Origin of the sequence: Pantoea stewartii, assembly GCF_011044475.1 — a bacterium.
GTDB lineage: Bacteria > Pseudomonadota > Gammaproteobacteria > Enterobacterales > Enterobacteriaceae > Pantoea > Pantoea stewartii.
This window is the reverse complement of record NZ_CP049115.1, coordinates 2,360,892-2,822,264: the sequence shown is the minus strand read 5'-3', so window position 1 is coordinate 2,822,264 and position 461,373 is coordinate 2,360,892. Positions and strand designations below refer to the sequence as shown.

Below are 461,373 nucleotides of genomic sequence, written 5' to 3'. Positions count from 1 at the left end.
CCTGGCCTCCGGCAACCTTGAGAAAACCCTGCGCGCCCCTGTCACCGTGATTATTGCCTGGGACAGCGAGTTTTATCAGCATCTGACCATGTTGTTTCAACATGCCGATGCGCGAAACTGGTTTACCAACACACCCGATCTGGTTAAAGAAACCGCATTTCGTAACAGTAGCCTGCAGGCAGGCTATCTGATCATGGCCGCGCGTGCGCTGGGGCTGGATGCAGGCCCGATGTCAGGATTCGATCCGCTTAAAGTGAACGCGGCCTTTTTTGCCGGTACCACCTGGCAGGCCAACCTGCTCATTAACCTGGGCTATGGCTTACCCGACAAGCTCCCGCCCCGATTACCCCGGCTGAGCCTGGAGCAGGCCTGCCAGTTCGTCTGAGTTACTGGAGCGTTACGTGCTTACCGTAACGCTCACTGCTTTCCCGCCCTTTGCGTACGGTTTTAATGCGCGTCGATAAAGGCGATTTTCAATACAAACAGCAAGGCGACAATGACGACGCAGGGGCTGATTTCTCGCCAGCGACCGGTGCCCAGCTTCATCACACAGTACGCAATAAAGCCCAGTGCGATGCCTTCTGTAATCGAAAAACTAAAGGGCATCATGGCGGCAGTTACAAATGCCGGGACGGCTTCGGTCAGGTCATCCCATTTGACGCGGGACAGGCTGGCCGTCATCAGCACGCCAACATAGATTAACGCGCCTGCCGCAGCATAGGCCGGTACCATGGCCGCCAGGGGCGATAAAAACGTGACGAGCAGGAACAGAAGGCCTGTGACCACGGCCATCAATCCGGTACGGCCGCCGACAGCTACGCCGGAGGTACTTTCAATATAGGCGGTCACCGATGACGTTCCTGCCAGCGCGCCCGTTACCGAACTGATGCTGTCGACATACAACGCCTGTTTCATGCGCGGGAACGTGCCTTTTTCATCAGCCAGTCCGGCTTTGTCGGTCACGCCAATCAAGGTGCCGGACGAGTCAAACAGATTGACCAGCATAAAGGAGAATATGACGCCTGCCATGCCGATGTTGAACGCGCCTTTAATATCAACCTGACCGACAATCGCGGTGACAGATGGCGGCGCAGAAACTACGCCCGTAAACGTCACGTCGCCCAGCAGCCAACCCAACGCCGTGGTGACGATCATCGAAATGAGCACGGCGGCGTGAATGTTGCGTGAGGCCAGAATGGCGATAATAAAGAATCCCAGCGCACCCAGCAGCACATTGTGTGAGCTGAGGTTACCCACGCTGACCAGCGTATCCGGGTTGGCCACAATGATACCGGCGTTTTTCAGGCCCATCATGGCAATGAACAGGCCAATGCCAGCGGTGATGCCTACGCGCAGGCTAAGCGGAATATTGGCGATCATCCAGTAACGTACCCGCAACAGAGTCAGGATGAGCAGACCCAGTGCGCCCCAGAAGATGGCACCCATGCCGACCTGCCATGAGTAACCCATCGCGCCGACGACCACAAAGGCAAAAAAGGCATTGAGGCCCATCGCCGGGGCCAGGGCGACAGGAAGATTGGCAAACAGCCCCATCAGGATGCTGCCGAACGCGGCAATCAAACAGGTCGTTACGAACACTGCCCGGGTATCCATGCCTGCGACACCTAAAATCTGCGGGTTCACAAAAACAATGTATACCATGGTCAAAAACGTGGTAATGCCTGCGATCACTTCGGTACGAACCGTTGTACCATGCTCCTGCAGTTTGAATACGCGCTGAAAAAGGCCTTGTTTATTCATGCCATTTATCCAGAAGAAAATTTCACCGGCGCGTATCCTGGCGATTTTGCCCCGGCAATACAATGATTTTTCGCAACCGATTGCCATATCCCGGCCCCTCAGGGACACGCTGACGTGTTAAGGTACCCCGAACAAAAGGAGGAGTCAGATGTCTGTTGAATGCGTCTTTTTCGATTGTGACGGTACCCTGGTTGACAGTGAAGTCCTGTGCACCCGCGCGTATGTCACCACCTTTGCCCAGTACGGGATTACGCTCTCTCTGCAGGAGATGTTCGAAAAGTACAAAGGGGTAAAGCTGTATGACATCATCCGCGACGTCAGTGAAACGCATCGGGTCGCTCTGCCTCTGGAGGACGTTGAACCGGCTTACCGGCGCGAAGTGGCCCGTTTGTTTGACCGTGAACTGAAGCCGATAGCCGGTGCGAAGGCACTGGTCGGGCAAATGGCAGTACCGATATGCGTGGTGTCAAACGGCACGGTGAAAAAGATGCAGCACTCGCTGGGCCTCACCGGCATGCTGAGTCATTTCGCTGACCGTCTTTACAGCGGTTACGATATTGGCCACTGGAAGCCCGAACCCGAGCTGATGTTTCACGCAGCCCAACAAATGCAGGTACCCGTCGAGCGCTGTATTTTGGTGGATGACTCCGAAGCGGGGGCGCGTGCCGGTATCGCAGCAGGCATGCCGGTGTTTTATTACTGTGCCGACGCTCATAATCCCGAACTCCATCATCCGCTGGTGACCGTGTTCACCGATATGGCCGCGTTACCCGCGCTGTGGCGCGCCAGAGGCTGGAACCTGACGCGCTGACTCAGGTCACCCAATGTCGTTTATCCACCCGACTGAGCAGCATTCCCAGTAATAAGCTGCCCACCAGCGTGACGGTAAAAACGGCAGGCAGGTCGAGCCAGGGACGCGCCATATCGTCATAGTGATGGGTGCGAATAAAATGGATGAACAGGGCGTGAAAGCCGTAGATGGGCAGAGAGTAGCGCGAAATGATGGCCAGACCGGGCAGCGTACGTTGATTAAAGGCATTTTTGAACACCACCAGCGCGCTTATTGCGGCAATGAATACCAGCGGTCCGCAATAGAGATACCACGTATCGTTAAAGGCACCATTAACGATTAACGCGCGCTTCGTACCCAGCATAATGCCGGTCACGCAGGCCACAAAGGTCACGGCAGCCAACGGTGTGATAGCGCGTCTTTCTGTGTCCATGGTACCGATCGCCCGGCCTAATAAGGCGTAGAGCAGGTAATAGATACTGTCGCCGCTCAGGTAAAGGTTAATGGGCAACCAGTGAAAGCGCCCCCACGACTGGTCCATGGTATTGGGATTCGCGAGGACCACCACAATCAGCACCAGTAGCGCCACGTAGCGCGGCCGCACGCTTTTTACCTGAATCAGGGGCGACAAGAGGTAAATCCCCATGAGCGCGAAGAAAAACCACAGATGGTAGAACACCGGCTTCTGCAGCATTTTTAAAATTGAACGGCCTTCGCCAATTGGCGTCAGCAGGCTGATATAAACCAGTGACACGGCACTGTAAAAAACCAGACATCCCAGCAGTCGCCACAGGTGGCGCGGCTGCGTACTGCGTTCACCAAAGAACAGATAGCCTGAAATCATAAAAAACAGCGGCACACAGATGCGTGACGCTGAATTGAACAGGTTAGCAATATCCCACCAGTGACCTTTTATGGCCATCGGCCCGGTCAGATACCACGTTGTGGTGTGAATGACGATGACCATCAGGCAGGCAATCGCCCGCAAATTATCAATCCAGTAAATCTTTTGCGACATGGTGTCCTCTGGCGCAGTGCGTCCCGGTGCAAAGCGTAGCCAGTCGCGTCGACGTCAACAAGCGCAATAGCGGGGATTCAGAACCCTCTGTGCACAGGATCGCATGAAAACGCATAACCGTATCGGTTAATCAGGCGATGACAGGCCGCCAGCAGGCTAAATCTGACACCAAAAATCCACTCTCGCGGCTGCGCCGCCGGATTTCCGGCTGCATATCACGCGGTCAAAGGGTATACTGTCGCACTCTTTTTTTATCTAGCCGAACCGCGTGCGAACTCATCATGCAAAAGTTTGATACCAAGACCTTTCAGGGCCTGATCCTGACATTGCAGGATTACTGGGCGCGCCAGGGCTGCACCATTGTTCAACCACTGGACATGGAAGTGGGCGCTGGTACTTCACACCCAATGACCTGCCTGCGCGCACTTGGCCCGGAGCCGATTGCTGCGGCCTATGTGCAGCCATCCCGTCGTCCTACCGACGGCCGCTATGGCGAAAACCCGAACCGCTTGCAGCACTACTATCAGTTCCAGGTGATCATCAAGCCGTCGCCGGACAATATTCAGGAGCTGTACCTCGGGTCGCTGAAAGCGCTGGGTATGGATCCTACCGTACACGACATTCGCTTTGTTGAAGATAACTGGGAAAACCCGACGCTGGGTGCCTGGGGACTGGGCTGGGAAGTCTGGCTTAACGGTATGGAAGTGACGCAGTTTACCTATTTCCAGCAGGTCGGTGGCCTGGAGTGTAAACCGGTTACCGGCGAGATCACCTATGGTCTGGAACGTCTGGCCATGTATATCCAGGGCGTGGACAGCGTTTACGATCTGGTCTGGAGCGACGGTCCGTTAGGCAAAACTACCTACGGTGATGTGTTCCATCAGAATGAAGTGGAGCAGTCGACGTATAACTTCGAATATGCCGACGTCGATTTTCTTTTCACCTGTTTCGAACAGTATGAGAAGGAAGCGCAGAAGTTGCTGGCGCTGGAAAAACCGCTGCCTTTGCCTGCTTACGAGCGCATTCTGAAAGCCGCACACAGCTTTAACCTGCTGGACGCGCGCAAGGCGATCTCGGTGACCGAACGTCAGCGTTATATTCTGCGTATTCGCACCCTGACCAAAGCCGTGGCTGAAGCCTATTACGCTTCTCGTGAAGCGCTGGGCTTCCCGATGTGCAATAACAAAAAGTAAGAGGCAGCCATGACTGAGAAAACCTTCCTGGTGGAGATCGGCACCGAAGAGCTGCCACCGAAAGCATTACGTAGCCTGGCAGAAGCCTTTGCTGCCCAGGTGACGGCCGAGCTGGATGCCGCGAATCTGAACCATGGCGAAGTGAGCTGGTTTGCTGCACCGCGTCGCCTGGCGCTGAAAGTCGCCCATTTGAGCGCCTCCCAGCCCGATCGTGAAGTAGAAAAGCGTGGACCTGCCGTTACCGCCGCCTTTGATGCAGCGGGCAATGCCACCAAAGCGGCAGAAGGCTGGGCACGGGGTAACGGTATCACGGTCGATCAGGCTGAACGTCTGAGCACCGATAAAGGCGAATGGCTGGTCTATCGCGCTCAGGTGAAAGGCGAAGCGGCGCAGGCATTGCTGCCGGGCATGATTGCCACGGCGCTGAGCAAACTGCCGGTACCGAAACTGATGCGCTGGGGCGACAGCGACGTGCAGTTTGTGCGTCCGGTGCACACCGTTACGATGCTGCTGGGCGATGAACTGATCCCCGGCACGATTCTTGGCATCAAGTCCGATCGCGTTATCCGTGGTCACCGCTTCATGGGCGAAAGTGAAATCACGCTTGAGAACGCCGATCAGTATCCGGATGTGCTGGAAAAGCGCGGTCAGGTGATTGCCGACTATCAGGTCCGCAAAGCCATGATCAAAGCCGATGCGGAAGCCGCAGCACGGCGTTTAGGTGGCGTAGCCGACCTGAGTGACAGCCTGCTGGAAGAGGTAACATCGCTGGTGGAATGGCCGGTGGTATTGACCGCCACCTTCGAGGAAAAATTCCTTAAGGTGCCGGCTGAAGCGCTGGTTTACACCATGAAAGGCGATCAGAAGTATTTCCCGGTTTATGACGCGGAAGGCAAACTGCTGCCAAACTTTATTTTCGTCACCAATATTGAGTCGAGCGAGCCGCAGCAGATTATTTCTGGTAATGAGAAGGTGGTGCGCCCGCGTCTGGCGGATGCTGAATTCTTCTTTAATACCGATCGTAAAAAACGTCTTGAAGATCATCTGCCGCGTCTTGAAACCGTATTGTTCCAGAAGGAACTCGGTTCGCTGCGTGATAAAACGGATCGTATTCAGGCGCTGGCGGGCTGGATTGCGGCACAAACGGGCGCAGATGTGAATCACGCTACGCGCGCAGGCCTGCTGTCAAAATGCGATCTGATGACTAACATGGTGTTTGAGTTTACCGACACCCAGGGCGTTATGGGCATGCACTATGCGCGTCATGACGGTGAAGCCGAAGATGTCGCTGTGGCGCTGAACGAGCAATATCAGCCGCGTTTCGCAGGTGATGATTTGCCGTCCAGCCCGGTAGCCTGTGCGCTGGCCATTGCTGATAAGATGGATACGCTGGCCGGTATTTTCGGCATCGGTCAACATCCTAAAGGCGATAAAGATCCCTTTGCTCTGCGTCGTGCCGCGCTGGGCGTTTTGCGCATCATCGTGGAAAAAAATCTGCCGCTTGATCTGCAAACGCTCACCGAAGAGGCCGTACGTCTGTATGGCAGCAAGCTGAGCAATGCGAACGTGGTTGATGACGTCATCGACTTTATGCTGGGCCGTTTCCGTACCTGGTATCAGGAAGAAGGCCACAGCATCGATACCTTGCAGGCGGTGCTGGCACGTCGTCCAACCCGTCCGGCGGACTTTGATGCACGTATGAAGGCGGTTTCGCATTTCCGTACGCTTGATGAAGCGGCCGTGCTGGCGGCGGCCAACAAGCGTGTCTCGAATATTCTGGCAAAATCAACAGAACCGCTGAATGACAGCGTTCAGGCATCACTGTTGAAAGAAAATGAAGAGATCCAACTGGCCACGTTTGTGACCGCCCTGAGCAGCAAACTGCAGCCTTACTTTGCAGAAGGACGTTATCAGGATGCGTTAATTGAACTGGCGCAGCTGCGTGAAGCGGTAGACAACTTCTTCGATAAAGTGATGGTGAATGCAGAAGACCCGGCGGTGCGAATTAACCGACTGACGCTGCTGTCGAAACTGCGTGAGCTGTTCCTGCAGGTGGCCGATATCTCGCTGCTGCAGTAATCGGTTCTGATACAGATAAAAGGGACGAGATATCGTCCCTTTTTTTATGCCGCCACCCGACCTGCTGGTGGCACTTTATCTTTTTGCGGACGCAATAAAAGAACTGACAACACCTGTGGTTGCGAAGGCATCCTGGCAGCGCAGGAAGCCGGACGGCAACGAACCCTGTAAATGGACTGCGGCACTGCGCGGCGTGCAGCTTCAGAATGTCCAGGTCACGCCTGAAGACAGCGTCCAGAAATACTGTTGATCCGTCATCGGACTGTCGCGGAGGGCCCCTGTAAGGAAGGTGACTTTGGGTTGCAGGTAGACATGGAAGGATTTTACAGGGTGCCAGTCAAACGCCACGGCAAGCCATGGCGTTACGCCCTGATGGTTCCAGGTCGGTAAACCACTGCGGGCAGATTCCTCTTCGCTTACCCCGTAGTAATAGCTTGCCTGCTGTTTACTGAGCCAGTCCACACCGGCCTGAGGATAAACGTCCAGTTGCATCAGAGAGACCTGGCCTGCCCAGGCGACTGTACCCAGCCATCCCCGGCTTTCGTTCAGCGTATCGCCAGACAATTCGGTTCGAAACGCACCAAGGGGCGTGATCTTCTGGTAGCTCATGCCGCCCATCATGGTGCTGTGGCGGATGCGTAACTGGCGGAGTGCCGAATCAGAGGTCTGGTCCGGATCAAATTCGTTATCCAGATACCACCAGCGCGCTTTCAGTTGTGTGGTGTCATCTTTGATAAAATAGGCACCCACTTCTGTGCCATCAATATAGACATGATCATTGTCATAGCCCACATAGGGCAGGCCAGAAAACTGAGTTTTATACGCGCGATAGGGCGTAAAGTTCGCTTCCCCCTGCGCACCCAGGGTCAGCCCCTCAGCCCAGGCATGCGTAATATTACCGAGCAGGAGGCAACACAATGCCGTTCTGAAGCGTAATGGGATGGTCGTCATTTTGTCCGGTTATCGTCTGGCTGAGGCGGTGATCTGTCAGGCCTCACAGCCCGAAACGGGGCGTGAGCATACATAAAAATTTGTGCCGCCTTTTCATCCTGAGCGCGCGGGTTGTCTCAGAACAGGGCTGCCCGAAAGGTATATCGGAGCCGCTGCAGCAATGCAAGAGATGGCTACGCTTATTCTCACGGAGTTCATCCCCTGTTTATACTGGTCACGATGGACAGGTTCAGGCTACTGCGCGAATGTGCCATTCCGTGGTGATGGGTAAGGGGAATAACGGAGACGTCGACAGCCCTTTACGTGGGAAAGCAAGGATTGCAGACTGAAATGCGCTAAGGAAACAGGCTGTCAGCACCGCTACCGGCATCAGCGCTGACAGCCTCGCCGATCAGGATGCCGGCGGCGTGGTTCGGGCAAAACTTTCCCGTTGAAAGAGTGTTTCGGCCAGCCTGACCAGTGCGGGCCGCTGAACGCACCAGTTAGGGACAACGCGACGGAAATTCAGGTAGCCAATCATGCAGCCTGTGGCAATGTCGGCCAGATTCAGTTCGCCATTATCGATCCACTTTCCTTCACTCACTTCTTTTTCCAGGCTGTCCAGCCCGCGCTGAATCTTGTCGCGATGGCGTAACAGCACTTCTTCTGACTGGGCGTTACCCGGCCGCATTTGCTCACGTACGATCACCAGTGCCGCATCGCTGATGCCATCGGCCAGCTTTTCAAGCTGACGAACCTTTAAAGACGCCAGCGGATCAGCGGGCAATAAAGCCGGTGCCTGACCACGCAGTTCGAGGTACTCCGCAATGATGCTGGAATCGAACCAGACCTGCTGATCCTCCGCGACCAGCGCGGGCACTTTCCCCAGCGGGTTATATTGCGGAACATGGCTGTCTTCGCTGTAGGGCGACGCATTAACAAATTCGAACATCATGCCTTTTTCCAGCATGATGACAGAAATCTTGCGGACAAAGGGGCTGGTATAGCTGCCAATCAGTTTCATTGCGTTACTCCCGTTTAGCGAGGTTTCATCAGCAAAAAACTATTCACCGGGAAACATAAAAGGATTCAGGCCACTGCGTACAAAACCTTCCTGCTCCATACGTGCATCCAGCACTAAAGAGGCGAGATCGTCGGCGACCGGTTCAATGGCCGGATTTTTTTCCTGATAAAGCATTTTCATGTAGCTGCCACAGTCGCCGCAGCTTTCTGCTTTGACGGCCGCGTGCTCGCTGTCCAGTGACCAGTAATGCAGATCGCGGTTTTGGTCGCAATGAGAGCAGGTGTTCTGCACGACGTGCCATTCACTTTCGCACAGGTTGCAGTGCAGGTAGCGCGCACTTTCATGCGAACCCATATGTACGATGCTGGCGACCGGCAGGCTGTGACATACCGGGCAGTGCTGGCGTTGTGCGCCCATCACCGCCTGAGCCGTACCGGGAATCAATGCCGCCATTTGTGCCCAGTAGATTGACAGCGCAGCCCAGATAAAAGGGGCTTTATCACTGCTCACCTGCGCGTACTCACCCGCAAACAGGGCACTGGCCAGCGTTTCCAGCTCGGTCGCTGACGCTTTCTCCAGGTTCTCTAACACCGCCAGCGCCTGACCGCTCATTTCGGGCTTTAGCTCCGCAACTAACGAGTGCAGCAGGCGATGCCAGTGTGGATCGCGCGAAAGAGTATGAATATCCAGCGGCGCTTTATCTTCCTGAGCGCTCCTGAGCAGATGTGCGTGAAGGTTCATTTGCAGAGGATGATCGTACAAAACGATTTCCTGCGCTTGGGCGATGACGGCGGCAAAGCGTAAATAGTCACCCAAAGGATTTTTTGCCGCCAGATCACGCAAACGCGCCGCCCGACGGCTGTATAAATTTTTCAGCCGGGGGAAGAGTAACGGCGGGATCATTTCCGCTGGGTTTTTTTCGCTCTTCTCCAACGGGTCTTTCGGGATAATGCGGATGCGCATAAAAGGCATTTTCCTGTTTGTTGGCTGATTACGCTACTCACGACACCAGCAAAAATGAGGTTGTCTGTATCGGCTACGAATAGCCGTTATGGGCCGGATCTCTCGCCATTTTCCCTCGTGAGCGGTTCTCAGCGAGCAAAGCAGGCGGAAAACCGCGTCAGGAAACCACAGTGCAAAACTGGTCCCACCAGGCTGAGCATAGCAGTCCAGCCCTTTATCTTCAGTATGAAATACATTTTTCGCCGGCGACAACAAGCATAACGCATTGTGAATAACGGCAAATCTGTGGGCCTTTCACGCTTTATGCTGTCTGCCCCCCACAGACTTGTTGCAGCACGGCGCAGGGTACAGAATAGAAGCTATTCAGCATGGCGCAACAGGGTTACCTTTACGCCATCCGCAACAGCTCAGGGTCAGAACAACGTGAAGAACAACGAAGTGAAAGAGGAAACCGGTGCGAGTGAGCGAGCAGGCTTGCGTGAAATCCATGTCTGGCAACGTGACGACCTGCACCATGCTCAGGCCGACTGGTTAGCCGAAGAAGTGCCCGTGGCGTTGGTGTATAACGGTATTTCTCACGTTGTGATGATGACAACGCCCAAGGACCTGGAGGCGTTTGCTGTCGGTTTTTCACTCTCAGAAGGCATCATCGATTCTCCGGCCGATATTTTCGGAATGGATGTGGTGACCGGTTGTCACGGCATTGAGGTGCAGATTGAATTATCCAGCCGACGTTTTATGGCGCTGAAAGCCCAACGGCGAGCGCTGGCCGGCCGGACGGGTTGCGGCGTATGTGGCGTGGAGCAACTGGAGCAGATCGGAAAGCCGCTGACGCCGTTGCCGTTTACGCAGACTTTTCCCCTGGCGCAGCTGGACAGCGCGCTGGCGCAGCTCAAGGACGTCCAGCCCGTCGGGCAAAAAACAGGCTGCACGCACGCGGCCGCCTGGATACATCCTGAGGGTGGACTGATTCATGGCTGTGAGGATGTCGGCCGCCATGTGGCACTGGACAAACTGCTGGGCTATCGCAGTCAGGCCGAATGGGGCAATGGTGCCGTACTGGTCTCCAGCCGGGCCAGCTATGAAATGGTGCAGAAATCGGCAATGTGCGGCGTTGAAATTCTGTTTGCCGTGTCTGCCGCAACCCAGTTAGCGGTGGAGGTGGCCGAACGCTGTCATCTTACCCTGGTAGGATTCAGTAAACCGGGCCGTGCCACCATCTATAGTCATCCGCAGCGGCTGAGATAACGTCTGCGTGTTCGGGGCGCTTTGCAGGTAATCCTCTTTACGCACCCAGGCTTTCCGCCACCGAAAAATCTGGCTGCTTTGCATGCTTTTTCAAAACCTTATGTTTAATAGGGCATTGATTACGCTTTTACCGATCATGAATTTAACTATAATGATACGACTGCTTACGCGGCACGTGCCGACATTGTCGTGCTGCTCAAACACTAAATGGAGAGGAAGAACATGAGTTATTCACTGCCATCCCTGCCTTACGCTTACGACGCACTGGAACCGCATTTTGACAAGCAGACGATGGAAATCCATCACACCAAACACCACCAGACTTATGTCAACAACGCCAATGCGGCGCTGGAAGGGACTGAATTTGCCGATCTGCCTGTCGATGAACTGATCACCAAACTGGATCAGCTGCCAGCAGATAAAAAAGGCCCGCTGCGCAATAACGCGGGTGGTCACGCTAACCACAGCCTGTTCTGGAAAGGCCTGAAAACCGGCACCACGCTGCAGGGCGAGCTGAAAGCTGCGATTGAAAAAGATTTCGGCAGCGTAGAAAAATTCCAGGAAGAGTTTGAAAAAGCGGCAGCGACCCGTTTCGGCTCCGGTTGGGCCTGGCTGGTTAAGAAAGGTGACAAACTGGCCGTGGTTTCAACCGCTAACCAGGACAACCCTCTGATGGGCGAAGCGATCGCTGGCGTATCGGGTTACCCTATCATCGGTCTGGATGTGTGGGAACACGCCTACTACCTGAAGTATCAAAACAAACGTCCGGATTACATCAAAGCTTTCTGGAACGTGGTTAACTGGGACGAGGCGGCAGCGCGCTTCGCATCCGCTAAGTAAGCGCCAAGCGCCACAGGTACTTTCAACCGGCAGAATGGCTCTGCCGGTTTTTTTACGCCCGCAGGATGCTGTTCTTCCACCCTGCAACTTCTCAATGGTGCCTGCTCTGGCATTTTATTACCTTCAAACTACCTGCACACATGCAGTCGGGCTTAAGGGCCTAAACGAAAATTAAACGAAGCGTCAGTTTACCCCGCTAAATTTTTAACAATTTGAGTCATTAACCTGCCGTTGATGCCGGTCGTTTTATCATCAGTGTCATTATCAGACCAATAAGAATGTCGGCTATGTCTATTTATACTACACACGATGTGATGGCGGATTCATACGCCAGTTTATTTTTTCAATTACTTAGCGGAAAGTACGTCCCCAACAAAATCTGGCGGAGCCGGCGATTCCGGCTTAAATTTGCTTTAAGAACCCTTATTGCACCTGTTACGACTTTGCGTTATTTACAGCAACTTTCTGCGTTACCAAGAATCACCCAGTTAATGCACGTACAGGGGCTGTTACCTGCAAAACTTCATCGCCCCTATCTGCGTGCGGGGATGAGCGTCGCGCAACGGGCGCAGGCGATTCTTGATCATTATGCGTTGATGGGAAGTCTGGAGAACAGTCAGCTTCGCCAGATTCTGCAAAGCGGAGAGGAGACAGTCCTTGCCAGGTTTGAAGGTAAAAATAATGAAGCGTTCAATATTACTTGTCGCTCCGGATATTTCGATCGTGAAGGGGAAGTCACGGTTGTTTTACGTTATGAAAATGAGGCGCTGGCTTCTCTGTCATTTACCATTATGAATGACGAAAAACAGCGAACTTTGCTGATTGGTGGTTTGCAGGGACCACGTAAACATATCTCAAATGATGTTATTCGTGATGCAACGAAAGCCGCACACGGCTTATTTCCTAAACGCCTGTTAATGGAAGTTGTATTTATTTTGGCTCAGCAATGCGGCGTTAAGAAAATTGCGGCGGTTGGCGACGAAACCCATGTTTTTCGTAGCCTGCGTTATCGTCATAGCAAAGGTGATAAGTTTTTCGCCAGCTACAGTGAATTCTGGCTGACGCTGAATGGTCAGGCCCGCGCTGACGGCATGTTTGCGCTGCCGCTGATGTTGCCACGAAAAGCGCTTGAGGACATTGCCAGCAAGAAGCGGGCCGAATACCGCCGTCGTTATACGCTGCTGGATACGCTGGCAGAGCAGGTGAATACGGCTACTGGCCAGCATGCGGTGGATCAGGCAGCTGCCTGATCGCACACATCAAAAGGCGCTTTTGGCAAAGCCTGTCATGACCTGCAGGTTCATTTCTCGTCCCAGCGCGGTCATAGGGTGCACGACAACCAGGCCGCGTACACTTTTCTTTAAGGCACCCAGATTGGCCTGTTCTTTTTTGGTAATTTCGCGGCTGAACGGCAGTTTCTGCAGTTTTTGCGCTTCCTGGCTCAATTTGGCGTCGCGCTGATTGCGCAGACGTTCAATTTCCGTCACCAGCGTTTCTTTCTCTTTTAAAAGCGCGCCCAGCTTTTCAGCATCACCCGCTTCCAGTAGCTGAGGCTCTTTACGGTTCAGCGCGTCCAGTTGATCGCTGAGGCGTTTAATTTCGTTCTTTTCTTGCTCTTTCATGACAACAACTCGTTGAGGAAAACAGGCTAAGGATACACCAAATTCACGACAGATTCTCGGGAGAAGGGTGAAAGAGGGAGCGGTTCAGGCTCCCCGCAGGATTTAGCTGGATGCCTTCTTAAACGCCTGTTTCAGGCTGATACGGGAAATGAGTTCTGTCAGAGACAGTACCATCGTGGAGCGCACCATTTGCAGGTAGCGTTGCTGCTGCATCGCCTGTAAGGCGGGATCGTCTGCCTGTAAGGTGGGAACCGGCGGCCAGGCTGAGACGCAATGCAATTCACCGAAAGGACCCAGGATTTCATCATCGGTAAAACGATAATCGCCCGCGTCGTGATTCAGCTCTTCGCGCAGGGCCAGCAGCAGCTCACAATCTTCATATTCATGACGACTAATCACCCCAAGGCCATAAATCAGCTTAAGCCTGACCGACAGCTCGCCGAGCGGGCCGTCGCCCAGCAACAGGGGCTCCACGGCGTATTTCACGGCGTAGTCATCTTTACGGAATACTTGTAACACCAGCACATTAACGGCTTCGGCCAGCAGTTCAACTGCGGCGAACAGAAAGCTCCGCACCGATCGCCCCGCGTTCAGACGTTCAAGCACACGATTTTCAAAAGCCTGCTTTTCTTCCATTATGGCCTGCGTCAATGTCGTACTGCTGTCGGAGGCGACGTCATCGCCCCCGATCTGGATTGCTAACATGGCGTTATTATGCCATGGCGTGCCAGGCGCTAACGGCTTCTTTTACAATCTCACTGTCAGCCTCCAGGCCAGATACCTGAGCCAGGGTTGCCTGTGGCCCTTTTTCCGCCAGCAGTGCAGCCAGCTCTTGCGCCTGCGGATCCTGGTCGCTGTGGTAGTGCATGGCGGCCGCAATCCCTTTCACCAAATTCGCATGCGGCAACCCGTATTCCAGTGTGCCCAGCGTTGGTTTAATCAGGCGATCGCCCGCACTTAACTTACGAAGTGGCTGCCGACCCACGCGTTCAACATCATCTTTTAAGTAAGGATTTTCAAAGCGGCCCAGGATTTTCTGGATATAGGCAGCATGTTTATCGGCGTCGAACCCATAACGTTTGATGAGCACCGCGCCACTCTCTTCCATGGCACCCTGAACGACGGCGCGAATACCCTCATCAAGAATGGCATCGCGGATGGTCTGGTGGCCAGCCCGTTGTCCCAGGTAGGCCGTAATCGCGTGGCCGGTGTTGAGTGTAAAAAGCTTACGCTCAACAAAGGCCATCAGGTTGTCAGTCAGTTCCATGCCCGGAATGGTGGGCAGATCGCCCTTAAACTGGGTCTTATCCACAATCCATTCGCTGAAGGTTTCCACGGTGACTTCCAGCGGATCCTCACTGCCGGCTTCAGAAGGCGGTACAATACGATCAACCGCAGAATCGACAAAGCCAACATGCGCCTCAAGCCAGGCGTGATACTGGGACGGTAGTGCCTGCAGCACATGCTGTTTGAGCTGACTGGTACCACGAACCATATTTTCACAGGCGATAATATTTAGCGGTTGAACATTGCCGTTATCACTGCGTTTGGCCAGACCTTTGGCGACGCTGGTGGCGATGCGTTCCAGGATTTGCGGGCCAACCGCAGTGGTAACGAGATCAACTTCAGCGATCAGAGGGATAATATCGTCGCTGGTACTGTTAACGGCGCTGACGCCTGTAACGATGTCGACGTTGGCCTGTTCACCGACGACATGCACAGGATATTCATGACGTGCATTCAGGGCATCCAGTACCGTCTGATTCACATCTGCAAAAACCAGCTCAATACCTGCGTCTGCCAACAGTTTACCAATAAAACCGCGACCAATATTACCCGCTCCAAAATGTAACGCTTTCATAATTTTGACCCATATCAAATGACAACGGGGCGGGCATGTCCGCCCCAACAAAGTGGGACGGGCATAACCGCCCCAGGGAAAATGTCGGACCGAATCAGGCTAACGCTGGCTTGCCTGATAACAGATCCAGCACATCTTGAACGCTGTTGGTATGAGCCAGTTTTTCAATGACCTGCTCATCGTCAAGTGCGTTGGTCAGGCTGGTGATCACCTGAATATGCTCGTTATTGCGGGCGGCGATACCAATGACCAGGCGCGCCACCTCATCGGGTTCATCACCAAACTGCACGCCAGCAGGGTACTGGCAGAAAACCACACCGGTTTTCAGCACCCGGTCTTTAGCCTCAACCGTGCCGTGCGGGACCGCGATCGATTCGCCAAGGTATGTCGGCGTCAGCTTTTCCCGCTCCAGCATCGCATCAACGTACTCGGGCTGAACATAACCCCCTTTCACCAACTGCTCACCCGCAAAGCGGATGGCCTGCTCTTTATTACTGGCATTCAGTCCCAGGAACACGTTGCTCGCCCCCAGTTTAAACAGGTTGGCACTGCCGTCATCATAGCTGTCACCCAATGTTTTCTGTACGACTTCCCGGTTCGCTTCACTCCGGTTTGCCGCCGCCAGGCGCTGGGTCAGCGTGCTGTACAGAGCACTGTCCAGAAAGTTATTCAGTGAAATGTGTTGGGCATGAGGAGCCTGACGAATGGCGCGTTCGGTCAAATCGCGATGCGTAATGACTAAGTCAACATCACCCGGCAGCGCGTTAATGGCGCTGTTGGTTACCGACACATGCGTTAAGCCTGCATCCTGAACTTTCTTACGCAGTACGCCTGCCCCCATAGCGCTTGACCCCATGCCGGCATCACAAGCCACGATGATTTTACGCACATGGTTCAGGTCAACGCTCATCGCATCGCTGGCAACCGCGGCACCTGACACCGCCTGTCCTTTTGACTCGGCTTTCATATCATGCATGCGCTGCGTAGCCGCTTCGATATCATCGTCTTCTTTCACTTTGCTGGTTTTGAGCAAAATAGCAGAGACCACGAAGGAAACAGCAAAAGCAGCGAAGACGGCGGCAATATTCGCAAAATAAGCGCCTTTTGGCGTCATGGCTAATACCGCCAGGATAGATCCCGGTGAGGCAGGGGAAACCAGGCCGCCATGCAGAACCGTCAGAGTAAACACGCCGGTCATACCGCCGAGGATCACGGCCAGCAGCAGGCGTGGTGCCATCAGGACATAAGGGAAGTAGATTTCGTGAATACCGCCCAGGAAGTGGATGATAGCCGCACCGCCGGCAGACTGCTTCGCACTACCACGACCAAAGAACATATAGGCCATCAGTACGCCCATACCCGGGCCTGGGTTGGCTTCAATCAGGAAGAAGATTGACTTACCGGCTTCGCTTGCCTGTTGAATCCCCAACGGTGAGAAGATGCCGTGGTTAATAGCATTATTAAGAAACAGGATTTTCGCCGGTTCGACAAAGACAGACGTCAATGGCAGCAGGTTATTTTGCACCATCAAATTGACGCCAGCGGACAGAATATGTGACAAACCTTCGACAAGGGGACCAATCGCCAGGAAGGCCAGCAACGCCAACAACATGCCGATGATCCCGGCAGAGAAGTTGTTAACCAGCATTTCGAAGCCGCTTTTGATTTTGCCGTCAACCATGCGGTCAAATGACTTGATTGCCCAGCCACCAAGCGGGCCTGCGATCATCGAGCCGAGGAACATCGGCATATCAGCACCGACAATCACGCCCATTGTCGTGATGGCACCCACCACACCGCCGCGATCGCCTCCCACCAGACGTCCACCTGTAAAGCCAATTAGCAATGGCAGCAGGTAAGTGATCATCGGGGCGACAAGTTTCGCCAGTGTTGCGTTTGGAATCCAGCCCGTTGGAATAAACAGCGCGGTGATAATACCCCAGGCGATAAACGCGCCGATGTTAGGCATCACCATATTACTCAAAAAGCGACCAAAGCTTTGAACTTTGACCTTTACTGATGAGGACATAAGCCCACCCCTTGTTGAGACGCGCTGCAACAGGAGCGCGCGTTTGTTTTTGTTTAGCCACTACGGCGATGCGCCGTCAGTATTACTGTATGCAGGCGGACTTTATCACGCGAATATTGGCCTGCGTAGTGGGTGACCCCATGAGTGATGCAGGTCACATTTGTGACGGGGTGACAGGGGCGTTTTAAGTGATTTGGATCACAAAATAAGGGTCATACAGGAAAGTTATGACCAAATTTTGACCATTTCTTTTTACATTAAGTGATATTTATCACACTTTTATCATGCTGCTTTGTTTATAAAATGTGATTAAAGTCACAACTTAATTTAATAAAAAACGGGCCAGATCACATTTTGATCTGGCCCGTTTTTATGAAGCGCAAGCGCGTGGTGAAGTGATTATGAGGTGGACAGTCGCTAATCTGTCCGTGTGAAATTTATTGTCCCGTGCCCTGAACGGCATTCTTGGCCTGAGTCAGTGCCTGGACATTCGCTGATAAACTGGTCATCAGGCTGTTGTACTGGGTAGCCTGTTCCTGAGTAGGGAACTGGACTCCGCCATTATTAAAACTGACGCGTGTCCCCTGTGCCTGAAGAAATTCACCAGTTTTAACCGCATCCTGACTAAGCGCCTGGAGTTTAGGTAACAATGGGATCAACTGAGCGGCAGGCTGAGTGACGACCTTGTCATAGGCGGTATCGAAAACCTTTTTCAGATCGTCAGACTGGTTCAGACCGGCTTTGCTCTTATCCGCCTGCATTTTGGCGCTTTCGAGTTGTTGGGTGGCGACGGTCAGGGCGCTGGTGGCCTGAGCCAGAGAATCCCGGCGACTCAGGTAGTCCTGCGGCACGCGAATAGCAGAAAGCTCATCCACGACCGGGCGCATGCCCTGATCGACCGTCTTATTCACCTGTTGTGAGAAACCATACAAAATCGCGTAATCCCCAGCAAAGGGACCAAAACTCTGTTTCTGGTTTTCACTCAGACTCGGCAGATGTTCACCGCTACGCATAACGGTATTTTGCATGAAATCGATAAACGCTTTGCGTTGTTCGCCTTCTTTATCACCACACGCGGTGAGTTGCAGAACGATAAGCACGCCAGCCAGCATAATGCCGCTGCGTGCCAGGACGCGGGAAATTCCTGAAGCCATGGGTTCAACTCCTGTCAGTAAAACTGGCTGATGTCCGGTTAAGCAGTGGCCTAAAGAATAGAACAAACGTTAATGGCCACACAATGTGAAAGCGCGCTGTCAGGCCATTATGGGTAAGAAAAAAGAGGTTAAACGTAAAATCAGGGCCTCATCCGTTTACAAAGCCTGTTAAAGAGCAGTGAAAAGGCTTTTTTCCATACCCGATAAGGGGCGGCTCGTGCTGTAAAGGCAGTAAGAATAAACCCGGCTCGGGGCCTGTTCAGACGCCCTTTGTTAAGCCTGCCCGGAACCGCGCTCACTGCCTGAGCATCCCGTATCGGGTGCAGGCTGTTATAACAGCTATCCTCTAAATGCCCTCTCATTGTTCAGTTGCCTTAAAGTAGTGCAACCCGTTGCTCTGGCTCGCTATGGGAAGGGCCTGTCCAGATGACAGAGCAGGATTAATCGTACTGGTGATTGCCTGATAACCGTTATGTCTTTGGGCGCTGGCGGCACGACAGCCACGGCATCGCCAGTGCGTAGCTTGATAAATTGCTGGTACTGACCGTTTTGTTGTAGAAAATCGAAAGATCTGGCGCATATTTTGCAAATTCTTTTGTTGTAAGCGTGTGCGGGGTTCTGATGATTTATTCACCGAAGAGGGTGAAGAAAAAAAGATCGGAACGCGAAGTAGATGCCGTATCAACAAAATCAATTGCATCAAACGGTTAGGGTTTTTAGCCTTTTTTCAGAATTGTAAAGTTAAAAAAAATGTTTAATTTGCACTGCAAATTGTCAGGTCTCTATCCATACTTAGTCTCCCGGCATATGTTGCATTGCGTTGTCATGTTTAAGCAGCGGTGCAGTACAGGCTGTGTCCCATAAGATTTTCATCATAAATACAAACTCTTATGGGATGCAGCTTGCTTAGTCCGGTTTCTGAACCTGATTTCAGGTTCGTGTACCTTCTTTCACGTGATTCATAGTGAGTTTTAAGGAGTTCTCTATGGAGTTAAAAGATCCTATGTTTGAATTGCTCAGCAGCCTTGAGCAGATTGTTTTGACACGTGATAACAGCCCTGTTGCGCTGCAAACTCAGCGTCAACCTGCAATGCCAGAGCCGCAACGTCTGCGCGAAATGGCGGGAATGCAGGTCGATGAGTTTGCAAAAATCATGGGTGTTAGCGTTTCTTCGGTTAAAAGTTGGGAAGCACAGCGTACGCGCCCTTCAGCAACGGCACAGAAATTGATGAAATTACTTCACGCCAATCCGTATCTTGGACGTCAGCTGCTTGATTAAGTTTTAAAACCCACCCGTTTACAGGTGAGGCCGGTCACAAGGGTGACCGGCTGTTTAGCCTCCAGCACACAACGCCATCCGTATTTCCTGCCAGCGTCTTATCAGGCAAGCTTCGGTAACACGTCCAGTACGTTACCTACCCAGCAGACAATCACAACGACACCAAAAATGATGACCATGGCGGGAATGATTCTGCCACCCCACACGGTAAAAATTTGGTCGGGAAAGCGTCTCCGGGACTGCATTGCCAGTAGGGCAGGAACGATGACGGCCCACACCGTTGCGCATAAGCCTGCGCCGCCAATGCCATAGAGAAAGCCATTTGGAAAGATCAGGTACAAAAGGCTGGGGGGAAGAAAGGTGAGCAGCACCGTTTTGCCTCGCCCAACGGCGGTATTTTCTATGTTAAACAAGTCCGCCAGATAATCGAATAACCCCAACGTGACGCCAAAAAAAGAGCTGGCAACGGCAAGATTAGAAAAAACCAGCAGGAAAAAGGCAATAACTCTGTCGGGATGGGTGCCCATAAACGACTTCACCAGGGCGTCAACATTGCCCCCCGACGCAATAATGCCTTTAAAACTTTCGCGCGGGATATTGCCCATAGTGCAATACAACCAGAAAAGATAGACAAACAGCGCCAGTAAGGAGCCCAGAACCAGGCTTTTCACCAGCTTGTCTTTCTGCTTGCCATAACAAATTATCAGGCTGGGAATATTGCCATGAAAACCAAATGAAGCAAGGCAGACAGGGATAGCCATAAAGATACAGGCGAAGTAAGAATGCGTGTCACTGAGGCTGCTGGCATCGCTGAGAATGGCATAGTCAACGTCAAAAAATAATGAACCGAAAACAATGATAAAGGCGAGGATTTTAACGCCGAGAAAGAGGGATGTAATCCGGCTTGTTGCCAGTGAGCTTATCCACAGCACGCCAGCAACACCTGCCGCGGTGCCGATGCCGACGACGCGGGCAGGCAAAGTCAGGCCCGTGTCAGCGGACAGCGTTTCGCTGATAATCGCACCATTGGCTGAGATATAGGCGTACGTCAGAATATACAGCACAAACGCAACGGTAATGCCGCTAACTACATTCCATTTTTGACCCAGCAGATCTTTGGTTAATGTATTAAAGCTTGAGCCTGGTGGGTAATTTAAATTGGCCTCCAGCAATAACAGACCGGAATGCAGCATGGAAAACCAGGCGATCACCAGGATAAAAGTGCCCCAGAAAAACCAGGCGCCGGCCAGATCGACGGGCAGTGCAAACATGCCGCCACCGATGACCGTGCCGGCAATAACCATCACGCCCCAAAAGGCGGAATGTTTTTGATGTGGATGATCGTCCATGGTGTCCTCTCAATACGGTATCTCATGTTTATCATTTTTATTGTTGTGAGGTTAACAGAGCGATGCGGCAGAGCGGCTGTCGCTGACAGCCGCTCACTTTACAGGTATGACAGTTAAATCTCTTTAAGTTTTGCAGTGAAGTGGCGCAATACCTCAGGCTCATAGATGAAGGTTAAGCCTTTTATGTTGGCCGCATTCTCTTTCACATGCCCGAATGCTTCAATGATGAAATCCATGTGCGTTTGCGTGTAGGTGGCCCTGGGAAGGGTCAGACGCAGCAATTCAGCCGGGCAGGGCAACTGTTTACCCGTTTTCGGATCGCGACCTAACAAAAATGATCCAATCTCTACCGCCCGAATGCCTGCCACCTTATACAGCTCACAGGCCAGGGCCTGAGCCGGAAACTGATCGGCGGGAATATGAGGCAATAATTTACCGGCGTCGACAAAAGCAGCGTGCCCTCCAGCCTGCTGACAGGTCACACCTGTGGATTCCAGCCCGTCTACCAGGTACTGAATCTGGCTGATGCGATAGGCCAGCCAGTCCTGACGCATCCCGTCGTAAAGCCCTACTGACAGCCGTTCCATCGCACCGCCTTCTAAGCCGCCATAGGTGGGAAAACCTTCCTGCACGACGCACAGTGTTCGGCAATCTGTATAGACGTCAAAGACGCGGTCGTCCTTGAAGGAGAGCAAGCCGCCCATTGGCACCATGGCATCTTTTTTGGCCGACATCGCCAGCATGTCGGCATATTGATAGCTTTCCCGGGTAATCGCGTCGATTGTCCAGCCCTGGTACTCTTTTTCACGTTGCTGGATAAAGTAGGCATTTTCAGCGAAACGGGCTGAATCCATGACCACAGGAATGTCATATTGCTTTGCGATTTGGTACATGGCTTTTAAGTTGGTCAGGGAGACAGGTTGTCCTCCAGCCGAGTTGCAGGTGATCGTCGCCACAATGTAAGGCACGTGACGGGCACCCACTTCCTTTATACCGTCTTCCAGACGTTGCAGGTCGAAATTGCCTTTAAAATCATGACGTACTGCGGTATCGAAAGCCTCTTTGATATAAACGTTTCGGACAGTGCAGCCGTTAATCTGGCTATGTCCTTGCGTGGTGTCGAAGAAGTAGTTAGAAAAAGCCACCATTTTGGTTCTGTCGAGGCCTTTTTCCTTTTCACGTTTTTTAATTAATACCGGGATATAAATTTGCTCTGCACCCCGGCCCTGATGAGTCGGAATGGTATATTCATACCCAAAGATGGCTTTCACGGCATCGGCTAATGCATAGTAACTGCGGCTTCCACTGTATGATTCGTCGCCCCGCATCATGGCTGCCTGCATGTTTTGTGTCACTGCGCCGGTGCCGCTGTCCGTGAGGAGATCAATAAAAACGTCTTCACTGTCCAGTAAAAAAGGATTCATACCCGCTTTTATTATCGCCGCCTCGCGATATTCGCGGGTCGTCCGTTTAACGGGTTCAATAACACGAATGCGAAAAGGTTCCGGTAAATGTTTAAAGTTATTCATTGCTCTTCCTTTTATTCAGGCATGCCGGTGCCGTGACTTTTGCAAATAAATAAAAATCAGGCGTGGCCATTCTTTTAAATTTAAATGTCCATGAATTTCGCTGAGACGTCAGGGTACGTAGCCTGTAAAAAGAGCGAGAAAAGCGATGCAACAGGACGACACTATTTATGCAGTCTTAATGAAATCAGGATGCGCGTGCGTGCACCCGCGACACCGGAGGTATAAGCCAGCGAGTGCTCAGAACGGTAAAAGGAAAGGATTAAGGGCGATGATTGACGATAATATTGTCAAGGTTAAACCATTTAGATAACAGGGCAGGATTGTTTAAGATAATCATAATGTTTCAACTCTCATTAAACATCATATTACCCTATTCTATTATCTTTATAAGTCCATCGTTTTTGTAGGCTATCGTGATTATTATCACAGTAATAAAAGTGTGCTCGTTAAAGGTAAATTATTACTGATTTAACCTGGATTTGGATCTCTTTCAAAAGCCTATTGCTGGCCCTGTCGTCGTTATTATTACACCGTTACGTTTCCACGGCGTCTGCCATCAGGAAAAAACAGCGGCGTACTCGCAGCACAGGGATTCGGACGACAGGCCCGGTGACGCATTTCGGGAACCGGAACAGCCAGCGCTGCGTTCAGATTCGACTATGGCTGGCGTTTACCTGCTGTGAGAAAGATACTCAGTCAGCGTCAACGTAACCCGCCGTACCGCGCTGCCTGCTTTATAAACCAGTTCTCGGGCACGCTGTACGGTGCCTGACTTAGCTGTGCAATGCCCTTTTCAATATTTGTCGAGGCCTGATGCCAGAGTACTTCACTGCCTTCTTTGAGCAGGCCAATCTGAATTTTCTTTTCAATCAGGTAAACGCGGGCGAAGTGCGGATCGAAGCGGACGATGGCCCGTGTGTTATCAATAATATCGGCCAGCTTAATAGTTTGCGCTTCAGGACTGGCCTGGGCAGTATGACGGAAATGCGCCATTTTTCTGGCTGCCCGATTTTTTGCCTGCGTGGGGGCGGTATCGGTCAGCATTTCAACCAGTCGGGCCACTTCCGGGCCGAAATGATTTTCAATATCGTTGAGTGTCGTCGCCGTATCTTCTACAGTATCGTGCAGCCAGGCAGCGGCCAGCATAACCGGGTCATCGGTTACGCTTCTGACCAACTCCACCACGGCTGTCGGATGAACAATATAGGGCTCATCCGTATATTTACGCCGCTGTCCTGATTCAGCATGGACCTGCGTGGCATAGCGTCGTGCCTGTTCTTCCAAAGAATCCTGCATGCACTACCCCCGGCTGTCATAAATTGCTTGCAATTAACTAGTGTGCTATCTATATTACTTCCATGAACAGTTATCAAGATGACAAAAAAGTGAAAGCAGCGCCACTGTTGCTCGATCAGCAACTTTGCTTCGCACTTTATTCCGCCAATCTGGCGATGCATAAAGTCTATCGCAAGTTACTTAGCCAGATGGATATTACCTATCCGCAATATCTGGTCATGCTGGTGCTGTGGCAACAGGATTCACTCACGGTGTCAGAAATAGGCGAACGGCTTTTTCTGGATTCAGCGACGCTGACGCCGCTGTTGAAACGTCTGGAAAATGCGGGCTTAATCAACCGTCAGCGTTCCCGTCAGGATGAACGTCAGGTGGTGGTCAGCTTAACGGATGCCGGGTGGGCTTTACGTCAGCAGGCTGAAAGTATTCCTGATGACATTCAGTGTGCGTCAGACTGTAGCGAGGACGAGATGTATGCGCTTAAGCTACAGCTCAACCAGTTACGTGACAAACTGATGGCTCCGCGCTAAATTTTCTAATGAGTACAGGCAGTAAATTAACCTTCACTGTTCGACTACGTTGTGATTAGTAGCGAGCGATTAAATAGTGCAATGGAGAAAAGCGATGTCTTTAGAACAAGTGGTTTACCGTGCAAAAGCTAAAGCTACCGGTGGTCGTGATGGCCGCGCAACGTCTTCTGACGGCGTGCTGGATGTCAAACTGGGTGTGCCAAAAGAGATGGGCGGCGCAGGTGGCGAAGTCACTAACCCAGAGCAGCTTTTTGCAGCGGGATACTCAGCTTGCTTCCTGGGTGCGATGAAATTTGTTGCTGGCCGCGACAAGATTGCGATGCCAAAAGATGCATGGATTGAAGGTGAAGTCGGAATTGGTCCAATCCCAAATGGTTTTGGTATCGAAGCGACGCTGAATATCCACTTGCCTGACATGGATGAAGCAGAAGCACAGAAGCTGGTTGACGCCGCGCACATCGTGTGTCCTTACTCAAATGCCACACGTAACAATATTGACGTAACACTAAACATTATTCGCTAAGCGATCAAGGGCCTGGTTCCGGGCCCTTCCTTACTTTCTCTTCTGGCCCACTTCCCGGATCGTGCTGAACAGGATTATTTTCTGGTTTATAGCGTGGCCGCGTGCTTAACTGTGCCGCTTTATATCAGGGCATGTCAAAACGCTCAGAATTCTCTTCTTATTTAACCGGCTTGCTTAATTCGCGAACTCTGCAGAAATATGGCAGTCAGATTAACGTTTGGTTAAGCGCTTAGTCCGGGGAAACTCCATTTTTCATGAATTATATAAAATCATTAACACAGCAAAAGCTGTCGCTCTTGCTGGCTTTGTATCTCGGTATCCTACTGAATTTGCCGATTTTTTATCGCCGCTTTGCGGGACTGTTGACAACCTCAACCGTGACAGCCTGGCTCACCGCGCTTACAGAGGTTGTGGCTATCGTACTGTTAACGTTTTTCCTGATGCGGCTGTTATCGCTGGGTGGAAGAGTGTTTTACCGTATTCTGGCCACGTTGATCGTGCTGATTTCTGTCGCCGCCGCCTATTACATGGCCTTTTTTAATGTGGTTATCGGCTATGGCATTGTTGCATCCGTGATGACAACCGATACCGATCTGTCTAAAGAGGTCGTGGGCTATCACTTCATTTTGTGGATGGTCCTGGCCAGTGCGCTGCCGTTGTTCTTCATCTGGCGTAACAGCCTTAGCATGACACTCAATGAGCAACTGCGCACACCAGGACAGCGTCTTAAGCCGACGCTTATCCTGCTGGCTTGCGTCGCCCTCGTCTGGCTGCCCATCCGCTACCTTGATAAGTTGCAAAAAAACAATGAGGAAGTGACCAATATCGATCTGCCCAGTTATGGCGGCGTAGTTGCGCACTCCTATTTACCCTCTAACTGGCTGGCCGCGCTGGGCCTGTTTACCTGGACGAAAGTCGACGAAACGCTGGAAAACCATGAACTGCTGGATCCTGCCCAAAAGTTTACCTATGTTGCGCCGCCGGGCTTAGATGATACTTACGTTGTGTTTGTTATCGGTGAAACTACGCGCTGGGACCATATGGGGTTGCTGGGCTACGAGCGTAATACCACGCCGAAGCTTTCTCAGGAGAAAAATCTGGTCGCATTCCGCGGTGAATCCTGTGATACCGCGACCAAGCTGTCTTTACGTTGTATGTTTGTACGTGAAGGCGGCACCATGGATAATCCTGGCCGGACGTTAAAAGAGCAAAATGTTTTCGCGGTAATGAAAGAGCTAGGCTTCACCTCAGAGCTGTTTGCGATGCAGAGTGAAGTCTGGTTTTACGATAACATCAACGCTAATAACTTCTCTTTCCGTGAGCAGATCGGTTCAGAACCACGCAATCAGGGCAAGTCAGTGGATGATATGCTGCTTGTACCTGAGCTGCAGGCATCATTACAGCGTTATCCAAAAGGTAAGCATCTGGTTGTGTTGCATACCAAAGGTTCCCATTACCTCTATTCGCAACGGTATCCGCGCAGTTTTGCGCGTTACCAGCCTGAATGCATGGGCGTGGATGAAACCTGTAGCAAAGCGCAGTTGATTAATGCCTATGATAATTCGGTACTCTACGTCGACAGCATGCTGGACAGCGTGTTGGATCAGCTGCGTGATAAGAAAGCGATTGTTTTCTATGCCTCTGATCATGGTGAATCGATTAGCGACAATATGCATTTGCACGGCACGCCGCGTGAGATGGCACCACCAGAGCAGTTCCGCGTGCCGATGATGGTCTGGGCATCGGACAAATACCTGGCGGACTCTACGAATCGCGAAAACTTTGAACGACTGCAGGCGCAACAGCGTACGGGCAAAACCCATCGTCATGTTGAGCTGTTTGATACGATTCTGGGCTGCCTGGGTTATACCTCGCCCGATGGTGGAATTAAGCAGGCGAACAACTGGTGTCAGGCGCCAGCCAGAACGGCGACTAAAGCGCTGTAATCACACAGGGATTTTGGATTGATAACGCCGAGAAGCCGCTGACCGCCTGCTTTCCAGGCGATTGGCCTTAAAAGCGCAAAAAGCGGTTGACGCTTATCAGGGGGAGCAGTAACATGCGCCCCCATCGGCGAGTAGCGCAGCTTGGTAGCGCAACTGGTTTGGGACCAGTGGGTCGGAGGTTCGAATCCTCTCTCGCCGACCATATTTAAGAAACCTGTCTGCAAAGACAGGTTTTTTTTCGCCTGAATAAAAGAGGATGAGAACCTCCGGAGGCGGTTTGCGCCGGGCGAAGCGAGACAACGTTGCGAACGCAACGGCCCGAAGGGGGCTTACGCAGTAAGCCTAATCCTCTCTCGCCGACCATATTTAAGAAACCTGTCTGTAAAGACAGGTTTTTTTTCGCCTGAATAAAAGAGGATGAGAACCTCCGGAGGAGAGCGAAGCGAGACAACGTTGCGAACACAACGGCCCGAAGGGGGTTTACGCAGTAAGCCTAATCCTCTCGCCGACCATATTTAAGAAACCTGTCTGCAAAGACAGGTTTTTTTTCGCCTGAATAAAAGAGGATGAGAACCTCCGGAGGAGGTTTGCGCCGGGCGAAGCGAGACAACGTTGCGAACGCAACGGCCTGAAGGGGGCTTACGCAGTAAGCCTAATCCTCTCTCGCCGATCCTGTTTAAGCAACCTGTCTGCAAAGACAGGTTTTTTTCGCCTCAATAAAAGCGGGGGAGAACCGCCGAAGGCAGCTTGCGCCGTGCATGCGCAGGGTTTCGTTAATAAAGGGTGCCTTCTTTACTCTTTCTGTTTAGTTTTTAACCCAATGATAAAACAGCTTTTTTGCTGCGGCCTGACATAGTCATCGTCACCTGTGTTTATGACGGGGCTTATGACGTGTTGTGAAAATTACGTCATCACAGCAAGCCTTTATGGGTTTGTTATTAGAAAATCTCATGTCAGTAATTTTGTGAAAAACCAATAACACATCCTTGCAGCGCAATTTCATGACAGACCGCTATTTTGCCGTCTCAATGCGATGCAGGCCTTGTTGTCTGAGGGATGCTGGCAGGCGAAATATAAGTTTTGGTTATGCTGTAAAAAAGCAAAATGTTAAATTTTTGCGAGAAAATATCAGCATTTTCCGCTGTATGAACGTCATAACGCACAGGGAATCGTTCAGATATCCAACATTTGGCGCTAAATGATGTACGATTTTATTTAGTGGTAATGACTGCTTAACGATGACTGTCGTAGCAGAATGCGCGGAAATAAAGCCACGCCACTGTGCAATATAGGGCGTTAGCGCGCGCAGGGTTTTTTTTATCGTTGCTTGCTATTCCTCACACTCTGTGTAAATAACTAACCGTTGTATTGACGTTCTTTGCAACTGTTGACAAATTGATGCGTCAATAACGGTGCAGATACAGATTTTTCTGATGGGTACTTATCAATCAGCATTATCAAAACAAAAATATCTCACTCTTATCACCCGATCAGGGTGGACCGCCTGAACCGCATAAAAAAACCAGAGGTCGGGCAATGCACACAACAACACATCACAATGGAGCAAAAGCATGATCAACTCCCTGGCCAAATCCAGAATGCTGAAGGTCGGTCTGAGCCTCGTCGCCATGACCGTAGCCGCAGGTGTTCAGGCGAAAACCCTGGTTTATTGTTCTGAAGGTTCTCCGGAAGGGTTTAACCCGCAACTCTTTACGTCGGGTACGACGTACGATGCCAGCTCTGTTCCAATCTATAACCGTCTGGTTGAATTCAAAACGGGTACGACCGAACTGGTACCCGGACTGGCTGAAAAGTGGGACGTCAGTGCTGATGGCAAAACGTATACCTTCCATTTACGCAACGGCGTGAAATGGCAAACGACTAAAGATTTCAAACCTACGCGTGAATTTAACGCGGATGACGTCGTGTTTTCTTTTGAGCGTCAGTTAGACAAAAACAACAAGTACCACAACGTCTCTGGCGGCAGCTACGAGTACTTTGAAGGTATGGATATGCCAAAGCTGATCAGCAAAATCGAAAAAGTAGACGATCATACCGTTCGCTTTGTGCTGACGCGTCCTGAAGCGCCTTTCCTGGCTGATCTGGGCATGGATTTCGCTTCCATCATGTCCAAAGAATACGCTGACAACATGCTGAAAGCCGGCACGCCTGAAAAAATTGACCTGAATCCAGTGGGCACCGGGCCGTTTGTGCTTCAGCAGTACCAGAAAGACTCACGTATCCTGTACAAAGCCAACCCGGATTACTGGGGAACCAAGCCAAAAATCGATCGTCTGGTTTTCTCGATTACCCCCGATGCGTCAGTACGTTACGCCAAGCTGCAGAAAGGCGAATGTCAGATCATGCCGTATCCGAATCCGGCTGATATCGTCAGCATGAAGAAAGACAGCAAAATTAACCTGATGGAGCAGCCAGGTCTGAACGTCGGTTACCTGTCATTCAACACCGAGAAAAAACCGCTGGATAACGTGAAAGTGCGTCAGGCACTGACCATGGCGGTAAACAAGAAAGCCATCATTGATGCGGTTTATCAGGGCGCCGGCCAGCCAGCGAAAAACCTGATTCCACCGACAATGTGGAGCTATAACAACGATGTTAAAGACTATGCCTACGATCCAGAGAAAGCCAAAGCGTTGCTGAAAGAAGCCGGTATGCCGGATGGTTTCTCTATCGATCTGTGGGCAATGCCGGTTCAGCGTCCTTATAACCCGAACGCGCGCCGTATGGCAGAGATGATTCAGGCTGACTGGGCGAAAATTGGCGTGAAAGCCAAGATTGTCACCTATGAATGGGGCGAGTACCTGAAACGTGCCAAAGCGGGTGAGCACCAGACGGTCATGATGGGCTGGACTGGCGATAATGGTGATCCCGATAACTTCTTCGCAACGCTGTTCAGCTGTGCGGCGGCGAAAGACGGCTCTAACTATTCGCGCTGGTGCTACAAGCCGTTTGAAGATTTGATTCAGCCAGCACGTGCGGAATCCGATCACAACAAACGTATTGAGTACTACAAGCAGGCTCAGGTTGTAATGCATGACCAGGCGCCTGCGCTGATCATCGCTCACTCAACCGTTTATGAGCCTGTAAGCAAGAAAGTTACTGGTTATGTCGTTGATCCATTAGGTAAACATCACTTCGATACCGTCGATATTCAGGAATAACCTTTCGGATTACTGCAGTCAGGGCCGGTTTTACCGGCCCTCAGGCGACCGTGTCAGGTCGCCTGTTATCTGCTCTTTTTTTTCCGGCTAATTACTTTTACAAAAAGAAGCGCTTCCTGCGTCGCGTTCTGCTGTCGCGGGATGCGGTTAATGAGCAATGTTATCTCTGGCCAGGGCCAGAGGAAAACGACTGAGAATTACGCCTATGCTGCAGTTCATACTCCGGCGTCTGGGGCTTGTCATCCCAACGTTCATCGGTATTACATTATTGACCTTCGCGTTTGTGCATATGATCCCGGGCGATCCGGTGCTGATCATGGCAGGTGAGCGCGGTATCTCCCCCGAGCGCCATGCTGAGTTAATGGCGATGATGGGGCTCGATCAGCCGCTGTGGAAACAGTATCTGCACTATATCAACGGTGTGCTGCACGGTGATTTAGGTATTTCACTGAAGAGCCGCATTCCTGTATGGACTGAATTCGTCCCGCGCTTTAAAGCCACCCTGGAACTGGGGATCTGCGCCATGATGTTTGCCGTCGCCGTGGGGATTCCGGTTGGCGTTCTGGCCGCAGTAAAACGTGGTTCTGTATTCGATCACACCGCGGTCGGGATTTCCCTGACCGGCTACTCGATGCCGATTTTCTGGTGGGGCATCATGTTGATTATGCTGGTGTCGGTCCAGCTCAATCTCACACCGGTTTCAGGTCGCGTGGCAGATACGGTGTTTCTGGACGACAGCCATCCGTTGACCGGTTTTATGCTGATTGACACGTTCATCTGGGGAGAGCCTGGCGACTTCAAAGATGCCGTCATGCATATGATTCTGCCCGCGATTGTGCTGGGCACCATTCCGCTGGCCGTCATCGTGCGCATGACGCGCTCTTCTATGCTGGAAGTGCTGGGTGAAGACTATATCCGCACCGCCCGGGCGAAAGGCCTGACGCGTATGCGCGTTATCGTCGTTCACGCTCTGCGTAATGCGATGTTGCCGGTTGTGACGGTCATCGGTTTGCAGGTGGGCACCTTGCTGGCAGGGGCCATCCTGACCGAAACCATCTTCTCCTGGCCGGGTTTGGGGCGCTGGCTGATCGAAGCGCTGCAACGCCGTGATTATCCGGTCGTGCAGGGTGGTGTGCTGCTGACGGCCATCCTGATTATCCTGGTCAACCTGTTGGTTGATCTGCTGTATGGCGTGGTGAACCCGCGCATACGTCATAAGAAATAAGGGGGGCATCATGTCTGTCGTTGATCCCGCGAGTGTGAATGTCGCACCTAAGCCGATGACCCCGATTCAGGAGTTCTGGCACTACTTTAAACGTAACAAAGGCGCGGTTATCGGGCTGGTTTACATCATTCTGATGCTCTTAATTGCCATTTTTGCCGAGGTGCTGGCACCGCACGGCCCGGCGGAGCAGTTCCGTGATGCCCTGCTGCATCCACCTGTGTGGCAGGAGGGAGGAAGCTGGAGCTATATCCTGGGCACCGACGATGTGGGGCGCGATATCCTCTCGCGTTTGATGTACGGCGCGCGCCTTTCCTTGCTGGTGGGCTGCATGGTCGTTGTGTTGTCGCTGATTTTTGGCGTGATTTTCGGCCTGCTGGCGGGCTATATCGGTGGAGCGGTTGATGCCACGATTATGCGTCTGGTCGACATTATGCTGGCGCTGCCTAGCCTGCTGTTAGCCCTTGTTCTGGTCGCCATTTTTGGTCCGTCGATCGTCAATGCTTCTATTGCTCTGACCTTTGTCGCGCTGCCGCACTATATCCGTCTGACACGCGCGGCGGTACTGGTTGAGGTCAATCGTGACTATGTGACGGCCTCAGGTGTCGCCGGTGCCGGTATGCTGCGTCAGATGTTTGTGAACATTCTGCCTAACTGCCTGGCCCCGTTAATTGTTCAGGCCTCGTTAGGGTTTTCCAACGCCATTCTTGATATGGCGGCGTTGGGCTTTCTCGGTATGGGTGCGCAACCGCCAACGCCGGAGTGGGGCACTATGCTCTCCGACGTATTGCAGTACGCGCAAAGTGCCTGGTGGGTGGTGACGTTCCCCGGATTAGTCATTCTGCTGACCGTGCTGGCATTTAACCTGATGGGCGATGGTTTGCGTGATGCACTCGACCCGAAACTCAAGCAGTAAAGAGGCACCGAGATGGCGTTATTAAATGTAGATAAGTTATCGGTGCATTTCGGCGACGATAAGGCACCGTTCCGCGCAGTAGACCGCATCAGTTATCAGGTTGAACAGGGCCAGGTGGTGGGCATTGTCGGTGAGTCGGGTTCGGGTAAATCCGTCAGTTCTCTGGCTATCATGGGGTTGATCGATTTCCCCGGTAAGGTGATGGCGGAAAAACTCGAATTCAACCAACGCGATCTAAAGCGTATCTCTGAAAAAGAGCGCCGTCAGCTGGTGGGCGCCGAAGTGGCCATGATTTTTCAGGACCCGATGACCAGCCTGAACCCCTGCTATACCGTGGGTTACCAAATCATGGAAGCCATTAAGGTCCATCAGGGCGGTAATAAAAGTACCCGCCGCCAGCGGGCGATTGATCTACTGAATCAGGTGGGGATTCCCGATCCGGCCTCGCGGCTGGATGTGTATCCGCATCAACTGTCTGGTGGGATGAGCCAGCGCGTGATGATCGCGATGGCGATCGCCTGTCGTCCAAAGCTGCTGATTGCCGATGAACCGACGACCGCGCTGGACGTGACGATTCAGGCGCAGATCATTGAACTGCTGCTGGACCTGCAAAAGCAGGAAAACATGGCGCTGATCCTGATCACGCACGACCTGGCACTGGTGGCAGAAGCGGCCCACCATATCATTGTGATGTATGCCGGCCAGGTAGTAGAGAGCGGCAAAGCGTCCGATATCTTTAAAGCCCCCCGTCATCCTTACACGCAGGCGTTATTGCGTGCGCTGCCAGAATTCGCGGCCGATAAAGCACGCCTGGCCTCATTGCCGGGGGTGGTGCCAGGCAAATACGATCGTCCAATGGGCTGTCTGCTGAATCCACGCTGCCCTTATGCTAACGATCGCTGCCGTAAAGAAGAACCTGAACTGCGGACGATTCCGGGACGTCAGTCCAAATGTCACTATCCGCTGGACGATGCCGGGAGACCAACCTATGAGTCCTGAGAAAACGAAGCACGACTATCTGCTGCAGGCTATTGACCTGAAAAAACACTATCCGGTGAAAAAAGGCTTATTTGGTCAGGAGCGGCTGGTCAAAGCGCTGGATGGTGTCTCTTTTAACCTAGAGCGCGGAAAAACACTGGCCGTGGTGGGGGAGTCAGGCTGCGGCAAATCCACGTTAGGCCGTTTACTGACTATGATTGAAACGCCGACGGAAGGGCAGCTTTACTGGCATGGTCAGGATTTATTAAAACACGATCCGCAGGCGCAAAAGCTGCGTCGACAGAAAATTCAGATCGTGTTTCAAAATCCCTATGGTTCGCTAAACCCGCGTAAAAAAGTCAGCCAGATTCTGGAAGAGCCGCTGATCATTAACACTTCGCTCACTAAAGCCGAGCGGCGTGAAAAAACGCTGGAAATGATGGCCAAAGTCGGTCTGAAAACCGAGCACTATGACCGTTATCCCCATATGTTTTCCGGAGGACAACGTCAGCGTATTGCGATTGCGCGTGGCCTGATGCTCGATCCGGATGTCTTAATCGCAGATGAACCGGTTTCGGCGTTGGACGTGTCAGTGCGTGCGCAGGTGCTTAACCTGATGATGGATCTGCAGCAAGACATGGGGCTGTCTTATGTCTTCATCTCTCACGATCTGTCGGTAGTTGAACATATTGCAGATGACGTGATGGTGATGTACCTGGGACGCTGCGTTGAAAAGGGCAGTAAAGAGGCGATTTTTGCTCATCCCCGCCATCCTTACACCCAGGCGCTTCTGTCGGCCACGCCACGTCTGAATCCTGACGATCGTCGTGAACGTATCAAGCTGACCGGTGAACTCCCCAGCCCGCTCAATCCGCCTCCGGGTTGCGCGTTCAATGCGCGCTGCCGTCGCCGTTTTGGCACCTGTGTTCAGTTGCAGCCGAAACTGAAGCAGTACGGTGAGCAGCAGATAGCCTGTTTTGCGGTTGATCAGGATGAAAACCAACTGATTGCGTCAGGTGATGTGACGCGCTAGAGATGTTCTCTCAGGCGGAATCCTTGTAGGTAAACGACAGGTGATTCCGCTTGACTGTAGAAGCCCGCAACGCTGTCGTTACCTTCCTGGCATCACTCATCGCCAAAATGCACCGCTGGTTAGTGGCACGTTCTTCCTCTGCCCGTTCGCGGCATTCATAAATCCTGGGATGTGACGTGCCGCCGGATTTGAAGAATACAGGTTTTGTTGGCCACGCATTCGCGTAGTAATACTTTACCAACCATAATTCAATATTCTCACAACCCTTAAGCACCAATGTCAGAATGCTGTAAAAACGACAGTACACGAGACAGCTTTTTTTTGCTTTCCAATACAAGGAGTTGTGTTAGCCATGCTCCCCGGGTTAGTAGATACTTAGATCTTAATCATTGAGGCTGATATTTTACTTAAGGCTGTCTCAATAATTTTACGAAATATATGTGAGTTAGTGCTCATTTTTTGCTAAACACAACTAATTAGCATTAAGCTTTCTTATTGAATCTGTTGGTTTTGTAATCAGAATTATCTCACTGTGTTCAAATTATTATGATATATTCCTGGAAAAATCCTCCCTATGTTTTAGGTTGTGGTGTATGAAGAATTACGACGACTTACAGCGTTTTAAGGAAAAGACAAAAACGCTCGATATCGCCTTTCAGGATATGTCAGGCCAATCGCAGGAAGCGGCGGAGAAAAGTAAATGGTCTCTCATTCGTCAACTGGCGAGTGACGATCAGCAAATGCCGTTTAGTGGTGGCCAGCGTATTGATTTACCCCAGCCACAACCGATTCAAGGTGATGAGTTTAGTCTGGACATGGGTTCAGCGTTAACTCAGAGCGCGCAGGTGTCGACGCCTGCATCTGCCTCTTCCCGTTCCCTCATAAACAGCCTGTCAGCCAGCGAGCCGCTTCCTGACGTGACTGAGCCTGCTTCACACGCTTCCTCTTCCCTGTTCCCGACATCCTCAGCAACGCCTCAGGCCGGGGTCGCTGTACAGAAGACGCATGCGCCGGTAACGGCACCTGACACTGCCCCCTCAATCCCGGCACGTCCTGAAGCAGAGAACGGTCGCTTCAGCGATCTGTTCCGTGCGCGTAACAGCGCGTCAGAGAATTTACCTAAAGAAACGTTATTAAAACCGTTACTGGAGAAGATTGCCTTATGCCGTTAGTTTGTGTGTGCTCGCCCAAAGGTGGGGTGGGAAAAACTACGTTGGCAGCCAATCTGGCCTGGAGTCTGGCCCGATCGGGTAGCAAGGTATTGGCAATTGATTTTGATGTACAGAATGCATTGCGTCTTCATTTCGGCGTTCCCCTGAATGACGGACGGGGTTTCGTTGCTCGCTCAGAAGAGCAGGCTGACTGGAGCCAGTCTATTTTGACGACCGGAGGGAACATTTTTGTTCTGCCTTACGGCAATGTTACCGAAGCCCAGCGTGAGCGGTTCGAAGAGAATCTGACTAAAGACCCGCATTTTCTCAAGCGAGGCCTTGATACGTTACTGAACTATCCCGGCCTGGTGATGGTAGCGGACTTTCCTCCCGGACCCGGACCTGCGCTTAAAGCCATCAGGGCGTTAGCCGATATGCATTTGGTCGTTATGTTGGCGGATACCGCCTCCGTGTCACTGTTACCCCATATTGAAGAAAACCGCCTGATTGGGCAGCCGCTGAACAGCCGGCACGGTCACTATTTTGTCCTCAACCAGTGCGACAATCGCCGGAATATCAATCGCGATGTGACCGCTTTTCTTCAGCAACGGCTGGGCGATACGCTCCTGGGGCAGATTCATCGTGATGAAAGTGTGGGTGAGGCCAACGCCTCGCAGCAATCCGTTTATGATTTCAGCCCTGCCTCTGCTGCTGCCTTTGATATCGAACTGATCACCAAGCGTGTCGCCAGTATTCTGAATATCACGGTGGGGAATGGCGAAGTTCAGGCGCAAATTAACACCGGTAACTACTAAATGTAATGACCTGCTCCGGCAGGTTAAAAAAAACAGCTCTTTCAGGGTGGGTCATGGGTAAACTTGGGTTTTACCTGCTGCTGCTGGTGCTTGCACCTGTTGCTGCGGTGATTATTATCACGCCGATGGATAGTCAAAAACAGTATATTTTTGGCTTGATTAGCATTGGTATGGTGTTTTTATTGGGGTTCAGTAAAAGCCGTAAAATAACGGTAGTGATGGTTATTCTTTCTGCCCTGATGTCATCCCGCTATATATGGTGGCGGACGACGGAAACACTGTATTTTAATTCTGAAATCGAAGCGATTCTTGGCATTGGCTTATATATTGCGGAACTGTATGTCTGGCTGATCCTTATACTCGGCTTCCTGCAAACCACATGGCCATTAAAGCGAACGATTGAACCCCTGCCGGAGGACACCAGCCTGTGGCCAACGGTTGATGTCTATATCCCCACGTATAATGAAAGTCTTGATGTCGTACGTGACACTGTTCTGGCCGCACAGTGCATTGACTATCCGCGTGACAAGATAAAGGTTTACCTGCTTGACGATGGAAAACGCCGGGAGTTTGCTGTATTCGCGGCCGACGTGGGTGTGGGCTACATCACGCGCGACGATAACAGCCATGCCAAAGCCGGTAATCTTAATCACGCAATGAAGATCACAAAAGGTGAACTGATTTGCGTGTTTGACTGCGACCACGTAGCGACCCGCACATTTTTACAGGCAACGGTGGGCCCGTTCCTGAAAGATCCTAAGCTGGCGCTGTTACAGACGCCGCACTATTTTTATTCGCCCGATCCTTTTGAACGCAATCTGCGAGCAGCGCGCAGCATTCCTAATGAGGGTGCGCTGTTCTATGGTCCGGTGCAGCAGGGTAATGACAACTGGAACGCGACCTTCTTCTGCGGTTCCTGTGCCGTCATTCGTCGTTCTGCGCTGGAAGAGATTGGCGGTTTCGCCGTCGAAACGGTGACCGAAGATGCCCATACGGCGTTGAAAATGCAGCGTCGTGGGTGGGGATCGGCCTTTCTGGCCATTCCTCTGGCTGCAGGCCTGGCGACTGAACGTCTGGGCCTGCACGTAATACAACGTACCCGCTGGGCCCGCGGAATGACGCAGATTTTCCGCGTCGATAACCCACTTTTGGGTCGTGGCTTAAAGTGGCAACAGCGGCTTTGCTATCTCAATGCCATGCTGCATTTCCAGTTTGGTCTGCCGCGCGTCATCTTCCTGACCGCCCCGCTGGCTTATCTGTTGTTCAATCTGAATATTATCCATTCGTCAGCATCGCTTATTTTTGCTTATGTCCTGCCTCATCTGGTGCTGTCGTTGTCGGTAAACTCGCGTATGAATGGCCGTTTCCGCTACACCTTCTGGGGGGAAATTTATGAAACCGTCATGTGTTTCCACCTGGTGATTCCGACGATTTTGACATTGCTGTCACCTAAGCATGGCAAATTTAACGTAACGGACAAAGGCGGCGTACTGGATCAGGGCTTCTTCGATTTCCATATTGTTCGCCCGCACGTCATCGTTGCGCTATTGCTCAGCATTGGCATCGTAGCGGGTATCGTGCGTGCGACGATGCATGACTATTTTGGTGTCGATCCTTACGTGATTGCCCTTAACGTAGGCTGGGCGATCTTCAGCTTAATTATTTTAATGGCCGCGATTGCGGTCGCGCGTGAAACCAAGCAGGTACGAAAAACGATTCGTATCGAGGTGCAGATTCCGGCCATTATTCATTACGCCAGCGGTATTTCCTCGCGCACTATGACCAGCGATCTCTCAATGGGAGGCGCGCATCTGGACGCACCGGATAACCGTCATGAGCATGACACGATTGAAGAGATCGATCTGTTGCTGAAATCCGGCACGATTACTATCCCGGCAAGCAAAATTTCCGGCGATGAAGAGAGCATTCGTCTCAGCTTTGGCGCAATGCCGCTGTCGCGTCGTCGCGAACTGGTGCGTGTGGTACTGGCGCGAGCGGATGCATGGATTCAGCCTGAATATAAGCAAGATAACCCCCTTACTTCTTTGGGTACCATTATTCGTACTGTTTTCGAACTGTTCTGGCTGACCTGGTTAGATCGCCGTGAGAAACGTAAAGGCGGAGCGCAAAACGTGGCGGTGAAAGAGGACAGTGCAGTATGAGAATGTTGATACAGTCGATGCTTGCAGGGTCGCTTTCGGCTGCATTGTGGGCTCTGCCGGCGTCGGCAGAGGCGCCTGTTGCTGGTAATAACGCCAGCCTTACTGCGGTAAATAACGGCCAGACCACGGACAGCAATGCGGTGTTAAACAACAGCGCGGCACCGGAAAGTGGCGCGGTGCCGAATAACAGCGCAGTAATCAACAACAGCCCTGCGACAGGTAGCAGTGCTGCCCCGATCATGAGGACTGCAGCGGATGGTAATACCACTCTCAACAACAGCGCCGCACCTGGCAGCAACGCAGTAATCAACAACAGCCCTGTGCCAGATAGCAGTGCTGCCCCGATCATGAGGACTGCACCGGATAGCAATACCACCCTCAACGACAGCGCCGCACCTGGCAGCAACGCAGTAATCAACAACAGCCCTGTGCCAGATAGCAGTGCTGCCCCGATCATGAGGACTGCACCGGATAGCAATACCACACCAAACAACAGCCCAGCGCCAGACGGCAATGCCGGGCTGAATAACAGCGCAGCCCCAGCAGCCAGCACCGGGGCAGAGAACCCTGCGGTATCAACCTCAACTCATGAGGCGGCTTCCGGATCGGCGATGCCGAATGGCGGGACAGCCGCTGCGCCGTCTGCCAGCAGCCCTGCTACCGTCACCCATGACAGCAGCGCGCTGTCGAGCGTACCGCCACCGGCGGGGCTTGATAACGCAGAACCGGCCCTGGAAGCGGCGGCGGGTGCAACCCCTTATGCACCGGGTCAGGCTACGGCGACCGCGATGGCCAGCAGCATGCTCAATCAGCCCGTCAGCAGCACGCTGAGCGTGGCGCAAATGGGGCAGCGGCAGGGGATTACGCTGACCGGTGGTCAACTGCAATCGGGTATCCTGTTTACGTTGCCAGGCGATGAGGTAGTGACCAACGCACGCCTTAACCTGTCGCTGCGCGTTTCCCAGGCGCTGGCGGCACGTAATACCTCTCTGCAGTTAATGTTAAACGGCCAACCGCTCGGTACGCTGCCGTTAGGTTCGGGCGACAGTGATGAAAGCGATTACCAGCTGGACATTCCGGCGGCCATGATCGTGTCCAACAACAACCTGAGTTTTAAAATTAACGACGCCGATAAGCTGTTGTGCGAAAAAGACAGTGCGGAACAGTATCAGGTGACTATTCTGCCCAAAACGATGTTGAGCCTTGAAGGCCAGCAGTTAAATATTGGCACCAGCCTGCGTAACTTCCCGCGGCCATTTATTGACCCGCAACGTATGACCGCAGCGGATGTCACGTTTGCCTTTACCAACAGCGTTTCACCCGACACGGTCACTGCGGCAGTGCTGGTGGCATCCTGGTTGGGCATTCAAAGTGATTACCGCGGCATCAGCTTCCCGGTCGTCCGCGGTACGCTGCCGGAAAAAAACGGCATCTTGTTTGGTCATCCCGGTGACAAGATTGGCACACTGACCTTTCCTGCCAGTTCAGGGCCCACCCTGCAAATGGTCGATAATCCAGGCAATCCGGTGTATAAGCTGCTGCTGGTGAGTGGCGCAGACGAAAATCAGTTGCGCCAGGCCGCGAATCGTCTGACAACCCAGCCCCTGACTACCGATGGCAGCATGTTACAGGTTAAGCCGCAATCCATTGCCAGTCGCAGTCCTTACGATGCGCCTCGCTGGATCAATACGCTCCATCCTGTCCGTCTGGGTCAGCTGTTGCGCAAAGATCAAAGCCTTACCGCAACCGGTATCTGGCACGATGCGATGCGGGTTAATTTCCGCGCAGCGCCCGATCTGTTTTTGTGGGATGGGGATACGGTTCCGCTCCATTTGCATTACCGCTTTCCGTCAGAGACCTGGATTGATGAGAAAAACTCACTGCTTAATGTCACCCTGAACGGAACCTTCCTGCGTAATCTGACCGTCAATAAAGAGGGGCTTCTGGAAAGCGTCTGGCACCGCCTGGGTGGCGATGCGCGTCAGGAGCATTACCAGATTAACCTCGATCCCTATCTGATTTACGGCGATAACCAGCTGGCGCTCTATTTTAATATTAAGCCCAAGGCGGATGCGCCCTGCGGCGTGTTACTCAACAACAATATTAAGAGCCGAATTGAAGAGGACTCCTGGATCGATCTGAGTCACACGCGGCACTTTAGCATGTTGCCTAACCTGTCCTATTTTGTGGGCGCTTCGTTTCCGTTTTCCCGTCTGGCGGACTTTTCACAAACCACACTACTGCTGCCCGGGCAGCCCAGCGATGCGGAAATTTCCACGCTGTTAAATCTGTCCGCTCGCGCGGGAAATGCGACGGGTGTTGTCCTGGCACAGAATCAGGTGTTGTTTGGTCTGCCAAACGGCGGCAATAACCTGGCACGGGTTCAGCAAACGGATTTACTGGCCGTGAGCACGACCGGAAACAGCGCATTCAATCAGGCAATGCTCGAAAACTCGCCTTATGACGCTAACGGCAGCGCGCTGGGTGTGAAAGAACCGACCACGCTTGAAAAACTGCGCAGCTGGCTGATGGGTGACTGGTATCGTCAACCACTGGATGCCGATCGCTATTTCTCTTCGAATGAGTCCTGGCGTGGTTTTCTGAGTTACCGCTCGACATGGAACCCGGATCGTCTGGTCGTGATGGCGGTTGCTACCAGTGACGACCAGTTGCTGAGATTACATGGTGACCTCAGCTCTGCCCGCATTAATGCGGCGGTAAGAGGCGATACTGCCATTATTACCGATGAGAATGGAATCCGAAGCTTCCGGGTTGGGCCGCAGTTTCCCAGTGGGGAAATGCCGTGGTACATGATGGTGGTATGGTATGCCAACCAGCACTCGGTATTAATGGCGCTGGCTGCACTGCTGTTTTCCGCCGTGGTGGGCAGTGCCGCGTGGGCCATGTTGAAACGACATGCCTCGCGTCGACTGCAGGCAAATGATAATCGCGATGCCGGTAAGAAGTAAGGGCCATAATAATGAATAAAAACCAAATCAGTGCCGGGATCTGTCGCGCGTTAGTGCTGGGCGGGACAATCGCCTTATCTCTGCCGCTTCAGGCAGCGGAGAGCAGCAATCCTGCGCTGCAGGCGTTATTTGATCAGGCAACCTACTGGCATCAAAAAGCGCACGATGATCTGGCGAAGGCGTCCCTGCAGAAAGTGTTAATGGTGGAGCCTGATAACACCCAGGCACTTTACCTGCTGGCGCTCTATTCTCAGCAAAGTGGCGATAATGCGGGCGCGATGCAGTACCGTGCGCGCCTCAGCCAGGTTTCGCCCAACGATCCGCACCTGGCTGAACTGGATAACGCTCGCCAGCTGCAAAGCATTCCTCAGGCACAGCTCTCCCTGGCTCGCCAGCAGGCGCGGAGTGGCAATATCGCGGCGGCCTTGCAAACCTGGCGCAATACCTTTAGCGGCAATGAGCCGCCCCCCAGCGTTGCTGCGGAATATTACCTGACCATGGCGGGTGACCGTGCCCTGCTGCCGCAGGCGATTGAAGCATTGCGCCAGTTTTCGGCTCAGCATCCGCAGGATATGGGGGCCAGACTGGCGCTGGGAAAAGCACTGACATATCAGGATTCAACCCGACGTGAAGGGATTGAGCTGCTCAGTACACTGGCCAGCGGCAATCAGGATGCCGATCGCTCTCTTCGCCAGGCACTTTTATGGCTGGGGCCCCAGGCTTCAGATGCGCCGCTTTACCAAACCTGGCAGCAGCGTCATCCCCAGGATACTGCGGTGATGGACTATTACCGTAAAAATGTCGGCGGCGCGGAGAAGGGGGCAGGTTTTAGCGCGCTGAACAGCGGTGATGTGAACAGCGCAGAAACCAGTTTTGGCAAAGTGCTGCAGGCGAACCCCCAGGATGCGGATGCGCTGGCTGGCATGGGTTATGTGGCTCAACGAGAAGGCCGTTATCAGGAGGCGGCGGACTACTTGCAGCGCGCGGCACAACTGGGCGGCGATCAGAGCGCCGATCGGCAGAAGCAGGCTGCTGATGCGCGTTTTTATGCCCAGTTAGCCAACGCCCAACAGGCATTTAAAAACGGTGACAGTGCGCAGGCACTGGCAATCAGCGCCCCCCTTACTCAGGCGGAAGGCGAAAAAGGCGTGGCAGCAGGCTTATTCCGCGCTGATGTGTTACGTCGAAGCAATCAACCTGAGCAGGCTGAGCAGGCTTATCGCACGATCTTAAAAAACGATCCGGATAACCGCAATGCGCGCGAAGGGCTGTTCTATGTCTTACGCCAGCAGAATCGCACTGCGGAGGCCAATACATTACTGGCTTCGCTGCCAGAAAGCGTCAGACAAAGTGTGGCGCCGCGTGGCAGCAGCGTCGATCCTGTTCGCCAGTTGGCGAAGCGGCAGGTGGCAGCGGGCAACATCAGTGCGGCTATCGCCACCTTGCAGCAGGGCATTCAGCGCTATCCGCAGGATGGCTGGTTACGCCTTGATCTGGCGCGACTTTATCGGCAGCAAGGTGATTCAATCCAGGCAGCGAGCGTGATGCAGCCAGTGATGCGCGACGGCGCCAGCACGGCTGAGCTTTATGCCGGTGCGTTAAACGCCAGCGAAAGTGGTGCCTGGCAGCAGGCAAGCGCATTGCTGGCCCGTATTCCCGCCAGTGCACAAACGCGTGATATGCGGGAACTGGCACAGCGGGTAAATTTTAATCTGCAAATGGCCACGGCCGATCAGTATCTGGCTCAAGGATCTGATGCGGCAGCGGCGAATACGTTAAAAGCCCTTGCCGTCAACCCGCCGGATAATCCGGTTGATGCGGGAAATCTGGCACAGAAACTGGCAAAAGCAGGCGATCTTGCCGGTGCCGTAGCGGTCGTGCGTGGCAATATGCAACGGGGTGTTCAGGGCAATGCCGGTGACTATGCTGCACAGGTGGCCGTGCTGAACCAGGCCGGACTTGAGAGTGAAGCACAACGTTTTCTGAGCACGCCTGCGCTGCAGGCACGCAGTACGCCTAAGCAACTGGCCGACTTGCGTGAAGGCTATTTGATTAACGAGGTGGATCGTCTGCGTCAGCAGAAACAGTACGCCGCCGCGTACGATAAGTTAATTGGCGCGCTGCAGCGCGATCCACAAAACCGCGATTTAATGTTTGCCATGGCCCGTCTCTATCAGGACGGCAAAATGAATAAAGACGCGGGCGTCGTCTATGACTACTTAATGACGCAGGATACGCCGTCGCAGGACGCGCGCGTTGGCGCGATCAATGTTGCCCTGGCGCAAAACGATGTGCAGCGTGCCAATGAACTGGCCCGTGGCCTGACGCCCGACCCGACGCCGCAGCGTCAGCTGCTGCTCGCGCAGGTGGCAGAAGCCAATGGCGACCATAGCCAGGCCATGCGTTATCTGCGAACGGCGCGGGGACAAATTATCGGTCTGCAAGGTGCGCAGCCCGGCACCACGCCAACCATCGGCGGACTGGCACTCGCTGACAACCCATTTGTGAACCGCAGCACCTCGCCTGTTGGGCGCACGCCGTCGACGTATGGCACGGTATTGCCCTGGCAGGTTGCGCCGGCCTCATCAGGCACATCGCCGGATGCCACCGTGGCTAGTACGACGAATGTTCCCTCTCAGCAGGCTCAGACGTTACATGATATTGATGCCATGATGGAAACCCTCCAGGAAAAAACGGGCACCTGGGCACAGGGCACGGTACAGGTACGCGGACGTGACGGTGAGTCGGGCCTGAGTCAGCTGACAGAAGCGAAAGCTCCACTCACTTTCTCAACTGTGCCGTTCGGCGACGCACGGTTCGACTTTACCATGACGCCAGTGTCACTGACGGCGGGCAGCGCTGCGGGCGATGCATGGCGGCGTTTCGGCACCAACGCGCTGGAACAAGGCAAAGTGGTGGCGGCCAATGGCGCAAAAGTGGACGACGTGCCGACGGCCTCGACCAATTCGCAAACGGCCTCAGGGGTTGAGCTAAGCCTGGCACTTAAGGGCGACAGCTACAAAGTGGATTTAGGCAGTACGCCGCTGGGCCAGGACCTGAATACGCTGGTCGGTGGTGTGCAGTGGTCGCCCAAAATCACGGACTTCCTGACGCTTATCCTGACCGGGGAACGGCGTGCGATTACTGACAGTCTGCTGTCCTATGTTGGGACTGAAGATAAATCCAGCGGCAAGCGTTGGGGGAACGTCACCAAAAACGGCGGTAATGCCTTACTGAGCTACGATAATGGCGACGCCGGCATGTATGTCGGAGCTGGCGCTTACAGCTATGTAGGTGAAAACGTAGCCAGTAACAACAACCTGCAAGCCAATGCGGGCGTCTATGTTCGTCCATTCCATGCTGACGATCGTGAACTTAAAGTCGGTATGAGTTTATCGTGGATGGATTTCTCGAAAAATCTCAGCTACTTCAGCTACGGACAGGGTGGCTATTTTAGCCCGCAGGATTATGCGTCCATCTCCTTCCCGATCGACTTCACGCGCACCTTCGATGACCTGAAGGTGAATATTGGCGGCGCGTTGGGTTACCAGAGTTACAGCCAGGATAAGAGTGCGTACTTCCCGAACGATCCGTCCCGTCAGGCACAGCTGGAAGCGCTGGCCGCCAACGGGCATGTCAAAAGCGCCTTCTACGAGGGCAACAGTAAAAACGGTGTAGGTTACAACCTGCATGCAGGTGCCGATTATAAAATCGATAAAGATGTCACGATTGGCGGGCAACTGGGTTATGACACCTTTGGTGATTATAACGAAAGCAGCGCGCAGCTCTATTTCCGCTACCTGTTCGGAGACAACTAATGAGTGAAGCTTTGAGTGGGCCGAGCCACCCACATCAGCCTGGCTGGTTTGATCTGGTCAGCGTTCTGGTCGAAGGCATGATTGCCAACGCGGGCCAGGAGCAGGCCACGGCTTTTTTATATAACATGGGTGAATCACTTGCGGCACGTTATGCGTTGCCCGCAGCCCGTACCGTGCAGGATCTGGAGCGTGAATGTAACCTGCAACTGGCCCGCTTCAACTGGGGGTTTGTTCAGTTACAGCCGCAGGATAGTGCCATCTTAATTAAGCACCACGCTGCACCCGCAGGCGACAGTTATCAGCCTGCCGCCGACTGGCAGACGGCATTTGCTGCCATTCTCGCGGGGCTTTTCTCCGGCTGGCTTCAGGGACAGGGCGGCAGTAAAGCCGTACCGGTGACGCTGGAGCTTAATGACGGCAATACGTTGCATTTCCGATATCAATAAGGTGCTCTGATGAGACTTAAGTCAGTGTGGTCAGGAATTCTGGTCTGTTTTATGGTGATGTTTTTTAGTGCTCAGGCGATGGCCAACGGGTGGGATACCTACAAAAGCCGCTTCCTGCAGTCAGACGGGCGCATTATTGATACGGGAAATAATAATGTCAGCCATACCGAAGGGCAGGGTTACGGCATGTTGCTGGCGGTCGCCTACGATGACCGCGCGGCTTTTGACCGGCTCTGGAAATGGACGCGCACCACGTTGCGAAATCCGCAAAACGATCTGTTCTACTGGCGCTATATTCCCGGAGCACAGGATCCGGTAGCGGATAAAAACAATGCTTCTGATGGCGATGTGTTAATTGCCTGGGCGTTACAGCGTGCGGCGCAAAAGTGGAACGTCGCAGATTACCAACAGGAATCAGACCGCATTCAGCGTGCCATTGTAAAACTTGATGTGGCGAATTTCGGCGGTTACACCGTGTTGATGCCCGGTGCGCAGGGTTTCAACAAAAACAGCTATGTGGTGCTGAACCCGTCTTATTTTCTGTTTGTTGCCTGGCAGGAGTTTGGCCAGCGCAGCCATCTACAGGTATGGAATAAGCTGATTGACGGTGGAATGGCCTTGCTGGGCAAAATGCATTTCGGCAACAGCGACCTGCCGCTGGACTGGGTAGCGCTGAATGCGGATGGTTCCGTTGCGCCAGCGGTGGGCTATTCAAACCGATTCAGTTATGACGCGATTCGCGTCCCGCTCAACATCTGGTGGTACGATCCGCAAAGCCTGGCGCTGGGCCCCTTTCAGCGCCTCTGGCAAGGTTATAGTCGCACGAATACGCCAGCCTGGTTTGATGTTCTGGCCAATACGGCGGCCCCTTATAATATGGACGGCGGCTTACTGGCGGTACGGGATTTGGTGCTGAACCAAACCGGCTACCTGAGCGACAAGCTGTCGCCCGGGCAGAACTACTTTTCTGCCAGCCTCCAGTTGCTGACCTGGACAGCCTGGCAGGAGAAGCACTAAGCGCCTGATGCCCGCTCTGCGGCATGCTGTTCCGGCATGCCGCTTTTCTTATGGTCACTGACGTGACCGCAATTCCGATTCGTCTGCTTCCGCCCCCTTAAGCCACAAATACATCTTGCGATAGGATATACTTGACGCGCTTTTCTTTTCTGATGTCTACGCTCGTCACGAGCCGGGAGTGAATTTTTGCGCGTAAGCCGATCGCTGACGATAAAACAGATGGCGACAGTCTCGCTGATTGCGACAGTGACCATCAGCATTTTTATCGTTATCCAACTGTTTCATTTTGTGCAACAGCGCAGAATCGACTACGCCCAGCAGATGGAGAATATCGCGCATACCGTGCGTCAGCCGCTGTCTGAAGCGGTGCTGAAAGCGGACATCCCTCAGGCTGAACGCATTCTTAATTCGTTAAAACCCGCCGGGATTTTGTCGCGTGCTGATGTGGTGCTGCCGAATGCGTTCCAGGCGCTGCATGCGAACTTCGAAAACGAGAAACCCGTTCCCAGACTGATCGCCAGAATCTTTGAACTGCCGGTGCAAATCACCTTACCGCTCTACTCTGTTGAGCATACCGGTTTACCGAAGCCGCTGGCTTATCTGGTACTGCAGGCGAATTCATTTCGTGTTTACCAGTTTATTCTGAGCACGTTCTCCACGATGATCATCACCTATTTGCTGCTGGCACTCATCCTGTCCGTTTCAATTAGCTGGTGTATAAACCGGTTGGTGGTGCATCCGCTGCGCCGTATCTCCCGCGAAATACAGGAACTGCCACCGCAGGCGATTCTGACCCACAAACTGTCTGTGCCAGCCGATCACCGTGACGATGAAATCGGTATGCTGATTCGCAGCTATAACCGCAACCAGCAGGTGCTTGAGTCCATTCATGATCAGATGAGTCGGTTAACAACGCATTTCGACGTCACCGATCTGCCGAATCGGGCGCTGTTTTTAGCTTTACTGGAACAGTTTATCCGCGCTCGTCGCCATGCTTTTAGTGTGATGGTGATACGCATCGAAACCCTGCAGGAAGCGAATGGTGTACTCAGTGATGAACAGCGCGATACGTTGATGCTGACGCTGGCCGAGAAAATTCGCAGCACCATTGATGATCAGACATTGCTGGCACAGACTGCTACCAGTGATTTTGTCTTACTGATGAAATCAGCCAGCAACCCCTTTCGCGCGATGCGGCTGGCCCGCAATCTGATGATTCGCCTTAATCAGCCTGTCACTCTGCATCAGCTACAACTGCGACCCAATGCCAGTATCGGTCTGGCGTTAAGCGAAGAAGATGAAACGACGGGGGCTAATGAGATGCTGGATCGTGCGACCTCCGCAATGATGTCAGCCCGTCGTCAGGGCAAAAATCAGATCCTGTTTTTTGATGCCGCCCTCACCGAACGGGCGCAAAAGCGCTTAACTCAGGAACACGATATCTTACAGGGCTTGCACGACGAGCAGTTTGCCCTCTATTTGCAACCCCAGATTGATATGCGCACCGGCAGGCTGGCGGGTGCGGAGGCACTACTGCGTATGCGTCAGGCGGACGGCCGGTACGGATTACCCGAAGAGTTCATCGCCAGCGCGGAAGAAATCGGGGTGATTTCAGCGATTGGCCGCTGGGTATTTGAAGAAGCATGCCGCATTCTGGCTGGCTGGCAGCGCCATGGGATGAGGGTCCCGCTGAGTATCAATATTTCTGCCGTTCAGTTACGCGATGTCAGCATTGTGAATCATCTGCAATCCTTGCTGGCGCGCCATTCAATTGCGCCAGGCACATTAGTGCTGGAGATTACCGAAACCGCGCAAATGGGCGATGCTGAGCAGGCTATTTCCCTGCTGCGGATGTTGCAAAAAACCGGCGTTGCCGTTGCACTGGATGACTTTGGGATGGGCTATTCCAATCTTAACTACCTGCATCAGTTTAAAGCCTTACCGGTTAACAAACTGAAAATGGATCGCAGCTTTGTTGCCGCGTTGCCTGAGGACGACACGATGGTGCGTATCGTGGCGGCCATTGCTGACATTATTGACCTGGATGTCATTGCTGAAGGGGTAGAAACCAGTGAACAGCGTGACTGGCTGCTGGCCCGCGGTATCACGATTGGTCAGGGCTATCTTTATTCTGAAGCCGTGCCGCTGGCGCAATTTACTCATCAATGGCTGGATAATGCCCTGGAGGAGGAATAACGCCCTGATTCCTTGATTTTGCGAGAAATTTAGTTACAAAACCCCTTGCTGAAGCGTTTCAGTTCAGAATTACGCGCCTATCATTTCCCCTGACTTTGCAGCCCTGTATTAATCACGTAAACAGAGTGTTATTTTCTGTCCACTGCCTGACCTGCCAGCCCTGTCAGACAGTCACAATAAAAAATCCGACAACATTACCTCTCGTTAGTGGATACCTGTTTATGAAACTATTTAAAAGCCTTTATTTCCAGGTTCTGGTCGCCATCGCCATCGGCGTGCTTCTGGGCCATTTCTATCCTGATTTAGGGACGCAGATGAAGCCGCTAGGGGATGGCTTTGTTAAACTGATCAAGATGATCATCGCCCCCGTGATTTTCTGCACAGTCGTTACCGGTATTGCCGGAATGGAAAGCATGAAAGCCGTGGGTCGCACCGGTGCGGTTGCGCTGCTTTACTTTGAAATCGTAAGTACCCTTGCGCTGATTATCGGCCTGATCGTCGTTAACGTTGTGCAACCTGGCGCGGGAATGAACGTTGATCCTGCGACGCTGGATGCCAAAGCGGTTGCCATCTATGCGCAACAGGCTGAGCAGCAAGGCATTGTGGCCTTTTTACTGGATGTGATTCCGGGTAGCGTGATTGGCGCCTTCGCCAGTGGCAATATCCTGCAGGTATTACTGTTTGCCGTGCTGTTTGGCTTCGCATTGCATCGTCTGGGCAACACGGGCACATTGATTTTCAATGTGATCGAGAGCTTCTCAAAGGTCATTTTCGGCATTATCAATATGATTATGCGCCTGGCGCCTATCGGGGCCTTTGGTGCCATGGCCTTTACCATTGGTAAATATGGCGTAGGTTCACTGGTGCAGCTTGGCCAGCTCATTATCTGTTTCTATATTACCTGTGTGCTGTTTGTCGTCGTTGTGCTGGGGCTGATTGCCCGCCTCTTCGGTGGCTTTAGCATCTTCAAATTCATTGCCTACATTAAAGAAGAACTGCTGATTGTTCTGGGGACGTCCTCATCCGAATCGGCGCTGCCGCGTATGCTGGATAAGATGGAGCGGCTGGGTTGTAAGAAATCCGTGGTGGGACTGGTCATTCCCACAGGTTACTCCTTTAACCTGGACGGTACCTCTATCTACCTGACGATGGCGGCCGTTTTCATTGCTCAGGCAACAAATGCGCATATGGATATCTTCCATCAGGTTACCCTGCTGGTGGTATTACTGCTCTCTTCTAAAGGGGCGGCGGGCGTTACAGGCAGCGGCTTTATTGTTCTGGCTGCAACACTGTCGGCAGTGGGACATTTACCCGTCGCCGGCCTGGCGCTGATTTTGGGTATCGACCGCTTTATGTCAGAAGCCCGTGCGCTGACGAACCTGGTAGGTAATGGCGTAGCAACCGTTGTGGTCGCGAAATGGGTTGATCAACTGGATAAAAAACAGTTGGGTGAGACATTAGCGGGCAAAAATGGCGCAAAAGACCCGTCTGAATCCACGATTTAATCCTTGAATGTGATTTAATCCTCTCAAATGTCCGCTGTCACTTGCCCTGACAGCGGGCATTTGGATAATAACCCCACTTGTTTTTTTTCAACGTTTTTCACTTCGTTGCGTGACATCCCGGTCTTCCTGTGGTCAAACCTGTTGTTAATGATCGGCAGCGCGAATCGGCAATGACCGGTTCGCTTATAAACGCGGCTAAACGTGCCAGTGATAACGATTTTTTGAATTGTTTGAGTAGGGGTTCACATGCAGGGCACCAGAATTCGGCTTTTGGTTGGTGGACTAGTGCTGGCAGCGACCAGTTACGGTGCATCCGCTGAAACGCTGCAACCTGATCCAGCCTGGCAACAGGGAAAACTGGACAACGGATTTAGCTGGCAACTGTTGGCAACACCGCAACGGCCAAGCGACCGCATTGAATTGCGTATGGTGGTTAACACAGGCTCACTGGTAGAAAGTGCGCAGCAAACCGGTTTTAGCCACCTTTTGTCACGTCTGGCGCTGGTTCATAACACCGCACTGGATACAAATCAGCAGCGTGCTTTATGGCAGCAGGGCATCGATCCACAGCGCCCGTTACCGCCCGTCATCACATCGTATGATTACACGCAATATAACTTAAGCTTACCCAATAACCGTCCAGACCTGTTAAAGGAAGCCCTGAACTGGCTGGCCGCGACGGCTGGCGATATGGCGATCACTAATCAGGTGGTAGACACCGCGTTATCTGCTTCCGATCCGGTTAAAACCTGGCCAACGGATACGCAGGATGTCTGGTGGCGCTACAGACTGAAAGGGTCCGCGCTATTAGCGCACGATCCGGCAGAGAAACCGCGCGCGCCGGTGGATATCGCACAGCTAAAAAGCTTTTATCAGCAGTGGTACACGCCGGATGCCATCACTCTGTATGTGGTCGGCAATGTCGACAGCCGTAGTTTTTCTGAGCAGATCAATAAAGCGTTCTCCTCGCTGGAAGGCAAGCGCAGTTCGGCTGCGCCGGTGCCGACCTTGTCTCCGTTACCGCATGATCCAGTGAATCTGGTAAGCGGCAGCGGCGCGCAGGACCGTCTTTCTCTGGTGTGGGATACACCCTGGCAGCCTATCCGTGATTCACAAAACCTCCAGCGTTACTGGCGGGGCGACCTGGCGCGTGAGGCGCTGTTCTGGCACGTTCAACGTGCGTTGAGCAACAGCAAAGCGCAGGGCGTTCAGGTTGGCTTTGATTGCCGGGTGCTTTATCAACGCGCCCAGTGTTCCATTAATATGGACACGCGCAACGACAGCCTGGAACAGAATATGAATCTGGTGGCACGTGAGCTGGCCGCCGTACGCGATAACGGTTTGCCTCAGGAAGAGTTTGACGCGCTGATGGCTCAGAAGCTGCTGGAACTGAATAAGCTGTTTACCACCTATGCCCGCACTGATACGGACGTGCTGATCAGTCAGCGCCTGCGCTCGCAACGTAATTCTGTGGTGGATATCGCGCCGGAACAGTATCAAAAGTTGCGGCAGGATTTCCTGGCAGGTCTGACACGTGATCAGATGAATCAGGAATTACGGCAGCAGCTCAGTCAGGAACTCATGATGGTGCTGATTCAGCCGGAAGGCGAAACAGAAACCAATGTGAAAAGCCTTAAAGCTGACTGGGACAAACTGATGGGGGAACCTGCTCCGTCGGCAGCGCAGTCAGGCGGCACTGACGTCAGCCAGCCGGAGAGCAGCCCCGCAGGTGACGCTGCCCCACCGGCCTCCTGATTGATCAGGTTTTTGCCCTGAGCCATTCGGTCACCAGCATCGGCCAGCTGGCAAGGGGCAAATCCGCTACACCACGAATGCCGAAGCCGTGCCCGCCTTTCTGATAAAAATGCACTTCCACGGGGACGTTATGTTCCCGTAACGCGCTAAAAAATACCATGCTGTTATTCACTGGCACGTCATCATCATCGGCGGCATGAATCAGCAACGTAGGCGGCACCTGACTGTGAACCCGGGTCTCGAGTGAATAAGCATCAATAGTTTTTTGATCGGGCCAGGCACCTAATAAGCGTGTGCGTGATCCTTCATGGGCCAGACCATCGCGCATACTGATGACCGGATAAACCAGAACCATTGCATCCGGCCGAGGCGACAGGTTTTCTGCACTGTCCTGAACGGGATAAAGTTTTTCGCCGAAACGCGTACCCAGGCTCGCGGTGACGTGGCCGCCAGCAGAAAAGCCCATCATCACAATATATTTTCCGTTTAGCCCGCGCTGTGCCCGTTCACGTAGTACGCGCACGGCGCGCTGTGCGTCGGCCAGCGGTGCATCTGGTCCTTCGTGATGTCCATCATAGGGCAGGCGATAAGTCATTACCGCCAGGGTATAACCCATCGAAGTAAAGAACGTTGCCAGCGCACTGCCTTCACGATCAATCATGATGCGCTGGTAGCCGCCCCCTGGCGCAACCAGCAAGGTGATGCCATTGGATTCAACAGGATGCCAGATAGCCATTTCCGGGCAGCGTACACCGGTTGCTACGCGGTCGTAGGGTTCATACTCTTTTGCGGTATCTACAATCTGGGGCTGAGCACGAGAATCGCTGGCGCCTGGCGCATCACCATTTGGCCAGATATTAATAATTTCTGTATTCATAGCAGTGTCCTGATGCGAGAGATGTTGTCGTTGTTTTGTTCGCGGCCGTGAGAACAGCATCCTGCTGTCGCTGTTTAAAAGATGGCCTGTTTTAATGTAATCGTCCAACCTAAAAGCGGTTTATACATGAGATTCGGACTATGCCTGGCGTTGAAGCTACCTGGCTAACTTGATAATTTAAAAGGAATAAAAACGCATTAAGATTAGAAACTGTTAACAGATGAGGACCATAGGCGACGGCGTTAAAACGGCTGAGCTGACTTAAGCTAAATGAGCGGTTTTTCATGTTGCCCTGACGGAAATAGCAGGAATTTATTCCCCTGTGATGTTTCAGGAAACATAATGTCTGGATGCCGGACGGTACGATGCCATTGCGGCTCAATATATCGTCCCGCTTCATGGGGGCTTATTAATCGTCAGTGTATCCTGACCGTCAACTCTCCAGAAGGCGTTCAGGTGGCGTTTCAGTAACAGCCCTCCGGATCACGGAACTGTCCCCTTGAGTTACCTTCGTGAACAGTTTTGGCGGCTTTACTACGGTGTCCCACGGTTTTCTGCCAACGCTGTTAGCGCATCGACGTCATTCTGCGCCTTTGCGTTGATGGCAAAAGCCATGCCATCGAAGCTCTCTTCAGCGAACGCAGGCGGTACCGTATCGTTGAATATCCTTTGCCTGCGGATAACGTCTGGGCTTCGTACCGCGGTTTTTGAAAAACAGGATGGGGGGATTTGGCTCAATAATCTGCGTCTTACACCCACTCGCTTTGTAAAAGCCTGACGCTTTTTCCCTGTCGCGTATACCAGACAGACCAGATTAATGCGCTTCGTATCCACCCCCGTTTTCCTTCAGGCACAGACATGCTGCCTGTACCGGTGTCCCTGTGATGAGCGACTGGCAATCATTCCGGCATTGCCGAACGCGGAATGATCGCACCGCGGTACTGAATCACTGTGCTGGCGGTGAGATGACCGCGCCGTGCCGCTTCTTCTGTCGTCGCGCCGACAAGTCGCCTGGCCAGGTAGCCCGCACTGAATGAATCCCCGGCGGCCGTGGTATCGACAATCTTTTCTTTTGGCAGCGCGACGGAAGGCACCTCGGCCAATGGCTGGTCTTCAAACGCAATCAGGCACGATTCCGCCCCGCGTTTGATGACGACTTCCTTTACGCCCGCATCACGTGCGCGGGCAATGACGTCCTCAACAGACTGTTCGCCCCATAACAAGTGCTCGTCATCCAGCGTCAGGAACGCCATATCCGTGTTTTCGAGCATTGTCTGGTAAGCCTGGCGAGTAGTGACCTTATCTTTCCACAAGCGCGGGCGGTAATTATTATCAAATATCACTTTCCCCCCGTTTGCCCTACAGTCTGCGAGCAGTTGCATGAGCCGGGCGCGACTGTCGTCAGGCAGGATAGCCAGGCTGATTCCGCTCAGATAAAGATAGTCGTAATGTTTAAGCTGTTGGCAAATGTCGTCGGCACCCGGGCCATCAAGCCAGTAACGGGCTGCCGCATCACTGCGCCAGTACCAAAAGGAGCGTTCGCCCTGATCGTCGGTTTGGATCATGTACAAACCCGGCATTTTGTTTTCAAGGCGCTGGATCAGTGCAGTATTGACGTTTTCCGCCTGCCAGCGAGTCATCATCTCTGCGCTAAAGGGATCAATGCCCAGTGCGGTGACATAATCAACCCGTACATCCTGTTGACTGACCTGCCGGGCCAGATAAACCGCAGTATTCAGCGTGTCACCGCCAAAGCCGCGTTTGAGGTTCTCACCCTTCTCGGACAACTCAATCATGCACTCACCAATAATAGCGATCTTTATCTGCGTCATGGTTTCAGGCCTGTAGTAAAAGTTCGCTTCAGTCTCGCGTTTGTAAGGCCTGTCGTCAACTTTTTAAAACAGTGTTTTAATTTAATTTAGGGCGCTAAAACATGATAATTAACCCGATAACGCGCCCTGTTTCGGCGATTGTCGTGTCAAAACTCGCGTAGACTCGTGGCTCCTATGTGGCCAGATTTTCACTATGTATCGAAATACAAACGATAATTGCCGCTAAGCCGCCCAAATGAAGGCGCTTACTATCAACCAGGAAAAGACCATGGTTATGGAGAATATTAGTCAATGGCTACCTTCTTCAGTTGACATCACTCCCCAGCAGAAAAAGCGCCTCTTCTGGCGACAGTGTCAACGCCAGTATACCTTTCAGCCTATCTACAAAGTCTCTGGGCGGCTGTTGGCGATTGAGTTGCTGACGGCGGTCATGCATCCGTCTGAACCTGAAAAAAAACTCTCTCCGGAAGCGTATTTTGCTGAGCTGGAGATAGCAGAGCGCCTTGACGTTGTGCAGGAGCAGTTAACGTTGCTCAGCCAGTGGGAAGCTTTCTTTGCCGATAATGAGGTCATGGCATCAGTCAATATTGACGGCCCCTCTCTGTCATTAATACAACACCATCTGCCGATTCGCAGCCTTATCACCCGATTGCCCTGGGTGCGCTTTGAACTGACCGAGCACCACGTTTTGCCTCAGGAAGAGATGGTGGCGCAAATGCCGGAGTTGGGGCCGCTCTGGCTGGATGATTTCGGCTCAGGGATGGCAAATTTTTCTGCCCTGACGGAGCTGAAATACGACTACATCAAGTTGTCGCGCGAATTGTTTATTTTGTTGTGTGCATCGGGGGAAGGGCGAACACTCTTTCCTATGCTGTTGTCGCTGATTAACCGCTACTGTAACGGCGTTATTGTTGAAGGCGTGGAAACGCAGGATGAATGGGAGCAGGTAAAAGCCTCTCCGGCCATTGCGGCGCAGGGATATTTTTTCTCACGCCCCGCCCCTTTTTCGGAACTGGCGTACCTGCCTGTCCAGCTTGATTGATCCCTTCCGGCTCGCTCTCGACTATCTTTAACGGAGACCGTGAAAGAGCAGGGAGGATGCCTAATGTCACGCGCTGGAAAAATAGTCAGTTGGATAGCGGGAATTTTAGTCCTGGTGATCGTCGTCGTGGTCATTGTCATTGCCACATTCGACTGGAATCGCCTGAAGCCGACCATCAACAAAAAAGTCTCAGCAGAACTGAACCGACCTTTTGCCATTCGTGGTGATTTGGGTATCGCGTGGCAACGACAACGCGACGAACCGGGATGGCGCAGTTTTATCCCCTGGCCGCATCTGCATGCCGAAGACATCATGCTGGGCAATCCGCCTGATATTCCCGATGTCACTATGATTCATCTCCAGCGCGTCGACGCAACGCTTGCGCCGCTGGCACTGCTGCACAAACAAGTCTTTATCCCCTGGATAAAGCTACAGCAGCCGGATGCCCGGTTGATTCAAACCGCCGACAAGAAAAACAACTGGACGTTTACGCTCGCTGAGAGTGACAGCAAAGACGACAATGCGCCGCCTTCCGCCTGGTCATTTCGGCTGGACAATATTCTGTTCGATCAGGGAACCCTGCTTTATCGCGATGCGGTTAACAAGGCTGATGTCACTGTAAAACTCAATTCGCTTGGCAAACCTGTGCCTTTCGCGCAAATCGCGGGTGGAGACGACAGCCAAAAAGGGGCGGGCGACTTTGTTTTCGGCTGGCAGGCCGAAGGGCGCTATAACAATGAAAAACTCACGGGCCAGGGTAAGCTCGGCGGCATGTTATCACTGCGAAGCCAGACGACACCGTTCCCGGTGCAGGCGGATGTCCGTAACGGTACTACACGGGTACAGCTTTCTGGCGGTGTGCAGGATCCGTTAAATCTGGGCGGACTGGATGTGCGTTTGCGTTTTTCTGGCGACACGCTGGCGAATCTGTATGGCCTGACGGGCGTGTTATTACCGGATACGCCGCCCTATGAAACAGATGGTCGCCTTATTGCTAAATTCACTGGTAAAGACGGGTCTGTTTTCCGCTATCAGGCATTCAATGGGCACATTGGCGATAGCGATATTCATGGCTCCCTGACCTACAGCCAGGGCAAACCTCGCCCTAAACTGATAGGGGAACTGCGCTCTGACCAATTGCGTATGGCAGATTTGGGGCCGCTTATTGGCGTTGACTCCGGCAAAGGCAGTGAGAAAACGCAACAGGCTAAGGCAAAGCGCGGCGAAAAATCGACACAGCCTGCCGATCGTGTTTTGCCTCATGATCAATTCGATACGAAAAACTGGTCGGTGATGGATGCTGACGTGAAGTTCAGTGGTAAACGTATCGAACACAGTAATTCCTTGCCGTTAAGCGATCTTTACACGCATTTGCAGCTTGATAACGGTAATCTACTGCTCGATCCGCTGCGTTTTGGCATGGCCGGGGGCAACCTGAACAGCACTATTCGTTTAGAAGGCGATCGCTCTCCCATGCGAGGCCGCGCGGATATTCATGCGCGTAAACTTCGCCTGCGCCAGTTGTTTCCCAATGTACAGGCAATGCAAAACAGTCTGGGACAGCTTAACGGTGATGCCAGCTTGACGGGCACGGGCAATTCTGTGGCTGACCTGCTCGCAACCAGTAACGGCCAACTCAAGCTGCTAATGAACGACGGACTGATTAGCCGCAACCTGATGGAGATTGCCGGATTAAATGTCGGTAACTATCTGGTTGGTAAGCTGTTCGGTGATGATGAGGTGCGCATCAACTGTGCGGCAACGGATCTGAAATTGCAAAACGGTCTGGCCACGCCAAACCTGTTTGTGTTCGATACGGAAAATGCGGTCATCAACGTGACGGGAAATGCGAATTTCGCCACTGAACGTCTGGACCTGTCTGTGAATCCAGAGAGTAAAGGCATTCGTATCGTGACCCTGCGCTCACCGCTGTACGTCCGTGGTACGTTTAAAAATCCGGATGCCGGTGTGAAGACCGGGCCACTACTGGCGCGTGGTGCGGCAGCCGTTGCCTTGGGTGCCGTGGTAGCACCGGCGGCGGCCTTACTGGCACTGATTTCCCCCAGCGATAATGATGAAAATCAGTGCAGCCGGGTATTGCAGCAGATGAAAAGCAAAAAATAATCAGTTGCGATAGAGCACTTTGATGATGTGATAACCAAACGCGGTTTTCACCGGCCCAAAGGGTTGTAACAGTGGGCAGGTGAAGGCCGCTTTATCAAATGCAGCTACCATCTTTCCCCGCCGGAATTCACCCAGATCGCCGCCGTTTCGGCCTGAAGGGCAGATGGAGTGTTTTTTAGCAAGCTGCTGGAAATTCTCCCCTTTTTTCAGCTTCTCCAGCAAGACTTTCGCCTCTGCCTCCTGTTTCACCAGAATATGTAAAGCCGCGGCAGTTTTCGCCATGATGGTGTCTCTGTTGTGTATAATTGCCCTCCATTATAAACCCGTCTTTTCAAATCGCAGAGACGTTAACGGCACCGCGTTCATGCCGTTGGCACGCGTGTGAGGCGAAGCGGGTATCTTATTCCAACAGAGCGATTCCCTATGCGTTTAAACTCCAGCCAACAACGTGCCGTCGAATTTGTCACCGGTCCCTGTCTGGTGCTGGCGGGGGCTGGCTCGGGTAAAACCCGCGTTATCACCAATAAGATCGCACATCTGATTCGGGAGTGCGGTTACCAGGCGCGCCACATTGCGGCCGTGACGTTCACGAATAAAGCCTCACGTGAAATGAAAGAGCGCGTCGCGCAAACGCTGGGGCGTAAGGAGGCGCGCGGCCTGATGATCTCGACATTCCATACCCTGGGACTGGAGATTATTAAGCGCGAATATGCGGCGCTGGGAATGAAGTCTAACTTTTCCCTGTTCGACGACCAGGATCAACTGGCCCTGCTTAAAGACCTGACCAGCCAGTGGCTGGAAGAGGACAAGACCTTACTGCAGCAGTTGATTTCCACCCTTTCCAACTGGAAAAATGATTTGGTTGATCCGCCCAAGGCGGCGGCATTAGCCCGTTCGGAGCGCGATAACGTTTTCGCGCACTGCTATGCCCTGTATGATCAGCACCTTAAAGCCTGTAATGTGCTGGATTTTGACGACCTGATCTTGTTGCCGACCCTTCTGCTACAGCGTAATCAGGAAGTGCGCGAGTGCTGGCAGCAACGTATTCGCTATCTGCTGGTCGATGAATATCAGGATACCAATACCAGCCAGTACGAACTGGTTAAATTGCTGGTGGGTGCCAGAGCGCGTTTTACTGTCGTTGGCGATGACGATCAGTCGATCTATTCCTGGCGCGGAGCGCGGCCGCAAAATCTGGTCCTGCTGAATGAGGATTTCCCGACGCTGGAAGTGGTGAAGCTTGAGCAGAATTACCGATCTTCACAGCGTATCCTTAAAGCTGCCAATATCCTGATTGCCAACAATCCGCATGTGTTCGAGAAGCGCCTGTTTTCTGAACTGGATATCGGTAGTGAACTGAAAGTGCTGAGCGCAAACAGTGAAGAACACGAAGCCGAGCGGGTAACGGGTGAACTGATTGCTCATCACTTTATCAATAAAACGCAGTATAAAGATTACGCCATTCTGTACCGGGGGAATCACCAGTCCCGGGTATTCGAAAAATTCTTGATGCAGAACCGTATCCCTTACCGGATTTCAGGTGGCACCTCCTTTTTCTCACGGCCAGAAATAAAAGATCTGTTAGCGTATTTACGCGTACTCACTAACCCCGACGATGACAGCGCCTTTTTACGGATTGTGAATACTCCCCGGCGTGAAATTGGCCCGGCGACGCTGCAAAAACTGGGTGAATGGGCCACTATCCGCAGTAAAAGTCTTTTTAACGCCAGCTTCGATGTGGGACTGGGGCAGACCCTGACCGGCCGCGGTCTTGAGCATCTGCAGCGCTTCACTCACTGGCTCAATGAGATTATCCAGCTCAGTGAGCGGGAACCCGTGAACGCTGTCCGTGATTTGATTCGCGGCATCGATTATGAAAGCTGGCTGTTTGAAACCTCCGGTAGCCCTAAAGCCGCTGAAATGCGCATGAAAAACGTCAATACGCTGTTTCAATGGATGACGGAAATGCTGGAAGGGAGCGATCTGGATGAGCCGATGACGCTGGCCCAGGTCGTCACGCGGTTTACGTTGCGCGACATGATGGAGCGCGGCGAAAGTGACGACGAGTCAGACCAGGTGCAGCTGATGACGTTGCATGCGTCTAAAGGGCTGGAATTCCCCTATGTTTTCCTGGTTGGCATGGAAGAAGGATTGCTCCCGCATCAGAGCAGTATTGATGAAAATAACGTTGAAGAAGAGCGCCGTCTGGCCTATGTCGGTATCACCCGTGCGCAGAAAGAGCTGACGTTTACCTTATGCCGTGAGCGCCGTCAGTACGGTGAACTGGTTCGCCCCGAGCCCAGCCGCTTTTTGCTGGAGCTGCCGCAGGATGATGTGGTGTGGGAAACCGAGCGTAAGGTGGTCAGTGCTGAAGAGCGAATGAAAACCGGCCAGAGTCGGGTGGCCGGATTACGGGCGATGCTGGAAAAGGCGAAAAAGGGTTAATGCGCCGATCGGGCGTAACCGCAAGTACTCAGGTCAGCGATAACTGCCAGTGTACATAGGACTGGTAATGACTTTCCTGTTCAAGCAGTTCCGCCCGAAGCGGATGTACATCCAGCCAGCCCGCCGGCAATGTGACATTCAGCGCTTCATCATCGGCCTGCATACGTACGGCAGGCAGGGTGTCATCGCGACGGCGACTGGAAAAGATAATCGACAGGCGCAGCAGGCGACACAGGCGCTCTGCCAGACGCGGCGGTACGGCATTTTGTTGGGTCAGTAACGCAAGATCGATGCTGCCGCTTTGGTTTTGCAGTAAGCAGGCGATCAGCTTTTTTTGCGCGGGCGTAAAACCCGGCAGATCAAGATGGCGAACCAGGTAGGCAGCATGCTGAGGTGCCTGACGGAAATCGACGCTCAGCCCGATTTCATGGATAGCACAGGCGCTCAGCAGTAATTCCCGACAGCGCTGATCCAGTTTCCAGACCACGCTGACCTGGCGAAAAAAACTTTCAGCCAGCTGACGTACCCGATCGGCCTGGCACACATCGATGTTGAACCTGCGCTGAACATTTTGCAGCGTACGGCTGCGAATATCACGATCAACAGGTAAGTGCAGCATTCCGTACACCAGCCCTTCGCGCAGTGCACCACCGGCCAGCGTCATGCTGTCGATATTGAGTTCCTGAAAAATGGCGATCAGGATTGAGAGCCCACTGGGGAACACAAGCGCACGTTCCAGCGTCAGTCCTTCGATTTCAAGCTCTTCCAGCTTGCCACATTGAATAGCGCGCTGCTTTAACTGCTGGAGTTTGCTCAGGGTGATGCGCTCATCCATGCCCTGTGCCACCATGATTTCCTGTAACGCCTGCACGGTGCCGGATGCACCGACGCAAACCTGCCAGCTCTGTTTGCGCAGTTCTGCCGAAATGGGCTGCAGCATGGCTTTGGCGGCCTGTTCTGCCTGGTCAAAATTTTCCTGCGCCAGGTGACGATCGCCAAAGAAGCGTTCCAGCCAGGTGACACAGCCCATCTGCAAACTAAACAGCACGCTGGCATGGGAGCCGTCACCGGTGGCTAACTCGGTACTGCCGCCGCCGATATCGACAACCAGACGTTGATCGGAGCCGCCGGTGGTGTGCGCCACGCCTTGATAAATCAGACGGGCTTCTTCTTCACCGCTAATCACATTGACGGCGCAGCCCAGAATCTGTTGAGCCTTATCCAGAAAGACCTGTGCATTTGCTGCAATACGCAGCGTAGCCGTCGCCACCACCCGAATCTGGTCAGGCGGAATATCCTGAAGTTGTTCCGAGAAAAGCCGCAAACATTGCCAGCCCCGCGCCATCGCTTCAGCTGACAAATGATTGGCGCTGTCCAGGCCAGCAGCCAGGCGCACCTTGCGTTTGATTTTGGCGATAGTCTGAATACTGCCAGACACTTCGCTGACTACCAGCATGTGGAAGCTGTTAGATCCTAAATCAATCGCAGCATAGAGTGTCGATGCGCTTAGCATGGTGAACTTAACCCGAACGTTTACGGTTGTTATGACGTGGAGCACCGCGACGACTGGCGTTATTTCCGCCACGACGCTGACCGTTGCCTGTACGATTACGCGTCAGACGTTTCGGCGGTGGGAGTTCACTTAACAGCGCATCGCTGTTGTATTTGCTCACCGGAATACTGTGACCAATGTACTCTTCAATACCCGGCAGATTTAACGCGTACTCTTCGCATGCCAGGCTGATTGAGTGGCCGCTTGCCCCTGCGCGTCCTGTACGGCCAATGCGATGAACGTAGTCCTCGCGGTCATCAGGCAGATCGTAGTTAAAGACATGTGTCACTGCGGGAATATGCAGGCCACGTGCCGCAACATCGGTCGCCACCAGGATATCGATGTCACCTTTGGTAAAGTCATCCAGAATGCGTAAACGCTTCTTCTGAGCCACATCGCCGGTCAGCAAGCCTACACGGTGACCGTCCGCAGCCAGATGGCCCCAGATATCTTCACAGCGATGTTTCGTATTGGCGAAAATAATCGCGCGATCGGGCCATTCTTCTTCCACCAGCGTTTGCAGCAAACGCATTTTCTCTTCGTTGGAAGGATAGAAAAGCTCTTCTTTAATGCGGTGGCCCGTTTTTTGTTCCGGCTCGACTTCAACGTATTCGGCGCTGTTCATGTGCTCAAAGGCCAGTTCACGCACGCGATACGAGAGCGTGGCGGAAAACAGCATGCTCAGGCGTTGAGTTGCGGGTGGCATGCGGCGGAACAACCAGCGAATATCTTTAATAAAGCCGAGATCGAACATACGATCGGCTTCGTCCAGCACCATGACCTGTATGGCGCTGAGGTTGACGTGATTCTGCTTCGCATAATCAATTAAGCGACCCGTGGTGCCGACCAGAATATCGACACCGTTTTCCAGAACTTTTAACTGCTTGTCATAGCCGTCGCCACCGTAAGCCAGGCCTAGTTTCAGGCCGGTCGATGCCGCCAGCGGTTCTGCATCCGCATGAATTTGCACGGCAAGTTCACGCGTAGGTGCCAGAATTAACGCGCGTGGTTGGTTAACCTGGCGTCCCTCTGGTGCAGGGTGAGAAAGAAGATGATGAAACGTTGACGTTAAAAACGCCATCGTTTTGCCGGTACCGGTTTGCGCCTGACCTGCGACATCACGCCCTGAAAGCGTAAATGGCAGTGCTAACGCCTGAATAGGCGTGCAGTTATGAAACCCTTTTTTATCAAGGGCTTCCACTACCTGTGGGTGCAGGGCGAAGTCGGAAAACTTCTGTTCAGTTAAGTGTGTTTTGCTCATAGTGTGGTAGAATATCAGCTTACTATCGCTTTACGAAAGCGTATCCGATGAAATAAAGTCAACCAACATTGGTTTATATTACGCCAATTCGCCAGGCATAATCTTGTGGAGTAAAACATGAGCAGCGATAAAATCGTTCATCTGACCGATGACAGTTTCGACACCGACGTGCTGAAAGCCGACGGCGTTATACTGGTAGATTTCTGGGCTGAATGGTGTGGTCCTTGTAAAATGATCGCCCCAATCCTTGATGAAGTTGCAGAAGAGTATGATGGCAAGCTGACCATCGCTAAGCTGAATATTGACGATAACCCAGGTACCGCACCGAAATACGGCATTCGTGGCATCCCGACGCTGCTGCTGTTTAAAAACGGTGAAGTCGCTGCAACGAAAGTGGGCGCATTGTCCAAAGGTCAATTAAAAGAGTTCCTGAACGCCAACCTGGCGTAAGCGGGCTGAACGTTCGGCAGTGGTTAAATTTTTTCCTCCTGCTGGACGTTCGCTTTTAAGCGTGCTAACTTATTTTCACTGCACTATGATCATACCTTGTAGTTAGCATTCAAAGTTTTCCCTTGTTAAACCCTGTCGCACTGTACCTACCAGCGGTTTAGCAATCTAACGACTAGCTCTACTCTGACTTAAATCGACCGACTCCTCGCTTCCAGTCATCATTCAAGACAACGATCGTTGAGAAGAGTTGAAAAGTCATTAACAGAACAGGCATGGATTAACTGCCATACCATTCACGACAAACATTTCGAGTATTACCCCGAGTTTAAGAACCCATCACTATGAATCTTACCGAATTAAAAAATACGCCGGTTTCTGAGCTGATTACCCTCGGCGAGAATATGGGGCTGGAAAACCAGGCTCGTATGCGCAAGCAGGACATTATTTTCTCAATACTGAAGCAGCACGCGAAAAGCGGCGAGGACATCTTCGGTGATGGTGTGCTGGAGATATTGCAGGATGGATTTGGATTCCTCCGCTCTGGAGACAGCTCCTACCTCGCCGGTCCTGATGACATCTACGTTTCTCCCAGCCAAATTCGCCGCTTTAACCTCCGCACTGGTGACACCATCGCCGGCAAAATTCGCCCACCAAAAGAAGGTGAACGCTATTTTGCGCTGCTGAAAGTTAATGAAGTCAACTACGACAAGCCTGAAAACTCGCGCAACAAAATTCTGTTTGAAAACCTTACGCCGCTGCACGCTAACAGCCGTCTGCGTATGGAGCGCGGTAATGGATCAACCGAAGACTTAACGGCGCGCGTACTGGACCTGGCGTCGCCCATTGGCCGCGGTCAGCGTGGCCTGATTGTTGCTCCGCCAAAAGCCGGTAAAACCATGCTGCTGCAGAACATCGCACAGAGCATTGCCTATAACCATCCTGACTGCGTGCTGATGGTGTTGCTGATCGATGAGCGTCCGGAAGAAGTGACAGAGATGCAACGCCTGGTCAAAGGCGAAGTGATTGCCTCAACCTTCGATGAGCCGGCTTCGCGTCACGTTCAGGTTGCAGAGATGGTGATCGAAAAGGCTAAGCGCCTGGTTGAGCATAAAAAAGACGTCATCATTCTTCTCGACTCCATTACGCGTCTGGCACGTGCCTATAACACCGTGGTGCCGGCCTCCGGTAAAGTGCTGACAGGTGGTGTGGATGCTAACGCCCTGCATCGTCCTAAGCGTTTCTTTGGTGCGGCGCGTAACGTGGAAGAGGGCGGTAGCCTGACCATTATCGCGACTGCGCTGGTGGATACCGGTTCGAAAATGGACGAAGTGATTTACGAAGAGTTTAAAGGCACCGGTAACATGGAGCTTCATCTCTCACGTAAGATTGCGGAAAAACGCGTCTTCCCGGCCATTGATTACAACCGTTCCGGTACACGTAAAGAAGAGCTGTTAACCTCTCAGGAAGAACTGCAGAAAATGTGGATCCTGCGTAAAATTATTCACCCAATGGGCGAAATCGACGCGATGGAGTTCCTGATTAACAAGTTGGCCATGACCAAAACCAACGATGAATTCTTCGACATGATGAAGCGCTCTTGATCCTTTTAAGCGCCATCTGAGCAGGATGGCGTTTTTTACTTTAAAAGATCGTAAAATAGCTCTGACGCCACGTTCTGACGTGGCGTTTTTCATTTACGGGCTATAGGATTGTGGTCTGGCAGACGTAATAATAATGACGGTGAAAGTGGTGGACGGTTGACCGTTCGTACACCGCTTAATGCCGAATTCGGAATCTGGGACGGTAATATGCGCCTTCTTTCGCGTATTGTGTGTATCCAGGATGATAGCTGAGAGCGTTTAACGTGAATTTACTCACTATGAGTACTGAGCTTGGTTTAGTTTTTGTCTTTTCCCTGGCGTTTCTTTTCCTTGCTCGTAAAGCAGCCGAGAAAATTGGACTGGTTGACAAGCCCAATATGCGTAAGCGCCACCAGGGAGTAGTACCGCTGGTGGGGGGCATATCCGTTTATGCAGGTATCTGTTTTGCCTTTTACATTACTAATTATTACCTGCCGCACGCCATGCTTTACCTGGCCTGCGCGGGCGTACTGGTATTTGTCGGGGCGCTGGATGACAGGTTCGACATCAGCGTAAAAATTCGCGCGACAGTACAAGGTATTGTGGCTGTAGTGATGATGTTTTTTGGCAAGCTCTATTTGCTGAGCCTCGGATTTATCATAGGCCCGGTTGAATTGATTGTCGGGCCGTTTGGTTACGTCCTCACTCTTTTTGCTGTCTGGGCAGCAATTAATGCTTTCAATATGGTCGATGGCATCGATGGCCTTTTAGGGGGGCTTTCCATTGTGACCTTTGCGGCAATGGGAATTATTCTCTACCTTGATGGCCAACACAGCCTCGCAATGTGGTGCTTCGCGATGATCGCCGCCACATTACCCTATGTTTTTCTTAATCTCGGTTTTCTGGGCCGGCGCTACAAAGTCTTTATGGGGGATGCGGGCAGCACTATGATTGGTTTCACCATCATATGGATTTTGCTCGAAACGACTCAGGGCCTGAGTCATCCTATTACACCTGTTACGGCATTGTGGCTAATCGCCATTCCTTTAATGGATATGGTAGCCATCATGTATCGTCGTTTAAGCAAGGGAATGAGCCCCTTTTCTGCCGATCGTCAGCATATTCACCATTTAATTATGCGGGCCGGTTTTACTTCCCGTCAGGCTTTCGTCCTGATTACTTCCGCTGCGGCACTTCTTGCAGGTATTGGCGTACTGGGAGAATACCTCGCCTTTATACCTGAATGGGTGATGTTAATTCTGTTTCTGATTGCCTTCATGGGTTACGGCTATTGTTTGAAGCACGCATGGCGCGTGGCAAGAAAAATCAGACGCTTTAAACGCCGCCTGAATAATTTTAGAAATGCCAGGAAAAATGAACCCTGATGAGTCTTAAAAAGGATGACGCTGTGATGCCTGCAAACGTTGTGGAGAACGAACTGGATATTCGCGGCCTGTGCTGCCGCTTGTGGCGCGGAAAGCACTGGATAGTCGGTTGCGCAGTGCTGTTTGCAGTGGCAGCCTGGCTGGCGACGCTGCTGATGAAACAGGTATGGAGCACAACGGCGATTACAGGGCGTCCAACGGTGATTATGCTGGGCTCGTACTATTCACAGCAGCAGTTTCTCAATAACCTGGATGTACGCAATGACGCCGTGACGTTAACCAGCGCGTCTCCCAACGCGATGGATGAGGTTTATCAGGAGTTTCTGGTGCAGCTTTCCTCCTGGGATACTCGTCGCGAGTTCTGGCTGCAAACCGACTATTACAAAAGCCGGAAAAGCGGCAATGCGCACAATGATGCGGTCCTGTTAGATGAGCTGATTGATAACATCCAGTTTACGCCAGCGGATACCGCGCGTAACACGTTCGACAGCGTCAAACTGAAAGCGGAAACGGCGAGCGATGCCAACAACCTGTTGCGTCAGTACATTGCCTATGCCAGTGAGCGCGCAGCACGTCATCTCAACGCGGAGCTAAAAGGTGCGTGGCAGGCACGAGATGCGCAACTTCAGGCACAGGTCAGGCGTCAGGAAGCTGTGGCGAATGCCGTCTTCCAGCGTCGCATTCATCGTCTGGAACAGGCGCTGAAGGTGGCCAGCCAAAAAGGAATTACTGAAAAACAGACGAATGAAGTCAGTGAGAGTCTTGCTGACAGCGACCTGTTTTTAATCGGTCAGCCGCTATTGCAGGGGCAACTCGACACCCTGCGTGCGACGGGACCGAGCTTTGATATAAGCTACGATCAAAATAAAGCGATGCTGACGACACTGGATGCAGGACCTGCGTTAACCAATAAATTTCAGACCTACCGTTATTTACGTACACCGGAAGAGCCGGTGTCACGTGACAGCCCACGCCGGGTATTTATGATGGTGATGTGGGGCGCGGTAGGGGCACTGGTTGGCGCCGGTGTGGCACTGGCACATCGTCGGCGACCCATGTCAGATACACAAGATTGAGAGAAACAGTGTGAAAGTTCTGACAGTTTTTGGCACCCGACCTGAAGCCATTAAGATGGCACCACTCGTTCAGGCCCTGGCACAGGATCCGGCTTTTGAATCACGGCTGTGTGTAACCGCACAGCACCGTGAAATGCTCGATCAGGTGCTGAGCTTATTTCAGCTTCAGCCTGACTACGACCTCAATATTATGCGGCCTGAACAAGGATTAACGGAAATAACCTGCCGTATCCTGCAAGGCATGCACACCGTCCTTCTCGATTTCAAACCCGACATTGTTCTGGTTCACGGTGACACCACAACCACGCTGGCGGCCAGTCTGGCTGCGTTCTATCAACAAATACCTGTCGGCCATGTTGAAGCGGGTTTAAGGACAGGCGATCTGGCATCGCCGTGGCCTGAAGAGGGCAATCGTAAACTGACAGGCCATCTGGCACGGCTGCATTTTACGCCAACCTCCCGTTCCCGACAGAACCTGCTGGATGAAAATCTGCCCGATGACAGCATTGTGATTACCGGCAATACGGTGATTGATGCCCTGCTGTGGGTGCGCGATCGGGTACTGGATGATAACGCCATTAATGCGCAACTGGCTGCACGTTATCCGTTTCTGGATGAAAACAAAAAGCTGGTACTGGTAACGGGCCATCGGCGGGAAAGTTTTGGCGGGGGGTTTGAGCGTATTTGTAGCGCTTTAGCCGAAATTGCGCGTCAGCACCCTGAGGCGCAGATCGTTTATCCTGTGCATCTCAACCCGAATGTCCATGAGCCCGTTAACCGCATTCTGCGCGACATCAAGAACATAGTACTGATTGAGCCGCAGGAGTATCTGCCGTTTGTCTGGCTCATGAATCGTGCCTGGCTCATTCTCACCGATTCTGGCGGAATTCAGGAAGAAGCGCCTTCACTGGGTAAACCCGTTTTGGTGATGCGTGAAACCACGGAACGGCCAGAGGCGGTTGACGCGGGAACAGTAAAGCTGGTGGGAACGGATACGGCGAAGATTGTTGCCGAAGTCAGCGCATTACTGAATGACGACGAGGCCTGGCAGACCATGAGCCGCGCCCATAATCCCTATGGGGATGGCAATGCCTGCGGGCGAATCTTACAAGCCTTAAAAGATAACAGAGCCAACTTATGAGTTTTGAAACCATTTCCGTCATTGGACTGGGTTACATTGGGCTGCCTACCGCAGCCGTTTTTGCCTCAAAGGGAAAAAAAGTGGTGGGCGTTGATATCAATGCCCGGGCTGTTGACACCATCAACCGCGGTGCCATTCATATCGTCGAACCCGATCTGGAACAGGTGGTGCAGGCAGCCGTTGCGCGTGGCGATTTACGTGCCACCACGCAACCGGAAGCGGCGGACGCCTTTTTGATTGCCGTCCCTACGCCTTTCCAGGCCGATCGCCAGCCCGACTTACGTTTTGTGCAGGCGGCCGCAATATCCATCGCACCGGTTTTGAAAAAAGGCGATCTGGTGATTCTGGAGTCGACGTCTCCGGTAGGCAGTACCGAGCAGATGGCGGAGTGGCTGGCTGCCGAGCGGCCTGATTTACGTTTCCCCCAGCAGGGCGATGAACCGGACGTTTTTATTGCCTACTGCCCTGAGCGTGTTTTGCCCGGCCAGATCATGGTTGAGCTGATTAAAAACGATCGTGTTATTGGCGGCATGACGCCAGCCTGTTCTGCCCGTGCCAGCGCGTTATATCGTATTTTTCTCCAGGGCGAGTGCGTGGAAACTCATGCCCGTACCGCCGAAATGTGCAAGCTGACCGAAAACAGCTTCCGGGACGTAAACATTGCGTTTGCCAATGAGCTGTCCCTGATCTGTGCTGAGCAGCAGATTAATGTCTGGGAGCTTATTGCGCTGGCAAACCGTCATCCTCGTGTGAATATTTTGCAACCCGGTCCCGGCGTAGGCGGACACTGCATTGCCGTCGACCCCTGGTTTATCGTGGCGCAGAACCCTGACTTAGCGCGACTGATCCGTACCGCCCGCGAAGTGAATGATGCCAAGCCACACTGGGTACTGGAGCAGGTAAAAAAAGCACTGGCAGAGTGTCTGACGCAAACCGATAAGCGCGCCAGCGATCTGACGATTGCCTGTTTTGGCCTGGCGTTTAAGCCAAATATTGATGACCTGCGTGAAAGCCCGGCGATGGAAGTCGCCCATTTGATTGCAGACTGGCATCAGGGCCGTACCTGGGTGACTGAACCGCATATTGAGCAGATTCCCGAACGTCTGGAAACGCAGGCCACGCTGGTGTCAACAGAGCAGGCGCTGCAACAGGCCGATATTCTGGTGATGCTGGTCGATCATCAGGCGTTCCGCGCCATTGATGCGGCGCACGTGACCCAGCAATGGGTCGTTGATACGAAAGGTGTCTGGCGCTGAAAACAGACGCTGATTAACAAAGCTCTGAGGAACACATGTCCGTTCACGTTAAGGTCAATCCCCTCGACTGGGAGAGCCAGTTTTTCGGCATCCAGTCTGTCAGACTGGAAACGGGTGGAACATTGCCGCTGGAAAGCGCGCTTCAGCATCCTTGTGCGTTGTTTCAAATTAAAGTGCCCGCTGATCAGACCGCCACTATTGACGCCCTGAATCAACATCAGTTCCAGTTGGTGGAGGGCGAGGCGGAGTTGTCCCTCACGATTAAACGAACCGAGCGGCAAACGGGAGTTCGTATTGCCCGTCAAGGCCAGATCCCCGCACTGCGTGAGGCGGCTTCTCAGGCCTTCCGCCAGAGTCGGTTTCGTTCGCCGTGGTTTGCGCCAGAAGAGAGCGGACGTTTTTACGCGCAGTGGATTGAAAATGCGGTACTTGGCACCTTTGATCATCAGTGTCTGGTGGCCTGCGATGACAGCGGTGCGCTGCAGGGATTCGTGTCTTTGCGTGAGGTAGATGGCGATGCCCGCATTGGCTTACTGGCTGTTGTGCCTGCGGCGCAGGGGCAAAGTATTGGTCAGCGCCTGATGCTGGCGGCAGCTGACTGGGGACGTGTACGCCAGCTCGATCGGCTGCGCGTCGCAACACAAATCAGCAATCTCACGGCGATGCGTCTTTATTTACGCAGTGGTGCACGACTGGAAAGCACGGCGTACTGGTTTTACAGGAGAGGTCATGATTCCCTTTAATGCGCCCCCGGTTGTGGGCAGCGAAATCGACTATATGCAGTCGGCCATGAGCAGCGGCAAGCTCTGTGGCGATGGTGGTTTTACGCGCCGTTGCCAGCAGTGGATGGAACAGCGTTTCGGCAGTGCAAAAGCGTTACTGACGCCTTCCTGTACCGCATCACTGGAAATGGCGGCATTGCTGATCGATATTCAACCCGGCGATGAGGTCATCATGCCGAGTTACACCTTTGTGTCCACTGCGAATGCCTTTGTACTCCGGGGCGCAAAAATCGTGTTTGTGGATGTGCGCCCTGACACGATGAATATGGATGAAACGCTGATCGAAGCCGCCATCACGGATAAAACGCGTGCTATCGTACCGGTACATTATGCCGGCGTTGCCTGTGAGATGGACACGATCATGGCGCTGGCGGCCCAGTACAAGCTGTTTGTCATTGAAGATGCTGCGCAGGGCGTGATGTCACGTTATAAAGGGCGGGCCTTAGGCACTATCGGTCATATCGGCTGCTTTAGTTTTCACGAAACCAAAAACTACACGGCGGGCGGAGAAGGCGGTGCAACGTTGATCAATGATGCCAGCCTGGTTGAGCGTGCGGAAATCATCCGTGAAAAAGGCACCAACCGCAGCCAGTTTTTTCGTGGTCAGGTAGATAAATATACCTGGCGCGATATGGGATCCAGTTATCTGATGGCGGATCTACAGGCGGCTTATCTTTGGGCGCAACTGGAAGCCTCCGAGCGTATTAACCAGCAGCGGTTGCGGTTATGGCAGCGCTACTATAATGCGCTAAAACCGCTGGCAGAAAGCGGCCACATTACCTTGCCCACGGTTCCGGCCGACTGCCAGCACAACGCGCACATGTTCTATATTAAACTGCGCGATCAGGAACATCGTCAGGCGTTGATTAACTGGCTTAAAGAGGCCGAAATCCTGGCCGTTTTCCATTATATTCCGCTGCACACTTCACCTGCTGGCCTGCAGTTTTCCCGTTTTGCGGGCGATGACCGCTTCACCACGGCCGAAAGTGAGCGCTTATTGCGGCTACCGCTGTTTTTTAACCTGTCAGATAATAACCAGAGCACGGTTATCAGCTCACTGCTGAGCTTCTTTTCCTGATGTCATTAGCCAAAGCCTCTGTATGGACGGCCTCTTCAACTCTGGTCAAAATTGCCGTGGGCCTGCTGGTGGTCAAGCTGCTGGCGATCAGTTACGGTCCGGAAGGCGTTGGTCAGGCGGGTAATTTTCGACAGTTGATCACGGTGCTGGGCGTTCTGGCGGGGGCCGGGATTTTCAACGGCGTCACAACCTTTGTCGCGCAATATCGCCAGCAACCGCAGCCGTTGCGCGCGCTGGTTGGAACGGCCTCGGCGATGGTGACAGGCTTTTCAACACTGCTGGCGCTGGTTTTTTTGCTTGCTGCAGCCCCTGTCAGTACCGCCTTGTTTGGGCACGATCGCTATCAAAACGTTATCCGTATCGTTGCTTTTTTGCAGTTCGGCATTGCCTGGGCCAATCTCATTCTGGCTTTAATTAAAGGCTACCGGGATGCACAGGGTAATGCGTTGGCGCTGATGACAGGCAGCGTGACTGGCGTAGCCGGTTATATGCTGTGCTGGGGGCTGGGAGGGTACGCGGGCGCATTAACCGGCTTAGCGATGGTGCCGGCATTACTGGTTATTCCTGCCCTGGTGATATTCAGGTATCGTGTGCCGCTGCCCTTAAGCTGGCTACGTCCGCAGTGGCAGCCTGAGATGGCGCGTCAGCTGGCAAAGTATACGCTGATGGCACTGATCACCGCCGTCACGCTTCCGGTTGCCTGGGTCATGATGCGAAACCAACTTGCCGCTCACAACGGCTGGGCTCAGGTCGGTTTATGGCAGGGCGTGACCAGTATTTCCGATGCTTACCTGCAGTTTATTACCGCAACTTTTAGCGTCTGGCTGCTGCCCACGCTGGCCAGGTTAGAAAACAAAACAGAGATTGCACGAGAGATCGGACGGGCATTGCGCTTTGTGTTGCCGGCTGTCGCGGCGGCCAGCCTGATCGTGTGGATAATGCGGGATATCGCTATCCACCTGCTGTTTTCTGCCGCATTCCATGATATGCGGGATCTGTTCGTCTGGCAGTTGTGTGGGGATGTTTTTAAAGTGGGGGCTTATGTTTTTGGCTATCTGGTCATCGCGAAAGGATCGTTACGTTTTTATGTGCTGACGGAAATCAGTCAGTTTGCGTTACTGACCCTGTTTTCCCGTTGGCTGATTCCGTTACACGGTGCCAGTGGCGCAGCGCAAGCCTATATGTTCACGTACATTACCTATTTCGCGCTCTGCTGTGGCGCCTTTATTCTCTACTGCCGAAGAAAATGACTTTGATTCACGTTTTGGGATCGGATATTCCCCATCACAATCTCACGGTGTTGCGTTTTTTTAATGACGTGATGAGCACCGAACTGCCTGCGCCTGTGGCGCGTCACTTTATGGTGGTCACCAGGCAGCCGGAAAGCCTTAGTGGCTTTGATGCATTGCGCATTGAAACGTTTAGCAGCAAGAAAGCGCTCTCTGAAGCACTTTTACGCCGGGCTAAACAGCGCGAGCAGCGTTTCTTTTGCCATGGACAGTTTAATCCCTGGCTGTGGCTGGCGTTACTGAGTGGCAGGCTGCACCGGTCTCAGGTGTACTGGCACGTCTGGGGCGCCGATTTATATGAAGACTCGCGCAGCCTCAAATTCCGCCTGTTTTATTTTCTGCGTCGTATTGCGCAGGGGCGGATTGCGCGTGTCTTCGCGACTGAAGGCGATCTGTATCATTATCAGCAACGCCATCCTTCGGTACCGCGCACCTTACTTTACTTCCCAACCCGTTTACCCACCGCGGCGATAACGCCCCGCCCGGATGACATCCTGACGGTGCTGCTGGGGAATTCAGGCGATGCCAGTAATCGTCATACAGAAGGGCTGGAAGCGATTCGGGCGCAGTTTGGCCAGAATGTGCGTATTGCGGTGCCGCTTGGCTATCCGCCCAATAACGATGAGTATATTGCCCGGATTCAGAATGCCGCTGACAGACTTTTTCCTCAGGGGCAGGTAACGTTACTGCGTGAAAATTTGGCCTTCGATGATTATCTGGCATTGTTGGCGCGCTGCCATTTAGGCTATTTTATGTTCGAGCGGCAGCAGGGCGTAGGCACGTTGTGTTTGTTGATTCAAGCCAATATCCCCTTCGTGCTGACGCGTAAAAATCCTTTCTGGCGTGATGTCACCGCGCAACAGCTTCCGGTCCTGTTCAGCGATGATGCGCTGACGCCTGCTATCGTTGCAGAAGCGCGCCGACAGCTCATGGGATGCGACAAGCAGCACGTTGCGTTTCTGGCGCCGGGCTATCTCGTGGGTTGGCAGGCGGCGTTGCGCCTTTGCGAAGGAGAGCCTTCATGAGTCTACTGGCGTTTAGTGGTCTGCTGTTAGTCTACGTGCTGTCACTCATGATCATCGTCACGCTGAATGTACGCGAGATGAAACAGGAACGATTTAACTTTCACCTGTTTTTTACCTTGCTGTTTCTGCTGACCTTTTATTTTGGGTTTCCGCTTACCAGCATTCTGGTGTTTCGTTTTGACACTCAGGTGGTGCCGGCCGATTTTTTACTGCAGGCGATGCTGTCTGCCACAGCGTTTTATGTCATTTACTTTGTCAGTTACAAGGTCCGTCTCAGGCCGATGGCGACATCACCTGCCCGGCCCTGGCTACAGATGAACCGTGTGGAGACGCATTTGACCTGTGGCCTGCTGGCGCTGGTCGCCATCGCGACCGTGACGGTTTTTTTCATCCATAACGGCTTTTTATTATTTCGCCTCACAGCCTACAACCAGATCTTTTCCAGTGAGGTTTCCGGTGTCGCTCTGAAGCGCTTTTTCTATTTCTTTATTCCGGCGATGTTGATCCCGTATTTTTTACATCCTACACGCCGTAACTGGCTGCTCTTTCTGATTGTCACCGTCAGTTTTGGCTTGCTGACCTATGCGCTGGTTGGCGGGACGCGTGCCAATATCATCATCGCTTTTGCGCTGTTTCTGTTTATCGGAATTACGCGTGGCTGGATAACCTTATGGATGCTGGCCGTCGCTGGCGTGATGGCCATTGCCGGTATGTTCTGGCTGGCGCTGCGACGCTATAACCTGGACGTAATGGGCGCAGAAGCGTTTTATACCTTTCTTTATCTGACCCGGGACACTTTTTCGCCCTGGGAAAATCTGGCGTTGCTGCTCGAAAATTACCATAAAATCGATTTTCAGGGTTTAGCGCCCATGTGGCGTGATTTCTATGTATTTATCCCGTCATGGCTGTGGCCCGATCGTCCTCTGACCGTCCTGAACAGTGCCAACTATTTCACATGGGAGGTGCTTAATAACCATTCAGGTCTGGCGATCTCTCCTACCTTGATCGGTTCACTGCTGGTGATGGGCGGTATTGGGGCGATAGTGCCAGGTGCTGTGGCTGTAGGCTTAATAATTAAAGGCTTTGATAGCTTGTATAAGCGCGGACGCAGTGAGTCGAATCACTATACGGGGGCCATTCTGCAAAGTTTTTGTTTTGGTGCGGTATTCAACATGATTGTACTGGCGCGTGAAGGGCTGGATGCATTTGGCTCCCGCGTGGTGTTTTTTTGCCTTATTTTTGCGGCCTGCCTGGCGGTGGCGAAACTGCTTTACGGATTACTGAATCATGTCGGTCTGATTCGCAGCCGTAGAGAACGTCCGCTGCATAGCCCATCCTGACGCTGATGCACCTCTGGTATGAAAGGGAAAAACAATAAAGATATGAGTACGCACACCGGTACACCACGCTACGAGATTCGCGGTATCACCCTGTACGGTTTCGACAGCATGACAGCGTTTGTCGATTTTTTGATGCCCCCATCCGGTATCCGTACAGGTACGTTGGTGGCCATTAATGCGGAAAAGGTTTTGAGTGCTGAACGGGATGCGGCGTTGAGCGCCCAAATCCAGCAGGCCGAATTCAATTATCCTGATGGCATCAGTATTGTACGGTCGATTCGAAAGAAATATCCCCAGGCCTCCGTGCAGCGCATCGCGGGTGCCGATCTGTGGGAAGCCTTAATGCAACGCGCTGGCCGCGAGGGGACACCGGTGTTTTTGATTGGTGGCCGTGAGGCGGTATTGGATGAAACGTGCGCGAAGCTGCGTCGTCAGTGGAACGTCAACATCGTCGGTGCCCAGAACGGTTATTTTGTCCCGTCTGAACGTGAGGCGCTGTGTGCCCGTATTGCAGCGAGCGGCGCAAAGCTGGTGACGGTAGCGATGGGCTCACCACGCCAGGAGCTTTTCATGGCGGATTGCCAGAGGCAGTGGCCAGAGGCGCTGTATATGGGCGTAGGCGGCACCTACGATGTCTTTACGGGACACGTAAAGCGTGCGCCTGTCTTCTGGCAAAAACTGGGGCTGGAGTGGCTCTATCGCTTGCTCGTGCAGCCCAGTCGCTTGCGCAGGCAGTTAAAGCTGGTGAAATACCTGCGTTATCACTGGCGTGGCGATCTGTGATATCGCTGATTAATGCCAGAATTTCGCGTCCGCACAGGCGTAAATGCGTTATTTGTCGACGAAATGCACAAACCGTAATCAAACGCGCTATTTTCTTTAAAAAGCACTAGACAGGATGGGCGCTTATCTCTAGTATGCACATCCGCAACGGCGCTACGCGCCCGTAGCTCAGCTGGATAGAGCGCTGCCCTCCGGAGGCAGAGGTCTCAGGTTCGAATCCTGTCGGGCGCGCCATTTAGTTTGTGCGTATGAGCTTCGGTGGTATCAGTACCGCGTTAGGTAGAAAGATTTAAATGCTGTAGGTTTGACTTACAACATTCAGTACAGTGGTGGCTATAGCTCAGTTGGTAGAGCCCTGGATTGTGATTCCAGTTGTCGTGGGTTCGAGTCCCATTAGCCACCCCAGATTTTGCTGGGATACGCGAAGGTGGCGGAATTGGTAGACGCGCTAGCTTCAGGTGTTAGTGTCTTAACGGACGTGAGGGTTCAAGTCCCTCTCTTCGCACCAGGCAAAACAAATTAAAAAAATCGGCGAGTAGCGCAGCTTGGTAGCGCAACTGGTTTGGGACCAGTGGGTCGGAGGTTCGAATCCTCTCTCGCCGACCATTTTTAGAAACCTGTCTGAGAAGACAGGTTTTTTTTCGTCCGAACAAAAGAGGGTGAAGATCACCGAAGGCGGTTTGTGCCGGGCGAAGTGAGGCAACGTTGCGAATGCAAAAACCTGCACAGGAAGCATAGTCTTCTCTCACCAGAACGGTCTGCACAAACAGGTTTATCGTCTTGCCGAAAGGGCGATGTGCATCTGTGAGAGCGGTTTCTGGTCAGGTGTGGTGAGAAAGAAATTTAGTTTGCGTTTCCGCCGTAAGCGGCGCTATTGCTCGTTTGTCCAGCCTGATTTGCTTACGGTAGTTCCGCGGAAACCGGCATTAAGTGGTTGTCGCAGAATTGAGACGCTTAACGCATTGTTTTAAATGAAGTTGACGCGCCTTTACTTTACGTGTCGCTTATTTGCGACGTAAAGCGAGCGCTGTGTCGCATTATCCCGACAATTCGCAGGCAGCGCGCAAAGAGTGATAAAATTATTTATTGCTAACTCTCTGTTTTAATTAAGTAAAAAATAAAAAAGCGCAACTGGCATGAATTATGCAATAATTAACGCGTAGATGCTCATTCCACCTCTTATGTCTGCTTCGGCTACATAAACCTGGGAATGACGCAGAGCCAATTTTGGGTACCTGTTGTCTGCCTGCCTGTATCGCGAAAGCCTTACAGGATTAACAGACACCACGTTGAGTCGGGTACCTCTCGGTTGTCAAACCGACCTGATTTTACACCTGCTTTCGGCAGGTGTTTTTTTTTGTCTCAACCTGTGGGCGTAAAAAAACCGGGCGAGCCCGGTTTTAACAGATCAGGCATCGGGATTGTTCTTCAGCGTCAGTAACAGACCTTCACGACGCATTTTTGCGGCGTCTTCCGGACGGCGCAGACGATCATACACATCCGCCAGCCAGGCGTAGTCAAAAGCGTCGGGGCGCTGTGCCAGCGCCTGTTGCAGGGCTTCCGCTGCCTGCTGCCATTCTCCATGGCGCATCAGCAACTGACCCAGTGTGCTGTGCAGTAAAGGCGTGGCACCATGCTGCTTAATTTGCTGACGTAACGCTTTTTCCAGCGCTTCCGGGTTACCGCTTTTAAGGCGCGGCATCAACAGGACAAGACGATCGTCGTAATGACGTTTCAGCCCATCCAGCAGAATCTCCTGAGCGGTATCGTGATCGTCACACTCAATCAAATGGTCAATCATCGCCACCTGCAACGAGGTCTCATGGCGTGTTTTACGGCTCAGATTTCCCCACCAGCGTTTTAATCCCTCACTGCCCTGATCGGCCATCGCCTGATTCATCAGACCCAGCCAGGCCTGTTGTTGCAGTGCAGCGCGGTGCTCTTCACTGCCAATCTGCGTTTTTTCCATGGACGGGAGGATATCGAGCAGGGCGCTCCAGGCACTGGTACGAATATAGGCCTGCTCGGCCAGGCGCAGGACCTCCGGATGACGCGGAGCCACTTCGAGTAAACGATCAATACTGTGGCGGGCAGCGTGATCTTCATGTCGCGCCAGCTGGATGCGGGTTCGGGTAATCTCGACCGGGATAACATCATTACCAGCCAGTTCAGCCGCCCGTTCAAGATGCTGATTAGCCCGCATTTCGTCGCCTCGTTGCTGAGCCGCTTCTGCCGCGAGCAAATAGTTTGCGACAGGAACATCAGCATGGTCGGCGTCTTTGGACAGCAGCTTTTCTACCTGCCTGAAATCACCTTCTGCCAGTTTAAGCAGGGCGTTTTGTGTCTGGCGCTGTGCACGACGGCGCTTGCGCCCGGTAAACCAGCCACGGGTGCGGGCACCCGTCCGAAACAGGCGACGCAGCAGCCATTCCACCGCCAGAATCACTAACAAACTGATAATCAGGATAATGGCAAGGCCGGTCACACTGGTTTCCACATTCCAGTTGTCGGTCTGGATCAGCACATAACCCTGATGGCCGGCAATCATCGGCCCCAGCACAATCCCTGCAATCAACAGGACAAAGAGGATAAATACCTTAAGCATGATCAGCCTCCCTGCTGGTTTGCGGCGGCAGAGGGTTGTGCCATCAGGTTACGCACGCGCGTTTGCATCAGTTGTTCAAGCAACGGCTGGCTTTCCAGACTGTCTGGCAGATCCATATTGATATCTTGCTGGCTAAGTTCATCCAACTGGGCCAGAAACGCTTTTGTCGAGGTATCGTTCGTATCATACCAGGCACGCACCCATGTTGAGACGGTTTCCAGCGACTGCTTGTAGATCTCCTCCTGATGACGCGGCACGGCCTGGGCCGCGATCAGCAGACGAGAACGAATGTTTTCGCGAAGGTAAACGTCCTGATTCGGGGCCAGTAAGGGCTGGGCAGTGTTGTCCCGGCGACGGATGGTAATAAAGTCATCCATAAAATTGTGCCAGCTCTTCACCAGGTTCTGACGCCATTCGCGAATAGAGCCAGAAAGTTCACCGTTGTCGCTGTCCATCGGCGCGTCATCGCTGTCGTTGTCGGCCAGACGTAAATTATCCACGTTGTTTGATAGCTGATTAAGTTTCAGGATAATGCCGTCGTAGTCCACCTGGGAGATAGCCGAAAGCGTACTGATATCCTGCGTCAACGCGCGACGCACATTCATGACACTGGGATCGTTCATATCTGCCAGGCTGGCATCAGCGCTTTTCAGCAACGCTGCGGCCGTGGTGACATCCTGATCGCTCCACAACTTACGACCCGCCAGTTTCACCAGATAATCTGCCTGAGCCACCAGCCAGCTGCGCACGTCGTTTCCTGAAATGGAGGCTAACTTTTCGCGCAACGCCTGCAGCGCTTTCTCAGAAGCCGCCTGTTGTGCCTGAGCGGTCTCTAACGCTTTTTCTGTGGTGCTCAGCTGCTGAGAAAGCTGCTGTTTATCGCTGTTTGCCTGCTGCTGTAGCTTGGCAAGCTGTTCGCTCAGACTCTGATTGGTTTGTGCCTGCAATTCGGCCTGGTGTTTATCGTTCAGGTATAAACCTGCGCCAATCGCCAGAGCGATGACGATCGCGACCGCTCCCAGGACCATGCCGCCGTTCTTTTGCTTGCGGGGTGGTTGTTCCTGAAGAGAAGCATCGCGATCAACCGCTGGTGTAGTTTCTTCAACCACGGCGGAGGTGTCTTTTTGTTCCGTCATATCTGGCACATCCCATTGTTAAGTTCAACATAACGCGCGCAGTAGCGCATCGTTATCGGCACCTTCGGCTACGTGAATATCCTGCCAACCAAGATTGGCGGCCACAGAAGCCAAACGTTCGCTGACGACAATCAGTCGGCAGCGGAGCAGCCATTCCTCGCGATCAACCTCGGGGAACAGCGAATACAGTTGATGCAACATTTCGCCGCTGGTGACGACCAGCGTAGAAACATGACGATCGCGCCAGCGGCGGCCTTCGATTGCACCGTCATAATGTTTTTGGCAGCGCTGATAACACTCGGCATAGAAGACCTGCGCGCCCCGTGCCGTCAACGTTTCTGACAGCAGTTCGCGGCCCTGATTGCCACGCAGAATAAGCGCGCGTTTACCTGACACCTGTTGCAACGTGGCCAGCTTGATCAGCGCCTCGCTGGTTTCCTGTGCATGAGGCCAGGTCACCTGTAAGCCACTCACTGTATGAAACGCTAACGCGGTACTGCGACCAATTGCATAATAGTCCAGGTCTGCGGGCCATGCTTTGACAGCATGCTGTGTATAGTGGATAACCTGCTGCGAGAGCAGAAAGACCATATCGCCCCGGCGCAGCGTGGTTAGCGAAGCCGGTAATGAGGGCAGGTCAGCTCCCGGCGCGAATTCGATCAGGGGCAGGCTCCACGCCTGTTTACCCTGGGCGTGCAGTCGGGAGACCAGCTCTGCCGCTGCGGGTTCCGGGCGCGTGACCAGAATCGTCATACGGGGGGTTGTCCCTGATAAACGTCGTGCAGAATTTCACGCGCGCCGTTGTTAAGCAGTTCTTCGGCCAGCGAGATCCCCATCTGCTCGGCCTGAGACCGTGGCCCGCGGCGCTCGCCGCTTACAACGGTACTGCCGTCCGGCGCGCCAACCAGACCCCGGAGCCAGAGCTCATCACCATTCAGCACCGCAAAACTGCCGATAGGTACCTGACAGCCGCCTTCCAGACGGGTATTCATGGCGCGCTCAGCTTTGACACAGACAGCCGTATCATCATGATTCAGTGCCTGTAGTAACCCAATTAAGGTGCTGTCATCCAGGCGGCATTCAATGCCCACCGCACCCTGGCCGACGGCTGGCAGTGAAATTTCAGCCGGCAGGGGCTGGCGAATTCGCGCTTCCAGCCCCAGGCGGTTAAGGCCGGCGGCGGCAAGGATAATGGCGTCATAGTCGCCAGCATCAAGCTTACTTAACCGCGTGCCGACATTGCCGCGCAGCGAGCGAATGACCAGGTCGGGACGGCGTGCACTGATCTGACACTGACGGCGCAGGCTGGACGTACCAATCACCGCGCCATGAGGAAGATCGTCGATCGACGCGTAATGATTTGAGACAAAGGCGTCGCGTGGGTCATCACGCTGGCAAATGGTGACCAGGCCCAGGCCTGCCGGGAACGCTACGGGCACATCTTTCATCGAATGCACGGCCAAATCGGCACGGTTCTCCAGCATCGCCTGCTCAAGTTCTTTGACAAACAGCCCTTTACCGCCCACCTTAGCCAGCGGCGTATCCAGGATGATGTCGCCTTTGGTCACCATGGGCACCAGTTCAACCTGCAAACCCGGATGGGCGCTCATCAAACGCTGCTGTACATATTGTGCTTGCCACATGGCAAGAGGGCTTTGTCGTGTAGCAATTCTGAAAATTTTGTTTAACATGCCGTTAACCATTTAGATCGTTCATCGAATATCCTATCATCGTTGAGGGAAGGCTGTCAGTTTCAACGGATTGAAAAGAACCGCCCGCAGATTAAACCTGAGATATCAGGCAGTAATCGCAGGCCGCTCGTTGGGTGTGCGAAAAGCAGACGAAACCGTGCTAAAATAGCGGTAGCGTAACTTTCTTTACGGTCAATCCGGCGAGTGATAGATTGATCACGTTTCCAGCAATAATCTGCACGACATCTTTATAATAAGTGGCAGAGAGCGGAAGCAGGGTGCTTAACTCCAGGACAACCAGGCGAAACGTCTTGTACCTCTATATTGAGACACTGAAACAGAGACTGGATGCAATTAACCAGCTGCGCGTAGATCGCGCGCTGGCTGCAATGGGACCCGCTTTTCAGCGAGTCTACAGTCTGCTGCCGATCTTATTACATTATCAACATCCGCTGATGCCGGGTTACCTCAAAGGTAACGTTCCACATGGCATCAACGTCTTCACGCCTGATGAAAACCAACTGCAGCTACTGGCCGAGTTAACAGGCGAGCAAGAACTTACCCTGGTTGACGCGCCAAAAGGCGAACTGCCCATTACCGGTATTTACTCGATGGGCAGTACCTCCTCTGTTGGACAAAACAGCGTGTCCGATCTGGATATCTGGGTGTGCCATCAATCCTGGCTGGATAATGAAGAGCGCCTCAATCTGCAGCGCAAATGTGCGCTGTTGCAAAAATGGTGCGCCTCCATGGGCATCGAAGTCAGCTTCTTCCTGATCGATGAAAACCGCTTCCGTCATAACGAAAGCGGGAATCTTGGCGGTGAGGACTGCGGTTCCACTCAGCATATACTGCTGCTGGACGAGTTCTACCGCACAGCCGTGCGCATGGCAGGTAAACGTATCCTGTGGAATATGGTGCCGGGCGAAGAAGAGCATCACTATGATGACTATGTGATGTCGCTCTATGCGAAAGGCGTGCTCACGCCCAACGAGTGGCTTGATTTAGGCGGCCTCAGTACCCTGTCAGCGGAAGAGTATTTTGGTGCCAGCCTGTGGCAGTTGTATAAAAGTATCGACTCACCTTACAAAGCCGTCCTGAAAACGCTGCTGCTTGAAGCCTACAGCTGGGAATACCCGGACACTAAACTGCTGGCGATGGACATCAAACAGCGACTGCACGATGGCGAGATCGTCTGTTTCGGTCTGGATCCTTACTGCATGATGCTGGAGCGCGTTACGCATTATCTCACCAGTATCGACGATCAGCCGCGGCTCGATTTGGTACGCCGCTGCTTCTATCTGAAAGTATGCGAAAAACTCAGTACGGATGACCATCAGCAACGTAGCGGCTGGCGTCGTGAAATTCTGTCGCAGCTGGTGAAATCCTGGGGTTGGGACGATGAAAAGCTCGCCATTCTGGACAACCGTGCCGAATGGAAAATCGAACGCGTCCGCGAAGCGCATAATGAGTTGCTCGATGCCATGATGCAAAGCTATCGCAATCTTATCCGCTTTGCCCGCCGCAACAATTTAAGCGTCAGTGCCAGCCCGCAGGATATCGGCGTGCTGACCCGTAAATTGTACGCTGCCTTTGAGGCTTTGCCGGGCAAGGTGACGCTGGTTAATCCGCAGATTTCCCCCGACCTGTCCGAATCCAACCTGACCTTTATTCATGTGCCGCCGGGCCGCGCCAATCGTCCAGGCTGGTATCTGTATAATCAGGCACCGGATATGAGCTCGATCATCAGTCACCAGCCGCTGGAATATAACCGCTATCTCAATAAGCTGGTGGCCTGGGCATGGTTCAATGGTCTGCTGACCAGCAAAACCCGTCTGCATATCAAAGGCAACGAGTTGTGTGATCTGGCGCGCCTGCAGGAGCTGGTTGATGATGTCTCCAGCCATTTCCCGCTGCGCCTGCCTGCACCCACGCCCAAAGCGCTCTACAGCCCCTGTGAAATTCGTCACCTGGCGATCATCGTTAACCTTGAGCACGATCCGACCTCGGCGTTCCGTAACCAGGTGGTGCATTTTGATTTCCGTAAGCTCGATGTCTTCAGCTTTGGCCAGCAGCAGCAATGTTTAATTGGCAGCATTGACCTGCTGTACCGTAACTCATGGAATGAAGTGCGTACGCTGCACTTTAGTGGCGAACAGGCGATGATAGAAGGTCTGAAAACCATCCTGGGTAAAATGCATCAGGATGCCTCACCGCCAGATACGGTGGAGGTGTTCTGCTATAGCCAGCATTTGCGCGGCTTGATTCGTACCCGTGTGCAGCAACTGGTGTCTGAATGTATTGAACTGCGCCTTTCCAGTACGCGTCAGGAGCCGGGCCGGTTCAAGGCATTACGCATGGCCGGCCAGACCTGGGGACTGTTCTTTGAACGCATGGGGGTTTCGGTGCAGAAACTGGAAAACGCCGTTGAGTTCTATGGCGCCATATCCAATAACAAGCTGCACGGTTTGTCGATCAAGGTTGAGTCCAATCAGACGCCTTTGCCGCCGGTGGTCAATGGCTACGCCAGCGAAGGGATCATTCAGTTCTTCTTTGAAGACACCACTGACGATCGCGGTTTCAATATCTATATCCTGGATGAAAGTAACCGCGTTGAGGTCTATCACCACTGTGAAGGCAGCAAAGAAGAGCTGGTGCGGGATGTCAGCCGTTTTTACTCGTCGTCACACGATCGTTTTACCTACGGCTCTAGCTTTATCAATTTCAACCTGCCGCAGTTTTACCAAATCGTGAATGTGGGTGACCGTTATCAGGTGATTCCCTTCAGGAATCAGACATTAACGGCGCTGTGCGCCTCACAGCCCGATAACGACAACAACGACTATCAACCACGCTATCAGATGCACTGAGTTCTGCCGGAGGCTTGTGGCGCTCTGCCAGGGCCTGCCACAAGGCTTGCGTGAATTGCTGGGATTTCCTGTTGCTTTTCCAACTTCAACTGCGATGATAAGCATCCAGGACACAGGACATGAAGAGCATAAAGAATGAAGAAAGCGATAAGCCTGTTAGCAATGACACTGGCATTAACAAGCCTTGCAGGCTGTGGATTGAAAGGACCGCTCTACTTCCCACCGCAGGAAACGCCAAAACAAGCCGCGCCCACGTCAGCGCCCACGCAAAAGCAGAAAGCCGAGGCCTCTAAAGCGGATGTGGGCGGTCTGGTGACCGGTGATTCAAGCTCACAAATGAAATAATTCTTATGGCGTATCCGGCGGAGCAAAAAATGCAGTTCTCCAAAATGCACGGTCTCGGCAACGATTTCATGGTTGTGGATGCTGTGACGCAAAACGTCTTTTTCTCGCCGGAACTGATCCGCCGGCTGGCCGATCGCCATTTAGGGGTGGGTTTTGATCAGCTACTGATCGTCGAACCGCCTTATGATCCCGATCTCGACTTCCACTACCGTATTTTCAATGCGGACGGAAGCGAGGTGGCGCAATGCGGTAACGGGGCGCGCTGTTTTGCCCGCTTTGTCCAGCTGAAAGGCCTGACCAATAAAAGCGACATTCGCGTCAGCACCCAGGCGGGCAGAATGGTGCTCAGCGTTACGCCCGACGAGCTGGTCCGCGTGAATATGGGGGAGCCCAATTTTGAGCCCCAGCAGGTGCCTTTCCGCGCTAACAAGGCTGAAAACCTGTACCTGCTTCGCGTGGCGGAGCAGACGGTCATGTTTGGTGCCGTCTCCATGGGAAATCCCCATTGCGTGATTCAGGTCGAAAGCACCAAAACCGCACAGGTCGAGCTGCTGGGACCGATACTGGAAAGCCACGAGCGTTTTCCTGAGCGCGTCAACGTTGGCTTTATGGAAATCATCAACCCTGAACATATCCGGCTGCGTGTTTACGAACGTGGTGCGGGCGAAACGCAGGCGTGCGGCAGCGGTGCCTGTGCGGCGGTGGCCTGTGGCATTCAGCAGGGGATTCTGAGCCAGAAAGTGCGCGTTGATTTGCCAGGCGGTACGTTACACATCGCCTGGAAAGGTGCCGGACAGCCGCTGTTTATGACCGGCCCGGCCACACATGTCTACGATGGGTTTATTCACTTATGAAAAATGTCGAAGAGCAGGTGGAAAACACACCTCTGCTGGACGATGAGGCCGTCAGTGATTATCTGCGACAGCATCCTGATTTCTTTATGCGTAATGCGCGCCAGGTCGAACAGATGGCCGTACCGCATCCGGTTCGCGGCAGCGTTTCGCTGGTGGAATGGCACATGGCGCGCCAGCGCAACCATATTCAACGGCTGGAAGAAGAAATCACCTTGCTGATGGAGCAGGCCACGGCGAACCAGCAACTTTTTGCCCGCCTGCTTGCACTGCAAAGCCATCTTGCCGCCGCGAGTTCACTGCAGGATATGCTGAACCGCTTGCATCGCTGGGCGCGTGAGCTGGGCCTGGCCGGGGCCAATATCCGCCTGTTTAACGATAAGTGGCGGCTGGGTGCGCCCTCTGATTTTGTGCAGCTTGGCCTGGCGCGCCAGGCCTTTGAACCGCTGCGCATTCAGCGCTTCGGTAATGAACAGCACTATCTCGGCAGTATTAATGGCCCCGAACTGCTGCTACTGCTGCCCCAGGCGAAAGCCATCGGCTCGGTGGCCATGTCACTGATGGGCGAACAGGGTGAACTCGGCATCATCATGTTCAGCAGTCGCGACAGCCTGCATTATCAGTCGGGCATGGGAACCTTACTGCTACAGCATCTTTCGCAGATGATGCCGGAATTACTGGAACGTTGGGTGGAGCGCGCATGAGCAGCGTGCTGCAGGAGGCCGTTGACGGATTTCTGCGCTACCTGAAGGTTGAGCGCCAGCTCAGCCCGTTAACGCTGAGCAGCTATGCGCGCCAGCTAGAGGCGTTGGTGAGCATCGCCGATGAAATGAAGGTCGGCGCATGGTCGCAACTCGATCCCGCCATGGTACGCAGTATGGCTGCCCGCAGCCGTCGGGCAGGCCTGGCCGCCAGCAGTCTGGCGCTACGGCTTTCGGCGCTACGCAGTTTTCTTGACTGGCAGGTGAGCCAGGACATGCTGCCCGCCAACCCGGCGAAAGGCATTGCCACACCGCGTAATGGCCGCCATCTGCCCAAAAATATCGACGTCGATGAAGTTAATCAACTGCTGGAAATCGATCTTAACGATCCGCTGGCAATACGCGATCGTACCATGCTGGAAGTGATGTACGGCGGAGGGCTTCGCCTGTCCGAACTGGTCAATATGGACTGCCGCCATGTTGATCTTGAGGCGGGAGAAGTCTGGGTATCAGGAAAAGGCAATAAAGAGCGGCGCGTACCGATTGGACGCACGGCGGTCAACTGGATACAGCAATGGCTGCCGCACCGTCTCGCCTTTAACGCCGACGACGATGCGCTGTTTCTCTCCAGCCGGGGCAAGCGCATCTCTGCCCGTAATGTTCAAAAACGTTTTGCCGAATGGGGCATTAAACAGGGCGTGAACAGCCATATTCATCCGCACAAGCTGCGTCACTCCTTTGCAACCCATCTGCTGGAATCCAGTGGCGATCTGCGCGCGGTGCAGGAACTCCTTGGTCATGCCAACCTGTCGACGACGCAAATTTATACCCACCTTGATTTCCAGCACCTGGCTTCGGTGTATGATGCTGCGCATCCCCGCGCCAAACGAGGAAAGAGTGAATGAAGTTCTATCGCCCGCTGCGTGCCATCAAAGCGATCACCTTTGATTTAGACGACACGCTGTATGACAACTATCCGGTCATACGTAAAACCACAGAAGCATCGCATGCCGCTCTGCAGGCTTTTCATCCTGCACTGCGTGACGTGACGCCGGATGATGTGGCGACGCTGCGCAATCAACTGCGACTTCGTGAACCTGACATTTATCACGATGTGACAGAATGGCGCCGTCGTACGATAGAGCTGCTTATGACTGACGCGGGCTTAACGGCAGCAGACGCGACAGCGGGCGCCGCCCAGATCATGGAGGTGTTCCATCACTGGCGCAGCCAGGTGGCGATGCCGGCGGAAACCCATGACACGTTGAAAGCGCTGGCGAAAAAAGTCCCGCTGGTAGCGATTACGAATGGTAACGCGCAGCCTGAAAAGCTCGGCCTGTCAGCCTACTTCCAGTTTTCACTGCGTGCTGGCCCAGACGGGCGCGCGAAGCCGTGGCAGGATATGTATCACCTTGCCGCGCAACGCCTGAATATCGCCCCGGGCAGTATTCTTCACGTCGGTGACGATCTCACTACGGATGTGGCAGGCGCGTTACGTTATGGCATGCAAGCCTGCTGGATTAACCTGCGTGAGGGGAATCTGATGCACATTGACGATGCCCGTCTTCTGCCCCACGTTGAAATTTCACAGTTGGCATCACTGACCTCGCTGCTATAATGGCTGTGAATTTATCCAGTCTTATGCTTCGCATTCTCTGACTTATTGGTGCTTATGGACGTTTCTGAACTGCTCGACGGGTTGAATGACAAACAGCGTGCTGCCGTTGCGGCACCGCGCAGCAACCTGCTGGTGCTGGCGGGCGCGGGCAGTGGAAAAACACGCGTTCTGGTGCACCGCATCGCCTGGCTGCTGTCCGTTGAAAACTGTTCACCTTATTCCATTATGGCGGTGACCTTTACCAACAAGGCGGCGGCAGAGATGCGTCACCGTATTGAGCACCTGATCGGCACCAGTCAGGGCGGTATGTGGATTGGCACGTTTCACGGCCTTGCGCACCGTCTGCTGCGTGCGCATCATCTCGACGCGGGGCTGCCGCAGGATTTCCAAATCCTCGACAGTGAAGATCAACTGCGTCTGCTCAAACGCCTGATTAAGGCGATGAATCTGGATGAGAAGCAGTGGCCTGCGCGTCAGGGCATGTGGTACATCAATGGCAAGAAAGATGAAGGTTTACGGCCGAAGCACATTGAAAGCTATGGCAACCCGGTAGAACAGACCTGGCTGCGCATTTATCAGGCCTATCAGGAAGCCTGCGATCGTGCCGGGCTGGTCGATTTTGCCGAGTTGCTGCTGCGGGCCCATGAACTGTGGTTAAACAAGCCCCCTATCCTGAATCACTACCGTGAGCGTTTCAGCAATATTTTGGTGGATGAATTTCAGGATACGAACAACATTCAGTATGCCTGGATTCGTATGCTGGCGGGCGACAGCAGCAAAGTCATTATCGTCGGTGATGACGATCAGTCCATCTATGGCTGGCGCGGGGCGCAGGTTGAAAATATTCAGCGCTTCCTGGCGGATTTTCCCGGTGCCGATACCATTCGTCTTGAGCAGAATTACCGCTCCACCAACACGATTCTGAAAGCCGCTAACGCCCTGATTGCCAATAATAATGGCCGACTCGGCAAAGAGCTGTGGACCGATGGCAGCGATGGCGAACCGGTCTCGGTTTACTGCGCCTTCAACGAGCTGGATGAGTCGCGCTTTGTCGTCAATCGCATTAAAGCCTGGATGGAAAATGGCAATGCGCTGGCCGATTGCGCGATTCTTTACCGCAGTAACGCCCAGTCGCGCGTGCTGGAAGAAGCCCTGCTGCAGGCCAGTATGCCCTACCGGATTTACGGCGGCATGCGCTTCTTCGAGCGCCAGGAAATTAAAGATGCGCTGGCCTATCTGCGTCTGATAGCCAACCGCAACGACGATGCGGCCTTCGAGCGCGTGGTCAATACGCCCACACGTGGCGTGGGCGATCGTACGCTGGATGTGGTGCGTCAGACGGCCCGCGAACAGCAGATCACCTTATGGCAGGCAACGCGTGAACTCCTTCAGTCACGCGCGCTCGCCGGCCGTGCCGCCTCTGCCCTGCAACGTTTCTGTGAGCTGGTGGATTCACTGGCAAGCGAAACCGCCGAAATGCCACTGCACGTACAGACCGATCGGGTCATCAAGGATTCCGGTCTGTGGCTGATGTACGAGCAGGAAAAGGGTGAAAAGGGCCAGGCGCGTATCGAAAACCTTGAGGAGCTGGTGACAGCCACGCGCCAGTTTAGCTATCAGGATGAAGATGAAGACCTGATGCCGCTTCAGGCCTTCCTGTCGCATGCCGCGCTGGAAGCCGGCGAAGGGCAGGCGGACAAATGGCAGGATGCGGTACAACTGATGACGCTGCACTCTGCGAAAGGGCTGGAGTTCAGTCAGGTATTTATCGTCGGCATGGAAGAAGGCATGTTCCCCAGCCAGATGGCCCTGGACGAAGGTGGACGGCTGGAAGAAGAGCGCCGCCTGGCTTACGTTGGCGTCACACGTGCCATGATGAAACTGACGCTGACGTACGCGGAAACCCGCCGTCTGTACGGAAAAGAAGTTTACCATCGCCCCTCGCGATTCATCGGTGAGCTGCCCGAAGACTGTATTGAAGAAGTCCGGTTACGCGCCAGCGTTACGCGGCCGGTCAGCCATCAGCGCATGGGCACACCGATCAGCAAAAGCGACACGGGGTTCTCTCTGGGACAGCGCGTTCGTCACGCGAAGTTTGGTGAAGGCACCATCGTGAATCTGGAAGGTAGCGGGGAACACAGCCGCCTTCAGGTGGCATTTCAGGGGCAGGGGATCAAGTGGCTGGTGGCTGCCTACGCCAAACTGGAAACCGTCTAGCCGCCGGTTGACGACTTTTTCGTCTCAGCGTAACATGCGCGCACTATTATCATGAGAGGACAATGCCTTGGACACGCCCAGTCGATGCTGGCTCATTAACCTGGTTTTCAGGAATAACATCTAAGGCTATCTCATTACGCTGGTAGCCTTAGCGGTTATCAGCGACCTCCCTTTTTGATCCGTCGCACGAGTCAGCACTGATTTATCGTTTCTCCGTGTTCAGGTTCGCGGTTATCTGTTCCGACCGCCTTACAGCGTTGTCCCATAAAGTCTGCAATGGGGAGTCTTGCTATGCTGAGCGCATTTAAACTTGATAACAGTCGCCTGACGCGTCTGGAACTGGAAGAAGAAAGCGATAAACTGACCACGTCAGTGTGGGTTGACCTGGTCGAGCCTGAGGAAGGCGAGCGCGACCGTGTTCAGTCCGAGCTGGGGCAGAGCCTGGCCACGCGCCCTGAGCTGGAAGATATCGAAGCCTCAGCGCGTTTCTTCGAAGATGAAGATGGCCTGCACATCCACTCCTTTTTCTTTTTTGAAGATGCCGAAGATCATGCCGGCAACTCGACGGTCGCCTTTACGATTCGCGAAGGACGCTTATATACACTGCGCGAGCGGGAGCTTCCTGCCTTTCGTCTTTACCGCATGCGAGCCCGCAACCAGACGTTGATTGACGGTAACGCTTACGAGCTGCTACTCGACCTGTTTGAGACCAAAATTGAACAGCTGGCGGATGAGATTGAAAACATCTATAGCGCGCTGGAAAAGCTTAGCCGCGTGATTATGGAAGGTCAGCAGGGCGAGGAGTACGATCAGGCGCTGTCGCGGTTAGCTGAGCTGGAAGATATCGGCTGGAAAGTGCGCCTGTGTCTGATGGATACGCAGCGAGCGCTTAACTTCCTGGTACGAAAAGCCCGTTTGCCAGGCAATCAACTGGAGCAGGCGCGCGAAATCCTGCGGGATATCGAATCGCTGCTGCCTCACAATGAGTCCCTGTTCCAGAAGGTCAACTTCCTGATGCAGGCGGCGATGGGCTTTATTAATATCGAGCAGAACCGCATCATCAAGATCTTCTCGGTGGTTTCCGTGGTTTTCCTGCCGCCAACGCTGGTGGCCTCCAGCTACGGCATGAACTTTGAGTTTATGCCTGAACTAAAATGGAGCTTTGGCTATCCCGGTGCGATTTGCCTGATGATGCTTGCCGGTCTGGCGCCTTATCTTTATTTCAAACGCAAGAACTGGCTGTAATCGTCTGTCAGGGCCGGTCCAACCGGCCCATTTCGCTGGCCTGCTGGCACAATTCTGCGTAATCTACCTGCTCCATTTTCACAAAAAATTAACTTTTATGGCCTCTCTTTCATTGCGCGTGCAGTGGTTACTGTTGTTGGTCGCATCGGTATTACTTGGCGCACTCTTCCAGTATTTTCATGTTCCGGCCGCCCTGTTACTGGGCCCGATGATTGTGGGCGTGATGATGGGGTTATCCGGTGCCACATTGCGCATCCACAAGCGGCTGTTCCTGCTGTCGCAGGCGGTACTGGGCTGTATGATTGCACAGAGCCTGTCACCGTCCATTTTAACGCCGCTGTTACAGGACTGGCCCGTCGTGGTAGCGGTACTGCTGCTGACTCTGGCGGCCAGCGGTGTGTCGGGCTTTTTGCTGGTTCGGTTTAGTCAGCTTCCCGGCCCGACCGGCGCGTGGGGATCGTCACCTGGTGGTGCTTCTGCCATGGTGGCGATGGCGGGAGAATTCGGCGCGGATGTGCGTCTGGTCGCCTTTATGCAGTATCTGCGCGTTCTGTTTGTGGCGGGCGCGGCGGCAATGGTGGCTCGCATCGGCCTGGGCGATGGCGCTCATGCGGGATCACTGGTGTGGTTTCCTGCACTGAACAGCGGTTTTCCGCTGACGATTTGCCTGGTGATCGGCAGCGCCTGGCTGGGCCCCTGGTTACGCATTCCGTCCGGCGCGTTGCTGGTGCCTGCGCTGATTGGCGCTACGCTGCACGCTACCGGAACAGCCGTGCTTCAGATGCCTGAATGGTTGCTTGCCCTGGCGTACGCCCTGATCGGCTGGAGTGTAGGGCTGCGCTTCACCCGACCCATTTTCAAACTGGCGCTGAGCACCCTGCCGCAAATGCTGCTGTCCATTTTCGGCCTGATGCTGCTGTGTGGCGGACTGGCGTGGATGTTGACGCGCGTACTCCATATTGACCTGATGACCGCCTATCTCGCCACCAGTCCAGGTGGCCTGGACACCGTGGCGATCATTGCGGCCGGAAGCGGAGTGGATATGGCGTTTGTGATGGCGATGCAAACCCTGCGGTTATTCACCATTCTCCTGACCGGCCCGGCAATGGCGCGTTTTCTGTCACGCTTTGCGCAGTCGGCCCCGCGCTGAAAACACGACGGCATCCAGAATGAAGACTAGCAATGCCAGCCAGATAAAGCCAAACGTCAGCATTTTATCCGGCGTGATGGTCTCGCCATAAAACAGCACCGCCAGTAAGAACATCAGCGTTGGGCCAAGATACTGAAAGAAGCCAACCGTCGACAGGCGCAGCCGGGCACAGGCTGCGGCAAAGAACATCAGCGGAATGGTGGTCACAATACCTGCGGCGATCAGCAACAGATTCAGGCTGGCGGGATTGGCGGTAAGATGGCTGGTACTGCTGTCTGCAAAACCAAATAAATACAGCGCGGCCAGCGGAAACAGCCACAGCGTTTCAATCAGCATACCGCTCTGAGCATCGACCTGAATTTTCTTCCTCATGAGGCCGTAAAACGCAAAGCTGAAGGCCAGGCCTAATGCAATCACCGGCACCGAACCAAACTGCCATAGCTGCAAAAGGACGCCAGCGGTAGCGAGCGCCACAGCCAGCCACTGCAGGCGACGAAAACGTTCGCGCAGGAAAACCATACCAAACACAACGTTAATCAAAGGGTTAATAAAATAGCCCAGACTGGCTTCTAGCATATGCTGGTTATTCACCGCCCAGATAAACAGCAGCCAGTTACCGCCCACCGTGACGGCGGTCAGCGCCAGTAGCAAGACCTTTTTGGGTTGGCGCACGACGCTTCTGACCTGCCCCCAACTGCGGCTAAGCGTAATCAACAGCAGCATAAACAAGGCTGACCAGATTACCCGGTGCGTCATGATTTCAGTCGCAGGGACGGCTTTAACTAATTTGAAGTAGGCAGGTGCAATGCCCCATATGAAATAAGCGCCAAGCGCAAAACCTATTCCCTGACGGGTTTGCTGGGTATCCATAAATCATCCTGAAAGTTCGTTCTGTACCAAAAGTCACTGAGAGAAAGCGGCGTGACAGAGGGCCGCAATGTTACCGCAGTCCCCGTCATGTCTGTAGCCCGATCTGGCAACAGGCAGGGTCAGGCTTTGTCCTGATCACCGGCACGCTGGCGGGAAAGACAAATGGCCTGATGATTGTCATCCGCCCACGCAATCAGTTGCTGCATCGGTTTAAGAAAAGAACGACCTAACTCTGTCAGACTGTACTCAACCCGTGGCGGCACTTCCGGATAAAGAGTCCGCAGGATATAGCCGTCCACCTCCAGTCGTTTCAGCGTTCGTGACAGCACCTGACGAGCGACATCGCCAATATGGCGGTGCAGCTCATTGAAGCGCAGCGTGCGCTCGGCCAGCGCCTCAAGAATCAGCAAACTCCATTTATCGCCAATCCGGTCAAGTACATCCCGAATGGGGCAAGGCTGTTCATAACTGAATGTGTTAGGGGATGACACAGACATGAAAAGGGTTCCTGCACGTAGTAATAGTCACTTTCATGTGACTGAGTCAGCACAAAGTGACGTCTTGTTATCCATTTTGCGCGAATGTACCATCCGCAGCGACAACAGTCTATTTTTGTGACCTGGTGTGATATCAAAACCTGATGGCGCGTCCGGGCCATGCCCGGCACCCTGTATGAAGTAATCCTCTGGCGCGGAGCGGTTAGCGCTGTAACGAATGAGCAAGGAGAAAAATGATGGCAACCTTTCTGAAAACCCTGCTGCTGACGGCAGGTATCCTGACAGCGAGCGCTGGGTACGCCGTGCAACCGAAAGAAGGCCGCGATCTTAACGTGGAAGAGGCCAATCGTGCGCTGGTGATCAACTTTTATAATCAATTTTTCAATCAGCACAAGGTGACAGAAGCGGCCCGGGTCGTGGCGGACGATTACCGCCAGCACAATCCCGGGGTGCCGAATGGCAAGGCACCGCTGGTTAACTTTTTCAGCGATTTTTTCAGCAAAAACCCACAGTCAAAAGCGCGCATCGTTCGCAGTGCAACCGACGGTGATCTGGTATGGCTGCATGTTCACTCGACCAATGGTGAACACGATCGTGGTCAGGCTGTTACGGATATTTTCCGCGTGAAAAACGGCAAAATTGTCGAGCACTGGGATGTGATTCAGGCCGTACCGGCGACCTCAGCGAATACCAATACGATGTTCTGAGGCAGTCAGGATACTGTGTGGCAGGGCCTGAACGGTGCCACGCGTCGATTCGCTTAACCGGTCAGGTAGGTCGCGGTTGCGGTGGCAATGTAAAGGCCCTGCTCATTATGTAATTCTACCCGCGCCACAGAGACTTTATTGCCGGCACGCAGTAAACGGCTGCTGGCAATAAAGCGCTCGCCCCGTCCGGGACGGAGATAATCCACCCGCATATCAATCGTCCCCATACGGGCCAGTCGCTGGCGCAGCACGTCTTCACTTATCTGCTCATCACGTGTCAAGGCATGGCTTACGCACACCATGCCCGCGGCGACATCCAGTACCGCTGCTGTTACACCACCATGAAGAATGTGCTGGGCGGCATTGCCCACCAGCATGGTTTTGTTGGCAAAACTGATTTCTGCGTAATCGGGTTCCAGGCGATCCAGTTGCAGACCCAGCGCCTGATTAAACGGCATGTGATAAATAAAAATTTCACCGACGAGGCGGCGAGCGTCCTGCTGAGTCAATAGCACGGATGACATGGTGTTTAGTCCTGAACAGCTGGTAATTGAACTGTAGATGTTAATAAGATGTTTATTCTATGCTTCGCTCGACAGGGTTTCCAGTTTAGGAAATCAGCGCTGATGTTCACCCACTTTTGTGTGTAGAATGTCCTGCTTTTTACAACACCCATTCGCTTTTATGAATACGCAGTTTTCACCGGAGAATCCTATGCGTAAGCATCGCGCCTTGCTGGCGGCAATGTTACTTCCTGCTTTGGCGCAGGCGGACGAAGCCACAATTAAACATGTTCACGATGCACCGCAGGTGCGAGGCAGCATCATTGCCAACCTGCTGGAGCAGCACGACAACCCGTTTGTGCTTTATCCTTACGAAAATAATTATCTGCTTTACACCTATACCAGCGACATAAATAAAGAGGCGATTTCCTCTTACAACTGGGCAAAAAACGCACGTAAAGATGAAGTGAAATTCCAGCTCAGCCTGGCATTTCCGTTGTGGCGTGGCATTGTCGGTGACAACTCCGTATTAGCGGCGTCTTATACTCAGCGCTCATGGTGGCAGTTATCCAATAAAAAAGAGTCGTCGCCTTTCCGCGAGACGAACTATGAGCCACAGATTTTCCTGGGCTGGGCGACCGATTACTCGTTTGCCGGCTGGACACTGCGTGACGTTGAGGTCGGTGTGAATCATCAGTCTAACGGCCGCAGCGATCCGACCTCACGCAGCTGGAACCGTGTTTATACTCGTCTGATGGCGCAGAACGGTAACTTCCTGGCCGAGATCAAGCCCTGGTTCCGTATTTCAGAAAGCGCGAATAATGACGACAACCCCGATATCACCAAATACATGGGTTATTATCGTGCGAAGTTAGGTTACGCCATGGGCGACAGTATTTTCAGCGTTGAAGGCAACTATAACTGGAATAGCGGCTACGGCGGCGCTACGCTGGGCTGGAGTTATCCGATCACCCAACACGTTCGTTTCTATACGCAACTGTTTAGCGGCTATGGCGAATCCCTTATTGACTACAACCATCGTCAGACACGCGTCGGTGTGGGCGTAACACTCAACGATTTATTTTAATTAACCATCAAGTCAGGATCACAGTGGCAACCTCGGCAGTTCTTAATCAGGAAGCGTTGGCGCAGCAGGTATTACAGGATACCTTCGGCTACCAGAAGTTTCGTCCCGGTCAGCAGGCCATTATCAATGAAGCGCTGAATGGGCGAGACTGCCTGGTGGTGATGCCAACCGGCGGCGGGAAATCACTCTGCTATCAGATCCCCGCGCTGGTGCGTGAAGGGCTGACACTGGTCGTCTCGCCCTTGATCTCGCTGATGAAAGATCAGGTGGATCAACTGCTGGCAAATGGTGTTGCGGCGGCGTGTCTCAATTCGACCATGACCCGCGAGCAACAGCAAAACGTCATGGCGGACTGCCGAAACGGACGCGTAAAGTTGCTCTATATTGCGCCCGAACGCCTGATGATGGATAACTTCCTGGAAAGCCTGGCGCACTGGCAGCCTGCGATGCTGGCGGTGGATGAGGCGCACTGCATTTCTCAGTGGGGACACGATTTCCGGCCCGAGTACGGCGCACTGGGGCAGATGCGTCAGCGCTTTCCCGATCTGCCGGTTATGGCGCTCACGGCGACCGCCGATGAAACCACCCGCCTTGATATCGTCAACCTGCTGCATATGCAGGACCCGCTGATTCAAATCAGCAGTTTTGATCGACCTAATATCCGCTATACGCTGGTGGAAAAATTCAAACCCACCGAACAGTTACTGCGTTACGTACAGGATCAGCGGGGCAAGTGCGGCATCATTTACTGCAACAGCCGGGCAAAAGTTGAGGACACGGCCGCGCGCCTGCAGAGCCGCGGTCTCAGCGTGGGTGCCTATCATGCCGGTATCGACAGCGCGCAGCGCGCCCGCGTGCAGGAAGCGTTTCAGCGCGACGATCTGCAAATTGTGGTCGCCACCGTGGCGTTTGGCATGGGCATTAACAAACCCAATGTGCGGTTTGTGGTCCATTTCGACATTCCCCGCAATATCGAATCCTACTATCAGGAAACCGGCCGTGCGGGTCGTGATGGCCTGCCTGCGGAAGCGATGATGCTTTATGATCCTGCAGATATGGCCTGGTTACGTAAATGTCTCGAAGAGAAACAGCCCGGCCCGCTGCAGGACATAGAGCGGCATAAATTGAATGCCATGAACGCCTTTGCTGAAGCGCAGACCTGTCGCCGTCTGGTGCTGCTGAACTACTTTGGTGAAGGGCGGCAGCAACCTTGTGGTAACTGCGATATCTGTCTCGATCCGCCTAAGCGCTATGACGGTCTGGTTGAAGCCCAGAAAGCGCTTTCGAGTATTTACCGTGTCGGCCAGCGCTTTGGCATGGGTTACATCGTTGAAGTTTTGCGCGGCGCGAACAATCATCGTATCCGTGAACAGGGTCACGACAAGCTGCCGGTTTATGGGCTGGGTAAAGAGAACAGCCATGAGCATTGGGTGAGTGTGCTGCGTCAGCTAATTCATCTGGGGTTAGTCACCCAAAATATTGCCATGCATTCTGCACTGCAACTTACCGAAGCGGCCCGACCGGTGCTGCGCGGTGAAGTCCCGCTGATGCTGGCGGTACCACGGCTCATTACAACCAGACCGAAAAGCAGCAGTTCGGCAAAAGTCTACGGGGGTAACTATGACCGTAAGCTGTTTGCCAAACTCCGCAAGCTGCGTAAGGCGATAGCGGATGAAGAGAACATTCCACCCTATGTGGTCTTTAACGACGCCACATTGCTGGAGATGGCGGAACAGATGCCGGTCAGTGCGTCAGACATGTTGAGCGTGAATGGGGTCGGTCACCGTAAACTCGAACGTTTCGGTAAGCCCTTTTTGCTGATGATTAAAGAGCATCTTGATGAAGAGTAAAGAGGCATTACCATGTTGATATTGTTTGGCACGATTGCGTTGGTCCACCTTGTTGCGCTCATGAGCCCCGGCCCGGATTTCTTTTTCGTTTCGCAAACGGCGGCCAGCCGTTCGCGCAAAGAAGCGATGTTGGGTGTGTTGGGCATTACGCTGGCGGTCATGATCTGGGCAGCGGTGGCGTTAATGGGCCTGCATTTGATCCTGCAAAAAATGGCCTGGCTGCATCAAATCATCATGGTCGGTGGCGGGCTTTACCTGTTATGGATGGGATGGCAGCTGATCCGTTCCGCGCGTCAACGTCATAAGCAGGCGGTACAGCAGGAACCTGTCGTCGATCTGCCAAAGAAAGGCATGAGCTTTATCAAAGGGTTGTTAACCAATCTCTCTAACCCCAAAGCGGTGATCTATTTTGGTAGCGTCTTCTCATTATTTATCGGTAACGATGTCGGTGGGCTGGAGCGCTGGGGATTGTTTGTGTTGATTAGCGTCGAAACCTTTGCATGGTTTTCTCTGGTCGCCGCAATTTTTGCTTTGCCATGGATGCGGGATAAATATCAGCGTGCCGCGAAGTGGGTGGATGGCATGGCGGGCGTACTGTTCGCCGGATTTGGCATTCACCTTATCCTGTCACGCTAAGGTCGCCAGACCGGCTTTATGCGGCCGCCGACAGTATGCTCTGTCGTGCGGCTGCAGTGTACATCAGGCCATTCGCCTTGCGCTGGCCAGCAGTCCGCCAATCGCAATAAATAATCCCCCGAAAATACGGTTCATCAGCTTCATCTGTTTAGGGCCTTTGATCCAGCCCGCAATGCGCGTCGCTAAGGTGGCGTAACCAATCATCACCACGATATCCACCAGTACGGTGGTTATGCCCAGAACCAGATACTGCAGCATAAGGGGTTGATGAGGAAGGATAAACTGCGGAAACAGCGCGGCCAGAAACACAATACTTTTGGGATTGGTGAGGTTCACCATGACAGCCCGTTTAAACAGGCGGCGACGCGGCATCGCTTTTGACATCGCGTTGAGATCAATGGCGCCGGCAGCCCGCCACTGTTGAATACCCAGCCAGACCAGATAGCCGGCACCGGCCCATTTCAGAATCTCAAACGCCAGCAGCGACTGAGAAAACAGCGCGCCAAGACCCACCCCTACCAGGGCGATATGCAGCGCGAGCCCTACCTGCAGCCCGGAGATGGAGGCGACGGCACCACGATAACCGTGGCTGATGCCGGTGCTCATGGTGTTAATCGCGCCTGAGCCGGGTGAGAGGCTCAGAATTGTGGTGGTAAGAAGGTAGGTCAGCCACCATTCGATGGTCATGGGTTGTACTCCCGGTCTCGTCTGAAGTGTGACACAATACGCCAGAATGCTGCGCAGAGCCATGGACATCATGCGGCCGTTCAGACTCTTTTTTCCGGCAATCAGGAGGGCGGATGAAGCAACACAGGGCAAGCTGGCTGCGACGCGAAAAGGCCTTTGCCGCCTTTGCTACTGGTCCACTGCTTGATTTCTGGCACAGCCGTGAAGAGTGCGAATTCACTGGCGTTGGAAACCTGACATTGCGCTATGTCCGGTTCATTTCACCGCAACATAAACGCGTCATCCTTATCGTGCCGGGGCGCATCGAAAGCTACGTTAAGTATCCCGAACTGGCTTACGATCTTTTTCACTGCGGCTTTGATGTGATCGTGCTCGATCATCGCGGTCAGGGGCGATCGGATCGTCTGCTGGATGACTCTCACCGCGGGCATGTGGTGGAGTTCAGCCATTATGTTGATGACCTCGAAACGCTTTATCTCAAAGAGATTGTGAGCCGTCATTATCAGCAGCGCTATGCACTGGCTCATTCGATGGGCGGCGCGATTTTGACGCTCTTCCTGGCGCGTCAGCCCGGTGCATTTCATGCCGCCGCGCTGGTGGCTCCCATGTTTGGGATTGCGTTGCCGTTACCCGCTTTTCTGGCGCATAAGATTCTTGACTGGGCGGAAAAGCGCCCCGCTGTGCGTGAGGGTTATGCATTAGGCACAGGGCGCTGGCGGGCGCACCCTTTCGGCATCAACCGGTTAACGCACAGCCATGAGCGCTACCGCCGCAGTCTGCGTTTTTATGCGGATGATCCGGCTATTCGCGTGGGCGGACCTACGTATCACTGGGTCAGAGAAGGGATTCATGCCGGGCGCAATATTCTGAGCCAGGTGGATAACATTACGACTCCGTTGCTGGTGCTGCAGGCCAGTGAAGACAGCGTGGTGGATAATCGCTCGCAGGATCTGTTTTGTGACGCGATGGCGGCAGCCGGTCACCCCTGTCAGGGCCGGACACCGCAGGTTATCAGCGGCGCGCGCCACGAGATCCTGTTTGAAAAGGACAGCATGCGCGCCGAAGCGCTCAATACCATCGTCGATTTCTTTTTATCGCAGCATTAGTTCGCAATTTACATTACCGGCTACGGCCAACCGACACCGATACCCGAGGTTTTCATGTACCACATTGTTGTGTCCGATCTGGATGGCACACTGCTTTCTCCCGAACATCGCCTGACCGCCAATGCGCGCGAAACGCTTCAGCAACTGGTCGCGCAGGGCATTCACTTTATTTTTGCCACAGGCCGTCATCACATCGATGTCGGGCAAATGCGTGACAAGCTGGGGATTCCGGCTTACATGATTACGTCAAACGGCGCGCGCGTTCACAATCCGGCAGGGGAGCTGGTTTTTAGCCACAATCTGGACGCGGACATCGCCCACGATCTGTTTGGTCTGCAGTATCATCATCCGGACGTGCTGACGCATGTTTATCGCGACGATGAGTGGTTTGTCAGCCGCTGCAGTCCGGCGGAGAAGGATTATTTTCGCGAGTCCGATTTTCACTATCAGGTTTATGAGCCGGGCATGCTGCCGACGGATGGCATCAGCAAAGTCTTTTTTACCTGTGAAGAACCGGAACACCTTGTCCCTATGGAGCAGGCCATCGAAGCACGCTGGGGCGACAGGGTTAACGTGAGTTTTTCGCTGCCGACCTGCCTCGAAGTGATGGCAGGCGGCGTGTCAAAAGGCCATGCCCTGGAAGCGGTGGCAAAACAGTTAGGCTTTACGCTTAAAGACTGTATTGCGTTTGGTGATGGTATGAATGATGTCGAAATGCTGAGTATGGCAGGCAAAGGCTGCATTATGGCTAACGCCCATCAGCGTCTGAAAGACACCTTACCTGAACTGGAAGTGATTGGCAGTAATGCCCAGGATGCCGTCCCGGAGACGCTGAGAACACTCTATCTGTCGTAATCCGAAAAGAAGGCCGGTAAGCCGGCCTTCTGGCAAAGCCGTTATGCCCTTTTTTGCTTATGCCGGTGCTCACTGATCATGGTTAACAGCAGCAGCACTACCGCCATAACGGCGCCGGCAATCATCACGATGAATCCGCCATCCCAGCCGAAGTAATCGACGGTATAACCCACAATGGCGCTGGCCGCGACTGAGCCACCCAGATAACCGAACAGCCCCGTAAACCCGGCAGCCGTGCCAGCCGCTTTTTTGGGTGCCAGCTCCAGCGCATGCAGACCAATGAGCATTACCGGTCCATAAATCAGAAAGCCAATCGCGATCATACAGGCCATGTCCACACCGGGATTGCCCGGCGGATTTAGCCAGTAGATGACGGTAGCAGCGGTAACCAGCGTCATAAAAAACACCCCTGTCGCACCACGGTTGCCGCGAAAGACCTTGTCTGACATCCAGCCGCACAACAGCGTACCGGGAATGCCCGCATACTCATAAAAGAAGTAGGTCCAGGAGGACTTATCAAGCGTGAAATGCTTTACTTCTTTCAGGTAGGTCGGTGACCAGTCGAGGATGCCGTAACGCAGCAGGTAGACAAACACATTTGCCAGAGCGATATACCACAGCAGTTTGTTGGGAAGGACATACTTCATAAAGATTTGTCTGGCAGTGAACTCTTCCTCATGACTTTCGTTGTAATCCACCGGATAGTCGTTTTTATAGGCCTCAATCGGCGGTAATCCACAAGATTGCGGCGTATCGCGCATCAGGGCAAAGGCCAGAATCGCAATGGCGATCGCCCCGAAGGCGGGCATATATAGCGCGGCTTTCCAGTCGTTGAACCACGCCATCCCCAGCAGAAACAGCAGGGGCGGAATCCCGCCGCCGACGTTATGCGCACAGTTCCACACAGAAACGATGCCGCCGCGCTCCTTTTGTGACCACCAGTGGACCATAGTGCGTCCGCAGGGCGGCCAGCCCATTCCCTGAAACCAGCCACAGATGAACAGCAGTACGAACATCACCATAATGCTGGAGGTTGCCCAGGGCACAAACCCCATAATCAGCATTACGGCAGCCGCCAGCGTTAAGCCGGCAGGTAAGAAGACCCGTGGATTCGACCGGTCTGACACCGAACCCATAATAAATTTGGAAAAGCCATAGGCGATGGAGATGCCTGAAAGCGCAAAACCCAGATCGCCGCGTGAGAAGCCTTGTTCAACCAGGTAGGGCATCGCCAGGGCGAAATTCTTTCGAACCAGATAGTAGGCCGCATAGCCAACGAAAATTCCGATAAAGATTTGCCAGCGCAGGCGACGGTAGCGTGGATCGATACGATGATCTTCGACCCGGGGCTGGTGTGGTGCAGGTTTAAAAATACTCAACATAGCGGTGGCCCTCCAGGGCGCATTATGATTTTGATTCCCGGCAGGTTGGGCAAAACTCAAGAAAACGGCGATCGGGATGCGCCATTTCGCGCAGAGAATAGACAGAGATACGTGGCTTTACTGTGATGAATGACAAATATGTTACAGATTTATGACAATTTGGCGCGAAAAGCTCAGGCCGATGCGCTGATGCGCTGATGCGCTGATGCGCACATTTTTCTGCTGACAGGATATGCCCGATAAGAAGGTAAAAAGCCTGACCGGCAAATTAATGCGTAACTGCCTGGTTAATGCACAGATGTCAACCAGATAAATCTCCCTGCTGTGCGGACATTGTTTACACTGTCGCTCTGTTTATTTCGGGGTTGTTACCGTGCTTTTATTGATCGTTACTACCATTCTGTGGGCTTTTTCATTCAGCCTGATCGGCGAGTACCTTGCCGGTCAGGTTGACAGCTGGTTTTCGGTGCTGATGCGCCTGGCGCTAGCGGCAGTGGTATTTTTGCCTTTCCTGCGCTGGCGCGGCTATCGCCCCTCTACGCTCCTGCTGTATATGCTGGTAGGTATGCTGCAACTGGGCATCATGTATTTACTGAGTTTCGAAGCCTATCTCTATCTGAGCGTGTCTGAATTCCTGCTGTTTACCGTGATGACGCCGCTGTACGTCACGTTGATCTACGACGTGATCAGTCGACGGCCTCTGCGCGCAGGGTACATTTTCAGTGCGTTGCTGGCTGTGGCGGGCGCGGCAATCATTCGTTATGACAAAGTCAGCGATAACTTCTGGTTCGGCCTGTTGCTGGTACAGTTAGCCAATATTTGCTTTGCAGCAGGTATGGTGGGCTACAAACGTTTGCAGGAAACCCGTCCTGTGCCGCAGCACACGGCCTTTTCGTGGTTCTATCTGGGCGCGGTGCTGATTGCGGTGGTGGCCTGGGCCGTCTGGGGCAACCCGCATAAACTCCCGACCACCTCACTGCAGTGGGGCATTCTGGTCTGGCTGGGCGTGGTGGCGTCCGGACTGGGTTACTTTATGTGGAACTACGGTGCTACGCAGGTCGATGCTGGCACGTTGGGCATCATGAACAACATGCATGTGCCGGCAGGCTTGCTGGTCAACCTGGCGATATGGCAGCAAAAGCCACACTGGCCAAGCTTTATTGCCGGTGCGCTCGTGATAGTAGCGTCCTTGTGGGTCCATAAGCGCTGGGTGGTCGGTAAGAACAATCAACAGTGAAAAAACAAGGCATCGCCGCGCACCGGCGCCAAAAGTAGCAGGCCGCTCAGTCTGTTGCGATCCCATGGCGGACGGGGCGCGCGTCGGCAGAAGGCGAGCAAGACGACGTCTGCTCGCCCGGCAGAGCGGACCGCATTGTTATCCCGGTGCGCTTTCTCCGGCGGGACGAGCGTAAGTCGGCGGCTGGTTTAAGCGGGCTTAACTGGCGCAGGGCGATGAATCATCGTCAGCCCCTTGAGGAAATTACGCAGAATCTGGTCACCGCATTCACGATAGTTTTTGTGATCCGGTTTACGGAAGATCGCGCCAATCTCCGCCTGAGAGACGGTGAAGTTGGCTTTTTTCAGGATATCAGGGATGTCGGTCGTTTTCAGATCAAATGCAATACGCAGCTTTTTCATGAAAATGTTGTTATTCATCTTACGCTCGATGGAAGGCGCAGGGGCATCCTCACTTTTCCCACGGCGATGAAAGATTAAGCCATTCAGGAAATAGCCCATCAGGACATCGGGGCAGGGGCGAAATGCCGCATCCTCATCTTTTTTCAGCCAACTGGTGATATCGGCCTGAGGAACCTCGCACTCCGCTAAGGCAAAAATCGCCACCATTTTGGCATCGTTCAGATCGAGCATATAGCGCACGCTGCGCAAAATATCGTTGTTAGTCATGGTGAGATCGTCTCAAGGTCAGTCAACAGGCTGCGCATTATAGGGGATTTTGCCCGCCGCCGCGCAGCTTTGTCGCTCATGCGGCTAAACGGCTGCAGGATGCGCGGCATTCCTGACAAAAGGCAAATGTTCACAGGCATGCTGACGGGCAAAATGGATAAAGGCTTCCAGCACAGGCTGACGCTGCTCGCCGTCACGCACGGCGGCATAAAGCCGACTCCATAATCCCTCTCCCAGTGTTTTCGTGATCACTAACCCCTGTTTTTCAAAGCTCTCCACTACCCAGTGTGGCAGCGCGGCAATGCCCATGCGCGCCGACACCATCTGAATCATCAACAGCGTGTTATCCACATTCTTCAGTGCAGGACTGATGCCTGCGGGCTGAAGGAAATGACGCCAGATATCCAGCCGCTGACGCTGCACCGGGTAAATCATCAACACTTCGTCGGCCAGTGCGTCAGGGGATATATGTTCGACCTGAGCCAGAGGATGATCGGGTGCCAGCACCAGGCGCACTTCGAAATCGAACATCGGTGAATAGAACAGGCCCGAGCGCGGCAGAATATCGGACGTTAAAACGATATCCAGCTCACCCTGTTGCAGTGCAGGTTGCGGATCGAAGGTCACACCTGATTTAAAATCCATCACCACCTGTGGCCAGCTCTGACGAAACTTATCCAGTGCCGGCGTGAGCCACTGAATGCAGCTATGACATTCAATGGCAACACGAAGCGTAGTCTGTTGCGGCTCATGGCAGGCCTGAAGCGCCTGCTGAATTTGCGGCAGAATCTGTTCCGCCAGCTGCAACAGGATTTCGCCCTGTGGCGTGAAGCGCAATGGCTGGCTTTTGCGTACAAACAGGCGGAATCCCAGCCGCTGTTCCAGATCGCTGAACTGATGTGACAACGCCGACTGCGTCTGGTGAAGCTGGGCGGCCGCGGCGGCCAGCGAGCCGGTATTCCGCAGAGCCTGAAGCGTCCGGAGATGTTTGAATTCGATCATGAGGGTCCTTCACATCGAAACTGAATAATTTGCGCTTAAGAGACATACAGTACCCGCAGAATATAGCGGTGTAAACATCTGGACGGCTAAACGTGACTGGCGATCAGACTGACCCAAGCATTTCTGGAGAATAGCAAATACCAATCCATAACCCTACTCCCGGCTTTTCACGTACAGGTGTGCGGCGCGAGCTGAAAAATGAGTATTTGCTTATCCAAACGGAACGGACCGGAGGGTGACGACATTCACTCAAGAAATAGCAGAAAAAATGAGGCGCGTTATATTGCTGCAGAACGGCTATGGGACACTCCGCAATCCAGCCTGAAAACCCACCAGGCTTGTGAGCAGGGTTAACGCGGAAAAGCTCTCTGATTTGCGGGTGTTGGATGGCGACGTCGGGAGTTTGGGCGCTTACGCGCCCTTTTTTTATCACTCAGTGGATGCGACACCGTACTGCTTAAACCAGGCTAACATACGTGCCCAGCCGTCTTTTGCCGATTCGGCATGGTAGCTCGGACGATAGTCGGCGTTAAAAGCATGCCCGGCATCGGGATACACAATGATCTCTGCCTTTGCGTTTGCAGCATGTAAGGCCTGGCGCATCTGCTCCACGCTTTCCAGCGGAATGCCGTCATCCTGACCACCATACAAACCCAGCACAGGCGCGTTCAGATCCACAGCAATATCGATAGGATGTTTTTGCTGCTTCATGGTTTTTTCCCCTACCAGGCGACCATACCAGGCCACGGCAGCGCGAAGTTGCGGGTTGTGTGCCGCATAGAGCCAACTGATGCGTCCGCCCCAACAGAAACCGGTAATTCCCATCCGCCGGATATCGCCACCGTTGCGGGCCGCCCAGTTAGCGGCATGATCGAGATCCGCCAGTACCTGGCTGTCAGGCACCTTGCTGACCAGTTCTTTAAACAGCGTAGGAATATCGTTGTAGTCGTTGGGGTCGCCTTCGCGGAAGTAAAGCTCTGGCGCGACAGCCAGATAGCCTTCCAGCGCCAGACGACGACAAATGTCGCGAATGTGTTCATGAACGCCGAAAATTTCCTGCACGACCAGCACAACAGGCAACGGCCCGTCTGCTGACTGCGGTTTCGCGTAAAAAGCCGGAAGATTTTCACCCTGACTCGGAATAGACGTCTCACCGGCGTGGATGGCCGGGCTGTCGGTAATAATGGTGGTCGAAGCCGTGGGCTGAACTGCCGGAGCAAACGCGCCTGCGGCTGATTTTTGTGTCATATTATCGTCGGTTTTCATCGTTATCTCCGTGCAAGCGTATGCGCAATCACGTAACTATAGCCTGGGCATTTATTACTGGTTCCGGGCAATGCGTAACAGAGCTTATAACCTTTAAAATACACTTCTCTTTAACATTCTCATGCTGCCTTCCACATCACCATATGTAGCATTACGGAAGGTCTGAGATAAATGTGTGATATTAATCACTAAAAATTTCACAGAAAATGTAACTTTCATTTTCTTGAGTGAAACCAGTCACACATTTAACCCGTCGGGTAACGTAAAGTGGCGTACTGTTTTTCCTTAACCCGGAGTCTGATATGACACAGTCTGACGTTTTCCATCTTGGCCTGACGAAAGCCGACCTGCAGGGGGCGACACTGGCCATTGTTCCTGGCGATCCGGAACGTGTAAAAAAAATTGCCGGACTGATGGACGATCCCCGGCACCTGGCTTCCCATCGTGAGTTCACCAGCTGGCTGGCTAAGCTTGACGGTAAACCCGTCGTGGTCTGTTCTACCGGGATTGGCGGACCTTCTACCTCCATTGCCGTCGAGGAGCTTGCTCAGCTTGGTGTGCGCACTTTCCTGCGTGTAGGGACAACGGGCGCTATCCAGCCGCATATCAATGTCGGCGACGTTCTGGTTACGACGGCGTCTGTACGCCTGGACGGTGCCAGCCTGCACTTCGCACCAATGGAATTTCCGGCCGTCGCCGACTTCACCTGCACAACGGCCTTAGTGGCTGCGGCAGAAGCCTGCGGTGCCAAAACTCATATCGGGATTACCGCCTCATCTGATACTTTCTACCCCGGCCAGGAGCGCTACGACACCTTCTCGGGCCGCGTCGTGAACCGTTTTCAGGGCTCTATGCAGGAGTGGCAGCAGATGGGCGTCCTGAACTATGAGATGGAATCGGCGACGCTGTTAACCATGTGCGCCAGTCAGGGCCTGCGCGCAGGCATGGTGGCGGGCGTGATTGTTAACCGCACGCAAAAAGAGATTCCCGATGCAGTGACGATGAAGCAGACCGAAAGCGATGCCGTCAAAATAGTAGTTGAAGCGGCGCGTCGCTTACTCTAGCCCTTCGTTTGACAGACAGGCCGGCTGTCCGGCCTGTCATGGCCTTGTCTTTACGTCTCGTCTTCCCCCTTCAGTAAATATATCTGGACATTCATACAGTGCGAATTTACCTTTTTCCTCAATAGCCTGACCAGCGGGGAGAATATGGATCAGCACATCATTATCAGCATCTGCCTTGGGCTCGCCGGCCTGGGTGTTGGCTGGATACTGGCGCAAATGCGTGTCAGTCATCAGTTAGCCAGCTTTACCACAGAGCGCCGTCTGCTTAACGAAGCACAACAACGTCAGCAACAGCACATCGAGCAGCTCCAGCAGCAGCTGCAACAGCGCGAACAGGAGCTGAGACAGCTTCATGGATCATTAAGCGGAGCCAATGAGCGCCTGCAACAGCTGGATTACTGGCGTAATGAGAGCGAGCAACTGACACGAGAGCTGCGCAATCAGCTGGAGGTGAACAGCGCGCAGGAAGCCGAGCTGCGTGAAGTGACCATCCGTCTTGAGGAAACCCGTTTTGCAGCGGAAGAGAAGCAGCGCCTGTTGACCAACAGCGAGCAGCGGCTTAGCGCGCAGTTTGAAAACCTGGCTAACCGAATTTTTGAAAACAGCGGTCGCCGCGTTGATGAGCAAAACCGTCAAAGTCTGAACAGCCTGATTGGGCCGTTGCGTGAACAGCTCGATGGCTTTCGGCGTCAGGTTAATGAGAGCTTTGGCGCGGAAGCGCGTGAACGCCATACACTGACCCACGAGATTCGTCAGCTACAGCAACTGAACGCGCAGATGGCCCAGGAAGCGCTCAACCTGACCAAAGCGCTCAAAGGCGACAACAAAATCCAGGGTAACTGGGGCGAGGTGGTGCTGAGCCGGGTACTGGAAGCGTCAGGATTGCGTGAAGGCTATGAATACGATATCCAGGTCAGCATGCAGAACGAGCAGCAAAGCCGCATGCAGCCCGATGTCATCGTCCGGCTTCCCCAGGGGAAAGATGTGGTGATCGACGCCAAAATGACGCTGGTTGCCTACGAGCGGTATTTCAACGCGGATGACGACATTGAACGTGAACAGGCCATTCAGGCGCATATCAGTGCCGTACGCGGCCATATCCGTTTGCTGGGCCGTAAAGATTATCAACAATTGCCCGGTTTACGCTCACTGGATTATGTGTTGATGTTTATCCCGGTTGAACCGGCGTTTTTACTGGCAATCGATCGGCAGCCGGAATTGATCGGCGAAGCGCTCCAGCAAAATATCATGCTGGTCAGTCCGACCACGCTGCTGGTTGCACTGCGTACCATCAACAATCTCTGGCGCTACGAGCATCAAAGCCGCAATGCGCAGCGGATTGCCGAGCGCGCAGCCAGGCTTTACGACAAAATGCGCCTGTTTGTTGATGATATGAGCGGTATTGGTCACAGCCTTGATAAGGCCCAAAACAGCTATCGTGAAGCGATGAAGAAGCTGGCAGAAGGGCGGGGGAATTTGATCGCACAAACGGAAGGCTTCCGTGACTTAGGTGTAGAGGTTAAACGCGCTATCAATCCCCATCTGGTCGAACGCGCGATGCCCGAAAATGAGCACGACAGTATGCCCGGTAACGACCAAAACGCAGACGAAAGTTGTGAGCGGGTTCGGCACCTCCACGAATAAGCAGGTCGCCAACGTGCCTGACCTCCGTGACTCTGATACACTTCCATAAGTATTGTTTGTGGAGCAGGTAAAACCGATGGCAGATGAATCACAGCAGGAAACTACCCATTTTGGCTTTCAGACCGTCGCCAAGAGCGAGAAAGCCGACAAAGTCGCGGACGTGTTTCATTCCGTAGCGGCGAAATATGACCTGATGAACGACTTAATGTCGTTTGGCGTCCATCGCGTCTGGAAGCGTTTTACCATCGACAGCAGCGGTGTGCGTCGCGGTCAGCGTGTCCTGGATCTGGCCGGTGGAACCGGCGATTTAACCGCAAAATTTTCACGGCTGGTGGGCGAGACCGGGCAGGTTGTTCTGGCTGACATTAACAGCTCTATGCTGAAAATGGGCCGGGAGAAGCTACGAAACCTCGGTATCGTCGGCAATGTCAGTTATGTTCAGGCCAACGCCGAAGCGCTGCCGTTTCCTGACAACTACTTCGACTGCATTACGATCTCTTTTGGCCTGCGTAACGTCACGGAAAAAGAGAAGGCGCTGGCGTCGATGTTCCGCGTGCTGAAACCGGGTGGACGCTTGCTGGTGCTGGAGTTCTCGAAACCTGTTATTGAGCCGCTGAGCAAAGCCTACGATGCCTACTCGTTCCATATTCTGCCGCGCATCGGCCAACTGGTTGCTCAGGATGCAGAAAGTTATCGCTATCTGGCCGAGTCCATCCGCATGCATCCCGACCAGGAAACCCTGAAAGCGATGATGAACGATGTGGGATTTGAAAACACCACCTATTCAAATATGACGGGCGGCATCGTGGCACTTCATCGTGGGTTTAAATTTTAACCATTATGACCATGACCTTAACCCCCGTCATCACTGCCGGTATTGAAACGGCGCTAAACCGTATTCTCTACCGCGATCGTGGTCTGAAAAGCGCACGTCAGCGTTTAGCAGGCAAGGTACTGATGTTGCGTTTGAGTGAGCTATCCTGGCCGCTGGTGCTGGTGTTCAGTGAGAAACAGCTGGATGTCCTTAGTGACTGGCAGGACAGCAGCGACTGCACGGTCATTACGCAGCTTAAGTCGCTGCCGAAGCTACGCGATCGCCAGCAACTGACGACGCTGATACGCAGCGGTGAGTTACAGGTCGAAGGGGATTTGCAGGTGGTGCAGCAATTCTCTGCGTTGATGGATCTGGCTGAGCTGGATCCTGCCGAATACCTGGCCCCCTGGATCGGTGATATCGCCGCGCAAGGGATCAGCCAGGGTGCGCAGCGCGCATTTCGCTTGTTTAAAGCAGAAACGCAGCGACGTCAGGATTATCTCGGTCAGGCGTTGACGGAAGAGTGGCGCGTTGCGCCAGGTGCGCTGGAATTTGCCTGGTTCGCTGAGGAAGTTAGCGCGATGGAACGTTCGCTTGAGGCGCTTAATGCGCGTCTGGCACAGCTGGAGGCGAAATGAGTTTTGGAGAGATCCGCCGGTTATATTTCATTATCAAGGTGTTTCTGACATACGGACTTGATGAACTGATTCCCCAAATGCGCATTACTCTGCCGCTTCGGCTGTGGCGGCGGTGCGTGTTTTGGATTCCTAACCAGCACAAACACGAACAGATGGGTATTCGGCTGCGTCTGGCGATGGAACAGCTGGGCCCCGTCTGGATCAAGTTTGGTCAGATGCTGTCCACGCGGCGTGACCTGTTTCCCCCGCAGATCGCCGATGAACTGGCCATTTTGCAGGACCGGGTTGCGCCTTTCGACGGCGTGAAAGCCAAAGCACAAATCGAAGCTTCCATGGGGGCACCGATTGAGTCCTGGTTTGATGACTTCGATATCACCCCACTGGCTTCTGCCTCTATTGCGCAGGTTCACACGGCAACACTGAAATCCAACGGCAAAAAGGTTGTCATTAAGGTTATCCGCCCGGATATTCTGCCGGTGATCAAAGCCGATATGAAGCTGATCTACCGCATCGCCCGTTGGGTACCGCGCCTGCTGCCGGATGGTCGCCGTCTGCGTCCGGTTGAGGTGGTGCGCGATTATGAAAAAACGCTGATCGACGAATTAAACCTGCTGCGCGAAGCGGCCAATGCCATCCAGCTGCGGCGTAACTTCGAAAACAGCCGCATGCTGTATGTTCCCGAGGTTTACTCCGACTACTGCAGCGAAACCATGATGGTGATGGAACGCATCTACGGTATTCCTATCTCCGATGTGGCGACGCTGGAGCAGCATGGCGTTAACATGAAACTGTTAGCCGAACGCGGCGTACAGGTGTTCTTCACACAGGTTTTCCGCGACAGCTTCTTCCATGCAGACATGCACCCTGGCAACATCTTTGTCAGCTATGAGCATCCAGAAGACCCGCAATATATCGGCATCGACTGCGGGATTGTCGGCTCGTTGAACAAAGAAGATAAGCGCTATCTGGCCGAAAACTTTATCGCCTTCTTTAACCGGGATTACCGCAAAGTTGCAGAGCTGCATGTTGACTCTGGCTGGGTACCGGCAGATACCAACGTGGAAGACTTTGAGTTTGCCATTCGTACGGTGTGCGAACCCATCTTTGAAAAACCGCTGGCTGAAATTTCATTTGGTCATGTGCTGCTAAACCTGTTTAACACGGCGCGACGTTTCAATATGGAAGTGCAGCCACAGTTGGTGCTGTTGCAAAAAACGTTGCTCTATATCGAAGGGATTGGCCGGCAGCTCTATCCGCAACTGGACTTATGGAAAACGGCGAAACCGTTCCTTGAAGACTGGATTAAAGATCAGATTGGTATTCCGGCGATCATTCGCGCAGTGAAAGAAAAAGCGCCCTACTGGGCAGAGAAACTGCCCGAGCTGCCCGAGTTGTTCTATGACAGCATGCAGCAGCATAAGCAGTTACGTCTTAGCGTCGATAAACTCGTGAACGATTTGAGTGTCCAACGTACACGTCAGCATCAGGCGCGTTTCCTGTTTGGCGTCGGTGCCACGCTGCTGATTAGCGGTACAGCGGTACTCCTCAGCAGGCCTGAGTGGGACCTGTTTCCGGCGGCATTAATGGCGGCAGGTTTTGTCAGTTGGTTAATCGGCTGGCGCAAGACAAACTGATTGTCACTCGCGGCTGAAACGCGGTAATGTCGCTGACTGAGACCCGAATTAACAAGGGTTTAGGTTGTGCTTCATTCCGCAGTTTTTAACAAAAAATCGAGGCTATCTCATGGGCGGTATCAGTATTTGGCAGTTATTAATTATTGCCGTGATTGTGGTGCTTTTGTTCGGTACCAATAAGTTACGTAATCTGGGGTCGGATTTGGGTTCGTCTATCCGTGGTTTCAAGAAAGCCATGAGTGATGAAGACGACAAAAAAGATCAGCCAAAAGAGCAGGACGCGGATTTCCATGCGAAAACGCTGGCGGACAAACAGCCAACGTCTGCTCAGAAAGACGACATTAAGAACGACAAGCAGGTGTAAACCGTGTTCGATATTGGTTTTGGTGAGTTGCTATTAGTCTTCGTGATCGGGCTGATTGTCCTGGGTCCGCAACGTTTGCCGCATGCGGTTAAAACGGTTGTCGGATGGATTCGGGCGGTCCGTTCACTGGCGGCCAATGTTCAGAGTGAGCTGGCGCAAGAGCTGAAACTGCAGGAACTGCAGGACAGCCTGAAAAAGGTGGAGGAAGCCAGCCACGGCACATTGTCGCCTGAGCTGAAAGAATCCATGGAAGCGTTGCGTAAAACCGCGGATTCAATGAAACGCTCGGTTCAACAGAGCATTGATATCGAAAGAGAAGAAGACGAAGCAAACACCATCCATTCCCCGTTACACCAGACGGGGAGTGACTCGCCGAAACCGGTGACGCCTGTGGCCAGTGAGCAGCAGGCACAGTCACCCGCACACGCACCTGTTGAACCCCATGTCGACGCTGCGGTTGCACCGGCACAGGACAGCAACACGGCGACCACGCCGGTCCCGCCGCGGCCTGCGTCCGGCTATGCCAGTGCTCCGCCGCAATCGCCGGGTCGGACAGACGCACCGCCTGCGGAAAAACCGGGCAACGCCGCGCCGTCGCTCAACCCAGCTTCTCCTCCTTCTGCAAGTGATGAACGATAATGGCCGTTGAAGATACCCAACCACTTATCAGCCATCTGATTGAGCTGCGTAAACGTCTGCTGAACTGCATAATTGCTGTGTTAGTTATTTTTCTGGCACTGATCTACTTTGCTAATGACATCTACCATGCCGTGGCGTCGCCACTGATCAATCAGATGCCAGCGGGTGCCAGCATGATCGCGACGGATGTCGCCTCACCTTTCTTCACGCCGATAAAGCTGACGATGATCGTGTCGGTGTTCCTTGCCGTGCCGGTTATTCTTTATCAGGTCTGGGCGTTTATTGCGCCAGCGCTTTATCGCCACGAACGTAAGCTGGTCATGCCGCTGCTGTTTTCCAGTACGCTACTGTTTTATGTTGGCGTGGCCTTTGCCTATTTCATTGTTTTTCCGCTGGCTTTCGGCTTTTTTGCGAAAACCGCGCCGCAGGGCGTCACTATCGCGACAGATATCACCAACTATCTCGATTTTGTCATGACCTTGTTTATGGCGTTTGGTGTGGCATTTGAAGTGCCGGTAGCCATAGTGCTGCTGTGCTGGACCGGTATTACCAGCCCTGAGGATTTAAAAAAGAAGCGTCCTTACATCCTGGTCGGCGCGTTTGTTGTCGGGATGCTGCTCACACCACCGGACGTTTTTTCTCAAACTTTGCTCGCTATTCCGATGTACTGCCTGTTTGAAGTCGGCGTATTCTTTTCACGGTACTATGTGGGAAAAGGCCGTCAGACAGAGGATGAGGAACAGAACACCGAATCCTGATGTCGTATTCAGTACACCCGCAGAAGCGGGAGACACAAGCCAAAAACCGCCGTCAGGCGGTTTTTTGTTTAGGATGTTTTTGACAGAGAGTAAAAATATGTTTGATATCGGTGTAAACCTGACCAGCACGCAGTTCGCCTCCGATCGAAAAAAGGTGATTACGCGCGCCCGTGACGCGGGCGTCACCGGCATGTTGATTACCGGTACCAATGCGCTGGAAAGTCAGCAGGCGCAGCGGCTGGCTGAGGCTCATCCGGGTTACTGCTGGTCCACCGCGGGCGTGCATCCCCATCATGCCAGTGAGTGGTCACAAGAGGTCGCGAATACGCTGCGCCGGCTGGCGGAAAAAGCCCAGGTTGTGGCGATAGGTGAATGCGGGCTGGATTTCAATCGTAACCTGTCCGCACATCAGCAGCAGGAATATGCGTTTGACGCGCAACTGGCATTAGCTGCGGAACTGAATATGCCCGTGTTTCTTCACTGTCGGGAAGCGCATGAACGCTTTGCTGCGGTACTTGAACCCTGGTTGCCCAAATTACCCGCCGCCGTGATTCACTGTTTTACCGGTACCCGGGAAGAGTTAGCGGCCTGCCTGGAAATGGGCTTATCGGTAGGCATTACCGGTTGGGTATGCGATGAACGCCGGGGAATTGCCCTGCGTGAGATGTTGCCGTTGATTCCCGCCGAACGGTTGCTACTGGAAACGGATGCGCCCTATCTGTTACCGCGGGATATGCGCCCACGGCCAACTTCCCGACGCAATGAACCCTGTTTTTTACCGCATATCCTGCAGCAGGTCGCGAACTGGCGAGGCGAGGAACCAGAGGCGCTGGCAGCCCAGGTGGATCATAATGCGCGCACGCTGTTCGGGCTGCGTTAGGCTTTACGGAATTGTCGGTTATCCACGCTCCGGACAACCTGTTTGTTTAGCAGATTCAGCAACAGGATGGAGCGTGCTTCGCCATCGGGTTCTGAGAAGATAGCCCGCAGACCTTCAAACGTCCCTTCGGTGATGATGACTTCATCGCCGTTTTGCGGCGTTTCAGGATCGATCAGCGTTTGTGGCACATCAGTCTGCAGTGCATCAATAACGACAGCAGGTACGGTGGCCGGCGTCGCGCCAAAGCGCACGAAATGGCTGACGCCACGTGTACTGCTGATGGTTGTGGTGTGAATGGCTTCGGGGTCAAACTCAATGAACAGGTAGTTTGGGAACAGCGGTTCACTTACGGTAGTTCGCTTGCCACGCACAATTTTCTCAAGCGCGATCATGGGGCTCAGGCAATTTACGGCTTGCCGCTCAAGATGCTCTTTCGCACGCAATAGCTGCCCACGTTTGCAATAGAGTAAGTACCAGGATTCCATAACTGCTCCCAATGAATGGACGCTAAGAATAGCAAACCTCCACTCAGAGTTATAGCGCATTGGGGTCTGTTACGCGGCGTTGCCTGGAAAATAAACTAAGATTGTTCTGAATGACGAATGCCATCGCATAAAATGAAAAAATAGCCATTATGCGGTAAGGTTCAGCACGAAAACTAAGCGACATTATTCGTCTGATGGTTGCCCGTGACGGGCAAGATAAGCCATGCGGTGCATAAAGCTCCACACATTCATGTAATCAGCCCTATAATGGCAAATTCACTCTGGCCGGAAAGTTGAAGCCGCATGAAATATCAGGATTTAAGAGACTTTATTGCGCTGCTTGAACAGCGTGGTGAACTCAAGCGTATCTCGCACGTGATCGACCCCGAACTGGAAATGACCGAAATTGCCGATCGCACCCTGCGTGCAGGCGGTCCGGCATTGCTGTTTGAGAACCCAAAAGGTTACGACATGCCTGTACTGTGTAACCTGTTCGGTACGCCAAAACGCGTGGCCATGGGCATGGGCCAGGAAGAGGTCAGTGCACTGCGTGAAGTGGGTGAGTTGCTGGCCTTTTTAAAAGAACCTGAGCCACCGAGAGGTTTCCGCGATCTGTTCAGTAAAATGCCGCAGTTTAAGCAAGTACTGAATATGCCGACCAAAAGGTTGCGCAATGCGCCCTGTCAGGAGGTGGTTTTCAGTGGTGATGAGGTCGACCTGACCCAAATCCCGGTCATGAAATGCTGGCCCGGCGACGCTGCCCCGCTGATTACATGGGGATTAACCGTAACGCGCGGCCCGCATAAAGAGCGACAAAATTTAGGCATCTATCGTCAGCAGGTGATTGGCAAAAATCGCCTGATCATGCGCTGGCTTTCTCATCGTGGTGGTGCCCTGGATTATCTTGAATGGTGCAAGGCACATCCTGGCGAACGTTTCCCGGTGTCCGTTGCACTGGGCGCCGATCCGGCGACCATTCTGGGGGCGGTCACGCCCGTCCCTGACACGTTGTCAGAGTATGCGTTTGCCGGTCTGCTGCGCGGCAACAAGACCGAAGTCGTCAAGTGCCTCTCAAACGATCTGGAAGTGCCTGCGAGCGCCGAAATTGTGCTGGAAGGTTATATCGAACCCGGTGACATGGCACCTGAAGGTCCCTATGGCGATCACACCGGTTACTATAATGAAGTCGACAGTTTCCCGGTGTTTACCGTTACGCACATCACGCAGCGTCATCAGGCGATCTACCATTCTACCTATACCGGAAGGCCACCGGATGAACCCGCCGTCCTGGGCGTGGCGCTGAATGAAGTGCTTGTACCGATTCTGATTAAACAGTTCCCGGAAATCGTCGATTTCTATTTGCCACCAGAAGGATGCTCTTACCGACTGGCGGTCGTGACGATTAAAAAACAGTACGCGGGACATGCCAAGCGCGTGATGTTTGGCGTCTGGTCATTTTTACGGCAGTTCATGTACACCAAATTTGTTATTGTGTGTGATGATGACGTTAATGCCCGCGACTGGAACGACGTCATCTGGGCAATCACGACGCGTATGGACCCGGCACGCGATACCGTATTGGTAGAAAACACGCCAATCGATTATCTTGATTTTGCGTCTCCGGTTTCCGGACTAGGGTCAAAGATGGGCCTCGACGCCACGAATAAATGGCCAGGTGAGACGCAACGAGAGTGGGGCACGCCGATTGTTAAAGATCCGGCCGTTACCGCACGTATCGACGCTATCTGGGATGACCTCGGTATTTTTGATCAACCATCACAGCGTTGATGGTGAGCAATAACCATAAAGACGACCCGACAGAGGGACCGCATGACAACGTTAAGCTGTAAAGTAACTTCAGTTGAGGCGATTACCGACACGGTGTATCGCGTTCGCCTGATTCCGGAAGCAGATTTTAGTTTTCGCGCAGGGCAGTACCTGATGGTCGTAATGGATGAGCGTGACAAGCGCCCGTTTTCATTAGCCTCCACGCCAATGGAAACTGAAATCATTGAACTGCATATCGGTGCCTCAGAGCTGAATCTCTACGCCATGGCGGTGATGGATCGTATTCAGCAGGAAGGGCAAATTGTGGTGGACATCCCACATGGTGATGCCTGGTTGCGTGAAGAGAGTGACAAGCCGTTAATCCTGATCGCGGGTGGCACAGGCTTTTCCTATGTGCGTTCCATTTTACTCACTGCGCTTGCCGAACAACCCAACCGTGATATTGCGGTTTACTGGGGCGGGCGCGAACTGAAGCATTTGTATGATTTGGACGAGCTGGAAGCACTGGCGATTAAGCATCCGAATCTGAAAGTGATTCCGGTTGTCGAACAGCCTGAAGCAGGCTGGCCGGGCCGTTCTGGTACGGTGCTGACAGCCGTCATGCAGGACTTTGCGACCCTGAGTGAGCATGAGATTTATATTGCCGGCCGCTTCGAAATGGCGAAAATCGCCCGTGAACGCTTTTGTTCAGAACGAGGTGCCGTTGAAGCACAAATGTATGGCGATGCGTTTGCTTTTATCTGACGTGGCAGCACAAGAAAAAACCCGCCCCTGACAGGCGGGTAAATCTCACACTATAACGTTCCAACGTATTAAACGCGTTCAATAACGGTAGCGATGCCCTGACCCAAACCAATACACATGGAGGCCAGGCCGAACTGCGCATCGCGACGTTCCATAATGTTCAGCAACGTCGTGCTGATGCGTGCGCCTGAGCAGCCTAACGGATGGCCCAACGCGATGGCGCCGCCATTGAGGTTGACCTTGTCATCGAGCCTGTCTGACAGGCCGAGATCGTTGATGCAGGGCAGAACCTGCGCGGCAAAAGCCTCGTTAAGTTCAAAAACATCAATGTCATTTACGCTCAGCCCGGCGCGCTTCAGTGCCAGCTTGCTGGCCGGGACCGGGCCGTATCCCATAATGGAAGGATCGCATCCCACTACTGCCATACTTTTAATGCGTGCACGGGGTTTCAGGCCCTGCTCTCGTGCGTGGCTTTCACTCATGATCAACATGCCCGCCGCCCCGTCTGATAACGCTGACGAACTGCCCGCAGTGACTGTTCCGTTCACCGGATCGAAGGCAGGCCGCAGTGCTGCCAGTCCTTCCAGGCTGGTATCTTCACGGATGACTTCGTCAACGTCATAGCGTTTCAGGACGCCATCGGCATCGTGACCATGCAGCGCAACAATTTCATTGGCAAAATCGCCACGCTGCGTGGCCTGCCAGGCACGCTGATGAGAGCGCAAAGCAAAAGCGTCCTGCTGCTCGCGGCTGATATGGTGCATGCGCGCCAGCATCTCTGCCGTTAGCCCCATCATCCCTGCGGCTTTCGCAACGGTACGGCCTAAACCCGGATGAAAATCGACGCCATGGTTCATGGGGACATGCCCCATATGTTCGACACCGCCAATTAAACAGGTCTGAGCATCGCCGACCATGATTGCGCGTGCGGCGTCATGTAAGGCCTGCATTGAAGAACCGCAAAGACGGTTAACCGTTGTCGCCGGAACGCGGTGCGGGATTTCAGCCAGCAGCGCGGCGTTGCGGGCAATGTTGAAGCCTTGCTCCAGCGTTTGCTGCACGCAACCCCAGATAATGTCGTCCAGCGTGGCGGCATTCACCCCCGGATTGCGGTTCAACAGAGCACGCATGACATGCGCGGACAGGTCCTCAGCGCGTACATGGCGAAATGCCCCACCTTTTGAACGGCCCATCGGCGTACGCACCGCGTCAATAATTACCACATTTTCCATTTTGATTACCTCAGGCGCTTCTGAACGCGGCTTCATCGATCGGTTTGACGGCGGGATACCAGCTTTCGTGTTGGCGCGCTTTATCAAGCAGCAGGGCAGGGAGCGCATACAGCCCACCCAATGACGAATAACGTTTCGCCTGATCCACTACGTTGCCGTTACCCAAAGTGTCGAGATAACGGAAAGCACCGCCACGGAAAGGCGGGAATCCCAGACCATAGACCAGCGCCATGTCTGCTTCAGCAGGTGAGGCGATAATCTTCTCTTCCAGGCAGCGAACCACTTCATTCAACATCGGCAGCATCATGCGATTCAGAATCTCTTCATCACTGAATATCCGTTTAGGCTGGCAGGCGGGTTCGAGTAAGGCATCGACCTCTGCATCGGACACTTTTTTCGGTTTCCCTTTTTTGTCTTCTTCCCAGCGCCAGAAACCCAGACCATTTTTCTGACCAAAACGCTTCGCCTCAAACAGAATATCGATCGCATCGCGATAGTCTTTTTTCATCCGTTCAGGAAAACCGTCCGCCATGACGCTTTGCGCATGATGCGCGGTATCAATGCCCACGACATCCAGCAGCCATGAAGGCCCCATCGGCCAGCCAAACTGTTTTTCCATTACCTTGTCGATCTGGCGGAAGTCCGCACCATCACGCAACAGCATGCCGAAGGCAGCGAAGTAGGGGAACAAAACGCGGTTAACAAAGAAACCCGGACAGTCATTCACCACCACCGGGGTTTTACCCATTTTACTGGCCCAGGCGACAACTTTACCCAGCGTGGCCTCACTGGTTTTCTCTCCACGGATCACCTCTACCAGCGGCATACGTGGAACCGGGTTAAAGAAGTGCATGCCACAAAAATTTTCTGGACGCTGCAACGCCTGCGCCAGATGGCTGATGGGGATGGTTGAGGTGTTTGACGCCAGAATGGCATCAGCGCGCATATGGGTTTCGGTTTCAGCCAGAACGCTGGCCTTGATTTTCGGATTTTCGACGACGGCTTCTACCACGATGTCGGCCTGGTCGAAACCGGCATAATCGAGAGTAGGCTGAATAGTGGCAATGACGCTGGCCAGCTTGTTTCCGTCTATTTTACCGCGTTCCAGTTGCTTATTCAGAAGCTTACTGGCTTCATTCATGCCCAGCGTCAGCGCCTGCGGATTGATATCCTTCATTTTAACCGGCACGCCTTTCCATGCCGATTGATAGCTGATTCCACCGCCCATAATACCGGCGCCCAGCACGGCGGCCTGTCTGGGCGGGCCGCTTTCACTGCTGCGTTTTTTGGCCAGACTTTTGATGTACTGATCGTTGAGAAAAATACCGACGAGCGCGCGGGCCACATCTGACTGTGCAAGCGGAACAAACGCTGCGGTTTCCAGCTTTAGCGCATCATCGCGGCCCAGCGCTGCTGCCGCTTCAATGGTTTTAACGGCAGTGACTGGCGCAGGGTAGTGTTTCCCCGCCGTTTGCATCACCATGCCTTTGGCTATCGTAAAGCTCATCGCGGCTTCAACGGGGCTGAGTTTCAATGGAGCCAGTTTAGGGGCGCGACGGGCACGCCAGCTGCCGTCGTGGGCGGCCGCTTTTAGCATGGTTAACGCAGCATCACGCAGCTTATCGTTGCTGACAACCGCATCCACCAGACCCAGTTTCAGCGCTTCAACACCGTCAACATCTTTGCCTGCGGCAATGATTTCCATTGCACTGTCGGCACCTAACAGACGAGGAAGACGCACGCTGCCGCCAAAACCCGGCATGATGCCCAGCTTCGTTTCCGGTAACCCCAGGCGGGCCGTCGGTGTGGCAACGCGCAAATCCGTGGCCAGTACACATTCACAGCCACCGCCCAGCGCATAGCCCTCAATCGCCGAGATCGTGGGCACCGGCAAATCTTCCAGACGATTGAAGATACTGTTGGCGAAGGTCAGCCACTGGCTCAGTTTCTCTGTCGGCGCATCAAAGAGCGCCAGGAATTCAGTAATGTCCGCACCCACGATAAAGGCGGGTTTTGCTGATCGCAGAAGCACACCGCGCAGGCCGGCATGTTTTTCCAGCACCGTTACCGCATCGCCAAGACTGGCCACGGTTTGCGTATCCAGCTTGTTAACGGAGCCGGGGGCATCAAATACCAGCTCGACAATACCATCGTCCAGCTGGTGAAGAGTGAGGTTAGCGCCTTGGTAGAGCATGTACGTCTCCTGAAACCGCGAAAGGTGATCTGGTCATACCAGATGATCGTGAGTTTGGGAGGGATGTTAATTTTTTGCAAACAGGTCTTTGTTTATTTGCTAACAAGATCACAGCCACGGGGAACCCGGCATCCGGATTTTGCCTGTGATAAACTGCGGCTTTTCCGGACACTGGAGAGGCGGCAATGGATTCACTTAAGAGCTTGTATCACGCGCATATTACGACCTTGCAACAACGTGCTCAGCAGGTATTGGCACGTCATAAACTGGACGCCATGCTGATCCATTCCGGCGAGCTACTCACCGTATTTCTGGACGACCACACGTATCCGTTTAAGGTCAACCCGCAGTTCAAGTCCTGGGTGCCGGTAACACAGGTACCTAACTGTTGGCTGTGGATCGATGGCGTGAACAAACCGAAATTGTGGTTCTATTCGCCGGTGGATTACTGGCACAACGTTGAACCGCTTCCGCACAGTTTCTGGACCGACGACATTGAGATTATCGGGCTGGCAAACGCGAATGCCATTGGCGATCTCCTGCCTGCTCAGCGCGAAAATGTTGCCTATATTGGCCCGGTCGTCGAACGCGCTGCGCAGTTAGGCATTACGGCAGGCAACATCAATCCTAAAGCGGTGATCGATTTCCTGCATTATCACCGCAGTATTAAAACTGACTACGAACTGAGCTGTATGCGTCAGGCGCAGAAAATTGCCGTGGCAGGACATCGCGCTGCCAAAGAAGCGTTTGCGGCAGGTCTGAGTGAATTCGATATTAATCAGGCGTACCTGACCGCGACTGGTCATCGCGATACGGATGTCCCTTACGGCAACATTATTGCATTGAACGAACATGCTGCCGTGTTGCATTACACCAAACTGGATCATCAGCCACCGGCTAAGCGCTACAGTTTCCTGATTGATGCCGGGGCGGAATATCAGGGATATGCCGCTGACCTGACCCGCAGCTATGCCGCACAAAGCGGATCGCTGTATGCCAAAATGGTGGAGGCGATGAATGCGGAAGAGCTGGCCTTGATTGCGACGTTGAAAGCGGGCGTGCGCTACACCGATTACCATCTGCAAATGCATCAGCGCATTGCAAAATTACTGGTGAAGTTTGATTTGGTCCACGGCATCAGTGAAGAGGCGTTGGTGGCCGAAGACCTGACCGGTCCGTTTATGCCACACGGTTTAGGTCATCCGCTGGGCCTGCAGGTTCATGATGTCGCCGGATTTATGCAAGATGAAAGCGGGACGCACCTGGCTGCGCCAGCGCAATATCCTTACCTGCGTTGCACCCGTGTCATCCAGCCGGGGATGGTGTTAACCATCGAGCCAGGCTTCTACATTATTGATTCACTGCTGGCACCGCTGCGCGCTGGCAAATTCAGTGCGCATTTTAACTGGCAGACACTGGATGCGCTTAAGCCTTACGGCGGCATTCGCATTGAAGATAACGTGGTTATTCATGCTAATCGCGTTGAAAACATGACGCGCGACCTGCACCTCGCCTGATGGAGGCTTACGATATTCCTGCGCAAGCGCTGAGCGTGAGTGAGGAGACCATCAAAAAGAGCCGGTTTATTACGTTACTGGCGCACACGGACGGTGTCGAAGCCGCGCGGGCTTTTGTCCAGCAGGTAAAACAGGATTATCCGACGGCCCGGCATCATTGCTGGGCCTGGGTGGCGGGCGCGCCCGATGATTCGCAGCAGTTGGGGTTTTCCGATGACGGCGAACCTTCGGGAACGGCGGGGAAACCTATGCTGGCGCAGTTGATGGGGGCAGGCATAGGGGAAATCACCGCCGTCGTCGTACGTTACTACGGCGGCATCATGCTGGGAACGGGCGGTCTGGTAAAGGCTTATGGCGGCGGTGTCCAGCAAGGGCTGAAACAGCTTGAGCGCCAGCGAAAAGTCCCGGTAAGGTTATTCACGTTGCAGTGTGACTACGCCCAGTTGAGCGACATTGAGCGTCTGGTGCAGCGCTACGACGGCAGCATTACTGAAAGTCATTATTGCGACCGTATCGCGATGACGCTGGCTTTGCCTTATGGACAAATTGAGGGATTTAAGCAAAATCTGTCAGACTTCAGCCGGGGTGCGTTAACGCTTCTTCCGCTTATACCATGATGTTCTTCTCTTTAACTAAAGGAACGGCTTAATGCATTTTCGCGCCATTACCCGCATTGTCGGTCTGCTGGTGATCCTCTTCTCGGTGACGATGATTGTACCCGGCCTCGTTGCGCTGATTTATCGGGATGGTGCCGGCCGCGCCTTCAGCCAGACGTTTATGATGGCTCTGGTGATTGGTTCATTATTGTGGTGGCCAAACCGTAAGAAGAAAACGGAGCTTAAGCCGCGCGAAGGGTTTCTGATCGTGGTGCTGTTCTGGACCGTGCTGGGCAGCGTCGGGGCCATGCCGTTTATCTTTGCCGAACAGCCGCATCTGTCGGTTACCGATGCCTTTTTTGAATCCTTTTCCGGGTTAACCACCACCGGTGCGACGACGCTGGTGGGGCTGGACTCTTTGCCTAAAGCGATTCTGTTCTATCGCCAGATGCTGCAGTGGCTTGGCGGTATGGGAATCATTGTGCTCGCGGTGGCGATTCTGCCCATTCTGGGCGTCGGTGGGATGCAGCTTTACCGTGCCGAAATGCCCGGTCCGTTGAAAGACAATAAGATGCGTCCGCGTATTGCCGAAACGGCCAAGACGCTATGGCTTATCTATGTATTACTGACGGTGGCCTGCGCACTGGCATTATGGTTTGCCGGAATGCCCGCCTTCGATGCCATTGGGCACAGCTTTTCGACGATTGCTATTGGGGGATTTTCAACCCACGATGCCAGTATCGGCTATTTCCAGAGCGGCACCATTAATACGATTGTGGCCGTGTTCCTGCTGATCTCCGGCTGTAACTACGGCCTGCACTTCTCTTTACTGAGTAACCGCAATCTTCGGGTGTACTTACGCGATCCCGAATTTCGTATGTTTATCGGTGTGCAACTGACGCTGGTACTGATCTGTACAGTGGTACTGTGGTTCCATAATGTTTATGACAGTGGCTGGCAAACGTTGAATCAGGCGTTTTTCCAGGTTGTCTCGATGGCGACGACAGCGGGATTCACCACAGACAGTATTGCGCGCTGGCCGCTGTTCCTGCCGGTTTTGCTGCTCTGCTCTGCGTTCATTGGCGGCTGTGCCGGTTCGACGGGCGGTGGCCTGAAAGTGATCCGCATCCTGCTGCTGTGTAAACAGGGGAATCGCGAACTCAAACGCCTTGTCCATCCCAATGCGGTTTACACCATTAAGCTGGGTAATCGCGCGTTGCCAGAACGCATCCTGGAAGCGGTCTGGGGATTCTTCTCTGCGTATGCGCTGGTCTTCCTGATCAGTATGCTGGCCATTATTGCCACCGGCGTGGATGATTTTTCTGCGTTTGCCGCGGTCGCCGCAACGTTAAACAACCTGGGGCCCGGTCTGGGTGTTGTAGCGGATAACTTCACCTCAATGAATGATGTGGCAAAGTGGATTTTAATTTCGACTATGCTGTTTGGTCGCCTTGAGGTATTCACGTTGCTGGTGTTATTCACGCCAACCTTCTGGCGAGAATAACTAATAAGGATGCAGATGATGAAAGCATTAATTCTCTTTTCGACCCGTGACGGTCAGACGCAAAAAATCGCTTCCGCTATGGCGGAGGCGATTAAGGGCGAGCAAGCGTGCGATGTGATGAATATTCAGGATGCAGACGCGATTGACTGGCAGCAATATGATCGGGTGCTGATTGGGGCTTCAATCCGTTATGGTCACTTTCAGCCCGCCGTAAACGAATTTGTTAAGCAGAACCTGGCCGCATTGCAGCAGCGCGTCAGCGGCTTCTTCTCCGTGAATCTTACGGCGCGTAAGCCAGAGAAGCGGACGCCGGAAACCAATGCCTATACCGTTAAGTTTTTAGCGCAGTCCCCCTGGAAGCCCGATTGCTGTGCGGTTTTTGCAGGTGCACTGTATTATCCCCGCTATCGTTGGTTTGATCGGGTCATGATTAAGTTGATTATGCGCATGACCGGCGGCGAAACGGATACGACGAAGGAAGTTGAGTATACGGACTGGGAGCAGGTGCGCGGTTTCGCCAGAGATTTTGCACAGTTACCAGGCAAATCGTACTGAAATAACGCGATCTGGCGAAATTTGAGACGAACAGTAATATTTTTGCAATTAACCCTTGTCAGGCCGCGCGAACTCCCTATAATGCGCCTCCATCGACACGGCACAACGGCTTACGGAATGCGGTGTTGAGAGGGTCAGGCAACTGAGCCGCCGGAGAAAAATTTCTGAAAAAGAGGTTGACTCTGAAGGAGGAAAGCGTAATATACGCCACCTCGCAACAGACGGTTAACCCGCTGGTTGCACTGCTCTTTAACAATTTATCAGACAATCTGTGTGGGCACTCGCAGGATTGATATCCGCGTCTCCGGACGCAAAAAATATCAAGTCTTAAGAGTGAACACGTATTGAAATTCATTACGACGTTTTCCTTGAGCATCGCTGCACTGGTTGCAGCAAATCAAACTTTAAATTGAAGAGTTTGATCATGGCTCAGATTGAACGCTGGCGGCAGGCCTAACACATGCAAGTCGGACGGTAGCACAGAGGAGCTTGCTCCTCGGGTGACGAGTGGCGGACGGGTGAGTAATGTCTGGGAAACTGCCCGATGGAGGGGATAACTACTGGAAACGGTAGCTAATACCGCATAACGTCGCAAGACCAAAGTGGGGACCTCCGGGCCTCACACCATCGGATGTGCCCAGATGGGATTAGCTTGTAGGCGGGGTAACGGCCCACCTAGGCGACGATCCCTAGCTGGTCTGAGAGGATGACCAGCCACACTGGGACTGAGACACGGTCCAGACTCCTACGGGAGGCAGCAGTGGGGAATATTGCACAATGGGCGCAAGCCTGATGCAGCCATGCCGCGTGTATGAAGAAGGCCTTCGGGTTGTAAAGTACTTTCAGCGGGGAGGAAGGTGGTGAGGTTAATAACCTCATCAATTGACGTTACCCGCAGAAGAAGCACCGGCTAACTCCGTGCCAGCAGCCGCGGTAATACGGAGGGTGCAAGCGTTAATCGGAATTACTGGGCGTAAAGCGCACGCAGGCGGTCTGTTAAGTCAGATGTGAAATCCCCGGGCTTAACACGGGAACTGCATTTGAAACTGGCAGGCTTGAGTCTCGTAGAGGGGGGTAGAATTCCAGGTGTAGCGGTGAAATGCGTAGAGATCTGGAGGAATACCGGTGGCGAAGGCGGCCCCCTGGACGAAGACTGACGCTCAGGTGCGAAAGCGTGGGGAGCAAACAGGATTAGATACCCTGGTAGTCCACGCCGTAAACGATGTCGACTTGGAGGTTGTTCCCTTGAGGAGTGGCTTCCGGAGCTAACGCGTTAAGTCGACCGCCTGGGGAGTACGGCCGCAAGGTTAAAACTCAAATGAATTGACGGGGGCCCGCACAAGCGGTGGAGCATGTGGTTTAATTCGATGCAACGCGAAGAACCTTACCTACTCTTGACATCCAGCGAACTTTCCAGAGATGGATTGGTGCCTTCGGGAACGCTGAGACAGGTGCTGCATGGCTGTCGTCAGCTCGTGTTGTGAAATGTTGGGTTAAGTCCCGCAACGAGCGCAACCCTTATCCTTTGTTGCCAGCGATTCGGTCGGGAACTCAAAGGAGACTGCCGGTGATAAACCGGAGGAAGGTGGGGATGACGTCAAGTCATCATGGCCCTTACGAGTAGGGCTACACACGTGCTACAATGGCGCATACAAAGAGAAGCGACCTCGCGAGAGCAAGCGGACCTCATAAAGTGCGTCGTAGTCCGGATCGGAGTCTGCAACTCGACTCCGTGAAGTCGGAATCGCTAGTAATCGTGGATCAGAATGCCACGGTGAATACGTTCCCGGGCCTTGTACACACCGCCCGTCACACCATGGGAGTGGGTTGCAAAAGAAGTAGGTAGCTTAACCTCCGGGAGGGCGCTTACCACTTTGTGATTCATGACTGGGGTGAAGTCGTAACAAGGTAACCGTAGGGGAACCTGCGGTTGGATCACCTCCTTACCTGAAGATACCGTCGTGCGAAGTGCTCACACAGATTGTCTGATAGAAAGTCACGAGCAGAAAAAACCTCTACAGGCTTGTAGCTCAGGTGGTTAGAGCGCACCCCTGATAAGGGTGAGGTCGGTGGTTCAAGTCCACTCAGGCCTACCAACTTCGCACTCATGCTGCGTTATGTCTCCGGCTCGCATAGTTCACTATGCTTCGCGGACACACGCCTTGCCTGAGCACGAAGTGCATTTCTCATGAAGTGCACGCAGTTGAGTGGTGGTAGTGGTCTCTGCAGTAACTGTATGGGGCTATAGCTCAGCTGGGAGAGCGCCTGCCTTGCACGCAGGAGGTCAGCGGTTCGATCCCGCTTAGCTCCACCATACTTGCTGTTTTTTCTGACAATACTTCAGAGCGTACCGGTAACGGTGTGCTGCGAAGTATTATGCTCTTTAACAATCCGGAACAAGCTGAAAATTTGAAACGACGCACGTCGTGTTCCTCCGTAATAAGGAACACAGCACGATGCGTTCGGGTCTCTCAAAAGCTCATAACACGCAAGCGCAAAACGCCTGTGGGTTGTGAGGTTAAGCGACCAAGCGTACACGGTGGATGCCCTGGCAGTCAGAGGCGATGAAGGGCGTGCTAATCTGCGATAAGCGCCGGTAAGGTGATATGAACCGCTATAACCGGCGATACCCGAATGGGGAAACCCAGTGTGACTCGTCACACTATCATGCAGTGAATCCATAGCGGCATGAGGCGAACCGGGGGAACTGAAACATCTAAGTACCCCGAGGAAAAGAAATCAACCGAGATTCCCCCAGTAGCGGCGAGCGAACGGGGAGGAGCCCAGAACCTGCATCAGCTTGTGCATCAGTGGAAGCGTCTGGAAAGTCGCAGGGTACAGGGTGATACTCCCGTACACAAAGGTGCACAGGCTGTGAGTTCGATGAGTAAGGCGGGACACGTGGTATCCTGTCTGAATATGGGGGGACCATCCTCCAAGGCTAAATACTCCTGACTGACCGATAGTGAACCAGTACCGTGAGGGAAAGGCGAAAAGAACCCCGGCGAGGGGAGTGAAACAGAACCTGAAACCGTGTACGTACAAGCAGTGGGAGCACCTTCGTGGTGTGACTGCGTACCTTTTGTATAATGGGTCAGCGACTTATATTCTGTAGCAAGGTTAACCGTATAGGGGAGCCGCAGGGAAACCGAGTCTTAACTGGGCGTTAAGTTGCAGGGTATAGACCCGAAACCCGGTGATCTAGCCATGGGCAGGTTGAAGGTTGGGTAACACTAACTGGAGGACCGAACCGACTAATGTTGAAAAATTAGCGGATGACCTGTGGCTGGGGGTGAAAGGCCAATCAAACCGGGAGATAGCTGGTTCTCCCCGAAAGCTATTTAGGTAGCGCCTCGTGAACTCATCTCCGGGGGTAGAGCACTGTTTCGGCTAGGGGGCCATCCCGGCTTACCAACCCGATGCAAACTGCGAATACCGGAGAATGTTATCACGGGAGACACACGGCGGGTGCTAACGTCCGTCGTGAAGAGGGAAACAACCCAGACCGCCAGCTAAGGTCCCAAAGTCATGGTTAAGTGGGAAACGATGTGGGAAGGCACAGACAGCCAGGATGTTGGCTTAGAAGCAGCCATCATTTAAAGAAAGCGTAATAGCTCACTGGTCGAGTCGGCCTGCGCGGAAGATGTAACGGGGCTAAACCATGCACCGAAGCTGCGGCAGCGACGCGTAAGCGTTGTTGGGTAGGGGAGCGTTCTGTAAGCCGTCGAAGGTGTGCTGTGAGGCATGCTGGAGGTATCAGAAGTGCGAATGCTGACATAAGTAACGATAAACAAGGTGAAAAACCTTGTCGCCGGAAGACCAAGGGTTCCTGTTCAACGTTAATCGGAGCAGGGTGAGTCGACCCTAAGCCGAGGCCGACAGGCGTAGGCGATGGACAACAGGTTGATATTCCTGTACTTGGTGTTACTGCGAAGGGGGACGGAGAAGGCTATATCGGCCGGGCGACGGTTGTCCCGGTTTAAGCGTGTAGGTGTGTGCGCCGCAAATCCGGTGCACTTTACACTGAGGCGTGACGACGAGGCACTACGGTGCTGAAGTGATAAATGCCCTGCTTCCAGGAAAAGCCTCTAAGCATCAGGTAACACGAAATCGTACCCCAAACCGACACAGGTGGTCAGGTAGAGAATACCCAGGCGCTTGAGAGAACTCGGGTGAAGGAACTAGGCAAAATGGTGCCGTAACTTCGGGAGAAGGCACGCTGGCGCGTAGGTGAGGGGACTTGCTCCCGGAGCCGAGGCCAGTCGAAGATACCAGCTGGCTGCAACTGTTTATTAAAAACACAGCACTGTGCAAACACGAAAGTGGACGTATACGGTGTGACGCCTGCCCGGTGCCGGAAGGTTAATTGATGGGGTTATCCGTAAGGAGAAGCTCTTGATCGAAGCCCCGGTAAACGGCGGCCGTAACTATAACGGTCCTAAGGTAGCGAAATTCCTTGTCGGGTAAGTTCCGACCTGCACGAATGGCGTAATGATGGCCAGGCTGTCTCCACCCGAGACTCAGTGAAATTGAAATCGCTGTGAAGATGCAGTGTACCCGCGGCAAGACGGAAAGACCCCGTGAACCTTTACTACAGCTTGACACTGAACACTGAGCCTTGATGTGTAGGATAGGTGGGAGGCTTTGAAGCGTGGACGCCAGTCTGCGTGGAGCCGTCCTTGAAATACCACCCTTTAATGTTTGGTGTTCTAACGTGGGCCCGTGATCCGGGCTGCGGACAGTGTCTGGTGGGTAGTTTGACTGGGGCGGTCTCCTCCCAAAGCGTAACGGAGGAGCACGAAGGTTGGCTAATCCTGGTCGGACATCAGGAGGTTAGTGCAATGGCATAAGCCAGCTTGACTGCGAGAGTGACGGCTCGAGCAGGTGCGAAAGCAGGTCATAGTGATCCGGTGGCCCTGAATGGAAGGGCCATCGCTCAACGGATAAAAGGTACTCCGGGGATAACAGGCTGATACCGCCCAAGAGTTCATATCGACGGCGGTGTTTGGCACCTCGATGTCGGCTCATCACATCCTGGGGCTGAAGTAGGTCCCAAGGGTACGGCTGTTCGCCGTTTAAAGTGGTACGCGAGCTGGGTTTAGAACGTCGTGAGACAGTTCGGTCCCTATCTGCCGTGGGCGCTGGAGAATTGAGGGGGGTTGCTCCTAGTACGAGAGGACCGGAGTGAACGCACCGCTGGTGTCCGGGTTGTCACGCCAGTGGCACTGCCCGGTAGCTAAGTGCGGAAAAGATAAGTGCTGAAAGCATCTAAGCACGAAACTTGCCCCGAGATGAGTTCTCCCTGAGACTTTAAGTCTCCTGAAGGGACGTTGAAGACGACGACGTTGATAGGCCGGGTGTGTAAGCGCAGCGATGCGTTGAGCTTACCGGTACTAATGACCCGTGAGGCTTAACCTTACAACGCCAGAGGCGTTTTGGGTTGAGAGACAGAAGAATTTTCAGCCTTGTTTACCGGATAACGCCGTGCGGCCCGAGAGGGCGGTGCGGCAGACAGAATCTGCCTGGCGGCTGTAGCGCGGTGGTCCCACCTGACCCCATGCCGAACTCAGAAGTGAAACGCCGTAGCGCCGATGGTAGTGTGGGGTCTCCCCATGCGAGAGTAGGGAACTGCCAGGCATTAAATTAAAAAACCTGCACGTAACTTCGGGCAGTTCGCTACTCAACAGAGAGTAGGACAAAAGCGAACGCTTTTGAACGCTGCAACGCAGCGGCCCGAAGGGTGAATCACAGCGTGATTCATAAACTGCCAGGCATTAATTTAAGACCAGCACGCTGGTCATGACCTTACCGGTGACGCGGAAGGGCGAAACACCTGACAGCAGAACGTTTTTCTGCGATCAGTACAGAATCGGTGGAGCGGTAGTTCAGTTGGTTAGAATACCTGCCTGTCACGCAGGGGGTCGCGGGTTCGAGCCCCGTCCGTTCCGCCACCCTTTTTAGGGGCGTAGTTCAATTGGTAGAGCACCGGTCTCCAAAACCGGGTGTTGGGGGTTCGAGTCCCTCCGCCCCTGCCAGAAAAAGAAAAATCCTTTGCGTATGCGAAGGATTTTTTTTTGCCTTAAGAAAAGCAAAACAGAAAACCAGCCAGCAAAGACTGGCTTAATCCTCGCTTTCTTCCCTCTCTTTAATTCGGCACGACTGGAAACTTCAGCAACTGACGGATATACGTCTGCTGATCACTGTTTTGCAGCCATACCGCATACAAAGGCCGCACCGCCACAGACGTATCGGGCATCACTATCAGGTCGCTGTACAAGCTTTGCCAGAACTCGGGCAGAAACGCGCAGGCTCCTGTCGTGTGCAACAATTCACGCGTCACCTGTGCTGATGTCGTTGTTAATACCGGAACATCGTCCCCGCCGGAAAGATAACTTTGGTGCTGATGAAAGTCCGCGCCCCATTCCAGCTTAATATAGTCATATTTCTCACGCTTTTCGGTCTGCCGGGAACGAAACAGTGCCAGCGAAATATGACCTATCTGCTGGCTGGTCAATTCATCCATCTTTGGTGCTTCCGTCGTAATCAATAAATCCAGTTGGCGTTCATGCAACTGTTTAACTAACAAATGACGCTGCGCCACACGCGCTTCCAGGTGCAGACTTTCCCTGTTTTCGTAGAGTGTCTGAAGCCATGGCGTCAGATAGGCTTCCCAAAGTGAGGCGCTGGCACCAATGGACAGCTCATGATGCTGCTGCGTGTGCGACACTTCTTTCTTCGCCATAAGCCAGGTATTCATCAGACTTTCCGCGTAAGGCAAAAGACGCTCACCTGCCGAGGTCAAACGGATGTTGTTGCGGTGTCGGGTAAAAAGATTCACTCCCAGTTGGTTTTCTAACTGGCGGATGCGAAAACTGACAGCAGACTGCGTTAAGTAAAGTGCTTCTGCAGCACGCCCGAAATGGCGAGTTCTGCTCACTTCCAGGAAAGTTTTCAGTAATTCCGTATCCACAGCCTTCTCCCAAAATTTGTTTGTCGTATAGATTTAAATGTTTTGTTTTACACTCTGTCAAGCGTATCTAATACTCCGCGCCATAAATAGCACGGCCATAAGAGAAACAGGAGCGTGTAACATGGCGGAAAGCTTCTCAACGGAAAATCGTTTCTTTGATAACAAACATTACCCACGCGGATTTTCGCGTCATGGGGACTTTACGATTAAAGAAGCACAGCTACTTGAACGCCACGGCGTCGCGTTTAATGAGCTGGATCTTGCCAAACGTGAACCAGCGACAGAAGAAGAGCGTTTGTTCATCGAGGTATGTCGTGGTGTCCGTGAGCCGCAGACGGAAGCAGAACGTGTCTGGTCCAAATACATGACCCGTATCAAGCGTCCTAAGCGTTTTCACACGCTGTCAGGCGGTAAGCCACAAATGGATACCGTTGAAGACTACACAGAAAGCGACGATTAATGAAAAGGGGCGAAAGCCCCTTTTTACTGCAGGTTGTTATGAAGATAGGTCATGAGGCGGTCAATGCTTCGGTAACTGACGGCTTCCTGCAAATGATAACGGCTGATCGTCTCTTCACCGGCCAAATCGGCCACCGTGCGCGCCACTTTCAGGATCCGCTGCCACGCCCGTACTGATAAGCCCAACTGATTTAAAACAGACTCCAGCCACTTCGCATCCGCTGAACAAAGCGCACACCACCGTAATACCTCCGCATTAGCTAAATGAGCGTTGATTTTTCCTGAACGCGCAATCTGTCTTTGCCGGGCAACAAGCACGCGCTCGCGTACCGCCACAGAACTTTCTCCCGTCTGCTGTTGCTGGCCTAACAGTCCCGGCGGTAGCAATGGCACCTCCAGCGACAGATCAAAGCGATCAAGGAAGGGGCCGGAAAGTTTGCTGAGATAGCGTAAAATCTGCTGCGGCGAGGTGCGGTTATGCTGTCCCTGATAGTGTCCTGTCGGACTGGGATTCATCGCAGCGACTAACTGAAAGCGTGCAGGGTAAACCACCTTAGCCCTGGCTCGCGAAATCGCGACTTCACCGGACTCAATGGGTTCGCGCAATGCATCCAGAACGCTGCGCTGGAATTCAGGCAATTCATCTAAAAAAAGCACTCCATTATGGGCCAGCGAGATCTCACCGGGACGGGGCAATGCGCCACCGCCAATGAGCGCATACAGTGAAGCACTATGATGAGGGGCCCTGAACGGCCTTTTACGCCATGAATGATGCACAGGGCCCGCATTACTCAGGCTGGCTATCGCTGCGCATTCTAAGGCCTCCTGATCGCTTAATGGCGGCATGATGCCCGGTAAACGAGTGGCAAGCATGGTTTTGCCTGTGCCTGGCGGTCCGATCAGCATCAGGTTATGTCCACCGGCCGCCGTGATCTCCAGGGCACGGCGTCCTTGTTCCTGCCCGACAATATCGCGAAGATCGTCTGTGATTTCGTCGGTGTTATCGGCGTGGGCGGTGGCAATCGTGAGTTCACCCCTGTTGTGTAAGAAAGCACAAACGTCGATCAAATGGGCGGCTACCAGCGTTGAGCCTTTACGGATTAAACCCACATCAGTCTGGTTTTCTGCTGAGAGAATCAACTGCCTGCCAGCTTTAATCGCCGCAAGGGCAGCCGGAATGGCGGCCTGTACACCACACAGAGCGCCGTTTAGCGCCAGCTCGCCCAGAAACTCATATCCGCCCAGCTTCTCTGCAGGGAGCTGTTCAGACGCGACCAGAATGGCGACAGCCATGGGCAAATCGTAGCGCCCGCCTTCCTTAGGCAGATCGGCCGGGCCCAGATTGATGGTGATTCGCCGGGCAGGGAAGTCAAAGCCGCTGTTAATGATGGCGCTACGGACACGTTCGCGTGCCTCCTTGACGGTAGTTTCCGGTAAGCCCACCAACGTCAGGGCAGGCAATCCGTTGCTGATATGGACTTCAATAGTCACCAGCGGCGCATCAACCCCGATGGCTGCACGTGTCATAACTTTTGACAAAGACATGGCCGCTCCCAAATGCGGCAAGTCTGCCCTGGCGCTTCAATGACGGCGAGGGCCAAAAGGACAAAATGTAAGCTGCGCCGTGATTTTTTTGCGCACTATACATCCGCACGCTTTTTTTGTGGAACCGGACTTTGAACGCGGTATAACCGCATCGGCATGGTTTTTTTGTCAAAGTCGGGGCTCAATAAAATAATCTTTTAATTACAAATTGATAACGAAAGAACGCAATGGGCCGCAATAAAAAACCTGATAAAAAATATTGTAATTAGCCTACTAACTATGATAACTCTGTAGGCATTACTTCGAACGAGTTAAAGAATCGAATACGTTATGAAAGCCCTTCTACTAGTGATTAGCCTTGTCGTGATTAGCGTGGTGGTGATTATTAACCCACTGTGCGGGGCAACGCTTGGAGCAAGAAAGGCTTAAAAATCAAGCCAGAACTCTAAAAAACCCCCCGCACCGAAAGGTCCGGGGGTTTTTTTTTGACCTGGCAAAATTCAGTAAATCTGCAAGGAACAAACAATGAACAGTAGCATAAAATTCTGTTGTTCCCCTCAGGCGACAGGAGAATAACGATGACAGGTGCACAATGGGTAGTTCAGGCTTTACGCGCACAAGGCGTTGATACCGTATTTGGTTACCCTGGCGGCGCCATCATGCCAGTGTACGATGCGCTATACGACGGCGGCGTCGAACACCTGTTGTGCCGTCACGAGCAGGGCGCGGTGATGGCCGCAATCGGCTATGCCCGTTCAACCGGTAAAACCGGTGTCTGCATTGCCACTTCGGGTCCCGGTGCAACAAATCTAATCACCGGCCTGGCTGATGCCATGATGGACTCCGTGCCGGTTGTCGCGTTGACCGGTCAGGTCGCTTCTGCCTTCATCGGTACGGATGCCTTTCAGGAAATCGATGTTCTCGGTCTGTCGTTAGCCTGCACCAAACACAGCTTCATGGTTGAATCGCTGGATGATTTGCCTTCCGTGATGGCCGAGGCGTTCGCCATTGCGCAGTCGGGTCGCCCCGGGCCGGTATTAGTCGATATCCCAAAGGATATTCAGCTGGCAAAAGGGGAACCTTCACCGCAGTTGATGCCGGTGGAAGAAGCGATGTCGATGCCGCATCAGGCAATTATTGACGCGCGGGCAATGATGGCGCAGGCCAAAAAACCTATGCTGTATGTCGGCGGTGGCGTCGGCATGGCGCAAGCGGTGCCGGCACTGCGCGCGTTGATGCAGGAAACCGGCATTCCCGCTGTTGCCACGCTGAAGGGCCTGGGAAGTGTGGATGCCGACAGCGAATGTTATCTGGGCATGCTGGGCATGCACGGCACCAAGGCCGCTAATCTGGCCGTCCAGTCCTGCGACCTGTTAATCGCGGTGGGTGCCCGTTTTGACGACCGCGTCACCGGTAAACTGGACACCTTCGCCCCGCTGGCCAGCGTGATCCATCTGGATGTGGACCCTGCAGAACTGAACAAGCTGCGCCGTGCACATGTGTCGCTGCAAGGCGATCTCAACCATGTCCTGCCGGCCCTGAGCCAGCCTTTACAGATTCAGGCGTGGCGCGACGAAGTCATAGCGCTGAAAGCACAGCATGCGTGGCGCTACGATCATCCCGGTGAAGCCATCTATGCGCCGTTATTACTGAAACAACTGTCCGATCGCAAACCGGCAAACACGGTTGTTACCACCGACGTAGGTCAGCATCAGATGTGGGCCGCCCAGCATATAGCCTGTGACGCGCCTGAAGATTTCATCACTTCCAGTGGCTTAGGCACAATGGGCTTTGGCCTGCCTGCGGCAATCGGCGCACAGGTTGCGCGCCCTCACGATACCGTCATCTGTGTCTCGGGCGACGGCTCTATCATGATGAATATTCAGGAACTGGGCACCATTAAGCGTGGCAAACTGCCTGTGAAAATTCTGCTGCTGGATAACCAGCGTCTGGGCATGGTTCGCCAGTGGCAGCAGCTGTTTTTTGACGGTCGCTACAGTGAAACCATCCTGACCGACAACCCCGACTTCCTCACGCTGGCCAGCGCATTTGATATCCCGGGCCAGCGAATCACCCGTAAAGATCAGGTCGACGCCGCAATCGATGCTCTGCTGAACAGTGAAGGTCCTTATTTCCTGCACGTGTCAATTGATGAGCATGAAAACGTCTGGCCATTGGTACCGCCCGGTGCCAGCAACGCCAACATGATGGAGAAAACCGTATGAACCAGCATCAATTGTCTATCGAAGCGCGCTTTCGACCTGAAATATTGGAACGCATTTTACGTGTAGTACGCCATCGTGGCTTTCAGGTGTGTTCAATGAACATGGCGACTGTGGCTAATGCCGAAAACATTAATATCGAAATGACCGTTGCCAGCCAGCGCTCTGTCGATTTACTGTCTTCCCAGTTAAGCAAACTGATGGATGTCGCCTGCGTCCAGATTCAACAACAGACATCACAACAAATCCGCGCGTAGTCGCGAAAGGAAATAATAATGAGCACCAAGAAAGCAGATTTCATTTGGTTCAACGGCGAAATGGTTAAGTGGGAAGAGGCGAAAGTCAGCGTGATGTCTCACGCTCTGCATTACGGCACCTCGGTATTTGAAGGCGTGCGCTGCTACGACTCACACAAAGGCCCGGTCGTCTTCCGTCACCGCGAGCACATGCAGCGTCTGCACGATTCCGCCAAAATTTACCGTTTCCCGATCAGGCACAGCGTTGATGAACTGATGGAAGCCTGCCGTGAAGTGATTCGCGTGAACAACCTGAAAAGCGCCTACATCCGTCCGCTGGCTTTCGTGGGCGATGTCGGTCTGGGCGTGAACCCGCCGGATGGCTTCACCACGGATGTGATTGTTGCAGCGTTCCCGTGGGGCGCTTACCTGGGTGCTGAAGCGCTGGAAAACGGCATTGATGCCATGGTGTCTTCATGGAACCGCGTTGCGCCAAACACATTGCCAACCGCAGCAAAAGCGGGCGGCAACTATCTGTCTTCCCTGCTGGTAGGCAGTGAGGCGCGCCGCCATGGCTATCAGGAAGGCATTGCGCTGGATACCAATGGCCTGATTTCAGAAGGCGCAGGCGAAAATCTGTTTGAAGTGAAAGATGGCGTGCTGTTTACCCCGCCGTTTACCTCCTCTGCACTGCCGGGCATCACCCGCGATGCCATCATCACGCTGGCGCGTAATATGGGCATCGAAGTGCGTGAACAGGCACTGTCTCGTGAATCTCTGTACCTGGCTGACGAAGTCTTTATGTCCGGCACGGCGGCAGAAATCACCCCGGTACGCAGCGTGGATCGCATTCAGGTTGGCGAAGGCAAATGTGGGCCCGTCACCAAACGCATTCAGCAGGCATTCTTTGGCCTGTTTACCGGCGAGACCGAAGACAAATGGGGCTGGCTGGACCCGGTTAACGCATAACCAGACCTTGCGCGGATGTCGCTGGATGTCCGCGATCTTATTTTGACTGGAGTAAAGAGCATGCCTAAATACCGTTCCGCTACCACCACCCACGGCCGCAACATGGCTGGTGCCCGTGCCCTCTGGCGCGCAACAGGAATGACCGACGATGATTTCGGCAAACCGATTATCGCCGTCGTTAACTCATTCACCCAGTTTGTGCCGGGCCACGTACACCTGCGTGACCTGGGTAAGCTGGTTGCCGAGCAAATCGAAGCGGCAGGTGGCGTGGCCAAAGAGTTCAACACGATCGCGGTGGACGACGGTATTGCCATGGGCCATGGCGGCATGCTGTATTCTCTGCCTTCACGTGAGCTGATTGCCGACTCTGTCGAGTACATGGTGAACGCGCACTGTGCTGATGCCATGGTCTGCATTTCAAACTGCGACAAAATCACCCCCGGCATGTTGATGGCCGCGCTGCGCCTGAATATTCCGGTGATCTTTGTTTCCGGCGGCCCAATGGAAGCCGGTAAAACCAAACTGTCCGATCAGATCATCAAGCTGGATCTGGTGGATGCCATGATCCAGGGGGCTAACCCGAACGTCAGCGATGCTGACAGCGAGCAGATTGAACGCTCCGCCTGTCCAACCTGCGGCTCCTGTTCGGGCATGTTCACCGCAAACTCAATGAATTGCCTGACCGAAGCCCTCGGCCTGTCACAACCGGGTAACGGTTCACTGTTGGCCACCCATGCCGACCGTAAAGCGCTGTTCATTAACGCCGGTAAGCGCATCGTCAGCCTGACCAAACGCTATTACGAGCAGGATGATGTGAATATGCTGCCGCGCAACATCGCCACCAAAGCCGCGTTTGAAAATGCCATGACGCTGGATATCGCCATGGGCGGCTCTACAAATACCGTTCTGCACCTGCTGGCCGCCGCGCAGGAAGGTGAGGTGGACTTTAACATCTCTGATATCGATCGCCTGTCACGCAAAGTTCCTCAGTTGTGCAAGGTAGCACCAAGCACGCCGAAATATCACATGGAAGATGTGCACCGTGCGGGTGGCGTCATCGGTATTCTCGGCGAGCTGGATCGTGCCGGGCTGATTGACACCAGCGCCCGTAACATTCTGCAGCAGAGCCTGCGTGAAACGCTCGATCAGTACGACATCATGCTGACTCAGGATCAGGCGGTGAAGGACATGTTCCGTGCGGGGCCAGCCGGTATTCGAACGACTCAGGCGTTTTCGCAAAGTTGCCGTTGGGACACGCTGGATGATGACCGCGCTGAAGGCTGTATCCGTACGCGCGAACATGCCTATTCCCAGGATGGTGGTCTGGCCGTGCTCTACGGCAACATTGCCGAAGATGGCTGTATCGTAAAAACCGCGGGCGTCGATAAAGAGATTCTGACGTTCAGCGGCCCGGCCAAAGTTTATGAAAGCCAGGATGACGCTGTGGAAGCTATCCTCGGTGGCAAAGTGGTAGCGGGTGACGTGGTTGTGATCCGTTACGAAGGGCCAAAAGGTGGGCCGGGCATGCAGGAAATGCTGTATCCCACCACTTACCTGAAGTCGATGGGGCTGGGTAAAAGTTGTGCTCTGATCACCGACGGTCGCTTCTCTGGCGGCACCTCTGGCCTGTCAATTGGTCACGCCTCACCTGAAGCCGCTAACGGCGGCACCATCGCGCTGGTGAAAGATGGCGATATCATCGATATCGATATCCCAAACCGCGGTATCAGACTGGCCGTACCGGATAATGAACTGCATGCCCGCCGTGAAGAACAGGAAGCCCGTGGCGACGCAGCTTATACGCCGATGAACCGTCAGCGCGACGTGTCGTTTGCCCTGCGCGCCTATGCATCGCTCGCGACCAGCGCCGATAAAGGTGCTGTGCGCGATAAGAGTAAGCTGGGAGGCTAAGATGGCTGAGGCTCAACCGCTACCCGAGGCGCCCTGCGGTGCCGAGTATCTGCGTGCGGTGTTACGTTCACCGGTATACGAAGTGGCACAGGTTACCCCACTGCAGAAGATGGAAAAAATCTCTGCACGTCTGGGCAATACCATTCTGGTGAAGCGAGAAGATCGCCAGCCGGTGCACAGTTTTAAACTGCGCGGTGCCTACGCGATGATTGCCGGCCTTGATGAAGAGCAGAAAGCACGCGGTGTTGTCACCGCGTCGGCCGGTAACCACGCCCAGGGCGTTGCGTTATCGGCGACGAAGCTGGGCATCAAGTCGCTGATCGTCATGCCGCTGGCGACAGCGGACATCAAGGTGGATGCGGTGCGTGCATTTGGCGGTGAAGCCTTCCTGTATGGTGCCAACTTTGACGAGGCGAAAGCCAAAGCCATTGAACTGGCGACGCAGCAGGGTTACACCTTTGTGCCACCGTTTGACCATCCGGCGGTCATCGCCGGACAAGGCACGCTGGCGATGGAACTGCTGCAGCAGGACGCACATCTCGATCGGGTTTTTGTTCCGGTGGGCGGCGGCGGTCTGGCCGCGGGCGTGGCGGTGCTCATCAAGCAGCTGATGCCGCAAATCAAAGTGATCGCTGTTGAGTCAGAAGACTCGGCCTGCCTGAAAGCGGCGCTGGAGGCTGGTGAGCCGGTGGATTTACCGCGCGTGGGCTTGTTCGCCGAAGGTGTGGCCGTGAAGCGCATCGGTAACGAAACTTTCCGCCTGTGCCAGGAATATCTCGACGATATCGTCACCGTGGACAGCGATGCGATCTGCGCGGCAATGAAAGATCTGTTTGAAGATGTGCGCGCCGTGGCAGAACCTTCAGGCGCGCTGGCGTTGGCGGGCATGAAGAAATACGTCCAGCAGCACGATATTCAGGGCGAACGCCTGGCGCACGTGTTGTCGGGGGCTAACGTTAACTTCCATGGTTTGCGCTACGTTTCTGAACGTTGTGAGCTGGGTGAACAACGCGAAGCTCTGCTGGCGGTCACGATCCCGGAACAGCAGGGCAGCTTCCTGAAGTTTTGTCAGACGTTGGGTGGTCGCTCAATTACCGAGTTTAACTATCGCTATGCCGACACCGACAAAGCCTGCATTTTTGTGGGCGTGCGGCTGACGCGCGGGATGGATGAGCGCGCAGAGATCATCAGCCAGTTAACGGAAAACGGCTATCAGGTGGTGGATCTGTCTGACGATGAGATGGCGAAGCTGCACGTGCGTTACATGGTGGGTGGACGGCCTTCCAAGCCGCTGCGTGAGCGCCTGTTCAGCTTTGAGTTTCCGGAAGCGCCCGGCGCATTGCTTAAGTTTCTGCAAACGCTGGGCACGCACTGGAATATCTCACTGTTCCATTACCGTAGCCACGGCACGGATTACGGCCGGGTCCTCACGGCCTTCGAGCTTGGCAACGACGAACCACGTTTTGAAGAGCACCTTGCCGATCTGGGTTACGATTTCCACGACGAAACGCATAACCCGGCATTCCGCTTCTTCCTGGCAGGCCAGTAACTATAGCTGGTGCCAGAATGCACTGATAAGCGGCTCTCCGAGCCGCTTTTTTTGTACACAAACACCCAGCTCCAGCGGTGCGACGGACGCCACGCTTTCCAGCGGCAGCACACGGTTTCGTACCGGCTCAGGGCTGTTCTCCAGCACCACATCCGGCAGCAGCGCAATCCCACAGCCCAGCGCTACCATCGACACGATTGCTTCATGACCGGCAACGGTCGCATAAATCAATGGGTTAACGATGCGATGACGGCGGAACCATAGCTCGATCGCCCGCCGGACCGGTCCCTGCTCGGGCAGGATAAACGGAATCTGTGACCAGTCCGGTGCCTCTTCTGTCGCCTGACTGCGCACCGGACAGGGCAGTGCAGGCGCAATCAGCCCCAGCGGCAACAGCCCCAGCGTGGTGAAATCAATGCTGGCAGGCAGCGATTCAGGTCGACCGGCAATCGCCAGATCGGCATTGCCCGACTGGACCATTTCAATCGCATCGGCCGCATCGCCGGTAGTCAGTTTGATTTCCACCTGAGGATGCTCGGCGCGGAAGCGATCCAGAATGGGCGGCAGATGGCTGTACGCGGCGGTCACCGAGCAAAACAGGCGCAGTTCACCACTGAGTGACGGACCGTTGAGATCCATGGCATGGCGCAATTGCTGATACTGCAGTAAGGTTTGTTGTGCAAATAATTTCAGTCTTTCGCCCGCTTCGGTGAACGTGACGGTGCGGTTATCACGCAGAAACAACGCGTGGCCGACATCTTCTTCCAGCCGCTGAATCTGGCGTGACAGCGTGGACGGACTGACGTGCATGGCCCGTGCGGTGCGGCCAAAATGGCAGCTTTCTGCCAGATGTAAAAACAATTTGAGATCGCGTAAATCCATACAGGTTCCACCTCAGGAATGCATTGCGATTATTGCAATGTAATGTTGTTAATATATCAATTTAAGCAACAGAAATCCTGTCATATGATGGGGTCATTCGCGGCGCTGAATCTCACGCCGTCAACAGACAAAAGCAAACACAACATTTAACCGGAGTACCCATGGCTAATTACTTCAACACACTGAATCTGCGCAACCAGTTAGCGCAACTGGGCAAATGTCGTTTTATGGGGCGTGACGAGTTCGCGGATGGCGCCAGCTTCCTGAAAGGCAAAAAGATTGTGATTGTGGGCTGTGGTGCGCAGGGCCTGAACCAGGGCCTGAACATGCGCGATTCCGGTCTGGATGTTTCTTATGCCCTGCGTGCAGAAGCCATCGCCGAAAAACGTGCCTCGTATCGCAAAGCCACCGACAACGGTTTCAAAGTGGGCACTTACGAAGAACTGATTCCTCAGGCGGACCTGGTGGTTAACCTGACGCCAGACAAACAGCACTCCGCCGTTGTTCAGGCTGTACAGCCACTGATGAAAGACGGTGCCGCGCTGGGCTATTCACACGGCTTCAACATTGTCGAAGTGGGCGAAACCATCCGTAAAGATATCACCGTCGTTATGGTGGCGCCGAAGTGTCCGGGCACCGAAGTCCGTGAAGAATACAAGCGTGGCTTCGGGGTACCGACGCTGATCGCGGTTCACCCGGAAAACGATCCGAAAGGTGAAGGTATGGCTATCGCTAAAGCCTGGGCTTCTGCCACCGGTGGCGACCGCGCTGGCGTGCTGGAATCCTCTTTCGTTGCGGAAGTGAAATCTGACCTGATGGGTGAGCAGACCATTCTGTGCGGTATGCTGCAGGCCGGTTCTCTGCTGTGCTTCGATAAGCTGGTGGCTGAAGGTCACGATGCGGCGTACACCGAGAAACTGATTCAGTTTGGCTGGGAAACCATCACCGAATCCCTGAAATTTGGCGGCATTACGCTGATGATGGATCGCCTGTCTAATCCGGCGAAACTGCGTGCTTACGCACTGTCTGAGCAGCTGAAAACCATCATGGCTCCTCTGTTCCAGAAGCATATGGATGACATCATTTCAGGCGATTTCTCTGCTGGCATGATGGCGGACTGGGCGAATGACGATAAGAAGCTGCTGACCTGGCGCGAAGAGACCGGTAAAACCGCGTTCGAAACCGCCCCTCAGTTCGACGGCAAAATCGAAGAGCAAGAATACTACGACAAAGGCGTTGTCATGGTTGCCATGGTCAAAGCGGGCGTTGAGCTGGCATTTGAAACCATGGTAGATGCTGGCATCATCGAAGAGTCGGCTTACTACGAGTCACTGCACGAGCTGCCGCTGATCGCGAACACCATTGCCCGTAAACGCCTGTATGAAATGAACGTGGTTATTTCTGATACCGCTGAGTACGGTAACTACCTGTTCTCTTTTGCGGCGGTGCCGCTGCTGAAAGAGTTTATGGCCTCACTGCAGCCGGGCGATCTGGGTAAAGCTATTGACGGCACGCAGGTGGATAACGCCCAACTGCGCGACGTTAATGAAGCCATTCGTCAGCATCCTATCGAGCAGGTTGGCCGCAAACTGCGTGGTTACATGACCGATATGAAACGCATCGCGGTTGCAGGCTAAGTCGCACCACCACCGTTTTCAGCAAATGTAAGACAAAAAGGCGCAGCCATCTGGCTGCGCCTTTTTGTTTTAGCATGCGCCTGGCGACACGATAACAGGCGGTAAAAGGCTCCTGTAACCAACATACTGACACCCGGCAAGAATAAGGAACACGCCAGCCGTAAGGTTGCCAGCAAAATACTCGTGATGATGTCTGAGGGCATAGCATACGGCGACAGAAGCGACAGCCGTGCGCTGCGGATCGGGTCGGCATTCAGTCAGTCCCCGCCTTTTCCCCAAATGCGCTTCGGGAAGAGTCTGGCTGCGCAATGTGTGTAGATTTATCGCAAACGGCTATCTGCTTAATGGTCCACTGCGTCGTGTTTGGCCGGACTGGCACAGTGAAAACACAACACCGATGACGCCCTGGGCCATCACCTTACCCAACCGTCTGCTGCCGCTAAAAACCCGGGTTTTTATCGATGATTTTATGGCCTGGCTTAAGTCGAAATAGCGCGCTTTCGCCGCGAAAACGCATAAAAAACCCGGCCTGAGCCGGGTTTTTTATGAGCGTGACCTGAGATCACACTTCATACAGCGTTTGATGCCGGGTTTCTTTACAGGCAATCAGGGCGATCAGCGTCAGGAAGGCCATAGAGGCCAGGTACAATCCGACGGCATATAAGCCGTAGTGCACGTTCAGCCAGGTTGCGATATATGGCGCAACGGAGGCACCCAGAATCGACGACAGGTTGTATGAGAACGACGCGCCGGTATAGCGCACTTCTGTCAGGAACAGCTCGGGCAGCAGCGCACCCATCGGGCCAAATGTCAGGCCCATGATGCTTAATCCCAGCAGCAGGAAGGCCATCACCAGCGCCTGAGAGCCGGAACCCAGCATCACAGGGAACAGGAATGAGAAACCAATAATCATCAGCGTAATGGTGATCATGGTTTTCCGGCGACCAAAGCGGTCAGCCAGCAGGCCCGCGATGGGGACCATCACGCCGAAGCCAATGACCGCCATCATCAACATCCACAGCATGCTGTTACGTGAGATGCCCAGCCCCGCAGGCGCGGCGGCGGTGCCGTAACTCATTGAGTAAACCGTCATGATGTAAAACAGCGTGTAGGTGGCAAGCATGATGAAGGTGCCCAGAATGGTCGCCGTCAGATGTTTGCTCAGAAGTGAGGCAATCGGCACGCGCACCTGCTTCTTCTCTTTCTGCACTTTGGCAAAGACCGGACTTTCATGTAGCGACACGCGCACATACAGGCCAATCAGGACCAGCACGGCAGACAGTACAAAAGGCACGCGCCAGCCCCACTGCATAAACTGCTCGTCGGTCAGCAACCAGGAGAGCAGCAGGAAGGTGCCGTTGGCAAAAAAGAATCCAATGGGCGCACCCAACTGCGGGAAGGAACCGTACAGCGCACGCTTTTTGGCTGGCGCATTTTCCGTGGCCAGCAGGGCCGCACCGCCCCATTCGCCGCCGAGTCCCAGGCCCTGACCAAAGCGGGCCAGTGCTAACAGCAGCGGGGCCAGAACGCCAATGCTCTGATAGCTGGGTAACAAACCGATGACCACGGTAGAGATCCCCATGGTCAGCAGCGAGGCTACCAGGGTGGCTTTACGACCGACACGGTCACCGAAGTGACCAAACAGCGCTGAGCCGATAGGGCGGGCAACGAACGCAATCGCGAAGGTCGCCAGTGACTGTAGCGTGGCGACAGTGGCATCACCCTGAGGAAAAAAGATATGCGGAAAGACAATGACCGCGGCGGTGGCATAAATATAGAAATCGAAAAATTCGATGGCGGTGCCGACCAGTGAAGCAATAACGACTTTACTGCGTGAGTTCACTGGCGTTGGCTCATGTTGTTTATCAAGAGTTTCTGAGATGGAGGCTTGCATAAATGTTTCTTATTTTTAAATACCGTTAAGGAATCTTACGCACCTGTATAGCGGCATTCAATGGCTGGAAACCGCGTCAGCCGCGGCTTTCTCTGCCTAAAAGTAGAAAATCTTTGCCTGATGTGAAATGTCGGAGAATGGCAGCGTTAACAGAGATAAACATGGCGAGATACTCTGTGAAAGCGCTGAAGAAAAGTGACCCCCTGGTTATTCATGCTGTAAAGTGGCTGATAAATAACCGGGGGCAGGGGTTTTTCGCTGGTTACTGCTGTTCGTGGGTGGCCATTGCGCCTTTTTCAGGCATGCGTGGATCGTCTTTGTATTTGGCGGTGGCAATCCAGGCCGCGCAGAACAATGTCAGGCGGGCAAAGAAATAGAAGAACGCCATCAGCCCCAACACCGAGCCAAAAGCCGCACCCGAGGGCGAGCTGGCGAGTTTCGGCAGCGTCAACGTCATCACAAACTTAATGACTTCAAACCCGATGGCCGCCAGTAAGGTGCCACGCAGCAAGGCTTTTTTGCGCGGTTTATGGCGAGGCAGAATCCAGAAAATCCACAGAAACAGCAGATAATTTGCCAGTACAGAGATGGACGTCGCGATGATCGTCAGTGCCGGGCGCAACCATTCAATGCCATCCAGCCCTAACGCATTAACGATAGTCGCCTGGGCGGAACCGGCGACGGAGGTCAGTGACAAAGTAATCACCAGCGCCAGCATCAGGCCGGTCAGAGACAAGAAGTCGCGAATATAGCGTTTCCAGATCTTCTCTTTATCGTCAGGTTGACGCTCCCAGACGTCGCGTGACTGCGCGCGAATAGCCTCGCGTAAATTCCCCATCCAGTTGAGACCGGAATACAACGCCAGCAACAAACCGGTGATGCCCACGGTTGCGCGTTGCTGAATGGCCGTGTTCACGGTGTTTTTTAACGTGGTCGCCAGCGACGGATCGCTGATGCTGCTGACGATTTTGTTGATGATATCGGTCAGGAGGTCCGGATTCGAGGCCAGCACGAAACCCACGGCAGCAAAAGACACCATTAAAATGGGGATGAGCGACAGAAACGAAAAATAGGTAATGGCGGCACCAAACTGGCTGCCGAGGCGATCGTTAAACCGATCCAGCGCGCGAATAAAGTGCGCTACCGCCGGTATCGCCTGGAACCAGGCGGCGAAGCGTGATACGCGCACGATGGAGCGATCGACGGACTTGTTGCCGGTTTTAATATCGATCAGCGGTTTGGCGTCTTTTACGTTGTCCTGCTCGTCTGTCATAGACATTCACTTTCCTGTTGAACCTTAAAATCACATTATAGCCTGTCAGGTGACATACTCCTGGAGCACCTGACTTAACCACTCCATAAACACCCGAACCCGACGCGCGACATTCCGGCGATGGGGATAGAGCAAGTGAATGGGCATCGGTTTGGCCGGGAACGCATGGAGCACCTCGACCAGTTGACCGCTTTCCAGATATTTTTGGATGCCCACCGTCGGCACCTGAATAATGCCCAGGCCCGCAAGGCAGGCGGCGCGGTAGGTTTCGGTGCTGTTCACCGTCACGACGCCGCCCGTGTGCACATAGTGGCACTGCTTACCATCGAAGTATTCGAAGCCCTGCGCCGCCTGACCTAACGGCTGGCTGTAATGCACCATTGCATGCTGCGACAGCTCCTCAAGCCGAATCGGCCTGCCAAAACGCGCCAGATAGTCAGGACTGGCACAGTTAATCAAGGTGTGCGTGCCTATACGGCGGGCGATCAGTCCCGAATCCTTTAGCTCGCCAACGCGAATCACACAGTCAAAACCTTCGCGAATGACGTCAACCTGGCGATCGTTGCTGCTGAGTTCAATTTCCACGCCAGGATAGTGCTGAAGGAATTCAGGCAGACGCGGAAGAATAAGATCGCTCGCCATTGCCACGGACATGTCGACCCGCAGTTTGCCACTTAACGTCGCGGGATCGTGCTGAAACAGGCTGTCCATATCGCCAATCATCGCCAGCAAATCAAGACAGCGATCATAGTACACCAGGCCATCCTGAGTAAGCTGCACGCGGCGGGTAGTTCGATGCAGCAGCCGTGTGCCCATCAGATTCTCCAGCGCCTGAATTTGCCGTGATACGCTGCCTTTTGGTAACCCAAGGCTGTCAGCCGCCGCCGTAAAACTGCCCATCTCTGCAACTCTGACGAACACCTGCATTGCATGAATTTTATCCATATGGCCTGCCGATTGTTGTTTTAAGTGGAACAGTGCTGCGCATTTTTAAGCGTTTATAGAACAATTTTTAACGAATATCCTGAATCTGTGTTCAATTTTGCAACAGGAAATCAACATGAATCGTAAAATCGTCTTGATTACGGGCGCAAATCGCGGTTTAGGCAAGAATGCAGCGCTAAAACTGGCGGCAAAAGGCCGGGATATCATCCTGACGTACCGCAATCATCAAAACGAAGCACAGGACGTCGTCAACGCTGTTGAGCGCGCAGGCGGCCGCGCCATAGCGCTACAGCTGGATGTGGGTGATGTTAGCCAGTTCGACCGCTTCATTTCTGATGTCAAAAACACCTTACAGCAGCACTGGCAGCGTGAGACATTTGATTATTTAGTGAACAATGCCGGGCATGGTCACTACAAACCTTTTGCCGAGACGACGGAAGCGGAATTTGATGCGCTTATGAATGTGCATTTCAAAGGGCCGTACTTCCTGACGCAAAAACTGCTGCCTGTTATCAGCGACGGCGGGCGCATTCTGAATATCTCCAGTGGATTAACGCGCCTGACCTATCCTGGCTCGGGCACCTATGCGGCGATGAAAGGGGCGATGGAAGTGCTGACCCGTTACCAGGCCAAAGAGCTGGGGGAACGTCGAATCCGCGTTAATATCCTGGCGCCGGGCGCGATTGAAACGGATTTTGGCGGTGGACGGGTACGTGACGATAAAGCCGTGAATGAAAGCATCGCTGCGTTGACCGCTCTGGGGCGGGTCGGATTACCTGATGATATTGGCGACGCCATTTGCGCCATTCTGAGCGAGGAAACCGGCTGGATCACCGCGCAACGCATCGAAGCATCGGGCGGGCAGGGACTGTAACAGTAAGGGCGACCCCGTCGCCCTGTCGTGTCTCAGGGCGTAACGTCAATTGAGCCCTCAACGATCGTCACTGTTTTTCCGCCAATCCAGATGGTTTCGCCCTCATAAGCCACGTTCACCCGGCCCTGACGTCTGACCTGCGTGCCCTGACGAACGCGGTAATTGTGCGGTTTACCCTGAGCCGCGAAGTAGCGCGCCAGGCAGGCATTTGCGCTGCCGGTAATCGGATCTTCTGTCAGGCTGCCGTGCTCAACCAGTAATCCCCGCACTTCATACTGTTCTGCTTCTCCCGAGGGCAGCGGGCCAAAGGGCATTACACCATCCACGCTGGCGTGGGTAATTAACCGCTCAAGATCGTTGACGTCGGGTATGACGGCGCGCACCGCCTCGGCACTGACCATCGGGATAAGCAACCAGCGAATGCCCATATCCGCCACGGTGACAGGCTGTGAATGATCCAGCGCGTCGCTGTTTAATGCTGTGCTGATCAGGGCATCGTGGTAGGGCGTCAGGGTGGCGCTGGGCGCGGCAAAAGCCAGCGTACCATCGGATGCGATTGTCACCACCACATTGCCGACGCCGCACTGCTGCACCATCCTGCCTGGTGTGTTGGTTTTCCAGCCCGCCTCAAGCAAGGCATGGGCGGTGCCCAGCGTGGGATGACCTGCAAACGGTAGCTCGCCCTGTACGGTGAAGATGCGCACGCGGTAGTCAGCCTGGCTGTCTTCTGGCGGCAGGACAAAGGTCGTCTCGGATAAGTTGGTCCAGCGTGCAATCGCCGCCATCTGGCTGTCGTCGAGGCCCTGCGCATCCATGATGACGGCCAGCGGATTGCCGTTGAACGCAATCGAGGTGAAAACGTCCACTTGTTTAAACGCAACCTTCATTGTCACTCCTTTTCATTGAGATAAAGCGGTTTTTTCATGCCCGGGCAATTGCTTATGTCAGTTAACAGGGCTATGAATAAGTTAAGCAACCGGATGGAGCCTGCTATGTTAAAAATTCTTGGACGCGCCTCCTCAATCAATGTGCGCAAAGTATTATGGCTGTGTGACGAGCTGGACCTGCTTTACGAACGCGAAGAGTGGGGCGAAGGTTTCAAATCCACTCACTCGCCAGAATTTATGGCGCTTAATCCCAATGCCATGATCCCGGTATTACTCGACGACGACTTTGTCATGTGGGAATCCAACGCTATTTTGCGCTATCTGGCCACGGCCTATGGCGGCGAGTGGCTTTACCCGGAAAATCCGCGCGCGCGCGCGCCGGTGGATCAGTGGATGGACTGGCAATCAACCGAACTTAACACCTCGTGGCGCTATGCCTTTATGTCGCTGGTGCGCCATTCGCCCGCGCATCAGGATCCCCGGCTGTTAGCTGCGGCCTGCAAAGGCTGGTCCCATACCATGGGGATTCTCAACCAGCAGCTGGAGCACACCGGTCGCTATGTCGCCGGACGCAACTTCACGCTGGCGGATATCCCGATTGGCCTTGCCGTGAACCGCTGGTTTGAAACCCCGCTGGATCATCCCGACCTGCCGGCTGTCCGGACCTATTACGAGCGTCTGACTGAACGTCATGGTTATACAATCTGGGGACGGAACGGAACGCCCTGAGCCCGACCCGGCGGCAGGCCCGCAAGTTCACAGGCGATGGCACCGACGCGGGCGATAGCGCGAATGTAGCGATCGGTAAACGGATAGCAGCACGAGAGGCGCAGTGCATGGTTATAGCGCTCACTCAGCGAATACAGCGCGCCGGGCGTCACGCAGATCTGCTCTTTCAGCAGACGAGAGAACATCTCGGTCGTGTTCACGTTGCCCGGCAGTTCCACCCAAAAAACAAAGCCGCCGCGCGGCAACGTGGCCTGCGTGCCCTGGGGAAAATGCTGGGCAATTAACCCTCGCGCCTCATCCAGATTGCTGGCATAACAGCGCCGCAGGCTACGCAGATGATGGTCATAACCGCCATTGGCAAGAAACTCTGCCAGCGTCTCTGACAGCAGAGCGGACTCCGCCATCGATGACACGGCTTTAAGCCGTGCGATAGCATCGTGGAAGCGTCCGGCCGCAATCCAGCCGACACGGAAATCCGGCGCAACGGTTTTGGTAAAGCTGGTGCAGTATAAAACCCAGCCCTGCTCGTCAAAGGCCTTCACGGCAGGGGAAAGCGGCCAGTCAAACTGCAATTCATCGTAAAGGCCGTCTTCAATGAGCGGCACTTTGTAAGTATTTACCAACCTTGCGAGCCTTTTCTTGTCGGGCAGGCTCATACAGTAACCCAGCGGATTTTGTGCCGTGGGCATCGCCACAATCGCCTGAAGTCGCTCTTCCTGCAGCAGCATTTCCAGCGCATCCAGCGACAAACCACGCTGCGGATCGGTGGGGATTTCCAGCGCTTTGAGGCCGAGTGAAGCCAGCAAAGGGAACAAAAAAAAGTAGGTAGGTGATTCCAGCCCTACGCAGTCGCCGGGCTGCGTCACCGCGCGCAATGCCAGCTGCAACGCCTCCATACAACCATGGGTGAGGGTGATATCATCGGCGGTGAGTGACTGGCCCGCATGTAATGCGCGTCGCGCAATCTCCTCCCGTAAGCGCTCACTACCGGGCGGAAGCGCATAGCGACCGATAAGGTTGGGATTGCGTCGTAGCAATGAGGCGGTGATGCGGGCTAACCGGGCCGAGGGGAACAGTTCGCTGTCCTGCGGGCAGGCCAGCGAGATATTGATGTAATCAGGATGATTCTGCGCGGCGAACACTTTATCGATCAAATCCAGCTTTTCGTTGCTGGGATCGCGTATCACACGAGCAGCGTGCTGAGTATGCCGGGTGACCACAGGCAGGACGCCGCGCACGTAATAGCCTGATTGCGGTCGTGCCTCAATCAGGCCACGGTTCTCCAGCAGCTGCCAGGCATTCAGCACGGTGTTCACGCTCACCTGGTGCGACTGGGCGACGCGACGGATAGCCGGTAAGCGCTTACCAGGCTTGAGAGTACCCTGATGAATGGCCTCTGCGAAGCTATCGGCCAGTTGCTGGTAAAGCGTTTGTTCAGGCTGAATTTCAAGGGACACAATTGCCTCCTGGCACGACAGGTACAGTTTGACATCAGCGTGATTGTACCCATCAAAATAGCCATTTCCTGTCCCTGTTACCATCACTTTTCGCAACGTAGCATGGTGCTCTGTCTCCCTGTCAGGAATACCATGATGCTTGATCCCTCTTTTTTCAGTTATGTCACCGTGATGTCGATTACGCCGGGTCCTAACAACCTGTTGCTTGCCACTTCCGGCGTGAATTTTGGTATGCGCCGGACGCTGCCGATGGTGTTTGGCATTTTACTTGGATGCGGCCTGCAAACGGTTATTGCGGGCATGACACTGGAGCTGTTGCTGCACTGGATGGCATCCATCCGCTTGCCGCTTACGCTGGTGGGATGTAGCTATCTGCTGTGGCTGTCCTGGAAAATATTTCGTGCGGCTGCACCTGAGGCCCGGCACAAGCCTCAGCCGATGACGTTTCTCGGCGGTGCCTGCTTTCAGGCGGTGAATCCTAAAGCCTGGTTAATGGCCAGCAACGTGGCGCTGTTGTACAGCGCCAACAGTCACGTCCTGATCGTGATGGCGAGTTTTATGCTGCTCAACCTGCCCTGCATATTATTGTGGGCGGCGTTAGGTGACCGCCTGCGCGGTCACCTGCAAATCGCCTGGAAACGCCAGCTGTTCAACAGCCTGATGGCGCTGTCACTGGTGGTAACGACGATCTGGATGCTGGCCGATGCCCTGAAAGCGGTTTAGTCCGGTGCGCCGGGGGCGCTGGCGGAGGGCCACTTCCAGTTCTGCACCTCCGGCACATCTTCGCCATAGACCCGTACATAGCGATGATGCTCTGCCAGGCGCCGCTGCAGATCGTCAGGCAGTTCAGGATGGCGATCGGCAAGTCCCGGGATATGCCTGATGGCCGCCAGCGCCAGATGATAGCGATCCAGCTCGTTCAGCACCGTCATGTCGAAAGGCGTGGTAGTTGTGCCCTCTTCATTAAAGCCATGCACATGGAAATTACGATGGTTATTGCGTTGATAGGTCAGCCGGTGGATCAGACTGGGGTAACCATGGAAGGCAAAAATCACCGGCTTGTCTGCGGTAAACAGCGCATCAAACGCCTCTTCTGACTTGCCGTGAGGATGCTGTTTCTGCGTTTGCAGCGCCAGCAGGTCTACCACGTTAACCACCCGAATGCGCAGGTCCGGCAGATAACTTCGCAGCAGATCGACGGCCGCCAGCGTTTCCATGGTGGGCACATCACCCGCGCAGGCCATCACCACATCCGGCTCTGCGCCCTGCGGGGTTGTGCCGGCCCAGTGCCATTCACCCATTCCGGCCTCGCAATGGGCGATGGCGCTGTCCATGTCCAGCCACTGCGGCGCAGGCTGTTTGCCGGCCACAATCACGTTGATGCGGTCCCATGTTCGCAGACAGTGGTCGCCCACCCATAACAACGTATTTGCATCGGGCGGCAGGTAAATACGCACGATGTCGGCTTTTTTATTGGCAACGTGATCGATAAAGCCCGGATCCTGATGACTGTAACCGTTATGATCCTGACGCCAGACGTGAGAAGACAGCAGATAGTTAAGCGAGGAGATGGGCTGACGCCAGCCCAGCTTGCGTGTCACCTTTAACCATTTGGCATGCTGGTTGAACATCGAGTCAATGATGTGAATAAAGGCTTCGTAGCAGTTAAATAATCCGTGCCTGCCGGTAAGCAGATATCCTTCCAGCCAGCCCTGACACTGATGTTCACTGAGAATTTCCATTACCCGACCGTCGGGGGCCAACTGTTCATCATAAGGCTCAATAGCTTCAAGCCAGGTGCGGCTGGTGGTGTCAAATACCGGCGTCAGGCGGTTAGAGGCGGTTTCATCCGGACCAAACACGCGGAAATTGTCCCGATTGCGTTGGAACAGGGCGTTAAGATAACGGCCAAACTGTTCAGTTGCCTGTCCGGCCTGCGAGCCGGGCTGCTGTGTATCGAAAGCAAATTCGCGAATATCAGGCGTAACTAATTCACGGCGAAGTAAACCACCGTTGGCAAACGGGGACGCGCCCATACGTTTGTCGCCCTGCGGGGCCAACGCCTGCAGTTCCGGCTTAAGCCGCCCCTGTTCATCAAACAGATCGTCAGGCTGATAGCTGCGCAGCCAGTTTTCCAGAATGTTACGGTGGTCTTCGTTTTCGCGGCAGGCCGCTACGGGCACCTGGTGCGCCCGCCAGAAACCTTCCACTTTCTTGCCGTCTACCGTTTTCGGCCCGGTCCAGCCTTTAGGGCTGCGCAGGATAATCATCGGCCAGCGGGGAATGGACTTCATTGGTGAGCCCTGCCGGGCGGCCTGTTGAAAGCCGGCAATCTCTGAAAAAGCGCGATCCAGCGTGTCGGCCATCAACGGATGCATCTCTTCAGGTTCATGACCGCAGACAAACAGCGGTTCATAGCCGTAACCGCGAAACAGCTGACGCAGATCGTCGTCACTGGCGCGGCCCAGAATCGTTGGATTCGCAATCTTATAACCATTCAGATGCAGAATGGGCAGCACGGCACCGTCGCGCTGGGGATTAAGAAACTTAATCCCGTGCCAGCTGGAGGCCAGTGGCCCGGTTTCGGCTTCGCCGTCGCCAATGATGCAGGGCGCGATCAGGTCGGGGTTATCAAAGACAGCGCCAAAGGCATGAGAAAGTGAGTAGCCTAACTCTCCACCTTCATTGATCGAGCCCGGGGTTTCGGGTGCCGCATGACTGGGAATACCGCCCGGAAAAGAAAACTGTTTAAACAGCTTCTGCATGCCGTCGGCATCCTGACGGATATGCGGATAGATTTCGCTATAGCTCCCCTCAAGCCAGGTATTCGCAACCATGCCAGGCCCGCCATGGCCGGGACCACAGACATAAATAAGGTTGAGGTCGCGCTGACGAATAATCCGGTTCAGATGGGCATAGATAAAATTCAGTCCGGGCGTGGTGCCCCAGTGGCCCAGTAAGCGCGGTTTAATATGCTCTGGCTTCAATGGCTCGCGTAACAGCGGATTGTCCATCAAATAAATCTGCCCGACAGACAGATAGTTAGCGGCGCGCCAGTAGCGATCAAGTAACGTGAGTTCGTGTGCCGTGTTCGGTTGAGCCATGCCATTTTCTCCTGCATTACGTCAGACGATGCACTAACCCTAATAGAGAATGGGGGAGTCAACCAGGCAAGCGGCAAACAAAAAGGCCTCGCAAGCGAGGCCTCAGACAGGTAGAAGACGGTTATTTACCGACGACGTAGGCAGTTTCACGGCCTTCGTCATTCGCGGCCACCGGCGTTACAGGCGTATACGGCAGTTGCAGGACGCGGCTGGTTTCAGCCAGCACTTTTTCAGTCAGGGCGACGTCACCGTTAAGTTTGCGGCCCCAGGACGGCACAACGGCACGAATTTTATTTTGCCATTCCGGTGACGCCATCTGCTCTGGACAGACCTTGTGCAGCAGTTCCAGCATGATCGGTGCCGCTGTTGAGGCGCCCGGCGAAGCACCCAGCAGTGCCGAAATCGAGCCATCTTCCGACGACACCACTTCTGTGCCCAGACGCAATACTGCGCCTTCTTTTTCATCTTTCTTGATGATTTGCACGCGCTGACCTGCGGTCACCAGACGCCAGTCTTCCTGCTTCGCCTGCGGAACATAGGCGCGCAGCGCGTCCATCCGGTCACGGTCGCTTTGCAGAACCTGATCCATCAGGTACTTCACCAGATCAAAGCTTTTCAGTCCGACTTTGATCATCGGCATAAGGTTAGTACTGTTCAGCGAGGCAAACATGTCCAGCAGCGAACCCTGCTTCAGGAACTTGGTCGAGAAGGTCGCGAACGGCCCAAACAGCAGAACCTGTTTGCCGTTCAGAACGCGCGTGTCCACATGCGGCACGGACATTGGCGGCGCACCGACGCTCGCTTTACCATAGACCTTCGCCATATGCTGTTTCACAACATCGGGATTTTCGGTCACCAGGAAAGAGCCGCCGACCGGGAAGCCCGCATAGCCATTGGCTTCGGGAACGCCAGCCTTCTGCAGCAACGGCAACGCCGCACCGCCTGCGCCAATGAAAATCTTACCGGCGGTTAACGTACGACGTGAACCGTCTGTCAGGCTGACAAGGGTAACCTGCCAGCGACCATCGTTCAGGCGTGTAATGTCGCGAACTTCCTGGCTCATGCGCAAACGGAAACTGGCTTTTTTCTCCAGTGAGGCAATCAACTGACGCGTCACTTCACCGAAATCGACGTCGGTGCCCATATCGGTCCAGGTCGCGGCCACTTTTTGACTGGCGGGACGGCCTTTCATCACCAACGGAATCCACTTCGCAATTTGCTGTGGATCTTCAGAGTAAGCCATGCCACGGAACAAAGTGCTTTTCTGTAATGCGTTAAAGCGTTTGCGCAGGAAGTTAACGTTGTCATCGCCCCAGACAAAGCTCATATGAGGTGTGCTGTGGATAAAGCTTTTTGGCGTATGCAGATTGCCTTTCTGGACATGATAGGCCCAGAACTGGCGAGAAATCTGGAAGGCTTCGTTAATCGCAATGGCTTTCGCGATATCGATAATGCCGTCAGCTCTCTGCGGCGTATAGTTCAGCTCGGCCAGCGCGGCATGGCCTGTACCGGCATTGTTCCAGCCATTAGAGGACTCTTCCGCCACATGCGGCAGCCGTTCCACCATTTCAATGGACCAGTCTGGCTCAAGATCCTGCAGCCAGGTGCCTAAGGTGGCGCTCATGACGCCAGCGCCAATGAGTAGCACATCGACGTCTTTACGCTCCTGCGCCCCGGTGGTGTCCTTTCCGCTAACACTCATTGTGAGCGCAAGATTTACAGCTGATTTGCACATGAGGCGACATCTCCTCTTCTGTTGACCTGAAGCTCAACAGTGTTGCAGGCGAAATAGTCACGCTTCTGTCGAGCGCGTTGCGCTATTTCCGGGTTAAGACTCAGGTATAGGTTAAAGCGACGATAACGAGTTAACTGAACGTTATGCTTTGTTGCCCAAATATAACATTCTCGCGTTCGAATTAAACATTTGTTTATTTTTTAAATGCAGAAATGATTCAGCATAAGAAAGAATCATAATAACAGGCGCGCCATAAGCCTTTTTTGCAGCTAACTCAACGGGTTAAGTAAAAGAGGATGTTGCGGGATTGCCCCATAATGGTGCGGTATGAAAATGTCACTTAGCGAAAGGAATAATCTAACCTAATGAAAAAAAGGGATTATTGAAATTTATTCTTTGCGTTGAATTTTTAATCGATAAGGCGGCGAAGGCTATCTTGTAAAAAAAATGTTACATTTTTGTGACCTCAGAGCCAGCCAGGTGACTGACCGACGGCAAGGAAGCGCGCCGCATCGCTGACGCTTTGCATGATCAAAGGTTCACCACCGCCAGCCTCTCAGTAATTCAGTCTTTTAAAAAAAGAGGGGCAGCAGGCAGATGTCGCCCTGACGGCGTGATTACGCCCGAAACCAGCGGCGCCAGATAAAGCGAATAACAAAAAACTCCAGCGCGCCCAGAAGTAAAAACCACAGGCAAAAGACCACGGTATAAAGCTGATTAAGGTCCTGCAGATGGAACATCTGTTGCAGGTGCTGCGCGACGGCCAGGCTAAACGCGGGAGCGGGAAGCAGAAGGGCAGAGAGAAAGCCCAACAGTAAAATGCCGCCGGGAATGATCAGGGATTCGAAGGGGTTAGTCATGGACAAAAATTCCGTATTTACCAGCCCGCCATTTTCCGGCATTCCGCGGGAAGGTTCAATGACGGACTGTTCAGGGCAGGAAGTCACGCTGTGCATTGCAAAGAAAAGGCTTAAATGACATTAACTTAGAGACATTCATAGCGATTGTTATGAGTTATAGCCTTTGCTATACTTAAATCCCTGATTTTATTGTCTTTTTATAACGATTATTGCGTGATAGACTGCGCGCACTTTTTAATAACCAAGCCATATGTGTGATGAATTCAGCACGAAATGCTGGCTTTTCATCCCAAGTGAACAAATCATGACCTTTATCGCCACCCTGATTCTTGCTTTTGGAATGTCGATGGACGCATTTGCTGCTGCGCTGGGCAAGGGTGCGACCTTGCATCGCCCGGGCCTGAAAGAAGCCGTGCGCACCGGTCTGATTTTCGGTTGTATCGAAGCCCTGACGCCGCTGATTGGCTGGGCATTGGGTCTTGCTGCCAGCCAGTATGTTGCCGCGTGGGATCACTGGATAGCCTTTTTCCTGCTGGCTTTCCTGGGTGCCCGAATGATGATGGAAGGCTTCCGTAAAACGGCGTCTGAACCGTGCGAAGCGCCGCAAAGCCATGGTTTTATGGTCCTGGCGGCGACCGCCGTTGCCACCAGCCTGGATGCGCTGGCGGTTGGCGTGGGGCTGGCCTTCCTTCAGGTTAATATCGTCACCACGGCTCTGACAATCGGTGCCGCCACTACCGTTATGGCTACCACTGGCGTGCTGGTCGGCCGCTTCATTGGGCCTGTGTTAGGTAAATGGGCCGAAGTGCTGGGCGGACTGGTCCTCATCGCCATCGGCTCCACCATCCTCACCGAGCATCTCGGGCTGTTTCAGTAACGCCCGCAAAATCGTATTTTGTGATCTGGTTCAAAATTTATTGCTGATTAAAACAGCAGGAGCTATACTTTTCCTGTAGTTATTCAACAAATTTTTAACTGGATGCTGTATGAAACGTTTTTTTAAGTACGTGTTTCACGCGTATGTGGAAACCTTTAAACACGTACCACCCGGTGCGCTGAACTAAGCGCCACGTTTTACCCTCGATAGTCGCGGTCAGGGAATGACCGGTGATTATCACCTCATTTTGTCGTTCTTCTCGCCTGTCTCCGCCTCTCTGTTCAGCCCGCACTGGCCTCGCATTCCGCCTGACATACTGTGATACATCTGGACATCCACTGTGCCAATCGCAGTACGATTTCCGTCATGTTTTTTGCTACTCTGCGCGCCGATTTATTCTCAACACGGGTGGATCGCCCGACATAATAAAAGAGGCAGCAATGCAGTTATGCAGTTTTTATCTTCCCGCTCAGGGGAAAAAAAGCGTGGGTATCGTACGGGAGCAGGGCGTGATCGATGTCGGGATGCGCCTGGGCAAAGCCTGCCCGGATTTAAAAACCTTTTTGACACGTTCTTCTCTGGCCGATCTTGCCGCCTTTCAGAACATGCCCGTCGATCACGCGTTTTCCGCCGTGCAGTTTCTTCCCGTTATTGAGCAGCCTGGAAAAATTTTCTGCGTAGGAATGAACTACGCGGATAAACGCCAGGAGTTTGCCGCAACGCTGGACGCGCCAACCTTATTTATCCGTTTTGCTGATTCACTGACCGGCCACGAGCAACCGCTGCAAAAACCGCTGACTACCCAGGAATTCGATTACGAGGGTGAGCTGGCGGTGGTTATTGGTAAACCGGCGCATCGGGTTAAGGCCGTCGACGCGCTGGACGTCATTGCGGGTTACAGCTGCTTTATGGATGCCACCGTGCGCGACATGCAGTTTACCTGGTTTACCGCCGGGAAAAACTGGCCGCAGACCGGAGGATTTGGTCCCTGGATGACGACTGCGGACGAGATTCCTGATCCCCAACAGTTATCGATTAAAACCCGACTGAACGGTCGTGAAGTGCAAAACGATACCACCGCCAGCATGGTGCAGCCGGTCGCCAGCATTATCGAATATATCTCTGCCTTCAGTCCGCTATCACCCGGCGATGTCATTATCACCGGCTCCCCCGGCGGCGTAGGGAAAAAACGGACGCCGCCCCTGTTCATGTTCCGTGGCGACGTGGTGGAAGTCGAGATAGAAAAAATCGGTTGCCTGCGTAACCCTGTCGCCTGACGCAGCGTATTCACTGCCTCTCTGCCGATCCCGTCCTACACTCAATAAGTACCCAGGAACAGGAGCAGCTGATGAGGCGTACCATCCGGTGTAAAAGGCGACAGGGCATAGCCGTGGCCGCAGGGGTTGGTTTAGGTATAGGCGCAGTGCTGTGGGGCGCGAAGCGCTGGCAGCAAATGAAACAAACGCCGCCTGTTTCACCGCGTAGTCACCATGCGGGACTGGCGGGTTACTATCAACAGATCGGTGACTGGCGCATGTTCACCCGCGTGACGCCCGACGCACCTCATGGTTTACCTGTCGTCCTGCTTCACGGTCTGGCGATGTCAGGCCGTTCGATGGAGGCGCTGGCCCTCGCGCTGGGTCGGGACTATCACGTACTGGTCCCCGATCTGCCCGGCTTTGGCGGTAGCGCGTTGCCCGCATCGGCACCGGTGCTTTCCGTCAGTGAACTGGCCGATATCCTGTGGCAGTGGCTCCAGCACAATGGTTTCCGGCGGGCAATCTGGGTCGGCAGCGCCTTTGGCTGTCAGGTGCTGGCGGCGCTGGCGGATAAACACCCGGACGCCGTGGCCGGACTGGTGCTACAGGGGCCCACAGCCGATCGCCATGCGCGAAGCCTGTTGCGCCAGCTCTGGCGCGGCTGGCGCAACAGCCGACTGGAAGCCCACCGTTCACCTGACCCGCTGGCCCGCATCGACTGGGCGAAAGCCGGTCTCCCCCGCGTATTTGGCACGCTGCGCGCCATGCTTAACGATCCGATTGAATATCATCTGACGTATCTGACGGCCCCCACATTGTTGCTCCGGGGTTCGCGGGACCCGGTTTGTCCGGCGCGCTGGCTGGATGAGCTGGCGGGGCTGTTACCTCAGTGTGAAAAAATTACCCTGCGCGGCGGTACCCACCGGCTGCACTATGTCTATCCATGGAGCTTCTGCCATGCGATCCGACCCTTTTTGGCCCGTATTCAGCAGGAGAACGCCGATGAGTAAACCGCCGAAGGGCATCGCCCGCTTTGATTCCGCAGCAACTATGTTGCTGGCTCTGGCAAGTGCACTACGCGATGAGCCCCTGACCCGTTCGTCATCGATGCTGGACCGGTTACTGCCTTCACTGGATCAACTACCGAGCCGGTTACGTGAATGGGGCCATGCGATAAGTGGCCAGGCGGACGGAATCAGCCCGAAACAGGCGGGTGAGCTGGATGTGGAAGGCATCGCCGAATGGATGGTGAGTGCCTACCCGCAGCGCGAGTATCCGGCGGCATTTATCGGCGCATCGAACGGTGCGCTGGTCCATCTGGCGGCGGCGATGGGAACGCCCTGGCTACCGCAAACGTTTCTGTGCCCGGTGCGCGTGGAACCCAGCGATCCGGACGATGCCCAGGCCGGCTTTGAGCAAGGCAAAGCGGTGGCCGCGGCGCTGCTGGCCACCTGGCCAAGGCTGGCGGTCCATCACAGGCAGGATCCGAGTCAGGACCGGCTGCTGCTCGAAAATATGCAGGCTTTCCGGCTTAAATTACGCGATATGCCACTCGCCTTTAATGAATTTCTGCTGGGGGGATTGCCCGCAGGCGCGACCCTGTTTATCAATCACTGCACGCGCCAGTGGTCGGTCACCCGCACCAGCGACCGTTCGTTTTTCCAGTTTGGCGCACCCGGTGGGGCAACGGAAAACGAGTATTTGCAGGGCGGCCCCCGCGTTGCGGAATATCTGGCGCGGGCAGGGGTTGATCGGGCGCGCTGGACGCCGCCTGCCATCACCGATCACGTCCCTGAAGCCGAATGGGGGCTGGACGGTTACCTGATCTCTCCTCTGAAAAAACTGGCAGAAGCTCAACGCTGGACGCTGATGGAAATTCGTTATGAGCAACCGGAGGCGCTGAGTTTTGTGGTGGCGGAAATCTACCGTGACTGGTATCTGGCGGCAGGCGTGCTGCCCACCCGGCTTACGGTAGACAGCTTTATATTGCTGGATCCCGGGTGCAGTATGCAGCAACAGGCGATTCCCTTCTGGCTGATGTTCCCCTCTGCCGCCTCGGCAGATGCGCTGCAGCGTTTTCTGGAAAAACAGCCGCCGTTCCGCTACATCGATATGCTGTTGTACTCACAAGGGGCCGACAGCATCGGGCTGGCCGACATCGCCCGCTGGCAGCAGTTGCTTACCTTCGCCAAAGACGAAGGCGCGCTGGTCGGTGTGGATGAAACGCGTTTTCCTCATGATGTCACCAGTGCTTCGCAGTTTGACGCGGCGCTCCGTGAGCGGGCACCGCTGCTGCCTGCGCCGCCGCCGCTCACTGTCGGGACAGCGATCGCCGGTATTCAGCGTTACGGCGCCCGTCATGGCGTGAGCATCAGGGCGCTGACCTGAGTCAGGCTCCGTCGGTGATGGGTTTGCGAACCAGTACCAGATAGGCCAGTGCGCCCATCAGGGTTACGCAGGCACAAATCATCAGCGCCAGGCTGAAGGACTTCGTGGTGTCCAGTATCCAGCCGGTAATCACCGGAGCAAAGGACGCGAAGATAAAGCTGGCGAAGTTTTGAATGCTGCCTACGGAGGCTGTCATGCGCGCGGTCACGTTAGCGTGGATCAGGCCCCAGCATGAGGTCCCCGCAAAGTGAATACAAAACAGGGCCATGCCAATCAGGGTGACGGCGCTGGTGGTCTCAGTGGCGCGCGTGACGAAGGCGGTAAAACCCGCAGACAGAACCATGCCGCTGACAATGCACACCTTACGGGTTTTAACCGCATCCCAGCCGCGTTTCACTAACGCATCCACCACATAGCCGTTGAGCAACATGCCGGCTGCGCCAAACAGGAAAGGAATCGCCGCCAGTAAGCCTGTGCTCTTAAGATCAAGGTGATAGGTCGACTGCAGATAACCCGGCAGCCAGGCAATATACAGCCAGGCGGTGTAGTTAATGCCGCTGAAGCCAATCATCATGCCCCACATGGTGCGCTGCTTAAACAGGCCGCGCCATTCACGAAAGCTGATCGGCGCTTTACGCGATGCCACGCTGCCCGCCTGCAGATAATGGATCTCTTCCGCACTTAAGGTGTTGTTATCACGGTCGCGATAAGTCATGTACCAGCCGATCGCGAGGAAAATCCCTAAAATACCGATAGTCACAAACATGCCGCGCCAGCCCAGCAGCAGCATCATGGCCGCCAGGATCGGCGGCGCCACCGATAATCCGATCATCGAGGCGGCGTTAAACATCCCCATCGGCATCCCGCGATCTTTAATATTGAACCAGTCATTGATGACCTTTACGCCGCATGGATTCATGGGCGCTTCACCCATCCCGAGGCCAATGCGCACCAACACGAACTGAGTAAAGTTATGCACCAGTCCGGACGCGGCCTGGAAAAGTGACCAGATGAACATGCCCACGCCCAGCATAATACGCGGGCCTTTGCGGTCCAGCAGGGCGCCAGCGGGCAGTTGTGCCAGTCCGTAAGCCAGCGAAAATGCCGAGAGCAGCACGCCAATTTCCGTCGCGCTCAGCCCCATCTCCTCACGAATCGTCATATTGGCTACCGACAGCGAGCTGCGATCAAGGTAGTTAATGATGGCGGCAAGCAGCAGCAACAGCATGGCGGTAATCTGGACTTTACGGATGCGCGGTGAGCGCACGATATCACTGCGCAACGGCACAAACGCCTCATCAGGTGCAGCGGCGGCGGGCGAGGTTGAACGATCAATAACCGATCTGTTTTCCATGGCAATCTCCCTGAGCAGGCGATTTATCATTATTGTGAGCATTAAGGATGCCCGACGGCACAGGGCCGCCGGCGCGTTGCGATGAAGAGTAAGGGCGATAAAGCAGAGATGTTGTAAAGTTGTTTCAAAATCGTGCGAGAGCTAATGCTTTGCGGTTTTTAATCGGTTTTTAATTGTACTGATTAATGCTGCGGATCATGGATCGCTTGGCTGTGGCCAGATGACTGTGCAGGGCGCAAAGCGCATCCACATCCCGGCGACCGATTAACGCAGACAAAATCGCCATATGCTCCTCCAGGGCAACGATGTTGCGCTGCTTCAGATCGCTTTCATCCCACTGATAGTGCGAATGGAAAATAACGGAAATAATCTCCAGCGACTGATTAAAGAACGGGTTATTGGCGGCAGACAGAATCAGCGAGTGCAGTTGCTTATCCAGCGCAGCAAAATGGCGATAGTTGCTGGCAATGGTCTCACGCATCGATCGGTGCCGATCCAGTAGATCGCGCGCCTGAATCCAGCGTTCATCGTCCATGGGCAAATTTAAAAAACGCGTCAGGGCATGGGTTTCCAGCATTTCACGTAGCTCAAACAGCTTTTCCGCATACGTCTGCGAAAACTTTTTCATCTGCCAGTGGCCGCGTTTGACCGGTTCCAGCAGGTTGTAGCGCATAAAATGCAGTAAGAATTCGCGCACGGCCACCGGGCTGACATTGGCCTGCTTTGCCAGTTGCAGCTCGCTGAAGGTATCGCCGGGCTGCAACTGTCGCTGATTGATCAGATCGAAAAAACGCTTTTCAACCAGACTGGCCTGTTGATCAATCGGCGGCATCACCGCGTTCAGGCTGTCCTGCGCCTCCGGCGCGCGCACAATAACCCAGCTGTCTTTGACTTTTTCCAGCACGCCTCGCTCATGCAGATAACTCAGCACATGACGCACGGTCGTGCGGCTGACCGTGAACATTTCGGCCAGGGCGGCCTGCGGTGGTAGCGGTGACTGAACGTGGCCCTGGGCGATGCTTTCCAGCATATGGTTGATGACGTTATGGCGTAAATTTTGGCTGCGGCTCATGCGGGGGCTCCGGTTTTTTATGCATTAAAAACCATTGAAGGCCCAAAAAAGCCGTTCTGGTTCACAAAGTGAGAAGAGGGGAATACGGTGCCGCAGCCAGATTCGCCATAACTGCGCTTTTGATAACCGGAGAGGGGCCATGACCATTATGAAAGCCTTAGTCATCGCAGAACCGCGTTCGCTGGTCTGGGCTACACGCCCTCAACCCCGGCCTGCCGCGACTGAAGCGCTGCTTAAAATCGTCAGCGCAGGCATTTGCGGCACCGACATTCATGCCTGGGCAGGAAACCAACCCTTTTTTAGCTATCCGCGAGTCCTCGGCCATGAACTCTGTGCGGAGGTGGTGGAGACAGGGGCTGCCGTTCACGATTTAGCCGCAGGACAGCGGGTGGCACTGATTCCCTATCTCTCCTGTTTTGAATGCGATGCCTGCCGCAGCGGTAAAACCAACTGCTGCGAAAACATTTCGGTGATGGGTGTCCATCAGGATGGCGGCTTTAGCGACTATCTTTGCGTACCGGCAGCTAACCTGCTGGTGGTGGACGATCTTGCGCCAGAAGCCGCAGCGCTCATTGAGCCTTTCGCCATCAGCGCCCACGCGGTGCGGCGAGCGGCGGTGGCGCAGGGCGAGCAGGTGCTGGTCGTGGGGGCGGGGCCGATCGGCCTGGGGGCTGCCGCCATTGCCGCTGCTAACGGCGCGCAGGTGGTGGTCGCGGATACCAGTGATTACCGCCGTCAGCACGTCAGCCAGCAGTTGGGCCTCTGTGCGCTCAATCCGGCTGATGCGGCGTTTATAACCTCACTGCGAAACGAATTTGATGGCAGGCTGCCGTTGAAGGTGCTTGATGCCACAGGCAATCCTGCGGCGATGAACGCGGCCGTGAGCCTGATTCGCCATGGCGGAACAGTCGTGTATGTCGGTCTGCATAAAGGGGATTTGGTGATTCCTGACAGTGAGTTTCACAAGAAGGAGAGCACGATCATGGGTAGCCGTAACGCCACCCGTGAGGATTTTGATCGGGTGCGTGAACTCATGGCGGCCGGGACGTTACGTGCCGATATGATGCTCAACCGGCGTTTCGCGTTTTCGACACTGGCAGAACACTTTGAGGCGCAGGTCATCAACAATCGTGCGTTAATTAAGGGCGTTATCGATTTTGATCGCTGAAGCCGGAGACAACGGGGTGCGCTGTCTCCGCACGCGCTACGCCGTTCCGGAGAGCGACTGGAAAAAGTGGCGACGCACGGCGTCGGCATCCACGCCCAATGCGATGCGTTGTCGGGGCAAATCGCGAAAAGGGTTGTGACGGGAAGCCAGCGTGCTGATCTGGCGCACCGTCTGACCACAGGCGATGCCTTCGGTAATCACCCGCAGTGGGCTTTCCACCAGCGTAAATGCCTCGGGCAAGCACAGCCAGGATATCGTCAGCGTGTCATGCAACGCCATTCCCGCAAATCCTTCCTTCTCAAGACTGTACGCCAGATAAGGGCGGCAGATCGCCCGCAGGATCGGCTGTTGCAGTTGATGCACCTCATCGCTATTGATCAACACTTTATGGGTAACATCCAGCGGGATCAGCATAACCGGCAAGGCCGAGGACAGGACCTGATCCGCAGCATGAGGATCCTTCCAGATATTAAATTCACTGAACGGTGTCACATTCCCGCTGTGGCCATCGGTACCAAAGGCGCCGCCCATGATGACCAGTTCTTTGACCAGCGGGATAATATCCGGTGCCTGATTGATGGCGCTGGCGATATTGGTAAGGGGACCGATTGCCACCAGCGTAATGACGCCGGGATTAGCACGAACGCTGTCGATAATAAACTGCACGGCACCGGGCGCGTCGTCGCTAAACGGATTATCAAACGCATCCCCTAAACCGTCTTCACCATGCAGCCTGGCTGGTGCGCTCGGTTCCCGTGCCAGCGGACGGGCGCAGCCGCGGTACACCGGCACGTCAATCGCCATTTTCTGGCAAAAGAGCCGCGCATTTTTCACCGCCTGGCCCACGGCAACGTTGCCGAATACCGTGGTAATGCCCAGCAGATGTTGCGTCCGCGCGGCATAGGCCAGCGCAAAGGCATCATCCACGCCGATATCAGTATCAAAAATGACAGTGCGCAAAGGATTCTCCAGAAAGCGTGAGCGCCTCACCCGGGGCGACAATCGTTGTGTGGGCGCGGCAAGCGTAAAAGCCGTCATTTATTTAAGCGGAAAACGGAAAAAGGGGAAACCTGAATTCTCCCCCTTTTAAGGCTACCCGCGTCGGGTTTTTGACACAGCATGTCAGCCGCACATCACGGGCGCGCGTTCACATGGTCTGAGTTGCCAGTCAGAAAAAGGCATCGTATGATTGCCTGCGCAAGGTGATGGCGTTCCACCTTCCCCAACCGCCAGCAGGTTTCCCCTGCGGCTGATGACGCCTGACACTATCCTTTATCCTTTCGTGGGAGCGGGAGCGTCAGGTGCCGGTATTTGCTGACCCTCCACCGTCTTCTGCACAATGCCTGTTAACGGGAGTATAAGATGTTAAAACCGCTATTCGCTGTGATTGTGGGCGGCAGCGTAGGTTGTGTACTGCGTTGGTGGTTCGGTATGCGTTTCAATGCGTTTTTCCCCAATCTTCCACCGGGTACGTTGCTGGTGAATCTGATTGGCGGCTTTGTGATCGGGGGGGCCATGGCCTGGTTTATTAAAAATCCCCAGCTCGATCCCGCCTGGCGGTTACTGATCATTACAGGCTTATGTGGCGGGCTCACCACGTTTTCCACGTTTACCGCAGAATTAATGACCCTGTTGCAGTCCGGAAAATATCTCTGGGCGATGAGCAGCGCGCTGGTGCATGTCATTGGCTCGTTGCTGATGAGTTTTGCCGGTTTCGCGCTGATTAACCTGTTGGGTTAACGCCGCCGCGAAACCGGATGCCATCAGTCCTGCAGACACTGAGCGATGAAGCTGGCGGCGTGCAGGGCGCCCTCGGCTGAAATCGTGTGGCCAGTCTGTGGCTCAATCAATGCCTCGACCGGAACCGCCGCGGCTTTCAGGCGGGCCGCGGCTGACTCACTTTCGCTGACGGGGATCACCGCATCAGCCCGGCCATGGATCAGCAGGGCTGGCGTATGCGCGAGTGGTGTCAGTGGGCCGTCAAAGGCCAGTCGGCCGGAAAATGCCACCACGCCCGCCAGAGGATAACGGCCAGAGGCCAGTAGATCTAGCGCCATGATCGAGCCCTGAGAAAAGCCCACCAGGATGACCTTCTCCCAGCATTCTGCCATATCATGCTGCGCCATCAGGTCACGCAGAACGCGGTCAAACGCCTCACGAGCTTCGCGAACCCGCCCTGGACGGTTTTCCGGCGTAATGCCCGCCAGACTGAACCACTGATAGCCCATGCCCTGTTCAAAAGCATAAGGCGCATCCGGTGAGGCAAAGACCACATCGGGTAACAAGGTTGCCCAATAATCGCCGACAGGTGCCAGATCGTCGCCGTTACTGCCTACGCCGTGCAGAAAAAACACCAATGCTTTTGCCATGCCGGTTCCTGTAAAAGTTGTGTTGTCTGACAGGTATTTGAACAGTTACACCGGTTAACGTCAAAATCAAACTGACCGCCGGGAAGGCCGCATGTCGTTCAGGAAAAGGCAAACATTACGTGCCGTCTCCCTTTCCCTGTAACGTAAAACCTGCTTGACTGAAACGTCACCGCTTGCCGTCTGGAGTTATGCATGTCGTTGTTTACCCTGAGCACGTTATCCGACATTCCCGCCGCTGAATGGGATGCGCTGCTGCCTGATGATCAGCCTTTTTTGCGCCATGCCTTTTTGCTGAGCCTTGAAGACAGCGGCAGCGTCAGGCCGGCACGGGGCTGGCAGCCAGCCCATCTGGTCTGGCGTGAGCAGGGTGAACTCTGCGCCGCGCTACCCGGCTACCAAAAAAGCCATTCACAGGGTGAATACGTGTTCGATCACGCCTGGGCCGATGCCTGTCAGCGAGCCGGTATCGCTTACTATCCGAAATGGCTCGGTGCCATTCCCTTCAGCCCGGTAACGGGCGCGCGCGTGCTGGGCAAATCCGATGCCGCTATCCGTCTGCTGTCGAGGCTGCCAGACTGGCTGGAGCGCCAGACGTTGAGTGGCGCGCATATCAATTTCACCGACTCTCACGCTAACGCGCTGCTGGCGGAACAACCCGACTGGCTGGCGCGGCTGGGCTGCCAGTATCACTGGCACAATCGCGGCTATCGCGACTTCCAGGACTTTCTGGATACGTTGATGTCACGCAAGCGCAAACAGCTGCGCAAGGAACGGGAGCAGGTCGCCCTGAACGGCTTTGAATTTGACTGGTATCGCGGCGATCAACTGCGTGAAGATCAATGGGATTTTGTGTACACCTGCTATGCCAACACGTACGCGGTGCGTGGTCAGCGTCCTTATCTGACGCGTGCCTTTTTTAGCTTACTGGCCGCGCGTCTGCCGGAAAACATTCGCGTCGTCATTGCCCGTTTGCAGCAGCAGCCCGCAGCGATGGCTTTTTACCTTAAAGACGGGGAAAGCCTGTATGGCCGCTACTGGGGCTGCCTGGCGGAATTTAACCAGCTTCACTTCGAAACCTGTTTTTATCAGGGGATGGATTTCGCCATCGCCGAAGGCCTGCAACGCTTCGATGCGGGCGCGCAGGGCGAACACAAGCTGGTGCGTGGTTTCGAACCGCAGATTACCCACTCCTGGCACTACCTGTGTCATCCCGGCCTGCGCGCCGCCGTTGACGATTTTTTGCAGCAGGAGCGGCAGGGCGTTCACCTGTGGGCCGAGGAAGCCCGGGACGCCTTGCCCTACCGACGCGGCGACTAGTCCGCCCCGACAAACCCGCCGGTCTGGTGTTGCCAGAGCCGGGCATACAGGCCATTTTGTGCCAGCAGTTCCTGGTGGCTACCGATTTCGACAATCTGGCCGTGTTCCAGCACCACCAGCCGGTCCATTTTTGCAATGGTGGACAGACGGTGAGCGATGGCAATCACCGTTTTACCCTGCATCAGCGACTCCAGGCTTTCCTGAATCGCCGCTTCCACCTCTGAATCAAGGGCGGAAGTGGCTTCATCCATGATCAGAACCGGCGCGTCTTTCAGCAACACGCGCGCAATGGCTATACGCTGACGCTGCCCGCCAGATAGTTTTACGCCGCGCTCACCGACATGCGCATCCAGCCCCGTCCGGCCCTGTGAATCCGACAGCTGCGGGATAAATTCGTCGGCGCGGGCGCGACGGATAGCCAGTTGCAGTTCTTCCTCGCTGGCATGGGGCCGGCCATAGAGCAGATTTTCGCGGATAGAGCGGTGCAGCAGCGAGGTATCCTGGGTGATCATTCCAATCTGGCTGCGCAGGCTTTCCTGCGTCACCTCGGCAATACACTGACCGTCAATCAGGATGCGCCCGCCGTTCAGGTCGTAAAGACGCAACAGCAGATTGACCAGCGTCGATTTTCCGGCACCGGAAGGTCCAATCAGGCCAATCTTTTCCCCCGGTTTAATGGTCAGGTTCAGGCCATTAATCACCTGCCGCTCGCCACCATAGTTAAAACGGATGTTGTCGAAGCGAATCTCCCCCTGCGTCACTCTGAGCTGTTTCGCCTGGGGCGCATCCTGCACGCTAAGCGGTTGGGAAATGGTGTTCAGTCCGTCCTGCACCATGCCGATATTTTCAAAAATGCCGTTCACCACCCACATCACCCAACCGGACATATTAACCAGACGGATAACCAGGCCGGTCGCCAGGGCAATGGCACCGACGCTAATCAGCGATGCGCTCCACAGCCACAGCGCCAGGCCGGACGTGGCGACAATCAGAACGCCGTTCAGCGTCGACAGCGTCAAATCCATGCTGGTTACCATGCGGTTAGCCTGCTGCGTTTTGTCTGTCTGCTCCTGAATCGCCTCACGTGCGTACTGCCGCTCCAGGTCGCTATGGGCGAACAGCTTGATGGTAGCGATATTGGTGTAACCATCCACAATCGTGCCCATGAGTTTCGAGCGCGCTTCTGAGGACACCACGGAACGGGCCTTTACGCGCGGCACAAAATAGCGCAGCGCCGCGCTGTAAAGCACAATCCAGATAATGAGCGGAATCATCAAACGCCAGTCCGCTTCGGCGAACAGCACCAGCGCCGTCGCGGCGTAGATCAGCACATGCCAGATGGCATCGACCAACTGCACCGCAGAATCGCGGAGCGAGTTGCCGGTTTGCAAAATGCGCTGCGCAATCCGGCCCGCAAAATCGTTCTGGAAAAAATTCATGCTCTGACGCAGAACGTAGTTGTGGTGCTGCCAGCGAATCATGCTGGTCATGCCGGGATTAATGCTCTGGTGAACCAGCATATCGTGCAGCGCAATAAACACCGGCCGCAGTATCAGGGCGACGCAGCCCATCCAGAGTAAGGTTGGCCAGTTATCGTGGAACAGCGTAGCCGGGGTGGAATGGTTAACCAGATCAATGATGCGGCTCAGATAACTGAACAGCGCCACCTCAATGAGCGCGCCCACCAGCCCCACCACCAGCAGTGCGGCGAAGCTCGGCCACACCTGGCGCAGGTAGTAAAAATAAAAAGGCCAGACCCGTGAGGGCGGCATATCGGTGGGGGCATCCTGAAAAATATTGATAAAACGTTCGAAACGACGATACAACATACAGTTACTCTTTCCGTTCGATAAGAATTACAGCTTAGTGCATGTGTACGCCCGATTAAAAAAAGGATTCTCTATGGATATCACTCTGCGCGGCCGTGAACCGCATGATGCAGCGGCTTACCAACGGCTTTACGGCCATCCGGCGGTGTTCCCCTGGACGCTGCAATTGCCGTTTCCCAGCGTCGCCACCTGGGAAAAGAAATTCGCAAAAATGGATGCCGAGGGCTTCATCAATTTTGTTGCCGAAGTAGACGGCGAAATGGTTGGTGAGCTGACCTTGTTTACAAATCATAATCCGCGTACGCGTCACTGCATCAGCTTCGGCATCGGTGTCAATCCGGCGTTCTCAGGGCGCGGCATTGGCGAGCTGTTGATCCGCACGGCAATGGATTATGCACGTAACTGGCTGGGCATCTCCCGCATGGAGCTTGAGGTGTTTCATGACAACCATCGGGCGCTGGCGCTGTATGAAAGGCTGGGTTTTGAGCGCGAAGGGGTGCGTCGTCAGGCATCCTTACGTGAAGGTAAACTTCATGATGTGGTGATGATGGCCAAACTGCTCAACGTGGCGTAACGACCGCGCATTGCCCGTTTTTGCGCGCGGCGTTAAGGTCAAAAGTCGCGCAACATGTTTAAACGTTGTTCTGTGCCACAGTTCGCACAAAATGCCCTGCATAAAACCCATCGCCTGCCGATATGACGGTATCACCCACTGATGCTCTGGAGGGCGATTGTGATAAAACTAATAACGATCGACGAACTGAAAACGGGCATGTTCGTCCACAAACTTGAGGTCTGGTGGTTTAAAGACAAACGTATTCGTAATCAGATGCTGATCACCGATCCGCAGCAGGTTGCGATGTTCCGGCGTGAAGGTATTCAGCGGTTATGGATTGATGAAGAGAAATCGATTTCATCACCACCTCCTGAGCCAGTCCATACCGCACCCTGCCAGCAGGCTCCCTTTACGCAGGAACGTGAACAGGCACAGCAGCTGTTTGAACAAGGCAAAATCAAGGTCCTGGCGCTGTTTAACGAAGCGCGAATGGGTTGCGGCCTCGATCTGAGCAGTATGATTGATATTGTGGATAAAATAGCCGGTTCGATTGAGCGCGAGCCCAGCGCACTTCTGCGCGTGGCACAACTGAAAGATCACGATAATTACACCTACCTGCACTCCATGGCGGTCTGCGGCTTGATGATCGCCTTGGGTAAAAAGCTCGGCCTGGATGCGCATCAACTTCAGCGCGTTGGCATGGGAGGGTTGTTACATGACATTGGCAAAGCGGCCGTACCGCTCAGTATCCTGAATAAACCGGATAAGCTGAGCGACGACGAGTTTGCCATCATGTGCGAGCATCCGATAGCGGGTGCACAGATGCTGATGGAAGCGAACGCAGGGGATGACCTGGTCGATATTGCCCTGCATCATCATGAAAAATATGACGGCAGCGGTTATCCCTACCGCCATAAAGGCCATGAGATTAGTGTCTATTCCCGTATGGCCACCATTTGTGATGTGTACGATGCCCTGACCTCAACGCGTCCTTACCGCGAGGGCTGGACACCCGCACAGGCTTTACAGTCGATGCTGGCCTGGCGCGGGCATTTTGACACAACGCTGCTGCATGCGTTCGTTACGACAATCGGTCTGTATCCGGTGGGGTCGCTGGTGCGGCTGGCATCGGGACGTATTGCACTGGTGGTCAAGGCGGGCGAACAATCGCTTCAGAAGCCGCGCGTACATGTTTTCTGGTCGTTGCACGCTAAGCGCCCCGTCAGACCAGAAGTGGTCGATCTGGGGGACAGTTTTTGCACGGACAGCATTGTCTGCTCGGAGAGTCTCGCGGCCTGGCCAACGATCGACCTCAACCGGGTCTGGTTGCTGGACGTTGCCTGAGCCAACGTCGCCATTTTTATACCTTTTTTACAGCGTGCCAGTGCTTTTTAACCCTTTCTTTATGTGACTCAGCGCAAGCTATTCAGCAAATCCAAACCTCTGGAGGTTGCTGTGAGTGCAGGCGTGATAACCGGCATTGTGCTGGTCGTGTTGTTGCTGGGCTATTTAGTGTATGCCCTGTTGAATGCGGAGGCCTTCTGATGGCGGCCAATGCATTTTTACTGATCGCGGTGTATCTGCTGGTGCTGATGGTGTTGGCACAGCCGCTGGGACGTGGTCTGGCAGCGCTGGTGGCGGACAAACCCCTTTTTACCCGTGCCGAAGCGCTGTTTTGGCGCGTCGCCGGGGTACAGCAAGGCGATATGCGCTGGCCGCAATACCTGCTGGCCATTGTGCTGTTCAACCTGTTCGGCCTGATCCTTCTGCTGGCTGTACTGCTGCTTCAGGACAAGCTCCCGCTCAATCCACAACATTTTCCGGCCTTGAGCTGGGATCTGGCGCTTAACACCGCGATTAGCTTCGTCACTAACACCAACTGGCAAGCTTATTCAGGCGAAAGCACCCTGAGCTATTTCAGCCAGATGGTGGGCCTGACCGTGCAGAACTTTTTCTCTGCCGCGACCGGTATCGCTGTCGCCTTTGCCCTGATTCGGGGCTTTGCGAATCGCTCGATTGCAACCCTGGGTAACGCCTGGCGCGATCTGACGCGCGTGACGCTTTACGTGTTATTGCCCGTCAGTCTGCTGATGGCGCTGTTTTTTGTCAGCCAGGGCAGCATTCAGAACGTCCTGCCTTATCAGACGATTACCGGCCTGGATGGGGCGCAGCAAACGCTGGCAATGGGCCCGGTGGCCTCGCAGGAAGCCATCAAAATGCTGGGCACCAACGGCGGCGGCTTTTTTAACGCGAACTCTGCTCACCCGTTTGAAAACCCCACCGCGTTGACCAACTTCGTGCAGATGCTCAGTATCTTCCTGATACCGGCCGCGCTGTGCTTTGCCTTTGGCGAATGTGTGAAAGACCGTCGTCAGGGCAACATGCTGCTGTGGTCAATGACGCTGATGTTTGTTGTGGCGGCGGCCTTCGTGATGTGGGCTGAAGTGAACGGGAATCCGCACTTCCTGACACTGGGCGCGGACAGTGCCATCAATATGGAAGGAAAAGAAACGCGCTTTGGCATTCTCAATTCCAGCCTGTTTGCGGTTATCACGACCGCCGCGTCCTGTGGTGCGGTGAATGCGATGCATGACTCGTTCACGGCCCTGGGCGGTATGGTACCTATGCTGCTGATGCAACTGGGCGAAGTGATCTTCGGCGGTGTCGGTGCGGGCCTGTATGGGATGTTGCTGTTCGTGTTGCTGGCGGTGTTTATCGCCGGACTGATGATTGGCCGTACTCCCGAGTTTCTCGGCAAGAAAATCGAAGTCTGGGAAATGAAAATGACCGCCCTCGCCATTCTGGTGACGCCCGCTCTGGTGCTGATCGGTACAGCCATCGCCATGATGACCGATGCTGGCCGGGCCGGTATGGCTAACCCAGGCACCCACGGCTTCAGTGAAGTGTTATACGCCGTATCGTCGGCCGCCAACAACAACGGCAGTGCCTTTGCCGGTCTGAGCGCGAACACGCCGTTCTGGAACGTTTTGCTGGCCATCTGCATGTTCCTGGGGCGCTTTGGCATCATCCTGCCGGTAATGGCGATTGCCGGTTCTATGGCCGGTAAAAAAATTCAGCCGGTCGGTAACGGGACGCTGCCAACGCATGGTCCGCTGTTTATCGCGTTGTTGGTGGGCACCGTCCTGCTGGTGGGCGCACTGACCTTTATCCCCGCTCTGGCTCTGGGTCCGGTAGCCGAGCATCTGCAACTTATTCAGGGACATTAATCATGAGTCGTCAACAACAGGTGTTTGACGCAGCGCTCTTGCGCACTTCAGCAATCGATGCCGTGAAAAAACTCGACCCACGCGTTCAGTTTCGTAATCCGGTGATGTTTGTCGTCTACCTGGGCAGTCTCCTGACCACGGTACTGGCGGTGCTGATGTCTACTGGCTATCAGACCGGCAGCGCCAGTTTTACCGGCGCGGTGTCTGTCTGGCTGTGGTTTACCGTGCTGTTTGCGAACATGGCAGAAGCGCTGGCCGAAGGGCGCAGTAAAGCCCAGGCGAACAGCCTGAAAGGCGTCAAAAAAACCAGCTTTGCGAAAAAACTGTCGGCTGCGCATTACGGAGCAAAATGGCAGCAGATTGCGGCCGATGAGCTGCGCAAAGGGGATGCGGTATTAGTGGAAGCGGGTGACGTTATCCCGTGCGATGGTGAGGTGGTCGAAGGGGGCGCATCGGTTGATGAAAGTGCCATCACCGGGGAATCCGCACCGGTGATTCGTGAATCGGGCGGTGACTTTGCCTCGGTAACCGGCGGGACGCGTATTCTGTCCGACTGGCTGGTCATCACCTGTAGTGCAAACCCCGGCGAAACCTTCCTGGATCGCATGATCGCGATGGTGGAAGGCGCACAGCGCCGTAAAACGCCCAATGAAATCGCCCTGACGATTCTGCTGGTGTCCCTGACGATTGTGTTTCTGTTAGCTACCGTCACGCTGTGGCCGTTCTCCGCCTGGGGCGGTACGCCGGTGACCATCACCGTGCTGGTTGCGTTACTGGTGTGCCTGATCCCTACCACGATTGGTGGTTTACTCTCCGCCATCGGCGTCGCGGGGATGAGCCGAATGCTGGGGGCAAACGTGATTGCCACCAGCGGTCGTGCTGTCGAAGCGGCCGGGGATGTGGACGTGCTGATGCTGGACAAAACCGGCACCATCACACTGGGTAACCGCCAGGCGACCCAGTTTTTACCGGCCCCCGGCGTCACAGAAGAACAGCTTGCCGATGCCGCCCAGTTGGCCTCGCTGGCGGATGAAACGCCGGAAGGTCGCAGTATCGTGGTCCTGGCGAAGCAAAAATTTAATCTGCGTGAGCGGGACCTGAGCAGCATGGGAGCCAGTTTTATTCCCTTCTCAGCCCAGACGCGCATGAGCGGTGTGAACGTGCAGAACCGCCTGATTCGTAAAGGGGCGGTCGATGCGGTGCGCCGTCATATTGAAGCCAGTCACGGTGCGTTCCCGGCAGAAGTAAACGCCCGGGTGGAAGAGGTTGCCCGTGCGGGCGGCACCCCGCTGGTGGTCGCTGAAGGCCCGAAAGTGCTGGGCGTGGTCGCGCTGAAAGATATCGTCAAGGGCGGGATCAAAGAGCGCTTTGCCGAACTGCGCAAAATGGGCATTAAAACCGTGATGATTACCGGTGATAACCCGCTGACCGCCGCCGCGATTGCAGCCGAAGCGGGCGTGGATGACTTTTTGTCGGAAGCGACACCCGAAGCCAAACTGGCGCTGATCCGTCAGTATCAGGCCGAAGGCCGCCTGGTGGCGATGACCGGTGACGGCACCAACGATGCGCCTGCGCTGGCGCAGGCCGATGTCGCGGTCGCGATGAACTCGGGGACGCAGGCCGCAAAAGAGGCAGGCAACATGGTCGATCTGGATTCCAACCCGACCAAGCTGCTGGAAGTGGTCCATATCGGTAAACAGATGTTGATGACGCGCGGATCGTTAACCACGTTCAGTATCGCCAACGACGTAGCCAAATACTTCGCCATTATTCCGGCGGCGTTTGCGGCTACGTATCCTCAGCTCAATATGCTCAACGTGATGGAGCTGCACTCACCGTCCTCCGCGATTCTGTCGGCAGTGATTTTTAATGCCCTGGTAATCGTCTTCCTGATTCCGCTGGCCTTAAAAGGCGTGAGCTACCGGCCATTAAGCGCCGCATCACTGCTGCGCCGTAATTTGCTGATTTATGGATTAGGTGGACTGCTGGTGCCGTTTATCGGTATCAAAGCGATCGATATGTTGCTTGTGCTGTTTGGTATGGCCTGAGGAGAATAAAATGAGTCAGTTACGTCCGGCAATTTTTCTGCTGCTGCTGCTAACGGTTGTATGTGGCGTAGTTTATCCTTTGCTCACGACCGGGTTGGCGCAGTGGCTGTTTCCCTGGCAGGCTAACGGATCGCTGTTAAAGGTAGAAGGTGAAGAACGGGGCTCTGCACTGATTGGGCAGGCTTTTAGCCAGCCTAGCGAGTTTTGGGGCCGTCCTTCTGCCACCGGCGACAAACCGTATAATCCCCTGGCATCCAGTGGCAGTAACCTGGCCGCGAGTAATCCGGCACTCGACAAAGCGGTGGCTGAACGCGTTGCCGCGTTACATGCAGCCAATCCGCAGGCCAATGGGCCGGTGCCGGTGGATCTGGTGACCAGTTCAGCCAGTGGGCTTGATCCAGAGATTTCGCCACAGGCAGCGCTGTGGCAGGCACCGCGCGTGGCGGCGGCCCGTCAGTTGCCGCTGGCGAAAGTGGATGCGCTGGTGGACAGCCTGACCCAACGTCCGCTGCTCCCATTTATCGGCGAACCCACGGTGAATGTGCTGCAACTCAATCTGGCGCTGAACGATCTTAAATAAGTAAAAGGACGCTATGAATCACGAACCGCTGCGCCCCGATCCGGATGCGCTGTTACAGGCCAACAGTGACAGCCATCGCGGTAAGCTCAAGATCTATTTTGGTGCCTGTGCGGGGGTAGGGAAAACCTACGCCATGCTGCAGGAGGCGCAGCGGCTCCGTGCCCAGGGACTCGACGTGCTGGTCGGCGTGGTGGAAACCCACGAGCGGCCGGAAACGGCCCAGCTTCTTAACGGACTGGTGGTGTTGCCGCGTCGCGCTACCGGCCGATCCCGCCATGCTGAATTCGATCTGGATGCCGCGCTGGCACGTCATCCGGCGGTCATCCTGATGGATGAACTGGCTCATACCAACGTGAAAGGCTCGCGACATCCCAAACGCTGGCAGGATATTGAAGAACTGCTGGATGCGGGCATCGATGTGCTGACCACAGTGAACGTTCAGCACCTGGAAAGCCTGAATGATGTGGTCGGCGGCGTTACCGGCATTCAGGTGCGTGAAACCGTACCAGACCCGTTTTTTGACAGCGCCGATGAAGTGGTGCTGGTGGATCTGCCGCCTGACGATCTCCGGCAACGCCTGAAAGAGGGCAAGGTCTACATTGGCGATCGCGCCGAGCGGGCCATCGAAAATTTCTTCCGCAAAGGTAACCTGTTTGCGCTTCGTGAGCTGGCACTGCGCCGCACGGCCGATCGGGTAGACGACCAGATGCGCGCCTGGCGCGACAGCCAGGGACGGGACAAGGTCTGGCACACGCGCGACGCGATTTTGCTCTGTATCGGAGACGATACGGGCAGCGAGAAACTGGTTCGTACGGCGGCACGGCTGGCCGCCCGGCTCGGCAGCGAATGGCATGCTGTCTATGTTGAAACGCCGCGCCTCAACCGCTTACCGGAGGCCCGTCGCCGCGCCATTTTGCGGACGCTCAAACTGGCGCAGGAGATGGGCGCGGAAACGGCAACGCTCTCCGATCCCGACGACGCTCAGGCGGTGCTGCGCTACGCGCGGGAACACGATCTGGGCAAGATTGTGACCGGACGGCGTCCCGTGCGACGCTGGCGACGCGACAGTTTTGCTGAGCGGCTGGGGCAACTGGGCCCGGATCTGGATTTGCTGGTAGTGGCACTCAATGAGCCCATGCAGGATGCGCCGCATCCTTTAGCCAGCGACCGGGTTAACAGCGACAAATGGCGCATGCAGTTGCGCGGCGTCATGATGGCGCTGGTGCTGTGTATTCTGGTCACCGCCGCCGGACAATCGGTGCTGATCAGCTTTGATCCGGCCAACTGCGTGATGATCTACCTGCTAGCGGTGGTGATCGTGGCCCTGCGTTATGGCCGATGGCCATCCGTGATCGCCACGGTAATCAACATTATTGCCTTTGATCTGTTTTTTGTGGCACCGAAAGGCACGATTGCCGTCTCCGATTTACAGTACCTGGTGACCTTTGGCGTGATGCTGGCGGTCGGCGTGATCGTGGGTAACCTGACGGCGGGCGTGCGCTACCAGGCACGCGTCGCGCGTTATCGCGAACAGCGCACCCGGCAACTGTATGAAATGGCTAAATCGTTGGGCAGCGGTCTGACACCCGAGGATATCGCGGCCACCAGTCAGCGCGTGCTCGACGCCACATTGCAGGCCCGATCTCTGCTGCTGCTGCCGGATGAGCAGGGCGAGCTGCAAACCCTGGGCAACGCGCTGCCGGGAAATGAACCGGACTGGGCTATCGCCAAATGGAGCTACAGCAAAGGTCAGCCAGCCGGCGCAGGCACAGACACGTTACCGGCCGTGCCCTACCAGATTCTGCCGCTGAAGGTAGGAGAATCCTGTCGCGGGCTGTTGGTCGTCGAGCCAGAAAACGTGCGCCAGCTGATGATTCCCGAACAGCAGCGGCTGTTAGAAACCTTCACCGTCCTGATTGCGAACGCGCTGGAACGTCTGGCGCTGTCGCAGAGTGAAGCGGCTTCGCGGCTGGCCGCCGAGCGTGAACAGTTACGCAATGCCCTGTTGTCGGCGCTGTCTCACGATTTACGCACGCCCTTAACCGTGCTGTTTGGTCAGGCGGAAATGCTGATGCTCGACCTGGCCAGTGATAATTCAAAGTATGTGCCCCAGGCCAGCCAGATTCGCGAACAGACCCTGAGCACGATTCGTCTGGTCAGCAATATGCTGGATATGGCGCGTATTCAGTCCGGCGGTCTGAATTTACGGGAAGAGTGGCTGGCTCTCGAAGAGGTGATCGGCGGGGCGCTCAGTAGCATGGCACCGTCGCTGAAAGGAAAGGCGGTCGAACTCGATCTGCCTGCGGATATCGTCCTGATTAAGGGAGACAGCACCTTGCTGGAGCGGGTGTTTACCAACCTGATCGAAAACAGCCTCAAATACGCCGGTAACTGCGCGCCGCGCGGGATCCGCGCCTGGTGTGATCATGCCCGCCTGGAAATTGCCGTCTGGGATGGCGGTCCGGGCATCGCGGAACAGGACATGACCCGTATTTTTGATAAGTTTTCGCGTGGCGACAAAGAGTCGGCCGTGCCTGGCGTCGGACTGGGACTGGCCATTTGTAAAACCATCATTGAGAGTCACGGCGGTCAGATCTGGGCGGAAAATCGCCCGGAAGGTGGGGCCTGTTTCCGCCTTTCTTTACCCTTGCCGCCCGCACCTGAAATTTCTCCTGAAGGGCTGAAATAACTTCACAGATGATCGGTTATAATGCGCGACTTTACTGCTTATGACTGGGAAATTATGGAACGTTTTACCGAAAACCTGATGTATGCATCGCGCTGGCTGTTGGCTCCCGTTTACATTGGACTTTCGCTGGGATTACTGGCACTGACCATCAAATTTTTCCAGGAAATTGTTCACCTGTTGCCCAACATTTTTAGCATTGCAGAAAACGATCTGATCCTGCTGTTGCTGTCACTGGTGGACATGACGCTGGTCGGCGGGCTGCTCGTGATGGTGATGCTGTCTGGCTATGAAAACTTTGTCTCCAAACTCGATATTGATGAGGGTAAAGAGAAGCTGAGCTGGCTGGGTAAGATGGATTCCGGCTCGCTGAAAAACAAAGTGGCGGCGTCGATTGTGGCTATCTCCTCCATCCACCTGCTGCGGGTGTTTATGGACGCGCGCAATGTCGAAAACGATAAGCTGATGTGGTACGTGATCATCCATCTGACCTTCGTTTTGTCGGCCTTTGTGATGGGCTGGTTGGACAGCATGTCGCGGGCAGAGAAGAAAAACGTGTAACCGACGGCACGCGTTATCCGCGCCGGCGACTGACGTCGCTTCTCCCGCGAGATGCCGGCGTCAGCCTGACGCCGGCCGTGCCCCCGCCAGATGAGGCAACACCGCCTTGATCATGGCAAAAAACGCAGTCAGCCGGGCAGGATAATAGCTCGCCCAGGGATAGGTCAGCCATACCGGTAACGCCGGAGCCTGCCATTCCGGCATGAGCTGGACCAGCCTGCCCTCTGCTAAATCCTCTTGTATCACCCACGACGAGACGATGGCGGCCCCCAGGCCCGCCAGCGCAGCTTTGCGTACCGCATAGAGGCTGTCGCTGCTTAAAACAGGGGCGATCGGCAGATTCACCGGTTCACCTTTGTCCTGATGCTGTAACGCGATTTCGTTACGGTAGAAGCTGGTTAACGCGAGCCAGGGCAACGCGCCCAGCTGTTCGACCCGGGTGATCGGTGCATGCTGCCGGAGCAGTTCAGGGGCCGCGACAACAATGCGCGGCACTTCGGCCAGCAGCACCGCCACGACCGAAGGATCGGTAGGCGCGCCGACCTGAATGGCGCAGTCAACGTTCTCGGCCACAAAATCGGGTGTTCTGTCGTTCAGCATCCACTCTATGCGTAAACGGGGATAGCGGCGCATAAAGTCCACCAGCGGGGCGACCAGTTGATCCTGACCAAATGCATGCGGTGCGCGTACCCGCAGTGTCCCGACGGGATCGCTGCCTGCGCCGGTCAGATCGTCTTCCAGCGCATGCCAGGTGGCGAGCAGTTGCCGTGCCTGTGCATAACAGCGTTCGCCATCATCGGTGAGCTTGAGCGCGTGCGTCGTGCGCAGTATCAGTTTCACGCCGAGCCCGTGCTCAAGCGCCTGCAACCGACGGCTGATAGTGGGCTGCGTTGTGCCAAGTTGCACTGCGGCGGCAGACAAACTGCCGCTTTCGACAATGCGAATAAAGGTATGCATCAATGCGATACGATCGTTATTGCTGAAATTGCTCATGCGCCTCACGTATAACCGTTTTGTTTTTTATCAGTCTACCGCGTATGCCAAAAACAGGCTTTACTTGCCACACGCTTTTTTCGAGGATCTCACTATGACAGTGGTACACAACCTGAACCGGCATTCAACTGAGCGCCTGCCTGCGCCCCTTGTTTTTACGTTAGCAACCGGTGCGGGTCTGAGCGTGGCATCGATTTATTACAGTCAGCCCATGCTCGACATCATCAGCAAGCAGTTCCAGATAAGCGTCGGCAGCGTCGGTATGGTGCCCATGTTAACCCAGGCGGGTTATGCGCTGGGGATCCTGCTGCTGGCCCCGCTCGGCGATCGCCACGATCGTCGCACCATTATTTTAATCAAAGGGTTACTGCTAGTCATGGCGCTTCTGCTGTGCGGCTTTTCCGGCGGCATCAGCGCACTGCTTATCGCCAGTTTTATCACTGGCCTGACGGCGACCGTGGCGCAGGACATTGTTCCGGCGTCGGCCGCGCTCGCCCCGGTGGCCAGCCGGGGTAAAACGGTTGGCACGGTGATGACGGGTTTACTGGTCGGCATTTTATTATCCCGTGTCGTTAGCGGTGTGGTGGCGGAGTATTTTGGCTGGCGCACCATGTACATGATTGCGGCTGTGGCCGTGTTGCTGATCAGCCTGACGCTGTGGCGCGTACTGCCACGCTTTACGCCGGGTACGTCGGTAAGCTATCCCCGCCTGCTGTTGTCACTGGTGCACTTATGGCGTGCGCATCAAACCCTGCGGCGTGCGGCGCTGGCACAGGGACTGCTCTCCGTGAGTTTTAGTGCGTTCTGGTCAACACTGGCGATCATGCTTAGCGACCGCTTCCATTTTGACAGTGCCATTGCCGGTGCTTTTGGCCTGGCGGGGGCGGCAGGCGCGCTGGCGGCGCCGCTGGCCGGGAACGTGGCGGATCGTATTGGCCCGGCGCGCGTCACCCAGTTTGGTGCCGGTCTGGTGACGCTCTCTTTCGCGCTGATGTTTTTACTGCCTTTCCTGCCGCTGTCAGCTCAACTGGCCGTCATTATTATCAGCACAATAGGTTTTGACTTAGGCGTGCAGGCGACCCTGGTGGCCCATCAGACATTGATTTACGGTCTGGTTCCCGAGGCGCGTAGCCGGCTAAATGCCCTGCTGTTTACCGTGGTGTTTATCGGTATGGCCAGCGGGGCGGCACTGGGTAGCCTGGCGTTGGCGCACTGGGGCTGGAATGGCGTTGTCGTGTTATCCACCGTTGCCGCCGCTGTCAGCCTGTTAATCCGCCTCGCCAGTCGTCACCTCAGGGACTGATTCTTCCGCCCGCCAGCAAATGTGCCAGGCTTAGTCATAAACTCAATTAAAACGGTGCGTTATGAACTTCATTGCCTGGACAGCTGCGACGGGCTGTCTGCTGTTATTAATGTCGCTGGCATCAGGGTGGATCCACCGCGGCCCCGTGACCTCTTTTGGTCTTTTTTTATTAACCGGGATCGCCTGTGGGCCGTGGGGATTTGATGTGATTGAAATCGATATCCTCCGCCATGCTGAACTGGTCGCGCATATTACCGAGATAACGATGGCCGCGTCGCTGTTCATCACCGGGCTCAAGCTGCGTCTGCCGCTGAAAGCCAGGCAATGGCGCGCGGGCAGCCTGCTGGCGTTTCCGGCCATGTTGTTGACGGTCGCCGCAATGACGCTGCTGTCTCACTGGCTGGTGGGGCTGTCGTGGCCGATTGCGCTGGCCTTTGGTGCCATTGTTGCGCCCACCGATCCTGTGCTGGCCAGCCTGATTTCCGTCAGCGATGCGCAGGACGATGATGCCCTGCGCGTTGCGATATCCAGTGAGGCGGGCATGAATGATGGTTCGGCGCTGCCGTTACTCATTCTGGCCCTGTTGCTGTTTAACGGTGAAAGTCTGGGCACGGGCATGCTGGCACGCTGGGCAGCCATTGATGTGGTGTGGGCCATTGGCGGCGGCATTCTGCTGGGGTTTGGTCTGGGGCGGTTAGTCGGCCTGCTGGCCGCACGGCTTCGTCATGCGCATGGTGATGTCGCACCCAATGACTTTCTGGCGCTGGCGCTCATTGCGTTGAGCTATGCCCTTGCTGAATCGCTGGGCGCGTCGGGCTTTCTGGCTACCTTTGCGGCAGGCCTGGGATTACGTCGGGCTGAACTGGGTGTGTTCAAACGTTATCAGCCTGATGATATGCCGGATGACGATCGGGTGCTGCCTGCGGAAGCACTGGTCAATCCCAACCAGCGTTTACAGCAACACGGTAGCGGTATGGTGAAATCGGTCGGTTTAGTGGTAGGCGACGCGCTGTCTTTTGGCGATACTATTGAGCGTTTACTGGCGGCCACAATGATGGTGGTCCTCGGCGTGACGCTGGCCCATCACTGGAACATGCAGGGCGTGATGCTCGGCCTGTTGCTGTTTGTGGTCGTCCGGCCACTCGCCGTATGGCTGGTCACGCTGCGCTGCGGCGTATCGCTTCCTCACCGTTTGCTCATCGGCTGGCTGGGGATTCGCGGTATAGGTAGTCTTAATTATATTGCGTTTGCCTGGGTCCATGGTATGGGCGGCTCGCAGGCAACGATGATGGTTGATATGGCGCTGACGCTGGTGGTATGCAGCATCGTGGTGCACGGCGTGTCGGTAACGCCGCTGCTAAACTGGCGCCAGGCCCGACTGGATGCAAAGCAGCGCCAGTCATGAAAGTGGGTTAACTGATAACAGGAGAAGACGATGAAGATATCTCAGATACTGTTGCTGAGCGTACTGGCCTCTGGCAGTGCGCTGGCGGCAGACGACACGGAACAAAGTGCTTACGCCAGCCAGCTGTGTCACATCGTGAGCAGTGAAAAAAGCGTATCGACAGCCGATCAGTATGTCGAAAAAATGAAATCCAGCGTCGCAGGATCGCAGTCCTCTTCCGCCTTCAATAAACCTGAATTTGACGAGGAACTGGCGAATGAAGTCGCCAGCGCATGGCTGCAGCTGGGTGACGAAGAGCGCGCTAAACTGCGTAAAAATACGCAGCAGTGCGAGCAAACGGTGATGACGCAGTTCCAGCAGGAAGATTAACCGCAGTTAAATCGTCAATAAACGCGCTAAAATGGCGCGTTTTTTAATGGATTTTCATGCCCGATTGCGTACATAATCGCCAGCGTCTTCACCAAACGTGCGATACATAATAAAAACGCAGCGGACCGACAGGGCCGTCTGACCTTTCTGGCATAGATTTAACAGGCATCATGATTACGCGTCGACGCTTTATTTTCGGCACAGGAGCGCTTGCGCTTTCACTGGCTACCAGCAAACTGTTTGCCCGCGATGATATTATTCCCCTCTGGCCGGACGAACCGCCCGGCGGTGGCGGCCCTGGCGGAAAATTACGTGTTGATGCATGGGGCTCCTGGTCGAATATCGTCAGCCCGGCGATTCAGCGTTTCAGACCTGAAAACCCCAACGGTGAAGCGGTGCTCATCGCGGCAGGCGGCGGCTACCGCTGGATCGGTATGGGACGTGAAGCCTGGCCCGTTGCACACTGGTTAAATGCCAACGGCTATACCGCCTATGTTCTCAGCTACCGTTTGCCGCGTGAAAAGTGGCAGGCCGGGAATCTGGCGCCTTTACAGGATGCCCAGCGCGCGCTGCGTCTGCTTCGCTCATTCGAACGAAAAGTGCATGTATTAGGATTTTCGGCCGGTGGGCATTTGCTGGGGATGGCGGCGGCGCGTCCGGACTTTCAGTCCTATCCCCCCATTGACAGAGTGGATCAGGAAATCCCCAAAGCGGACAGTGTCGGGCTGATTTATCCGGTCATTACCCTGGAAGCCCCTTATCAACATACCAATACACATCTGATGATGGTCGGTAATGATGCCAGCCCACAGGAAGAAGCCAGTTGGTCTGTGCAAAATTATGTCACGCACGCTTATCCGCCCACCTTCCTGGCGCAGGCCGGTGACGACCACACTTCGAAACCCTTTAACACGCAGTTAATGCGCGATACCTGTCGCCGCAATCGCGTGCCGGTTCAGTTGATTCAGCTTTCCAGCGGCGGGCATGGTTTTGGCCTGGGTAAAGCGGGCACGCCGGCTGCGCTGTGGGATCAGGCCTATGTGAAATGGCTGGAAAACCTTGATCAGAACCCCTCACCGTTGACGCATCGGTCTGCCACTGTCCTTTAGTTATCCTGGCGACGCCGGTCATAAAAAAAGCCGGCAGTTGCCGGCCTCGCTAAAACAGCGATTCTCAGGATTGAAGCGACACAGGGCAAAGCATGTGATAAAGCACGGTCACTGCGATTAAAACTGATAGGTCAGGCCCATCCCGACGCTGTCTTTCGTAGTGATACCGGTAGCACGAGTAAAGTCATTATCTTTCAACAGGTTAATGCGGTAATCCACATAGGTCAGCATGTTCTTGTTGAAGTAGTAATAGGTGCCCACCGCAATATATTTCTGCATGGTCTGGCTTCCACCGGCAAAGTTGCCTGCGCCTTGCAGGTTTTCCCCACGCTGCGTGACAAAACCAATGGAAGGGCGTAAGCCATTGAGGAACTGATATTGCGCAATGGCTTCGAAGTTATGCGTCTTATCAGCAATCTGCGACAGCTGGCCGTACGGGGTCACATCGTTGGCCTCACCGTACATCGCGGCAAGGTAGATTTGGTTCGCATCGTATTTGGCCGAGGTCACCCATGCCGTCGCATCGTCACCCTGACCGTCAGCTTGCTGTGTCAGCGTACGATTGGCTTTCATACCGGCCGCAGCAATGCTCAAACCATCGGTAATGCTGTAGGTCAGACCGGCACCGTAGCCGTCGCCGTTTGCCAGCTTAGCGGTTGAGCGGTCGTTTTTCCCCTGATACTGAAGAATGACCTTCAGGCCGTTCCAGTCTGGCGAGTGCCAGGTGGCCAGGCCGGTTGAGCGTTTTGACAGGAAGTTGTCGTTGGTGGTCATGGTGCCGGAACCGTAAATCGGTGCCATATCGGTGTAAGCCGATGCGGTATACAGCACGCCAAAGCTGCGGCCGTAATCGAATGAGCCAAAGTCAGCCAGTTTCAGACCTGCAAAACCCAGACGCGTCGCATTCCCGGTTTGTGCGTCAGTGCCGCCTTCACTGTGGTTCAGCTGGAAGTTATATTCCCATTGACCATAGCCTGTCAGCTGATCGTTAATTTGGGTTTCACCTTTAAAACCCAGGCGCGCATAAGAGTTATCACCATCTTCGGCGGTATTGTCCGAAAAGACATGACGCGCATCGACTTTACCGTACAGATCAAGTTTATTACCGTTTTTATTATAAATTTCAGCGGAGCATGCAGAAAATGAGATCAGCAAACACAGTGCATGCGGCGCGCATATTTTTATTTTACGTTGCATATCATCTACCCTTTAATGTTGGTGAAGCATGAGGTTTATTTCCGCACAAGGCGGCATTGTTCAAAAATGTCAGTTTCGTTATGACGAAATAATTAAAAGCGTTACGTGGCTACATCATGTGGCCGTATTTTTATGGTTTTCCCTGGTGTTGATTATCAGGGCGCATAACGCCTTGATAATGTATTTATTATTAAATGGCTAAATCAGGTATATCGCTCAATATCGTTTGCGCGCCACTGTGTAAATATTTACGGGCGACAGCAGGGTCATTAATTGTGGCAATCGCAAATTCAATACCGGAATCGGCCAGGCGTTTCAGGTCGTCATCCGTCGCAAAGTCCGCCAGGAAGTGCAGGATCTGACAGCCGGTTCTGGCCAGTAATGCCACAGGATCGCTGGGAGGAACGCACACGGCCAGTCCACGCGGGACGTCAGGCATGATCCTTTCCGCAACCTTCAGCGAGAGCTCAGAAAAGCTGCTGATAAAGAGCTTCTTTTCATCCGCAGGCCACAGCGATTTCAGCTGCGTAATGGCAATTTCCGCGGTTTCAATTTCCTGACCAGACGTTGGTTTGATCTCCAGCTGAAGGCCAATACCTTTATCCAGCACAAATCCCACGGTTTCAGCCAGTGTAGGGACTTTAACGCCTTTGAACAGGTGGCCATAACAGACGCCCGCATCCAGCGACCGGATTTGGTCCAGGGTTAAATTGGCGACGTAGCCGGTGCCATTTGTTGTCCGATCCACCGCGTCATCGTGAATGATGACCGGGTGCCTGTCTTTGGTCAGTTTGACATCCACCTCTATCCACGTCGCGCCATGCTCAACGGCCGCCTGAAAAGAAGGCAGTGTGTTTTCTGGTGCCAGCAGAGGCGCACCACGATGTGCAATCAGGCGGGAATTCACTACGCGTACAGGGTGTTTTTTTGTCGGCATGCTCAGCGTTACCTTCTGTTGTCGGGTTAGCACAGGCTTACTTAAGTAAGACCTGGTTAGAAAATTCGGTTCTGACTTCGTCGCCCAGCGGTTTAGGCATGAACTGGGTGCCATGAACACGTTCTTTGCTGTTGATCAGACCAGCATCGCGATTCACTTCTTTATTTTGTGGCGTGATGCCATAAACCTGTTGAAACAGCCTTTGTGTCGTGGGCAGCGTCAGCCAGTGGATAAACAGCAATGCTGCCGCTTTGTGTGGCGCATTCTTGGGAATCGCCACCATATTTCCGCCGCCGGGCATGCCAAAATCGGGGATGTAGAGTCGGATGGTTTTGGGGACTTCGCCGTGGTTTTCTAAGCCCACCAGATAGTCTTCCCAGGCGGGGACCAGCAGAAACTCACCGCTCACCAGTCGCGTTACGCTGTCGGCGTTAGAGGCGGTAATGATGTAATCAGGACGCAGTTGTTTGAACCAGTTCCAGGCCGGTTGTAAGGCCGTCAGGCTTTTTACATCCGCATCGCCTTTAGTGAAATCAAAGCCAGGCACCAGCGTACGCGTGACAGATTCAATAAACGCCGGACCGGAACCGCCGTTTTCCACGTTAAAGCCAAACTCCTGAGGATGAGTCTGCAGGAAGGTGGTGAGCTGCGGCAGGGTACGGGGCAACTCGCTTTCTTTCATGCGGCGCGAATCGTAGGCCAGGCCCGTCTGATTGCCCCAAAATGCCACGCCATAACCTTTACTGTCCGTACCCTCAATGGTGTAGTTCAGGGTTTTGCCTTCCGGCAGCAGTGTATTAATCGGGCCAAAAAACGTTTGCTGAGGCGATACCGTACCGAATGCGCCTCCGCCAATCGAAAACACATCAATATCGCCTGCTTCCCGTCCCCGGTCAGCCATGAGTTTATTAATATTGCCTTGCAGCGGACCTTCAGAGATCGTAACAGCAATACCGTACTGTTTTTCAAACAGGCTGACCTGCTCTTTAAGACGATCCTGGTAATACCATTGGTACCAGGTTAATTTCCCTTCTTTTTTAGCCTCGTCAACAATATGTTGCCAGTCCATTTGTGTAATATCCTGAGCCTGAGTACAAAAAGCCCACGCAAGTAATAATAAGGTGGCAGATCGTCTGAACATGATTTTCCCCAGTTAAGCGAGTTAATAACCGTCAGCCTTTTCCAGCAAAAGCGGCGACGGGATTCTTTGTCAGTAATTTTTCAGCTATCAGCATTAAAATGACATTCGGCACGACCAGCATTAAAGAAATAACAGCGGCATTAGGTCTGATAAAGTTGTAACCCAGATAAGAATAAAGAATTGTCGGTACGGTAATAAAATCCGGCGAGCCGACAATAAAGCTAATGGCGAACTCTTCGATGGATAACGTAAAGACAATAATTAAGGCCGCAAATATGCCGGGTCTGATAGTTGGCAGGCAGGCAACTAAAAAACGATTTACTACAGACGCGCCCATATCGCGGGCGGCATCCAGGGTGTCCTGACGTATTTGAGAAAAGGAAAGGGTCAGAATCCTCACGGCATAGGGCATTAAGATGATGGTATGTCCCAGTAAAATGCCGACAAACCGACTGTGGATGCCCACCACGTTCAACAGCATGGAAAAAAACAGCGCAATCACAAAGCCGGGCACGATGAGCGGAAGCAAAACCGCATTCTGTAGCAGGGATTTACCCGTAAACGACATCCGGCCAAACGCCCAGCCCGCTGGCAGGGCCAGTATCAACGTGAGCACAGAGACGGTTGCTGCCAGTAAATAGCTGTTCTTCAGCGCCTGCGGCAGGGCCGTGGTCGTCCAGACTTCGACCCAGCGGCCCAGGGAAAGCACGGGCGGCAGGGCATCCGGCCAGGCCCAGGGATGCGTTTTATCCACCAGAGACCACAGCACGGTCAGAATAAAGGGGATCACCAGCCACAACATGAACAGTGCGGTAATCAGGATCATCATCATGATACGCAGGGGCGACATGCTTTTTCTGGCTCTCATCATTTATGTTCTCCCACTTTTTGCAGCCACTTCGCCACACCGGCCAGCACCACCGCACCGACAAACGCCGCCAGCATTAATATCACCGCCACCACGGCCGCAAGGTTCCAGCCCTGGGCGCTGATTTCCGGAAAGCGCAGCATGTATTGCGACAGGGAGAAAACGCTGGTGGGGCCAGCCACGACCTGGAATGAAAAGTCGCCCAATGCGCCAATGAAGATCAGGATCAGCGAGACCTGAACGGCTTTGATGGATAAGGGCAGAATGATCTGTAAAAGGCGGGCGGTTTTGCCTGCGCCCAGATCGCGGGCCGCATCAACGATTTCGTCCCCGATAGCGCGCAGGCTGCCGGTGATGATCAACAGGGCATAGGGAAGCTGTTTCCAGACCTGCAGGATAATGACACCAATGCCCCAGCGATCATTCTGCATACGGATGGGTTGCGAGATGATGCCCAGTTTGAGCAGGCCGAGGTTAATAAAGCCCTGCCAGGAAATCAGATTGATGAACAGCAGGGCGGCGACCAGCCCGTGCACCATCAACGGGGCTTTCAGTAAGCCGCTCATCAGCACAGAGCCGGGAAAGGGCTTTCTCAGCCACAGCGCCAGCGGCAGGGCCAGCGCCACAGACAGGACGGCACTGACCACGCCAATTTTCAGGGAATAGCCGGTGGCGCGCCACAGCTGACTGTCGTTCAGGATGGTTTCCCAGTACTGCAGCGTAAAATGCGCAGGCGCGCCAAAGTTGAACAGTCCGACAGATTGCGCGATGGCCATAAAGACAATCAGAATCAGGGTGAGCACGACGGGAGCGACCGCAGGCAGCACCAGTAACCAGGCGACTATGTTTCGGTTGTGCACTTTCATGACCAGCTTTCCTGCAAAAAGCGAATCCTGTCAGGCGCGATGGAAAAATTAACGCTATCTCCTTCCCGAATATGATTTTTACCGACTAACTGAATATGCCACTGGTATTCCGGCCCTTCATGGTCCTTTGGGTGAACCTGTAGCTCGGACAGGTTGCCCAGAAAGCTCACGGCACCTATTTCGAAAGCACGGGTATTCATACCGGTTTCCTGTTCGCTCAGCAGAGCATCTTCCGGACGCCAGAAGGTGTATACCTTTTCGGAAAGGGGCGGAACAGGACTGTGAATGTTCATTTCACCCAGCACGCAGGAAACACGATACATTCCGGTGTGACTGTCACCGTCGATGACATGCGCTTTCATCACATTCGCCTGGCCAACAAAGCCCGCAACAAACCGGTTAACCGGCGAGTAATAAATATCTTCAGGGGTGCCGGTTTGCTCAATGCGTCCGGCGTTCATAACCACGACGACGTCAGACATGGACAGGGCTTCTGCACGGTCATGGGTCACATAGATAGCGGTAAACCCGTGTGAACGCTGCAGCTGGCGGATTTCGAGGCGGACTCTGTCGCGTAATGTGGCGTCGAGATTCGACAGCGGTTCGTCGAACAACACGATTTCGGGCCGCACAGCCAGCGCTCTGGCCAGCGCGACACGCTGCTGCTGACCGCCCGATAACTGCGCAGGCAGCTTCGGTAAGTGGGCGTTTAACGAGACCTGAGCGGCGGTTTGCGTGACGCGATCCTGTCTCTCCGCTTTGGCCATTTTCCTCTGCTTCAGCCCAAACCCAATGTTTTCGGCCACAGACAGGTGAGGGAACAGCGCATAGGACTGAAAGCACATGGCCGTATCGCGGTGCTCAGGTTTAACCTGATGCATGTCCTGCTGGTGAATCAGGACTTCCCCGCTGTCCAGGCTGTAAAAGCCCGCAATCACTTTGAGCAGCGTGGTTTTGCCACATCCAGACGGACCCAGCAGGGAAACGAACTGTCCTTTTTCGGCCTTCAGTGAAATGCCGTCCAGCGCGACAAAGTCGTCGAATCTGAGCATGGCATTATTGATTTCAAGCGTATTCACGTATGGCTGCCCCGTCATTGAAGAAATGTGTGCATATTAATTAATGCGATGCGCATAATAATTTGATGCGGCGAAATTAGGCAATTTCAGGCAGGTTAAGAATTTATTAATTTTATAAAACCCATATTTAACATGATAATAATGAGTTGCTTTGATTTCGTACATTTACTCTGCTAACTATTATCATGCATAGTGAATAATATTGAAGGCAGAACGTTTGTCGGTCATATGAAGAAAAAAGCGGGGAGGACAGCGCCGAAACGCTGTCCTGAAAAGACGGCAGGAAGAGAGCGCGGACTGACGGATATTCAGGCGGGGGTAAAGCGGGGGTGCGGAATAAACTGGGCGGAAAGGCGATTGAGTGCCGCGGTGCCAACACTCACATGTGTTGAACTTTTTTCCTGGCTCCCGGCCAGATGAGCATCAAGCCCTGCGGCTTTGCATAGGGCATAGCCCGCGGAAACATCCCACATACTGCTGAAGCACTCCTGATAGCCATCGACATAGCCCAGCACACTAAAGCTTAAACCGATGGTGGCACAGCGGTAGCGCACCACATTCCAGCCAGTATCCCGGTACGCTTTTTCAATGCAGAGCTGGTGGGTGAAGTCCCATGGAGGATTGTCGCCAATGGCAACGGTTTTGAGCCCCTGGGCGATCTCGGGTCGCGTAAAAGGCTGGCCGTTAAAATAAATGCCGGTCTCCTTGCCCCCGCTCAGCATGATGTTTAACACCGGATGAACAATCACCCCGATGACCGGTTCGCCGTCGATGACATAACCGACAGAAATGCCCCATAACGACGAGCCACGGAGAAAGTTACTGGTGCCATCAATCGGATCGACCGACCAGTAACGGTCACTGAGTTCGCCGCCTTGCTCTTCGCCAATGACGCGTTCATTGGGGAAATATTGCGCCAGACGTTGACGAATCAGCTTCTCAACCTCCTGATCTGCTTCACTGAACACATCCTGGGGCCTTTTTTCGCAGATTTCTAATTCACTGAGCTGCCTGAAATAATCCAGCGCCAGCTGTGATGCCTCTTGAGCAATACGTTCAATCACCTTTACGCGCGTATCCATTCTTAATCCGTTCATTTTGTGAAAGGTCCTGAGCTTGTTCGTTTACCTTGTGCTGCACAATGACTCAGCAACGGGAAACGCTGATTTAATATAATGCTTTACGCATGAAATTAGAGTGTCGGCCTGTTTTGTGTCAGTATTATGATGATTTGGTGATGCGATTTTTTTTAGGAATATCGTCCTGAATCAGCATGTTCACACAGCACGTAAAGGTCAGGCGCATGACTATTCGGAATGCATAAAAGCGTGCTAGGGTGTAACAGAACCTGTCATTAAAACGGTGAGGATAACGTGGTGGTTCATGGATATTCAGGTCGTGATGAAGTCGAACTTAATCGCAGTGAAAAACTTATTCTTGAGCTTGTTCGCCGCAATCACGGCATTTCCCGCTCCTCGCTGGTTTCACAAACGATTCTGAATCAGTCATCGGTTCACCGTATTGTTGATACACTGACCGAAAACGGTTTTCTCAGCCTGGGGGAATCGCCCTCACAGGGAAGGGGTAAGCCCAGCCCGTCGTTATCCCTGAATCCGGACGCACGTTACAGTTACGGTATTTCCATTAACTCTGACAGCGTGGCGGCAAGCCTGATTAATTTCCGCGGCGATATTATCGAATACTGCGTGCTGGACACGCTGCCCGGCAATCCTGCCCGAACGCTGCTGGATCTCAAACGCCATTATCTGGATACCTTAAAACGTATTGGTATTTCGTCAGAAAAAGTGTGTGGCGTCGGATACAGCATGGCGGGCTTTCTGTATGACTCCCGGAAATATTTTAATCCGCCAGAACCGCTGAAAAACTGGATGGGCATTGATCTGCGCCGTGAAATTATGACGCTGTTTGACCGGCCCGTCTGGATTGAAAATAACGCCACGACGGCCGCGCATGCAGAAGCTTTTTTGGGCGCGGGCCTGCACTACGAGACCTTCGGCTACCTCTCTTTTAATTACGGCTTTGGTGGCGGCATTGTCATTAACGGCAAACCGTTTCAGGGCGCTTTTGGCAATGCGGGCGAGATCAGCCGGATTTTTTCGCCGGAAGAGGGCAAACTGCGTCCTGCGCTGGGGATCTTAATTGATCGACTGCGCAACGGCGGTATTGAAATTCACAACATTCGCGATCTTAATAATAAATTCGATCCGGACTGGCCCATTGCCCGGCAATGGGTCAACGAAGTCACGCCCAATTTACATCGGGCCATGGATGCCCTGAATGCCGTTATCGATCCCGGTGCCATTATTTTAGGCGGCGAATTGCCTCGTAAGCTGGGCGAAATGTTTTTAGCCATGCCCCGGGTCAGTTCGGGCAAACGCTGGAATATTTCGGCGGAGTATCCGGATATTCTGCTGAGCACTATTGAGGGCGACAGCTCGGCACTCGGTGCGGCGTTGACGCCGCTGCGGGAGACCTATTTCAACTAATAAATCGCTCACTGGCGCGAAGGCCAGCGAGCGGTGGTCTCTCTGCTGTCTGTCGGCAGCAGAGAGGAACGGGTTAGCGCATGGTGACAAACTCTTCCGCCGCCGTCGGGTGAATCGCCACGGTATTATCAAAGTCTTTTTTGGTCGCGCCCATTTTTAACGCAACCGCAAAGCCCTGCAGCATTTCGTCCATACCACTGCCAATGCCATGAATGCCGACGATTTTTTCCTCCAGACCGACGCAGACGAGTTTCATGCGGCACGGCTGGCGATGCTGCGTGACGGCGGTGTACATCGCGGTAAAGGCGGACTTGTAGACTTTCACCTGGTCATCACCGTACTGTTCGCGCGCCTGCGGCTCTGTCAGGCCCACCGTGCCGATGGGGGGATGGCTGAATACCACAGTCGGGATATTGCGGTAGTCCAGATGCTCATCCGGTTTGTTATTGAACAAACGCTCTGACAGGCGACGGCCCGCCGCGACGGCGACCGGCGTCAGTTCGACGGCACCGGTGTTATCGCCGACGGCATAAACGCCAGGCACGTTGGTGTTCTGGAATTTATCGACCTTGATGTAGCCTTTCTCGTCCAGCGCCACACCCGCTGCCTGAATATTCAGGCCGTCGGTTTCAGGAACGCGTCCAATCGCCCAGACCAGGCAATCAACCGTGTATTCACTGCCGTCTTCCAGCTGCAGCGTCAGGCTGCCATCGGCATTTTTTACTACCGCTTTTGGCGTCGCCTGCGTATGCAGCGTTGGGCCTTCCGCGTTCATCACCTCAACCAGCGTATCCGTAATTAGCGGATCAAAATTGCGTAGTGGCGCATGTTTGCGAACAAACAGATGGGTTTCTGAACCTAATGCGTTTACCACGCCCGCCAGCTCAACGGCGATATAGCCCGCGCCGACCACGGCGGTACGTTTTGGCAGGGCATCCAGCTCAAAGAAGCCGTCAGAATCAATCCCGTATTCCGCGCCGGGAATGTCGGGATGACTCGGGCGTCCGCCCGTAGCAATCAAAATATGATCGGCGGTGATCGTTTCGCCATTCACCTCAACGGTATGGGCATCAATAAAACGGGCAAAACCGTGGATCACATCGACCTTATTTTTCCCCAGAACATTGTCGTATGATTGGTGAATACGATCGATATAGGCGCTACGGTTTTTCACCAGCGTGCCCCAGTCAAAGCGATTAACGGTGGTATCAAAACCATAATCCGGCCCGTAAAGATGAATGGCCTCGGCAATTTGTGCGGCGTGCCACATTACTTTTTTCGGCACGCAGCCGACGTTGACACAGGTTCCGCCCAGCGCTTTGGCTTCAATCAGGGCGCACGTCTGGCCATAGCTTGCTGCACGGTTAATTGAAGCGATACCGCCGCTGCCGCCGCCGATGGCGAGATAGTCATAATGTCGGGTCATGGAAGTCTCATCCGGTTACTGGGAAAGTGATAGAGAGTGTAACGCCACAGGGTACGGCGTCGCAAAAATTGCGCCTATGATTGTAACAGGCCTTATCGTTTCATTATTTACAGGGAAGCATAGCATGTACCTGACTTTTCTTGGCACCGGCGGGGGCGCGCCGAGTCTGCAACGCAATGTCACTGCCATCGCGTTTACCCGCGACAAAAGCGGCGCCACCTGGCTGTTTGACTGCGGTGAGGGCACGCAACTCCAGTTTATGCGCTCAGACCTGAAGCCTGGCAAACTCGATAAAATCTTTATCACCCATCTTCATGGCGACCATATTTTTGGGTTGCCGGGCCTGCTTACCAGTCGCTCGATGGCGGGGTTAACCACGCCAATGACGGTTTACGGTCCAGCAGGGCTGAAAGCTTTCGTTGAAACGGCACTGTCGCTGTCCAGCTCGTATACCGATTACCCGCTGGAGATCGTCGAGATCGCCGCGGGTGAGATACTGGATGATGGCGAATTTCGCGTGACCGCCTGGCCGATGAATCACACCATTGCCTGCTTTGGCTATCGCATTGAGCAGCATGACAAACCCGGTTTTCTGGATGCGCCTCGCCTGAAAGCAGAGGGCGTACCGCGCGGTCCCTGGTATCAGCAGTTAAAGCAGGGCGACACGATTACGCTGGAAGACGGGCGTACCGTTAACGGCGCTGAGTATCTTGGGCCGCCAGTGAAAGGCAAAACGCTGGCCATTTTTGGTGATACTGCGCCCACTGACGTCGCGTTACAGTTGGCGGCGGGCGTTGATGTGATGGTGCATGAAACCACGCTGGAAGAGGCGCTGGCTGAAAAAGCTAACGGGCGCGGTCACTCTACCACCTTACAGGCTGCAACGGTGGCAAAGCAGGCCGGAGCAAAGCGCCTGATTGCCACCCATTTTAGTTCGCGTTACCTCGCCCGGGACATGGCGCGCCTGCTGGCAGAATGCCAGCGCATTTTCCCTGACACTGAGATGGCGCACGACCTGGCGGTCTTCACGCTGTAGGGATCAGTGCGCCAGCGCAGGGTAGGTAAAGAACAGCAGGTGGACCATGTTGAGCGCAAAATGGAACGCGGTCGCCAGCCACAGGCGGCCGCTCCAGTGCCAGACCAGACCATAAATCAGTCCGGCCAGCGCGGCAAAGATCATCAGCAGCACGCCGCCAGATGCATGGGCCAGACCAAACAGCAGTGCCGTTACCAGCAGGGCGATCACGCCGCCCCATTTCTGGCGCAGGCGCTGCTGGAGATAACCCCGGAAAAACGCCTCTTCGGCCAGTGAGACAAAAAACAGGTTGGCCAGCGCAAACGATCCCAGCCAGTCCGGAAGGTGCGTTTCAAGGGCAAGGCCGCCCAGCAACACGGCGCTGCCCAACAGCAGCGGCACGGCGGCGACAGGCGCGAGCCACCAGGCCGGCGAGCGCGGCGGATGCGCCTCTGCGTTGAACAGCGTCGGCAGACAGGCCAGCAGCAGAAAAGGAATCAGCGCTTTATCGAAATTAAAGGAAAATGAGAAGGGCACGCTGCGGGCACCGACCTTAACCGCCTCGACCTGCAGGGGATTATTGAATCCCGGAATAAGGTGCAGCATCAGCGCCAGCGCAATCAACACCAGAAGGGCTTCGCTGACGATCTGCCATCGCCGACTCCGGCGATCGTAGATACGAAACGCGACCAGGGCAGCGACAGCCGCAAACACAAAGGTAACGGGCCAGTCGAGGACGTTTTGATAAACGCCCAGCGCCGTTGCCAGCGCGAGTAATAACAGAGAGAGGCGTTTCGCCGGTTGCAGGGCGGCCAGCGCGCCCGCCAGGATGATCCACATAAAAATGACCTACGTTCAACGCCGCCGTGCTGTGCGCGGCGACGTTAAGCTGGGAAAGGAATTATTCAGGTACGATTTGGTTAACGCTGAAATGGCCTGTGCCGGTTGGCACCAGCTTCTGATGCAGCCACGGCAGCAGCGTGTTCATCTGATCGGCCAGCTTCCACGGGGGATTGATGACAATCATGCCGGACGCGGTCATGCCACGCTGATCGCTATCGGGGCGCACGGCCAGCTCAATCTGCAGGATATTACGGATGCCCGTGGCCTCCAGCTCGCGCAGCATATGTTTGATTTGCTGACGCAAGACGACCGGGTACCACAGCGCATAAATACCGGTACCGAAACGTTTGTGACCTTCCTGAATGCCTTTTACGACGGCCTGGTAATCACTTTTCATTTCGTAAGGCGGATCAATCAGTATCAGTCCACGACGTGACAGCGGTGGCAGCTTCGCTTTTAGCTGCTGATAGCCATCGGCCCTTTCAACGCGCGCGCGACTGTCTTTGCTGAACTCGGTACGCAGCAGCGGATAATCGCTGGAATGCAGCTCGGTCAGCTGAATCTTGTCTTCAGGGCGCAGCAGATGGCGGGCGATTAGCGGAGAGCCGGGATAGTAGCGCAGCGTGCCGTTACGGTTCAGGGCGTGAATCGCATCGAAATAGGGTTGCAGCAGGGCGGGCGCGTCCGGTTGTTGCCAGATGCGTCCGATGCCTTCCAGATATTCACCCGTGCGCTCTGCGTGCTCGCCGCTGAGTTGATAACGTCCTGCACCGGCGTGCGTATCCAGATAGAGAAACGGTTTTTCTTTCTCTTTTAACGCAGTGATGATGAGGCTCTGTACGGTGTGCTTAAGCACGTCGGCATAGTTGCCAGCGTGAAAACTGTGGCGATAGCTGAGCATTTTTATTTATCCTGTTGAATTTATAAGGTTTTAATTGATAGTGAATCAATTTATTACAATTATTACCCCACGGATTACCCCACAGAACAGCGCACAGCAGCATATGCAGGAAAAAGCATGAGAACCAATCGGGCGCGAGTATATCAGCACTTGTTAGGCTGGAGGAAATGCAGGGGAGGGTATGCGCAAAACTTCGTACACCCCTCTGTGTGAATTATCGCTGGCGGGGATTGCGCGGACGTTTCCAGGTGAACTGAGTTGCAGCCGATCTCTGAAAGTTTTCCCTTCGCCGCTGTGATGCCAGGCTGTCCATAACCGTTTTGCGTATCAGCAGGCGATCACTCCCGTCCATCTCATACCCTTCCTGTTTCATTGCGGCGGTCAGCGCGGCGGTAATGTCTTTCTTTTGCATAATCACCTCAGTTAACGGACTGTGGGGCGGCTATGACCGATGCCTGACGTGCTGTGATATGCCCGGTGATCCAGTCAGACCACGCTTTGAAAATGACATCACCTGAACCGGGAAATTTCACCAGATAACTTTTCAGAATCGCATCTGTCATAGTCTCCTGCTGATCCCAGCTCACGAGGTATTGCCTGAACAGGTAAAAAGCTCTTTCCGGGTCTGTGTTGTGGTGGGTTTCAACAACCACATCAAAAGCCGGAACGGTAAAAACAATCTCAACAGGCAACGGCTCATCTTTGGTTGGCAGGTCAACTGTTTTGGTAAACTGCATACCTTCAGGCCAGATTCTGTCATTATTCATTACTGCTCATCCTCCACATAAATACCTGCTGAAATTATTGCCCCGCCTATCCGGCGCTGTCCGTACATCAGCGGCACGGGGTAACCCTGAGAGGTGGTATTGGTGGGCGAGCCGAACGCATACGATGCCTTGTTGGCTGAATCCTGCTTGCTCGCCAGCCCAGCCGCCTGCGGTGAAAGTAGCTGAATAACGCCACCCACAGCCATGGCAGCGCCTGCCTGCATCATCGCCGGCCCCCATGCGCCGCCACCGACAGCCTGCCCCCATGGCGTGAATGCGCCAATCGCTCCGACAACCACAAGTGCCGCGCCGAGTATGGTCTGCAATGCCCCGGCACGCTTACTGCCAATAATGACGGGAACAATTTTGATCACTTCGCCCGTGGCCGGAAAAGCCAGGTCATCCTCTCCGATGTTTTTGTTTCCATAAAAAACGGCAAACGTCAGACCGCGCCTCCGGCTTCCGCTCATGAACTTCTCAAAGCCTTCAACCGTTGCGGCCAGCGCCCGTGTCGCTTCATGCTTGGTGGCGATAAGCCGGTGATGAATTTTTCCGAACGTTTTACCCAGGATACCGTGAAGACGGATTTCGGTCATAACTTCATTTTTCAGTATTAATGACTGGCTCATGTAGTGCTCCGTTAGATTCCCTTGAAATGACTGAGCCGCGCTTTGTGGCTGTCACTCATGCTGAATGCAAAATCTTCATGCTCTGCCTGCCATGTGCCGAATGCCATGAGCGCGGACACGGCGGGGTCAATCTTGTTGGCCGATTTCTTTTTGTTGGGCTTGATGTTGGCGTTGGCGTCACTTTCCATCACCACGTTACTGATGGCCCACGCCAGCACCGGATCGCCGTTGTGACGGATGACCTTACGGTTAACGAACACCTCCAGCGACTTCGCCACCGGACTGAATTTAAGGTAGGTCTGCTGGAACGGCTCAACGTCCAGCCCCGCGCCCTGTAGCTGGGTGCGCAGATGCGTGGCGTTCCAGGTATCGAAACCCACCAGCTTTATGCCGAACGTCTCCGCATCGCGCAGGATATCGTCGCGGATGCGGTCATAGTCGATGCAGTCTCCCGGCGTGGTGCGTATCCAGCCCGCTCTGGCCCACTGGCGGTAGATGGCACGGTTCTTGTTCGCCACGTTCTGCAACTGCGCCTCGGGCAGGTAGTGACGGGTCAGCAGCCGGATTTCACGGTCAGAGGGAAAGGCGTAGCAGACGCTGGCAATATCGCCGGTTGAGGACAGGTCAAGGCCTGCATAGCACTCCAGACCGTGCAGGTCAGATTCACTGTAATCAGCTTTGCAGGCGTCCCACGCGCCCGCGCCCATCCACGGTGTGGCCCCCTGACACCAGATGTTGAAACGCTTCGTCAGCATTTCCACCCACTGCGACGGAATACCGCGAGCCTTGGCGATAGTGTCACTCAGCGCGGCAGCATCAACGGAGACATTCAGGTTGGGATTGGCCTTGACCCACATAGCTGGATCATCAATCTCCGCTTCGTCGTCCAGCTCATAAATGAGCGCGAACTGCGAGTCGTTGACTTCTTCACCCGCCAGAATCTGGCAGCAGTAGTCATAGTGCTGTTTACAGGCCGACACGATGTTGCTGCCTGCGGTGGTGATGGCGAACAGCAGCCCTTCAGGACGTGCGCCCATGCCAAGCTCAAGGGCCGAATACACGCCGTTGTCAGGGTGAAGGTGATACTCATCAACAACCGCCAGACTCGGGTTGGTGCCCTCAATCGTGGCCGCTTTTGCCGCCAGTGGCTTTAACAGGCTGTTGGACTTTGGATAAATCATTTTGTGCTGCTGAATGGTCAGACGCTTGCGAAGCGGTTTTGACAGCAAGCACATCTGACGCGCATCATCAAAAACGATACGGGCCTGATCGCGGCTCACTGCGGCGGTGTAAATGTCCTGCTGGCCGTCCTCCATCACCAGAAACCAGTTTGCCAGCATGGCGGCCACCGTGGATTTGGCGTTCTTACGCGGCACCTGAATGTAGGCGCTTTTGTATTTACGGCGCCCGGTTGCCGCCACCTTAAACCCCAGCAGGCAGGCAAAGGCGAACTGCTGCCACGGCTCCAGCACAATCGGCTTGCCGCGCAGCGGGCCTTTAACGTGCGGGCATAGGCGGGAGAACGCAATAAAGCGCTCAACCGTAGCCGTATCAAACATGAAACGGGGGTCGTTCAGGTCTGAAAAGTAGCGTTCCACGGCCTGTTTTACCCGCTTACAGGCCGGAATTTCGCCCGATTTTATGGCGTCTGCGTACTCATGCCAGGCGGTCAAGTTCGTCTTCCTCTTCGGTTTCAACCGGGGTGCGGCGGCGGCTGACCGGATCGAAGCCCAGCAGCGAGGACATTTTAATCATGATTTTTTCAGCGTCCGCTTTGGCACTCAGCGCCGGGTTTCGGCTCTCGCCGCCCTGACTGTTGGTGATGCTGAAGCCGCGCTTCTCAAGGTCTGCCACCGCGCGGCGGTACATGGCGTAGTTAACACAGTAAAGCTCCAGGCTGTTCCAGTCGGCGGGCGTCAGGTCTCCACGTTCCGCAAGCTGTTTCGCCTTCGCTTTCCATTGCTGCGCCGCAATCTCATCGAGGTAAGCCGGCGGTTTCGGATGTCTGGCCATAAAAAATTATTTTCCTGCTCGTTTTATTTTCAAAAAAATCACCGTGCGTAAAAATCTGAGGAGGCGGGTGGTGCCACCGGGTCAGGGCGTTGTCATGGCAGACACCCCCACCCCCCCCCTTGATGATAATCATTCTCATTGATATAGTTGCATCTGCAATGATTTCACCCCTGAACGGTCAGCGGTTGCGCATCGCCTCTCGGATGTCACGCTCACGCTCTGTCATGCGCCTGCCCTTGCTGGCGGGCTGTCTGCGGGTGAACTGCTCACGACTGCGGGTGAGGCCTGCCATAATCTGTTTCATCTCCTGCTCAGTCATGGTCATACATCCAGTTGTTGCGCTGCGCGGCGGCTTCTTCCTGCTCCCTGAACTTACCGGCTTTCCGCTGCTGCTTGGTCAGCGGGTCAGTGGTGGTGGTCTTGCGTGAGTGGCAGGAATGGCACAACGGCTGATGATTGCTGGCAGGCCAGAACAGTATGTCATCGCCGCCGTTAATCGGGATGATGTGATCGACGATGGTTGCAGCGGTGTAGCGATCCTCTTTCAGGCAGTGCACGCACAGCGGATTAGCACTCAGAAACACCAGGCGGTATTTATCCCACTCAGGCGTATAGCCACGCTCACGGCGTCCACCACGGCGGGCGTTCTGCTGTCGTGAGGCTTCCCGTTTGTGCTCATCACACTTGCCTGACTTAACACGCTTGTTGCATCCCGGCTCACTGCACCGGCGTAAAGGTTGCCACGGCATATCAGTACACTCCCGGATTACGGTACGCTGACCAGAGCGCGGAGATCGCCATCGGTACCTCTTTGGCTTCGATATCGCTGACGGTGGTGCGGTACTCATAAAGCTGTGAGACGTACATCATGCAGCCCACCTTCAGGGCAGGGTTAAAATCAATCTGCGGTGGCTCGGTGTCAAAGCGCTTGCCGATATGCTGCTGACAGACTTCCAGCGCGGCGGCTATGTAGGCCTGAATCAGCGCGTCTTCGTAGTCATCGTCAATGCGGCAGTGCATCTTTGCTTCTGCCAGCGTGATTAACTCAGGCATTGGATATCCCTCCCTTGCAGAGAATTTCCAGTCGGGAGTGATCCGTATCGGGAATGACGGCCACAATGCCGTAAACCTGACCACGAATGTTTGGCAGGCTGTACAGGATGCGGTTAGCGGTGGTGATATCGTCACGGTAGCGTGTCCAGATACGGACTGTTGCTACCGAAAGCTGGGCACCGGATGCGATTAATTCTTTGCCGCTGATTGCCCTGATTTCTGCCCAGACGGTCGCAAGGTCAGACCACACGTAGATCACCTGTCCCATTTTGTCACGATGGGTTTCCGACTTCTGAAAGGTGATGCGGCGCTTCATTTTTCCGGCTCTCACTGGTCAGCCTCCTGGGACTTCTTCACGCTGACTTCCTGTTTCCATGCCTGGCTGAACTCATCACCGCCTTCACGCGGCGGCATCCCTTCCAGCAGACGGGCGTTATTCGGACTCAGGAAGCCGTTTTTAATGCCGGTCTGGTAATTCTCGTAGCGTTCTTTCGGCGTACCGCGCAGCAGGTCGGCCGTGTCAAACTCCACCTGATAGCGGATGCCGGGAACGGACGGAGACGCCACCAGCGCGGATTTAATCTGCTGCTCAAAGTTGGTCAGCCACGGGCGCATGGTCATGGTGGCAAAGGCGCGACTCGCCTCGCTGAAGTTGCTGTAGGTGCTGTTGCTGTATTCCTGCAGGAAGATGGGCGACACGTTGAACATGCGGGCAATGTCTTCAATTGAGAAGCGCCGCGAGGCCAGCCATTCCGCATCCTGATTGCTCATGCCTAGCTGCTCGTACTCCATACCGCCCTCAAGAATCGGCGTTTTTCCGGCGTTGCGTGCGCCCTTGTAGCGCTCCAGCGCGTCAAGTGCCTGCTTGCCCTTAACGCTGTCGAGCCACTCTTTGGCCTTCACGATGCCCGATGCCATCATGCCGTCTTTCATGATGCTGGCCCCGTGACGCTGCTGAGCCAGACCGAGCCCCAGCGCTTCGCGGCAGACGGAAACGGGTGAGCGGCCTAAAAAGCCGTCTTCCGTGGCATAGCGCAGGTGAAGGATTTCTTCCTGAAGATAAACGCGCACGTTACCGGTATACGGCTCGGTGATGGTGTAGCGGAATTTACGCTCGCCGATTCGCTCCGGCACAACCGAACCCGGCGCATAGGGATACAGCGACTGTGGCTGACCGTCACGGCCCCACGTAATTACCGCATAGGCGTTACCGTTCAGCAGGCAGTGCCGCATCATGGTACGTTTGAACTGGTAGGCGGTCTGCACCTCGTTCGGGCGCTCATTGAGCAGGAAATCCACCGGGTGGTTACTCATCCACTCGCGTTCTTCCTGTCCGTTGATGTGGCGAACCTGATAAAGGAAGCACGGCATGGTTGCCACCGCCTCGCTGATGACAGACACAGCATTCATGACCGCCGGCAGGGATTCCGCTGTACCGGATGAAACGTATTCACCTGAACCGGTATTGGGTATCCCTGCCATCGCCATGAACTCATCAATCGTCATGCTGCGCTGTTCTTCTTTCTTACGGCTGAAGGGCCACATATCACAGCCCCGCTAAATCAGCCCAGCGGCGGCGGTTATCACCATGGCGGCGTAACTCAGGATGCTGGGTAAAAAGGGAACGCTGCGCCACTTCAACCGCGCTTTCGGGGTAGGCAGGCATACTGGTGACGGTGACTTCGATTAACTCAGCCGTGGTGATGGTGCGCAGGTAAGGTGCCTGTTCGATATCCCATGACTCTTTCAGCGCACGAAAGCCAAAGCTCATGCCGGACAGGTCGCCACGCTCCACCAGCGTCAGCACGTCACGGCCTAACTGCGTGTCAGGCGGCGTAAGCTCGAAGCGTAAGCCGGTATCGTCCTGCGAGAGTTGCAGCGTGCCGGATTTGGTGCGGCCCAGAAGCTGGGTGTAGTTATGCTCATACAGGGCGCGAACATCACCACCAGCGGCCAGGCTGTCAGTAAAGGCCCCCGGTGCAAACTGTTCGCGGAACTCATCCCAGATAACTTCTGACAGGCTGTTCCAGCGCACGGTATATCCCACCAGCTTTTTATCGCTGGCGGTGACTTCAGAGGTGCGGATTTCAAATTCTTTTGTTTTCATTGGCGGCTTCCACAGAGGCTGAAAAGGGGCCGTAGCCCCTCATTAACTGAATCAGGAACCTGAACCAGCGATTTCCAGCACTTTGATCGCGTTTGAATCCACCACGCCGCCGCCAACGTATTTGTCGGTATGGACTTTGTAGAAGCCCGGCTCGGTGATGTTGTCCGGGCGGGTACGTACGCCGGTTGTGTGGTCAACGATGAAATAACCGCGTTTGAAGTCACCCACGGCCAGAAACGCTTTACCGGCTGCGGCATCTGACATCGTTTCAACGTACTGAACCGGACGGCCCAGCAGCGTATCCGGGGAACCGGCAACCAGACGGTCGCGCCAGATATAATCCCCGTTGCCGTTCTTCAGCTTCTGAAGGGCTGCGGCGGTATTGGAGTTCATCACCCAGACCGCATTTTTACGGTATTTGGCTTTGAGCCTGTACAGCAGGTCGATCAGGCCGTCAGCAGTCACGCCAGATGAAACGATTTTTTCCAGCGTACCGAACGGACGGGCCTTGTCGCCGGTGGCCGCACGGGGATAGGTCAGGAAGCCTTTCGCCTTCTTCACGCCATCGCCGTTAACAAAATCGTCTTCTTCCACGGCGGTGAAGGTGTCGGCAACCTCAGACGACAGCCAGCCCAGAATATCCACCTCGGAGAAGTCGAGAATCTCCTGGGTGGTTTTCGGGTAGGCGTAGATCGGATTCAGTTTAATGCTGACTTCTTCCAGCTTCGGCGTGGCGGTTTCGGTGCGGTCTTCGCCTTCCGTACCGCGCTTAACCGTGGTACCGCCAACAGACACCAGCTTCTGGTATTCGTTGGTTTTGGTGGTCTTTACCGTGGCGATGGAGCGCATCACACTGTCATCCTGAAGCTGGCGCATGATCTCTTTGTCCAGCTCAGGGATAACGGTATAACCGCCATCAGCGCCAACGGCAGTAGACAGGGCGCGGCGCTCCCCGGTCAGGATATAGGTGCGCAATTCTTCGTTGGTGACGCCTTTTCCCTCTGCGGGAATGCCTGGCTGACTGCGGTCTTCGTCATGTACGGCTTCAAGGCGGGAGATTTCTACATCGAGGTCAGCGACTTTAGCGCGGAGTTCGTCAAACTGTTTGCCTTCTTCGTCGTTCAGGCTGCGCTTTTCACCGTCTGCGGTGGTCAGCAATGATCGCATCTGGTCTTTAAGGGCGGTTTTCTGCTGGCGCAGTTCAAAAAGTTTTTTCATGAAGTGGTTTCTCGTAACAATAAAAAGTTAAGACGTGAAACCGACAGGGAAGGGGAGGCCGTCTGGGAAGGTAGCCACATGTCGGAGGCGAAAACCAAACGGCCAGTGGCGGCTCACGTCTGAGTGCCACTCTCTAAGATATACATGATAAAAATGGAGTAAACAGCAGTTTGTACGTGTGAACAATGGCGATAATGCACGAACAAATAATTTACAAAATTAATCATTCAAATTAGCCTGACAAGGATATTCAAACACACAGCGAGGAACAGAAATGAACGAAAGCCAGATTATGAAGGCGCTATTTGCGCAACAACGTATTCAAGTAATGCATATCGCCAAACATCATGATGAATTTACGGACTCTTATCTTTATGCTTGGGAGTCAGGTGTTTATCCTTTTTTAAATGATACAGATGGAAGCGTGCCTGGCATGCCTCATGAGTCATACGAGGAGTTTTTTAAAATTTCTCGAAAAAAAGGCGAGTATTTACTGAAACGACTTGATGATGCGTGGCTTGCTAAAGAAGAGTTGACGTTTTACAAGCTGGAAGATGAGCTTGAGGTTCGTAGTGGATATGGTGGTGATTGGGATAGGTCTGACTTGCTTCATCTGTGCAGATACTTTTATCTCGATAACCGTTTTGATGACTCTCTCTGGAAGAATGTCTGTAAAAACATGGAATGCCCTGCCGAAGCGCATTTCATTACTGATAAATTTGACAGGACTAAAGATATTTTCTTTATGTGAATATCCTCACTCAGACCTGGTAATACCAGGTCTGCATATTTAATCCTTCACTTCCTGTTTGATCTCATTCAATCGGTTTATCAGTTCCTCAACTTGCGCTTGGTTTGCGGCCAATACTTCCCCGGAAAACTGGTGGCGCAGGAAACCATTGTGATCGACATAAAAGAAAGCATCACGGCGTGACATGTCACGGTAATCACTCAGCGCCATAAGCTGTAACTCTGTTTTGCTGCGTGGCATACCGAAGTGATCCTGATGCTCTGCAATTTTGCTAATCAGCACCTGTGAGTAAATCTGTTCATCTGTCAATTTTGCACTCATAACATCCTCTCTTTTTTGTATATATAAACAAAACGTTGTTGGTTCAGTTGGTTCAGTTGGTTCAATTTGTAAAGATGACTGTTTTTAAAGGGTTATTTTTTAAAAAGTGAACCAACAAAGGCCCGTTTTGAACCAACAAACGGGGTTTTGATGTTGGTTCAGTACGACTCACAATTTTTCGAGGCTTAAATCCTGTTGGTTCAAATCACACGCTTGTTGGTTCAAAATCGCTGTTTGTTGGTTCAGTGTTGGTTCAGTTTTTTAAAAAAATTATCAGTAAAATCATACAACTAATAACTTACATGTATCAGTGAACCAACTGAACCAACAAAATAAACGCTTACGTGTAACTATTCTTCATGCTCATCCTGTTGATACTGCATGACATAAACATTTATTTGCCTTCCATCTATGCGTGGTGACTTACGCTGATAACCTCTGCCACTGGCTGGCGGCGTGAGCATCCCGGACTCTGCCAAAACACGTGCAAACTGCTTGGCGTTGAAACCCTGAGCCATCTCTTTTTCAAAGGTCGCCGGGAATGTGTAAAACACCATCGGTGAATCGTCATGCTTGCCACGCTCCCTGTATCCAGCCAGATCGCGTATCGGCATGTCTGACGGATTGTAAGGCAGTGGCGCAAACCGGCTCAGCCCATGAGCATTCAGGAACGCTTCGCATTGCTCAATGATCTGCTGATACTCCTTGTTGCCGGTGCCGAACTCTTTTACCCAGGCGTTAAAACAGTGCTGTATGGCGTCACGGCTCTGTAGCTCCGTCCAGCCCGTAATGGCTGTTCCCATGACCAGCGCCGCCTCAAGAATGGCGAACCGCTCACCTACCCTGTGCACCTGCTCACCGTAGTCAGCGGGTATTAATGCCCGCCAGCGCGTCTGAGCATCGCGCACCGCCTGTTTAGCCTCCTGCTGGTGGGATGCCAGATAGCGAACCCATTCGCGGCCAGCTGCGCCGTGGTTAGCCTGATAGGCCTCCTTCAGCGCATCGGCATGTTGCTTGCCGTTCTGGTAATCATGGAACACAGACGCTTTTTCCATCGGGATATTCAGTAGGCGAACAAGCTGACCAGCCTTAACGCGGATTCCACCCGCAGACAGGAAGGTTTCGATATCCATTTCACCGGTACTGATCGCCACCGTGCGCCAGCGCTTCAGGTCGCGGTTGCCGCCTTCTTTCGCGCCCTGTAGCTTTCCGGCTCCGTTGAACAGGGTGTAAGCAGACGTGGCCACGTCTTTGGCGCTGCTGCCCTGCCCGATTTCATCAAGCGGTAACAGGCTGTCGTTGTGTGCCTCCGCTTCGTTGGCAATACCCAGCGCCGTGCCGTACCACGTCAGGCGCAGTGCGTCAGGCTCACCCCAGAGACTGCTGGCAATGTTGGCCGTGGTCGTTTTGCCCGCGCTGGACTGCTCGAACAGGTGAACGCCGAACCCGTCAGCACCCACCAGCCCGATAAGCGGCGCTGAGAGTGCAGCAGCTACGCCCAACATCATTGAAGGGTTACCACAGGACAGACGCGACACAGACTGCTTCCAGCTCTCCGGCGTTCCCGACACCGCATAACCTGAAGCAGCCGCGCTGCGCCCGTTAAACAGGATTGGCGTCTCAGGTTCGCCGATCACTTCACCATCCGGCATGATGTACGCGCCGTGATGCCAGCCGGTGGTCTGGCTGATAATCCATTCCTGACCGCTGCCACTCTGCTGTAGCCAGTCAGCCAGGATAGCCCGGTAAGAACTTTTGGTCGTGACGTTCACCCCACCAGCTTTTAACGCCCGCCAGCCGTCACGCTCACCAATGTCAGCGCTGGGAATGGGCCGGGTAATATCCTCTTTTCCTCGCGGCGAACGCCAGCGGAGCACCAGATAACGCTCTGCGCCATCGCTGCCAGAACCGACCACCTCAAGAGGCGAGCAGAGCCACGCCTCGCTATTGATGATCTCGCCGCTGTCCTTATCGACTTTAGGCGTAATCCAGAACAGACCGTCTTCGCGCCTTTCTACCCGCGCTTTAAGCTCGTCACCCGGCTCAGGGCGCACGTTCTTTACTGGCAGGCTGATTACCACGCTCTGACCTTTCTCCGCTTCCTCTTTCAGCCGGGGAAGTTGCGCCGTCCAGTCCTCAAGCAACTGATATGCCTCATCGTACAGACGGGCCTCTTTCACACCGGCAAGCGCCAGCTTTGTCGCTATGGTGGTGATCTCAGTCTGTGTCAGGTTACCGCCCCGATAAACGCTGACGTAGCGTCGACCCTCATTGATGATTGTCACAGCGCTCAAATCCCTGAGTTCCTTGGGGCTGAGAACCACGGGCGGCGTTTTGTCGTTCATCGGATTGGAGTCCTGCCAGCTTTTGGCAAACGCCCAGGCTTCGGCACCCGCAAAAATAATGGCTTCCTCCCCCTGATCACTCGGCAGATGTTTAACGTTCGGGGCTTTACGGATACGCATTGTCATTTAATCCCCTTACACATGATTTCATATCCAGCCTGCTGGCTGTTGTGCTGAAGCGCCTGAGCAATACGTGGTAAATCCCTCAGTGCGCTGCCAGCCAGGAAGAAATCGCGCCTTGCATCTTCGGCGGTGTATTCCTCGCTCTGGCTTGCTTCATAGGTCAGGTTGCCAATTAGGCGCAATGCGTCAGTGATCGACTGATAAGCTAATTCGCAGGTGTCCTGATAATGGCGAAGCTGATCAGTATCCATTTGCTTTAGCTCGCGGTTGAGAAGTGCGTGATAAATATCAGCCATGCTTCACCCCCGAATTCTCAACAACACCACGGATTTTTCTGCAGCGCTGTAGGGCCACTTCTAATAGGTCGATGGACATTTCATACTCTTCCTGCTTGAGGTGGCTCATTTCCATAGCAGCCTTGATGATGGTTTCTAAGCCATATAACTCACTGTCTAAATGGATTGGGGTTTGCTTATCCATGACTGACCTCCTGAGCAGGGGTGAACTCTTTAACGAAACGTTGCTCCGGCCATGTGCAGGGGCAATCGAAACCATCACGAATGAACGCTACGCGGTTGAAAGCTGCGCCCACTACAGTGACAAGTTCGCCCCGGCTGTTCTGCCAGCGCTGCTTAGGCTGAATGCTATGCATGACGCACCTCCGTTAATGGCAGGCGTGCAGCAAGTGAGAGAATGAAGTGCGGGGCCAGTACGCGGCGGGCGTCCTGCTCTGTTTCTGCCTCTACTGACAGGCGGCACGGCTTTGCAGCCATATCAGCGCGATCAATAGCCAGAAAACGCCATGTAAATTTAGGGTGAGTTTGGGTATGCTGTTGAACAGCCATAATGTAAGCCTCGATTACGTTGTGGTAAGAGGCCCGGTAAGTGTTAGCGCACTGCCGGGCTTCGTTGTTTTTGTCCACCTCACCAAACGAAGTGAACACCACCAATATATTCACAGGTGAACACCACGTCAACGCTTGATTTAAGATTTTCCTCAGGCATACTGAACACCACCAAGCATATGGAGATTCAGCAATGGCAACGGGTAGAAGAAATAACAAGTCACTACAAGTTTCAGTAAGGCTTCCGCTTGCAGATCTTGAGTTGATTGAAGGCGTTAAAGAACCTGATGAAAGCACGGCCGGTTTTTTGATAGCAGCGGCCAAAAATGAAATTAAGCGACGCCAGCGCAAAAAGACTAAGGACACCTCACAGGAATAACAGTCTGACCTTTCAGGGGCATTAATCGGTAAGTATCTGATTTCTTCGATAACCTTGTTTTGAGATAATCGTCCTTTTCCCTCATTGGGGTAAAAGCTCAGAACCGACTCGCTCAAAGATAGTCGGATGGGCTCACCGACAATGGCGTTTCTCGAAGAAATCAATGAGTTAATTATCCATTGGGGGGTATATCCAAAAGTCGAGACACCCCTCTTCAGTACCGAAGATGCGCTGTAAAACCAGCCTATTAGCGATAACGAAGATGCGTCCAACTTTGGACATATCGATGAAGCGCATTTTTGCGCTTCGGTCAATAACGTTGGCGCAGTTACCACGCTGGATATCCCGTAGTCAGAAAAGATATGAGCAAATCTTCGCGCATTGACCTGACCGATCAGTGTGATATTATTTTTAGCGATGTTTGAGAAGTGACTTAGGCGGCCCTGCAAGGCCGCTTTTGTTTTATTAGACTCCCGCATTTCGACCTCCCAGCATCCCAGCCTCAAAAAGTTTTTTTGCAAGCCACTGAATACCCTTCGGCGTGAATTTTGCCTGGGTAAATGCATGACCGTTAGTCATGTTCTCACCAGTTTTGACGATAAAGCGTCCTAACTCGATGTGATGGGCGTAAGGTGTCAGCTTTCCTGCCAGTGCATACATGATCCCTTTATCAATCAGGAAGCGGCGCAATACAGTCTCTTTGACGTTAAGCAGCTTTGCGGCCTCCCTGAATCCCATGCTTCCAGAGGCATTTACGAACCGGTCAACGAAATCAGCTTTTGGTGCAGCATCCTGTAACTGAATTTCCAGTCTGGTTGCTTTCTCAGCCATATCAGCAGCCAGACGCAGTGCTTCAGGTAATGAATGAGGAATAGCAGCGGCCTTAGCCTGGCGTTCGCAGTTGATGAAATACCGGCGAACTTCTCTGCCCTTATCGTTGCGCTCAACCATTGCCAGCTCTTTGCCCATATCAGTTGTTATCAGGTAATCGTGTTCAATCTGCTGTCGATATTTTGCGCTCCCCGAAACGGGGGCGCTCAAATTTTCAACGACAACGAAATCCACGCCTGACGTAAAACCGTATTGATTTATGCGTCCCTTAATCCATGTCGTGAAATCGCGGCCAACCTCCAGGAACGTATGCAGCTTTCTGGCGCTGGCGAGTGATGCGGTCTCACCGCCAATGCTCCCCTGATGGATTGGCACTAACTGATTTAAATTCTTCATGATGGCCCCTTAAGCTGTTTTGCGGCTGTATGGGTTATTAACGTTGTTTACTGACGGCGGGTTGCGAACCCACCAGAGCACATCAGAAAGAAGCCAGGCGCAGCTATTGCGGCCAAAGTGACAACGGGCAGGAAAACGGCCTTCCTGTTCCATCTTCCAGCGGGTAGAGCGGGAAAGGCTGGTGATTTCCACGCACTCATCCTCACGAATACGCTTGTCGTATTTGAAAGCGTACTCATTGAGAATAGTGCGGCGTTGCTCAGGAGTCGGGGGGGTAAATTGTTGAGCTTGCGCAGGTGCATTATTTGACATGTTTAGTTCTCCGTTTTGGTGTTATGGAGATTGTGCAGTGTCAAAAATGATTATGTAATTTGCGCTAAACCTCTATTAATAGCTGTTTATACATCATTGGCAGAAAATCTTGATTCTTGGTCAATTTAGTGACATTGGCGTAAATTAATGCACTTTACCCAATTTTACGCCAATGTCTAACTACTTTTGTTAATGCTCACTACTGTCTCAATATCAATATCAGAATTAAGAAAAATACTGCTTATGACCGCTGTAATATTGTAAAGTGAGTCACCAAAACCACTTTTGAAAAAGTCACTCAAAGACCTAACAAAAAAGGTTTTTTCAGGCGTTCCGCTCTTCCTTTTTATAACTGATACCGGATTAAATTCTTCTGCTTTCTGACTAAGAGAATCAAGAACAGAGCTAAGGTAAGGTCCGTTTACCCCGACTGAATTCCAGGCGGCAGAAATTCCTAATACATCGTCAGTGTTATCTACATATGTACCATTAACTTCTGAACAATATTTATCCAGCACATAATCCATGACCTTTAATCTGTCACCGCCTTGCCATTTATCTTGGAATCTTCTAACAAAATAACCATGGCTCATGTAAGAAGTTACCGAACTATCAAGCGGCGTGCCGTCTAACTCCATGGAGAGCATTCTTGAAAGTTCAGAAATCCTCTTTATCTTAGCTATCTTATTTTTATGCGTCACTAAATCCCATTCGCTAGGACCTTCGGCCAATTCATTTATTTTCATGGCAAGGCATGCGAAGAAAAAAAACGGACTATTCAGAGAATTTGCTCTTTTAGAAAGGGCGCTCCAAATGAACATCATTCGCTCATCAAAAATCAATTTAGAGGTGATATCTTTGCATCCATCAGCATTAATAAGCTCAGACTCATAATACCTAATGATTTCTTCATGAACATAATCAGGATAATTACTCATTTCCACCAGCCTTAAGTAAAACTACGTTTTTGTGGTTGCCTGCAAGTACTTCAAGCCGATTACACCACTTATTAAGCGCATCCAGCTTTTCAGGCAGATACTGACTGCGGTTGTAAACTGCCATTACGCCGCCCAATGAGTGCCCTAGCAGTAATTCAACAATATGAGGCGGTATACCGAGATCGTTCATATAGGTTGAGAAAGTGCGGCGCAAATCATGTAAGCGCCAGTGCTCATCATGACTGAGCCTTTTTGCGACATATGCGCCCACCTGGCTTACTGCTGTATTCTTTTTCAGTTCGCCCAGCAGATAGCCTGTGTGTCTGTTCTCGTCCACCAGCCGCTTTATCAGTGGAAATAATTTTTCAGGAATCGGCCTGATAATCTTCTCGCCGGTCTTGCTGTGGCTTTCCGGTACAGTCCAGAGTCTTTCCTTCAAATCCCATTCCCTGATTTCTGAGAGCCTCAGTTCTACAGTACGGGCACCGAACACCAGCAGCAGATGAATAATGTTTTGATAGTAGGGCGCAAAGAAATCTGCTCTCAGCGCGGTTAGCAGGTCACGCAATTCACGGTTAGACAGAACGCGCTTGCGACGATTCACCTTTACACCAATATCCTGCATTGTGAGGCCGTCCAGCGCATGGTAGACGGCAAACCGCCGAACGCGGCAAAACTTAAAAGCCTGCTGTGACATTTGCAGAAGCATTCCGGCAATGCTTGGAGCTGTTTTCTTTGTTCGGGCAAGGCAGGTAAGCCAGTGATGGGTTTCACAGTCTGATAGAGCCATTTCGCCAATGTGCGGGAATATATGCTTGTCGAAACGCTCACGGTAGCGGGTATCGTTGACCAGATTGCCATCCACGTATTCGGCAAGCCAGTACTCAATAGCGTCTTTCACCGTGGCAGGCTTTAAGGTTATTTCCCTGTCCAGTTTAAGCATCCTTTGCGGATCACGACCTTCAGCCAGCCACTGGCGGCACTGATCGCGTAATTCTCTCGCTTTGGATAAGGTCAGGTCTGGATAGCGGCCCAGCGTAGCCAGTTTTGCCTCTGTAGCGCGGCCACCAAGGCGATATTTAAAAAGCCATGTAATTGAGCCTGACTTGGTGATCCTGACCATCAGCCCGGCACCATCAGATATTTTTACCAGCTTGTCAGATTCCACGCCCAGCAATGAGCGAAGTTTTCGGTCACTTAACTTATTAATGGATGTAGCCATACCTGATGCGCCGTTTTATTACCCCACCGATTACCCCACAGTCTGCCGCATAACTGCATAAACGTCAAAAAACACTGGAACAATGTACAGTGGGTTTAAAGGGTTAACTTGTTGATAAATAACAAAACTGGGTAAGCATGAGTAAGCACAAAAACCATTAATGAAGATTGTGGCGATAACTCAACATAAAAAAGGGTATGTCCGCGATTGAAGCTAAAAATAATCAAGTTGGCCCGATTATAACGACAGATAAGAATAATTGCTGGCATTTCGCGCATGGCAGCGGGCCTCTGGCCCTGGATTACAGGGTAAACCTTCTGCGCCATCGGTGTGTTAGCCTGTTTTATCCTCTGCTATGGTTAATCCAAACGCCGGCGGAAGGCCAGCCTGGCGCTATTCTGCTATTCATGACCGGTTACACCATTGATTTTCAGCATTCCAGACCGCATGTTAATAAGATTGCGTTGCGCGATTCATCGCGCCCCACACATTGTTAAAGGACTGCGCTATGACTAATCCGTTACTCACCTCGTTCACGCTTCCCCCGTTTTCGGCGATTAAGCCTGAGCACGTGGTGCCTGCCGTGACCGACGTTTTGAATGAATGCCGGGCGATGGTGGAAAAAGTGGTAGCGCACGGCGCACCTTACACCTGGGACAATCTTGTCCAGCCGCTGGCAGAAGCCGACGATCGCCTGAGCCGTATTTTTTCGCCGGTCAGCCATCTGAACTCGGTTAAAAACAGCCCGGAACTGCGTGAAGCCTACGAGCAAACGCTGCCGCTGCTGTCTGAGTACAGTACCTGGGTTGGTCAGCACGAAGGGCTCTATCAGGCTTACCGGGATTTAAAGGAAAGCAGTCATTACCGCACGCTGGATCAGGCGCAGCAGAAAGCCGTCGATAACGCCCTGCGTGACTTTGAACTGTCCGGGATTGGTCTGGAAAAAGACAAGCAGCAGCGCTATGGCGAAATTGCCGCGCGTTTGTCTGAGCTGGGCTCTGCCTACAGTAACAACGTGCTGGATGCCACGATGGGCTGGAGCAAGCTGATCACTGACGAAAGCGAACTGTCGGGCATGCCGGAGAGCGCACTGGCCGCAGCGAAAGCGCAGGCTGAAGCCAAAGGTCAGGAAGGCTGGTTGCTGACGCTGGATATTCCCAGCTACCTGCCGGTGATGACCTACTGTGATAACGCCGCGTTGCGTGAAGAAATGTACCGTGCTTATTCCACCCGCGCCTCCGATCAAGGCCCTAATGCGGGCAAATGGGATAACGGCCCGATTATGGCCGAGGAGCTGGCTCTGCGCCACGAACTGGCTCAGCTGCTGGGTTTCGACTCCTTCGCGGATAAATCGCTGGCAACTAAAATGGCGCAAAGCCCTGCTCAGGTGATCGATTTCCTGAACGATCTGGCTGACCGCGCACGTCCACAGGGCGAGAAAGAGCTGGCGCAGTTGCGTGCTTTCGCGAAGAAAGAGTACGGCGTGGAGACCATGAATCCCTGGGATCTGACCTACTATGGCGAAAAACAGAAACAGCACCTCTACACCATTAGTGATGAGCAACTGCGTCCTTACTTCCCGGAATCCCGTGCGGTGTCTGGCCTGTTTGAAGTCGTCAAACGCATCTATGGCATCACCGCCAAAGAGCGGACGGATGTGGATGTTTATCACCCGGATGTGCGTTTCTTCGATCTGTTTGATGAAAGTGGCGAGCTGCGCGGCAGCTTCTACCTTGACCTGTATGCGCGTGAGCATAAGCGTGGCGGCGCGTGGATGGATGACTGCGTTGGGCAGATGCGTAAAGCCGATGGCAGCCTGCAAAAACCGGTCGCTTACCTGACCTGTAACTTTAACCGTCCCGTCAGTGGTAAACCGGCGCTGTTCACGCACGACGAAGTGATCACCCTGTTCCATGAGTTTGGTCACGGCCTGCACCACATGCTGACCCGCGTTGAGGCGGCTGGCGTGTCAGGCATTAACGGTGTGCCATGGGATGCGGTGGAACTGCCAAGTCAGTTCATGGAGAACTGGTGCTGGGAGCCGGAGGCGCTGGCGTTTATTTCCGGGCACTACGAAACCGGCGAGCCACTGCCTGAAGACCTGCTGAATAAGATGCTGGCAGCGAAAAATTACCAGGCGGCGTTGTTCATCCTGCGCCAGCTGGAGTTCGGTCTGTTCGATTTCCGTCTGCATACTGAATTCAACCCAGAAAAAGGCGCACAGATCCTGGAGACGCTGCGCGAAGTGAAAAGCAAAGTCGCCGTGGTCCCCAGCCCGGAATGGGGCCGCTTCCCGCATGCGTTCAGCCATATCTTCGCGGGCGGTTACGCAGCGGGTTATTACAGCTATCTGTGGGCCGATGTACTGGCGGCGGATGCGTATTCACGTTTTGAAGAAGAGGGCATTTTTAACCGCGAAACCGGTCAGTCCTTCCTCGACAACATTCTGACGCGCGGCGGTTCGGAAGAACCGATGGAGCTGTTTAAACGCTTCCGTGGCCGTGAGCCTCAGCTGGATGCCATGCTGGAACACTACGGTATTCAGGGATAAGCCGTACGTGAAAATTTGTTTGTTTGATGAAACAGGCGCCGGTGACGGCGCCTTGTCTGTTTTGGCCGAACGCTGGCAACTGACGCATTGTGACGATGCGGTGCTGGCGCTGGTAAAGACCGCAACGCATCTTGAACTGCGTAAGCGGGATGAGCCTAAACTGGGCGGCATCTTCGTGGATTTTGTTTCCGGTGCCATGGCGCATCGCCGGCGTTTTGGCGGTGGCCGTGGCGAAGCGGTAGCAAAAGCGGTCGGCATTAAAGGCAGTTACCTGCCCGATGTGGTGGATGCGACCGCCGGGTTAGGGCGCGATGCGTTTGTGCTGGCGGCCTTAGGCTGTCGGGTGCGCATGCTGGAACGGCATCCCGTGGTGGCGGCACTGCTGGAAGACGGGCTGGCGCGTGGCTATCAGGATGCGGAAATTGGTGGCTGGCTGCGTGAGCGTCTTTCACTGATTCATGCCTCCAGTATTCAGGCACTCACCGATATTGCGCCACCGCCAGATGTGGTTTATCTCGATCCTATGTATCCCCATCGACAAAAAAGCGCCATGGTGAAAAAAGAGATGCGGGTGTTTCAGTCATTAGTCGGCGCGGATGAGGATGCGGATGCCTTGCTGGAACCGGCCCGCCGTCTGGCAAAGAAGCGTATCGTGGTGAAACGTCCTGGTTATGCGCCACCGCTGGCCGGTGTCGTTACGCAGTCTGCGGTGGTCACGAAAAGCCACCGCTTCGATATCTATCCGCCGCTCGCGGAGTAGTCATGTCAAGCCGGTCGGCGGCGACGTTCCTTCACGTCAACCGCCCCGGCTTTTTTCGTGCGGGTTATTCGTCATCCTCGTCGCGCAGTGGCACGATCAACATGTCGATATGCACGGTATTGATCAACTGACGCGCTGATGACATCAGCTTGCTCCAGAAATCCTGATGATGACCGCACACCACCATGTCCACGTCGTATTTTTTAATCGCATCGACCAGCACCTGGCCCAGATCGCCACTGCCGCTCAGGGTTTCGGTGATGGGATAGCCCGCTGCATCTGACAGATTTTTCAGCGCCAGATGGGTTTCTTCAGAAATCCGCTTTTGCATATCGCCCAGGTTGACGTCAATCAGGCCGGTGTACAGATCAGAGTAATTCACATCGACATGAATCAGCGAAATTTTGGCGTCGTAAGGGCGCGCGAGCGAGACAGCTTTATCCACTAATAACTGACTTTCTGGCGAAAGATCGACTGCAATCAGGATATGTTTATAAGCCATGATATAACTCCTTCCACGAGATTCAGAATGGCAGCGGTTTCCAGACGCGTCACAGCTGCGAAATCCATTGCGCGAACGGGCGATGAGCGCCACCAAATTGGGTAACCTGCAATACAGGCAATGCTGTTGTTATACCTGAAAGTATAGCCCTGTGTGTTAACAAATGCTTCTGAAGCCGTCTGGCTTGTGAATAAGATCAATGATGAACGATTTTTACTCGTATAAAACGAAAATCCTCGCTGGTAAAAAATTGAACATTTCTCCTAAACTAAAAAAAGCAGCCTTGATCACATGGCTGTTACTTTTCTGATGATTCAAAAATAAAACTACAAATCGCTTAACGGGGTTGTTGGCAAATTCTGCAGGGACTGTTCAGCATGGTGCGCGTTCTGCGCTGTTCTGCGGTGCCGGTAAGGAGGGTGACATGATCAGCACTATCGCGCTTTTTTGGGCTCTTTGTGTGGTATGCCTTGTAAATATGGCGCGCTATTTCTCTTCGTTGCGTGCGCTGCTGGTGGTTCTGCGGGGTTGCGATCCCCTCTTATACCAATATGTTGACGGCGCGGGTTTTTTCACCTCCCATGGTCAGCCTGGCAAGCAGGTGCGGCTGGTCCGCTATATCTGGGCAAGGCGCTATCTTGATCATCATGATGACGAATTTATTCGCCGGTGTGAGCGGGTAAGAGGCTTGTTTTTGTTGACCAGTTCGCTGTGCGGATTAGTCATTATCAGTTTGATCGCCCTGGCTATCTGGCATTAAAAAGGGCGACCGAAGTCGCCCTGATGTGCTGCTTACTCAGATGAGCTTCAGCGCTATCCAGTAGAGTGAACCTGATAACAAAATACAGACCGGCAGGGTGAAAACCCAGGCCATGGCGATGTTTTTGATCGTTTTACTCTGCAGTCCGCCACCGTCGACCAGCATGGTGCCGGCCACGGAAGACGAGAGGATGTGGGTCGTGGAAACCGGCATGCCGGTGTAGCTGGCAATCCCTATGGACACTGCGGCAGTAACCTGCGCCGACATGCCCTGCGCATACGTCATGCCTTTTTTACCGATTTTCTCACCGATGGTGGTGGCCACGCGGCGCCAGCCAATCATCGTGCCGATTCCCAATGCCAGTGCGACCGCCATGATAATCCATACCGGGGCGTACTCAATGGTGTTCAGCAGGTCGCCTTTGAGCTTGCCCAGGAAGCGTTTATCCTCTGGCGAGGTTTCCGGCAGCTTCGCCGCTTTATCGGCCGTATCGGAAATACACAACAAGAGGCGACGCATCTGGCTGCGTTGCTCAACCGACAAGTCGTTGTAGTTTTGCAGATTGTTCAGAAGCACCTGCGCACGCTGCACGGCCTGAAGCGCACGCGCACTGTCGCAGTGAAACTCTTTGGGACTGGTGGGTTCGACTTCTTCCGGCGTGGGCAGCTTAGGCGGTGCCATCTGGATAATATGGGTCAGTGATTCGCTGTGCTGCTGGTAATACTGTTCCAGGTGATTCACAGCATCGCGCGTTCGCGTGATGTCGTAACCCGACGCGTTCATATTGACCACAAAGCCCGCTGGCGCAACGCCAATCAGGACCAGCATAATCAGACCAATGCCTTTTTGCCCGTCGTTAGCACCATGTGAATAACTGACGCCAATGGCGGAGACAATCAGGGCGGTACGGGTCCAGAAAGGCGGTTTTTTCTTGCCGTCAATCTTCTCACGGTCAGCGGGCGTCATATGAATGCGTGCACGCTTTTTGGTGTTGCTCCAGTAACGGCGCAGAAGGAAAATCAGGCTGCCCGCAATCACCAGACCGACAATGGGGGAGAGAATGAGCGACAGGAAGATATTCAGCACTTTCGGAATGTTAAGCGCATCCACCACCGATGTCCCGCTCATTAACGCATTGGTCAGGCCAATACCGATAATCGCGCCGATCAGGGTGTGAGAGCTGGAGGCCGGAAGCCCTAAATACCACGTTCCCAGGTTCCAGATAATCGCGGCCAGCAGCATGGAGAAGACCATAGCAAGACCGTGAGCGGAGCCAACATTGAGCAGCAGATCGGTCGGGAGCATATGCACGATGGCGTAAGCCACGCTTAATCCGCCGAGCAGCACGCCAAAGAAATTGAATACCCCAGCCATTAACACAGCAAGCTGAGCACGCATAGCGCGTGTATAGATGACCGTCGCAACCGCGTTGGCCGTATCATGGAAGCCGTTAATTGCTTCGTAAAACAATACAAACAGCAGAGCAAGAACCAGTAACAGGCCGGTGCTAAGATCGAGACCAGCAAACAGATGTAGCATAGACGTTACGCCATTTTGGAGGACATGAACGCGGCGCATTATCCGCGACAATATGTGGTCTGGGAAAGGAAAATATAGACCTGAACCGGCTTAAAAGTGTCAATTTTGTAAGCTTAAAGGCGTAAATTCCTTAAAAATTATAAAGTTACATTATGACATAATTGAGTCAATTTTTTGACACTGGCATCAACTCAGGCAGATCACTACAATCTGCCCCTCTTTTATCAGGTGGACAATGGCAGTGGAACAGTTTGACGTTATCGTGATTGGAGCAGGGGCCGCGGGGCTTTTTTGTGCCGCGCAGGCTGGACAGCGCGGTCGCCGCGTATTACTGCTGGATAACGGCAAAAAGCCGGGCCGCAAGATTTTAATGTCAGGCGGCGGGCGCTGTAATTTCACCAATCTCTATACCGAACCGGCCGCCTACCTGTCGAACAATCCCCATTTCTGTAAGTCAGCGCTGGCGCGTTATACCCAATGGGATTTTATCGATCTGGTGAATCGTCACGGCATTGCCTGGCACGAGAAAACGCTGGGGCAACTGTTTTGCGATGAGTCTGCGCAGCAGATGGTCGATCTCCTGCTCGCCGAGTGTGAAAAGGGGCGTGTGACCCTGCGTTTGCGCAGCGAAATCCTGAGTGTAACCCGCGATGAAGCGGGCTACGTCCTGCAACTCAACGGCAGCAGCGTACAGGCAGAGAAGCTGGTCATCGCCAGCGGCGGGCTTTCCATGCCGGGCCTGGGCGCGTCACCGTTTGGCTATAAAGTGGCCGAGCAGTTTGGGTTAACGGTGTTGCCAACCCGTGCCGCCCTGGTGCCCTTTACGCTGCATAAACCCCTGCTTGAACAACTGCAGACACTGTCCGGTGTGGCGCTGGACACGACCATCGAAGCGAAAGACGGCACCGTCTTCAAAGAGGCGATGCTGTTTACCCATCGTGGCCTGTCCGGCCCGGCGGTCTTGCAGATTTCCAGCTACTGGCAGCCGGGTGAGTTTATCTCGGTCAATCTCTCGCCTGCCACGCCGCTGGATGCGTTCCTCACGATTCAGCGTGACGCGCACCCGAATCTGAGTCTGAAAAACAGTCTGGCGAAAATTCTGCCTAAGCGCCTGGTCGAAATCTTACAGGAAATGCAGGTGGTGCCGGATGTCACGCTGAAGCAGCTGAACAGCAAGCAGCAGTCAGCGCTGGTGCAGACGTTGCACAACTGGCAGGTGCAGCCCAACGGCACGGAGGGTTACCGTACCGCTGAAGTCACGCTGGGCGGTGTGGATACGACTCAGCTGTCCTCTAAAACAATGGAAGCACGTGACGTGCCGGGACTCTATTTTATCGGTGAGGTCGTTGACGTGACCGGCTGGCTGGGAGGCTATAATTTCCAGTGGGCCTGGAGCTCGGCCTGGGCTTGCGCGCAGGCCGTGTAACGTGCTTCGCCGTCAGTGACGCGCTCAGGCATAGCGCGAAACCGCATAGTCTGCGTGCGCAATCTCGGGCTGTTTGCCTGAAATCACATCACTTAACAGCTGGCCGGATCCGCAGGCCATCGTCCAGCCCAGCGTGCCATGTCCGGTGTTCAGCCACAGGTTGGTGAAATGTGTATGACCGACAATCGGCGTGCCGTCAGGCGTCATCGGCCGTAATCCGGTCCAGAAGGTCGCCTGCTCAACGCGGCCGCCACGGGGATAAAGATCGTTTACCACCATCTCAAGCGTTTGCCGTCTCGCGGGCAGCAGGGTTGTGCTGTATCCCACGATTTCCGCCATACCACCGACGCGGATGCGATTATCAAAACGCGTGATGGCAATTTTATAGGTTTCATCCAGTACCGTGGAAACCGGGGCACCGGCCTCATCGGCGAGGGGAATCGTCAGGGAATAGCCTTTCAGCGGATACACCGGAATGTACATAAGTGGTCGAAGCAACTGGGTAGAGTAAGCGCCAAATGCCATAACGTACCCGTCTGCCGTCAGCGTCTGATCGCCACAGACAATCCCCCTGATCCTATCACCTTCGCTCAGTAGCGCATCCACCTGCGTGTTAAAGCGGAACGTGACGCCGGCATCGCGCGCCAGGGCGGCAAGTCGCTGGGTAAACAGCTGGCAATCGCCAGTCTCATCGTTAGGCAACCGTAAACCTCCCGTCAACTTGTGCTTTACGTCAGCCAGTGCAGGTTCGACGGTCGCCAGCTGGTCGGCTTCAAGCAGTTGATACGGCACGCCAGCCTCCTGCAGCACGGCAATATCACGCGCTGCGTTTTCAAACTGCTGTTCTGTGCGAAACAGCTGCAGGGTGCCGCCCTGGCGTCCTTCATATTCAATTCCTGTGCTGGCCCGCAGCGCACTGATGCAGTCACGGCTGTACTCTGCCAGTCTGACCATCCTGGCTTTATTGACGGCATAGCTGTGAGGATTGCAGTTTTTCAGCATTTGCATCATCCAGGCCAGCTGGAAGCGAGATCCATCCGGCCGTACCGAAAGGGGCGCATGGCGCTGCACCATCCACTTCACCGCTTTAAGCGGCACGCCTGGCGCGGCCCAGGGCGCGGCGTAGCCAGGCGAGATCTGACCGGCGTTGGCGGCGCTGGTACCCAATGCCGGGCCCGCTTCGCGTTCGATCACGGTGACCTGATGCCCTGCCTGCTGCAGATACCAGGCGGTGGTGACGCCCACCACGCCGCTGCCAAGCACAATGATTTTCATCGCAATGTCTTCCTGAAAGAGTGATCGTTAAAAGGTGGTCGCGTTGCGCCACCCGCTTGATGTGTTGTGAATCAGGCATGCATAAGGTTATGGGCCAGCCAGCACCTGACCGCCCGCCCGTCATCCTGAACGCGCAAAGGCTGAGGCGTGGCACAGCCACTTGTTGCCTGCGGACAGCGATCGCGAAAGAAACAGCCGGTTGGCAGGTGGCGGTTACCCGGTAGTTCGGTGTTGACGGGAGCCCCCTCCAGCGGCGCGCCAATGCGTGGCACAGAGTCCATCAGCAATTGCGTATAGGGATGCTGAGGTGAATCGAGAACGTGCTGAGCCGCGCCCAGTTCGACAATCTGGCCCAGATACATGACCGCAACGCGATCGCTCATGTGACGGACGACCGAGACGTTGTGAGAGATCAGGATATACGTCAGATTGTACTGCTGTTGCAGTTCCACCAGCAGGTTCAGAATCTGCGCCTGGACAGAAATATCCAGTGCCGAGGTAGGTTCATCCAGCACAATGATGTCGGGTTGGGAGGACAGTGCCCGGGCGATGGCAATGCGTTGACGCTGACCGCCGGAAAACGCATGCGGTGGACGGTCCAGGTATTCCGGGCGAATCCCCACCTGACGGGCCAGGGATTCAGCCAGGGCGCGTCGCGTTTTTTCTGACGCGCGTGACTGAATCCAGACCGGTTCGGTCATGATACGCCAGACCGGCAGGCGGGGGTCCAGTGACGAGAGCGGATCCTGAAAGACCATTTGCATGCGACGTTCCCGGCCTCCGCCAGCGGCGGTGGCCAGGTCAAGCTGACCCGTTGTCGGACTCAGCATGCCCATCAACAGTTTCGCCAGGGTGCTTTTGCCGCAACCGGATTCACCGACAATGCCCAGCGTTTCGCCCTGTCTGACCTGGATATCCAGGCCATTCAGTGCATGAACCCGTTCCGTCACTTTGCCACGCCAGTTCTTCTTCGCAGGAAAGGCAACGTGTACGTTTTGTAGCGTGAGCAGAGCATCAGACATGGCGCGTCTCCTGTTGTGGATACCAGCAGGCCACCTGCTGGGCAGCGTTGCCCGTCGCCTGTAAACGTGGTGCGCGGGTGCAGCGTTCGCCTGCCGCGAAGCAGCGCTCGCGAAACGCACAGCCCGAGGGCAGGCAGGTCAGGTTGGGGACGGTGCCGGAAATGGACGCCAACGGGGCGCGCGGTTCGCTGGCATCGGGCGAGCAGGCAAGCAGGCCAATGGAATAGGGATGGCTCGGTGAATGCAGGACGGTTTCCGTCAGGCCGCTTTCAATGACTGCGCCGGCGTACATGACGTAAATCCGGTCGCACAACTGCGAAACCACCGCCATATCGTGGCTGATAAACAGCACCGCCGTGCCCGTTGCCTCCGCTTTTTGTTTTAACAGGCGCAGTACCTGACGCTGTACGGTGACATCCAGCGCGGTCGTGGGTTCATCGGCAATCAGCAGATCGGGTTCACAGGAAAAGGCCAGGGCGATCATGACGCGCTGACGCATACCGCCGGAAAGCTCGAAGGGATAGCGCGCCATCACGTTCTTTGCGTCCGCGATTTGCATATCGCCCAACAGCGCAAGCGCCCGTGCGTTGGCCTCACGGGCTGACACGGGACGATGTTGTCGAATGACATCTACCATCTGCTTGCCGATGCGGCGAGTGGGATTCAGGGCGGTCATGGGTTCCTGAAAGATCATGGCAACGCGATTGCCGCGCATTTTACGCATCGCGGCCTCACTGGCGGTCAGGACATTCTGTCCCGCCAGTTCCAGTTTGCCGCTTTTGATCTGATAGCTGTGTTCGGGAATCAGCCGCATCGCCAGCATGGCGGTGACCGATTTCCCCGAACCGGACTCCCCGACTACGCCGACAATTTCACCACGGTTAATGTGCATGGACACATTGTTCAGCACATTCACCTCGCCCTGATAGACTGGGAAACTGAGGCGTAAATCCTCAATCGTCAGGATTCTCTCTTGCATCAGTGACGTCCTCCTGCTTTCGGATCCAGCAGATCCTGAATCCCATCGCCAAACAAATTGAATCCAACGGCGGTGATTAAGATCGCCGCGCCGGGGAAGGTGCAGTACCACCACTGGTCCAGCACGTAGTTGCGCCCGTTCGCTACCATCGCGCCCCATTCAGCGGTCGGTTGCTGCGCGCCTAAGCCAATGAAGCCCAGCGTCGCGGCCATCAGAATGGCGCTGCCGATATCCAGCGAGGCCTGTACCACCAGCGGCGGCAGTGCATTACGCAGGATATGCCAGCTAATCAGATGCCAGCGCGAGGCACCAAAGGTTTTGGCGGCTTCGACAAAGGTATGCTGTCTGACAATCAACGTCTGACCGCGTGCCAGCCGGACGTAAAAAGGAATACGCACAATGGCGATGGCGAGCATGGCGTTAAACAGGCTCGGTCCCAGCGCCGCGGCCAGCGCCATGGTCAGCACCAGCGAAGGGATAGACAGCATGATGTCCATCAGGCGCATAATGAGCGCATCGCTGCGACCGCCCAGAACACCGGACAGACAGCCCAGTAATGAACCGCTGATGCCCGCCAGCAACACCACGGCCAGTCCGGCCGCGACAGACTGCTGGCTGCCGACCAACACGCGACTAAACAGATCCCGGCCCACTTCATCGGTGCCAAACCAGTGCGCAGCACTGGGCGGCTGAAGACGGTCGGTCAAACTGATGGCATTCGGATCGTGGGGCACCAGCCAGGGCGAGAACACCATCAATCCCAGCATCAGGACAATAATGGCGGCCCCCAGCAGGGTCAGTGGACTTTTACGCACCATCCAGAGCCGACGCTTCCAGACGAGAAGCGTGGGTTTCGCCTGACGTACAGCAGGCTGTTCTTGCGTCATCATCATGCGTTACGCTCCCCGACCCATGCGCGGGTCAATCCACAGATAAAGAAGATCCACAAACAGGTTGACCAGCACGTACGCAAAGGACACGACGATGGCAAAACCCATCACGGCGGGAAAATCGAGTGCCTGAATCGAGGACACCACGTACGCGCCCATACCGGGCCAGGCAAACACGGTTTCGGTCAGGACGGCACCATACAGCAGGTCACCCAGGGCCAGCCCCAGCACGGTCACAGAGGGGATCAGGGCGTTGGGCAGGGCATAGCGCACGACGATAGTAAACTTAGGCAGTCCGCTCGCCAGCGCGGTGCGAATATAGTCTTCGCTTAACTGTTCCAGCATGGCCGAGCGAATCTGACGCGCCACGATGCCCAGATGGACAAAGGCCAGCGTGGTGGCAGGCAAAATCAGATGCTGCAGGGCGTTCATAAAGACCTCAGTATTGCCCTCCAGCAAGGCATCAACCAAGTAGAAACCGGTGATGCGTGTGGGTGGATCAAGCCAGTCATCCAGGCGTCCGCCGCCGGGCAGCAGGTTCAACTTGCCATAAAACAGGACGATGGCACCCAGTCCCAGCCAGAACGCCGGGGTCGAAATACCGGTCAGCGCCAGCAGACGCACCAGATGATCAAGCCAGCGGTTGCGATAAACGGCAGAAAGCACGCCCAGCGGCACGCCGACCAGCAGCGCGATCAACAGCGCACAAAAGGCCAGCTCCAGCGTGGCGGGAAAGAATGCCCGCAAATCGTCTAACACCGGGCGGCCTGTGCGGATCGAGGTGCCCAGATCGCCATGCAAAAGTTGCTGTACATAACGGATAAATTGTTGCCACAGCGGTAAGTTCAGCCCTAACTGCTGGCGGATGTGTTGGACAATTTCATCACTGGCACGATCGCCGGCCAGCAGCCTGGCCGGATCCCCGGGAATAAGATGCGAAATAATAAACGTAATGACGCAGACGCCAGCGACCACCAACAGCAGTCCCCAGCTACGCTGTCTTAACAGACTCCAGTAACTCATCATGTCTTCCTCAGCAGGGCCAGGCAGGCCCTGCGTGAACGGGCGTGAAGGTTGTTATTCTTTATGCATGGTGGCGAGGTTAAAGATTTGCTCCAGCATCGGATTAAACACGTAGCCTTTAACCGACTTATTCATCGCAACCTGATAATTTTTCTGGAATAAATACACGTAAGCCGCATCGTTAATCACGATCTGCTCGGCCTGCTGGTAATCGCGGGTCCGTTCAGCCTGACTGGTCGTGGAAACCGCTTTCTTCAGCAGCGCATCGACCGCCGGGTTGGAATAAAAAGAGCGGTTGCCGGGCAGACCTTTTTTGTCTGATTCAAACCAGTAGTTCATGAACATGTAGGGATCGGCAAAATCCGGGCTCCAGTTGCCAATGGCAATGTCATAGTCCGCTTTACCGATACGCTCGCGCATGGTGGCGTTGGCCAGTTTTTCCAGCTTAACGTTGATGCCCAGCGTCTTCAGATTGGCCTGCATGGAAAGGGCAATCGGCTCCCAGTTTGGATCGTTGTCCGAATAGAGAAAGGACAAGGTCTGCGGTTTGCTGGGCAGTTTAGCCAGTTCAGCCCTGGCTTTATCCATGTTAAAGCTGTACTGCATGGCCTGAGGATCATAGCCCCACATGCCTTCCGGAATCGGACCGCGCATCTGTTTACCGTTGCCGCCCAGAATGCCCTGTACCATGCCCTGGTAGTCGGTCGCCCAGGAGATCGCTCTGCGTAAATCAGGCTGATTTAGCGGTGCTTTGCTGTTGTTCAGATAGAGGTAGGTCACACGCAGGGCGGGATAATCCATGACGGTGACGTCACCTTGCTTCTTCAGCGCGGCGAACTGGTCTACCGGTAACGCATCGGCAATATCGACATCGCCTTTTGCCAGCTGCAAACGACGGGCAGAGCTTTCGCTGATAATTTTCACGGAAACGCGCTTAAAGGCCGGTTTAGGCCCCGTAAAGTGCGGGTTAGGCACCAGCACCAGCTGCTGACCTTTCTGCCAGCGTTGCAGCATATAGGCACCGGATCCTGCGGTATGCTCGGCCAGATAGCCGCGCGCATCATCGGCGGCGTTCGCTTTCAGCACGGCAGGGTTAATAATGGACGCGCCGTCATTCGCGAGCGTATAAAGAAACGGTGCGAACGGGGTGTTCAGCGTGAAACGCACGGTATGCGGATCGACTACCTCGACTTTCATGTCGGCTGGAAAGGCTTCCGACGGGCCTTGTTTGATACGCATCAGACGCTCAAAAGAGAGCTTAACCGCCTCAGCATTCACGGGTGAGCCATCGGCAAACGCGGCATCCGGACGTAGCGTAAACGTCCAGACCTTGCCATCGTCACTACTCTGCCAGCTTTGAGCCAGATCGCCCTCGATCTCCGTGGTGCCTTTACCGTCTTCTGTTTTGTATTTGATCAGGCGCTGGTAGGCAGGATACGTAACGGTCCAGTCATTGTTATCAATCGTCACCGCCGGATCCAGCGTCTGCGGATCGGCCGCTTTTCCTATCACCAGCATGTCTTTCGGTACCGCAGCCAGCACGGATGTCGTCGTGGCCGCGAGGGTAATAGCAAGTAACAAAGGGCGAAAATAATGGGGTGCTGTGTGCGTCATTGTCATGGTAAAACTCCGTCAGTCTGGGCTGGGGATATGCAGGTGAAAACATCGTTAATCAGCGGATAACGGGCCGCTTCCGGTAACTCGAAATGCCACCATTCGGTCGCAATGCCAGTAAAGCCACCGCCAAACATCACGGCATTAAGCAGTAGCCTGTTGCGCTGAGCAGCCAGCGGCACGTCGGGATGGTAGGGGTGCGACAGCGCCTGCATTTCATCAAACCCGGTTCCCATATCCAGAATGTGCCCGTCAGCATCGATTAGCGTGACATCAATCGCGGTGCCACGGCTGTGATTCGAGCCTTGCGATAAAGGCACGACGTAATTCTGATCAGGACAGGCGTGCCAAAGCAGCTCCTGCGCTTTTTGTGGGCGATAGGCGTCCAGCACCAGCAGCGTAAAACCCGCCACGCTGGCAATAGCAATACTTTTCTCCAGCGCGACGGCGGCATCGGTATGCAGCAGGCAGCGGGCTACGCTGTAGATGGGCTGGCCCGTAATGTTATCGGCGGTGGCATATTTCAGATCGATAGTCAGCGCCGGAAAGGCCACTGCGATATCGACCAGCTCTGTTTCCTGCATCATTCTGTAATCCCTGTTTTATCAATGTTCAAACTGACCAAATTCCTGCTGCAACAGTCGGTTTTGTGCCAGGCGCTGAGAAAGCGCGGGGCCAAGGCGTTCGACGACTGCAGACAGCAGAAGGTTGAAAAGGCAACTGATGGGGGCCAGCGAATCCCAAAAATTGGCGGTGTCCGTTTTTACCTGAAGTAAATCCACCGGATAATCTCGGGCCCATGGACACCAGATATCGGTAACCAGCGCCATCGACACGCCACGTGCGGTGGCGACCCGACAAAACTGTCTTGCTACGGTGGAATAGGCTCGCGTATCCGTAAGAATGACGTAAGGCTTTGACGACTCGGAGTTCAGCGACTCCAGCCAACTGCCCGAGCTGCCATCGGCATAGGTCACGCGCGGTCGCAGATATTCCAGATGACTGAAGAAGGTATTCGCGATGCCCCGGGTGGACTGAATCCCCAACACGATGACGGTTTCGGCCTCGGCTATTTGCTGGCTGATATGGCGAAAGGTCTCCGTCTGCGCCAGCTGGTAGACATAGCGGATAGCCTCTAACTCCATTTGTAGTGACTGGCTGGCCGGATCCGGCAGCGTGCGTTGCTGCTCCCATGAATCAAGGCGGTCAATCACGCCCCATTGCTTGTACGGCGTATTGGGCACATCGCGCAGCAGGTTTTTCACATCATCAAGATTTTTAAATCCCAGCTTGCGCAAATAACGCCCGACAGTAATTCCGCTGGTGCCGGTCGCCTGGGCAATGCTGTCCGCCGTTTCAAAGGGGATTTGTTCGGAATGGCTGAGCAGCCACGAACTTATCCGTTTTTCGCTGGGCGTTTGCTGACTAATGGCAGCCTCGATTTTTTTCAGCAGTTCGGTGTGAGCGCTCATGTCGTCCTCAATGTTACCTGGCTGTCATTGCTCGCAATGTTGTTATTTAAGTAACAAGCACAATGCATGCCAGTTTGCCCTGGCCTGTTAAAAAACAGCCACGTCAGGTGATTATGTGCAACGGAATGGTGGAGTTGATAGCCTGCCGATAAATTAAGCGCAATCGAGGTGCAACGTAATTGAAACTTGCATCACACTAGTGCAACAAAATAACCCGGTAATGTGATCCAGACTGAAGAAACGATGTTCCTCTTTCCGCGTACGAGCGAGTGGCCGATCCTTTACGTCGGGGCCGGCAACAAGGTGCGTACGATGCACGGCGCTGTCGACCGCCGCGATGAGCTGCCATCAGGCGACAAAAGCGGTTTGTGCACTGTCGTTTTATGGCGTGCATCGGGCAGACCGGATTGCGTTAAGAAGGGCATCATCGTCAGGGATGAATGAATTCGTTTCGCCATCTTTTATAAAGGGGGAGAGCAGAACGCGAAAAAATCAGCAACATTTACCGCTTCGTTAATCAGGCTTTTAAGAATGTTTACCGGCAATAAAATGGCAGCAAAGCCAATTCGGTCACATACTTGTGTTTTTTAACTCAGTAAGTGACCTGTCATGATCAGCTTTGTTCGTTCCTTGTTCGCCAGCCCGGATAAATTCCTCCAGATAATGAGCCGCCAGGACATAAACGACTCCATTGCCGATGGTGAGCGCATTATTATCGATGAAAACGGTAACGCCGCGGTCAATATCCTCAGTGAGGAAGTAAAGGAGGATTTCAACCGGCACGTCAATAGCTTAAAAGGAGTCTGAGGTGGGTACCGCGATTTTTATGGTATTGATGGTAAGTGGTTACTGGTACACCAGTCGGGATCTTTCCAGCCGTTTCAAAATGCGCCGTACCTCAGGCTGGGATGTCTATTTTCTGGTGGCGTTATACGGTTGTATATTCGTGCTTCAGGGGGTTTTTGCCACCGCATTTATTTGGTTTGTCTTATTTATTATTTCCTCCGTTTCTAACGCGCTTTATATTTTCCCCGGCGATCATCTTCAGCTGCAAATGAAGTTTATGAACTGGAGCTTTTTAGGTATTCAGGCACCGGTAGTCATTATGCTGACCTTCGCCATTCTGTTTTGCCTTTATCGCTCGAACTGGGCGGGCAGCGCACGGCTTAATGTCTCTGGCCGAAAAGACCTCTATCAAAAACTCTCCCGTTCTAACGGCGTCGAGCAGATGCTTTTCCAGTGCATGGAGGAGGGGGAGCTGGCATGGATCACGCTAAAATCGCGACGCATCTACATAGGCATGGTGCATGCGGCAACTTTTGAATATGAAAGCACCGCCAATATCGTGCTCATTCCGATGCTGAGCGGTTATCGCGACAGCCATACATTAAAGCTGGCGGTCGAACATAATTACAGTAGCTGGTACGCCGAGCACGGCATCACGCTGGATTCAGAACCCAAAAATGCCATGGCGTTTCGCAAAGTGATCATGCTGGACCAGATCGAGAGCTTCTCATTGTTCGATCCCGCCAGCGCGACAGCCCTGGCAATGGGGGAAGATCATCCGCAGAGTGTGGAAAAGAGCCGGGATGGCAACAAATCTTCGCCGCCTGATCAGCAAATTGAATAACCCAGGCAGGGCGTATCAGGACACACAGCAGGGTCGGAGCGGCGGTATCCGCACAAAACAGCCTGTATGATGCAGTGCGTGCGCTAACCCGCCTCTACTCTGCTTACTGACTTCATCAACGAGGACAATCCTATGGCTCATCAGGGGAAAATCTTAGTTATCGGCGCGTCGCGCGGCATCGGACTTGCCGTGGTTAACGCGTTTGTAGCCCATCACTGGCAGGTGACGGCCACATACCGCAGTGCTATTCCGCCACAAGGCGAGCACCCTGAGGTTGACTGGCATCAAGTGGATATAACGGATACCGACGCGGTTAAACACGTTGCGGTCCAGCTGAGTGGAGAGCCTTTTGACGCCATTTTGATTAATGCAGGCGTTTACGGGCCAGCGCATCAAAAGTTGGCCGAGACGGATGACAGCGAACTGATGCAGCTGTTCCTGACCAATGCCGTCGCGCCGGTACGTTGCGCTGAGATTTTGCTGCCGTTGCTGAATCAGCAAAAGGGCGTGATTGCGTTAACGTCTTCGCAGCTTGCCAGCCTGAATGAGAACCGCAGCGCGGACGCTCCTCTGTATTCGGCCAGTAAAGCGGCGCTCAATATGTTGACCCGTTCCCTTGCCAGAGGGGTAGAAGCGCAGAATGGCACGCTGTTAACGCTGCATCCCGGCTGGGTGAAAACGGATATGGGCGGCGATAAGGCCCCCCTTACGGCTGAAAAAAGCGCGGAAGGGATCTTCACGCAGTTGACGATGTTTCAGGGGCGCGGTGGTCACCACTATGTGGACTACGCGGGAAAAACGCTGCAATGGTAATGGCGTAAAGGAATTCGCCCTCAGGCCTTCACGACAGGCAGGGGCGATCCGATACACTGAAGTTTTGCAACAGACCTGTCCCGGCATTACACTGCCTTTTTTATTTCATTGATTGAAGGTGCTTATGTCTCAGCCCTATCAGCGTCAACCGCTACCGTTGCCCGGTGGACACAAAAAAGTGCTTCTGCACTCCTGCTGTGCGCCCTGTTCAGGGGAAGTCATGGAAGCCATGCTGGCCTCCGGCATTGAATACACGATCTATTTCTATAACCCGAATATTCATCCGCTTAAAGAGTACGAACTGCGCAAAGAGGAGAATATCCGCTTTGCTGAAAAGTTTAATGTGCCTTTTGTCGATGCAGATTACGATCGTGATGACTGGTTTAAACGGGCCAAAGGCATGGAATGGGAGCCTGAGCGTGGTGAGCGATGCACCATGTGCTTCGATATGCGTTTTGAGCGTACGGCGCTCTATGCGCATGAAAATGGTTTTCCTGTTATCACCAGTTGTCTGGGGATTTCCCGATGGAAGAACATGCAGCAGATTAATGACTGCGGTGTCCGTGCGGCGGCAAAATATCCCGATTTGACCTACTGGGAATTTAACTGGCGCAAAGGCGGCGGCTCGGCGCGTATGATCGAAATCAGTAAGCGCGAAAGCTTTTATCAGCAAGAGTACTGCGGATGTATTTACTCATTACGCGATACCAATCGTCATCGTGTTGCCAACGGGCGAGAGCGAATTCAGATTGGCGTGCAATATTATAAGCCGGACGAGTAACGCCTGTATTTAAAAAAAGCGGACTAAATCGTCGCTGCTCCGGGTGTCATTTATTCCGCTGTAAACCGGCTTTTTTGCCTTTTTCGGCGTCCGTATGCAGAGACTACAGGGATGCGCACCGGTGGACGTGGCGCTGTCCGTTCCCCCTTTCATTTGTCTTTTGCGGCAAACGCTGGGCGTACAGCCCATCATCTGTTTAAACGAGCGCGTAAAAGATTGTTGGCTTTCAAAATGGTATTTAACGGCCAGATTGATAATAGGTGTACGGCTGTTTTTGAGATCGTTAATACAGGATATTAATTTCTTCTTGCGAATATAGCGTGCAAGCGTTTCATCGTTATAGCGGGAAAATAACTTCTGCAGATACCATTTTGAATAGCCCGCCTTTTCCGCAATATCATCAATGCTTAATCGCTGATCGAGATTTTCATTAATCCATTCAGTAACAGAAATAATTACGCTCTCATTGTATTTGTTCTCATTCATAACACCCCCTTAAATAATGAGGATGATTTTAAATTAACATATGTTTCTCAAAATAGGCGTTACGTAAAGATTCTCAAGGAAGTGCATGGTTATTTCCAGGAATGTGAAATAACATGATGAGCAATTATATTTATGCGTGATATGTATATTATTTGTTGCAAAGGTGGGAGGGGTGACTTTGTGGTACTATTACATAACGTTACCATGCCGCAAGTAAAATGTCACCCTGAGCAAAGTTAAAACAGGCCTCTCTGCGACACGTTGTCGCATCGCAGAGAACGACTGCCTACAGCAGATTTTGCTCCGCCAGGTCGAGCGCAAAATAACTGAAGATCAGATCGGCACCCGCACGTTTAATGGCCCCCAGGCTCTCAAGCACCACGTTACGTTCATCAATCGCGCCGGCCTGCGCGGCAAATTTGATCATCGCATATTCACCGCTGACCTGATAAGCCGCCAGGGGAAGCTCAGTGCGTTCACGAATGTCGCGCAGGATGTCCAGATAGGCGCCAGCCGGTTTCACCATCAGCGAATCGGCACCTTCGGCGGCATCAATCAGTGATTCGCGAATGGCCTCGCGGCGATTCATGGGGTTCATCTGATACGTTTTGCGATCGCCTTTCAGCGCGGTTCCGGCGGCTTCACGGAACGGGCCGTAGAAGGATGACGCAAATTTGGTGGAATAAGACATAATCGCCGTTTGCGTAAAGCCCGCAGCATCCAGTGCCTGGCGGATAGCCTGCACCTGACCATCCATCGCGGCCGAGGGCGCGATAAAGTCAGCGCCTGCCGCTGCCGCGACAACGGCCTGCTTACCCAGGTTGATAAGGGTTGCGTCGTTATCCACGCCGTGATCGCACAGCACGCCGCAGTGACCGTGGCTGGTGTATTCACAGAAGCAGGTATCCGACATCACAATCATTTCAGGCACGGTATCTTTGCAAATGCGCGACATCCGTGCGACCAAGCCGTTTTCATTCCAGGCATCGCTGCCGGTCGCGTCGGTATGATGAGAAATCCCGAAGGTCATCACGGAGCGGATGCCTGCCCTGGCGATACGTTCAATCTCGTGGGCCAGACGTTTTTCCGGGATACGCCTTACGCCTGGCATAGCCTGAATGTCTTTATAGTCATCAACGCCTTCCTCAACAAAAATGGGTAAAGCCAGGTCGTTGATACTGAGGGTGGACTCCTGAAACATTGCACGCATGGATGCGCTGGCGCGCAATCTTCTGGGACGTTGGGTAAGGGAAAAATCAGACATAGTTACTCACGTAGCTAATTCAAATAAGACGGACAGTCTACTCCGATTAAGAGCAGGCGATGAAGGTTTGTGTGCGGTGCGCTGAGAGAATAAAACGTCTCCCGCCACAAGGCGGGAGACGGGGGAGCTTACTCGTTAATGTCCGGGTGCTGCTGCACCAGATTTTTACGTTTCGCTTCGAGACGGGCAATTTCTGCGTCGATATCTTCGATTTTCTGTTCGATGTTATCGTGGTGTTCCTGAAGGATTTCGCGCGCCTCTTCTAAATCTGATGCGGCAGGCGTCGCCCCTTTCAGCGGCTTATTCGCGGTCTCTTTCATGTAAAGACCGGTAATCAGACCGACCACCGCCACGACCATCAGATAGTACGCGGGCATGTAGAGGTTGTTGGTCGCTTCGACCAGCCAGGCCGCGGCCGTTGGCGTCAGACCGGCAATCAATACCGAAATATTGAAGGCGCTGGCTAAGGCGCTATAACGAATATGCGTAGGGAACATTGCAGGCAGAGACGATGCCATCACACCCGTAAAGGCATTCAGGATTACCGCCAGTAGCAGCAGTCCGGCAAAAATCATTCCCAGCACGCCGCTGTTGATCATCATAAAGGCGGGAATAGCAAAAACCATCAACGCAATACTGCCCAGAATCACAAACGGACGGCGGCCAAAACGGTCGCTCAGCATGCCCATTACCGGCTGTACAAACAGCATCCCCATCATGATGGCGATGATGATCAGCACGCCATGATCTTCCGAGTAATGCAGGTTGTGTGACAGATAACTTGGCATGTAGGTGAGCAGCATGTAGTAGGTCACGTTGGTCGCAATGACCAGGCCGATACAGGCTAACAGGCTGCGCCAGTGTTTGGTGGCGATCTCTTTGAAAGAGACTTTCGGACCATCACGCAGGCCTTCGCGATCCCCCTGTTCCAGCTTATCAACGTGCTGCTGGAATGCTGGCGTTTCTTCCAGCGCATGACGCAGATATAAACCAATAATGCCCAACGGCAAGGCCAGGAAGAAAGGAAGACGCCAGCCCCACTCAAGGAAGTTCTCTTCGCCAATAATGGTCGAGATCAGGACGACAACGCCCGCACCCAGTACAAAACCGGCAATAGAACCGAAGTCGAGCCAGCTTCCCATAAAGCCACGTTTGCGGTCCGGTGAATACTCCGCCACGAAAATCGATGCGCCGGTATATTCCCCGCCCACGGAAAAGCCCTGCGCCATTTTGGCCAACAGCAGCAAAATCGGTGCCCAGATGCCGATGGAGGCGTAAGAGGGAATCAGACCAATACAGAACGTACTGACCGACATAATGACAATGGTAATGGACAGTATTTTCTGACGGCCATATTTATCACCCAGCATGCCGAAGAACAGGCCACCCAGAGGACGAATCAGAAAAGGAACAGAGAACGTTGCCAGGGCGGCAATCATTTGAATGCCCGGTGAGGCATCCGGAAAAAAGACTTTACCTAAGGCATAAGCCACAAAGCCATAAACACCAAAATCAAACCACTCCATGGCGTTACCCAACGACGCGGCGGTAATGGCTTTTCGTAAACGGGCATCATCAATGATGGTCACATCATCGATCCCAATCGGTTTTACACGCTTCCTACGCAATTTCATAGAATTACCCTGTAATGGAACATGAAAGTCCTCAACGGCGCGAACCGATCACAGCGTTCAGACCGCTGCGTTGAGGAAATTTAAGCATAGCCGTAAAACAGCATTATCTGTCGACGTATAAATACAACGAAAACTGCCGTGATTCATTTCATCGACCGCAGAGTATAACGTTTTTGTGTGATATTTGTCATGTTTGGCCTGAAAGTGACCAACTCTGCCTTGTGTTTACACCAGTCTTACTGGCTAAAAAAAGAAGCAGGCGAACGCGATTGCCTGGTAACTATACGTGCCGATCGCAAGTGAAAATGCGCTCTGACGCATTACAGGTTAAAATTACTTATGATTTTTCGTGTTGACCGTTGAGGCTTGCCTAATCAATTCCCTTCAGTAATACTCATCCCCCTTGATTTGGATAGAAATTGTCAAGGAGGATATCGCCATGAGCCAAAATCCCTGGGTGGCGCTCATCGATAGTGTGGAAAAAAAATTAATCTATCCTGCCACCATGTTGTCCGCTGACCGGCAGCGCGGCGAGAGGACACAGATGGACTCTGCGCCGGGTTGGTTTCGCTGTCGGGGGAAACGCTGGATAAACCGACTGACGAAGCTGAGCGAAACGCTTATCACGTCGACGACAACGGGAAAGCAGTGCTCGGCATATGAAGAATGCCAGCAGTTACTCCAGCAGTCGGTGCCAACGCTACAGCGGCTAAGTCAGCGAACCCGTCGGCCCTGTGAAGGCCTGTCTGTCTGCCAGCAGGAAGAAACGGTAGCCGTCGCATTGCGCGCGGCACGTAAACGGCGCTAAATCCCTACAAAATCATTTCGTGCTGTTGTCATCCGATGGTGACCTGATGTGCTCTAGAGCGCTTCAGGAGGCACTGGCAAATGACCATATTTTTCCATCCATGCAATGAAGGCGCTGTTTTCCATAGGGCGGGCATAAAAATAGCCTTGCACGAAGGTCACGCCGTGCTGTTGCAGGTAGTGGAATTGCAGTGAAGTTTCAACACCTTCACCTAATACCTGTAGCTTAAGCTTGTGGCTCAGGCTGATAATGGCGTCCAGCACAGGCGTTTCGCCATCCAGTGATTCAATGGCATTAATAAAGCCCCGATCGATTTTGAGATAGTCCAGCGCGAAAGTTTGCAGATAACTGAGCGAGCAATGGCCAGTTCCGAAGTCATCAATCGCGACTTTCATCCCCGCCGCACGCAATCTTTCCAGTTTGTCCGCCACCACGTTACCTTCCTTAATCAGGCTTCGTTCGGTCAGCTCCAGAGTGAGGTTAAATTCCGTTACTGCCATCTTTTCCGCGAAGCTCAGCATCTCATCGACGAAGTCTGGATGCTGAAGATGGTCGGCGGCCACGTTAATTGCCAGATGAAAACCGGGATTCGTTTTCCACTGCCGTGCGTCTTCAACGATTAAATCCATTAAATGGCGGGTAACGGGAATGATCATTCCCTCGGCTTCCGCCGCGCTGATGAAGGTATCGGGACGCACGCTGTCACCATTGGGCAGCGTCCAGCGCAAAAGGGCTTCTGCGCCGGTGCAGCGTTTAAGCGCATAGCTGTAGGTGGGCTGATAGTGCACGCTGAACTGCCCGGAACGAATGGCGCGACGAATGTCATCTGCCCATGAAAATCGCCGGCGTAGCCATGATGCCGTGAGAATCATCAACAAAACGGAAAACACGGAAGCAAAAGGCATAATCAGGAGCAACAACTGTTTCAGTGCTTTTATGCGTTCTGTGCCCGGTGCCAGTAGCGTTACGCTGATGGGATAGCGCGATGACGTGGCGCGATAAAGTTGAGGAGAAGGCCCGGTATCCCCGGTAAAATCATGTTCACCTGACACAATTGACGCACCATCACTGAAGCGCATCGTGATCTGATAATCGTGCGTGCTCCCTAACGCACTCATAAAATCGATGAGATATTGCCCTTCCACCATTACCCAGACGGCTCTGCCTGCGGTAAGGTTACGCACAAAGATGACGGCGGGCCGGTCGGGTACGCTGTAGGAGCCGCGCAGAGACAAACTCCACCCGTCTTTGCGCGCCACCGGCGGCGTTACGCCAATCATCGCTTTCAGGGTTGAGGGTTTATTACCGTAAGCCGAAGAGCAGGTGATCACATCGTTTTCCAGCGTGCCCAGGCCACGAAAATAGGGATAAAGCGTGCCGTTAAGCCGCAATGCATGCTCAATTTGCTCGCAGGGCTGCTCCTCGTACTGCCGAAGCCAGGCAATCATGCTCCAGGCGTTGTCGCTGATTTTTTCTGCCTGAGACAGTAAAGTCGCTGCCGTGTTGATCTGTTGCTCGCGCACAGTTTGACGCGCATCAATGGCACAAAAAAACAGTCCCAGAAGGAGTGGCAGGACGCCAGCAAAGACGATAAGTAGCCTGGTATGGGCCGGTTTTTCTTTAATCAGCGGCACCGTATAACCTCTGAATTGTAATCATGTTTTTGAGCGGTGCTAAGGGTTTATTCAGCATAGCACGCCAGTTCACACCACGGGTGAACGGTCGGATATCCTTTGCCTCCGATAATCGTCATTATCGGCCTCGTCCATAATTTATTGACAGAAAATTCATGCCCGGATTGGGTGAAAGACGGCATATGACAGAGTGTACTGATGAAAGTGAATACTCACATTTTCTGCTAAGTGTTCCTGTGGCCGGCAGGCAAGCCGTGCGCGCGGGGCAAAAGAATGTCCCCGCGCGGTGGAGAAAGCAAAAGGGCGTTGACGCCGCAGGCACGAACCACATGCGCCGGCTCAACCGAACACGATGGCTTCTGGTCTGGCACGTCCCTCCAGCGGCACCGTGGTGGGCTAATCCTGAAAGTAGATTTGCTTCAGCGCGACTTCTACGCCACGCAGCTCGGCCAGCCCCTTGAGCCTGCCGATTGCTGAATAGCCCGGATTGGTGCGCTTGTGCAAATCGTCCAGCATCTGATGACCGTGATCGGGACGCATAGGAATAGCGCGTAGATTGCCTGCACGACGACGGCGCTGCTCCTCAGCCAGAATGACTTTGATGACGCCAACCATATCAACGTCTCCCGCCAGATGAGCGGCTTCGTGGAAGCTGTTGGGGTTTGCTTCGCGTTTTGTGGCGCGTAAATGCACGAAGTTAATACGATCGGCAAAGGTTTCGGCCATCGTAACCAGTGGGTTATCCTCGCGAACGCCGTACGATCCTGTACAGAAGCAGAATCCGTTATGCAGGCTGTCGACAGTCTCTTTCAGCCACTGCATATCCTCCTGGGTGGAGACAATGCGCGGCAGGCCAAGAATAGGACGCGGCGGATCGTCGGGATGTACCGCCAGTTTGATGCCCACCTCTTCTGCCACTGGCACAATAGCCCGCAGGAAGGTGGCCATATGCTCGCGCAGTCTGGCTTTATCAATGCCATCATATTGGGCCAGCTGGGCCTGGAACTGTTCAAGCGTGTAGCCTTCTTCCGCACCGGGTAAACCCGCAATGATGTTGCGCACCAGCGTGGCTTTCTCTTCTTCGTTCATCGCGGCAAAACAGGCAGCAGCGGCCTGCTGCTCGGCGGGGCTGTATTCTTTTTCCGCACCGGGACGTTTTAACAGGTACAGTTCAAACGCAGCAAACGCATCGGCGTCAAACCGCAACGCTTTCGCCCCATCCGGCAAGGTCCAGGCCAGATCGGTACGCGTCCAGTCAAGCACCGGCATAAAGTTGTAGCACACGGTATCGATCCCGCAGGCGGCCAGATTACGAATCGACTGCTGATAGTTGGCGATATAGCGCGAATAATCGCCCCGTTGCGTTTTAATGGATTCGTGAACGGGAATGCTTTCAACAACAGACCAGGTGAGTCCTTTTTCCGCCAGTAGCGCCTGACGCGCTTTGATTTCGGCTACGGGCCACACGTCGCCGTTTGGGATGTGATGAAGTGCCGTAACAATACCGGTTGCACCTGCCTGGCGAGCATCGTCCAGTGAAACAGGATCGTTGGGGCCGTACCAGCGCCATGTATGTTCCATTATTACTCCTTGATGAACGGGTGGCCCAGTGGTCAGGCCGCTGGACCAAGAGTAAATTAGCGCGTAAATTAAGGCCGTGATCCGGATCGCAGCATAGTAAATACGTCCGGCTGGATTCTGCAAAGACGGCCATAACAGGAGAAGGTGATGGTGCTACCGGTACTGAAAACTGAACGACTTTATCGACAGATCGCCAATGCCATTATCGCGGGCATTCAGCGTGGGGATTTCGTACCCGGCGGTGCGTTGCCACCGGAGCGAGAGCTGGCAAAGCAGTTGGGTGTCAGTCGCTCGTCCGTGCGTGAAGCGCTGATTGCGCTTGAGATGACGGGCTACGTCACTATCCAGACCGGAACGGGCGTATTTGTCGCCCAAACCCTGCCTCAGCCCTCAGCGGTCAAAGACACCGAACATTTCAGCCTGCAGGATCTTTTACAGGCGCGCGAAGCCTATGAAAGTCTGCTGGCAGGAATGGCGGCGCGTAACGGCAGTGAGGCGCAACGTGAGCGGCTCATGGCGATGAGCATCAGTCTCCAGCAATTTAATGAAAACGATGCGGCGTTTATAGAACAGGATAAAGCCTTTCATCTTTTGATTAGCGAGATGAGCGGTAACGATCTGCTGCGGGAGATGATGGAAAACCTGTGGAACAAACGCGACAGCGCGCATTTTCGTCGGCTGGAACGCCATTACGCCGACAATACCTTTGCTGACGAAATGAACGCCGACCATCAGTGCATTGCAGAGGCCATTGTCGGGGGAGATGAGCAGGCTGCACAGGCTGCGATGAGAGCGCATCTGCAGCATGTGCAGCAGCGTTTACTTGGTTAGCAGCCGGGCAGGTTTAGGACGTCCGGTGCCCAGCATGATTGCCAGCCGGCTTCCGCCTGGCGTGGTTTCCATCAAAATTTTTGTAATGCTGGTCAGCGGTACGGAGAGCAGCATACCGACCGGACCCAACAGCCAGCCCCAGAAGATCAAGGACAGAAAGACCACCAGTGTCGACAATCCCAGTCCGCGCCCCATGATGCGCGGCTCTAACATATTGCCAAACACCATATGAATGGCGGTAAACAGCGCCGCCACCATCGCCGCGTCAAACACACTGTTCAGCAACAGTGCCTGCAGGAAAGGGGGAATACCGGCGATAATCGGCCCGATATTGGGAATAAAATTCAGGATAAAGGCTACCACGCCCCACAGTAATGCAAATTTCACATCCAGCAGGTACAGCGTCAGCCAGACCGAGATACCGGTAATCAGGCTGATCAGCGTTTTTAATGCCAGGTAATGCGTCACGCCTTTAAGCGCTTTGTGTAAACCCGCAATACGAATTTTGGGGTTCACAAACGAGTTGCGCATTTTGTAAGGCAGGTGGTGCACTTCAAACAGCATAAAGACGACGGTAAGGATCAACAGGACAGTATTGGTCATTGCGCCGGAAAAACCACTCAGCGCCACGCTGGCCAGATTCATCAATGTGTTGGGATCGAAGCGCTGAACCAGCGCATCGGTAGAGACATTCAGATGAATGCTGGCCGCCAGATGCTGAACGACCAGCATTTTCTTTTCCATGATGGTGCGCAGTTGAGGATAGAGATCGTAAAACTCACTCATGGAGCTGGCCAGTACGGCCCCCAGCAGCAAAATCACAGCAAAAATGACCGTGATCACCAGCGTAATCGCCATCCCGCGCCGCAGTCCGCGCCGCATCAGTATCGTGACTAAGGGATTCAACACAATGGCAAAAAACGCCGCCAGGAGTAACGGCACCAGAATATCGGAAGCGGCTCTTATCCCGGCAAGGATAATCACTAACATCGCCAGTTTGATTAAGATATTTTGTCCAATTCTTTCCTGCTGCAACCCGTTCATTCGTTCTCTCTACGCATAAATAACTGATTGAAGTGTAGTTGAAGGAAAAATCAGAAGCGGATTCGTTGAGGAAAAGGGTAAGCGAGGCGAGACGGTGAGGGAAACAGGACGCGAAAGGGTGTTAAGCGTCCTGATGCCGCGGCGGACAATGGCGACTGTCACGGCGATATGCTGTCAACAGCGATGCCGCCGCAATGAAACGCGCCTGCCGCCGCCTTACACTGAGGGCGCAGATTCCTCTTTCGTGGCGTCCTGTGGCACCGGCTCCTGCCCGCCGGGAATCAGAATATTCAGCACGATGGCAACAATCCCGCCGCTGGTGGCGGCTGAACCAAACAGGTTCGCAAACAGGGGAGGCAGATGGGAAAGGGCAGCAGGCACGGACTCAATCCCTAAGCCGAAGCTGAAGGCCAGGCCGACAATCAGCATCTCTCTGCGCGTCAGCGCTGTCTGGCTGAGAATACGAATGCCGGCCGTTACCACGCAGCCAAACATCACCATGGTCGCGCCACCCAGGACGGGCGTGGGAATCTGACGCAACGCTTCGCTAAACGGCGGAAACAGAGCCAGTAAAATCAGCATCACACCGATATAGCGGCCAACAAAACGGCTTGCCACACCGGTCATCTGTATGACGCCGTTGTTTTGCGCAAAGGTGGTATTTGGAAAGGCACTCAGCATGGCGGCAATCATACAACTCAGTCCGTCAGCCAGAATGCCGCCTTTCAGGCGCGCACTGAACGCTTTATCCGTAATCGACTTACCGGAGATCAGGTGGTTTGCGGTAAGATCGCCTACCGCCTCAATGATGCAGACCAGTGAAACCAGCACTACAGGCACAAAAAGGCTGCTGTTGAAGTGAAAGCCAAACGGAAACAGCGCGGGCAGGCGAAACAGGCTGTCCCCCAAACCATGCACCTGAAATTTGCCGCTCAGTGCCGCCGCGATGCAGCCGGTGAGAATGCCGACTACGATGGATGACAGACGCAGCCAGCGGTTCCCCGAACAGCTCAGCAGCACGATCACGCCAAGCGTCAACGCCCCCAGGGCGAGGTTGCTAAGGCTGGCAAAATCCTGTGCATTCTGACCGCCGCACCAGTTAATCACGCTGACCTTAATCAGGCTGATACCGATTAACGCAATCACGCTTCCCGTCACGACCGGCGTAAAGACCCGTTTTAAGGTATCAATAAAGCGGCTGACGATAACCGGAACCAGCGCGGCCACGGCGTTGACGCCAAACAGCATCGCCATAATGTCCTCAGGGCTGCCGCCCTGGGCTTTGACCCACAGGCCACCTGAAATGGCGACGCCGAGAAAAGCAAAGCTGGTGCCCTGCATGCATATCATGCCTGCGCCCACGCCCCACACGCGATTTGACTGCAGAAAGGTGCCGATGCCCGAAGCAAGGAGCGACATACTAATTAAATACGGAAGCCAGGCTTCCAGACCAAGCGCGGTGCCAATCAGCAAAGGCGGCGTGATAATCCCGACCAGACCTGCCAGTACATGCTGCGATGCGCTAAAAAAAGCCTGCACAGGCGGAATTCGCTGATCAAGGCCGTACAGTAAGCCACTGTTTTTTTCGTCAGACACGGTTATCTCATCTCAGTGCGGGGAAGTCACCGGATGTTGCATAAAGCAGGCCAGGTTTATCTGATAAACGTTCCTCTGGTATCAATGCCTTTAAAATCATAGCGATAATGTTGTGATGAAGCGCGTCGCTCACCCGGGAAAAGTGAAACACATGATTCCTGATGGGGCAGTTAAGAAATTATTGGTTCATAAAATGACGATTAACGCCCTTTTTTGCACTGCGTTAGTGCGTAGTGATGTTTTTTCACCAGACACCTGTCCTCATGGCCAGCAGCCATTTTTCTGGCCGACTCTCAGCAAAAAGAAATGTATATTTCATATTTAAAATTGATGAAATATATCCGGGCTGCTTAATGCCGTCAGGCCGAAAACCTTTCATCCCGCAAAGGCGTTAAACCGCCCTGAAGCGACAATGTCATGGGGACCCCGATTACACCGTCAGCGATGACGAGCCAGAATGGCCGCCGCGAAGGCGTCAATCCTTTATGAAAAGAGAAATGCGATCTGTGCCGCTAAAAAGTAATTTTCCAAAAATATCCATTTGAAAAATTTATTCCATTGTAATAGTTTTCCAGCATGCTTTTGGCTTTTCCTGCCCAGCCAGCATGCCACTTCTGTGCTCTGCCCGCTGGAACCGTACATACCAAAGAGGCAACATCATGACTATCGTAGGAAACTTTATTGGCGGTCAAACCACATTCAGCGCCAGCAACGAAACCATTCCTGTGTTCGATCCGGCAACCGGCAAGGTTATCCGTGAGCTCACGCAAAGCAGCGCAGATGAAGTGGCTCAGGCGATTGATGTGGCACATGCGGCCTTTCCTGCCTGGTCAAAAACCTCCCCGTTGCGCCGCGCACGCATCATGTTCAATTTTAAAGCTCTGATGGAGCAGCACCGCGATGAACTGGCGGCGCTGATTGTGTCTGAGCATGGCAAAGTCTGGTCAGATGCGCTGGGTGAGCTGACGCGCGGTATCGAAGTCATCGAATTTGCCTGTGGTATTCCGCACCTGCTTAAAGGCGAGTATTCCCCGAATGTAGGCGGTGGCGTAGACAGTTACTCGCTGATGCAGCCGGTGGGCGTCGTGGCAGGGATTACGCCCTTCAACTTTCCGGCGATGGTGCCGTTGTGGATGTTCCCGATTGCGTTGGCCTGCGGTAACACCTTTATTCTCAAGCCGCCTGCGCTGGATCCGTCAGCATCGGTGCGCATGGCCGAGCTGTTGAAGGAGGCGGGCCTGCCGGATGGCGTGTTTAATGTCGTGCACAGTTCCAATGACAATGCAGAACAGCTTTATAAAGATCCGCGTATTGCCGCCGTCAGCTTCGTTGGCTCATCCGGTGTGGCCGAGCATATTTACAAAACGGCCAGTGCGCACGGTAAGCGCGTTCAGGCTTTTGGCGCGGCAAAAAATCACGCCATCGTTATGCCAGACGCCGATTTGGACGCCACGGTAAACGCGATTATGGGCGGTGCATTTGGCTCGGCGGGCGAGCGTTGCATGGCGCTGCCGGTTGTCGTTGCAGTGGGCAACGATACCGCCGATAAGCTCATTTCGCGCCTGACACCGCTGATCAACGCATTACGGGTTGGGCCGGGAATCCAGCAAGGCAGCGATGAAAATGAAATGGGGCCTGTGGTTTCTGCGGCACACCAGAAAAAAGTGCTGGGCTATATCGATCTGGGCGAGCAGGAAGGGGCGAAGCTGGTCGTTGATGGCCGCAACCACAAAGTCGCCGGTTTCGAAGAGGGCTACTACGTCGGCGGTACGCTGTTCGATAACGTTACCGCCGAGATGACCATCTGGCGTGAGGAAATTTTTGGTCCGGTGCTGAGCATTATGCGCGCGCCGGATTACGACAGTGCCCTGAAGCTGGTTAACAGCCACGAATTTGGTAACGGCAGCGCCATCTTTACCAGCAATGGCCATACCGCGCGGGAGTTTGTGCAGGATGTTGAGGCCGGAATGGTCGGCGTCAATGTGCCGGTGCCGGTGCCGATGGCCTTCCACAGTTTTGGGGGCTGGAAACGGTCAGTCTTTGGTGCGTTAAACGTGCACGGGCCAGACGGCGTGCGTTTTTACACCCGCATGAAAACCGCCACCGTGCGTTGGCCAAGCGGTCAGCAAACGGTGTCCGAATTCAGCATGCCAACGTTAGGCTAAATCACCTGCACCACTGACGCAGCGTTCCACACACAGGGGCGCGGGTTGTCAGGTGAAGGACCGCAAAACAGGAGGAGGCGAATGGCCTTACTTTCGAAGGTAAAACAGCCCGACAATAACGGCTGCATTCAGCAGGTGACGCCAGCGCGCGCCGGTTGGCGTTATGTCGGTTTTTCATCCTATCTGCTGAAAAAAGGGCAAACGCTCGACCTGAAAAGTGGCGACAGCGAACTTTGCCTGGTGCTGGTCGCGGGGCTGGCTTCCGTCACCACGCGCCACGCACGTTTCCCGAATATCGGCAAACGTCTGTCACCGTTTGAGCGCACGCCGCCTTATTCTGTGTATGTTCCTCATGATGATGACGTCAGGGTACAGGCTGAAAGCGATCTTGAGCTGGCGGTCTGCCAGGCACCCGGGCAGGGCGGCAAGCTGCCCGCTCGCCTGATTGCGCCGGAGGATGTTGGCGTTGAACGGCGGGGCAAAGGGCAAAATCAGCGCCTGGTGCATAATATTCTGCCGGACTCTCAACCGGCAGAGAGCCTGCTGGTCGTGGAAGTGTATACCGATGAGGGCAATACCAGCTCTTACCCGAGCCACAAACACGATCAGGAAAACAGCGAACACGAAACCTATCTGGAAGAAACCTATTACCACCGTTTTCAACCCGAGCAGGGGTTTGCCATGCAGCGCGTTTATACTGACGACCGTTCGCTGGATGAGTGCATGGCAGTGTATAACCGTGATGTGGTCATGGTGCCGCGCGGCTATCATCCTGTGGCGACGCTGGCAGGCTACGACAATTACTACCTTAACGTCATGGCGGGGCCGGTACGTTTGTGGAAGTTCAGTTGGGAGCACGATCACGCCTGGGTTAACAGCGACAGTTATCCGCGACGTTAATCCGTGGCGAGAACTGACAAGGCAGCCCTATTCGCTGCCTTTTTTATTGCGTGATGATACCTGTAAGTTGACCAGAGAACGGTGTTCGGCGACAGGCTCTGTCTGTTACCTGACGAGGCCGTCTCTGATTGACCGGCGCAGGCTACGCCGCCCTGTCAGGTGGCGCGATCGTCAGGATGCGGGGGGCGTCCGGGCATTGTTCAGTGCCAGGGAAACCGCCAGCGACTGAGCCAGACAGAGTGACGCCACCTGAGAGCGGAAACCGTCAACCTGGGCTTCCCGCACCACAAAGCAAACGTCGCTGAACGCGGCCAGAGGGCTCACCTGGCTGTCCGTAATCGCAATCAGGCGGGCACCTCGCCTGGCGCCCAGCTCAACCACTTCTACCGCTTCGCGGGCGTAAGGCGAACAGCTGATAGCAATCACCACGTCTTTCGGATTCACCAGCGTCAGCTGTTCAGTGAACATGCCGCCTAACCCGTCAATCAGAAAGGCGCGGCGCTCCAGATGGCGCAGGGCGTAAACCAGATAGGAGGCGACACTGAACGAGCGACGCAGGCCGATAACATAGACGTTCTCGGCATCATTGAGTAACTGCACCGTTTTGTTCAACTGCTCCGGGCTCACCTGCATCGCCAGTTGCTGCAACGCCTGGCTGTTTACCATGGTGAAGACATTCAGAATTTCCGCCGGGCTTTCAGGCGCGTTCGCTGCGTCATCTGCGGCGGTCTGGCGGAACAGGCGTGCCCGTTCGGTGTAGTTAACCGTCTCTTCCATCAGATGCTGACGAAAAATTTGTTTCATTTCGTTGAAGCCGCTAAAACCAAAGGCGTTGGCAAAGCGAATCAGGGTCGAAGGCGGCACATCGGCCTGCTGAGCAATAGACGCGACGGTATCAAAGGCGATGCTGTTACTGTTATCAAGAATATAACGAGCCACCTGCTTCAGACGCTTACTCAGCGTTTCATAACGGCGACGAATCTCGTCCTGCAGCAGTGAAAGTTGGGAAGGGTTATTGCTCATTACGTCGGCTCATGTGCGGAAAGCGTGGCTGGATAAGAATCGCTATGATACCAGATGGATGGAAAATTTCATTTGTTTGTTTTTCAGGCATAATTTATTTCATTGGTTTATGAAATGACTCACAGATTCGTCGTCAAACGGTGCGATCGGGCTGAAAAAAGGCTGCTCTGGGGCAGCCTTATGCATATCGTCCTGCGTCAGGGTGAATTTACAGCCCGGTGTGCTCGCGAATATATTTTCGTGCCTTCACCGCATACTCAAATGGATTCGCCAGCGCGGGATCCTGCTCTGCCTCCACCACCATCCAGCCTTGATAGCCGTAATCATCAAGGATTTTAAACACGGGTTTAAAGTCGATCACGCCATCGCCCGGCACGGTAAAAGTGCCTTTTTTTACGCCGTCCAGGAAAGACAGATGCTGATCTCTGACTTCAGCGACGATGTCATCCCGCACATCTTTGAGGTGCACGTGGAAAATACGTGGCAAGTGGTTTTCCAGTACCGCCAGCATGGCCTGCTGTGAGCCTTCGGAATAGTAGATATGGCCGGTGTCGTAAAGTAAGCCGACAGTATCGTTCGTCATGGCCATAAAACGGTCAATTTCTGCTGGCGTCTGGATAGCGGTGCCCATGTGATGGTGCAGGCAGACGCGCATGCCTTTACGGGCGGCGATCGCGGCCAGTTCATTGTAGCCTTCCGCCGTGCGCTGCCATTCATCGTCGTTAAACACGGGCTTATCGTCCAGCACCGCCAGCGTCGTGCCTTGTATGCTCTTGCTTTGTTCAGAGCACCCAATCACCCGGGCGCCCATCTCGAAGAGGAAATTCATGTGCTCGGTGAATCCCTCAATCGTTTTCGCTTTGTCGCCCTGTGCAAAGAAGGTGCTGAACCAGGCGTTACAGATCTCAATACCGCGAATCTCCAGCATCGGTTTCAGAACCGCAGGATCGCGTGGGTATTTACTGCCGACTTCACTGCCGGTGAACCCGGCCAGCGCCATTTCACTGACCGTTTGCTGGAAGGTGTTTTCGCTGCCCAGTTCGGGCATATCATCATTCGTCCAGCCAATGGGCGCGATCGCCAGCTTAACCTTTTGATTGTTCATCAGTTACCTGCCTGAAGGCGAGAGTAGTCAGTTATAAAATGCCGGACGGGCGGGCATTTCAATGGGTTCGATCGCGCCGCTCTTCTGCGCTTTGATACAGGCGTCAGCAGCGACCGAGGCGGCAAAACCATCCCATGCGGAAGGACCGGTTAACTGGCCCGCTTTTACGTCGTTGATAAAGGCCTGTAGCTCAACGTCGTATGCCTCAATAAAGCGATCTTTCCAGTCGACCAGAATGGTATTGGACAGTTTGGCGTCTTTACGTAACTGTACCGATGACGGCTCGGGCAGTCTGGCGATACCTTCCTCCCCCACGACTTCGCACTGAATATCGTAGCCGTAGGTACAGTTCACAAAGATCTCCACATCAATGCGAATCCCTTTTTGCGTTTCAAACAGAACGATTTGCGGGTCTTTCAGGTGTGGACGGGCTTTAGAACTGACGCGCGGGAACACCACCTGCACGGTTTTATAGTCGTCACGGGTCAGCCAGCGCAGGACATCCAGCTCGTGGATCAGCGTATTGGTAATCGCCATTTCGGTGTTGTAGTTTTCCGGCACCGTCGGGTTGCGGTGCGCGCAATGCAGCATCAGCGGCTCACCGATATCACCATCGGTAATCACCTTTTTCAATGCCCGATAACCGGCATCGTAGGGGCGCATAAAGCCGACCTGTACGAGACGTTTGCCGTGTTTGATCTCGGCGTCCACGATACGACGACAGCCTTCAGCGCTCATCGCCAGCGGCTTCTCACAGAAGACCGGTTTGCCCGCCTCAATGGCAGCCAGCGTGAACGCTTCATGGGTCGGGTCCCAGGAGGTGACGAGCACGGCATCCACGTTGGGTGACTGAATGACTGCGAAGCCATCCTCGCATACGTCTGCATCACTGTTCAGACGTTGCAGCGCGGCTTTGGCGCCTTCCGCATTGATATCGGATACCGCAACCACTTTTGCCCCTTGTAAGACATTGTTGCAGCGGCGAATGTGCTCCTGACCAATCGCACCTGTTCCAATCACACCAAGTTTCAATGTCATAATTACACCTGTAGGGTTAAATCGGAGAGTAGAAACATGGGCCGTCAGACGGCCCGGAAATCAGTATTTACGGGCCTGAGCCAGATGCGTATTCAGCGTGTTCGCCACCTGTTGCGCGCGCGTCGAGTGGGCGGTTTGTGCCACACCAACGTGCCACCAGCTGAAGTAGTTGTGAATCATGGTCTTGGGCAGCACTTTGATATCAATCAGCGTGGAAACGCGCTGCGTTTTTGCGTCTTCCAGCGCGGCGGTAAGCTGCTCCAGCGTACTGACGCGATAGGTTTTGCAGCCATAACCGGCGGCAATGGCGGCAAAATCCACCGGAACCAGTCCGCCGTCGAGCTTGCCACCGTCCGGATTACGGAAACGGAACTCGGTAACAAAGCTGTCCATGCCGTGCCCCATTTGCAGGTTGTTAATGCAGCCATTGCTCATGTTATCCAGCAGAACCACATTGATTTTCGCCCCTTCCTGAAGGGAGGTCACCAGCTCGGAATGCAGCATCATGAACGAGCCATCGCCCACCAGGGCATAAACCTCTCGCTCAGGCTGCGCCAGTTTGACGCCCAGTGCCGCATTCACTTCGTACCCCATGCAGGAGTAACCATATTCAAGGTGATAGCCGTTATAACCCCGCGTACGCCAGGCGCGTTGCAGGTCGCCGGGCAGGCTGCCCGCAGCGCCCACGATCACGGCATCGGCAGGCAGGTGCTGATTCAGCGTGCCCACTACGCTGCTTTGTGTCAGCAGAGACTGCGTAAGGCGGTTAAATTCGGCATAGACGGCTTTTCGGTCAAGGTGATCGGCAATCTCAGGCTCAAAGGCGGTATCGTTGGGCGTGATGTGATAAACGCGCTGTGTCTCGTCTTCCAGCTGCTGCCGGGCCAGGGCAATCTGATCGCCCCAGTCGTTGGCATAGTGCTGTGAAACCAGTCCATGACTGAGCGCCAGCAGTGCTTCACGTGCGTCGGCCAGCAACTGCACGCCATCGAGCTTATAACTGTCAAAGTTGCTGACGTTGACATTCAGAAAGCTCACATCAGGATGCTGGAAGATCCATTTCGACGAGGTGGTGAAATCGGTGTAGCGCGTTCCAATGCCTATCACCAGATCGGCCTCTTTTGCCAGCAGGTTGGCCGCCAGACAGCCGGTTTCACCCACGCCGCCGACGTTGAGAGGATGATCAGATAATAAGGTACCTTTTCCCGCCTGGGTTTCAGCAAACGGAATCTGATAGCGTTCGGCAAATGCACGCAGCGCCTCGCCTGCGCCGGAATATTTCACGCCTCCGCCGCAGATAATTAATGGCTTACGTTTACGGATGATGAGCTTCAGCGCATCTTCGAGCTGGGCAACGGTGGGTTGACGCCGATCCAGACGATGAACGCGTTTCTGGAAGAAATAATCCGGATAATCCCAGGCTTCACCCTGAACATCCTGCGGTAAAGAGAGCGTGACGGCACCCGTTTCAGCCGGATCGGTCAGGACGCGCATGGCGTTAATACAGGCGCTCATCAATTGCTCCGGACGGCTGACGCGGTCCCAGTATTTACTGACGGCACGAAAGGCGTCGTTGGTGCTGATACTCAGATCCCAGGGCTGCTCAATCTGCTGCAGGACCGGATCGGGCTGGCGGGTGGCAAAGACGTCGCCAGGCAGGAGCAGAAGAGGAATTCGGTTTGCGTTGGCAGTGGCGGCGGCCGTCAGCATATTGGCGGCGCCGGGCCCTACGGACGACGTACAGGCGATAATCTGGCGGCGCAAAGACTGTTTGGCAAAGCCCGTTGCGGCGTGGGCCATCCCTTGTTCATTACGCCCCTGATAGACCACCAGATCGCCGCTGTCCTGCTCCAGCGCTTGTCCCAGTCCCAACACATTGCCATGACCGAAAATGGCGAAAATGCCTTTTACAAACTTTGTCTCTGTGCCGTCTACGTCAATGTATTGATTATCGAGAAACTTAACTAATGCCTGTGCGGTAGTCAGTTTGATGGTGGCCATAAACCTTCCTCAACGTGCTGGCAGTAGCAGAGTCCGGCACCGCGCTAAAAAGGCGTGACGTAACGGAAAAGGCTACCTGAAGAACTGAAATGTCAGAGGATTATAAACAAATGCATTTTTCATAAAATACGATTACAGAAGAAATGTTTCATTTTGCGAGGGGGATCAAATTTACCCTTGCTGACAGGGCAGCGGGAAGCTATGCCATAAGCGTAACTGGAATGTTTAGTGAGAGTTACAAAGTTTTCGAGGTTTCATTTCATCACGCAGAAAGATGCTGCAAAACGGGCAGGAGCGTCATGGCCCTGTCGCACCGGGTCCGCGAGGTCCCGTCCGGCAACGCCTGACTGACGTGTCGGGCATAACAGATTTTTAACTGCTTCACATAATCGCAGTGTAAGTTTCATTTTGAATTGAGTTTGGAATATTTGTTCCTCATACTGCGTTTATCGTTAACCAGACACCTTCAGACCCCACGCACAACCTGTCCGCAGTGTCTGCTCATCACAGAAGGAAACCAGAAGCATGCAGAGAGAACAGAAGCGTCTTGATGTGATTTGTATCGGACGCATTGCCGTCGACTTCTATGGTCAGCAAATTGGCGCGCGGCTGGAAGACACCACGTCTTTCGCGAAATATCTGGGCGGGTCATCAGGCAATGTCGCATACGGTACGGCGATTCAGGGGCTGAAATCCGCCATGCTGGCTCGTGTAGGCGATGAACATAATGGCCGTTTTCTGCGGGAAAGTTTGCAGCGGGTCGGCTGCAATACAGAAGCACTTATCACGGACAAAAAGCGGCTGACCGCTCTGGTCATCCTGGGCATTAAAGATGAAGACACTTTTCCGCTGATTTTTTACCGCGACAACTGCGCCGATATGGCCCTGGTGCCAGACGACATTAATGAAGACTTTATCGCTTCTTCTCGCTCGGTTGCGGTAACCGGCACGCATTTGTCGCACCCGCAGACGCGAGCGGCCGTGCTGAAAGCGCTGGAGTATGCCCGTAAGCATGGTCTGCGTACCGCGCTGGACATCGACTATCGCCCGGTATTGTGGGGCCTGACTTCACTGGGGGACGGGGAAACCCGGTTTATTGCCTCCTCTGAAGTCACCGCGCAACTGCAGCAGGTTATGCATTATTTCGATCTCATTGTCGGCACGGAAGAAGAGTTTCATATCGCAGGCGGCAGCACCGATACGCTGACCGCGCTGAAAAACGTGCGCACGGTGAGCAACGCAACGCTGGTCTGTAAGCGAGGAGCAATGGGATGCGTGGTATTTGAAGGCGCGATTCCAGACAACTGGGCAGCGGTGAAACTGCACAGCGGCGTGCGTGTCGAGGTCCTGAATGTGCTGGGTGCAGGGGACGCGTTTATGTCCGGTCTGCTGCGCGGCTGGTTAAACGATGAAGGATGGGAACAGGCCTGCCGCTACGCAAACGCCTGTGGCGCGTTGGTGGTTTCGCGACACGGGTGCGCCCCTGCGATGCCCACCCGACAGGAGCTGGATGACTTTTTAAGCCGCGAACAGGACGTGAAACGCCCCGATCTGGATAGCCGTCTGACCCATCTGCACCGCGTCACGTCGCGTCAACACGCCTGGCCAGAACTGAATATTTTCGCTTTTGATCACCGCAAACAGCTGGTAGAGATGGCTACGGAGGCTGGCGCGGACGTTTCGCGCATTCCGCAGTTGAAACTTTTGCTATTGCAGGCTGCGGAGCAGGCCGTGCAGCAAGCCGGCATTGAAAGTAAAAGCGGCATTCTGGCGGACACGACCTTCGGTCAGAAAACGCTGAATGCGATTACGGGTAAGAACCGATGGATTGGCCGACCCATTGAACTACCGGGGTCGCGTCCGTTACGCCTGGAACATGGCAGCATTGGTTCCCAGTTGATCGGCTGGCCAGCGGAGCATGTGGTGAAATGCCTGGTGTTTTATCATCCTCACGACAGTGCCGAACTGCGCGAGGAGCAGGACGCGCTGTTGCTGGAAGTGTGGAAAAGCTGTAACCAGAGCGGTCATGAGTTACTGCTGGAAGTGATCCTGCCTGACAGCCAGCCAGACCACAATGAAGCGCATTTTCTGAAGATGCTGAACCACTTTTATGCGCTTGGCATCAAGCCTGACTGGTGGAAGCTCCCACCCCTGTCTCCGGCAAGCTGGCGTGACATAGGTGCCTTGATCGAACAGCAGGATCCTTACTGTCGTGGCATTTTATTACTGGGACTTGATGCGCCAGAAGCCACGCTTAAAGCGGGGTTTGCCGCGGCGGCGCAGGCCCCGTGGGTAAAAGGGTTTGCGGTGGGGCGCACAATCTTTGCACAGCCCTCGCGCCAGTGGTTGCAGGGTGAAATACGTGACGACGCACTGGTGGCGGCGGTAAAAGAGAACTACCTGCGGCTGATTGATTACTGGCGTCAGGCGCGCGAACAGTGTGTCTAAAGCAGAAGGGATGAGTGATAACTGAGCCATGCGGCAGAATGATCATTGCATGGCTCAGTATTAACGCGCGGTGGTGTGGTGTGCCCTTGCCGTTATTTCAGGGTAATGCTTTTCACCACGGTTTCAGCATCGCTTTGGGCCTGCTGTTGATTGTCCCCGGGCAGCGTAATCTGCATCGTCATCAGCTTACCATCGACTTTGGCCAGAACAACCGAGGACCAGGAGGTCTGGTTGTTTGCTGAGATGACGGTATCCAGCTGCTGTGCCGGCTCACCGCCCAGCGTGACCGCTTTATTGGAGACAACCTGAAGCTGGGGATCGCGATTACGCTGCTGTTGTTCCATGCGTTGCGCTAACACATCCAGGGCCTCATTCGTCGGCTCACCGGCAATGACGATAATCGCCCGCGCACCGCTTTCATCAGCATAAACGTGCATGTTGGTACTCTGAGAACCCAGTTTACCGCTCTTATCTGACAGGCCAGGTGGCAGGGTAAAACGTAATTTACCGTCCATCAGCGCCACGGTTTGTGCAGACTGACTGGCAGATGCGCCATTATCGTTTGCTGCTTCATCTTTCTTTTGATCGCAGGCGGCAAGGCCGAGTACCAGCAAACCAATTCCCGCATATTTCACTAAATTACGCATCAGAATCCCTTTTTAACATTCCACGAAGGCGTTTATACAACAGGAATCAGGTTGCAAACGCAACCTGAGTATTGTCAGGAGATTTTAGCGGATTGTCAGGAAAGGCTGTATTGCCGGTTAGCCGAAATGTATCTGCGGCTGGGCCTGGCGTTCGGCCAGGCGTTTGAGCGCAGCGTTGAGTAAAACACCATAGGCAGGCAAAAAGAAAATCATACAAATCAGCACTTTGAAACTGTAATCGACCAGAGCGATTTCTACCCAGTGCTGTGCCATAAACGGATCGGAGCTTTTGTAGAAGGCAATGAAAAAGAAGGCCAGCGTATCGCTGATGTTGCCTAAAAACATGGCACAGCCTGGCGCCACCCACCACTGCGGCAAGCGACGCAGGCGGTTGAAAACGTGCACATCCAGAATCTGGCCCAATGCGTAAGCCATAAAGCTGGCGCAGGCGATACGGGCGACAAACAGGTTTACCTGTTGCAGCGCCTGCCAGCCTTGCCATTCGCCCTGGTAAAACAGGCTTGAAATCGCGTAAGAGATAAACAGGGCCGGCACCATCACCGCCAGAATAATGCGGCGTGCAAGCGGCGCACCAAAGATGCGCACGGTCAGATCAGTGGCCAGGAAAATAAACGGAAAGCTAAAGGCGCCCCAGGTGGTATGAAAACCGAAAAGGGAAACAGGCAACTGCACCAGATAATTGCTGGAAGTGATCACCAGCAGATGAAACAGGGACAACCAGACGAGCGCATGAGCGCGCTGACGCGGGGTAAATGCGAGCATAGTAAGCCTTTTTAGTGGTGGGGTGAGGGAACCCAGTGCAGGCAACTGAACATTCAGTGCGCTGCAGTTTTATGAACAAAAAACGGCCGCATCTTACCCTGTTGTGCTATTAATGCAATGGCTAATTTTAACGCAATCGTTACCGCCTTGCGTCAAAGGGCGGACGCGCTAGAATAAGCGCCCGTTAACTGAAATCGAGACCGTCATGAGTGATGCATTTTCTTCCGCCGACCATCAACTGGATGCTCAGGGCCTGCGTTGTCCCGAGCCGGTCATGATGGTACGTAAAACGGTGCGCGGCATGCAGGACGGTGAAACGCTGCTGATTATCGCGGACGATCCGGCAACCACGCGGGATATCCCCGGTTTTTGCCGGTTTATGGAGCATCAGCTACTGGCCGAACAAACCGACACGCTGCCTTACCAGTTTTTGATTCAGAAAGGGATGGGAGAATAACGGCGGCAGTGAGCCGCCGTCAGGTTATGCATCCCGCGTGCGCAACAGCCGCAACGCGTTTGCCGTGACCAGTGCGGTGGCACCGGAATCAGCCAGCACCGCCAGCCACAATCCCGTTAACCCCGCCAGCGTCGTCACCAGGAACAGCGCCTTCAGCCCCAGCGCAATACCAATATTCTGACGAATAATCGCCCGGGTGCGGCGCGCCAGGGCAATCATCGGGGCCAGGTTGCTGAGCTGATTGCGCGTCAGGGCGGCATCCGCCGTTTCCAGCGCGACATCCGCCCCACTGCCCATCGCAATACCCAGCGTGGCGGCCTTCATGGCTGGTGCATCGTTGATACCGTCGCCCACCATCGCCACCACCTGCTGCTCACTGAGCTGACGAACCGCCTCCACCTTACCGGCTGGCAACAGGCTGGCATGCCAGGCGATGCCTAAAGGTTGGGCGACGACAGCGGCCGCCCGCGGGTTATCACCTGTCAGCATGAGGCTGTTGATGCCAAGCGCTTTTAAGGCCTGCAAGGCGGCGGGGGTTTCGCTGCGCAGCTTGTCCCGTAAGGCCAGCGCCCCCAGCACCTCGCCATTACGCAGCACCATCACAAGGGTTTCGCCCTGGGCTTCCTGCTCATGCACCATTGCCTGGTGCGCCGGGCTCATGCTGCTGACGTACGACGGTGCCAGCAACGTTATACGCTGGCCGTCCACTTCAGCCTGAATACCGCTTCCCGCCAGTGCCTGCTGTTGAGTGGCAGACGGAAGCGGCAGTGCCCTGGACTGTGCGGCTGCCACAATCGCCGTTGCCAGTGGATGGGTAGAACCTTGTTCCACCGCGGCACCTAACTGCAGAATCGCGTCTTCGTTAGCCTCGCCGAACGGCAAAATTCGCGTCAACTGCGGCCGGCCTTCTGTCAGCGTACCCGTTTTATCGAACGCGATCGTCTGCACTGTGCTCAGCCGTTCCAGGGCCGCGCCTCCTTTAATCAGCGCACCACGGCGGGCGGCGGCGGCCAGTCCGGACGTGATGGCGGCGGGCGTGGAGATCACCAGCGCACAGGGACAGCCGATCAACAGCAGCGTCAGGCCTTTATAAACCCAGGGCAGCCAGGCACCCGCGCCAAACAGGGGCGGCAGCACCATCACCAGCAGGGCCAGCAGCATGATGGCTGGCGTGTAAATCCGGCTAAAGTTATCGATAAAACGTTCTACCGGAGCACGATGACTTTCGGCTTCCTCAATCAACTGCAAAATGCGGTCAATGGCACTTTCGCCAGGCCTGGAAACCACCTCCAGTTCCACCAGACGATCAACGCTGGTCGCGCCCGCCAGTATTTTTTCGCCACGCTGACGCAGCACCGGTACCGACTCGCCCGTCAGCGCGCTCTCATCGAAACTGGCGCTTTCCGCCAGTAAGCAGCCGTCGACCGGCAAACGGCCACCGGCGGCGATTACGATCCGGTCGCCAGGCTGCAACGCGGACAGGGGCACCTCACTACGGGTGCCATTTTGCAGGCGCACAGCGAACTCGGGACGCAGCGCCATCAGCTGGCTTACCCCACTGCGCGCGCGGGTTGCGGCATAGGCTTCCAGTTTTTCGCCCAACAGGAACAGCAGCAGAACCATGGCGGCTTCCGCATGCGCACCAATTAATAACGCACCTGCCGACGCCAGGGTCATCAGAGTTTCAATGGTAAAGGCAGAGCCGGTTCGCAGACGTTGCCACGACTTACGCGCGACCGGCACCAGCCCGACCAGCGTCGTCAGAATAAATAACCGGTCGCCCCAAACGGCACTCACCTGCGTAAGCGCAGCGCTGGCTACCATGAGCGCAGCAAGCAGTAAAAGCGGGAAACGGGCACGCCAGGGCGATGGCGCAGGCGCAGAAACAGAGGTTGAGGAGAGATGAAAACCTGCATTTATCACGGCGTCTTCTATTGCAGACTGAACCGGGGCACGGGCATTAACGACAAGTTTTTCGCTGGAAAAGACGACGCGGACCTGCAGGACGTCAGGGAGTTGGCGAACGGCGGTTTCGATTGCGCGGGCACAACTGGGGCAGTCCATACCGCTAACCTGCCAGCTGAACTGAAAAGCATCAGAGGATCGTCGTCGGTCACCTTCGTCACTGGCTTCGCCGGCAGACGCGGCAGAGCAGCTACAGTCGCCGCCGCAGCTGGCGCGCTCTGTCGTTTCAGGAGAGGCCGCAGTAATGGATAAGGTGCCCGGACGAACAGGGCGAATGGCACAAAGCGGTTTTGCGGCTCGATGAGTATTGCGTGGCTTACCGCAGCCACAAGCATGATGTTGATGCATATAACCTCCGGAAGACGTGGGCGACGTGCCCACGGCTTATCTTACACCCAGAGGTTTAACCCAACGCCAGCATTATTGTGTCTTTTTTCAGTAGATCCACAGGGAGCGGACGATCATAAAGTGACCGGCAAAGTAGCAGGCCGCGACAATCGCGCTGTCGGCGCTGAAACGGCGGCGAAAATGACTGATAAACCACACGATATTAGCCAGCAGAAGCAGGGCAGAGCCAACCAGAATTGAGAAGCTGTAATCGCTGGGGCGGAAGACATATTGTTCAGTAGCCATCCAGTTCATGACCAGCGTCATGCCGATCAGCGTACAGACGGGCCAGCGCAGCGTTTCCAGTTTACTCCACAGCACACCAATCACAACCACCCCGATGATCAGAAACGTTAGTGGGATGGGCCAGTAAAATGTCATCGTCATATTGGCCGCAAAACACAGCGTGTACAGCAGATGCGACAGGAAAAACGCGCCCAGCGCGTAAAGCATTTGTTGCCGCGGGAGCAGCGTCAGCGTGTCGCCGATGAGCGTGGCGACTAACCCAGCCACAATCAGGTAATCAGATGTATTGCGTGTGGGGGCCTGCCAGGCCAGACCGACTAACAGGAGCAACGTGACAGGTTTAAATAACCAGCGTTGCCATTGCGGGCCCCGGTAAGAGGCATCAACGTACAGCCAGCCGGAGAAAAGTACAGCGAGAAAGGACCAGAGCATTGCTTCTCCCTTTTTACCAAAATGGTGACAGTTCCTGAAACACTCCTGTCAGTCTAGGTTATGCCAGCGCGATGTGACAATCGGTCAACTCTGGTTGTATGCTTTATCGCGCAATGCAAGACGATCTGAGACCGGATAAACGCTGAGGAAAGATGAAACCACCGCTACTTTTTATTATCGTCGTGGCCATTATTGCCGTACTCGCGACACGCCAGTTCATCAAACAGCGGCGCGAGGCAGCCGTCAACGATGCCTCGCCGGTACGCACCGTCGCGGTTGAGGTCAAAACCAAACGTGAGTTTTCGGTATCCAGTCGCCGCTCACGTGAGCGCGAAGTGATCGCCGGAGACGAAATGCGCTATGAGGCCTGGTTTCATCCGCTCAATGGCGAAAGCGATATTAAGATGCGCGTAAATGAAAGCGACTACCATCTGATGGACAAGGGCACGAAAGGCGAGCTGACACTTCAGGGCACGCGCTTTATCCGCTTCACGCCTGCCGGAAACTGACGGCGAGCGTGACGCCCGCCGTTATCCTTTATTTACGTGGGAAATTTTTTTTCTGCCACGCAACCAGTTCGAACACGCCAAACAAAAAGACTTTGATCTGGGTAGCGCGATCGAGCGGTGGTGCATCTTTGCCCTGCGTCGTGCGCAGCAGGACTAACTGCAGGCCGTGCATCAGGATCATAAATATCAAGGCCACATTGATGAACCAGGTCAGGGGCTTCGGATACGGATGAATCAGGTTAAACAGTAAAAAACCCCATACGCACAGCATCAGCAGGCGTCCTAAATTAAGTAACATCATGCGTCTCCTGTTGGCGCTGATATAAACGATAGGCCACCTGGCCCGCAATTTTTTCGCGATGTAAATCCCAGTGAACCGGCACCGGCGGTGGGCCGTTTTCCACTTCGCTTTCAACGTAGACGAGTGCATCCGGTGTCAGCCAGTTATTTTTTTCCAGCAGTTGCAGGGTTTGCTCCAGCAAACCCTGCCGAAACGGAGGATCGACAAACACGATACCAAAGGGATGGCCATCCTGCGCCAGCCAGCTCAGGGTGTTGGTTTGTACGACGTTGCCGTTTGAGGCCTGCAATGTCTGAAGGTTTTTGCTCAGCTGTTGCGCCACCGGGCGCTCCAGCTCAAGCAGCGTCGCCGACGCGGCATAGCGTGAGAGCGCTTCCAGCCCCAGTGCGCCACTTCCGGCAAAGCAATCCAGGCAGTCAGCCTGCTGCAGGTGGGGTGCCAGCCAGTTAAACAGGGTTTCTCGCACCCTGTCGGTGGTGGGACGAAGACCCGCGCTGTCTGGCACCGGTAATTTGCGGCCGCGCCACTGTCCGCCAATAATGCGGATTTGGCCCGCACCACCTGTTTTACGGGGAGGTTTTATCATCTTGCTCACAAATCGTCATAATTTGTTGCGTAGTTTAACGGGCGAAACGATGAGAAGAAACGTTAAAAAAGGGTGCTGTGGTGAGCTGCCAGGAAAGTGTTAGACTACGACGCTGCTGATGTTATGCATAATTCTGCGGTTTAACGCCACTTTGGCGTTTATCACCAATACTGTTTTTAACCCTGGGAACATTGTGCTACCGGGATGAAGCCATCGAGGAGTGTGGTTACACAATGGCAAAAGAGAAGAAACGAGGCTTTTTTTCCTGGCTGGGATTTGGCAAAGAAGAAGAGAAACAACCCTTAACGGATGCGCAGACGGCACAACCGGAAGCCCAGCAGCCAGAACAGGAAGCCCCGGCACGCAGTCAGGCGGAAACCGCTGAACAGGAACGCGGTGCCGCACCTGAAAACCGTGTTGAACAGCAACAGGAAAGTGATGCAGCTACGTCTGAAGACGTACCGGTTACCGCCCGTGTAGCCGGGCCTGAAACGGCGGTTGATCCGCATACCGGTATGATCACGCCCGTTGAGCCTGCCGATGACGTCAACGATGAGGAACTGACTGCGCTGCCGTCAGCGGAGGTTGAGCTTGCCTCATCCGCGCCTGAACAGGCACCTGTGGCGGACGATGCGCCGCTGAGCGACGATGAGCTGGCCGCGCTGGCGCTGGCGGATGCCGACGTGACAGATATCGCGCCGCACGACGCTGCCATCGCTGAAACTGAACAGGCGGGCGATGCGCCGTTGAGTGACGAAGAACTGGCTGCGCTGGCACTGGGAGACGCGGACGTCGTTAACGTTGAAACTGTCGGGCACGATGCCGGGGCGACAGCGCCAGACGACACGGTCAGCGATCTTCCGTTAGCCGCCGCACCGCTGGTAGCGCACGAGCAGGAACAGGAGCGCCCCACCAAAGAGGGATTCTTTGCCCGCCTGAAGCGCAGCCTGGTGAAGACCCGCCAGAACCTGGGCTCGGGTTTTATCAGCCTGTTCCGTGGCAAGAAAATCGACGATGACCTGTTCGAAGAACTGGAAGAACAACTGCTGATTGCCGACGTGGGCGTGGAAACGACGCGGCGCATTATTACCAGCCTGACGCAGCATGCTGACCGTAAGCAACTGCGCGATGCGGAAGCGCTTTATGGCCTGCTGAAAAGCGAAATGGCGGCGATCCTGGCGAAAGTCGATGAACCGCTGAATGTCGAAGGTAAAACCCCGTTTGTAATCTTAATGGTCGGCGTGAACGGCGTGGGTAAAACCACCACCATCGGCAAGCTGGCACGTCAGTATCAGGCAGAAGGTAAATCTGTGATGCTGGCGGCGGGCGATACGTTCCGTGCGGCAGCTGTTGAACAGCTTCAGGTCTGGGGCCAGCGCAACAACATTCCCGTTGTCGCGCAGCATACCGGCGCGGATTCTGCCTCGGTGATTTTCGATGCCATCCAGGCGGCCAAATCACGTGGCGTTGACGTGTTGATCGCGGATACCGCAGGGCGCTTGCAAAATAAATCGCACCTGATGGAAGAGCTGAAGAAAATTACCCGTGTGATGAAGAAGCTGGATGAGCAGGCGCCACATGAAGTCATGCTGACCCTGGATGCCAGTACCGGGCAAAATGCCATCAGCCAGGCCAAACTGTTCCATGAAGCGGTAGGGCTGAGCGGCATTACACTGACTAAACTGGATGGGACAGCCAAAGGTGGCGTGATTTTCTCGGTCGCCGATCAGTTTGGCATCCCCATCCGTTATATCGGTGTCGGAGAAGGCATCGACGATTTACGGCCCTTCAAGGCCGAGGATTTTATTGAGGCACTGTTTGCCCGAGAGGACTAATTAGGATGATTCGCTTTGAAGAGGTCAGTAAGGCATATCTCGGCGGACGTCAGGCGCTGCAGGGCGTAGATTTTAATCTGCGTCCTGGCGAAATGGCGTTTTTGACCGGCCACTCCGGGGCAGGTAAGAGTACGTTGCTGAAGCTGATTTGTGGCATTGAGCGCCCCAGCGCCGGGCAAATCTGGTTTAGCGGACACGATATTTCGCGCCTACGTAACAGCGAAGTGCCGTTCCTGCGTCGTCAGATCGGGATGATCTTTCAGGATCACCATCTGCTGATGGATCGTAGCGTTTATGACAATGTGGCCATCCCGTTGATCATCTCCGGTGCCAGCGGCGAGGATATCCGTCGTCGTGTTTCGGCGGCGCTCGATAAAGTGGGCCTGCTCGACAAAGCGAAAAGTTTTCCTATTCAGCTCTCCGGCGGTGAACAGCAACGTGTCGGTATTGCCCGTGCCGTCGTGAATAAGCCCGCCGTTCTGCTGGCTGACGAACCAACGGGTAACCTGGATGAGGCGCTGTCAGAAGACATCCTGCGGCTGTTTGAAGAGTTTAACCGCGTAGGTGTGACCGTTTTGATGGCGACGCATGATGTTGCCCTTATTGGTCGCCGCAATTATCGGGTAATGACGCTGAATAAAGGACGCCTGCACGGAGGCCACGATGGTCAATAAACGCAACAAACGCGCGGCAGCCCCGAAGGCGAAGCAACCGTCAAAGAGTAAAGCGTTACGCGGTGGCTGGCAGGAACAGTGGCGCTACGCGCTACGCGGTACGCTGTCAGATATGTGGCGTCAGCCGCTGGCGACGTTGCTGACAGTGATGGTGATTGCGATTTCCCTGACGCTGCCCAGCGTCTGCTATATGGTGTGGAAAAACGTCAGTCAGGCGGCTTCGCAGTGGTATCCCGCGCCGCAGCTGACGGTGTATCTCTCAAAAACGCTGGATGATACGGCTGCTGAGAATGTGACCGCGCAACTGAAACAGGTTGAGGGCGTGGATCACGTTAACTATCTGACGCGTGAAGAAGCCCTGAATGAATTCCGCAACTGGTCAGGCTTCGGCGGCGCGATGGACATGCTGGAACAGAATCCGCTGCCTGCTGTCGTTATCATTACGCCAAAGCTCAACTTCCAGAATTCGGACACCATGCAAACGTTACGCGACAGAGTGGCGAAAGTGCAGGGCATCGATGAGGTACGGATGGATGACAGCTGGTTTGCCCGTCTGGCGGCGCTGACCGGCCTGGTCGGTCAAATTGCGTCGATGATCGGTATCCTGATGATCGTGGCGGTCTTCCTCGTGATTGGTAACAGCGTCAGGCTGAGTATTTTTGCCCGCCGCGATACGATCAACGTTCAGAAGCTGATCGGGGCAACGGATGGATTTATCCTGCGGCCGTTCCTGTATGGTGGCGCGTTACTGGGGTTTAGTGGCGCGGTACTTTCCCTGATCCTGTCTGAAGTGCTGGTGCTGCGCCTGCAGTCTGTTGTGGCTCAGGTGGCGTCGGTATTTGGCACCACCTTCTCTCTGGAAGGGTTTTCCTGGGATGAGGCGTTACTGCTGTTGCTCATCGCCGCCATTATCGGCTGGATTGCCGCCTGGCTGGCAACCGTACAACATTTACGTCGATTTACGCCCCAGTAAAGCGCTGCAACATTTTTTTGTTATAATCATCCTCTGCTGCCGACAGTGGGCGCAGAGGATGTTGCCCTGCTGTCATCTGTGTGTAAAATATTCACTGCTATAATTGAACTTGTGGATAACTTTGTTTTCTAAGTAGCACAGATTGCTTTTGGTTTTCCTGCGACGTTGACATAATGTGACGTGCGCTTATGGAAAGATGCGGCAATTCCACTGATTTTGTGAGGGTTTGAATGACCAAAGAAATGCAAACTTTAGCTATTGCTCCTCTGGGCAACCTGGAATCTTACGTTCGGGCTGCCAACACCTGGCCGATGCTGTCGGCAGAAGAGGAAAAAGCGTTGGCTGAACGGCTGCATTACCAGGGCGATCTGGATGCGGCAAAGACGCTGATCCTGTCTCACCTACGCTTTGTTGTTCATATCGCTCGTAACTATTCTGGCTATGGCCTGCCTCAGGCTGACCTGATCCAGGAAGGTAACATTGGCTTGATGAAAGCCGTTCGTCGCTTCAATCCTGAAGTGGGTGTTCGTCTGGTGTCCTTTGCCGTTCACTGGATCAAAGCAGAAATTCACGAGTATGTGCTGCGTAACTGGCGCATCGTGAAAGTGGCGACCACTAAGGCACAGCGCAAGCTGTTCTTTAACCTGCGTAAAACCAAGCAGCGTCTGGGCTGGTTTAACCAGGATGAAGTCGAGATGGTGGCGCGTGAGCTGGGCGTGAGCAGCAAAGATGTGCGAGAAATGGAATCGCGCATGGCGGCTCAGGATATGACCTTCGATATGTCCGCTGACGACGAAAGCGGCGAAGGAAAATCCATGGCGCCGGTGCTGTATCTCCAGGATAAAACCTCTGACTTTGCGGACGGCATCGAAGAGGATAACTGGGAATCGCATGCAGCCGATAAGCTGACTTATGCAATGGAAGGGCTGGACGAGCGCAGCCAGCATATTATCCGTGCCCGCTGGCTGGACGAAGACAACAAAACCACCCTGCAGGAACTGGCCGATCAATACGGTGTTTCTGCTGAGCGTGTCCGACAGCTTGAGAAGAACGCGATGAAAAAACTCCGAATGGCTATCGAAGCCTGACGAGACAGGGCGACCTCAGGTCGCCCTTTTTATTGCCCGCGATTTATTTTACCCAGCCATCAACCTGCGCACGAAATCCGCAGGCCTGCATAAACGCCGCCCGAACGCGTTGATCTTCGCTACCGTCATCAGCAATCCACCAGTCCTCCAGCGATGGGTTCTGCTTCATCGTGTCTTCCAGCAAATATTGCCCGACACCGCGACGTCGCGTGACATCTCTGACGGTCAGATGATGCACTTTACCGTGGATACCGGCTATCTCTAACTGTAACGCCGCCAGCAAACGGTCGTTGAAGCGTGCGACATAAAGGCGGTGATTTTCATTTAACGCGTTTTCCAGCGTGCCCAAATCCCTCTCAGGCCAGATTTTCCCCAGATCGATCCGATCCTGCTGCGTTAGAGAGGTCAACCGCAAAATAGTAAGCTTCATAACAAACACCTGTCCGTGTAAAAGCCGAAAGTGTAGTCAATTCCCGTAATCAGAACCCCGGCACATTTTACGCAATAAAACAGGTCAAAACAGCGACAGAGTGCCAGGATAATAGTTATAAACAGGTAGTCAGCATTTAAAGCCAGCATAACGCGCTGGCCTGGTGAACAAAAGCCGCGCATTGCATCCAGTTGATTATGCTGCTTTTGGCCGCGAATCATGAATATGTCAGTTGCTTTACAGAATAAACTTCCTGTTTAATAGACTGAAATATAAAGCCTTATTATTAATAAAAGCCAGAAAGGCGTGCTAACTCCTTATTGTTAAATCAGTTTTCCCCTTTATCTGGCCAAAATAAAACCACTCACAACAAACACGACATAACTGATGGGGTAGTTCGCATGAAAATGACAGGTCGCGCGTTACTGGCAGGATGCATTGCATTGGCGATGAGCCATGCGGCAATGGCGAAAGACATTAAGATCGCTATCGTAGGTGCCGCTACTGGCCCGGTCGCGCAATATGGTGATATGGAATTTACCGGCGCCGCACAGGCGATTAAAGACATCAATGCCAAAGGTGGCGTAAACGGCGATAAACTGGTCGGTGTCGAATATGACGATGCCTGTGACCCGAAACAGGCGGTTGCGGTGGCTAACAAGGTCATCAATGACGGTATCAAATATGTTATCGGTCACCTGTGCTCCTCCTCTACGCAGCCTGCATCAGATATCTATAACGATGAAGGCGTGCTGATGATTACGCCTGCGGCCACCGCGCCAGAACTGACTGCACGTGGCTATGCCGACGTGATGCGTACGACGGGTCTGGATTCTGATCAGGGTCCAACTGCGGCGAACTACATTCTGGATGTCATCAAGCCAAAACGCATTGCTGTGGTGCACGACAAGCAGCAATACGGCCAGGGTCTGGCAGAATCGGTACAGAAAACCCTGAAAGCGAAAGGCGGCAACGTGGTGATGTTTGAAGGGATCACCGCGGGCGATAAAGATTTCTCAACGCTGATTGCGCGACTGAAGAAAGAAAACGTCGACTTTGTTTATTACGGTGGTTATTACCCGGAGCTGGGCCAGATTCTGCGTCAGGCAAAAGCGGCAGGACTGAAAGCAGGCTTTATGGGGCCAGAAGGTGTGGGCAACGCCTCGCTGTCTAACATTGCGGGCGACGCGTCGGAAGGGCTCTACGTAACCCTGCCAAAACGTTACGACCAGTTGCCTCAGAACAAGGCCATCGTGGACGCCATCAAAGCGAATAGCGCGTCTAACCGTAAAGATCCTACCGGCCCGTTTGTCTGGACAACCTATGCGGCTATCCAGTCTCTGGTGACCGGCATGGAGCGCAGTAAGAGCGATGAGCCGGATGCGATTGCGAAGAGCCTGAAAACCGGCGCACCGGTTCCGACAGTGATGGGCGACCTGAGCTGGGATCAGAAAGGCGATTTGAAAGGCTTCGAGTTTGGCGTCTTCAAATGGCACAAAGACGGTTCGTCTACCGCAGTTAAATAAGGCACTGATTCTTCCCCGTCGTACGACAGCGGGGAAGCAGGAGAAGGCGTGACTGACGCGCCATCGCCTGGCTAACCCTCTTCTGGCAGCAGGAGAGGGGTTTTCTGGTTTCTGAGCAGGTCCTCACTATGTCCGAGCAGTTTCTCTATTTTATTCAGCAGATGTTCAACGGGGTGACTCTGGGGAGCACCTACGCGCTGATCGCCATCGGTTACACCATGGTTTACGGCATTATCGGCATGATCAACTTCGCCCATGGCGAAGTCTATATGATCGGTAGCTATGTCTCTTTTATGGTTATTGCAGCCCTGATGATGATGGGTATTGATACCGGCTGGCTCATGATTGCCGCCGGTTTTGTTATGGCCGTTATCATCTCCAGTGCCTATGGCTGGAGCATCGAACGGGTGGCTTATCGTCCCGTACGGGCATCCAAGCGTCTGATTGCGTTGATTTCCGCCATCGGAATGTCCATCTTTCTGCAAAACTACGTCAGCCTGACGCAGGGTTCACGTGACCTTGCCCTGCCGAGCTTAATCACCGGCCAGTGGACGCTGGGCGAAAGCAACGGCTTTGCCGCCACGCTGTCGACGATGCAGATCGTGATTTGGGTGGTCACGTTCCTGGCAATGCTGGCCCTGACCCTGTTTATCCGTTATTCCCGCATGGGACGCGCCTGCCGCGCCTGTGCGGAAGACCTCAAAATGGCCAGCCTGCTGGGCATTAATACTGACCGGGTGATCTCGCTGACCTTTGTGATTGGTGCGGCGATGGCGGCGGTTGCGGGCGTGCTCTTGGGGCAGTTTTATGGCTCGATTAACCCGTTTATCGGCTTTATGGCGGGGATGAAAGCCTTTACTGCGGCGGTCCTGGGCGGCATCGGCAGTATTCCCGGCGCGATGATTGGCGGGCTGGTGCTGGGCATTGCCGAAGCGCTGACCTCGGCTTATCTCTCCACCGAATACAAAGATGTGGTGTCGTTTGCCTTACTGATTGTGGTGCTGCTGGTCATGCCTACCGGTATTCTGGGCCGCCCGGAGGTGGAGAAAGTATGAAACGCCTTGGTCTGGTCAATGCGATTGTTTCAGCGGTCATGCTGCTGGTGCTGGCGGCCTTCTTTATGGGAATGCGCCTCGATCTGAATGGTACGCAGCTACAGATAGTGAATGCCGGCAGCGTGCGCTGGAACTGGATATTCATCGGTTGTGCCGTTGTGTTTTTGTTTCAACTGCTACGTCCGCTGTTTCAGGGCAAGCTGATACGTAGCGGTGGTGGCCTGGTGTTGCCGGGCTTCGACGGCTCAACGCCAAAGCAAAAAGCCATTATGGGCTTGATGATCGCCGCGGCGGTTATCTGGCCGTTCCTGGTTACACGCGGCAGCGTCGATATTGCCACCCTGACACTGATCTACATCATGCTGGGTCTGGGACTGAACGTGGTCGTAGGGCTGTCGGGTCTGCTGGTGCTGGGCTACGGTGGTTTCTATGCCATTGGCGCGTATACCTTCGCGCTGCTTAATCATTACTATGGTTTTGGTTTCTGGCAAAGCCTGCCGCTGGCGGGCCTGGTTGCGGGCGCATTTGGCCTGATGCTCGGCTTCCCGGTGCTGCGCTTGCGCGGTGACTATCTGGCTATTGTCACGCTCGGCTTCGGCGAAATCGTCCGTATTCTGCTGCTCAATAACACGGCAATCACCGGCGGTCCAAATGGAATTGCTCAGATTCCTAAGCCCACCTTTTTTGGCCTGGAGTTTGGCCGTCGCGTCAGCGAGGGGGGATGGGGCACGTTTCACGATGTCTTTGGCATGAAGTACGATCCTAACGACCGGGTGATATTCCTCTATCTGGTGGCATTGTTGCTGGTGGTGCTGACGCTGTTTGTGATCAACCGCCTGCTGCGCATGCCGCTGGGTCGGGCATGGGAAGCGTTACGTGAAGATGAGATCGCCTGTCGTTCGCTGGGCTTGAGCCCGACCCGCATTAAGCTGACCGCGTTTACTATCAGCGCCGTCTTTGCTGGCTTCGCGGGAACGCTGTTTGCCGCTCGCCAGGGCTTTGTCAGTCCGGAGTCCTTTACCTTTGTCGAGTCCGCTTTTGTTCTGGCTATCGTGGTGTTGGGCGGAATGGGCTCGCAGTTTGCCGTTATTCTGGCCGCCATTTTGCTGGTGGTTTCGCGTGAGCTGATGCGCGACCTCAACGAATACAGCATGCTGGTATTGGGGGCGCTGATGGTGCTGATGATGATTTGGCGTCCGCAAGGCTTACTGCCGATGAAACGACCGCACCTGAAACTGCGTCAGGGTAAACAAGGAGAACAGGCATGAGTCAGCCTTTATTAGCCGTTGAAGGCCTGATGATGCGCTTCGGCGGTCTGTTAGCCGTGAACAACGTTAAACTGGAATTGCGCCCCCAGGAAATTGTGTCGCTTATTGGTCCAAACGGTGCGGGTAAAACCACCGTGTTTAACTGCCTGACCGGCTTTTATAAGCCAACGGGCGGCAGTATCACCTTACGCGACAAGAACCTGACTGGCCTGCCCGGACAGACGATCGCCCGTATGGGGATCGTGCGGACCTTCCAGCACGTCCGTTTATTCCGCGAAATGACGGTGATTGAAAACCTGTTAGTCGCCCAGCACCAGCACCTGAAAAGTGGCGTGTTTGCGGGGCTACTGAAAACCCCGGCTTTTCGCCGCAGTGAAGGCGAGGCGCTGGATCGCGCTGCCACCTGGCTTGAGCGGGTTGGCTTACTCGATATGGCGAATCGCCAGGCCGGTAACCTGGCTTACGGTCAGCAGCGCCGACTGGAGATCGCCCGCTGCATGGTGACGCGGCCGGAGATTTTAATGCTGGATGAACCGGCAGCCGGACTTAACCCGAAAGAGACGCATGAGCTGGATGCGCTGATCGCCGAGTTACGAGGCGAGCATAAGGTATCCGTTTTGTTGATTGAGCACGATATGAAGCTGGTAATGGGCATTTCTGACCGTATTTATGTGGTGAATCAGGGCACGCCACTGGCGAACGGCACGCCGGAAGAGATTCGTAATAATCCGGATGTGATCCGTGCCTATTTAGGAGAGGCGTAATATGGCCATGTTAACCATTGATAACGTCAGTGCGCACTATGGCAAAATTCAGGCGCTGCATAATGTCAGTTTGCATATCGATCAGGGCGAAATCGTCACCCTGATCGGCGCAAACGGTGCAGGCAAAACCACTTTGCTGGGCACATTATGCGGCGAGCCGCGCGCCACCAGCGGTACGATCACGTTTGACGGCAAAACCATTACCGACTGGCAAACGGCGCGCATTATGCGTGAGGCGATTGCCATCGTGCCCGAAGGTCGCCGCGTGTTCTCACGCATGACGGTGGAAGAGAACCTGGCCATGGGCGGTTTTTTTGCCAGTCGCCCGGAGTATCTGGCGCGCATCGATCGCGTTTACACTCTGTTCCCACGTCTGGCAGAGCGTAAGGTGCAGCGTGCGGGCACCATGTCGGGCGGTGAACAGCAAATGCTCGCCATCGGCCGCGCGTTAATGAGCCAGCCGCGCCTGTTGTTACTCGATGAGCCTTCTCTGGGTCTGGCGCCGATTATTATCCAGCAGATTTTTGACACGATTGAGCAACTGCGCAGCGAAGGTATGACGATTTTCCTGGTTGAACAGAACGCGAACCAGGCGCTGAAGCTGGCCGATCGGGGCTACGTACTGGAAAATGGTCATGTCGTGCTGGAGGACAGCGGTGCGGCACTGCTGTCGAATGAAGCCGTGCGCAGCGCCTATCTGGGCGCCTAGGTTTCCCCGCCATCATCTATGCCGGGTGACTGCAGGCTCTGTGCCGGGCTGTCACCCGGCGAATTTTCCTTCCCTTACGGCACATACTTATCCCTGCTTCAGCAGCGCGGTTCAGCCCGGTGCTTTCCGGTCCATTAAACGCGCTTATCACTGTCATATCCTGACATTCTGTCGTCATTTTTCCGTCATCTGACTGTTATTTTTCCGTCATTTCCACATGTCATGTTACTTCGCGAGCAAAAAATGCGTGATAGCGCGCGTACCTACCTGAACAGGAAAATCCTATGTCCGTTGTTACTTTTCGTCGTAGCCTGATGAGCGCCCTGCTCGGTCTGGCGATCAGTGGTAATGCACTGGCCGTCACTGAGATCCCTTTCTGGCACTCAATGGAAGGCGAGTTAGGCAAAGAAGTTGACTCACTGGCACAACGTTTTAACCAGGAACACCCTGACTACAAAATCGTCCCTGTGTACAAAGGGAACTACGAACAAAGTCTGGCGGCAGGTATCGCCGCGGTCCGCACCGGAAAAGCGCCCGCGCTGTTGCAGGTTTACGAAGTGGGCACCGCCACCATGATGGCCTCTAAAGCCATTGTGCCTGTTTATCAGGTCTTTAAAGACGCGGGCATTTCAATGGACGAGAAGCAGTTTGTTCCTGCGGTCGCGGCTTACTACAGCAATTCAAAAGGCCAGCTGATCTCGCAACCGTTCAACAGCTCCACGCCTGTGCTGTACTACAACAAAGATGCGTTTAAAAAAGCCGGTTTAAACCCGGATCAGCCACCCAAAACCTGGCAGGAACTGGCAAAAGATGCCGATGCACTGCGTAAATCAGGCATGAGCTGTGGCTATGCCAGCGGCTGGCAGGGCTGGATTCAGATTGAGAACTTCAGCGCCTGGAACGGTCTGCCGGTGGCCACCAAAAATAACGGATTCGACGGCACCGATGCGGTACTGGAATTCAATAAACCGGCGCAGGTTCGCCATATCCAGTTGCTGGAAGACATGAACAAGAAAGGTGATTTCACCTATTTTGGTCGTAAAGATGAATCCACCGCGAAGTTCTATAACGGTGACTGTGGCATGACCACGGCCTCGTCAGGTTCACTGGCCGATATCCGCCATTACGCCAAATTCAATTATGGCGTCGGCATGATGCCTTACGATGCGGATATTCCGAATGCCCCGCAGAACGCGATTATCGGCGGTGCCAGCCTGTGGGTGATGAAAGGCAAAGATGCCAATACCTACAAAGGCGCGGCGGAATTTATGAAGTTCCTTACCGAGCCAAAAATTGCCGCGGAATGGCACCAGAAAACGGGCTACCTGCCTATTACTACCGCCGCGTATGAGCTGACGAAGAAAGAAGGCTTCTACGAGAAAAATCCAGGTGCGGATATTGCGATTCGCCAGATGATGAACAAGCCGCCGTTGCCTTACACCAAAGGCATGCGTCTGGGGAATATGCCGCAGATTCGTACCATCCTGGATGAAGAGTTAGAAAGCGTCTGGACCGGCAAGCAGACACCGCAGGCTGCGTTAGATAACGCCGTGAAGCGGGGTAATGAGCTGCTGCGTCGTTTCGAGCAACAGAATAAATAATCCGTTCTGCAGGCCAGCTCCGGCTGGCCTTTTTTCACCCAAGTCAGAGAACGTTATGTCTCCATCTCGCCCGGTGTTTCGTAATCGCCTGTTACCCTATTTGCTGGTGCTGCCGCAACTCCTGATCACCGCTATTTTCTTTGTCTGGCCAGCGGGTGAAGCGTTGTGGTATTCACTGCAAAACCTGGATCCTTTCGGCATCTCCAGCACCTTTGTGGGTCTGGCGAACTTTGAACGGCTCTTTTCCGACGGGCTTTATCTGGACACCTTCTGGACCACCATCAAGTTCAGCAGCATGGTCGCCTTTTTTGGCATGGTGTCCTCATTGCTCCTGGCGGCGCTGGTGGACTACGTCGTGCGCCTGCGCAAGCTCTATCAGATGTTGCTGCTGTTGCCTTATGCGGTGGCACCGGTGATCGCGGCCGTATTGTGGATGTTTCTGTTCAGTCCCGGCCTGGGGTTGCTGAGCTACCTGCTTAACCACATGGGCTATAACTGGAACTTCGCACAGAACAGCGGCCAGGCTATGTTCCTGGTGGTGCTGGCTTCAGTGTGGCAGCAGATGAGCTACAACTTCCTGTTCTTTTTTGCCGCGTTACAGTCGATACCAAAGTCGCTGGTCGAAGCCGCCGCCATTGATGGGGCAGGGCCGGTGCGTCGGTTCTTCTCTATTTCGCTTCCGTTGATTACCCCGGTGAGTTTTTTCCTGCTGGTGGTCAACCTGATTTATGCCTTCTTCGATACGTTCCCGGTCATTGATGCCGCGACAGGCGGTGGCCCGGTCCAGGCGACGACGACGCTCATCTATAAGATTTATCGTGAAGGCTTTACCGGTCTGGATCTCTCCTCATCTGCTGCACAGTCCGTGGTGTTGATGCTGTTGGTTATCGCGCTGACCGTCATTCAGTTCCGCTTCGTCGAGCGTAAGGTGCAATATCAATGATTGAAAATCGTCGCGGGCTGGACATTTTCAGCCATGTCGTCCTGGTGCTGGGTATCCTGACCATCCTGTTTCCACTCTATGTGGCTTTTGTGGCCGCCACGCTGGATAACGACGCCGTCTATAACGTCCCGATGACGCTGATTCCCGGTACTCACCTGTGGGAAAACATTTCGCATATCTGGACGCAAGGCGTGAACGGCAACGGTCCGGCCTTTAGCCTGATGCTGATGAACAGCGTTATCATGGCGCTGGGTATCACCGTCGGTAAGATTCTGGTGTCGATTCTGTCCGCTTTTGCCCTGGTGTGGTTTCGCTTCCCCCTGCGCTCACTGTTCTTCTGGATGATCTTTATCACCCTGATGCTGCCGGTCGAAGTGCGCATTTTCCCAACGGTGCAGGTGATTGCCGATCTCAACATGCTGGACAGCTACAGCGGCCTGACACTGCCCTTGATGGCCTCCGCGACGGCCACTTTCCTGTTCCGGCAGTTCTTTATGTCGTTGCCGGATGAGCTTATTGAAGCCGCGCGCATTGACGGTGCCAGCGCGATGCGTTTTTTCTGGGACATCGTGCTGCCCTTGTCAAAAACCAACCTAGCGGCGCTGTTCGTTATCACGTTTATCTACGGCTGGAACCAGTACCTCTGGCCATTATTAATCATTGATAACGCCAGCCTGGGCACGGCCGTGGCGGGGATCAAAAGCATGATCTCTACCAGCGGTTCGCCAACGCAGTGGAACGAAGTCATGGCCGCAATGTTATTAACCCTGATTCCACCCGTGGTGGTGGTGTTTGTTATGCAGCGCGCCTTCGTGCGTGGTCTGGTTGAGAGTGAGAAATAGTGATGGCAGGCGTAACCCTTCAGGCGGTGACCAAATCTTACGACGGTAAAAATCAAATCATCCAGCCGCTCAACGTCACGATCAATGACGGCGAGTTTATGGTGATGGTAGGCCCTTCGGGTTGTGGCAAATCCACGCTGTTGCGCATGGTGGCCGGACTGGAGCGCGTCACGTCCGGCGATATTTATATCGCCGATAAACGCGTCACGCATGAGGAGCCCAAGGATCGCGGCATTGCCATGGTGTTCCAGAACTACGCACTTTATCCCCATATGTCCGTCGAAGAAAATATGGCTTACGGCCTCAGAATTCGTGGGATGAGTAAAGAGCATATTCGCCAACGCGTGCTGGATGCGGCACGGAGCCTGGAGCTGGATCATCTGTTAACGCGCCGTCCACGTGAGTTATCCGGTGGACAGCGCCAGCGCGTGGCCATGGGGCGCGCCATCGTGCGTGAACCCGCCGTGTTTTTGTTCGACGAGCCGCTCTCTAACCTGGATGCGCGCCTGCGCGTACAAATGCGCCTTGAGCTTCAGCAACTGCATCGCCGTCTGCAAACGACCAGCTTATATGTGACGCACGATCAGGTTGAAGCGATGACGCTGGCCCAGCGTGTGATGGTGATGAACAAAGGCGTGCTGGAACAGATTGGCACGCCGGTCGACGTTTACGAGCGCCCGGCCAGCCTGTTTGTGGCCTCCTTTATGGGTTCCCCCGCGATGAGTCTGATACAGGGCAATTTCAGCGAAGATGGCGCTCGCTTTGTGGTTGATGCGTCCCACGCTATTCCGGTGGGCGAGGGCAAAGCCAAATGGGCCAATCGCCCCGTGGTGCTCGGTATCCGGCCCGAACATGTTCAACTCAGTAGCCAGCAGCAGGGCGGCATTCCCTTCCGTGTTGAGACGCTTGAGATGCTGGGTGCCGACAATCTGGCACACGGTCGCATCGGTGAGGCACGTTTAGTGGTACGCTTACCCCATAGCGAGCGCCCGGAAGCAGGCAGCACCCTGTGGCTGCATCTGCCTGTTGAGGCGTTACATTTCTTCGATTCAAGTCACGGGAAGCGTCTGGAATGAGTAAAAAGCAATGGCCCTATCCGCGCATTGTCGCCCATCGTGGTGGTGGCAAGCTGGCACCTGAAAATACCCTTGCTGCGATTGACGTTGGCGCAAAATACGGACATCTGATGATTGAGTTTGATGCCAAACTCTCGGCAGATGCGCACATTTTTCTGCTGCATGACGATACGTTAGATCGCACCAGCGACGGCTGGGGCATTGCGGGCGAGCTCCCGTGGGACAAGCTGTCGCAGCTTGATGCGGGCGGTTGGTTCAGCGCGGCCTTTCAGGGCGAAAAGCTGGCCCGACTGGATGAGGTCGCGGCACGCTGCCGTCAGCATGGTTTGATGGCCAATATCGAAATTAAACCGACCACAGGGACCGACGCCGAAACCGGACGCGCCATTGCGCAGGCCGCTGCCACGCTGTGGCAGGGGCAACCTCTTCCTCTTCTATCCTCGTTCTCCTTTGTGGCACTGGAAGCGGCCATGCAGGCCGAACCACAACTGCCGCGCGGCCTGTTATCTCATCACTGGGATAACGCATGGCAGGAGAAGACGCGGGCGCTGGACTGCACTTCAATTCACCTGAATCACAAAGTCCTCACTGAGGCCAGAGTCGCTGAGCTGAAAGAGGCCGATCTGCGTATTTTGGTGTATACCGTGAACAGCCCGGAACGGGCAAGGACATTACTGAAATGGGGCGTCGATGCCATCTGTACCGACAGCATCGACAGCATTGGCCCCGATTTTCACTAGTTCATATTCTGTTGGTTCTGCTGCTGGCCCGGCTGCGATTTGATCACGCGCTGCTGGGCACTATCCCGCTGCTCCTGCAACTTCCGCTGTACGTCCTGATTCTGACGCTGCTGGTCCTGCTGTAACTTCGTCTGCTGTTGCTGCGACTGGTTAAGCATCTGGGTCTGCATGCGTTGCTGGCTGGGATTGTAGCCAGGCTTGTTGGGATCATTCGTGCTGTTCAGCATGTTCGCCATGCCGGTTAACGGCAGCAGGGCGGCGAAAACCATAAGCCACTTTTTCATTTTAATCCTCCAGTAAACGACCGGTGCTGTGTGTGCATGCCTGAAGCAGGTCATGTGGTCGTTAGCGTAAGTTTATGCGCTGGTTCAGATTACTGCTCCAGGAGTGCACTGAATTTGCGTTAATCCTTGATATTCGGCTTTGTTTGTAGTCAGTTACATAAAGGATAAAGAAATGTAAATAACCGTGAAGGTGGGAACGGAATGATGATGCAAGCCAGGTTACGCCAGCTGAGCTGGTCATTACTAATGAGTTTTACTGTTGTTACGGGGGCAAATGCCGCCCCGGTTCAGGCGCCGCCCGTCTCCTATGGCGTAGACAGCGATACGTTTCATCCGGTCAAAGCCCATAACGGCATGGTGGCGTCAGTCGATGCGCTGGCCACCAATGTGGGCGTGGATATCCTGCGTCAGGGCGGTAACGCGGTCGATGCCGCTGTGGCGGTTGGCTTCGCGCTGGCAGTGACGCATCCGCAGGCGGGCAACCTGGGCGGCGGTGGATTTATGCTGTTGCGAACGGCATCAGGACAGACCGCGGCGATCGATTTTCGTGAAATGGCACCGGCGGCGGCCACGCGCGATATGTTCCTGGACAAGCAAGGCAACGCCGACAGTAAGCTTTCTCTAACGTCACCGCTGGCTTCAGGCACGCCTGGCACCGTGGCTGGCTTTGCGCTGGCGGTGAACAAATACGGTACGCTGCCGCTGAATAAACTGCTGGCTCCTGCCATCAAACTGGCGCGCGACGGGTTTATCGTGAACGATGCGCTGGCGGACGATCTTAACACCTATGGCAAGGAAGTCCTGCTCGCCCATCCCAACAGTAAAGCTATTTTCTTCAAACCGGATGGCACGCCCTGGCTGAAAGGCGAACGTCTGGTACAAAAGAATCTGGCTCACAGCCTGCAGTTGATCGCACAACAAGGCCCGGATGCGTTTTATAAAGGCAAGATTGCCGATCAGATTGCGGCCGAGATGGCGCAGCATGGCGGTCTGATAACGAAAGCCGATCTCGCGGCCTATCATGCGGTGGAGCGTAAGCCGATCAGCGGCACTTACCGGGGCTATGAGGTCTTCTCGATGCCACCACCCTCATCGGGCGGTATTCATATCGTGCAGATCCTGAATATCCTGGAAAATTTCGATCTGGGAAAAATGGGTTTTGGCAGCGCCGACGCCATGCAGGTCATGGCTGAAGCAGAGAAGTATGCCTATGCCGATCGTTCCGAGTATCTGGGCGATCCAGACTTCGTCAAAGTCCCGTGGCAGGCGCTGACCAGCAAAGCCTATGCCAAATCGCTGGCACAGCAAATCGATCTGGCGAAGGCACGGCCATCCAGTGATATTAAGCCCGGTAAACTGGCCCCTTACGAAAGTAATCAAACCACTCACTTCTCTGTGGTGGACAAAAGCGGCAATGCGGTTGCGGTCACCTACACCTTAAACACTAACTTCGGCAGTGGCATCGTAGCGGGTAACAGCGGCATTCTGATGAACAACCAGATGGATGATTTCTCGGCCAAACCGGGCACGCCGAATGTATATGGGCTGGTGGGCGGGGAAGCCAACGCGGTGCAGGCTGGAAAACGTCCGTTATCCTCAATGTCACCGACTATCGTTGCGAAGGACGGAAAAACCTGGCTGGTTACCGGTAGCCCGGGCGGCAGTCGCATTATCACCACGGTATTACAAATGGTCGTGAACAGCATTGATTACGGCATGAACGTGGCAGAGGCGACCAATGCGCCGCGTTTCCATCACCAGTGGCTGCCCGATCAGTTACGGGTTGAGAAGGGCTTCAGCCCGGATACGTTGCGCTTGCTCGAAGCGAAAGGACAACACGTTAAAGTGCAACCGGCCATGGGCAGTACACAAAGTATTATGATTGGTCCTGACGGTACGCTGTACGGTGCGTCTGATCCCCGCACGGTGGGCGATCTGAGTGCCGGTTATTGATATCGGTGGGCAGCCTTCTGGCTGCCCGTTTCGTTATGCTCTGATACGCGCCATAAAATGCGCATCTGTCATGTTCCCCTCGCGTATCGCATAGCCCTGCGCGGTGCCTTCAATTCGGAAACCGAACTGCTGGTACAGCGCGATTGCTTTGTGATTATCAGCAAAGACCGTCAGTTCAATGCGCGTCACCTGAAGCCAGTTGTCGCAAAGATCGACCATTGCCGCCATCAAAGCTTTGCCCACCCCGCGTCGATGAAACGCCGGATCAACGCCCATCCCTATGCTGGCGCAGTGTCGCCGCCGTGCTGTCGTAACGCCTTCAAGCGTGAGTTGCCCGACCACCTGCTCATCAATACAGGCTACCAACATATGCACACCGGCGCGTGGACTGGCCAGTTTTTGCTCCCATAGTGAGGGCGAGGGATAGGGCAGGTGCAGGGTTGCGGCCTGGGTTTCAGGCTGGCTGTAAAGACGAGTTAACGCGGGGGCATCAGCCGGGACAGCATGGCGAATCATCACTGAAGGCATGGCGGTTATCCTTATGAGCACGTGGTAAACCCTTTAAACATCAGGGGATTTACGTCAGGCGTCAACAGAAATAATACACAAAATCGCTTTACAGACGAGAATGATAATGATTATTATTGTCATGCTTTCTGGATGTTGTCGAGACGTCAGAAAGCACGACATTGCTCACATTGCTTCCAGTATTATTTAGCCAGCCGGGTGCTGGCTTTTTTTTTGCGCGCCCGTCCTGCTTTCCTTCAGTTCCGTTCAACAACCCCTTGCCAGAGGTTCATAATTTTTGAACAGAGAGGTGAAGTTTTTCAGCTATCAATCTTTCTCACCTGATACCAAACTATAAAAAACAGTGAGGAGATTTGAACATGATCTATTTACGTAAAGCTGAAGAACGTGGCCACGCTAATCATGGCTGGCTGGACAGCTGGCACACCTTCTCGTTTGCCAACTATTACGATGCAAATTTTATGGGCTTCTCAGCCCTGCGGGTGATTAATGAAGATGTGATCGATCCCGGCCAGGGATTTGGTACGCATCCGCATAAAGACATGGAAATTTTGACCTATGTCCTGTCGGGTACCGTGGAACACCAGGACAGCATGGGCAACAAGGAACAGATTCCCGCGGGTGAGTTCCAGATCATGAGTGCAGGTACCGGCGTACGTCATTCAGAATACAACGCCAGCAAAACAGAACCGCTGCATCTTTACCAAATCTGGATCATTCCAGAGCGCACGGGGATTGAGCCGCGTTACGATCAGCGTCGCTTTCCGGATGTGCAGGGTCGCCAGTTTATCCTCACCCCGGATGCCCGTGACGGTTCGCTCAAAGTCTGGCAGGACATGACGCTATCGCGCTGGGTATTTGCGGCAGGCGAAAGCGACAGCGTGACCATTGAGGCGGGACGCCGTATCTGGATTCAGGTTGTCAAAGGCGACGTGAAGGTGAACGGGCAATCCGCGTCAAACAGTGATGCCTTTGCCGTTTGGGACGAAACTGGCCTGACGCTTGAAGCCGACAGCGCGGCCGAAGTGTTGTTGTTCGACCTGCCGCCGGTCTGAGCCTGAAGGGGGCGAGCCTGTCTCGCCCCATTAGCAATCTGCCTGTAAAAAAGTGGTAGACTCGTCGTCATGTGCTTTCAGCGAGATCCAGGCGCTTACGATGAAGAAGAAAAGACCGGTTTTACAGGACGTTGCCGATCGTATCGGTATCACCAAAATGACTGTCAGTCGTTATCTGCGCAATCCTGAGCAGGTGTCGGCTGCGCTGGGGGAGAAGATCGCCGTTGCGCTGGATGAGTTGGGTTACATCCCCAATCGCGCCCCCGATATGCTGTCCAACGCGACCAGCCGCGCCATCGGCGTGTTGCTGCCCTCGCTGACCAATCAGGTGTTCGCCGATGTTCTGCGGGGAATCGAAGCGGTGACGGATGAAGCCGGTTACCAGACGCTGGTGGCACACTTTGGTTATAACCCGGAAAAAGAGGAGCGCCAGCTGCGGTCGCTGCTTGGCTGGAACATCGATGGCGTGATTCTGACCGAACGCACACATACAGCAGGGACGTTACGCATGCTGGAGGTGGCCGGTATTCCGGTGATTGAAATGATGGACAGCGTTACGCCCTGTCTGGATATGGCGGTAGGCTTTGACAACGTCGAAGCCGCCCGGCAAATGACGCTGGCGATTCTGAAAAAAGGACACCGTCATACCGTTTATCTGGGAGCGCGCCTGGATGAACGCACGCTGCAAAAGCAGCGGGGTTATGAAAGTGCCATGCGCGAAGCCGGATTAACGCCACGCAGTGTCATGATGGAAGAAGCCTCCTCTTTCAGTGCCGGTGGCGAATTGCTCCGCGAAGCGCAGCGACGCTATCCTCAGACGGACAGCCTGTTCTGTACCAACGACGATTTGGCGGTGGGCGCGATGTTTGAGTGCCAGCGTCAGGGACTTCAGGTGCCTTCCCAAATGGCTATTGCCGGTTTTCACGGTCATGATATCAGTCAGGTGGTGACGCCTGCGCTGGCGACGGTTCTGACGCCGCGTGACCAAATAGGTCGTGAATCGGCCGCGTTGTTGCTGGCGCGCATTGCCGGCGAAAACCGGGTCAGCCAGCCGCTGGATATGGGATTTGCTATTGTGGAAGGCGGCAGTATCTGATTCGCGCAAATTTATGAGTCAGCTCACACTTTAAGGCTTCAGTCAGTAAAAAGGTTGCCAGAGTGTAATGTCACCAGGAGAATGATAAGCATCATTGTTATCGGTAACATGGCACATTGACTTGCCGGAGTAGAAAATGACGACGCAATCCACGCCACATCACGTTTTTATTTTGATGGGTGTTTCAGGCAGCGGCAAATCCGTTGTGGCAAACCGGGTCTCCCACCAGTTGAACACCGCTTTTCTCGATGGCGATTTTCTTCATCCCCGCGCCAATATCTTAAAGATGGCAGAAGGCCATCCGCTGGACGATAACGACCGTTTGCCATGGTTACAGGCATTGAACGACGCGGCGTTCGCCATGCAACGTACGCAGGCGATCTCGATCATCGTCTGCTCAGCGTTGAAAAAGCATTACCGCGATATGCTTCGACAGGGCAACGACAACCTGCGTTTTGTCTACCTGAAAGGGGATTTCGACACCATCGAATCGCGTCTGAAAGCGCGCAAAGGGCACTTCTTTAAGCCGCAAATGCTGGTAACACAATTTGCGACGCTGGAAGAGCCGGGTGCGGATGAAACGGATGTGCTGGCTGTCGATATCACGCACTCCCTGGACGAGGTTGTAGCGGCAACGGTTGCAACCATTAAGGATGCAATCAATCAAGGCTAGACCATGAATACCGCAACACTTATTTTGACTGCAGCAGGCTCTGTCCTGCTGCTGCTTTTTCTGGTGATGAAAGCCCGGATGCATGCTTTTCTTGCCCTGATGTTGGTTTCTGTGGGCGCGGGTCTGTTGTCGGGCATGCCGCTGGATAAAATCGCGGAAACGATGCAGAAAGGCATGGGCGGCACGCTCGGTTTCTTAGCCATCGTCGTGGCGCTGGGTGCCATGTTTGGCAAGATCCTGCACGAAACCGGGGCGGTGGATCAGATTGCGATTCGCATGCTGAAAACCTTTGGCGAGAGCCGGGCGCATTTTGCCATGGGCATTGCCGGCTTAATCTGCGCGTTGCCGCTGTTCTTTGAGGTGGCCGTAGTGCTGCTGATTAGCATCGCATTCGCTGTCGCCAGGCGGACAGGGGATAACCTGGTCAGGCTGGTTATTCCCTTGTTTGCCGGTGTGGCGGCGGCGGCGGCCTTTTTGCTGCCGGGCCCTGCGCCCATGCTGTTAGCTTCGCAAATGCATGCGGATTTCGGCTGGATGATTTTGCTTGGGCTGTGTGCCGCTCTGCCGGGCATGCTGATTGCCGGGCCGTTGTTTGGCAATTTTATCGCGAAGCGCGTAACGTTCAGCGCACCACCGGAAGATCATCAGCCCGACGTTGATGCCGGCAAGTTGCCCTCTTTTGGCTTTAGCCTGGCGCTTATCCTGTTTCCACTTGTGCTGGTCGGGCTGAAAACCATTGGTGCACGCTTCACCGCTGAGGGCTCTACACTTTACGAGTGGCTGGAATTCATCGGGCATCCCTTCATCGCGATTCTGCTGGCCTGCCTGGTCGCTATCTATGGCCTGGCGTACCGTCAGGGCATGGATAAAGAAAAAGTGATGCAGATTTGTGGCAGTGCGCTGCAGCCTGCGGGGATTATTTTGCTGGTAATAGGAGCGGGCGGCGTCTTTAAACAGGTGCTGGTCGATTCTGGCGTAGGGCCGGTACTGGGCAATGCCTTGACCGGTGCCGGGCTGCCGGTTGCCCTGGCCTGTTTTATTCTGTCCGGTGCGGTCCGGGTGATTCAGGGGTCGGCGACGGTGGCCTGCCTGACGACGGTGGGCTTGATCATGCCGGTGATAGAACCGTTGCATTACTCCGGCGCACAGCTGGCAGCCTTGTCCATCTGTATCGGCGGCGGTTCCATTATTATCAGCCATGTTAATGATGCGGGCTTCTGGTTGTTTGGCCGCTTCACCGGCGCGACCGAAGGTGAAACGCTCAAGACATGGACGCTGATGGAAACCATTTTAGGTACCGTGGGCGCGGTGGTCGGGATGATCGCTTTTACCCTGCTCACCTGAGCGATTTAACCCGGGCAACGCTGCCCGGGTTAACGCCGACAGCTATAGCTTCAGATACACACGAATCCCGTCTAAAAACATCTGCGTCGCCAGCATAATCAGGATCAATCCCATCAGGCGCTCCAGTGCGTTAACGCCTTTGTCCCCCAGCAGACGCAGAAACAGGCCCGATAACAGCAGGATCATCACCGTTACGCCCCAGGCGATGAGTAAGGCTCCAACCAGATGCGACATCTGGTTCGGATACTGGTGGGATAACAGCATCAGTGTCGCCAGCAGTGAAGGCCCCGCCACCAGGGGGATGGCCAGCGGCACCAGAAAGGGTTCTTCGCCCGCCGGTAACCCGGTACTGCTGCTTTCCGGCGAGGGGAAAATCATCTTAATAGCGATTAAAAACAGGATAACGCCACCGGAAATGGAGACGGTTTCGGTTCGCAGATTAAGGAAGGCCAGAATGCGTTCGCCCGTGAATAAAAACAACAACATGATGATAAGGGCAATCAGCATTTCGCGAATAAGCACGACGCGCCGACGTTTGGGTTCCAGATGCTTTAAAACCGACATAAAAATCGGCAAATTGCCCAACGGATCCATTATTAACAACAATAATATTGTTGCTGAGATCATTTCAGTCATTCGTTTAACATCTTCTCGTTATAGATAAAGCCGGGTTATTAGCAGGGCTGCTGAAAAAGTTGGCCCGATTACATTAATTCACTTGCCAGAAAATCTGCATTTTGTAGAGTTAATCATCACAGGCAACGTTGATTATTACGCAGAGTGGCGTGAAAGTACCACGACACTTTTCCCTTCGATGAGAAAGTCAGGTGTTTATCACCCTGAAACGGATATGACATGAAGAATGTAGGTTTAGTGGGTTGGCGCGGTATGGTGGGTTCAGTGCTGATGTCCCGCATGAGTGAAGAACGTGATTTTGATGTAATCAATCCGGTCTTTTTCTCCACTTCACAACATGGTGAAGCGGCCCCGACGTTTGCGGGCAAACAGCAGGGAACATTGCAGGACGCCTTTGATATTGACGCGTTGAAGGCGCTGGATATCATCATTACTTGCCAGGGCGGCGACTATACCTCTGAGGTGTATCCGAAATTGCGTGCCAGTGGCTGGAATGGCTACTGGATTGATGCGGCGTCCACGCTGCGCATGAAAGACGATGCCATTATTATCCTGGATCCGGTTAACCATCAGGTTATTCGTCAGGGCATCGACAGCGGCATCAAAACTTTTGTTGGCGGCAACTGTACGGTGAGTCTGATGTTGATGTCACTGGGCGGCCTGTTCGCACATGATTTGGTTGAATGGGTCTCCGTGGCTACGTATCAGGCTGCGTCCGGGGGCGGTGCCCGTCACATGCGCGAGCTGCTCACACAGATGGGCATGCTGCACGATCACGTGGCGACCTCGTTGCAAAATCCTGCCTCTGCCATTCTGGATATCGAACGTAGCGTGACGGATTTCACGCGCTCTGGCACGTTGCCGACGGATAATTTCGGCGTGCCGTTAGCGGGCAGCCTGATTCCGTGGATCGACAAGCAGCTTGATAATGGCCAAAGCCGCGAAGAGTGGAAAGGACAGGCTGAGACTAACAAGATTCTGGCGACCCCGCGCGTCATTCCTGTCGATGGACTTTGCGTCCGTGTCGGTGCGCTGCGCTGTCACAGTCAGGCCTTCACGCTGAAACTTAAAAAGGATCTGCCGCTGTCCGAGATTGAGCAACTGCTGGCGTCCCATAATGAATGGGTAAAAGTCGTGCCTAACGATCGGGAAATCACTATGCGTGAACTGACGCCTGCGGCGGTAACGGGGACGCTGAACACGCCGGTCGGCCGTCTGCGCAAACTGAATATGGGGCCAGAATACCTCTCGGCCTTTACCGTGGGCGATCAGCTACTGTGGGGTGCGGCTGAGCCGTTGCGCCGCATGTTACGTCTGTTGATCGACTAAATCTGAAAGACGAAAAAGACCGGGTTTTTCCGGTCTTTTTTCTACAAATCCCTGCAAACTGTTCTACCGTTACGATCACTAAGTGATCCGCTTCCCCTTTTTGCCTGTCCAGAAATAAATTTTTGCTGATCTGCTCTGTCAACGCTCGCCGCCAAGCTATGATTTAACAAGGGCGTGTAACAGACGGGCTGTTTTAATGTATTCACTAACTGGTTGTTGTGGCTGGTAAAGACAGACTTTTTTCGGTGCAAGCTGGCCGCGTTTTTTTTCAAAAGGCGCGTGGTTCCGGCGTGTGAGCAGCATCCTGTCACACTGTTAACGCACACTCGGCAGTTGTCCGTTTTATGTCATGTTAAAGCGGCCAGGGAAATGTCGCCGTGGCTCACGGCTCACGGCGCGTAAGACAGGTGGCGAGTCCGGCAGGCCGTTGACCGCCTTTCGTCCATACGGCACGCAGGCATGATGATCGCGCCAAAAAAAGATACTGCATTTGAGTGAAGATTATGAGACATAAATCCGTTATGTATTAATATATTTTACTGTTTTTCATCATTGTGCAAGGGCGCTCACATACCGGCTCCGCGGTTTAAGTCGACGGTATACAGGAAAATCGTCCGAATTACGCAGGATTGCATCAGGAAACGGACGGTAGGGAAAAGTCAAAATTATCTAATGTCTCGGAGTGCCGGATAGTCGTCTGGTGATACTGCGGGATTGGCATCAAGCAGACAGGCTTAATGCTTACTGGTTGTGATTTAAGGAGGCGCGTGGTGACAAGCGTTTTTTGCTGGCGCCCACGCCGCTGTACTCATGGCTCAATGAAGAGCAGCGCAAGAGATATGCGATAGCGCGTGCATCGTGGTCTTTTAGCCTGCCAACTATCACAGGAAGAAAGTCATGTCAGAGCTACCCGATCGCCAGGCGATCAATGCCCTTTTTGCGGGTAACTATTCCGACCCCTTTTCGCTGCTGGGGATGCATAAAACGGAAAACGGTCTTGAAGTGCGGGCGTTGCTCCCCGAGGCCCTTGAAGTCTGGGTTATCGAAACCTCCACAGGACGTAAGCTTGCTCAACTGAAATGCGATGACGCGCGCGGGTTTTTCAGCGGCGTTATTCCTCGTCGTAAGAATCCCTTTCGCTATCAACTGGCTGTGAACTGGCATGGTCAGCAAAACCTCATCGATGATGCTTACCGCTTTGGTCCTCTGTTGCAGGAGATGGATTTGTGGCTGCTGGCGGAAGGAACACACCTTCGGCCTTATGAAACCCTGGGCGCGCATGGTGATGTGATTGATGGCGTCATCGGCACGCGTTTCTGCGTCTGGGCTCCTAATGCGCGTCGTGTCTCCGTTGTCGGTGATTTCAACTTTTGGGATGGCCGTCGCCATCCGATGCGTTTGCGCCAGGAAATGGGGGTCTGGGAGCTGTTTGTTCCCGGGGCCATTAACGGGCAGCTCTATAAATTTGAAATCATCGATGCGCAGGGTCAGTTGCGAATCAAAGCCGATCCCTATGCCTTTGAGGCGCAAATGCGGCCACAAACGGCCTCGATGATTTGTGGCCTGCCAGAAAAAGTCGAGATGTCAGAGGCCCGTAAAGCGGCCAATGGCTTCGACAAGCCTGTTTCTATTTACGAAGTTCACCTGGGATCGTGGCGCCGCCATACCGACAACAACTTCTGGCTCAGCTACAAAGAGCTGGCTGAGCAGCTGGTGCCTTACGTGAAAGAGATGGGGTTTACCCATATCGAATTGCTGCCCATCAATGAGCATCCTTTTGACGGCAGTTGGGGCTATCAGCCGCTGGGCATGTATGCGCCCACGCGCCGTTTTGGCACCCGGGATGATTTCCGTCACTTTATCGAGACGGCCCATGCAGCGGGACTCAACGTTCTGCTGGACTGGGTGCCAGGCCATTTCCCCAGCGATGACTTTGGCCTGGCGAAATACGATGGCACAGAACTGTACGAACACAGCGATCCGCGTGAAGGCTACCATCAGGACTGGAACACACTGATTTACAACTTTGGTCGCCGCGAAGTCAGTAACTATCTGTCAGGCAACGCGCTTTACTGGCTGGAACGTTTTGGTATTGATGGTCTGCGCGTGGATGCCGTTGCTTCAATGATCTATCGCGATTACAGCCGCGCCGAGGGCGAATGGATCCCCAATCAATATGGCGGTCGGGAAAATCTCGAAGCGATTAACTTCCTGCGCTACACCAACCGCACGCTGGGGCATGTCGCGCCCGGTACGGTGACGATGGCCGAAGAGTCTACGGATTATCCCGGCGTTTCACGTCCTCCTGAAAGCGGCGGCCTGGGATTCTGGTACAAATGGAATCTGGGCTGGATGCATGACACGCTCGACTACATGAAGCTCGATCCCGTTCATCGCCGTTACCATCACAACCTGATGAGCTTCGGCATCATGTACAACTACAGCGAAAACTTTGTCCTGCCGTTGTCCCATGACGAGGTGGTGCACGGTAAACGCTCTATCCTGGATCGCATGCCCGGCGACGCCTGGCAAAAATTTGCTAACCTCCGCGCCTACTACGGCTGGATGTGGGCGTTCCCGGGTAAAAAACTGCTGTTTATGGGCAACGAATTCGCACAGGGCAAAGAGTGGAACCATGATGTCAGCCTTGACTGGCATTTGCTGGAAGGGGAAGACAACTGGCACCACGGTGTGCAGCGTCTGGTGCGCGATTTGAACCATACCTACCAATATTACACCCCGCTTCATCAGCTTGATTTCGATCCGGCCGGATTCGAGTGGCTGGTGGTGGATGACGCCGAACATTCAGTTTTTGCCTTTGTGCGTCGCGATCGTGAAGGCAATGAAATCATTGTCGTCAGCAACTTTACGCCTGTACCGCGGCCGGGCTATCGCTTTGGCGTCAATCAGGCGGGCAGCTGGCGCGAAGTCATCAATACCGATCAGCATGACTATCACGGCAGCGACGTACGTAATCATCGTGTCCATACCGATCAGCAGGAAAGCCACGGTCGTCCCCAGTCACTGAGCCTGAACTTACCGCCGCTGGCGACGGTATGGTTGGTGCGGGAGGGAGAATGATCGTGCGTGCCGGACATCCCCACCCGCTGGGTGCCAGCTATGACGGGAAGGGCGTAAACTTTACGCTGTTTTCCCATCATGCTGAGCGCGTTGAACTCTGCCTGTTCGACGAGAACGGGCTTGAGCAGCGCGTTGAACTCCCTGCGCGTAGCGGCGATATCTGGCACGGTTATCTCCCGGGCGTCCAGCCCGGACAGCGCTATGGTTACCGGGTTTATGGCCCCTGGGCACCGGAGGCGGGGCATGTTTTCAATCCCGCCAGGCTGCTGGTCGATCCCTGTGCCAAAGCGGTGCTGGGCGACATCCCCGACGATCCGCGTTTCCACTGTGGCTACACGGAACCCGACACACGCGATAACGCGGCGCTGGCACCCAAATCTGTCGTGGTGATGGAGGATTTCGACTGGCAGGGAGATCAGGCTCCGCGCACGCCATGGGGCAGCAGCGTGATTTATGAAGCCCATGTTCGCGGTTTGACCCAGCTGCATCCCGGTATTCCTGAGGCACTGCGTGGCACTTATGCCGCACTGGCGCATCCTGTGATGATCGATTACCTGCTCCAACTGGGCATTACGGCTATCGAGTTACTGCCTGTGGCCCACTTTGCCAGCGAGCCGCGCCTGTTGCGTCTGGGCTTAACCAACTACTGGGGCTATAACCCTTTTGCCCTCTGGGCGGTCGATCCTCGTTATGCTTCCGGCCAGGATGGGCTGTCTCCGCTGCAGGAGTTTCAGCAGACGGTGAAGCGCCTGCATGCTGCGGGCATTGAAGTGCTCCTGGACGTGGTGTTTAACCATACGGCAGAACTGGATGAGACCGGGCCGACAATATCCTTTCGCGGCATCGACAATGCCAGCTATTACTGGCTCGACGACCAGGGCGGTTATCACAACTGGACTGGCTGCGGTAACACACTCAATCTGAGCCATCCTCAGGTCATGAACTGGATACTGGAGGCGTTGCGCTACTGGGTGCGCGTCTGCCACGTGGATGGCTTTCGCTTTGATCTGGCACCGGTTCTGGGGCGTGAGCCTGATTACCATCGCGACGCCGCGCTGTTCGAGGCCATGCGCGCCTGCCCGATCCTGTCAACGGTCAAACTGATTGCCGAGCCCTGGGATATTGGCCCCAATGGTTATCAGGTAGGGAATTTCCCCGCACAGTTTGCTGAGTGGAACGATCAGTTTCGTGACACGGCCCGCCGGACGTGGCTGCATGAGGATGTGACGATGGGGGATTTTGTCCGCCGGTTTGCCGCCTCAAGCGACCTTTTTCAGCACAATGGCCGCAAGCCCCATGCCAGCCTGAATATGATCACCGCGCATGATGGTTTCACGCTGCGCGACCTGGTGAGCTTCAGTCAAAAACATAATGAAGCCAACGGCGAACAAAACCGTGACGGACACGGTAACAATTACAGCCATAACCATGGTACAGAAGGATTGGTGGTCAGTGCGGATGTGGCCCAGCGCCGCAGGCGCAGCACGGAAGCGCTGCTGACGACGTTGTTGCTTGCTCAGGGCACACCGATGCTGCTGGCCGGGGACGAGCGTGGTCAAACCCAGCACGGCAACAATAATGCTTACTGCCAGGATAACCCACTGACCTGGCTCAAGTGGGACGATGAAGAAAAAGGCCTTGTCGACTTTACCGCATCGCTGATTCACCTGCGTAAGCGCATTCCGGCACTCACTGCGGATAGCTGGTGGCAGAACGAGGACGGCAATGTCGAGTGGCTGGATGACCAGGGTAAACCTGTGGATGAAGGCGGCTGGAAGCAGGGCATGCGCAGGTTGCAAATTCTGCTCTCTGGTTGCTGGTTAATAACAATAAATGCGACAGATACGCAATGTGATATCGCCTTACCAGACGGAGAATGGCACGTCCTTCCTCCTTTTACCGGGGAATGTAACCCCATCCGATTAACTGTCTGGCATGGTCCCGCACACGCTGTGTGTGTGTTCCAAAAGCAATGATAAGGAGTCAGACATGGTTAAATTAGAAAGAGCAGAACATCTTATGCTGGCGCGCCAGCTCCCTACACAAACCATCGCCCTTGTACTCGCTGGAGGACGCGGGACGCGCCTGGTGGATCTGACCGCCAAACGCGCCAAGCCCGCCGTTCATTTTGGCGGCAAATTCCGCATTATTGATTTTGCGCTCTCCAACTGTGTTAACTCCGGCATTCGTCGTATCGGCGTCATTACGCAGTATCAATCTCATACGTTAACCCAACATATTCAGCGTGGTTGGTCTATCTTCAACGAAGAGATGAATGAATTTGTTGATCTGCTTCCGGCTCAGCAGCGGTTTTCCACTGAGCACTGGTATCGCGGCACAGCGGATGCGGTGACCCAGAACCTCGACGTTATCCGGCGTTACAACGCGCAGTATGTGGTTATCCTGGCAGGCGATCACATCTACAAAATGGATTACTCCAGAATGCTGCTGGATCACGTGCTGAATGATGCCCGCTGCACGATCGCGTGTCTGCCGGTGCCCGTCGCAGAGGCGACCGCGTTTGGTGTGATGGCAGTTGACGAAAACAATAAAGTAATCGATTTCGTGGAGAAGCCGCCGAAGCCGCCAACCATGCCGGGCGATGACACAAAATCGCTCGCCAGCATGGGGATTTACGTTTTCGACGCCGAGTATCTCTATGGTTTGCTGGAGGACGATCTGCATCAGGCCGGTTCAAGCCACGATTTCGGCAAAGATATTTTGCCGAAGGTCGTAGAAAGTGGCGAGGGCTACGCCCATTCATTTGCGATCTCTTGTGTGCAAAACGATCACGAGGCTCCGCCTTACTGGCGGGATGTCGGTACGCTGGAGGCTTACTGGCGTGCGAACCTCGATTTGGCCTCGGTCACACCGGAACTGGATATGTACGACAGCAGCTGGCCGATTCGTACCCATATGGAACCCTTACCCCCGGCGAAGTTTGTCCAGGACCGTTCCGGTAGCCATGGTATGACAATGAATTCCCTGGTCTCTGGCGGCTGCATTATTTCGGGCTCGGTGGTCGTGAATTCGGTTATGTTTTCCCGCGTGCGGGTGAACTCATTTTGCAACATTGATTCAACGGTACTGCTGCCTGATGTGGTGGTTGGCCGATCCTGTCGTCTGCGCCGCTGCGTCATTGACCGCGCCTGTGTGTTGCCAGAAGGGATGGTGATTGGTGAAAACCCTGATGAAGACAGCCGCCGCTTTTTCCGTTCAGAAGAAGGCATTGTACTGGTGACCCGCGCCATGCTGGCCAAACTCAGTAGTGCGGGACAATAAACGACAAGCGGCACACAACCCATCGGCACGAGGATCGTGCCTGGTAACTTAATGAGGTCGAGGATGCAGGTTTTACATGTCTGTTCAGAACTTTTCCCGCTGTTGAAAACGGGCGGGCTGGCTGATGTAGTCGGGGCATTACCTCAGGCACAAATTGCGGGTGGAACAGATACGCGAGTGTTACTTCCCGCGTTTCCTGCATTACGTAAAGGAATACCGGATACGCAGTTGGTGGCGGAGTTGCAGACGTTTGCCGGGCCCGTTCGCTTACTGTTTGGGCAGTTTGATGGGGTAGGCATTTACCTTATTGATGCCCCTGATCTCTATGATCGTCCGGGTAGTCCTTATCATGATGAATCGCAGTTTGCCTACGTCGACAACTATTTACGCTTTGCTTTACTGGGGTGGATGGGCTGTGAGTTAGGCTGCGGACTGGACAGCTACTGGCGGCCCGATATCGTCCACGCACACGACTGGCATGCAGGGCTGACCTGTGCCTATCTTGAAGCGCGTGGACGGCCTGCAAAATCCGTTTTCACCGTGCATAACCTGGCCTATCAGGGACTGTTTTCCGCGCATCATCTGGATCAGATTCAGCTGCCACAATCCTTTTTTAATATGTACGGCCTGGAGTTTTTTGGACAGATCTCGTATCTGAAAGCGGGCCTGTTTTACGCAGATCATGTGACGGCCGTAAGCCCAACCTATGCGCATGAAATCACCACGCCCGAATACGGTTACGGCATGGAAACCCTGCTGGCCCAACGGATGCGTGAAGGGCGTTTAAGCGGTGTGTTAAATGGTGTCGATCCGGCAATCTGGGATCCCTCCCATGATCTGCTGCTGAGCTCACGCTATAACCGCGATACGCTGGAAGCCAAAGCGGAAAACAAGCGTCAGCTGCAGGTGGCAATGGGACTGAAGGTGGACGACAAAGCCCCCGTCTTTGCCGTGATCAGCCGCCTGACCCGACAGAAAGGGCTGGATCTGGTACTGGAAGCGCTGCCCGGTTTGCTGGCTCAGGGCGGACAACTGGTGCTGTTAGGGCAAGGTGATGCCGAACTGCAACAGGGTTTTCTGGCCGCTGCGGCGGAACATCCTGGCAGTGTTGGCGTACAGATTGGCTACCACGAAGCGTTTTCGCATCGCATTGTTGGCGGCGCGGATGTCATCATGGTGCCAAGCCGCTTCGAGCCTTGTGGTCTGACACAGCTCTACGGACTGAAATATGGCACCCTGCCATTAGTGCGTCGCACGGGCGGCCTGGCCGATACGGTAAACGACAGTTCGCTGGAAAACCTTGCGGATGGTATTGCCAGTGGATTCAGTTTTGAAGACAGTAATGCCTGGTCTTTATTAAGGGCCATTCGTCGCGCGTTTGTGTTGTGGTCTCGCCCTTCACTGTGGCGTTATGTGCAGCGTCAGGCGATGGGGATGGATTTTAGCTGGCAGGTCGCCGCTCAAGCCTACCGCGATCTTTATCAACGTTTGTTGTAACGGATTGGGAAACTGAAAATGAATACACCATTCACTTACGCTTCACCTACGTTGACGGTTGATGCTTTAAAGCACTCAATTGCATACAAACTGATGTTCACCATTGGTAAAGACCCTTCCATTGCGAATAAACACGAATGGCTGAACGCCGCACTGCTGGCCGTGCGCGATCGTATGGTTGAGCGCTGGCTGCGCTCTAACCGCGCGCAACTTTCTCAGGATGTGCGGCAGGTTTATTACCTGTCGATGGAATTTCTGATGGGGCGCACGTTGGGCAATGCTCTGCTGGCGATGGGGATCTACGACGATCTCAATCTGGCGCTCGACGAAATGGGCCTCGATCTGGCCGAGTTGATGGAAGAAGAGAACGATCCCGGTCTGGGTAACGGTGGCCTGGGTCGCCTCGCGGCCTGCTTCCTGGACTCGCTGGCAACGCTCGGTATGCCGGGCCGCGGCTACGGCATTCGCTACGATTACGGCATGTTCAAACAGAATATTGTGGATGGCGAGCAGAAAGAGTCACCGGATTACTGGCTTGAATACGGCAACCCGTGGGAGTTCCAGCGTTTCAACACCCGTTATAAAGTTCGCTTCGGTGGCCGTGTTCAGCACGAAGGGGCCAAGGTTCGCTGGCTGGAAACCGAAGAGATTCTGGCTATGGCCTACGATCAAATCATCCCCGGCTACGATACGGATTCTACTAACACGTTACGTTTGTGGGGCGCGCAGGCCAGTAACGAAATCAACCTGGGTAAATTCAATCAGGGTGACTATTTTGCGGCTGTGGAAGACAAGAACCACTCAGAAAACGTGTCCCGCGTGCTTTACCCCGACGACTCAACCTATTCCGGTCGGGAACTGCGTTTGCGCCAGGAATATTTCCTCGTGTCGGCTACCGTGCAGGACATTCTGAATCGTCACTGGACGATGCACCGGACCTGGGGCAACCTGGCGGACAAAATTGCCATTCACCTCAATGACACCCATCCGGTGCTGGCGATTCCCGAGCTGATGCGGTTGTTGATTGATGAGCATAAATTTACCTGGGATGATGCGTTCGATGTGTGCTGCCAGGTGTTTTCGTATACCAACCACACCTTGATGAGCGAAGCGCTGGAAACCTGGCCGGTAGATATGATTGGCAAGATCCTGCCGCGCCACCTCAGCATCATTTTTGAAATCAACGACTTTTTCCTTAAAACGATTCAGGAATATTATCCTGACGACTGGGATCTGCTGTCGCGCATTTCTATCATTGATGAGAACGACGGGCGCCGGGTGCGCATGGCCTGGCTGGCCGTGGTCGTCAGTCACAAGGTCAATGGCGTTTCAGAGCTGCACTCGAACCTGATGGTTCAGTCCCTGTTTGCCGATTTCTCCCGCCTGTTCCCCGGCCGTTTCTGCAACAAAACCAATGGCGTTACGCCGCGCCGCTGGCTGGCGCTGGCAAACCCACCTCTGTCTGAATTACTGGATGAGCAGATTGGTCGTAACTGGCGGACAGATTTAAGCCAGCTCAGCGAGCTGAAAGCCTGTATCGATTACCCGGCCTTTATTGAGAAAGTGGCGGATGCCAAGCTGGAAAACAAAAAACGGCTCGCCGTCTGGGTGGCGAAAAACCTCGATGTGGTGATCGATCCTAACGCGTTGTTCGACGTTCAGATCAAGCGTATTCATGAGTATAAGCGCCAGTTACTTAACGTCCTGCACGTGATTACCCGTTACAACCGCATCAAGGCCGATCCCGATGCCGAGTGGGTGCCGCGCGTGAATATTTTTGCGGGTAAAGCGGCTTCGGCGTACTACGTTGCCAAGCACATTATCCATTTGATTAACGATGTGGCGAAGGTGATTAACAATGATCCTCAGGTTAAAAATAAGCTGAAGGTCGTCTTTATCCCTAACTACAGCGTGAGTCTGGCGCAGATTATTATTCCGGCGGCCGATCTCTCTGAGCAAATCTCGACAGCAGGTACCGAAGCCTCGGGCACCAGTAACATGAAATTTGCCCTCAACGGTGCGCTGACCATTGGCACGCTGGACGGTGCCAACGTCGAAATGCTGGAGCATGTGGGCAAAGAAAACTTCTTTATTTTTGGTAACACCACTCCGCAGGTCGAAGCCTTGCGTCAGGCAGGCTACAACCCGCGTAAGTACTATGAAGAAGATGCCGAACTGCACCAGGTGCTCACCCAGCTCGCCTCGGGTGTCTTTAGCCCGCAGGATCCGGGCCGCTACCGTAACCTGTTCGATTTGCTGGTGAACTTTGGCGATCACTACCAGTTGCTGGCGGATTACCGCAGTTATGTGGATACGCAGGATAAGGTCGATGAACTGTATCGTCAGCCAGACGAATGGCAGCGCCGCGCCGCCATGAACATCGCCGGCATGGGCTATTTCTCGTCTGACCGCACGATTCAGGAGTATGCGGATGAGATCTGGAATATTTCGCCGGTGAGGCTGTAGTCTGGCGGTAAAGTTGAGATTGAGGGGGCTGGTGACAGCCCCTTTTTTATTGGGGGCGTTGTTCGTGGGGTGAGGGTTTACGGTTGTGCGCCGGGAATATTTTGCCCGCGGGGCGGGGGAGATTACGGTTGTGTGTCGGGAATATTTTGCCCGCGGGGCGGGGGAGATTACGGTCCTGCGCCGGGAATATTTTGCTCGCGGAGCGGGGGAGATTACAGTCGTACGCCGGGAATATTTTGCGCGCCGGGCGGGGGAGATTACGGTCCTGCTCCGGGAATTTTCCGCCCGCCAGGCGACAGGGAGTTTCAGCCTGTCCGTGCAGGCGGCCGGGTTAAGGGGCTCGCGCCAGCCCCTTAACAATCCCGGCGGCCGTCAGCCGTCGCTGTGCCTTCGTCACTCACTCCGGCCTGACGGACCGTCCGGATGCGCCCTCCCTGGCGCAGCCGTCCTCTGCGCGGCATCCCTGCCGCTCCGCCCTGTCCTCCGTTCTCTCCTCAGCGCGCCGGATGCCGGCAGGAAACCCCTGCCTGTGGGATCGTGTTACTGATTTGGTGTGGTGTTGTCTGAGGATTTGTCTGTTTGGCCGCGGGGCGGGAAGATTACGGTCCTGCATCGGGGAATTTTCCGCCCGCCAGGCGATGGCAGTTTCAGCCAGTCCGTGCAGGCGGCCGGGTTAAGGGGCTCGCGCCAGCCCCTTAACAATCCCGGCGGCCGTCAGCCGTCGCTGTTCCTTCGTCACTCACTGCGGCCTGACGGACCGTCCGGATGCGCCGTCCCTGGCGCAGCCGTCCTCTGCGCGGCATCCTGCCGCTCCGTCCTGGCCTCCGTTCCCTCCTCAGCGCGCCGGATGCCGGCAGGAAACCCCTGCCTGTGGGATCGTGTTACTGATGTGATGTGGTGTTGTCTGAGGTTTTGTCTGTTTGGCCGCGGGGCGGGAAGATTACGGTCCTGCATCGGGGAATTTTCCGCCCGCCAGGCGATGGCAGTTTCAGCCAGTCCGTGCAGGCGGCCGGGTTAAGGGGCTCGCGCCAGCCCCTTAACAATCCCGGCGGCCGTCAGCCGTCGCTGTTCCTTCGTCACTCACTGCGGCCTGACGGACCGTCCGGATGCGCCCTCCCTGGCGCAGCCGTCCTCTGCGCGGCATCCCTGCCGCTCCGTCCTGGCCTCCGTTCCCTCCTCAGCGCGCCGGATGCCGGCAGAAAAACCCCCCGCCTGTCAGTCCTGGTTTCTTTTAAAAGCGGGTGTTGTCTGTAGTGAATGTGTACAGTGGGATTCAAAAAAGTTTTTATAAACAGGCATTGATTCAAAACCAGCAGACTGTAGGACTTTCCGGTCACCTACAGCGACACCGGAAGTGGCTTCAACACAGAGACAGTGAAGCGGGGGGTTGGGGCGGCCTTCCCACCCGCTGAGCGGATGAGGGATTTCCGGATGAGCCGACAGGACGTCGGCGAGAGCCGGGCCGCGCCACGGATGGTGCGTCCTGGCGGTCCGCAGAAATCCTGAAGGAGCGAAGGCACCGCGAAGCGGCGGGTGGGCAGGACGGGAGCCCGGGGTCAAGGGGCCGCGGCGGCTGGCGGCCCCTTGTCGGTCGCCCGCACCGGCCTGGCTGAAACTCCAGGCCGCCTGGCGAGCGAAACCCTCTCAGCGCTTCATCAGATGTCAGCGACTCAAACCTTCTCAGTGCCTGAAAAGACTTCTCGCACAAGCATCAATTATCGGTATTCAAAGCAATAAAAACGCCTGAGCAGGCGCAAATCTCAAAGCGGCGGGTGGGCAGGACGGGAGCCCGGGGTCAAGGGGCCGCGGCGGCTGGCGGCCCCTTGTCGGTCGCCCGCACCGGCCTGGCTGAAACTCCAGGCCGCCTGGCGAGCGAAACCCTCTCAGCGCTTCATCAGATGTCAGCGACTCAAACCTTCTCAGTGCCTGAAAAGACTTCTCGCACAAGCATCAATTATCGGTATTCAAAGCAATAAAAACGCCTGAGCAGGCGCAAATCTCAAAGCGGCGGGTGGGCAGGACGGGAGCCCGGGGTCAAGGGGCCGCGGCGGCTGGCGGCCCCTTGTCGGTCGCCCGCACCGGGCAGACTGAAACTCCAGGCCGCCTGGCGAGCGAAACCCTCTCAGCGCTTCATCAGCTGTCAGCGACTCAAACCTTCTCAGTGCCTGAAAAGACTTCTCGCACAAGCATCAATTATCGGTATCCAAAGCAATAAAAACGCCTGAGCAGGCGCAAATCTCAAAGCGGGGGAGTTGGGCGGCCTTCCCACCCGCTGAGCGGATGAGGGATTTCCGGATGAGCCGACAGGACGTCCTGGCGGTAATTTGAACGAGCGAAAGGACCGCGCCGGCAAAAAAAACGGCACAACAGGCCGTAACCTGTTGTGCCGCACGCTCAACACTGACGCGCTGTTACGAGGCCAGCGACAGCGTCGGCTTGGCCTTCGCCGCCAGCCACTCAGCGATACGGGCCTGCTGAGCTTCATTGAGCCACATACCTTGCTTGGTGCGGCGCCAGATAGCGTCGTCGACTTCACGCACCCATTCATGCTGAACAAGGTAACGCAGTTCGGCCTCATAAAACTCGTGGCCAAAGTTCTCACCCAGATCTTCCAGCGACGTTGCATCGTTGAGCAGCAGTTCCGTGTTGCTGCCGTAAGTGCGGGAATAGTGGCGCGCCATGTTTTCAGTAATAAACGGATAACGGCGGCGCAGGCTGGCAGCGTAGTCATCACTGGTGCCAGAGATATTACCGCCGGGCAATACGCAGTTCTTCGTCCAGGCCGGGCCAGCCTTGGGATAATACTTCGCCAGTTTCTCCATCGCATGCTCAGCCAGCTTGCGATAGGTCGTTAATTTACCGCCAAAGACCGACAGTAATGGCGTTTTACCGTTTTCATCACGGACGTCCAGCGTGTAGTCACGGGTGATGGCCTGCGGCGAATCCGATTCATCATCACACAGCGGGCGCACACCGGAATAGGTCCAGACGATATCGTCAGGCGTTAACTGCTTTTTAAAGTGGCCGTTGTACACTTTCAGGATGTAGTCGATTTCGTTGTCGTCAATAGCGACATTTTTCGGATCGCCTTTATATTCCACGTCGGTTGTGCCGATGATGGAAAACTCGTCCATCCACGGAATGACAAACACAATGCGGTTATCTTCGTTTTGCAGGATATAAGCCTGCTTCTCATTGTGAACGCGTGGCACCACGATATGGCTGCCTTTGATCAGGCGGATACCGTAGGGCGACTTCAGCGCCAGCCCGTCGTCAAAGAACTGCTTAACCCAGGGGCCGGCTGCGTTAACCAGACCTTTGGCCTGCCAGGTCAAGGTTTTGCCGCTGTCAATGTCTTCTGCTTCGACCATCCACAGGCCATTTTCACGCCACGCGCGGGTAACGCGGGTACGGGTGCGCACTTCACCGCCATGCTTAACCACTTCCTGCGCATTGAGGACGACCATACGGGCATCATCGACCCAGCAGTCGGAATACTCGAAACCACGTTTAATTTCAGGCTTCAGCGCCGAATCCGGCCCAAAGGTCAGGCTTTTACTGCCCGGCAGGCTGGTGCGTTTGCCCAGGTGGTCATACATGAACAGACCGGTGCGAATCATCCAGGCCGGGCGCAGATGCGGACGGTGCGGCAGGCGGAAACGCATCGGGAACGCGATATGCGGTGCCATTTTTAGCAGCACTTCGCGCTCAGCCAGCGCTTCACTTACCAGACGAAACTCATAATGTTCAAGGTAGCGCAGGCCACCATGAATCAGTTTTGAACTGGCGGAAGAGGTCGCGCAAGCCAGGTCCCGCGCCTCTAGCATTAACACCGACAGTCCGCGTCCTGCAGCGTCTGCTGCGATGCCAGCACCGTTGATGCCGCCGCCGATAACGATCAGGTCTTTGGTTTCCACGTTGTCTCCTCCGATGTTCGGAATAGTTCACTTATGTTCGTTTTCGAGCATAATAATAATCGCAAACCAACATTGATGCCAGTATTTAACCGCTTAAAAACAATTTTGCGTGATATGGATAACATTATGTGTGCGGAAAGGTGAGTAGCCACAATTATTGTCAGGTTATTGCCGAGGATTATCGGGTTACACTAGCTGTCATTTTGATGATGAAACATGATGAGAGACACCATGGAAACCTACCAATGTATTGATGTTCACCAGGCGCAGGCGCATCTTGAGCAGGGCGCAGTGCTGGTGGATATTCGCGATGCGCAAAGTTTTGCACTCGGCCATGCCCGCGGCGCCTTGCATTTGTCGAACAGCAACCTCAATGATTTCATCAGCACCACTGACATGAGCCTGCCTGTACTGGTGATGTGCTATCACGGCAACAGCAGTAAGGGTGCGGCGGACTATCTGCATGGTCAGGGATTTGCCACGGCTTACAGTATAGATGGCGGATTTGACGCCTGGCGCGCCGCCTTTCCTCAACAGGTTGCCAGCGGCGCTGAATAAATAAGCGGGCGTAACACGGAGAGTGAGTAATGCGCATTACCCAATTTAATCAGCCGCGCATGGCGCAGGCTTTTGTTGACTACATGGCGACGCGTGGCGTGAAATTGCGTATTGAGCATGAAAGTCACTATGTCATTGTGCTGGATGATGAAAGTCAGCTTTCAATGGTCGAAAACGAACTTCAGGCGTTCGTGCGCGATCCCAATCATCCGCGCTACCTGGCAGCGAGCTGGCAAAGTGGTAAAACCGACAGCGGCCTGCGCTATGAGCGCAGCAACATCTGGGCAAACATACGTGAGCGGGCCGGACCATTGACGACCGTCGTGATGCTGGCCTGTATCGCCGTCTTTATTCTGATGCAGGTGCTGGGCGATCGCACCGTAATGTACTGGTTAGCTTGGCCCGATGCCGATCAGCACTTTGAGGTCTGGCGCTGGTTTAGTCATGCGTTGCTGCATTTTTCGCTGCTGCATATCCTGTTTAACCTGATGTGGTGGTGGTATCTCGGCGGAGCGGTAGAAAAACGGTTAGGCAGCGGCAAACTTTTTGTCATTTTACTGATCTCCGCCCTGCTCAGTGGCTGGCTGCAGGCAAAGTTCAGCGGCATCTGGTTTGGTGGTCTGTCCGGCGTGGTCTATGCATTAATGGGATATTGCTGGCTGCGTGGCGAACGCGATCCTGAGAGTGGTATCTGTCTGGAGCGCGGGTTAATCGGATTTGCCCTCGTCTGGCTGGTGGTCGGCTGGTTTGGGGCCTTTGGTCTGGCCATCGCCAACGCCGCGCACGTGGGTGGGCTACTGGTTGGCCTGGCGATGGCATTTGTTGATACGCGCAAGAAAAAACGCTAGTCACAACGAAGAAGAATAAGCCCGAAACAGGAGAGGAATGTGAAGCAGACGCAACGTCATGACGCCATTATTGATCTGGTTCGGCGTCAGGGATATGTCAGTACTGAGGAGCTGGTCGACCATTTTGAAGTCAGCCCACAAACGATTCGTCGTGATTTAAACGACCTTGCCGATCAAAATAAAATTCAACGGCACCACGGTGGGGCGGCTTTGCCCTCCAGCTCGGAGAACACCGCCTGGCAGGACCGTAAAATGATGTGGTCGGCCGAAAAAGCGCGCATTGCCCAGCGCGTTGCCAGCCAGATTCCCGACGGCGCAACGCTGTTTATTGATATCGGCACCACGCCGGAAGCGGTGGCGCATGCGCTGCTGGGCCACAGCGATCTGCGCGTGGTGACGAACAACCTGAACGTAGCCATGTTGTTGATGGGCAAACCGGACTTCAGAGTCATTATTGCGGGTGGCGAAGTACGTACCCGTGATGGCGCGGTCATGGGCGAAGCGACGCTGGACTTTATTTCACAGTTTCGCCTTGATTACGGCATCCTCGGGATTAGCGGCATTGATATGGACGGATCACTGCTGGAGTTCGACTACCACGAGGTGCGCACCAAGCGCGCCATCATCGAGAACTCACGCTGTGTCATGCTGGTTGTGGATCACTCGAAATTTGGGCGTAATGCCATGGTCAACCTGGGCAATATGAGCCAGCTTGATTATCTTTATACCGATAAAATGCCGCCCGCCAGCGTCATGAAGGTGATTGAACAGCACGACGTTCACCTCGAACTTTGCTAATTCCTGCCCGCCAGTGAGTAAACTGGCGTTTTTTACCTCAGTCTGTCGCTTTTTCCCGCACTCACGTATTTAATTAAAACGGTCGCTGGCCATGTTGCCGGCCCATGCGCATGCCATGTTTACCTTACCCATATGGATACAAAGGGAGTGATATGCCACAGCAGAAATTCAATAAATCCCGCTTTCAGGCTGCATTAACCCGCCAATGGCAACATCTCGGCTACACCTCCGCCAGGCAAATGACGCCGCATCAGTGGTGGCAGGCACTCAGTGCCGCAGTGAATGATGTGATCAGTGTGCAGCCCACCGCCCGATCCCTCTCGCCACAACGTCATGTGAACTATCTGTCGATGGAATTTCTGCTGGGACGTCTTACGGGCAATAACCTGCTTAATCTGGGCTGGTTTGATGAGGTAAAAGCCCTGCTGGCTGAACATCAGGTTGAGCTGAGCGAACTGCTGGAAGAAGAAGTCGATCCAGCCTTAGGTAACGGCGGCCTGGGAAGGCTGGCGGCCTGTTACATGGACGCCATGGCGACGGCAGGCCAGCCTGCAACCGGACATGGGCTGAATTATCAATATGGCCTGTTCCGCCAGCGCTTCGCAGAGGGCAAACAGGTTGAAGAACCGGATGACTGGGAGCGCGACACCTATCCCTGGTTTCGCCATAACGCAGCGCTGGATGTGCGTGTCGGGCTGGGTGGAAAAGTGATCAAGCGCGATGAAGGTCGCCTGGAATGGGTACCTGCCCTTTATCTTCGCGGGGAAGCCTGGGATCTGCCGATCACGGGATACCGTAACGGGGTGACGCTGCCGTTACGGCTGTGGAAAGCCACCAGCGAACATCCTTTTGACCTGACGCTGTTTAACGATGGTAAGTTTTTACAGGCTGAACAGCAGGGGATTGATGCCGCCAGCCTGACCAAAGTGCTTTATCCCAACGATAATCACCCACAGGGAAAACGCCTGCGCCTGATGCAGCAATATTTTCAGTGTGCCTGCGCAGTGGCGGATATTTTGCGACGTCATCATCAGGCAGGGCGCAGTATCCATGCCCTGCCAGATCATGAAGTGATCCAGCTAAACGATACGCATCCCACTATCGCTATACCGGAAATGCTGCGTGTATTACTGGATGCGCATCAGCTGAGTTGGGATGAGGCCTGGCATATCACCAGCCGCGTGTTTGCCTATACCAATCACACCTTAATGCCTGAAGCGCTGGAACGCTGGGATGAAAAGCTGATGCGCAGTGTGCTGCCGCGTCATATGGTCATTATCAAAGAGATCAATCGCCGCCTGAAACAGCAGGTTAAACAGCGCTGGCCAGGTGATAAAGCGATATGGAAGAAGCTGGCAGTGGTGGCCGATGGTCAGGTGCGCATGGCAAACCTGTGCGTGGTGAGCGGTTTTGCAGTGAATGGCGTGGCGGCCCTGCATTCCGGCCTGGTCGTGACCGATCTTTTCCCCGAGTACCATCAGCTTTGGCCGCAAAAATTCCACAATGTCACGAACGGCATCACGCCGCGCCGCTGGATTAAGCAGTGTAATCCCGCCCTGTCGAGCCTGATTGACGATACGCTTCAATGCGAATGGGTCAGTAATCTGACGGCCTTACAGGGGCTGGAGCCCTGTGCGGATGATCCTGCCTTCCGTGAGCGCTTCCGTGCGGTTAAGCGCCATAACAAAGCGCGTCTGGCTACCTACATTGCGCAGCGCACCGGCATCCTTGTTAATCCAGAAGCGATCTTTGATGTGCAGATCAAGCGACTGCATGAGTATAAGCGTCAGCATTTAGGCCTGTTGCATATTCTGCACTGCTATAAACGCGTTCGCGATAATCCCGATGATGCCAGCATGATTCCCCGCGTGTTTCTCTTTGGTGCCAAAGCCGCACCGGGTTATTACCTGGCAAAAAACATTATCTATGCCATCAACAAGGTGGCAGACGTGGTGAATAACGACCCGCTTGTTGGCGACAAACTCAAAGTCGTCTTTATGCCGGATTACCGCATTACGGCAGCCGAATACCTGATCCCTGCTGCCGATCTGTCGGAGCAGATCTCCACAGCGGGCTACGAAGCCTCAGGCACAGGCAACATGAAGCTGGCATTAAATGGCGCACTCACTATTGGCACGCTGGATGGCGCGAATGTAGAAATCGCCGAACAGGTCGGCGAAGAGAACATCTTTATTTTCGGCCATACCGTGGATGAGGTTAAGGCGCTTAAAGCGGCAGGTTACAAGCCGCAAAAGATCCGCAAGCATAACAAAGAGCTGGATGAATTACTGACGTCTCTGAAAAAAGGGAAGTTCAGTAATGGCGATAAGCATGCATTCGACCTAATGTTGGAGAGTCTGACAAAAAATGGCGATCCCTGGCTGGTGCTGGCGGATTATCAGGCTTACGTCGATGCGCAAAAACGCGTTGAGGCGTTATGGCGCGATCAGGAAGCCTGGACGCGCGCCGCCATTCTCAATACGGCACGAGCCGGGTTTTTTAGTTCGGATCGTTCGATTCGGGACTACCAACAGCGCATCTGGCAGGCGCAACGCTAAGGAATTGCGATGACATCCACTTCACTTGATAAAGCCGCACTGGCGGCAGGAATAGCGCTGACGTACTTCAATGCGAACGGTGAACCGGAGGCGATCAGCGATGAGACAAAGCGTGCCTTGCTCGCCGTGATGGAAAACCCGCAGAAAGCCAGCAAATCACCGCTGCCGCCTGTTGTGGTCTTCAGCGGTAATCGCCAACGTGTGCTGGCGCCACAGATTGACGGTCGCATAAGCTGGCAGTTGCAGACAGAGAAAGGCAAAACTTTTAGCGGAACACTCGAAGGTGGTGCGCCCTTTACGCTGCCTTCTCCTCTGGGGCAGGGTTATCACCAGCTTACCTTGAGCAAGGGTAAACGTACGTGGCAGACGAGAGTGATCGTCGCGCCGCGCCGCTGTTATCTGCCCCCGGCCTTGCGTGCCGGAGAGAAACGCTGGGGCGCGCTGGTTCAGCTTTATACCGTGCGTTCAGCGAAAAACTGGGGCATTGGTGATTTTGGCGATCTGGAATATTTGCTGGAGCAGCTTGCCGCGCGCGGTGGTGATTTTGTCGGCCTGAATCCCCTGCACGCGCTCTATCCGGCCAGCCCCGCTTTTGCCAGCCCTTACAGTCCGTCGTCCCGTCGCTGGTTAAATATTATCTATATCGATGTGGCACAGGTAGAGGATTTCCAGCAGAGCCGCGCGGCGCAAAAGTGGTGGAAAAGCGCGAAAACCCAAAAAGCACTCAGCAAGGCCCGGGAAAGTGAGTGGGTGGATTACGATGCAGTGATGGCGCTGAAGCTGACGGCGTTGCGCCATAGCTGGACTCAGTTCCAGGCCCGGCGTGCGGAAGATGAGCAGAAACAAGGCTTTGCCGAATTTATCCAGCAAGGGGGCGACAGTTTGCGCTGTCAGGCCGTTTATGACGGTCTGCAGGCAGACATGCAGCGTGAAGGCTCCGCACTGACAGGCTGGCCTGCCTGGTCCGAAAGCTGGCGTGACTGCCGCTCCGCGGAGGTGCAGAACTGGTGCGAACAGCACGGCGAGGAGATTGCTTTCTGGCAATGGTTGCAATGGCTGGCGCAGCAGCAGTTTTCGCAGTGCTGGGCGCGCAGTCAGGCGCTGGGTATGAGTGTCGGCCTGTACCGCGATCTGGCCGTCGGCGTAGCAGAAGGCAGCGCTGAAACCTGGCACGATCCAGAGCTCTACCGGCTGAAAGCGTCCATCGGCGCGCCGCCCGATCGGCTTGGTCCGCTGGGCCAAAACTGGGGGCTGCCGCCGATGGATCCCCATGTTCTGCAGGCCAGAGGTTATCAGCCCTTTATCGACATCCTGCGTGCGAATATGCGTGACTGCGGCGCGCTACGTATCGACCACGTAATGGCGCTTCTGCGCCTCTGGTGGGTACCGGCGGGTGAAACGGCGGATAAAGGGGCATATGTGGCTTATCCGGTTCACGATCTGTTAGGTATTCTGGCGCTGGAAAGCCACCGACAGGGCTGTATGGTGATCGGCGAGGATTTAGGTACCGTGCCTGAAGAGATTGTCAGTCTGCTGCGCGACAGTGGCGTCTTTTCGTGGAAAGTGTTGTGGTTTGAACAGGGCAGGCAGGGCCAGTATCGCGCGCCCCGGGCCTATCCACGGCAGTCAATCGCCAGCGCCAGCACGCACGATCTGCCTACATTGACAGGGTTCTGGAGTGGCGGCGATTTGCAGCTTGGCGAGGAGCTTGGGCTTTATCCCGATAAAAAAACTGTCCTCAACCTGCAGCAGCAGCGACTGAAGCAAAAGCAGGCGCTGCTCGATGCGCTACATAAATCGGGCGCGGTGCCGGCGCGGAGCGCAAAACAGGCGGCGTCGCTGGCGATGACGCCCGGTCTGAATCAGTCTGTGCACCGTTTTCTGGCGGATACCAACAGTGCACTGCTTGGGTTGCAGCCTGAGGACTGGCTGGGCATGACCACGCCGGTTAACGTGCCGGGCACCGTCGATCAATATCCCAACTGGCGTCGCAAGCTGGTGCAGCCACTGGAAAGCATCTTTGCCGATGATGACGTCAATAAGCTACTGAAAACCGTGACTAAACGGCGAAAGGCGGGATAACGGGAACGCGCGACAGCCGGGCTGTCGCGCGTAAACATCAGTAGAACGAGTGCTCGCCACGCTGGTGCTCAGTAATATCGCGCACGCCTTTCAACTGCGGGAAGGCTGCCAGCAACTCTTTCTCAATGCCATCCTTCAGGGTAACGTCGATCATCGAACAGCCGTTACAGCCGCCACCAAACTGCAGGATAGCAAAACCGTCGTCGGTGATTTCCATCAGCGAAACGCGTCCGCCGTGTCCGGCCAGCTGTGGGTTAATCTGCGCCTGTAAAAGGTACTCCACGCGCTCAACCAGTGGCGCATCGTCAGAAACCTTGCGCATCTTAGCGTTAGGCGCCTTCAGCGTCAGCTGCGAGCCCAGGTTATCGGTGACGAAGTCAATTTCAGCGTCTTCCAGATAGGGCGCGCTCAGTTCATCAACATACGCGGACAGTTTTTCAAACTTAAGTTCAGTATCCGTGGCTTCAACCGCATCGGGTGGGCAGTATGACACGCCGCATTCGGCCGTTGGCGTACCCGGATTAATCACGAATACGCGAATCTGGGTGCCATCTTCTTGTTTAGACAGCAGTTTTGAAAAATGCTCTTGGGCAGAATCAGTAATTCGGATCATGTCAGTTGCTCAATAGTTGACTAATTTAGTTGGTTATAATACGCCCATCATTCGGGCTCTACAAGGTACGGCACAGGCACCAGATGTGCACGCTGGCTGCGCCTTGCGCCCGGAGCAGCCGGCTGATTTCTTTGACCGTACTGCCGGTGGTGACCACATCATCGATCAGGGCGATATGGCGTCCGGTGACATCGGCTTCAAGATGAAACGCTCCTCGCAAGTTGCGACGACGCTGGCGGGCGCTTAAGTGATGCTGAACGGCACCTGCGCGCCGTCGGTATAACGCCGGACTGAATGCACAGCCCAGCCAGTGAGCCAGGGGTGCGGCCAGCAGGGCCGTTTGATTGTAGCCGCGCCACCAGCAGCGTCGTGAATGCAGCGGAACACACATCAGCAGATCGGGACGGCTCGTCCGTTTGCTACGGTACGCATTCAACCAGCTTAACAAAAGCAAACGCGCCAGCATCACCCTTAGTGCGGTCGTCCCGGAGAATTTTAACTGGTTTACCCATGTGCTGAGCGGGGGCTGCCAGGCGCTGACGCAGACTAACGTCTGCCAGGGCGGCGGGTGACGCAGGCAGCGCCCGCAGGCCAGGTTGCCAGAAGCGGCAGGCAGACCGCACACCGGGCATAACGGGGGCAGGCGGGGCAACTGGCGCAGACAGACACAGCAAATGCCGTGCCGGGCAAGACGTAGCGGCAACTGGCATAGCCAACACAGGGCGGGCATTGGTAGCATAGTGGCCTCCTTATTAATGAATGATGGAAGCATAACGGATGAGCTCACTTTACTGGCATACCTGCGGCGAAGGAGATAACGATCTTGTGCTGCTGCACGGTTGGGGACTGAATGCGGAAGTGTGGCAAAACATCGTGCCGCGACTCAGCACGCATTTCCGTCTGCACTTAGTGGATTTACCCGGTTATGGCCGCAGCCAGGGATTCCCGGCGATGTCGCTGGAAGCGATGGCACCGGTGCTTGAGCCGCATCTGCCCTCGCGCGCCACTGTACTGGGCTGGTCTCTGGGCGGGCTGGTTGCCACGCAGCTGGCGTTGAGCGTCCCCGAACGATTACGTGCCCTGATTACCGTCGCCTCGTCACCTTGCTTTACCGCCCGCGATGACTGGCCTGGGATTGCCCCTTTAACCTTACATAACTTTCAGCAGCAGCTGAGTCAGGACTTTCAGCGTACCGTTGAGCGTTTTCTGGCTCTGCAAACCATGGGCTCGGAAAGCGCCCGCGCCGATGCACGCCAGCTGAAAGACATTGTGCTGTCACAGCCGATGCCCGACGTAGCGGTGCTGAATGGTGGCCTGCAGATTCTGAGCGAATGCGATTTACGTGACAGGCTTGCCACGCTTTCACTGCCTTTTCTGCGCATCTATGGCGCGCTGGATGGTCTGGTACCCCGTCGCATTGCGCAACAGCTTGACCAACAGTTACCGGCATCGCCTTCTGTTGTGACAGACAAAGCCGCACATGCGCCGTTTATTTCTCATCCTGACGCCTTCTGCCAGCATATTATTTCATTTATCAGCGGATTAGACAGTTAACCCAGACCGTAACTGGCAAATTTCTGTGTAGCGGCAATACTTGATGAGTGAGCAAGGCCGCTGCACTTCTATGCGATTAGTCAGGGAGATGACTATGCCGTTCGATATAGCCTTAAGCGATTTGCGGCTGCTTACATCTCAACAATGGATCATGAATGAGGGTAGACAAATGAAGGTTATGAAATGGGTAGTTGCATCAGTGATGATGGGCGCAGTGTCATTTTCTGCACTGGCGGCGAAAGAAGTCACCAAAGAAGAAGTGCAGAAGATGAATCTGACCAAAATTGGTACCGTAAACACCACGGCAGAAACCACCTCGCCAATGGATGCCAAGAAGAAGCTGTCAAAAGCAGCGGATGAGAAGGGCGGCAAGTACTTCCGGGTGATCGCGGGCCGTGAGCACGGTAAGTTCAGTGCAACTGCGGAAGTGTACAAGTAATTAGCGTAGCCACATGAATTGCCAGGCATCCAGCACCACAGGCTGGGTGCCATCCACCTTCTCACCTCTGATCACATCCTGAAAAAGGCGCGCTTCGGGTAACTGCGCTTTAACCTGTCTGCCACTGAGATTAAATACACACAGTAACGCATCGCCGCGGGCGGGCTCATCACGCTTCATTATTAACAGCGCATTGTCACTCTGAAAGAGCTGCATCGGATTATCAGGATGGAAAGCGGCCAGACGGCGACGCTGCTGAATCAGTTTACTCAAATGCGTATAAACCTGATGGCGTAAACCGTTCCTGTTTGCCAGCGCGTCTTCAATCTCCGGCATCGCATATTTTTGCCGGTTGATCGCCCGGTTATGGCCGGCTTCGCGTACGCCCTCATAATCGTTACGTGCACCCAGTATGCTCTGGATATAAATGGCGGGTACGCCCGGAAACGCCAGTAAGATAGCGTGCGCTAACATAAAGCGTTTGAGCCGCGTTTCATCGTCATCGCCTTCACGGTTGAGCGCATCGAAATAGGTCACGTTGATTTCATAGGGGCTGGTCGTGCCATCAGGATTATTTTTGTACGAGATCAGCGCACCTTCCAGCGCCAGATCGCGCACCAGGGCGGTAATTTCCACTTCAGATAAAATACCGCGTGCCGGATTCAGGCCAATACCATCGTGCGATGCCAGGAAATTGAAAAAAGTGGTATTGCCATTGCCTGTCGTAAGGGTACTGGCCCATTGGCGTAACGCACGCGCCGAGCCGGTGTGGATGGCGTGCAGCACCAGCGGCGGCAGCGAGAACTGGTACACCATCTGGGCTTCATCATAACCCTTGCCGAAATAGCTGATGTTGTCTTTATGCGGCACATTGGTTTCAGTAATGATCACGGTGCCCGGTGCAACCTCGTCGGCGATGGCGCGAAACAGTTTGACCAGCAGATGCGTTTTTTCGAGGTGAATGCACGTGGTGCCGGGTGTTTTCCACATATAGCCCACTGCATCCAGCCGTACGTAATCGGCTCCACGTTTCAGGTAGTCGAGCAGGACCTCAACCATGCGCAGCAGCACGTCAGGGCTGGCAAAGTTCAGGTCAATTTGATCGGCGCTGAAGGTGGTCCAGACAAAACGAATGTCACCGTTTGCCAGCGTGAACGGGGTGAGCAAGGGCGACGTCCGTGGCCGCGTTACCGCACTCAGATCGGTAGTGGGCGGCAGGCTTATAAAAAAATCATCCCAGCCCGGATCCTGTGCAAGATAATGCTTAAACCATGCGCTGTGCGCCGACATATGGTTACAGACAAAATCGAACATCAGTCGTGTTTCCTGATGCAGCAGGGCAATGTCATGCCAGTCGCCACATAACGGATTGACCTGATGGTAATCGATGACGGAAAAACCGTCGTCGGACGAATAAGGATAGAACGGCAGAAGGTGCACCAGTGGAAAGGTCGACTGCAAATGCTGCTGATAAAAGCGTGAGAAAGTGCGGAGCGTAGGCGTATTCGGTTCGCGAAACTGATCGGCATAGGTAATCAGTACGACATCCTGTTCGTCCCAGTGCGCTTTACGTGGCAATTTTGTGGTATCGCGAGCGTCTGCAATCAGGGCGAGCAGGCGTTCACGTAAAGCCTGTGGAAAGGCATCGGCATAAATCGCATCGAGTAAAGCAGTGATTTTTTCCATTTTAAGGGGCTGCCACAGCGGGTGTCGTTATTATCACGGGCGTCTTTTTAGCGTAGCGTCAGGGTGAGGATTTTCAACTTAATCGCACGCGCAGCCAGCGAAAGGGCGCAACGGCTTGCTGGCAGACAAAGCCTGGCGGAGGGCTAAGAACAGCGTAAAGGGGAAGAGAGGGTGAAGCGTCGCCTCCTTCCGCACCGGGAAAGAGGCGACGTAACCGCCGTTAACTAGCGCTTCTTACCGAAGGCCGCAGCCAGGGCATCACCCATGGCGCTGTTACCTGCTGGCTGACTGGCGGGACGCGCCCGGCCTTTGTTCGCTGCGGGACGTCTTTCCTCACGTGCCGTGCTGCTCTTACCACTGCGGGCATGGCCTTCACCCGGCTGCTCGTCAAGACGCATAGTAAGCGCGATACGTTTACGCTGCAGATCCACTTCCATGACTTTGACTTTGACGATGTCGCCCGCCTTCACGACCTGATGCGGATCGTCCACAAACTTATCGGACAGGGAAGAGATATGGACCAGCCCGTCCTGATGAACGCCAATATCCACGAAAGCACCGAAGTTAGTGACGTTAGTGACCGCACCTTCCAGCACCATGCCCGGCATCAGGTCGTTCAGGGTTTCCACGCCTTCCGCGAACTGCGCGGTTTTAAACTCAGGACGGGGATCGCGGCCGGGTTTTTCCAGCTCTTTCATGATGTCAGTCACGGTTGGCAAGCCGAAACGCGCATCGGTAAAGTCCACAGCGTTCAGATTCCGCAGGCTGGCCGGATTGCCCATCAAATCGGTCAGGGCCTGTTCCGTGGCCGCCAGAATGCGCTCGACTACCGGATAGGCTTCGGGGTGAACCGTAGACGCATCCAGCGGGTTATCGCCGTGATTGATACGCAGGAAGCCTGCGCATTGCTCAAAGGCTTTCGGCCCCAGGCGGCTCACCTTGAGTAACTGCTGACGATTCTGAAAACGTCCGTTTTCGTCACGCCAGCCGACGATATTTTGCGCCATCATGCGCGTCAGACCTGCTACGCGCGTCAGCAGCGGTACGGAAGCGGTGTTCAGATCAACGCCGACGGCATTCACGCAGTCTTCCACGACCGCATCCAGCTTTTTCGCCAGCTGACTCTGGCTGACGTCATGCTGATACTGGCCTACACCGATGGATTTCGGGTCGATTTTCACCAGCTCGGCAAGCGGATCCTGTAAGCGGCGGGCAATGGAAACCGCCCCGCGCAGGGAGACATCCAGATCCGGGAACTCCTGCGCCGCTAACTCTGACGCGGAGTAGACCGATGCGCCCGCTTCGCTGACGATCACTTTTTGCGCCGTGACCTGCGGGAACTGCTTTTGCAGATCAAGGAAGAAACGTTCGGTTTCACGTGAGGCGGTACCGTTTCCGATCGCCACCAGTTCGACCTGGTGCTTCACGCACAGCGCCGCCACGGCCGCCGCCGCTTTCGCGGCCTGGCCGGTATGGGGATAAACGGTATCGGTGGCGACCAGCTTGCCGGTGGCGTCAACGACGGCAACTTTCACGCCGGTACGCAGGCCCGGATCCAGGCCCATAGTGGCACGCATGCCCGCAGGTGCCGCCATCAACAGATCGTGCAGGTTGCGTGCAAAGACGTTGATGGCCTCATCTTCGGCCCGCTCGCGAACCGTGCCCATCAGCTCAGTTTCCAGATGCAGCATCACCTTGATGCGCCAGGTCCAGCTGACCACAGCCTTGCGCCAGCTGTCGGCGGGCGCGTTATTCAGTCTCAGGTTCAGGTGTTCGGCAATCAGGGTTTCGCCATGACTTTCGCGCGGTGGCTCATCAAATTGCGGATCGGCATTCAGCGACAGCTGCAGCACGCCTTCGTTACGTCCGCGCAGCATCGCCAGTGCACGGTGAGACGGTACGGTATGCAGCGGCTCATGGTGGTCGAAATAGTCGCGGAATTTCGCGCCCGCTTCCTCTTTACCTTCCACCACTTTCGATACCAGATGGGCATTCTTCCACAAATAGTGGCGTACTTTAGCCAGCAGCGCGGCATCTTCAGCAAAGCGCTCCATCAGGATATAGCGCGCGCCATCAAGGGCTGCGCGCACATCGGCGACACCGTTATCGGCATTCACATAACCGGCAGCCAGCTGCTCCGGATCGTGCGAGGGATCCTGCCACAATGTCTCGGCCAACGGCTCCAGACCGGCTTCGATGGCGATTTGCCCACGGGTGCGGCGTTTGGGTTTGTAGGGCAGGTAAAGATCTTCGAGTTCTGTTTTGCTGAGCGTTGCATTGATGGCCTGAGCCAGGTCGTCGGTGAGTTTTCCCTGTTCCTCAATGGATTTCAGGATGGCCTGCCTGCGTTCAGCGAGTTCACGCAGGTAGCCGAGGCGGGTTTCCAGCTGGCGGAGTTGCGTATCATCCAGACCGCCCGTCACCTCTTTACGATAACGTGCAATGAATGGCACGGTATTCCCTTCATCCAACAGGCGGACGGCGGCGTCAACTTGCTCGGGGCGCGCCTGGAGCTCACTTGCAATTAGCTGGCTAAGAACATTCATCATCGGACTATTATGCTTTCTGGGTTGAGAAATAGCCGATAGTTATACGGATTGATGGGCGAAAATGCCAGAGAATGGGCCTGCTTTCAGCGATATTCTGAATCAGGCTTCAATATAGCTAATTTCATTAACATACCAGGCGGCCGGCCCGGCTGGCGTCTCAACAATGGCCATATCACCGACCGCTTTTTTTAACAGCGCACGGGCCATCGGCGAGTCAATCGAGATGTAATCCTTACGGCCAAAAATTTCATCGTAGCCCACGATACGAAAGCGTTTCACTTCACCGTCGTCATTCTCGACTTCCACCCAGGCACCAAAAAATACTTTGCCATCCTGTTGGGGCGAATAATCCACAATACGCAGTTGCTCAAGACTTTTGCTGAGATAGCGGACGCGGCGGTCAATCTCGCGCAAACGCTTCTTATTGTACTGGTAATCGGCATTTTCACTCCGATCGCCCAGGCTGGCAGCCCAGGTCACTTTTTTGGTGACCTCGGGTCGCTCTTCCCGCCACAGATAATCAAGTTCAGCTTTTAAGGTGTTAAAACCTTCACGGGTAATCAGTCGCGTTCTCATGTACTGCAGCCGGTCAAATCAAAAGAGCTTCAGTGTAAAGCAAATCCGGTGTGACGAAAAAGGGGGCGAGAAAAGGGTTTTTAACAGGCTAAAAACCCTTTTACTGCGCTTCACGCTCAGGGAAGCACAATGAGGCGAGGAGGCTGACTTATTTACCCGCTTTGGTCGACGTCGTGGTTGAGGTGCTGCTGCTGTTACCATCACCGCCGCCACCGCCTGCGGTCGCCAGCGCTACGCCCAACAGCGCGCCAATGGCACCAATACCGATGGCATTGGAGTTGCCCTGAGCGGTTGTGGTGGCCTGTGCACCGGCGGCTTCACCGGCTGCAGGGGCGGCATAACTTTGGCTGATGCTGGACAAGGCCAGTACGCTCAGCAGTAAGATCGTTTTTTTCATGTTTTCCCCGTAAAGCGACAGATTGGCGTTGCTTTAGTCTGGGTGATATCAGGCAGTACGCAAAGTGAGCTTTACTGATTGAATTATTGGACTTTAGCTGCAAGTGGACTCATTAAAAGCGGATCTCATACTAATCCGAGAACGGTCGCGTATTATCCTGTTTTTTTGCGGAAGAATATGCTGTTATCAGAGTCATAAACCGCAGCTTGCCGGAGAAGCGGGCAATAACAGATTCGATTTAAGTCAAATTTTCTGGCAACCCGTTGTTTTTTTTAGCGCGATTATCACTGGTACGGTGTTAAAACCAGTAAATAGCGGAATTTTAGCCAATATTTCAGATTTGCCGTATTCTGTCCCACGGAGGACGAAACGGAACGGCTTCCCCGTCAGCAGAACGTGAATTTAAATATAAGCTGCTGTTTAATATGCTTTGTAACAATTTTGACTAGAATATAAACCATTAAACACTGTCGCTGTGCCACATGTTTTTTTAACAATATCGGCTCAGGCAATCGCGCCTTTGGGAGTTAAAAATGCAAGAAAACTACAAGATCCTGGTCGTCGATGACGATATGCGTTTACGCGCTCTGCTTGAACGCTACCTTACCGAACAAGGCTTTCAGGTGCGCAGTGTCGCCAACGCCGAGCAGATGGATCGTCTGTTAACCCGCGAATCCTTCCATTTGATGGTGCTGGATCTGATGCTGCCTGGCGAAGATGGGCTGTCGATTTGCCGCCGTCTGCGTAGCCAGAGCAACCCCATGCCTATCATCATGGTCACGGCTAAGGGTGAAGAAGTGGACCGTATCGTGGGGCTGGAAATCGGTGCGGACGACTATATTCCCAAGCCATTCAACCCGCGTGAACTGCTGGCGCGCATTCGTGCCGTGCTGCGTCGTCAGGCCAATGAGCTGCCCGGTGCGCCTTCGCAGGAAGAAGCGGTCATCGCGTTTGGTAAGTTCAAGCTCAACCTGGGCACGCGGGAAATGTTCCGTGAAGATGAACCTATGCCGTTAACCAGCGGCGAATTCGCCGTGCTTAAGGCGCTGGTGAGTCATCCACGTGAGCCGCTGTCGCGCGATAAACTGATGAACCTGGCCCGCGGTCGTGAGTACAGTGCTATGGAGCGTTCCATTGACGTTCAGATCTCTCGCCTGCGCCGCATGGTGGAAGAAGATCCGGCTCACCCACGCTACATCCAGACCGTTTGGGGCCTGGGTTACGTCTTTGTACCGGACGGCAGTAAAGCATGAGGCGGTTGCGCTTCTCGCCACGAAGTTCGTTTGCCCGCACCTTGTTGTTGATCGTTACCTTGCTGTTTGTCAGCCTGGTAACGACCTACCTGGTGGTGCTGAACTTCGCCATTCTTCCCAGCCTGCAACAGTTCAATAAGGTTCTGGCGTATGAAGTCCGTATGCTGATGACGGACCGTCTACAACTGGAAGATGGCACGCAGCTGGAAGTGCCACCCGCGTTTCGCCGCGAAATCTATCGTGAACTGGGTATTTCGCTCTATACCAATGCGGCGGCAGAGGAGAGCGGACTGCGCTGGGCACAGCACTATAAGTTCCTCAGCGATCAGATGGGGCAGCAGCTTGGTGGCCCGACCGATGTGCGCGTCGAGGTTAATAAAAATTCCCCGGTTGTCTGGTTAAAGACCTGGCTGTCGCCCGATATCTGGGTGCGCGTGCCGCTGACTGAAATTCACCAGGGTGATTTCTCACCGCTGTTCCGCTATACCCTGGCGATAATGTTGCTGGCGATCGGCGGGGCCTGGCTATTTATCCGCATACAAAACCGCCCGCTGGTGGACCTGGAACACGCCGCACTGCAGGTCGGTAAAGGCATTATCCCGCCGCCACTGCGTGAGTATGGCGCGTCAGAAGTGCGCTCGGTCACGCGCGCGTTTAACCAGATGGCGGCAGGCGTTAAACAGCTCGCTGACGACAGAACGTTGCTCATGGCGGGCGTCAGCCACGATTTACGTACGCCGTTAACCCGTATTCGCCTCGCCACAGAGATGATGAACGAGCAGGATGGCTATCTGGCCGAATCGATCAATAAAGACATCGAAGAGTGCAATGCCATCATCGAGCAGTTCATTGACTACCTGCGCACCGGTCAGGAAATGCAGACCGAACTGGCCGACCTGAACAGTGTTTTGGGTGAAGTGGTGGCCGCAGAAAGCGGCTACGAGCGTGAAATCGAAAATGCGGTGATGGCGGAAGAGTTGATGCTGGAGATTAATCCCCTTTCCATTAAACGTGCGCTGGCTAACCTGGTGGTGAACGCAGCACGTTATGGAAATGGCTGGATCAAGGTCAGCAGCGGTCGGGAACTGCATCGCGCCTGGTTCCAGGTTGAAGACGATGGCCCGGGAATTAAACCCGATCAACTGGCCCATCTGTTCCAGCCGTTTGTGCGCGGTGACAGTGCGCGTAGCACCAGCGGTACCGGTCTGGGACTGGCTATCGTGCAGCGTATTATCGATGCACATCAGGGTTCGCTGGAAATTGGCGACAGTGAGCGGGGAGGATTACGCATCCGTGCCTGGCTGCCGTTAGCAGAAACTCCGGAAGCGGTTCAAAACAGCGGCAATCTTTCGCTGAGCTAAAAAAACGGCGCGGTGGTTCAGGCCGCGCCGTGGCGATTAGCGCTGTGGACCGGCTTTAACCAACGCGGCACCTGCCGCATTATCGGTATACTTCTCAAAGTTAGTGATAAAACGCTGGGCCAAATCATCCGCCGCAGCGTGCCACTTCGCTTCACTTTCCCAGCTACGACGTGGATCCAGGGTGTCTTCATCCAGATCGCCCAGGGTTTTAGGGACCTGAAGGTTGAATACCGGCAGCGTTTCCGTTGGCGCATCATCCAGCTCACCGGCCAGAATCGCGTTGATAATGGCGCGGGTATTTTTCAGCGAAATGCGTTTTCCACTGCCGTTCCAGCCGGTGTTAACCAGATAAGCCTGCGCACCGGCCGCTTCCATGCGCTTCACCAGCACTTCTGCATACTGCGTGGGGTGCAGTGTCAGGAAGGCGGCACCAAAGCAGGCTGAGAATGTTGGCGTGGGGGCGGTCACACCGCGTTCCGTGCCGGCAAGCTTGGCGGTGAATCCCGACAGGAAATGGTACTGCGTCTGCTCTGGCGTTAAACGGGAGACCGGAGGCAGTACGCCAAAGGCATCGGCGGTCAGGAAAATCACCTTCTTCGCATGACCTGCTTTGGAAACCGGCTGCACGATATTATCGATGTGATGAATCGGATAGGAGACGCGGGTGTTTTCGGTTTTGCTGTCATCCGCAAAATCGATACTGCCGTCTTCACGCACCACCACGTTTTCCAGCAGCGCATTGCGGCGAATGGCGCGGTAGATTTCGGGTTCGGCCTGCTCAGAAAGATTAATCGTTTTGGCGTAGCAGCCGCCTTCAAAGTTAAACACGCCGTCATCGTCCCAGCCGTGTTCATCATCGCCAATAAGCTGGCGATCCGGATCGGTAGACAATGTGGTTTTACCCGTGCCGGACAGACCAAAGAACACCGCCACGTCACCGGCTTTACCCACGTTGGCCGAGCAGTGCATTGACGCAATGCCTTTCAGTGGGAGCAGGTAGTTCATGATTGCGAACAGCCCTTTTTTCATCTCCCCGCCATACCAGGTGCCGCCAATCAGCTGCATCCTTTCCGTCAGGTTAAAGGCCACGAAGTTCTCAGAATGCAGTCCCTGCGCCTGCCAGTCCGGATTGGTGCATTTTGCGCCGTTCATGACCACAAAATCCGGCGTGAAGTTATCCAGTTCGGCAGCGCTGGGCTGGATAAACATGTTTTTCACAAAGTGTGCCTGCCAGGCCACTTCGGTAATAAAGCGTACGCTCAGGCGTGAGTCAGGATTGGCACCGCAGAAGGCGTCCACAATAAACAGACGCTTACCTGAAAGCTGCTGCGTCACGCATTTTTTCAGCGCTTGCCAGGTTTCCTGCGACAGAGGCTGGTTATCGTTTTTTCCGGTGCCTTGATCGTTCCACCACAACGTATCGCGCGTGGTGTCATCGCGGACGATGTACTTATCCTTAGGCGAGCGCCCGGTAAACACCCCGGTATCGACTGCGATTGCGCCGCTTTGCGTCAGGGTGCCACGCTCAAAACCTTCGAGCTCCGGGCGCATCTCTTCCTGAAATAACGTGTCGTAATCAGGGTTGTGAACCACCTCAGTGGTATCGGTGATGCCCAGATCGGCAAGGGCTTTCGAGGTCAGGCCGTTAACGCGCATTTTACTGCTCCTTAAATCGGTGTCTGTTCTGTACGGGCAAAAAGAGTTTGGGATCGTGTCGGTCAAAGGCCGCCCGGTCAGGCGAGGAGACAGATCGCGCGCAGTGTACTCTACTGAGTCTGAGGGGGAAGGTATGTTCTTTTAAAAATGCGACTCAGGGCGCGTTAAGGTCGTGTTTCGAACGTTTTTAAGATGTTAAGAAAGTAAAAAAAGATAATTTATCAAGTAAATTAAGGGCATAGCAAAGCAGAGGTGAGGGCGGCAGAACCGCCCTGGTCGGATCAGTGAAGACGGTTGCTGTTTTCCACGGAGTTGCTGCGGATACCGGCAATATCGACAGCATCGAAAACATAATGCGATCCGCAATAGTCGCAATGCATATCGATTTTGCCGTCTTCGGCAATAATCTCATCGACTTCTTCCTGCGGCAGCGTTTTCAGGACCTCGCCGCAACGTTCGCGCGAGCAGGTACATTTGTAGATCACCGGCTGGGGATCGTAAACGGTCACTTCTTCCTGATGGTACAGTCGCCAGAGCACATCAGTTGCCGGCAGGTCGATCAATTCTTCTGTTTTAATCGTCTCTGTCAACGTAGCGAGATGGTCGAAATCCTCTTTATCCGTGTCCTGCGCGGGCAGAACCTGTAACAGAATCCCGGCGGCGCCTGCATCGCTGGTGCGGATAAACAGTCGGGTTGGCAGCTGTTCTGAACGCATGAAGTAATCTTCCAGGCATTCGCTCAGCGTGTCACCTTCCAGACCGACCACGCCCTGATAGCGCTCACCTTTTTCTGGTGTAATCGTAATCACCAGATAGCCGTTGCCCACCATGCTCTTAAGCGTGCTGTCGTCAGGGATCTCGCCTTTCATTCGCGCGACACCGCGTAATTCCTGCTGATTATTCCCATTGATCACGGCCAGCGTCAGCGGACCATCGCCCTGCAACTGCACGGTGATCTCACCATCAAATTTCAGCGTCGCGGTAAGCAGGCTGGTTGCCACCAGTAACTCACCCAGCAGGGTTTGCACAGCGGGTGGATAATCGTGGTTTTTAATGGTTTCACGCCAGGTGTTTGAAACGTTGACCAGTTCGCCACGAACAGCAGCATTTTCAAACAGATAACGGCGCAGTTGATCGTTTACAGACATAATTTTTCTCTCTTTGGGCGGGCGGTGAGCGGCATCAAGGCCTGTCTTACTCATCACCCGATAACTTAAATTTCATCAAATCGCGGCGCTCTTTTTTGTCAGGCCGGCGATCGGGATGGGGCATAGTCAGCGCATTCATTTTGCGCGCCAGCGCCATTTTTTCGCGCTTCTCAATGCTGGCGTCCGTTTCACGATAAAGCTGCTGCGCTTCACTGGCCGGGCGCCGCTGTTCGCTGATCCCGGTAATTACGACGGTACGTTCATCATTGCCCTGGCGCAGGGTTAGCTCCGCATCACGTTCAACCAGCTTACTTGGTTTGCTGCGCTGACCATTGTAATGAACCTTACCGCCTTCAATCATCTCGCGCGCAATGGAACGGGTTTTATAGAACCGCGCCGCCCAAAGCCATTTATCAAGACGAACACCGTCGTCAGATTTTTCTTTCATAGCTGCTCCCAGGCCTGGATCACTGTGCGGTAATGGCTTATTGCATAGTGACGCTGAAAGGGTTGTTCGGGACGACCGGAATCAGGATTACGGATGCCTAAACACCAGCCGATTCCCCAGGATTTAGCGACATCAAGAAGGATTTCGTTGTCATCAATGAACAATGTTCGTGATGCATCAAAGCCCGTGTGTTGCGCGACCGCCTGCCACAAACGTTGATCTTCTTTCGGATAGCCAAAGGTATGGGTGGAAAGTAATAAATCAAGGTGTGGTGCTAAACCTGTTTGTCGTCGTTTAACGTCCAGATTCCAGGGATGCGCATTGGTTAGCAGAATAGTGCGCTTACCTGCGCGCCGCAGCATCTGCAGAAAAGGCAGCGTATCGGGCCGTAAGCGGACGCGATGACGGTGTGCCCAGAGCATCGCGTGGATATCCAGTTGCAGGGCCTCTGACCAGTAGTCCAGACAATACCAGTTTAGCGTATGGGACACGGCCTGATATTTTTCTTCCATCAACTGCCGCGCGTGTTTGACAGGGATGCCCCGATGCGCGCTCAGCGCATCCGGCACCTGTTCCCGCCAAAAGACGCGGTCAAACGCCAGATCCAGTAACGTGCCGTCCATATCCAACAGCACGGTATCAATATCAGAACCGTTACACATCATGGCGGATTTACCCATTGCCTTTTCGCGCAACAGGGTAGCACAGTTGCAGGCCGGTCAGAATACGGAGCGCACGCCCTGTATAGTGCTGAGGGAAGGGTTAAAGCACGTGTCGTAGTATTGCTGAATCGCGAGCATACGCTGACGATTCAGATGCATACGACGCAGCGCCAGCAGGCCGTTAGTCAGGCCACAGGCCAGGAGCACGATTAACAGCAAGGCGGCACCGAGATAGCGCCATTTTGCCATCGCATCAGGTTCATTATGCAGGGCGATATGGCGCGTGCCGTTGGCATCTGTGTAGATGTTCGTGATGATGCCCGTCGCGCTGAACGGCGTGTGCAACAGCAGTGAGGACAGACGTTGCAGCTCCTGCCATTGTGAGGCCGCATCCAGATCAAACAAGGGAACCGCGGGCTGAGGCTGGTTGACTAACTGGTGCCCTTCGTCGCTGACAATCACAAACCCGCCCGGCGGTGGGCTGTTGAGATTTTCTGTGGCACGACGCGTTTCACGATAAAAGAAGGTCGACGTCGCGGTGTGCACCAGATTTTCCAGCGCTTCCGCGCTGACAGGGCGCAGCAGGACATTCATCCCGTTAAGTTGACCGGAATCGGCGCGGCTGACTAATGTGTCCCAGTCTTTGGCATTGCCCAAATTCACCAACGCGTTTTTAAGCCGAACACAGTCCTGTGCCTGGCTGCACAGCGCCTGCGTTTTCAATACCAGATCGGAAAAGTCATCCAGCAAAATCATGCCTGATTTCTGAATCGCAGACGCTAACTGCGGATTCAGTTTGGGGTCCGTATTGGTTTCGGGATGCAGCTGTTTTGTGGTGGTTTCCAGAAGCGCGGAGGCTTTCTCAATAATATCTGAGTGAGGCAGTGGCAGAGGCGTAGCGTTATTCCAGTAGATCTGCGAGCAGTCGAACGGCATGTAGATATAAGTGCGATTGCTTTGATAATTGCCCGGCACGGCACACATGCCGGTCCCGGTAACCTTCAGGCTATCACCCACTTTCAAATCTTCACGACTCAGTTGATTGACGCTACTGACATCAAGGCTGTCAGTACCTTTTACCCATGCAAGGCTGAGCTTGATGGGCATACTGAGCGGTATCCAGGTGAGTAAGAAGGCCAGAACAATAAAAGCACCGCAGGCCAGAACGACATTTTTCCGCCAGCGCTGAAGCGGAAAGTTTTTTACCTCGTCCTGCAAAGAAAGAAAACGGCCCTGACGCACCACCTGACGGTTAAGATAAATTTCGACGTCTGTAACCTGCCCCAGGTCGTGTGCGACGTAAGGCTGCCAGTGCGCAGGATAAATCAGGTCGATAATCCCCAGCGTGATGTTGCTCTGCTCTTGATTGGACTCGCCAAATAAGCCCCAGCGTTTTGGCGCGCCGCGCAGGCAGTGGATCTCACGCAGACCATTTTCACCGGGAATCCGGTACATTAACCACAGACTTGCGGCGACCATCGCGCTGGCAATCACCACCAGCCAGATCATCAGACTTGTGGGTAATAACAAACCAATAAAAAACATCATCAACGCAAACGAGATGATAACGGCCTCGCGCGTGCCATCCGGGCGGGACAGTCGATACTCTTCCAGGGTTTCTTTGCGCACCCGAACTAACTCAACGTTTTCGCTTTCGGCCTTACGGATAGAGGCATTTGTGGATGCCGGACGTATCAGATTAGGCAGTGACTGCTGATCAATCGCGTAATCCACCAGCGAGTGGCCGTTTAACGAAATGATGAGTGGGATCGATTGCGTACGGATCAACTCAACGTAATTTTCATCGGTGATGTACTGTTCCCACAGCGGCGGCAAATGGACTTCAACTTCATCCAGATAGTAGCGCCACTTATGCGGATCGTCGGTGGAAAGCCCATAGCGGGTAATCGCGCGGGTAACCGGATAAACATTGTTGCTCTGGGCGGTCAGCACCAGCTTTTCGTGCCGACGACGGGATTCACCAGGGCTGAGAATACGGGGTTGTTTTTCCAGGGCGGCAAGATACTGCTCTACGGCTCTGCGCTCTCTTTCAGTCAGTTTACGGCAGGGCGGGCTGATGAATGGCAACGGTTTCGCCAACGGCGGCCTGCGCCGCATAGCGTACCAAAATCCAATACCTGCCAGAATTGAACAGGTTAGCACTAAGGCCAATATAATAATTATTGTGCTCATGCTTTGCTCAATTCAGCCAAAATACTGCCTTCACTTTAGACTTACGTCCCCAGACGCGCCCCTGATTTCAGGCGATTGATGGGAGGTTAAACAACTCTGACAAGTTTAACAACAAACAAAATTGTACTGTAAATCATTTGATTAGGCGTTATTACAGCACACAGTGCCAGAATAGTAACTATCATGCACATAGTATTGTATCGGCATTGTCTGAATTTTGAAGGCAGATATTGACTAACGCAAATTTTTTGTGCCCGAAATAGAGCCGTTATTGCATAGAGAAAACGTGGGCTGCGTAACCGGATGACGTCATTGAGTCGCACAATGCTCCACGGTTAGGTATGCTAATTCGCTACGGAGTGCTGGCGCAGCAAGTTTGAGGCTGATATGAAAAAGTCGTTAAAAAAACCTGACATCCTCAATGTAGAAACCGTAGCACGTTCACGGTTGTTTACTGTCGAAGCGGTCGACCTGGCCTTCAGCAATGGCGCCCGGCGCATTTATGAACGCATGAAACCGTCGGAACGCGAGGCAGTCATGATTGTGCCCATCATTGATGATCATCTGATTCTGATCGAAGAGTATGCCGTGGGCCTGGAAAGCTATGAACTGGGCTTTCCAAAAGGCTTAATCGATCCGGGTGAAACGGTCAATCAGGCGGCCGACCGTGAACTGAAAGAGGAAGCGGGATTCGGGGCTGGCCAGTTGACTTTGCTGGGTAAACTGACGATGGCTCCGTCCTATTTTTCCAGCAAGATGAACATCGTGGTTGCAGAAGGGCTTTACCAGGAGAAGCTGGAAGGGGATGAGCCTGAGCCGCTGGTGGTCCACCGTTGGCCGTTAAGCAACATGCTGGCGTTACTGCAGGAGCCTGATTTCCGCGAAGCGCGCAACGTCAGTGCGTTGTTTATGGTGCGTGAGTGGCTGGTGAAGCAGGGCCGTCTGCATTACTGATTGAGCACCAGATTTCCGGGCGGTAAAAAGCGGAGAGGCGGCCAGGCCGCCTCTCACGTTTATCAGAACAGTTCGTGACTTTCACCATTGTCCATGATGGTCGTGCCTGCATCATGAACCGAATATTCGGTTGGCTGTGTTCCGTTGATAAAGTACTCCTGACGTGTGTTTCCTCCGCCATTGGCCAGCTTGCCCGTACTGCGGTCAATGGTCACGGTAACAATGCCCTCAGGCGGCGTTAACGGCTGAACAGGTACACCTTCAAGGGCCACTTTCATAAAGTCATCCCATGCAGGCTGTGCACTCTTCGCCCCGCCTTCATAGCCCGAAATCTGATCGGGAATGGCACCAGAAAGCGTACTGCGACCCAGATCGCGACGCGCATCATCGAAGCCGATCCACACCGAGGTCACCACGCCCGGGCCGTAACCCGAGAACCAGGCATCTTTGGAGCTGTTAGTCGTCCCTGTTTTCCCGCCGATATCATTACGTTTCAGGTCGCGTCCGGCACGCCAGCCGGTCCCCATCCAGCCTGGCTCACCAAAAATATTACTGTTCAGCGCGCTTTTGATCAGGAAGGACAGCGGTGTGTTAATCACGTGCGGCGCATACTGCTGCTCGCCACCCTGCTGAGGCTGGGCGGGCACTTGCTCCAGCTCAGGCTGCGGCACGGCTTGATTTTGCTGTGGGGCGGACGGGGCAACGTTCTCAACGCTTTCCGCATTCAGCGCCAGCGCTTTTTTGGTTTCACCGTAGATCACCGGTAAGTTGCACTGCGGACAGGCAATTCTGGGTTTCTCTTCGAAAACAGTCTGTCCCTGTTCATTTTCGATCTTACTGATGAAATAAGGATCGATCAGGAAGCCGCCGTTAGCCATGACCGAATAGCCCCGCACGACCTGCAGCGGTGTGAACGACGCGGCACCCAGGGCCAGCGATTCGGTATGCACAATATTCTGTGCCGGGAAGCCAAAACGCTGGAGATACTCTGCGGCGTAATCCACGCCCATTGCACGCATGGCACGAACCATAACTACGTTTTTAGACTGCCCCAGGCCCTGACGCAGACGAATCGGACCATCGTAAGTGGGCGGAGAGTTCTTTGGACGCCAGTCCGCACCGGCACCGGCATCCCAGCGAGAAATCGGTACGTCGTTCAGAATGGAGGCCAGCGTTAACCCGCGATCCATCGCCGCGGTATACAGGAACGGCTTGATGTTTGAACCCACCTGGCGCAGCGCCTGAGTCGCGCGGTTAAACATGCTCTGGTTGAAGTCAAAGCCCCCGACCAGTGCGCGAACCGCACCGTTATTAGGGTCCAGTGAAACCAGGGCCGAGTTCACATCCGGTACCTGGCCCAGCCACCATGTATCGCCGACCTGGCGTACCCAGATCTGCTGGCCCGGCTGAAGCACCTGTGCAATGCTTTTGGGTGTCGGTCCCTGCACTGTGTCCGATTTAAAGGCACGCGCCCAGCGCACGCCCGCCATCGTCAGTGACACATTGCTGCCATCCTTCATCATGACGGTGGCTTCGTCACTCTGGACATGCGTTACGACGGCCGGATGAAGCGGCCCGTACAGAGGCAGATTTTTTAATGCTTTAACAATCTGCGTTTGCCCCCAGGCTGGCTCGCCGACTTTCCACAGCACGCTGGTAGGGCCACGATAGCCGTGACGCATATCGTAGGCGATGACGTTGTTCTGCACGGCTTCCTGCGCGGATTCCTGCAGACGGCGCGTCACGGTGGTGTAAACCTTGTAACCATCGGTATACGCATTATCGCCATAGCGTTTCACCATTTCCTGGCGCACCATCTCGGTCAGATAGGGCGCGGAGAAGACGATTTTCGGGCCATGATAGCTGGCGACCAGCGGCGCATTACGTGCTTCATCATATTGCTGCTGGGTGATGTATTTCTGGTCCAGCATACGAGCCAGCACCACATTGCGCCGGGCGACAGCACGACTGTGGGAATACAGCGGGTTAAAGGTTGACGGGGCTTTCGGCAGCCCGGCGATGGTCGCCATTTCACTCAACGACAGCTCGCCAACGGGTTTGCCAAAATACACCTGCGAGGCTGCGCCAACGCCATAAGCCCGGTAGCCGAGATAGATTTTATTCAGGTAAAGCTCAAGAATTTCGTCTTTATTCAGCAACTGCTCAATGCGAATCGCCAGAAAGGCTTCCTTTACCTTACGCATCAGGGAGCGTTCCGGACTGAGGAAAAAGTTACGCGCCAGTTGCTGTGTGATGGTACTGGCCCCCTGGGACGCATGGCCTGAAACCAGCGCGACGCTGGCGGCACGGAAAATCCCGATGGGATCCACACCGTGATGCTCATAGAAGCGGCTGTCTTCCGTCGCAATAAACGCATGGACCATGTCAGGTGGAACCTGCTGCAGGCTAAGCGGAATACGGCGCATTTCACCATACTGGGCGATAAGATCGCCGTCGGCGCTGTAAACCTGCATAGGGGTTTGCAAACGCACATCTTTCAGTGTGTTAACGTCGGGTAACTGGGGCTCTATATATTTGTACAAACCATAAATCGAGCCAGCTCCCAGCAAGATGCAACACACTGCAAGGATTAATAAATACTTTACGAACTTCACCTGAGATTTCCCATCTGTTGTCGTTTGGGCAGTTTATAAGCAACCGCGCAGTAGTATAAAGGCAAGCCAGACGCTTTGATATGTCCATTTTTCCGGACGATAAGGAGATCGCGCGCATGGCTTTTCACACCTGGCAAATTGGACTGGATATTCAGAACCGGCAGTGCTGTGCCCTTGCCATCCTGCGTCGTCGCCGGGGTTGGCAATTATGCCACTGGTGGCAGCAACGGCTGCCGCAAGATACGTTAAGAAACGGTGTGCTGCAATCTTCCCCTGCATTGCTGTCTGTATTAAGCCAGTGGCGTAAGGTGTTACCACGGCGCTATACGTTACGGGTCTGTCTTCCCGCGCACCTGGCACTACAGCAACCGCTTTCTCTGCCTGATCCGCCCTTAAAAGAACCCGCACTGGGCCGCTTTGTCCGGGCATCCGCTCAGCGTCTTTTCCCGGTGGACGCCAGTGAACTGGCCCTGGATTACCGTGTCGATACCAACCTGGAACGGCTAAGCGTCACGGCTGCACGGCGGGATGTCGTTACGCAGTGGCGGACACCGCTGGAGCAGGCCGGCCTTAAATGCTCTGTGTTTGAACTGGCGACGAACGCACTCAACATCGTCGCAGAACAGGCGCAACTGGCTGCGGGAAGTGTAGTGGTTTTACGTCAGGATGCACGTTACCTGTGGAGCGATGGCGTCAACGCCGCACTTTTTGCCGGAGAGGGCGATTTTGACGCGCTACGTGAGCAGGCTTTTCCCCACGCGACGTCGCTTTATTATTGTGATGCCGATAACGCATTGCCGCCGGCTGATACGGTGCCGTTCTCTCCCCTGCAAACATTTCGCTATCAGCAGCCACCTTTGCCCGCGTATCCGGGGGCCTTCGTCCTGGCCGCCGGGCTGGCGTTGCGGAAAGAGGATTGCTGATGGTCGCTGTGAACCTTCTTCCCTGGCGGCACTGGCGCTGGCAGCGTCAACGGCGTCAGAGCTTACGTATGCTGGCTGTCACGTCAGGACTGGTCGTGCTGCTGGTGGCAGGGCAGTGCTGGCGGGATCATAAGGCGCTCAGACGGGTTCAGCGTCAGCATGTCGGCCTCAGTCATGCCCTTAAGGCCGCTGAACAGCAGGTGGTGCAGCAACAGCGACTGCTGAAACAACTGGATGAGGCGCAGCAGCGCCGCCACTGGCTGCACCAGCAGAGCAGGCAGTTTCACGTCTGGCAGCAACTCTGGCTTGCGTTGCCTGCTTTGCTGCCCGACGGGCTGTGGTTAACGCGACTGGATAAACGGGAAACGTCGTTACAACTGGAGGGCAAAGCGCAGCATATGCAGGAGATTCGCGCCTTTCGTCAGCGCTTAAGCGATGTGGCGCTGTTTTCACAGATCAAACAAGGCAATGTGCAACGCCAGCCTGAAGAGGAGTATCGCTTCGTCTTGCATATTCGCCTTAAGGAGGCGACTAGTGAGTAGCCTTACCGGGCACTGGATGCGGTTAGCTCCACCGCTGCGTTATGGCAGCCTGTTGGCGGGCGCGGTCTGCCTGCTGTGTGTGGCCTGGTGGACCGTGCTACAGCCGCAAAAACGGGTGCTGGCTGATGCCAGGCATCAATGCGTGCAGCAGCAGGCGCACCTGCAACAGCTGCAGCGACAGTTTGCCCGCTATCCCGCCCTTGCTGTTTTACAGGCACAACTTCAGCAGATTCAGATGGAAAAGTCAGCCGCGTCATCGACGCTGGAGGCGATCATCGCAGAGCGGGGTGCAGCGCTTGAGCAGTGGCTGCCCGATGAACAGCCTCGAGCCCTCACTTTCCATCTGCAATGGGCCCAGTTTCCGCCGTTGTTTTCTGCGCTTTCAACGTCTGCAGCGGCGTTTCCTGATCGCTTTCAGTTAACCGCTCATTCTGACTATCTGGTGGCGCAACTCTGGCTGGACGCTGATGAAACCCATTAGTGTTGTTCTGCTGTTACTCAGCTGTGGCGCTGGCGTTGCGCAGGCACGGGATCCGTTTCGTCCCCTTCCTGGCGCGGCCTGCCTGGCGGAGGTTGAACCTCTCAGCGAATGGCGTTTGCAGGGCATCATTGGTCGTGCTCCCCGGTTCCAGGGCTGGCTACTGACGCCACAGGGCAAATCCGTTCACGTCCTGAGCGACCAGCCTTTTCCGTTGTTCCCCTGGCAAACCCTCCGGTTTACTTCCCGTTCGCTTCAGCTATTTATTCCGGGCAGTTGCCCGGCCCAACGTTTCACGTTTCATCTCAAAGGACGCCTGCATGATAAGGATAGCGATTCTGACACTCCTGCTGTTTTGCCAGATCCCCGCTCACGCCAGCCCTGATGAGGGCCTGAGCCTCGCGTTTGATGATGCGCCGATTGAGCGCATTTTACAGGCGCTGGCTGATTACCAGCAGATCAACCTGATGATCTCCCCTGAGGTTAACGGAACGCTGTCACTGCGGCTGGACAACGTCTCCTGGCAACAGGCACTGTCGCTGGTCGCGCGGATGGCGCAACTGACTGTGCTGGAAGAAGATAACGTTCTGCTGGTTTATCCCGAGCGTTGGCAGCAGCAGCGGCGCGAAGCAGAAAAGGTACAACAGGCGGAAGCGCGTCAGCAGCGTCCTTTAATGCAGCGCAGGATCAACCTGCTCTATGCCAGTGCCAGTGAGGTGCACCGCAGCCTGCAAGGGGAACGCCAGTCGCTTATGACATCGCGCGGGAGCGCCTCTGTGGACACGCGCACCAACAGCCTGTTGCTACGCGACACTGAACCGGCTCTGCAAGACACGGAGCGCTGGATTCAGGCGCTGGATGTGCCGCTGGAACAGGTTGAGCTGGCGGCCCATATCGTGACGATTAGTGAAGAGAATCTGCATGAGCTGGGCGTCAACTGGCGACTGTCTGAGGATAGTGAAAGCCTCAGCCGGGCTTTACATCACCCGCTTCTGGCTATTCCCCTGGGGCTGACCTCGCCCGCTGTTTCGCTGGGCGTCACGTTGTCGCGGACAGGCGGCAGAGTGCTGGATCTGGAGCTCAGTGCGCTGGAGCAGGAAAACCAGGTTGAAATCATCGCCAGCCCGCGGCTTTTTACGTCGCATCAGCAAACCGCGTCGATTAAACAGGGCACCGAAATCCCTTATGAAGTCTCAGCCGGTAACAGCGGCGCAACCAGTATCGAATTCAAAGAAGCGGTGCTGGGCATGGAAGTCACGCCCACAGTTTTAGGCAATGGCCGCATTCAGCTGAAAATACGTATCAGCCAGAACGTGCCGGGGCGCGTGGTTCAGACCAGCGCCTCGCAGGTACTGTCGATTGATAAGCAGGAAATGGAAACGCAGGTGACGGTTAACGACGGGCAAACACTGGCCCTGGGCGGTATTTTCCATCAGCAGCGCACTCAGGGGCAAACGCAGGTGCCGTTACTTGGCCGTCTGCCTGTCGTGGGGGGATTATTCCGCCAGCAGGCTGAAGAACATAAAAAACGCGAGCTGGTGATCTTCATGACGCCGCGATTGGTCAGGGAAGCAGCGCTTACGGCACGATAAAACGGAAAATGTGCCCTTAAAGTTTAACTGCGTTGACGCAGGACAGGAATTAGCTTACAAGGTTTAGCGATTTTTAACACGTTGTAAGCGTCTGAGTTGGAAGAACCCGGCAAGCAGATGAGCGAATTCCTCTGTACGCAGTCATGTCACAACGCTTTACTGACGCCTTACAGTTTCGCGAACAACAGGCCAATTCAGAAATGGATGTGCTGTAAGCAATATAATCGGTTGCCAAACAGCCTTGAGTGTTGAGATAATTTTTCGTCTGACTCTTGCTAACGCTCATGAGGTCTCAGTTCCTGTCCCGCCAGTAAAATGCTGAAAGCGGGGTATCATTAACGAATTCTTAGTAATACCGACAAAATGGCAGAGAAACGCAATATCTTTCTGGTTGGGCCGATGGGTGCCGGCAAAAGCACTATTGGCCGTCAGTTGGCTCAGCAACTCAATATGGAGTTCTTCGATTCCGATCAGGAAATTGAGCGACGCACCGGAGCGGATGTGGGCTGGGTTTTTGACGTTGAAGGCGAAGCTGGCTTCCGCGATCGTGAAGAAAAAATCATCAATGAACTGACCGAGAAGCAGGGCATCGTCCTGGCGACCGGCGGTGGCTCCGTAAAATCCCGGGAAACACGTAATCGTCTCTCCGCCCGCGGCGTCGTGGTTTATCTTGAAACCACTATTGAGAAACAACTGGCACGTACGCAGCGTGACAAAAAACGCCCCTTACTGCAGGTCGAGTCGCCACCGCGTGAAGTACTTGAAGCGCTGGCCGCTGAACGCAACCCGCTGTATGAAGAGATCGCCGATGTTACCATCCGCACTGACGATCAAAGTGCAAAAGTGGTGGCGAATCAGATTATCCACATGTTGGAAAAAAGTTGATCCAACGTTTGAAAGCTCTTTGACAGGTATCGAGCATCATGGAGAAGATCACCGTTTCATTGGGGGAACGCAGTTACCCCATCACTATCGCCGCCGGACTGTTTAATGATCCGGCTTCTTTTTGGCCGTTAAAAGCGGGTGATAATGCCATGCTGGTCACGAACGAGACGCTGGCACCGCTTTACCTGGATAAGGTCACGGCGCGGCTAAAGGCGGCGGGAGTGAAGACGGATCAGGTGATTTTGCCCGACGGTGAGCAGCACAAAACGCTGGCGGTGATGGATCAGGTTTTTACCGCCCTCCTGCAAAAGCCCCACGGGCGCGATACCACGCTGGTGGCGCTGGGTGGGGGCGTGATTGGCGATCTTACCGGTTTTGCTGCGGCAAGCTATCAACGTGGTGTGCGGTTCATTCAGGTGCCGACCACGCTGCTGTCTCAGGTTGACTCGTCGGTTGGCGGAAAAACGGCGGTTAACCATCCTCTTGGCAAAAACATGATAGGTGCGTTTTACCAGCCCGCTTCGGTCGTGATTGATACGGAATGTCTCCGGTCACTGCCTCCGCGTGAGCTGGCGTCCGGTCTGGCTGAAGTGATTAAATACGGCATCATTCTGGACGGTGAATTCTTTCACTGGCTTGAGCAAAATCTTGATCGCCTTCTGGCGCTGGATGAAGCCGCGCTGGCCTGGTGCATCCGTCGTTGCTGTGAGCTGAAAGCCGAGGTTGTCGCTGCGGATGAGCGTGAAAACGGTCAGCGCGCATTACTGAATCTGGGTCATACTTTTGGCCATGCCATTGAAGCGCATATGGGCTATGGCAACTGGTTGCATGGTGAAGCGATTGCCGCTGGTATGGTGATGGCGGCGCGAACCGCGCAACGTCTTGGTCAGTTCAGCGAACAGGATTGCCAACGCGTTATCGCGTTACTGCAGCGCGCCGGTTTGCCGGTACACGGACCGGTTGAGATGCAGGCTGAAGACTATTTGCCCCATATGATGCGCGATAAAAAAGTGCTGGCGGGCGAATTACGTCTGATACTGCCTTTGGCGATAGGCCGCGCTGAAGTGCGTGGTGGCGTGGCTCATGATATGGTGATGGCGGCAATTAATGACTGCCAGAAATCTTGATATTCAGCAGGTAAGTGGTGACGCGACGCGCGGGTGCGCAGTGCGAACGGCCGCTTTACGGAGGAGGCAAAATGGATGAGTTCAAACCGGATGATGAGTTAAAACCTGACGCCAGTGACCGTCGTCCCTCGCGCCCACGTAAATCGTCCTCTGCGACGAAAGCTCCGGTCTCGCGCCAGCACGTCATGATGGGCGTCGGTATCCTTGTGTTGCTGCTGCTCGTGCTGGGCATTGGCTCAGCGCTCAACGGCGCTGACGACAGCAAATCCGCGTCGTCCTCTACTGACAAAGGCACCGCCACCAGCGGGGCCGCAGGATCGGGCAACGGAAAAAATATTGATCTCAGCGGCTCCACCGCCATGAGCGGCGGTCAGAACGCCACGGGAACAGCACAGCCTTCCACCGGCACTCCGAATGCAGCAGGAGCGGAACCGGCAGCGGGGGCGACAAATGCGCCACGTGATATTTCCATGCCACCGGTTGCATCCACACCCACGCAGGCAGCCCCGGTTGAAACCCCGGCTAATCAGCAACGCATTACATTACCCGGTGACCTGAACAGCGCATTGACCAACCAGCAACAGCAGGTGGATGGCGCCGCACAGGGTGCAGAAGGCAGCAGTTCTCTGCCGACCGCACCCGCTACGGTGAGTGGGAAAGCAGGTGCAGCGGCGAGTCTTCCCGCTACAGGTCGTCAAAACGCCGCGCAGGCACCCGTCACGCCGCGTCATACGCGTGAGCCTGCCAGAACGGCGTCTAAACCCGCAGCCAGCGAGCATAAAACCCACACAACGCCAGCGCACTCATCCGTGAATAACGCGCCGGCAAAAGCGGCGGGCAGTAGCGCTACGGCCAGCAAATCAGTACCGGGCGGCAACTACACGTTGCAGTTGAGCGGCGCATCTAAAGCGGAAAGCCTGAATGCCTGGGCGAAGAAGCAAAACCTGAGTGCGTACCATGTGTATAAAACCACGCGCAATGGTCAACCCTGGTATGTGCTGGTCAGTGGTTCTTACGCCACGCCGGCCGACGCAAAGCGTGCCGTTGCGACATTGCCTGCAGAGGTACGTGCACAGAATCCCTGGGTGAAACCGGTCAGTCAGGTCAGGAAAGAAGCCAGTCAATAAGTGATGTGGGGCCTGCCCATGCGGGCCCTGTTTTAAGCGCAGATCTGCTGTCGGTTCAACCACAGCCTCACAATAAGATGTAATTACCACGACAGCATGAAAAAAAATCGCGCTTTTTTGAAATGGGCGGGGGGAAAATTTCCCTTAGTCGAAGAGATCCACCGTCATTTGCCGCAAGGTGATTGCCTGATCGAACCCTTCGTTGGCGCGGGCTCCGTGTTTCTTAACACCGATTTTGATCGCTATCATCTGGCCGACATCAACAACGATCTCATCAATCTCTACAATATTGTCAAAACGCGCACGGCGGATTTTATTCGCGATGCGCGTTTACTGTTTACCAGCGAAACAAACAGCGAAATCCGTTATTACCAACTGCGCACGGAGTTTAACCTCAGTCATGACGCTTATCAGCGTGCGCTGCTGTTCCTCTATCTGAATCGCCACTGCTACAACGGCCTGTGCCGTTACAATCTGCGTGGTGAGTTCAATGTGCCGTTTGGGCGCTATCGTAAACCTTACTTCCCGGAAGCCGAGCTGCTCTGGTTTGCCGAACGGGCGCAAAAGGCGACGTTTGTCTGTGAATCCTACGATGTTACCCTGAACAATGCCCAAAAAGGCTCTGTGGTATATTGTGATCCGCCGTACGCGCCGCTGTCCGCAACGGCTAACTTCACGGCTTACCACACCAACAGTTTTAGCCTGCATGAGCAGCAGCATCTGGCGCAACTGGCCGCAAAGCTGGCGTCTGAGAGTCAAATTCCGGTCCTGATTTCTAACCATGATACGGAACTGACGCGTTGCTGGTATCAGGATGCCGTGTTACATGTGGTCAAAGTCCGGCGTTCTATTAGCCGAAGCATAACCGGTCGCACCAAGGTCGACGAACTGCTGGCACTCTATAGCTAGTCTGTTTCGTCCGCGGCCAGGGTACTACGCCAGCCATCATGCTGGCGCACAACAGTGGAGAATCGGATGAAACAATATTTGCTGGCCCCTTCCATCCTTTCGGCAGACTTTGCTCGCCTGGGTGAAGACACCGCGAAGGCACTGGCGGCCGGAGGCGACGTGGTTCACTTCGACGTAATGGACAACCACTACGTGCCGAATCTGACAATGGGACCGATGGTGTTGAAAGCGCTGCGTGACTATGGCATCACAGCCCCGATCGATGTGCATCTCATGGTGAAGCCAGTGGACGCGTTAATCCCCGAGTTTGCCAAGGCTGGCGCGACCTACATCACGTTCCACCCCGAAGCGAGCGAGCACGTTGACCGCACGCTGCAGTTAATCAAAGAGCACGGTTGCAAAGCAGGCCTGGTCTTTAATCCTGCCACTCCGCTCAGCTACCTCGACTATGTGATGGATAAACTGGACATCATTTTGCTGATGTCGGTGAACCCCGGCTTTGGTGGTCAGTCATTTATCCCCGGCACGCTCGACAAGCTTCGTGAAGCGCGTAAGCGGATTGATCAGAGCGGCTACAGCATTCGCCTTGAAGTCGACGGTGGTGTGAAGATTGATAACATTGCGCAAATCGCGGCAGCGGGTGCAGATATGTTCGTTGCCGGTTCGGCCATCTTTGGCCATCCGGATTACAAGAAAGTGATCGACGACATGCGGAACGAGCTGGAGAAAGCGAATGGCTCATTTCACTGATATTCGTGGGCTGGCCTTTGACCTGGATGGTACGCTGGTTGACAGCGCGCCGGGGCTGGCGGATGCGATCGATTTGACGCTGGCAGACCTGGCGTTGCCTGCTGCTGGCGTGGCGCGCGTATCAACGTGGATTGGGAATGGTGCCGACGTTATGATGTGCCGTGCGCTGACCTGGGCACTCGGGCGCGAGCCACACCCGGACGAGCAGCGTGATGCGCGTGTGCTGTTTGACAAACATTATGCCAGCACGGTGGAGGCGGGCAGTACCCTGTTTCCTCAGGTCAAAGAGACGCTGACACGGTTACAGGCCACAGGCATGCCGATGGCGATTGTGACCAATAAGCCGACGCCGTTTGTCGCGCCGCTGCTGCAATCGCTGGGAATCGACCAGGCGTTTTCGTTGATCATTGGTGGCGATGATGTGGTGGTTAAAAAACCGCATCCTGCCGCGATTTTTCTGGTGTTGGGTAAATGGGGGCTGCTGCCCTCACAACTGCTGTTTGTCGGGGATTCACGCAATGATATTCTGGCCGCGCAGTCTGCCGGCGTACCCAATGTCGGCATGACGTTTGGCTATAACTATGGTGAACCCATTGCCAGCAGCCAGCCCGATCTGACCCTTGACTCTTTTGACGAACTTTTGCCCGCTATCGGGCTTTAATTTATCAGGACATAAGCATGAGCAAACCCATCGTTTTCAGCGGCGCACAGCCGTCCGGCGAACTGACCATTGGCAACTATATGGGTGCGCTGCGTCAGTGGGTGCAGATGCAGGACGATTTCCACTGCATTTACTGTATCGTCGATCTGCACGCCATCACCGTGCGCCAGGATCCGGTTGCACTGCGTAAAGCCACCTTAGATACGCTGGCGCTCTATCTGGCCTGCGGCATCGATCCCGAGAAGAGCACCATCTTTGTTCAGTCGCATGTGCCGGAACACACGCAGCTCAGCTGGATTCTGAACTGCTACACCTATTTCGGTGAGCTGAGCCGCATGACCCAGTTCAAAGACAAATCCTCACGCTATGAAGAAAACATCAACGCGGGTTTGTTCAGTTATCCGGTGCTGATGGCTGCCGACATTCTGCTTTACCAGACCGCGCAGGTACCGGTGGGTGAAGATCAGAAACAGCATCTTGAGCTGAGCCGTGATATTGCGAGCCGGTTTAATGCGTTGTATGGCGATATCTTCAAGGTGCCGGAGCCGTTCATTCCAAAATCAGGCGCACGCGTGATGTCGCTGCTGGAACCGACGAAAAAGATGTCTAAGTCGGATGATAACCGCAACAATGTGATCGGCCTGCTTGAAGATCCCAAATCGGTGGTTAAAAAGATTAAGCGTGCGATGACCGACTCTGAAGAGCCGCCGGTTATCCGCTATGACATTAAAGAGAAAGCGGGCGTCTCGAATCTGCTGGACATCCTGTCAGGCGTAACCGGTACGCCGGTGACCACGCTGGAGCAGGCGTTCGAAGGCAAAATGTACGGGCACCTGAAAGGCGCGGTCGCAGAAGCCGTATCGGGCATGCTGACAGACCTGCAGGAACGTTATCATCGCTTCCGCAACGACGAAGCGTTGCTGGAAAAGGTGATGCGTGACGGTGCACAGAAAGCCCGTGCCCAGGCGCAGGAAACCCTGAAAAAAGTCTATGAAGCGGTCGGATTTGTTTCTCAACCCTGATCGGTAACGTTGTAAGTCAAACGGCGAGCGAAGGCTCGCCGTTTTGATTTTCCCCCCGGCGTAATGGGCGGCGCAGGCTGACCACGCTGCCGACAAAGGAAAATGACGGCTAGGTACCACGCGCAAACGGAGCGGAACGTGTGCCAACCCTTCCTGCGTTTCGCTTTCGGTAATCATGTCATCTTATTCGTCCCCGACCTTTTGCTCCCGCGCCTGACCTGTCCGCAGAGGCAGGGCACCGGTTCGGCCTCGTACGCGCTAAGTGATTTAAATAACGAATAAAGTCATCTGGAGCAGGGCAGAGAGATCGTGTTAGCTTTACTTCGCAGCGCTTAACGCATGAGGAGCCCGGAATGACAACAGCATCACTTCGCTGGATAAACAATCTGCGTTTGCCCACCCGGGAAGGGCTGTGGCAGATAGAGATCGTGGAAGGAAAAATCGCCCGCATCACGGCGCAGCCTCAGCAGCTGTCAGCCGAGGGCGCAGCACTGGATGCGGAAGGCGGCCTGGCGTACGCGCCTTTTATTGAGCCTCATATTCACCTGGATACCACCCAAACGGCGGGTGAACCGGCCTGGAATCAGTCCGGCACGCTGTTTGAAGGTATTGAGCGCTGGGCAGAGCGGAAAGCCTTATTGAGTCATGAGGATGTGAAACGGCGCGCGATGCAAACGCTGAAATGGCAGATCGCGAATGGCATACAGTTTGTGCGCACGCATGTGGATGTGTCCGATCCGACGTTAACCGCCCTCAAGGCTATGCTGGAACTGAAAGCGGAGATGGCACCCTGGATCACGATTCAAATCGTGGCGTTCCCGCAGGAAGGCATTCTGTCTTACCCTAATGGCGAAGCGCTACTTGAAGAAGCGCTGCGACTCGGCGCGGATGTCGTCGGCGCGATTCCCCATTTTGAGTTCACGCGAGAGTACGGCGTGGAATCCCTGCATAAAGCGTTCGCGCTGGCCAACCGTTACGACAGTCTGGTAGACGTGCACTGTGACGAAATTGACGATGAGCAGTCACGCTTCGTCGAAACCGTTGCCGCGCTGGCACACCGTGACGGGATGGGTGCGCGCGTCACGGCAAGCCATACCACAGCGATGCACTCGTATAACGGGGCTTATACTTCTCGTCTGTTTCGCTTACTGAAGCTCTCCGGCATCAACTTTGTTGCCAATCCCCTGGTGAATATTCACCTACAGGGTCGCTTTGACAGCTATCCCAAACGCCGCGGCATTACCCGGGTGAAAGAGCTGCTGGAGGCGGAGATTAACGTCTGTTTTGGCCATGACGACGTATTCGATCCCTGGTATCCGCTGGGTACGGGCAATATGCTTCAGGTGCTGCATATGGGATTACATGTGTGTCAGCTGATGGGGTACGAGCAAATTAATGCCGGGCTCGATCTGATTACACGCAACAGTGCCAACACGCTGAATTTAGCAGAGTACGGTATTCAGCGCGGTCATGAAGCCAGTTTTATCATTCTGCCCGCAGAGAACGGTTTTGATGCGGTCAGGCGGCAGGTGCCGGTGCGTTATTCGCTTCGGCGTGGAAAGGTCATCGCGGCGACGCAGCCCGCAGAGAGCAAAATCTGTCTGGAAACGTGGGAAGCGGTGACCTTCAGGCGTTGAAGCAAAGGGCGGCGCGTTGCCGCCGCCCTGAGAGGATTAATGCGTGATATGACCGTGCGAGCGGTGTTTGGTCACCAGGCCCAGCAACGCACACATGATAAACACCACGGCGTACAGGCCATTTGCCGTTAGCAGCGCGCTGTGCACGCCGCTGTTTTTCACAATGGGTGACGTAACGACGAAGGTCAGCATGGTACCCACGGTGCCACAGGTCAGAATAAAGTTAACCAGCTTGGGAGACGCGACTTTGGTTTGTAGAGAGCCGAGCGTAATGATGGTGGTATAGATCGCGCTTGAGCTGAAGCCCAGCGTCAGAATAATCCACCGCAACATGCTTGCATCCTGGCTGCTTACGAACCAGTACATCAGCACCGTGGCCAGTCCTGCCAGTACCATCAGAATACGTTGCAGATCGAAGAAGCGCAGCAGGAAGCTGAATACCCACATGCCGACCATATAAGCGGTCCAGAAGCTTCCTACCAGTTGACCGGCATCATCAATATTCATGCCCATCACTTTGGTGGCATATTCAGGCACCCAGGAAATAAAGCCGAGCTGGCCAAGAATGTAGCATAAGGCGGCAATCGCCAGTAACAGTACGCCCAGTCCCCATTTTTCTTTTTCAACCGTTGGGCTGTTCTCTGGCTTACGCAGAACCGGAAACTCCACGAATAACGTCATGATAAAAATACCGACGTAAATGACGCCAATGCAGACGTAAACCCAGTACCACGGCAGATGACGTGCCAGTAAAATGCCGGCCAGAATCGGGAAAATGGTGCCAGCCATACTAAAGAAGGAGTCCGTGAACAGCAGGCGTGAACCCCGTTGGCGGCCTTCGTACATGTGGGTAATCAGGAACGTCCCAATCGACATGGTGATACCACTGACGACGCCCAGTACGAACATGCACAGCGAAAATACCGACAGATCCCGGCTGGTCATCAGTCCGATAACGGCTAATACCATCAGCACAAAGCCAAAAATCAACTGGCGTTTGAGCGGCACAATGACCATCAACCAGGCATTAAGGAAAACGGCAGCCAGGATGCCACTGTTCAGGAAAGTGAAGGTGTTACCCATACTGTCGATGGGAATCTGGAAATCTTTCGCGATATCACCCATTACCATACCGGTGACAATCACCAGGGCACCGGTGAGCGCATAGGAAAGAAAGCTAATCCAGGTAAGGCCGATACGATTACGATTTGTCATGTTCTGAACCTGTTGGGAAGCGGGAGCGCTGAAGCGGCAGAAATTGTAAACGGAACCGTGATCTTAATAAACTAAGAGTGAAAACTGTTGTCATTCATTTCATCAATACTGTGATTTTAGTCACGAAGCGGAAGCAATCTTTTTCAGGCGTTTTTGGGTGCGTTTAGCGTAAATATAGGTAAAACGCTGGCTCTTGTATTACATGCTCTTTACAATCAATATCGTTTTTGAGCTAGCTCTCCAAAGTAAGGAATTACTCATGTTTAAACGTACTTTGACAGCGGCAGTTGCCCTGTTAGCGCTCTCTTCTGTTTCTGCCTCAGCTTTAGCGGCCAAAGGTGATACGCATGTCCTGCTGACCACTTCTGCCGGTAACATCGAACTCGAACTGAATAATCAAAAAGCACCGATCTCCGTTAAAAACTTCGTTGATTACGTTAACAGTGGTTTTTACAACAACACGATTTTTCACCGCGTTATCCCGGGTTTTATGATTCAGGGCGGTGGCTTTACCAATGAAATGCAGCAAAAACAAACCAATGCGCCGATCAAAAATGAAGCGGATAATGGTCTGCGCAACCTGCGCGGCACCATCTCCATGGCGCGCACCTCCGACAAAGACAGCGCCACCAGCCAGTTCTTTCTGAACGTCGCTGACAACGCCTTTCTGGATCATGGTCAGCGCGATTTTGGCTACGCCGTCTTTGGTAAGATCGTGAAGGGCCAGGACGTCGTGGACAAAATCTCTCAGGTGCCAACCAAAGATGTCGGGCCTTACCAGAATGTTCCCGTCAAGCCGGTGGTCATTTTGTCGGCAAAAGTCCTGCCCTGATTGTCTTGATTGCCATCCCGTTTCCGGCAAAGGGAAAATTTGCTCTTATACTTAGGGCAAACCTGAGCAGGAGGCGGTATGGCAAATACACTTACAGACAAACAGAAGGCAGCGCTCTGGCGACAGCGGCGGAATGCCAGCTATCGGGCAAGCTGTCGGCTTGAAGGCTTTACCCTGACGGAACCGGAGGTTAAGGGTGAAGAGGCGGAAGCCCGTCTGGCCTCTTTAAGGAGGCAATATGGCTGCTAATACTGCCGTCACGCAGGATCCCTACCTGTGGCAAAACGACACGGTCCTCAAAAACCGTCTCGATATTCATGATGAGGCACAGTTACGTAAAGCAGAACTGAGCTTTAGCGCCGCCCGGCTTGCCACACTTGAACTGGGCCCACCCAAAATCGGCCTGCCTTACCTGTGTCACATTCACCGTACGCTGTTTCAGGATGTCTACAGTTGGGCTGGCGAACTCCGCACGCTGGACATCTGGCGCGACGAAACCCCTTTTTGTCACTTCGAATATATCGAAAAAGAGGGTAATGCACTCATGGCCGCGCTAGAAGAAGAGAACGGCCTGGCCGATCTGCCTTTAGCTGAGTTTGCGAAACGCGTTGCCTGGTATTATTGCGAAATCAATATGCTTCATCCTTTTCGCGAAGGTAATGGCCGGGCGCAGCGTATTTTCTTTGAGCAACTGGCCCTGCATGCAGGTTACCTGCTGGAATGGGAAAAACTGAATCCGGAAGAGTGGGTCAGCGCCAGTCAGGCCGGTGCGGCAGGGGATTTACAACCGCTGGAAGACGTCTTTGCCAGCATCGTCAGCGAAGCGCACCCTGTCTGAACCCCGTTCCCGCCAGGGAGGCGAGCGCGTCTCCCTGCGCCTGATAGTCTGTTTTCCTCACATCACACTCACGTCACACCGCATGATAAGATACGGCTCTGGTCCTCATTCCGGATGCCGGGCCTTGTACGTATCCTTCTGATCTGCCTGAAATTATAACCATGCTGCTGCTTATTGATAATTACGATTCTTTCACCTGGAACCTGTACCAGTATTTTTGCCAACTGGGCGCGAACGTTCAGGTGGTAAGAAATGATGCCATCACTCTGGATGAAATGACGGCGTTGCCGTTAACCCACCTGGTGATTTCACCCGGCCCCTGTACGCCCGATCAGAGCGGGATCTCATTACAGGCCATTCGCCACTTCGCCGGTCGACTGCCGGTGCTGGGCGTTTGTCTGGGGCATCAGGCCATCGCCCAGGTGTTTGGTGCGCAGGTCGTGCGTGCGCGCGAAGTCATGCACGGTAAGACGTCTGCTGTTCAGCATAACGGCTGTGGTGTATTTCGCGGTCTGAATCAACCGCTGACCGTAACGCGTTATCACTCGCTGATTGTGAAAGCCGATACGCTGCCTGATGAATTTGACGTCACCGCATGGAGTTTACGTGACGGTCAGCCCGACGAAATTATGGGCATCCGTCATAAAACGCTGGCACTGGAAGGCGTGCAGTTTCATCCTGAAAGTATTCTCAGCGAACAGGGACATCAACTGCTCGCTAATTTCCTGCAACAGTAAAGTTGTGTTTGCCTTTAAGTGATTTTTTATGCATATTTCATGATTATTATTTCATCATGAATCAACTCATCAGTTTGCGAGGTTGTCAATGGCAGCGGAAAACATTGCGGTAACACGGGAAACGTTCGATCAGGTTATTTTGCCTGTTTATGCACCTGCGCAGTTTGTACCGGTAAAAGGCAAAGGAAGCCGGGTGTGGGATCAGCAGGGTAAAGAGTATATCGACTTCTCGGGTGGGATTGCCGTCACCGCGCTGGGCCATTGTCACCCGGCGCTGATTGAAACCCTGAAGAAACAGGGCGAAACCCTGTGGCACACCAGCAATGTGTTCACCAATGAACCGGCTTTGCGCCTGGCCAGCAAACTGATTAACGCCACCTTCGCGGACAGAGTGTTTTTTGCCAACTCCGGCGCAGAAGCCAACGAGGCCGCGTTTAAGCTGGCGCGTTATTATGCCTGTAAACGTCATAGCCCGTTTAAAAGCAAAATTATTGCCTTCCATAATGCCTTTCATGGCCGGACGCTGTTTACGGTCACGGTAGGCGGCCAGCCAAAATATTCCGACGGTTTTGGCCCGAAACCCGCTGACATTGTGCATGTGCCATTCAACGATTTGGCGGCAGTGAAAGCCGTTATCGACGACCACACCTGTGCGATTGTCGTTGAGCCCATTCAGGGTGAAGGTGGCGTCATGCCGGCCACGCCAGAATTTATGCAGGGGCTGCGTGAGCTCTGCGATAAACATCAGGCGTTGCTGGTGCTGGATGAAGTTCAGAGCGGTATGGGGCGCAGCGGTAAGCTGTTTGCTTATGAGCACTACGGCGTCACGCCAGACATTCTGACTTCGGCGAAAGCGCTGGGCGGTGGTTTTCCTGTCAGCGCGATGCTGACCACCGAGGAGGTGGCGTCAACGATGGCTCCTGGCGTGCATGGCACCACCTATGGTGGCAATCCGCTGGCCTGTGCGATTGCTGAAACCGCGCTGGATCTGATCAATACGCCAGACGTGCTGAACGGCGTGGAATCCCGTCGCCAGCAATTTGTCGAGGCACTCAAGGCGATTGATGCCCGTTACGATCTGTTTAGCGATATTCGCGGCAAAGGCTTACTGGTAGGCGCGGCCCTGAAGCCGCAACATGCCGGAAAATCACGCGATATCCTCAATGCCGCCGCGGCTGAAGGCGTTATGGTGCTGGTGGCTGGTACGGATGTGATGCGTTTTGCCCCTTCACTGATTATTGAACCCGCCGATATTGAAGAAGGCATGGCGCGCTTTGCCAAAGCGGTCGGGAAAGTCCTGGCTGCCTGAGTTATTTTCGACCCAGACTACGAATCAGCCAGCGACCATGATGCGGTCGCTGGTTCCACGCCAGCGATGAGATCGTGTGCATCACCTTAAGATGATCCAGAATGCGCCTGATGTGCTGCTCCAGTACTGTGACCGGTCCCTCGTTGATATCTTCAATTCCCTGTAACAGATCGGTTTGCGAACTTTCGCCGTCATATTCAAGCCGCTGCTGGCAACGCTGCAGCGCAATTTCACACCATTGCAGATAGTGCTCCGCCAGCGTAGGCGGCAGCATGGTATGTTCGCGTGCCAGAATCGTCATGGCGTTGATGTGCTCAACGATAAACTGGCTGTGCGTGACCCATAAACGCATATCCTGTAAATAGCGTGCGTTAAACCCCGGCTCCTGCATCGCCTGATTTAGTGAGTTAAAGACTGCATTGTGGGCCTGATTAACGTTAACGCGCTGATAGGCGAGTACCTCGGGAGACTGTTCCGGACCAAGCAACATGCGTAACGCGTCCTGGAAAGCCTCAAGCACATCATGTGCGTTCTGTCGTAGCAGGGCACTTTGCCATTGCGGCCAAAGCCATAACGTTCCGCCAAACGCAATCAGGCAGCCCATCAGGGTATCCAGCAGGCGCGGCAGTAAGAATTGTGCGCCGTTAAGTGACAGAAGTTGCAGGGTATATACCGCGGTGACCGTGAACCCCACCATCGACCAGCCGTAAAACTGGCGGGTAAAGCGATAGCTGATAAAGGTAATCACCAGCATGATGCTCAACACCAGCGGTTCAGGGACATCCAGCCGCAGCGAGGCCGCCGCAATCACCAGCCCGGCAAAGGTGCCCAGCGCACGGTGCTGAATACGCACCCGTGTGGCGCTGTAGTTACTCTGGCTGACAAACATAATGGTCATCAGAATCCAGTAGGGTTTGGGAATTGAAAAGAACAGCGCCAGCCCGCTACCCAGCATCAGCATCACAGAAAAACGTCCGGCCGTGCGCAGGGCAGATGAGCGCAGCGAGAGATAGCTTCTGAGTGCGGGCAGAAGCGGTAAACGGCGCTGGCGATCCGCCATCAAATCACGCTGATAAAGGGGCTTTTGTGTACGCAGTACCCGTGCGATGCGGCTGAAGTGATAAAGGCAAAAATTTCCTACCGGATTGTCCGGGTGCTGACGGGCGATTTTTTCCAGTGCCCCCAGCTGCTTGTCCATATCAAAGCGACTGGACAGTTGGTGGTACAGGATGTTGTCTGCCAGCTCACGTAAACGGGCGGAAATGGTTTTCGCATTCCAGCGAATCACGGCCTCTGCATGGCTTTGTTCTACCAGTTTTTGCACTTCTTCTGGCTGATGCAGGCTGACAGAAATGTGTTCCTGTAAATCCAGTGCGACCTGAAAAGCGCGGGTCAGTCGCTTATGACTGTGATCGCGGCTGGCGGACAGCATATGCATCTGCTGATAACAGGTGTTGATGAGGTCGATTGCTTTTTGTTGCCGCGCCAGCAACGGTGGTAGCGCCTTCTCCGGATCGGTAAGTTGCGTCAACAAGGTGTACTTGGCGTCACAATAGTTCGCCAGTTCGCGGTAAATCAGACTCAGGCTTTCACGCATTGGCTGCTCTTTCCACAGCCAAAACCAGAACCAGTTAAACAGGCCATACCACAGCGTACCGCCGATGTAGAGCAGGGGCGGTACGTAAATGGGCATGCGGCCAATCAGGCTGGTGGTAAATATCGCTGCGATCAGTGTGGCAGGGAGTAACCGTGCGTGCAGTGGGCTGATTTCACCTGTCACGCCCAGCAGCAAAGGCAGGGCGAAAAGAATAAGCGGTAAGGGCACGTCTTTAAACAGAAGCCACTGCATCAGTAAGCTACCCAAGGCAAACAGGCTGCCGCCGACAATCAGGCGTTTAAAGAAGCGTTTGTGGGGTGTATCCAGACCGGCAATATTGCAGCAGGCAGGCACCAATGAGAACAGCAATCCTTTTTGCAGATCGCCAAACAGCCAGCCGAGCGCGACGGGGAGACACAACACCAGTGTCTGGCGCAGGGCATAGTTAACTTCAGGGTGATAAATTATTCTTCGCCACATCGGCTCAACGCAAATAATTCACGGCATAACGTTGCCATTATGCCGTGAAGAATAAAGCTTAGCGCGTGCCGTAAACAACAATTGTTTTGCCGTGTGCGGAGATCAGATTCTGGTCTTCCAGCATCTTCAAAATACGTCCCACGGTTTCACGTGAACATCCCACGATTTGGCCAATTTCCTGACGCGTAATTTTAATTTGCATGCCGTCAGGATGCGTCATGGCGTCCGGCTGTTTCGCCAGGTTGAGCAACGTCTGCGCAATGCGACCGGTGACATCAAGGAACGCGAGGTTGCCCACTTTTTCCGATGTGACCTGCAGACGGCGCGCCATTTGCGAGGAGAGGCGCATGAGGATGTCCGGATTCACCTGAATCAGCTGACGGAATTTTTTGTAGGAAATCTCTGCCACTTCGCACGCGGTTTTCGCACGTACCCAGGCGCTGCGCTCCTGACCTTCTTCGAACAGGCCAAGCTCACCAATAAAGTCGCCCTGATTCAGATAGGACAGAATCATCTCCTTGCCTTCTTCATCCTTAATCAGTACCGCAACGGAACCTTTAACGATGTAGTAAAGCGTTTCCGCCTTTTCACCTTGATGAATGAGCGTACTTTTGGATGGATACTTGTGAATATGGCAATGGGACAGGAACCATTCAAGTGTAGGGTCTGTTTGCGGTTTGCCGAGAACCATTCGCTATTATCCTCTGTTGTAATCGTGCCCAAAATACAGGGCTCTGTTTCCCTGCCAGGCGATGTAAGCGTTAAGCGTCTTTCCATTCAGGAAATTATTCGGGCTGCATTCGGCGCAGTGCGCATCATTCTTCCCGGCTTCGTCTTCGGATGACGAAAAATATTTTCAGCTCTGTTTGTAGCACAGCTTACGTCGACTGTCTTGTGTTGTCTCGCTTCAGCAAGATGGCGTTTTCTCTGGATTGCTGTTTCCCAGGCAAAAGCGTACGCTGAGCCAAAACAGGGTATTCTGAGGTCAAAATTATGCAGGCACGCGTCAAATGGGTTGAAGGGTTAACATTCCTGGGGGAATCATCGTCCGGCCATCAGATACTGATGGATGGCAATTCTGGCGATAAAGCGCCGAGCCCTATGGAGATGGTGCTGATGGCGGCGGGGGGATGCAGCGCCATTGACGTTGTGTCAATTTTGCAAAAAGGCCGCAACGATGTGGTTGATTGCGAAGTGAAACTATCCTCTGAACGTCGGGAAGAAGCCCCCCGCATCTTTACCCATATCAATCTGCATTTTATCGTCAGCGGCAACGCACTTTCGGATAAAGCCGTGGCACGCGCTGTCGATCTGTCAGCGGAAAAATATTGCTCTGTCGCCATCATGTTAGGCAAAGGCGTCAACATTACCCACAGCTACGAAGTGATCGCGCTGTAATCTCACAGAGGCCAGGCTGGCCTCTGTGGTTATTCAATCCGTTTCCCTTCCATGAGCCGTTTTACTAACGGCGCCATAATTAACTCCATCGCCAGTCCCATTTTGCCGCCGGGTACCACCAGCGTGTTGATATTGGAAATAAACGATCCCTGCAGCATGGCCAGCAGATAGGGAAAATCAATGTCTTCCAGCCCCTGAAAGTGGATAACCACAAAGCTTTCATCCAGCGAAGGGATGGTGCGCGCGGCAAAGGGATTAGAGGTATCCACCGTGGGGACGCGCTGAAAGTTAATATGGGTTCGTGAAAACTGCGGCGTAATGAAATTGATGTAATCTTCCATGGAACGCACTACCGAATCCATCACCGCTTCGCGTGAATGGCCACGCTCGCTGGTATCGCGCACCAGTTTCTGAATCCACTCCAGGTTGACGATGGGCACGACGCCGACCAGCAAATCGACTTTTTCCGCCACATTGTGTTGTGCAGTCACCACGCCGCCGTGCAAGCCTTCATAAAACAGCACATCCGTATCCGGTGGTAACGGTTGCCAGGGCGTGAAGGTGCCGGGAACCTGATTCCAGGGAACGGCTTCATCATAGGTGTGCAGATACTTACGCGACTGACCCTTACCGTGTTCGCCGTATTCGATGAACGTTTGCTCCAGCAGGCCAAAATCATTCGCCTCCGGGCCAAAGTAGCTGATATGTCGCCCCAGATCGCGCGCTTTTCGGATAGCCATGTCCATTTCGGGTCGGGTAAAGCGGTGAAAACTGTCCCCTTCCAGTTCGGCAGCGTGCAAACCGAGTTGCTGAAAAATTTTACGGAACGCCAGGCTGGTGGTGGTGGTTCCCGCTCCGCTGGAGCCCGTTACCGCGATAATCGGATGGCGTGCAGACATAGTTGAAGTCCCTGTGACGTCGGGCGATGAGCATTGTTAGCACGATTTTCCGTTCGTTGCATCAGCCACGAAACTCGCTTTTGCGCATGATGTTGACCGACTCGTGCAGTTCCGACCATACCAGAACGACCTCGCCTTGCTCAAGCTGACGACGCACATCGGCGACTTTTTCCGTCAGGCTGAGCTCCTGCTCGCCGTAATCCGTGCCTTCACGCAAAACAAACGCTTCGATAAGATTTTCAAGGGTTTCGGGAGAAACCTGTTCCCAGGGAATAATCACAGAATCAGTTATCCAGATAAGAGGAAATCCACTGTGGCACGCGCTGCTCCAGCCACAACCGAGGCTGACGCAGGGTGCCACTGACGAAACCAACATGCCCACCCTGCTGTGTCAGCTGATAGGTAATAGTGGCAGATAATTGCGCAGGCTGCGGGATCACCTCATCGCTCATGAACGGGTCATCTTTTGCATGGATGATGAGCAGCGGTTTTGTCACGAACTTAAGTCGCGGCATAGCGCTGGCGCGACGGTAATAATCCGTGGCGTCGGCAAAACCATGCGCCCGGGCCGTGATCGCGTCGTCAAAGTCCCGCAGACGGCGCAGGGCGTTAAGCTGAATGAGGTTCACCGGCAACGTGTCGGGCCAGGCCCGCAGTTTACGCTGGGCATTCTTTTTTAACTGGCTTAACAGGTAACGCTGATAAACCTGTGAAAAGCCGCGCTCAAGTCGGGCGCTGCAGGGTTCCAGCATCAGGGGCGCAGACACAATCACGCCCGCGTCAATCAGGGCTTCATCACCTTGCTGGCCTAACAGGCAACCGAGCATATTCCCGCCCAGCGAGAAGCCGACAGCAGTTGTGGGCACCCGGCCCCAGCGCGTCGTCAGCCAGTGCAGGAAAAAACGCGCATCCTCGGTTTCACCGGAGTGGTATATCCGGTTCAGACGGTTCGGCTCACCGCTGCAGCCGCGAAAATGCATTACTACCGCCAGCCAGCCACGCTGTTTGCACTGCAGCATCAGGCCATGAATATAGGGACTGTGGAAACTTCCTTCCAGGCCATGAAACAGCACCACGCGCGGTTTATGCCGGGCAAACTGAGGATCTTCACTCCAGGCCAAATCAACAAAGTCACCGTCAGGTAAATCCAGCCGCTGCCAGTGTGGCGTTAACCTTTTCGTCCGCCGTATCAACCGCGGCAGAATGGTTTGCAGGTGCGGGTTGCCCAGACCGGGCAGGGGAATGAACGCCGCGTCGTCAGGGCCCGAAAATTTCATGTTGTAAAGGCTTGTCTGTTCCATATCACACTGTTAGCTTCGATAAGTTTTCACTAAGGGAGGAGAACCCGGGTTAATGGAACTCAGTCTGTTTTTATCATTATTAGGCTTTCTTTGGGTCGCGGCGATTACACCCGGACCTAATAATATGTTACTCACCGCCTCGGGGGCCAATTTTGGTTTTTTGCGCACCCTCCCGTTGATGATCGGCATTATGATCGGCATGCAGCTAATGCTGCTGCTGGTAGCGTTTGGCGTGGGTGGATTGATACTGCTTTATCCCTCCCTGCATCTCATCCTGAAAATTGCCGGTAGCCTTTACCTGCTGTGGCTGGCCTGGAAGATTGCCACCGCAGCCTATGAGAAGCTGGAAACCGATGCGGCGCCTGTCGCACCTATGCCGTTCTGGCAGGGAGGCTTATTACAACTGATCAACCCCAAAGCCTGGCTCATGGCGCTGGGTGCCGTCGCCAGTTTTAGTCTGGCCGGTGCGGGCTATCGCCATTCTGTCCTGTTAATTAGTCTTGGCATGGTTATGGTCAATCTGGTTGCAGGCGTTATCTGGATGGGCTTTGGTGCGATGATCGGCCGTATTTTACGTAGTCCCCGCGCCTGGAAACGCTTTAACCTGAGCATGGGGCTGTTAACGGCGGCCTGCGTATTGCTGATCTGGCACTGAGCTTAGCTGGATGCGCGCTCCAGGCGCGTCCAGGGCAACACTTCGCGAACAACCGGCGCGTGCGGCTGGCGAATTTTTTTCAGCAACAGCTGCACGCTGCGCGCGCCCAGTTGATACATGGGCTGTTCAATGGTGGTTAACGGTGGATTCAGGCTGCTGGTAAAGGGAATGCCGTCAAACCCCACGACGGCAAGGTCTTCCGGGACACGCAGGCCCGCCTCCAGCGCTGCATGCACCACGCCAACCGCCAGCACATCAGACACGGCAAATACCGCATCCGGCGGCTCCGCTAAACGCAACAATTCCTGCAATGCCCGACTGCCTTCTTCGCAGGTAATGCCTTCGGTATAGACGACATTCGTCCAGTCTGACCCCGATTGCGCAACGCCTTCTCGATAGCCTTGTTCGCGATATTGAGAATAGAGATAACGCATATCGCCATTCACCAGTGCAATGCGCTTACGGCCCCGGCCGGCCAGATAATGGACGGTATCACGTGCGGCGTCCAGATGATCGATGGAGACGGACGAGGCCGCAATCTCGGGATCAAACTCACAACACTGAATCCAGGGCGCATCACCGATAATATCGATCAGGCTTTGCAGCCCGGCGGCGGCATCCATCGTAATCACGCCGTCCACCACCTTGCCGGTCAGTAAGGTCAGGTAGGCCGACTCACGTTTAAACTGTGGGGCCGAATTGCACAGCAGAATATGGTAGCCGTGCATTTCTGCTTCAGCTTCGATGCCCTGAACAACTCGGGAGCAAAAAGGGTTCGTGATATCGGAGATCAGGACCAGCAGCATATGACTCTGCGAGGTTCGCAACTGACGCGCCAGCAGGTTTGGCTGATAGCCGCTTGTGGCAATGGCATCCAGCACTTTCTGTCGCGTATCTGCTTTTACCCCAGGATGCGCGTTAAGCACGCGGGATACCGTGGCTTTAGACACGCCAGCTAACAGGGCAACTTTGTCGATCGACATCGAACTCGCAAGCCTCACCGGGGAGCAAATAATAGCGCATATCAATAGCACAACCAGGATGTGAGCGCCTGACAAATTTATGGCTTTTTGTCTGAAATTTAATTTGCGTATAACGGCAATCTATTGCAGATGATGATCTAAGAATTTCTTTCTATTAGGGATAACTTTTAATTCCTTTATGAAATTACTTCTGCCAGCAACACTGCCCACATCATAAAAATGATGGGGGAAAAATCATGCAAAAAGGGCGACTCACGATTCTGGCGGCGGTCCTGTCAGTGCTGGCGTTTCAGGCCAACGCGGTCAACGTAACGGTGGCTTATCAGACCTCCGCTGAACCCGCTAAGGTGGCGCAGGCGGATAATACGTTTGCCAAAGAGAGCGGTGCGACGGTCGAATGGCGCAAATTCGATAGCGGATCAGGCGTGCTTCGTGCGCTGGCATCAGGCGATGTCCAGATTGGCAATATTGGTTCCAGCCCACTGGCCGTTGCGGCAACGCAGCAGCTCCCCATCGAAGCCTTTTTACTGGCTTCTCAGTTAGGCAATTCTGAAGCGCTGGTCGTGAAGAAAACAATCACCCGTCCCCAGGACCTGATCGGCAAGCGGATCGCCGTGCCCTTTATTTCGACCACCCATTACAGCTTGTTAGCGGCATTAAAACACTGGGGGATTAAGCCGTCTCAGGTTCAACTGGTCAATCTGCAACCGCCTGCGATTGTGGCGGCCTGGCAACGCGGGGACATTGACGGTGCTTACGTTTGGGCACCTGCGGTGAATGAACTGGAGAAAGATGGCACCGTTTTAACGGATTCGTCGCAGGTCGGGCGCTGGGGCGCACCGACACTTGATGTCTGGGTGGTACGCAAAGACTTCGCGCAGCAGCATCCGGATATCGTGACCGCCTTTGCCCGTAGCGCTATTGAGGCGCAGAAAGCCTACCTGGACCATCCCGAACAGTGGCTTAAACAGCCTGATAACCTCAGTAAACTTTCGCGCTTAAGCGGCGTGCCCGAGCAACAAATTCCTGGACTGGTTAAGGGCAACACCTATCTGACCGCCGCCCAGCAGGTGGCGCAACTGCAGCAGCCGGTGAACAAAGCCATCGTGGACACGGCGCAATTCCTGAAAGAACAGGGCAAGGTGCCGCAGGCCGGTAATGATTACAGCGCCTTTGTCACGAGTCGTTTTGTTGCGCCCCTGGTCAAGCCCTGAGGACATCGTCATGTTGCGAATAGCCCATCTGAACGCGAGCTATGGCGGACAGCCGGTATTACAGGACATCTCACTGCGCGTGGAGGATAACGCGCTGGTCGTTGTGCTGGGACCGTCAGGCTGTGGCAAAACCACGTTGCTGAACCTGATCGCCGGGTTTTTACCGGTCGAGTCCGGCAGTATTTCTCTGGACGGCAAGGCGATTCAGGGGCCAGGCGCCGATCGCGGCGTGGTGTTTCAGCATGAGGGCCTGCTGCCCTGGCGGAATGTGCTGGATAACGTCGCTTTCGGATTACAGATTGCCGGTATGGCGCGCCAGCCGCGTGAAGCCCTTGCACGGCAGATGATAAAAAATGTTGGGCTGGAAGGCGCTGAAAAGCGGCATATCTGGCAGTTATCTGGCGGACAGCGTCAACGCGTTGGCATCGCCCGTGCGCTGGCTGCCGATCCCCGCCTGTTACTGCTCGATGAACCGTTTGGCGCACTTGATGCGTTTACCCGTGAACAAATGCAGACCTTGCTGTTAAGGCTGTGGCAGGACAGCGGTAAACAGATCCTGCTGATTACGCACGACATTGAAGAAGCCATTTTTCTGGCGAGCGAGCTGGTGCTGCTCTCTCCGGGGCCCGGTCGGGTACAGGAAACGCTGACGCTGAATTTTGGCCAGCGTTTCGTGGACGGTGAACCCTGCCGCAGCATCAAGTCTGATCCCGATTTCATCGCCCAACGGGAATATGTGCTGAACCGGGTATTTGCGCAACGGGAGGCATTTGCATGAGTGCGATCATTAACGATGTGCCGACCCGCGCCCGGCGTCGTCGCCTGCGCTGGCCTTTCTCCCTGACGGCCACGCTGAGCACAGTGAGCCTGCTTGTGCTGTTGTTCATCTGGTGGAGCGTGACCACACTGGGGCTCATTGCGCCGCTGTTTCTGCCGTCGCCGCAGCAGGTGCTGAGTAAGTTACTGAGCGTTGCCGGTCCGCAGGGGTTTATGGACGCGACGTTGTGGCAGCACCTGTCAGCCAGCCTGACGCGCATGCTGATTGCGCTCAGCGCGGCGGCATTAACAGGCATTCCGGTGGGCATTGCGATGGGCGTCAGCCCGGTTTTACGTGCCCTGATCGATCCCCTGATTGAGCTCTATCGGCCCGTGCCACCGCTGGCGTATTTACCGTTGATGGTCATTTGGTTCGGTATTGGTGAAACATCGAAAATACTGCTGATCACGCTGGCGATTTTTGCCCCGATAGTGCTGTCGACTGTGGCCGGTGTTCGCAACGCACAGCAGGTTCGTCTGCGCGCCGCGGCATCGTTGGGGGCGAATCGCTGGCAACGGCTGCGCTGGGTCATCCTGCCGGGTGCCTTGCCAGAGATACTGACCGGCTTACGCATTGGATTAGGTGTGGGCTGGTCAACGCTGGTGGCCGCCGAGCTCATTGCTGCCACGCGTGGGCTGGGCTTTATGGTGCAGTCGGCAGGGGAATTTCTGGCAACGGATGTGGTGCTGGCAGGGATCGCGGTGATTGCCATTGTGGCATGTAGTTTAGAACTGGGTCTGCGTGCGCTACAGCGCCGTCTGACGCCCTGGAACGGAGAGCAAAAATGAACGAAAAGTTAGCGATTACGCCTCTGGGCCCCTTTATCGGCGCGCAGGTCGGCAACCTTGATGTCTCGCGTCCACTCAGTGACGCGCAGTTTGAGCAGCTCTACCATGCCCTACTGCGTCATCAGGTACTGTTTTTACGTGACCAGGCGATCACGCCCGAGCAGCATCGTGCGCTGGCCATTCGCTTTGGCGATCTTCATATCCATCCGGTTTATCCGCATGCGCCGGGCGTGGAAGAGATCATTGTCCTGGATACGCATCAGGATAATCCTCCGGATAATGATAACTGGCACACCGATGTGACGTTCATTCAGACGCCTCCGGCTGTGGCGCTGCTGGCGTCCAAAATCTTGCCGGAGGCGGGTGGGGATACGTTATGGACCAGCGGTATTGCCGCATATGAGGCGCTGTCTGCTCCCTTCAAAACCTTGCTGTCTGAACTCTATGCGGAGCACGATTTTACAAAGTCGTTTCCGGAATATAAACACCGTAAGACAGAAGAAGAGCACCAGCGCTGGCGGCAGGCTGCGGCGAAAAACCCACCTCTGCAGCATCCTGTTATCCGGACGCATCCGGTTAGTGGGAAAAAAGCGCTGTTCGTCAATGAGGGTTTTACAACCCGAATTCTGACGCTGAGTCAGAAAGAGAGCGATGCATTACTGGGCTTTTTGTTTGCGCATAGCACGAAACCGGAGTTTCAGGTGCGCTGGCGCTGGCAGCCTAATGACCTGGCGATTTGGGACAATCGCGTCACTCAGCACTACGCCAATGCCGATTACTATCCGGCCCGAAGAGTGATGCAGCGCGCCACGGTATTAGGCGATAAGCCTTACTGAACCGTACCGCGAGTACACCGGTACGGTTGTGACGAAAGGTGATGCCGCCTCTGTCAGGAGGCGAGCATCGCTTCCAGTTTTTCCTGCGCGTCCAGCCAGGCCATTTCCACCTCTTCCAGCGCCGATTTACTCTCAGCCTGTTTTTGCAGGGCAGCCGTTAAATCAGCCTTGCGGCTGTGTTCGTAGAGCGCGCTGTCTGCCAGCAGGTGTTCGGCGTCGGCCAGTTGGGCTTGCCACTTCGCCATCTGTTTTTCTAACTTCTCGATTTCTTTGCGCAAGGGCTGGGTCTGCGTTCGCAGCTCGGCTTCACGACGCTTTTGATCCTTGCGGGCCTGAGCACTGTTACCATTGTCCTGTTTAGGCGCGGCCTCATTTTGCGTTTGCTGTTTTTGCAGGTCGCTCAGCCACTGCTGATAATCTTCCAGATCGCCCGGGAACACATCAACGCTGCCATCATGCACCAGATAGAGGTCATCGGTGGTGGCACGTAACAGATGGCGATCGTGCGATACGACAACCAGTGCGCCTTCGAAATCAATCAACGCCTCAGTTAATGCCTGACGCATGTCCAAATCGAGGTGGTTGGTGGGTTCGTCCAGTAAAAGCAGGTTGGGGCGCTGCCAGACAATCAGCGCCAGTACCAGCCGCGCTTTTTCGCCGCCTGAGAAGCGTTCGGTTACCTCTGTGACTTTATCGCCCTGGAAGCCAAAGCCGCCCAGATAATCCCGTAACTGCTGCTCGAGCACTTTCGGCGCAAGCCGTGAAAGATGTTGTAAAGGCGACTCATCGGCGCGCAGGTATTCCAGCTGATGCTGAGCGAAGTAACCCAGCTTGATCCCTTTCGCCAGGCCAATTTCGCCCGCTTTGGCGGCGAGTTCGCCCGCCAGCAGCTTAATCAGCGTTGACTTGCCGGCACCGTTGCGACCCAGCAGGCCAATGCGCGATCCCGGCACCAGGTTAAGTTTAATGGCGTTCAGAATAATGCGATCGCCATAGCCCGCGGTGACTTTATCCATTTTCAGCAGCGGATTCGGCAGGCTTTCGGGTGCGCGGAAGCTGAAGCTAAACGGATTATCCACATGGGCTGGCGCAATCAGCTCCATCCGTTCCAGCATCTTAATACGGCTTTGCGCCTGTTTGGCTTTGGTGGCCTGTGCACGGAAACGATCGATATATTTTTGCAGGTGCGCCACTTTTTCCTGCTGACTCTGGTATAACGCCTGCTGCTGGGCCAGTTTCGCGCCGCGCTGGCGTTCGAAGGAACTGTAGTTACCGGTGTACTCGGTCATCGTCTGCTGTTCGATGTGGATAATTTTGTCCACCACCGGATCGAGAAAATCGCGATCGTGCGAGATCAGAATCAGCGTGCCCTCATAGCTTTTTAGCCAGCGTTCCAGCCAGATCACGGCGTCCAGATCGAGGTGGTTCGTCGGTTCATCGAGTAACAACAGGTCCGATCGACACAGCAGTGCCTGGGCCAGGTTAAGACGCATGCGCCAGCCCCCCGAAAAATCATTGACCGGGCGCTGAAGCTGTTCCTGACTGAATCCGAGCCCGTGCAGCAGGCTTGAGGCGCGCGACTGAATCGTCCAGGCCTGAATGGTATCGAGCTTACCGTGAATCAGAGCGATGGCATTTCCGTCATTTCTGATGTTGGCCTCTGCCAGTTCTGCTTCAAGATGGCGGTATTCACGGTCACCATCAATGACATAGTCAAGGGCGGCCTGGCTGAGGGCAGGCGTTTCCTGATTCACCCAGGCAAGCGACCAGTTACCGGGAAAGGTAAACGATCCCGCATCGCTGGTGATCTCACCTTTCAGCAACGACAGCAGGGTGGATTTTCCACAGCCGTTTTTACCCACCAGCCCGACTTTTTGGCCGGGATTGATGGTGGCGGTAGCGTTGTCGAGCAGGACGCGAACACCGCGGCGAATTTGTAGGGCAGAAAAGACAATCATAAGCGCCGTATCGTCAGAATATGTTAATTTACGTGCAACATAATTGGGTTTTTGTTGCGTTGTGCATGGTAGCGGAAATCCGTACCAATGACGACGCTTTGGAGGGAAAGGATGTCGCAGCCACCTAAGATTTTGCTGCTTTTTGCTCATCCGGAAGCGCAGGATTCCATCGCAAATCGTATTTTGCTGGACGCGGCCAGGCCCCTTGAGCATGTTACTGTTCATGACCTCTATGCCGCCTATCCGGATTTTTTTATCGATATCCACCATGAGCAACAGCTACTGCGTGAGCATGATGTGATTATTTTTCAACATCCTCTCTATACCTACAGCTGCCCGGCGTTACTTAAAGAGTGGTTAGATCGCGTGTTGTCCCGGGGTTTTGCCAACGGCATAGATGGAAACGCATTAGAAGGAAAGTACTGGCGCAGTATCGTCACAACCGGCGAACCTGAAACGGCCTTTCAGCAGCACGGACTGAACCGCTATTCCATGAATGACATTTTGCGACCTTTTGAGCTGACCGCACAGATGTGCCGTATGCACTGGATGTCGCCGATGATTATTTACTGGGCGCGCCGTCAGCAACCTGATTTACTCAAAAAATATGCCCGTGCCTATAGCGACTGGCTGGCAGCACCGCTGCCGAATGGAGGGTTATAAATGGAAGGACAAACGCTGCTGACCGCAGGAGTCATCTATCTCTTTGCGGCGGTGCTGATTGTACCGGTAGCGGCTCGCCTGGGGATTGGCGCAGTATTGGGGTACTTACTGGCCGGTATTGCCATTGGTCCGTGGGGACTGGGATTTATTAGTGACGTCGACGAGATTCTGCACTTTTCTGAACTGGGCGTTGTCTTTCTGATGTTTATCATCGGGTTGGAACTGAACCCGGCAAAGTTGTGGGCGCTGCGCCGTTCTATCTTTGGTATCGGTGCCGCGCAGGTGATTTTCTCCGCCGCCATTCTTGGCGCATTGCTGTGGCTGACAAACTTTGACTGGCGCGCGGCGGTAATCGGCGGGATCGGTCTGGCCATGTCATCAACAGCGATGGCCTTGCAGCTGATGCGGGACAAGGGCATGAACCGCAGCGAAGCGGGCCAGCTAGGGTTTTCGGTGCTGCTGTTTCAGGATCTGGCTGTTATTCCGGCGTTGGCACTGATTCCGCTTCTGGCCGGGAATGACAGCGGCAGCGTCGACTGGATGAAAGTGGGCATGAAGGTCCTGGCGTTTGCCGGCATGCTCGTCGGGGGCCGCTATTTACTGCGCCCCATTTTTCGCTACATCGCGGCCTCAGGCGTGCGTGAAGTATTTACCGCCGCCTCGCTGCTGCTGGTATTGGGCTCCGCGTTGTTTATGGATGCGCTGGGGTTATCCATGGCGTTAGGCACCTTTATCGCCGGGATTCTGCTGGCGGAAAGTGAATACCGTCATGAGCTGGAAGTGGCGATCGAGCCGTTCAAAGGCTTACTGCTGGGGCTGTTTTTTATCTCGGTGGGCATGGCGCTGAACCTCGGGGTGCTTTATACCCACATTATCGCCATTTTACTGGGCGTACTGACGCTGGTGTCGGTCAAGTTACTGGTGCTGTATGTGCTGGCTCGAATCTATGGCTTACGCAGCTCTGAACGTCAGCAGTTTGCCGGCGTGTTGAGTCAGGGCGGCGAGTTTGCTTTTGTACTGTTCTCGGCGGCCTCGTCAGCCAGACTGTTCTCGGGCGACCAACTGCCGCTGCTGCTGGTTACCGTGACGCTGTCCATGATGACCACGCCGCTGCTTATGCAGGCAATTGATCGGCTGTTGGCGCGTCGCTTTAATGAAAGCGATGAAGACACTGAAAAACCCTTCGTTGAGGACGATCAGCCGCAGGTCATTGTGGTGGGCTTCGGACGTTTTGGTCAGGTAGTGGGCCGTTTGCTGATGGCAAACAATAAGCGCATCACCGTACTGGAGCGTGATATTAGTGCGGTCAACCTGATGCGCAAGTACGGCTACAAGGTTTACTATGGTGATGCAACGGAGCTGGAACTGCTGCGAGCGGCGGGTGCGGCTGATGCGCAGTCAATCGTCATTACCTGCAGCAATCCGGAAGATGCGATGACGATTGTGCATCTCTGCCAGCAACATTTTCCGCATTTGCAGATTATGGCGCGTGCCCGTGGTCGTGTGGAAGCCCACGAACTGCTGCAGGCGGGCGTGACGCAGTTCTCACGCGAAACTTTTTCCAGTGCGCTGGAACTGGGGCGTAAAACGCTTATGTCGCTGGGAATGCATCCTCATCAGGCTCATCGGGCACAGCAACACTTCCGCCGGCTGGATATGCGCATGTTGCGGGAGCTGATGCCTGTCCACTCTGATATGGCGCAGATTTCCCGTGTCCGCGAGGCGCGACGTGAACTGGAAGACATTTTTCAGCGTGAAATGCAGCATGAACGACGTCAGTTCCATGACTGGGATGACGATCAGTAATCAAAAGACACAGGTAGAACAGCATGCGTAAACGCTTTATTGCTGGTGCGGTATGTCCGCATTGTCAGGAAAAAGACACGCTGGCCATGTGGCGTGAAAACAATGTCGATGTCGTCGAGTGTGTGAAGTGCGGCCATCAAATGCGGGAAGCCGATAAACAGGCACGCGATCAGGTTCGCAGTAACGAGCAAGTGATCGGAATTTTCCATCCCGAGTAGCGAAATGGCCCAGCTTTTTTTAAGCTTAAGCACACAGCGGGATTGAATTCCGTTACAATTGACGCCATTAACGCTGAAGTCGCAAGAGCAAAAGAGTGCCTCTTGTACTCAGCCCCGAACCTTTCTGGTTGGTGTTATTGCACGCAAGAATAGACCAATGAGACGGGATCTTAGTTCTCAACGGTTAGGAGATATCATGAAAGTAGCAAAAGACCTGGTGGTAAGCCTGGCCTATCAGGTACGTACAGAAGACGGTGTGTTGGTTGACGAGTCACCGGTGAGTGCACCGTTAGACTATCTGCACGGTCATGGTTCCCTGATTTCTGGTCTGGAAAATGCGCTGGAAAACCACGTCGCGGGCGATAAGTTTGACGTGCATATCCCGGCAAATGACGCGTACGGTCAGTACGATGACAACCTGGTACAGCGCGTACCAAAAGACGTCTTTATGGGCGTTGACGAATTACAGGTTGGCATGCGTTTCCTGGCGGAAACCGATCAGGGTCCGGTGCCGGTTGAAATCACCGAAGTGGAAGACGACCATGTTGTGGTTGACGGTAACCACATGCTGGCGGGTCAGAACCTGAACTTTAACGTTGAGGTGGTTGCGATTCGTGAAGCCACACCGGAAGAGCTGGCACACGGCCATGTTCACGGTGCAGATGGTCATCACCACGATCACGACCATGACCATGACCACGGTAAAGGTGGTTGCGGAACGGGCGGTTGTGGCTGCAGCCACTAAGTCCGACGCGGTAGTGCAGGGCCACCTTCGGGTGGCCTTACTTTTTGCGGCATTATATTGTCAGCAGGCCTCGGCAGAACGGGCCTGCCGACAGTCAGCCTGGCCTGTCACGGATGGATCAGTAATGCGGCGGCGGGGTTTCATCTGAAGCATCGGCAATCATCGACGGCGCGCTGGCTTTAAACTTTTCAAGTAACAGGCGCATATGTTCGCGCATCTTACTCATTTCAAGTTCATGCTGAACGACGGTATTGTTCAGTTGATCGATAGTGATCTCCTGAAAGGCCAGCTTACTTTCAAGCGCTTCAATACGTTGTTCCCACTCTGACTGTTGCATGATCTTTTCTCCTGTTAAGGGGTTACTCAGCGCATGATTCTAAAGGCTGGCGTTGCAGAATTGCCCTATTTATTCGCTTTTATTTGGTGTTTAGCTTGAAAAAGGGTCAGATGACATCATCTCTGGTGAAACTTCCTGATGCAAAAAAGGTCGGAAGTAGACCAGATAATTACGTTGTGGGAGTGTTCGTCATTGCCACGTAAAGTTATAGTGTGGGCCCTCAGTCCGCAATGATTCCCGAGGTGAGAGGCTTCGGTTTTGGAGAAAGGATGAAATCACTGTTTAAAGTCACATTGTTAGCTACCACCATGGCCGTCGCGCTGAATGCTCCGCTGGCAATGGCTGCAGAAACAGCAGCAGCTCCGGCCGCTGCCGATGCTCCACAGTCTGCTCCTCAGGCTCCAAAAAATGCCGCCTTCAAAAATGAAGATCAGCAATCTGCATACGCTTTGGGTGCGTCACTGGGCCGTTATATGGACAACTCCCTGAAAGAACAGGAGAAGTTGGGCATCAAGCTGGACAAGCAGCAACTGATTGCCGGTGTTCAGGACGCGTTTGGCGGCAAGAGCAAGCTGTCTGACGAAGAAATCGAGCAAACCCTGCAGGCGTTCGAAGCCCGCGTGAAAGGCGCGGCGTCAGCCAAGATGGAAAAAGACGCAAAAGAAAATGCCGAGAAGGGTGAAGCTTACAGCGCTAAGTTTGCTAAAGAGAGCGGCGTGAAGAAGACCGAAAGTGGTCTGCTGTATAAGGTTGAGAAAGAAGGGACCGGTGAGGCACCAAAAGACAGCGATACAGTCGTTGTAAACTACAAAGGTACGCTGATCGACGGCACCGAGTTTGATAACTCTTACACGCGCGGTGAGCCCCTGTCTTTCCGTCTTGACGGCGTGATTCCAGGCTGGACTGAAGGCCTGAAGCACGTTAAGAAAGGCGGTAAGATCAAGCTGGTTATCCCACCAAACCTGGCGTACGGTAAAAACGGTGTTCCGGGCATCCCGGCTAACTCCACGCTGGTGTTTGACGTTGAGCTGCTTGATATCAAACCGGCACCAAAAGCGGATGAAAAAACGCAGGCACCTGCTGCTGACGCGAAGAAATCCCAGTAATCTGTCTGCCGCCACCTTCGGGTGGCGGTTTCTCTTTATGACAAACCTCTGGCATAACCCCGCGACATTTGCCAGACTATCGCCTGCATAACTATCCCAATATTGAGTCTGCCCGTAGCCGCTGTGACAGGCTCCAGCCATGTAGGGTGATGTCTTCAATGTCTAATCCATTCAATCCCGGTGAACTGAGCGACTTCGATCTTCTGGAGCAGCATCCGTTCGAGCAAACTGATTACGATATTTTAAAATCGTATGAGGCCGTTGTAGATGGTCTTGCCATGTTGATCGGCTCGCATTGTGAAATCGTCCTCCACTCACTGGAAGATTTAAACTGTTCGGCCGTGCGTATTGCTAACGGCGAGCATACGGGGCGTAAAGTGGGCTCGCCCATCACGGATTTAGCCTTGCGCATGCTGCATGATATGCAGGGTGCAGACAGCAACGTCTCCCGCGCTTACTTTACCCGCGCGAAAAGTGGTGTGCTGATGAAGTCCGTCACGATTGCGATTCGTAATCGCCAGCATCGGGTGATTGGCTTGCTGTGTATCAACATGAACCTCGACGTTCCGTTTTCACAGATCATGTCGACGTTTCTGCCGCCAGAGATGCAGCAGGTCGATTCCAATGTGAACTTTGCCAGTTCGGTCGATGACCTGGTCATGCAGACGCTGGAATTTACGATTGAAGAAGTGAGCGCCGACCGTAACGTCTCGAATAATGCCAAGAACCGTCAGATCGTATTGAATCTGTATGAAAAAGGGATTTTCGATATCAAAGACGCCATCAATCAGGTCGCCGAGCGCTTAAATATTTCCAAACATACCGTGTACCTGTACATCCGCCAGTTTAAAAACGGTGACTTTCAGGGGCAGGATCGTTAATGCGCTATGCGCTTCTTGTCACCGGTCCGGCTTATGGTACGCAGCAGGCGACCAGCGCCCTGCTGTTTGCCAACGCGCTGCTGGCAGCGGGACACCAGCTGGAAAGCGTCTTTTTTTATCGGGAAGGCGTGCTGAACGCCAATCAGCTTAGCGCGCCCGCCAGTGACGAATTCGATCTTGTTCGTGCCTGGCAGTCGCTTCATCAGGCGCATGGGGTGGCGCTGAACATTTGCGTGGCGGCCGCACTCCGGCGCGGCGTAACGGATGCGCAGGAAGCCTCACGGCTTGCGCTGCCGGGCGCGAATCTTCAGCCCGGTTTTACCCTGGCCGGCTTAGGCGCGCTGGCGGAAGCGGCGCTGCGTTGCGAGCGGATGGTGCAGTTCTGATGAAGCGTGTCGCGTTTGTATTCACCCGAGCCCCACATGGCAGCAGTGCGGGACGTGAAGGGTTAGATGCGGTGCTGGCCACCGGCGCGTTGAGTGACGATATCGGCCTGTTTTTTATTGGAGATGGCGTTCTGCAGCTTAACAGTGAGCAACAGCCGGAAAATATTCACAGCCGGCATTATGCCGCTACCTTCGGCGTGCTGGCGCTGTATGATATCGACCAGTGTTATCTGTGCAGGGCGTCGCTGCAGTCGCGCGGTTTAGCGGAAAATGCGCCACGCATTCTGGATGCCGAAATTTTAGATGCGTCGGCCCTGCGGCAAAAACTCGCAGGCTATGACCGTATTTTGACTTTTTAAGAGCACCTAATGCTGCATACGTTATTTCACTCACCGACTTACAGCGACATCGAAAGCCTGACCCGACTGCTTATGCCGGAGGATGACCTGCTCTTGCTGCAGGATGGCGTACTGGCGGCGATTGAGGGCAGCAGGGCGCTGGAACAGCTTCGCGCCTCAGGGGCGAAGCTCTGGGCACTGGAAGATGACCTGAATGCCCGGGGGCTGAGCACGCAAATTTCCCCTGTTGTGCAGTCTGTGGACTATACTTTTTTCGTTGCGCTAACGGTAAAACATCAACAACAAATGGCCTGGTAATGCGTTGGCCCCCTGGTTATTTCTTGACACCTTTTTGACACAGCCCTAAAATTCTGCCTCCTCGTAATTCTACGAGGTGATTTATTACGTGTTTACGAAGCAAAAAGCTAAATCCCAGGAGCTATTTAATGGCAACAGTTAACCAGCTGGTTCGCAAACCACGCGTCCGCAAAGTTGCAAAGAGCAACGTGCCGGCGCTGGAAGCTTGCCCGCAGAAACGTGGCGTTTGTACCCGTGTGTACACCACCACTCCTAAAAAACCAAACTCAGCACTGCGTAAAGTTTGCCGTGTGCGTTTGACTAACGGTTTTGAAGTCACCTCCTACATCGGTGGTGAAGGTCACAACCTGCAGGAACACTCCGTGATCCTGATCCGTGGCGGTCGTGTTAAAGACCTGCCAGGTGTGCGTTACCACACCGTTCGTGGCGCGCTGGACTGCTCAGGTGTTAAAGACCGTAAGCAGTCACGCTCCAAGTACGGCGTGAAGAAGCCAAAGGCTTAATGGTTCTCCGTTAAGTAAGGCCAAACGTTTTAACTTAAATGTCAAACTAAACTCGTAGAGTTTTGGACAATCCTGAATTAACAACGGAGTATTTCCATGCCACGTCGTCGCGTCATTGGTCAGCGTAAAATTCTGCCGGATCCTAAGTTCGGATCAGAGCTGCTGGCTAAATTTGTAAATATCCTGATGGTAGATGGTAAAAAATCTACTGCTGAATCTATCGTCTATACCGCACTTGAGACCCTGGCTCAACGTGCTGGTAAAGATGGCCTGGAAGCTTTTGAGGTTGCTCTCGAAAACGTGCGTCCGACTGTCGAAGTTAAGTCACGTCGCGTTGGTGGTTCAACCTATCAGGTTCCAGTTGAAGTCCGTCCGGTTCGTCGTAATGCCCTGGCAATGCGTTGGATCGTAGAAGCTGCTCGTAAACGCGGTGATAAATCTATGGCTTTACGCCTGGCGAACGAACTTTCTGACGCTGCAGAAAACAAAGGTACTGCAGTTAAGAAACGCGAAGACGTTCACCGTATGGCTGAAGCCAACAAGGCGTTCGCTCACTACCGCTGGTAACAGCTGCGTAGTTGTTGTTAAACCAGCGGGCGCTCAAACAGCCAACCCGCTGGGGTCGACTAACTTTGAACGTCCTAAAAACCGAGGAATAAAATGGCTCGTACAACACCCATTGCGCGCTACCGTAATATCGGTATCAGCGCACACATCGACGCCGGTAAAACCACTACTACCGAGCGTATCCTGTTCTACACCGGTGTTAACCACAAAATCGGTGAAGTGCATGATGGCGCAGCGACCATGGACTGGATGGCACAGGAGCAGGAACGTGGTATTACCATCACGTCTGCTGCAACGACCGCGTTCTGGTCAGGTATGGCTAAGCAGTTTGAGCCACACCGCATCAACATCATCGACACCCCGGGACACGTTGACTTCACCATCGAAGTAGAACGTTCCATGCGTGTGCTCGATGGCGCAGTAATGGTTTACTGTGCTGTAGGTGGTGTTCAGCCACAGTCTGAGACCGTATGGCGTCAGGCTAACAAATATAAAGTTCCACGCATTGCGTTCGTTAACAAAATGGACCGCATGGGTGCAAACTTCCTGAAAGTAGTTGGTCAGATCGAATCTCGTCTGGGCGCGACTCCGGTTCCGCTGCAGATCGCTATCGGCGCTGAAGAAAACTTCACCGGCGTTGTTGACCTGATCAAAATGAAAGCCATCAACTGGAACGACCAGGATGCGGGCGTGACCTTCGATTACGAAGAGATCCCAGCTAACCTGCAAGAACTGGCTGAAGAATGGCGCGGCAAGCTGATCGAAGCTGCAGCAGAAGCCTCTGAAGAGCTGATGGAGAAATTCTTCAGCGGTGAAGAGCTGACTGAAGAAGAGATCAAAAAAGCGCTGCGTCAGCGCGTGCTGAAAAACGAAATCATCCTGGTGACCTGTGGTTCTGCATTTAAGAACAAAGGTGTTCAGGCAATGCTGGATGCGGTTGTTGAGTATCTGCCAGCCCCGACCGACGTACCGGCAATCAACGGTATGCTGGACGATGGTAAAGATACCCCAGCTGAGCGTCACGCAAGTGATGAAGAGCCGTTCTCTGCTCTGGCGTTTAAGATCGCAACTGACCCATTCGTGGGTAACCTGACGTTCTTCCGCGTTTACTCTGGTGTGGTTAACTCAGGCGATACCGTTCTGAACTCCGTGAAATCTGCACGTGAGCGTTTCGGTCGTATCGTTCAGATGCACGCTAACAAACGTGAAGAAATCAGCGAAGTTCGCGCAGGTGACATCGCCGCTGCGATCGGCCTGAAAGACGTTATCACTGGTGATACCCTGTGTGATCCAAACGCGCCAATCATTCTGGAGCGTATGGAATTCCCTGAGCCGGTAATTTCTATCGCCGTTGAGCCGAAAACCAAAGCTGACCAGGAAAAAATGGGTCTGGCTCTGGGTCGTCTGGCGAAAGAAGACCCGTCATTCCGCGTATGGACTGACGAAGAGTCTAACCAGACTATCATCGCTGGTATGGGTGAACTTCACCTCGATATCATCGTTGACCGTATGAAGCGTGAATTCAACGTTGAAGCGAACGTGGGTAAACCACAGGTTGCTTACCGTGAAGCTATCCGCTCTAAAGTTACCGGTATCGAAGGTAAACACGCCAAGCAGTCTGGTGGTCGTGGTCAGTACGGTCATGTTGTTATCGACATGTACCCGCTGGAGCCAGGTTCGAACCCGAAAGGTTACGAATTTGTCAACGATATCAAAGGTGGTGTAATTCCTGGCGAATTCATCCCAGCCGTTGATAAAGGTATCCAGGAGCAGTTGAAATCAGGCCCACTGGCAGGTTATCCGGTTGTGGATCTGGGTGTTCGTCTGCACTTCGGTTCTTACCATGACGTTGACTCCTCTGAACTGGCGTTTAAACTGGCCGCGTCTATTGCCTTTAAAGATGGCTTTAAGAAAGCGCAGCCTGTTCTGCTTGAGCCTATCATGAAGGTTGAAGTTGAAACCCCAGAAGAGAACACCGGTGACGTAATCGGTGACCTTAGCCGTCGTCGTGGTATGCTCAAAGGGCAGGAATCTAACGCTACTGGCGTTCAGATCCACGCTGAAGTTCCACTGTCTGAAATGTTCGGATATGCAACTCAGCTGCGCTCTCTGACCAAAGGTCGTGCTTCGTACTCCATGGAGTTCCTGAAGTATGACGACGCACCGAACAACGTTGCGCAGGCCGTTATTGAAGCTCGTAGCAAATAAGCTACGGTTTAAATTTGAACTGATGCCTTCATCCCGGGTGATGAAGGCATAACGTAAGGAATATCGCCATGGCGAAAGAGCAATTTCAACGTAACAAACTGCACGTAAACGTGGGCACCATCGGTCACGTTGACCACGGTAAAACCACCCTGACTGCAGCAATCACCACCGTTCTGGCTAAAACTAACGGCGGCCAGGCGCGTGCGTTCGACCAGATCGACAGCACCCCTGAAGAAAAAGCACGTGGTATCACCATCAACACTGCACACGTTGAGTATGAAACCCCGTCTCGCCACTATGCACACGTTGACTGCCCGGGCCACGCCGACTATGTGAAAAACATGATCACCGGTGCTGCGCAGATGGACGGCGCGATCCTGGTTGTTGCTGCGACTGACGGCCCAATGCCGCAGACCCGTGAGCACATCCTGCTGGGTCGTCAGGTAGGCGTTCCTTACATCATCGTGTTCCTGAACAAGTGTGACATGGTTGATGACGAAGAGCTGCTGGAGCTGGTTGAGATGGAAGTCCGTGACCTGCTGTCACAGTACGACTTCCCGGGCGACGATACTCCAATCGTTCGCGGTTCAGCACTGAAAGCGTTGGAAGGCAACCCAGAGTGGGAAGAGAAGATCGTTGAGCTGGCTAACCACCTGGACAACTACATCCCGGATCCGGTTCGTGCTATCGACATGCCGTTCCTGCTGCCAATCGAAGACGTATTCTCAATCTCTGGCCGTGGTACTGTAGTAACCGGTCGTGTTGAGCGCGGTGTTGTTAAAGTCGGCGACGAAGTTGAAATCGTGGGTATCAAAGATACGGCGAAATCAACCTGTACCGGTGTTGAAATGTTCCGCAAACTGCTGGACCAGGGTCAGGCAGGCGAAAACTGTGGTGTTCTGCTGCGCGGTATCAAGCGTGAAGACATCCAGCGTGGTCAGGTTCTGGCGAAGCCAGGCACCATCAAGCCACACACCAAGTTCGAGTCAGAAGTTTACGTTCTGTCTAAAGACGAAGGTGGCCGCCATACTCCGTTCTTCAAGGGCTACCGTCCACAGTTCTACTTCCGTACCACTGACGTGACCGGTTCAGTAGAGCTGCCAGAAGGCGTTGAAATGGTTATGCCAGGCGACAACATCAAAATGGTTGTTACCCTGATCCACCCAATCGCAATGGACGAAGGTCTGCGCTTCGCAATCCGCGAAGGTGGCCGTACCGTTGGCGCGGGCGTTGTTGCTAAAGTTATCGCTTAATTGTGATCTCTGATGTGGCCACATGAGTGGCTACTGCAAAATAAAAAGAGCACTTCGGTGCTCTTTTTTTATGCCTGTCATTTAATCACGCAGGCTTTCTCCTCACAAAAGGTAGGTTTGAAATAAAAACGATTCGCATTTACACTGTGCGCACGAAATAGACCGGGTGATGAATAAATGTACGTCTGTCTGTGTAATGCCATCAGTGACAAAACGCTCCGTGAAGTCGTGCGCCGTTATCAGCCCAAATCTATCCAGCAGTTGCGCCAAATCGTGCCCGTGGGAAAGCAATGTGGAAAATGTATTCGGGATGCCCGTGCGATTATGGATGAAGAGATGCAGCACGCTCCGCAATATAAAGAAATCGCGTAAACGCACACACACCACCGACTTGATAATACCCACAATTTTCATCGCGTTTTTTTGACTTCTTTTTAACCGCATCTACGCTCAAATAAACATGAGCGGAGGAAGCGAAATGAAGGGCGATGCGAAAATCATAAGTCATCTCAATAAATTGTTGGGGAATGAACTGGTTGCAATAAACCAGTACTTCTTACATGCACGGATGTTCAAAAACTGGGGACTGATGCGTCTTAACGACGTTGAGTACCATGAGTCCATAGATGAAATGAAGCATGCGGATAAATACATCGAACGTATTCTGTTTCTTGAAGGCATTCCTAATCTGCAGGATCTGGGACGACTCAGGATTGGAGAAGATGTCGGGGAGATGTTGCAGTCCGATCTCAATCTTGAACTCGAAGGCGCAAAAGACCTGCGTGAAGCCATCGCCTATGCGGATAAAGTTCATGATTACGTAAGCCGCGATATGATGATCGCCATCCTCGAAGATGAGGAGCACCATATCGACTGGATTGAAACCGAGCTTGATCTCATTAGTAAGATGGGCATTCAGAATTACCTGCAGGCGCAAATCAAAGAAGAGTAAGGCTTTGACTAACGATAACTCCCCAGCCCGCGACGGCCAGGAAAGGGCCAAAGGGAAGCGGGCTGTTCAGGTACCACGCCCGGTTCCTTATCCGCAGCGCGCCGAAAGCGATCAAGGCTGTCGTACAGGCGGTCAGGGCAATGAAGGGCAGGGCCTGCCAACCACACCATGCGCCCAGTGCGGCAAACAGTTTAATATCCCCACAACCTAATCCCTTCCGCCGTGTAACCTGTTGAAAAATTCCGGCAAGCAACCAAAGTGAACCATAGCCAAACATGACGCCACCGATGGCCGAACTGACCGTGAGTGGCTGAAAGAACATGAAACGTGAAAGACCCAGCCACAGGAGCGCGTGGGTGAGAACATCTGGCAGCAGGAAGTGGCGCTGGTCGATGGCCGCAAGGACGAGGAGCAAACAGGAAGCCAGAAGCGGAAACAGCGCATGAATGAGATTGTCGTGAAACAGGTAAGCCAGCAGCAGGCAGAGCAGGGCGCCTGTCAGCTCAAACAGCACGGGCAGCAAACCGACCGGATGCGAACAAAACCGACAGTGCCCCCGCAACCACAGCCAGCTTATCAGCGGAACGCTGTCGTGCCACAGGATCGTGCGGCGACAGTAACTACAGTGGGAAGGCGGCGTCCACAATGACTGCAGCCAGCGACGTGGTGAAGCGGACGTATTAAAACGTTGACAGGCCAGGGCGAGAAAGCTGCCAAGCGCGCCGCCTGACAGGGAGACAGCAACGATGATGAGCAACACGATGACCTCCGGTTAACCTGATGTGATGACTGAGTCTGTCTGAACGCGTCCTCTGCGTCGCGGATAAGAAAAAGAGAATGGAAAACCGCGCCCAGAAAAAAAGGGGCGAAGACATCCGTCCTGCAGGGCTTTTGTGCAGACGTGCACAAAAGCGTTAAACACAGTTTTCTGTGGCAAATGTGCATCGTGGGTTGCTTCCTGAGCAAATCTACGTATAATGCGCGGGCCTGCCGATATTGGCAGGCGCGATTCGAGCTGAATCGCAGACGGCAGTTTGTTGGGCCGTCTGACAATACTCCCAACTGTGGAGTTATATGCTGAACGATTACACTCTCCCATCAATCGTAATGGGTTCGAGTAGTAATTTTTTTCGTCTATAAAATGTTTGGAGCCTTGGTCTCATGTCGAACCAAAGAATCCGTATCCGTCTTAAAGCGTTTGATCATCGTCTGATCGATCAATCAACCGCGGAAATCGTCGAGACTGCCAAGCGCACTGGTGCGCAGGTACGTGGTCCGATCCCGCTGCCGACCCGCAAAGAGCGCTTTACCGTTCTGATCTCTCCGCACGTTAACAAAGATGCGCGTGACCAGTACGAAATTCGCACTCACAAGCGTCTGGTAGACATCGTTGAGCCAACTGAAAAAACCGTTGATGCTCTGATGCGTCTGGACCTGGCTGCCGGTGTTGACGTGCAGATCAGCCTGGGTTAATCAGGTCATCGAGCGATTGAGAGGTTGAAACAATGATTGGTTTAGTCGGTAAAAAAGTGGGTATGACCCGCATCTTCACTGAAGATGGCGTATCTATCCCAGTAACCGTAATCGAAGTTGAAGCGAACCGCGTTACTCAGGTCAAAGGCCTGGAGAACGATGGTTACCAGGCAATTCAGGTTACCACCGGTGCTAAAAAAGCAAACCGTGTGACCAAACCTGAAGCTGGTCATTTTGCTAAAGCTGGCGTAGAAGCTGGCCGTGGCCTGTGGGAATTCCGCACCGCTGAAGGTGATGAGTATTCTGTAGGTCAGAGCATCAGCGTTGAAATTTTCGCTGACGTTAAAAAAGTAGACGTAACTGGCACCTCTAAAGGTAAAGGTTTCGCAGGTACCGTTAAGCGCTGGAACTTCCGTACCCAGGACGCAACCCACGGTAACTCCTTGTCTCACCGCGTTCCGGGTTCTATCGGTCAGAACCAGACTCCGGGCAAAGTGTTCAAAGGCAAGAAAATGGCAGGTCAGCTGGGTAATGAGCGCGTAACTGTTCAGAGCCTGGACGTAGTACGTGTTGACGCTGAGCGCAACCTGCTGCTGGTTAAAGGTGCAGTTCCCGGTGCTACCGGTAGCGACCTGATCGTTAAACCAGCTGTGAAGGCGTAAGGGGATAGCAATGGAATTAGTATTGAAAGACGCGCAGAGCGCGCTGACTGTTTCCGAAACTACCTTCGGTCGTGATTTCAACGAAGCGCTGGTTCACCAGGTTGTTGTTGCTTACGCATCAGGCGCCCGCCAGGGTACTCGCGCGCAGAAAACTCGCGCTGAAGTAACCGGTTCAGGCAAAAAGCCTTGGCGTCAGAAAGGCACCGGCCGTGCGCGTTCAGGTTCTGTAAAGAGCCCGATCTGGCGTTCAGGTGGCGTGACCTTTGCTGCTAAGCCACAAGACCACAGTCAAAAAGTTAACAAAAAGATGTACCGCGGCGCGCTGAAAAGCATCCTGTCCGAACTGGTACGTCAAGATCGTCTGATCGTTGTCGAGCAGTTCTCTGTTGAAGCACCGAAAACCAAGTTGCTGGCACAGAAGCTGAAAGACATGGCGCTGGAAGACGTGCTGATCATCACCGGCGAACTGGATGAAAATCTGTTCCTGGCTGCGCGTAACCTGTACAAGGTTGACGTGCGTGATGCAGCGGGTATCGACCCAGTTAGCCTGATCGCCTTCGACAAAGTCGTTATGACTGCTGATGCAGTTAAGCAAGTTGAGGAGATGCTGGCATGATCCGTGAAGAACGTCTGCTGAAAGTACTGCGCGCGCCGCACGTATCTGAAAAGGCATCTAGCGCGATGGAAAAAACCAACACCATCGTACTCAAAGTAGCTAAAGACGCGACTAAAGCAGAGATCGTTGCTGCTGTTGAGAAACTGTTCGAAGTAGAAGTTAAAGACGTTAACACCCTGGTAGTTAAAGGTAAGGTTAAGCGTCACGGACAGCGTATCGGTCGTCGTAGCGACTGGAAAAAAGCTTACGTCACCCTGAAGGAAGGCCAGAATCTGGACTTCGTCGGCGGCGCTGAGTAAGTCGGAGGAGAAAGACAATGGCAGTTGTTAAATGTAAACCGACATCTCCGGGTCGTCGCCACGTCGTTAAAGTGGTGAACCCAGAGTTGCACAAGGGCAAGCCGTTTGCTCCATTGCTGGAAAAAAACAGCAAATCCGGTGGCCGCAACAACAACGGTCGCATCACTACCCGTCACATCGGTGGTGGTCATAAGCAGGCTTACCGTCTGGTTGACTTCAAACGCAACAAAGATGGTATCCCGGCAACCGTTGAACGTCTTGAGTACGATCCGAACCGCTCTGCGAACATCGCACTGGTTCTGTACAAAGACGGCGAACGCCGTTACATCCTGGCCCCTAAAGGCCTGAAAGCCGGCGACCAGATTCAGTCTGGCGTTGATGCTGCGATCAAAGCAGGTAACACACTGCCGATGCGTAACATCCCGGTGGGTTCTACCGTTCACAACGTAGAAATGAAACCAGGCAAAGGCGGTCAGATTGCTCGCTCAGCCGGTGCTTACGTGCAGATCGTTGCGCGTGAAGGTTCCTACGTTACCCTGCGTCTGCGTTCAGGTGAAATGCGTAAAGTCGAAGCTGACTGCCGCGCTACACTGGGCGAAGTCGGTAACGCTGAGCATATGCTGCGCGTTCTGGGTAAAGCTGGTGCAACCCGTTGGCGTGGTGTTCGTCCGACCGTTCGTGGTACCGCGATGAACCCAGTAGATCACCCGCACGGTGGTGGTGAAGGTCGTAACTTTGGTAAGCACCCGGTAACTCCGTGGGGCGTTCAGACCAAAGGTAAGAAGACCCGTAGCAACAAGCGTACCGATAAATTTATCGTACGTCGCCGTAGCAAATAATATTAGAGGATAAGCCATGCCACGTTCTCTCAAGAAAGGTCCTTTTATTGACCTGCACTTGCTGAAGAAGGTAGAGAAAGCGGTGGAAAGCGGTGACAAGAAGCCTTTGCGCACTTGGTCCCGTCGTTCAACGATCTTTCCTAACATGATCGGTTTGACCATCGCTGTCCATAATGGTCGTCAGCACGTTCCTGTCTTTGTTTCCGACGAAATGGTTGGTCACAAACTGGGTGAATTCGCGCCGACACGTACTTATCGCGGTCACGCGGCTGATAAAAAAGCCAAGAAGAAATAAGTAGGAGGAAGAGATGGAAACTTTAGCTCAACATCGCCACGCTCGTTCTTCTGCTCAGAAGGTTCGCCTTGTTGCTGACCTGATCCGCGGTAAGAAAGTGTCGCAGGCACTGGACATTTTGACCTACACCAACAAGAAAGCGGCTGTACTGGTCAAGAAAGTTCTGGAATCTGCCATTGCTAACGCTGAACACAACGATGGCGCTGATATCGACGATCTGAAAGTCGCGAAAATTTTCGTCGACGAAGGCCCAAGCATGAAGCGCATTATGCCGCGTGCAAAAGGTCGTGCAGATCGCATCCTGAAGCGCACCAGCCACATTACTGTGGTTGTGTCCGATCGCTGAGACTCTGGAGACTAGCAATGGGTCAGAAAGTACATCCTAATGGTATTCGCCTGGGTATTGTAAAACCATGGAACTCTACCTGGTTTGCGAACACCAAAGAATTCGCTGACAACCTGGACAGCGACTTTAAAGTACGTCAGTACCTGACTAAGGAACTGGCTAAGGCGTCTGTATCTCGTATCGTTATCGAGCGTCCAGCTAAGAGCATCCGTGTGACCATTCACACCGCTCGTCCTGGCATCGTGATCGGTAAGAAAGGTGAAGACGTAGAAAAACTGCGCACGGTCGTCGCGAAAATCGCTGGCGTTCCTGCACAGATCAATATCGCCGAAGTCCGTAAACCGGAACTGGACGCAAAACTGGTTGCTGACAGCATCACTTCACAGCTGGAGCGTCGTGTGATGTTCCGTCGTGCTATGAAGCGTGCGGTTCAGAACGCCATGCGTCTGGGCGCGAAGGGTATCAAAGTTGAAGTTAGCGGCCGTCTGGGCGGCGCCGAGATCGCACGTACCGAATGGTACCGTGAAGGTCGCGTGCCGTTGCACACTCTGCGTGCTGACATTGACTACAACACCTCTGAAGCGCACACCACTTATGGTGTAATCGGCGTTAAGGTATGGATCTTCAAAGGCGAGATCCTGGGTGGTATGGCTGCTGTTGAACAACCGGAACCGGCTGCTCAACCTAAAAAGCAGCAGCGTAAAGGCCGTAAGTAAGGAGAGTCGCTATGTTACAACCAAAGCGTACGAAATTCCGTAAAGTGCACAAAGGCCGCAACCGCGGTCTGGCGCAGGGTACGGATGTTAGCTTCGGGACTTTCGGTCTGAAAGCTGTTGGCCGTGGTCGTCTGACTGCCCGTCAGATCGAAGCAGCACGTCGTGCTATGACCCGTGCAGTTAAGCGTCAAGGTAAGATCTGGATCCGTGTATTCCCGGACAAACCGATCACCGAGAAGCCGCTGGAAGTGCGTATGGGTAAAGGTAAGGGTAACGTTGAGTATTGGGTTGCCCTGATCCAGCCTGGTAAAGTCCTGTATGAAATGGACGGCGTACCAGAAGAGCTGGCCCGTGAAGCATTCAAGCTGGCAGCAGCAAAACTGCCTATCAAAACCACCTTTGTAACTAAGACGGTGATGTAATGAAAGCAACAGAGCTGCGTGAAAAAAGCGTTGAAGAGCTGAACACTGAGCTGCTTAATCTGCTGCGTGAGCAATTTAACCTGCGCATGCAGGCAGCATCTGGCCAACTGCAGCAGTCTCATCTGCTGAAGCAGGTTCGCCGTGATGTTGCACGCGTTAAGACTTTACTGACTGAGAAGGCGGGTTCGTAATGACCGATAAAATCCGTACTCTGCAGGGTCGTGTTGTTAGTGACAAAATGCAGAAATCTGCTGTTGTTGCTATCGAGCGTTTCGTGAAGCATCCAATCTATGGAAAATTCATTAAGCGTACGACTAAGCTGCACATCCATGACGAGAACAACGAATGTGGAATCGGCGACGTGGTAGAAATCCGCGAATGCCGTCCACTGTCTAAGACTAAGTCCTGGACACTGGTTCGCGTTGTAGAGAAAGCAATTCTGTAATAGAATTTGCCCTCTTTAAAAATCTAATGAACGGCTCGAAAGAGCCGTTCATTTTTTCTACCCATCTGCGAGAACCGGTGTTATAATGCCGCGCCCTCAATTATGGGGCTTTCAATCGACCTGAGGTCTAGGTCCCGAAGTAGTAGTTGACATTAGCGGAGCACTGAAATGATCCAAGAACAGACTATGCTGAACGTCGCCGACAACTCCGGTGCACGTCGCGTAATGTGTATCAAGGTTCTGGGTGGCTCGCACCGTCGCTACGCAGGCGTCGGCGACATCATTAAAGTTACCATCAAGGAAGCAATTCCACGTGGTAAAGTTAAAAAAGGTGATGTCCTGAAGGCGGTAGTGGTGCGCACCAGGAAGGGTGTTCGTCGCCCGGACGGTTCTGTCATTCGCTTCGATGGTAATGCATGCGTTATTTTAAACAATAACAGCGAGCAGCCTATCGGTACGCGTATTTTTGGGCCGGTAACTCGTGAACTTCGTACTGAAAAGTTCATGAAAATTATCTCTCTGGCACCAGAAGTACTCTAAGGAGCGAACAATGGCAGCTAAAATCCGTCGTAACGACGAAGTTATCGTGTTAACCGGTAAAGATAAAGGTAAGCGCGGTAAAGTTAAGAACGTCCTGTCTTCTGGCAAGGTCATCGTTGAAGGTATCAACCTGGTTAAGAAACATCAGAAGCCTGTTCCGGCTCTGAACCAACCAGGCGGCATCGTTGAAAAAGAAGCTGCAATTCAGGTTTCTAACGTTGCTCTCTTCAATGCGGCAACCGGTAAGGCTGACCGTGTAGGCTTTAGATTCGAAGACGGTAAAAAAGTCCGTTTCTTCAAATCTAATAGCGAAACTATCAAGTAATTTGGAGTAGTACGATGGCGAAACTGCATGATTACTACAAAGACGAGGTAGTCCAGAAACTCATGTCTGAGTTCGGCTACAATTCTGTCATGCAAGTCCCTCGGGTCGAGAAGATCACCCTGAACATGGGTGTTGGTGAAGCGATCGCTGACAAGAAACTGCTGGATAACGCAGCAGCTGACCTGGCAGCAATCTCCGGTCAAAAACCGTTGATCACCAAAGCACGCAAATCAGTTGCAGGCTTCAAAATCCGTCAGGGCTATCCGATCGGCTGTAAAGTAACTCTGCGTGGCGAACGCATGTGGGAGTTCTTTGAGCGTCTGATCACCATTGCTGTACCGCGTATCCGTGACTTCCGTGGCCTGTCCGCTAAGTCATTCGATGGTCGTGGCAACTACAGCATGGGTGTACGTGAGCAGATCATCTTCCCAGAAATCGACTACGACAAAGTCGATCGCGTTCGTGGTTTGGATATTACCATTACCACTACTGCGAAATCTGATGATGAAGGCCGTGCTCTGCTGGCTGCCTTTGACTTCCCGTTCCGTAAGTAAGGTAGGGTTACTTAATGGCTAAGCAATCTATGAAAGCACGCGAAGTTAAGCGTGTGAAATTAGCAGACAAATTCTTCGCAAAACGCGCTGAACTGAAAGCGATCATTTCTGATGTGAACGCTTCCGACGAAGACCGTTGGGATGCCGTTCTCAAGCTGCAGAGTCTGCCGCGTGATTCCAGCCCTTCACGTCAGCGTAACCGCTGCCGTCAAACAGGTCGTCCGCACGGTTTCCTGCGGAAGTTTGGGTTGAGCCGTATCAAGGTCCGTGAAGCCGCAATGCGCGGTGAAATCCCGGGTCTGAAAAAGGCTAGCTGGTAATTGTCACCAATTGAATCACGGGAGTAACACAGATGAGCATGCAAGATCCGATCGCGGATATGCTGACCCGTATCCGTAACGGTCAGGCCGCGAACAAAGTTGCGGTCACCATGCCCTCCTCCAAGCTGAAATTGGCAATTGCCAACGTGCTGAAGGAAGAAGGCTTTATTGAAGATTTTAAAATCGAAGGCGACACCAAGCTGGAACTGGAACTGACTCTTAAGTATTTCCAGGGTAAAGCGGTTGTAGAAAGCATTCAGCGAGTAAGCCGTCCCGGCCTGCGCATCTATAAGAAAAAAGATGAGCTGCCAAAGGTAATGGCTGGTATGGGTATCGCTGTCATTTCTACATCGAAAGGTGTTATGACTGATCGTGCAGCGCGCCAGGCTGGTCTTGGTGGCGAAATTATCTGCTACGTAGCGTAATCGGAGGATACTATGTCTCGTGTTGCTAAAGCACCTGTCGTTGTTCCTGCCGGCGTAGAGGTAAAACTCAACGGTCAGGTAATTTCGATTAAAGGTAAAAACGGCGAGCTGACTCGTACTATCAATGATGCTGTTGAAGTTAAGCATGCTGACAACACCCTGACTTTCGCTCCGCGCGAAGGTTATGTTGACGGCTGGGCGCAGGCGGGTACTTCTCGCGCGCTGCTGAACGCAATGGTTATCGGTGTTACCGAAGGCTTCACTAAGAAGCTGCAGCTGGTTGGTGTTGGTTATCGTGCTGCCGTTAAAGGCAACGTAGTTAACCTGTCTCTGGGCTTTTCTCATCCAGTTGATCACCAGCTGCCCGCGGGTATCACTGCAGAGTGTCCGACTCAGACTGAAATCGTGCTGAAAGGCGCTGATAAGCAGGTGATCGGCCAGGTTGCAGCTGACTTGCGCGCCTACCGTCGTCCTGAGCCTTATAAAGGCAAGGGTGTCCGTTACGCCGACGAAGTCGTGCGTACCAAAGAGGCTAAGAAGAAGTAAGGTAACACTATGGATAAGAAATCTGCTCGTATCCGTCGTGCGACCCGTGCACGTCGCAAGCTCAAAGAGCTGGGTGCTACTCGCCTGGTGGTACATCGTACCCCGCGTCACATTTACGCACAGGTAATCGCCCCGAACGGTTCCGAAGTTCTGGTTGCTGCTTCTACTGTAGAAAAAGCTATCACTGAACAACTGAAGTATACCGGTAATAAAGAAGCCGCAGCTGCTGTAGGTAAAGCTATTGCAGAACGCGCAATCGAAAAAGGCATCACTGGTGTTTCTTTCGACCGTTCCGGTTTCCAATATCATGGTCGCGTCCAGGCACTGGCAGATGCTGCCCGTGAAGCTGGCCTTCAGTTCTAAGGTAGAGGTCTAAGATGGCACACATCGAGAAACAAGCTGGCGAACTGCAGGAAAAACTGATCGCGGTAAACCGTGTATCTAAAACTGTAAAAGGTGGTCGTATTTTCTCCTTCACCGCACTGACTGTAGTGGGTGATGGTAACGGCCGCGTTGGTTTTGGTTACGGTAAAGCGCGTGAAGTTCCAGCAGCGATCCAGAAAGCGATGGAGAAAGCCCGTCGCAACATGGTTAATGTCGCGCTGATCAACGGCACCCTGCAGCACCCTGTTAAAGGTGCGCACACTGGGTCCCGTGTGTTCATGCAGCCGGCTTCAGAAGGTACCGGTATCATCGCCGGTGGTGCAATGCGCGCCGTTCTGGAAGTCGCTGGAGTACATAACGTTCTGGCAAAAGCCTATGGTTCTACTAACCCGATTAACGTGGTTCGTGCAACTATCGACGGCCTGGGCAATATGAAGTCTCCGGAAATGGTCGCTGCTAAGCGTGGTAAATCCGTTGAAGAAATTCTGGGGTAATCACGATGGCAAAGACTATTAAAATCACTCAAACCCGTAGTTCAATCGGCCGCTTGCCTAAGCATAAAGCCACTCTGGTTGGCCTGGGTCTGCGTCGTATTGGTCATACCGTAGAGCGTGAAGACACGCCAGCTGTACGCGGCATGGTCAACGCGGTTTCCTACATGGTTAAAGTGGAGGAGTAAGAGATGCGTTTAAATACTCTGTCTCCGGCCGAAGGGTCTAAGCACGCTACCAAGCGTCTGGGTCGTGGTATCGGTTCTGGCCTCGGAAAAACCGGTGGTCGTGGTCACAAAGGTCAGAACTCACGTTCTGGCGGTGGCGTACGTCGCGGTTTCGAAGGTGGTCAGATGCCTCTGTACCGTCGTCTGCCGAAGTTCGGTTTCACCTCTCGCAAAGCAATTATCACCACAGAGATTCGTCTGTCTGATCTGGCGAAAGTTGAAGGCGGTATCGTCGACCTGAACGCGCTGAAAGCAGCCAACATTGTCGGTGTCCAGATTGAGTTCGTTAAAGTCATTCTGTCTGGTGAAGTTTCTGCACCGGTAACGGTTCGCGGCCTGCGTGTCACCAAAGGTGCTCGTGCTGCAATCGAAGCTGCTGGCGGTAAAATCGAGGAATAAGTAGCAGATGGCTAAACAACCGGGATTAGATTTTCAAAGTGCCAAAGGTGGCTTTGGTGAACTGAAACGCAGACTGCTGTTTGTTATCGGTGCACTGATTGTCTTCCGCATTGGCTCTTTCATTCCAATCCCTGGTATTGATGCCACTGTACTTGCCAAACTGCTTGAGCAACAGCGTGGCACCATCATTGAAATGTTTAACATGTTCTCTGGTGGTGCTCTCAGCCGTGCTTCTATTTTTGCTCTGGGTATCATGCCGTATATTTCGGCATCTATTATTATCCAGCTGTTAACGGTGGTTCATCCTGCCTTAGCAGAAATCAAGAAAGAAGGGGAGGCTGGCCGTCGTAAGATTAGCCAGTACACCCGTTACGGTACGTTGGTATTGGCCATATTCCAGTCGATCGGTATTGCTACCGGTTTGCCGAATATGCCTGGTATGCAAGGCCTGGTAATGAATCCAGGCTTTGCATTCTATTTTACCGCTGTTGTAAGTCTGGTTACCGGGACAATGTTCCTGATGTGGCTGGGCGAACAGATTACTGAACGTGGTATCGGTAACGGTATCTCGATCATTATCTTCGCGGGTATTGTTGCGGGACTTCCGCCGGCCATTGGCCATACCATCGAGCAAGCGCGGCAAGGTGACCTGCACTTCCTTCTGTTGCTGTTGGTTGCAGTTCTCGTATTTGCAGTGACCTTCTTTGTTATTTTCGTTGAGCGTGGTCAACGCCGCATCGTGGTGAACTATGCGAAACGTCAACAAGGTCGTCGCGTTTACGCTGCACAGAGCACACATTTACCGTTGAAAGTGAATATGGCAGGGGTTATCCCGGCAATCTTCGCTTCCAGCATTATTCTGTTCCCGGCAACGATTGCATCGTGGTTCGGGGGCGGTACCGGTTGGAACTGGCTGACAACAATTTCGATGTATTTGCAGCCAGGACAGCCGCTTTATGTGCTACTCTATGCGACTGCTATCATCTTCTTCTGTTTCTTCTACACGGCGTTGGTTTTCAACCCGCGTGAAACAGCAGATAACCTGAAGAAGTCTGGTGCATTCGTACCGGGAATTCGTCCGGGAGAGCAAACGGCGAGATATATCGATAAAGTAATGACACGGTTAACCTTAATCGGTGCCCTCTACATTACCTTTATTTGCCTTATCCCGGAGTTCATGCGTGATGCGATGAAAGTTCCTTTCTACTTTGGCGGTACATCGCTGCTTATCGTAGTGGTCGTCATCATGGACTTTATGGCTCAAGTGCAAACTCTGATGATGTCAAGTCAGTACGAGTCTGCATTGAAGAAAGCTAACCTGAAGGGCTATGGCCGTTAATTCAGGTGGTTGAGAAGTTACGGAGAGTAAAAATGAAAGTTCGTGCTTCCGTCAAGAAATTATGTCGTAACTGCAAAATCATTCGTCGCGACGGTGTCGTTCGTGTGATCTGCAGCGCCGAGCCAAAGCATAAACAGCGCCAAGGCTGATTTTCACATATTTTTCTTGCAAAGTCGGGTTGAGCTGGCTAGATTAGCCAGCCAATCTTTTGTATGTCTGTACGTTTCCATTTGAGTATCCTGAAAACGGGCTTTTCAGCATGGTGCGTACATATTAAATAGTAGGAGTGCATAGTGGCCCGTATAGCAGGCATTAACATTCCTGATCAGAAACATACCGTTATCGCATTAACTTCGATCTTCGGTATTGGTAAAACTCGTTCTAAAGCCATTTGCGCTTCAACGGGTATTGCTGAAAATGTTAAGATCAGTGAGCTGTCTGAAGAACAAATTGATCAGCTGCGTGATGCAGTTGCTAAATTCGTTGTTGAAGGTGATCTGCGCCGTGAAATCACCCTGAGCATCAAGCGTCTGATGGACCTTGGTTGCTACCGTGGTTTGCGCCATCGTCGTGGTCTTCCGGTTCGCGGTCAGCGCACCAAGACCAACGCACGTACCCGTAAGGGTCCGCGTAAACCGATCAAGAAATAATCGGGGTGAGTAAATAATGGCAAAGGCACCAGTTCGTGCACGTAAGCGTGTAAGAAAACAAGTCTCAGATGGCGTGGCTCATGTCCATGCGTCTTTTAACAACACCATCGTTACCATTACTGATCGTCAGGGTAACGCACTGGGTTGGGCAACCGCCGGTGGTTCCGGTTTCCGCGGTTCACGTAAATCTACGCCGTTTGCTGCTCAGGTCGCTGCAGAGCGCTGTGCAGAAGCTGTAAAAGATTACGGTATTAAGAACCTGGAAGTTATGGTTAAGGGTCCGGGTCCAGGCCGCGAATCAACGATTCGTGCTCTGAACGCCGCTGGTTTCCGCATCACGAACATTACTGATGTGACTCCGATCCCTCACAACGGTTGTCGTCCGCCGAAAAAACGTCGCGTATAACGTCCGTTTTTTAGGTTAGTTGGAGAAAGAAAATGGCAAGATATTTGGGTCCTAAGCTCAAGCTGAGCCGTCGTGAGGGCACTGACTTATTCCTTAAGTCTGGCGTTCGCGCGATTGATTCCAAGTGTAAGATTGAACAAGCCCCTGGTCAGCACGGTGCGCGCAAGCCACGTCTGTCTGACTACGGCGGTCAGTTACGTGAAAAGCAAAAAGTTCGTCGTATCTACGGTGTGCTTGAGCGTCAGTTCCGTAACTATTACAAAGAAGCAGCACGTCTGAAAGGCAACACCGGTGCAAACCTGTTGGCTCTGCTGGAAGGCCGTCTGGACAACGTCGTTTATCGTATGGGCTTTGGTGCCACGCGTGCGGAAGCACGTCAGCTGGTCAGCCATAAGTCTGTTCTGGTAAATGGTCGCGTTGTTAACATCGCTTCTTATCAGGTATCTCCGAATGATGTCGTTAGCATCCGTGAGAAAGCCAAAAAGCAATCTCGCGTGAAGGCCGCTCTGGAGCTGGCTGAGCAGCGTGAAAAGCCAACCTGGCTGGAAGTTGATGCAGCTAAGATGGAAGGTGTGTTCAAACGTATTCCTGAACGTACTGATCTGTCTGCGGACATTAACGAACACCTGATCGTCGAGCTTTACTCTAAGTAAAGCTTAGTACCAAAGAGAGGACACAATGCAGGGTTCTGTGACAGAGTTTCTAAAACCGCGCCTGGTAGATATCGAGCAAGTGAGTTCGACGCACGCCAAGGTGACCCTTGAGCCTTTAGAGCGTGGCTTTGGCCATACTCTTGGTAACGCGCTGCGCCGTATTCTGCTTTCATCAATGCCGGGTTGCGCGGTGACCGAGGTTGAAATTGATGGTGTACTGCATGAGTACAGCACCAAAGAGGGTGTACAGGAAGATATCCTGGAAATCCTGCTCAACCTTAAAGGTTTGGCGGTAAGAGTTCAGGGCAAAGATGAAGTTATTCTTACCTTGAATAAATCTGGCATTGGCCCTGTGACTGCAGCCGACATTACCCATGATGGTGATGTCGAAATCGTCAAGCCGCAGCATGTGATCTGCCATCTGACCGATGACAACGCATCTATTAGCATGCGTATCAAAGTTCAGCGTGGTCGTGGTTATGTGCCGGCTTCTGCCCGAATTCATTCGGAAGAAGATGAGCGCCCAATCGGCCGTCTGCTGGTCGACGCTTGCTACAGCCCTGTAGACCGTATCGCCTACAATGTTGAAGCAGCGCGTGTAGAGCAGCGCACCGACCTGGACAAGCTGGTCATCGAAATGGAAACCAACGGCACAATCGATCCTGAAGAGGCGATTCGTCGTGCGGCGACCATCCTGGCAGAACAACTGGAAGCTTTCGTTGACTTACGTGATGTACGTCAGCCAGAAGTGAAAGAAGAGAAACCAGAATTCGATCCGATCCTGCTGCGCCCTGTTGACGATCTGGAATTGACTGTCCGCTCTGCTAACTGCCTTAAGGCAGAAGCTATCCACTACATCGGTGATCTGGTACAGCGTACTGAGGTTGAGCTGCTTAAAACGCCTAACCTTGGTAAAAAATCTCTTACCGAGATTAAAGATGTGCTGGCCTCACGTGGTCTGTCTCTGGGCATGCGCCTGGAAAACTGGCCACCGGCAAGCATTGCTGATGAATAACCCGATCACAGGTTAAGGTTTCACTGAGAAGGATAAGGTCATGCGCCATCGTAAGAGTGGTCGTCAACTGAACCGCAACAGCAGCCATCGTCAGGCTATGTTCCGCAACATGGCTGGCTCTCTGGTTCGTCACGAGATCATCAAGACGACTCTGCCGAAAGCCAAAGAGTTGCGCCGCGTAGTTGAGCCGCTGATTACTCTTGCCAAGACCGACAACGTAGCTAATCGTCGTCTGGCATTCGCCCGTACTCGTGATAACGAGATCGTGGCAAAACTGTTTAATGAGTTAGGCCCGCGTTTCGCGAGCCGTGCAGGTGGTTACACTCGCATTCTGAAGTGTGGCTTCCGCGCTGGTGACAACGCTCCGATGGCATACATCGAGCTGGTTGATCGTCCAGAAGCTCAAGCAGAAGCTGCAGCAGAGTAATCTGTTGCAACGTGAAAAACCCGCTTCGGCGGGTTTTTTATTGCCTGTCATTCTGCGTCTGCTACGCTTGTGGTGTCATGAAGGAGGTGAACAATGTGGTTAATTGATCAGCTTGCAGAACAGCATATTAAAGCCGCGCAGGAGAAAGGTGAGCTGAGTGATCTGCCGGGCGAAGGCGCACCGCTGAATCTCGAAGACGACAGTCAGGTTCCACCTGATCTACGAGCAGGATACCGACTGTTAAAAAATGCAGGTTTTCTTCCCCCCGAACTTGAGCTGCGCCGCGAAGCACTTCAGGTCAGCGATCTTTTACAGCATTTAGATCCTGACGATCCAGAGGCGCTGATCCAGACACAACGATTACGGCAACTGAAGATAAGGCTGAGCCAGGCCGGTATGCGCACTGATTTTCTTGAGGGGGAATATGGTCGTGCGATTAAGACCAAACTCGTGCCCGATTAAGGTGTATTTTTTGTCGCTGTTGTGCGCGTATAATGAGTTTGCTTCATCTTTTCACCGCATTATTCCATTACTCAACCGGAGAAGTTATGTCCAGATACCGTCATACGAAAGGACAAATACAGGATAACGCCTTACAGGCATTGTTACACGACCCGCTGTTCAGGCAACGTGTTGAAGAAAAACAAAAAGGCAAAGGCAGTTACCGGCGTAAAGAAAAACATGGGAAAGGCTGGGAGGCCAGTGATAAGCAAGCCGTTTATCACTGGCCTTCTGCTTTACAGACACAAAAAAGCCGCTTCAGAGCGGCTTTTTATTTTAGATTTTCGTATTCTGTTGTTTGAGTAAATCGCGGATTTCTGTCAGAAGCAGTTCTTCATTTGTAGGTTTAGGTGCCGGTTTTTCCACTTCTTTCTTCTTATACAGTTTGTTCATCAGCTTAATCGCCATAAAGATAGCAAAAGCAACAATGATGAAATCAAATACGGTTTGCAGGAAAATACCATATTCCATAACCACAGCCGGTGTGTTGCCGACGGCAGGTTTAAGCACCCAGCTAAACGATTTGAAATCAACGCCGCCAATCAGCAAGCCCAGCGGTGGCATAATGATGTTCGCGACCAGTGATGAAACAATCTTACCGAATGCCGCACCGATAATCACACCGACGGCCAGATCAACCACGTTGCCGCGCATCGCAAAATCACGAAACTCTTTGAATAAACTCATACTTCTCTCCTTGCCTTAGCCAATGCCATAAAGTTTAACAAAGCTCACAATATTTGCCATTAACCACAGACAATAAGCCACTGACATGTCAGTGCTGGCTTTTTATGTGTTATAGGAAAAACGGACTGGGCTGGAACAGGCGCTCGACGTCCGGCACAAACTTTTTATCGGTTAAAAACATCACAACGTGATCGCCCTGTTCAATACGCAGATTGTCATTCGCTATCATCACATCGTCGCCGCGCACCACAGCACCAATCAGTGTGCCTGGTGGCAGCTTGATATCATCAACTGACCGTCCCACCACGCGCGATGTGGTTTCGTCGCCATGCGCGATGGCTTCGATGGCTTCAGCAATGCCTCGACGTAATGACGAGACACCCACAATATCGGCTTTGCGCACATGTCCCAGTAAGGCCGAGATGGTCGCCTGCTGGGGAGAAATGGCGATATCAATGACGCTGCCCTGGACCAGATCGACATAAGCACGGCGTTGAATCAGCACCATAACTTTCTTGGCGCCCATTTTTTTGGCCAGCATGGCAGACATGATATTGGCTTCGTCATCGTTGGTGACGGCGATAAACAAATCCACCTGCTCAATATGCTCTTCCGCCAGTAGTTCCTGATCGGAGGCATCACCGTAAAAGACCACCGTGTCGTGCAACTGTTCAGCCAGTTCGGCCGCGCGCTGGGGATTGCGCTCAATAAGTTTCACGCTGTAGTTTTTCTCGAGCTTTTGCGCCAGGCCAAAGCCAATGTTGCCGCCGCCTACTAACATGATGCGTTTATAAGGCTTTTCCAGGCGCTGCATTTCACTCATTACCGCACGAATATGCTGGCCGGCGGCAATGAAGAAAACTTCATCACCGGCTTGGATAATGGTGGAGCCCTGTGGCCGGATAGGGCGGTCCTGACGAAAAATCGCCGCTACGCGCGTATCGATATGGGGCATGTGATCGCGCAGGATCGACAATGGATTGCCCACCAGGGGGCCACCGTAATAGGCTTTCACGACTGCGAGGCTCACTTTGCCTTCAGCAAAATTAACTACCTGCAACGCGCCCGGATATTGAATCAGGCGGTAAATATTGTCGATAACCAGTTGCTCAGGCGAAATCAGATGGTCGATAGGCACTGCTTCGGGGATAAAAAGCTTATCCGCATCGCGCAGATAGTCAGCCGCACGTATACGGGCGATACGATTTGGCGTGTTGAAGAGCGAATACGCGATTTGACAGGCTATCATGTTGGTTTCGTCAGAGCTGGTAACGGCGACCAGCATATCGGCGTCTTCCGCGCCGGCCTCACGGAGAACCCGTGGGTGGGAACCATGACCCTGCACAACACGTAAATCAAATTTATCCTGTAACTGACGTAAACGTGCTGAATCTGTATCAACAACTGTTATATCGTTGTTTTCGCCAACCAGATTTTCGGCCAGTGTGCCTCCAACCTGGCCAGCACCAAGAATGATGATTTTCATCGCTTTTCAAAGCCTTTTCATTATGCGTTAGCGTCTTTAATCAGCTTAGCGTAGAAAAATCCGTCTCCGCCTTCAGCGTCAGGGAACACCTGCCAGCCCGTGTCGGGCGCGCCTGAAAGGGAGACAGCCTGTGCATCCGCATGTCGCTGTAAGAAACCGCTGATTTGCTCATGGTTCTCTTCCGGTAGGACAGAGCAGGTCGCGTAGATCATCGTACCGCCTGCTTTAAGAAGCGGCCATGTGGCCTCCAGAATGTCACGCTGCAAAGCGGCCAGTTCGCTGATATCGCGATCGCGGCGTAACCATTTGATATCCGGATGGCGGCGAATCACGCCTGTGGCTGAGCAGGGCGCATCCAGCAGGATACGATCAAACTGCCGTTGGTCACACCATTGCTGCGGAGTACGGCCATCACCTTGTTTGACCTCGGCGGTCATTCCCAGCCGTGTCAGGTTTTCGGTTACGCGCTTCAGTCGTTGTGCGTCCACATCCACAGCAAGGACCTGCGCGTCAGGGGCTATTTCTAAAATATGCGTCGTTTTGCCGCCTGGCGCTGCACACAGATCGAGAATATGTTCGCCATTTTTAGGCGCAAGCAGAAGCGCACAGCGCTGTGCTGAGAGATCCTGCACCGTAACCCAGCCCTGGTCGAAACCGGGTAACTGGTGAACCGGCGCTGGCGAGGCCAGGCGTAATGCTTCCGGCACATCCTCTGCAGCCATCGCCTCTCTTTCACTGGCGGTCAGCAGAGCAAGCCAACTGTCACGGGTATGGTGCTGACGGTTAACCCGCAGCCACATCGGTGGGCGTTGGTTATTCGCGTCAACAATCTGTTGCCAGCGATCTGGCCAGGCAAGCTGCAGTCGGTTCAGTAGCCATCCGGGATGAAGATGGCGCTGTGGACCTTCCTGGATGCTGGCAAGGAGTTCCTCCTGACGGCGCTGGAACTGACGTAACACACCGTTGATCAATCCTTTCAAATTGGCACGTTTCAGCACTTCAGCACCAGCAACGGTCTCGGCTAATGCCGCATGTGCCGGGACGCGCGTGTAGAGCAACTGGTACAGGCCCACCATGATCAGAAAATGCAGCGTACGCTGTTTGCCGGTCAGAGGGCGCTCCATCAATTTCCCGATAAGCGCTTCCAGCTGCGGTAACGTTCGTAACACACCAAAGCAGATCTCTTGCACCAGAGCGGCGTCTTTATCGGCGACTTTTTTCTGTGCGGCAGGCAGCACAGTATTGAGTGACTCGCCCTTATCGACAACACGTTCAATCAGTTGTGCAGACAGGCTACGAAGGTTGGATGATTTAGTCATAAGATAGTGCCATCAAACAAAAGGCCCGGATTTACCGGGCCTGAATGTCAGTCCAGAAGAGAGCCAGGTTCAAACCATTCCCGGCGCGAGTTGAGCAGATCCTGTGCCGACATCGGTTTTTTACCGGCGGGTTGCAACTGAAGTAAATTGAGTACGCCGTCGGCGGTGGCAATGTGAATGCCCTGTTTGTCAGCCTTAACGATCTCGCCTGGTCGTTTATTGACATGAGGTAAAACACCGGCTTGCCATACTTTTACTGGCTGATCATTTACCATAAAAAAGCTAACCGGCCAGGGATTAAAGGCGCGAATGCAGCGTTCAAGCTGTTCCGCGGGTAACTGCCAGTCAAGACGTGCTTCCTCTTTACTGAGCTTCTCAGCATAATTTGCCAGGGTTTCATCCTGTTTCACCGGCTGGGCGTTGCCCTCACGCAATTGCGACAAGGTTGTCAGTAGCCCTTCTGGTCCGAGGCTGGCCAGTTTGTCGTATAACGAAGCACTGGTGTCTTCAGCAGTAATAGGGCAGGCCAGTTTTACCAGCATATCACCGGTATCCAGCCCGACATCCATTTGCATGATGGTGACACCGGTTTCCTGATCACCCGCCCAAAGCGCGCGCTGAATAGGCGCCGCGCCGCGCCAGCGTGGCAGCAACGAACCATGTACGTTGATGCAGCCCAGACGTGGCATCTCAAGCACGGCTTTCGGCAGGATAAGGCCATAAGCCACCACGACCATGACATCGGCCTGCAAATCGGCAACCAGCTGTTGGTTTTCCGCAGGGCGCAACGATTTGGGCTGAAAAACCGGAATGTTGTGGGCAAGAGCCAGCGCTTTTACCGGGCTCGCGGTCAACTTATTGCCGCGCCCGGCTGGGCGGTCTGGTTGGGTGAAAACGCCAACGACCTTATGCTCAGATGCGAGCAACGCGTCAAGGTGACGCGCCGCGAAGTCTGGTGTGCCAGCAAAGATTATATTAAGCGGGGCAGACACGTTTATCCCTTTTTCAGATCTCAAGAGGCCTGGGCATTTTGCCGCGCCAGTTTTTCTAACTTTGTCTTGATTCGCTGACGCTTTAAAGGCGACAGATAATCGATAAACAGTTTGCCATCCAGATGATCAATTTCATGCTGAATACAGATAGCCAGCAGGTCACCGGTTTCCAGTTCAAACGGCTTACCTTCGCGATCTAACGCCCGCACTTTTACCCGCTCTGCACGAGGCACAAAGGCGCGTTGCTCAGGAATGGACAGGCAACCTTCTTCGATACCTGTTTCACCACTTTTTTCCAGAAGCTCGGGATTGATCAATACCAGTCGCTCGTCCCGGTTCTCAGAGACATCAATCACAATGATGCGCTGATGAATATCCACCTGCGTAGCGGCAAGGCCGATACCTTCTTCGGAATACATGGTTTCGAACATATCATCAACGATACGCTGAACTTCTGCGTTAACTTCTTTGACTGGCGCGGCGATCTTGCGCAGGCGCTCGTCAGGAAAATGTAACACCTGTAAAACTGACATAAATATCCAGATCTATATTCTAAAAGGAAAAGATTACTGCCTCATATTGTAGACTTTTTAGTACCTGATTGACAGCATTCTGCGGAGGGATGCGACGGTTATCAGGAGGCCGTGACGATGGAAAAAAGGGCGCGATTACTGCGGCTGGCCGCGATACCCGGCCTGACGGGCCGACGCTGGCTGAACGCGGCGCAGCAACTGTGCGCAGGTCAGGATATTGATGTGATATTAAGCCAAAAGGGCTTCGAGACAGCGCAACATCATTATGCCCATCAGAAAACCACGGACTGGCTGGCAACCGTTAACACTTGGCTGGCACAGTGTCCAACGCATCACCTGATTACGGCGCTGGATGCGCATTACCCCGCTCAACTCCTTGAAACGGCCTGTTTCCCTCCGCTCTTATATGTAAACGGTGATCCAACCGTATTATCTTCACCTCAACTGGCGGTGGTAGGCAGCCGTCTGTGTTCGCCCTCAGGCCGTTACTGGTGCGACTGGTTCACCCAACAACTGGCATTGAGCGGTTTGACCATAACCAGTGGGCTGGCTATCGGGATTGATGGCGTGGCACACCGTGCCGCATTAAATGTGCAGGGTAAAACCGTGGCCGTACTGGGGAGTGGACTGGCCCATCTGTATCCCAAAAAACACACTGCGCTGGCGCAGGAGATTGTTATGCAGGGAGGCGCCGTAATCGCGGAGTTTCCGCTTACTGCCGCGCCACTGGCGCATCAGTTTCCGCGCAGAAACCGTATTATCAGTGGGTTAAGTCAGGGTGTTCTCGTCATTGAAGCGTCATTAAAAAGTGGTTCATTAGTCACAGCCCGTTATGCATTAGAGCAGAATCGCAATGTTTATGCCTTACCGGGTGCGCTGGGTAACAGCGGCAGTGAGGGGACAAACTGGCTGATCCAACAAGGTGCCATGTTGGTGGCACATCCTAATAACATTGTCGAAGATTTACGCGCTATGCTTAACTGGTTACCTGTTAACCCGTCAGATGAAATTTATTCTGATGCCAGTGACGATGCTCCATTGCCATTTGCCGAGCTGTTGGCTAACGTAGGTGATGAGGTTACACCTGTTGACGTTGTCGCTGAACGTGCCGGCCAACCTGTGCCAGTTATTACAGCTCAATTGCTGGAACTGGAGTTAGCAGGATGGATCGCAGCTGTACCCGGCGGCTATGTCCGATTGAGGAGGGCATGCCATGTTCGACGTACTCATGTACTTGTTTGAGACCTATATCCACAACGAAACAGAAATGGGTGTTGATCAGGACAGATTGACAGATGACTTGACGGATGCCGGTTTCCACCGCGAAGATATTTATAATGCGTTGAACTGGTTAGAGAAATTGGCGGACTATCAGGAAGGACTGGTCGCACCAATTTTGCTGGCAAATGATCCGCTCTCTATGCGCATCTATACCGATGAAGAGAGCAAGCGTTTAGATGCCGAAAGCCGCGGTTTCCTGCTGTTCCTGGAGCAAATCCAGGTACTGAGTCTGGAAACACGAGAAATGGTCATTGAACGTGTCATGGCGCTTGATACGCTGGATTTCGATCTTGAGGATCTTAAATGGGTGGTGCTGATGGTGCTGTTTAACATCCCTGGATGTGAAAACGCGTATCAGCAGATGGAAGAACTGCTATTCGACGTCAACGAAGGTATGCTGCATTAAATTTTTACTAATGCATGACTGTTATGAGTAAAACCGCACTCTTTACTGTGCGTAAACAGGATCCCTGCCCCGCATGCGGGGCAGAACTTGTTATACGTTCAGGAAAGCATGGCCCATTTTTGGGCTGTGCAAATTACCCTGCCTGTGACTATATCAAGCCTTTGGGAAACCAGGCTGATGGGCATGTTGTCAAAGTCCTGGAAGGCCACGTTTGCCCACAATGCGGGGCGGATAAAGTATTGCGCCAGGGCCGATTTGGCATGTTTATTGGCTGTAGCGACTATCCCGCGTGTGATTACACCGAAACCATCGATAAACCGGATGAAACCACGATCGACTGTCCGCAGTGTCAGCAGGGTAAGCTGGTACAACGCCGCTCGCGTTTTGGTAAAACGTTTCATGCCTGCGAACGCTATCCAGCCTGTCAGTTTGCCGTGAACCTGACGCCAGTGGCGGGGCGCTGTCCGCATTGTGAATTTCCGCTTTTAGTCGAGAAAAAGACGGCGCAGGGCACCCGGCTTTTCTGCGCCAGTAAAAGTTGTGGCAAAGCTATTATTCAAGAGACATAAGACATAACCATGTTAAATCAACCCGTTGCCAGCTCATTGCAGGATTGTGTAAGCCATCTTAACCAGCATGCTGTGATTGCCTATCCCACCGAAGCGGTATTCGGCTTAGGCTGTGATCCCGATAATGAATCTGCGGTCATGGCACTGCTGGCATTAAAAAAACGGCCAGTAGAGAAAGGCTTGATCCTGATAGCTGCCGACTATGATCAGCTTAAACCTTACGTATCGGATGAGGCCTTAACCACGGAGCAGCGTGAACGTATGTTTGCCTGTTGGCCAGGCCCGGTTACCTTTGTCGTGCCTGCTTCTCCGGTTACCCCGCGCTGGTTAACCGGGCAATTTGATTCACTGGCCATCCGCGTTAGCGATCATCCGGATGTTCAGGCGCTGTGCCGGGCGTTTGGAAAACCTTTGGTATCGACCAGCGCTAATCTTTCCGGTCAGCCGCCGTGCCGTTCAGTCGAAGAGGTCAAATTGCAGTTTGGCACCGCGTTTCCTGTATTGAATGGAAAGACAGGAGGAAGGCTCAATCCTTCTGAGATTCGCGATGTCATCAGCGGCAATTTGATACGCCAGGGTTAATATATGGTAAATTTTGCAGTTTTCGGTCATCCCATTAGTCACAGCAAATCGCCGCACATTCATCAGGCGTTTGCGCGACAGACAGCAATCTCTCTTCAGTATGATCGTATTGATGCGCCTGTTGATGCTTTTCCTGAGACTCTCCGCACTTTTTTCCACGACGGCGGGGCGGGTGCGAACATTACGCTGCCTTTTAAACAGCAGGCGTGGGCATTTGCCGACCAGTTGACCGAGCGCGCTGCGCTGTCAGGGGCTGTGAACACGCTAAAGCTGTGTGATGATGGCCAAATTCTTGGCGACAATACGGATGGTATTGGGCTGCTCAGCGATCTTCAGCGCCTTGGGATGATTAAGCCCGACAGCCATCTTCTGCTGGTGGGGGCAGGTGGAGCCGCTCGGGGCGTCATTCTCCCTCTGCTTTCGATGGGAGCAACGATCACGGTCGTGAACCGAACGGCGTTGAATGCGCAGACTCTGGCCGCAGAGTTTGCCCATCGCGGAGCGATTAATGCGTGTTCGTTTGACGCGCTTGTGGATAGACATTTCGACCTTGTCATTAATGCCACATCAAGTGGTATTCAGAGTGAAGTACCGCCGTTGCCGCCTTCACTAGTTCATGCTGAGCTACGTTGCTACGATATGTTCTATCAGAGTGGCTTAACGCCTTTCCTGCGCTGGTGTCAGCAGCACGGTTCATCTCATCTTGCTGACGGGCTGGGGATGCTGGTGGGTCAGGCCGCGCATGCCTTTCATCTATGGCACGGGGTGATGCCCGAAATCGCACCGGTCATCGCCTCATTAAAAGCCGGGATGCAGTCATGAACCAGGCGATACAGTTTCCTGATCGGGAAAGCCTGAATACAGAATTAAGGGCCGTTTGTTTCCCTGTTCTGGTAAACGGGATGGGCTTAACCTGCGCTATCAGTGTTGAGGCGCTTAATGAACAGTTCGGTGAGGGAGAAGCGATGACGCTGTTTCGCCATCATCGCTGGGATTTGGAAGATCAGGCCGAAGACTGCATTCGAAACGATCAGGTCGACAATGAAGGATGGGTCTGGCTGTCTCCGGCCAGATAGTCGTTCTTCCAGTTAACATAGTTGCTGGCAGAGTAAAGTAGACCTTCAATTTCTTTTTCATTCAGCGGCCGGATTTGTTTGACCGGGCTCCCGACATACAGATAGCCACTTTCCAGTCGTTTGCCGGGGGGAACCAGGCTCCCGGCACCAATCATAACGTCGTCTTCAACAATGACGCCATCCAGTACGATTGAGCCCATTCCAACCAGTACGCGATTGCCTATCGTGCAGCCATGCAGCATCGCTTTATGCCCAACTGTTACGTCTTCCCCAATTATCAGAGGAAAACCGGCGGGGTTGGCCTCTGATTTATGCGTGACATGCAGGACGCTGCCATCCTGAATATTGGTTCGGGCACCAATATGCACCTGGTTCACATCGCCACGAATAGCGACTAAAGGCCAGATACCTACATCATCTTCCATAATGACGTCACCCGCTACCACGCTGGTGGGATCAACCATGACGCGCAGACCCAATTTTGGGAAAAGATGTTTGTAAGGGCGTAACGCTACAGTCATTTTGTTCTCCTTTTACTGAGTTTACTGGCAGCCTGATGCGATTCTGACCAACTGGCAAGGGGATTTTGTGCCGGATCGTTGGTGATCTAATCAATATGAATGTTTTCTCGGCAGTCAGTAAAAAGATCCAAAAAAAGGGTTGTGCAATTCATTCGGATCCCTATAATGCGCCTCCATCGACACGGCACAACGGCTTACGTAACGCGGTGTTCAGCAGAAAACTCCCCGGAGCTTTCGCCGGAGAAAAACTTCTGAAAAAGAGGTTGACTCTGAAGGAGGAAAGCGTAATATACGCCACCTCGCAACAGACGGTTAACCCGCTGGTTGCACTGCTCTTTAACAATTTATCAGACAATCTGTGTGGGCACTCGCAGGATTGATATCCGCGTCTCCGGACGCAAAAAAATATCAAGTCTTAAGAGTGAACACGTATTGAAATTCATTACGACGTTTTCCTTGAGCATCGCTGAACTGGTTTCAGCAAATCAAACTTTAAATTGAAGAGTTTGATCATGGCTCAGATTGAACGCTGGCGGCAGGCCTAACACATGCAAGTCGGACGGTAGCACAGAGGAGCTTGCTCCTCGGGTGACGAGTGGCGGACGGGTGAGTAATGTCTGGGAAACTGCCCGATGGAGGGGGATAACTACTGGAAACGGTAGCTAATACCGCATAACGTCGCAAGACCAAAGTGGGGGACCTTCGGGCCTCACACCATCGGATGTGCCCAGATGGGATTAGCTGGTAGGCGGGGTAACGGCCCACCTAGGCGACGATCCCTAGCTGGTCTGAGAGGATGACCAGCCACACTGGAACTGAGACACGGTCCAGACTCCTACGGGAGGCAGCAGTGGGGAATATTGCACAATGGGCGCAAGCCTGATGCAGCCATGCCGCGTGTATGAAGAAGGCCTTCGGGTTGTAAAGTACTTTCAGCGGGGAGGAAGGTGCTGAGGTTAATAACCTCAGCAATTGACGTTACCCGCAGAAGAAGCACCGGCTAACTCCGTGCCAGCAGCCGCGGTAATACGGAGGGTGCAAGCGTTAATCGGAATTACTGGGCGTAAAGCGCACGCAGGCGGTCTGTTAAGTCAGATGTGAAATCCCCGGGCTTAACCTAGGAACTGCATTTGAAACTGGCAGGCTTGAGTCTCGTAGAGGGGGGTAGAATTCCAGGTGTAGCGGTGAAATGCGTAGAGATCTGGAGGAATACCGGTGGCGAAGGCGGCCCCCTGGACGAAGACTGACGCTCAGGTGCGAAAGCGTGGGGAGCAAACAGGATTAGATACCCTGGTAGTCCACGCCGTAAACGATGTCGACTTGGAGGTTGTTCCCTTGAGGAGTGGCTTCCGGAGCTAACGCGTTAAGTCGACCGCCTGGGGAGTACGGCCGCAAGGTTAAAACTCAAATGAATTGACGGGGGCCCGCACAAGCGGTGGAGCATGTGGTTTAATTCGATGCAACGCGAAGAACCTTACCTACTCTTGACATCCAGCGAACTTTCCAGAGATGGATTGGTGCCTTCGGGAACGCTGAGACAGGTGCTGCATGGCTGTCGTCAGCTCGTGTTGTGAAATGTTGGGTTAAGTCCCGCAACGAGCGCAACCCTTATCCTTTGTTGCCAGCGATTCGGTCGGGAACTCAAAGGAGACTGCCGGTGATAAACCGGAGGAAGGTGGGGATGACGTCAAGTCATCATGGCCCTTACGAGTAGGGCTACACACGTGCTACAATGGCGCATACAAAGAGAAGCGACCTCGCGAGAGCAAGCGGACCTCATAAAGTGCGTCGTAGTCCGGATCGGAGTCTGCAACTCGACTCCGTGAAGTCGGAATCGCTAGTAATCGTGGATCAGAATGCCACGGTGAATACGTTCCCGGGCCTTGTACACACCGCCCGTCACACCATGGGAGTGGGTTGCAAAAGAAGTAGGTAGCTTAACCTCCGGGAGGGCGCTTACCACTTTGTGATTCATGACTGGGGTGAAGTCGTAACAAGGTAACCGTAGGGGAACCTGCGGTTGGATCACCTCCTTACCTGAAGATACCGTCGTGCGAAGTGCTCACACAGATTGTCTGATAGAAAAGTAATGAGCAAAGCGTCTACGCGTTGGGGTGCGGTAACAATAACTATTGTCGCCTGATTATCTAATCTCACCTTCACGTGAAATAACCCGTGTCTGTTGCACAAGGATTTCACGTCCCCTTCGTCTAGAGGCCCAGGACATCGCCCTTTCACGGCGGTAACAGGGGTTCGAATCCCCTAGGGGACGCCACTTGCTTGGTGACAGGTGAAAGGTGTCTCCACGAAGTATCTCAAAACTGGCCTCAGGGTCACGTTTGAGATATTTGCTCTTTAACAATCCGGAACAAGCTGAAAATTTGAAACGACGCACGTCGTGTTCCTCCGTAATAAGGAACACAGCACGATGCGTTCGGGTCTCTCAAAAGCTCATAACACGCAAGCGCAAAACGCCTGTGGGTTGTGAGGTTAAGCGACCAAGCGTACACGGTGGATGCCCTGGCAGTCAGAGGCGATGAAGGGCGTGCTAATCTGCGATAAGCGCCGGTAAGGTGATATGAACCGCTATAACCGGCGATACCCGAATGGGGAAACCCAGTGTGACTCGTCACACTATCATGCAGTGAATCCATAGCGGCATGAGGCGAACCGGGGAACTGAAACATCTAAGTACCCCGAGGAAAAGAAATCAACCGAGATTCCCCAGTAGCGGCGAGCGAACGGGGAGGAGCCCAGAACCTGCATCAGCTTGTGCATCAGTGGAAGCGTCTGGAAAGTCGCAGGGTACAGGGTGATACTCCCGTACACAAAGGTGCACAGGCTGTGAGTTCGATGAGTAAGGCGGGACACGTGGTATCCTGTCTGAATATGGGGGGACCATCCTCCAAGGCTAAATACTCCTGACTGACCGATAGTGAACCAGTACCGTGAGGGAAAGGCGAAAAGAACCCCGGCGAGGGGAGTGAAACAGAACCTGAAACCGTGTACGTACAAGCAGTGGGAGCACCTTCGTGGTGTGACTGCGTACCTTTTGTATAATGGGTCAGCGACTTATATTCTGTAGCAAGGTTAACCGTATAGGGGAGCCGCAGGGAAACCGAGTCTTAACTGGGCGTTAAGTTGCAGGGTATAGACCCGAAACCAGGTGATCTACCCATGGGCAGGTTGAAGGTTGGGTAACACTAACTGGAGGACCGAACCGACTAATGTTGAAAAATTAGCGGATGACCTGTGGCTGGGGTGAAAGGCCAATCGAACCTGGAGATAGCTGGTTCTCCCCGAAAGCTATTTAGGTAGCGCCTCGTGAACTCATCTCCGGGGTAGAGCACTGTTTCGGCTAGGGGCCATCCCGGCTTACCAACCCGATGCAAACTGCGAATACCGGAGAATGTTATCACGGGAGACACACGGCGGGTGCTAACGTCCGTCGTGAAGAGGGAAACAGCCCAGACCGCCAGCTAAGGTCCCAAAGTGTGTATTAAGTGGAAAAGGATGTGGAGTTGCACAGACAGCCAGGATGTTGGCTTAGAAGCAGCCATCATTTAAAGAAAGCGTAATAGCTCACTGGTCGAGTCGGCCTGCGCGGAAGATGTAACGGGGCTAAACCATGCACCGAAGCTGCGGCAGCGACGCGTAAGCGTTGTTGGGTAGGGGAGCGTTCTGTAAGCCGTCGAAGGTGTGCTGTGAGGCATGCTGGAGGTATCAGAAGTGCGAATGCTGACATAAGTAACGATAAACAAGGTGAAAAACCTTGTCGCCGGAAGACCAAGGGTTCCTGTTCAACGTTAATCGGAGCAGGGTGAGTCGACCCTAAGCCGAGGCCGAAAGGCGTAGTCGATGGGAAACAGGTTAATATTCCTGTACTTGGTGTTACTGCGAAGGGGGGACGGAGAAGGCTATATCGGCCGGGCGACGGTTGTCCCGGTTTAAGCGTGTAGGTGTGTGCGCCAGGCAAATCCGGTGCACTTTACACTGAGGCGTGACGACGAGGCACTACGGTGCTGAAGTGATAAATGCCCTGCTTCCAGGAAAAGCCTCTAAGCATCAGGTAACACGAAATCGTACCCCAAACCGACACAGGTGGTCAGGTAGAGAATACCCAGGCGCTTGAGAGAACTCGGGTGAAGGAACTAGGCAAAATGGTGCCGTAACTTCGGGAGAAGGCACGCTGGCGCGTAGGTGAAGGGACTTGCTCCCGGAGCCGAGGCCAGTCGAAGATACCAGCTGGCTGCAACTGTTTATTAAAAACACAGCACTGTGCAAACACGAAAGTGGACGTATACGGTGTGACGCCTGCCCGGTGCCGGAAGGTTAATTGATGGGGTTATCCGTAAGGAGAAGCTCTTGATCGAAGCCCCGGTAAACGGCGGCCGTAACTATAACGGTCCTAAGGTAGCGAAATTCCTTGTCGGGTAAGTTCCGACCTGCACGAATGGCGTAATGATGGCCAGGCTGTCTCCACCCGAGACTCAGTGAAATTGAAATCGCTGTGAAGATGCAGTGTACCCGCGGCAAGACGGAAAGACCCCGTGAACCTTTACTACAGCTTGACACTGAACACTGAGCCTTGATGTGTAGGATAGGTGGGAGGCTTTGAAGCGTGGACGCCAGTCTGCGTGGAGCCGTCCTTGAAATACCACCCTTTAATGTTTGGTGTTCTAACGTGGGCCCGTAATCCGGGCTGCGGACAGTGTCTGGTGGGTAGTTTGACTGGGGCGGTCTCCTCCCAAAGCGTAACGGAGGAGCACGAAGGTTGGCTAATCCTGGTCGGACATCAGGAGGTTAGTGCAATGGCATAAGCCAGCTTGACTGCGAGAGTGACGGCTCGAGCAGGTGCGAAAGCAGGTCATAGTGATCCGGTGGTTCTGAATGGAAGGGCCATCGCTCAACGGATAAAAGGTACTCCGGGGATAACAGGCTGATACCGCCCAAGAGTTCATATCGACGGCGGTGTTTGGCACCTCGATGTCGGCTCATCACATCCTGGGGCTGAAGTAGGTCCCAAGGGTACGGCTGTTCGCCGTTTAAAGTGGTACGCGAGCTGGGTTTAGAACGTCGTGAGACAGTTCGGTCCCTATCTGCCGTGGGCGCTGGAGAATTGAGGGGGGTTGCTCCTAGTACGAGAGGACCGGAGTGAACGCACCGCTGGTGTCCGGGTTGTCACGCCAGTGGCACTGCCCGGTAGCTAAGTGCGGAAAAGATAAGTGCTGAAAGCATCTAAGCACGAAACTTGCCCCGAGATGAGTTCTCCCTGAGACTTTAAGTCTCCTGAAGGGACGTTGAAGACGACGACGTTGATAGGCCGGGTGTGTAAGCGCAGCGATGCGTTGAGCTTACCGGTACTAATGACCCGTGAGGCTTAACCTTACAACGCCAGAGGCGTTTTGGGTTGAGAGACAGAAGAATTTTCAGCCTTGTTTACCGGATAACGCCGTGCGGCCCGAGAGGGCGGTGCGGCAGACAGAATCTGCCTGGCGGCTGTAGCGCGGTGGTCCCACCTGACCCCATGCCGAACTCAGAAGTGAAACGCCGTAGCGCCGATGGTAGTGTGGGGTCTCCCCATGCGAGAGTAGGGAACTGCCAGGCATCAAATTGAACGACCCGAGCATCAGCATAACAATGCCGGGAATACCTGTTGCGTGCTGATATGGCTCAGTTGGTAGAGCGCACCCTTGGTAAGGGTGAGGTCCCCAGTTCGACTCTGGGTATCAGCACCAGTTATATATGGCTAGAGTTCGGCGAATAAAGAATTTGCCTGGCGGCTGTAGCGCGGTGGTCCCACCTGACCCCATGCCGAACTCAGAAGTGAAACGCCGTAGCGCCGATGGTAGTGTGGGGTCTCCCCATGCGAGAGTAGGGAACTGCCAGGCATCAATAAAGTAAAAAAGCCCCGTACGAAAGTACGGGGCTTTTTTACGTCGGTTATCCGCCTGAAACCGAAAGGGACGAGCCGATCACCTCAGCGGAAGCCGCGCTACCGCCGGCCCCACAGTCTGGAAACTCGCCTCATTGGTGGGCTGGCTGACTTCCGCAACGTCGATTTCTACCTGTCGCCAGCAGGCTCGTCCACATAAAGTACATGACGGGCCAGCTCAGGCAGACGCGTATCAGGGTTAAAGCGGAAAGATCTGTGGATCACCCTATAAGCCGTCAGCAAACCTGCCTGAATCACCCATATCCGATCAATGCACAGCGAGCACTGGCTGGGCCAGCTCACCCTCGCTGGATACAAGCACGATTCAGGCATGCACCGTCGACGACAGCGTATCCTCAGTTGCTAAAAGCGGAGTTTTATAAAGGATGACGGAGGATTTACAACGTGGTGCATCATCCGGACAGGAAAGGTCAGAACCGTACCTCTGTCAGAGACGGAGGTACGGTCAGAAACGAGAGCGTTTAGTGAATAACCTGGGACAGGAAAGCGCGGGTACGTTCTGACTTCGGATTTGCAAAAAACTCCTGCGGTGGCGCAACCTCCACGATCTCGCCGCGATCCATAAAGATCACCCGATCGGCAACGGTACGTGCAAAGCCCATCTCATGCGTGACACACAGCATCGTCATGCCATCTTCTGCAAGCCCAATCATGGTATCCAGCACCTCTTTCACCATTTCCGGATCCAGGGCAGAGGTGGGCTCATCAAACAGCATAATTTTAGGTTTCATGCACAATGAACGCGCAATCGCGACACGCTGCTGTTGGCCGCCTGAAAGCTGACCAGGAAACTTATGCGCATGTTCAGCAATGCGTACGCGCTGCAGATAGTGCATCGCAAGCTCCTCCGCTTCTTTTTTGGCAATCTTACGCACCCACATTGGCGCTAGCGTACAGTTCTGCAAAACCGTAAGGTGAGGAAAAAGATTAAAGTGCTGAAAGACCATACCGACTTCAGTACGAACGCGCTCTATATTCCGTACGTCATCATTCAGATGAATACCATCGACCACAATCCGCCCCTTCTGATGTTCCTCCAGATGGTTGATACAACGAATCGTCGTCGACTTTCCTGACCCTGACGGACCGCATAGCACGATACGTTCGCGCGGTTTCACCTGCAGATTAATGTCTTTCAGCACATGAAACTGGCCGTACCATTTGTTCACATTTTCAAGCGAAATCATCGCATTGGTTGAATCAGTTATTATTTGTGTCATAGAAACCTCAGTGCGATTTACGCCCGGTGTGAAAACGTTTTTCCAGATACTGGCTGTAACGTGACATGCTAAAACAGAAAATCCAGTAGACCAGCGCCGCAAAGACATAGCCCTCTGTGGACATGCCCAGCCAGGCCGGATCGACCGTAGCCTGTTGAACGCTGCTAAACAGATCGAACAAACCGATGATGATAACCAGGCTGGTATCTTTGAATAACGCAATAATGGTATTCACCAGGCCCGGAATGGTGAGTTTTAACGCCTGAGGGAGGATCACCAGCATCTGGGTCTTCCAGTATCCCAGGGCAAGGGATTCAGCGGCTTCATACTGTCCTTTTGGTAATGCCTGCAGCCCACCGCGAACTACCTCGGCCACATACGCCGACTGGAACAGAATCACGCCGACTAAGGCACGTACCAGTTTGTCGATAGTGGTTCCCTCTGCCATAAACAGCGGCAGCATGACCGATGACATGAACAGCACGGTGATCAGCGGAACGCCACGCCAGAACTCAATAAAGATGACAGAAAGCGTACGGACAACAGGCATTTTAGAGCGGCGCCCTAACGCCAGCAAAATGCCTAAAGGTAAGGCGCCCGCAATGCCCACCGAGGCGATGATCAGGGTCAGCGTTAAGCCGCCCCACTGGCGCGTTTCCACGCGATCCAGTCCCAAAAAACCACCGTACAGTAAAAACCAGACGATCAGCGGATAGCATACCGCCCAGACGGCGATATAGCGTCCACGAAAGGGCAACCGTTTCAGGAACATGGGCACAATCGACACTAAGCCAATCACCAGCGCAAGATTAATGCGCCAGCGCAGCTCATGAGGATAGAGCCCATACATAAACTGACCAAAACGGGCATGAATAAAGACCCAGCATGCGCCTTCTTTTGTGCAGTCTGCGCGCGTAGTGCCAAACCAGTTGGCATCAAAGATCAGCCAGTTCAGCGCCGGGGGGATCAGGTGCCAGATCAGCCAGATACATAACAACGTCAGTAAGGTGTTAAACCATCCTGAAAACAGGTTCTTGCGGGCCCATAGCCAGCCCCGGCTCAGCGGCGAGGAGGCTACGGGCGTCGTTTCATGTGCAGTGACAGACATAGTCATCCCGTGTTCTTAACGCTCAACCAGCGCGATTTTGCGGTTATAAATATTCATCAACAGTGAAATCAGCAGGCTGATAATCAGGTAGACGCTCATCGTAATCGCAATGGTTTCAATAGCCTGACCGGTCTGATTCAGCACCGTACCGGCAAACAGCGACACCATGTCCGGGTAACCTATCGCGGCAGCCAGAGAGGAGTTTTTGACGATATTGAGATACTGGCTGGTCAGGGGCGGAATAATCACTCGCATGGCCTGAGGAATGATAACCTGACGCAGCGTGACGGGATTCGGTAACCCCAGTGAACGCGCCGCTTCATGCTGTCCGTAAGGCACAGCCTGAATACCTGAGCGAATCACCTCGGCAATGAAAGATGACGTATAGATCGACAGGGCCAGCGTGAGCGCTGCCAGCTCAGGTATCATGACGAAGCCGCCCCGGAAGTTAAACCCACGCAACTCCGGGATATCCCAGTGCATGGCGGCACCAAAAACTGCATGCGCAACCAGCGGGAACAGGATCAGCATCGCAACAGCTGCGGGCCAGGAGCGACGTAACTGACCGGTTTTAAGCTGATGCTGTCGGTTAAAACGGTATAAACCGTAGCTCGCCACCACAGCCAGTGCTAGAGCGATAACGAAAGGCCAGGTACCTGGCGCATAGGTCGGCCAGGGAATATACAGGCCACGATTACTCACGAAGGCGAGATCAAAGGCATTCAGCGCCTGACGCGGGCCGGGCAGGTTACGCAACACCGCGAAATACCAAAAGAAAATCTGCAATAACGGCGGGATATTGCGGAAGATTTCAATGTAGATATTCGCGATTTTACGTAATAACCAGTTCTCTGAGAGACGCGCCAGGCCAATAAAGAAGCCCAGTATGGAAGCAAATACAATACAAAGTGCGGAAACCAGCAGGGTATTTGTCAGGCCAACCAGAAATACCCGCGCGTAGGTATCCCCTTCGGAATAATCAATAAGATGCTGAACGATGCCGAAACCCGCATTACGTTCTAAAAAACCAAACCCGGAAGTGATACCGCGATTAGCGAGATTGATGACGGTGTTGTGGACGAGATAACCCACCACAGACAGTACGATAACGATCGCCACGATCTGGTAAAGCCAGGCGCGAACCGTGGGATTACCGAACGAAAAATCCCTTTTCACGGTTGGGCGTTGTGACATGTTGAAACCTCAATAACGAAAGCCTTGCTGGGGCACCGCAGAAAACGGTGCCCGACGGGGAGGTAGACTTAACGAACCGGTGGTGCGTACTGAATACCACCCTGGTTCCAGAGTGCATTCTGGCCACGAGCGATTTTCAGCGGGCTGTCTTTACCGACGTTGCGATCAAAACTTTCCTGATAGTTACCGACCTGCTTGATGATGTTGTACGCCCATTTGTTATCGAGCTTCAGATCTTTGCCATAGTCACCCTCGGCACCTAACAGGTGAGCCATATCGGGCGTCGCTGGCTTCGCGGCTTTCTCATCCACGTTTTTAGAGGTGATGCCCATTTCTTCGGCGTTCAGCATGGCAAACAGTGACCATTTCACGATGGTGAACCAGTCATCATCACCACGACGAACAACAGGACCCAACGGTTCTTTAGAGATGACTTCCGGCAGAACAATAAAGTCGTCTGGTTTACCTAATTTGATACGCAGTGCATAAAGTTGTGACTGATCGGAAGCCAGCGTATCGCAACGGCCGCTATCCAGTGCTTTTGCCGATTCGTCGGAGCGGTCAAATGTCACCGGGGTGTACTGCATCTTGTTCGCTTTGAAATAATCCGCAACGTTCAGTTCAGTGTCAGTACCGGCCTGAATACAGACGGTGGCACCATCCAGCTCTTTCGCACTTTTCAGGCCCGCTTTTTTGTGGGTCAGGAAACCAATGCCGTCATAGTAGTTAACACCGGTAAACATGAAGCCCATGCCGCCATCACGTGATGAGGTCCAGGTAGTGTTACGAGAAAGCACGTCCACTTCGCCAGACTGTAATGCGGTGAAGCGCTCTTTTGCGGTCAGCGGGGTATATTTTACTTTTGTTGCATCACCAAATACGGCTGCTGCCGCGGCACGACAGATATCCACATCAAGACCGGTAAATTTACCGCTGGCGTCTGCATAAGAGAAACCTGGCAGGCCATCGCTGATACCACATTGAACGAATCCTTTCTTTTTAATCGCATCCAGCGTGGCGCCTGCGTGGGCTTGCTGAGCAACGGCGAGCAGCGAAGCCGCAGCAACCAGAGTAGAGAGCATCATCTTTTTCATAAAGCATCCTGTGTGGCATGTCGTGTTGTGTTGTTATGTAGTGCGCACTTTGGTGTGCGTTTCCTGTCTGTGGCGATCGGCCATCCACGACTTTGCAAAGCCAGTGCCAGGTTTGCAGAATTCTGAATTCACCTGAAATATCGGGTAATAATCTGAATTATCCGGAAGGCTGCAATAATATGGCGCACCAAAAGGATGCATTTCGAGTCGGGTAGATCACATTTAGTGCAATTTGTTTCACTATTTAGCAACAGTGTGAGCCTGTTTGCATGTGGCTCATGTAAGCAGACATGAGATTGCTTAAAAAGGTAGCCGTGCTCACAAAAGGCCGACAGGGCTGGGCTGAAGGGCATGGTGGTACAAAAGACAAAGGCCGCGAAGAAGAGAAAATGTGAAAGGTAAGTTTGTTAAAGTCACGCTGGCGACTGCAACTACAGTTACCATATGTGATGCAACTGTTTCAGCGTTTTTAAAAAAATTTGCGTAGTAACGCACAAATAAAAACGCCAGCCCGAAGGCTGGCGAGATTAACGGTGTGAACCTGAATCAGTTCATGCCGTATTATAAAACTTGTTATAACTGAATATAATCATAGATAACCTCAGATAATCCAATATCATCACAAGGTAATGTTTTTAAAGTATTATTTACTTTTAGCTATGTTCATCTTGTAACATCATTTACCAGCCGTTATCCTACGTTTAGTGTAACTATGCGTGTAACTATGATGGCCAACGATAAATTAACGGATGTAAAACTTCGATCTCTGGCAAAAACAACAACTGCTAAGCAGCAAACCATTTCTGATGGCGGGGGCCTTTCAATCAGAGTTACCCCTTCGCAAAAGACAGTTCAAGAAAATGGGAAGCCGCAACCTAATAATCTTTTATGGCTTTTTCGATACCGTAACCCACATAAGAGCCAACACCCACTCACGCTTGTTCTGGGAAAATATCCTGATTTGTCGTTGTCTGTTGCAAGGCAACAGCGCGATAAATGCAAAACGTGGCTGGCCGACAACTTAGACCCCAAAGACCAATATAATCTGTCATCCTCTGAATCACTTAACCCGGTGACAGTTAAGCAGGCTCTTAATTACTGGATAGAGAATTACGCCACAGATAACCGTGCTAATTATCTAAGACATAAAGCACAGTTAGAGCGTCATATATTTCCTTACATCGGAAATCTACCTCTAAGTAGTTGTGACACTCGTGCTTGGATTGAGTGTTTTGACAGGGCTAAAAGCAAAGCACCAGTTGCGGCAGGTTACATATTCCAGATGTGCAAGCAGGCGTTAAAGTTCTGCCGCGTTCGACGCTATGCCTATAGTAATGTCCTTGAAGATTTATCTATTCCTGACGTGGGAAGAAAGCAAGGCAAAAGGGATAGGGTCCATGAAAAAGAAGAACTGCTGAATATTTGGAAAGCGTGCACCACTAAAAATATTTTCCCCACATATTATTCAGCAATGCTGCGTTTGCTAATCGTGTTCGGTGCCCGCTCGCAAGAAATTCGACTTTCAACATGGAAAGAATGGGATTTGTCAGATTGGCTTTGGACGGTTCCAAAAGAACATAGTAAAGGTGGGCATAGGATTATCAGACCCATACCGCCACAAATGAGGAATTTCATAACTCAACTGAAAGAACAAAACGGCAAGTCAGGGTTTCTGCTGGGTGAGTTAAAGAAACCGGAGGCCGTGAGCCAGTGGGGCAGAAGCATCTACAAGAAACTCGGACATAGTGAGCCATGGACGCTACACGATCTGCGCAGGACTTTTTCAACCCGCCTTAATGATATTGGCGTTGCTCCACATGTAGTTGAACAACTGCTGGGGCATACGATGCCGGGAGTGATGGCAGTTTATAACCACAGCCAATACATCACTGAAAAGCAGGCTGCATTATATGAATGGTGCGAAATTTTAGAAAAATAAATAAATCACTTATTATCAATAACTTAAGTGAAAGGTTGATTATCTCGGATTATCCATGATGATTTGTGGTTAAGTTGCTGATTTTTAAGGTGTTTACATAGTGATACAAGAGGGTTAATCTGTGTTTGTAGGATAAAAAAAGCCCCCGGAAAAAACCGAGGGCTTGAATAGGCGGGGTCGGTTCACGTCGCCAAACAGAAAACCGAACCCCTGTAACCAATACGCCGGTGAAGGCAGTAATGGTGCGTTATTTGACCTAACGCATTTTCATTGTAATTCATTACATGCCAGCGATAAAGACACCGGCCCTTGTTTTAAGGGCTACTCATGGAACTATTAACAACCAAGCAAGTTTGCGCAATTACCACCCTTTCACGGATGACTATCTGGCGGTACGAACAAGCGGGCTTATTCCCATCACGCATACAGCTAGGCATCCAGCGTGTTGCATGGCGTAAAGCTGATGTAGAGAACTGGCTGGCTTCACGCCACCAAATTACACCTGCTAAGTGATAGGGGATTAGTATGAACGCTAATTCATCTTCATTACGCCGCTGGCGCGAACTGTTACAACACGACATTCTAAAAGCTGACGAAGATATTGCGGGGCAACTCAATGCACAGCGCATGGTCCACATTCAGCAGATGATTGCTAATGGTTTGGCTGCTGGAAAGTCACCGGAGTTCGCCATCTATCTTGGTCACCTTGCCGAGCATACAAGATTCCCGTTTGATAGGTTTGATGCCTGGCGGATGGCGATTGATATGTTGCATTCTGCTAAGGGTGGTGCGTTATGAGAAACGCCCCTAACGTCAAGCAACTGCCAAAAGACAAATTAACCGAGGCTATCATATTTGTTGGTTCAGATGCCTGGAGCCATGCCAAGCATTGGGAAGAGTACGCAGGGGCGCAGGCTGGTGACAGAGTTCCTCCCGTTTATTTAGGTCAAAAGCAACTTGCCGAAATTGACAGACTTAGAATCGTTGATGATGGACGCGAATCTGCGCGCGTGTATTTAGCTGGTGAAGTCGAGCCAATCATGATTAATGTGATTGCTGAAAAGCTGGCAGAGGCTGGAGTAAAGAACGCCGGTTTATATAAAGGAATTCCTGACCGTGAACCTGAGAACTGGAAACAGTATCTGGAACGAATCAGAGCAGAAAAGGAATCCGGGAAAACGCTGATTGACGAAATCAGAGAGGTTGAAAAGGTCGCGGAAAAAATCACTACTGATGTGCACAGCATGACACCAGTGATGATTTCAGACTGGCCATTTATCAGCAGCAATGGTCAACCATTGAACACGCGCCCCAACGTGGAAGTGCTGCTGAACAACTACCGCATCACCGCCCGTTACAATGAGATCAGCAAGGATGTTGAAGTGCTGGTGCCTGGCGTTACCGGCAGCACTGACGCACGCGATAACTGCGCCATCAGTGAAATCTTTAGCCTGGCCGCGCTTAACCGCCTGCCGGTGAACAACATTGAAGGGCACATAAAGACCATTGCGGTTCAAAACTCTTACAACCCGGTGCGCGACTTCATCAGCCAGCGCCCCTGGGATGGCCAGAGCCGCTTTGATGACCTGCTGGACACCATCAGCACGCCTGATGACTACAGTCGCGACCTGCTGGCCATGCTGGTTCGCCGTTGGATGCTGTCAGCAGTGGCAGCAGCCTACATGGACACTGGTTTTTGGTCCAAAGGTGTCCTCGTATTCCAGGGAGAGCAGTCATTAGGCAAAACGGCATGGTTCAAAGCGTTGCTGCCGTCTGAAAGCCGCAGCCTGGTGAAAGTGGGCGCGACTATTGACCCAAGCAACAAAGACAGCGTGGCCAGCGCGATTGGTCATTGGCTGGTAGAGCTGGGCGAACTGGACGCCACCTTTAGAAAGGCAGACATTGCCAAACTGAAAGCGTTCATCAGCCAGGATCGTGATGACCTGCGCCGCCCTTATGACCGTCTGGAATCACGCTATCAGCGCCGCACTGTGTTCTTTGCGTCAGTGAACCCCAAACAGTTCCTTGCTGACGACACAGGCAACGTGCGCTGGTGGACGATTCCGGTTACCGCTGTGAACTACGAACACGGCATTGACACCCAACAAATGTGGGCAGAAGTGCTGACCTGGTTCAAAGCAGGTGAATGCTGGTGGCTGGAACGTAATGAAGAAGCACAGTTGGAAGCCGTCAACGAACAGCACGGCCAGACTGACCCGATTGAAGAAATGATTTTGGCGCGCTTCGACTGGAACAGCGACCGCCAGGCGGCCTACATCGAGATGACATCAACGGATGTGCTGCTGGCAATCGGTCAGGACCGGCCAACGAAGTCACAGGCAACACAGTGCGGCAACATCCTGCGCAAGCTGACTGGCAGAGACGCACGCAGGACCAGCAAAGGGCGATTTTACCTGATGCCGCCCAAAGTGCTTGGACAGCAGGACCGCAGTTATTTTGACGAACCCAACCGCCCGTTTTGAGGTGATACCATGAGTTATCGCGCATACATTACTTGCTTTGACCACGCTGACGGCAACTACACCGAAACCGAAATCATGGAAGGTTTCGCCACTGAACAGGAAGCGGCAGACCACGCCCGCGAAAGGTTGCCAGAGGTGCAGAAGGAACTGATTAAGCTGGGAATGAATGTTCTGTGCAGTTATCGCATCAGGGCGGTGGATTCCGCTGAAATCTTGCCGTTTGTCCGATCGTAACATCACAACAATTGTTGCCCAATGCCCTGGCTTCTGCCGGGGCTTTTTTTTGCCTGCACAATGACACATAGGTGTCACTGATTTTCGAGGTGTCACAACAGGTGTCACAGCCCGTAAACCCTTACTGGATAAGGCTTCCACCATTACTAATGACACCTATGACACCTATGACAGCATTTTTAAAGAAAAGCATTACCGTTGGATTGCTGATGAACGGTTAGGGAGTTTTATAAACATAGGTGTCACGTGTCATTCATGTATGCGTGATTGACTTAAATATTTATGCATTTCATCAGGTTATGTTAGTGACACCTTGAATGACACCTATCAGAAAGGTGTCATAGCGATGGTCAGGCATTGAAGGGGAGCAAAAAGGGTAGGTACTTCCGGCAGGGGGGCGGCTTGCGGGGGCATTGACTCCGCATAATTCGCGTTGTGCGCGGCCTCTAAAATCCAACTTTCTTATTCAGCCTGTAAAATCAATCAGTTACGCCAATGTTATCAATGGCATGGCGTGAAACTGCGTTATTTACATTGTAATCCGCTTACAGCGTACACGTAGGAATAATCCTAAAAACTCACAGGAACGGTTATGCCGGATTATGCCGGATTATTTGCAAGTATTCACGATTATAACCACTTGACTTTATTATAAAAAGTACACTTTGAGCACGTTGTATTCGGTGTTTAGCCTGGTATTCTTAACACATACCCAAGACAAACCCGGAGCGGCACAAATGACTGTTTTAGCACAACTGATTCAAGACGCGTTGAACCACCAGGGCGGCCACATCCGCACTGATGGCAATGGCGATATTACCCAAGTTATCCCGGTTACCCCGGCAGCGGTTCGCTATCTGAGCCTGAACGAAGTGCTGACCCCGAAAGGCGGCAGCCAGACCACCTTCAACGCAATCCTGGCGGAACGCAGCCTAGTTGCCCAAGCCGGTGCCACCATCATTAGCCAGCCTGGCCCGATGACTCAGACCGCCAACGCCAGCGTGACCATGAAGCAGGTAACTGACCGATTTGTTGTCATTGAGCCTGGCAAGTTCACCAAAGTTGCTGACGGCGCTGAATTGCAGGTTTCCGGCAAACCTTACCTAGTGGCCGCCTATGACAGCGCCAACGTGCCTTCATACGGCGTGGGCTTCACCCTGAGCCGCCAGCAGTTGAAGCACGAATTCCCTGATGACACCGTGCTGCGCGCCGTAAACAGCGCCATTGAACGCGGCATTGCCGACCTGGCTGACTTCATCCTGCTGGACCACCTCGCAACGGCCGGCCAGGTGCTGACTGACGCCACCTTTAAAGGGCTGGCCAAAGCAGCCGCCGCACGCGGCCTGCGCTGGGATGAAATCCGCGCCATCGTTGGCGGTGACTGCACCGGCCTGGAAGTGGACGGCGCTGGCATCCTGCGTGCCTTCGGTGCCCGTGCTGAAATCACCAACCAGACCACCAAAACCATTGTTGGCGCTTTCAACCGTGCAGCCATCGGCATTGACGATGAATTGCGTGTGACCGCCAAGCGCGTCCTTAACGGTGGCGTTGAAGTGCTGGTGTGGGCTAACGCCATGCCGCTAGTGCCTGACGCTACAGCGTTCTGGGTGGCCTGATTATGTTTGGCTGGGGTGCAAAAAAGGTAGCGGCTGAACAGGCCGCAATCCCTGCCGATGTGCTGGTGCTTATCGAGTCTGCCGCGCTGTATTCCCGGCCAGGCACTGACGAACAGGCCCGAATCATCGTGCAGCCAGAAGGGTGGTCAGGCTTCATGTTCAGCACTGAATCTGCTGAACGCTGGATGGTAAAAGCCTTCCCGGAACTGACCGCAGAACAGAAAACCCGCGCCGTAAACTACCTGGCCGCCCTGGTGCGTAGTCATCACCGTGAGCGCCAGCCGAAGCAGAAGCGCACCAACTGGATGAACCGGTGGCGTTATGAAGAAATTGAATGAAGCACGTCAGCTTGTGACTCTTCGCCTGGCACCAGACCTGGTGCGCCGCGTAGAGCGTGAGCAAACGAAACTGGAACGCAGAACAGGCATCCGCCCTTCACGTTCCGCAGTGATAGAAAAGTTTCTATCAACGGGGTTGACCGGCAAGTGATGGCCAAGAAAACGGGTTTTGCCGGTTCCCTGCGCCCCAAATAATCGGCCCAATTTAAAGAACTGCGTTCCTCAGATGCAGTGCTGGCCAGGTTTCCGGTCATCCTGGAATGTGAAAAACCGGACTATTTCATTCGTGCATTACCGGGTTGGTGGTCATCCCGGCCTCGGAAAACCACCACAAATTCAACAACAATTATTGTGAGCGGCTCACCATGACTACATTCAACGTTAACCTGATGGAAAACTTCAAAGGCGAAGCCAAAACGCTGGCTTGCGAAGCCAAGCGCCTGGAAGTCATCACCGAAAAGAATCCCATCTGTTCCGAAGCCGCAGAACTGCTGGCTGACATCACCGAACGCCTGAACACCCTGGGCCACATGGTGGATCGCATCAAGGAGGGCATGAAAGACGAGGCCGAAGCCCATTCCGCTGGACTGGTGCGCGCCGTTCGCCCTGTCAAAGTTTCCAGCCGTGCCCAACGCGTCAGCGCCGGTGAGCGCGCCAAACGCCAGGCGGTGAAGCGTGGTGCAACCCTTATCCGGGGTGCCTTCTGATGGAGAGAATGAACCCACAGCCAAAAACGGAAAATGGAATGTGGGATTCATTCGTTGAATTTGGGTTACCCAAAATCATGGTTATGAACACACAAGAGGAAATGGAAGAACAGAGAGAAGAAAGAAAGCGGCAGGCGCTGTTAATTGCAGCAGCGGCACTAAGGGCAGCGGGTGAATATACGCTGGCCGAAAACCTAATAAACTGACCTGAGATTTTTAATTATGGCCAATAGGAAGTTGAATGCCCAAATTACCATCGGAGGTGCTGTTTCCAGCAGCCTCCGTGGTGCGTTTGGCACGGTGAAGAAATCCACCGCTGATATTGGTAGCGCGCTTAAAAACCTGTCCAGCGAACAGCGGCAGTTGAATGAAGCGATGAAGCGCTACGGGCACAGCGCACCAGTGATGGAGCGCCTTAACGCGCGCTATTCCACCATTGTGGGCCAGGTGGAACGCCTGCGGAAAGCACAAGAGCGTTTAAACGCTGTCGAGCGCGCCAGCGCCGCCAACCTGGCCAAGCGGGCAGAACTGCGCGGCCAGATGCTGGACACGTTCGCCCTGGGCGCAGCGGTGGCAGCACCCATCAAGATTGCTGCCGATCGTGAAACCCACGCCATTGGCATTGCCAAACAGCTACAGGGCGCACGCGACGAAGCAGGCAAGCTAACGCCGGTATTCTGGCAGATGCGCAAGGCTGTGACCGACCTGGGCCACGAAATCCCGCTGGCCACTAATGACCTGTACGATATGGCCGCCGCTGGCCTGCGCATGGGCATAGCCAGCAAAGACATCCTGGGCTTTACCCGGAACACGGCCAAACTTGCATCCGCCCTGGAGCTTGACCCGTCACAGGTTGCGGAGCAGTTCGCCAAAATCGGCACCGTCTACAAACTGAGCCAGGACGAAATCGTTCGCTTGGGTGATGCCGTGAACTACCTGGACGACCAGACCACGGCGAAGGGTGGCGAAATCATTGACTTCCTGCAACGCGTTGGCGGTTCCGCCAGCCTGGCGAAGCTGACGGCGCAGGACATGGCAGCAATTGGCACCACGCTGATTAGCATGGGTGAATCTGCTGACACCGCTGGCACCTCTGTGCGCGCTCTTGTCTCCAAGCTGACGCTGGGCAACAAGAACACGAAGGCAGCCCGCGAGGCGTTCAAGGAAATGGGTTACACCGCCAATGAGGTGGGCAAATCCATGCAATTGGACGGCATCACCACCATTCAGAATTTCTTCAAAACCCTGGCTAGGATGCCTGCGGCGAAGCGTTCCGGCATCCTGGTGTCAATTTTTGGCCAGGAACACGTTGGGTCACTTGCCAAAATAGCAGACAACATCGGCGGGGTTACTGACGCACTGAAAATGGCCAAGGGCGAAATGTCCAAAGGCAGCGTGCAGAAAGAATTCCAGAACACTACCAGCACCACAGCGGCGCAAATGGTCATCCTCAAAAACCGGATGTCTGACGTGGCTGACAATATCGGCACCGTATTATTGCCGTCTGTGAATGATGCCGCCAGCGCCGTTGGCAAGTTCACAACTGTTGTGGCCAACTTTGCAGCCGAACACCCTGGACTTACCAAAGCCGTGGTGGGCACTGCTGTGGCGCTGACCTCACTGAAAGTAGCCACCCTGGCTGGCGGATATGCATTCACGTTCATGAAAGGTGGTGCATTACGCTTGGCTAGCGTTGTCGCCAAAGCGCGTGCTGAAATGACACTGTTGGCCACACGGGCATTGCCGCTGGTGGCCTCTGGATTCCGCACGGTTGGTGCTGCTTTTGTTTCAACCGGCATCGGCGCAGTGATTACATTACTAGCCCTGGGTGGACTGTGGATTTACCGCAATTGGGATCTAGTGAAAGCCACCATGAAGGGTGTTTGGTCTGGCCTGATGGATAACCTTGAACCAGTCAGGAAACGCTTTGCTGACCTGTGGCAAGAGTTGGGGCCGGTCAGGGACTTGCTTGGATGGGTTGGTGACAAAGTAAAAGGCGTTTACGGCTGGTTCAAAAGCCTGCTTGAGCCTGTCACCAGTTCAAAAGAAGAACTGAAAGGTGCCGGTGACGCTGGCAAAAGCATGGGTAAAGCGATTGCTGACGGCATCGAGTTTGCCACCAGGCCGGTTGAATGGCTGATTGACAGCATCAAGTGGCTGACAACCAACCTGCCATTGCTGGCTGATAAGGCGGTGCAGTTCAAAAACTTTGTGGCCGGTAACGCGTCACAGTCGTGGACTGACGCCAAGAACATGTTTGGTTCATGGGATGGTTTTAAGGCGTCCATTGGCCTGGGTGATGACAAAGCGCCACCATCAATGGCGCTGCCACCGGCACCGCAGATGGCAACCAACCGGGGCGCAGCGCCAACCATCACAACGAATGATAACTATGAAATTCGAGTGATAGGATCACCAGGCATGGACACCAAATCACTTGCCAGAGAAGTTGCAGTGGAATTAAGACAGCAGCAGAGTGTCAGGAATCGCAGCATGATGCCGGATGGCTACAGCACTCCATGATGTGTAACCTGGTGTGTAACCAAAACAGAAAGGGGCCAATAGGCCCCTTCTTTTTCAGTAACTTACAGCATGTTTTTAGTTCATGCCGTATTTTTTCAGTTTCTTACGCAGCGTACCGCGGTTGATACCCATCATCAGGGCAGCACGGGTCTGGTTGCCACGGGTATACTGCATCACCATGTCCAACAGAGGCTGCTCGACTTCAGCCAAAACCAGCTCATACAGGTCACTCACATCCTGACCATTCAGTTGAGCAAAATAGTTCTTCAGTGCCTGTTTAACCGAATCACGCAAAGGTTTTTGAGTTACCTGATCCTGTGAGTTAACGGTAGAAACGGTCAGTACGTCAGAATTTACGCGTTGTTCGAACATAGTTCTTTCAGCTCTTTATTTCGTTACGCAAGATTTTCGAAGTATGCCTCCAACGCCTCCAGCTGTTCGCTGGCATCCTCAATGGCGTTGAATGTGCGCCGAAACTGGTCATTTGGGGCATGTTCCTGGAGATACCAGGACACGTGCTTCCGCGCTATACGGTATCCCTTGCCTGGACCGTAAAAGTCGTGCAGCTCACGTATATGCGAAACAAGCAAACGCTTGACCTCTGCCAGTGGCAGCGGGGCAAGCAGCTCCCCAGTGTCCAGATAATGCTGGATTTCCCGGAAGATCCACGGTCTTCCCTGAGCAGCACGTCCTATCATCAAAGCGTCGGCTCCGGTGTAGTCGAGCACTGCTCTGGCTTTATGCGGGTCAGTTATGTCTCCGTTCGCGATAATCGGAATAGAGACACTCTGCTTAACTGTCCGAATGCTGTCGTATTCAGCGTCTCCGTTGAACAGGCAGGCACGAGTGCGGCCATGTATCGTCAAAGCCTGAATGCCACAACGCTCAGCCAATTGGGCAATCGCGACACAGTTTCTGTTTTCTGGATCCCAACCGGTACGGATTTTCAATGTGACCGGTACATCAACCGCATTTACCACGGCAGAGAGAATAGACTCGACCACGGCAGGATATTGCAGTAAGGCCGACCCCGCCATTTTGCGGTTCACCTTTTTGGCTGGGCAACCCATATTAATATCAATCACCTGTGCACCAGCATCGACATTAATACGTGCAGCCTGAGCCATCTCACTGGGATCACAGCCTGCAATCTGGACGGCACGAATGCCGGGTTCATCACTGTGCACCATGCGTAAACGAGATTTGTCACTGGCCCACACTTCGGGATTGGATGACAACATCTCAGAAACCGCCATTCCTGCACCCATCTCATGACAAAGCGTTCTGAAAGGCCTGTCTGTAATACCGGCCATCGGTGCCGCAATCAGTCGATTTCTCAGCTGGAGGTTTCCAATGCGCATGAAGTCGTAATGCCATACTGTGTCTGCAAGGCGGCGTATATTACGCATTTTTTTCTTAAGATGAAAGGCCAAACTTTGAACAATTCGCAAGAAAACTGCTTTTAGTCTGCTCTGACAAGGGTGTTATGGATAAATGACATTAAAAATCATGGAGTTATCCAGTTATGTTTATTTTGTGAACAAAGGTTTTTCCGACGAAGATTCGGCATTCGCCAGATAAAAAACGTCACATACCGTGATTAACGACACAACACGCCGTACAGACGGTTGACAAAAGCATAGCGATTGAGCGTGAAAGGCAGCGACGACCAGACAGGTTCGCTTTCATCTGTATGAGGAGAAGGTATACAGCCCTGCGACGTTCGCAGGGCTGAGTCTGACGCTCGCATCGTTTACGACGCTAAGCGTTTTTTACACCCGTAATCCGGCACCATTCTTCCTTAACGGCGACAGGGTCCAGCGCAAAGTGCATGGCATAAGCTTCACAGACACTCTCGGCCTGGCTTTCCAGCACGCCTGATAATCCCAGATGCCCGCCTGGTTTAGGCAGCACCCGGATAAGCGGCGCTAACTCACGCAGCGGTCCGGCAAGAATGTTTGCCACCACCACATCAGCCTGCAGGTTTTCCGGTTGCTGATGCGGCAGATAAAGAGACAGACGGTCCGCCACCCCATTGCGCTCGGCATTGTCGCGGCTGGCCTGAATCGCCTGAGGATCGATATCAATCCCAATGGCCTGCGCTGCACCCAGCTTTAAGGCGGCGATCGCCAGGATCCCAGAGCCGCAGCCAAAATCGATCACCGTTTTACCGTTCAGATCCAGACCGTCGAGCCACGTCAGACAGAGCGATGTGGTGGGATGTGTGCCGGTTCCGAAAGCCAGCCCGGGATCCAGCATGACATTGACGGCATTCGGATCGGGCACATCGCGCCAGCTCGGGCAGATCCACAAGCGTTCGCCAAAGCGCATAGGATGGAAGTTCTCCATCCACTCGCGTTCCCAGTCTTTGTCTTCGATCTGCTCGATCTTGTGGCGAAAATTCTCTCCCAGCAGTGGATGCTGTGAAAGTTCGGCAATGACGCCTTCCATGTCGCTTTCGGCATCGAACAACCCGATAACATCGGTATCGCCCCATAAACGGGTTTCCCCGGGCAGAGGTTCGTAGACGGGCGTGTCATGGGTATCCTGAAAGGTCACTGACACGGCACCGGTTTCCATCAGTGCATCGCTCAGCGCCTCTGCGTTGGCGCCAGAACTGTTAATTTTGATTTGAATCCACGGCATAACATCTCTCTTAATTCAGTGTTGTGGTGCGTTAACCACGGCGGGTAAACGCCCAAACAGATTGCCGACCAGGAACGCCAGCAGACTTAACAATAAGGAAGGCACGATGGGATGAAATCCCCACAGTTGCAGGCCCAGGGTTGCCAGAATGGCATAACAGCCTCCGCCCACCACCATCCCGCTGAGCGCGCCTGCGGCATTGGCGCGTTCCCAATATAACCCCAGAACCAGCGGCCACAGGAATACTGCCTCCAGCCCACCAAACGCCAGCAGGTTAAGCCAGATAATCATGTCGGGCGGATGCCAGGCCACGAACAGCAAAACGACACCCAGGGCAAATGTCACCGTGCCCGATAACATCCGCAGTCGTGGCTCATTGTCCAGTTGCTGAGGTGCGAGGCGTAAATACAGATCTTTAACCAGCGTAGCGGAAGCCTGCAACAGCTGCGCATTGATGGTCGACATGATCGCCGCCATCGGCGCCGCTAAAAACAGCCCTGCGGCCAGCGGCGGCAGGACGGTAATCATCAGCGTCGGGATAACCCGATCCGGCACGGTCAGATCGGGCAATATGGCACGGCCCAGCGCGCCTGCCAGATGCATTCCCAGCATCAGTACCACCACCACGATAGTGCCGAGAACAATCGCCCGGTGAACGGCTTTACTGTCCTTGTAGGAAATACAGCGGACAGCGGTATGGGGCAGACCGATAACGCCAAAACAGACCAGAACGATAAATGAGCTCAGGAACGTCGGCGTAATGATATCGCCCGGCCCCTCAGGAGACAGCAGTTTGGGATCAATCGCATGCAGTTTTTCTACAGCAGTGTGGATCCCTCCGGCATGGTGAATAATTGCAAACAGCAGCAAAAAGGTGCCAATCAGCATCACAATGCCCTGCATGGCATCGTTAAGCACGCTGGCCCGGAAGCCGCCAAATGCCGTATAAAGCGCGATAGTCCCACCGAAGATCAGTAATCCCGTGTCGTAGGGGATACCGGCTGCGGTTTCCAGCAGGCGTGCGCCACCGATAAACTGCACGGCCATCGCGCCCACAAAGGCAACGAGTAAACTCAGGCTGGCCAGGACCACCAATAGTGTGCTGCCATAGCGCGCATAGAGCATATCGTTAAGCGTGACCGCATTATGCTTACGCGCCAGAATGGCAAATTTCTTCCCCAGTACACCCAGTGAAAGCCAGACAGCAGGAACCTGAACCATGGCCAGCAGCACCCAGCCCAGACCATATTTATACGCTGCGCCTGGGCCACCGATAAAGGAGCTGGCGCTGATATAGGTGGTGGTGATGGTCATAGCCAGCACAAATCCGCCCATCGAACGGCTACCCAGAAAATACTCGGTCAGGAAATTTCCTTTGCGCTGTTTACGCATCGCAAAGACGGACAGACCGGCAATAACGACCAGATAAGCCAACAGTGGCAGGATGATTTCAGTGTTCATCTTCCTCCTCAAGAGACATCTCACGGAAGCGTGTACGGACCATTAGCCAGCACAGAAAAATGAACAGCAGAGGCGCAAAAATGCAGGAGAGCTCAAACCAGCGTGGCAAACCGGTTATGCCAACCGCATCGCCGCCCGACCAGGCGGAAATGCCCCAGACAGCCAGCCAGGCCAGCGTGAGACAGAGCGACCAGCGAGCCTCTTTGTGAGCCTGTAAAAAACGCGCGTCCATGATGTGACCTTAACGCCAGCGGGAAAAGAAAAAGGCCGGAATATCCGGCCTCAGACTAACTCAGCATTGCGATTACTTCTCGTGCAGGCCGAGTTTTTTCTCCAGATAGTGGATATTGGTGCCACCGTGCTGGAAGTTTTCATCGGACATGATTTTCATCTGCAGTTCGATGTTGGTTTTGATGCCGTCGATAATCAGCTCCGCCAGCGCGTTTTTCATACGGGCAATGGCGATATCACGGGTTTCACCGTAGGTGATGAGCTTTCCGATCATGGAATCATAATACGGCGGCACGCTGTAACCCGCATAAATATGGGATTCCCAACGCACACCAAAACCACCCGGTGCATGGAAACGGGTAATCTTACCAGGGCTTGGCAGGAAGGTGACCGGATCCTCGGCGTTGATACGGCATTCAACCGCATGACCGCGAATAATCACATCTTCTTGCTTGATTGACAGCGGCTGGCCAGCAGCAATACGCAGCTGCTCTTTAATCAGGTCGACGCCGGTGATCATTTCGGTGACCGGATGTTCAACCTGAATACGGGTGTTCATTTCAATGAAATAGAACTCGCCATTCTCGTACAGGAACTCAAACGTCCCTGCGCCGCGATAGCCGATATCGATACAGGCTTTAGTACAACGCTCACCGATGAATGAACGCAGCTCTGGCGTAATGCCCGGTGCTGGCGCTTCTTCCACGACTTTCTGGTGGCGGCGCTGCATAGAACAGTCACGCTCGCCCAGATAGATGGCGTTGCCCTGGCCATCAGCCAGTACCTGGATTTCGATGTGACGTGGATTTTCCAGATACTTCTCCATGTACACCATGTCGTTGTTGAAAGCCGCTTTGGCTTCCGCTTTCGTCATGTTGATGGATTGTTCCAGATCTTTGTCGCTGCGCACAACGCGCATACCACGACCGCCGCCGCCGCCGGAGGCTTTAATGATGACCGGATAGCCGATGCGCTTGGCGAAGGCACGGTTTTTTTCCATGTCATCGGTCAGTGAGCCATCGGAGCCAGGTACGGTCGGCACGCCAGCTTTCTTCATCGCCGTGATGGCCGACACTTTATCGCCCATCAGGCGGATGGTGTCAGCTTTTGGGCCCACAAAGATAAAGCCAGAGCGCTCAACCTGCTCAGCAAAATCCGCGTTCTCAGACAGGAAGCCGTAGCCAGGGTGAATCGCCACCGCGCCGGTGATTTCTGCAGCAGAGATCAACGCCGGGATGTTGAGATAACTTTTGACCGACTGTGCCGGGCCGATGCAAACCGTTTCGTCTGCCAGCAGCACGTGTTTCAGGTCACGGTCCGCGCTTGAGTGAACAGCGACAGTCTTAATGCCCAGTTCTTTACAGGCACGCAGAATGCGCAGTGCAATCTCACCGCGGTTAGCAATAACAATTTTATCCAGCATGGTTCGCCCCGTTATTCGATGACAACAAGTGGCTCGTCAAATTCTACCGGTTGACCACTTTCGACCAGAATGGCTTTAACAACGCCAGATTTGTCGGCTTCGATCTGGTTCATCATTTTCATGGCTTCAACGATGCACAGCGTGTCACCGGCATTGACTTTCTGGCCCACTTCCACAAAGGCTTTCGCATCCGGGCTTGGTGTGCGGTAGAAGGTACCGACCATCGGTGAACGTACGATGTGACCACTGATTTCTGCTGGTGCAGCTTCTGCGACAGCGGCAACAGGTGCCACGGCGCTCGCCAGTGCCGGTTGCTGAGCAACAGGCGCAGCATAAGCCTGCTGCATCATCGGATAACCAGTGTTTGCAGGTGCACGACTGATACGAACAGACTCTTCACCTTCGGAAATCTCCAGCTCAGAAATGCCAGATTCTTCAACCAGTTCGATCAGTTTTTTAATTTTACGAATATCCATGAATGGGGTTCCGTACTCAGTTTGATTAATTAGTATGAGACAGGCGCTTTACTGCCGTTTGTAATGCCCACGAGTAGCCATCGGCGCCAAGCCCACAAATAACGCCCGCAGAGACATCAGAAAAATAGGAATGTTGGCGGAAGGGCTCGCGGCTGTGCACATTTGACAGATGAACTTCGATAAAGGGAATGTCCACTGCTAACAGCGCATCACGAAGTGCGACGCTGGTGTGCGTAAACGCGGCAGGATTGATGATGATATAATCCACGTTGCCTTTTGCCTCATGAATGCGATCAATGAGCTGATATTCAGCATTGGACTGCAAATGGCTTAACGCTACATTCAACTGGTCTGCCTGCTGCACCAGACGAGAAACGATCTGATCCAGCGTGACGTCCCCGTATTTTTCAGGCTCGCGCGTTCCCAACAGATTAAGGTTGGGACCGTTCAAAAGCAGAATATGTAATTTATCGGCCATCTTGCTGCCATCTCCCGCAATCATTGAGGCATCGCGTAAAATACCTTGCCGCTTTCCATTTGTCACCCGTCACGGTGAAAAAGAAGCGTCTAATCGCAATAAAGCCGGCCATTATATCCGTTTCGTGGCATTTCGCAGCAAAATACTGGTCTTATCTGCGAAGTTGATCGGATGCGGTCCGGAGACCGCATTTTTGCAGACGATAGCGGGGAAAAGAGCGGTTAACGCGGCCACCACTTAATGAACTTTTTGTAGCGCCAGGCTAACAGGACCAGAGCTAAAAGCGCATAAATAATGGGTTGCGGCGAAAGGATTTTGACTGACCAGAGATAATGGACAGGTGCCAGGATCGCGACCAGATAGATCAGGTTATGCAATGTTTGCCACCGTTTGCCGAGTTTACGCTGCATGCGCTGGAAAGACGTGACGGCCAGCGCCAACAAGATAAACCAGGAGAGGATCCCCAGCGTCAGATAGGGCCGGGAAATCAGCTCACTGCCCAGCAGGCCGATGTTATTTATTCCCAGCTCCAACAGGTAGTAGCTGGTCAAATGCAAACTGGCCCAGAAAAATGTCCAGATCCCCAGCAGGCGTCGGGTCCGAATGAGCAGGGGTTGTTTTATCAGGCGCGTTAAGGGCGACACCAGCAACGTAGCCAGCAGCAGTTTCAATGCCGTTCGGCCGGTAAAATGCTGGATATCCTTTGCCGGGTCGGCGCTCAGTCCACCGTGCATCGCGGCCATGATCAAATAAACCAACGGCAGGAACGCAGCCAGATGCAACAGGACTTTAAGCCAGCCGATCTGCTTTATTGTCAGGCGCACTCAATAATTCTCCCGCAAATCCATGCCGCGATAGAGCGAGGCAACCTGATCGGCATAACCGTTGAAGAGTAACGTGGGCTGACGATCCACATTAAAGCTACTGCCCGGACCAATAAAACGTTCGGTCGCCTGTGACCAGCGTGGATGGTTCACATGGGGATTCACGTTGGCATAGAAACCATACTCATTGTCGGCAATCTGATTCCATGTCGTTGGCGGTTGATCGTGAGTGAGCGTAATTTTCACAATGGACTTGATGCCCTTAAAGCCATATTTCCACGGAACCGTCAGGCGAATCGGCGCACCATTCTGCGGCGGCAGCGCTTTACCGTATACGCCCGTTGTCAGAATCGTAAGCGGATGCATCGCTTCATCCAGGCGCAAACCTTCTACATAAGGGTAATTGAGCCCGCCGCCAATAAACCGGTCTTTTTGCCCTGGCATCTGATCGGGCGCGTACAGCGTCTGGAAGGCGACGAAGCGGGCTTTGCTGGTGGGTTCTGCCAGCTTCAGCAGTTTATTTAGTTCAAATCCGATCCAGGGAACGACCATCGACCAGGCTTCAACACAGCGCATGCGATAGATTCGTTGCTCCATCGCGAAGCGCTTAAAAATATCATCCATGTCCAGCGTCACGGGCTTAGCCACTTCGCCCTCAATCGTCAGTTTCCAGGGATTGGTTTTTAGGGTACCGGCGTTCGCCGCAGGATCGGCTTTATCCAGACCAAATTCGTAGAAATTGTTGTATCCGGAAACTTTATCGGCGGGCGTTAAGGGCAGGTTAGCCTGGTACTGGGCGGGTTTGGTAAAGTCAAGCGGACGGCCTGCGGGGGCAGCAGGGCGGTCGTTGCCTTTGAACCAGCTCAGGATATCAGCATTCGCCATGCCGGGAAGGCCCATGGCCGCGGCACCCAGCCCCAGCGTCTGAAGCACCCGACGACGGTTCATATTAAAGATGCTTTCTGGCGTTACATCTGCTTCGGTCAGGCTTTTAGTCGGCTTCATCGTTTTTCTCCAGGCGCGATAGTCTCAACCAGCATGATGACTATTACTTATGCTGGCGAATTTCGCTGCAAAAATGTGAAATTTCCTGGCTTCGCTCTCAAATGGGAATCCACTGAAAAATGTAGAATCAGGCGCTGTGAGATCTTCTCAGCGGTATACTTCGCCTTCACGCACAACGCCACTGTTGCCAGACGACATTTGTGTTATTTTGCTCAAATTTCTTCCGGCTGCCGTGCAGCGCCAGCGTGATCCGGCGACAACCGAAGTGAAACAGGCACAGGGATGCGATTAACGACCAAACTTTCTGCATTTATTACACTGATTAGCGTACTGGCAATGGTTTTAATGCTGGTGGGTTGTGCTTTTAGTGTTTTCTGGCTCACGCATCAGCGCGTCGAAAGTCGCGTACAGGTGCTGGCGACCGAAGTTGATAACGTCTTGCTGAGCCAGCCTCCCGATGCGCTCAAGGCCTGGCTGGCCCCGATGTTGCCTGTTATTAACGCGGAGCAACTTTCTCTCTATAACGGTCGCCAACCTGTTTTTACGCTGTCCCGCCATGAAAATCAGATGCTCGAGCACGAAAAAAACCGCTATATCCATTTTGACATTGCGCTAATGCACCAACCGGGAATGCGGCTCCAGTTGACGATTCTCGATCCTGCACAAACCTGGCTACGCTCGATACCTGCGACTTATACCCTTGTCGCCCTCGTGCTGGTTGTACTGATTATGGCGGTGATGCTGTCCATCATCCATCGCTGGCTGGTGCGTCAATGGCGCGGGATGGAACACCTGGAAAGTCGTTCGGCATCGATTCTTGCTGGCGAGCGTACCTTCTTCCGCCAAAAGCAGCGTGATGAGTGGCCGCCCAAAGCCAGTCGGGCGATCGATCAGCTTCTGTCAGATTTACAGGAAGCCGGCGAGCAGCGCGTTCGCATTGATACGTTAATTCGTACCTTTGCTGCGCAGGATGGCCGAACCGGGCTGAATAACCGGCTTTTCTTCGATAATCAGTTGGCCACCTTGCTGGAGGACCAGGAAGATGTCGGGACACACGGCGTGGTCATGATGATCCGCTTTCCTGAGCTCGACACGCACGATCACTCGCTTGGACCGGTGCTGGTTGAAGAGTACCTGTTTAACGTCGTCAATATGCTGTCCACTTTTGTCATGCGTTATCCCGGCGCGCTTCTTGCGCGTTATTTTCGCAGCGATTTTGCGGTATTGCTGCCGCACCGCAGCCTGAAAGAGGCCAACAGCATCGCTGACCAGTTAATTAATGCCGTTGATGCGTTACCTCCTATGCGCATGGTGAACCGTGACGACTTTATTCACATTGGTATCAGCGCCTGGCACAGTGGCCAGACGGTGCCGCAGGTAATGGAAAATGTGGAGATGGCGACGCGACGGGCAACGCTGTCCGGTGGCAATAACTGGTCAAACGGCGCGGGCAATCCGCAGGATGCCGGGCGCGGCAGTGTTCGCTGGCGCACTTTGCTGGAAAATACACTCAGTCGCGGTGGGCCGCGGCTCTATCAGAAACCTGCCGTGGACCGTGAGGGCAAGGTTCGTCATCGTGTCATACTCAGCCGCATCTTTGATGGTGATAAAGAAGTGCTGTCGGCTGAATACATGCCACTGGTGCAGCAGCTTGGCATGGTAGAGAGCTGGGACAGGCAGATGGTGTTGCGCATTGCCGCTTTGTCAGAGCTGTGGCCTGAAGAAACACTGGTTATCCCGGTCAGTATCGACTCTCTGTTAAAGCGTCCCTTTGTCGTCTGGTTGCAGCGAATGTTGCTGGCCTGCCCAAAAAGTCAGCGAAAACGATTTTTATTTGAACTTGCGGAAGGGGATGTTTGTCAACACATCAGCCGTTTGATTCCGGTGTTGCATTCGCTCCAGGCATTTGGCTGCCGGATTGCTATCAGTCAGGCAGGACTGACGGTAGTCAGTAGCGCCTATATCAGGCAACTGCCGGTCGCGTTAATCAAGCTGGATGCCGGCCTGGTGCGCAACATTGAGCGCCGTACTGAAAATCAGCTGTTTGTGCGGAGCCTGCTGGACGTCTGCAAGCCGACCGGTACCCGGCTTTATGCGGCAGGCGTTCGCACAAAAGCGGAGTGGCAAACTCTGGTCGAATTAGGGGTTGAAGGCGGGCAGGGCGACCTGTTTTCACCTTCTCAGCCGGTCAACAGTAATGTGAAAAAGTACTCGCAACGTTACCAGATTTAATCGTTTGCCTGAATTCGCCGGTTTTACGCCAGCTTTTAGTGAATACAGGACAACAAACAGGCAGAATAGAGCGCCTGAAATGTTAGATTTTATGTCGGAGTAAAGTTAAGAAAATTCTTTAACAAGCAGCTCTGATAGCGTGATATCGCTGTTCCGCTCGTGTGCGAAACAGCTGTAAATGATTTAATGCGAATGTCGCCTAATTTTTCACCGAAGCAGAACGTTTTTGCGCCTTGTGGCAGCTTCGTGTGGTTGGTAAAGTAAGCGGATTTTATTTTCCGCCTCCAGCTTGCAGGATTATCCCTTAGTATGTTTAAAAAATTTCGTGGCATGTTTTCCAATGACTTGTCCATTGACCTGGGTACCGCGAACACCCTGATTTATGTAAAAGGACAAGGCATCGTGCTGAACGAGCCTTCCGTAGTGGCTATTCGCCAGGATCGTGCCGGCTCACCTAAAAGTGTAGCGGCCGTTGGTCATGACGCCAAACAGATGCTAGGCCGTACACCGGGCAATATTGCAGCTATTCGTCCTATGAAAGATGGCGTTATCGCCGACTTCTTCGTGACCGAGAAAATGCTGCAGCACTTCATTAAGCAGGTTCACAGCAACAGCTTTATGCGCCCAAGTCCGCGCGTGCTGGTATGTGTGCCTGTCGGTGCCACGCAGGTTGAGCGCCGCGCAATCCGCGAATCTGCCCAGGGGGCGGGTGCACGTGAAGTGTTCCTGATTGAAGAACCTATGGCGGCCGCCATTGGCGCTGGCTTACCGGTTTCTGAAGCGACCGGGTCAATGGTAGTCGATATTGGTGGCGGTACCACTGAAGTTGCCGTCATTTCTTTGAACGGCGTAGTTTACTCTTCTTCCGTGCGTATCGGTGGTGACCGCTTCGATGAAGCCATCATTAATTATGTGCGCCGTAATTACGGTTCACTGATTGGTGAAGCCACAGCGGAACGTATCAAGCATGAGATCGGCTCTGCTTACCCGGGTGACGAAGTGCGTGAGATCGAAGTGCGTGGTCGTAACCTGGCAGAAGGTGTGCCACGCGGCTTTACCCTTAACTCAAATGAAATCCTTGAAGCCCTGCAAGAGCCGCTTACCGGAATTGTGAGTGCAGTAATGGTCGCGCTGGAACAGTGTCCGCCAGAACTCGCCTCTGACATTTCCGAGCGTGGCATGGTTCTGACGGGCGGTGGTGCGCTGCTGAGAAATCTGGATCGTCTGCTGATGGAAGAAACAGGCATTCCTGTTGTCGTCGCGGAAGATCCGCTGACCTGCGTTGCGCGCGGCGGCGGTAAAGCCCTGGAAATGATCGACATGCATGGCGGCGATTTATTCAGCGAAGAATAATGGCCTCAACCGGCTGAGACCGTCGTAACAGTGCGCAGGGAGTAGCGTGTAAACCGGCGCTGCGTGCATCGGTATGATGTGTCCAGCCCAGGAAAGTGCGGTACGTCCGTACTTTCTTACCTTGTAGTCGAGGAACACGCAGATTATATGAAGCCGATTTTTAGCAGAGGCCCTTCTCTGCAATTGCGTCTCTTTCTGGCGGTGATTGTGGCGATTGCCATCATCATCGCAGATAGTCGCGTGAGTTCATTTACGCAAATACGCAACTATCTGGACACATCGGTCAGTCCGTTTTACTTCCTGGCCAACGGCCCGCGTCAACTTCTGGATGGCGTGTCAGATACGCTGGCTTCACGCCAGCAGCTTGAGCTGGAAAATAAAGCGTTACGTCGGGAGCTGTTTCTGAAAAACAGCGACCTGCTCATGCTGGGGCAATACAAGCAGGAGAATGCACGCCTGCGCGAATTGCTGGGTTCACCTCTGCGTCAGGACGAGCATAAGATGGTGACCCAGGTGATCTCCACCGGTACCGATCCCTATACCGATCAGGTCGTGATTGATAAAGGCAGCGCCAATGGCGTATATGAAGGTCAGCCGGTCATCAGTGATAAAGGGGTTGTGGGCCAGGTCATCGCTGTCGGTCAGTTTACCAGCCGCGTTCTGCTCATTTGTGATGCATCACATGCGCTACCCATTCAGGTACTGCGTAATGATATTCGTGTCATTGCGGCGGGCAATGGCTGTACGGAAGATTTACAACTGGAACATCTGCCAGGCAATACCGATATTCGCGTGGGCGATGTGTTAGTCACCTCAGGCTTAGGTGGCCGCTTCCCTGAAGGCTATCCTGTCGGTGTCGTGTCCTCGGTAAAAGTGGATACGCAACGCGCTTATACCGTGATTCAGGCACATCCTACTGCGGGTCTGCAACGTCTGCGCTATTTGCTGCTGCTTTGGGGAGCCGATCATAATGGTGATATGCCTATGGCGCCTGATGAAGTGCATCGGGTCGCGAACGAGCGCCTGATGCAAATGATGCCGCAGGTGCTGCCGCCTGCCGGCGAAATGGGGCCGCCTGCGCCCACCACACAGACTACCACACCCGCTTCGGGCAGCAGCGAAAGTCGTTCGCAGGATGCCGCTTCCCGCTCACGCGGAGGCCAGAATTGAGTCGATATCGCAGCCAGGGACGATGGGTGATCTGGCTGTCCTTTCTGATGGCGTTTATTCTGCAAATCATGCCATGGCCGGAACAGATCTATATGTTCCGGCCATCGTGGCTATTATTGATTCTGGTGTATTGGGTGCTGGCGCTGCCGCATCGCGTGAATGTGGGCAGCGGTTTTCTGCTGGGGGCGATTATGGATTTAATCGCCGGTTCGACGTTGGGCGTTCGCGCACTGGCGCTCAGCATTATCGCCTATCTGGTTGCGTTTAAATTCCAGTTATTCCGTAACTTAGCATTGTGGCAGCAGGCGTTAATGGTTATGGTGCTGTCATTAGCAATGGATGTGATCGTCTTCTGGGCAGAGTTTCTGGTGATCAACGTCTCATTCCGCCCTGAAATTTTCTGGAGCAGTGTTGTCGACGGGATTCTCTGGCCGTGGCTATTCTTATTGATGAGAAAGATCCGCCGTCAGTTCGCTGTTCAATAAGGAAATTTATGGTAACCCTGTATCTGGCCTCCGCGTCTCCCCGCCGACGTGAACTGCTGAGCCAGCTTGGCATCACCTTCGAGCGTCTTGTCACTGATGTTGAAGAGCAACGTCAGCCCGGTGAAACGGCGGAGGGCTATGTTCGACGCCTGGCGCATGACAAAGCTAAAGCGGGCGTCACGGTTGCCCGGCAAGACTTACCGGTGCTGGGTGCCGACACCATCGTGGTGCTCAATGGCGAGGTGCTGGAAAAGCCCCACGATGCCGACCATGCCAGCGCGATGCTCAGTAAACTCTCGGGAAAAACGCATCAGGTCATGACGGCTATCGCGCTGGCCGATCGTCAGCAGGTGCTGGACTGTCTGGTGGTCACCGAGGTGACGTTTCGTAACTTAACCGCACACGACATCAATGAGTACATCGCCACAGGTGAACCTATGGATAAAGCAGGCGCTTACGGTATTCAGGGAAAGGGCGGAAACTTTGTTCGTAAAATCAATGGAAGTTATCACGCAGTCGTCGGATTACCGTTGGTTGAGACCGCGGAACTGATCGACCAGTTCCAGTCACTGCGTGCCGTAAGGGGTTAACATGACGGCAGAACTACTGGTTAACGTTACGCCTGCTGAAACGCGCGTCGCCTACATTGATGGCGGTATCCTGCAGGAAATTCACATTGAGCGCGAAGCCCGGCGGGGCATCGTCGGTAATATTTACAAAGGGCGCGTCAGCCGGGTTTTGCCTGGCATGCAGGCGGCATTTGTGGATATCGGGCTTGATAAAGCGGCCTTCCTGCATGCGTCCGACATCATGCCGCATACAGAATGCGTTGCGGGCGACGAAAAGAAAAATTTCGTGGTACGTGATATCGCGGAGCTGGTGCGTCAGGGACAGGATCTCGTGGTGCAGGTGGTGAAAGATCCCCTCGGCACCAAAGGCGCGCGGCTAACCACAGATATCACGTTGCCCTCGCGCTACCTGGTGTTTATGCCCGGCGCTTCACACGTTGGCGTTTCACAACGCATTGCCAGTGAAAAAGAGCGTGAACGGCTTAAAGCCGTCGTGGCCGACTACTGTGACGACCTGGGCGGTTTCATCATCCGCACCGCCGCGGAAGGCATTGGCGAAGAAGAGCTGGCGCAGGATGCTGCGTTTCTGAAACGGCTCTGGACCAAAGTCAGCGAGCGGAAAAAGCGCAATCAAACCCGTTGTCTACTCTATGGTGAGCTGGCGCTGGCGCAGCGTATTCTGCGCGATTTTGCGGGCGCAGCGCTGGATCGCATTCGTGTCGATTCGCGCCTGACCTGCGATCTCCTCAAGGAATTCACCAGCGAATACATCCCGGAGATGTCCAGCAAGCTCGAGCTTTACAATGGAAAACAGCCCATCTTTGATCTGTTTGATGTTGAGAACGAGATTCAGCGCTCACTGGAACGTAAAGTTGAACTGAAATCTGGCGGATACCTCATCATCGACCAAACTGAAGCGATGACGACAATCGACATCAACACCGGTGCCTTTGTCGGACACCGAAACCTTGATGAAACTATTTTTAACACCAATGTGGAAGCGACACAGGCGATCGCCCGCCAACTGAGGCTACGTAACCTTGGCGGCATTATCATTATCGACTTCATTGATATGAGTAATGAAGATCATCGCCGTCGCGTGCTGCATTCGCTGGAAACCGCACTCAGTAAAGACAGAGTGAAGACGGGCATCAGCGGGTTTTCCGCCTTAGGGCTGGTGGAAATGACGCGCAAGCGTACGCGCGAAAGTATCGAACACGTGCTGTGTGAGGATTGCCCGGTGTGTAAAGGGCGCGGCACACTGAAGACCGTCGAAACGGTGTGCTACGAAATTATGCGTGAAATTGTTCGTGTTCATCATGCTTATGATTCTGACCGTTTCCTGGTCTACGTGTCGCCGACGGTGGGCGAAGCGTTGAAAACGGATGAGTCCCATGCGCTGGCGGAAGTGGAGCTGTTTGTCGGCAAGCAGGTAAAGGTGCATGTTGAAGCGCTCTATACTCAGGAACAGTTCGATGTGGTCATGATGTAGTGCTGGCCGGTCAGGCTCACGATGTCTGGCCGCACATTTTAGGGTAAAATGTGGCCCCATACCGCTTATGTCATAAGACGCCGGGTATGAGCAGCAACCATCCGTCGTTAACGGTAGACAAGGAGAGGTGTGAGTGAGGCAGTTGCCAAGAGTGATGTTACTGCTGCTCGCGACAGTCATTGTGATTGTGGCGCTGCTGGTCAGTGCGCTGCGTCTGGCGATGCCGCACCTCGATAACTATCGTAGTCAGGTCTTAGAGTTTGTTTCTGACGTCAGCGGTGCCAATGTTAACGCCAGCCAGCTGAAGGGCAAGTGGGAAAATTTTGGGCCCACGCTGCAAATCCGTGACCTGAACGTGGACATGAAACAAACGGGGACGCTCTCGATCGCGCGTATTACCGTTGCGCTGGACGTCTGGCAGTCATTGCTCCACTGGCGCTGGCAGTTCCGCGATCTGACTTTCTGGCAGTTGCACTTTAACAGCACTCAGCCTCTCCTGACCAGTGACAACGAGAAGCACAGCTTCAGGCTCACCCAGATCAACGATCTGTTTTTACGCCAGTTCGATCACTTCGATCTGCGCGACAGCACGATTGGCTTTATCACGCCATCCGGTCAGCATGCTGAACTGGCTATCCCTAAACTCACCTGGCTGAACGAACATACCCGACATCGCGCAGAAGGTGAGGTCAGCCTGTCGAGTTTTACCGGACAGCACGGTGTTGTGCAGGTCCGTCTCGACCTGAACGATAACGAAGGCTTACTCAACGACGGTCGCATCTGGATGCAGGCTGATGACGTGGATATGCGCCCCTGGCTGGGCCGCTGGGTGCGGGATAACACCCGTCTGGACAGCGCCCGGTTTAGCCTGGCAGCCTGGGTCACTCTGCGTGATGGTGATATCTACGCTGGCGACCTGCTGTTAAGTCAAGGCGGCGCAAGCTGGCAGGGCGAGAGCGGCCCCCATACTCTCAACGTTGATGGTCTGACGGCGCACCTTTCGCGTTATAAAAATGGCTGGGTGGTAACGGTGCCGCAAACCAAACTCAGCACAGACGGCAATGCGTGGCCTGCTGGTCATTTTTCGCTGTTCTGGCAACCGCAGGACGAGCAGATGCTGGGCAGCAACAGCGAGGCCGAAGTCCGCGTTCGTGCGACGCAGTTAGCATTAGATCGCATCGCGCCGCTGGTGCCGCTTTTTGCGCCTCTCTCACCTGCGCTGTTTGATAACTGGCGTGCATTGCGGCCGCGGGGCACGATTGATGGGCTTGCGTTAGATATTCCCTTAGCACAACCCGAGCAGACCCGCTTTCAGGTAAAGTGGCGTGATTTTAGCTGGCAGTACTGGAAGCTGGTTCCCGGCATCAGCCATCTTAATGGTGAGGCGACAGGCAGCCTGAACGATGGGCAAGCCGCAATTGCGATGGGGCAGGCTACGGTGCCTTATGGTGATATGTTCCAGGCACCGCTGGAGATCAAACAGATCACCGGCAACCTTAACTGGACGCAGGATAAGCAGGGGCTGACGCTGGCGGGTCACGACCTTGACATTCAGGCCCGTTCCCTTTGGGCGCACGGCGATTTCCGCTATCAGCAAAACAGTGATGCGCAACCTCAACTGAATATTCTGGCCGGCATTAACGTCACGAACGCTGGTGATGCGTGGCGCTATTTTCCGACACCGATAATGGGCCACTCGCTGACACACTATTTAAGCGGTGCGATTAAAGGCGGCAAGGTCAGTAATGCCACGCTGCTGTTTAACGGTAATCCAGCGCTTTTTCCCTTCCAGCACAACGACGGGATGTTCCAGGTTTGGGTGCCGTTACGCCAGGCAACCTATGCGTTCCAGCCGGGCTGGCCCGATCTCAGCAATCTTGATATCGATCTTAACTTCCTGAATGACGGCCTGTGGATGAATGCGCCACTGGCGAAACTGGGTGAAGTCGATGCCCGCAATGTCAGCGCTGTCATCCCGGATTATCTGAAGGAAAAGCTGATTATTAATGGCGATATCAGCGGTGACGGGCAGCAAATCGGTGAGTACTTCCAGCACACGCCGCTCAAATCGTCGCTGGGAGCGGCACTGGAACAGCTCCAGGTCAAAGGCCTGACCAAAGGTCATCTCAAGCTGGATATTCCATTGAATGGCAAAGATGTTCACGCCAGCGGGGATGTGCAGATGAATAACAACAGCCTGCATATCAAACCCCTGAATACCACAATGACCCATTTGACGGGGCAGTTCCGCTATAACAACGGCAATCTCGAAAGCGATACGCTGCAGGCCAACTGGTTTGGACAGCCGATTGATGTCAGCTTCACGACGCAGGAGAATCCTGACGATTTTGGCGTGAACGTCAAATTACAGGCGGACTGGCAACTGGCAAAAATCACTGACATACCCCGACAGATTAGCAGCCAACTGGCCGGTCATCTTCCGTGGCAAGGTGAGGTAAACGTCACCTTGCCTCACAAGGGCGGTGCGCATTATGCCGTGCAACTCAAAGGAGACGGTAAGGAAGTAAGTAGTCGCTTACCTCCACCACTCGACAAAAAGGCTGGCGAGAGCCTGCCGGTTACCGTTAATGCAAACGGCGACTTAACGCATTTCGATCTGAGCGGCAGCGTTGACGAGCGGCACCGGTTTAACAGCCGCTGGCTGCTGGAGCCCACGCTGCGCGTTGAGCGAGGCATCTGGCTTAACGACACCAAAACCACACCGGCGCTGCCGGATCGTTCAGGCATGGTGCTGAATTTGCCTGCGCTCGATGGCGAAGCCTGGGCGGCACTCCTGATGGCGGGCGAAGGCGGAGCGGCCAGCCCGTCGGGTGAGCATAAGGTGGGCGGGGCAACGTTGCCAGGCAATATTATCTTACGTAGCCCCGCTGTCAGTCTGGCAGGGCAAGAGTGGCATGACGTGGATACCACCGTCACCCAGGAAATGGGCGGTAAAACCCAGGTGAAGGTTAATGCCAAAGAGTTACGTGGTCAGCTTACGACCTCGCCGTCAGCAGCGTGGCAGGTTGCTCTGGATTATCTTTATTACAATCCCGACTGGCAGGGCGCTGACGGAAAAAATACCGCGGCTTCGCCACTGGGGCAAAAAAGCGATCAGATTGACTTTAGCAAGTGGCCTGCGGTGCAGTTTCAGTGTGCAGAATGCTGGTTGATGGGACAAAAATACGGGCGCGTTTCCGCCGGGCTGCAACCTAAAGGAAGTACGTTAGCACTTACTAATGGCTTGGTGGATACAGGCAGTTCGCGTCTGAATATTCAGGGCGAATGGGTTAACCGGCCCAACGACCAGCGTACCTCGCTGAAAGGCACCTTGCAGGGCAGCAATATCAATAACGCAACCAACTGGTTCGGCGTAAATACGCCATTACGCGATGCACCTTTCAAAATTAACTATGACCTGCACTGGCGCGCTGCACCCTGGCAGCCATCAGCGGAAACGCTGAGCGGCACACTGAAAACACACTTTGGTAAAGGCCAGATAACGGATGTGGATACCGGTGCGGCGGGGCAGATTTTGCGCCTGCTCAGTTTTGATGCACTGCTACGTAAACTGCGTTTCGACTTCAGTGATACTTTTAAACAGGGTTTCTATTTCGATTCAATTAATGGTACCGCCTGGATTGAAGATGGCGTCATCCGTACTGATAACCTGTCAGTCGATGGGCTGGAGGCGGATATCGCCATGCAGGGCAATATGGATCTTGTGAAGCGACGGATTGATATGGAAGCCATAGTTACCCCGGAAATTTCCGCCTCCGTTGGTGTCGCCACCGCGTTCGCGATTAACCCGGTCGTCGGGGCCGCGGTATTTGCGGCCAGTAAAGTTCTGGGGCCGCTCTGGAGTAAAATTTCTGTGCTGCGCTATCACATCAGCGGCCCGCTCGATAAGCCCAAAATTGACGAGGTTATGCGTAAGCCACGCGAAACCTATAACAAGTGATATTTGACGGCGTAACATAATTGCCTCAGGCTATGAATATCCGAGCACATATTGAGTGAGAAACGATGACTCTGAATCTGGTAAGTGAGCAGTTGCTAACTGCTAACAACATTAATCAGCAGGACCTTTTTTCCCTGTTAGGGCAGCTTTCAGAACGTCGTCTGGACTATGCCGATCTTTATTTTCAGTCCAGCTTCCATGAATCCTGGGTTCTGGAAGATAAAATCATTAAAGATGGTTCCTACCATATCGATCAGGGCGTGGGTGTCCGCGCCGTCAGCGGCGAAAAAACCGGCTTCGCCTATGCCGATCAGATCACAATGAATGCCCTGCGTCTGTCATCAGAAGCGGCCCGCAGCATCGTACGCGAGCAGGGGAATGGCAAGGCGCACACGCTGTCAGCCGTCGTCAACCGCGCGCTCTATGCGCCTGTCGATCCGCTTGGCAGCCTCAGCCGTGAAGACAAAATCGCCCTGTTACATCGTGTTGACCAGGTTGCGCGGGCTGCTGACCCACGGGTTCAGGAAGTGAATGCCAGCCTGACCGGCGTATATGAGCAGGTCCTGGTGGCGGCAACCGATGGTACCCTGGCCGCCGATGTGCGTCCGCTGGTGCGTCTGTCCATCAGCGTTCAGGTGGAAGATCAAGGCAAACGCGAACGGGGTACCAGCGGTGGCGGTGCGCGTACTGGTTACGCGTTTTTCCTCGCTGATGAAAATGGCGATGTGCGCGCTGATGCCTGGGCACGCGAAGCGGTACGCATGGCACTGGTCAATCTTTCCGCAGTGGCTGCGCCTGCAGGCGCTTTACCGGTGGTGCTGGGGGCGGGCTGGCCAGGCGTGCTGCTGCATGAAGCCGTAGGTCATGGTCTGGAAGGAGACTTCAATCGCCGTGGAACCTCCGTTTTTAGCGGTAAGATGGGCCAACTGGTGGCGTCTGACCTCTGTACGGTGGTTGATGATGGCACGATCGAGGGATTACGCGGTTCACTGGCTATTGACGATGAAGGCGTACCCGGACAGTACAACGTACTGATTGAAAATGGCGTATTGAAAGGCTACATGCAGGACAAGCTGAATGCCCGGCTGATGGGCGTGAATCCTACCGGAAACGGTCGTCGCGAATCTTATGCGCACCTGCCAATGCCTCGTATGACCAACACCTACATGCTGGCGGGTAAATCGACGCCGCAGGACATTATTGAAAGTGTGGAATACGGGTTATATGCGCCTAATTTTGGTGGCGGCCAGGTCGATATTACGTCGGGTAAATTTGTGTTCTCCACGTCCGAAGCCTATCTGATTGAGAAAGGCAAAGTCACCAAACCGGTAAAAGGGGCGACATTGATCGGCTCCGGTATTGAGGCAATGCAGCAAATCTCTATGGTTGGCAACGATCTGGCGCTCGATAAAGGCGTTGGCGTGTGCGGTAAAGAAGGCCAGAGTCTGCCGGTTGGCGTGGGCCAGCCTACGCTCAAGCTGGACAAGCTGACTATCGGCGGCACCGCCTGATTAGCCTGACAAACCCGCCTGCTGGCGGGTTTTTTTAGTGCGCTACTATTACATCCTGAAGGCGCCACATTCAGTAAACGCTGGCGCGATTTTCCTGTCTCTGCCGTAAATGAGGCCTGTTTAAAGTCCTGCTCCGCACCTTTGTGATGCCCTGTTCTGCACCTTGCTAAAGGCGACGCGCTATGTCTTGCGGTGCTGCTTGTACTGCTCGGCAACCTGTTCAAAGTAGTGCGTCAGGTAGTCGATACAGACCTGAACTTTCAGCGGCAGCTTGTCTTTTTCGGTGTATAACGCATAAACCGGACGCGGGTCGGATTGATAGTGTGGGAATAAAATATCGATCTCTCCGCTCTTGATCTCATCTACCACCCACATCATCGGGACATAGGCGATGCCGTTGCCTGCCTTAAGCCAGCGAATTAACGTCTGGGAGTCATTGGTGACGAAACGCCCCTGAGGTGACAAACGAGTCACAAGGCCTTCGGATGCAATCAATTCAAAATTGTTGTCGGGGCGAACGCTGTATTCCAGCCAGGCGAATTTTGTAATGTCTGCCGGTTTTTCGGGTGTTCCATGCTGCGCCAGGTAGGATTTAGCGGCACACACCACCATGGGCATTGCCCCCAGCCTGCGTGAAAACAGACTGGAATCTTTCAATGCGCCCACACGAATAACCACGTCCAGGCCATCGGCGATTAAATCGGGGGCAGGAATGCCGGTGACAAGATTGACACTCAGGCCGGGATAGTCACGCAACATATCACTGGTCATGCCGGCCAGGACGTTCTGCGCCATCGTGGAGGAACTGCCAATCCGTAACACCCCGACAGGCGTATTATTAAACGCATATAACTGCTCATGTACCTGGCTGGCTTCAGCCAGCATGCGGCGGCAACCCTGATAGTAAATTTTCCCCGCTTCGGTCAGGCCGATGCTGCGTGTGCTGCGATTGAGTAACTTAACCTGAAGGGCATCTTCCAGCCTGGCGATTATCTGGCTGATGGATGACACGCTGAGATGAAGCTGTCGTGCGGCCGCCGTGAAAGAACCTAATTCAACCACTTTGGCAAATATCGACATACCTTTAAGTCGTTCCATTGTTTACTCTGGCTAAAAAGTGATTTAGATCACATTCAGTAGAAAACGTATAGTTAAGCGCGTTACTATAAGCGTACCGGGGTATCACCTGGCGACGCTTCATTACCTGAAAACACCCGATGATACGCTATTATTAAGCCAGCCGTAGTTCAGATGTGGCTTAGGGCGCAGGCTTTTGCGTCGATCAAGGCGGTGGACTATCCCGGCCGTGTCGAACTAAGGATTTTTAATGAGTGTACTTCCGGTCTTTGTCATGTTTGGGCTCTCTTTTCCGCCCATTTTTATCGAACTCATCGTTTCACTTATGCTGTTTTGGCTGGTGAAACGCGTGCTGACGCCCAGTGGTATTTACGATCTTGTCTGGCACCCGGCACTCTTCAATACAGCTCTCTACTGCTGTGTATTTTATTTAGTATCCCGTTTATTCGTTTGAGGTTTACGTGAACACGCTTATAAGAAAAATCGCGCGTTACGCGATCACCATCCTGCTGGTCATCATCGCCGTTATCATCATATTCCGTGCCTGGGTGTTCTACACCGAATCGCCCTGGACGCGTGACGCCAGATTTGCAGCCGACGTGGTGGCCATTTCTCCTGATGTCACTGGGTTAATTACGGATGTGCCGGTTCATGACAACCAGCTCGTTAAAAAAGGCGATACACTGTTTGTTGTCGATCGTCCCCGCTATCAAAAGGCGCTGGATGAAGCCCAGGCAGATGTAGAATATTACCAGGCGCTAGTGAATGAAAAACGCCGTGAGGCCGGACGTCGTAACCAACTCGGCACCTCTGCGATGTCGCGTGAAGCCATCGAGCAATCCAATAACGATTTGCAAACCACAGAACACCAGCTGGCGAAATCTGTTGCGACCCGCGATCTGGCGAAAATTGATCTGGAACGGACCACGATTAAGGCACCGTCAGACGGCTGGGTGACGAACCTGAATGTTTACCAGGGTGAATTCATTACGCGCGGCTCGGTTGCGGTCGCCCTGGTGCAGCAGCACTCCTTTTATGTGCTGGCCTATCTGGAAGAGACCAAACTGCACGGCGTCAGACCGGGCTTTCGGGCAGAGATCACGCCATTGGGCAGCAACATCACCTTACGTGGCACCGTGGACAGCATTGCGGCAGGCGTAACCAACAGCAGTAGCAGTGTTGACAGCAAGGGGATGGCAACCGTTCAGTCTAATCTGGAATGGGTTCGCCTGGCTCAGCGCGTACCGGTCCGCATCCGACTTGATCAGCAGCCTGGTAATCAGTTCCCTGCCGGCACGACGGCGACCGTGGTGATTACTGGCGCGGAGGATCGTCCGCACCAGGCGGTTTCACCCATGATGTCCTTCTTTAACCGCCTGCGTGAGTTTGGTTAAGAGGGCGATATGATCGAATTTCTGCGTTTCCCGATAAAGCTGACCTTTGCGCTGGTGGCAGCGTTGATGATCGGCTTTCATCTCAACCTTGAAACACCGCGCTGGGCAGTGATGACCGCCGGGATTGTTGCAGGGGGAACGGCGTTTGCGGCAGGAGGCGATCCCTACTCTGGCGCATTACGCTATCGCGGTCTTCTGCGTATTATCGGTACTTTAATTGGCTGTGTTGCCGCTCTGGTTATCATGATTGCCACTGTGCGAGCGCCAGTGGTCATGCTGTTGCTGTGCTGTATCTGGGCCGGTTTTTGCGTATGGCTTTCGTCGCTGATTAAAGTCGAAAATTCCTATGCGCTCGGTCTCGCGGGCTATACCGCATTAATTATCGTGGTCACGGCAAACGCCAGCGGCGGCCTTACGCTGGTTCCGCAATATGCGGTGGAACGCTGTAGCGAAATTATCCTGGGCATCCTTTGCGCCATTCTGGCAGATATGATTTTTTCCCCGCGCTCCATTAAAAAAGTGATTGATGCCGAGGTGACGTCGCTGCTGGTGGCCCATTACCGGTTGCTGCAACTGTGTGTGGCGCATCAGGACAAAGAGGAAGTCGATAAAGCCTGGAGTGCGCTGGTACGACGCACAACGGCGCTGAGCAGTATGCGTAGCCAGTTAATGATGGAGTCGTCACGCTGGCAAAATACCAGCCGCCGTCTGCAGATGCTAAACACGCTATCGCTGACGCTGATTACACAGGCGGCGGAAACGTTTTTGATTCAGAACTCACGTCCTGAGTACATTCCCACGCAGTATCGCGTGCTGACGGAAAAAGAGGCCACGACGCCAGAAGATGTGCATAAACGTCTGAAAACGATGCGGCGACTCATGGCAGCCAGCAGTAAAACCGTGCCGGAAACGTTGGGGAGTTGGATGAGTGCCGCAACGGAATACCAGCTGTTGATTCATGGTGTGAAGAGCAATAGTCGTATTACCGATCTGGAAGCGCGCATTCTCCAGCGAGAAGTCGTGATTCAGGCGCGTTCGGCAGAAACCCACCATGCGATGATAAATGGTATTCGTACGTTTGTGGCGACGGCACTGGGCTCATTATTCTGGCTCTATACCGGCTGGACTTCAGGTAGTGGCTGTATGGTCATGCTTGGCGTGATTACCGCCCTGGCGATGCGCATGCCTAATCCGCTCATGATGGCGAAAGACTTCGTTTATGGCATGACGGTCGCGATACCGCTGGGGGCGCTTTATTTTATGTACATCTTGCCCAATACGCAGCAAAGCGCTCTGCTGCTGTGCATTGCCATCGGTTTACTGGGCTTTATTTCAGGCATTCTCATTCAACGCCGCCAGATTGGTACGCTGGGCGCGATGGCCGGTACGATTAACGTCCTGGTGCTGGATAATCCGATGCAGTTCAACTTTACGGTTTTTATCGATAACGCACTGGGGCAGTGGATCGGGAGTTTTCTTGCCTTAATGGTGATTCTGCTGATCCGTGATAAATCGAAAGCGCGAACAGGACGTAAATTGCTTAACCGCTTTATGTATGCTGCGGTGTCGGCAATGACCACCAATAAGGCGCGCCGGCGTGAAAACCATTTGCCAGCATTGTACCAGCAGCTCTTCTTATTGCTTAACCTGTTTCCCGGCGACATCGACAAATACCGCATCGCCCTGACGTTAATCATTGGACATCAACGATTGCGTGCGGCAGACGTGCCGATTAATGCGGAGCTTTCCGCCTTCCACCGCCAGTTACGGCAAACGGCCGATCGTATCATTGCCGTCCGTAGTGATGAGAAGCGCCGTTATTATTTCCAACGCTTGCTGCGCGAGCTGGATGTCTATCAGGAAAAGCTGGCCCTTTATGATGCACCGGACAGTGTTACCGAGCCGGTGAAACGGCTGTCTGAGATGCTTTCAAAGTATCAAAATACGCTCGTCCAAATCTGAATTTGGGCCGTCAGCCATGCTGGCGGCCCTTTCACTTTCCTTCCTTCCCCGACCTGTCATTTTTGCCATCTATACTTTCCTGAAGTAAAAACAAACTGACAGGAGTAACGCAGATGCCTTCTTCACTGCAAGACAGCGAACTGTTCCAGACCGGCTATTTAGTCAACGGGCAGTGGCTGAGGACGACGTCGACTTTTGACGTAACCAATCCTGCAACGGGGGACGTTGTTGCTCAGGTGGCGAAAGCCGGTAAAAAGGAAACCGAAGACGCGATTAAGGCTGCACAAGATGCCTTTCCCGCCTGGCGGGCGCAGACGGCTAAAGCGCGTTCAGCGCTGCTTTACCGCTGGTATACGTTAATCATTGAAAACAAACGCTGGCTTGCTGAGCTCATGACAACGGAGCAGGGCAAACCGCTTAAAGAAGCGGAAGGCGAGGTTGAGTACGCCGCCAGTTTCATCCAGTGGTTTGCCGAGCAGGCCAAACGAGCCAACGGTGAAATCATTCCGCCTGCTAAAGCGGGGTCGCGTATCCTGGCCACGCGGGAACCCGTTGGTGTTGTAGCGGCGATCACCCCGTGGAACTTCCCGATGGCCATGTTGACCCGTAAGTTAGGTCCGGCGTTAGCAGCAGGATGTACAGGGATCATCAAGCCTGCCAACAATACGCCGCTTTCTGCGTTTGCCTTGCTGGCTTTGGCAAAGAAAGCCGGTATCCCGGACGGCGTGCTTAACGGCGTGGCAGGGGATACGCATGCTATCAGCGATGCGATTATGGCGAGCAACGCCGTACGTAAAATCTCGTTCACCGGTTCGACGGCGGTGGGCAAAACGTTGATGCGCAATGCGGCCGAGACCATGAAAAAAGTGTCGATGGAGTTGGGGGGCAACGCGCCCTATATCGTGTTTGAGGATGCAGATATTGATGCTGCCGTTCAGGGCGCTATTGCCAATAAATTCCGTAACGCGGGCCAGGTGTGCGTCAGCGTAAACCGTTTTTTTGTTCATAATGCGATCTATGAGCGTTTCACAACGCAACTGGCAGATGAGGTCAATAAACTCAAAGTGGGTAACGGTATGGACAGCGGCGTCATTGTCGGACCGTTAATTGAGCGTTCGGCGTTAGAAAAAGTGGAAGAACATGTTAACGATGCGGTTGCCCAGGGTGGCAAGGTGCTCGCGGGCGGTAAGCGACATGCGCTGGGCGGCAATTTCTGGCAGCCTACGGTCATCGTCGATGCGCATGAAGGCATGAAGCTGGCTCAGGAAGAAACATTTGGCCCGGTTGCGGCGTGCTTCCGGTTTGATGATGAAGACGAGGTTATTCGTCGGGCGAACCAAACCGAATACGGGCTGGCGGCGTATTTTTATACGCAGAATCTGCAACGTGTCTTCCGCGTTTCCTCGGCGCTGGAAAGTGGGATGATAGGCATCAATGAGTGTGCTGTCTCGACAGAGCTGGCTCCCTTCGGCGGTGTGAAAGCGTCGGGACTGGGCCGGGAAGGATCGGTGCTGGGAATGGAAGAGTACCTTGAGGTCAAAGCGCTGCACCTTGGCGGTTTAAGTTAAACGGCTATCTGGGCGGCACCGGGCCGCCCAGCGACGAATAACAGGAGTCACCTGTATGAGAGTCGAGCGTTTTGATTTTAATGAGATTGTCGATCAGGCCCATTTCTTCCGGCAATTCTGTGAACGCTTTTCCCTGAAAGCGCGCTATATCTGCGATTTGGATGGATTGTGGGATGTGATTGTCTGCAGAGGGCTACCTTTGCCCATCAAAATAGAGTTTGTGAACCTGGGGCAGGGACAGAAGCGGCGCTACGGTGCCTTGATTCTGCTGTTCGACGAGGCGGAGGAGGAACTGGAAGGGCAACTGCAGTTTAACGTGCTCTCATCTTCAACACGCTAAGGTCGGCTGTGATCATCAGGCTTAATGCCTTGTCCGCGTAAGTAAACATTATTTCTCGAGCATCCTCGCAACGTTAACGCTTACTGACGCCTCGCTTTTTCTGGTCGTGATACTCTGCCCGCCAATCATCAGGACAGGTCACATGAAAAGTAAAAGAGGCACGCCCACGCCACATGATGCGACTTTCCGGCAATTTTTGTCCCAGCCTACGATTGCCCGTGATTTTATGGAACTGCACCTTCCCGCAGCGCTGCTCGCCCTGTGCGATCTGAATACATTAAAACTGGAATCGGGTGCTTTTGTGGAGGAGGATCTGCGGCAATATTTCAGCGATGTGCTGTATAGCATGAAAACTACAAGCAGAGAGGATGGCTACATCCATGTCTTAATCGAACACCAGTCATCACCGGATAAGCATATGGCGTTCAGACTGATGCGCTATGCCATTGCGGCAATGCAGCGGCATCTTGACGCAGGGAACAAACGGCTACCGTTAGTCATCCCGGTTCTGTTCTATAGCGGCAAACGTAGCCCGTATCCTTACAGTACCCGCTGGCTTGATGAGTTTGCAATGCCCGTGCTCGCCAGTGAACTGTATGGCAACGCTTTTCCGCTGGTGGACGTGACGGTTATTCCGGATGAGGACATTATCGGTCACCGCAGCATGGCGGCTTTAACATTGCTGCAAAAGCATATACATCAAAGAGAGTTGACAGAACTCATCGATAAGCTGGCTCCCGTCTTACTGGCTGGATATCTCTCTTCATCGCAAGTGATATCGTTGGTACACTATCTCTTGCAGGCAGGCGAAACAGCCGACGCCGACATTTTCGTCAGGACGCTGGCACAGCGAGTACCGCAACATGAGGATGCATTGATGACTATTGCACAGCAGCTTGAGCAGAAAGGCATTGAAAAGGGCATTCAGCTCGGTGAGCAACGTGGTCTGGAGAAAGGACGCAGCGAGGGAGAGCGTGCGGCCGCGCTGAAGATCGCACGCACGATGCTGCAAAATGGTTTGCATCCCCGTGTTGTCGCCGAGATGACAGCACTCTCTGATGACGACTTAGCGCAACTCTGTCATTAAATACGTCACCCATTTCGCGTCAGAGCACCTCATGCGCAAGCCAGTTCCTTTCTTTTAACGCGCCTGAGTGTTGTGCCGCTGGCGCGATCGTTAGCCGATGTCCGTTTTCCTGCGCCTTACGGCTGTCAGGTTCTGCCTCGCCGTTTCAGACAGAAAAAAGCCCCGGCGACCGGGGCTAAAGGGTTCGTCATGAACAGACGAGGAACTATTTATAAAGCTGTGCGGTGAGGTGATAGCTGTCACCGGTATTTGCTTCAATGATTTTGTACGCGCTTGCGCCTTGCTCATCAGCTTTTTGAGACAGCTGAGCCCGATAATCAATCGGAGAGCCTGCTACACCGCTGATGCTTACGGTTCCGGCAGGTTGTAAGTTCTGTGCTTGTTCGGCGGTCACCAGCTGTGCAGCGGAAGCGCCGAATGTCATAGCAGAAAGAAGACTTACTGTTGCGATGGTTGCTTTGATGTTCATGTTTATTTCCTCATAACTGTCAACAACCTACGGAGTCAAAACACAGAGCGGGTTGTCGATTAATTTCAGATGCGGCACGATTGCCGTCGATGTATTACTTATAAAGTTCAGCGGTAACGTGGAACGTATCGTCGCGATTATTTTCAATGACGCGATAGTGACCCGCACCCTGGGCATCTGCCTTTTGAGACAGAACCTGGCGAACATTCGTCTGATCGCCGTCGATGCCGCTGACGGTGATGGTTTGATTCAGGGGCTGCAGGTTCATTTCCTGCGCCTGTTGATTTGTTACCGGGCTGGCGGCATGGGCACCAAAGGACAGGAGCGAAGCCAAACTCAGGGCGGCAAAGGTTAATGTGGTTTTCATTACTCTTCTCCAGCAATGTTAATTAACCAGTGAGCATGTGGTCTCATCTGGTTACCTGTCAGTTCAAACGCTTTTATTTGTACAACTCAGCGGTGGCGTGATAGTTGCCATCGTTGTAAGCCTCGATAACACGAAAAGCTTTAGCGCCGTGTTGATCCGCTTTCTCACTCAGTTGCTGTCTGATATCTGATGGCGCACCGGCGACACCACTAACGCTCACAGTGCCGACAGAGTGCAGATTCTGAGCATCCGCAGCAGAAACATATTCAGCTGCAGATGCACCAAATGACAGGGCAGAGAGAATGCTTAAAGCAGCGATGGTAGTTTTAATTTTCATGAAAGATGTCCTCGTCGTGGCTGTTCTTCTTTTTTATTAGTGTGATTCACATCACGAAAGTAAGTATAGGACTAATAACGGCGGAAATTAATATCTGCCTAATAATGTTTTGTAGTCATACTTTAACCTTATGGGATTTTTTTATAACTAAACGTTATTAAAAGCGGTTAAAAAACGGCCTTTGGCAGGTAATTACTTATAAAAACAGTAAGATGCGCAACTTTAACTTTTGGTGCGGAAATTTATGGTCGATCAGGCTGCTTGTGAACATAACCTCAAAGGATAGCACCATCGATGCGGTGTAGAGCAGTGTAAAATAGCGTGGAAAAGTAGTCAGGATAAAGGGTATGACCAATAGTACAAGGTAAATAGCGGCAATGAGATAGGCTCAACTCGTTGATAATAGAGCGTTTAAACAGAAGAGAACACAAGGAGGAACGCGCTGCAGATCAACCGGCAGATGCGCTGCCGGTCAGAGATAAAGGCTAAAGTTCTTGTTCAAACAATACCAGAATAGCATCGTGCAGCTGCCTGACAGTAAAGGCGCGTGCTGGCGTGATAAAAATGGTGTCGTCTCCTGCAATCGTGCCCAGGATTCCTTCGGACTTACCTAATGAGTCAAGTAAACGTGCAATTAACTGTGCGGCACCCGGGCTGGTATGAATCACGACCAGAGCATCGTTATAGTCAATATCAAGCACCAGATTCTTCAGAGGACTGGTGGTAGTCGGCACGCCCAGTTCCGCAGGTAAACAGTAAACCATTTCCATTTTGGCATTGCGGGTGCGCACCGCGCCAAATTTCGTCAGCATACGAGAAACTTTTGACTGATTAATGTTCTCGAAGCCGTCTTCCTGAAGCGCCTGAACAATCTCGCCCTGAGAGCTGAATTTTTCTTCTTTTAATAATGCCTTGAAGGCTTTAATCAGATCGTCTTGTTTCGATGGGTTTCGCATAATTTACCAGTATACGTAAGACAAACCGCGAACCAGGCCGCAGCAAAGACATTATTATGCATATAAATGAATTTTTATGCAATAGGTTATTAATTGTACTGCGAGGTCATCATCGCGGGCGGCGATAATAGCAAAGAATCTCCTCAGACCAAAACCCAGCTCACAGCCTGAAAAGGCAAAGGTTGCAAAGGTGTTATATTATTGATGAGGTAAGAAAATAAAAATGTACATTGCCGATCTCTTTCTGCGGATAATACGGTTGCCAGTTCACGGGTATAATGTTTACAGCCTGTTAGTGAGAATGATGCCTTCATCATTTGTTACTAAAGTAAGCCTGAACCGGGAATTGCCTGACTCGCGTGAGTAACCTGGCGAGTAAGGGACAGGAAGATGATGTGTCATTTTTTATCCGGCGCTTCTGTATTGAAGCAGGTAGAGCAGGCACCGGACAAACGTCATCCACTGAGCCGTTGGTTACGCTCTGATACAGATGGAATATCGGATCTTCTCTGCCCCACCTTAATAAGGAGTTATGAATGAAAGTTGCCGTTCTCGGTGCCGCGGGTGGCATAGGCCAGGCGCTCGCACTTCTACTCAAAACCCAGCTTCCAGCAGGTTCAGAACTGTCTCTTTACGATATCGCGCCTGTCACGCCGGGCGTGGCAGTAGATCTCAGCCATATTCCCACCGCAGTAAAGGTGCAGGGGTTCAGCGGTGAGGATGCGAAACCAGCCCTGAAAGGGGCCGACGTTGTGCTTATTTCCGCGGGTGTGGCACGCAAACCGGGCATGGATCGTGCGGATCTCTTTAATGTTAACGCCGGCATCGTCAGCAACCTGATCGAGCAGGTGGCGACTACCGCCCCTAAGGCGCTGATTGGTGTCATTACCAACCCTGTTAATACGACCGTGGCGATTGCGGCGGAAGTGCTCAAAAAACACGGCGTCTACGATAAGAATCGTCTGTTCGGTGTCACTACGCTGGACATCATCCGTGCAAACACCTTCGTTGCGGAGCTTAAAGGTAAACAACCTGGCGAAGTTGAAGTGCCTGTCGTCGGTGGGCATTCCGGTGTGACCATCCTGCCACTGTTGTCTCAGGTGCAGGGCGTCAGCTTCAGTGAGCAGGAAGTGGCTGACCTGACCAAACGTATCCAGAATGCGGGTACTGAGGTCGTTGAGGCCAAGGCCGGTGGCGGCTCTGCTACATTGTCTATGGGCCAGGCAGCTGCCCGTTTTGGATTATCGCTGGTGCGTGCATTGAATGGCGAAGCGAACGTAGTGGAATGTGCTTATGTTGAAGGTGAAGGAAAGTATGCCCGCTTCTTCTCCCAACCGCTGCTGCTGGGCAAGAATGGGGTTGCTGAGCGCAAGCCCATCGGCGCATTAAGTCCGTTTGAACAGCAGGCACTGGAAGGCATGCTTGAAACGCTGAAAAAAGATATCGCGCAGGGCGAAGCCTTTGTGAAGCAATAAAGCGTTTCAGACAACATAACGCCCGGTTCGACCGGGCGTTTTTTATTGCGTTCTGATACCTAACCTGAACAAGATTACGCGCTGTCTCGCTGCGCACCAATCCGCTCTTAACCGGCCCGTTACGGCAATTTTTATTCTCAGAGCCCACCTGAGCGGAACGTTCGGGTGGTCGATGCGCTATTACCTGTCGGCGTTTTTCGGCTCAGCGCTTCTACGCGCATCTGGAACGGCGGGAACGGCATTTCAATGCCATGCTCTGCAAAGCCATGTAAAATAAGCTGATGCAGTTCATGGCGAAGCGGCATTCGATGGCCCATTTCCGCCGCATGCACGCGCAGTTCAAACAACTGAATTCCCTGCTGTAAATCCACCAGGAACACTTCAGGTGGCGGTGTATCCAGCACATAGCTGCAGCGCTCTGCCGCCTGTTTAAGCAGGGTAGTGACTTCTTCACTGCTAACGGTAGCGGGGGCAGGGATGGTCAGCACCACACGCGTGACGGAATCGGAAAGCGACCAGTTAACAAACTGCTCAGTAATGAACGCCTTATTGGGCACGATAATCTCTTTGCGATCCCAGTCAGTGATCGTGGTTGCGCGGGTATTGATGCGCGTAATGCTGCCGGTAAGGTCGCGGATGGTCACGGTATCACCGATACGAATCGGTTTTTCAAACAGGATAATCAGGCCGGAAATAAAGTTCGCGAAAATCTCCTGCAGACCAAATCCCAGCCCGACGCCCAGACCGGTAACCAGCCATTGTAGTTTTGACCACTCAATGCCAATGAGTGAGAAGCCCAGCAAGCCACCGATCAGCAACAGCACATATTTTGTCAGCGTGGTGATGGCATAACCGGTGCCCGGTGACAAATCAAGATGCTGCAGTAACGCAAGCTCAAGCAGAGCCGGCATATTGCGCACCAGTTGTGTGGTAATCACGAATACCAGAATGGCAATCAGGACGGCACCCAGCGTAATAGGTTGAATGCTTTCGACGCCCTGAACGGAGGTATTCACGTCCCACAGACGAATATTTTCAAGGAAACCAAATGCAGAGTGGATTTCTGACCACAGGACGATGACCGATACCAGCGCGATAAGTGTCAAAATGGAGCGTACCAGACGCAGCGACTGGGCACTGATGGCGTCCAGGTCGATAACAGGCTCTTCAATTTCAATCACGTCCGTATTTTGTGCGGCCTGATCTTTCTCCTCTTCGTTGCGCGCACGGTTGGCGAGCATATCGGCACGGCGTTGGCGTGCGCGATCAAAGCCCAGCCTGCGTCGCTGAATCAGCATCCAGCGGCGAATGATGTGGTAAATCACCAGCAGGAAAAACCAGATCGCCACAGAGGTTTCCAGACGGGCGAGCAGCGCCTGCGCGGTTTCAAGATAGCCCGTCATTGACGCAAGGGCGGCTACCAGTGGAATAGCGATCATTAGATTCCACAGCAGGCGGTTAATCATATTCTCGCCGCTGCCCTCTTTATCGAGATAAAGCGGTATGCCTGCACGCTTCAGGCTTACCGTCACAATACTGAGCGCGCCACAGATCAAAATAAAGCACAGCCGCCCCAGGGTGGCGGAGAACAGGCGATCGTCAAGGTTATCGAAGGTAATCAGCAACATGATCAGCGGCACGATCAGGCCAATACTCAACGAGTAATAGCGCATCGCGCGTGCAACACGCACCTGAGGCCAGCGGAAATGCACGATGAACAGGCCGTTCGGGCGTGCAAACTGTGCGCTGACCATAAAGATCCACAGCAAAGGTAAGGTGGCGGTGATGCCGTCGCCTATCGCCACGGCGACAGGATAGGGCCAGGCATTTTGCAGGCCGTATCCCAGCGTAGCCCAGAGTACCGGCAGCGGCAGCGCCACCAGAATCGACCAGAACACGGTACGGATTGTCAGGCGAAAACGATCCTGCGTCACCTTACCGACTTTGCTGGCTGAGCGTTCAAGGAAAGCATTGAAGTGACGGCGGGTACTGAGACTGAAGCCGACCAGCAGCACCGCACCGAGAATGGGTAATACCGTGCTGCGGCTGGTAAACATCATGGCCAGCGCTTTACCGAGCTGCCCCAGTGTGTCCAGCGTCAGCAGGTGAGACAAGCCGTTAGCCACATCAAGGGGATAACTCAACGAAATCGGGCTGACATCCGCCGTCCAGAACAGGTAGCGGTGCGTCGCATCTTTAACTTCGGTTAGCGCATCCTGTAGCTGCGTGTTCGCCACTTTCAGCTTGGTGATTTCCAGAATCAGCGTATCGCAGCCCGAAATCAACGAGTTAAGCAGTTCGCGTTGCGTTTTAAGCTGCGCATCCAGAATCCGCTTTTGTTCGCTGGTAAAAGGCTGTCCGTCGGGCTGATGGGCCTTACGCAATACGTTTTGCTGTTCGAGCAAATCCTCATAATGCAGTCGCTGAACACGAAGCTGGGCCATCTCATTGTCGATCTGCTGAGACTTCGGCATGTCAGGTAATCGTGCGACCTGCGCGCGAAGGGCATCACCGAGAAGACTGGATGCACCCAGCCATTGAGATTGTTCCCGTAACGTGGACAGTGCCTGGCGGACCTGAATGATTTGATTGGTAGCGAGGCGTTGTTGTGAGGCCACCAGGTCCATTCGCTGCGCCTGCTGATTCAGTGCGCCAGATAACTCGCGGTTAACGTGAAATTGTTTACTGATCGCTGGCGGCAGATCACCGCTGTTTTCCGCCAGCTGTTCTGTCCGGGCCAGTGCAGTTTCTGCCTCGCGCTGACGTTGCTCATTAAGTTGATTACGCAGCGCCTGGAGATAATTATCGAGCTGGGTGACCTTACGCTGGTGGACTTCGGCGCGCATGCGCGCCAGTTCCTGACGGTTATTTGCCGACAGCTGCGCCAGCTCAAACTCATCCACCCGGGCCTTATTCGCGGCATTTTCTGCCTGACGGGCCATCAGCTGTGCCTGGCCGGCTGGCGTGGCAGGGCTGCCCGTGCTCTGCAGACGTCTCTCGCTCTCCGTCAGCGCCCGACGTGCTTCCGTTTGCTGCTGCGGCAGTTGTGACAGGGAATCGCTGATCTCGCGGGCCCGATCCTGCTCCTGTTGAGCCTGGCGTCCTTCCTCAATCAGCTGACTGCTGATTTGCAGAATCTCTTGTTCCAGCTCGGCACTGCTCATTGTGCTGCGTACCGTCTTTACACTGTCGTTGAGTGAGGCGATTTGCTGTCTCAGCTCGCGTGCCAGACGCGGAAAATCATCAATGACCTGTTGATACTGCTGCGCGCGCTCAACGGCATCATCACGTTCAGAAAGGGCCGCCAGTGCAGCTTCAAGCGACTGAATCTGATCGGTTTGCGAAGTGGCGTTTTTAGCGGACTTGACTTCTTCCAGCTGTTGTCTGAGCTGGCTGGCATCTGGCAGGCTGGCGGCAAACGTAGTACTGCTGAGCCCCAGGCTCAGCAGCAAACAGAGGAACGCGCGTACGAACACAGGGCTTACTCTTATTCGACAGCGTCAGACGGTGCGGTGGCCAGAGGCAGGGCGACCGCCATAGGTTGTCCCATCCGGACTTTGCTTTCGGCCTCAAGGCTTTCTGCCAGCCTGACACGGCCAGGCGCAAACAGGTTAATCACGGTCGAGCCCAGCTTGAAGCGGCCCATTTCCTGGCCTTTAAGCAGAACAACGGCACCGTCGTGGTCGGCGGCCGGATAGTGCCAGCGTTTGATAATGCCTTCGCGTGGTGGCGTGACCGTGCCAGCCCAAACGGTTTCAATGCTCCCGACGATAGTCGCGCCCACCAGGATCTGTACCATCGGTCCCATATCGGTCTCGAAGTAACAAATGACCCGTTCGTTACGGGCAAACAGGTTAGGGATGTTGCGTGCGGTCAGAGGATTCACTGAGTAAAGATCGCCTGGCACGTAAATCATTTCACGCAGGATGCCGTTGCACGGCATATGGACGCGGTGATAATCACGCGGTGCCAGATACGTCGTGATAAATTCACCCTCACGAAACAACGCGGCCAGTTGCTCGTTCCCTGCCAGCAGCGCGTCGATCGTATAGTAGTGGCCTTTTGCCTGGAAAATCTGGTCGCCTTCGATATGCCCAAGTTGACTGATGGCACCGTCCGCAGGCAGCGCAATCAGGCTCGCATCCGGATCCACAGGGCGCGCCTCATCCTTTAACGGGCGGACGAAGAAATCGTTGAAGGTGCGGTAACTGGCGGTATCCGGTTTACGTGCTTCAGTCATATCGACTTTATAAAACCAGACGAAGCCGTCAATCACCAGCTTTGTCAGCCAGCCGCCGCGACGGCTTGCGCCCGAGCCAGCAAGTTCAGTCAGCCATTTTTTGGGGAGAATGTGGTTCAAGCCAAGTTTAAAACGATCAAACACCCTAGCCTCCTGGCTATCTTTTATAACATTGACAAAATGGGGGCGGATTGTAGCAGCGCCCCGGTCAGATGGCGACTACGCTGTTACTGGCCTTAATCTTCACTCTCAGCAAAGTTTTTCCGGACTTTCACCTGCGCCATACTGTCCAGAATGCGGTGATAGTTGTCAAAGCGGGATGCGTCGATTTTTCCTTGCTCAACGGCTTCACGGATGGCACAGCTAGGGTCCGAGCCATGTTTGCAGTCACGGAACTTGCATTCGCCTAAAAACTCACGGAATTCGACAAATCCCCGGGTGATTTGTTCCGGCTCCAGATGCCATAAACCGAACTCACGAACGCCGGGCGAATCGATCACATCGCCGCCGTCGGGGAAATGATAAAGCCGGGATGCTGTCGTCGTATGCTGACCCAGACCCGACACGTCGGACACGTCATTGGTCAGAATGGCCGTATCTTCCTGTTGATCAAAACCGAGCAGGGCATTCAACAGGCTCGACTTGCCGACGCCGGACTGTCCCGCAAAGATACTTATCCGGTCAATCAATGCCGCCTGCAATTCACTCAGACCGGCTTTCTCATGGCTGGAGACCATTAAGACCCGATAACCAATCTTGCGATAGATCGCCATTTGCTCATCGACAAACGCGCGGGCTTTATCATCCAGCAGGTCGATTTTATTGAGCACCAGCAGCGGCTCGATATCCAGCGTTTCACTGGCGACCAGATAGCGGTCAATTATGTTCAGGGAGAGCTCGGGCAAAATGGCCGACACGATAATAATCTGATCGATGTTCGCGGCAATAGGTTTAACGCCGTCGTAAAAATCAGGACGTGTCAGTACGCTGGTGCGCTCATGCACCGCTTCAACAATGCCTTTGCAGCCGTTGAGGGCAGGGCGCCAGACCACACGATCGCCCGTCACCAGTGAACGAATCGTCCTGCGAATATTGCAGCGATGCGTAATGCCCGCACTGTCTTCGACATCGGCATGCATGCCAAATCGGCTGACCACAATGCCCTCAGCATCTTCACCAAATAAATTATCGTCCGCTTCCGGGCGCGTTTTGCGCTGATTTAAACGACGATCGTGGTTAGCGCTTACGCGGCGTTGTTGACCTTTCGACAGTTTATTTTTACTCACTCACCCTCACCGGTTTAGCTGGATTTCGCCACAGGGGCAAAACGTCTATGATACACCTTATTGATGACGAATGACGACTCAGCAACCACAGGTAATAGCATGGCCACTGGAAACGAAAATAATTTAATCTGGATTGATTTGGAAATGACCGGGCTCGATCCGGAACGCGATCGTATCATTGAGATTGCCACTCTGGTGACTGATGCCGATCTGAATATTCTGGCGGAGGGGCCGGTGATGGCGGTTCATCAGTCTGATGAACAACTGAGCCTGATGGATGACTGGAACGTCCGTACTCATACTAACAGTGGACTGGTTGCGCGCGTTAAGGCCAGCCAGACAGATGACCGTGCTGCTGAAAAGGCAACGATCGAATTTCTGAAACAGTGGGTGCCAGCCAATACCTCGCCGATCTGCGGCAACAGTATCGGCCAGGATCGCCGTTTTTTGTTTAAGTACATGCCGGAGCTGGAAGCCTACTTCCATTATCGCTATCTGGATGTCAGCACACTGAAAGAACTGGCTCGCCGCTGGAAGCCAGACATCCTGCCAGGCTTCAAAAAGACGGGTTCGCACCAGGCACTGGACGATATTCGTGAGTCTGTTGCCGAGCTTGCTTATTACCGTCAACACTTTTTGCAGCTTTAACCAGCAAAGGGTGCACAGGAAATCGCCATGTTGCTGCAATAATCAGCAAACGCGTTAAAAGCGCAAAATTTTGTTGTCAGCATCTTGCAGCAGCAGCGATTTCTCGTATAATGCGCACCCCGTACCGGTGAAGAATTTATGACGGTACAAGGCGCGGGAATAGCTCAGTTGGTAGAGCACGACCTTGCCAAGGTCGGGGTCGCGAGTTCGAGTCTCGTTTCCCGCTCCAAATGATGTTTAGCAGTATCCTACTATGCGGGAATAGCTCAGTTGGTAGAGCACGACCTTGCCAAGGTCGGGGTCGCGAGTTCGAGTCTCGTTTCCCGCTCCAAAATGTGTTTTGCAGTGCCCTTCTATGCGGGAATAGCTCAGTTGGTAGAGCACGACCTTGCCAAGGTCGGGGTCGCGAGTTCGAGTCTCGTTTCCCGCTCCAGATTTATCGTCACGTTTTTGTTAACAGCCTGTCAGGCTGGCAGCAGTATCAACGACAATTCAGTCCAGTTATCCACAGCCGTTATCGCGTTGTTTGTGCCGTTTTCGCCCTTCTGAAATTTTGTTTTAAACAGAGTTATCCACAGGTTTGTGAATTAAGCCAGACGGTAGACGCATTTGCAAAATAACACAAATTTTATTTAAATTGCTGATTTTTAATGAAATAATAATATTTCATTATGTTATTCTTTTCTGTCAGTTGTGTTATTACGATTGAATGACAACGCGTTTTTATTTTTATTCACAGGATGTGGAAATCCGCGCCTTCTGGACAGTTGCGCAATCAGGCATCACGTGGTAATCCCTTTTCAATGACTCTCACCAGCCGTTTTTGCTGCGCGGGTTGAACATCGATCGCCAGCGCTTTTCGCTTATGTAACTGTTGCGTGATAGCCCACTCAATATGTTCGTCCAGCAGATCGCTTTCGCCACGTCGTTGCTCAAGGACGCTAAGGATCTCTGTATGCCAGGGTGCATTGCCCAGCGCGACGGCAATATTACGGGACCAGCGCTGATAACCAATGCGCCGAATAGGGGACCCTTCCGTAATGCGCAGGAATTTAGCTTCATCCCACTGAAACAGCGCGGTTAACTCTGGGGCATGCAGCGCGGCGCGGGGCGAAAAATCGGCTTCGTCAGTCAACTGCCCATAGCGATTCCAGGGGCAAATCAACTGACAGTCGTCACAGCCATAAATCCGGTTTCCCATGAGCGGCCGAAACTCCTCCGGTATAGCTCCTTCGAGTTCGATCGTCAGGTAGGAAATGCAACGTCGCGCATCGACGGTATAGGGCTCAACAATCGCGCCCGTCGGGCAAATGGTCATGCAGGCAACGCAGCGCCCACACTGTTCTTCCTGCGGCGTATCGATGGGAAGGGGCAGATCGATCAGCAGTTCACCCAGAAAAAACCACGAACCGGCTTCACGATTCAGGATCAGCGAATGTTTACCGGTCCAGCCCAGTCCGGCTTTAGCCGCCAGCGGGCGTTCAAGCAGCGGCGCAGAATCCACAAACGGGCGAAACTGGCTTTCGCCACAGTGCGTCTGGATCATTTCTCCAAGCTTTTTCAGGCGATTGCGCAATACTTTGTGGTAATCGCGGCCCAGCGCGTAACGGCTGACATAACCCAACTGTGGGTTTTTCAGCGTGCTGGCAAACGCGGCTTTCGCGGGCAAGTAGTTCATGCGAACGCTGATCACCCTCAGCGTGCCGGGTAGCAGTTCATGCGGACGTGCGCGCATCATTCCATGGCGGGCCATCCATTCCATTTCGCCATGGTACTGCTTATCCAGCCAGGCTTGCAGGCGCGGTTCTTCTGCGCTGAGATCGGTATCGGTAATACCGACCTGCTGAAAGCCCAGATCGCGTCCCCACTGCTTAATGTGTTGAGCGAGTTGATCAAGATCCAGAGGGTATGACATGACTAACCAGAATCCGAAGAGAAACCGCGGCAGTTTACCACACTCTGTCTGGCCTGCGCAGGCGCTGAAACAACTTGAGCGCGAGGGGGCAGATGCGCTGGGCATTACGCTCTACGAGCTGATGTTACGTGCAGGTCAGGCGGTATATGAACATATTATGGCGCACTGGCCAGAAGCTCAGCACTGGCTGGTGTTGTGCGGTCACGGCAACAACGGAGGCGATGGCTATGTTGTCGCCCGGTTGGCTCAGGCTGCAGGTAAACAGGTGACGTTGCTGGCGTGCGATGGCAGTAAACCTTTACCCGACGAAGCGCGTACTGCGCGAGACGGATGGCTTGAATCGGGCGGCGAAATTCACGCGCCCGACGCCGCCTGGCCTGAAAACGTCGACGTGATCGTAGACGCGTTGTTAGGCACTGGCGTTTCACGGGCGCCGGTTGAGCCTTTATCCACCCTGATTGCACAGATAAATCAGCATAGCGCGCCGGTCGTGGCCATCGATATGCCATCCGGCCTGTCGGCAGAAAACGGCACGACGCCGGGTGAGGCGACAGAAGCCACGCATACGGTGAGCGTGATCGCGTTAAAACCCGGACAGCTCACCGGTAAAGCACGGGATTGTGTCGGACAACTTTATTTCGCCGGTCTGGGTTTACACGACTTTCTGGCAGCACAGCAGCCCCCCATGGCCCGATACGATGCACACAGTTTACGCCAGTGGCTTAAGCCGCGTAAGGCGACTTCCCATAAAGGCGATCAGGGCCGCCTGCTGATTATTGGTGGGGACAGTGGAACCGCGGGCGCTATTCGGATGTCTGCGGAAGCAGCGCTACGCACCGGTAGCGGCTTGGTGCGAGTACTTACTCACAAGGATAATATTGCGCCCATTCTTACCGCGCGCCCGGAAGTGATGGTGGACGAGCTGACGGATACGCGCCTAGATGACGGCATCGCCTGGGCGGATGTGATTGCGATTGGACCGGGGCTGGGACAGCGTGAATGGGGCCAGAATGCACTGGAGAAGGTTAAAAGCGCTGAAAAGCCGATGCTTTGGGATGCTGATGCGCTTAACTTGCTGGCAATAAAGGCAGAGAAACGTCAGAATCGCATTGTAACGCCGCATCCAGGCGAAGCGGCTCGCTTGCTGGGTGTTAAAACCAGCGAAATTGAAAGTGACCGCTTACATGCTGCACAGGAACTGGTGAAACGCTATGGTGGTGTCGTGGTCTTAAAAGGCGCCGGCACCATTATTGCCAGTGAAAGTGGTCAGATGGCTTTTGCCGATGTGGGTAATGCAGGAATGGCATCGGGTGGTATGGGTGATGTGCTCACCGGTATTATTGCCTCGTTGATGGGACAAAAATTGGCGCTGTTTGATGCTGCCTGCGCAGGTTGTGTCGCTCACGGTGCTGCCGCTGATAAGCGAGCGGCACTATGGGGCACGCGCGGTATGCTGGCATCAGACTTATTTGATCTGCTGTGGCAGTTTGTTAATCCAGAGATGAATCAAGAAGCATGAAGAGCTGTGTTATACCTTTGCCCACTGAGGCGGCAACACTCGACCTGGGTGCTCAACTGGCGCATGCCTGTGGCAAGGCGGCGGTTATCTATCTTTACGGCGACCTCGGTGCGGGAAAAACCACATTCAGCCGCGGTTTCTTACAGGCATCCGGCCACGTGGGCAATGTGAAAAGTCCGACCTATACGCTGGTTGAGCCGTATGTTCTGGACGGGCGTGCTGTCTATCATTTTGATCTTTATCGCCTTGCCGATCCGGAAGAACTCGAGTTCATGGGGATTCGTGATTACTTCACCAATGACGCGATTTGTCTGGTGGAGTGGCCGCAACAGGGTGCCGGTATTTTGCCTTCCCCGGATATCGCCTTAACGCTGCGTTATGTCAATGAGGCACGCGAGGCCGAACTGGTGGCACATTCCGAGCAGGGACAGCGCTGGGTGACGCAGATCGAACAAGGCAGGGCACCGGCATGATGTCATGGATGAAAACAGTTATCGTGGCAGGATTGCTACTGGTTGCGGGTCCGCTGTTTGCCGCTAATTTATCGGACATTCAGGTATCAAATGGCGGGAATCAGGCGACAGTAACGCTCAGTTTTTCTGGCCAGCCGGTTTATGCCTATTTTCCCCTACATAATCCCGACCGCGTTGTTCTGGATATCCGTCAAAGTGGCGTGATTAAAGGGCTACCCTTAACGTTTAGCGGCGATAACATCGTAAAGCGCATTCGTACCAGCACGCCAAAAGATAAACAAAGTATCCGGCTGGTTTTTGAGCTAACGCAGTCGGGAAAAACCCGCGCAGTGACACAGCGCAATGGCAGCAATTACAGCGTTGTCTTTACTATTCAGGGTAAGCATCCCGCCGTTACGCGCAGCGCACCTGCTGCCGTGGCAGAATCCCAGCCTACCCGAACGCGACAACGCAATGCCAGCAATCCGTTCAATGCGAATCCGGTCACTACGGTAACCAATACCAATAGCACGGCCGTACCGGGTGGCACGTCCAGCCGCAACGATACGGTGATTGTCGCCATTGATGCGGGACATGGCGGTCAGGATCCCGGCGCAATTGGGCAGCACGGCCTGAAAGAGAAAAACGTCACTATTGCGATTGCGCGTAAATTGAAAGTGCTTTTAAACAATGATCCGATGTTTAAAGGTGTATTGACGCGTGATGGCGACTACTTTATTTCAGTGATGGGCCGGTCAGACGTGGCGCGTAAAGCGAATGCCAACGTGCTGGTCTCTATCCATGCGGATGCTGCCCCCAGCCATGCGGCCACAGGTGCCTCGGTCTGGGTCTTGTCTAACCGTCGTGCAAACAGTGAGATGGCGAACTGGCTGGAGCAAAAAGAGAAACAGTCTGAACTCCTGGGCGGGGCTGGCGATTTACTGGCCAACAGCCAGGCCGATCCTTATCTGAGCCAGGCGGTGCTTGATCTCCAGTTTGGTCACTCGCAGCGCGTCGGATATGACATTGCGGTGAAAGTCATCCAACAGTTGCGCGGTGTGACGTCGTTACACAAACGTTTACCGGAGCATGCCAGCCTTGGCGTGTTGCGTTCGCCGGATATTCCGTCGCTTCTGGTGGAAACCGGATTTATCAGTAATGCCTCGGAGGAGCGACTGCTCGGCAGTAGCGCACACCAGGATAAGATTGCACAGTCAATATATAAAGGACTGCGCGCTTATTTCCTGGCGCACCCGCTACAATCGGTCCCAAAGGAGGAAAACCGGCCGCTGGGCTCGTCGCCAGCGGTCAGCGTAGCCAGTAATCCGGCTACCGGTGAGACGCAGTATACGGGCGCTGTGCAGCGGCATACCGTGACACGTGGAGAGACGCTGTCCGGTATTGCAGCAAAATATGGCGTAAGTATGGCAACGTTACGGCAGATGAATACCCTGAAGCGCGATGTCGTCTGGGTGGGACAGCGACTGAAAGTGCCTGCCAGCGCGGTAGCCAGCAGGACAACGCCAGCTGCAACGACTCCCCGTCGCCCGATCCGACATAAGGTGGTTCGTGGTGATTCACTGAGCAGCATCGCCGCCCATTACGGTGTCAGCCCGAAATCGATCCTTCAGGCGAATAACCTGAAATCAACCAACGTGATGTTGGGTCAAAACCTGAAAATCCCTGCATCCTGATTGTGGGCCCGGCCAGCAGGCCGGGCAACCAGCTACAAGGATATCCCGCATGCCAATACAAATTTTACCGCCGCAACTCGCTAACCAGATTGCCGCCGGAGAAGTGGTTGAGCGCCCCGCATCGGTTGTGAAGGAACTGGTGGAAAACAGCCTTGATGCGGGGGCAACGCGAATAGATGTGGATATCGAAAAGGGCGGTGCAAAACTCATCCGTATCCGCGATAACGGCTGTGGTATCGCAAAAGATGAACTCGCGATGGCGCTGGCTCGCCATGCAACCAGCAAAATTGCATCGCTGGACGATCTGGAAGCCATTATGAGCCTGGGGTTCCGTGGGGAAGCGCTGGCCAGTATCAGCTCGGTTTCCCGCCTGACGCTGACGTCGCGCACGGCCGAACAAAGCGAAGCCTGGCAGGCGTACGCGGAAGGCCGTGATATGCAGGTGACCCTCAAGCCTGCCGCGCATCCCTGTGGATCGACGCTGGAAGTCCTTGACCTTTTTTACAATACGCCAGCGCGCCGCAAGTTTATGCGTACTGAGAAAACCGAGTTTGGTCATATTGATGAAGTCATCCGTCGCATTGCGCTGGCGCGGTTTGACGTGGCGATTTCTCTGAACCATAACGGCAAGCTGATGCGTCAGTACCGGGCGGTTAACGATGAGCGCCAGCGTGAACGTCGCCTTGGCGCGATTTGTGGCACGACCTTCATGCAGCACGCACTGCGGATTGACTGGCAGCATGACGATTTAGCTCTGCGCGGCTGGGTTGCCGATCCCGCCGGTTCTCGTCAGATCAGCGACATCCAGTACTGTTATGTTAATGGCCGCATGATGCGTGACAAGCTCATCAACCATGCCATCCGGCAGGCGTTTCAGAGCCAGTTGCAGGACGATCAACAGCCCGCCTATGTGCTTTATCTGACGATCGATCCTCACCAGGTCGACGTCAACGTCCACCCGGCAAAACATGAGGTGCGTTTTCATCAGTCACGTCTGGTGCATGATTTTATCTACCAGGGTGTCATGAGCGTCTTGCAGGAAAGTGCGGCGTCCGTTCTGCCAGCCGTACAGGCGGAGGAGCCTGCACCACGCTGGCAACAGGAAAACCGCCAGGCCGCAGGCGGCAATCATTTCAGCCAGCCTGCGGCAACGCCGCGTAACAGTGGTGGCACAACCGGTGGGGCGGGTTGGCAAAGTAAAGAGCCGGGTTATCGCCCGCGTGAAGGCAAGGTTTATCAGCAGTTGCTGGATACCGCAGCCCCTCCTGCCACTGCGGCAAAAGCGCCGGTCTCGCCGCCACGTGAGGCGACGATCACGCCAGCGCCTGTGAAAGCGCATCTGCACAGTTTTGGTCGCGTACTGACGGTGCTGGCAGATCAGTATGCCGTGCTGGAGCAGGACCAGACTTTACTGTTATTAGCCCTGCCCGTGGCGGCGCGGTGGTTAAAACAGGCCCAGTTAGAGCCGCAGGAAGGTGGATTAAAAGCACAACCGCTTTTGATTCCTGTGCGGTTAAAAATCGCCTCGGCAGAGCGCAAGGCGGCACAGGACAATCTCAGTCTGCTTAACCAGATGGGCATTGATTTGCATCCGGAGGGCGACCACATTATCTTGCGCGCCGTGCCTTTACCGTTACGAACACAAAATTTACAAATCTTGATTCCTGAACTGTTAGGCTATCTCGCCCGACAGCAAGAGAACTCTGCGACGCAACTGGCCCAGTGGCTGGCGCGACGAGAGGATGCAGAGCCTCAGAACTGGAATCACTCCCAGGCGATTACGCTGTTGACGGAGCTGGAAAGGCTTTGTCCGCAGCTGCTGAAATCGCCACCTTCAGGCTTGTTGCAAGCCATCGAGATTGAGA

At 53.9% G+C, this 461,373-nt stretch carries 430 protein-coding genes, 14 tRNA genes, 7 rRNA genes, 2 other RNA genes, 1 pseudogene and 1 riboswitch (2 of these 455 running past the window's edge); of the genes and pseudogenes, 288 read left to right on the top strand and 166 right to left on the bottom strand.

What is annotated here, in order from left to right:
* A protein-coding gene (locus G5574_RS13440; protein WP_033737294.1) for a malonic semialdehyde reductase crosses the window boundary here: on the top strand, positions 1-385 show its 3' portion. 206 nt of this gene lie to the left of the window's left edge; 385 of the gene's 591 nt are visible here — the last part of the coding sequence; its start codon lies off the left edge, out of view; it ends in the stop codon at positions 383-385.
* A gap of 62 nt (positions 386-447) precedes the next feature.
* Here the strand turns inward: G5574_RS13440 and G5574_RS13435 are convergent, their stop codons facing one another.
* Complete coding sequence (locus G5574_RS13435) at positions 448-1,761, bottom strand: NCS2 family permease (RefSeq protein ID WP_033737296.1); 1,314 nt, start codon at positions 1,759-1,761, stop codon at positions 448-450.
* Positions 1,762-1,909: 148 nt separating this feature from the next.
* On the opposite strand from G5574_RS13435, the gene yieH reads away from it, so the two are divergent.
* Positions 1,910-2,572 (top strand): 6-phosphogluconate phosphatase, encoded by a 663-nt coding sequence (yieH, locus tag G5574_RS13430; protein ID WP_033737297.1) that lies wholly within the window; start codon positions 1,910-1,912, stop codon positions 2,570-2,572.
* 1 nt (position 2,573) lies between these two features.
* Here yieH and G5574_RS13425 read toward each other — a convergent pair whose 3' ends face one another.
* Positions 2,574-3,569 (bottom strand): acyltransferase, encoded by a 996-nt coding sequence (locus G5574_RS13425; protein ID WP_006121386.1) that lies wholly within the window; start codon positions 3,567-3,569, stop codon positions 2,574-2,576.
* 281 nt (positions 3,570-3,850) lie between these two features.
* On the opposite strand from G5574_RS13425, the gene glyQ reads away from it, so the two are divergent.
* Positions 3,851-4,762: a glycine--tRNA ligase subunit alpha gene (gene glyQ / locus G5574_RS13420; RefSeq protein ID WP_006121387.1), complete on the top strand. Its 912-nt coding sequence runs from the start codon at positions 3,851-3,853 to the stop codon at positions 4,760-4,762.
* 9 nt (positions 4,763-4,771) lie between these two features.
* The gene (gene glyS, locus G5574_RS13415; protein ID WP_164482741.1) at positions 4,772-6,841 is read left to right on the top strand and encodes a glycine--tRNA ligase subunit beta; all 2,070 of its coding nucleotides are present in this window, start codon (positions 4,772-4,774) and stop codon (positions 6,839-6,841) included.
* Positions 6,842-7,042: 201 nt separating this feature from the next.
* On the opposite strand, the gene G5574_RS13410 is transcribed toward glyS, so the two are convergent.
* The 3 genes from G5574_RS13410 to fdhE all read right to left on the bottom strand — a co-directional run bounded on the left by G5574_RS13410 (position 7,043) and on the right by fdhE (position 9,758).
* Positions 7,043-7,792, bottom strand: coding sequence for a MipA/OmpV family protein (locus G5574_RS13410; RefSeq protein ID WP_033737302.1), 750 nt, complete (start codon positions 7,790-7,792; stop codon positions 7,043-7,045).
* A gap of 391 nt (positions 7,793-8,183) precedes the next feature.
* Positions 8,184-8,795, bottom strand: coding sequence for a glutathione S-transferase (locus G5574_RS13405; RefSeq protein ID WP_033737305.1), 612 nt, complete (start codon positions 8,793-8,795; stop codon positions 8,184-8,186).
* A 39-nt stretch (positions 8,796-8,834) separates the two neighbouring features.
* The gene (gene fdhE / locus G5574_RS13400; RefSeq protein WP_058708560.1) at positions 8,835-9,758 is read right to left on the bottom strand and encodes a formate dehydrogenase accessory protein FdhE; all 924 of its coding nucleotides are present in this window, start codon (positions 9,756-9,758) and stop codon (positions 8,835-8,837) included.
* A gap of 474 nt (positions 9,759-10,232) precedes the next feature.
* On the opposite strand from fdhE, the gene fdhD reads away from it, so the two are divergent.
* The 3 genes from fdhD to G5574_RS13385 all read left to right on the top strand — a co-directional run bounded on the left by fdhD (position 10,233) and on the right by G5574_RS13385 (position 13,096).
* On the top strand, positions 10,233-11,006 hold the full coding sequence (gene fdhD / locus G5574_RS13395) for a formate dehydrogenase accessory sulfurtransferase FdhD (RefSeq protein WP_226374606.1): 774 nt from the start codon (positions 10,233-10,235) through the stop codon (positions 11,004-11,006).
* Between the two features lie 222 nt (positions 11,007-11,228).
* Positions 11,229-11,846 (top strand): superoxide dismutase [Mn], encoded by a 618-nt coding sequence (sodA, locus tag G5574_RS13390; protein WP_006121393.1) that lies wholly within the window; start codon positions 11,229-11,231, stop codon positions 11,844-11,846.
* Positions 11,847-12,133: 287 nt separating this feature from the next.
* Complete coding sequence (locus G5574_RS13385) at positions 12,134-13,096, top strand: VirK/YbjX family protein (RefSeq protein WP_033737309.1); 963 nt, start codon at positions 12,134-12,136, stop codon at positions 13,094-13,096.
* A gap of 9 nt (positions 13,097-13,105) precedes the next feature.
* On the opposite strand, the gene G5574_RS13380 is transcribed toward G5574_RS13385, so the two are convergent.
* From G5574_RS13380 to G5574_RS13360, 5 genes are all read right to left on the bottom strand, one after another.
* A complete protein-coding gene (locus G5574_RS13380) occupies positions 13,106-13,468 on the bottom strand; it encodes a YibL family ribosome-associated protein (protein ID WP_006121395.1) in 363 nt (120 codons plus the stop codon).
* Positions 13,469-13,570: 102 nt separating this feature from the next.
* The gene (locus G5574_RS13375; RefSeq protein WP_172677666.1) at positions 13,571-14,173 is read right to left on the bottom strand and encodes an MltR family transcriptional regulator; all 603 of its coding nucleotides are present in this window, start codon (positions 14,171-14,173) and stop codon (positions 13,571-13,573) included.
* A gap of 7 nt (positions 14,174-14,180) precedes the next feature.
* The gene (gene mtlD / locus G5574_RS13370; protein WP_033737311.1) at positions 14,181-15,329 is read right to left on the bottom strand and encodes a mannitol-1-phosphate 5-dehydrogenase; all 1,149 of its coding nucleotides are present in this window, start codon (positions 15,327-15,329) and stop codon (positions 14,181-14,183) included.
* A 94-nt stretch (positions 15,330-15,423) separates the two neighbouring features.
* Positions 15,424-17,358, bottom strand: coding sequence for a PTS mannitol transporter subunit IICBA (locus tag G5574_RS13365; protein WP_054634740.1), 1,935 nt, complete (start codon positions 17,356-17,358; stop codon positions 15,424-15,426).
* Between the two features lie 437 nt (positions 17,359-17,795).
* Positions 17,796-18,512, bottom strand: a complete 717-nt coding sequence (locus G5574_RS13360; RefSeq protein WP_164482740.1) for a DUF3053 domain-containing protein — start codon at positions 18,510-18,512, stop codon at positions 17,796-17,798.
* A gap of 985 nt (positions 18,513-19,497) precedes the next feature.
* On the opposite strand from G5574_RS13360, the gene G5574_RS13355 reads away from it, so the two are divergent.
* Positions 19,498-19,791: an HTH-type transcriptional regulator gene (locus G5574_RS13355; RefSeq protein ID WP_006121400.1), complete on the top strand. Its 294-nt coding sequence runs from the start codon at positions 19,498-19,500 to the stop codon at positions 19,789-19,791.
* Positions 19,792-19,892: 101 nt separating this feature from the next.
* On the opposite strand, the gene tnaB is transcribed toward G5574_RS13355, so the two are convergent.
* From tnaB to G5574_RS13335, 4 genes are all read right to left on the bottom strand, one after another.
* Entirely contained in the window at positions 19,893-21,140 is a 1,248-nt protein-coding gene (gene tnaB / locus G5574_RS13350) for a low affinity tryptophan permease TnaB (protein WP_164482739.1), read from the bottom strand.
* 113 nt (positions 21,141-21,253) lie between these two features.
* The gene (gene tnaA / locus G5574_RS13345) at positions 21,254-22,669 is read right to left on the bottom strand and encodes a tryptophanase (RefSeq protein WP_164482738.1); all 1,416 of its coding nucleotides are present in this window, start codon (positions 22,667-22,669) and stop codon (positions 21,254-21,256) included.
* A gap of 259 nt (positions 22,670-22,928) precedes the next feature.
* Positions 22,929-23,006 (bottom strand): tryptophanase leader peptide, encoded by a 78-nt coding sequence (tnaC, locus tag G5574_RS24030; RefSeq protein WP_071988795.1) that lies wholly within the window; start codon positions 23,004-23,006, stop codon positions 22,929-22,931.
* 365 nt (positions 23,007-23,371) lie between these two features.
* Positions 23,372-23,965: an HD domain-containing protein gene (locus tag G5574_RS13335; RefSeq protein WP_006121403.1), complete on the bottom strand. Its 594-nt coding sequence runs from the start codon at positions 23,963-23,965 to the stop codon at positions 23,372-23,374.
* Between the two features lie 62 nt (positions 23,966-24,027).
* On the opposite strand from G5574_RS13335, the gene G5574_RS13330 reads away from it, so the two are divergent.
* The 21 genes from G5574_RS13330 to G5574_RS13230 all read left to right on the top strand — a co-directional run bounded on the left by G5574_RS13330 (position 24,028) and on the right by G5574_RS13230 (position 52,126).
* Positions 24,028-24,492, top strand: coding sequence for a MarR family winged helix-turn-helix transcriptional regulator (locus G5574_RS13330; protein WP_033737315.1), 465 nt, complete (start codon positions 24,028-24,030; stop codon positions 24,490-24,492).
* 94 nt (positions 24,493-24,586) lie between these two features.
* Positions 24,587-25,015 carry an organic hydroperoxide resistance protein gene (locus G5574_RS13325; protein WP_006121405.1) on the top strand — a complete coding sequence of 143 codons (429 nt, stop codon included), beginning with the start codon at positions 24,587-24,589 and terminating at the stop codon, positions 25,013-25,015.
* A gap of 254 nt (positions 25,016-25,269) precedes the next feature.
* Positions 25,270-26,961, top strand: coding sequence for a kdo(2)-lipid A phosphoethanolamine 7''-transferase (eptB, locus tag G5574_RS13320; protein ID WP_006121406.1), 1,692 nt, complete (start codon positions 25,270-25,272; stop codon positions 26,959-26,961).
* Between the two features lie 125 nt (positions 26,962-27,086).
* Positions 27,087-27,163 (top strand) — tRNA-Pro (locus G5574_RS13315).
* A gap of 33 nt (positions 27,164-27,196) precedes the next feature.
* A non-coding RNA gene (locus tag G5574_RS13310) (RtT sRNA) lies at positions 27,197-27,324 on the top strand.
* A 182-nt stretch (positions 27,325-27,506) separates the two neighbouring features.
* A non-coding RNA gene (locus G5574_RS13305) (RtT sRNA) lies at positions 27,507-27,634 on the top strand.
* An 898-nt stretch (positions 27,635-28,532) separates the two neighbouring features.
* Entirely contained in the window at positions 28,533-30,143 is a 1,611-nt protein-coding gene (gene dppA / locus G5574_RS13300) for a dipeptide ABC transporter periplasmic-binding protein DppA (protein ID WP_164482737.1), read from the top strand.
* A 205-nt stretch (positions 30,144-30,348) separates the two neighbouring features.
* Entirely contained in the window at positions 30,349-31,368 is a 1,020-nt protein-coding gene (gene dppB / locus G5574_RS13295; RefSeq protein WP_033737316.1) for a dipeptide ABC transporter permease DppB, read from the top strand.
* A 10-nt stretch (positions 31,369-31,378) separates the two neighbouring features.
* Entirely contained in the window at positions 31,379-32,281 is a 903-nt protein-coding gene (gene dppC, locus G5574_RS13290; protein ID WP_006121409.1) for a dipeptide ABC transporter permease DppC, read from the top strand.
* Positions 32,282-32,293: 12 nt separating this feature from the next.
* Complete coding sequence (dppD, locus tag G5574_RS13285; protein ID WP_006121410.1) at positions 32,294-33,280, top strand: dipeptide ABC transporter ATP-binding protein; 987 nt, start codon at positions 32,294-32,296, stop codon at positions 33,278-33,280.
* Complete coding sequence (dppF, locus tag G5574_RS13280; RefSeq protein ID WP_033737317.1) at positions 33,270-34,292, top strand: dipeptide ABC transporter ATP-binding subunit DppF; 1,023 nt, start codon at positions 33,270-33,272, stop codon at positions 34,290-34,292. Before dppD ends, dppF begins: the two co-directional genes overlap by 11 nt.
* 593 nt (positions 34,293-34,885) lie before the next feature.
* Complete coding sequence (bcsO, locus tag G5574_RS13275) at positions 34,886-35,464, top strand: cellulose biosynthesis protein BcsO (protein ID WP_006121412.1); 579 nt, start codon at positions 34,886-34,888, stop codon at positions 35,462-35,464.
* Positions 35,455-36,258: a cellulose biosynthesis protein BcsQ gene (bcsQ, locus tag G5574_RS13270; RefSeq protein WP_033737319.1), complete on the top strand. Its 804-nt coding sequence runs from the start codon at positions 35,455-35,457 to the stop codon at positions 36,256-36,258. The genes bcsO and bcsQ overlap by 10 nt, the downstream gene beginning before the upstream one ends.
* A 53-nt stretch (positions 36,259-36,311) precedes the next feature.
* A complete protein-coding gene (gene bcsA, locus G5574_RS13265; RefSeq protein ID WP_006121414.1) occupies positions 36,312-38,420 on the top strand; it encodes a UDP-forming cellulose synthase catalytic subunit in 2,109 nt (702 codons plus the stop codon).
* Complete coding sequence (bcsB, locus tag G5574_RS13260) at positions 38,417-41,389, top strand: cellulose biosynthesis cyclic di-GMP-binding regulatory protein BcsB (protein WP_164482736.1); 2,973 nt, start codon at positions 38,417-38,419, stop codon at positions 41,387-41,389. The genes bcsA and bcsB overlap by 4 nt, the downstream gene beginning before the upstream one ends.
* Positions 41,390-41,400: 11 nt before the next feature.
* Complete coding sequence (locus tag G5574_RS13255) at positions 41,401-45,207, top strand: cellulose biosynthesis protein BcsC (protein WP_058701523.1); 3,807 nt, start codon at positions 41,401-41,403, stop codon at positions 45,205-45,207.
* Positions 45,207-45,653 carry a cellulose biosynthesis protein BcsD gene (gene bcsD, locus G5574_RS13250; RefSeq protein WP_039339205.1) on the top strand — a complete coding sequence of 149 codons (447 nt, stop codon included), beginning with the start codon at positions 45,207-45,209 and terminating at the stop codon, positions 45,651-45,653. The genes G5574_RS13255 and bcsD overlap by 1 nt, the downstream gene beginning before the upstream one ends.
* 9 nt (positions 45,654-45,662) lie before the next feature.
* On the top strand, positions 45,663-46,670 hold the full coding sequence (locus G5574_RS13245) for a family 8 glycosyl hydrolase (protein WP_033737323.1): 1,008 nt from the start codon (positions 45,663-45,665) through the stop codon (positions 46,668-46,670).
* Positions 46,671-46,856: 186 nt separating this feature from the next.
* Complete coding sequence (gene hmsP, locus G5574_RS13240; protein WP_164482735.1) at positions 46,857-48,866, top strand: biofilm formation regulator HmsP; 2,010 nt, start codon at positions 46,857-46,859, stop codon at positions 48,864-48,866.
* A 215-nt stretch (positions 48,867-49,081) separates the two neighbouring features.
* Positions 49,082-50,371 (top strand): dicarboxylate/amino acid:cation symporter, encoded by a 1,290-nt coding sequence (locus G5574_RS13235; protein ID WP_172677667.1) that lies wholly within the window; start codon positions 49,082-49,084, stop codon positions 50,369-50,371.
* 246 nt (positions 50,372-50,617) lie between these two features.
* Positions 50,618-52,126 carry a M16 family metallopeptidase gene (locus tag G5574_RS13230; protein WP_033737328.1) on the top strand — a complete coding sequence of 503 codons (1,509 nt, stop codon included), beginning with the start codon at positions 50,618-50,620 and terminating at the stop codon, positions 52,124-52,126.
* 4 nt (positions 52,127-52,130) lie between these two features.
* Here the strand turns inward: G5574_RS13230 and G5574_RS13225 are convergent, their stop codons facing one another.
* Positions 52,131-53,003, bottom strand: coding sequence for an alpha/beta hydrolase (locus G5574_RS13225; protein WP_006121422.1), 873 nt, complete (start codon positions 53,001-53,003; stop codon positions 52,131-52,133).
* A gap of 899 nt (positions 53,004-53,902) precedes the next feature.
* Positions 53,903-54,835: a 2-dehydro-3-deoxygluconokinase gene (gene kdgK, locus G5574_RS13220; RefSeq protein WP_054634730.1), complete on the bottom strand. Its 933-nt coding sequence runs from the start codon at positions 54,833-54,835 to the stop codon at positions 53,903-53,905.
* A 268-nt stretch (positions 54,836-55,103) separates the two neighbouring features.
* On the opposite strand from kdgK, the gene pdeH reads away from it, so the two are divergent.
* Complete coding sequence (gene pdeH / locus G5574_RS13215; protein ID WP_033737337.1) at positions 55,104-55,877, top strand: cyclic-guanylate-specific phosphodiesterase; 774 nt, start codon at positions 55,104-55,106, stop codon at positions 55,875-55,877.
* A 63-nt stretch (positions 55,878-55,940) separates the two neighbouring features.
* A complete protein-coding gene (locus tag G5574_RS13210; RefSeq protein WP_033737340.1) occupies positions 55,941-58,001 on the top strand; it encodes an AsmA family protein in 2,061 nt (686 codons plus the stop codon).
* On the opposite strand, the gene ppiC is transcribed toward G5574_RS13210, so the two are convergent.
* The gene (gene ppiC, locus G5574_RS13205; protein ID WP_006121426.1) at positions 58,002-58,283 is read right to left on the bottom strand and encodes a peptidylprolyl isomerase PpiC; all 282 of its coding nucleotides are present in this window, start codon (positions 58,281-58,283) and stop codon (positions 58,002-58,004) included.
* A 141-nt stretch (positions 58,284-58,424) separates the two neighbouring features.
* Here ppiC and rep point away from each other — a divergent pair, with 141 nt between their 5' ends.
* Positions 58,425-60,446, top strand: a complete 2,022-nt coding sequence (gene rep, locus G5574_RS13200; RefSeq protein WP_164482734.1) for a DNA helicase Rep — start codon at positions 58,425-58,427, stop codon at positions 60,444-60,446.
* A gap of 28 nt (positions 60,447-60,474) precedes the next feature.
* Here the strand turns inward: rep and gppA are convergent, their stop codons facing one another.
* On the bottom strand, positions 60,475-61,959 hold the full coding sequence (gene gppA, locus G5574_RS13195; protein ID WP_006121428.1) for a guanosine-5'-triphosphate,3'-diphosphate diphosphatase: 1,485 nt from the start codon (positions 61,957-61,959) through the stop codon (positions 60,475-60,477).
* Between the two features lie 7 nt (positions 61,960-61,966).
* Positions 61,967-63,259: an ATP-dependent RNA helicase RhlB gene (gene rhlB, locus G5574_RS13190; RefSeq protein ID WP_033737345.1), complete on the bottom strand. Its 1,293-nt coding sequence runs from the start codon at positions 63,257-63,259 to the stop codon at positions 61,967-61,969.
* A gap of 117 nt (positions 63,260-63,376) precedes the next feature.
* On the opposite strand from rhlB, the gene trxA reads away from it, so the two are divergent.
* The 16 genes from trxA (at position 63,377) to G5574_RS13110 (ending at position 77,050) form a co-directional block, all read left to right on the top strand.
* Positions 63,377-63,709, top strand: coding sequence for a thioredoxin TrxA (gene trxA / locus G5574_RS13185; protein WP_006121430.1), 333 nt, complete (start codon positions 63,377-63,379; stop codon positions 63,707-63,709).
* Between the two features lie 341 nt (positions 63,710-64,050).
* Entirely contained in the window at positions 64,051-65,310 is a 1,260-nt protein-coding gene (rho, locus tag G5574_RS13180; RefSeq protein WP_006121431.1) for a transcription termination factor Rho, read from the top strand.
* A gap of 278 nt (positions 65,311-65,588) precedes the next feature.
* Positions 65,589-66,674 carry a UDP-N-acetylglucosamine--undecaprenyl-phosphate N-acetylglucosaminephosphotransferase gene (wecA, locus tag G5574_RS13175; RefSeq protein ID WP_033737346.1) on the top strand — a complete coding sequence of 362 codons (1,086 nt, stop codon included), beginning with the start codon at positions 65,589-65,591 and terminating at the stop codon, positions 66,672-66,674.
* Between the two features lie 26 nt (positions 66,675-66,700).
* Positions 66,701-67,750 (top strand): ECA polysaccharide chain length modulation protein, encoded by a 1,050-nt coding sequence (gene wzzE / locus G5574_RS13170; protein WP_164483235.1) that lies wholly within the window; start codon positions 66,701-66,703, stop codon positions 67,748-67,750.
* 10 nt (positions 67,751-67,760) lie between these two features.
* Positions 67,761-68,891, top strand: a complete 1,131-nt coding sequence (gene wecB, locus G5574_RS13165; RefSeq protein WP_033737347.1) for a non-hydrolyzing UDP-N-acetylglucosamine 2-epimerase — start codon at positions 67,761-67,763, stop codon at positions 68,889-68,891.
* Complete coding sequence (gene wecC / locus G5574_RS13160) at positions 68,888-70,147, top strand: UDP-N-acetyl-D-mannosamine dehydrogenase (RefSeq protein WP_164482733.1); 1,260 nt, start codon at positions 68,888-68,890, stop codon at positions 70,145-70,147. The genes wecB and wecC overlap by 4 nt, the downstream gene beginning before the upstream one ends.
* Positions 70,148-70,182: 35 nt before the next feature.
* Positions 70,183-70,890: a dTDP-4-amino-4,6-dideoxy-D-galactose acyltransferase gene (rffC, locus tag G5574_RS13155; protein WP_006121436.1), complete on the top strand. Its 708-nt coding sequence runs from the start codon at positions 70,183-70,185 to the stop codon at positions 70,888-70,890.
* Positions 70,877-72,007 (top strand): dTDP-4-amino-4,6-dideoxygalactose transaminase, encoded by a 1,131-nt coding sequence (gene rffA, locus G5574_RS13150; RefSeq protein ID WP_164482732.1) that lies wholly within the window; start codon positions 70,877-70,879, stop codon positions 72,005-72,007. Before rffC ends, rffA begins: the two co-directional genes overlap by 14 nt.
* On the top strand, positions 72,007-73,257 hold the full coding sequence (gene wzxE / locus G5574_RS13145; protein WP_164482731.1) for a lipid III flippase WzxE: 1,251 nt from the start codon (positions 72,007-72,009) through the stop codon (positions 73,255-73,257). The genes rffA and wzxE overlap by 1 nt, the downstream gene beginning before the upstream one ends.
* Entirely contained in the window at positions 73,254-74,321 is a 1,068-nt protein-coding gene (locus tag G5574_RS13140; RefSeq protein ID WP_039339231.1) for a TDP-N-acetylfucosamine:lipid II N-acetylfucosaminyltransferase, read from the top strand. Before wzxE ends, G5574_RS13140 begins: the two co-directional genes overlap by 4 nt.
* Positions 74,318-75,661, top strand: a complete 1,344-nt coding sequence (wzyE, locus tag G5574_RS13135) for an ECA oligosaccharide polymerase (RefSeq protein ID WP_164482730.1) — start codon at positions 74,318-74,320, stop codon at positions 75,659-75,661. The genes G5574_RS13140 and wzyE overlap by 4 nt, the downstream gene beginning before the upstream one ends.
* 42 nt (positions 75,662-75,703) lie before the next feature.
* Complete coding sequence (gene wecG / locus G5574_RS13130; RefSeq protein ID WP_006121441.1) at positions 75,704-76,444, top strand: lipopolysaccharide N-acetylmannosaminouronosyltransferase; 741 nt, start codon at positions 75,704-75,706, stop codon at positions 76,442-76,444.
* A gap of 157 nt (positions 76,445-76,601) precedes the next feature.
* Positions 76,602-76,678 (top strand) — tRNA-Arg (locus G5574_RS13125).
* A 95-nt stretch (positions 76,679-76,773) separates the two neighbouring features.
* Positions 76,774-76,849 (top strand) — tRNA-His (locus G5574_RS13120).
* 16 nt (positions 76,850-76,865) lie between these two features.
* Positions 76,866-76,952 (top strand) — tRNA-Leu (locus G5574_RS13115).
* Between the two features lie 21 nt (positions 76,953-76,973).
* Positions 76,974-77,050: transfer RNA gene (locus G5574_RS13110), tRNA-Pro, on the top strand.
* 802 nt (positions 77,051-77,852) lie between these two features.
* Here G5574_RS13110 and hemY read toward each other — a convergent pair.
* From hemY to hemC, 4 genes are read right to left on the bottom strand one after another with little or no spacing between them, the layout of a single operon-like run.
* Positions 77,853-79,049 (bottom strand): protoheme IX biogenesis protein HemY, encoded by a 1,197-nt coding sequence (hemY, locus tag G5574_RS13105; RefSeq protein ID WP_033737352.1) that lies wholly within the window; start codon positions 79,047-79,049, stop codon positions 77,853-77,855.
* A gap of 2 nt (positions 79,050-79,051) precedes the next feature.
* The gene (gene hemX / locus G5574_RS13100; RefSeq protein ID WP_164482729.1) at positions 79,052-80,185 is read right to left on the bottom strand and encodes a uroporphyrinogen-III C-methyltransferase; all 1,134 of its coding nucleotides are present in this window, start codon (positions 80,183-80,185) and stop codon (positions 79,052-79,054) included.
* Between the two features lie 24 nt (positions 80,186-80,209).
* Positions 80,210-80,938, bottom strand: a complete 729-nt coding sequence (gene hemD, locus G5574_RS13095; protein WP_006121445.1) for a uroporphyrinogen-III synthase — start codon at positions 80,936-80,938, stop codon at positions 80,210-80,212.
* Positions 80,935-81,876 (bottom strand): hydroxymethylbilane synthase, encoded by a 942-nt coding sequence (gene hemC / locus G5574_RS13090; protein ID WP_058708588.1) that lies wholly within the window; start codon positions 81,874-81,876, stop codon positions 80,935-80,937. Before hemC ends, hemD begins: the two co-directional genes overlap by 4 nt.
* Positions 81,877-82,187: 311 nt before the next feature.
* On the opposite strand from hemC, the gene G5574_RS13085 reads away from it, so the two are divergent.
* The 10 genes from G5574_RS13085 (at position 82,188) to G5574_RS13045 (ending at position 92,873) form a co-directional block, all read left to right on the top strand.
* Positions 82,188-84,746, top strand: a complete 2,559-nt coding sequence (locus tag G5574_RS13085) for a class I adenylate cyclase (RefSeq protein ID WP_164482728.1) — start codon at positions 82,188-82,190, stop codon at positions 84,744-84,746.
* A gap of 135 nt (positions 84,747-84,881) precedes the next feature.
* Positions 84,882-85,091 carry an LPS translocon maturation chaperone LptM gene (lptM, locus tag G5574_RS13080; protein ID WP_033737356.1) on the top strand — a complete coding sequence of 70 codons (210 nt, stop codon included), beginning with the start codon at positions 84,882-84,884 and terminating at the stop codon, positions 85,089-85,091.
* Between the two features lie 29 nt (positions 85,092-85,120).
* Positions 85,121-85,945 (top strand): diaminopimelate epimerase, encoded by an 825-nt coding sequence (gene dapF, locus G5574_RS13075; protein WP_033737412.1) that lies wholly within the window; start codon positions 85,121-85,123, stop codon positions 85,943-85,945.
* On the top strand, positions 85,942-86,646 hold the full coding sequence (locus G5574_RS13070) for a DUF484 domain-containing protein (protein ID WP_006121450.1): 705 nt from the start codon (positions 85,942-85,944) through the stop codon (positions 86,644-86,646). Before dapF ends, G5574_RS13070 begins: the two co-directional genes overlap by 4 nt.
* Positions 86,643-87,548 (top strand): tyrosine recombinase XerC, encoded by a 906-nt coding sequence (gene xerC, locus G5574_RS13065; protein ID WP_033737359.1) that lies wholly within the window; start codon positions 86,643-86,645, stop codon positions 87,546-87,548. The genes G5574_RS13070 and xerC overlap by 4 nt, the downstream gene beginning before the upstream one ends.
* Positions 87,545-88,261, top strand: a complete 717-nt coding sequence (gene yigB / locus G5574_RS13060; RefSeq protein ID WP_033737361.1) for a 5-amino-6-(5-phospho-D-ribitylamino)uracil phosphatase YigB — start codon at positions 87,545-87,547, stop codon at positions 88,259-88,261. Before xerC ends, yigB begins: the two co-directional genes overlap by 4 nt.
* A gap of 54 nt (positions 88,262-88,315) precedes the next feature.
* The gene (uvrD, locus tag G5574_RS13055; protein WP_033737363.1) at positions 88,316-90,478 is read left to right on the top strand and encodes a DNA helicase II; all 2,163 of its coding nucleotides are present in this window, start codon (positions 88,316-88,318) and stop codon (positions 90,476-90,478) included.
* A 67-nt stretch (positions 90,479-90,545) separates the two neighbouring features.
* Complete coding sequence (gene ysgD, locus G5574_RS24025; RefSeq protein ID WP_349887138.1) at positions 90,546-90,602, top strand: YsgD/CorL family protein; 57 nt, start codon at positions 90,546-90,548, stop codon at positions 90,600-90,602.
* 167 nt (positions 90,603-90,769) lie between these two features.
* Positions 90,770-91,723 (top strand): magnesium/cobalt transporter CorA, encoded by a 954-nt coding sequence (gene corA / locus G5574_RS13050; protein ID WP_006121454.1) that lies wholly within the window; start codon positions 90,770-90,772, stop codon positions 91,721-91,723.
* A 97-nt stretch (positions 91,724-91,820) separates the two neighbouring features.
* Positions 91,821-92,873 (top strand): AbrB family transcriptional regulator, encoded by a 1,053-nt coding sequence (locus G5574_RS13045; RefSeq protein WP_033737366.1) that lies wholly within the window; start codon positions 91,821-91,823, stop codon positions 92,871-92,873.
* On the opposite strand, the gene rarD is transcribed toward G5574_RS13045, so the two are convergent.
* Together rarD and G5574_RS13035 are read right to left on the bottom strand one after the other, a co-directional pair.
* On the bottom strand, positions 92,844-93,743 hold the full coding sequence (gene rarD / locus G5574_RS13040) for an EamA family transporter RarD (RefSeq protein WP_054688544.1): 900 nt from the start codon (positions 93,741-93,743) through the stop codon (positions 92,844-92,846). The two genes, G5574_RS13045 and rarD, sit on opposite strands and share 30 nt — an antisense overlap.
* 119 nt (positions 93,744-93,862) lie before the next feature.
* Complete coding sequence (locus G5574_RS13035; RefSeq protein WP_164482727.1) at positions 93,863-94,240, bottom strand: winged helix-turn-helix transcriptional regulator; 378 nt, start codon at positions 94,238-94,240, stop codon at positions 93,863-93,865.
* A gap of 233 nt (positions 94,241-94,473) precedes the next feature.
* Between G5574_RS13035 and G5574_RS13030 the strand changes: the two genes are divergently transcribed.
* Positions 94,474-94,947, top strand: coding sequence for a nuclear transport factor 2 family protein (locus G5574_RS13030; RefSeq protein WP_006121456.1), 474 nt, complete (start codon positions 94,474-94,476; stop codon positions 94,945-94,947).
* 53 nt (positions 94,948-95,000) lie between these two features.
* Here the strand turns inward: G5574_RS13030 and G5574_RS13025 are convergent, their stop codons facing one another.
* A complete protein-coding gene (locus G5574_RS13025; RefSeq protein WP_164482726.1) occupies positions 95,001-95,471 on the bottom strand; it encodes a thioesterase family protein in 471 nt (156 codons plus the stop codon).
* Positions 95,472-95,661: 190 nt separating this feature from the next.
* Between G5574_RS13025 and pldA the strand changes: the two genes are divergently transcribed.
* Genes pldA through rhtC form a run of 3 tightly spaced genes read left to right on the top strand, consistent with a single transcriptional unit; the run spans position 95,662 to position 99,023 of the window.
* Complete coding sequence (pldA, locus tag G5574_RS13020; RefSeq protein WP_033737373.1) at positions 95,662-96,537, top strand: phospholipase A; 876 nt, start codon at positions 95,662-95,664, stop codon at positions 96,535-96,537.
* A 23-nt stretch (positions 96,538-96,560) separates the two neighbouring features.
* Complete coding sequence (gene recQ, locus G5574_RS13015) at positions 96,561-98,387, top strand: ATP-dependent DNA helicase RecQ (protein ID WP_164482725.1); 1,827 nt, start codon at positions 96,561-96,563, stop codon at positions 98,385-98,387.
* Between the two features lie 12 nt (positions 98,388-98,399).
* Positions 98,400-99,023: a threonine export protein RhtC gene (rhtC, locus tag G5574_RS13010; protein WP_164482724.1), complete on the top strand. Its 624-nt coding sequence runs from the start codon at positions 98,400-98,402 to the stop codon at positions 99,021-99,023.
* A 63-nt stretch (positions 99,024-99,086) separates the two neighbouring features.
* Here the strand turns inward: rhtC and rhtB are convergent, their stop codons facing one another.
* A complete protein-coding gene (gene rhtB / locus G5574_RS13005; protein WP_033737374.1) occupies positions 99,087-99,710 on the bottom strand; it encodes a homoserine/homoserine lactone efflux protein in 624 nt (207 codons plus the stop codon).
* 113 nt (positions 99,711-99,823) lie between these two features.
* Between rhtB and pldB the strand changes: the two genes are divergently transcribed.
* Together pldB and yigL are read left to right on the top strand one after the other, a co-directional pair.
* Entirely contained in the window at positions 99,824-100,816 is a 993-nt protein-coding gene (pldB, locus tag G5574_RS13000; protein ID WP_006121462.1) for a lysophospholipase L2, read from the top strand.
* Between the two features lie 54 nt (positions 100,817-100,870).
* Positions 100,871-101,671, top strand: a complete 801-nt coding sequence (yigL, locus tag G5574_RS12995) for a sugar/pyridoxal phosphate phosphatase YigL (protein WP_033737375.1) — start codon at positions 100,871-100,873, stop codon at positions 101,669-101,671.
* A 41-nt stretch (positions 101,672-101,712) separates the two neighbouring features.
* Here yigL and glpT read toward each other — a convergent pair whose 3' ends face one another.
* On the bottom strand, positions 101,713-103,053 hold the full coding sequence (glpT, locus tag G5574_RS12990; RefSeq protein WP_058708542.1) for a glycerol-3-phosphate transporter: 1,341 nt from the start codon (positions 103,051-103,053) through the stop codon (positions 101,713-101,715).
* Positions 103,054-103,426: 373 nt separating this feature from the next.
* On the opposite strand from glpT, the gene G5574_RS12985 reads away from it, so the two are divergent.
* On the top strand, positions 103,427-104,290 hold the full coding sequence (locus G5574_RS12985; RefSeq protein ID WP_006121466.1) for a carboxylate/amino acid/amine transporter: 864 nt from the start codon (positions 103,427-103,429) through the stop codon (positions 104,288-104,290).
* A gap of 188 nt (positions 104,291-104,478) precedes the next feature.
* Here G5574_RS12985 and G5574_RS12980 read toward each other — a convergent pair whose 3' ends face one another.
* The 3 genes from G5574_RS12980 to G5574_RS12970 form a co-directional block, all read right to left on the bottom strand.
* A complete protein-coding gene (locus tag G5574_RS12980) occupies positions 104,479-104,958 on the bottom strand; it encodes a YehS family protein (protein ID WP_033737377.1) in 480 nt (159 codons plus the stop codon).
* Positions 104,959-105,042: 84 nt separating this feature from the next.
* Positions 105,043-105,960 (bottom strand): HTH-type transcriptional regulator MetR, encoded by a 918-nt coding sequence (metR, locus tag G5574_RS12975; RefSeq protein ID WP_006121468.1) that lies wholly within the window; start codon positions 105,958-105,960, stop codon positions 105,043-105,045.
* Between the two features lie 429 nt (positions 105,961-106,389).
* A complete protein-coding gene (locus G5574_RS12970) occupies positions 106,390-107,226 on the bottom strand; it encodes a dienelactone hydrolase family protein (RefSeq protein ID WP_006121469.1) in 837 nt (278 codons plus the stop codon).
* A 302-nt stretch (positions 107,227-107,528) separates the two neighbouring features.
* On the opposite strand from G5574_RS12970, the gene udp reads away from it, so the two are divergent.
* From udp to tatD, 9 genes are all read left to right on the top strand, one after another.
* Positions 107,529-108,290 carry a uridine phosphorylase gene (gene udp / locus G5574_RS12965; protein ID WP_006121470.1) on the top strand — a complete coding sequence of 254 codons (762 nt, stop codon included), beginning with the start codon at positions 107,529-107,531 and terminating at the stop codon, positions 108,288-108,290.
* A gap of 144 nt (positions 108,291-108,434) precedes the next feature.
* Positions 108,435-109,934 (top strand): DNA recombination protein RmuC, encoded by a 1,500-nt coding sequence (rmuC, locus tag G5574_RS12960; RefSeq protein WP_033737379.1) that lies wholly within the window; start codon positions 108,435-108,437, stop codon positions 109,932-109,934.
* Positions 109,935-110,010: 76 nt separating this feature from the next.
* Positions 110,011-110,769: a bifunctional demethylmenaquinone methyltransferase/2-methoxy-6-polyprenyl-1,4-benzoquinol methylase UbiE gene (ubiE, locus tag G5574_RS12955; protein ID WP_033737381.1), complete on the top strand. Its 759-nt coding sequence runs from the start codon at positions 110,011-110,013 to the stop codon at positions 110,767-110,769.
* Between the two features lie 11 nt (positions 110,770-110,780).
* Entirely contained in the window at positions 110,781-111,386 is a 606-nt protein-coding gene (gene ubiJ / locus G5574_RS12950; RefSeq protein ID WP_164482723.1) for a ubiquinone biosynthesis protein UbiJ, read from the top strand.
* Positions 111,383-113,020: a ubiquinone biosynthesis regulatory protein kinase UbiB gene (gene ubiB / locus G5574_RS12945; RefSeq protein ID WP_006121474.1), complete on the top strand. Its 1,638-nt coding sequence runs from the start codon at positions 111,383-111,385 to the stop codon at positions 113,018-113,020. The genes ubiJ and ubiB overlap by 4 nt, the downstream gene beginning before the upstream one ends.
* Before the next feature lie 109 nt (positions 113,021-113,129).
* Complete coding sequence (gene tatA, locus G5574_RS12940) at positions 113,130-113,384, top strand: Sec-independent protein translocase subunit TatA (protein ID WP_033737383.1); 255 nt, start codon at positions 113,130-113,132, stop codon at positions 113,382-113,384.
* A 3-nt stretch (positions 113,385-113,387) separates the two neighbouring features.
* Positions 113,388-114,023, top strand: coding sequence for a Sec-independent protein translocase protein TatB (gene tatB / locus G5574_RS12935; RefSeq protein WP_033737384.1), 636 nt, complete (start codon positions 113,388-113,390; stop codon positions 114,021-114,023).
* The gene (tatC, locus tag G5574_RS12930; RefSeq protein WP_006121477.1) at positions 114,023-114,781 is read left to right on the top strand and encodes a Sec-independent protein translocase subunit TatC; all 759 of its coding nucleotides are present in this window, start codon (positions 114,023-114,025) and stop codon (positions 114,779-114,781) included. The genes tatB and tatC overlap by 1 nt, the downstream gene beginning before the upstream one ends.
* A gap of 97 nt (positions 114,782-114,878) precedes the next feature.
* Complete coding sequence (gene tatD, locus G5574_RS12925) at positions 114,879-115,661, top strand: 3'-5' ssDNA/RNA exonuclease TatD (protein ID WP_006121478.1); 783 nt, start codon at positions 114,879-114,881, stop codon at positions 115,659-115,661.
* Here tatD and rfaH read toward each other — a convergent pair.
* The gene (rfaH, locus tag G5574_RS12920) at positions 115,658-116,146 is read right to left on the bottom strand and encodes a transcription/translation regulatory transformer protein RfaH (protein WP_006121479.1); all 489 of its coding nucleotides are present in this window, start codon (positions 116,144-116,146) and stop codon (positions 115,658-115,660) included. The two genes, tatD and rfaH, sit on opposite strands and share 4 nt — an antisense overlap.
* Before the next feature lie 303 nt (positions 116,147-116,449).
* On the opposite strand from rfaH, the gene ubiD reads away from it, so the two are divergent.
* Both ubiD and fre read left to right on the top strand, forming a co-directional pair.
* The gene (ubiD, locus tag G5574_RS12915) at positions 116,450-117,934 is read left to right on the top strand and encodes a 4-hydroxy-3-polyprenylbenzoate decarboxylase (RefSeq protein WP_054688529.1); all 1,485 of its coding nucleotides are present in this window, start codon (positions 116,450-116,452) and stop codon (positions 117,932-117,934) included.
* Between the two features lie 42 nt (positions 117,935-117,976).
* Positions 117,977-118,678 (top strand): NAD(P)H-flavin reductase, encoded by a 702-nt coding sequence (fre, locus tag G5574_RS12910; RefSeq protein ID WP_033737387.1) that lies wholly within the window; start codon positions 117,977-117,979, stop codon positions 118,676-118,678.
* 68 nt (positions 118,679-118,746) lie between these two features.
* Here the strand turns inward: fre and fadA are convergent, their stop codons facing one another.
* Positions 118,747-119,910 carry an acetyl-CoA C-acyltransferase FadA gene (gene fadA / locus G5574_RS12905; RefSeq protein ID WP_006121482.1) on the bottom strand — a complete coding sequence of 388 codons (1,164 nt, stop codon included), beginning with the start codon at positions 119,908-119,910 and terminating at the stop codon, positions 118,747-118,749.
* 10 nt (positions 119,911-119,920) lie between these two features.
* Positions 119,921-122,104, bottom strand: a complete 2,184-nt coding sequence (fadB, locus tag G5574_RS12900; protein WP_054688527.1) for a fatty acid oxidation complex subunit alpha FadB — start codon at positions 122,102-122,104, stop codon at positions 119,921-119,923.
* A 185-nt stretch (positions 122,105-122,289) separates the two neighbouring features.
* Between fadB and pepQ the strand changes: the two genes are divergently transcribed.
* The 11 genes from pepQ to G5574_RS12845 all read left to right on the top strand — a co-directional run bounded on the left by pepQ (position 122,290) and on the right by G5574_RS12845 (position 132,311).
* On the top strand, positions 122,290-123,621 hold the full coding sequence (gene pepQ, locus G5574_RS12895) for a Xaa-Pro dipeptidase (RefSeq protein WP_033737390.1): 1,332 nt from the start codon (positions 122,290-122,292) through the stop codon (positions 123,619-123,621).
* Positions 123,621-124,238 carry an IMPACT family protein gene (locus G5574_RS12890; protein WP_033737391.1) on the top strand — a complete coding sequence of 206 codons (618 nt, stop codon included), beginning with the start codon at positions 123,621-123,623 and terminating at the stop codon, positions 124,236-124,238. Before pepQ ends, G5574_RS12890 begins: the two co-directional genes overlap by 1 nt.
* A 31-nt stretch (positions 124,239-124,269) precedes the next feature.
* A complete protein-coding gene (trkH, locus tag G5574_RS12885) occupies positions 124,270-125,721 on the top strand; it encodes a Trk system potassium transporter TrkH (protein WP_033737393.1) in 1,452 nt (483 codons plus the stop codon).
* 18 nt (positions 125,722-125,739) lie between these two features.
* On the top strand, positions 125,740-126,276 hold the full coding sequence (hemG, locus tag G5574_RS12880) for a menaquinone-dependent protoporphyrinogen IX dehydrogenase (protein WP_033737395.1): 537 nt from the start codon (positions 125,740-125,742) through the stop codon (positions 126,274-126,276).
* A 406-nt stretch (positions 126,277-126,682) separates the two neighbouring features.
* Positions 126,683-128,222: ribosomal RNA gene (locus G5574_RS12875) — 16S ribosomal RNA — on the top strand.
* A 73-nt stretch (positions 128,223-128,295) separates the two neighbouring features.
* Positions 128,296-128,372: transfer RNA gene (locus G5574_RS12870), tRNA-Ile, on the top strand.
* Between the two features lie 142 nt (positions 128,373-128,514).
* Positions 128,515-128,590: transfer RNA gene (locus G5574_RS12865), tRNA-Ala, on the top strand.
* Between the two features lie 202 nt (positions 128,591-128,792).
* Positions 128,793-131,694 (top strand): 23S ribosomal RNA (locus G5574_RS12860).
* A 103-nt stretch (positions 131,695-131,797) separates the two neighbouring features.
* A 5S ribosomal RNA gene (gene rrf, locus G5574_RS12855) occupies positions 131,798-131,913 on the top strand.
* Together the 16S, 23S and 5S rRNA genes with 4 tRNA genes alongside form the textbook arrangement of a ribosomal RNA operon.
* 237 nt (positions 131,914-132,150) lie before the next feature.
* Positions 132,151-132,227, top strand: a tRNA-Asp gene (locus G5574_RS12850).
* Between the two features lie 8 nt (positions 132,228-132,235).
* Positions 132,236-132,311 (top strand) — tRNA-Trp (locus tag G5574_RS12845).
* A 110-nt stretch (positions 132,312-132,421) separates the two neighbouring features.
* On the opposite strand, the gene hdfR is transcribed toward G5574_RS12845, so the two are convergent.
* Entirely contained in the window at positions 132,422-133,246 is an 825-nt protein-coding gene (gene hdfR / locus G5574_RS12840; protein WP_006121164.1) for an HTH-type transcriptional regulator HdfR, read from the bottom strand.
* A gap of 121 nt (positions 133,247-133,367) precedes the next feature.
* Between hdfR and G5574_RS12835 the strand changes: the two genes are divergently transcribed.
* Positions 133,368-133,706 (top strand): MaoP family protein, encoded by a 339-nt coding sequence (locus tag G5574_RS12835; RefSeq protein WP_006121163.1) that lies wholly within the window; start codon positions 133,368-133,370, stop codon positions 133,704-133,706.
* Positions 133,707-133,729: 23 nt separating this feature from the next.
* Here the strand turns inward: G5574_RS12835 and G5574_RS12830 are convergent, their stop codons facing one another.
* The gene (locus G5574_RS12830) at positions 133,730-135,250 is read right to left on the bottom strand and encodes a YifB family Mg chelatase-like AAA ATPase (protein ID WP_164482722.1); all 1,521 of its coding nucleotides are present in this window, start codon (positions 135,248-135,250) and stop codon (positions 133,730-133,732) included.
* A 330-nt stretch (positions 135,251-135,580) separates the two neighbouring features.
* On the opposite strand from G5574_RS12830, the gene ilvL reads away from it, so the two are divergent.
* The 6 genes from ilvL to ilvA all read left to right on the top strand — a co-directional run bounded on the left by ilvL (position 135,581) and on the right by ilvA (position 142,137).
* Entirely contained in the window at positions 135,581-135,679 is a 99-nt protein-coding gene (gene ilvL, locus G5574_RS12825; protein ID WP_071785161.1) for an ilv operon leader peptide, read from the top strand.
* A 149-nt stretch (positions 135,680-135,828) separates the two neighbouring features.
* Complete coding sequence (gene ilvG, locus G5574_RS12820; protein ID WP_164482721.1) at positions 135,829-137,475, top strand: acetolactate synthase 2 catalytic subunit; 1,647 nt, start codon at positions 135,829-135,831, stop codon at positions 137,473-137,475.
* Positions 137,472-137,729 (top strand): acetolactate synthase 2 small subunit, encoded by a 258-nt coding sequence (ilvM, locus tag G5574_RS12815; RefSeq protein ID WP_006121160.1) that lies wholly within the window; start codon positions 137,472-137,474, stop codon positions 137,727-137,729. The genes ilvG and ilvM overlap by 4 nt, the downstream gene beginning before the upstream one ends.
* Before the next feature lie 18 nt (positions 137,730-137,747).
* On the top strand, positions 137,748-138,677 hold the full coding sequence (locus tag G5574_RS12810) for a branched-chain amino acid transaminase (protein WP_006121159.1): 930 nt from the start codon (positions 137,748-137,750) through the stop codon (positions 138,675-138,677).
* A 60-nt stretch (positions 138,678-138,737) separates the two neighbouring features.
* On the top strand, positions 138,738-140,588 hold the full coding sequence (ilvD, locus tag G5574_RS12805) for a dihydroxy-acid dehydratase (protein WP_006121158.1): 1,851 nt from the start codon (positions 138,738-138,740) through the stop codon (positions 140,586-140,588).
* Between the two features lies 1 nt (position 140,589).
* Positions 140,590-142,137 carry a threonine ammonia-lyase, biosynthetic gene (gene ilvA, locus G5574_RS12800; RefSeq protein WP_006121157.1) on the top strand — a complete coding sequence of 516 codons (1,548 nt, stop codon included), beginning with the start codon at positions 140,590-140,592 and terminating at the stop codon, positions 142,135-142,137.
* Here ilvA and ilvY read toward each other — a convergent pair whose 3' ends face one another.
* Entirely contained in the window at positions 142,138-143,019 is an 882-nt protein-coding gene (gene ilvY, locus G5574_RS12795; RefSeq protein ID WP_164482720.1) for an HTH-type transcriptional activator IlvY, read from the bottom strand.
* A 161-nt stretch (positions 143,020-143,180) separates the two neighbouring features.
* On the opposite strand from ilvY, the gene ilvC reads away from it, so the two are divergent.
* Positions 143,181-144,656 (top strand): ketol-acid reductoisomerase, encoded by a 1,476-nt coding sequence (gene ilvC / locus G5574_RS12790; protein WP_033738325.1) that lies wholly within the window; start codon positions 143,181-143,183, stop codon positions 144,654-144,656.
* A gap of 310 nt (positions 144,657-144,966) precedes the next feature.
* The gene (locus G5574_RS12785; protein ID WP_244964635.1) at positions 144,967-145,149 is read left to right on the top strand and encodes a type 2 periplasmic-binding domain-containing protein; all 183 of its coding nucleotides are present in this window, start codon (positions 144,967-144,969) and stop codon (positions 145,147-145,149) included.
* 69 nt (positions 145,150-145,218) lie between these two features.
* On the opposite strand, the gene G5574_RS12780 is transcribed toward G5574_RS12785, so the two are convergent.
* From G5574_RS12780 to G5574_RS12770, 3 genes are all read right to left on the bottom strand, one after another.
* The gene (locus G5574_RS12780) at positions 145,219-146,550 is read right to left on the bottom strand and encodes an MFS transporter (protein ID WP_164482719.1); all 1,332 of its coding nucleotides are present in this window, start codon (positions 146,548-146,550) and stop codon (positions 145,219-145,221) included.
* A 262-nt stretch (positions 146,551-146,812) separates the two neighbouring features.
* Positions 146,813-147,829 carry an inner membrane protein YhjD gene (yhjD, locus tag G5574_RS12775; protein WP_110268694.1) on the bottom strand — a complete coding sequence of 339 codons (1,017 nt, stop codon included), beginning with the start codon at positions 147,827-147,829 and terminating at the stop codon, positions 146,813-146,815.
* A gap of 39 nt (positions 147,830-147,868) precedes the next feature.
* A complete protein-coding gene (locus G5574_RS12770) occupies positions 147,869-148,768 on the bottom strand; it encodes a LysR family transcriptional regulator (RefSeq protein ID WP_033738321.1) in 900 nt (299 codons plus the stop codon).
* A gap of 115 nt (positions 148,769-148,883) precedes the next feature.
* Here G5574_RS12770 and G5574_RS12765 point away from each other — a divergent pair, with 115 nt between their 5' ends.
* On the top strand, positions 148,884-149,642 hold the full coding sequence (locus G5574_RS12765) for an SDR family NAD(P)-dependent oxidoreductase (RefSeq protein ID WP_006121151.1): 759 nt from the start codon (positions 148,884-148,886) through the stop codon (positions 149,640-149,642).
* 32 nt (positions 149,643-149,674) lie between these two features.
* Here G5574_RS12765 and G5574_RS12760 read toward each other — a convergent pair whose 3' ends face one another.
* A complete protein-coding gene (locus tag G5574_RS12760; protein WP_164482718.1) occupies positions 149,675-150,529 on the bottom strand; it encodes a PhzF family phenazine biosynthesis protein in 855 nt (284 codons plus the stop codon).
* Between the two features lie 105 nt (positions 150,530-150,634).
* Here G5574_RS12760 and G5574_RS12755 point away from each other — a divergent pair, with 105 nt between their 5' ends.
* The gene (locus G5574_RS12755; protein ID WP_033738317.1) at positions 150,635-151,258 is read left to right on the top strand and encodes a glutathione S-transferase family protein; all 624 of its coding nucleotides are present in this window, start codon (positions 150,635-150,637) and stop codon (positions 151,256-151,258) included.
* Here the strand turns inward: G5574_RS12755 and G5574_RS12750 are convergent.
* A complete protein-coding gene (locus tag G5574_RS12750) occupies positions 151,225-152,715 on the bottom strand; it encodes an aminotransferase-like domain-containing protein (protein ID WP_162286661.1) in 1,491 nt (496 codons plus the stop codon). The two genes, G5574_RS12755 and G5574_RS12750, sit on opposite strands and share 34 nt — an antisense overlap.
* Positions 152,716-152,850: 135 nt before the next feature.
* On the opposite strand from G5574_RS12750, the gene G5574_RS12745 reads away from it, so the two are divergent.
* Positions 152,851-153,438 (top strand): LysE family translocator, encoded by a 588-nt coding sequence (locus G5574_RS12745; RefSeq protein WP_033738356.1) that lies wholly within the window; start codon positions 152,851-152,853, stop codon positions 153,436-153,438.
* Here G5574_RS12745 and G5574_RS12740 read toward each other — a convergent pair.
* The 3 genes from G5574_RS12740 to G5574_RS12730 all read right to left on the bottom strand — a co-directional run bounded on the left by G5574_RS12740 (position 153,435) and on the right by G5574_RS12730 (position 158,414).
* Complete coding sequence (locus tag G5574_RS12740) at positions 153,435-155,819, bottom strand: phosphoketolase family protein (RefSeq protein WP_164482717.1); 2,385 nt, start codon at positions 155,817-155,819, stop codon at positions 153,435-153,437. The genes G5574_RS12745 and G5574_RS12740 overlap by 4 nt on opposite strands.
* A 121-nt stretch (positions 155,820-155,940) precedes the next feature.
* A complete protein-coding gene (gene mqo / locus G5574_RS12735) occupies positions 155,941-157,554 on the bottom strand; it encodes a malate dehydrogenase (quinone) (RefSeq protein WP_164482716.1) in 1,614 nt (537 codons plus the stop codon).
* 617 nt (positions 157,555-158,171) lie between these two features.
* A complete protein-coding gene (locus G5574_RS12730; protein WP_033738354.1) occupies positions 158,172-158,414 on the bottom strand; it encodes a DUF1158 domain-containing protein in 243 nt (80 codons plus the stop codon).
* Positions 158,415-158,718: 304 nt separating this feature from the next.
* Here G5574_RS12730 and mntP point away from each other — a divergent pair, with 304 nt between their 5' ends.
* The 5 genes from mntP to G5574_RS12705 all read left to right on the top strand — a co-directional run bounded on the left by mntP (position 158,719) and on the right by G5574_RS12705 (position 162,938).
* Positions 158,719-159,291 (top strand): manganese efflux pump MntP, encoded by a 573-nt coding sequence (mntP, locus tag G5574_RS12725; protein WP_033738352.1) that lies wholly within the window; start codon positions 158,719-158,721, stop codon positions 159,289-159,291.
* Positions 159,292-159,400: 109 nt separating this feature from the next.
* Positions 159,401-159,478 carry a stress response protein AzuC gene (gene azuC / locus G5574_RS24020; RefSeq protein ID WP_112900613.1) on the top strand — a complete coding sequence of 26 codons (78 nt, stop codon included), beginning with the start codon at positions 159,401-159,403 and terminating at the stop codon, positions 159,476-159,478.
* 253 nt (positions 159,479-159,731) lie between these two features.
* The gene (locus G5574_RS12715) at positions 159,732-160,568 is read left to right on the top strand and encodes a fumarylacetoacetate hydrolase family protein (protein WP_164482715.1); all 837 of its coding nucleotides are present in this window, start codon (positions 159,732-159,734) and stop codon (positions 160,566-160,568) included.
* A gap of 71 nt (positions 160,569-160,639) precedes the next feature.
* On the top strand, positions 160,640-161,560 hold the full coding sequence (locus tag G5574_RS12710; RefSeq protein WP_172913593.1) for an alpha/beta fold hydrolase: 921 nt from the start codon (positions 160,640-160,642) through the stop codon (positions 161,558-161,560).
* On the top strand, positions 161,553-162,938 hold the full coding sequence (locus tag G5574_RS12705) for a hypothetical protein (protein WP_164482714.1): 1,386 nt from the start codon (positions 161,553-161,555) through the stop codon (positions 162,936-162,938). Before G5574_RS12710 ends, G5574_RS12705 begins: the two co-directional genes overlap by 8 nt.
* Before the next feature lies 1 nt (position 162,939).
* On the opposite strand, the gene G5574_RS12700 is transcribed toward G5574_RS12705, so the two are convergent.
* Positions 162,940-164,292 carry an MFS transporter gene (locus G5574_RS12700; protein WP_006121144.1) on the bottom strand — a complete coding sequence of 451 codons (1,353 nt, stop codon included), beginning with the start codon at positions 164,290-164,292 and terminating at the stop codon, positions 162,940-162,942.
* 169 nt (positions 164,293-164,461) lie between these two features.
* The gene (locus tag G5574_RS12695) at positions 164,462-165,364 is read right to left on the bottom strand and encodes a GntR family transcriptional regulator (RefSeq protein WP_054632905.1); all 903 of its coding nucleotides are present in this window, start codon (positions 165,362-165,364) and stop codon (positions 164,462-164,464) included.
* A 139-nt stretch (positions 165,365-165,503) separates the two neighbouring features.
* Between G5574_RS12695 and G5574_RS12690 the strand changes: the two genes are divergently transcribed.
* On the top strand, positions 165,504-166,532 hold the full coding sequence (locus G5574_RS12690) for a zinc-binding alcohol dehydrogenase family protein (protein WP_164482713.1): 1,029 nt from the start codon (positions 165,504-165,506) through the stop codon (positions 166,530-166,532).
* A 36-nt stretch (positions 166,533-166,568) separates the two neighbouring features.
* Here the strand turns inward: G5574_RS12690 and G5574_RS12685 are convergent, their stop codons facing one another.
* A complete protein-coding gene (locus G5574_RS12685; protein ID WP_058708215.1) occupies positions 166,569-167,492 on the bottom strand; it encodes a nucleoside hydrolase in 924 nt (307 codons plus the stop codon).
* A 232-nt stretch (positions 167,493-167,724) separates the two neighbouring features.
* Positions 167,725-167,801, top strand: a riboswitch (Fluoride riboswitch).
* A 93-nt stretch (positions 167,802-167,894) separates the two neighbouring features.
* Between G5574_RS12685 and crcB the strand changes: the two genes are divergently transcribed.
* On the top strand, positions 167,895-168,272 hold the full coding sequence (gene crcB, locus G5574_RS12680; protein ID WP_006121140.1) for a fluoride efflux transporter CrcB: 378 nt from the start codon (positions 167,895-167,897) through the stop codon (positions 168,270-168,272).
* A 23-nt stretch (positions 168,273-168,295) separates the two neighbouring features.
* Here the strand turns inward: crcB and G5574_RS12675 are convergent, their stop codons facing one another.
* Positions 168,296-168,901: an alpha/beta hydrolase gene (locus tag G5574_RS12675; RefSeq protein ID WP_164482712.1), complete on the bottom strand. Its 606-nt coding sequence runs from the start codon at positions 168,899-168,901 to the stop codon at positions 168,296-168,298.
* Positions 168,902-169,093: 192 nt separating this feature from the next.
* Here G5574_RS12675 and G5574_RS12670 point away from each other — a divergent pair, with 192 nt between their 5' ends.
* Positions 169,094-170,218, top strand: coding sequence for a GNAT family N-acetyltransferase (locus tag G5574_RS12670; protein WP_058708213.1), 1,125 nt, complete (start codon positions 169,094-169,096; stop codon positions 170,216-170,218).
* Here the strand turns inward: G5574_RS12670 and G5574_RS12665 are convergent.
* Complete coding sequence (locus tag G5574_RS12665; RefSeq protein WP_164482711.1) at positions 170,215-172,047, bottom strand: ABC transporter ATP-binding protein; 1,833 nt, start codon at positions 172,045-172,047, stop codon at positions 170,215-170,217. The genes G5574_RS12670 and G5574_RS12665 overlap by 4 nt on opposite strands.
* Positions 172,048-172,120: 73 nt before the next feature.
* Between G5574_RS12665 and G5574_RS12660 the strand changes: the two genes are divergently transcribed.
* From G5574_RS12660 to G5574_RS12625, 8 genes are all read left to right on the top strand, one after another.
* On the top strand, positions 172,121-172,621 hold the full coding sequence (locus G5574_RS12660) for a GNAT family N-acetyltransferase (protein WP_164482710.1): 501 nt from the start codon (positions 172,121-172,123) through the stop codon (positions 172,619-172,621).
* Between the two features lie 159 nt (positions 172,622-172,780).
* Positions 172,781-173,947, top strand: a complete 1,167-nt coding sequence (locus tag G5574_RS12655) for an HD-GYP domain-containing protein (protein ID WP_039342807.1) — start codon at positions 172,781-172,783, stop codon at positions 173,945-173,947.
* 111 nt (positions 173,948-174,058) lie between these two features.
* Positions 174,059-174,148, top strand: a complete 90-nt coding sequence (gene kdpF, locus G5574_RS12650) for a K(+)-transporting ATPase subunit F (protein ID WP_033738296.1) — start codon at positions 174,059-174,061, stop codon at positions 174,146-174,148.
* Positions 174,148-175,830 (top strand): potassium-transporting ATPase subunit KdpA, encoded by a 1,683-nt coding sequence (kdpA, locus tag G5574_RS12645; RefSeq protein WP_164482709.1) that lies wholly within the window; start codon positions 174,148-174,150, stop codon positions 175,828-175,830. Before kdpF ends, kdpA begins: the two co-directional genes overlap by 1 nt.
* A 2-nt stretch (positions 175,831-175,832) precedes the next feature.
* Entirely contained in the window at positions 175,833-177,878 is a 2,046-nt protein-coding gene (kdpB, locus tag G5574_RS12640; protein WP_054632913.1) for a potassium-transporting ATPase subunit KdpB, read from the top strand.
* Positions 177,879-177,888: 10 nt separating this feature from the next.
* The gene (kdpC, locus tag G5574_RS12635; protein ID WP_164482708.1) at positions 177,889-178,458 is read left to right on the top strand and encodes a potassium-transporting ATPase subunit KdpC; all 570 of its coding nucleotides are present in this window, start codon (positions 177,889-177,891) and stop codon (positions 178,456-178,458) included.
* A gap of 13 nt (positions 178,459-178,471) precedes the next feature.
* Positions 178,472-181,147 (top strand): two-component system sensor histidine kinase KdpD, encoded by a 2,676-nt coding sequence (gene kdpD / locus G5574_RS12630; RefSeq protein ID WP_054632914.1) that lies wholly within the window; start codon positions 178,472-178,474, stop codon positions 181,145-181,147.
* A 54-nt stretch (positions 181,148-181,201) separates the two neighbouring features.
* Positions 181,202-181,705: a TIGR00645 family protein gene (locus G5574_RS12625; protein WP_006121131.1), complete on the top strand. Its 504-nt coding sequence runs from the start codon at positions 181,202-181,204 to the stop codon at positions 181,703-181,705.
* A 60-nt stretch (positions 181,706-181,765) separates the two neighbouring features.
* Here G5574_RS12625 and G5574_RS12620 read toward each other — a convergent pair whose 3' ends face one another.
* The gene (locus G5574_RS12620; RefSeq protein WP_006121130.1) at positions 181,766-182,698 is read right to left on the bottom strand and encodes a LysR family transcriptional regulator; all 933 of its coding nucleotides are present in this window, start codon (positions 182,696-182,698) and stop codon (positions 181,766-181,768) included.
* A 94-nt stretch (positions 182,699-182,792) separates the two neighbouring features.
* Here G5574_RS12620 and G5574_RS12615 point away from each other — a divergent pair, with 94 nt between their 5' ends.
* The 4 genes from G5574_RS12615 to G5574_RS12600 all read left to right on the top strand — a co-directional run bounded on the left by G5574_RS12615 (position 182,793) and on the right by G5574_RS12600 (position 186,884).
* A complete protein-coding gene (locus G5574_RS12615; RefSeq protein ID WP_058701475.1) occupies positions 182,793-184,001 on the top strand; it encodes an MFS transporter in 1,209 nt (402 codons plus the stop codon).
* A gap of 61 nt (positions 184,002-184,062) precedes the next feature.
* Positions 184,063-185,406, top strand: a complete 1,344-nt coding sequence (locus tag G5574_RS12610; RefSeq protein WP_006121128.1) for a cation:proton antiporter — start codon at positions 184,063-184,065, stop codon at positions 185,404-185,406.
* A gap of 30 nt (positions 185,407-185,436) precedes the next feature.
* Positions 185,437-185,775, top strand: coding sequence for a hypothetical protein (locus G5574_RS12605; protein ID WP_006121127.1), 339 nt, complete (start codon positions 185,437-185,439; stop codon positions 185,773-185,775).
* A 170-nt stretch (positions 185,776-185,945) separates the two neighbouring features.
* Complete coding sequence (locus tag G5574_RS12600) at positions 185,946-186,884, top strand: alpha/beta hydrolase (protein ID WP_006121126.1); 939 nt, start codon at positions 185,946-185,948, stop codon at positions 186,882-186,884.
* Between the two features lie 117 nt (positions 186,885-187,001).
* Here the strand turns inward: G5574_RS12600 and G5574_RS12595 are convergent, their stop codons facing one another.
* From G5574_RS12595 to G5574_RS12565, 7 genes are all read right to left on the bottom strand, one after another.
* Positions 187,002-188,081, bottom strand: a complete 1,080-nt coding sequence (locus G5574_RS12595) for a porin (protein ID WP_006121125.1) — start codon at positions 188,079-188,081, stop codon at positions 187,002-187,004.
* A gap of 190 nt (positions 188,082-188,271) precedes the next feature.
* Positions 188,272-189,018, bottom strand: coding sequence for a glycerophosphodiester phosphodiesterase family protein (locus tag G5574_RS12590; RefSeq protein WP_006121123.1), 747 nt, complete (start codon positions 189,016-189,018; stop codon positions 188,272-188,274).
* A 37-nt stretch (positions 189,019-189,055) separates the two neighbouring features.
* Positions 189,056-190,159: an extracellular solute-binding protein gene (locus G5574_RS12585; RefSeq protein WP_164482707.1), complete on the bottom strand. Its 1,104-nt coding sequence runs from the start codon at positions 190,157-190,159 to the stop codon at positions 189,056-189,058.
* Between the two features lie 31 nt (positions 190,160-190,190).
* A complete protein-coding gene (locus tag G5574_RS12580) occupies positions 190,191-191,027 on the bottom strand; it encodes an ABC transporter permease (protein ID WP_164483234.1) in 837 nt (278 codons plus the stop codon).
* On the bottom strand, positions 191,027-191,893 hold the full coding sequence (locus G5574_RS12575) for an ABC transporter permease (RefSeq protein ID WP_058701456.1): 867 nt from the start codon (positions 191,891-191,893) through the stop codon (positions 191,027-191,029). Before G5574_RS12575 ends, G5574_RS12580 begins: the two co-directional genes overlap by 1 nt.
* Positions 191,890-192,990, bottom strand: a complete 1,101-nt coding sequence (locus tag G5574_RS12570) for an ABC transporter ATP-binding protein (RefSeq protein ID WP_164482706.1) — start codon at positions 192,988-192,990, stop codon at positions 191,890-191,892. The genes G5574_RS12575 and G5574_RS12570 overlap by 4 nt, the downstream gene beginning before the upstream one ends.
* Before the next feature lie 290 nt (positions 192,991-193,280).
* Positions 193,281-194,054 (bottom strand): inositol monophosphatase family protein, encoded by a 774-nt coding sequence (locus tag G5574_RS12565; protein ID WP_164482705.1) that lies wholly within the window; start codon positions 194,052-194,054, stop codon positions 193,281-193,283.
* A gap of 294 nt (positions 194,055-194,348) precedes the next feature.
* On the opposite strand from G5574_RS12565, the gene G5574_RS12560 reads away from it, so the two are divergent.
* Positions 194,349-195,479, top strand: coding sequence for an ROK family transcriptional regulator (locus G5574_RS12560; RefSeq protein WP_164482704.1), 1,131 nt, complete (start codon positions 194,349-194,351; stop codon positions 195,477-195,479).
* 73 nt (positions 195,480-195,552) lie between these two features.
* Here G5574_RS12560 and gorA read toward each other — a convergent pair whose 3' ends face one another.
* A complete protein-coding gene (gene gorA / locus G5574_RS12555) occupies positions 195,553-196,905 on the bottom strand; it encodes a glutathione-disulfide reductase (protein ID WP_164482703.1) in 1,353 nt (450 codons plus the stop codon).
* Between the two features lie 124 nt (positions 196,906-197,029).
* Here gorA and rnz point away from each other — a divergent pair, with 124 nt between their 5' ends.
* A complete protein-coding gene (gene rnz, locus G5574_RS12550; RefSeq protein WP_164482702.1) occupies positions 197,030-197,941 on the top strand; it encodes a ribonuclease Z in 912 nt (303 codons plus the stop codon).
* A 3-nt stretch (positions 197,942-197,944) separates the two neighbouring features.
* Here rnz and G5574_RS12545 read toward each other — a convergent pair whose 3' ends face one another.
* The 14 genes from G5574_RS12545 to G5574_RS12480 form a co-directional block, all read right to left on the bottom strand.
* Positions 197,945-198,760: a CPBP family intramembrane glutamic endopeptidase gene (locus G5574_RS12545; RefSeq protein ID WP_006121112.1), complete on the bottom strand. Its 816-nt coding sequence runs from the start codon at positions 198,758-198,760 to the stop codon at positions 197,945-197,947.
* 61 nt (positions 198,761-198,821) lie between these two features.
* Positions 198,822-199,664 (bottom strand): 23S rRNA (adenine(2030)-N(6))-methyltransferase RlmJ, encoded by an 843-nt coding sequence (locus G5574_RS12540; protein ID WP_164482701.1) that lies wholly within the window; start codon positions 199,662-199,664, stop codon positions 198,822-198,824.
* 214 nt (positions 199,665-199,878) lie between these two features.
* Positions 199,879-200,076, bottom strand: coding sequence for a hypothetical protein (locus tag G5574_RS12535; protein ID WP_164482700.1), 198 nt, complete (start codon positions 200,074-200,076; stop codon positions 199,879-199,881).
* A gap of 7 nt (positions 200,077-200,083) precedes the next feature.
* Positions 200,084-200,431, bottom strand: a complete 348-nt coding sequence (locus G5574_RS12530) for a hypothetical protein (RefSeq protein ID WP_164482699.1) — start codon at positions 200,429-200,431, stop codon at positions 200,084-200,086.
* On the bottom strand, positions 200,431-201,060 hold the full coding sequence (locus tag G5574_RS12525; protein ID WP_244964633.1) for a tail assembly protein: 630 nt from the start codon (positions 201,058-201,060) through the stop codon (positions 200,431-200,433). The genes G5574_RS12530 and G5574_RS12525 overlap by 1 nt, the downstream gene beginning before the upstream one ends.
* An 11-nt stretch (positions 201,061-201,071) precedes the next feature.
* Complete coding sequence (locus G5574_RS12520) at positions 201,072-202,733, bottom strand: terminase large subunit (protein WP_164482698.1); 1,662 nt, start codon at positions 202,731-202,733, stop codon at positions 201,072-201,074.
* Complete coding sequence (locus G5574_RS12515) at positions 202,717-203,073, bottom strand: phage terminase small subunit P27 family (RefSeq protein ID WP_164482697.1); 357 nt, start codon at positions 203,071-203,073, stop codon at positions 202,717-202,719. The genes G5574_RS12520 and G5574_RS12515 overlap by 17 nt, the downstream gene beginning before the upstream one ends.
* A 178-nt stretch (positions 203,074-203,251) precedes the next feature.
* The gene (locus tag G5574_RS12510; protein WP_164482696.1) at positions 203,252-203,392 is read right to left on the bottom strand and encodes a hypothetical protein; all 141 of its coding nucleotides are present in this window, start codon (positions 203,390-203,392) and stop codon (positions 203,252-203,254) included.
* Positions 203,385-203,822, bottom strand: coding sequence for an HNH endonuclease (locus G5574_RS12505; RefSeq protein ID WP_164482695.1), 438 nt, complete (start codon positions 203,820-203,822; stop codon positions 203,385-203,387). Before G5574_RS12505 ends, G5574_RS12510 begins: the two co-directional genes overlap by 8 nt.
* A 1-nt stretch (position 203,823) precedes the next feature.
* Positions 203,824-204,126, bottom strand: a complete 303-nt coding sequence (locus tag G5574_RS12500; RefSeq protein WP_164482694.1) for a head-tail connector protein — start codon at positions 204,124-204,126, stop codon at positions 203,824-203,826.
* On the bottom strand, positions 204,119-204,457 hold the full coding sequence (locus G5574_RS12495) for a phage head closure protein (protein ID WP_164482693.1): 339 nt from the start codon (positions 204,455-204,457) through the stop codon (positions 204,119-204,121). The genes G5574_RS12500 and G5574_RS12495 overlap by 8 nt, the downstream gene beginning before the upstream one ends.
* Positions 204,454-205,671, bottom strand: coding sequence for a phage portal protein (locus G5574_RS12490; protein ID WP_164482692.1), 1,218 nt, complete (start codon positions 205,669-205,671; stop codon positions 204,454-204,456). Before G5574_RS12490 ends, G5574_RS12495 begins: the two co-directional genes overlap by 4 nt.
* A gap of 1 nt (position 205,672) precedes the next feature.
* On the bottom strand, positions 205,673-206,233 hold the full coding sequence (locus G5574_RS12485; RefSeq protein WP_164482691.1) for an HK97 family phage prohead protease: 561 nt from the start codon (positions 206,231-206,233) through the stop codon (positions 205,673-205,675).
* A gap of 51 nt (positions 206,234-206,284) precedes the next feature.
* Positions 206,285-207,451, bottom strand: a complete 1,167-nt coding sequence (locus tag G5574_RS12480; RefSeq protein WP_164482690.1) for a phage major capsid protein — start codon at positions 207,449-207,451, stop codon at positions 206,285-206,287.
* Between the two features lie 274 nt (positions 207,452-207,725).
* Here G5574_RS12480 and G5574_RS12475 point away from each other — a divergent pair, with 274 nt between their 5' ends.
* Entirely contained in the window at positions 207,726-208,202 is a 477-nt protein-coding gene (locus tag G5574_RS12475) for a hypothetical protein (RefSeq protein ID WP_164482689.1), read from the top strand.
* Between the two features lie 39 nt (positions 208,203-208,241).
* Here G5574_RS12475 and G5574_RS12470 read toward each other — a convergent pair whose 3' ends face one another.
* From G5574_RS12470 to G5574_RS12425, 10 genes are all read right to left on the bottom strand, one after another.
* Complete coding sequence (locus G5574_RS12470; protein WP_164482688.1) at positions 208,242-208,523, bottom strand: hypothetical protein; 282 nt, start codon at positions 208,521-208,523, stop codon at positions 208,242-208,244.
* Between the two features lie 350 nt (positions 208,524-208,873).
* On the bottom strand, positions 208,874-210,988 hold the full coding sequence (locus tag G5574_RS12465; protein WP_164483232.1) for a DUF927 domain-containing protein: 2,115 nt from the start codon (positions 210,986-210,988) through the stop codon (positions 208,874-208,876).
* Between the two features lie 2 nt (positions 210,989-210,990).
* Positions 210,991-211,287: a hypothetical protein gene (locus G5574_RS12460; protein ID WP_164482687.1), complete on the bottom strand. Its 297-nt coding sequence runs from the start codon at positions 211,285-211,287 to the stop codon at positions 210,991-210,993.
* A complete protein-coding gene (locus tag G5574_RS12455; RefSeq protein WP_164482686.1) occupies positions 211,280-211,471 on the bottom strand; it encodes a hypothetical protein in 192 nt (63 codons plus the stop codon). The genes G5574_RS12460 and G5574_RS12455 overlap by 8 nt, the downstream gene beginning before the upstream one ends.
* Positions 211,464-211,643 (bottom strand): DUF4222 domain-containing protein, encoded by a 180-nt coding sequence (locus tag G5574_RS12450; RefSeq protein ID WP_164482685.1) that lies wholly within the window; start codon positions 211,641-211,643, stop codon positions 211,464-211,466. Before G5574_RS12450 ends, G5574_RS12455 begins: the two co-directional genes overlap by 8 nt.
* On the bottom strand, positions 211,636-212,694 hold the full coding sequence (locus tag G5574_RS23940) for a host cell division inhibitor Icd-like protein (RefSeq protein WP_342356026.1): 1,059 nt from the start codon (positions 212,692-212,694) through the stop codon (positions 211,636-211,638). The genes G5574_RS12450 and G5574_RS23940 overlap by 8 nt, the downstream gene beginning before the upstream one ends.
* The gene (locus tag G5574_RS12440; RefSeq protein WP_164482684.1) at positions 212,681-213,442 is read right to left on the bottom strand and encodes a phage antirepressor KilAC domain-containing protein; all 762 of its coding nucleotides are present in this window, start codon (positions 213,440-213,442) and stop codon (positions 212,681-212,683) included. Before G5574_RS12440 ends, G5574_RS23940 begins: the two co-directional genes overlap by 14 nt.
* A gap of 9 nt (positions 213,443-213,451) precedes the next feature.
* On the bottom strand, positions 213,452-213,754 hold the full coding sequence (locus G5574_RS12435; protein WP_164482683.1) for a helix-turn-helix transcriptional regulator: 303 nt from the start codon (positions 213,752-213,754) through the stop codon (positions 213,452-213,454).
* Between the two features lie 176 nt (positions 213,755-213,930).
* Positions 213,931-214,692: a hypothetical protein gene (locus G5574_RS12430; protein WP_164482682.1), complete on the bottom strand. Its 762-nt coding sequence runs from the start codon at positions 214,690-214,692 to the stop codon at positions 213,931-213,933.
* On the bottom strand, positions 214,685-215,914 hold the full coding sequence (locus tag G5574_RS12425) for a tyrosine-type recombinase/integrase (RefSeq protein WP_164482681.1): 1,230 nt from the start codon (positions 215,912-215,914) through the stop codon (positions 214,685-214,687). Before G5574_RS12425 ends, G5574_RS12430 begins: the two co-directional genes overlap by 8 nt.
* 508 nt (positions 215,915-216,422) lie before the next feature.
* On the opposite strand from G5574_RS12425, the gene prlC reads away from it, so the two are divergent.
* Together prlC and rsmJ are read left to right on the top strand one after the other, a co-directional pair.
* Complete coding sequence (gene prlC / locus G5574_RS12420; protein WP_039342788.1) at positions 216,423-218,465, top strand: oligopeptidase A; 2,043 nt, start codon at positions 216,423-216,425, stop codon at positions 218,463-218,465.
* A gap of 7 nt (positions 218,466-218,472) precedes the next feature.
* Positions 218,473-219,225, top strand: a complete 753-nt coding sequence (gene rsmJ / locus G5574_RS12415; RefSeq protein ID WP_280530477.1) for a 16S rRNA (guanine(1516)-N(2))-methyltransferase RsmJ — start codon at positions 218,473-218,475, stop codon at positions 219,223-219,225.
* Positions 219,226-219,289: 64 nt separating this feature from the next.
* Here rsmJ and uspA read toward each other — a convergent pair whose 3' ends face one another.
* Positions 219,290-219,727: a universal stress protein UspA gene (gene uspA / locus G5574_RS12410; protein WP_006121100.1), complete on the bottom strand. Its 438-nt coding sequence runs from the start codon at positions 219,725-219,727 to the stop codon at positions 219,290-219,292.
* Between the two features lie 424 nt (positions 219,728-220,151).
* Here uspA and uspB point away from each other — a divergent pair, with 424 nt between their 5' ends.
* A complete protein-coding gene (gene uspB / locus G5574_RS12405) occupies positions 220,152-220,487 on the top strand; it encodes a universal stress protein UspB (RefSeq protein WP_006121097.1) in 336 nt (111 codons plus the stop codon).
* A gap of 36 nt (positions 220,488-220,523) precedes the next feature.
* Here uspB and pitA read toward each other — a convergent pair whose 3' ends face one another.
* Positions 220,524-222,026 carry an inorganic phosphate transporter PitA gene (gene pitA, locus G5574_RS12400; RefSeq protein ID WP_033738258.1) on the bottom strand — a complete coding sequence of 501 codons (1,503 nt, stop codon included), beginning with the start codon at positions 222,024-222,026 and terminating at the stop codon, positions 220,524-220,526.
* Positions 222,027-222,267: 241 nt separating this feature from the next.
* Between pitA and G5574_RS12395 the strand changes: the two genes are divergently transcribed.
* Entirely contained in the window at positions 222,268-223,452 is a 1,185-nt protein-coding gene (locus G5574_RS12395; RefSeq protein WP_033738343.1) for a BaiN/RdsA family NAD(P)/FAD-dependent oxidoreductase, read from the top strand.
* A gap of 24 nt (positions 223,453-223,476) precedes the next feature.
* Here the strand turns inward: G5574_RS12395 and G5574_RS12390 are convergent, their stop codons facing one another.
* The 8 genes from G5574_RS12390 to G5574_RS12355 form a co-directional block, all read right to left on the bottom strand.
* The gene (locus G5574_RS12390; RefSeq protein ID WP_164482679.1) at positions 223,477-224,727 is read right to left on the bottom strand and encodes a D-amino acid dehydrogenase; all 1,251 of its coding nucleotides are present in this window, start codon (positions 224,725-224,727) and stop codon (positions 223,477-223,479) included.
* Between the two features lie 71 nt (positions 224,728-224,798).
* Complete coding sequence (locus G5574_RS12385) at positions 224,799-225,749, bottom strand: oligopeptide/dipeptide ABC transporter ATP-binding protein (RefSeq protein WP_110268708.1); 951 nt, start codon at positions 225,747-225,749, stop codon at positions 224,799-224,801.
* Entirely contained in the window at positions 225,742-226,728 is a 987-nt protein-coding gene (locus G5574_RS12380; RefSeq protein WP_058701451.1) for an ABC transporter ATP-binding protein, read from the bottom strand. Before G5574_RS12380 ends, G5574_RS12385 begins: the two co-directional genes overlap by 8 nt.
* A complete protein-coding gene (gene ddpC, locus G5574_RS12375) occupies positions 226,728-227,621 on the bottom strand; it encodes a D,D-dipeptide ABC transporter permease (RefSeq protein ID WP_006121090.1) in 894 nt (297 codons plus the stop codon). Before ddpC ends, G5574_RS12380 begins: the two co-directional genes overlap by 1 nt.
* 3 nt (positions 227,622-227,624) lie before the next feature.
* Positions 227,625-228,641 (bottom strand): ABC transporter permease, encoded by a 1,017-nt coding sequence (locus G5574_RS12370; protein ID WP_164483230.1) that lies wholly within the window; start codon positions 228,639-228,641, stop codon positions 227,625-227,627.
* 54 nt (positions 228,642-228,695) lie between these two features.
* Positions 228,696-230,261, bottom strand: coding sequence for an ABC transporter substrate-binding protein (locus G5574_RS12365; RefSeq protein WP_164482678.1), 1,566 nt, complete (start codon positions 230,259-230,261; stop codon positions 228,696-228,698).
* Positions 230,258-230,842 carry a D-alanyl-D-alanine dipeptidase gene (gene ddpX, locus G5574_RS12360; RefSeq protein WP_164482677.1) on the bottom strand — a complete coding sequence of 195 codons (585 nt, stop codon included), beginning with the start codon at positions 230,840-230,842 and terminating at the stop codon, positions 230,258-230,260. The genes G5574_RS12365 and ddpX overlap by 4 nt, the downstream gene beginning before the upstream one ends.
* Before the next feature lie 18 nt (positions 230,843-230,860).
* Entirely contained in the window at positions 230,861-231,727 is an 867-nt protein-coding gene (locus tag G5574_RS12355; protein ID WP_006121084.1) for a MurR/RpiR family transcriptional regulator, read from the bottom strand.
* A 609-nt stretch (positions 231,728-232,336) separates the two neighbouring features.
* Between G5574_RS12355 and G5574_RS12350 the strand changes: the two genes are divergently transcribed.
* The 4 genes from G5574_RS12350 (at position 232,337) to G5574_RS12335 (ending at position 234,951) form a co-directional block, all read left to right on the top strand.
* A complete protein-coding gene (locus tag G5574_RS12350; RefSeq protein WP_033738245.1) occupies positions 232,337-232,534 on the top strand; it encodes a hypothetical protein in 198 nt (65 codons plus the stop codon).
* Between the two features lies 1 nt (position 232,535).
* Positions 232,536-233,357 carry a hypothetical protein gene (locus G5574_RS12345; protein WP_006121083.1) on the top strand — a complete coding sequence of 274 codons (822 nt, stop codon included), beginning with the start codon at positions 232,536-232,538 and terminating at the stop codon, positions 233,355-233,357.
* Between the two features lie 132 nt (positions 233,358-233,489).
* A complete protein-coding gene (locus tag G5574_RS12340; protein WP_054686854.1) occupies positions 233,490-234,170 on the top strand; it encodes an SDR family oxidoreductase in 681 nt (226 codons plus the stop codon).
* Between the two features lie 124 nt (positions 234,171-234,294).
* The gene (locus G5574_RS12335; RefSeq protein ID WP_006121081.1) at positions 234,295-234,951 is read left to right on the top strand and encodes an epoxyqueuosine reductase QueH; all 657 of its coding nucleotides are present in this window, start codon (positions 234,295-234,297) and stop codon (positions 234,949-234,951) included.
* Between the two features lie 9 nt (positions 234,952-234,960).
* Here the strand turns inward: G5574_RS12335 and G5574_RS12330 are convergent, their stop codons facing one another.
* From G5574_RS12330 to proP, 3 genes are all read right to left on the bottom strand, one after another.
* Positions 234,961-235,437, bottom strand: a complete 477-nt coding sequence (locus tag G5574_RS12330) for a helix-turn-helix domain-containing protein (RefSeq protein ID WP_054632927.1) — start codon at positions 235,435-235,437, stop codon at positions 234,961-234,963.
* Between the two features lie 286 nt (positions 235,438-235,723).
* On the bottom strand, positions 235,724-236,701 hold the full coding sequence (gene hemB / locus G5574_RS12325) for a porphobilinogen synthase (RefSeq protein ID WP_006121079.1): 978 nt from the start codon (positions 236,699-236,701) through the stop codon (positions 235,724-235,726).
* 128 nt (positions 236,702-236,829) lie between these two features.
* Positions 236,830-238,335 carry a glycine betaine/L-proline transporter ProP gene (gene proP / locus G5574_RS12320; RefSeq protein ID WP_006121078.1) on the bottom strand — a complete coding sequence of 502 codons (1,506 nt, stop codon included), beginning with the start codon at positions 238,333-238,335 and terminating at the stop codon, positions 236,830-236,832.
* Positions 238,336-238,774: 439 nt separating this feature from the next.
* Here proP and G5574_RS12315 point away from each other — a divergent pair, with 439 nt between their 5' ends.
* Positions 238,775-239,143, top strand: coding sequence for a hypothetical protein (locus G5574_RS12315; RefSeq protein ID WP_226374594.1), 369 nt, complete (start codon positions 238,775-238,777; stop codon positions 239,141-239,143).
* A 53-nt stretch (positions 239,144-239,196) separates the two neighbouring features.
* Here the strand turns inward: G5574_RS12315 and G5574_RS12310 are convergent, their stop codons facing one another.
* Both G5574_RS12310 and uxuA read right to left on the bottom strand, forming a co-directional pair.
* Positions 239,197-240,777 carry an EAL domain-containing protein gene (locus G5574_RS12310; RefSeq protein WP_164482676.1) on the bottom strand — a complete coding sequence of 527 codons (1,581 nt, stop codon included), beginning with the start codon at positions 240,775-240,777 and terminating at the stop codon, positions 239,197-239,199.
* A 396-nt stretch (positions 240,778-241,173) separates the two neighbouring features.
* Complete coding sequence (gene uxuA, locus G5574_RS12305) at positions 241,174-242,358, bottom strand: mannonate dehydratase (protein ID WP_164482675.1); 1,185 nt, start codon at positions 242,356-242,358, stop codon at positions 241,174-241,176.
* Positions 242,359-242,505: 147 nt separating this feature from the next.
* Between uxuA and G5574_RS12300 the strand changes: the two genes are divergently transcribed.
* Positions 242,506-243,189 (top strand): FadR/GntR family transcriptional regulator, encoded by a 684-nt coding sequence (locus tag G5574_RS12300; RefSeq protein WP_039342744.1) that lies wholly within the window; start codon positions 242,506-242,508, stop codon positions 243,187-243,189.
* Here the strand turns inward: G5574_RS12300 and G5574_RS12295 are convergent.
* A complete protein-coding gene (locus G5574_RS12295) occupies positions 243,178-244,233 on the bottom strand; it encodes an AI-2E family transporter (RefSeq protein ID WP_164482674.1) in 1,056 nt (351 codons plus the stop codon). The two genes, G5574_RS12300 and G5574_RS12295, sit on opposite strands and share 12 nt — an antisense overlap.
* 216 nt (positions 244,234-244,449) lie before the next feature.
* Positions 244,450-245,829, bottom strand: coding sequence for a nucleobase:cation symporter-2 family protein (locus G5574_RS12290; RefSeq protein ID WP_006121072.1), 1,380 nt, complete (start codon positions 245,827-245,829; stop codon positions 244,450-244,452).
* 659 nt (positions 245,830-246,488) lie between these two features.
* Here G5574_RS12290 and G5574_RS12285 point away from each other — a divergent pair.
* A complete protein-coding gene (locus tag G5574_RS12285; protein ID WP_164482673.1) occupies positions 246,489-247,994 on the top strand; it encodes a CoA-acylating methylmalonate-semialdehyde dehydrogenase in 1,506 nt (501 codons plus the stop codon).
* An 81-nt stretch (positions 247,995-248,075) separates the two neighbouring features.
* The gene (gene iolB / locus G5574_RS12280) at positions 248,076-248,894 is read left to right on the top strand and encodes a 5-deoxy-glucuronate isomerase (RefSeq protein WP_054632931.1); all 819 of its coding nucleotides are present in this window, start codon (positions 248,076-248,078) and stop codon (positions 248,892-248,894) included.
* 171 nt (positions 248,895-249,065) lie between these two features.
* Here the strand turns inward: iolB and G5574_RS12275 are convergent, their stop codons facing one another.
* The 4 genes from G5574_RS12275 to iolD form a co-directional block, all read right to left on the bottom strand.
* Positions 249,066-249,917, bottom strand: a complete 852-nt coding sequence (locus G5574_RS12275) for a MurR/RpiR family transcriptional regulator (RefSeq protein WP_110268714.1) — start codon at positions 249,915-249,917, stop codon at positions 249,066-249,068.
* Between the two features lie 208 nt (positions 249,918-250,125).
* Positions 250,126-251,022 (bottom strand): myo-inosose-2 dehydratase, encoded by an 897-nt coding sequence (gene iolE, locus G5574_RS12270; protein WP_006121068.1) that lies wholly within the window; start codon positions 251,020-251,022, stop codon positions 250,126-250,128.
* Positions 251,023-251,049: 27 nt separating this feature from the next.
* A complete protein-coding gene (gene iolG / locus G5574_RS12265) occupies positions 251,050-252,060 on the bottom strand; it encodes a bifunctional inositol 2-dehydrogenase/D-chiro-inositol 1-dehydrogenase (RefSeq protein ID WP_033738232.1) in 1,011 nt (336 codons plus the stop codon).
* A 60-nt stretch (positions 252,061-252,120) separates the two neighbouring features.
* Positions 252,121-254,061, bottom strand: a complete 1,941-nt coding sequence (iolD, locus tag G5574_RS12260; RefSeq protein WP_164482672.1) for a 3D-(3,5/4)-trihydroxycyclohexane-1,2-dione acylhydrolase (decyclizing) — start codon at positions 254,059-254,061, stop codon at positions 252,121-252,123.
* Positions 254,062-254,586: 525 nt separating this feature from the next.
* Here iolD and G5574_RS12255 point away from each other — a divergent pair.
* On the top strand, positions 254,587-256,509 hold the full coding sequence (locus G5574_RS12255) for a bifunctional 5-dehydro-2-deoxygluconokinase/5-dehydro-2-deoxyphosphogluconate aldolase (protein ID WP_006121065.1): 1,923 nt from the start codon (positions 254,587-254,589) through the stop codon (positions 256,507-256,509).
* Between the two features lie 92 nt (positions 256,510-256,601).
* Here the strand turns inward: G5574_RS12255 and G5574_RS12250 are convergent, their stop codons facing one another.
* Together G5574_RS12250 and G5574_RS12245 are read right to left on the bottom strand one after the other, a co-directional pair.
* Positions 256,602-257,156 (bottom strand): DcrB family lipoprotein, encoded by a 555-nt coding sequence (locus G5574_RS12250; protein WP_006121064.1) that lies wholly within the window; start codon positions 257,154-257,156, stop codon positions 256,602-256,604.
* Positions 257,157-257,273: 117 nt separating this feature from the next.
* Positions 257,274-257,939, bottom strand: coding sequence for a 7-cyano-7-deazaguanine/7-aminomethyl-7-deazaguanine transporter (locus G5574_RS12245; RefSeq protein WP_039342735.1), 666 nt, complete (start codon positions 257,937-257,939; stop codon positions 257,274-257,276).
* A 205-nt stretch (positions 257,940-258,144) separates the two neighbouring features.
* On the opposite strand from G5574_RS12245, the gene tusA reads away from it, so the two are divergent.
* Positions 258,145-258,396, top strand: coding sequence for a sulfurtransferase TusA (tusA, locus tag G5574_RS12240; RefSeq protein ID WP_006121061.1), 252 nt, complete (start codon positions 258,145-258,147; stop codon positions 258,394-258,396).
* A gap of 24 nt (positions 258,397-258,420) precedes the next feature.
* On the opposite strand, the gene G5574_RS12235 is transcribed toward tusA, so the two are convergent.
* Both G5574_RS12235 and G5574_RS12230 read right to left on the bottom strand, forming a co-directional pair.
* Entirely contained in the window at positions 258,421-260,709 is a 2,289-nt protein-coding gene (locus G5574_RS12235; protein ID WP_164482671.1) for a zinc/cadmium/mercury/lead-transporting ATPase, read from the bottom strand.
* A gap of 87 nt (positions 260,710-260,796) precedes the next feature.
* Complete coding sequence (locus G5574_RS12230; protein ID WP_006121059.1) at positions 260,797-261,426, bottom strand: lysoplasmalogenase; 630 nt, start codon at positions 261,424-261,426, stop codon at positions 260,797-260,799.
* A 152-nt stretch (positions 261,427-261,578) separates the two neighbouring features.
* On the opposite strand from G5574_RS12230, the gene G5574_RS12225 reads away from it, so the two are divergent.
* Positions 261,579-261,935: a DUF2500 domain-containing protein gene (locus G5574_RS12225; RefSeq protein ID WP_033738213.1), complete on the top strand. Its 357-nt coding sequence runs from the start codon at positions 261,579-261,581 to the stop codon at positions 261,933-261,935.
* A 28-nt stretch (positions 261,936-261,963) separates the two neighbouring features.
* Here G5574_RS12225 and G5574_RS12220 read toward each other — a convergent pair whose 3' ends face one another.
* Positions 261,964-262,233 (bottom strand): DUF1145 family protein, encoded by a 270-nt coding sequence (locus G5574_RS12220; RefSeq protein ID WP_006121057.1) that lies wholly within the window; start codon positions 262,231-262,233, stop codon positions 261,964-261,966.
* Entirely contained in the window at positions 262,223-262,822 is a 600-nt protein-coding gene (gene rsmD / locus G5574_RS12215) for a 16S rRNA (guanine(966)-N(2))-methyltransferase (protein WP_164482670.1), read from the bottom strand. Before rsmD ends, G5574_RS12220 begins: the two co-directional genes overlap by 11 nt.
* Before the next feature lie 233 nt (positions 262,823-263,055).
* Here rsmD and ftsY point away from each other — a divergent pair, with 233 nt between their 5' ends.
* The 4 genes from ftsY (at position 263,056) to rpoH (ending at position 267,392) form a co-directional block, all read left to right on the top strand.
* Positions 263,056-264,657, top strand: coding sequence for a signal recognition particle-docking protein FtsY (gene ftsY / locus G5574_RS12210; RefSeq protein ID WP_164482669.1), 1,602 nt, complete (start codon positions 263,056-263,058; stop codon positions 264,655-264,657).
* A gap of 5 nt (positions 264,658-264,662) precedes the next feature.
* On the top strand, positions 264,663-265,331 hold the full coding sequence (ftsE, locus tag G5574_RS12205; RefSeq protein WP_006121054.1) for a cell division ATP-binding protein FtsE: 669 nt from the start codon (positions 264,663-264,665) through the stop codon (positions 265,329-265,331).
* Positions 265,321-266,304 carry a permease-like cell division protein FtsX gene (gene ftsX / locus G5574_RS12200; protein ID WP_164482668.1) on the top strand — a complete coding sequence of 328 codons (984 nt, stop codon included), beginning with the start codon at positions 265,321-265,323 and terminating at the stop codon, positions 266,302-266,304. The genes ftsE and ftsX overlap by 11 nt, the downstream gene beginning before the upstream one ends.
* Positions 266,305-266,534: 230 nt before the next feature.
* Entirely contained in the window at positions 266,535-267,392 is an 858-nt protein-coding gene (gene rpoH, locus G5574_RS12195) for an RNA polymerase sigma factor RpoH (RefSeq protein ID WP_006121051.1), read from the top strand.
* A gap of 43 nt (positions 267,393-267,435) precedes the next feature.
* On the opposite strand, the gene panM is transcribed toward rpoH, so the two are convergent.
* Positions 267,436-267,822: an aspartate 1-decarboxylase autocleavage activator PanM gene (gene panM / locus G5574_RS12190; RefSeq protein WP_164482667.1), complete on the bottom strand. Its 387-nt coding sequence runs from the start codon at positions 267,820-267,822 to the stop codon at positions 267,436-267,438.
* Positions 267,823-268,223: 401 nt separating this feature from the next.
* Here panM and G5574_RS12185 point away from each other — a divergent pair, with 401 nt between their 5' ends.
* The 10 genes from G5574_RS12185 (at position 268,224) to ugpQ (ending at position 278,346) form a co-directional block, all read left to right on the top strand.
* The gene (locus tag G5574_RS12185) at positions 268,224-269,348 is read left to right on the top strand and encodes a branched-chain amino acid ABC transporter substrate-binding protein (RefSeq protein WP_164482666.1); all 1,125 of its coding nucleotides are present in this window, start codon (positions 268,224-268,226) and stop codon (positions 269,346-269,348) included.
* Positions 269,349-269,476: 128 nt separating this feature from the next.
* Positions 269,477-270,403 carry a high-affinity branched-chain amino acid ABC transporter permease LivH gene (gene livH, locus G5574_RS12180; protein ID WP_033738195.1) on the top strand — a complete coding sequence of 309 codons (927 nt, stop codon included), beginning with the start codon at positions 269,477-269,479 and terminating at the stop codon, positions 270,401-270,403.
* On the top strand, positions 270,400-271,671 hold the full coding sequence (locus G5574_RS12175) for a high-affinity branched-chain amino acid ABC transporter permease LivM (RefSeq protein WP_054632937.1): 1,272 nt from the start codon (positions 270,400-270,402) through the stop codon (positions 271,669-271,671). The genes livH and G5574_RS12175 overlap by 4 nt, the downstream gene beginning before the upstream one ends.
* The gene (gene livG, locus G5574_RS12170) at positions 271,668-272,435 is read left to right on the top strand and encodes a high-affinity branched-chain amino acid ABC transporter ATP-binding protein LivG (protein WP_058708187.1); all 768 of its coding nucleotides are present in this window, start codon (positions 271,668-271,670) and stop codon (positions 272,433-272,435) included. Before G5574_RS12175 ends, livG begins: the two co-directional genes overlap by 4 nt.
* A 1-nt stretch (position 272,436) precedes the next feature.
* Complete coding sequence (gene livF / locus G5574_RS12165; protein WP_058701434.1) at positions 272,437-273,144, top strand: high-affinity branched-chain amino acid ABC transporter ATP-binding protein LivF; 708 nt, start codon at positions 272,437-272,439, stop codon at positions 273,142-273,144.
* Between the two features lie 284 nt (positions 273,145-273,428).
* Positions 273,429-274,745 carry a sn-glycerol-3-phosphate ABC transporter substrate-binding protein UgpB gene (ugpB, locus tag G5574_RS12160; protein WP_058701433.1) on the top strand — a complete coding sequence of 439 codons (1,317 nt, stop codon included), beginning with the start codon at positions 273,429-273,431 and terminating at the stop codon, positions 274,743-274,745.
* Between the two features lie 55 nt (positions 274,746-274,800).
* On the top strand, positions 274,801-275,688 hold the full coding sequence (ugpA, locus tag G5574_RS12155) for a sn-glycerol-3-phosphate ABC transporter permease UgpA (RefSeq protein WP_006121041.1): 888 nt from the start codon (positions 274,801-274,803) through the stop codon (positions 275,686-275,688).
* Positions 275,685-276,530: a sn-glycerol-3-phosphate ABC transporter permease UgpE gene (ugpE, locus tag G5574_RS12150; RefSeq protein ID WP_006121040.1), complete on the top strand. Its 846-nt coding sequence runs from the start codon at positions 275,685-275,687 to the stop codon at positions 276,528-276,530. The genes ugpA and ugpE overlap by 4 nt, the downstream gene beginning before the upstream one ends.
* Positions 276,531-276,532: 2 nt before the next feature.
* Positions 276,533-277,606 carry a sn-glycerol-3-phosphate import ATP-binding protein UgpC gene (locus G5574_RS12145; RefSeq protein WP_033738186.1) on the top strand — a complete coding sequence of 358 codons (1,074 nt, stop codon included), beginning with the start codon at positions 276,533-276,535 and terminating at the stop codon, positions 277,604-277,606.
* Positions 277,603-278,346, top strand: coding sequence for a glycerophosphodiester phosphodiesterase (ugpQ, locus tag G5574_RS12140; protein ID WP_164482665.1), 744 nt, complete (start codon positions 277,603-277,605; stop codon positions 278,344-278,346). The genes G5574_RS12145 and ugpQ overlap by 4 nt, the downstream gene beginning before the upstream one ends.
* On the opposite strand, the gene G5574_RS12135 is transcribed toward ugpQ, so the two are convergent.
* Positions 278,343-278,630 (bottom strand): DUF2756 domain-containing protein, encoded by a 288-nt coding sequence (locus tag G5574_RS12135; protein WP_033738183.1) that lies wholly within the window; start codon positions 278,628-278,630, stop codon positions 278,343-278,345. The genes ugpQ and G5574_RS12135 overlap by 4 nt on opposite strands.
* A gap of 207 nt (positions 278,631-278,837) precedes the next feature.
* Here G5574_RS12135 and ggt point away from each other — a divergent pair, with 207 nt between their 5' ends.
* Positions 278,838-280,583, top strand: coding sequence for a gamma-glutamyltransferase (ggt, locus tag G5574_RS12130; protein ID WP_394815113.1), 1,746 nt, complete (start codon positions 278,838-278,840; stop codon positions 280,581-280,583).
* A 33-nt stretch (positions 280,584-280,616) separates the two neighbouring features.
* Here the strand turns inward: ggt and G5574_RS12125 are convergent, their stop codons facing one another.
* Positions 280,617-281,111 (bottom strand): GNAT family N-acetyltransferase, encoded by a 495-nt coding sequence (locus G5574_RS12125; protein WP_054632939.1) that lies wholly within the window; start codon positions 281,109-281,111, stop codon positions 280,617-280,619.
* A 359-nt stretch (positions 281,112-281,470) separates the two neighbouring features.
* Here G5574_RS12125 and G5574_RS12120 point away from each other — a divergent pair, with 359 nt between their 5' ends.
* The 4 genes from G5574_RS12120 (at position 281,471) to gntU (ending at position 285,279) form a co-directional block, all read left to right on the top strand.
* The gene (locus G5574_RS12120) at positions 281,471-282,166 is read left to right on the top strand and encodes a pirin family protein (RefSeq protein ID WP_006121035.1); all 696 of its coding nucleotides are present in this window, start codon (positions 281,471-281,473) and stop codon (positions 282,164-282,166) included.
* Positions 282,167-282,266: 100 nt separating this feature from the next.
* On the top strand, positions 282,267-283,262 hold the full coding sequence (gene gntR, locus G5574_RS12115) for a gluconate operon transcriptional repressor GntR (protein ID WP_058708185.1): 996 nt from the start codon (positions 282,267-282,269) through the stop codon (positions 283,260-283,262).
* 136 nt (positions 283,263-283,398) lie between these two features.
* On the top strand, positions 283,399-283,935 hold the full coding sequence (gene gntK / locus G5574_RS12110) for a gluconokinase (protein ID WP_006121033.1): 537 nt from the start codon (positions 283,399-283,401) through the stop codon (positions 283,933-283,935).
* Between the two features lie 3 nt (positions 283,936-283,938).
* Positions 283,939-285,279: a gluconate transporter gene (gene gntU, locus G5574_RS12105; protein ID WP_039342707.1), complete on the top strand. Its 1,341-nt coding sequence runs from the start codon at positions 283,939-283,941 to the stop codon at positions 285,277-285,279.
* Positions 285,280-285,321: 42 nt separating this feature from the next.
* Here the strand turns inward: gntU and G5574_RS12100 are convergent, their stop codons facing one another.
* The gene (locus G5574_RS12100; protein WP_006121032.1) at positions 285,322-285,915 is read right to left on the bottom strand and encodes a YhgN family NAAT transporter; all 594 of its coding nucleotides are present in this window, start codon (positions 285,913-285,915) and stop codon (positions 285,322-285,324) included.
* Between the two features lie 219 nt (positions 285,916-286,134).
* On the opposite strand from G5574_RS12100, the gene asd (G5574_RS12095) reads away from it, so the two are divergent.
* From asd (G5574_RS12095) to glgP, 6 genes are all read left to right on the top strand, one after another.
* Positions 286,135-287,244, top strand: a complete 1,110-nt coding sequence (gene asd, locus G5574_RS12095) for an aspartate-semialdehyde dehydrogenase (RefSeq protein ID WP_164482663.1) — start codon at positions 286,135-286,137, stop codon at positions 287,242-287,244.
* An 897-nt stretch (positions 287,245-288,141) separates the two neighbouring features.
* Entirely contained in the window at positions 288,142-290,325 is a 2,184-nt protein-coding gene (gene glgB / locus G5574_RS12090; protein ID WP_033738170.1) for a 1,4-alpha-glucan branching enzyme, read from the top strand.
* Positions 290,322-292,301, top strand: coding sequence for a glycogen debranching protein GlgX (gene glgX, locus G5574_RS12085; RefSeq protein WP_164482662.1), 1,980 nt, complete (start codon positions 290,322-290,324; stop codon positions 292,299-292,301). Before glgB ends, glgX begins: the two co-directional genes overlap by 4 nt.
* 13 nt (positions 292,302-292,314) lie before the next feature.
* Entirely contained in the window at positions 292,315-293,607 is a 1,293-nt protein-coding gene (glgC, locus tag G5574_RS12080) for a glucose-1-phosphate adenylyltransferase (protein ID WP_033738167.1), read from the top strand.
* 63 nt (positions 293,608-293,670) lie between these two features.
* Entirely contained in the window at positions 293,671-295,104 is a 1,434-nt protein-coding gene (gene glgA / locus G5574_RS12075) for a glycogen synthase GlgA (protein WP_033738165.1), read from the top strand.
* A gap of 18 nt (positions 295,105-295,122) precedes the next feature.
* On the top strand, positions 295,123-297,570 hold the full coding sequence (gene glgP / locus G5574_RS12070; RefSeq protein WP_033738164.1) for a glycogen phosphorylase: 2,448 nt from the start codon (positions 295,123-295,125) through the stop codon (positions 297,568-297,570).
* Positions 297,571-299,981: 2,411 nt separating this feature from the next.
* Here the strand turns inward: glgP and glpD are convergent.
* Entirely contained in the window at positions 299,982-301,487 is a 1,506-nt protein-coding gene (gene glpD, locus G5574_RS12065; RefSeq protein ID WP_164482661.1) for a glycerol-3-phosphate dehydrogenase, read from the bottom strand.
* A 231-nt stretch (positions 301,488-301,718) separates the two neighbouring features.
* Between glpD and glpE the strand changes: the two genes are divergently transcribed.
* The 5 genes from glpE to malQ all read left to right on the top strand — a co-directional run bounded on the left by glpE (position 301,719) and on the right by malQ (position 308,331).
* The gene (gene glpE, locus G5574_RS12060; RefSeq protein ID WP_006121025.1) at positions 301,719-302,045 is read left to right on the top strand and encodes a thiosulfate sulfurtransferase GlpE; all 327 of its coding nucleotides are present in this window, start codon (positions 301,719-301,721) and stop codon (positions 302,043-302,045) included.
* Positions 302,046-302,074: 29 nt separating this feature from the next.
* Positions 302,075-302,893 carry a rhomboid family intramembrane serine protease GlpG gene (glpG, locus tag G5574_RS12055; RefSeq protein WP_054632965.1) on the top strand — a complete coding sequence of 273 codons (819 nt, stop codon included), beginning with the start codon at positions 302,075-302,077 and terminating at the stop codon, positions 302,891-302,893.
* A 39-nt stretch (positions 302,894-302,932) separates the two neighbouring features.
* Positions 302,933-303,691: a DeoR/GlpR family transcriptional regulator gene (locus tag G5574_RS12050; protein ID WP_006121023.1), complete on the top strand. Its 759-nt coding sequence runs from the start codon at positions 302,933-302,935 to the stop codon at positions 303,689-303,691.
* Between the two features lie 152 nt (positions 303,692-303,843).
* Positions 303,844-306,249, top strand: a complete 2,406-nt coding sequence (gene malP / locus G5574_RS12045; RefSeq protein WP_033741607.1) for a maltodextrin phosphorylase — start codon at positions 303,844-303,846, stop codon at positions 306,247-306,249.
* A gap of 9 nt (positions 306,250-306,258) precedes the next feature.
* The gene (malQ, locus tag G5574_RS12040; RefSeq protein WP_164482660.1) at positions 306,259-308,331 is read left to right on the top strand and encodes a 4-alpha-glucanotransferase; all 2,073 of its coding nucleotides are present in this window, start codon (positions 306,259-306,261) and stop codon (positions 308,329-308,331) included.
* A 37-nt stretch (positions 308,332-308,368) separates the two neighbouring features.
* On the opposite strand, the gene nfuA is transcribed toward malQ, so the two are convergent.
* Together nfuA and gntX are read right to left on the bottom strand one after the other, a co-directional pair.
* Positions 308,369-308,944 carry a Fe-S biogenesis protein NfuA gene (gene nfuA / locus G5574_RS12035; protein WP_033741605.1) on the bottom strand — a complete coding sequence of 192 codons (576 nt, stop codon included), beginning with the start codon at positions 308,942-308,944 and terminating at the stop codon, positions 308,369-308,371.
* Positions 308,945-309,002: 58 nt separating this feature from the next.
* Positions 309,003-309,683, bottom strand: a complete 681-nt coding sequence (gntX, locus tag G5574_RS12030) for a DNA utilization protein GntX (RefSeq protein WP_164482659.1) — start codon at positions 309,681-309,683, stop codon at positions 309,003-309,005.
* A 38-nt stretch (positions 309,684-309,721) separates the two neighbouring features.
* Between gntX and bioH the strand changes: the two genes are divergently transcribed.
* Entirely contained in the window at positions 309,722-310,498 is a 777-nt protein-coding gene (gene bioH, locus G5574_RS12025) for a pimeloyl-ACP methyl ester esterase BioH (protein WP_164482658.1), read from the top strand.
* A 169-nt stretch (positions 310,499-310,667) separates the two neighbouring features.
* Positions 310,668-310,937, top strand: a complete 270-nt coding sequence (locus tag G5574_RS12020) for a YdgH/BhsA/McbA-like domain containing protein (protein WP_033741618.1) — start codon at positions 310,668-310,670, stop codon at positions 310,935-310,937.
* Here G5574_RS12020 and G5574_RS12015 read toward each other — a convergent pair whose 3' ends face one another.
* From G5574_RS12015 to yjbE, 4 genes are all read right to left on the bottom strand, one after another.
* Positions 310,938-312,623 carry a sugar phosphorylase gene (locus G5574_RS12015; RefSeq protein ID WP_164482657.1) on the bottom strand — a complete coding sequence of 562 codons (1,686 nt, stop codon included), beginning with the start codon at positions 312,621-312,623 and terminating at the stop codon, positions 310,938-310,940.
* Between the two features lie 224 nt (positions 312,624-312,847).
* A complete protein-coding gene (locus G5574_RS12010) occupies positions 312,848-315,172 on the bottom strand; it encodes a Tex family protein (protein WP_164482656.1) in 2,325 nt (774 codons plus the stop codon).
* A 99-nt stretch (positions 315,173-315,271) separates the two neighbouring features.
* Complete coding sequence (greB, locus tag G5574_RS12005; protein ID WP_033741594.1) at positions 315,272-315,748, bottom strand: transcription elongation factor GreB; 477 nt, start codon at positions 315,746-315,748, stop codon at positions 315,272-315,274.
* 148 nt (positions 315,749-315,896) lie between these two features.
* Positions 315,897-316,145 (bottom strand): exopolysaccharide production protein YjbE, encoded by a 249-nt coding sequence (gene yjbE, locus G5574_RS12000; RefSeq protein WP_006121012.1) that lies wholly within the window; start codon positions 316,143-316,145, stop codon positions 315,897-315,899.
* A gap of 533 nt (positions 316,146-316,678) precedes the next feature.
* Between yjbE and ompR the strand changes: the two genes are divergently transcribed.
* Together ompR and envZ are read left to right on the top strand one after the other, a co-directional pair.
* Positions 316,679-317,398 (top strand): osmolarity response regulator transcription factor OmpR, encoded by a 720-nt coding sequence (ompR, locus tag G5574_RS11995; RefSeq protein ID WP_001157751.1) that lies wholly within the window; start codon positions 316,679-316,681, stop codon positions 317,396-317,398.
* Positions 317,395-318,759 (top strand): two-component system sensor histidine kinase EnvZ, encoded by a 1,365-nt coding sequence (envZ, locus tag G5574_RS11990; RefSeq protein ID WP_006121011.1) that lies wholly within the window; start codon positions 317,395-317,397, stop codon positions 318,757-318,759. The genes ompR and envZ overlap by 4 nt, the downstream gene beginning before the upstream one ends.
* Before the next feature lie 36 nt (positions 318,760-318,795).
* Here envZ and pckA read toward each other — a convergent pair whose 3' ends face one another.
* The 5 genes from pckA to G5574_RS11965 form a co-directional block, all read right to left on the bottom strand.
* Entirely contained in the window at positions 318,796-320,415 is a 1,620-nt protein-coding gene (pckA, locus tag G5574_RS11985) for a phosphoenolpyruvate carboxykinase (ATP) (RefSeq protein WP_054686900.1), read from the bottom strand.
* Between the two features lie 281 nt (positions 320,416-320,696).
* The gene (gene hslO, locus G5574_RS11980) at positions 320,697-321,563 is read right to left on the bottom strand and encodes an Hsp33 family molecular chaperone HslO (RefSeq protein ID WP_006121009.1); all 867 of its coding nucleotides are present in this window, start codon (positions 321,561-321,563) and stop codon (positions 320,697-320,699) included.
* Between the two features lie 46 nt (positions 321,564-321,609).
* Entirely contained in the window at positions 321,610-322,011 is a 402-nt protein-coding gene (hslR, locus tag G5574_RS11975; RefSeq protein ID WP_162286686.1) for a ribosome-associated heat shock protein Hsp15, read from the bottom strand.
* The gene (gene yrfG, locus G5574_RS11970) at positions 322,008-322,673 is read right to left on the bottom strand and encodes a GMP/IMP nucleotidase (RefSeq protein ID WP_394550769.1); all 666 of its coding nucleotides are present in this window, start codon (positions 322,671-322,673) and stop codon (positions 322,008-322,010) included. The genes hslR and yrfG overlap by 4 nt, the downstream gene beginning before the upstream one ends.
* A 57-nt stretch (positions 322,674-322,730) precedes the next feature.
* Positions 322,731-324,866 carry an intracellular growth attenuator family protein gene (locus tag G5574_RS11965; protein WP_039342672.1) on the bottom strand — a complete coding sequence of 712 codons (2,136 nt, stop codon included), beginning with the start codon at positions 324,864-324,866 and terminating at the stop codon, positions 322,731-322,733.
* Between the two features lie 387 nt (positions 324,867-325,253).
* On the opposite strand from G5574_RS11965, the gene nudE reads away from it, so the two are divergent.
* Positions 325,254-325,820, top strand: coding sequence for an ADP compounds hydrolase NudE (nudE, locus tag G5574_RS11960; protein ID WP_006121006.1), 567 nt, complete (start codon positions 325,254-325,256; stop codon positions 325,818-325,820).
* A 62-nt stretch (positions 325,821-325,882) separates the two neighbouring features.
* Here nudE and mrcA read toward each other — a convergent pair whose 3' ends face one another.
* On the bottom strand, positions 325,883-328,435 hold the full coding sequence (gene mrcA, locus G5574_RS11955; protein ID WP_039342670.1) for a peptidoglycan glycosyltransferase/peptidoglycan DD-transpeptidase MrcA: 2,553 nt from the start codon (positions 328,433-328,435) through the stop codon (positions 325,883-325,885).
* 116 nt (positions 328,436-328,551) lie between these two features.
* On the opposite strand from mrcA, the gene pilM reads away from it, so the two are divergent.
* The 13 genes from pilM (at position 328,552) to G5574_RS11890 (ending at position 340,088) form a co-directional block, all read left to right on the top strand.
* On the top strand, positions 328,552-329,358 hold the full coding sequence (gene pilM, locus G5574_RS11950) for a pilus assembly protein PilM (RefSeq protein ID WP_164482655.1): 807 nt from the start codon (positions 328,552-328,554) through the stop codon (positions 329,356-329,358).
* Positions 329,358-329,900 carry a PilN domain-containing protein gene (locus G5574_RS11945; RefSeq protein ID WP_164482654.1) on the top strand — a complete coding sequence of 181 codons (543 nt, stop codon included), beginning with the start codon at positions 329,358-329,360 and terminating at the stop codon, positions 329,898-329,900. Before pilM ends, G5574_RS11945 begins: the two co-directional genes overlap by 1 nt.
* Positions 329,893-330,381: a type II secretion system protein GspM gene (gspM, locus tag G5574_RS11940; RefSeq protein WP_164482653.1), complete on the top strand. Its 489-nt coding sequence runs from the start codon at positions 329,893-329,895 to the stop codon at positions 330,379-330,381. Before G5574_RS11945 ends, gspM begins: the two co-directional genes overlap by 8 nt.
* Positions 330,368-330,763 carry a HofP DNA utilization family protein gene (locus tag G5574_RS11935; protein WP_054686911.1) on the top strand — a complete coding sequence of 132 codons (396 nt, stop codon included), beginning with the start codon at positions 330,368-330,370 and terminating at the stop codon, positions 330,761-330,763. The genes gspM and G5574_RS11935 overlap by 14 nt, the downstream gene beginning before the upstream one ends.
* The gene (gene hofQ / locus G5574_RS11930; RefSeq protein ID WP_072193577.1) at positions 330,699-331,970 is read left to right on the top strand and encodes a DNA uptake porin HofQ; all 1,272 of its coding nucleotides are present in this window, start codon (positions 330,699-330,701) and stop codon (positions 331,968-331,970) included. Before G5574_RS11935 ends, hofQ begins: the two co-directional genes overlap by 65 nt.
* A 363-nt stretch (positions 331,971-332,333) precedes the next feature.
* Positions 332,334-332,855 carry a shikimate kinase AroK gene (gene aroK, locus G5574_RS11925; protein WP_033741572.1) on the top strand — a complete coding sequence of 174 codons (522 nt, stop codon included), beginning with the start codon at positions 332,334-332,336 and terminating at the stop codon, positions 332,853-332,855.
* A 38-nt stretch (positions 332,856-332,893) separates the two neighbouring features.
* Positions 332,894-333,982, top strand: coding sequence for a 3-dehydroquinate synthase (gene aroB / locus G5574_RS11920; protein ID WP_033741570.1), 1,089 nt, complete (start codon positions 332,894-332,896; stop codon positions 333,980-333,982).
* Positions 333,983-334,053: 71 nt separating this feature from the next.
* Entirely contained in the window at positions 334,054-335,109 is a 1,056-nt protein-coding gene (locus G5574_RS11915) for an SPOR domain-containing protein (protein ID WP_033741569.1), read from the top strand.
* A gap of 96 nt (positions 335,110-335,205) precedes the next feature.
* Complete coding sequence (gene dam, locus G5574_RS11910) at positions 335,206-336,018, top strand: adenine-specific DNA-methyltransferase (RefSeq protein ID WP_006120998.1); 813 nt, start codon at positions 335,206-335,208, stop codon at positions 336,016-336,018.
* Between the two features lie 66 nt (positions 336,019-336,084).
* On the top strand, positions 336,085-336,768 hold the full coding sequence (gene rpe / locus G5574_RS11905; protein ID WP_006120997.1) for a ribulose-phosphate 3-epimerase: 684 nt from the start codon (positions 336,085-336,087) through the stop codon (positions 336,766-336,768).
* On the top strand, positions 336,752-337,429 hold the full coding sequence (locus G5574_RS11900) for a phosphoglycolate phosphatase (protein ID WP_006120996.1): 678 nt from the start codon (positions 336,752-336,754) through the stop codon (positions 337,427-337,429). Before rpe ends, G5574_RS11900 begins: the two co-directional genes overlap by 17 nt.
* 17 nt (positions 337,430-337,446) lie before the next feature.
* Positions 337,447-338,451: a tryptophan--tRNA ligase gene (trpS, locus tag G5574_RS11895; protein ID WP_006120995.1), complete on the top strand. Its 1,005-nt coding sequence runs from the start codon at positions 337,447-337,449 to the stop codon at positions 338,449-338,451.
* A gap of 353 nt (positions 338,452-338,804) precedes the next feature.
* Positions 338,805-340,088: a cytosine deaminase gene (locus G5574_RS11890; RefSeq protein WP_164482652.1), complete on the top strand. Its 1,284-nt coding sequence runs from the start codon at positions 338,805-338,807 to the stop codon at positions 340,086-340,088.
* Positions 340,089-340,124: 36 nt separating this feature from the next.
* Here G5574_RS11890 and tsgA read toward each other — a convergent pair whose 3' ends face one another.
* Positions 340,125-341,303, bottom strand: a complete 1,179-nt coding sequence (gene tsgA / locus G5574_RS11885; protein WP_006120993.1) for an MFS transporter TsgA — start codon at positions 341,301-341,303, stop codon at positions 340,125-340,127.
* 259 nt (positions 341,304-341,562) lie between these two features.
* Here tsgA and ppiA point away from each other — a divergent pair, with 259 nt between their 5' ends.
* The 5 genes from ppiA (at position 341,563) to argD (ending at position 345,019) form a co-directional block, all read left to right on the top strand.
* On the top strand, positions 341,563-342,135 hold the full coding sequence (ppiA, locus tag G5574_RS11880) for a peptidylprolyl isomerase A (protein WP_033741562.1): 573 nt from the start codon (positions 341,563-341,565) through the stop codon (positions 342,133-342,135).
* Positions 342,136-342,213: 78 nt separating this feature from the next.
* Positions 342,214-342,384, top strand: coding sequence for a YhfG family protein (locus G5574_RS11875; RefSeq protein WP_006120991.1), 171 nt, complete (start codon positions 342,214-342,216; stop codon positions 342,382-342,384).
* Positions 342,374-342,973: a putative adenosine monophosphate-protein transferase Fic gene (locus tag G5574_RS11870; RefSeq protein WP_006120990.1), complete on the top strand. Its 600-nt coding sequence runs from the start codon at positions 342,374-342,376 to the stop codon at positions 342,971-342,973. Before G5574_RS11875 ends, G5574_RS11870 begins: the two co-directional genes overlap by 11 nt.
* 161 nt (positions 342,974-343,134) lie before the next feature.
* Complete coding sequence (locus G5574_RS11865; RefSeq protein WP_006122311.1) at positions 343,135-343,710, top strand: aminodeoxychorismate synthase component II; 576 nt, start codon at positions 343,135-343,137, stop codon at positions 343,708-343,710.
* An 88-nt stretch (positions 343,711-343,798) separates the two neighbouring features.
* Positions 343,799-345,019, top strand: a complete 1,221-nt coding sequence (gene argD / locus G5574_RS11860; protein ID WP_033741559.1) for a bifunctional acetylornithine/succinyldiaminopimelate transaminase — start codon at positions 343,799-343,801, stop codon at positions 345,017-345,019.
* A 1-nt stretch (position 345,020) separates the two neighbouring features.
* Here the strand turns inward: argD and G5574_RS11855 are convergent, their stop codons facing one another.
* Entirely contained in the window at positions 345,021-347,096 is a 2,076-nt protein-coding gene (locus G5574_RS11855) for a YccS/YhfK family putative transporter (RefSeq protein WP_033741557.1), read from the bottom strand.
* Between the two features lie 58 nt (positions 347,097-347,154).
* Complete coding sequence (gene crp, locus G5574_RS11850; protein WP_000242758.1) at positions 347,155-347,787, bottom strand: cAMP-activated global transcriptional regulator CRP; 633 nt, start codon at positions 347,785-347,787, stop codon at positions 347,155-347,157.
* A gap of 302 nt (positions 347,788-348,089) precedes the next feature.
* Here crp and G5574_RS11845 point away from each other — a divergent pair, with 302 nt between their 5' ends.
* Positions 348,090-348,494, top strand: coding sequence for an OsmC family protein (locus G5574_RS11845; RefSeq protein WP_162286694.1), 405 nt, complete (start codon positions 348,090-348,092; stop codon positions 348,492-348,494).
* 29 nt (positions 348,495-348,523) lie between these two features.
* On the opposite strand, the gene G5574_RS11840 is transcribed toward G5574_RS11845, so the two are convergent.
* From G5574_RS11840 to G5574_RS11830, 3 genes are all read right to left on the bottom strand, one after another.
* Positions 348,524-349,393: a phosphoribulokinase gene (locus G5574_RS11840; RefSeq protein WP_033741552.1), complete on the bottom strand. Its 870-nt coding sequence runs from the start codon at positions 349,391-349,393 to the stop codon at positions 348,524-348,526.
* A gap of 61 nt (positions 349,394-349,454) precedes the next feature.
* Positions 349,455-349,673, bottom strand: a complete 219-nt coding sequence (locus G5574_RS11835) for a YheU family protein (protein ID WP_033741550.1) — start codon at positions 349,671-349,673, stop codon at positions 349,455-349,457.
* Between the two features lie 4 nt (positions 349,674-349,677).
* Positions 349,678-350,694, bottom strand: coding sequence for a hydrolase (locus tag G5574_RS11830; RefSeq protein ID WP_006120557.1), 1,017 nt, complete (start codon positions 350,692-350,694; stop codon positions 349,678-349,680).
* 52 nt (positions 350,695-350,746) lie between these two features.
* On the opposite strand from G5574_RS11830, the gene G5574_RS11825 reads away from it, so the two are divergent.
* Entirely contained in the window at positions 350,747-351,349 is a 603-nt protein-coding gene (locus tag G5574_RS11825; protein WP_033741549.1) for a LysE family translocator, read from the top strand.
* A 2-nt stretch (positions 351,350-351,351) separates the two neighbouring features.
* Here the strand turns inward: G5574_RS11825 and G5574_RS11820 are convergent, their stop codons facing one another.
* Positions 351,352-352,332, bottom strand: a complete 981-nt coding sequence (locus G5574_RS11820) for a LacI family DNA-binding transcriptional regulator (protein ID WP_164482651.1) — start codon at positions 352,330-352,332, stop codon at positions 351,352-351,354.
* A 236-nt stretch (positions 352,333-352,568) separates the two neighbouring features.
* Between G5574_RS11820 and tauA the strand changes: the two genes are divergently transcribed.
* The 4 genes from tauA to tauD are packed head-to-tail and all read left to right on the top strand — an operon-like array spanning position 352,569 to position 355,987.
* Positions 352,569-353,546 (top strand): taurine ABC transporter substrate-binding protein, encoded by a 978-nt coding sequence (tauA, locus tag G5574_RS11815; RefSeq protein WP_033741547.1) that lies wholly within the window; start codon positions 352,569-352,571, stop codon positions 353,544-353,546.
* A gap of 10 nt (positions 353,547-353,556) precedes the next feature.
* Complete coding sequence (gene tauB, locus G5574_RS11810; protein WP_033741545.1) at positions 353,557-354,324, top strand: taurine ABC transporter ATP-binding subunit; 768 nt, start codon at positions 353,557-353,559, stop codon at positions 354,322-354,324.
* Entirely contained in the window at positions 354,321-355,151 is an 831-nt protein-coding gene (gene tauC / locus G5574_RS11805; protein WP_006120562.1) for a taurine ABC transporter permease TauC, read from the top strand. The genes tauB and tauC overlap by 4 nt, the downstream gene beginning before the upstream one ends.
* Complete coding sequence (gene tauD / locus G5574_RS11800) at positions 355,148-355,987, top strand: taurine dioxygenase (RefSeq protein ID WP_164482650.1); 840 nt, start codon at positions 355,148-355,150, stop codon at positions 355,985-355,987. Before tauC ends, tauD begins: the two co-directional genes overlap by 4 nt.
* A gap of 53 nt (positions 355,988-356,040) precedes the next feature.
* Here tauD and G5574_RS11795 read toward each other — a convergent pair whose 3' ends face one another.
* On the bottom strand, positions 356,041-357,945 hold the full coding sequence (locus tag G5574_RS11795) for an ABC transporter ATP-binding protein (protein WP_164482649.1): 1,905 nt from the start codon (positions 357,943-357,945) through the stop codon (positions 356,041-356,043).
* A 111-nt stretch (positions 357,946-358,056) separates the two neighbouring features.
* On the opposite strand from G5574_RS11795, the gene kefG reads away from it, so the two are divergent.
* The 4 genes from kefG (at position 358,057) to slyD (ending at position 361,377) form a co-directional block, all read left to right on the top strand.
* Positions 358,057-358,608 carry a glutathione-regulated potassium-efflux system ancillary protein KefG gene (gene kefG, locus G5574_RS11790; RefSeq protein ID WP_006120565.1) on the top strand — a complete coding sequence of 184 codons (552 nt, stop codon included), beginning with the start codon at positions 358,057-358,059 and terminating at the stop codon, positions 358,606-358,608.
* Entirely contained in the window at positions 358,609-360,414 is a 1,806-nt protein-coding gene (gene kefB / locus G5574_RS11785; protein ID WP_006120566.1) for a glutathione-regulated potassium-efflux system protein KefB, read from the top strand.
* Between the two features lie 23 nt (positions 360,415-360,437).
* Complete coding sequence (locus tag G5574_RS11780; protein ID WP_006120567.1) at positions 360,438-360,632, top strand: YheV family putative zinc ribbon protein; 195 nt, start codon at positions 360,438-360,440, stop codon at positions 360,630-360,632.
* A 196-nt stretch (positions 360,633-360,828) separates the two neighbouring features.
* Positions 360,829-361,377, top strand: coding sequence for a peptidylprolyl isomerase (gene slyD, locus G5574_RS11775; RefSeq protein WP_006120568.1), 549 nt, complete (start codon positions 360,829-360,831; stop codon positions 361,375-361,377).
* 118 nt (positions 361,378-361,495) lie between these two features.
* On the opposite strand, the gene G5574_RS11770 is transcribed toward slyD, so the two are convergent.
* The gene (locus G5574_RS11770; RefSeq protein ID WP_033741538.1) at positions 361,496-361,714 is read right to left on the bottom strand and encodes a protein SlyX; all 219 of its coding nucleotides are present in this window, start codon (positions 361,712-361,714) and stop codon (positions 361,496-361,498) included.
* Between the two features lie 269 nt (positions 361,715-361,983).
* Between G5574_RS11770 and fkpA the strand changes: the two genes are divergently transcribed.
* The 11 genes from fkpA to bfr all read left to right on the top strand — a co-directional run bounded on the left by fkpA (position 361,984) and on the right by bfr (position 370,226).
* Positions 361,984-362,820: an FKBP-type peptidyl-prolyl cis-trans isomerase gene (gene fkpA / locus G5574_RS11765; RefSeq protein ID WP_006120570.1), complete on the top strand. Its 837-nt coding sequence runs from the start codon at positions 361,984-361,986 to the stop codon at positions 362,818-362,820.
* A gap of 158 nt (positions 362,821-362,978) precedes the next feature.
* The gene (locus G5574_RS11760) at positions 362,979-363,701 is read left to right on the top strand and encodes a helix-turn-helix transcriptional regulator (RefSeq protein ID WP_033741536.1); all 723 of its coding nucleotides are present in this window, start codon (positions 362,979-362,981) and stop codon (positions 363,699-363,701) included.
* Positions 363,701-364,087, top strand: a complete 387-nt coding sequence (gene tusD, locus G5574_RS11755) for a sulfurtransferase complex subunit TusD (RefSeq protein ID WP_006120572.1) — start codon at positions 363,701-363,703, stop codon at positions 364,085-364,087. The genes G5574_RS11760 and tusD overlap by 1 nt, the downstream gene beginning before the upstream one ends.
* Positions 364,087-364,446 (top strand): sulfurtransferase complex subunit TusC, encoded by a 360-nt coding sequence (gene tusC / locus G5574_RS11750; protein ID WP_033741534.1) that lies wholly within the window; start codon positions 364,087-364,089, stop codon positions 364,444-364,446. The genes tusD and tusC overlap by 1 nt, the downstream gene beginning before the upstream one ends.
* A gap of 9 nt (positions 364,447-364,455) precedes the next feature.
* The gene (gene tusB / locus G5574_RS11745) at positions 364,456-364,743 is read left to right on the top strand and encodes a sulfurtransferase complex subunit TusB (protein ID WP_033741532.1); all 288 of its coding nucleotides are present in this window, start codon (positions 364,456-364,458) and stop codon (positions 364,741-364,743) included.
* Between the two features lie 128 nt (positions 364,744-364,871).
* Complete coding sequence (gene rpsL, locus G5574_RS11740) at positions 364,872-365,246, top strand: 30S ribosomal protein S12 (RefSeq protein ID WP_006120575.1); 375 nt, start codon at positions 364,872-364,874, stop codon at positions 365,244-365,246.
* Positions 365,247-365,342: 96 nt separating this feature from the next.
* Positions 365,343-365,813, top strand: coding sequence for a 30S ribosomal protein S7 (gene rpsG / locus G5574_RS11735; protein ID WP_006120576.1), 471 nt, complete (start codon positions 365,343-365,345; stop codon positions 365,811-365,813).
* Between the two features lie 93 nt (positions 365,814-365,906).
* On the top strand, positions 365,907-368,021 hold the full coding sequence (gene fusA / locus G5574_RS11730) for an elongation factor G (protein WP_006120577.1): 2,115 nt from the start codon (positions 365,907-365,909) through the stop codon (positions 368,019-368,021).
* Positions 368,022-368,089: 68 nt separating this feature from the next.
* Positions 368,090-369,274 (top strand): elongation factor Tu, encoded by a 1,185-nt coding sequence (tuf, locus tag G5574_RS11725; protein ID WP_006120578.1) that lies wholly within the window; start codon positions 368,090-368,092, stop codon positions 369,272-369,274.
* Between the two features lie 177 nt (positions 369,275-369,451).
* Positions 369,452-369,646, top strand: a complete 195-nt coding sequence (gene bfd, locus G5574_RS11720; RefSeq protein ID WP_033741530.1) for a bacterioferritin-associated ferredoxin — start codon at positions 369,452-369,454, stop codon at positions 369,644-369,646.
* A gap of 106 nt (positions 369,647-369,752) precedes the next feature.
* Complete coding sequence (gene bfr / locus G5574_RS11715; protein WP_006120580.1) at positions 369,753-370,226, top strand: bacterioferritin; 474 nt, start codon at positions 369,753-369,755, stop codon at positions 370,224-370,226.
* Here the strand turns inward: bfr and G5574_RS11710 are convergent.
* On the bottom strand, positions 370,213-370,986 hold the full coding sequence (locus G5574_RS11710) for a prepilin peptidase (protein WP_164482648.1): 774 nt from the start codon (positions 370,984-370,986) through the stop codon (positions 370,213-370,215). The two genes, bfr and G5574_RS11710, sit on opposite strands and share 14 nt — an antisense overlap.
* Positions 370,987-371,387: 401 nt before the next feature.
* On the opposite strand from G5574_RS11710, the gene rpsJ reads away from it, so the two are divergent.
* From rpsJ to G5574_RS11560, 30 genes are all read left to right on the top strand, one after another.
* Positions 371,388-371,699: a 30S ribosomal protein S10 gene (rpsJ, locus tag G5574_RS11705; RefSeq protein WP_006120582.1), complete on the top strand. Its 312-nt coding sequence runs from the start codon at positions 371,388-371,390 to the stop codon at positions 371,697-371,699.
* A 32-nt stretch (positions 371,700-371,731) separates the two neighbouring features.
* Positions 371,732-372,361, top strand: a complete 630-nt coding sequence (gene rplC, locus G5574_RS11700) for a 50S ribosomal protein L3 (protein ID WP_006120583.1) — start codon at positions 371,732-371,734, stop codon at positions 372,359-372,361.
* 10 nt (positions 372,362-372,371) lie between these two features.
* Complete coding sequence (gene rplD, locus G5574_RS11695; protein ID WP_006120584.1) at positions 372,372-372,977, top strand: 50S ribosomal protein L4; 606 nt, start codon at positions 372,372-372,374, stop codon at positions 372,975-372,977.
* A complete protein-coding gene (gene rplW, locus G5574_RS11690) occupies positions 372,974-373,276 on the top strand; it encodes a 50S ribosomal protein L23 (RefSeq protein ID WP_006120585.1) in 303 nt (100 codons plus the stop codon). The genes rplD and rplW overlap by 4 nt, the downstream gene beginning before the upstream one ends.
* Before the next feature lie 17 nt (positions 373,277-373,293).
* Positions 373,294-374,115, top strand: a complete 822-nt coding sequence (rplB, locus tag G5574_RS11685) for a 50S ribosomal protein L2 (RefSeq protein WP_006120586.1) — start codon at positions 373,294-373,296, stop codon at positions 374,113-374,115.
* Positions 374,116-374,131: 16 nt separating this feature from the next.
* Positions 374,132-374,410 (top strand): 30S ribosomal protein S19, encoded by a 279-nt coding sequence (gene rpsS, locus G5574_RS11680; RefSeq protein ID WP_001138115.1) that lies wholly within the window; start codon positions 374,132-374,134, stop codon positions 374,408-374,410.
* Between the two features lie 13 nt (positions 374,411-374,423).
* Complete coding sequence (gene rplV / locus G5574_RS11675) at positions 374,424-374,756, top strand: 50S ribosomal protein L22 (protein ID WP_002919773.1); 333 nt, start codon at positions 374,424-374,426, stop codon at positions 374,754-374,756.
* A gap of 17 nt (positions 374,757-374,773) precedes the next feature.
* Complete coding sequence (gene rpsC, locus G5574_RS11670) at positions 374,774-375,472, top strand: 30S ribosomal protein S3 (RefSeq protein ID WP_006120587.1); 699 nt, start codon at positions 374,774-374,776, stop codon at positions 375,470-375,472.
* 11 nt (positions 375,473-375,483) lie between these two features.
* Positions 375,484-375,894, top strand: coding sequence for a 50S ribosomal protein L16 (rplP, locus tag G5574_RS11665; protein ID WP_002438716.1), 411 nt, complete (start codon positions 375,484-375,486; stop codon positions 375,892-375,894).
* On the top strand, positions 375,894-376,085 hold the full coding sequence (gene rpmC / locus G5574_RS11660) for a 50S ribosomal protein L29 (RefSeq protein ID WP_006120588.1): 192 nt from the start codon (positions 375,894-375,896) through the stop codon (positions 376,083-376,085). The genes rplP and rpmC overlap by 1 nt, the downstream gene beginning before the upstream one ends.
* Positions 376,085-376,339, top strand: a complete 255-nt coding sequence (gene rpsQ, locus G5574_RS11655) for a 30S ribosomal protein S17 (protein WP_006120589.1) — start codon at positions 376,085-376,087, stop codon at positions 376,337-376,339. The genes rpmC and rpsQ overlap by 1 nt, the downstream gene beginning before the upstream one ends.
* 168 nt (positions 376,340-376,507) lie before the next feature.
* The gene (gene rplN, locus G5574_RS11650; RefSeq protein WP_006120590.1) at positions 376,508-376,879 is read left to right on the top strand and encodes a 50S ribosomal protein L14; all 372 of its coding nucleotides are present in this window, start codon (positions 376,508-376,510) and stop codon (positions 376,877-376,879) included.
* A gap of 10 nt (positions 376,880-376,889) precedes the next feature.
* Entirely contained in the window at positions 376,890-377,204 is a 315-nt protein-coding gene (rplX, locus tag G5574_RS11645; RefSeq protein WP_003850150.1) for a 50S ribosomal protein L24, read from the top strand.
* A 14-nt stretch (positions 377,205-377,218) separates the two neighbouring features.
* Positions 377,219-377,758, top strand: coding sequence for a 50S ribosomal protein L5 (rplE, locus tag G5574_RS11640; RefSeq protein WP_006120591.1), 540 nt, complete (start codon positions 377,219-377,221; stop codon positions 377,756-377,758).
* A 14-nt stretch (positions 377,759-377,772) separates the two neighbouring features.
* Entirely contained in the window at positions 377,773-378,078 is a 306-nt protein-coding gene (gene rpsN, locus G5574_RS11635) for a 30S ribosomal protein S14 (protein ID WP_006120592.1), read from the top strand.
* A 32-nt stretch (positions 378,079-378,110) separates the two neighbouring features.
* Positions 378,111-378,503: a 30S ribosomal protein S8 gene (gene rpsH, locus G5574_RS11630; RefSeq protein WP_006120593.1), complete on the top strand. Its 393-nt coding sequence runs from the start codon at positions 378,111-378,113 to the stop codon at positions 378,501-378,503.
* 12 nt (positions 378,504-378,515) lie between these two features.
* Positions 378,516-379,049 carry a 50S ribosomal protein L6 gene (gene rplF, locus G5574_RS11625; RefSeq protein ID WP_033741521.1) on the top strand — a complete coding sequence of 178 codons (534 nt, stop codon included), beginning with the start codon at positions 378,516-378,518 and terminating at the stop codon, positions 379,047-379,049.
* 9 nt (positions 379,050-379,058) lie between these two features.
* Positions 379,059-379,412: a 50S ribosomal protein L18 gene (rplR, locus tag G5574_RS11620; RefSeq protein ID WP_003850163.1), complete on the top strand. Its 354-nt coding sequence runs from the start codon at positions 379,059-379,061 to the stop codon at positions 379,410-379,412.
* A gap of 14 nt (positions 379,413-379,426) precedes the next feature.
* Positions 379,427-379,927, top strand: a complete 501-nt coding sequence (gene rpsE, locus G5574_RS11615) for a 30S ribosomal protein S5 (protein ID WP_006120595.1) — start codon at positions 379,427-379,429, stop codon at positions 379,925-379,927.
* Between the two features lie 5 nt (positions 379,928-379,932).
* The gene (gene rpmD / locus G5574_RS11610; RefSeq protein WP_003850166.1) at positions 379,933-380,112 is read left to right on the top strand and encodes a 50S ribosomal protein L30; all 180 of its coding nucleotides are present in this window, start codon (positions 379,933-379,935) and stop codon (positions 380,110-380,112) included.
* 3 nt (positions 380,113-380,115) lie between these two features.
* On the top strand, positions 380,116-380,550 hold the full coding sequence (gene rplO / locus G5574_RS11605; protein ID WP_164482647.1) for a 50S ribosomal protein L15: 435 nt from the start codon (positions 380,116-380,118) through the stop codon (positions 380,548-380,550).
* Positions 380,551-380,557: 7 nt separating this feature from the next.
* Positions 380,558-381,889: a preprotein translocase subunit SecY gene (gene secY, locus G5574_RS11600; protein ID WP_006120598.1), complete on the top strand. Its 1,332-nt coding sequence runs from the start codon at positions 380,558-380,560 to the stop codon at positions 381,887-381,889.
* A 32-nt stretch (positions 381,890-381,921) separates the two neighbouring features.
* Positions 381,922-382,038: a 50S ribosomal protein L36 gene (gene rpmJ / locus G5574_RS11595; RefSeq protein WP_004160566.1), complete on the top strand. Its 117-nt coding sequence runs from the start codon at positions 381,922-381,924 to the stop codon at positions 382,036-382,038.
* Positions 382,039-382,182: 144 nt separating this feature from the next.
* Positions 382,183-382,539 carry a 30S ribosomal protein S13 gene (gene rpsM, locus G5574_RS11590; RefSeq protein ID WP_003850176.1) on the top strand — a complete coding sequence of 119 codons (357 nt, stop codon included), beginning with the start codon at positions 382,183-382,185 and terminating at the stop codon, positions 382,537-382,539.
* Between the two features lie 16 nt (positions 382,540-382,555).
* A complete protein-coding gene (gene rpsK / locus G5574_RS11585; RefSeq protein ID WP_004160563.1) occupies positions 382,556-382,945 on the top strand; it encodes a 30S ribosomal protein S11 in 390 nt (129 codons plus the stop codon).
* A 32-nt stretch (positions 382,946-382,977) separates the two neighbouring features.
* Complete coding sequence (rpsD, locus tag G5574_RS11580) at positions 382,978-383,598, top strand: 30S ribosomal protein S4 (RefSeq protein WP_006120599.1); 621 nt, start codon at positions 382,978-382,980, stop codon at positions 383,596-383,598.
* 25 nt (positions 383,599-383,623) lie between these two features.
* Entirely contained in the window at positions 383,624-384,613 is a 990-nt protein-coding gene (locus tag G5574_RS11575) for a DNA-directed RNA polymerase subunit alpha (RefSeq protein ID WP_033741519.1), read from the top strand.
* Positions 384,614-384,653: 40 nt separating this feature from the next.
* Entirely contained in the window at positions 384,654-385,040 is a 387-nt protein-coding gene (gene rplQ, locus G5574_RS11570) for a 50S ribosomal protein L17 (RefSeq protein WP_009087575.1), read from the top strand.
* A 93-nt stretch (positions 385,041-385,133) separates the two neighbouring features.
* Positions 385,134-385,502, top strand: a complete 369-nt coding sequence (locus tag G5574_RS11565; RefSeq protein WP_164482646.1) for a DnaJ family domain-containing protein — start codon at positions 385,134-385,136, stop codon at positions 385,500-385,502.
* A gap of 86 nt (positions 385,503-385,588) precedes the next feature.
* On the top strand, positions 385,589-385,843 hold the full coding sequence (locus G5574_RS11560) for an alternative ribosome-rescue factor A (RefSeq protein WP_039343751.1): 255 nt from the start codon (positions 385,589-385,591) through the stop codon (positions 385,841-385,843).
* Here the strand turns inward: G5574_RS11560 and mscL are convergent.
* The 5 genes from mscL to def form a co-directional block, all read right to left on the bottom strand.
* A complete protein-coding gene (gene mscL, locus G5574_RS11555) occupies positions 385,818-386,228 on the bottom strand; it encodes a large-conductance mechanosensitive channel protein MscL (RefSeq protein WP_006120604.1) in 411 nt (136 codons plus the stop codon). The two genes, G5574_RS11560 and mscL, sit on opposite strands and share 26 nt — an antisense overlap.
* Before the next feature lie 109 nt (positions 386,229-386,337).
* Complete coding sequence (gene trkA / locus G5574_RS11550; RefSeq protein WP_164482645.1) at positions 386,338-387,714, bottom strand: Trk system potassium transporter TrkA; 1,377 nt, start codon at positions 387,712-387,714, stop codon at positions 386,338-386,340.
* A 20-nt stretch (positions 387,715-387,734) separates the two neighbouring features.
* Positions 387,735-389,033 (bottom strand): 16S rRNA (cytosine(967)-C(5))-methyltransferase RsmB, encoded by a 1,299-nt coding sequence (gene rsmB, locus G5574_RS11545; RefSeq protein WP_164482644.1) that lies wholly within the window; start codon positions 389,031-389,033, stop codon positions 387,735-387,737.
* Positions 389,034-389,080: 47 nt separating this feature from the next.
* Entirely contained in the window at positions 389,081-390,025 is a 945-nt protein-coding gene (gene fmt, locus G5574_RS11540) for a methionyl-tRNA formyltransferase (protein ID WP_162287058.1), read from the bottom strand.
* Positions 390,026-390,045: 20 nt separating this feature from the next.
* Complete coding sequence (def, locus tag G5574_RS11535) at positions 390,046-390,558, bottom strand: peptide deformylase (RefSeq protein WP_006120608.1); 513 nt, start codon at positions 390,556-390,558, stop codon at positions 390,046-390,048.
* Between the two features lie 117 nt (positions 390,559-390,675).
* On the opposite strand from def, the gene dprA reads away from it, so the two are divergent.
* From dprA to G5574_RS11505, 6 genes are read left to right on the top strand one after another with little or no spacing between them, the layout of a single operon-like run.
* Positions 390,676-391,800, top strand: coding sequence for a DNA-protecting protein DprA (gene dprA / locus G5574_RS11530; protein ID WP_164482643.1), 1,125 nt, complete (start codon positions 390,676-390,678; stop codon positions 391,798-391,800).
* A complete protein-coding gene (smg, locus tag G5574_RS11525; RefSeq protein ID WP_006120660.1) occupies positions 391,772-392,245 on the top strand; it encodes a DUF494 family protein Smg in 474 nt (157 codons plus the stop codon). The genes dprA and smg overlap by 29 nt, the downstream gene beginning before the upstream one ends.
* 23 nt (positions 392,246-392,268) lie before the next feature.
* A complete protein-coding gene (locus G5574_RS11520; RefSeq protein ID WP_164482642.1) occupies positions 392,269-392,814 on the top strand; it encodes a DNA topoisomerase family protein in 546 nt (181 codons plus the stop codon).
* Between the two features lie 9 nt (positions 392,815-392,823).
* Entirely contained in the window at positions 392,824-393,396 is a 573-nt protein-coding gene (gene tsaC, locus G5574_RS11515) for an L-threonylcarbamoyladenylate synthase type 1 TsaC (protein WP_164482641.1), read from the top strand.
* Positions 393,397-393,399: 3 nt separating this feature from the next.
* Positions 393,400-394,218: a shikimate dehydrogenase gene (gene aroE, locus G5574_RS11510; protein WP_164482640.1), complete on the top strand. Its 819-nt coding sequence runs from the start codon at positions 393,400-393,402 to the stop codon at positions 394,216-394,218.
* On the top strand, positions 394,215-394,472 hold the full coding sequence (locus G5574_RS11505; RefSeq protein ID WP_006120664.1) for a DUF1488 family protein: 258 nt from the start codon (positions 394,215-394,217) through the stop codon (positions 394,470-394,472). Before aroE ends, G5574_RS11505 begins: the two co-directional genes overlap by 4 nt.
* Here the strand turns inward: G5574_RS11505 and G5574_RS11500 are convergent.
* Positions 394,427-394,993: a gamma carbonic anhydrase family protein gene (locus G5574_RS11500; RefSeq protein WP_006120665.1), complete on the bottom strand. Its 567-nt coding sequence runs from the start codon at positions 394,991-394,993 to the stop codon at positions 394,427-394,429. The genes G5574_RS11505 and G5574_RS11500 overlap by 46 nt on opposite strands.
* A 494-nt stretch (positions 394,994-395,487) precedes the next feature.
* Here G5574_RS11500 and G5574_RS11495 point away from each other — a divergent pair.
* From G5574_RS11495 to rrf (G5574_RS11470), 6 genes are all read left to right on the top strand, one after another.
* Positions 395,488-397,029, top strand: a 16S ribosomal RNA gene (locus tag G5574_RS11495).
* A gap of 163 nt (positions 397,030-397,192) precedes the next feature.
* Positions 397,193-397,268: transfer RNA gene (locus G5574_RS11490), tRNA-Glu, on the top strand.
* Positions 397,269-397,481: 213 nt separating this feature from the next.
* Positions 397,482-400,381 (top strand): 23S ribosomal RNA (locus G5574_RS11485).
* A gap of 103 nt (positions 400,382-400,484) precedes the next feature.
* A 5S ribosomal RNA gene (gene rrf / locus G5574_RS11480) occupies positions 400,485-400,600 on the top strand.
* Between the two features lie 55 nt (positions 400,601-400,655).
* Positions 400,656-400,731: transfer RNA gene (locus tag G5574_RS11475), tRNA-Thr, on the top strand.
* Between the two features lie 37 nt (positions 400,732-400,768).
* Positions 400,769-400,884, top strand: a 5S ribosomal RNA gene (rrf, locus tag G5574_RS11470).
* Positions 400,885-401,410: 526 nt separating this feature from the next.
* On the opposite strand, the gene G5574_RS11465 is transcribed toward rrf (G5574_RS11470), so the two are convergent.
* From G5574_RS11465 to G5574_RS11450, 4 genes are all read right to left on the bottom strand, one after another.
* A complete protein-coding gene (locus tag G5574_RS11465) occupies positions 401,411-402,169 on the bottom strand; it encodes an amino acid ABC transporter ATP-binding protein (RefSeq protein WP_033740081.1) in 759 nt (252 codons plus the stop codon).
* 7 nt (positions 402,170-402,176) lie between these two features.
* A complete protein-coding gene (locus G5574_RS11460) occupies positions 402,177-403,277 on the bottom strand; it encodes an amino acid ABC transporter permease (protein ID WP_375094075.1) in 1,101 nt (366 codons plus the stop codon).
* A 15-nt stretch (positions 403,278-403,292) separates the two neighbouring features.
* Positions 403,293-404,471 carry an amino acid ABC transporter permease gene (locus G5574_RS11455; RefSeq protein ID WP_054686961.1) on the bottom strand — a complete coding sequence of 393 codons (1,179 nt, stop codon included), beginning with the start codon at positions 404,469-404,471 and terminating at the stop codon, positions 403,293-403,295.
* 68 nt (positions 404,472-404,539) lie between these two features.
* Positions 404,540-405,565: an amino acid ABC transporter substrate-binding protein gene (locus G5574_RS11450; protein ID WP_033740076.1), complete on the bottom strand. Its 1,026-nt coding sequence runs from the start codon at positions 405,563-405,565 to the stop codon at positions 404,540-404,542.
* A gap of 727 nt (positions 405,566-406,292) precedes the next feature.
* Between G5574_RS11450 and G5574_RS11445 the strand changes: the two genes are divergently transcribed.
* The 12 genes and pseudogenes from G5574_RS11445 (at position 406,293) to G5574_RS11395 (ending at position 415,405) form a co-directional block, all read left to right on the top strand.
* Positions 406,293-407,504 (top strand): tyrosine-type recombinase/integrase, encoded by a 1,212-nt coding sequence (locus tag G5574_RS11445; RefSeq protein ID WP_164483229.1) that lies wholly within the window; start codon positions 406,293-406,295, stop codon positions 407,502-407,504.
* A gap of 327 nt (positions 407,505-407,831) precedes the next feature.
* Entirely contained in the window at positions 407,832-408,017 is a 186-nt protein-coding gene (locus G5574_RS11440) for a helix-turn-helix transcriptional regulator (protein ID WP_164482639.1), read from the top strand.
* 12 nt (positions 408,018-408,029) lie between these two features.
* On the top strand, positions 408,030-408,302 hold the full coding sequence (locus tag G5574_RS11435) for a hypothetical protein (RefSeq protein WP_164482638.1): 273 nt from the start codon (positions 408,030-408,032) through the stop codon (positions 408,300-408,302).
* Positions 408,299-408,700 (top strand): annotated as a pseudogene (locus tag G5574_RS23710) (DNA primase); the annotation flags it as partial. The gene G5574_RS11435 and the pseudogene G5574_RS23710, both read left to right, overlap by 4 nt.
* 48 nt (positions 408,701-408,748) lie before the next feature.
* Positions 408,749-409,987 carry a VapE domain-containing protein gene (locus tag G5574_RS11430; protein ID WP_174250619.1) on the top strand — a complete coding sequence of 413 codons (1,239 nt, stop codon included), beginning with the start codon at positions 408,749-408,751 and terminating at the stop codon, positions 409,985-409,987.
* A gap of 9 nt (positions 409,988-409,996) precedes the next feature.
* On the top strand, positions 409,997-410,221 hold the full coding sequence (locus G5574_RS11425; protein ID WP_164482636.1) for a hypothetical protein: 225 nt from the start codon (positions 409,997-409,999) through the stop codon (positions 410,219-410,221).
* 737 nt (positions 410,222-410,958) lie between these two features.
* Positions 410,959-411,837, top strand: a complete 879-nt coding sequence (locus G5574_RS11420) for a hypothetical protein (protein WP_164482635.1) — start codon at positions 410,959-410,961, stop codon at positions 411,835-411,837.
* A gap of 2 nt (positions 411,838-411,839) precedes the next feature.
* Positions 411,840-412,175, top strand: coding sequence for a hypothetical protein (locus tag G5574_RS11415; RefSeq protein ID WP_164482634.1), 336 nt, complete (start codon positions 411,840-411,842; stop codon positions 412,173-412,175).
* A complete protein-coding gene (locus G5574_RS11410; RefSeq protein WP_164482633.1) occupies positions 412,159-412,326 on the top strand; it encodes a hypothetical protein in 168 nt (55 codons plus the stop codon). Before G5574_RS11415 ends, G5574_RS11410 begins: the two co-directional genes overlap by 17 nt.
* Positions 412,327-412,540: 214 nt before the next feature.
* On the top strand, positions 412,541-412,882 hold the full coding sequence (locus tag G5574_RS11405) for a hypothetical protein (protein ID WP_164482632.1): 342 nt from the start codon (positions 412,541-412,543) through the stop codon (positions 412,880-412,882).
* Complete coding sequence (locus G5574_RS11400) at positions 412,882-413,088, top strand: hypothetical protein (protein ID WP_164481809.1); 207 nt, start codon at positions 412,882-412,884, stop codon at positions 413,086-413,088. The genes G5574_RS11405 and G5574_RS11400 overlap by 1 nt, the downstream gene beginning before the upstream one ends.
* A gap of 16 nt (positions 413,089-413,104) precedes the next feature.
* Positions 413,105-415,405 (top strand): phage tail tape measure protein, encoded by a 2,301-nt coding sequence (locus G5574_RS11395; RefSeq protein WP_164482631.1) that lies wholly within the window; start codon positions 413,105-413,107, stop codon positions 415,403-415,405.
* 75 nt (positions 415,406-415,480) lie between these two features.
* Here the strand turns inward: G5574_RS11395 and fis are convergent, their stop codons facing one another.
* From fis to msrP, 10 genes are all read right to left on the bottom strand, one after another.
* Complete coding sequence (gene fis, locus G5574_RS11390; protein ID WP_003855228.1) at positions 415,481-415,777, bottom strand: DNA-binding transcriptional regulator Fis; 297 nt, start codon at positions 415,775-415,777, stop codon at positions 415,481-415,483.
* A 23-nt stretch (positions 415,778-415,800) separates the two neighbouring features.
* Entirely contained in the window at positions 415,801-416,766 is a 966-nt protein-coding gene (dusB, locus tag G5574_RS11385; RefSeq protein ID WP_033740115.1) for a tRNA dihydrouridine synthase DusB, read from the bottom strand.
* A gap of 400 nt (positions 416,767-417,166) precedes the next feature.
* Positions 417,167-418,051 carry a 50S ribosomal protein L11 methyltransferase gene (gene prmA / locus G5574_RS11380; protein ID WP_033740074.1) on the bottom strand — a complete coding sequence of 295 codons (885 nt, stop codon included), beginning with the start codon at positions 418,049-418,051 and terminating at the stop codon, positions 417,167-417,169.
* A 15-nt stretch (positions 418,052-418,066) separates the two neighbouring features.
* A complete protein-coding gene (panF, locus tag G5574_RS11375; protein ID WP_033740073.1) occupies positions 418,067-419,512 on the bottom strand; it encodes a sodium/pantothenate symporter in 1,446 nt (481 codons plus the stop codon).
* Positions 419,502-419,744, bottom strand: a complete 243-nt coding sequence (locus tag G5574_RS11370; protein WP_033740072.1) for a YhdT family protein — start codon at positions 419,742-419,744, stop codon at positions 419,502-419,504. The genes panF and G5574_RS11370 overlap by 11 nt, the downstream gene beginning before the upstream one ends.
* 72 nt (positions 419,745-419,816) lie before the next feature.
* Positions 419,817-421,166 carry an acetyl-CoA carboxylase biotin carboxylase subunit gene (gene accC, locus G5574_RS11365; protein ID WP_039341728.1) on the bottom strand — a complete coding sequence of 450 codons (1,350 nt, stop codon included), beginning with the start codon at positions 421,164-421,166 and terminating at the stop codon, positions 419,817-419,819.
* 11 nt (positions 421,167-421,177) lie between these two features.
* Positions 421,178-421,642, bottom strand: a complete 465-nt coding sequence (gene accB / locus G5574_RS11360) for an acetyl-CoA carboxylase biotin carboxyl carrier protein (protein WP_033740068.1) — start codon at positions 421,640-421,642, stop codon at positions 421,178-421,180.
* A gap of 25 nt (positions 421,643-421,667) precedes the next feature.
* Positions 421,668-422,120 (bottom strand): type II 3-dehydroquinate dehydratase, encoded by a 453-nt coding sequence (aroQ, locus tag G5574_RS11355; protein WP_033740114.1) that lies wholly within the window; start codon positions 422,118-422,120, stop codon positions 421,668-421,670.
* A 221-nt stretch (positions 422,121-422,341) separates the two neighbouring features.
* Positions 422,342-422,944, bottom strand: a complete 603-nt coding sequence (gene msrQ, locus G5574_RS11350) for a protein-methionine-sulfoxide reductase heme-binding subunit MsrQ (RefSeq protein WP_164482630.1) — start codon at positions 422,942-422,944, stop codon at positions 422,342-422,344.
* Entirely contained in the window at positions 422,945-423,949 is a 1,005-nt protein-coding gene (gene msrP / locus G5574_RS11345) for a protein-methionine-sulfoxide reductase catalytic subunit MsrP (protein ID WP_033740066.1), read from the bottom strand.
* 282 nt (positions 423,950-424,231) lie between these two features.
* Here msrP and csrD point away from each other — a divergent pair, with 282 nt between their 5' ends.
* The 8 genes from csrD to tldD all read left to right on the top strand — a co-directional run bounded on the left by csrD (position 424,232) and on the right by tldD (position 436,722).
* Positions 424,232-426,181 (top strand): RNase E specificity factor CsrD, encoded by a 1,950-nt coding sequence (gene csrD / locus G5574_RS11340; RefSeq protein ID WP_110268752.1) that lies wholly within the window; start codon positions 424,232-424,234, stop codon positions 426,179-426,181.
* A gap of 309 nt (positions 426,182-426,490) precedes the next feature.
* Positions 426,491-427,534, top strand: a complete 1,044-nt coding sequence (mreB, locus tag G5574_RS11335; RefSeq protein WP_003855260.1) for a rod shape-determining protein MreB — start codon at positions 426,491-426,493, stop codon at positions 427,532-427,534.
* A gap of 147 nt (positions 427,535-427,681) precedes the next feature.
* A complete protein-coding gene (gene mreC / locus G5574_RS11330; RefSeq protein ID WP_006120977.1) occupies positions 427,682-428,704 on the top strand; it encodes a rod shape-determining protein MreC in 1,023 nt (340 codons plus the stop codon).
* Positions 428,701-429,189 (top strand): rod shape-determining protein MreD, encoded by a 489-nt coding sequence (gene mreD, locus G5574_RS11325; protein ID WP_006120976.1) that lies wholly within the window; start codon positions 428,701-428,703, stop codon positions 429,187-429,189. Before mreC ends, mreD begins: the two co-directional genes overlap by 4 nt.
* 8 nt (positions 429,190-429,197) lie before the next feature.
* The gene (locus G5574_RS11320) at positions 429,198-429,779 is read left to right on the top strand and encodes a Maf family protein (protein WP_006120975.1); all 582 of its coding nucleotides are present in this window, start codon (positions 429,198-429,200) and stop codon (positions 429,777-429,779) included.
* A 1-nt stretch (position 429,780) separates the two neighbouring features.
* Positions 429,781-431,250: a ribonuclease G gene (gene rng, locus G5574_RS11315; RefSeq protein WP_033740062.1), complete on the top strand. Its 1,470-nt coding sequence runs from the start codon at positions 429,781-429,783 to the stop codon at positions 431,248-431,250.
* 133 nt (positions 431,251-431,383) lie between these two features.
* On the top strand, positions 431,384-435,211 hold the full coding sequence (yhdP, locus tag G5574_RS11310; RefSeq protein ID WP_164482629.1) for an AsmA2 domain-containing protein YhdP: 3,828 nt from the start codon (positions 431,384-431,386) through the stop codon (positions 435,209-435,211).
* A gap of 65 nt (positions 435,212-435,276) precedes the next feature.
* Entirely contained in the window at positions 435,277-436,722 is a 1,446-nt protein-coding gene (gene tldD / locus G5574_RS11305) for a metalloprotease TldD (protein ID WP_006120972.1), read from the top strand.
* 180 nt (positions 436,723-436,902) lie between these two features.
* On the opposite strand, the gene aaeR is transcribed toward tldD, so the two are convergent.
* Positions 436,903-437,820 carry an HTH-type transcriptional activator AaeR gene (aaeR, locus tag G5574_RS11300; protein WP_164482628.1) on the bottom strand — a complete coding sequence of 306 codons (918 nt, stop codon included), beginning with the start codon at positions 437,818-437,820 and terminating at the stop codon, positions 436,903-436,905.
* 229 nt (positions 437,821-438,049) lie between these two features.
* On the opposite strand from aaeR, the gene aaeX reads away from it, so the two are divergent.
* The 6 genes from aaeX to G5574_RS11270 all read left to right on the top strand — a co-directional run bounded on the left by aaeX (position 438,050) and on the right by G5574_RS11270 (position 444,150).
* Positions 438,050-438,253: a p-hydroxybenzoic acid efflux pump operon protein AaeX gene (gene aaeX / locus G5574_RS11295; protein WP_006120970.1), complete on the top strand. Its 204-nt coding sequence runs from the start codon at positions 438,050-438,052 to the stop codon at positions 438,251-438,253.
* 7 nt (positions 438,254-438,260) lie between these two features.
* The gene (gene aaeA, locus G5574_RS11290) at positions 438,261-439,193 is read left to right on the top strand and encodes a p-hydroxybenzoic acid efflux pump subunit AaeA (protein WP_033740058.1); all 933 of its coding nucleotides are present in this window, start codon (positions 438,261-438,263) and stop codon (positions 439,191-439,193) included.
* A gap of 9 nt (positions 439,194-439,202) precedes the next feature.
* A complete protein-coding gene (aaeB, locus tag G5574_RS11285; protein WP_164482627.1) occupies positions 439,203-441,155 on the top strand; it encodes a p-hydroxybenzoic acid efflux pump subunit AaeB in 1,953 nt (650 codons plus the stop codon).
* Between the two features lie 113 nt (positions 441,156-441,268).
* The gene (locus tag G5574_RS11280; RefSeq protein ID WP_039341745.1) at positions 441,269-442,723 is read left to right on the top strand and encodes an NAD-dependent succinate-semialdehyde dehydrogenase; all 1,455 of its coding nucleotides are present in this window, start codon (positions 441,269-441,271) and stop codon (positions 442,721-442,723) included.
* A gap of 55 nt (positions 442,724-442,778) precedes the next feature.
* Complete coding sequence (locus G5574_RS11275) at positions 442,779-443,063, top strand: barstar family protein (protein WP_033740055.1); 285 nt, start codon at positions 442,779-442,781, stop codon at positions 443,061-443,063.
* A 142-nt stretch (positions 443,064-443,205) separates the two neighbouring features.
* Positions 443,206-444,150 (top strand): Rpn family recombination-promoting nuclease/putative transposase, encoded by a 945-nt coding sequence (locus G5574_RS11270; RefSeq protein ID WP_033740054.1) that lies wholly within the window; start codon positions 443,206-443,208, stop codon positions 444,148-444,150.
* Between the two features lie 205 nt (positions 444,151-444,355).
* Here G5574_RS11270 and yhcN (G5574_RS11265) read toward each other — a convergent pair whose 3' ends face one another.
* From yhcN (G5574_RS11265) to argR, 4 genes are all read right to left on the bottom strand, one after another.
* Positions 444,356-444,619 carry a peroxide/acid stress response protein YhcN gene (gene yhcN / locus G5574_RS11265; protein WP_006120965.1) on the bottom strand — a complete coding sequence of 88 codons (264 nt, stop codon included), beginning with the start codon at positions 444,617-444,619 and terminating at the stop codon, positions 444,356-444,358.
* Positions 444,620-444,713: 94 nt separating this feature from the next.
* Positions 444,714-444,986 carry a YdgH/BhsA/McbA-like domain containing protein gene (locus G5574_RS11260; protein ID WP_006120964.1) on the bottom strand — a complete coding sequence of 91 codons (273 nt, stop codon included), beginning with the start codon at positions 444,984-444,986 and terminating at the stop codon, positions 444,714-444,716.
* Between the two features lie 73 nt (positions 444,987-445,059).
* Positions 445,060-445,323 (bottom strand): peroxide/acid stress response protein YhcN, encoded by a 264-nt coding sequence (yhcN, locus tag G5574_RS11255; RefSeq protein WP_039341751.1) that lies wholly within the window; start codon positions 445,321-445,323, stop codon positions 445,060-445,062.
* A gap of 485 nt (positions 445,324-445,808) precedes the next feature.
* Complete coding sequence (gene argR / locus G5574_RS11250; RefSeq protein WP_006120962.1) at positions 445,809-446,279, bottom strand: transcriptional regulator ArgR; 471 nt, start codon at positions 446,277-446,279, stop codon at positions 445,809-445,811.
* A gap of 536 nt (positions 446,280-446,815) precedes the next feature.
* Here argR and mdh point away from each other — a divergent pair.
* Positions 446,816-447,754, top strand: coding sequence for a malate dehydrogenase (gene mdh / locus G5574_RS11245; protein ID WP_164482626.1), 939 nt, complete (start codon positions 446,816-446,818; stop codon positions 447,752-447,754).
* Positions 447,755-447,891: 137 nt separating this feature from the next.
* On the opposite strand, the gene mscM is transcribed toward mdh, so the two are convergent.
* The 3 genes from mscM to rsgA all read right to left on the bottom strand — a co-directional run bounded on the left by mscM (position 447,892) and on the right by rsgA (position 453,280).
* Positions 447,892-451,230 (bottom strand): miniconductance mechanosensitive channel MscM, encoded by a 3,339-nt coding sequence (mscM, locus tag G5574_RS11240; RefSeq protein WP_164482625.1) that lies wholly within the window; start codon positions 451,228-451,230, stop codon positions 447,892-447,894.
* Between the two features lie 11 nt (positions 451,231-451,241).
* Positions 451,242-452,138, bottom strand: a complete 897-nt coding sequence (gene asd, locus G5574_RS11235; RefSeq protein WP_164482624.1) for an archaetidylserine decarboxylase — start codon at positions 452,136-452,138, stop codon at positions 451,242-451,244.
* A 92-nt stretch (positions 452,139-452,230) separates the two neighbouring features.
* The gene (rsgA, locus tag G5574_RS11230; RefSeq protein WP_164482623.1) at positions 452,231-453,280 is read right to left on the bottom strand and encodes a small ribosomal subunit biogenesis GTPase RsgA; all 1,050 of its coding nucleotides are present in this window, start codon (positions 453,278-453,280) and stop codon (positions 452,231-452,233) included.
* Between the two features lie 99 nt (positions 453,281-453,379).
* On the opposite strand from rsgA, the gene orn reads away from it, so the two are divergent.
* From orn to G5574_RS11210, 4 genes are all read left to right on the top strand, one after another.
* Positions 453,380-453,928 carry an oligoribonuclease gene (orn, locus tag G5574_RS11225; RefSeq protein WP_006120954.1) on the top strand — a complete coding sequence of 183 codons (549 nt, stop codon included), beginning with the start codon at positions 453,380-453,382 and terminating at the stop codon, positions 453,926-453,928.
* A gap of 153 nt (positions 453,929-454,081) precedes the next feature.
* Positions 454,082-454,157 (top strand) — tRNA-Gly (locus G5574_RS11220).
* A 26-nt stretch (positions 454,158-454,183) separates the two neighbouring features.
* Positions 454,184-454,259 (top strand) — tRNA-Gly (locus tag G5574_RS11215).
* A 26-nt stretch (positions 454,260-454,285) separates the two neighbouring features.
* Positions 454,286-454,361, top strand: a tRNA-Gly gene (locus G5574_RS11210).
* A gap of 342 nt (positions 454,362-454,703) precedes the next feature.
* Here G5574_RS11210 and queG read toward each other — a convergent pair.
* Entirely contained in the window at positions 454,704-455,843 is a 1,140-nt protein-coding gene (gene queG, locus G5574_RS11205; protein WP_033740044.1) for a tRNA epoxyqueuosine(34) reductase QueG, read from the bottom strand.
* On the opposite strand from queG, the gene nnr reads away from it, so the two are divergent.
* The 4 genes in view from nnr to mutL are tightly spaced (at most 49 nt apart) and all read left to right on the top strand, a layout consistent with a single transcriptional unit that may run on beyond the window.
* On the top strand, positions 455,842-457,362 hold the full coding sequence (gene nnr, locus G5574_RS11200; protein WP_164482622.1) for a bifunctional ADP-dependent NAD(P)H-hydrate dehydratase/NAD(P)H-hydrate epimerase: 1,521 nt from the start codon (positions 455,842-455,844) through the stop codon (positions 457,360-457,362). The two genes, queG and nnr, sit on opposite strands and share 2 nt — an antisense overlap.
* A complete protein-coding gene (gene tsaE / locus G5574_RS11195; protein ID WP_033740042.1) occupies positions 457,359-457,835 on the top strand; it encodes a tRNA (adenosine(37)-N6)-threonylcarbamoyltransferase complex ATPase subunit type 1 TsaE in 477 nt (158 codons plus the stop codon). The genes nnr and tsaE overlap by 4 nt, the downstream gene beginning before the upstream one ends.
* Positions 457,832-459,508, top strand: coding sequence for an N-acetylmuramoyl-L-alanine amidase AmiB (gene amiB, locus G5574_RS11190; RefSeq protein ID WP_006120946.1), 1,677 nt, complete (start codon positions 457,832-457,834; stop codon positions 459,506-459,508). Before tsaE ends, amiB begins: the two co-directional genes overlap by 4 nt.
* A gap of 49 nt (positions 459,509-459,557) precedes the next feature.
* Positions 459,558-461,373 carry the 5' portion of a DNA mismatch repair endonuclease MutL gene (mutL, locus tag G5574_RS11185; protein ID WP_054686971.1) on the top strand. It continues 29 nt past the right edge of the window, so only the first 1,816 of its 1,845 coding nucleotides appear in the window; it begins with the start codon at positions 459,558-459,560; its stop codon lies off the right edge, out of view.

Coding starts and splice junctions, on each gene's coding strand:
- bcsQ (WP_033737319.1), top strand. CDS start 35,455: ATGCCGTTAGTTTGTGTGTGCTCGCCCAAAGGTGGGGTGGGAAAAACT.
- pilM (WP_164482655.1), top strand. CDS start 328,552: ATGGCTTTTCACACCTGGCAAATTGGACTGGATATTCAGAACCGGCAG.
- G5574_RS11370 (WP_033740072.1), bottom strand. CDS start 419,744: ATGGACGCGCGTTTTTTACAGGCTCACAAAGAGGCTCGCTGGTCGCTC.
- G5574_RS11825 (WP_033741549.1), top strand. CDS start 350,747: ATGGAACTCAGTCTGTTTTTATCATTATTAGGCTTTCTTTGGGTCGCG.
- G5574_RS11520 (WP_164482642.1), top strand. CDS start 392,269: ATGAGTAAAACCGCACTCTTTACTGTGCGTAAACAGGATCCCTGCCCC.
- livH (WP_033738195.1), top strand. CDS start 269,477: ATGTCCGAGCAGTTTCTCTATTTTATTCAGCAGATGTTCAACGGGGTG.
- G5574_RS11505 (WP_006120664.1), top strand. CDS start 394,215: ATGAACCAGGCGATACAGTTTCCTGATCGGGAAAGCCTGAATACAGAA.
- rpoH (WP_006121051.1), top strand. CDS start 266,535: ATGACCAAAGAAATGCAAACTTTAGCTATTGCTCCTCTGGGCAACCTG.
- G5574_RS12220 (WP_006121057.1), bottom strand. CDS start 262,233: ATGTTACTTAATTTAGGACGCCTGCTGATGCTGTGCGTATGGGGTTTT.
- G5574_RS13360 (WP_164482740.1), bottom strand. CDS start 18,512: ATGGCTTCAGGAATTTCCCGCGTCCTGGCACGCAGCGGCATTATGCTG.
- hslO (WP_006121009.1), bottom strand. CDS start 321,563: ATGTCTGTAAACGATCAACTGCGCCGTTATCTGTTTGAAAATGCTGCT.
- G5574_RS12250 (WP_006121064.1), bottom strand. CDS start 257,156: ATGCGTAATTTAGTGAAATATGCGGGAATTGGTTTGCTGGTACTCGGC.
- prlC (WP_039342788.1), top strand. CDS start 216,423: ATGACTAATCCGTTACTCACCTCGTTCACGCTTCCCCCGTTTTCGGCG.
- tsaC (WP_164482641.1), top strand. CDS start 392,824: ATGTTAAATCAACCCGTTGCCAGCTCATTGCAGGATTGTGTAAGCCAT.
- ftsX (WP_164482668.1), top strand. CDS start 265,321: ATGGTCAATAAACGCAACAAACGCGCGGCAGCCCCGAAGGCGAAGCAA.
- G5574_RS12100 (WP_006121032.1), bottom strand. CDS start 285,915: ATGACTGAAATGATCTCAGCAACAATATTATTGTTGTTAATAATGGAT.
- G5574_RS12300 (WP_039342744.1), top strand. CDS start 242,506: ATGGTGCTACCGGTACTGAAAACTGAACGACTTTATCGACAGATCGCC.
- G5574_RS12835 (WP_006121163.1), top strand. CDS start 133,368: ATGGCGGAAAGCTTCTCAACGGAAAATCGTTTCTTTGATAACAAACAT.
- prmA (WP_033740074.1), bottom strand. CDS start 418,051: ATGCCGTGGATTCAAATCAAAATTAACAGTTCTGGCGCCAACGCAGAG.
- G5574_RS12390 (WP_164482679.1), bottom strand. CDS start 224,727: ATGAAAATCATTGTGCTTGGCAGCGGCGTGGTGGGCGTCACCACCGCC.
- ilvC (WP_033738325.1), top strand. CDS start 143,181: ATGGCTAATTACTTCAACACACTGAATCTGCGCAACCAGTTAGCGCAA.
- yhcN (WP_006120965.1), bottom strand. CDS start 444,619: ATGAACATCAAAGCAACCATCGCAACAGTAAGTCTTCTTTCTGCTATG.
- ugpE (WP_006121040.1), top strand. CDS start 275,685: ATGATTGAAAATCGTCGCGGGCTGGACATTTTCAGCCATGTCGTCCTG.
- rpsC (WP_006120587.1), top strand. CDS start 374,774: ATGGGTCAGAAAGTACATCCTAATGGTATTCGCCTGGGTATTGTAAAA.
- G5574_RS11575 (WP_033741519.1), top strand. CDS start 383,624: ATGCAGGGTTCTGTGACAGAGTTTCTAAAACCGCGCCTGGTAGATATC.
- ddpX (WP_164482677.1), bottom strand. CDS start 230,842: ATGATGCAGGAAACAGAGCTGGTCGATATCGCAGTGGCCTTTCCGGCG.
- G5574_RS12535 (WP_164482700.1), bottom strand. CDS start 200,076: ATGCAAAAGAAAGACATTACCGCCGCGCTGACCGCCGCAATGAAACAG.
- proP (WP_006121078.1), bottom strand. CDS start 238,335: ATGAAATTGCGTAGGAAGCGTGTAAAACCGATTGGGATCGATGATGTG.
- queG (WP_033740044.1), bottom strand. CDS start 455,843: ATGTCATACCCTCTGGATCTTGATCAACTCGCTCAACACATTAAGCAG.
- G5574_RS13355 (WP_006121400.1), top strand. CDS start 19,498: ATGGAGTTAAAAGATCCTATGTTTGAATTGCTCAGCAGCCTTGAGCAG.
- G5574_RS13245 (WP_033737323.1), top strand. CDS start 45,663: ATGAGACTTAAGTCAGTGTGGTCAGGAATTCTGGTCTGTTTTATGGTG.
- G5574_RS11500 (WP_006120665.1), bottom strand. CDS start 394,993: ATGACTGTAGCGTTACGCCCTTACAAACATCTTTTCCCAAAATTGGGT.
- G5574_RS12515 (WP_164482697.1), bottom strand. CDS start 203,073: ATGGCCAGACATCCGAAACCGCCGGCTTACCTCGATGAGATTGCGGCG.
- G5574_RS13325 (WP_006121405.1), top strand. CDS start 24,587: ATGTCTTTAGAACAAGTGGTTTACCGTGCAAAAGCTAAAGCTACCGGT.
- G5574_RS11440 (WP_164482639.1), top strand. CDS start 407,832: ATGGAACTATTAACAACCAAGCAAGTTTGCGCAATTACCACCCTTTCA.
- rhtC (WP_164482724.1), top strand. CDS start 98,400: ATGTTGATATTGTTTGGCACGATTGCGTTGGTCCACCTTGTTGCGCTC.
- glpG (WP_054632965.1), top strand. CDS start 302,075: ATGCGCATTACCCAATTTAATCAGCCGCGCATGGCGCAGGCTTTTGTT.
- fdhE (WP_058708560.1), bottom strand. CDS start 9,758: ATGCGCATCCGCATTATCCCGAAAGACCCGTTGGAGAAGAGCGAAAAA.
- G5574_RS12480 (WP_164482690.1), bottom strand. CDS start 207,451: ATGAAAAAACTTTTTGAACTGCGCCAGCAGAAAACCGCCCTTAAAGAC.
- trkA (WP_164482645.1), bottom strand. CDS start 387,714: ATGAAAATCATCATTCTTGGTGCTGGCCAGGTTGGAGGCACACTGGCC.
- G5574_RS12695 (WP_054632905.1), bottom strand. CDS start 165,364: ATGAGCCGCAGCCAAAATTTACGCCATAACGTCATCAACCATATGCTG.
- azuC (WP_112900613.1), top strand. CDS start 159,401: ATGAAACGTTTTTTTAAGTACGTGTTTCACGCGTATGTGGAAACCTTT.
- G5574_RS12135 (WP_033738183.1), bottom strand. CDS start 278,630: ATGAAAAAGTGGCTTATGGTTTTCGCCGCCCTGCTGCCGTTAACCGGC.
- mqo (WP_164482716.1), bottom strand. CDS start 157,554: ATGTGCAAATCAGCTGTAAATCTTGCGCTCACAATGAGTGTTAGCGGA.
- G5574_RS12830 (WP_164482722.1), bottom strand. CDS start 135,250: ATGTCTTTGTCAAAAGTTATGACACGTGCAGCCATCGGGGTTGATGCG.
- aaeX (WP_006120970.1), top strand. CDS start 438,050: ATGAGTGTACTTCCGGTCTTTGTCATGTTTGGGCTCTCTTTTCCGCCC.
- bcsA (WP_006121414.1), top strand. CDS start 36,312: ATGGGTAAACTTGGGTTTTACCTGCTGCTGCTGGTGCTTGCACCTGTT.
- G5574_RS11830 (WP_006120557.1), bottom strand. CDS start 350,694: ATGGAACAGACAAGCCTTTACAACATGAAATTTTCGGGCCCTGACGAC.
- G5574_RS12340 (WP_054686854.1), top strand. CDS start 233,490: ATGGCTCATCAGGGGAAAATCTTAGTTATCGGCGCGTCGCGCGGCATC.
- G5574_RS12690 (WP_164482713.1), top strand. CDS start 165,504: ATGACCATTATGAAAGCCTTAGTCATCGCAGAACCGCGTTCGCTGGTC.
- rpsS (WP_001138115.1), top strand. CDS start 374,132: ATGCCACGTTCTCTCAAGAAAGGTCCTTTTATTGACCTGCACTTGCTG.
- G5574_RS11465 (WP_033740081.1), bottom strand. CDS start 402,169: ATGACACAAATAATAACTGATTCAACCAATGCGATGATTTCGCTTGAA.
- G5574_RS12525 (WP_244964633.1), bottom strand. CDS start 201,060: ATGAGCCAGTCATTAATACTGAAAAATGAAGTTATGACCGAAATCCGT.
- mreC (WP_006120977.1), top strand. CDS start 427,682: ATGAAGCCGATTTTTAGCAGAGGCCCTTCTCTGCAATTGCGTCTCTTT.
- G5574_RS12230 (WP_006121059.1), bottom strand. CDS start 261,426: ATGCTCTGGTCCTTTCTCGCTGTACTTTTCTCCGGCTGGCTGTACGTT.
- tatC (WP_006121477.1), top strand. CDS start 114,023: ATGGCCGTTGAAGATACCCAACCACTTATCAGCCATCTGATTGAGCTG.
- G5574_RS13025 (WP_164482726.1), bottom strand. CDS start 95,471: ATGTCATCCGTGCTATTGACTCAGCAGGACGCTCGCCGCCTCGTCGGT.
- fadA (WP_006121482.1), bottom strand. CDS start 119,910: ATGGAAAATGTGGTAATTATTGACGCGGTGCGTACGCCGATGGGCCGT.
- tatA (WP_033737383.1), top strand. CDS start 113,130: ATGGGCGGTATCAGTATTTGGCAGTTATTAATTATTGCCGTGATTGTG.
- iolD (WP_164482672.1), bottom strand. CDS start 254,061: ATGGCCACCATCAAACTGACTACCGCACAGGCATTAGTTAAGTTTCTC.
- rplO (WP_164482647.1), top strand. CDS start 380,116: ATGCGTTTAAATACTCTGTCTCCGGCCGAAGGGTCTAAGCACGCTACC.
- tldD (WP_006120972.1), top strand. CDS start 435,277: ATGACTCTGAATCTGGTAAGTGAGCAGTTGCTAACTGCTAACAACATT.
- tauD (WP_164482650.1), top strand. CDS start 355,148: ATGAACGAAAAGTTAGCGATTACGCCTCTGGGCCCCTTTATCGGCGCG.
- malQ (WP_164482660.1), top strand. CDS start 306,259: ATGACATCCACTTCACTTGATAAAGCCGCACTGGCGGCAGGAATAGCG.
- yhcN (WP_039341751.1), bottom strand. CDS start 445,323: ATGAAAATTAAAACTACCATCGCTGCTTTAAGCATTCTCTCTGCCCTG.
- ubiD (WP_054688529.1), top strand. CDS start 116,450: ATGAAATATCAGGATTTAAGAGACTTTATTGCGCTGCTTGAACAGCGT.
- ubiJ (WP_164482723.1), top strand. CDS start 110,781: ATGACCTTAACCCCCGTCATCACTGCCGGTATTGAAACGGCGCTAAAC.
- pldA (WP_033737373.1), top strand. CDS start 95,662: ATGCGTAAGCATCGCGCCTTGCTGGCGGCAATGTTACTTCCTGCTTTG.
- rplQ (WP_009087575.1), top strand. CDS start 384,654: ATGCGCCATCGTAAGAGTGGTCGTCAACTGAACCGCAACAGCAGCCAT.
- uspB (WP_006121097.1), top strand. CDS start 220,152: ATGATCAGCACTATCGCGCTTTTTTGGGCTCTTTGTGTGGTATGCCTT.
- greB (WP_033741594.1), bottom strand. CDS start 315,748: ATGAGAACGCGACTGATTACCCGTGAAGGTTTTAACACCTTAAAAGCT.
- yigL (WP_033737375.1), top strand. CDS start 100,871: ATGTACCACATTGTTGTGTCCGATCTGGATGGCACACTGCTTTCTCCC.
- eptB (WP_006121406.1), top strand. CDS start 25,270: ATGAATTATATAAAATCATTAACACAGCAAAAGCTGTCGCTCTTGCTG.
- G5574_RS13035 (WP_164482727.1), bottom strand. CDS start 94,240: ATGTCTGTGTCATCCCCTAACACATTCAGTTATGAACAGCCTTGCCCC.
- G5574_RS11760 (WP_033741536.1), top strand. CDS start 362,979: ATGTCTAATCCATTCAATCCCGGTGAACTGAGCGACTTCGATCTTCTG.
- ugpB (WP_058701433.1), top strand. CDS start 273,429: ATGTCCGTTGTTACTTTTCGTCGTAGCCTGATGAGCGCCCTGCTCGGT.
- rpmJ (WP_004160566.1), top strand. CDS start 381,922: ATGAAAGTTCGTGCTTCCGTCAAGAAATTATGTCGTAACTGCAAAATC.
- G5574_RS12335 (WP_006121081.1), top strand. CDS start 234,295: ATGTCTCAGCCCTATCAGCGTCAACCGCTACCGTTGCCCGGTGGACAC.
- G5574_RS12235 (WP_164482671.1), bottom strand. CDS start 260,709: ATGCATCAACATCATGCTTGTGGCTGCGGTAAGCCACGCAATACTCAT.
- def (WP_006120608.1), bottom strand. CDS start 390,558: ATGTCAGTTTTACAGGTGTTACATTTTCCTGACGAGCGCCTGCGCAAG.
- G5574_RS12385 (WP_110268708.1), bottom strand. CDS start 225,749: ATGTCTGATGCTCTGCTCACGCTACAAAACGTACACGTTGCCTTTCCT.
- aaeB (WP_164482627.1), top strand. CDS start 439,203: ATGATCGAATTTCTGCGTTTCCCGATAAAGCTGACCTTTGCGCTGGTG.
- yhjD (WP_110268694.1), bottom strand. CDS start 147,829: ATGTCTATGACAGACGAGCAGGACAACGTAAAAGACGCCAAACCGCTG.
- G5574_RS12580 (WP_164483234.1), bottom strand. CDS start 191,027: ATGAGAGCCAGAAAAAGCATGTCGCCCCTGCGTATCATGATGATGATC.
- iolG (WP_033738232.1), bottom strand. CDS start 252,060: ATGACATTGAAACTTGGTGTGATTGGAACAGGTGCGATTGGTCAGGAG.
- argD (WP_033741559.1), top strand. CDS start 343,799: ATGGCAGCGGAAAACATTGCGGTAACACGGGAAACGTTCGATCAGGTT.
- G5574_RS12475 (WP_164482689.1), top strand. CDS start 207,726: ATGAACGAAAGCCAGATTATGAAGGCGCTATTTGCGCAACAACGTATT.
- G5574_RS12455 (WP_164482686.1), bottom strand. CDS start 211,471: ATGGATAAGCAAACCCCAATCCATTTAGACAGTGAGTTATATGGCTTA.
- G5574_RS12765 (WP_006121151.1), top strand. CDS start 148,884: ATGAATCGTAAAATCGTCTTGATTACGGGCGCAAATCGCGGTTTAGGC.
- ilvA (WP_006121157.1), top strand. CDS start 140,590: ATGGCTGAGGCTCAACCGCTACCCGAGGCGCCCTGCGGTGCCGAGTAT.
- G5574_RS12760 (WP_164482718.1), bottom strand. CDS start 150,529: ATGAAGGTTGCGTTTAAACAAGTGGACGTTTTCACCTCGATTGCGTTC.
- rplD (WP_006120584.1), top strand. CDS start 372,372: ATGGAATTAGTATTGAAAGACGCGCAGAGCGCGCTGACTGTTTCCGAA.
- fadB (WP_054688527.1), bottom strand. CDS start 122,104: ATGCTCTACCAAGGCGCTAACCTCACTCTTCACCAGCTGGACGATGGT.
- rplX (WP_003850150.1), top strand. CDS start 376,890: ATGGCAGCTAAAATCCGTCGTAACGACGAAGTTATCGTGTTAACCGGT.
- ilvL (WP_071785161.1), top strand. CDS start 135,581: ATGAAAGCCCTTCTACTAGTGATTAGCCTTGTCGTGATTAGCGTGGTG.
- kefG (WP_006120565.1), top strand. CDS start 358,057: ATGTCGCAGCCACCTAAGATTTTGCTGCTTTTTGCTCATCCGGAAGCG.
- G5574_RS12675 (WP_164482712.1), bottom strand. CDS start 168,901: ATGGCAAAAGCATTGGTGTTTTTTCTGCACGGCGTAGGCAGTAACGGC.
- G5574_RS11270 (WP_033740054.1), top strand. CDS start 443,206: ATGAAAAGTAAAAGAGGCACGCCCACGCCACATGATGCGACTTTCCGG.
- wzzE (WP_164483235.1), top strand. CDS start 66,701: ATGCCTGCAAACGTTGTGGAGAACGAACTGGATATTCGCGGCCTGTGC.
- glgC (WP_033738167.1), top strand. CDS start 292,315: ATGGTTAAATTAGAAAGAGCAGAACATCTTATGCTGGCGCGCCAGCTC.
- bfd (WP_033741530.1), top strand. CDS start 369,452: ATGTACGTCTGTCTGTGTAATGCCATCAGTGACAAAACGCTCCGTGAA.
- pitA (WP_033738258.1), bottom strand. CDS start 222,026: ATGCTACATCTGTTTGCTGGTCTCGATCTTAGCACCGGCCTGTTACTG.
- G5574_RS12745 (WP_033738356.1), top strand. CDS start 152,851: ATGCTTGATCCCTCTTTTTTCAGTTATGTCACCGTGATGTCGATTACG.
- glgB (WP_033738170.1), top strand. CDS start 288,142: ATGTCAGAGCTACCCGATCGCCAGGCGATCAATGCCCTTTTTGCGGGT.
- ugpQ (WP_164482665.1), top strand. CDS start 277,603: ATGAGTAAAAAGCAATGGCCCTATCCGCGCATTGTCGCCCATCGTGGT.
- rpe (WP_006120997.1), top strand. CDS start 336,085: ATGAAACAATATTTGCTGGCCCCTTCCATCCTTTCGGCAGACTTTGCT.
- fusA (WP_006120577.1), top strand. CDS start 365,907: ATGGCTCGTACAACACCCATTGCGCGCTACCGTAATATCGGTATCAGC.
- hemD (WP_006121445.1), bottom strand. CDS start 80,938: ATGACGATTCTGGTCACGCGCCCGGAACCCGCAGCGGCAGAGCTGGTC.
- rplR (WP_003850163.1), top strand. CDS start 379,059: ATGGATAAGAAATCTGCTCGTATCCGTCGTGCGACCCGTGCACGTCGC.
- G5574_RS12890 (WP_033737391.1), top strand. CDS start 123,621: ATGGAGGCTTACGATATTCCTGCGCAAGCGCTGAGCGTGAGTGAGGAG.
- G5574_RS13230 (WP_033737328.1), top strand. CDS start 50,618: ATGCAGGGCACCAGAATTCGGCTTTTGGTTGGTGGACTAGTGCTGGCA.
- G5574_RS13140 (WP_039339231.1), top strand. CDS start 73,254: ATGACTTTGATTCACGTTTTGGGATCGGATATTCCCCATCACAATCTC.
- G5574_RS13225 (WP_006121422.1), bottom strand. CDS start 53,003: ATGAATACAGAAATTATTAATATCTGGCCAAATGGTGATGCGCCAGGC.
- G5574_RS12610 (WP_006121128.1), top strand. CDS start 184,063: ATGAACTTCATTGCCTGGACAGCTGCGACGGGCTGTCTGCTGTTATTA.
- G5574_RS13375 (WP_172677666.1), bottom strand. CDS start 14,173: ATGTTAGCAATCCAGATCGGGGGCGATGACGTCGCCTCCGACAGCAGT.
- dppC (WP_006121409.1), top strand. CDS start 31,379: ATGTCTGTCGTTGATCCCGCGAGTGTGAATGTCGCACCTAAGCCGATG.
- kdpC (WP_164482708.1), top strand. CDS start 177,889: ATGAGTCAGTTACGTCCGGCAATTTTTCTGCTGCTGCTGCTAACGGTT.
- crp (WP_000242758.1), bottom strand. CDS start 347,787: ATGGTTCTCGGCAAACCGCAAACAGACCCTACACTTGAATGGTTCCTG.
- G5574_RS11560 (WP_039343751.1), top strand. CDS start 385,589: ATGTCCAGATACCGTCATACGAAAGGACAAATACAGGATAACGCCTTA.
- accB (WP_033740068.1), bottom strand. CDS start 421,642: ATGGATATTCGTAAAATTAAAAAACTGATCGAACTGGTTGAAGAATCT.
- rpsQ (WP_006120589.1), top strand. CDS start 376,085: ATGACCGATAAAATCCGTACTCTGCAGGGTCGTGTTGTTAGTGACAAA.
- G5574_RS12330 (WP_054632927.1), bottom strand. CDS start 235,437: ATGAATGAGAACAAATACAATGAGAGCGTAATTATTTCTGTTACTGAA.
- G5574_RS12660 (WP_164482710.1), top strand. CDS start 172,121: ATGGATATCACTCTGCGCGGCCGTGAACCGCATGATGCAGCGGCTTAC.
- tusA (WP_006121061.1), top strand. CDS start 258,145: ATGAGTGATGCATTTTCTTCCGCCGACCATCAACTGGATGCTCAGGGC.
- dusB (WP_033740115.1), bottom strand. CDS start 416,766: ATGCGCATTGGAAACCTCCAGCTGAGAAATCGACTGATTGCGGCACCG.
- aroE (WP_164482640.1), top strand. CDS start 393,400: ATGGTAAATTTTGCAGTTTTCGGTCATCCCATTAGTCACAGCAAATCG.
- yigB (WP_033737361.1), top strand. CDS start 87,545: ATGAAGTTCTATCGCCCGCTGCGTGCCATCAAAGCGATCACCTTTGAT.
- G5574_RS11450 (WP_033740076.1), bottom strand. CDS start 405,565: ATGAAAAAGATGATGCTCTCTACTCTGGTTGCTGCGGCTTCGCTGCTC.
- G5574_RS12285 (WP_164482673.1), top strand. CDS start 246,489: ATGACTATCGTAGGAAACTTTATTGGCGGTCAAACCACATTCAGCGCC.
- G5574_RS13210 (WP_033737340.1), top strand. CDS start 55,941: ATGTCACGCGCTGGAAAAATAGTCAGTTGGATAGCGGGAATTTTAGTC.
- panF (WP_033740073.1), bottom strand. CDS start 419,512: ATGAACACTGAAATCATCCTGCCACTGTTGGCTTATCTGGTCGTTATT.
- rng (WP_033740062.1), top strand. CDS start 429,781: ATGACGGCAGAACTACTGGTTAACGTTACGCCTGCTGAAACGCGCGTC.
- pepQ (WP_033737390.1), top strand. CDS start 122,290: ATGGATTCACTTAAGAGCTTGTATCACGCGCATATTACGACCTTGCAA.
- tuf (WP_006120578.1), top strand. CDS start 368,090: ATGGCGAAAGAGCAATTTCAACGTAACAAACTGCACGTAAACGTGGGC.
- tauA (WP_033741547.1), top strand. CDS start 352,569: ATGCAAAAAGGGCGACTCACGATTCTGGCGGCGGTCCTGTCAGTGCTG.
- G5574_RS12740 (WP_164482717.1), bottom strand. CDS start 155,819: ATGGCTCAACCGAACACGGCACACGAACTCACGTTACTTGATCGCTAC.
- G5574_RS12810 (WP_006121159.1), top strand. CDS start 137,748: ATGAGCACCAAGAAAGCAGATTTCATTTGGTTCAACGGCGAAATGGTT.
- tnaB (WP_164482739.1), bottom strand. CDS start 21,140: ATGGACGATCATCCACATCAAAAACATTCCGCCTTTTGGGGCGTGATG.
- G5574_RS12015 (WP_164482657.1), bottom strand. CDS start 312,623: ATGGAAAAAATCACTGCTTTACTCGATGCGATTTATGCCGATGCCTTT.
- yrfG (WP_394550769.1), bottom strand. CDS start 322,673: ATGTGTAACGGTTCTGATATTGATACCGTGCTGTTGGATATGGACGGC.
- ftsE (WP_006121054.1), top strand. CDS start 264,663: ATGATTCGCTTTGAAGAGGTCAGTAAGGCATATCTCGGCGGACGTCAG.
- G5574_RS11420 (WP_164482635.1), top strand. CDS start 410,959: ATGACTGTTTTAGCACAACTGATTCAAGACGCGTTGAACCACCAGGGC.
- G5574_RS12590 (WP_006121123.1), bottom strand. CDS start 189,018: ATGCCGACAAAAAAACACCCTGTACGCGTAGTGAATTCCCGCCTGATT.
- uxuA (WP_164482675.1), bottom strand. CDS start 242,358: ATGGAACATACATGGCGCTGGTACGGCCCCAACGATCCTGTTTCACTG.
- xerC (WP_033737359.1), top strand. CDS start 86,643: ATGAGCAGCGTGCTGCAGGAGGCCGTTGACGGATTTCTGCGCTACCTG.
- G5574_RS13410 (WP_033737302.1), bottom strand. CDS start 7,792: ATGACGACCATCCCATTACGCTTCAGAACGGCATTGTGTTGCCTCCTG.
- G5574_RS12365 (WP_164482678.1), bottom strand. CDS start 230,261: ATGACAATGACGCACACAGCACCCCATTATTTTCGCCCTTTGTTACTT.
- G5574_RS12625 (WP_006121131.1), top strand. CDS start 181,202: ATGGAACGTTTTACCGAAAACCTGATGTATGCATCGCGCTGGCTGTTG.
- gppA (WP_006121428.1), bottom strand. CDS start 61,959: ATGCTAAGCGCATCGACACTCTATGCTGCGATTGATTTAGGATCTAAC.
- G5574_RS12435 (WP_164482683.1), bottom strand. CDS start 213,754: ATGTCAAATAATGCACCTGCGCAAGCTCAACAATTTACCCCCCCGACT.
- ilvG (WP_164482721.1), top strand. CDS start 135,829: ATGACAGGTGCACAATGGGTAGTTCAGGCTTTACGCGCACAAGGCGTT.
- hemY (WP_033737352.1), bottom strand. CDS start 79,049: ATGCTTAAGGTATTTATCCTCTTTGTCCTGTTGATTGCAGGGATTGTG.
- ubiB (WP_006121474.1), top strand. CDS start 111,383: ATGAGTTTTGGAGAGATCCGCCGGTTATATTTCATTATCAAGGTGTTT.
- ggt (WP_394815113.1), top strand. CDS start 278,838: ATGCAAGCCAGGTTACGCCAGCTGAGCTGGTCATTACTAATGAGTTTT.
- glgA (WP_033738165.1), top strand. CDS start 293,671: ATGCAGGTTTTACATGTCTGTTCAGAACTTTTCCCGCTGTTGAAAACG.
- G5574_RS12710 (WP_172913593.1), top strand. CDS start 160,640: ATGAGGCGTACCATCCGGTGTAAAAGGCGACAGGGCATAGCCGTGGCC.
- glyQ (WP_006121387.1), top strand. CDS start 3,851: ATGCAAAAGTTTGATACCAAGACCTTTCAGGGCCTGATCCTGACATTG.
- wecC (WP_164482733.1), top strand. CDS start 68,888: ATGAGTTTTGAAACCATTTCCGTCATTGGACTGGGTTACATTGGGCTG.
- hemX (WP_164482729.1), bottom strand. CDS start 80,185: ATGACGGAACAAAAAGACACCTCCGCCGTGGTTGAAGAAACTACACCA.
- G5574_RS12245 (WP_039342735.1), bottom strand. CDS start 257,939: ATGCTCGCATTTACCCCGCGTCAGCGCGCTCATGCGCTCGTCTGGTTG.
- ompR (WP_001157751.1), top strand. CDS start 316,679: ATGCAAGAAAACTACAAGATCCTGGTCGTCGATGACGATATGCGTTTA.
- mscL (WP_006120604.1), bottom strand. CDS start 386,228: ATGAGTTTATTCAAAGAGTTTCGTGATTTTGCGATGCGCGGCAACGTG.
- pckA (WP_054686900.1), bottom strand. CDS start 320,415: ATGCGCGTTAACGGCCTGACCTCGAAAGCCCTTGCCGATCTGGGCATC.
- G5574_RS12425 (WP_164482681.1), bottom strand. CDS start 215,914: ATGGCTACATCCATTAATAAGTTAAGTGACCGAAAACTTCGCTCATTG.
- G5574_RS12120 (WP_006121035.1), top strand. CDS start 281,471: ATGATCTATTTACGTAAAGCTGAAGAACGTGGCCACGCTAATCATGGC.
- dppA (WP_164482737.1), top strand. CDS start 28,533: ATGATCAACTCCCTGGCCAAATCCAGAATGCTGAAGGTCGGTCTGAGC.
- kdpD (WP_054632914.1), top strand. CDS start 178,472: ATGAATCACGAACCGCTGCGCCCCGATCCGGATGCGCTGTTACAGGCC.
- G5574_RS12295 (WP_164482674.1), bottom strand. CDS start 244,233: ATGAACGGGTTGCAGCAGGAAAGAATTGGACAAAATATCTTAATCAAA.
- crcB (WP_006121140.1), top strand. CDS start 167,895: ATGTTAAAACCGCTATTCGCTGTGATTGTGGGCGGCAGCGTAGGTTGT.
- rho (WP_006121431.1), top strand. CDS start 64,051: ATGAATCTTACCGAATTAAAAAATACGCCGGTTTCTGAGCTGATTACC.
- G5574_RS11965 (WP_039342672.1), bottom strand. CDS start 324,866: ATGAGCACAATAATTATTATATTGGCCTTAGTGCTAACCTGTTCAATT.
- G5574_RS11840 (WP_033741552.1), bottom strand. CDS start 349,393: ATGTCTGCACGCCATCCGATTATCGCGGTAACGGGCTCCAGCGGAGCG.
- envZ (WP_006121011.1), top strand. CDS start 317,395: ATGAGGCGGTTGCGCTTCTCGCCACGAAGTTCGTTTGCCCGCACCTTG.
- rpmD (WP_003850166.1), top strand. CDS start 379,933: ATGGCAAAGACTATTAAAATCACTCAAACCCGTAGTTCAATCGGCCGC.
- G5574_RS12595 (WP_006121125.1), bottom strand. CDS start 188,081: ATGCAACGTAAAATAAAAATATGCGCGCCGCATGCACTGTGTTTGCTG.
- G5574_RS12350 (WP_033738245.1), top strand. CDS start 232,337: ATGATCAGCTTTGTTCGTTCCTTGTTCGCCAGCCCGGATAAATTCCTC.
- smg (WP_006120660.1), top strand. CDS start 391,772: ATGTTCGACGTACTCATGTACTTGTTTGAGACCTATATCCACAACGAA.
- rep (WP_164482734.1), top strand. CDS start 58,425: ATGCGTTTAAACTCCAGCCAACAACGTGCCGTCGAATTTGTCACCGGT.
- hemC (WP_058708588.1), bottom strand. CDS start 81,876: ATGTTAAACAAAATTTTCAGAATTGCTACACGACAAAGCCCTCTTGCC.
- rnz (WP_164482702.1), top strand. CDS start 197,030: ATGTACCTGACTTTTCTTGGCACCGGCGGGGGCGCGCCGAGTCTGCAA.
- G5574_RS11845 (WP_162286694.1), top strand. CDS start 348,090: ATGCAGGCACGCGTCAAATGGGTTGAAGGGTTAACATTCCTGGGGGAA.
- corA (WP_006121454.1), top strand. CDS start 90,770: ATGCTGAGCGCATTTAAACTTGATAACAGTCGCCTGACGCGTCTGGAA.
- ugpA (WP_006121041.1), top strand. CDS start 274,801: ATGTCTCCATCTCGCCCGGTGTTTCGTAATCGCCTGTTACCCTATTTG.
- pldB (WP_006121462.1), top strand. CDS start 99,824: ATGAAGCAACACAGGGCAAGCTGGCTGCGACGCGAAAAGGCCTTTGCC.
- ilvD (WP_006121158.1), top strand. CDS start 138,738: ATGCCTAAATACCGTTCCGCTACCACCACCCACGGCCGCAACATGGCT.
- G5574_RS23940 (WP_342356026.1), bottom strand. CDS start 212,694: ATGCGGGAGTCTAATAAAACAAAAGCGGCCTTGCAGGGCCGCCTAAGT.
- G5574_RS12605 (WP_006121127.1), top strand. CDS start 185,437: ATGAAGATATCTCAGATACTGTTGCTGAGCGTACTGGCCTCTGGCAGT.
- trpS (WP_006120995.1), top strand. CDS start 337,447: ATGAGCAAACCCATCGTTTTCAGCGGCGCACAGCCGTCCGGCGAACTG.
- tatD (WP_006121478.1), top strand. CDS start 114,879: ATGTTTGATATCGGTGTAAACCTGACCAGCACGCAGTTCGCCTCCGAT.
- G5574_RS12145 (WP_033738186.1), top strand. CDS start 276,533: ATGGCAGGCGTAACCCTTCAGGCGGTGACCAAATCTTACGACGGTAAA.
- tauB (WP_033741545.1), top strand. CDS start 353,557: ATGTTGCGAATAGCCCATCTGAACGCGAGCTATGGCGGACAGCCGGTA.
- rfaH (WP_006121479.1), bottom strand. CDS start 116,146: ATGGAATCCTGGTACTTACTCTATTGCAAACGTGGGCAGCTATTGCGT.
- iolE (WP_006121068.1), bottom strand. CDS start 251,022: ATGAACAATCAAAAGGTTAAGCTGGCGATCGCGCCCATTGGCTGGACG.
- tsgA (WP_006120993.1), bottom strand. CDS start 341,303: ATGACAAATCGTAATCGTATCGGCCTTACCTGGATTAGCTTTCTTTCC.
- G5574_RS12575 (WP_058701456.1), bottom strand. CDS start 191,893: ATGAAAGTGCACAACCGAAACATAGTCGCCTGGTTACTGGTGCTGCCT.
- udp (WP_006121470.1), top strand. CDS start 107,529: ATGACACAGTCTGACGTTTTCCATCTTGGCCTGACGAAAGCCGACCTG.
- G5574_RS12700 (WP_006121144.1), bottom strand. CDS start 164,292: ATGGAAAACAGATCGGTTATTGATCGTTCAACCTCGCCCGCCGCCGCT.
- rplE (WP_006120591.1), top strand. CDS start 377,219: ATGGCGAAACTGCATGATTACTACAAAGACGAGGTAGTCCAGAAACTC.
- rpsD (WP_006120599.1), top strand. CDS start 382,978: ATGGCAAGATATTTGGGTCCTAAGCTCAAGCTGAGCCGTCGTGAGGGC.
- glgX (WP_164482662.1), top strand. CDS start 290,322: ATGATCGTGCGTGCCGGACATCCCCACCCGCTGGGTGCCAGCTATGAC.
- G5574_RS12600 (WP_006121126.1), top strand. CDS start 185,946: ATGATTACGCGTCGACGCTTTATTTTCGGCACAGGAGCGCTTGCGCTT.
- glgP (WP_033738164.1), top strand. CDS start 295,123: ATGAATACACCATTCACTTACGCTTCACCTACGTTGACGGTTGATGCT.
- trkH (WP_033737393.1), top strand. CDS start 124,270: ATGCATTTTCGCGCCATTACCCGCATTGTCGGTCTGCTGGTGATCCTC.
- G5574_RS12755 (WP_033738317.1), top strand. CDS start 150,635: ATGTTAAAAATTCTTGGACGCGCCTCCTCAATCAATGTGCGCAAAGTA.
- rplP (WP_002438716.1), top strand. CDS start 375,484: ATGTTACAACCAAAGCGTACGAAATTCCGTAAAGTGCACAAAGGCCGC.
- rpsH (WP_006120593.1), top strand. CDS start 378,111: ATGAGCATGCAAGATCCGATCGCGGATATGCTGACCCGTATCCGTAAC.
- bcsB (WP_164482736.1), top strand. CDS start 38,417: ATGAGAATGTTGATACAGTCGATGCTTGCAGGGTCGCTTTCGGCTGCA.
- G5574_RS12715 (WP_164482715.1), top strand. CDS start 159,732: ATGCAGTTATGCAGTTTTTATCTTCCCGCTCAGGGGAAAAAAAGCGTG.
- yieH (WP_033737297.1), top strand. CDS start 1,910: ATGTCTGTTGAATGCGTCTTTTTCGATTGTGACGGTACCCTGGTTGAC.
- rplF (WP_033741521.1), top strand. CDS start 378,516: ATGTCTCGTGTTGCTAAAGCACCTGTCGTTGTTCCTGCCGGCGTAGAG.
- aaeR (WP_164482628.1), bottom strand. CDS start 437,820: ATGGAACGACTTAAAGGTATGTCGATATTTGCCAAAGTGGTTGAATTA.
- G5574_RS12450 (WP_164482685.1), bottom strand. CDS start 211,643: ATGCATAGCATTCAGCCTAAGCAGCGCTGGCAGAACAGCCGGGGCGAA.
- G5574_RS11435 (WP_164482638.1), top strand. CDS start 408,030: ATGAACGCTAATTCATCTTCATTACGCCGCTGGCGCGAACTGTTACAA.
- G5574_RS11945 (WP_164482654.1), top strand. CDS start 329,358: ATGGTCGCTGTGAACCTTCTTCCCTGGCGGCACTGGCGCTGGCAGCGT.
- msrP (WP_033740066.1), bottom strand. CDS start 423,949: ATGAAGCCGACTAAAAGCCTGACCGAAGCAGATGTAACGCCAGAAAGC.
- G5574_RS12540 (WP_164482701.1), bottom strand. CDS start 199,664: ATGCTCAGCTATCGCCACAGTTTTCACGCTGGCAACTATGCCGACGTG.
- G5574_RS12530 (WP_164482699.1), bottom strand. CDS start 200,431: ATGAATAATGACAGAATCTGGCCTGAAGGTATGCAGTTTACCAAAACA.
- rpsG (WP_006120576.1), top strand. CDS start 365,343: ATGCCACGTCGTCGCGTCATTGGTCAGCGTAAAATTCTGCCGGATCCT.
- fkpA (WP_006120570.1), top strand. CDS start 361,984: ATGAAATCACTGTTTAAAGTCACATTGTTAGCTACCACCATGGCCGTC.
- G5574_RS11460 (WP_375094075.1), bottom strand. CDS start 403,277: ATGTCTGTCACTGCACATGAAACGACGCCCGTAGCCTCCTCGCCGCTG.
- G5574_RS11405 (WP_164482632.1), top strand. CDS start 412,541: ATGACTACATTCAACGTTAACCTGATGGAAAACTTCAAAGGCGAAGCC.
- rhtB (WP_033737374.1), bottom strand. CDS start 99,710: ATGACCATCGAATGGTGGCTGACCTACCTTCTTACCACCACAATTCTG.
- G5574_RS11280 (WP_039341745.1), top strand. CDS start 441,269: ATGCCTTCTTCACTGCAAGACAGCGAACTGTTCCAGACCGGCTATTTA.
- G5574_RS12370 (WP_164483230.1), bottom strand. CDS start 228,641: ATGAGTTACTGGAGTCTGTTAAGACAGCGTAGCTGGGGACTGCTGTTG.
- tauC (WP_006120562.1), top strand. CDS start 354,321: ATGAGTGCGATCATTAACGATGTGCCGACCCGCGCCCGGCGTCGTCGC.
- aroK (WP_033741572.1), top strand. CDS start 332,334: ATGGCAGAGAAACGCAATATCTTTCTGGTTGGGCCGATGGGTGCCGGC.
- rplV (WP_002919773.1), top strand. CDS start 374,424: ATGGAAACTTTAGCTCAACATCGCCACGCTCGTTCTTCTGCTCAGAAG.
- G5574_RS13335 (WP_006121403.1), bottom strand. CDS start 23,965: ATGCAGGATTCTTTGGAAGAACAGGCACGACGCTATGCCACGCAGGTC.
- gorA (WP_164482703.1), bottom strand. CDS start 196,905: ATGACCCGACATTATGACTATCTCGCCATCGGCGGCGGCAGCGGCGGT.
- argR (WP_006120962.1), bottom strand. CDS start 446,279: ATGCGAAACCCATCGAAACAAGACGATCTGATTAAAGCCTTCAAGGCA.
- wecA (WP_033737346.1), top strand. CDS start 65,589: ATGAGTACTGAGCTTGGTTTAGTTTTTGTCTTTTCCCTGGCGTTTCTT.
- fre (WP_033737387.1), top strand. CDS start 117,977: ATGACAACGTTAAGCTGTAAAGTAACTTCAGTTGAGGCGATTACCGAC.
- G5574_RS11770 (WP_033741538.1), bottom strand. CDS start 361,714: ATGCAACAGTCAGAGTGGGAACAACGTATTGAAGCGCTTGAAAGTAAG.
- G5574_RS12490 (WP_164482692.1), bottom strand. CDS start 205,671: ATGTGGCCCTTCAGCCGTAAGAAAGAAGAACAGCGCAGCATGACGATT.
- wecG (WP_006121441.1), top strand. CDS start 75,704: ATGAGTACGCACACCGGTACACCACGCTACGAGATTCGCGGTATCACC.
- G5574_RS12620 (WP_006121130.1), bottom strand. CDS start 182,698: ATGAGCAATTTCAGCAATAACGATCGTATCGCATTGATGCATACCTTT.
- kdgK (WP_054634730.1), bottom strand. CDS start 54,835: ATGACGCAGATAAAGATCGCTATTATTGGTGAGTGCATGATTGAGTTG.
- G5574_RS13425 (WP_006121386.1), bottom strand. CDS start 3,569: ATGTCGCAAAAGATTTACTGGATTGATAATTTGCGGGCGATTGCCTGC.
- G5574_RS12380 (WP_058701451.1), bottom strand. CDS start 226,728: ATGCAAGAGAGAATCCTGACGATTGAGGATTTACGCCTCAGTTTCCCA.
- gntR (WP_058708185.1), top strand. CDS start 282,267: ATGAAGAAGAAAAGACCGGTTTTACAGGACGTTGCCGATCGTATCGGT.
- kefB (WP_006120566.1), top strand. CDS start 358,609: ATGGAAGGACAAACGCTGCTGACCGCAGGAGTCATCTATCTCTTTGCG.
- G5574_RS12185 (WP_164482666.1), top strand. CDS start 268,224: ATGAAAATGACAGGTCGCGCGTTACTGGCAGGATGCATTGCATTGGCG.
- livF (WP_058701434.1), top strand. CDS start 272,437: ATGGCCATGTTAACCATTGATAACGTCAGTGCGCACTATGGCAAAATT.
- G5574_RS12665 (WP_164482711.1), bottom strand. CDS start 172,047: ATGTTGTATCGTCGTTTCGAACGTTTTATCAATATTTTTCAGGATGCC.
- sodA (WP_006121393.1), top strand. CDS start 11,229: ATGAGTTATTCACTGCCATCCCTGCCTTACGCTTACGACGCACTGGAA.
- G5574_RS13435 (WP_033737296.1), bottom strand. CDS start 1,761: ATGAATAAACAAGGCCTTTTTCAGCGCGTATTCAAACTGCAGGAGCAT.
- dppB (WP_033737316.1), top strand. CDS start 30,349: ATGCTGCAGTTCATACTCCGGCGTCTGGGGCTTGTCATCCCAACGTTC.
- G5574_RS12010 (WP_164482656.1), bottom strand. CDS start 315,172: ATGATGAATGTTCTTAGCCAGCTAATTGCAAGTGAGCTCCAGGCGCGC.
- dppD (WP_006121410.1), top strand. CDS start 32,294: ATGGCGTTATTAAATGTAGATAAGTTATCGGTGCATTTCGGCGACGAT.
- G5574_RS12175 (WP_054632937.1), top strand. CDS start 270,400: ATGAAACGCCTTGGTCTGGTCAATGCGATTGTTTCAGCGGTCATGCTG.
- G5574_RS11455 (WP_054686961.1), bottom strand. CDS start 404,471: ATGTCACAACGCCCAACCGTGAAAAGGGATTTTTCGTTCGGTAATCCC.
- G5574_RS12615 (WP_058701475.1), top strand. CDS start 182,793: ATGACAGTGGTACACAACCTGAACCGGCATTCAACTGAGCGCCTGCCT.
- G5574_RS12545 (WP_006121112.1), bottom strand. CDS start 198,760: ATGTGGATCATCCTGGCGGGCGCGCTGGCCGCCCTGCAACCGGCGAAA.
- rplW (WP_006120585.1), top strand. CDS start 372,974: ATGATCCGTGAAGAACGTCTGCTGAAAGTACTGCGCGCGCCGCACGTA.
- G5574_RS12505 (WP_164482695.1), bottom strand. CDS start 203,822: ATGCCGTGGCAACCTTTACGCCGGTGCAGTGAGCCGGGATGCAACAAG.
- pdeH (WP_033737337.1), top strand. CDS start 55,104: ATGGTTATGGAGAATATTAGTCAATGGCTACCTTCTTCAGTTGACATC.
- ppiA (WP_033741562.1), top strand. CDS start 341,563: ATGTTTAAACGTACTTTGACAGCGGCAGTTGCCCTGTTAGCGCTCTCT.
- asd (WP_164482663.1), top strand. CDS start 286,135: ATGAAGAATGTAGGTTTAGTGGGTTGGCGCGGTATGGTGGGTTCAGTG.
- G5574_RS12970 (WP_006121469.1), bottom strand. CDS start 107,226: ATGAAAACCGACGATAATATGACACAAAAATCAGCCGCAGGCGCGTTT.
- rsmD (WP_164482670.1), bottom strand. CDS start 262,822: ATGATAAAACCTCCCCGTAAAACAGGTGGTGCGGGCCAAATCCGCATT.
- malP (WP_033741607.1), top strand. CDS start 303,844: ATGCCACAGCAGAAATTCAATAAATCCCGCTTTCAGGCTGCATTAACC.
- G5574_RS13030 (WP_006121456.1), top strand. CDS start 94,474: ATGATGGCAACCTTTCTGAAAACCCTGCTGCTGACGGCAGGTATCCTG.
- ilvY (WP_164482720.1), bottom strand. CDS start 143,019: ATGGATTTACGCGATCTCAAATTGTTTTTACATCTGGCAGAAAGCTGC.
- G5574_RS13405 (WP_033737305.1), bottom strand. CDS start 8,795: ATGAAACTGATTGGCAGCTATACCAGCCCCTTTGTCCGCAAGATTTCT.
- rarD (WP_054688544.1), bottom strand. CDS start 93,743: ATGGATACCCAGCAAACCCGTCAGGGAATAGGTTTTGCGCTTGGCGCT.
- iolB (WP_054632931.1), top strand. CDS start 248,076: ATGGCCTTACTTTCGAAGGTAAAACAGCCCGACAATAACGGCTGCATT.
- orn (WP_006120954.1), top strand. CDS start 453,380: ATGGCCACTGGAAACGAAAATAATTTAATCTGGATTGATTTGGAAATG.
- G5574_RS11445 (WP_164483229.1), top strand. CDS start 406,293: ATGGCCAACGATAAATTAACGGATGTAAAACTTCGATCTCTGGCAAAA.
- tnaC (WP_071988795.1), bottom strand. CDS start 23,006: ATGATTATCTTAAACAATCCTGCCCTGTTATCTAAATGGTTTAACCTT.
- G5574_RS12485 (WP_164482691.1), bottom strand. CDS start 206,233: ATGAAAACAAAAGAATTTGAAATCCGCACCTCTGAAGTCACCGCCAGC.
- G5574_RS11915 (WP_033741569.1), top strand. CDS start 334,054: ATGGATGAGTTCAAACCGGATGATGAGTTAAAACCTGACGCCAGTGAC.
- G5574_RS11425 (WP_164482636.1), top strand. CDS start 409,997: ATGAGTTATCGCGCATACATTACTTGCTTTGACCACGCTGACGGCAAC.
- rpmC (WP_006120588.1), top strand. CDS start 375,894: ATGAAAGCAACAGAGCTGCGTGAAAAAAGCGTTGAAGAGCTGAACACT.
- G5574_RS12670 (WP_058708213.1), top strand. CDS start 169,094: ATGTCGTTGTTTACCCTGAGCACGTTATCCGACATTCCCGCCGCTGAA.
- G5574_RS12510 (WP_164482696.1), bottom strand. CDS start 203,392: ATGACTGAGCAGGAGATGAAACAGATTATGGCAGGCCTCACCCGCAGT.
- G5574_RS13255 (WP_058701523.1), top strand. CDS start 41,401: ATGAATAAAAACCAAATCAGTGCCGGGATCTGTCGCGCGTTAGTGCTG.
- nnr (WP_164482622.1), top strand. CDS start 455,842: ATGACTAACCAGAATCCGAAGAGAAACCGCGGCAGTTTACCACACTCT.
- rffA (WP_164482732.1), top strand. CDS start 70,877: ATGATTCCCTTTAATGCGCCCCCGGTTGTGGGCAGCGAAATCGACTAT.
- rmuC (WP_033737379.1), top strand. CDS start 108,435: ATGGATCAGCACATCATTATCAGCATCTGCCTTGGGCTCGCCGGCCTG.
- rsmB (WP_164482644.1), bottom strand. CDS start 389,033: ATGACTAAATCATCCAACCTTCGTAGCCTGTCTGCACAACTGATTGAA.
- G5574_RS12585 (WP_164482707.1), bottom strand. CDS start 190,159: ATGTTCAGACGATCTGCCACCTTATTATTACTTGCGTGGGCTTTTTGT.
- nfuA (WP_033741605.1), bottom strand. CDS start 308,944: ATGATCCGAATTACTGATTCTGCCCAAGAGCATTTTTCAAAACTGCTG.
- G5574_RS11565 (WP_164482646.1), top strand. CDS start 385,134: ATGTGGTTAATTGATCAGCTTGCAGAACAGCATATTAAAGCCGCGCAG.
- lptM (WP_033737356.1), top strand. CDS start 84,882: ATGAAGAAAGCGATAAGCCTGTTAGCAATGACACTGGCATTAACAAGC.
- uspA (WP_006121100.1), bottom strand. CDS start 219,727: ATGGCTTATAAACATATCCTGATTGCAGTCGATCTTTCGCCAGAAAGT.
- hemB (WP_006121079.1), bottom strand. CDS start 236,701: ATGTCTGATTTTTCCCTTACCCAACGTCCCAGAAGATTGCGCGCCAGC.
- hemG (WP_033737395.1), top strand. CDS start 125,740: ATGAAAGCATTAATTCTCTTTTCGACCCGTGACGGTCAGACGCAAAAA.
- G5574_RS12500 (WP_164482694.1), bottom strand. CDS start 204,126: ATGCCTGAGTTAATCACGCTGGCAGAAGCAAAGATGCACTGCCGCATT.
- G5574_RS11275 (WP_033740055.1), top strand. CDS start 442,779: ATGAGAGTCGAGCGTTTTGATTTTAATGAGATTGTCGATCAGGCCCAT.
- aroQ (WP_033740114.1), bottom strand. CDS start 422,120: ATGGCCGATAAATTACATATTCTGCTTTTGAACGGTCCCAACCTTAAT.
- accC (WP_039341728.1), bottom strand. CDS start 421,166: ATGCTGGATAAAATTGTTATTGCTAACCGCGGTGAGATTGCACTGCGC.
- G5574_RS11320 (WP_006120975.1), top strand. CDS start 429,198: ATGGTAACCCTGTATCTGGCCTCCGCGTCTCCCCGCCGACGTGAACTG.
- G5574_RS12430 (WP_164482682.1), bottom strand. CDS start 214,692: ATGAGTAATTATCCTGATTATGTTCATGAAGAAATCATTAGGTATTAT.
- G5574_RS13330 (WP_033737315.1), top strand. CDS start 24,028: ATGAACAGTTATCAAGATGACAAAAAAGTGAAAGCAGCGCCACTGTTG.
- G5574_RS12315 (WP_226374594.1), top strand. CDS start 238,775: ATGAGCCAAAATCCCTGGGTGGCGCTCATCGATAGTGTGGAAAAAAAA.
- G5574_RS11400 (WP_164481809.1), top strand. CDS start 412,882: ATGGAGAGAATGAACCCACAGCCAAAAACGGAAAATGGAATGTGGGAT.
- rffC (WP_006121436.1), top strand. CDS start 70,183: ATGTCCGTTCACGTTAAGGTCAATCCCCTCGACTGGGAGAGCCAGTTT.
- ilvM (WP_006121160.1), top strand. CDS start 137,472: ATGAACCAGCATCAATTGTCTATCGAAGCGCGCTTTCGACCTGAAATA.
- rplN (WP_006120590.1), top strand. CDS start 376,508: ATGATCCAAGAACAGACTATGCTGAACGTCGCCGACAACTCCGGTGCA.
- G5574_RS11395 (WP_164482631.1), top strand. CDS start 413,105: ATGGCCAATAGGAAGTTGAATGCCCAAATTACCATCGGAGGTGCTGTT.
- G5574_RS12275 (WP_110268714.1), bottom strand. CDS start 249,917: ATGAGCAATAACCCTTCCCAACTTTCACTGCTGCAGGACGAGATTCGT.
- yjbE (WP_006121012.1), bottom strand. CDS start 316,145: ATGAAAAAAACGATCTTACTGCTGAGCGTACTGGCCTTGTCCAGCATC.
- G5574_RS13070 (WP_006121450.1), top strand. CDS start 85,942: ATGAAAAATGTCGAAGAGCAGGTGGAAAACACACCTCTGCTGGACGAT.
- bcsD (WP_039339205.1), top strand. CDS start 45,207: ATGAGTGAAGCTTTGAGTGGGCCGAGCCACCCACATCAGCCTGGCTGG.
- dppF (WP_033737317.1), top strand. CDS start 33,270: ATGAGTCCTGAGAAAACGAAGCACGACTATCTGCTGCAGGCTATTGAC.
- G5574_RS11890 (WP_164482652.1), top strand. CDS start 338,805: ATGACAACAGCATCACTTCGCTGGATAAACAATCTGCGTTTGCCCACC.
- kdpB (WP_054632913.1), top strand. CDS start 175,833: ATGAGTCGTCAACAACAGGTGTTTGACGCAGCGCTCTTGCGCACTTCA.
- kdpA (WP_164482709.1), top strand. CDS start 174,148: ATGGCGGCCAATGCATTTTTACTGATCGCGGTGTATCTGCTGGTGCTG.
- G5574_RS11430 (WP_174250619.1), top strand. CDS start 408,749: ATGACACCAGTGATGATTTCAGACTGGCCATTTATCAGCAGCAATGGT.
- bcsO (WP_006121412.1), top strand. CDS start 34,886: ATGAAGAATTACGACGACTTACAGCGTTTTAAGGAAAAGACAAAAACG.
- amiB (WP_006120946.1), top strand. CDS start 457,832: ATGATGTCATGGATGAAAACAGTTATCGTGGCAGGATTGCTACTGGTT.
- mntP (WP_033738352.1), top strand. CDS start 158,719: ATGACCTTTATCGCCACCCTGATTCTTGCTTTTGGAATGTCGATGGAC.
- trxA (WP_006121430.1), top strand. CDS start 63,377: ATGAGCAGCGATAAAATCGTTCATCTGACCGATGACAGTTTCGACACC.
- G5574_RS11935 (WP_054686911.1), top strand. CDS start 330,368: ATGAAACCCATTAGTGTTGTTCTGCTGTTACTCAGCTGTGGCGCTGGC.
- G5574_RS13365 (WP_054634740.1), bottom strand. CDS start 17,358: ATGTCCTCATCAGTAAAGGTCAAAGTTCAAAGCTTTGGTCGCTTTTTG.
- metR (WP_006121468.1), bottom strand. CDS start 105,960: ATGATCGAATTCAAACATCTCCGGACGCTTCAGGCTCTGCGGAATACC.
- G5574_RS12770 (WP_033738321.1), bottom strand. CDS start 148,768: ATGGATAAAATTCATGCAATGCAGGTGTTCGTCAGAGTTGCAGAGATG.
- G5574_RS12780 (WP_164482719.1), bottom strand. CDS start 146,550: ATGCAAGCCTCCATCTCAGAAACTCTTGATAAACAACATGAGCCAACG.
- tsaE (WP_033740042.1), top strand. CDS start 457,359: ATGAAGAGCTGTGTTATACCTTTGCCCACTGAGGCGGCAACACTCGAC.
- tusC (WP_033741534.1), top strand. CDS start 364,087: ATGAAGCGTGTCGCGTTTGTATTCACCCGAGCCCCACATGGCAGCAGT.
- G5574_RS11780 (WP_006120567.1), top strand. CDS start 360,438: ATGCGTAAACGCTTTATTGCTGGTGCGGTATGTCCGCATTGTCAGGAA.
- tnaA (WP_164482738.1), bottom strand. CDS start 22,669: ATGAATAACTTTAAACATTTACCGGAACCTTTTCGCATTCGTGTTATT.
- rpsN (WP_006120592.1), top strand. CDS start 377,773: ATGGCTAAGCAATCTATGAAAGCACGCGAAGTTAAGCGTGTGAAATTA.
- G5574_RS11865 (WP_006122311.1), top strand. CDS start 343,135: ATGCTGCTGCTTATTGATAATTACGATTCTTTCACCTGGAACCTGTAC.
- wzxE (WP_164482731.1), top strand. CDS start 72,007: ATGTCATTAGCCAAAGCCTCTGTATGGACGGCCTCTTCAACTCTGGTC.
- G5574_RS11410 (WP_164482633.1), top strand. CDS start 412,159: ATGAAGAAATTGAATGAAGCACGTCAGCTTGTGACTCTTCGCCTGGCA.
- rpsJ (WP_006120582.1), top strand. CDS start 371,388: ATGTCGAACCAAAGAATCCGTATCCGTCTTAAAGCGTTTGATCATCGT.
- G5574_RS12730 (WP_033738354.1), bottom strand. CDS start 158,414: ATGACTAACCCCTTCGAATCCCTGATCATTCCCGGCGGCATTTTACTG.
- fis (WP_003855228.1), bottom strand. CDS start 415,777: ATGTTCGAACAACGCGTAAATTCTGACGTACTGACCGTTTCTACCGTT.
- dprA (WP_164482643.1), top strand. CDS start 390,676: ATGGAAAAAAGGGCGCGATTACTGCGGCTGGCCGCGATACCCGGCCTG.
- uvrD (WP_033737363.1), top strand. CDS start 88,316: ATGGACGTTTCTGAACTGCTCGACGGGTTGAATGACAAACAGCGTGCT.
- G5574_RS12465 (WP_164483232.1), bottom strand. CDS start 210,988: ATGCGTATCCGTAAAGCCCCGAACGTTAAACATCTGCCGAGTGATCAG.
- csrD (WP_110268752.1), top strand. CDS start 424,232: ATGCGATTAACGACCAAACTTTCTGCATTTATTACACTGATTAGCGTA.
- glpE (WP_006121025.1), top strand. CDS start 301,719: ATGGAAACCTACCAATGTATTGATGTTCACCAGGCGCAGGCGCATCTT.
- rhlB (WP_033737345.1), bottom strand. CDS start 63,259: ATGAGCAAAACACACTTAACTGAACAGAAGTTTTCCGACTTCGCCCTG.
- slyD (WP_006120568.1), top strand. CDS start 360,829: ATGAAAGTAGCAAAAGACCTGGTGGTAAGCCTGGCCTATCAGGTACGT.
- G5574_RS11415 (WP_164482634.1), top strand. CDS start 411,840: ATGTTTGGCTGGGGTGCAAAAAAGGTAGCGGCTGAACAGGCCGCAATC.
- G5574_RS11870 (WP_006120990.1), top strand. CDS start 342,374: ATGGCTGCTAATACTGCCGTCACGCAGGATCCCTACCTGTGGCAAAAC.
- G5574_RS13380 (WP_006121395.1), bottom strand. CDS start 13,468: ATGAAAGAGCAAGAAAAGAACGAAATTAAACGCCTCAGCGATCAACTG.
- tusD (WP_006120572.1), top strand. CDS start 363,701: ATGCGCTATGCGCTTCTTGTCACCGGTCCGGCTTATGGTACGCAGCAG.
- G5574_RS13385 (WP_033737309.1), top strand. CDS start 12,134: ATGTCTATTTATACTACACACGATGTGATGGCGGATTCATACGCCAGT.
- G5574_RS11875 (WP_006120991.1), top strand. CDS start 342,214: ATGGCAAATACACTTACAGACAAACAGAAGGCAGCGCTCTGGCGACAG.
- mtlD (WP_033737311.1), bottom strand. CDS start 15,329: ATGAAAGCGTTACATTTTGGAGCGGGTAATATTGGTCGCGGTTTTATT.
- ddpC (WP_006121090.1), bottom strand. CDS start 227,621: ATGATGATGACGCAAGAACAGCCTGCTGTACGTCAGGCGAAACCCACG.
- G5574_RS12125 (WP_054632939.1), bottom strand. CDS start 281,111: ATGCCTTCAGTGATGATTCGCCATGCTGTCCCGGCTGATGCCCCCGCG.
- rpsK (WP_004160563.1), top strand. CDS start 382,556: ATGGCAAAGGCACCAGTTCGTGCACGTAAGCGTGTAAGAAAACAAGTC.
- G5574_RS12570 (WP_164482706.1), bottom strand. CDS start 192,990: ATGACGGGGCAGCCATACGTGAATACGCTTGAAATCAATAATGCCATG.
- mdh (WP_164482626.1), top strand. CDS start 446,816: ATGAAAGTTGCCGTTCTCGGTGCCGCGGGTGGCATAGGCCAGGCGCTC.
- nudE (WP_006121006.1), top strand. CDS start 325,254: ATGAAAAAGTCGTTAAAAAAACCTGACATCCTCAATGTAGAAACCGTA.
- secY (WP_006120598.1), top strand. CDS start 380,558: ATGGCTAAACAACCGGGATTAGATTTTCAAAGTGCCAAAGGTGGCTTT.
- ftsY (WP_164482669.1), top strand. CDS start 263,056: ATGGCAAAAGAGAAGAAACGAGGCTTTTTTTCCTGGCTGGGATTTGGC.
- rplB (WP_006120586.1), top strand. CDS start 373,294: ATGGCAGTTGTTAAATGTAAACCGACATCTCCGGGTCGTCGCCACGTC.
- dapF (WP_033737412.1), top strand. CDS start 85,121: ATGCAGTTCTCCAAAATGCACGGTCTCGGCAACGATTTCATGGTTGTG.
- rplC (WP_006120583.1), top strand. CDS start 371,732: ATGATTGGTTTAGTCGGTAAAAAAGTGGGTATGACCCGCATCTTCACT.
- rpsE (WP_006120595.1), top strand. CDS start 379,427: ATGGCACACATCGAGAAACAAGCTGGCGAACTGCAGGAAAAACTGATC.
- G5574_RS12470 (WP_164482688.1), bottom strand. CDS start 208,523: ATGAGTGCAAAATTGACAGATGAACAGATTTACTCACAGGTGCTGATT.
- gntX (WP_164482659.1), bottom strand. CDS start 309,683: ATGCTACCAATGCCCGCCCTGTGTTGGCTATGCCAGTTGCCGCTACGT.
- G5574_RS11820 (WP_164482651.1), bottom strand. CDS start 352,332: ATGTCGATCGACAAAGTTGCCCTGTTAGCTGGCGTGTCTAAAGCCACG.
- dam (WP_006120998.1), top strand. CDS start 335,206: ATGAAAAAAAATCGCGCTTTTTTGAAATGGGCGGGGGGAAAATTTCCC.
- G5574_RS12020 (WP_033741618.1), top strand. CDS start 310,668: ATGAAGGTTATGAAATGGGTAGTTGCATCAGTGATGATGGGCGCAGTG.
- G5574_RS12355 (WP_006121084.1), bottom strand. CDS start 231,727: ATGAGCGCTCACACCGAACTGCTGAAAAAAATCGAGGCTGCCATTAGT.
- G5574_RS13045 (WP_033737366.1), top strand. CDS start 91,821: ATGGCCTCTCTTTCATTGCGCGTGCAGTGGTTACTGTTGTTGGTCGCA.
- G5574_RS12565 (WP_164482705.1), bottom strand. CDS start 194,054: ATGGATACGCGCGTAAAGGTGATTGAACGTATTGCTCAAGAGGCATCA.
- rpsL (WP_006120575.1), top strand. CDS start 364,872: ATGGCAACAGTTAACCAGCTGGTTCGCAAACCACGCGTCCGCAAAGTT.
- gntU (WP_039342707.1), top strand. CDS start 283,939: ATGAATACCGCAACACTTATTTTGACTGCAGCAGGCTCTGTCCTGCTG.
- G5574_RS11795 (WP_164482649.1), bottom strand. CDS start 357,945: ATGATTGTCTTTTCTGCCCTACAAATTCGCCGCGGTGTTCGCGTCCTG.
- G5574_RS11855 (WP_033741557.1), bottom strand. CDS start 347,096: ATGTGGCGAAGAATAATTTATCACCCTGAAGTTAACTATGCCCTGCGC.
- tusB (WP_033741532.1), top strand. CDS start 364,456: ATGCTGCATACGTTATTTCACTCACCGACTTACAGCGACATCGAAAGC.
- G5574_RS11260 (WP_006120964.1), bottom strand. CDS start 444,986: ATGAAAACCACATTAACCTTTGCCGCCCTGAGTTTGGCTTCGCTCCTG.
- gntK (WP_006121033.1), top strand. CDS start 283,399: ATGACGACGCAATCCACGCCACATCACGTTTTTATTTTGATGGGTGTT.
- ubiE (WP_033737381.1), top strand. CDS start 110,011: ATGGCAGATGAATCACAGCAGGAAACTACCCATTTTGGCTTTCAGACC.
- G5574_RS12440 (WP_164482684.1), bottom strand. CDS start 213,442: ATGAAGAATTTAAATCAGTTAGTGCCAATCCATCAGGGGAGCATTGGC.
- hslR (WP_162286686.1), bottom strand. CDS start 322,011: ATGAAAGAAAAATCTGACGACGGTGTTCGTCTTGATAAATGGCTTTGG.
- bfr (WP_006120580.1), top strand. CDS start 369,753: ATGAAGGGCGATGCGAAAATCATAAGTCATCTCAATAAATTGTTGGGG.
- G5574_RS12980 (WP_033737377.1), bottom strand. CDS start 104,958: ATGACTAACAACGATATTTTGCGCAGCGTGCGCTATATGCTCGATCTG.
- G5574_RS12460 (WP_164482687.1), bottom strand. CDS start 211,287: ATGGCTGATATTTATCACGCACTTCTCAACCGCGAGCTAAAGCAAATG.
- ppiC (WP_006121426.1), bottom strand. CDS start 58,283: ATGGCGAAAACTGCCGCGGCTTTACATATTCTGGTGAAACAGGAGGCA.
- hofQ (WP_072193577.1), top strand. CDS start 330,699: ATGATAAGGATAGCGATTCTGACACTCCTGCTGTTTTGCCAGATCCCC.
- mreB (WP_003855260.1), top strand. CDS start 426,491: ATGTTTAAAAAATTTCGTGGCATGTTTTCCAATGACTTGTCCATTGAC.
- glpT (WP_058708542.1), bottom strand. CDS start 103,053: ATGTTGAGTATTTTTAAACCTGCACCACACCAGCCCCGGGTCGAAGAT.
- panM (WP_164482667.1), bottom strand. CDS start 267,822: ATGAAGCTTACTATTTTGCGGTTGACCTCTCTAACGCAGCAGGATCGG.
- G5574_RS12225 (WP_033738213.1), top strand. CDS start 261,579: ATGAAACCACCGCTACTTTTTATTATCGTCGTGGCCATTATTGCCGTA.
- G5574_RS11900 (WP_006120996.1), top strand. CDS start 336,752: ATGGCTCATTTCACTGATATTCGTGGGCTGGCCTTTGACCTGGATGGT.
- aroB (WP_033741570.1), top strand. CDS start 332,894: ATGGAGAAGATCACCGTTTCATTGGGGGAACGCAGTTACCCCATCACT.
- glyS (WP_164482741.1), top strand. CDS start 4,772: ATGACTGAGAAAACCTTCCTGGTGGAGATCGGCACCGAAGAGCTGCCA.
- G5574_RS12255 (WP_006121065.1), top strand. CDS start 254,587: ATGCAGAGAGAACAGAAGCGTCTTGATGTGATTTGTATCGGACGCATT.
- G5574_RS12705 (WP_164482714.1), top strand. CDS start 161,553: ATGAGTAAACCGCCGAAGGGCATCGCCCGCTTTGATTCCGCAGCAACT.
- livG (WP_058708187.1), top strand. CDS start 271,668: ATGAGTCAGCCTTTATTAGCCGTTGAAGGCCTGATGATGCGCTTCGGC.
- bioH (WP_164482658.1), top strand. CDS start 309,722: ATGAGCTCACTTTACTGGCATACCTGCGGCGAAGGAGATAACGATCTT.
- wzyE (WP_164482730.1), top strand. CDS start 74,318: ATGAGTCTACTGGCGTTTAGTGGTCTGCTGTTAGTCTACGTGCTGTCA.